General features: G+C 44.9%; 441 protein-coding genes, 11 tRNA genes, 11 pseudogenes and 8 riboswitches (2 of these 471 running past the window's edge). Of the genes and pseudogenes, 363 read left to right on the top strand and 100 right to left on the bottom strand.

The genetic code is table 11. The annotated features are described in order from the left end of the window. The 8 genes from AC6I1H_RS07305 to AC6I1H_RS07270 form a co-directional block, all read left to right on the top strand. Positions 1-654, top strand: the 3' portion of a protein-coding gene (locus tag AC6I1H_RS07305) for an S-methyl-5'-thioadenosine phosphorylase (protein WP_497740299.1). Its footprint begins 150 nt before the window's first position; 654 of the gene's 804 nt are visible here — the last part of the coding sequence; the start codon falls outside the window, past its left edge; it ends in the stop codon at positions 652-654. A gap of 45 nt (positions 655-699) precedes the next feature. Continuing rightward, positions 700-1,353 carry a class II aldolase/adducin family protein gene (locus AC6I1H_RS07300; protein WP_497740298.1) on the top strand — a complete coding sequence of 218 codons (654 nt, stop codon included), beginning with the start codon at positions 700-702 and terminating at the stop codon, positions 1,351-1,353. A gap of 75 nt (positions 1,354-1,428) precedes the next feature. Further along, positions 1,429-3,012: a HEAT repeat domain-containing protein gene (locus tag AC6I1H_RS07295; protein WP_497740297.1), complete on the top strand. Its 1,584-nt coding sequence runs from the start codon at positions 1,429-1,431 to the stop codon at positions 3,010-3,012. A 32-nt stretch (positions 3,013-3,044) separates the two neighbouring features. Further along, positions 3,045-4,241: a methionine adenosyltransferase gene (gene metK, locus AC6I1H_RS07290; RefSeq protein ID WP_497740295.1), complete on the top strand. Its 1,197-nt coding sequence runs from the start codon at positions 3,045-3,047 to the stop codon at positions 4,239-4,241. Between the two features lie 66 nt (positions 4,242-4,307). Continuing rightward, complete coding sequence (locus AC6I1H_RS07285) at positions 4,308-5,471, top strand: sensor histidine kinase (protein ID WP_497740294.1); 1,164 nt, start codon at positions 4,308-4,310, stop codon at positions 5,469-5,471. Positions 5,472-5,486: 15 nt separating this feature from the next. Next, entirely contained in the window at positions 5,487-6,128 is a 642-nt protein-coding gene (locus AC6I1H_RS07280; protein ID WP_497740293.1) for a response regulator, read from the top strand. 61 nt (positions 6,129-6,189) lie between these two features. After that, positions 6,190-6,645, top strand: coding sequence for a glycosyltransferase family 2 protein (locus AC6I1H_RS07275; protein ID WP_497740292.1), 456 nt, complete (start codon positions 6,190-6,192; stop codon positions 6,643-6,645). Between the two features lie 228 nt (positions 6,646-6,873). Beyond that, positions 6,874-8,568 carry a diguanylate cyclase gene (locus tag AC6I1H_RS07270; protein ID WP_497740291.1) on the top strand — a complete coding sequence of 565 codons (1,695 nt, stop codon included), beginning with the start codon at positions 6,874-6,876 and terminating at the stop codon, positions 8,566-8,568. Here AC6I1H_RS07270 and AC6I1H_RS07265 read toward each other — a convergent pair whose 3' ends face one another. Next, a complete protein-coding gene (locus tag AC6I1H_RS07265) occupies positions 8,569-10,233 on the bottom strand; it encodes a glycosyl hydrolase family 18 protein (RefSeq protein WP_497740290.1) in 1,665 nt (554 codons plus the stop codon). A 265-nt stretch (positions 10,234-10,498) separates the two neighbouring features. Here AC6I1H_RS07265 and recD2 point away from each other — a divergent pair, with 265 nt between their 5' ends. The 6 genes from recD2 (at position 10,499) to AC6I1H_RS07235 (ending at position 17,873) form a co-directional block, all read left to right on the top strand. Then, on the top strand, positions 10,499-12,685 hold the full coding sequence (gene recD2 / locus AC6I1H_RS07260; protein ID WP_497740289.1) for an SF1B family DNA helicase RecD2: 2,187 nt from the start codon (positions 10,499-10,501) through the stop codon (positions 12,683-12,685). A gap of 93 nt (positions 12,686-12,778) precedes the next feature. Next, entirely contained in the window at positions 12,779-13,627 is an 849-nt protein-coding gene (gene larE / locus AC6I1H_RS07255) for an ATP-dependent sacrificial sulfur transferase LarE (RefSeq protein WP_497740288.1), read from the top strand. 18 nt (positions 13,628-13,645) lie between these two features. Then, a complete protein-coding gene (gene larB / locus AC6I1H_RS07250) occupies positions 13,646-14,392 on the top strand; it encodes a nickel pincer cofactor biosynthesis protein LarB (protein WP_497740287.1) in 747 nt (248 codons plus the stop codon). A gap of 90 nt (positions 14,393-14,482) precedes the next feature. Further along, positions 14,483-15,700, top strand: a complete 1,218-nt coding sequence (gene larC, locus AC6I1H_RS07245; RefSeq protein WP_497740286.1) for a nickel pincer cofactor biosynthesis protein LarC — start codon at positions 14,483-14,485, stop codon at positions 15,698-15,700. 123 nt (positions 15,701-15,823) lie between these two features. Further along, on the top strand, positions 15,824-17,308 hold the full coding sequence (gene gltX, locus AC6I1H_RS07240) for a glutamate--tRNA ligase (RefSeq protein WP_497740285.1): 1,485 nt from the start codon (positions 15,824-15,826) through the stop codon (positions 17,306-17,308). Next, positions 17,301-17,873: an HD domain-containing protein gene (locus AC6I1H_RS07235; protein WP_497740284.1), complete on the top strand. Its 573-nt coding sequence runs from the start codon at positions 17,301-17,303 to the stop codon at positions 17,871-17,873. Before gltX ends, AC6I1H_RS07235 begins: the two co-directional genes overlap by 8 nt. A 267-nt stretch (positions 17,874-18,140) precedes the next feature. Here the strand turns inward: AC6I1H_RS07235 and AC6I1H_RS07230 are convergent, their stop codons facing one another. From AC6I1H_RS07230 to AC6I1H_RS07220, 3 genes are read right to left on the bottom strand one after another with little or no spacing between them, the layout of a single operon-like run. Beyond that, entirely contained in the window at positions 18,141-18,803 is a 663-nt protein-coding gene (locus tag AC6I1H_RS07230; RefSeq protein WP_497740283.1) for an ABC-2 transporter permease, read from the bottom strand. After that, complete coding sequence (locus AC6I1H_RS07225) at positions 18,796-19,665, bottom strand: ABC transporter ATP-binding protein (protein ID WP_497740282.1); 870 nt, start codon at positions 19,663-19,665, stop codon at positions 18,796-18,798. The genes AC6I1H_RS07230 and AC6I1H_RS07225 overlap by 8 nt, the downstream gene beginning before the upstream one ends. Further along, positions 19,662-20,042 (bottom strand): GntR family transcriptional regulator, encoded by a 381-nt coding sequence (locus AC6I1H_RS07220; RefSeq protein ID WP_497740281.1) that lies wholly within the window; start codon positions 20,040-20,042, stop codon positions 19,662-19,664. Before AC6I1H_RS07220 ends, AC6I1H_RS07225 begins: the two co-directional genes overlap by 4 nt. A 146-nt stretch (positions 20,043-20,188) precedes the next feature. Between AC6I1H_RS07220 and AC6I1H_RS07215 the strand changes: the two genes are divergently transcribed. The 8 genes from AC6I1H_RS07215 (at position 20,189) to AC6I1H_RS07180 (ending at position 27,961) form a co-directional block, all read left to right on the top strand. Further along, on the top strand, positions 20,189-20,338 hold the full coding sequence (locus AC6I1H_RS07215; RefSeq protein ID WP_497740280.1) for a hypothetical protein: 150 nt from the start codon (positions 20,189-20,191) through the stop codon (positions 20,336-20,338). A 279-nt stretch (positions 20,339-20,617) separates the two neighbouring features. Further along, complete coding sequence (locus AC6I1H_RS07210; protein WP_497740279.1) at positions 20,618-21,673, top strand: LacI family DNA-binding transcriptional regulator; 1,056 nt, start codon at positions 20,618-20,620, stop codon at positions 21,671-21,673. 216 nt (positions 21,674-21,889) lie between these two features. Next, a complete protein-coding gene (locus AC6I1H_RS07205; RefSeq protein WP_497740278.1) occupies positions 21,890-22,918 on the top strand; it encodes a DctP family TRAP transporter solute-binding subunit in 1,029 nt (342 codons plus the stop codon). Between the two features lie 144 nt (positions 22,919-23,062). After that, complete coding sequence (locus AC6I1H_RS07200; protein WP_497740277.1) at positions 23,063-23,551, top strand: TRAP transporter small permease; 489 nt, start codon at positions 23,063-23,065, stop codon at positions 23,549-23,551. Between the two features lie 26 nt (positions 23,552-23,577). Next, the gene (locus tag AC6I1H_RS07195; protein ID WP_497740276.1) at positions 23,578-24,861 is read left to right on the top strand and encodes a TRAP transporter large permease; all 1,284 of its coding nucleotides are present in this window, start codon (positions 23,578-23,580) and stop codon (positions 24,859-24,861) included. A gap of 109 nt (positions 24,862-24,970) precedes the next feature. Further along, positions 24,971-26,389, top strand: a complete 1,419-nt coding sequence (locus tag AC6I1H_RS07190; protein ID WP_497740275.1) for an L-fucose/L-arabinose isomerase family protein — start codon at positions 24,971-24,973, stop codon at positions 26,387-26,389. A gap of 202 nt (positions 26,390-26,591) precedes the next feature. After that, complete coding sequence (locus tag AC6I1H_RS07185; protein ID WP_497740274.1) at positions 26,592-27,035, top strand: NfeD family protein; 444 nt, start codon at positions 26,592-26,594, stop codon at positions 27,033-27,035. A 2-nt stretch (positions 27,036-27,037) separates the two neighbouring features. Continuing rightward, complete coding sequence (locus AC6I1H_RS07180) at positions 27,038-27,961, top strand: SPFH domain-containing protein (RefSeq protein ID WP_497740273.1); 924 nt, start codon at positions 27,038-27,040, stop codon at positions 27,959-27,961. Positions 27,962-28,037: 76 nt separating this feature from the next. Here the strand turns inward: AC6I1H_RS07180 and pepV (AC6I1H_RS07175) are convergent, their stop codons facing one another. Then, a complete protein-coding gene (gene pepV / locus AC6I1H_RS07175) occupies positions 28,038-29,462 on the bottom strand; it encodes a dipeptidase PepV (protein WP_497740272.1) in 1,425 nt (474 codons plus the stop codon). Between the two features lie 153 nt (positions 29,463-29,615). Next, positions 29,616-29,855, bottom strand: coding sequence for a YkoF family thiamine/hydroxymethylpyrimidine-binding protein (locus AC6I1H_RS07170; protein ID WP_497740271.1), 240 nt, complete (start codon positions 29,853-29,855; stop codon positions 29,616-29,618). Positions 29,856-30,020: 165 nt separating this feature from the next. Here AC6I1H_RS07170 and AC6I1H_RS07165 point away from each other — a divergent pair, with 165 nt between their 5' ends. The 3 genes from AC6I1H_RS07165 to AC6I1H_RS07155 all read left to right on the top strand — a co-directional run bounded on the left by AC6I1H_RS07165 (position 30,021) and on the right by AC6I1H_RS07155 (position 31,426). Beyond that, positions 30,021-30,446, top strand: a complete 426-nt coding sequence (locus AC6I1H_RS07165) for a PaaI family thioesterase (RefSeq protein WP_497740270.1) — start codon at positions 30,021-30,023, stop codon at positions 30,444-30,446. A 24-nt stretch (positions 30,447-30,470) separates the two neighbouring features. Continuing rightward, complete coding sequence (locus tag AC6I1H_RS07160; protein ID WP_497740269.1) at positions 30,471-31,238, top strand: prolipoprotein diacylglyceryl transferase; 768 nt, start codon at positions 30,471-30,473, stop codon at positions 31,236-31,238. 110 nt (positions 31,239-31,348) lie between these two features. Continuing rightward, a tRNA-Arg gene (locus tag AC6I1H_RS07155) sits at positions 31,349-31,426 on the top strand. Positions 31,427-31,795: 369 nt separating this feature from the next. On the opposite strand, the gene AC6I1H_RS07150 is transcribed toward AC6I1H_RS07155, so the two are convergent. Further along, on the bottom strand, positions 31,796-32,356 hold the full coding sequence (locus AC6I1H_RS07150; protein WP_497740268.1) for a tyrosine-type recombinase/integrase: 561 nt from the start codon (positions 32,354-32,356) through the stop codon (positions 31,796-31,798). A 226-nt stretch (positions 32,357-32,582) separates the two neighbouring features. On the opposite strand from AC6I1H_RS07150, the gene AC6I1H_RS07145 reads away from it, so the two are divergent. The 11 genes from AC6I1H_RS07145 (at position 32,583) to mobA (ending at position 43,958) form a co-directional block, all read left to right on the top strand. Further along, a complete protein-coding gene (locus AC6I1H_RS07145) occupies positions 32,583-34,304 on the top strand; it encodes a bifunctional diguanylate cyclase/phosphodiesterase (protein ID WP_497740267.1) in 1,722 nt (573 codons plus the stop codon). A 107-nt stretch (positions 34,305-34,411) separates the two neighbouring features. After that, positions 34,412-34,645: a hypothetical protein gene (locus AC6I1H_RS07140; RefSeq protein ID WP_497740266.1), complete on the top strand. Its 234-nt coding sequence runs from the start codon at positions 34,412-34,414 to the stop codon at positions 34,643-34,645. After that, positions 34,611-35,114 carry a hypothetical protein gene (locus AC6I1H_RS07135; protein ID WP_497740265.1) on the top strand — a complete coding sequence of 168 codons (504 nt, stop codon included), beginning with the start codon at positions 34,611-34,613 and terminating at the stop codon, positions 35,112-35,114. The genes AC6I1H_RS07140 and AC6I1H_RS07135 overlap by 35 nt, the downstream gene beginning before the upstream one ends. A 75-nt stretch (positions 35,115-35,189) precedes the next feature. Further along, positions 35,190-36,626 (top strand): stalk domain-containing protein, encoded by a 1,437-nt coding sequence (locus tag AC6I1H_RS07130; RefSeq protein ID WP_497740264.1) that lies wholly within the window; start codon positions 35,190-35,192, stop codon positions 36,624-36,626. Positions 36,627-36,812: 186 nt separating this feature from the next. Then, positions 36,813-37,634, top strand: coding sequence for an Asp23/Gls24 family envelope stress response protein (locus AC6I1H_RS07125; protein ID WP_497740263.1), 822 nt, complete (start codon positions 36,813-36,815; stop codon positions 37,632-37,634). A 131-nt stretch (positions 37,635-37,765) separates the two neighbouring features. Beyond that, on the top strand, positions 37,766-38,644 hold the full coding sequence (locus tag AC6I1H_RS07120; RefSeq protein WP_497740262.1) for a sulfide/dihydroorotate dehydrogenase-like FAD/NAD-binding protein: 879 nt from the start codon (positions 37,766-37,768) through the stop codon (positions 38,642-38,644). After that, complete coding sequence (gene gltA, locus AC6I1H_RS07115) at positions 38,631-40,025, top strand: NADPH-dependent glutamate synthase (protein ID WP_497740261.1); 1,395 nt, start codon at positions 38,631-38,633, stop codon at positions 40,023-40,025. Before AC6I1H_RS07120 ends, gltA begins: the two co-directional genes overlap by 14 nt. 253 nt (positions 40,026-40,278) lie before the next feature. Beyond that, the gene (locus tag AC6I1H_RS07110) at positions 40,279-41,238 is read left to right on the top strand and encodes an acyl-CoA dehydratase activase-related protein (protein ID WP_497740260.1); all 960 of its coding nucleotides are present in this window, start codon (positions 40,279-40,281) and stop codon (positions 41,236-41,238) included. Continuing rightward, positions 41,235-42,362, top strand: coding sequence for a CoA protein activase (locus AC6I1H_RS07105; RefSeq protein WP_497740259.1), 1,128 nt, complete (start codon positions 41,235-41,237; stop codon positions 42,360-42,362). The genes AC6I1H_RS07110 and AC6I1H_RS07105 overlap by 4 nt, the downstream gene beginning before the upstream one ends. Next, positions 42,363-43,328 (top strand): acyl-CoA dehydratase activase, encoded by a 966-nt coding sequence (locus AC6I1H_RS07100; RefSeq protein ID WP_497740258.1) that lies wholly within the window; start codon positions 42,363-42,365, stop codon positions 43,326-43,328. A 24-nt stretch (positions 43,329-43,352) separates the two neighbouring features. Then, a complete protein-coding gene (gene mobA / locus AC6I1H_RS07095; protein ID WP_497740257.1) occupies positions 43,353-43,958 on the top strand; it encodes a molybdenum cofactor guanylyltransferase in 606 nt (201 codons plus the stop codon). On the opposite strand, the gene AC6I1H_RS07090 is transcribed toward mobA, so the two are convergent. Both AC6I1H_RS07090 and AC6I1H_RS07085 read right to left on the bottom strand, forming a co-directional pair. Beyond that, entirely contained in the window at positions 43,950-44,489 is a 540-nt protein-coding gene (locus AC6I1H_RS07090; RefSeq protein ID WP_497740256.1) for a YkoP family protein, read from the bottom strand. The two genes, mobA and AC6I1H_RS07090, sit on opposite strands and share 9 nt — an antisense overlap. Further along, positions 44,486-45,202: a polysaccharide deacetylase family protein gene (locus AC6I1H_RS07085; RefSeq protein ID WP_497740255.1), complete on the bottom strand. Its 717-nt coding sequence runs from the start codon at positions 45,200-45,202 to the stop codon at positions 44,486-44,488. Before AC6I1H_RS07085 ends, AC6I1H_RS07090 begins: the two co-directional genes overlap by 4 nt. Before the next feature lie 232 nt (positions 45,203-45,434). Between AC6I1H_RS07085 and AC6I1H_RS07080 the strand changes: the two genes are divergently transcribed. Beyond that, positions 45,435-46,004, top strand: a complete 570-nt coding sequence (locus AC6I1H_RS07080) for an RNA polymerase sigma factor (protein WP_497740254.1) — start codon at positions 45,435-45,437, stop codon at positions 46,002-46,004. Then, positions 45,994-46,749, top strand: coding sequence for a DUF4367 domain-containing protein (locus tag AC6I1H_RS07075; RefSeq protein ID WP_497740253.1), 756 nt, complete (start codon positions 45,994-45,996; stop codon positions 46,747-46,749). The genes AC6I1H_RS07080 and AC6I1H_RS07075 overlap by 11 nt, the downstream gene beginning before the upstream one ends. 165 nt (positions 46,750-46,914) lie before the next feature. Here the strand turns inward: AC6I1H_RS07075 and AC6I1H_RS07070 are convergent, their stop codons facing one another. After that, positions 46,915-47,409 carry a hypothetical protein gene (locus tag AC6I1H_RS07070; protein ID WP_497740252.1) on the bottom strand — a complete coding sequence of 165 codons (495 nt, stop codon included), beginning with the start codon at positions 47,407-47,409 and terminating at the stop codon, positions 46,915-46,917. Positions 47,410-47,658: 249 nt separating this feature from the next. On the opposite strand from AC6I1H_RS07070, the gene AC6I1H_RS07065 reads away from it, so the two are divergent. The 3 genes from AC6I1H_RS07065 (at position 47,659) to AC6I1H_RS07055 (ending at position 50,102) form a co-directional block, all read left to right on the top strand. Next, a complete protein-coding gene (locus tag AC6I1H_RS07065) occupies positions 47,659-48,303 on the top strand; it encodes an RNA polymerase sigma factor (protein WP_497740251.1) in 645 nt (214 codons plus the stop codon). Between the two features lie 193 nt (positions 48,304-48,496). Beyond that, positions 48,497-49,279: a hypothetical protein gene (locus tag AC6I1H_RS07060; protein WP_497740250.1), complete on the top strand. Its 783-nt coding sequence runs from the start codon at positions 48,497-48,499 to the stop codon at positions 49,277-49,279. 295 nt (positions 49,280-49,574) lie between these two features. Further along, positions 49,575-50,102, top strand: a complete 528-nt coding sequence (locus tag AC6I1H_RS07055; protein WP_497740249.1) for a hypothetical protein — start codon at positions 49,575-49,577, stop codon at positions 50,100-50,102. A gap of 103 nt (positions 50,103-50,205) precedes the next feature. Here the strand turns inward: AC6I1H_RS07055 and AC6I1H_RS07050 are convergent, their stop codons facing one another. Continuing rightward, positions 50,206-50,958: a DUF4367 domain-containing protein gene (locus AC6I1H_RS07050; protein ID WP_497740248.1), complete on the bottom strand. Its 753-nt coding sequence runs from the start codon at positions 50,956-50,958 to the stop codon at positions 50,206-50,208. Further along, positions 50,955-51,482, bottom strand: coding sequence for an RNA polymerase sigma factor (locus AC6I1H_RS07045; RefSeq protein WP_497740247.1), 528 nt, complete (start codon positions 51,480-51,482; stop codon positions 50,955-50,957). Before AC6I1H_RS07045 ends, AC6I1H_RS07050 begins: the two co-directional genes overlap by 4 nt. A 194-nt stretch (positions 51,483-51,676) precedes the next feature. Between AC6I1H_RS07045 and AC6I1H_RS07040 the strand changes: the two genes are divergently transcribed. From AC6I1H_RS07040 to AC6I1H_RS07010, 7 genes are all read left to right on the top strand, one after another. Then, a complete protein-coding gene (locus tag AC6I1H_RS07040; RefSeq protein ID WP_497740246.1) occupies positions 51,677-52,318 on the top strand; it encodes an RNA polymerase sigma factor in 642 nt (213 codons plus the stop codon). A gap of 320 nt (positions 52,319-52,638) precedes the next feature. Further along, the gene (locus AC6I1H_RS07035) at positions 52,639-52,767 is read left to right on the top strand and encodes a hypothetical protein (RefSeq protein ID WP_497740245.1); all 129 of its coding nucleotides are present in this window, start codon (positions 52,639-52,641) and stop codon (positions 52,765-52,767) included. Between the two features lie 208 nt (positions 52,768-52,975). Further along, complete coding sequence (locus AC6I1H_RS07030; protein WP_497740244.1) at positions 52,976-53,389, top strand: transposase; 414 nt, start codon at positions 52,976-52,978, stop codon at positions 53,387-53,389. Between the two features lie 151 nt (positions 53,390-53,540). After that, positions 53,541-53,702, top strand: coding sequence for a hypothetical protein (locus tag AC6I1H_RS07025; RefSeq protein ID WP_497740243.1), 162 nt, complete (start codon positions 53,541-53,543; stop codon positions 53,700-53,702). 161 nt (positions 53,703-53,863) lie between these two features. After that, positions 53,864-54,025, top strand: a complete 162-nt coding sequence (locus AC6I1H_RS07020; protein ID WP_497740242.1) for a hypothetical protein — start codon at positions 53,864-53,866, stop codon at positions 54,023-54,025. 133 nt (positions 54,026-54,158) lie between these two features. Further along, a complete protein-coding gene (locus AC6I1H_RS07015) occupies positions 54,159-54,968 on the top strand; it encodes a hypothetical protein (protein WP_497740241.1) in 810 nt (269 codons plus the stop codon). 265 nt (positions 54,969-55,233) lie between these two features. After that, the gene (locus tag AC6I1H_RS07010; protein ID WP_497740240.1) at positions 55,234-55,680 is read left to right on the top strand and encodes a hypothetical protein; all 447 of its coding nucleotides are present in this window, start codon (positions 55,234-55,236) and stop codon (positions 55,678-55,680) included. A gap of 501 nt (positions 55,681-56,181) precedes the next feature. Here AC6I1H_RS07010 and AC6I1H_RS07005 read toward each other — a convergent pair. Together AC6I1H_RS07005 and AC6I1H_RS07000 are read right to left on the bottom strand one after the other, a co-directional pair. Further along, positions 56,182-56,661, bottom strand: a pseudogene (locus AC6I1H_RS07005) (transposase); the annotation flags it as partial. A gap of 469 nt (positions 56,662-57,130) precedes the next feature. Beyond that, entirely contained in the window at positions 57,131-57,781 is a 651-nt protein-coding gene (locus AC6I1H_RS07000) for an ExeA family protein (RefSeq protein WP_497740239.1), read from the bottom strand. 115 nt (positions 57,782-57,896) lie between these two features. Between AC6I1H_RS07000 and AC6I1H_RS06995 the strand changes: the two genes are divergently transcribed. The 9 genes from AC6I1H_RS06995 (at position 57,897) to AC6I1H_RS06955 (ending at position 65,458) form a co-directional block, all read left to right on the top strand. Continuing rightward, entirely contained in the window at positions 57,897-58,274 is a 378-nt protein-coding gene (locus AC6I1H_RS06995; RefSeq protein WP_497740238.1) for a hypothetical protein, read from the top strand. 68 nt (positions 58,275-58,342) lie between these two features. Continuing rightward, complete coding sequence (locus AC6I1H_RS06990) at positions 58,343-58,834, top strand: hypothetical protein (RefSeq protein WP_497740237.1); 492 nt, start codon at positions 58,343-58,345, stop codon at positions 58,832-58,834. 496 nt (positions 58,835-59,330) lie between these two features. After that, complete coding sequence (locus tag AC6I1H_RS06985; protein WP_497740236.1) at positions 59,331-60,071, top strand: hypothetical protein; 741 nt, start codon at positions 59,331-59,333, stop codon at positions 60,069-60,071. A 95-nt stretch (positions 60,072-60,166) separates the two neighbouring features. After that, positions 60,167-60,424: a hypothetical protein gene (locus tag AC6I1H_RS06980; protein WP_497740235.1), complete on the top strand. Its 258-nt coding sequence runs from the start codon at positions 60,167-60,169 to the stop codon at positions 60,422-60,424. An 8-nt stretch (positions 60,425-60,432) separates the two neighbouring features. Further along, positions 60,433-62,187, top strand: coding sequence for a prenyltransferase/squalene oxidase repeat-containing protein (locus tag AC6I1H_RS06975; RefSeq protein WP_497740234.1), 1,755 nt, complete (start codon positions 60,433-60,435; stop codon positions 62,185-62,187). A 134-nt stretch (positions 62,188-62,321) separates the two neighbouring features. After that, entirely contained in the window at positions 62,322-62,816 is a 495-nt protein-coding gene (locus tag AC6I1H_RS06970; RefSeq protein WP_497740233.1) for a hypothetical protein, read from the top strand. 206 nt (positions 62,817-63,022) lie between these two features. Next, a complete protein-coding gene (locus AC6I1H_RS06965; protein ID WP_497740232.1) occupies positions 63,023-63,877 on the top strand; it encodes a hypothetical protein in 855 nt (284 codons plus the stop codon). A gap of 98 nt (positions 63,878-63,975) precedes the next feature. Next, positions 63,976-64,407, top strand: coding sequence for a hypothetical protein (locus tag AC6I1H_RS06960; RefSeq protein WP_497740231.1), 432 nt, complete (start codon positions 63,976-63,978; stop codon positions 64,405-64,407). A gap of 436 nt (positions 64,408-64,843) precedes the next feature. Then, positions 64,844-65,458, top strand: coding sequence for a hypothetical protein (locus AC6I1H_RS06955; protein WP_497740230.1), 615 nt, complete (start codon positions 64,844-64,846; stop codon positions 65,456-65,458). Positions 65,459-65,567: 109 nt separating this feature from the next. Here AC6I1H_RS06955 and AC6I1H_RS06950 read toward each other — a convergent pair whose 3' ends face one another. From AC6I1H_RS06950 to AC6I1H_RS06940, 3 genes are all read right to left on the bottom strand, one after another. Further along, positions 65,568-65,810, bottom strand: a complete 243-nt coding sequence (locus tag AC6I1H_RS06950; protein WP_497740229.1) for a thioredoxin family protein — start codon at positions 65,808-65,810, stop codon at positions 65,568-65,570. Between the two features lie 155 nt (positions 65,811-65,965). Then, on the bottom strand, positions 65,966-67,135 hold the full coding sequence (locus AC6I1H_RS06945) for a permease (protein WP_497740228.1): 1,170 nt from the start codon (positions 67,133-67,135) through the stop codon (positions 65,966-65,968). A 77-nt stretch (positions 67,136-67,212) separates the two neighbouring features. Beyond that, entirely contained in the window at positions 67,213-67,533 is a 321-nt protein-coding gene (locus AC6I1H_RS06940) for an ArsR/SmtB family transcription factor (protein WP_497740227.1), read from the bottom strand. Between the two features lie 318 nt (positions 67,534-67,851). Here AC6I1H_RS06940 and AC6I1H_RS06935 point away from each other — a divergent pair, with 318 nt between their 5' ends. From AC6I1H_RS06935 to AC6I1H_RS06920, 4 genes are all read left to right on the top strand, one after another. Then, entirely contained in the window at positions 67,852-68,088 is a 237-nt protein-coding gene (locus AC6I1H_RS06935; RefSeq protein ID WP_497740226.1) for a carboxymuconolactone decarboxylase family protein, read from the top strand. A 13-nt stretch (positions 68,089-68,101) separates the two neighbouring features. Next, positions 68,102-68,311 carry a 4Fe-4S dicluster domain-containing protein gene (locus AC6I1H_RS06930; RefSeq protein ID WP_497740225.1) on the top strand — a complete coding sequence of 70 codons (210 nt, stop codon included), beginning with the start codon at positions 68,102-68,104 and terminating at the stop codon, positions 68,309-68,311. A 25-nt stretch (positions 68,312-68,336) separates the two neighbouring features. Further along, positions 68,337-68,690, top strand: a complete 354-nt coding sequence (locus AC6I1H_RS06925; RefSeq protein ID WP_497740224.1) for a heterodisulfide reductase subunit A-like protein — start codon at positions 68,337-68,339, stop codon at positions 68,688-68,690. Positions 68,691-69,168: 478 nt separating this feature from the next. Next, complete coding sequence (locus AC6I1H_RS06920; RefSeq protein WP_497740223.1) at positions 69,169-70,599, top strand: sigma-54 interaction domain-containing protein; 1,431 nt, start codon at positions 69,169-69,171, stop codon at positions 70,597-70,599. Positions 70,600-70,610: 11 nt separating this feature from the next. Here AC6I1H_RS06920 and AC6I1H_RS06915 read toward each other — a convergent pair whose 3' ends face one another. Then, positions 70,611-71,033 (bottom strand): bifunctional nuclease family protein, encoded by a 423-nt coding sequence (locus AC6I1H_RS06915; RefSeq protein WP_497740222.1) that lies wholly within the window; start codon positions 71,031-71,033, stop codon positions 70,611-70,613. Between the two features lie 182 nt (positions 71,034-71,215). Between AC6I1H_RS06915 and AC6I1H_RS06910 the strand changes: the two genes are divergently transcribed. The 6 genes from AC6I1H_RS06910 (at position 71,216) to AC6I1H_RS06885 (ending at position 76,691) form a co-directional block, all read left to right on the top strand. Further along, complete coding sequence (locus tag AC6I1H_RS06910; protein WP_497740221.1) at positions 71,216-71,614, top strand: PadR family transcriptional regulator; 399 nt, start codon at positions 71,216-71,218, stop codon at positions 71,612-71,614. 136 nt (positions 71,615-71,750) lie between these two features. Beyond that, entirely contained in the window at positions 71,751-72,230 is a 480-nt protein-coding gene (locus AC6I1H_RS06905; RefSeq protein ID WP_497740219.1) for a permease, read from the top strand. Continuing rightward, positions 72,227-72,763, top strand: a complete 537-nt coding sequence (locus tag AC6I1H_RS06900) for a permease (RefSeq protein WP_497740218.1) — start codon at positions 72,227-72,229, stop codon at positions 72,761-72,763. The genes AC6I1H_RS06905 and AC6I1H_RS06900 overlap by 4 nt, the downstream gene beginning before the upstream one ends. Positions 72,764-72,930: 167 nt before the next feature. Beyond that, a complete protein-coding gene (mgsA, locus tag AC6I1H_RS06895) occupies positions 72,931-73,338 on the top strand; it encodes a methylglyoxal synthase (RefSeq protein ID WP_497740217.1) in 408 nt (135 codons plus the stop codon). 100 nt (positions 73,339-73,438) lie between these two features. Next, complete coding sequence (locus AC6I1H_RS06890; protein ID WP_497740216.1) at positions 73,439-74,353, top strand: DUF1848 domain-containing protein; 915 nt, start codon at positions 73,439-73,441, stop codon at positions 74,351-74,353. Positions 74,354-74,510: 157 nt separating this feature from the next. After that, positions 74,511-76,691: a heavy metal translocating P-type ATPase gene (locus AC6I1H_RS06885; RefSeq protein WP_497740215.1), complete on the top strand. Its 2,181-nt coding sequence runs from the start codon at positions 74,511-74,513 to the stop codon at positions 76,689-76,691. On the opposite strand, the gene AC6I1H_RS06880 is transcribed toward AC6I1H_RS06885, so the two are convergent. Together AC6I1H_RS06880 and AC6I1H_RS06875 are read right to left on the bottom strand one after the other, a co-directional pair. After that, positions 76,686-77,249 (bottom strand): HD domain-containing protein, encoded by a 564-nt coding sequence (locus AC6I1H_RS06880; protein ID WP_497740214.1) that lies wholly within the window; start codon positions 77,247-77,249, stop codon positions 76,686-76,688. The genes AC6I1H_RS06885 and AC6I1H_RS06880 overlap by 6 nt on opposite strands. Positions 77,250-77,556: 307 nt before the next feature. Next, complete coding sequence (locus AC6I1H_RS06875; RefSeq protein WP_497740213.1) at positions 77,557-78,120, bottom strand: spore coat protein; 564 nt, start codon at positions 78,118-78,120, stop codon at positions 77,557-77,559. Positions 78,121-78,385: 265 nt separating this feature from the next. On the opposite strand from AC6I1H_RS06875, the gene AC6I1H_RS06870 reads away from it, so the two are divergent. From AC6I1H_RS06870 to AC6I1H_RS06785, 18 genes are all read left to right on the top strand, one after another. Continuing rightward, entirely contained in the window at positions 78,386-79,570 is a 1,185-nt protein-coding gene (locus AC6I1H_RS06870; RefSeq protein ID WP_497740212.1) for a thiolase family protein, read from the top strand. 128 nt (positions 79,571-79,698) lie between these two features. Next, positions 79,699-80,550: a 3-hydroxyacyl-CoA dehydrogenase family protein gene (locus tag AC6I1H_RS06865; RefSeq protein WP_497740211.1), complete on the top strand. Its 852-nt coding sequence runs from the start codon at positions 79,699-79,701 to the stop codon at positions 80,548-80,550. 54 nt (positions 80,551-80,604) lie between these two features. After that, positions 80,605-81,756, top strand: coding sequence for an acyl-CoA dehydrogenase family protein (locus tag AC6I1H_RS06860; protein WP_497740210.1), 1,152 nt, complete (start codon positions 80,605-80,607; stop codon positions 81,754-81,756). A gap of 171 nt (positions 81,757-81,927) precedes the next feature. Further along, positions 81,928-82,710 (top strand): enoyl-CoA hydratase/isomerase family protein, encoded by a 783-nt coding sequence (locus AC6I1H_RS06855; protein WP_497740209.1) that lies wholly within the window; start codon positions 81,928-81,930, stop codon positions 82,708-82,710. 96 nt (positions 82,711-82,806) lie between these two features. Continuing rightward, positions 82,807-83,607 carry an electron transfer flavoprotein subunit beta/FixA family protein gene (locus tag AC6I1H_RS06850; RefSeq protein ID WP_497740208.1) on the top strand — a complete coding sequence of 267 codons (801 nt, stop codon included), beginning with the start codon at positions 82,807-82,809 and terminating at the stop codon, positions 83,605-83,607. Between the two features lie 12 nt (positions 83,608-83,619). Next, entirely contained in the window at positions 83,620-84,825 is a 1,206-nt protein-coding gene (locus AC6I1H_RS06845) for an FAD-binding protein (protein WP_497740207.1), read from the top strand. Positions 84,826-85,034: 209 nt separating this feature from the next. Beyond that, positions 85,035-85,925: a copper amine oxidase N-terminal domain-containing protein gene (locus tag AC6I1H_RS06840; protein ID WP_497740206.1), complete on the top strand. Its 891-nt coding sequence runs from the start codon at positions 85,035-85,037 to the stop codon at positions 85,923-85,925. A gap of 720 nt (positions 85,926-86,645) precedes the next feature. Continuing rightward, positions 86,646-88,775, top strand: coding sequence for a family 2 glycosyl transferase (locus AC6I1H_RS06835; protein WP_497740205.1), 2,130 nt, complete (start codon positions 86,646-86,648; stop codon positions 88,773-88,775). A 23-nt stretch (positions 88,776-88,798) separates the two neighbouring features. Continuing rightward, positions 88,799-89,179, top strand: a complete 381-nt coding sequence (locus tag AC6I1H_RS06830) for a response regulator (protein WP_497740204.1) — start codon at positions 88,799-88,801, stop codon at positions 89,177-89,179. A gap of 1 nt (position 89,180) precedes the next feature. Next, positions 89,181-90,365 (top strand): HEAT repeat domain-containing protein, encoded by a 1,185-nt coding sequence (locus tag AC6I1H_RS06825; RefSeq protein WP_497740203.1) that lies wholly within the window; start codon positions 89,181-89,183, stop codon positions 90,363-90,365. After that, complete coding sequence (locus tag AC6I1H_RS06820) at positions 90,352-91,764, top strand: glycosyltransferase family 2 protein (protein ID WP_497740202.1); 1,413 nt, start codon at positions 90,352-90,354, stop codon at positions 91,762-91,764. Before AC6I1H_RS06825 ends, AC6I1H_RS06820 begins: the two co-directional genes overlap by 14 nt. A gap of 181 nt (positions 91,765-91,945) precedes the next feature. Then, complete coding sequence (locus AC6I1H_RS06815; protein WP_497740201.1) at positions 91,946-93,580, top strand: spore germination protein; 1,635 nt, start codon at positions 91,946-91,948, stop codon at positions 93,578-93,580. 19 nt (positions 93,581-93,599) lie between these two features. Continuing rightward, positions 93,600-94,694 (top strand): GerAB/ArcD/ProY family transporter, encoded by a 1,095-nt coding sequence (locus tag AC6I1H_RS06810; RefSeq protein ID WP_497740200.1) that lies wholly within the window; start codon positions 93,600-93,602, stop codon positions 94,692-94,694. Beyond that, complete coding sequence (locus AC6I1H_RS06805; RefSeq protein WP_497740199.1) at positions 94,691-95,881, top strand: Ger(x)C family spore germination protein; 1,191 nt, start codon at positions 94,691-94,693, stop codon at positions 95,879-95,881. Before AC6I1H_RS06810 ends, AC6I1H_RS06805 begins: the two co-directional genes overlap by 4 nt. Positions 95,882-95,905: 24 nt before the next feature. Further along, positions 95,906-96,121, top strand: a complete 216-nt coding sequence (locus tag AC6I1H_RS06800; protein WP_497740198.1) for a hypothetical protein — start codon at positions 95,906-95,908, stop codon at positions 96,119-96,121. Positions 96,122-96,152: 31 nt separating this feature from the next. Next, entirely contained in the window at positions 96,153-97,247 is a 1,095-nt protein-coding gene (locus AC6I1H_RS06795; RefSeq protein WP_497740197.1) for a GerAB/ArcD/ProY family transporter, read from the top strand. Between the two features lie 148 nt (positions 97,248-97,395). Then, positions 97,396-97,761 carry a fluoride efflux transporter CrcB gene (crcB, locus tag AC6I1H_RS06790; protein ID WP_497740730.1) on the top strand — a complete coding sequence of 122 codons (366 nt, stop codon included), beginning with the start codon at positions 97,396-97,398 and terminating at the stop codon, positions 97,759-97,761. A gap of 13 nt (positions 97,762-97,774) precedes the next feature. Next, positions 97,775-98,116: a DUF190 domain-containing protein gene (locus AC6I1H_RS06785; RefSeq protein WP_497740196.1), complete on the top strand. Its 342-nt coding sequence runs from the start codon at positions 97,775-97,777 to the stop codon at positions 98,114-98,116. A gap of 65 nt (positions 98,117-98,181) precedes the next feature. On the opposite strand, the gene AC6I1H_RS06780 is transcribed toward AC6I1H_RS06785, so the two are convergent. Both AC6I1H_RS06780 and AC6I1H_RS06775 read right to left on the bottom strand, forming a co-directional pair. Then, positions 98,182-99,681: a MutS-related protein gene (locus tag AC6I1H_RS06780; protein WP_497740195.1), complete on the bottom strand. Its 1,500-nt coding sequence runs from the start codon at positions 99,679-99,681 to the stop codon at positions 98,182-98,184. Beyond that, complete coding sequence (locus AC6I1H_RS06775; protein ID WP_497740194.1) at positions 99,678-101,213, bottom strand: MutS-related protein; 1,536 nt, start codon at positions 101,211-101,213, stop codon at positions 99,678-99,680. The genes AC6I1H_RS06780 and AC6I1H_RS06775 overlap by 4 nt, the downstream gene beginning before the upstream one ends. Before the next feature lie 174 nt (positions 101,214-101,387). Further along, positions 101,388-101,446: riboswitch (Fluoride riboswitch) on the bottom strand. Positions 101,447-101,561: 115 nt separating this feature from the next. After that, positions 101,562-101,620: riboswitch (Fluoride riboswitch) on the top strand. A gap of 94 nt (positions 101,621-101,714) precedes the next feature. On the opposite strand from AC6I1H_RS06775, the gene AC6I1H_RS06770 reads away from it, so the two are divergent. The 3 genes from AC6I1H_RS06770 to AC6I1H_RS06760 all read left to right on the top strand — a co-directional run bounded on the left by AC6I1H_RS06770 (position 101,715) and on the right by AC6I1H_RS06760 (position 106,323). Beyond that, positions 101,715-102,209 (top strand): MFS transporter, encoded by a 495-nt coding sequence (locus AC6I1H_RS06770; RefSeq protein ID WP_497740193.1) that lies wholly within the window; start codon positions 101,715-101,717, stop codon positions 102,207-102,209. Between the two features lie 368 nt (positions 102,210-102,577). Then, positions 102,578-104,452, top strand: a complete 1,875-nt coding sequence (locus AC6I1H_RS06765; RefSeq protein WP_497740192.1) for an HAD-IC family P-type ATPase — start codon at positions 102,578-102,580, stop codon at positions 104,450-104,452. 59 nt (positions 104,453-104,511) lie between these two features. Continuing rightward, positions 104,512-106,323, top strand: coding sequence for a dynamin family protein (locus tag AC6I1H_RS06760; protein ID WP_497740191.1), 1,812 nt, complete (start codon positions 104,512-104,514; stop codon positions 106,321-106,323). On the opposite strand, the gene AC6I1H_RS06755 is transcribed toward AC6I1H_RS06760, so the two are convergent. Then, positions 106,252-107,409 (bottom strand): IS4 family transposase, encoded by a 1,158-nt coding sequence (locus AC6I1H_RS06755; protein ID WP_497740190.1) that lies wholly within the window; start codon positions 107,407-107,409, stop codon positions 106,252-106,254. The two genes, AC6I1H_RS06760 and AC6I1H_RS06755, sit on opposite strands and share 72 nt — an antisense overlap. Positions 107,410-107,621: 212 nt before the next feature. On the opposite strand from AC6I1H_RS06755, the gene AC6I1H_RS06750 reads away from it, so the two are divergent. The 9 genes from AC6I1H_RS06750 to AC6I1H_RS06710 all read left to right on the top strand — a co-directional run bounded on the left by AC6I1H_RS06750 (position 107,622) and on the right by AC6I1H_RS06710 (position 119,160). Next, the gene (locus AC6I1H_RS06750; RefSeq protein ID WP_497740189.1) at positions 107,622-108,587 is read left to right on the top strand and encodes an AAA family ATPase; all 966 of its coding nucleotides are present in this window, start codon (positions 107,622-107,624) and stop codon (positions 108,585-108,587) included. Between the two features lies 1 nt (position 108,588). Next, positions 108,589-109,758 carry a DUF58 domain-containing protein gene (locus tag AC6I1H_RS06745; RefSeq protein ID WP_497740188.1) on the top strand — a complete coding sequence of 390 codons (1,170 nt, stop codon included), beginning with the start codon at positions 108,589-108,591 and terminating at the stop codon, positions 109,756-109,758. Continuing rightward, positions 109,730-110,806, top strand: a complete 1,077-nt coding sequence (locus AC6I1H_RS06740) for a hypothetical protein (protein WP_497740187.1) — start codon at positions 109,730-109,732, stop codon at positions 110,804-110,806. Before AC6I1H_RS06745 ends, AC6I1H_RS06740 begins: the two co-directional genes overlap by 29 nt. Positions 110,807-110,860: 54 nt before the next feature. Next, on the top strand, positions 110,861-111,094 hold the full coding sequence (locus AC6I1H_RS06735; RefSeq protein ID WP_497740186.1) for a DUF4129 domain-containing protein: 234 nt from the start codon (positions 110,861-110,863) through the stop codon (positions 111,092-111,094). A 139-nt stretch (positions 111,095-111,233) separates the two neighbouring features. Next, positions 111,234-111,397: riboswitch (cobalamin riboswitch) on the top strand. Between the two features lie 240 nt (positions 111,398-111,637). Continuing rightward, complete coding sequence (locus AC6I1H_RS06730; protein ID WP_497740185.1) at positions 111,638-115,120, top strand: S-layer homology domain-containing protein; 3,483 nt, start codon at positions 111,638-111,640, stop codon at positions 115,118-115,120. After that, on the top strand, positions 115,117-115,947 hold the full coding sequence (locus AC6I1H_RS06725; RefSeq protein WP_497740184.1) for a DUF4430 domain-containing protein: 831 nt from the start codon (positions 115,117-115,119) through the stop codon (positions 115,945-115,947). Before AC6I1H_RS06730 ends, AC6I1H_RS06725 begins: the two co-directional genes overlap by 4 nt. Positions 115,948-115,959: 12 nt before the next feature. Then, the gene (locus AC6I1H_RS06720; RefSeq protein WP_497740183.1) at positions 115,960-116,877 is read left to right on the top strand and encodes an energy-coupling factor transporter transmembrane component T family protein; all 918 of its coding nucleotides are present in this window, start codon (positions 115,960-115,962) and stop codon (positions 116,875-116,877) included. Next, positions 116,850-118,559, top strand: a complete 1,710-nt coding sequence (locus AC6I1H_RS06715) for an ABC transporter ATP-binding protein (RefSeq protein ID WP_497740182.1) — start codon at positions 116,850-116,852, stop codon at positions 118,557-118,559. The genes AC6I1H_RS06720 and AC6I1H_RS06715 overlap by 28 nt, the downstream gene beginning before the upstream one ends. 1 nt (position 118,560) lies before the next feature. After that, complete coding sequence (locus tag AC6I1H_RS06710) at positions 118,561-119,160, top strand: ECF transporter S component (RefSeq protein ID WP_497740181.1); 600 nt, start codon at positions 118,561-118,563, stop codon at positions 119,158-119,160. Positions 119,161-119,176: 16 nt separating this feature from the next. Here the strand turns inward: AC6I1H_RS06710 and AC6I1H_RS06705 are convergent, their stop codons facing one another. The 5 genes and pseudogenes from AC6I1H_RS06705 to AC6I1H_RS06685 all read right to left on the bottom strand — a co-directional run bounded on the left by AC6I1H_RS06705 (position 119,177) and on the right by AC6I1H_RS06685 (position 121,695). Continuing rightward, complete coding sequence (locus tag AC6I1H_RS06705) at positions 119,177-119,416, bottom strand: hypothetical protein (RefSeq protein WP_497740729.1); 240 nt, start codon at positions 119,414-119,416, stop codon at positions 119,177-119,179. Between the two features lie 121 nt (positions 119,417-119,537). Continuing rightward, positions 119,538-119,789, bottom strand: a pseudogene (locus AC6I1H_RS06700) (YfcC family protein); the annotation flags it as partial. 32 nt (positions 119,790-119,821) lie between these two features. After that, positions 119,822-120,298 (bottom strand): hypothetical protein, encoded by a 477-nt coding sequence (locus tag AC6I1H_RS06695; RefSeq protein WP_497740180.1) that lies wholly within the window; start codon positions 120,296-120,298, stop codon positions 119,822-119,824. Positions 120,299-120,526: 228 nt separating this feature from the next. Continuing rightward, the gene (locus tag AC6I1H_RS06690) at positions 120,527-121,105 is read right to left on the bottom strand and encodes a shikimate kinase (protein WP_497740179.1); all 579 of its coding nucleotides are present in this window, start codon (positions 121,103-121,105) and stop codon (positions 120,527-120,529) included. 194 nt (positions 121,106-121,299) lie between these two features. After that, a complete protein-coding gene (locus AC6I1H_RS06685) occupies positions 121,300-121,695 on the bottom strand; it encodes a helix-turn-helix domain-containing protein (protein WP_497740178.1) in 396 nt (131 codons plus the stop codon). A 341-nt stretch (positions 121,696-122,036) separates the two neighbouring features. Between AC6I1H_RS06685 and AC6I1H_RS06680 the strand changes: the two genes are divergently transcribed. The 23 genes from AC6I1H_RS06680 to hemL all read left to right on the top strand — a co-directional run bounded on the left by AC6I1H_RS06680 (position 122,037) and on the right by hemL (position 141,919). Then, complete coding sequence (locus AC6I1H_RS06680; RefSeq protein ID WP_497740728.1) at positions 122,037-122,258, top strand: L-serine ammonia-lyase, iron-sulfur-dependent, subunit alpha; 222 nt, start codon at positions 122,037-122,039, stop codon at positions 122,256-122,258. A 162-nt stretch (positions 122,259-122,420) separates the two neighbouring features. After that, the gene (locus AC6I1H_RS06675) at positions 122,421-123,434 is read left to right on the top strand and encodes a cation:dicarboxylate symporter family transporter (RefSeq protein ID WP_497740177.1); all 1,014 of its coding nucleotides are present in this window, start codon (positions 122,421-122,423) and stop codon (positions 123,432-123,434) included. Between the two features lie 267 nt (positions 123,435-123,701). Beyond that, the gene (locus tag AC6I1H_RS06670) at positions 123,702-124,829 is read left to right on the top strand and encodes an AAA family ATPase (protein WP_497740176.1); all 1,128 of its coding nucleotides are present in this window, start codon (positions 123,702-123,704) and stop codon (positions 124,827-124,829) included. 146 nt (positions 124,830-124,975) lie between these two features. Then, a riboswitch (cobalamin riboswitch) is annotated at positions 124,976-125,158 on the top strand. 147 nt (positions 125,159-125,305) lie between these two features. Continuing rightward, a complete protein-coding gene (locus AC6I1H_RS06665) occupies positions 125,306-126,046 on the top strand; it encodes an energy-coupling factor ABC transporter permease (RefSeq protein ID WP_497740727.1) in 741 nt (246 codons plus the stop codon). Continuing rightward, positions 126,036-126,329: an energy-coupling factor ABC transporter substrate-binding protein gene (locus tag AC6I1H_RS06660; RefSeq protein ID WP_497740175.1), complete on the top strand. Its 294-nt coding sequence runs from the start codon at positions 126,036-126,038 to the stop codon at positions 126,327-126,329. The genes AC6I1H_RS06665 and AC6I1H_RS06660 overlap by 11 nt, the downstream gene beginning before the upstream one ends. Next, positions 126,316-127,092 carry a cobalt ECF transporter T component CbiQ gene (cbiQ, locus tag AC6I1H_RS06655; RefSeq protein ID WP_497740174.1) on the top strand — a complete coding sequence of 259 codons (777 nt, stop codon included), beginning with the start codon at positions 126,316-126,318 and terminating at the stop codon, positions 127,090-127,092. The genes AC6I1H_RS06660 and cbiQ overlap by 14 nt, the downstream gene beginning before the upstream one ends. Then, positions 127,089-127,928, top strand: a complete 840-nt coding sequence (locus AC6I1H_RS06650) for an energy-coupling factor ABC transporter ATP-binding protein (protein ID WP_497740173.1) — start codon at positions 127,089-127,091, stop codon at positions 127,926-127,928. Before cbiQ ends, AC6I1H_RS06650 begins: the two co-directional genes overlap by 4 nt. Positions 127,929-127,979: 51 nt before the next feature. After that, positions 127,980-128,354 (top strand): sirohydrochlorin chelatase, encoded by a 375-nt coding sequence (locus AC6I1H_RS06645; RefSeq protein ID WP_497740172.1) that lies wholly within the window; start codon positions 127,980-127,982, stop codon positions 128,352-128,354. Positions 128,355-128,369: 15 nt separating this feature from the next. Continuing rightward, positions 128,370-129,020 (top strand): precorrin-8X methylmutase, encoded by a 651-nt coding sequence (locus tag AC6I1H_RS06640; protein WP_497740171.1) that lies wholly within the window; start codon positions 128,370-128,372, stop codon positions 129,018-129,020. Then, a complete protein-coding gene (gene cbiD / locus AC6I1H_RS06635; protein ID WP_497740170.1) occupies positions 128,995-130,095 on the top strand; it encodes a cobalt-precorrin-5B (C(1))-methyltransferase CbiD in 1,101 nt (366 codons plus the stop codon). Before AC6I1H_RS06640 ends, cbiD begins: the two co-directional genes overlap by 26 nt. Beyond that, positions 130,089-130,727, top strand: coding sequence for a precorrin-6y C5,15-methyltransferase (decarboxylating) subunit CbiE (gene cbiE / locus AC6I1H_RS06630; protein ID WP_497740169.1), 639 nt, complete (start codon positions 130,089-130,091; stop codon positions 130,725-130,727). Before cbiD ends, cbiE begins: the two co-directional genes overlap by 7 nt. After that, positions 130,685-131,266, top strand: coding sequence for a precorrin-6Y C5,15-methyltransferase (decarboxylating) subunit CbiT (gene cbiT, locus AC6I1H_RS06625; protein WP_497740168.1), 582 nt, complete (start codon positions 130,685-130,687; stop codon positions 131,264-131,266). The genes cbiE and cbiT overlap by 43 nt, the downstream gene beginning before the upstream one ends. Positions 131,267-131,291: 25 nt before the next feature. Beyond that, the gene (cobI, locus tag AC6I1H_RS06620; protein WP_497740167.1) at positions 131,292-131,981 is read left to right on the top strand and encodes a precorrin-2 C(20)-methyltransferase; all 690 of its coding nucleotides are present in this window, start codon (positions 131,292-131,294) and stop codon (positions 131,979-131,981) included. Continuing rightward, positions 131,978-132,766 carry a precorrin-4 C(11)-methyltransferase gene (cobM, locus tag AC6I1H_RS06615; RefSeq protein WP_497740166.1) on the top strand — a complete coding sequence of 263 codons (789 nt, stop codon included), beginning with the start codon at positions 131,978-131,980 and terminating at the stop codon, positions 132,764-132,766. The genes cobI and cobM overlap by 4 nt, the downstream gene beginning before the upstream one ends. Further along, positions 132,763-133,854, top strand: coding sequence for a cobalt-precorrin 5A hydrolase (cbiG, locus tag AC6I1H_RS06610; RefSeq protein WP_497740165.1), 1,092 nt, complete (start codon positions 132,763-132,765; stop codon positions 133,852-133,854). Before cobM ends, cbiG begins: the two co-directional genes overlap by 4 nt. A 24-nt stretch (positions 133,855-133,878) precedes the next feature. Beyond that, positions 133,879-134,610 (top strand): precorrin-3B C(17)-methyltransferase, encoded by a 732-nt coding sequence (cobJ, locus tag AC6I1H_RS06605; protein ID WP_497740164.1) that lies wholly within the window; start codon positions 133,879-133,881, stop codon positions 134,608-134,610. Further along, positions 134,607-135,362 (top strand): precorrin-6A reductase, encoded by a 756-nt coding sequence (cobK, locus tag AC6I1H_RS06600; RefSeq protein ID WP_497740163.1) that lies wholly within the window; start codon positions 134,607-134,609, stop codon positions 135,360-135,362. The genes cobJ and cobK overlap by 4 nt, the downstream gene beginning before the upstream one ends. A 37-nt stretch (positions 135,363-135,399) precedes the next feature. Next, complete coding sequence (gene hemA / locus AC6I1H_RS06595) at positions 135,400-136,644, top strand: glutamyl-tRNA reductase (protein ID WP_497740162.1); 1,245 nt, start codon at positions 135,400-135,402, stop codon at positions 136,642-136,644. A gap of 18 nt (positions 136,645-136,662) precedes the next feature. Then, positions 136,663-137,538, top strand: a complete 876-nt coding sequence (gene hemC / locus AC6I1H_RS06590; RefSeq protein WP_497740161.1) for a hydroxymethylbilane synthase — start codon at positions 136,663-136,665, stop codon at positions 137,536-137,538. Then, on the top strand, positions 137,538-139,079 hold the full coding sequence (gene cobA, locus AC6I1H_RS06585) for a uroporphyrinogen-III C-methyltransferase (protein ID WP_497740160.1): 1,542 nt from the start codon (positions 137,538-137,540) through the stop codon (positions 139,077-139,079). The genes hemC and cobA overlap by 1 nt, the downstream gene beginning before the upstream one ends. A 2-nt stretch (positions 139,080-139,081) precedes the next feature. Continuing rightward, complete coding sequence (gene hemB, locus AC6I1H_RS06580) at positions 139,082-140,056, top strand: porphobilinogen synthase (protein ID WP_497740159.1); 975 nt, start codon at positions 139,082-139,084, stop codon at positions 140,054-140,056. Next, complete coding sequence (locus tag AC6I1H_RS06575; RefSeq protein WP_497740158.1) at positions 140,038-140,625, top strand: precorrin-2 dehydrogenase/sirohydrochlorin ferrochelatase family protein; 588 nt, start codon at positions 140,038-140,040, stop codon at positions 140,623-140,625. Before hemB ends, AC6I1H_RS06575 begins: the two co-directional genes overlap by 19 nt. 1 nt (position 140,626) lies before the next feature. Beyond that, positions 140,627-141,919 (top strand): glutamate-1-semialdehyde 2,1-aminomutase, encoded by a 1,293-nt coding sequence (gene hemL, locus AC6I1H_RS06570; RefSeq protein ID WP_497740157.1) that lies wholly within the window; start codon positions 140,627-140,629, stop codon positions 141,917-141,919. A gap of 36 nt (positions 141,920-141,955) precedes the next feature. Here hemL and AC6I1H_RS06565 read toward each other — a convergent pair whose 3' ends face one another. From AC6I1H_RS06565 to AC6I1H_RS06555, 3 genes and pseudogenes are all read right to left on the bottom strand, one after another. Beyond that, positions 141,956-142,270, bottom strand: a complete 315-nt coding sequence (locus AC6I1H_RS06565; protein ID WP_497740156.1) for a TIGR00366 family protein — start codon at positions 142,268-142,270, stop codon at positions 141,956-141,958. Positions 142,271-142,281: 11 nt separating this feature from the next. Continuing rightward, a complete protein-coding gene (locus AC6I1H_RS06560) occupies positions 142,282-142,764 on the bottom strand; it encodes a hypothetical protein (protein WP_497740155.1) in 483 nt (160 codons plus the stop codon). A gap of 70 nt (positions 142,765-142,834) precedes the next feature. Beyond that, positions 142,835-143,131 (bottom strand): annotated as a pseudogene (locus AC6I1H_RS06555) (hypothetical protein); the annotation flags it as partial. A 133-nt stretch (positions 143,132-143,264) separates the two neighbouring features. Here AC6I1H_RS06555 and AC6I1H_RS06550 point away from each other — a divergent pair. The 26 genes and pseudogenes from AC6I1H_RS06550 to AC6I1H_RS06425 all read left to right on the top strand — a co-directional run bounded on the left by AC6I1H_RS06550 (position 143,265) and on the right by AC6I1H_RS06425 (position 169,043). Then, positions 143,265-144,305 (top strand): sugar kinase, encoded by a 1,041-nt coding sequence (locus tag AC6I1H_RS06550; RefSeq protein WP_497740154.1) that lies wholly within the window; start codon positions 143,265-143,267, stop codon positions 144,303-144,305. 103 nt (positions 144,306-144,408) lie between these two features. After that, a complete protein-coding gene (locus AC6I1H_RS06545) occupies positions 144,409-146,421 on the top strand; it encodes a sigma-54 interaction domain-containing protein (RefSeq protein WP_497740153.1) in 2,013 nt (670 codons plus the stop codon). Between the two features lie 278 nt (positions 146,422-146,699). Continuing rightward, positions 146,700-147,617, top strand: a complete 918-nt coding sequence (locus AC6I1H_RS06540; RefSeq protein ID WP_497740152.1) for an ABC transporter permease — start codon at positions 146,700-146,702, stop codon at positions 147,615-147,617. A 23-nt stretch (positions 147,618-147,640) separates the two neighbouring features. Further along, positions 147,641-148,567, top strand: a complete 927-nt coding sequence (locus tag AC6I1H_RS06535) for an ABC transporter permease (protein ID WP_497740151.1) — start codon at positions 147,641-147,643, stop codon at positions 148,565-148,567. An 8-nt stretch (positions 148,568-148,575) separates the two neighbouring features. Continuing rightward, positions 148,576-149,562 (top strand): ABC transporter ATP-binding protein, encoded by a 987-nt coding sequence (locus tag AC6I1H_RS06530; RefSeq protein ID WP_497740150.1) that lies wholly within the window; start codon positions 148,576-148,578, stop codon positions 149,560-149,562. A gap of 4 nt (positions 149,563-149,566) precedes the next feature. After that, the gene (locus AC6I1H_RS06525; protein ID WP_497740726.1) at positions 149,567-150,544 is read left to right on the top strand and encodes an ABC transporter ATP-binding protein; all 978 of its coding nucleotides are present in this window, start codon (positions 149,567-149,569) and stop codon (positions 150,542-150,544) included. A gap of 15 nt (positions 150,545-150,559) precedes the next feature. After that, positions 150,560-152,224: a peptide ABC transporter substrate-binding protein gene (locus AC6I1H_RS06520; RefSeq protein ID WP_497740149.1), complete on the top strand. Its 1,665-nt coding sequence runs from the start codon at positions 150,560-150,562 to the stop codon at positions 152,222-152,224. 62 nt (positions 152,225-152,286) lie between these two features. Continuing rightward, the gene (locus AC6I1H_RS06515) at positions 152,287-153,336 is read left to right on the top strand and encodes a zinc-binding metallopeptidase family protein (protein WP_497740148.1); all 1,050 of its coding nucleotides are present in this window, start codon (positions 152,287-152,289) and stop codon (positions 153,334-153,336) included. Next, on the top strand, positions 153,333-154,310 hold the full coding sequence (locus AC6I1H_RS06510; RefSeq protein ID WP_497740725.1) for a M42 family metallopeptidase: 978 nt from the start codon (positions 153,333-153,335) through the stop codon (positions 154,308-154,310). The genes AC6I1H_RS06515 and AC6I1H_RS06510 overlap by 4 nt, the downstream gene beginning before the upstream one ends. After that, positions 154,310-155,269: a hypothetical protein gene (locus tag AC6I1H_RS06505; RefSeq protein WP_497740147.1), complete on the top strand. Its 960-nt coding sequence runs from the start codon at positions 154,310-154,312 to the stop codon at positions 155,267-155,269. Before AC6I1H_RS06510 ends, AC6I1H_RS06505 begins: the two co-directional genes overlap by 1 nt. Positions 155,270-155,308: 39 nt before the next feature. Then, positions 155,309-156,481, top strand: coding sequence for a beta-aspartyl-peptidase (gene iadA, locus AC6I1H_RS06500; RefSeq protein WP_497740146.1), 1,173 nt, complete (start codon positions 155,309-155,311; stop codon positions 156,479-156,481). A 186-nt stretch (positions 156,482-156,667) separates the two neighbouring features. Then, positions 156,668-156,889, top strand: a complete 222-nt coding sequence (locus AC6I1H_RS06495; RefSeq protein WP_497740145.1) for a hypothetical protein — start codon at positions 156,668-156,670, stop codon at positions 156,887-156,889. A 298-nt stretch (positions 156,890-157,187) separates the two neighbouring features. Further along, a complete protein-coding gene (locus AC6I1H_RS06490; protein WP_120766116.1) occupies positions 157,188-157,373 on the top strand; it encodes a Flp family type IVb pilin in 186 nt (61 codons plus the stop codon). A gap of 104 nt (positions 157,374-157,477) precedes the next feature. Further along, complete coding sequence (locus AC6I1H_RS06485) at positions 157,478-157,990, top strand: A24 family peptidase (RefSeq protein WP_497740144.1); 513 nt, start codon at positions 157,478-157,480, stop codon at positions 157,988-157,990. Positions 157,991-157,996: 6 nt separating this feature from the next. Then, positions 157,997-158,404 carry a TadE family protein gene (locus AC6I1H_RS06480; protein ID WP_147421234.1) on the top strand — a complete coding sequence of 136 codons (408 nt, stop codon included), beginning with the start codon at positions 157,997-157,999 and terminating at the stop codon, positions 158,402-158,404. Beyond that, positions 158,401-159,348 carry a pilus assembly protein TadG-related protein gene (locus tag AC6I1H_RS06475; RefSeq protein WP_497740143.1) on the top strand — a complete coding sequence of 316 codons (948 nt, stop codon included), beginning with the start codon at positions 158,401-158,403 and terminating at the stop codon, positions 159,346-159,348. The genes AC6I1H_RS06480 and AC6I1H_RS06475 overlap by 4 nt, the downstream gene beginning before the upstream one ends. A gap of 22 nt (positions 159,349-159,370) precedes the next feature. Next, on the top strand, positions 159,371-160,072 hold the full coding sequence (gene cpaB / locus AC6I1H_RS06470; RefSeq protein WP_497740142.1) for a Flp pilus assembly protein CpaB: 702 nt from the start codon (positions 159,371-159,373) through the stop codon (positions 160,070-160,072). A 15-nt stretch (positions 160,073-160,087) separates the two neighbouring features. Next, positions 160,088-161,311, top strand: coding sequence for a CpaE/TadZ family protein (locus AC6I1H_RS06465; RefSeq protein WP_497740141.1), 1,224 nt, complete (start codon positions 160,088-160,090; stop codon positions 161,309-161,311). Between the two features lie 71 nt (positions 161,312-161,382). Then, positions 161,383-162,741 carry a TadA family conjugal transfer-associated ATPase gene (locus AC6I1H_RS06460; protein ID WP_497740140.1) on the top strand — a complete coding sequence of 453 codons (1,359 nt, stop codon included), beginning with the start codon at positions 161,383-161,385 and terminating at the stop codon, positions 162,739-162,741. Positions 162,742-162,760: 19 nt separating this feature from the next. Beyond that, positions 162,761-163,717 carry a type II secretion system F family protein gene (locus AC6I1H_RS06455; RefSeq protein WP_497740139.1) on the top strand — a complete coding sequence of 319 codons (957 nt, stop codon included), beginning with the start codon at positions 162,761-162,763 and terminating at the stop codon, positions 163,715-163,717. 16 nt (positions 163,718-163,733) lie between these two features. Then, on the top strand, positions 163,734-164,657 hold the full coding sequence (locus AC6I1H_RS06450; RefSeq protein ID WP_497740138.1) for a type II secretion system F family protein: 924 nt from the start codon (positions 163,734-163,736) through the stop codon (positions 164,655-164,657). A 13-nt stretch (positions 164,658-164,670) separates the two neighbouring features. Further along, positions 164,671-165,021 carry a DUF192 domain-containing protein gene (locus AC6I1H_RS06445; protein ID WP_497740137.1) on the top strand — a complete coding sequence of 117 codons (351 nt, stop codon included), beginning with the start codon at positions 164,671-164,673 and terminating at the stop codon, positions 165,019-165,021. A 4-nt stretch (positions 165,022-165,025) separates the two neighbouring features. After that, entirely contained in the window at positions 165,026-165,976 is a 951-nt protein-coding gene (locus tag AC6I1H_RS06440) for a HAMP domain-containing protein (RefSeq protein WP_497740136.1), read from the top strand. A 124-nt stretch (positions 165,977-166,100) separates the two neighbouring features. Further along, positions 166,101-167,300 carry a sensor histidine kinase gene (locus tag AC6I1H_RS06435; RefSeq protein ID WP_497740135.1) on the top strand — a complete coding sequence of 400 codons (1,200 nt, stop codon included), beginning with the start codon at positions 166,101-166,103 and terminating at the stop codon, positions 167,298-167,300. Continuing rightward, positions 167,242-167,944, top strand: a pseudogene (locus AC6I1H_RS06430) (response regulator). The gene AC6I1H_RS06435 and the pseudogene AC6I1H_RS06430 overlap by 59 nt, the downstream one beginning before the upstream one ends. 91 nt (positions 167,945-168,035) lie before the next feature. Next, the gene (locus tag AC6I1H_RS06425; protein WP_497740134.1) at positions 168,036-169,043 is read left to right on the top strand and encodes a proline racemase family protein; all 1,008 of its coding nucleotides are present in this window, start codon (positions 168,036-168,038) and stop codon (positions 169,041-169,043) included. Positions 169,044-169,051: 8 nt separating this feature from the next. On the opposite strand, the gene AC6I1H_RS06420 is transcribed toward AC6I1H_RS06425, so the two are convergent. Beyond that, positions 169,052-169,444 carry a type II toxin-antitoxin system VapC family toxin gene (locus AC6I1H_RS06420; protein ID WP_497740133.1) on the bottom strand — a complete coding sequence of 131 codons (393 nt, stop codon included), beginning with the start codon at positions 169,442-169,444 and terminating at the stop codon, positions 169,052-169,054. A 6-nt stretch (positions 169,445-169,450) separates the two neighbouring features. Continuing rightward, positions 169,451-169,741: a YlcI/YnfO family protein gene (locus tag AC6I1H_RS06415; protein WP_497740132.1), complete on the bottom strand. Its 291-nt coding sequence runs from the start codon at positions 169,739-169,741 to the stop codon at positions 169,451-169,453. A 232-nt stretch (positions 169,742-169,973) separates the two neighbouring features. On the opposite strand from AC6I1H_RS06415, the gene AC6I1H_RS06410 reads away from it, so the two are divergent. From AC6I1H_RS06410 to AC6I1H_RS06345, 14 genes are all read left to right on the top strand, one after another. Beyond that, positions 169,974-170,987: an ornithine cyclodeaminase family protein gene (locus tag AC6I1H_RS06410; RefSeq protein WP_497740131.1), complete on the top strand. Its 1,014-nt coding sequence runs from the start codon at positions 169,974-169,976 to the stop codon at positions 170,985-170,987. Between the two features lie 152 nt (positions 170,988-171,139). Beyond that, positions 171,140-171,628 (top strand): prolyl-tRNA synthetase associated domain-containing protein, encoded by a 489-nt coding sequence (locus tag AC6I1H_RS06405; RefSeq protein ID WP_497740724.1) that lies wholly within the window; start codon positions 171,140-171,142, stop codon positions 171,626-171,628. A 178-nt stretch (positions 171,629-171,806) separates the two neighbouring features. After that, a complete protein-coding gene (locus AC6I1H_RS06400) occupies positions 171,807-172,883 on the top strand; it encodes a GntR family transcriptional regulator (protein WP_497740130.1) in 1,077 nt (358 codons plus the stop codon). A 263-nt stretch (positions 172,884-173,146) separates the two neighbouring features. Next, positions 173,147-174,235, top strand: a complete 1,089-nt coding sequence (locus AC6I1H_RS06395) for a M24 family metallopeptidase (RefSeq protein WP_497740129.1) — start codon at positions 173,147-173,149, stop codon at positions 174,233-174,235. Positions 174,236-174,295: 60 nt separating this feature from the next. Continuing rightward, entirely contained in the window at positions 174,296-175,795 is a 1,500-nt protein-coding gene (locus tag AC6I1H_RS06390; protein WP_497740128.1) for a sugar ABC transporter ATP-binding protein, read from the top strand. A gap of 42 nt (positions 175,796-175,837) precedes the next feature. Beyond that, a complete protein-coding gene (locus AC6I1H_RS06385) occupies positions 175,838-176,848 on the top strand; it encodes an ABC transporter permease (protein ID WP_497740127.1) in 1,011 nt (336 codons plus the stop codon). 65 nt (positions 176,849-176,913) lie between these two features. Beyond that, the gene (locus AC6I1H_RS06380) at positions 176,914-177,963 is read left to right on the top strand and encodes a substrate-binding domain-containing protein (RefSeq protein ID WP_497740126.1); all 1,050 of its coding nucleotides are present in this window, start codon (positions 176,914-176,916) and stop codon (positions 177,961-177,963) included. 209 nt (positions 177,964-178,172) lie between these two features. After that, positions 178,173-179,231 carry a sugar ABC transporter substrate-binding protein gene (locus AC6I1H_RS06375; protein ID WP_497740125.1) on the top strand — a complete coding sequence of 353 codons (1,059 nt, stop codon included), beginning with the start codon at positions 178,173-178,175 and terminating at the stop codon, positions 179,229-179,231. Positions 179,232-179,306: 75 nt separating this feature from the next. After that, positions 179,307-180,815: a sugar ABC transporter ATP-binding protein gene (locus AC6I1H_RS06370; RefSeq protein WP_497740124.1), complete on the top strand. Its 1,509-nt coding sequence runs from the start codon at positions 179,307-179,309 to the stop codon at positions 180,813-180,815. Next, positions 180,808-181,761 (top strand): ABC transporter permease, encoded by a 954-nt coding sequence (locus AC6I1H_RS06365; protein ID WP_497740123.1) that lies wholly within the window; start codon positions 180,808-180,810, stop codon positions 181,759-181,761. Before AC6I1H_RS06370 ends, AC6I1H_RS06365 begins: the two co-directional genes overlap by 8 nt. Positions 181,762-181,965: 204 nt before the next feature. Further along, on the top strand, positions 181,966-183,447 hold the full coding sequence (locus AC6I1H_RS06360; RefSeq protein WP_497740122.1) for an L-fucose/L-arabinose isomerase family protein: 1,482 nt from the start codon (positions 181,966-181,968) through the stop codon (positions 183,445-183,447). A 57-nt stretch (positions 183,448-183,504) separates the two neighbouring features. After that, complete coding sequence (araD, locus tag AC6I1H_RS06355; RefSeq protein WP_497740121.1) at positions 183,505-184,206, top strand: L-ribulose-5-phosphate 4-epimerase; 702 nt, start codon at positions 183,505-183,507, stop codon at positions 184,204-184,206. Between the two features lie 30 nt (positions 184,207-184,236). Next, positions 184,237-185,913 (top strand): ribulokinase, encoded by a 1,677-nt coding sequence (locus tag AC6I1H_RS06350; protein ID WP_497740120.1) that lies wholly within the window; start codon positions 184,237-184,239, stop codon positions 185,911-185,913. Positions 185,914-186,335: 422 nt separating this feature from the next. After that, a complete protein-coding gene (locus AC6I1H_RS06345) occupies positions 186,336-188,372 on the top strand; it encodes a methyl-accepting chemotaxis protein (RefSeq protein ID WP_497740119.1) in 2,037 nt (678 codons plus the stop codon). A 178-nt stretch (positions 188,373-188,550) separates the two neighbouring features. On the opposite strand, the gene AC6I1H_RS06340 is transcribed toward AC6I1H_RS06345, so the two are convergent. After that, complete coding sequence (locus tag AC6I1H_RS06340) at positions 188,551-188,964, bottom strand: HEPN domain-containing protein (protein WP_497740118.1); 414 nt, start codon at positions 188,962-188,964, stop codon at positions 188,551-188,553. Then, positions 188,961-189,497 carry a nucleotidyltransferase domain-containing protein gene (locus AC6I1H_RS06335; RefSeq protein ID WP_497740117.1) on the bottom strand — a complete coding sequence of 179 codons (537 nt, stop codon included), beginning with the start codon at positions 189,495-189,497 and terminating at the stop codon, positions 188,961-188,963. Before AC6I1H_RS06335 ends, AC6I1H_RS06340 begins: the two co-directional genes overlap by 4 nt. Before the next feature lie 435 nt (positions 189,498-189,932). On the opposite strand from AC6I1H_RS06335, the gene AC6I1H_RS06330 reads away from it, so the two are divergent. The 4 genes from AC6I1H_RS06330 (at position 189,933) to AC6I1H_RS06315 (ending at position 197,546) form a co-directional block, all read left to right on the top strand. Continuing rightward, a complete protein-coding gene (locus AC6I1H_RS06330) occupies positions 189,933-191,855 on the top strand; it encodes an oxidoreductase (protein ID WP_497740116.1) in 1,923 nt (640 codons plus the stop codon). 141 nt (positions 191,856-191,996) lie between these two features. Continuing rightward, positions 191,997-193,556 carry a hypothetical protein gene (locus AC6I1H_RS06325; protein ID WP_497740115.1) on the top strand — a complete coding sequence of 520 codons (1,560 nt, stop codon included), beginning with the start codon at positions 191,997-191,999 and terminating at the stop codon, positions 193,554-193,556. Further along, complete coding sequence (locus AC6I1H_RS06320) at positions 193,543-194,184, top strand: hypothetical protein (RefSeq protein WP_497740114.1); 642 nt, start codon at positions 193,543-193,545, stop codon at positions 194,182-194,184. The genes AC6I1H_RS06325 and AC6I1H_RS06320 overlap by 14 nt, the downstream gene beginning before the upstream one ends. An 11-nt stretch (positions 194,185-194,195) precedes the next feature. Continuing rightward, complete coding sequence (locus tag AC6I1H_RS06315; protein ID WP_497740113.1) at positions 194,196-197,546, top strand: AAA family ATPase; 3,351 nt, start codon at positions 194,196-194,198, stop codon at positions 197,544-197,546. Positions 197,547-197,554: 8 nt separating this feature from the next. Here AC6I1H_RS06315 and AC6I1H_RS06310 read toward each other — a convergent pair whose 3' ends face one another. Then, a complete protein-coding gene (locus AC6I1H_RS06310; protein ID WP_497740112.1) occupies positions 197,555-199,096 on the bottom strand; it encodes a hypothetical protein in 1,542 nt (513 codons plus the stop codon). A gap of 355 nt (positions 199,097-199,451) precedes the next feature. Between AC6I1H_RS06310 and AC6I1H_RS06305 the strand changes: the two genes are divergently transcribed. The 11 genes from AC6I1H_RS06305 (at position 199,452) to AC6I1H_RS06255 (ending at position 212,044) form a co-directional block, all read left to right on the top strand. After that, positions 199,452-201,098, top strand: a complete 1,647-nt coding sequence (locus AC6I1H_RS06305; RefSeq protein WP_497740111.1) for a PucR family transcriptional regulator ligand-binding domain-containing protein — start codon at positions 199,452-199,454, stop codon at positions 201,096-201,098. 209 nt (positions 201,099-201,307) lie between these two features. Continuing rightward, the gene (locus AC6I1H_RS06300) at positions 201,308-201,994 is read left to right on the top strand and encodes an aspartate/glutamate racemase family protein (RefSeq protein WP_497740110.1); all 687 of its coding nucleotides are present in this window, start codon (positions 201,308-201,310) and stop codon (positions 201,992-201,994) included. 125 nt (positions 201,995-202,119) lie between these two features. Continuing rightward, positions 202,120-203,517 carry a dipeptidase PepV gene (pepV, locus tag AC6I1H_RS06295; protein WP_497740109.1) on the top strand — a complete coding sequence of 466 codons (1,398 nt, stop codon included), beginning with the start codon at positions 202,120-202,122 and terminating at the stop codon, positions 203,515-203,517. Between the two features lie 62 nt (positions 203,518-203,579). Then, complete coding sequence (locus tag AC6I1H_RS06290; protein ID WP_497740108.1) at positions 203,580-204,644, top strand: 2,5-dihydroxypyridine 5,6-dioxygenase NicX family protein; 1,065 nt, start codon at positions 203,580-203,582, stop codon at positions 204,642-204,644. A gap of 126 nt (positions 204,645-204,770) precedes the next feature. Then, on the top strand, positions 204,771-205,826 hold the full coding sequence (locus AC6I1H_RS06285; RefSeq protein WP_497740107.1) for an aminopeptidase: 1,056 nt from the start codon (positions 204,771-204,773) through the stop codon (positions 205,824-205,826). A 104-nt stretch (positions 205,827-205,930) separates the two neighbouring features. After that, the gene (locus AC6I1H_RS06280) at positions 205,931-207,598 is read left to right on the top strand and encodes an OPT/YSL family transporter (protein WP_497740106.1); all 1,668 of its coding nucleotides are present in this window, start codon (positions 205,931-205,933) and stop codon (positions 207,596-207,598) included. A 105-nt stretch (positions 207,599-207,703) separates the two neighbouring features. Beyond that, positions 207,704-208,351, top strand: a complete 648-nt coding sequence (locus tag AC6I1H_RS06275) for an aspartate/glutamate racemase family protein (RefSeq protein WP_497740105.1) — start codon at positions 207,704-207,706, stop codon at positions 208,349-208,351. Between the two features lie 17 nt (positions 208,352-208,368). Further along, the gene (locus AC6I1H_RS06270) at positions 208,369-209,445 is read left to right on the top strand and encodes an S-methyl thiohydantoin desulfurase family protein (protein ID WP_497740104.1); all 1,077 of its coding nucleotides are present in this window, start codon (positions 208,369-208,371) and stop codon (positions 209,443-209,445) included. A gap of 22 nt (positions 209,446-209,467) precedes the next feature. Continuing rightward, positions 209,468-210,403, top strand: coding sequence for a DUF1177 domain-containing protein (locus tag AC6I1H_RS06265; RefSeq protein WP_122014126.1), 936 nt, complete (start codon positions 209,468-209,470; stop codon positions 210,401-210,403). A gap of 1 nt (position 210,404) precedes the next feature. Next, positions 210,405-211,352 (top strand): aminopeptidase, encoded by a 948-nt coding sequence (locus AC6I1H_RS06260; protein WP_497740103.1) that lies wholly within the window; start codon positions 210,405-210,407, stop codon positions 211,350-211,352. Positions 211,353-211,378: 26 nt separating this feature from the next. Beyond that, positions 211,379-212,044 carry an AroM family protein gene (locus AC6I1H_RS06255; protein ID WP_497740102.1) on the top strand — a complete coding sequence of 222 codons (666 nt, stop codon included), beginning with the start codon at positions 211,379-211,381 and terminating at the stop codon, positions 212,042-212,044. Positions 212,045-212,133: 89 nt separating this feature from the next. Here AC6I1H_RS06255 and AC6I1H_RS06250 read toward each other — a convergent pair whose 3' ends face one another. Genes AC6I1H_RS06250 through AC6I1H_RS06240 form a run of 3 tightly spaced genes read right to left on the bottom strand, consistent with a single transcriptional unit; the run spans position 212,134 to position 214,182 of the window. Beyond that, positions 212,134-213,003, bottom strand: a complete 870-nt coding sequence (locus tag AC6I1H_RS06250) for a hypothetical protein (protein WP_497740101.1) — start codon at positions 213,001-213,003, stop codon at positions 212,134-212,136. After that, entirely contained in the window at positions 213,000-213,794 is a 795-nt protein-coding gene (locus tag AC6I1H_RS06245; RefSeq protein ID WP_497740100.1) for an ImmA/IrrE family metallo-endopeptidase, read from the bottom strand. The genes AC6I1H_RS06250 and AC6I1H_RS06245 overlap by 4 nt, the downstream gene beginning before the upstream one ends. Positions 213,795-213,807: 13 nt before the next feature. Next, positions 213,808-214,182 (bottom strand): helix-turn-helix domain-containing protein, encoded by a 375-nt coding sequence (locus tag AC6I1H_RS06240; protein ID WP_497740099.1) that lies wholly within the window; start codon positions 214,180-214,182, stop codon positions 213,808-213,810. Positions 214,183-214,775: 593 nt separating this feature from the next. Here AC6I1H_RS06240 and AC6I1H_RS06235 point away from each other — a divergent pair. The 9 genes from AC6I1H_RS06235 to AC6I1H_RS06195 all read left to right on the top strand — a co-directional run bounded on the left by AC6I1H_RS06235 (position 214,776) and on the right by AC6I1H_RS06195 (position 225,584). Further along, complete coding sequence (locus AC6I1H_RS06235) at positions 214,776-216,209, top strand: RtcB family protein (protein ID WP_497740098.1); 1,434 nt, start codon at positions 214,776-214,778, stop codon at positions 216,207-216,209. Positions 216,210-216,424: 215 nt separating this feature from the next. Continuing rightward, positions 216,425-217,741 carry an ABC transporter substrate-binding protein gene (locus tag AC6I1H_RS06230; protein WP_497740097.1) on the top strand — a complete coding sequence of 439 codons (1,317 nt, stop codon included), beginning with the start codon at positions 216,425-216,427 and terminating at the stop codon, positions 217,739-217,741. A gap of 63 nt (positions 217,742-217,804) precedes the next feature. Beyond that, on the top strand, positions 217,805-218,683 hold the full coding sequence (locus AC6I1H_RS06225; protein ID WP_497740096.1) for a carbohydrate ABC transporter permease: 879 nt from the start codon (positions 217,805-217,807) through the stop codon (positions 218,681-218,683). A gap of 22 nt (positions 218,684-218,705) precedes the next feature. Further along, positions 218,706-219,563, top strand: coding sequence for a carbohydrate ABC transporter permease (locus tag AC6I1H_RS06220; protein ID WP_497740095.1), 858 nt, complete (start codon positions 218,706-218,708; stop codon positions 219,561-219,563). A 34-nt stretch (positions 219,564-219,597) separates the two neighbouring features. Further along, positions 219,598-220,767 (top strand): ROK family protein, encoded by a 1,170-nt coding sequence (locus AC6I1H_RS06215; RefSeq protein ID WP_497740094.1) that lies wholly within the window; start codon positions 219,598-219,600, stop codon positions 220,765-220,767. 83 nt (positions 220,768-220,850) lie between these two features. Then, positions 220,851-221,948 (top strand): PfkB family carbohydrate kinase, encoded by a 1,098-nt coding sequence (locus tag AC6I1H_RS06210; RefSeq protein WP_497740093.1) that lies wholly within the window; start codon positions 220,851-220,853, stop codon positions 221,946-221,948. 13 nt (positions 221,949-221,961) lie between these two features. Beyond that, positions 221,962-223,002 (top strand): SIS domain-containing protein, encoded by a 1,041-nt coding sequence (locus AC6I1H_RS06205; protein WP_497740092.1) that lies wholly within the window; start codon positions 221,962-221,964, stop codon positions 223,000-223,002. Positions 223,003-223,149: 147 nt separating this feature from the next. Then, entirely contained in the window at positions 223,150-223,512 is a 363-nt protein-coding gene (locus AC6I1H_RS06200) for a Na-translocating system protein MpsC family protein (RefSeq protein ID WP_497740091.1), read from the top strand. 188 nt (positions 223,513-223,700) lie between these two features. Continuing rightward, positions 223,701-225,584 carry a DUF4914 family protein gene (locus AC6I1H_RS06195; RefSeq protein WP_497740090.1) on the top strand — a complete coding sequence of 628 codons (1,884 nt, stop codon included), beginning with the start codon at positions 223,701-223,703 and terminating at the stop codon, positions 225,582-225,584. A gap of 178 nt (positions 225,585-225,762) precedes the next feature. Here AC6I1H_RS06195 and AC6I1H_RS06190 read toward each other — a convergent pair whose 3' ends face one another. The 3 genes and pseudogenes from AC6I1H_RS06190 to AC6I1H_RS06180 form a co-directional block, all read right to left on the bottom strand. Then, entirely contained in the window at positions 225,763-228,111 is a 2,349-nt protein-coding gene (locus AC6I1H_RS06190) for a hypothetical protein (protein WP_497740089.1), read from the bottom strand. Between the two features lie 22 nt (positions 228,112-228,133). Beyond that, a complete protein-coding gene (locus AC6I1H_RS06185; RefSeq protein WP_497740723.1) occupies positions 228,134-231,112 on the bottom strand; it encodes an InlB B-repeat-containing protein in 2,979 nt (992 codons plus the stop codon). A gap of 63 nt (positions 231,113-231,175) precedes the next feature. Next, positions 231,176-231,604 (bottom strand): annotated as a pseudogene (locus AC6I1H_RS06180) (S-layer homology domain-containing protein); the annotation flags it as partial. A gap of 43 nt (positions 231,605-231,647) precedes the next feature. Here AC6I1H_RS06180 and AC6I1H_RS06175 point away from each other — a divergent pair. Then, a complete protein-coding gene (locus tag AC6I1H_RS06175) occupies positions 231,648-231,857 on the top strand; it encodes a hypothetical protein (protein WP_497740902.1) in 210 nt (69 codons plus the stop codon). Positions 231,858-231,904: 47 nt separating this feature from the next. Here the strand turns inward: AC6I1H_RS06175 and AC6I1H_RS06170 are convergent, their stop codons facing one another. From AC6I1H_RS06170 to AC6I1H_RS06125, 10 genes are all read right to left on the bottom strand, one after another. Then, positions 231,905-232,243, bottom strand: coding sequence for a hypothetical protein (locus tag AC6I1H_RS06170; protein ID WP_497740088.1), 339 nt, complete (start codon positions 232,241-232,243; stop codon positions 231,905-231,907). Positions 232,244-232,371: 128 nt separating this feature from the next. Further along, positions 232,372-233,553 (bottom strand): hypothetical protein, encoded by a 1,182-nt coding sequence (locus AC6I1H_RS06165; protein ID WP_497740087.1) that lies wholly within the window; start codon positions 233,551-233,553, stop codon positions 232,372-232,374. A gap of 182 nt (positions 233,554-233,735) precedes the next feature. Next, the gene (locus AC6I1H_RS06160) at positions 233,736-234,698 is read right to left on the bottom strand and encodes an ABC transporter ATP-binding protein (RefSeq protein WP_497740086.1); all 963 of its coding nucleotides are present in this window, start codon (positions 234,696-234,698) and stop codon (positions 233,736-233,738) included. After that, positions 234,691-235,683, bottom strand: coding sequence for an ABC transporter ATP-binding protein (locus AC6I1H_RS06155; RefSeq protein WP_497740085.1), 993 nt, complete (start codon positions 235,681-235,683; stop codon positions 234,691-234,693). Before AC6I1H_RS06155 ends, AC6I1H_RS06160 begins: the two co-directional genes overlap by 8 nt. Position 235,684: 1 nt before the next feature. After that, entirely contained in the window at positions 235,685-236,572 is an 888-nt protein-coding gene (gene nikC, locus AC6I1H_RS06150) for a nickel transporter permease (RefSeq protein ID WP_497740084.1), read from the bottom strand. A gap of 12 nt (positions 236,573-236,584) precedes the next feature. Continuing rightward, positions 236,585-237,595, bottom strand: coding sequence for an ABC transporter permease (locus AC6I1H_RS06145; RefSeq protein ID WP_497740083.1), 1,011 nt, complete (start codon positions 237,593-237,595; stop codon positions 236,585-236,587). 18 nt (positions 237,596-237,613) lie between these two features. Continuing rightward, positions 237,614-239,221: an ABC transporter substrate-binding protein gene (locus AC6I1H_RS06140; protein ID WP_497740082.1), complete on the bottom strand. Its 1,608-nt coding sequence runs from the start codon at positions 239,219-239,221 to the stop codon at positions 237,614-237,616. Positions 239,222-239,244: 23 nt separating this feature from the next. Beyond that, positions 239,245-240,279 carry a 2,5-dihydroxypyridine 5,6-dioxygenase NicX family protein gene (locus AC6I1H_RS06135; RefSeq protein WP_497740081.1) on the bottom strand — a complete coding sequence of 345 codons (1,035 nt, stop codon included), beginning with the start codon at positions 240,277-240,279 and terminating at the stop codon, positions 239,245-239,247. A 177-nt stretch (positions 240,280-240,456) separates the two neighbouring features. Next, positions 240,457-241,539: an S-methyl thiohydantoin desulfurase family protein gene (locus tag AC6I1H_RS06130; RefSeq protein WP_497740080.1), complete on the bottom strand. Its 1,083-nt coding sequence runs from the start codon at positions 241,537-241,539 to the stop codon at positions 240,457-240,459. Positions 241,540-241,637: 98 nt separating this feature from the next. Further along, positions 241,638-242,774, bottom strand: a complete 1,137-nt coding sequence (locus AC6I1H_RS06125; protein WP_497740079.1) for a PucR family transcriptional regulator — start codon at positions 242,772-242,774, stop codon at positions 241,638-241,640. A 128-nt stretch (positions 242,775-242,902) separates the two neighbouring features. Between AC6I1H_RS06125 and AC6I1H_RS06120 the strand changes: the two are divergent. The 6 genes and pseudogenes from AC6I1H_RS06120 to AC6I1H_RS06095 all read left to right on the top strand — a co-directional run bounded on the left by AC6I1H_RS06120 (position 242,903) and on the right by AC6I1H_RS06095 (position 247,080). Continuing rightward, positions 242,903-243,463: pseudogene (locus AC6I1H_RS06120) on the top strand (sugar-binding domain-containing protein). 48 nt (positions 243,464-243,511) lie between these two features. Beyond that, positions 243,512-244,510, top strand: a complete 999-nt coding sequence (locus AC6I1H_RS06115) for an NAD/NADP octopine/nopaline dehydrogenase family protein (protein WP_497740078.1) — start codon at positions 243,512-243,514, stop codon at positions 244,508-244,510. Positions 244,511-244,612: 102 nt separating this feature from the next. Beyond that, positions 244,613-244,804 carry a hypothetical protein gene (locus AC6I1H_RS06110; protein WP_497740077.1) on the top strand — a complete coding sequence of 64 codons (192 nt, stop codon included), beginning with the start codon at positions 244,613-244,615 and terminating at the stop codon, positions 244,802-244,804. Between the two features lie 80 nt (positions 244,805-244,884). Further along, positions 244,885-244,987, top strand: a riboswitch (TPP riboswitch). Between the two features lie 68 nt (positions 244,988-245,055). Next, positions 245,056-245,862 (top strand): bifunctional hydroxymethylpyrimidine kinase/phosphomethylpyrimidine kinase, encoded by an 807-nt coding sequence (gene thiD, locus AC6I1H_RS06105; protein WP_497740076.1) that lies wholly within the window; start codon positions 245,056-245,058, stop codon positions 245,860-245,862. Then, positions 245,846-245,998: pseudogene (locus AC6I1H_RS06100) on the top strand (putative hydroxymethylpyrimidine transporter CytX); the annotation flags it as partial. The gene thiD and the pseudogene AC6I1H_RS06100, both read left to right, overlap by 17 nt. A gap of 539 nt (positions 245,999-246,537) precedes the next feature. Continuing rightward, positions 246,538-247,080: a C-GCAxxG-C-C family protein gene (locus AC6I1H_RS06095; RefSeq protein ID WP_497740075.1), complete on the top strand. Its 543-nt coding sequence runs from the start codon at positions 246,538-246,540 to the stop codon at positions 247,078-247,080. Positions 247,081-247,147: 67 nt separating this feature from the next. On the opposite strand, the gene AC6I1H_RS06090 is transcribed toward AC6I1H_RS06095, so the two are convergent. Continuing rightward, positions 247,148-247,603: a DUF1540 domain-containing protein gene (locus tag AC6I1H_RS06090; protein WP_497740074.1), complete on the bottom strand. Its 456-nt coding sequence runs from the start codon at positions 247,601-247,603 to the stop codon at positions 247,148-247,150. Positions 247,604-247,891: 288 nt separating this feature from the next. On the opposite strand from AC6I1H_RS06090, the gene deoC reads away from it, so the two are divergent. After that, on the top strand, positions 247,892-248,578 hold the full coding sequence (gene deoC / locus AC6I1H_RS06085; protein WP_497740073.1) for a deoxyribose-phosphate aldolase: 687 nt from the start codon (positions 247,892-247,894) through the stop codon (positions 248,576-248,578). A gap of 42 nt (positions 248,579-248,620) precedes the next feature. Beyond that, positions 248,621-249,181, top strand: coding sequence for a pyruvate kinase alpha/beta domain-containing protein (locus tag AC6I1H_RS06080; RefSeq protein ID WP_497740072.1), 561 nt, complete (start codon positions 248,621-248,623; stop codon positions 249,179-249,181). Position 249,182: 1 nt separating this feature from the next. On the opposite strand, the gene AC6I1H_RS06075 is transcribed toward AC6I1H_RS06080, so the two are convergent. Together AC6I1H_RS06075 and AC6I1H_RS06070 are read right to left on the bottom strand one after the other, a co-directional pair. Further along, entirely contained in the window at positions 249,183-249,422 is a 240-nt protein-coding gene (locus AC6I1H_RS06075) for a cytochrome c biogenesis CcdA family protein (protein WP_497740071.1), read from the bottom strand. Between the two features lie 69 nt (positions 249,423-249,491). Continuing rightward, positions 249,492-250,058 carry a PepSY domain-containing protein gene (locus tag AC6I1H_RS06070; protein WP_497740070.1) on the bottom strand — a complete coding sequence of 189 codons (567 nt, stop codon included), beginning with the start codon at positions 250,056-250,058 and terminating at the stop codon, positions 249,492-249,494. Between the two features lie 180 nt (positions 250,059-250,238). Here AC6I1H_RS06070 and AC6I1H_RS06065 point away from each other — a divergent pair, with 180 nt between their 5' ends. From AC6I1H_RS06065 to AC6I1H_RS06035, 7 genes are all read left to right on the top strand, one after another. Further along, the gene (locus tag AC6I1H_RS06065) at positions 250,239-250,913 is read left to right on the top strand and encodes a response regulator transcription factor (protein WP_497740069.1); all 675 of its coding nucleotides are present in this window, start codon (positions 250,239-250,241) and stop codon (positions 250,911-250,913) included. After that, positions 250,910-252,256, top strand: a complete 1,347-nt coding sequence (locus tag AC6I1H_RS06060) for a sensor histidine kinase (RefSeq protein WP_497740068.1) — start codon at positions 250,910-250,912, stop codon at positions 252,254-252,256. Before AC6I1H_RS06065 ends, AC6I1H_RS06060 begins: the two co-directional genes overlap by 4 nt. A 132-nt stretch (positions 252,257-252,388) precedes the next feature. Next, positions 252,389-254,239 (top strand): sigma 54-interacting transcriptional regulator, encoded by a 1,851-nt coding sequence (locus tag AC6I1H_RS06055; protein WP_497740067.1) that lies wholly within the window; start codon positions 252,389-252,391, stop codon positions 254,237-254,239. Positions 254,240-254,434: 195 nt separating this feature from the next. Next, complete coding sequence (locus AC6I1H_RS06050; protein WP_497740066.1) at positions 254,435-255,718, top strand: L-cysteine desulfidase family protein; 1,284 nt, start codon at positions 254,435-254,437, stop codon at positions 255,716-255,718. 29 nt (positions 255,719-255,747) lie between these two features. Continuing rightward, positions 255,748-256,230 carry an L-2-amino-thiazoline-4-carboxylic acid hydrolase gene (locus tag AC6I1H_RS06045; RefSeq protein ID WP_497740065.1) on the top strand — a complete coding sequence of 161 codons (483 nt, stop codon included), beginning with the start codon at positions 255,748-255,750 and terminating at the stop codon, positions 256,228-256,230. 116 nt (positions 256,231-256,346) lie between these two features. Beyond that, on the top strand, positions 256,347-257,780 hold the full coding sequence (locus AC6I1H_RS06040; RefSeq protein WP_497740722.1) for an alanine/glycine:cation symporter family protein: 1,434 nt from the start codon (positions 256,347-256,349) through the stop codon (positions 257,778-257,780). Between the two features lie 110 nt (positions 257,781-257,890). Further along, positions 257,891-259,513: an amidohydrolase gene (locus AC6I1H_RS06035; protein ID WP_497740064.1), complete on the top strand. Its 1,623-nt coding sequence runs from the start codon at positions 257,891-257,893 to the stop codon at positions 259,511-259,513. A 153-nt stretch (positions 259,514-259,666) separates the two neighbouring features. Here the strand turns inward: AC6I1H_RS06035 and AC6I1H_RS06030 are convergent, their stop codons facing one another. Next, positions 259,667-261,169, bottom strand: a complete 1,503-nt coding sequence (locus AC6I1H_RS06030; protein WP_497740063.1) for a sodium:solute symporter family transporter — start codon at positions 261,167-261,169, stop codon at positions 259,667-259,669. 288 nt (positions 261,170-261,457) lie between these two features. On the opposite strand from AC6I1H_RS06030, the gene AC6I1H_RS06025 reads away from it, so the two are divergent. The 15 genes from AC6I1H_RS06025 (at position 261,458) to lplA (ending at position 278,632) form a co-directional block, all read left to right on the top strand. Beyond that, positions 261,458-263,320, top strand: a complete 1,863-nt coding sequence (locus AC6I1H_RS06025; RefSeq protein WP_497740062.1) for a sigma-54 interaction domain-containing protein — start codon at positions 261,458-261,460, stop codon at positions 263,318-263,320. A 274-nt stretch (positions 263,321-263,594) separates the two neighbouring features. After that, a complete protein-coding gene (locus tag AC6I1H_RS06020) occupies positions 263,595-264,503 on the top strand; it encodes a diaminopimelate dehydrogenase (RefSeq protein WP_497740061.1) in 909 nt (302 codons plus the stop codon). A 275-nt stretch (positions 264,504-264,778) separates the two neighbouring features. Beyond that, positions 264,779-265,621 (top strand): diaminopimelate epimerase, encoded by an 843-nt coding sequence (gene dapF, locus AC6I1H_RS06015; protein WP_497740060.1) that lies wholly within the window; start codon positions 264,779-264,781, stop codon positions 265,619-265,621. Positions 265,622-266,031: 410 nt separating this feature from the next. Then, the gene (locus AC6I1H_RS06010) at positions 266,032-267,267 is read left to right on the top strand and encodes an ABC transporter substrate-binding protein (RefSeq protein WP_497740059.1); all 1,236 of its coding nucleotides are present in this window, start codon (positions 266,032-266,034) and stop codon (positions 267,265-267,267) included. Between the two features lie 78 nt (positions 267,268-267,345). Further along, positions 267,346-268,218, top strand: coding sequence for a branched-chain amino acid ABC transporter permease (locus AC6I1H_RS06005; protein WP_122014165.1), 873 nt, complete (start codon positions 267,346-267,348; stop codon positions 268,216-268,218). Positions 268,219-268,232: 14 nt separating this feature from the next. Then, positions 268,233-269,117, top strand: coding sequence for a branched-chain amino acid ABC transporter permease (locus AC6I1H_RS06000; RefSeq protein ID WP_497740058.1), 885 nt, complete (start codon positions 268,233-268,235; stop codon positions 269,115-269,117). 1 nt (position 269,118) lies between these two features. Then, positions 269,119-269,901 (top strand): ABC transporter ATP-binding protein, encoded by a 783-nt coding sequence (locus AC6I1H_RS05995; protein ID WP_497740057.1) that lies wholly within the window; start codon positions 269,119-269,121, stop codon positions 269,899-269,901. After that, positions 269,885-270,604 (top strand): ABC transporter ATP-binding protein, encoded by a 720-nt coding sequence (locus AC6I1H_RS05990; protein WP_497740056.1) that lies wholly within the window; start codon positions 269,885-269,887, stop codon positions 270,602-270,604. The genes AC6I1H_RS05995 and AC6I1H_RS05990 overlap by 17 nt, the downstream gene beginning before the upstream one ends. A gap of 36 nt (positions 270,605-270,640) precedes the next feature. Further along, complete coding sequence (locus AC6I1H_RS05985) at positions 270,641-271,645, top strand: 1-aminocyclopropane-1-carboxylate deaminase/D-cysteine desulfhydrase (protein WP_497740055.1); 1,005 nt, start codon at positions 270,641-270,643, stop codon at positions 271,643-271,645. Positions 271,646-271,782: 137 nt separating this feature from the next. After that, positions 271,783-272,940 carry an LL-diaminopimelate aminotransferase gene (locus tag AC6I1H_RS05980; protein WP_497740054.1) on the top strand — a complete coding sequence of 386 codons (1,158 nt, stop codon included), beginning with the start codon at positions 271,783-271,785 and terminating at the stop codon, positions 272,938-272,940. A 60-nt stretch (positions 272,941-273,000) separates the two neighbouring features. Continuing rightward, positions 273,001-273,098: riboswitch (glycine riboswitch) on the top strand. 217 nt (positions 273,099-273,315) lie between these two features. Continuing rightward, on the top strand, positions 273,316-274,404 hold the full coding sequence (gene gcvT, locus AC6I1H_RS05975) for a glycine cleavage system aminomethyltransferase GcvT (RefSeq protein WP_497740053.1): 1,089 nt from the start codon (positions 273,316-273,318) through the stop codon (positions 274,402-274,404). Positions 274,405-274,435: 31 nt separating this feature from the next. Beyond that, complete coding sequence (gcvH, locus tag AC6I1H_RS05970; RefSeq protein WP_497740052.1) at positions 274,436-274,822, top strand: glycine cleavage system protein GcvH; 387 nt, start codon at positions 274,436-274,438, stop codon at positions 274,820-274,822. Between the two features lie 4 nt (positions 274,823-274,826). Further along, positions 274,827-276,158 carry an aminomethyl-transferring glycine dehydrogenase subunit GcvPA gene (gene gcvPA / locus AC6I1H_RS05965; protein ID WP_497740051.1) on the top strand — a complete coding sequence of 444 codons (1,332 nt, stop codon included), beginning with the start codon at positions 274,827-274,829 and terminating at the stop codon, positions 276,156-276,158. A gap of 2 nt (positions 276,159-276,160) precedes the next feature. Beyond that, a complete protein-coding gene (gcvPB, locus tag AC6I1H_RS05960) occupies positions 276,161-277,615 on the top strand; it encodes an aminomethyl-transferring glycine dehydrogenase subunit GcvPB (protein WP_497740049.1) in 1,455 nt (484 codons plus the stop codon). 27 nt (positions 277,616-277,642) lie between these two features. Then, positions 277,643-278,632 carry a lipoate--protein ligase gene (gene lplA, locus AC6I1H_RS05955; RefSeq protein WP_497740048.1) on the top strand — a complete coding sequence of 330 codons (990 nt, stop codon included), beginning with the start codon at positions 277,643-277,645 and terminating at the stop codon, positions 278,630-278,632. A 1-nt stretch (position 278,633) separates the two neighbouring features. Here lplA and AC6I1H_RS05950 read toward each other — a convergent pair whose 3' ends face one another. Beyond that, a complete protein-coding gene (locus tag AC6I1H_RS05950) occupies positions 278,634-279,137 on the bottom strand; it encodes a type II toxin-antitoxin system VapC family toxin (protein WP_497740047.1) in 504 nt (167 codons plus the stop codon). Beyond that, complete coding sequence (locus AC6I1H_RS05945) at positions 279,127-279,369, bottom strand: RH3 domain-containing protein (RefSeq protein ID WP_463052914.1); 243 nt, start codon at positions 279,367-279,369, stop codon at positions 279,127-279,129. The genes AC6I1H_RS05950 and AC6I1H_RS05945 overlap by 11 nt, the downstream gene beginning before the upstream one ends. Positions 279,370-280,033: 664 nt before the next feature. Between AC6I1H_RS05945 and ltrA (AC6I1H_RS05940) the strand changes: the two genes are divergently transcribed. Continuing rightward, complete coding sequence (gene ltrA, locus AC6I1H_RS05940) at positions 280,034-281,290, top strand: group II intron reverse transcriptase/maturase (protein ID WP_497740708.1); 1,257 nt, start codon at positions 280,034-280,036, stop codon at positions 281,288-281,290. Positions 281,291-281,365: 75 nt separating this feature from the next. Here ltrA (AC6I1H_RS05940) and AC6I1H_RS05935 read toward each other — a convergent pair whose 3' ends face one another. After that, positions 281,366-282,343, bottom strand: a complete 978-nt coding sequence (locus AC6I1H_RS05935) for a LysM peptidoglycan-binding domain-containing protein (RefSeq protein ID WP_497740046.1) — start codon at positions 282,341-282,343, stop codon at positions 281,366-281,368. 121 nt (positions 282,344-282,464) lie between these two features. Continuing rightward, entirely contained in the window at positions 282,465-283,604 is a 1,140-nt protein-coding gene (locus AC6I1H_RS05930) for a coiled-coil domain-containing protein (RefSeq protein ID WP_497740045.1), read from the bottom strand. A 238-nt stretch (positions 283,605-283,842) separates the two neighbouring features. Here AC6I1H_RS05930 and AC6I1H_RS05925 point away from each other — a divergent pair, with 238 nt between their 5' ends. The 3 genes from AC6I1H_RS05925 (at position 283,843) to AC6I1H_RS05915 (ending at position 286,654) form a co-directional block, all read left to right on the top strand. Further along, positions 283,843-284,769 carry a DMT family transporter gene (locus AC6I1H_RS05925; RefSeq protein WP_497740044.1) on the top strand — a complete coding sequence of 309 codons (927 nt, stop codon included), beginning with the start codon at positions 283,843-283,845 and terminating at the stop codon, positions 284,767-284,769. Between the two features lie 97 nt (positions 284,770-284,866). Further along, positions 284,867-285,886: an alpha-hydroxy-acid oxidizing protein gene (locus tag AC6I1H_RS05920; protein WP_497740043.1), complete on the top strand. Its 1,020-nt coding sequence runs from the start codon at positions 284,867-284,869 to the stop codon at positions 285,884-285,886. 21 nt (positions 285,887-285,907) lie between these two features. After that, positions 285,908-286,654, top strand: coding sequence for a metallophosphoesterase family protein (locus AC6I1H_RS05915; RefSeq protein WP_497740042.1), 747 nt, complete (start codon positions 285,908-285,910; stop codon positions 286,652-286,654). Between the two features lie 123 nt (positions 286,655-286,777). Here AC6I1H_RS05915 and ychF read toward each other — a convergent pair whose 3' ends face one another. After that, complete coding sequence (ychF, locus tag AC6I1H_RS05910; protein WP_497740041.1) at positions 286,778-287,872, bottom strand: redox-regulated ATPase YchF; 1,095 nt, start codon at positions 287,870-287,872, stop codon at positions 286,778-286,780. 27 nt (positions 287,873-287,899) lie between these two features. Between ychF and AC6I1H_RS05905 the strand changes: the two genes are divergently transcribed. Beyond that, a complete protein-coding gene (locus AC6I1H_RS05905) occupies positions 287,900-288,133 on the top strand; it encodes an FMN-binding protein (RefSeq protein ID WP_497740721.1) in 234 nt (77 codons plus the stop codon). 98 nt (positions 288,134-288,231) lie between these two features. Here AC6I1H_RS05905 and AC6I1H_RS05900 read toward each other — a convergent pair whose 3' ends face one another. Next, positions 288,232-288,987, bottom strand: coding sequence for a pseudouridine synthase (locus tag AC6I1H_RS05900; RefSeq protein ID WP_497740040.1), 756 nt, complete (start codon positions 288,985-288,987; stop codon positions 288,232-288,234). A gap of 145 nt (positions 288,988-289,132) precedes the next feature. Between AC6I1H_RS05900 and AC6I1H_RS05895 the strand changes: the two genes are divergently transcribed. Continuing rightward, positions 289,133-289,405, top strand: coding sequence for an SHOCT domain-containing protein (locus AC6I1H_RS05895; RefSeq protein ID WP_497740039.1), 273 nt, complete (start codon positions 289,133-289,135; stop codon positions 289,403-289,405). Positions 289,406-289,708: 303 nt separating this feature from the next. Here AC6I1H_RS05895 and AC6I1H_RS05890 read toward each other — a convergent pair whose 3' ends face one another. Next, on the bottom strand, positions 289,709-290,113 hold the full coding sequence (locus AC6I1H_RS05890) for a hypothetical protein (protein ID WP_497740038.1): 405 nt from the start codon (positions 290,111-290,113) through the stop codon (positions 289,709-289,711). Between the two features lie 106 nt (positions 290,114-290,219). Here AC6I1H_RS05890 and AC6I1H_RS05885 point away from each other — a divergent pair, with 106 nt between their 5' ends. From AC6I1H_RS05885 to AC6I1H_RS05875, 3 genes are all read left to right on the top strand, one after another. Then, positions 290,220-291,395 (top strand): S8 family peptidase, encoded by a 1,176-nt coding sequence (locus AC6I1H_RS05885; RefSeq protein WP_497740037.1) that lies wholly within the window; start codon positions 290,220-290,222, stop codon positions 291,393-291,395. A gap of 402 nt (positions 291,396-291,797) precedes the next feature. Continuing rightward, on the top strand, positions 291,798-292,133 hold the full coding sequence (locus tag AC6I1H_RS05880; protein WP_497740036.1) for a hypothetical protein: 336 nt from the start codon (positions 291,798-291,800) through the stop codon (positions 292,131-292,133). Beyond that, complete coding sequence (locus AC6I1H_RS05875) at positions 292,130-292,315, top strand: hypothetical protein (RefSeq protein WP_497740035.1); 186 nt, start codon at positions 292,130-292,132, stop codon at positions 292,313-292,315. The genes AC6I1H_RS05880 and AC6I1H_RS05875 overlap by 4 nt, the downstream gene beginning before the upstream one ends. Before the next feature lie 57 nt (positions 292,316-292,372). On the opposite strand, the gene AC6I1H_RS05870 is transcribed toward AC6I1H_RS05875, so the two are convergent. Both AC6I1H_RS05870 and AC6I1H_RS05865 read right to left on the bottom strand, forming a co-directional pair. Beyond that, a complete protein-coding gene (locus AC6I1H_RS05870; RefSeq protein WP_497740034.1) occupies positions 292,373-294,667 on the bottom strand; it encodes a YcdB/YcdC domain-containing protein in 2,295 nt (764 codons plus the stop codon). A 92-nt stretch (positions 294,668-294,759) separates the two neighbouring features. Beyond that, a complete protein-coding gene (locus tag AC6I1H_RS05865) occupies positions 294,760-296,103 on the bottom strand; it encodes a stalk domain-containing protein (RefSeq protein WP_497740033.1) in 1,344 nt (447 codons plus the stop codon). Positions 296,104-296,389: 286 nt separating this feature from the next. Here AC6I1H_RS05865 and AC6I1H_RS05860 point away from each other — a divergent pair, with 286 nt between their 5' ends. The 7 genes from AC6I1H_RS05860 to AC6I1H_RS05830 all read left to right on the top strand — a co-directional run bounded on the left by AC6I1H_RS05860 (position 296,390) and on the right by AC6I1H_RS05830 (position 303,989). Further along, positions 296,390-297,895 carry a DUF92 domain-containing protein gene (locus AC6I1H_RS05860; RefSeq protein ID WP_497740032.1) on the top strand — a complete coding sequence of 502 codons (1,506 nt, stop codon included), beginning with the start codon at positions 296,390-296,392 and terminating at the stop codon, positions 297,893-297,895. Positions 297,896-297,973: 78 nt separating this feature from the next. Continuing rightward, a tRNA-Ala gene (locus tag AC6I1H_RS05855) sits at positions 297,974-298,049 on the top strand. A 234-nt stretch (positions 298,050-298,283) separates the two neighbouring features. After that, positions 298,284-298,676, top strand: coding sequence for a cytidine deaminase (locus tag AC6I1H_RS05850; protein ID WP_497740031.1), 393 nt, complete (start codon positions 298,284-298,286; stop codon positions 298,674-298,676). Between the two features lie 45 nt (positions 298,677-298,721). Next, positions 298,722-300,017: a pyrimidine-nucleoside phosphorylase gene (locus tag AC6I1H_RS05845; RefSeq protein WP_497740030.1), complete on the top strand. Its 1,296-nt coding sequence runs from the start codon at positions 298,722-298,724 to the stop codon at positions 300,015-300,017. Positions 300,018-300,282: 265 nt separating this feature from the next. Further along, the gene (locus AC6I1H_RS05840) at positions 300,283-301,365 is read left to right on the top strand and encodes a mannose-1-phosphate guanylyltransferase (protein ID WP_497740029.1); all 1,083 of its coding nucleotides are present in this window, start codon (positions 300,283-300,285) and stop codon (positions 301,363-301,365) included. A 30-nt stretch (positions 301,366-301,395) separates the two neighbouring features. Then, on the top strand, positions 301,396-302,487 hold the full coding sequence (locus AC6I1H_RS05835; protein ID WP_497740028.1) for a CapA family protein: 1,092 nt from the start codon (positions 301,396-301,398) through the stop codon (positions 302,485-302,487). Positions 302,488-302,570: 83 nt separating this feature from the next. Next, complete coding sequence (locus AC6I1H_RS05830; RefSeq protein ID WP_497740027.1) at positions 302,571-303,989, top strand: MFS transporter; 1,419 nt, start codon at positions 302,571-302,573, stop codon at positions 303,987-303,989. Here the strand turns inward: AC6I1H_RS05830 and AC6I1H_RS05825 are convergent. The 10 genes and pseudogenes from AC6I1H_RS05825 to AC6I1H_RS05780 all read right to left on the bottom strand — a co-directional run bounded on the left by AC6I1H_RS05825 (position 303,930) and on the right by AC6I1H_RS05780 (position 312,752). Continuing rightward, a complete protein-coding gene (locus tag AC6I1H_RS05825; RefSeq protein WP_497740720.1) occupies positions 303,930-304,067 on the bottom strand; it encodes a hypothetical protein in 138 nt (45 codons plus the stop codon). The two genes, AC6I1H_RS05830 and AC6I1H_RS05825, sit on opposite strands and share 60 nt — an antisense overlap. Before the next feature lie 148 nt (positions 304,068-304,215). Further along, positions 304,216-304,413, bottom strand: coding sequence for a hypothetical protein (locus tag AC6I1H_RS05820; protein ID WP_497740026.1), 198 nt, complete (start codon positions 304,411-304,413; stop codon positions 304,216-304,218). A gap of 27 nt (positions 304,414-304,440) precedes the next feature. Next, complete coding sequence (locus AC6I1H_RS05815) at positions 304,441-307,791, bottom strand: UvrD-helicase domain-containing protein (protein WP_497740025.1); 3,351 nt, start codon at positions 307,789-307,791, stop codon at positions 304,441-304,443. A gap of 110 nt (positions 307,792-307,901) precedes the next feature. After that, positions 307,902-308,162 (bottom strand): annotated as a pseudogene (locus tag AC6I1H_RS05810) (cation:dicarboxylate symporter family transporter); the annotation flags it as partial. A gap of 16 nt (positions 308,163-308,178) precedes the next feature. Further along, positions 308,179-308,343, bottom strand: coding sequence for a hypothetical protein (locus AC6I1H_RS05805; RefSeq protein WP_497740719.1), 165 nt, complete (start codon positions 308,341-308,343; stop codon positions 308,179-308,181). An 11-nt stretch (positions 308,344-308,354) separates the two neighbouring features. Then, positions 308,355-308,492, bottom strand: coding sequence for a hypothetical protein (locus tag AC6I1H_RS05800; protein ID WP_497740024.1), 138 nt, complete (start codon positions 308,490-308,492; stop codon positions 308,355-308,357). A 72-nt stretch (positions 308,493-308,564) separates the two neighbouring features. Then, positions 308,565-309,791 (bottom strand): threonine ammonia-lyase, encoded by a 1,227-nt coding sequence (gene ilvA, locus AC6I1H_RS05795; protein WP_497740023.1) that lies wholly within the window; start codon positions 309,789-309,791, stop codon positions 308,565-308,567. A 97-nt stretch (positions 309,792-309,888) separates the two neighbouring features. Continuing rightward, entirely contained in the window at positions 309,889-310,266 is a 378-nt protein-coding gene (locus tag AC6I1H_RS05790; protein WP_497740022.1) for a RidA family protein, read from the bottom strand. Between the two features lie 21 nt (positions 310,267-310,287). Continuing rightward, a complete protein-coding gene (locus AC6I1H_RS05785) occupies positions 310,288-310,986 on the bottom strand; it encodes a helix-turn-helix transcriptional regulator (protein WP_497740021.1) in 699 nt (232 codons plus the stop codon). Positions 310,987-311,657: 671 nt separating this feature from the next. Further along, positions 311,658-312,752 carry a transposase gene (locus AC6I1H_RS05780; RefSeq protein ID WP_497740020.1) on the bottom strand — a complete coding sequence of 365 codons (1,095 nt, stop codon included), beginning with the start codon at positions 312,750-312,752 and terminating at the stop codon, positions 311,658-311,660. A gap of 140 nt (positions 312,753-312,892) precedes the next feature. Between AC6I1H_RS05780 and AC6I1H_RS05775 the strand changes: the two genes are divergently transcribed. The 3 genes from AC6I1H_RS05775 (at position 312,893) to AC6I1H_RS05765 (ending at position 314,712) form a co-directional block, all read left to right on the top strand. Next, positions 312,893-313,855 carry a zinc-dependent alcohol dehydrogenase gene (locus AC6I1H_RS05775; RefSeq protein ID WP_497740718.1) on the top strand — a complete coding sequence of 321 codons (963 nt, stop codon included), beginning with the start codon at positions 312,893-312,895 and terminating at the stop codon, positions 313,853-313,855. Positions 313,856-314,066: 211 nt separating this feature from the next. Next, positions 314,067-314,552, top strand: a complete 486-nt coding sequence (locus tag AC6I1H_RS05770; protein WP_497740019.1) for a PIN domain-containing protein — start codon at positions 314,067-314,069, stop codon at positions 314,550-314,552. Position 314,553: 1 nt separating this feature from the next. After that, positions 314,554-314,712, top strand: coding sequence for a hypothetical protein (locus AC6I1H_RS05765; protein WP_497740018.1), 159 nt, complete (start codon positions 314,554-314,556; stop codon positions 314,710-314,712). A 10-nt stretch (positions 314,713-314,722) separates the two neighbouring features. Here AC6I1H_RS05765 and AC6I1H_RS05760 read toward each other — a convergent pair whose 3' ends face one another. From AC6I1H_RS05760 to AC6I1H_RS05730, 7 genes and pseudogenes are all read right to left on the bottom strand, one after another. Then, positions 314,723-314,947, bottom strand: coding sequence for a hypothetical protein (locus AC6I1H_RS05760; protein WP_497740017.1), 225 nt, complete (start codon positions 314,945-314,947; stop codon positions 314,723-314,725). Between the two features lie 20 nt (positions 314,948-314,967). Further along, a complete protein-coding gene (locus AC6I1H_RS05755; protein WP_497740016.1) occupies positions 314,968-316,104 on the bottom strand; it encodes a hypothetical protein in 1,137 nt (378 codons plus the stop codon). Positions 316,105-316,183: 79 nt separating this feature from the next. Further along, positions 316,184-316,990, bottom strand: a complete 807-nt coding sequence (locus AC6I1H_RS05750; protein ID WP_497740014.1) for a C39 family peptidase — start codon at positions 316,988-316,990, stop codon at positions 316,184-316,186. A gap of 364 nt (positions 316,991-317,354) precedes the next feature. Further along, positions 317,355-317,789: a hypothetical protein gene (locus tag AC6I1H_RS05745; RefSeq protein WP_497740013.1), complete on the bottom strand. Its 435-nt coding sequence runs from the start codon at positions 317,787-317,789 to the stop codon at positions 317,355-317,357. A gap of 127 nt (positions 317,790-317,916) precedes the next feature. After that, positions 317,917-318,600 carry a DUF4367 domain-containing protein gene (locus AC6I1H_RS05740; protein WP_497740012.1) on the bottom strand — a complete coding sequence of 228 codons (684 nt, stop codon included), beginning with the start codon at positions 318,598-318,600 and terminating at the stop codon, positions 317,917-317,919. Continuing rightward, a complete protein-coding gene (locus AC6I1H_RS05735; RefSeq protein WP_497740011.1) occupies positions 318,590-319,132 on the bottom strand; it encodes an RNA polymerase sigma factor in 543 nt (180 codons plus the stop codon). The genes AC6I1H_RS05740 and AC6I1H_RS05735 overlap by 11 nt, the downstream gene beginning before the upstream one ends. 57 nt (positions 319,133-319,189) lie before the next feature. Continuing rightward, positions 319,190-322,487, bottom strand: a pseudogene (locus tag AC6I1H_RS05730) (UvrD-helicase domain-containing protein). Between the two features lie 244 nt (positions 322,488-322,731). Here AC6I1H_RS05730 and AC6I1H_RS05725 point away from each other — a divergent pair. Continuing rightward, positions 322,732-323,295, top strand: a complete 564-nt coding sequence (locus AC6I1H_RS05725; protein WP_497740010.1) for a DUF2284 domain-containing protein — start codon at positions 322,732-322,734, stop codon at positions 323,293-323,295. Positions 323,296-323,363: 68 nt separating this feature from the next. On the opposite strand, the gene AC6I1H_RS05720 is transcribed toward AC6I1H_RS05725, so the two are convergent. After that, positions 323,364-324,953 (bottom strand): ammonium transporter, encoded by a 1,590-nt coding sequence (locus AC6I1H_RS05720; protein ID WP_497740009.1) that lies wholly within the window; start codon positions 324,951-324,953, stop codon positions 323,364-323,366. A gap of 303 nt (positions 324,954-325,256) precedes the next feature. Between AC6I1H_RS05720 and AC6I1H_RS05715 the strand changes: the two genes are divergently transcribed. Further along, positions 325,257-325,655: a proteasome assembly chaperone 4 family protein gene (locus AC6I1H_RS05715; RefSeq protein WP_497740008.1), complete on the top strand. Its 399-nt coding sequence runs from the start codon at positions 325,257-325,259 to the stop codon at positions 325,653-325,655. Between the two features lie 89 nt (positions 325,656-325,744). After that, positions 325,745-326,302 carry a UbiX family flavin prenyltransferase gene (locus tag AC6I1H_RS05710; RefSeq protein WP_497740007.1) on the top strand — a complete coding sequence of 186 codons (558 nt, stop codon included), beginning with the start codon at positions 325,745-325,747 and terminating at the stop codon, positions 326,300-326,302. 120 nt (positions 326,303-326,422) lie between these two features. Here AC6I1H_RS05710 and AC6I1H_RS05705 read toward each other — a convergent pair whose 3' ends face one another. The 5 genes from AC6I1H_RS05705 to AC6I1H_RS05685 all read right to left on the bottom strand — a co-directional run bounded on the left by AC6I1H_RS05705 (position 326,423) and on the right by AC6I1H_RS05685 (position 329,735). Next, positions 326,423-327,193: an IclR family transcriptional regulator gene (locus tag AC6I1H_RS05705; RefSeq protein WP_497740006.1), complete on the bottom strand. Its 771-nt coding sequence runs from the start codon at positions 327,191-327,193 to the stop codon at positions 326,423-326,425. A gap of 99 nt (positions 327,194-327,292) precedes the next feature. After that, positions 327,293-328,177, bottom strand: coding sequence for a TRAP transporter substrate-binding protein (locus AC6I1H_RS05700; protein WP_497740005.1), 885 nt, complete (start codon positions 328,175-328,177; stop codon positions 327,293-327,295). Next, positions 328,146-328,667 carry a 5-deoxy-glucuronate isomerase gene (locus AC6I1H_RS05695; protein WP_497740004.1) on the bottom strand — a complete coding sequence of 174 codons (522 nt, stop codon included), beginning with the start codon at positions 328,665-328,667 and terminating at the stop codon, positions 328,146-328,148. The genes AC6I1H_RS05700 and AC6I1H_RS05695 overlap by 32 nt, the downstream gene beginning before the upstream one ends. 79 nt (positions 328,668-328,746) lie before the next feature. Beyond that, positions 328,747-329,631, bottom strand: coding sequence for a TRAP transporter large permease (locus AC6I1H_RS05690; RefSeq protein WP_497740003.1), 885 nt, complete (start codon positions 329,629-329,631; stop codon positions 328,747-328,749). Then, positions 329,589-329,735, bottom strand: coding sequence for a hypothetical protein (locus tag AC6I1H_RS05685; RefSeq protein WP_497740002.1), 147 nt, complete (start codon positions 329,733-329,735; stop codon positions 329,589-329,591). Before AC6I1H_RS05685 ends, AC6I1H_RS05690 begins: the two co-directional genes overlap by 43 nt. 229 nt (positions 329,736-329,964) lie before the next feature. On the opposite strand from AC6I1H_RS05685, the gene kduD reads away from it, so the two are divergent. The 21 genes from kduD to AC6I1H_RS05580 all read left to right on the top strand — a co-directional run bounded on the left by kduD (position 329,965) and on the right by AC6I1H_RS05580 (position 344,264). After that, positions 329,965-330,723: a 2-dehydro-3-deoxy-D-gluconate 5-dehydrogenase KduD gene (kduD, locus tag AC6I1H_RS05680; protein ID WP_497740001.1), complete on the top strand. Its 759-nt coding sequence runs from the start codon at positions 329,965-329,967 to the stop codon at positions 330,721-330,723. Between the two features lie 52 nt (positions 330,724-330,775). Continuing rightward, entirely contained in the window at positions 330,776-331,792 is a 1,017-nt protein-coding gene (locus tag AC6I1H_RS05675; protein WP_497740000.1) for a zinc-binding alcohol dehydrogenase family protein, read from the top strand. An 82-nt stretch (positions 331,793-331,874) separates the two neighbouring features. Beyond that, the gene (locus tag AC6I1H_RS05670) at positions 331,875-332,621 is read left to right on the top strand and encodes an N-acetylmuramoyl-L-alanine amidase family protein (RefSeq protein ID WP_497739999.1); all 747 of its coding nucleotides are present in this window, start codon (positions 331,875-331,877) and stop codon (positions 332,619-332,621) included. Between the two features lie 75 nt (positions 332,622-332,696). Then, positions 332,697-333,221, top strand: coding sequence for a signal peptidase I (gene lepB, locus AC6I1H_RS05665; RefSeq protein ID WP_497739998.1), 525 nt, complete (start codon positions 332,697-332,699; stop codon positions 333,219-333,221). An 88-nt stretch (positions 333,222-333,309) separates the two neighbouring features. Then, a tRNA-Ala gene (locus AC6I1H_RS05660) sits at positions 333,310-333,385 on the top strand. Positions 333,386-333,390: 5 nt separating this feature from the next. Further along, a tRNA-Val gene (locus tag AC6I1H_RS05655) sits at positions 333,391-333,465 on the top strand. A 330-nt stretch (positions 333,466-333,795) separates the two neighbouring features. Further along, positions 333,796-334,011 carry a helix-turn-helix domain-containing protein gene (locus AC6I1H_RS05650; protein ID WP_497739997.1) on the top strand — a complete coding sequence of 72 codons (216 nt, stop codon included), beginning with the start codon at positions 333,796-333,798 and terminating at the stop codon, positions 334,009-334,011. Position 334,012: 1 nt separating this feature from the next. Then, positions 334,013-334,213 carry a helix-turn-helix domain-containing protein gene (locus tag AC6I1H_RS05645; RefSeq protein ID WP_497739996.1) on the top strand — a complete coding sequence of 67 codons (201 nt, stop codon included), beginning with the start codon at positions 334,013-334,015 and terminating at the stop codon, positions 334,211-334,213. A gap of 4 nt (positions 334,214-334,217) precedes the next feature. Then, a complete protein-coding gene (locus AC6I1H_RS05640) occupies positions 334,218-334,793 on the top strand; it encodes a CHC2 zinc finger domain-containing protein (protein WP_497739995.1) in 576 nt (191 codons plus the stop codon). Beyond that, positions 334,784-336,532, top strand: coding sequence for an AICE element replication initiation protein (locus AC6I1H_RS05635; RefSeq protein WP_497739994.1), 1,749 nt, complete (start codon positions 334,784-334,786; stop codon positions 336,530-336,532). Before AC6I1H_RS05640 ends, AC6I1H_RS05635 begins: the two co-directional genes overlap by 10 nt. Before the next feature lie 434 nt (positions 336,533-336,966). Further along, positions 336,967-337,257 (top strand): DUF5659 domain-containing protein, encoded by a 291-nt coding sequence (locus AC6I1H_RS05630; protein ID WP_497739993.1) that lies wholly within the window; start codon positions 336,967-336,969, stop codon positions 337,255-337,257. 2 nt (positions 337,258-337,259) lie between these two features. Then, on the top strand, positions 337,260-338,456 hold the full coding sequence (locus AC6I1H_RS05625; RefSeq protein WP_497739992.1) for a phage portal protein: 1,197 nt from the start codon (positions 337,260-337,262) through the stop codon (positions 338,454-338,456). Beyond that, a complete protein-coding gene (locus AC6I1H_RS05620; RefSeq protein ID WP_497739991.1) occupies positions 338,443-339,021 on the top strand; it encodes an HK97 family phage prohead protease in 579 nt (192 codons plus the stop codon). The genes AC6I1H_RS05625 and AC6I1H_RS05620 overlap by 14 nt, the downstream gene beginning before the upstream one ends. Positions 339,022-339,023: 2 nt before the next feature. Then, positions 339,024-340,250, top strand: coding sequence for a phage major capsid protein (locus AC6I1H_RS05615; protein ID WP_497739990.1), 1,227 nt, complete (start codon positions 339,024-339,026; stop codon positions 340,248-340,250). A 60-nt stretch (positions 340,251-340,310) separates the two neighbouring features. Next, positions 340,311-340,586 (top strand): head-tail connector protein, encoded by a 276-nt coding sequence (locus tag AC6I1H_RS05610; protein ID WP_497739988.1) that lies wholly within the window; start codon positions 340,311-340,313, stop codon positions 340,584-340,586. Positions 340,587-340,589: 3 nt separating this feature from the next. Continuing rightward, positions 340,590-340,982 carry an HNH endonuclease gene (locus AC6I1H_RS05605; protein WP_497739987.1) on the top strand — a complete coding sequence of 131 codons (393 nt, stop codon included), beginning with the start codon at positions 340,590-340,592 and terminating at the stop codon, positions 340,980-340,982. Between the two features lie 42 nt (positions 340,983-341,024). Next, entirely contained in the window at positions 341,025-341,360 is a 336-nt protein-coding gene (locus tag AC6I1H_RS05600) for a hypothetical protein (protein ID WP_497739986.1), read from the top strand. A gap of 3 nt (positions 341,361-341,363) precedes the next feature. Continuing rightward, on the top strand, positions 341,364-343,004 hold the full coding sequence (locus tag AC6I1H_RS05595; RefSeq protein WP_497739985.1) for a terminase large subunit: 1,641 nt from the start codon (positions 341,364-341,366) through the stop codon (positions 343,002-343,004). A gap of 14 nt (positions 343,005-343,018) precedes the next feature. Continuing rightward, positions 343,019-343,345, top strand: a complete 327-nt coding sequence (locus AC6I1H_RS05590) for a phage head closure protein (protein WP_497739984.1) — start codon at positions 343,019-343,021, stop codon at positions 343,343-343,345. Positions 343,346-343,356: 11 nt separating this feature from the next. After that, positions 343,357-343,521, top strand: coding sequence for a hypothetical protein (locus AC6I1H_RS05585; protein ID WP_497739983.1), 165 nt, complete (start codon positions 343,357-343,359; stop codon positions 343,519-343,521). Then, positions 343,518-344,264 (top strand): sigma-70 family RNA polymerase sigma factor, encoded by a 747-nt coding sequence (locus tag AC6I1H_RS05580; RefSeq protein ID WP_497739982.1) that lies wholly within the window; start codon positions 343,518-343,520, stop codon positions 344,262-344,264. The genes AC6I1H_RS05585 and AC6I1H_RS05580 overlap by 4 nt, the downstream gene beginning before the upstream one ends. Positions 344,265-344,804: 540 nt before the next feature. On the opposite strand, the gene AC6I1H_RS05575 is transcribed toward AC6I1H_RS05580, so the two are convergent. Then, entirely contained in the window at positions 344,805-344,978 is a 174-nt protein-coding gene (locus AC6I1H_RS05575; protein ID WP_497739981.1) for a helix-turn-helix domain-containing protein, read from the bottom strand. A gap of 146 nt (positions 344,979-345,124) precedes the next feature. On the opposite strand from AC6I1H_RS05575, the gene AC6I1H_RS05570 reads away from it, so the two are divergent. The 7 genes from AC6I1H_RS05570 to AC6I1H_RS05540 all read left to right on the top strand — a co-directional run bounded on the left by AC6I1H_RS05570 (position 345,125) and on the right by AC6I1H_RS05540 (position 348,487). Further along, positions 345,125-345,295, top strand: a complete 171-nt coding sequence (locus AC6I1H_RS05570; RefSeq protein ID WP_497739980.1) for a hypothetical protein — start codon at positions 345,125-345,127, stop codon at positions 345,293-345,295. A 14-nt stretch (positions 345,296-345,309) separates the two neighbouring features. After that, on the top strand, positions 345,310-345,513 hold the full coding sequence (locus AC6I1H_RS05565) for a hypothetical protein (protein ID WP_497739979.1): 204 nt from the start codon (positions 345,310-345,312) through the stop codon (positions 345,511-345,513). Beyond that, positions 345,491-345,805, top strand: coding sequence for a hypothetical protein (locus AC6I1H_RS05560; protein ID WP_497739978.1), 315 nt, complete (start codon positions 345,491-345,493; stop codon positions 345,803-345,805). Before AC6I1H_RS05565 ends, AC6I1H_RS05560 begins: the two co-directional genes overlap by 23 nt. Before the next feature lies 1 nt (position 345,806). After that, positions 345,807-346,022 (top strand): hypothetical protein, encoded by a 216-nt coding sequence (locus tag AC6I1H_RS05555; RefSeq protein ID WP_497739977.1) that lies wholly within the window; start codon positions 345,807-345,809, stop codon positions 346,020-346,022. 64 nt (positions 346,023-346,086) lie between these two features. After that, on the top strand, positions 346,087-347,289 hold the full coding sequence (locus tag AC6I1H_RS05550; protein ID WP_497739976.1) for a tyrosine-type recombinase/integrase: 1,203 nt from the start codon (positions 346,087-346,089) through the stop codon (positions 347,287-347,289). 415 nt (positions 347,290-347,704) lie between these two features. Then, positions 347,705-348,073 (top strand): DUF2089 domain-containing protein, encoded by a 369-nt coding sequence (locus AC6I1H_RS05545; protein WP_497739975.1) that lies wholly within the window; start codon positions 347,705-347,707, stop codon positions 348,071-348,073. A gap of 57 nt (positions 348,074-348,130) precedes the next feature. Further along, positions 348,131-348,487 (top strand): SHOCT-like domain-containing protein, encoded by a 357-nt coding sequence (locus AC6I1H_RS05540; protein ID WP_497739974.1) that lies wholly within the window; start codon positions 348,131-348,133, stop codon positions 348,485-348,487. Between the two features lie 2 nt (positions 348,488-348,489). On the opposite strand, the gene AC6I1H_RS05535 is transcribed toward AC6I1H_RS05540, so the two are convergent. The 3 genes from AC6I1H_RS05535 to AC6I1H_RS05525 all read right to left on the bottom strand — a co-directional run bounded on the left by AC6I1H_RS05535 (position 348,490) and on the right by AC6I1H_RS05525 (position 349,950). Beyond that, positions 348,490-348,774, bottom strand: a complete 285-nt coding sequence (locus AC6I1H_RS05535) for an EscU/YscU/HrcU family type III secretion system export apparatus switch protein (protein WP_497739973.1) — start codon at positions 348,772-348,774, stop codon at positions 348,490-348,492. A gap of 26 nt (positions 348,775-348,800) precedes the next feature. Further along, positions 348,801-349,649: a S1 domain-containing protein gene (locus tag AC6I1H_RS05530; protein ID WP_497739972.1), complete on the bottom strand. Its 849-nt coding sequence runs from the start codon at positions 349,647-349,649 to the stop codon at positions 348,801-348,803. 154 nt (positions 349,650-349,803) lie between these two features. After that, on the bottom strand, positions 349,804-349,950 hold the full coding sequence (locus tag AC6I1H_RS05525) for a hypothetical protein (protein ID WP_497739971.1): 147 nt from the start codon (positions 349,948-349,950) through the stop codon (positions 349,804-349,806). A 223-nt stretch (positions 349,951-350,173) separates the two neighbouring features. On the opposite strand from AC6I1H_RS05525, the gene AC6I1H_RS05520 reads away from it, so the two are divergent. The 7 genes from AC6I1H_RS05520 to AC6I1H_RS05490 all read left to right on the top strand — a co-directional run bounded on the left by AC6I1H_RS05520 (position 350,174) and on the right by AC6I1H_RS05490 (position 357,763). Further along, positions 350,174-351,265, top strand: coding sequence for a carbamoyl phosphate synthase small subunit (locus AC6I1H_RS05520; RefSeq protein WP_497739970.1), 1,092 nt, complete (start codon positions 350,174-350,176; stop codon positions 351,263-351,265). 219 nt (positions 351,266-351,484) lie between these two features. Beyond that, positions 351,485-352,819: an NCS2 family permease gene (locus AC6I1H_RS05515; protein ID WP_497739969.1), complete on the top strand. Its 1,335-nt coding sequence runs from the start codon at positions 351,485-351,487 to the stop codon at positions 352,817-352,819. A 200-nt stretch (positions 352,820-353,019) separates the two neighbouring features. After that, on the top strand, positions 353,020-354,267 hold the full coding sequence (locus AC6I1H_RS05510; protein WP_497739968.1) for an ABC transporter substrate-binding protein: 1,248 nt from the start codon (positions 353,020-353,022) through the stop codon (positions 354,265-354,267). A 92-nt stretch (positions 354,268-354,359) separates the two neighbouring features. After that, positions 354,360-355,253 (top strand): branched-chain amino acid ABC transporter permease, encoded by an 894-nt coding sequence (locus tag AC6I1H_RS05505; RefSeq protein WP_497739967.1) that lies wholly within the window; start codon positions 354,360-354,362, stop codon positions 355,251-355,253. A gap of 9 nt (positions 355,254-355,262) precedes the next feature. Then, entirely contained in the window at positions 355,263-356,312 is a 1,050-nt protein-coding gene (locus tag AC6I1H_RS05500) for a branched-chain amino acid ABC transporter permease (protein WP_497739966.1), read from the top strand. Further along, on the top strand, positions 356,293-357,063 hold the full coding sequence (locus tag AC6I1H_RS05495) for an ABC transporter ATP-binding protein (protein WP_497739965.1): 771 nt from the start codon (positions 356,293-356,295) through the stop codon (positions 357,061-357,063). Before AC6I1H_RS05500 ends, AC6I1H_RS05495 begins: the two co-directional genes overlap by 20 nt. Next, the gene (locus AC6I1H_RS05490; RefSeq protein WP_497739964.1) at positions 357,056-357,763 is read left to right on the top strand and encodes an ABC transporter ATP-binding protein; all 708 of its coding nucleotides are present in this window, start codon (positions 357,056-357,058) and stop codon (positions 357,761-357,763) included. Before AC6I1H_RS05495 ends, AC6I1H_RS05490 begins: the two co-directional genes overlap by 8 nt. A 301-nt stretch (positions 357,764-358,064) precedes the next feature. Here the strand turns inward: AC6I1H_RS05490 and AC6I1H_RS05485 are convergent, their stop codons facing one another. Then, complete coding sequence (locus AC6I1H_RS05485; RefSeq protein WP_497739963.1) at positions 358,065-360,266, bottom strand: phosphoglyceromutase; 2,202 nt, start codon at positions 360,264-360,266, stop codon at positions 358,065-358,067. A gap of 141 nt (positions 360,267-360,407) precedes the next feature. Between AC6I1H_RS05485 and steA the strand changes: the two genes are divergently transcribed. The 46 genes and pseudogenes from steA (at position 360,408) to AC6I1H_RS05255 (ending at position 403,441) form a co-directional block, all read left to right on the top strand. Beyond that, the gene (gene steA / locus AC6I1H_RS05480) at positions 360,408-361,529 is read left to right on the top strand and encodes a putative cytokinetic ring protein SteA (protein WP_497739962.1); all 1,122 of its coding nucleotides are present in this window, start codon (positions 360,408-360,410) and stop codon (positions 361,527-361,529) included. Between the two features lie 13 nt (positions 361,530-361,542). Continuing rightward, complete coding sequence (locus AC6I1H_RS05475; RefSeq protein WP_497739960.1) at positions 361,543-362,421, top strand: copper transporter; 879 nt, start codon at positions 361,543-361,545, stop codon at positions 362,419-362,421. Continuing rightward, a complete protein-coding gene (locus AC6I1H_RS05470; RefSeq protein ID WP_497739958.1) occupies positions 362,418-363,122 on the top strand; it encodes a glycosyltransferase family 2 protein in 705 nt (234 codons plus the stop codon). Before AC6I1H_RS05475 ends, AC6I1H_RS05470 begins: the two co-directional genes overlap by 4 nt. Next, on the top strand, positions 363,115-363,960 hold the full coding sequence (locus AC6I1H_RS05465) for a glycosyltransferase (RefSeq protein ID WP_497739957.1): 846 nt from the start codon (positions 363,115-363,117) through the stop codon (positions 363,958-363,960). The genes AC6I1H_RS05470 and AC6I1H_RS05465 overlap by 8 nt, the downstream gene beginning before the upstream one ends. Before the next feature lie 23 nt (positions 363,961-363,983). Further along, on the top strand, positions 363,984-365,144 hold the full coding sequence (locus AC6I1H_RS05460) for a DUF3866 family protein (RefSeq protein ID WP_497739956.1): 1,161 nt from the start codon (positions 363,984-363,986) through the stop codon (positions 365,142-365,144). A 35-nt stretch (positions 365,145-365,179) separates the two neighbouring features. Beyond that, positions 365,180-365,974 carry an energy-coupling factor transporter transmembrane component T family protein gene (locus AC6I1H_RS05455; RefSeq protein ID WP_497739955.1) on the top strand — a complete coding sequence of 265 codons (795 nt, stop codon included), beginning with the start codon at positions 365,180-365,182 and terminating at the stop codon, positions 365,972-365,974. Continuing rightward, complete coding sequence (locus tag AC6I1H_RS05450) at positions 365,953-366,777, top strand: ATP-binding cassette domain-containing protein (protein WP_497739954.1); 825 nt, start codon at positions 365,953-365,955, stop codon at positions 366,775-366,777. Before AC6I1H_RS05455 ends, AC6I1H_RS05450 begins: the two co-directional genes overlap by 22 nt. Positions 366,778-366,896: 119 nt before the next feature. Then, complete coding sequence (locus AC6I1H_RS05445) at positions 366,897-367,655, top strand: energy-coupling factor ABC transporter permease (protein WP_497739953.1); 759 nt, start codon at positions 366,897-366,899, stop codon at positions 367,653-367,655. Continuing rightward, entirely contained in the window at positions 367,652-367,936 is a 285-nt protein-coding gene (locus tag AC6I1H_RS05440) for a PDGLE domain-containing protein (RefSeq protein ID WP_497739951.1), read from the top strand. The genes AC6I1H_RS05445 and AC6I1H_RS05440 overlap by 4 nt, the downstream gene beginning before the upstream one ends. Positions 367,937-367,963: 27 nt before the next feature. After that, positions 367,964-368,494, top strand: coding sequence for an FmdE family protein (locus AC6I1H_RS05435; protein ID WP_497740717.1), 531 nt, complete (start codon positions 367,964-367,966; stop codon positions 368,492-368,494). 1 nt (position 368,495) lies between these two features. Next, positions 368,496-368,789: a hypothetical protein gene (locus AC6I1H_RS05430; RefSeq protein WP_497739950.1), complete on the top strand. Its 294-nt coding sequence runs from the start codon at positions 368,496-368,498 to the stop codon at positions 368,787-368,789. A gap of 66 nt (positions 368,790-368,855) precedes the next feature. After that, positions 368,856-369,941, top strand: a complete 1,086-nt coding sequence (locus tag AC6I1H_RS05425) for a FecCD family ABC transporter permease (protein ID WP_497739949.1) — start codon at positions 368,856-368,858, stop codon at positions 369,939-369,941. Then, positions 369,938-370,690, top strand: coding sequence for an ABC transporter ATP-binding protein (locus AC6I1H_RS05420; RefSeq protein ID WP_497739948.1), 753 nt, complete (start codon positions 369,938-369,940; stop codon positions 370,688-370,690). The genes AC6I1H_RS05425 and AC6I1H_RS05420 overlap by 4 nt, the downstream gene beginning before the upstream one ends. A 79-nt stretch (positions 370,691-370,769) precedes the next feature. Beyond that, entirely contained in the window at positions 370,770-371,297 is a 528-nt protein-coding gene (locus tag AC6I1H_RS05415) for a TroA family protein (protein ID WP_497739947.1), read from the top strand. A gap of 25 nt (positions 371,298-371,322) precedes the next feature. Further along, complete coding sequence (locus tag AC6I1H_RS05410; protein WP_497739946.1) at positions 371,323-371,868, top strand: ABC transporter substrate-binding protein; 546 nt, start codon at positions 371,323-371,325, stop codon at positions 371,866-371,868. A gap of 350 nt (positions 371,869-372,218) precedes the next feature. Further along, positions 372,219-372,722 carry an NADH-quinone oxidoreductase subunit NuoE gene (gene nuoE, locus AC6I1H_RS05405; RefSeq protein WP_497739945.1) on the top strand — a complete coding sequence of 168 codons (504 nt, stop codon included), beginning with the start codon at positions 372,219-372,221 and terminating at the stop codon, positions 372,720-372,722. Next, positions 372,706-374,583, top strand: coding sequence for an NADH-ubiquinone oxidoreductase-F iron-sulfur binding region domain-containing protein (locus AC6I1H_RS05400; RefSeq protein WP_497739943.1), 1,878 nt, complete (start codon positions 372,706-372,708; stop codon positions 374,581-374,583). The genes nuoE and AC6I1H_RS05400 overlap by 17 nt, the downstream gene beginning before the upstream one ends. Positions 374,584-374,669: 86 nt before the next feature. After that, positions 374,670-374,753, top strand: a pseudogene (locus AC6I1H_RS05395) (hypothetical protein); the annotation flags it as partial. Between the two features lie 6 nt (positions 374,754-374,759). After that, the gene (locus AC6I1H_RS05390) at positions 374,760-376,553 is read left to right on the top strand and encodes a [FeFe] hydrogenase, group A (RefSeq protein WP_497739942.1); all 1,794 of its coding nucleotides are present in this window, start codon (positions 374,760-374,762) and stop codon (positions 376,551-376,553) included. A gap of 144 nt (positions 376,554-376,697) precedes the next feature. Next, positions 376,698-376,871, top strand: coding sequence for a 4Fe-4S binding protein (locus AC6I1H_RS05385; protein ID WP_497740716.1), 174 nt, complete (start codon positions 376,698-376,700; stop codon positions 376,869-376,871). Between the two features lie 22 nt (positions 376,872-376,893). Then, complete coding sequence (gene cooS, locus AC6I1H_RS05380) at positions 376,894-378,786, top strand: anaerobic carbon-monoxide dehydrogenase catalytic subunit (protein WP_497739941.1); 1,893 nt, start codon at positions 376,894-376,896, stop codon at positions 378,784-378,786. 19 nt (positions 378,787-378,805) lie between these two features. Then, positions 378,806-379,591, top strand: a complete 786-nt coding sequence (locus AC6I1H_RS05375) for an ATP-binding protein (protein ID WP_497739939.1) — start codon at positions 378,806-378,808, stop codon at positions 379,589-379,591. A gap of 95 nt (positions 379,592-379,686) precedes the next feature. Beyond that, entirely contained in the window at positions 379,687-381,366 is a 1,680-nt protein-coding gene (locus AC6I1H_RS05370; protein WP_497739938.1) for a formate--tetrahydrofolate ligase, read from the top strand. Positions 381,367-381,583: 217 nt separating this feature from the next. After that, entirely contained in the window at positions 381,584-382,411 is an 828-nt protein-coding gene (locus AC6I1H_RS05365) for a DUF166 domain-containing protein (protein WP_497739937.1), read from the top strand. Next, positions 382,405-383,034: a cyclodeaminase/cyclohydrolase family protein gene (locus tag AC6I1H_RS05360; RefSeq protein WP_497739936.1), complete on the top strand. Its 630-nt coding sequence runs from the start codon at positions 382,405-382,407 to the stop codon at positions 383,032-383,034. The genes AC6I1H_RS05365 and AC6I1H_RS05360 overlap by 7 nt, the downstream gene beginning before the upstream one ends. 81 nt (positions 383,035-383,115) lie before the next feature. Further along, entirely contained in the window at positions 383,116-383,964 is an 849-nt protein-coding gene (locus AC6I1H_RS05355; protein ID WP_497739935.1) for a bifunctional 5,10-methylenetetrahydrofolate dehydrogenase/5,10-methenyltetrahydrofolate cyclohydrolase, read from the top strand. 114 nt (positions 383,965-384,078) lie between these two features. Continuing rightward, the gene (locus AC6I1H_RS05350) at positions 384,079-384,726 is read left to right on the top strand and encodes a methylenetetrahydrofolate reductase C-terminal domain-containing protein (RefSeq protein ID WP_497739934.1); all 648 of its coding nucleotides are present in this window, start codon (positions 384,079-384,081) and stop codon (positions 384,724-384,726) included. A 19-nt stretch (positions 384,727-384,745) separates the two neighbouring features. Continuing rightward, positions 384,746-385,630 (top strand): methylenetetrahydrofolate reductase, encoded by an 885-nt coding sequence (locus tag AC6I1H_RS05345; protein WP_497739933.1) that lies wholly within the window; start codon positions 384,746-384,748, stop codon positions 385,628-385,630. Positions 385,631-385,651: 21 nt separating this feature from the next. Continuing rightward, positions 385,652-387,034 carry a dihydrolipoyl dehydrogenase gene (lpdA, locus tag AC6I1H_RS05340; protein ID WP_497739932.1) on the top strand — a complete coding sequence of 461 codons (1,383 nt, stop codon included), beginning with the start codon at positions 385,652-385,654 and terminating at the stop codon, positions 387,032-387,034. A gap of 27 nt (positions 387,035-387,061) precedes the next feature. Next, positions 387,062-387,841 carry an ATP-binding protein gene (locus AC6I1H_RS05335; protein ID WP_497739931.1) on the top strand — a complete coding sequence of 260 codons (780 nt, stop codon included), beginning with the start codon at positions 387,062-387,064 and terminating at the stop codon, positions 387,839-387,841. 142 nt (positions 387,842-387,983) lie between these two features. After that, entirely contained in the window at positions 387,984-388,919 is a 936-nt protein-coding gene (gene acsD, locus AC6I1H_RS05330) for an acetyl-CoA decarbonylase/synthase complex subunit delta (protein ID WP_497739930.1), read from the top strand. Between the two features lie 17 nt (positions 388,920-388,936). Further along, positions 388,937-390,298 carry an acetyl-CoA decarbonylase/synthase complex subunit gamma gene (gene acsC / locus AC6I1H_RS05325; RefSeq protein WP_497739929.1) on the top strand — a complete coding sequence of 454 codons (1,362 nt, stop codon included), beginning with the start codon at positions 388,937-388,939 and terminating at the stop codon, positions 390,296-390,298. 27 nt (positions 390,299-390,325) lie between these two features. Further along, positions 390,326-391,111, top strand: a complete 786-nt coding sequence (gene acsE / locus AC6I1H_RS05320) for a carbon monoxide dehydrogenase/acetyl-CoA synthase methytransferase subunit (protein ID WP_497739928.1) — start codon at positions 390,326-390,328, stop codon at positions 391,109-391,111. Between the two features lie 29 nt (positions 391,112-391,140). Then, a complete protein-coding gene (gene acsB / locus AC6I1H_RS05315; protein WP_497739927.1) occupies positions 391,141-393,264 on the top strand; it encodes an acetyl-CoA decarbonylase/synthase complex subunit alpha/beta in 2,124 nt (707 codons plus the stop codon). Between the two features lie 60 nt (positions 393,265-393,324). Next, positions 393,325-393,699, top strand: coding sequence for a glycine cleavage system protein GcvH (gene gcvH, locus AC6I1H_RS05310; RefSeq protein ID WP_497739926.1), 375 nt, complete (start codon positions 393,325-393,327; stop codon positions 393,697-393,699). Positions 393,700-393,762: 63 nt separating this feature from the next. Continuing rightward, on the top strand, positions 393,763-395,688 hold the full coding sequence (acsV, locus tag AC6I1H_RS05305) for a corrinoid activation/regeneration protein AcsV (protein WP_497739925.1): 1,926 nt from the start codon (positions 393,763-393,765) through the stop codon (positions 395,686-395,688). A 132-nt stretch (positions 395,689-395,820) separates the two neighbouring features. Continuing rightward, positions 395,821-396,060: a DUF8180 domain-containing protein gene (locus AC6I1H_RS05300; protein WP_497739924.1), complete on the top strand. Its 240-nt coding sequence runs from the start codon at positions 395,821-395,823 to the stop codon at positions 396,058-396,060. A gap of 59 nt (positions 396,061-396,119) precedes the next feature. Beyond that, the gene (locus AC6I1H_RS05295; protein WP_497739923.1) at positions 396,120-396,320 is read left to right on the top strand and encodes a CooT family nickel-binding protein; all 201 of its coding nucleotides are present in this window, start codon (positions 396,120-396,122) and stop codon (positions 396,318-396,320) included. Next, complete coding sequence (locus AC6I1H_RS05290; protein ID WP_497739922.1) at positions 396,317-396,727, top strand: DUF3842 family protein; 411 nt, start codon at positions 396,317-396,319, stop codon at positions 396,725-396,727. The genes AC6I1H_RS05295 and AC6I1H_RS05290 overlap by 4 nt, the downstream gene beginning before the upstream one ends. Before the next feature lie 65 nt (positions 396,728-396,792). Next, positions 396,793-398,085: a hypothetical protein gene (locus tag AC6I1H_RS05285; protein ID WP_497739921.1), complete on the top strand. Its 1,293-nt coding sequence runs from the start codon at positions 396,793-396,795 to the stop codon at positions 398,083-398,085. A gap of 143 nt (positions 398,086-398,228) precedes the next feature. Beyond that, positions 398,229-399,764, top strand: a complete 1,536-nt coding sequence (locus tag AC6I1H_RS05280; protein ID WP_497739920.1) for an AbgT family transporter — start codon at positions 398,229-398,231, stop codon at positions 399,762-399,764. A gap of 60 nt (positions 399,765-399,824) precedes the next feature. Beyond that, a complete protein-coding gene (locus AC6I1H_RS05275; RefSeq protein ID WP_497739919.1) occupies positions 399,825-401,057 on the top strand; it encodes a M20 metallopeptidase family protein in 1,233 nt (410 codons plus the stop codon). Continuing rightward, positions 401,047-402,345: an amidohydrolase gene (locus AC6I1H_RS05270; RefSeq protein WP_497739918.1), complete on the top strand. Its 1,299-nt coding sequence runs from the start codon at positions 401,047-401,049 to the stop codon at positions 402,343-402,345. Before AC6I1H_RS05275 ends, AC6I1H_RS05270 begins: the two co-directional genes overlap by 11 nt. Continuing rightward, positions 402,339-402,688 (top strand): annotated as a pseudogene (locus AC6I1H_RS05265) (DUF362 domain-containing protein); the annotation flags it as partial. The gene AC6I1H_RS05270 and the pseudogene AC6I1H_RS05265, both read left to right, overlap by 7 nt. Before the next feature lie 82 nt (positions 402,689-402,770). Beyond that, entirely contained in the window at positions 402,771-403,052 is a 282-nt protein-coding gene (locus AC6I1H_RS05260; protein ID WP_497739917.1) for a FitA-like ribbon-helix-helix domain-containing protein, read from the top strand. Next, entirely contained in the window at positions 403,049-403,441 is a 393-nt protein-coding gene (locus AC6I1H_RS05255) for a PIN domain-containing protein (protein ID WP_497739916.1), read from the top strand. The genes AC6I1H_RS05260 and AC6I1H_RS05255 overlap by 4 nt, the downstream gene beginning before the upstream one ends. 156 nt (positions 403,442-403,597) lie before the next feature. Here AC6I1H_RS05255 and adhE read toward each other — a convergent pair whose 3' ends face one another. Then, positions 403,598-406,183, bottom strand: coding sequence for a bifunctional acetaldehyde-CoA/alcohol dehydrogenase (gene adhE / locus AC6I1H_RS05250; protein ID WP_497739915.1), 2,586 nt, complete (start codon positions 406,181-406,183; stop codon positions 403,598-403,600). A gap of 197 nt (positions 406,184-406,380) precedes the next feature. Then, entirely contained in the window at positions 406,381-406,713 is a 333-nt protein-coding gene (locus tag AC6I1H_RS05245; protein WP_497739914.1) for a copper amine oxidase N-terminal domain-containing protein, read from the bottom strand. A gap of 458 nt (positions 406,714-407,171) precedes the next feature. On the opposite strand from AC6I1H_RS05245, the gene gap reads away from it, so the two are divergent. The 6 genes from gap (at position 407,172) to AC6I1H_RS05215 (ending at position 413,291) form a co-directional block, all read left to right on the top strand. Beyond that, positions 407,172-408,233 (top strand): type I glyceraldehyde-3-phosphate dehydrogenase, encoded by a 1,062-nt coding sequence (gene gap, locus AC6I1H_RS05240; RefSeq protein WP_497739913.1) that lies wholly within the window; start codon positions 407,172-407,174, stop codon positions 408,231-408,233. A gap of 342 nt (positions 408,234-408,575) precedes the next feature. Further along, positions 408,576-409,892 carry an ABC transporter substrate-binding protein gene (locus tag AC6I1H_RS05235; protein ID WP_497739912.1) on the top strand — a complete coding sequence of 439 codons (1,317 nt, stop codon included), beginning with the start codon at positions 408,576-408,578 and terminating at the stop codon, positions 409,890-409,892. Positions 409,893-410,042: 150 nt separating this feature from the next. Next, positions 410,043-410,897 (top strand): branched-chain amino acid ABC transporter permease, encoded by an 855-nt coding sequence (locus AC6I1H_RS05230; protein ID WP_497739911.1) that lies wholly within the window; start codon positions 410,043-410,045, stop codon positions 410,895-410,897. 4 nt (positions 410,898-410,901) lie between these two features. After that, complete coding sequence (locus AC6I1H_RS05225; protein ID WP_497739910.1) at positions 410,902-411,885, top strand: branched-chain amino acid ABC transporter permease; 984 nt, start codon at positions 410,902-410,904, stop codon at positions 411,883-411,885. Beyond that, the gene (locus AC6I1H_RS05220) at positions 411,866-412,609 is read left to right on the top strand and encodes an ABC transporter ATP-binding protein (RefSeq protein WP_497739909.1); all 744 of its coding nucleotides are present in this window, start codon (positions 411,866-411,868) and stop codon (positions 412,607-412,609) included. Before AC6I1H_RS05225 ends, AC6I1H_RS05220 begins: the two co-directional genes overlap by 20 nt. Continuing rightward, on the top strand, positions 412,587-413,291 hold the full coding sequence (locus AC6I1H_RS05215) for an ABC transporter ATP-binding protein (RefSeq protein WP_497739908.1): 705 nt from the start codon (positions 412,587-412,589) through the stop codon (positions 413,289-413,291). The genes AC6I1H_RS05220 and AC6I1H_RS05215 overlap by 23 nt, the downstream gene beginning before the upstream one ends. A gap of 165 nt (positions 413,292-413,456) precedes the next feature. On the opposite strand, the gene AC6I1H_RS05210 is transcribed toward AC6I1H_RS05215, so the two are convergent. The 3 genes from AC6I1H_RS05210 to AC6I1H_RS05200 form a co-directional block, all read right to left on the bottom strand. Continuing rightward, complete coding sequence (locus tag AC6I1H_RS05210; protein ID WP_497740715.1) at positions 413,457-414,593, bottom strand: M20 family metallopeptidase; 1,137 nt, start codon at positions 414,591-414,593, stop codon at positions 413,457-413,459. A 148-nt stretch (positions 414,594-414,741) separates the two neighbouring features. After that, positions 414,742-415,773: a YfcC family protein gene (locus tag AC6I1H_RS05205; protein ID WP_497739907.1), complete on the bottom strand. Its 1,032-nt coding sequence runs from the start codon at positions 415,771-415,773 to the stop codon at positions 414,742-414,744. Between the two features lie 29 nt (positions 415,774-415,802). Next, positions 415,803-417,059: an IS110 family RNA-guided transposase gene (locus AC6I1H_RS05200; RefSeq protein WP_497739906.1), complete on the bottom strand. Its 1,257-nt coding sequence runs from the start codon at positions 417,057-417,059 to the stop codon at positions 415,803-415,805. Between the two features lie 296 nt (positions 417,060-417,355). Between AC6I1H_RS05200 and AC6I1H_RS05195 the strand changes: the two genes are divergently transcribed. The 5 genes from AC6I1H_RS05195 to AC6I1H_RS05175 all read left to right on the top strand — a co-directional run bounded on the left by AC6I1H_RS05195 (position 417,356) and on the right by AC6I1H_RS05175 (position 424,167). Beyond that, the gene (locus AC6I1H_RS05195) at positions 417,356-417,646 is read left to right on the top strand and encodes a hypothetical protein (protein ID WP_497739905.1); all 291 of its coding nucleotides are present in this window, start codon (positions 417,356-417,358) and stop codon (positions 417,644-417,646) included. 154 nt (positions 417,647-417,800) lie between these two features. Then, positions 417,801-418,094: a hypothetical protein gene (locus AC6I1H_RS05190; RefSeq protein ID WP_497739904.1), complete on the top strand. Its 294-nt coding sequence runs from the start codon at positions 417,801-417,803 to the stop codon at positions 418,092-418,094. Positions 418,095-418,425: 331 nt separating this feature from the next. Beyond that, positions 418,426-420,144, top strand: coding sequence for an AAA family ATPase (locus tag AC6I1H_RS05185; protein WP_497740714.1), 1,719 nt, complete (start codon positions 418,426-418,428; stop codon positions 420,142-420,144). 102 nt (positions 420,145-420,246) lie between these two features. After that, positions 420,247-422,037: an oligoendopeptidase F gene (gene pepF, locus AC6I1H_RS05180; protein ID WP_497739903.1), complete on the top strand. Its 1,791-nt coding sequence runs from the start codon at positions 420,247-420,249 to the stop codon at positions 422,035-422,037. Between the two features lie 450 nt (positions 422,038-422,487). Further along, the gene (locus AC6I1H_RS05175; protein ID WP_497739902.1) at positions 422,488-424,167 is read left to right on the top strand and encodes a Na+/H+ antiporter NhaC family protein; all 1,680 of its coding nucleotides are present in this window, start codon (positions 422,488-422,490) and stop codon (positions 424,165-424,167) included. 112 nt (positions 424,168-424,279) lie between these two features. Here AC6I1H_RS05175 and AC6I1H_RS05170 read toward each other — a convergent pair whose 3' ends face one another. Then, positions 424,280-425,761, bottom strand: coding sequence for an oligosaccharide flippase family protein (locus AC6I1H_RS05170; protein WP_497739901.1), 1,482 nt, complete (start codon positions 425,759-425,761; stop codon positions 424,280-424,282). A gap of 136 nt (positions 425,762-425,897) precedes the next feature. On the opposite strand from AC6I1H_RS05170, the gene AC6I1H_RS05165 reads away from it, so the two are divergent. From AC6I1H_RS05165 to ligA, 33 genes are all read left to right on the top strand, one after another. After that, positions 425,898-426,617, top strand: coding sequence for a redox-sensing transcriptional repressor Rex (locus AC6I1H_RS05165; protein ID WP_497739900.1), 720 nt, complete (start codon positions 425,898-425,900; stop codon positions 426,615-426,617). Positions 426,618-426,673: 56 nt separating this feature from the next. Further along, a complete protein-coding gene (locus AC6I1H_RS05160) occupies positions 426,674-427,708 on the top strand; it encodes a GerMN domain-containing protein (protein ID WP_497739899.1) in 1,035 nt (344 codons plus the stop codon). A 130-nt stretch (positions 427,709-427,838) separates the two neighbouring features. Further along, entirely contained in the window at positions 427,839-429,785 is a 1,947-nt protein-coding gene (locus tag AC6I1H_RS05155; RefSeq protein WP_497739898.1) for an N-acetylmuramoyl-L-alanine amidase, read from the top strand. Positions 429,786-429,841: 56 nt separating this feature from the next. Next, a complete protein-coding gene (locus tag AC6I1H_RS05150) occupies positions 429,842-430,363 on the top strand; it encodes a DUF2179 domain-containing protein (RefSeq protein WP_497739897.1) in 522 nt (173 codons plus the stop codon). A gap of 77 nt (positions 430,364-430,440) precedes the next feature. Continuing rightward, positions 430,441-431,442, top strand: coding sequence for a GerMN domain-containing protein (locus AC6I1H_RS05145; protein ID WP_497739896.1), 1,002 nt, complete (start codon positions 430,441-430,443; stop codon positions 431,440-431,442). 14 nt (positions 431,443-431,456) lie between these two features. Beyond that, the gene (gene rph / locus AC6I1H_RS05140) at positions 431,457-432,179 is read left to right on the top strand and encodes a ribonuclease PH (protein ID WP_497739895.1); all 723 of its coding nucleotides are present in this window, start codon (positions 431,457-431,459) and stop codon (positions 432,177-432,179) included. A gap of 7 nt (positions 432,180-432,186) precedes the next feature. Beyond that, positions 432,187-432,774 carry an XTP/dITP diphosphatase gene (locus AC6I1H_RS05135; protein WP_497739894.1) on the top strand — a complete coding sequence of 196 codons (588 nt, stop codon included), beginning with the start codon at positions 432,187-432,189 and terminating at the stop codon, positions 432,772-432,774. A gap of 77 nt (positions 432,775-432,851) precedes the next feature. Beyond that, positions 432,852-432,928, top strand: a tRNA-Pro gene (locus tag AC6I1H_RS05130). Between the two features lie 107 nt (positions 432,929-433,035). Then, positions 433,036-433,112, top strand: a tRNA-Gly gene (locus AC6I1H_RS05125). Beyond that, positions 433,113-433,189: transfer RNA gene (locus AC6I1H_RS05120), tRNA-Arg, on the top strand. Between the two features lie 4 nt (positions 433,190-433,193). Next, positions 433,194-433,270 (top strand) — tRNA-His (locus AC6I1H_RS05115). Between the two features lie 101 nt (positions 433,271-433,371). After that, positions 433,372-433,445, top strand: a tRNA-Gln gene (locus AC6I1H_RS05110). Between the two features lies 1 nt (position 433,446). Next, a tRNA-Lys gene (locus AC6I1H_RS05105) sits at positions 433,447-433,522 on the top strand. Between the two features lies 1 nt (position 433,523). Then, a tRNA-Leu gene (locus AC6I1H_RS05100) sits at positions 433,524-433,607 on the top strand. Between the two features lie 122 nt (positions 433,608-433,729). Then, positions 433,730-435,076 carry a trigger factor gene (gene tig, locus AC6I1H_RS05095; RefSeq protein WP_497739893.1) on the top strand — a complete coding sequence of 449 codons (1,347 nt, stop codon included), beginning with the start codon at positions 433,730-433,732 and terminating at the stop codon, positions 435,074-435,076. A gap of 53 nt (positions 435,077-435,129) precedes the next feature. Then, entirely contained in the window at positions 435,130-435,714 is a 585-nt protein-coding gene (gene clpP, locus AC6I1H_RS05090) for an ATP-dependent Clp endopeptidase proteolytic subunit ClpP (protein WP_497739892.1), read from the top strand. Positions 435,715-435,735: 21 nt separating this feature from the next. Beyond that, the gene (gene clpX / locus AC6I1H_RS05085; protein ID WP_497739891.1) at positions 435,736-437,001 is read left to right on the top strand and encodes an ATP-dependent Clp protease ATP-binding subunit ClpX; all 1,266 of its coding nucleotides are present in this window, start codon (positions 435,736-435,738) and stop codon (positions 436,999-437,001) included. A 255-nt stretch (positions 437,002-437,256) separates the two neighbouring features. Further along, complete coding sequence (lonB, locus tag AC6I1H_RS05080) at positions 437,257-438,924, top strand: ATP-dependent protease LonB (protein WP_497739890.1); 1,668 nt, start codon at positions 437,257-437,259, stop codon at positions 438,922-438,924. Between the two features lie 152 nt (positions 438,925-439,076). Next, positions 439,077-441,494, top strand: a complete 2,418-nt coding sequence (gene lon / locus AC6I1H_RS05075; RefSeq protein ID WP_497740713.1) for an endopeptidase La — start codon at positions 439,077-439,079, stop codon at positions 441,492-441,494. 604 nt (positions 441,495-442,098) lie between these two features. Beyond that, positions 442,099-443,355: a group II intron reverse transcriptase/maturase gene (ltrA, locus tag AC6I1H_RS05070; protein WP_497740708.1), complete on the top strand. Its 1,257-nt coding sequence runs from the start codon at positions 442,099-442,101 to the stop codon at positions 443,353-443,355. A 246-nt stretch (positions 443,356-443,601) separates the two neighbouring features. Continuing rightward, a riboswitch (cyclic di-GMP riboswitch) is annotated at positions 443,602-443,686 on the top strand. 221 nt (positions 443,687-443,907) lie between these two features. Beyond that, the gene (locus tag AC6I1H_RS05065; protein ID WP_497739889.1) at positions 443,908-445,707 is read left to right on the top strand and encodes a flagellar assembly protein A; all 1,800 of its coding nucleotides are present in this window, start codon (positions 443,908-443,910) and stop codon (positions 445,705-445,707) included. A 198-nt stretch (positions 445,708-445,905) separates the two neighbouring features. Beyond that, a complete protein-coding gene (locus tag AC6I1H_RS05060) occupies positions 445,906-447,021 on the top strand; it encodes a stalk domain-containing protein (RefSeq protein ID WP_497739888.1) in 1,116 nt (371 codons plus the stop codon). Positions 447,022-447,295: 274 nt separating this feature from the next. Next, complete coding sequence (locus tag AC6I1H_RS05055) at positions 447,296-447,919, top strand: BsuPI-related putative proteinase inhibitor (protein ID WP_497739887.1); 624 nt, start codon at positions 447,296-447,298, stop codon at positions 447,917-447,919. A 65-nt stretch (positions 447,920-447,984) separates the two neighbouring features. Then, positions 447,985-449,436 (top strand): aminotransferase class I/II-fold pyridoxal phosphate-dependent enzyme, encoded by a 1,452-nt coding sequence (locus AC6I1H_RS05050; protein WP_497739886.1) that lies wholly within the window; start codon positions 447,985-447,987, stop codon positions 449,434-449,436. 80 nt (positions 449,437-449,516) lie between these two features. After that, positions 449,517-449,930 carry an adenine nucleotide alpha hydrolase family protein gene (locus AC6I1H_RS05045; RefSeq protein WP_497739885.1) on the top strand — a complete coding sequence of 138 codons (414 nt, stop codon included), beginning with the start codon at positions 449,517-449,519 and terminating at the stop codon, positions 449,928-449,930. A 28-nt stretch (positions 449,931-449,958) separates the two neighbouring features. Next, the gene (locus AC6I1H_RS05040; RefSeq protein ID WP_497739884.1) at positions 449,959-450,495 is read left to right on the top strand and encodes a phosphatase PAP2 family protein; all 537 of its coding nucleotides are present in this window, start codon (positions 449,959-449,961) and stop codon (positions 450,493-450,495) included. Between the two features lie 33 nt (positions 450,496-450,528). Then, the gene (locus AC6I1H_RS05035; protein ID WP_497739883.1) at positions 450,529-451,695 is read left to right on the top strand and encodes an MGDG synthase family glycosyltransferase; all 1,167 of its coding nucleotides are present in this window, start codon (positions 450,529-450,531) and stop codon (positions 451,693-451,695) included. Continuing rightward, entirely contained in the window at positions 451,667-451,966 is a 300-nt protein-coding gene (locus tag AC6I1H_RS05030) for a YerC/YecD family TrpR-related protein (RefSeq protein WP_497739882.1), read from the top strand. Before AC6I1H_RS05035 ends, AC6I1H_RS05030 begins: the two co-directional genes overlap by 29 nt. A 44-nt stretch (positions 451,967-452,010) precedes the next feature. Further along, the gene (gene pcrA, locus AC6I1H_RS05025; RefSeq protein ID WP_497739881.1) at positions 452,011-454,218 is read left to right on the top strand and encodes a DNA helicase PcrA; all 2,208 of its coding nucleotides are present in this window, start codon (positions 452,011-452,013) and stop codon (positions 454,216-454,218) included. Between the two features lie 227 nt (positions 454,219-454,445). Continuing rightward, positions 454,446-454,612, top strand: a riboswitch (M-box (ykoK) riboswitch). 53 nt (positions 454,613-454,665) lie between these two features. Then, positions 454,666-456,381 (top strand): ABC transporter permease subunit, encoded by a 1,716-nt coding sequence (locus AC6I1H_RS05020; RefSeq protein ID WP_497739880.1) that lies wholly within the window; start codon positions 454,666-454,668, stop codon positions 456,379-456,381. Between the two features lie 12 nt (positions 456,382-456,393). Continuing rightward, on the top strand, positions 456,394-457,143 hold the full coding sequence (locus AC6I1H_RS05015) for an ABC transporter ATP-binding protein (RefSeq protein WP_497739879.1): 750 nt from the start codon (positions 456,394-456,396) through the stop codon (positions 457,141-457,143). A gap of 83 nt (positions 457,144-457,226) precedes the next feature. Then, on the top strand, positions 457,227-457,700 hold the full coding sequence (locus tag AC6I1H_RS05010) for an AAA-associated domain-containing protein (RefSeq protein ID WP_497739878.1): 474 nt from the start codon (positions 457,227-457,229) through the stop codon (positions 457,698-457,700). A gap of 128 nt (positions 457,701-457,828) precedes the next feature. Then, entirely contained in the window at positions 457,829-459,850 is a 2,022-nt protein-coding gene (ligA, locus tag AC6I1H_RS05005; protein WP_497739877.1) for an NAD-dependent DNA ligase LigA, read from the top strand. A 64-nt stretch (positions 459,851-459,914) separates the two neighbouring features. Here ligA and AC6I1H_RS05000 read toward each other — a convergent pair whose 3' ends face one another. Next, positions 459,915-461,096 (bottom strand): 6-phosphofructokinase, encoded by a 1,182-nt coding sequence (locus AC6I1H_RS05000; RefSeq protein WP_497739876.1) that lies wholly within the window; start codon positions 461,094-461,096, stop codon positions 459,915-459,917. A gap of 207 nt (positions 461,097-461,303) precedes the next feature. Here AC6I1H_RS05000 and AC6I1H_RS04995 point away from each other — a divergent pair, with 207 nt between their 5' ends. After that, positions 461,304-461,373, top strand: the 5' portion of a protein-coding gene (locus AC6I1H_RS04995) for a type II toxin-antitoxin system VapB family antitoxin (RefSeq protein WP_497739875.1). 137 nt of this gene lie beyond the right edge of the window; only the first 70 of its 207 coding nucleotides appear in the window; its start codon is at positions 461,304-461,306; its stop codon lies off the right edge, out of view.

The raw sequence follows: 461,373 nt of genomic DNA, 5'->3' as shown, positions 1-461,373 counted from the left end.
CTGCCAAGGCACGGGAAGCACCACACCATTCCGCCCCACATGATAAATTACCGTGCCAATGTATATGCCATGAAGCAATTGGGGGTAACAAGGATTCTGGGTCCCTGCGCATCAGGCAGCCTGCAGCCCCATGTAAAACCCGGAGACTTTGTAATCTGCGACCAGTTTGTAAACCGTACCTGGGGACGCAAAGATACCTTTTACGATGGGCCGATAACCACACACATCGGCGGCGCGGAGCCATACTGCCCGGAGCTGCGCAAAATAGCCATTGAGACGGCAAAAGAAAAAGGCCTGCCTGTGCATGAAAGAGGTACCGTAGTGGTTGTCCAGGGGCCGCGGTTTTCAACGAAGGCTGAGAGCCGGGAATTTTCGAGCCACGGCTGGGAAGTCATAAATATGACTCAGTATCCCGAAGTGGTCCTCGCCCGGGAGATGGAAATCTGCTATGCAAATATCACCCTCATTACGGACTACGACGTGGGCCTTGAAGGGAACACAGACATAGAACCGGTGAGCCATGAGATGGTATTGAAAGTTTTTAACGAAAATATCGGCAAACTGAAAGACTTGCTTTATGATATAATAATGCATATACCTGAAAAAAGAGGCTGCAAGTGCGGCGAAGAACTCAAGAGCGCAAGGATGGCATAAAGAATCGAACCAAAATAAGATTAAAAAAACAGGACAGGTGATCTCATGTTACTCAAACTCAAACAGATGGTGGTAGAATACGGAGAAAAGATTGTGAAAGAAGGCCTGGTGGTGGCCACCTGGGGAAACCTGAGCGCCCGGGAAGAAGATGAGGATTTATTTGTCATTACACCCAGCGGAATGAATTATACCGTGCTGGAGCCGGAAGACATTGTCGCTGTGGATTTCGCTGGAAATCCCGTCGGTCCCGGCAGGAAGCCTTCGGTAGAAACGCCAATGCATGCGGCCATATACAGGGCAAGACCGGATGTAAAAGCCGTGATTCATACTCATAGCACCAACGCCAGCGCATGTGCCGCGTCTAGGACGGAGATACCGTGCATCATGGAGGATATGGCATCCATGGTGGGGGGACCGGTGAAGGTGGCGGAATACGCTCCCACCGGCACCCGGGAGCTGGCCGAAAATGTACTCGCCGCCCTTGAAGACAGAAATGCCGTTATTCTAGCAAATCATGGAGTGGTGACGGTGGGAAGGTGCCTGGAAGAAGCCTTCAAACTGAGTTTGATGGTGGAAAAAACGGCTGAGATATTCATTAAATCAAAGATACTAGGGCAGCCCCATTCCCTGGGCCTGAGCGAAGTGCGCCATTTGAAGGACTTTTATATACGCTGTTACGGACAGGGCAAGAAAGAATGATGCGGCATTGCATAAAAAAAACAATTGTAATATAATAGACAGTGCGGCATTTCGCTGAAAAGGAAGGAGCGGCACATGCGAAAAAGGACTCCTGAAAAAGCTTCTAAAGTCGACTACCGGCTCTTATATAAGAGAAAAATAGTGGACTTTCTGGAATCTTTAAAAGACAAAGAATATACCGTATGGCAGATGAATGAATCCATGAAGAAACTTTTCAGTATGGGAGAACAGGTGGTGCAGGTTTGCCTTTCCAAACTGAGGGAAAACGATGAGGGACTGGCTCCCGTAGTCTGTTATGCTCTTGAGTATGCCGATAACTACGATGTCGTGCCGCCATTGATGGACATACTTATCATGCCGGACATATCGGATAAAGTTAAGGCGAGGATTCTTACGGTGCTGTCCCATTACGGAGTGGATGCGGGAGAACTGCCCTTGGATGTAATAATGAAGGACTTTGACGGGGTTGCTTCCGAATCTCTTACGGAGATGCTGGAGGACATTGAAAAAGATTACTTCCTTATATTGTATATACTTGATGATATGGAAGAATTTTCATCGGAGATGAAATTGTCCTATGTAAGGGATATCGGAGATTTGAAGGACGAGCGGGCTGTGGGGCTTCTAGAGATAATCGCTTTGATGGACGATATTCCACTGGCTCAGGAAGCGGTGAAAGCTCTCGGAAAGATAAAATCCGGCAAGTCCCTTTTTACTCTCAATAAATTATTGAATCGCATAAATGACGACCGGGTAAGGAAAATTGTGGAAAAAGAGACACAGAGATTGAAATTCAGCGGCGTGCAGATGGAGATAACACCGGCTCCGGTGAAACTTTCGGAACCGGTGAAAATAATAATCTCATCAATTGACGGTCTTGGAAGCCGGGCATTATGGATCGCCTGGAAGAACCCTTTAAAGCCCCGGAAACTTACTTCAATGAACCTGCTGTTAAATGTACAGTCGGGAATTAAAGACTGCTGGGGAGTACCGCAGATAACCGCCCGGGAATTTAATTCTTCAGTAAAGGAACTTTCCAAAACTACTCTCATAGCGGAATGCAATATGGATTACGCTGTAGCACTGATAAGGGACGCACTTTTGCGCAATCAGGAAAATGATACGGAAATACCATACCAGTTTTTTTTCTGGAAACATCTTCTGGAACAAAATTATAACTTAAGCCCGGAAGCTTATAAACCTTCCTTTGAAGAATACGATATAAAAGAGATCCTGAATAATGAGGAGTATTTTAAAAAAACTTTTGACCTGTTCAATTATCGAATTTTTGACGACTGGTTCATTGCGGAGCCCAGAGTGTACGACTATGCCGATGAGAACAAATCAAGAAGAGGCTATGTTATAAAAAAAATGACCAGGCAAAAGGCGGAAAAGCTTTTTTCAAAATTTACCCAGGAACTGATCGAGCCTCAGATTAACACGATAAAAAGGATGATGGAACTTTCAGCGGATTTTCTTGATCGAGCGGGTCAAAAAGAACTGGTGAAAATTGTTCTTTCAGCGCTTTTTCATATGAATATAAGTCCCCTTTATTACCATCCGTTTATACAAAGAATGATTATTGAGAGTATCAGGATTGCCCTGAACAACATGAAAAATGGGTTTGACATGAGGGTGAATCCCGATGCGTTTGAATGATATTTTAATGACCTTAGAAAAGGAGGTATAGAATGGGAAAGGATTTTCTGTTTACTTCAGAGTCTGTTACAGAAGGCCATCCCGACAAGATTTGCGACCAGGTTTCAGATGCCATACTGGATGCCATTTTAAAAGAAGACCCCTATGCGCGGGTGGCGTGCGAAACTGCCGTCACCACCGGTCTGGTGATGGTGATGGGGGAAATTACGACGAACTGTTATGTGGACATTCCCAGAATCACCCGGGATACTATCAGGGAGATAGGATACACCCGAGCAAAATTCGGATTTGACTGCGACACATGTGCCGTATTGACTTCGATTGACGACCAGTCTCCGGACATCGCTATAGGAATCGAAAATGCCTACGAGTCGAGAGAAAGCCGGGAAGCCTGTGACGACATTGACAGGATGGGAGCCGGCGACCAGGGCATGATGTTTGGATTTGCTGTGGACGAGACACCGGAGTTTATGCCCCTGCCCATATCCCTGGCCCACAGGCTTGCCCGGCGTCTGGCGGAAGTCAGGAAAAATAAACTGCTTACGTATTTAAGACCTGACGGCAAGACACAGGTAACGGTTCAGTATGCGGATTCAAAACCCGTGAGAGTGGACAAGATAGTGGTATCTGCACAGCATAAGTCATCGGTGGAACTGTCGACTTTAAAAGCCGACATAATCGAGCATGTGATAAAAAAGGTCGTTCCGGAAGGATTAATGGATAGCGCCACCAAAATATATGTGAACCCCACCGGAAGGTTTGTGGTGGGCGGCCCCCACGGGGACTCGGGGCTTACCGGCCGGAAAATTATAGTGGATACTTACGGAGGTTACGCACGACATGGAGGAGGAGCCTTTTCCGGCAAAGATCCCACAAAGGTGGATCGCTCCGCATCTTATGCCGCAAGATATGTGGCCAAGAATGTAGTGGCAGCTGGATTGGCGTCTAGATGCGAGGTACAGGTGGCTTACGCAATCGGAGTTTCCCATCCGGTATCAATCATGGTGGATACTTTCGGCACTGGAGTCATTTCCGACGAAAAGATAAGGAAATTAATCGAAGAAAACTTTGACCTGCGCCCCGGGGCCATAATCCGGGACCTGGACTTGCGAAAGCCCATATATAAACAAGTAGCGTCCTACGGCCATTTTGGAAGGCCCGATCTGGACCTTTCCTGGGAAAGGACCGATAAGGCGGAGATTTTAAGGAAACAAGCAGGCAGCCTGTAAATGGCTGCTATTTTTGTTAAAAAGAAGGGAATATGCTATTTTTGTCGAATATTATCTGAAAAGGGGGTGGCTCATCTGAAAAAAGGTCGGCTGGATATCGCCTACCTGAATAAAGTCATTAATTCCACCATAGAGGCGGTGGAAAAAGGCCAGAATGAAATTTTCAACATAGCCGAGCATTCAAAACGGGAATGTGAAAGGCTTGAAAAAGAGATGTTTCAGGTAAAACAGAAGATAACAGAGACCATAGAAGAGGTCGATGCCCTGGAAAAACAGGAAAAAGCGGCGAGAGCCAGACTCATGATAGTAAGCAGGGATTTCAGGAAATACAGCGAAGACGACATAAAAGCCGCTTACGAAGAAGCAAGGGACATCCAGATAAGGCTCTCGCTGGAAAAAGAAAGGGAAGCACAGCTCAGAGAAAAAAGAGACGACCTTGAGAGAAGCTATAAAAGTATGATGACCATCCTGAATCAGGCAGAACATCTCACCATGCAGGTGGGCGTCGCTCTGAGCTTTCTGAAGGGCAATCTAGAGAATATTTCCGGGCAGCTTACAGATGTATCCCAGAAATGCAATTTTGCATCCCAGATCATCAAAGCGCAGGAAGAAGAACGCAAACGCGTAGCCAGAGATATACACGACGGCCCGGCTCAAACCATGGCCAATGTGATAATCCAGGCCGAAATATGCGAAAAACTTTTTGAAAAAGATGTGGAGAGGGTAAAACGAGAGTTAAAAGAGCTGAAAGAAATTGTAAGAGGCTCTCTAAAGGAACTTCGAAAAATTATTTTTAATTTAAGGCCATCGGCACTGGACGACCTCGGTCTTGAGGCGGTAGTGAGGCGTTCATGTTCCGAATTTCAGGATGACACGGGAATAAATACTGAATTTAAGGTTTTCGGAGATAAAATGAGATTGGATTCCAACATAGAAGTCACTCTTTTCAGGATAATCCAGGAAGCTCTTTCAAATATAAAAAAACACTCAGGTGCGAATAATGCGGTCATAAAGCTTGAAATTGACAATGGCCTGGTTAACCTCATAATTATGGACGACGGCGGCGGATTCCGGTTTAATCCGGCGGCGGATTACTCCAGCGTACATGACAATTTCGGGCTTTTGAGCATAAAAGAACGCACCGAACTTTTAAACGGTTCGCTCAACATTGAAACTGCTCCGGGCAAGGGCACAAAAATTTTTATAACCATTCCCATAAAAGAAAGATGAAGGAGGAAAAAGGAGATGGAAAAAATCTCGGTGGTCCTGGCAGACGACCATGTGCTAGTGCGCAAGGGTTTGAAAAAAATTCTGGAGATGGAAGAAGATATTGAAGTGGTTGGAGAAGCCTCGGATGGTATTTCGGCCATTGAAGAAGTCAGGGCAAAAAAGCCTCGGGTGGTCTTACTGGATATTAATATGCCGAAAATGAACGGCATAGAGGTCACAAAAATTTTAAAAAAGGAACGGTTGGACACGAAAATGGTGATCCTCACTATATACGATGATAGGGAGTATCTTCTTGAGCTCATAAAAATGGGGGTTTTCGGTTATATATTAAAAGATATAGATCCGCAGGGCCTGATTGATGCAGTGAGATCCGTAAGCCGCGGGGAAACGTACATTCAGCCCACCCTTACCCGGGCGCTGATAGCCGAATACAACCGCATGACCCAGCCGGTGGCCGGCGCTAAAAAACCATTAACAGCCAGGGAAAAAGAAGTTATGGCGTATATAGCCGATGGCCTGAACAACAATGAGATATCAAGTAAACTCAACATAAGTGAAAAGACCGTAAAAAACCATGTGAGCAGCATTTTGAGAAAATTAAATCTTCAGGACCGCACTCAGGTGGCGGTGTTCGCGCTAAAGAACAAACTGGTATAGTAACGGCTTCGCCCCCATCCGAATAAAATGAATATATATATGCTGGGGTGGGGGTATGAATATGCAAATCGACATTAAAATCATCTGCCTGTCGACGCTGGCCGTTTTCGGATTGTTCTGCCTGCTTCAGGGTTTTTGTTCGGCATTTTTCCACAAAAAAATCGCAATATATCCTGAAACGGTAATTATTGTAAAAAATGCGCAGGAAAAAATAGAAGGCATTGTCAGGAACTTTTACAGGCGCCACCATTTCAATAGTGCGAATGAGCTCTGGATCGTGGATGGCGGTTCTTCAGACGAGACAACGGCCATACTGGAAAAATTGTCGCTTGAATTTGCCGGATTGAATGCGCTGCTGCTTCCGGACCTGCCTGCAAAGGCATGCATGCAGGAAGTTTTAAAATATGTGGATAAGCCGGTGATACTCATGGTCGATTCAACGGCGTACACCGGAAACATTGACGACATTTTTCTATCAAGAACTGAAAAGTGTCGAAATGGGTCTAAAATACTATAAAAATTAGGACAACCGAGTGATATCAATTTTTTCCAATACAACTTATAATTATACTTGTAAAAGCCCTATTTCTTCTCAAAGTTTTACCCCTTAGTTCTTTTTATGCCCCCCTTTCTTTCGTGGTGTTGACCCTGAGATTTTTGGGGTCTTTTTTTTTTGAATAAAAAAAGGAAAAATACTATTTGTGTAGAATATATATAAAAAATTATTGTGGGGGCATATATATTTATGGTTTGTGTTAAGAAATATGCCTTATCAACCGCCTTTCTCGGATTCGGGATACTGTTTGTCTCAATATATATTTATGGCTTTACAATACATGAATCATGGGAAAATTTTCTTGTATTTCTAATACTTATGATCATATCGGAATTTAATTACATTCGCATAAACCGGGGTTTTTTAACCATGGAGTTCGGCTTCGTATACGCGTCCGTCATAATTTTCGGTCCCGTGCCCGCCGCGGTCATGAAGTTTCTCAGCACCATTATTGTCCAGAGCTTTCAACGCAGGAACTATGAATTCCGGGAAAAGGTGCCGATCATCTTATTTGTGACAGGTCAGTATATGCTGAGTTTTTTTGGCGCCCTTGGAATGTATTTTGTTTTCGCAAAAATAATTCCCGAAAGCGTATCGATTCACGAAGCCGTAGCCAGAGGCGCAGGGATACTGACATACTTCCTCATAAACAATGCTATGGTGGAAGCTTATATAGATCTGGAAAGACATAACAGACTATTTCTAAAACTGGGTCAGTCTTTAATGAATGATGCCGCTACCTATGTAATAGCGTTGCCGGCGGGTATAATAATGTCGGAAACTTATAAATACTTCGGATTTTATTCGGTGTTTGCCGTTTTTTTCCCTTACATGATAGCGGTATATATATACCGGTTCTACATGAACCTGATTGCAACTAACCGTGAACTTCGCGCCCTCTATGACGTGGCGGCGACCATGACTTCCACGCTGGATATGGACGAGGTGCTGGAAATAGTGCTGGCGTCCATAACAGATTTAGCTCCCTGGGATACCGCATGCCTTTACGTATACCAGCACGACGCTCTGGTGCCCGCATTATATGACGGTATTGACGATATCAGGTTTAAAGAAGTGAGGATAAGGCCGGGAGAAGGAATTACCGGTTCCAGTCTTTTAAGAGGAAAGGGGGAAATTGTAAATAATTGTCAGGACGATCCCAGGTATTTACGTTTAGCCGGCCTTCCGGAAAATACCAGATCCATGATGACGGTTCCACTGATAAGCGGTAGCGAATACATCGGGGCTATTTCCCTTACTAGTTCGAAAAACTATATTTATACAGAGAAAAACCTTACATTGATGAGCATACTGGCAAATCAGGCTGCGGTGGCTATTTCCAATGCCAGGCTGTTCGGCAGGACTGCCCGGATGGCCGTAACGGACGGCCTTACAAAGCTTTATAACTATAGATACATATATGATGAGCTGGAGCGTCAGGTAGGCAGGGTAAAAAGCAACGGAGGCGTTTTCAGCCTCATCATTATAGACATAGACCATTTCAAAGACTTCAATGATATGTACGGCCATCTTACGGGCGATAATATATTGCAAAATCTGGCGGCGGTATTAAAGAGCAATGTGCGTGAAAAAGATGTGGTGGGGCGTTACGGCGGCGAAGAGTTCGCCATCATTCTGCCGGATATTTCTTCATCGGAAGCACTGTGCATTGCCGAAAGGATTAGGCAGGTGGTGGAGAAGACCGAACTCGCGAAGACCGTTTCAGGCAAGAGCCTGTATATAACTGTAAGCGCAGGCGTGGCATCCTATCCCGACGACGCCCTCTCGGTGGAGGATCTGGTGAAAAAGGCGGACAGCGCCCTTCTGTTCGGAGCAAAGCAGGACGGCAGGAACAAGGTGGTCCGGTTTAAAGGCAGATGTTAGTCACATTCGCATTGGGGATTTCAGCACATCGAAGATTACATCCCACACGGCGGGAACTTCAAAGCCTTTTCTCCAGGCGGCGGCTCCCGCAAGGTTATATTTTTTCACCAACGAAGCCTTTAGTTGTATGGACTTTTCATCTTCAAGCCATATCTTGTAAACAGAATCTCCTTTGGTGTAATATGCGTAATTCTGCCCGGCGGTTTCATCCCATGACACCCGGGCTTTATTTTTTTCCAGGGTTTGTTGCGCCTGGACCATGGATAGGGTTTTGGATTTTACCACGGTTGTCCCGTCGGGCCCCGGGCTCTCCTCCCACTCGCGGGTATAGAAGGGCAGGCCCAGAATTACTTTTTCCGGCGGAACATCTTCCAAAAGCGTCTTTATTCCCTTTTCCACCCACCCTATCGAAGCCACCGAGCCGCTTTTAGGGCTTGCGGCCCAGTGTTCGTCATATGCCATCAAAATCAGATAGTCCACGGTTTTACCGAGCTCCACTCTATCATAGCACAGTGACCAGTTGGGACTCTGAGATTTTACAGTAATATCCTGGGAAACGGTGATGCCGGCTTCATGCATTACGGGCACGAGTTCCCGCATAAACTGCACAAGCAGGCGTTTGTCTTCAATGTTAATGTTTTCAAAATCGATATTTATGCCGTCCAGATGAAAAAGCTCCGCATACATGAGAATCTGTCGTATGATGTTTTCCCGGGCGTCAGAACTTTTGAGAAATTCATGAGTCACTTTTGGATCAAAATTGTTGTCTATCAGCGCCCATACTGCAAGATTGTTTCTGTGAGCCCATTCTATATATGAAATGTCCGCCTTGCTCTCAATGGTGCCTTTGCCGTCGACAATGGAAAACCAGGTGGGGGAAATTATATCAAGACCTTTAGGGGCTTTTTCCCGGCGGATGTTGAAAGCAGCGCTGTGAATATAATCCCACACCATATTGAGTTTTCCTCGACCGAAATTTGGCACAAACTTTTCCGGAGTTTTTTGCAGCCTGTAATCCATTTCAAAAACCTCCAGTTTTTTCCCGGGAACAAAACCAATAATCCCATCCCGCGTCCTCACCTGGTACCAGCCCTGGTCGTAATCGAACAAAGCAAGGCTATCTCCCGCACCGATTTTTGCAACATCGGGCGAAAACCATGAAGGAAAAAGTTTCACGGCCACTTCCCTGCCGATGGCCCGGGCCATTTTCCTTGCTGGCAGCTTGCGGTCGATTATTATCCTGTTTTCATTAACCGTACGGATATCAACATTATATAGCTCTTCCAGAAGCCTTATTGGTATGTAAGGCTGTTTTATAACTTTTACCGGGAAGGAAATTTCAACAGGTTTTGTGTTTATGATGGCTGTAAGGCTGTCGGTTTTCAGACGGACCGTCTTGTCGTATGTGGTGATGGTGACCTTGTTTTCTCCCGGGTCCCAGTATATATACGGGTCAAGATTTTCTTTCAATATATTATATGACACAAGTATATTTCCGTTCTCTATTATGAAAGGTTCATCTTCGAAAACTTTATTCTCAAAAATCAGGACGGGTTTATCCTCCGAATACACCCGAACCGAATAAAGACTTGTAAACAGCAGAATGTAAAATACCGCTCCCGATGAAAGAAGTAAAGCCAAAAAAATTTTTCGTAAAGGTGGCATAAAATCCTCCCTGGCGCCGGGCCATTTCCGGCAGCGGACATATTTTCTGCACAAATCAAAACGCTACAACACCTTATTCGACAAAAATATGCTTTTTCCTCTTTTTTGGTACCAGGGAAATCGAGACAGGAAAGCGGAGAATCGAACAACCAAATACTCGAACTTCGAAAATTGAAAGCTGTGTTGCGCTGCACGTGAAAAAATGGTACAATTTAACGCAGAATATCCCTGAAACTTCCGAAAAAGGCTTTTTAGGAGTGGGCGTATGGTCGAGATGGAAGGTGTTGTGGAAAGGGTTTCCTACCACGACGAGGAAAGCTGCTTCACAGTTGCGAAGGTTTCGGTAAAAGAAAACCATGATCTGGTGACGGCGGTTGGATATTTTCCGTGCATAGAAGTGGGCGAAGTCCTGAAACTGAGGGGCAGGTGGGTGATGCACAAAGACTATGGTTACCAGCTCAGGGTGGAATATTACGAAAGCCTTATACCCGCAAATGTGAAGGATATAGAAAACTACCTGGCATCCGGCATAATTCGCGGCATAGGACCGGTTACTGCCAGAAAAATCGTTGAAAAATTTAAGGAGAAGTCACTGGAGATTCTGGCGGCATCCCCCGAAGAACTTCTTAAAATAGACGGTATCGGGCAAAAAAGGATGGAAATGATAGCTGAATCCTATCGGGAACAGCAGGAGACCCGGGAGATAATGCTGTTTTTACAGCAGTACGGCATCGGACCGGGAGTGGCGGTCAGAGTGTACAGAAATTACAGGGAAAAATCTATAGAAGTGCTGAAGGAAAACCCCTACCGCCTGGCGGATGAGGTATACGGAATAGGATTTAAGACCGCCGATAAGATAGCCAGAATGATGGGAATTCAGATGGATTCTCCCGAAAGGCTTTGCGCCGGTTTGAAATACACCCTTTATAAAGCGGCGGATGAGGGCCACGTTTTTATGCCAAGAGAAGAGCTCATGCGCAAGGCCGTAGAATTACTGGAAATACGGGATGAAGCACCTTTAAATCAGGCGCTGGCTGCATTGCAGGAAAGACAGGATGTAATAGTGGAGAAGGCCTGGGGCAGAGAAGACATTTATCTCGCGCCGTTTTTCATATCGGAAAAATCTGTGGCAAGACGCCTTTTTTTACTGGCCGCCATGATGAGAAAGCCTCTGGAAATTTCCGACAAACAGATAGACTGTATAGAGCAAAAGTGTTCCATAAAGCTCGCGAAAAAACAGCGGGAGGCACTGGAAAAGGCCGCTTCTTCCGGCGTTCTTGTGATTACCGGAGGCCCGGGCACGGGCAAAACTACCACCGTGAAGAGCCTTATTGAATTTTTCAGAGGCCAAAAACTCAAAGTAGCTCTGACAGCTCCCACTGGAAGGGCCGCCAAGCGAATGGCAGAAGCCACCGGCCATGAGGCCAGAACTATCCATCGACTCCTGGAATACAAAGCATACGAAGAAGGCGGCATGGCCTTCGGCAAGAATCAGGATGAACCCCTGGACGAAGATGTGATTATCGTCGATGAGACATCCATGGTGGATGTTATCCTGATGCACCACCTGCTTTCGGCTCTGAAGCCCGGAGCAAGGCTGATCCTGGTGGGCGACAAGGATCAGCTGCCCTCAGTGGGACCGGGCAGCGTGCTCCGGGAAATCATTTCCAGCGGAAGGGTGCCTGTGGTGGTGCTGGACGAGATTTTCCGCCAGGCTCGGGAGAGCATGATAGTGGTAAACGCTCACAGGATAAATAACGGCCTCTTTCCTTATCTCAATGTGAAGGGCAGGGATTTTTTCTTCGAACAGGTGATACCCCCCGAAGAAATTTTAAACACCGTTCTTTCGCTGGTCAAGACAAGGCTTCCGGCATACGCCGGATTTGATCCAATGGAAGATATTCAGGTCATAACTCCCATGAAAAAAGGAATCGTCGGAGTAATGAACCTGAATGAAAAGCTCCAGCAACTGTTGAATCCTCCAGATTCTGCAAAAAAAGAATGGCGTTTTCGTTCAACCACTTTTCGGGAAGGCGACAGGGTGATGCAGATTAAAAACAATTACGACAAAGAAGTGTTCAACGGCGATCTGGGCAGGATAATTAAAATCGATGAAGAGGGCAGGATTCTGGTGGCTTTTGCGGAGCCCGGCCAGGACCGGGAGGTAATCTACCAGTCACAGGACCTGGAAGAACTCAGCCTGGCTTATGCCCTTTCGGTGCACAAGAGCCAGGGCAGCGAATTTTCGGCGGTGGTGATGCCCGTCACCACGCAGCACTATGTGATGCTGCAGAGAAACCTGCTCTATACCGCCGTCACCCGCGCAAAAAAGCTTCTGGTGCTGGTGGGCACAAAACAGGCCTTAAACATAGCCATACGAAATAACAGGGCCATGGCGCGTTACAGCCGGCTGGCGGATAGATTAATGGAGGAATTCGATGGCGCGAGGTAAACGGTGCCTTTTGCCATCTTCGGCAGCGGACTTAGTTTTTACACAGGAAACATTTTTATTATTTTTATTATATTGAAAAAAGGGGGTTCACAAATGCCCAAGAGTCAAGAGTTAGAACAAAAGCTGCAACGATTAAAATTAATAATAAAAAGCCTATCCAGTGTAGCAGTGGCATTTTCCGGAGGTGTAGACAGCACCTTTTTGTTAAAAGTCTGTCTGGAAGTTCTAGGAAGCGATAATGTCCTGGCGGTGACGGCAAAATCCGCTACATATCCCGAAAGGGAATTGCAGGATGCTGTGAGCCTTGCCAGCATGCTTGGAGCCCGCCACAAAATAATTGAGTCCGAGGAACTGGAAATCCCGGGCTTTTCTGATAACCCCCCTGAAAGGTGCTACTACTGTAAAAGGGAACTTTTTGGGAAATTGATGGATACTGCCCGCAGTGAAGGCTTGAATTTTGTGGTGGATGGCTCCAATTTTGACGATACCGGGGATTTTCGCCCTGGAATGCGGGCCGTTGCCGAACTGGGGGTAAGAAGTCCGCTGAAGGAAGCGGGCTTTACAAAAGACGATATAAGGGCCCTTTCAAAAGAGACGGGGCTTCCCACGTGGAACAAACCCTCCTTTGCATGCCTTTCATCGAGATTTCCTTACGGTGAAAAAATTACCCGGGAAAAACTTGAAAGGGTAGCCCGAGCCGAGGAAATATTGAGAGCCCTTGGATTTTCCCAGTACAGGGTAAGGAGCCACCGCGACATAGCCCGCATTGAGGTGGAACCCGGAGAAATGGGCCGTTTTTTTGACAGCCGATTGCGGGAGAAGGTGGCAATGAAGATAAAACAGACGGGTTTTAAATATGTGACGCTCGATCTTCTGGGATACAGGACTGGCAGTATGAACGAAGTTTTAAAAGACGAGCAAAAGGCCGCCTGGAAAAATTAGATGGGGGAATGAGCAATTTTGGATAGAATCATAGAAATCCTCGAAAAATATAAAAATAATGAAATCACCCTTGAAAAAGCCATAGAAAACCTTCAGGTTTTCCCATACGAAAACCTGGGTTTTGCCATGATTGACCATCACCGGACTTTAAGGCGAGGCGTGCCCGAAGTCATTTTTTGCCAGGGCAAGACTCTGCCCCGCATAGTCGAAATCGTTCGGCATATGCTCGATAAAAGCGCGGTCATCATGGGGACACGGGCGGATAAAAACATCTTTGAAGAAGTAAAAAAAATTGCCCCCGATGCAAAATACTATGATGATGCCAGGATTTTCCTGATAGAGCGGGAAAAATTGCCGCAGAATAAAGGTGTTATAGCCGTGGTTTCTGCAGGAACTTCCGATATCCCCGTTGCCGAAGAGGCCGCCGTTACCGCCGAAGTCTTTGGGAATAAGGTGGAAAGGCTCTATGACGTAGGCGTGGCTGGAATACATCGGCTTTTTATGAATATGGATGTCCTGCACAAAGCCCAGGTGATCATAGTGGTAGCGGGCATGGAAGGGGCTCTGGCCAGCGTGGTGGCGGGACTTGTTGCCAAACCTGTCATAGCTGTTCCTACCAGTGTGGGTTATGGCGCAAGCTTTCACGGACTTTCGGCGCTCTTGACCATGCTGAATTCCTGCGCCGGAGGCATCACCGTGGTCAATATCGACAACGGCTTTGGAGCGGGATTCGCCGCCCATCAGATAAACCGGCTGGGAGGCTAAAGGGAAGCGGGACCACATGCCTTGCGGCGTTGAAATTGAAATTTAAAGAAAAGGAGGTCGGGGAGCGTTTCAAAACGCGCCCGAAATGACATGAGAACGTTATATCTTGACTGTTTCTCCGGTATCAGCGGGGACATGTTCCTGGGGGCTATACTGGACCTGGGCCTTGATGAGAAACAATTTCTGGATGAACTGCACAAACTACCCCTGGAAGGCTATGAAATAAAAATAAAAAAATCCGAAAGCGGAGGCATAAACGGTACCGATGTACATGTTATTGCTCATGAACAACATCCCCATAGAGGATTGAAACACATATATGAAATAATCGATAACAGCGGCCTCAAACCTGAGGTAAAGCAAAAGAGCAAGGACGCTTTTTTGAAGCTTGCCGTGGCCGAAGGCAAAATCCACGGCAAATCCCCCGAGCAAATACACTTCCATGAAGTGGGGGCAGTGGATTCCATTGTGGATATAGTCGGCGCCCACATATTGATGGATATGCTGAAGCCGGACAGAATCTGCGCATCCCCCGTGAACGTGGGTTCCGGCACCGTAGAATGCACCCACGGCGTACTGCCCGTCCCAGCTCCGGCCACGGTGGAATTGCTGCAGGGAGCGCCGGTATATTCCAGAGGCGAAGCAGGAGAACTTACCACTCCAACGGGGGCACTGCTGATAACAACATTTGTCCATCAATTCGGACCAATGCCCCTTGGGACCATAGAAAAAACCGGCTACGGCATGGGCAAAGCCAGGCGCAGCTGCCCCAATGTGCTCAGGGCCGTACTGCTGAAGCAGGATGAAAAATGGCGGGACGATGGGTGCATAGCGGCGCCGGAATTTGCAGGCGGATCTTCATGCGACGGCTTCGACCGTGACCGGGTGGCGGTGCTGGAAGCCAACATCGACGACATGAATCCTCAATTTTACGACGAAGTGATGGACAGCCTTCTGGCCAAAGGCGCGCTGGATGTGTTCCTCACACCGATAATAATGAAAAAAACCCGCCCGGCCGTGAAACTGACATGCATATGCCCGGAGGCCAAAAAGAACCTACTGGCCGAATCAATCCTGAAGGATACGACCACCATTGGCGTGAGGGAAATTGAGATGGACCGCACCAAGCTTTTCAGGGAAATAAGGCAGGTGAATACACCTTTTGGAAACGTGAGAGTGAAGATTTCCAGAAAAGGTGATGAAATAATTAAAAAAACTCCGGAATATGAAGATTTAAAAAAACTTGCCCAAGAAAAGGGTATGCCTATGAACAAAATTTCCACAGAAATATTAAAATTCATCGAATGAGTCAGGGGACGGTTCCTTGACTCACAACACAAAATTACATTAAACAAAGCGCAAACATTGTAAATTACGTGCCTTAATGATATACTTGTTTAAGAAATTTCAGCTCGATTGGAGTGTTTTTTGATGAAAGATACTGTTCGCGTAAGATTTGCTCCGAGCCCCACAGGAAGCCTGCATATAGGTGGGGCGCGTACGGCGCTGTTCAATCTTTTGTTTGCCCGTCATAACGGCGGAACTTTTGTTTTGAGGATCGAGGATACCGATACCGAACGTTCCACCGAGGAATCGGCAAAACAGATAGTGCGCTCTCTTCGGTGGCTGGGCATAGATTGGGACGAGGGCCCCGAAAAGGGAGGGGATTTCGGGCCGTATTTTCAATCTCAACGCCTGGATATTTATAAAAAAGAGGTTGAAAGGCTTCTCGCTGAAGGCAAGGCCTATTACTGTTACTGCACGCCGGAGGAATTGGCCGAGCGCCGGGAAGCGGCTTTAAAGGCGGGCAAAGCCCCCCGCTATGACGGTTGCTGCCGCAATCTCACTGATGAGCAGAAAAAGAAGTTTGAAGCCGAAGGCCGCAAACCCACCATAAGGATAAAAGTGCCTCAGGAAGGCCAGACCGTAGTGGATGACCTCATCCGCGGCCGGGTCGTGTTTGAAAACTCGGTCCTGGATGATTTCATCATTTTCAAATCCAACGGCATTCCCACATACAATTTCGCCTGTGTAGTGGATGACAACGCCATGGGCATAACACACATCATAAGGGCGGAAGAGCACCTTTCCAATACCCCAAAGCAGATTCAGGTATATAATGCACTGGGGTATGAAATCCCGCAGTTTGCCCATGTGCCCATGATACTCGCCCCGGACAGGAGCAAGCTCAGCAAGCGCCACGGAGCCACGTCGGTGGAGGAATTCAGGGACCAGGGATATCTTGCCGAAGCCATAGTGAATTATCTGACCCTTCTGGGATGGTCGCCGGAAGGGAACGAGGAGATTTTCGGCATGGAGAAGGCGATAAAGGAATTTTCCCTGGAGAGGGTGAACAAGACAGCAGCCGTATACGATGTAAAAAAACTTACCTGGATAAACGGCCATTATTTGAGGGAGCTGGATATAGACTATGTAACAAAACAGGTCATTCCTTTTATGTTAAAGAAAGGAATAATTTCCGACGAAGATGCAGGGCGAAAATATGAATACATCAAGCAGGTAGTAGCTATCTCCCGGGACAGGTCCAAGACCCTGGACGAACTGGCCGACTCTATCGCCTTCTTCTTCAAAGATGTGACGGAATATGAGGAAAAGGGTGTAAAGAAGCATTTTGCCGGGGAAAAGGCCGCCGAACTTTTAATAAAGGGAGCCGAAGCCCTTGAAAAACTTGACGAGTTTACCCATGACTCTACGGAAAAAGCTTTCAGGGCTCTTACCGACAGCATAGGGCTTAAAGCTGCGGAACTCATCCATCCCACGCGCCTTGCCATTTCTGGCAGGACGGTAGGGCCGGGCCTTTTCGAAATAATAGTTTTGCTGGGGAAGGAAGAAACCATAAGACGGATGAGAAAAGCCGCCGGGTGGATAAAGGAGGAAGATAATAAACATGCCTAAGGTTCCCACACGAGAAGAAGCTTTTGCACTTTTAAAAGAATACAACCAAAATGAAAGCCTCATCAAGCACGCATTGACTGTGGAAGCCGTGATGCGCCACTTTGCCGAGCTTTTCGGGGAAGATGTTGAAAAGTGGGGCATCATAGGTTTGGTGCACGACCTCGATTATGAGAAATTCCCCGAGCAGCACTGTCAGAAAGTAAAAGACATCCTGACAGAAAAAGAATGGCCGGAAGATTACATAAAAGCCATCCAGAGCCATGGTTGGAAACTCTGCAGCGATATAGAGCCTACCGAAAAAATGGAAAAGGTTTTATATACAGTTGATGAACTGACAGGCCTTGTCACTGCTACAGCTCTGGTTCGGCCTGATAAGAGCATAATGGAGACTACTGTAAAATCCGTGAAAAAGAAATGGAAGCAAAAAAGCTTTGCCGCAGGAGTAAATCGGGAAGTCATAGAAGAAGGCGCAAAGATGCTAGGCATGGATTTAGACCAGATAATCGATGAGACCATAAAAGGCATGCAGAAAGTGGCAGATGAGATTGGATTGAAAGGCGAATAATCGATATGTAAAGCTTTGCTTTTCTGGAAAGTGCCGGCGCCAGATCAAGTTTCTCTATCATGCATCTGGATATAGCGGTTATCCTGTCGTTTTGCATCAGTATTGTTAATTCCGGTTTGAAGTATGCTCGATTTCGTTAAATAAAAATCCGGGCTATTCATTACTGCATCGGGAAGACATCCTCTGACGCCTGTGGCGCGTTACCAGGTGCGGTTTACCGCACCTGGTACATCTCAGTAAAATCTACATGCAGGAAGAAAGGGTCCATCATAAATCCTTGTTCTCATATATCCTGATGGAAATCGCTAGGGAAATGGTCATGATGATAAGGGTGATGCCTATTACCGTCAAACCTATTAAGTTCCAATTGAGATGTTGTATTAAATTCATAAAATAGTTGATCATAGCCATATGGGAATGCTGTTTTATATAACCCGCCAGCAAACCTGGAGCAAAGAACAATCCAAAAAACATGACCATGTCAAAATATCTTGCATTGATTCCGAACTTATAAGCCAGCGGTGTATGAAAGGAGACCAGGGTCCCGGATATAGAAAACGCCGCCAGGAAATCCACTGGTTTTATAAAGTAAAAGCCGGAAAATCCCGGGACTGTTTTAAGAATAATGCCCACCACTGCCATTGATAATATGCCGGAAAGTATGGCGGCGATATAAAATAAATATCTTGACATCACCACCTGCCTTCTTGTTACCGGCAGGCTATTTATTATTATATCGCTCTTATTTTTTTCATCCAGGTTAACGGTATACATGATGTAAATATAACCGATAGCTACAGAGCCCATGATATATACAAAATTCTTGAAGACACTTCCCCGAAAGACTATAAAGAAAAACACGCTGTATATGATGGATATAAGGGGTGTTTTTTTCTGTATAAGAAAATCCTTTAACACCAGGTTAAGCATTATTATTCCCCCTTACCGTATATAACATGATATCATCCAGAGTGGGCCTTTCGAAAACCACATTGCTTCCCAGGACCCTTTTGGCTTTTTTCACATCTCTGGTCAGAGCCTCAAAACCAAACTCGTTCTCTCTTATTCCGATAAACTCCTTCCTGATATCGGCGTTCAGAAGTTCTCTACCGCCCTTTACTATACCGTAACTTTCCATTACGGCGTCTTTGGTGTCGCTGAACACAACTTCTCCTTTGTTAATAAAAGTAATGTAATCGGCTATCTTTTCCAGGTCTTTGGTGATGTGGGTGGAGAAGAGTACCCCCATGTTTTCGTCCTGCATGAGGTCGGAGAGGATTTCGAGTATTTCCGCCCTGAATACCGGGTCCAGGCCTGATGTGGGTTCATCCATTATGATGAGCTCGGCATGATGGGACAGGGCCAGGGCAATGGAAAATTTCATTTTCATTCCCTTGGAAAGGTCTTTAATCTTTTTCCGGGGAGAGAGTTTAAACCTCTTTAAATATTTTTGAAAGACAGCTTCATCCCAGTTTCTGTAAAGCCTTGCGATGATATATTTCATCTCCTGTACAGTCAGGTCGTCATAATAGTGGTTTTCATCATACACAAAACCTATCCTCTGTTTTATCTCCCTTTCGTTCCTGATACTGTCGAGCCCCTCAAAAAAGGTCACTTTTCCGTCGTCCTTTTTTATCAAATTCATTATCAGCTTGATGGTGGTGGTCTTGCCGGCTCCGTTGGGGCCGATGAACCCCATGATATAGCCCCGATCAAGGTTGAAGCTGATATCCTTCAGTGTAAAGTCTTTAAATTTTTTCTTCAGGTTTTGAACTTTCAGTATAGGGTTCATTTTCCGCCCTCCTTATAAAAAAGTTCCAGCATTTCTTGAAGCTCTGCAAGGCTTAAGCCCAAAAGCCGCGCGTCTTCCACCGCTTTCTCCAGTTTTTCTTCCAGCATCTTGAGCCGCTTTTCCCGCAGAAGTTCTTTGTTCTCACCCGATACGAAGCTTCCCTTTCCTCCGACGGTTTCTATGAGACCTTCTTTCTCCAGTTCCTCATAGGCCCTTTTGGTGGTTATGACACTGATCTGGAGTTCTCTGGCAAGACTCCTGATGGAAGGGAGCATATCTCCTGCCGAGAGCTCTCCTGTCAGTATCTGATTTTTGATCTGCCTGGCTATCTGCTCATATATGGGTTCTTTTGATGCATAGGAGATGATGATCTGCATAGGCACCTCCTTCTGTATATAAAGTATTATCCGTATATAAACAGTATATACAGCAAATGGTTTGATGTCAATAGTTTTACTTGGGAAATGCTGGAAGCTCTGGCCCATACCTCAAAACCCCGCTTTCCATCATCCAGGGGTATGCAGTGGCCCTGATGGAGGTGAACCCGGGCAATAAAAATAAGCTGCGCAGGTATTTGAGAGTAATTAAGGAAAACACCAATAAGAGTTCGGCTCTTGTTCAAAAGATGCAGTATGAAGCATGCGGGGGAGGCCCGGTGCAGCGGGCATCATGAGCCAGTGAGTCAGGGGACGGTTCCTTGACTCACTGTATGTGAGTCAAGGAACCGTCCCCTGACTCACTGGCTCAAATATCGATGGTAATCGATGAATTCAAAAAAATAACCAGCCTGAACCGGTTTTTAAAGAAGATGGAGATGAATTTATAGTTACCGTTTATAAATAAATAAAAATTTGGGTCATCAAAAATTATTGACAATTTTTAAAGATAGTATTATAATAGAAATCGATGTAACAATCGATTTCTATTTAAAGTATGATAAAGGTGTGATGATTTGGGTAAGGAACATAAAAGGGTTACAATTTATGACATTGCAAAAAGAGTTAATGTTTCGCCCAGTACCATATCAAGGGTATTGAGCAACAGCAATTATCCGGTAAGCGAAAAATTGAGGGAGAAAATTTTAAAAGCAGCCGATGAGATGAATTATTATCCAAATTTATCTGCTCGTAGTCTTAAAAAGCAGGACAGTCGCAATATAGGGATAGTATTGCCTTCGATATCTAACCCTTTTTACCCGTCCGTTGTAAAGGGTATAGAAGATGTGGCTTATAAGAATAACTATACATTATTTATTTGCAGCAGCGACAGCATAAAAGATAGAGAAAAAAACTATATTAAATTACTAATGCAAAATTTTGTTAGAGGAATAATCACTATATTTATAGATCCAGTAACAGAAGAAATAAATGAATATATTGAACAAGGCGGGAAAGTTCTTTCTATATACACAAAGAAATTGTTTAAACCGAAAGCTCATGTTTTTTACTTTGATAGGTATCATGAAGGATATGTAGCAACAAAACACCTGATTGATTTGGGTCACAAAAAAATAGCTTTTCTAACACCGCCTTTAATAAATACTATCAGGCAAGATAGAATACAGGGATATAAAAAGGCACTTGAAGAAGCGGGGATAAAAGACACATATATATATTTAGATTCTCAACATGATAACATAGATTATCTTGATAATGTTTATGATTGCAAAATAGGTGTGGATTTAACGAATCGCCTTCTTAGGGAAAACCCGGAAATAACAGGCATTATATGCATGAATGATATAATAGCATTGGCATGTATTTCGACCCTGCAGGAAAATGGTTATAATGTGCCGGCAGATTATTCTGTTATAGGTTTTGATGATTTGTTTTTTTCTACCCTAGTAAATCCTAAATTGACCACAATGAGATTTGAGAAATATAAAGTGGGGAAATTAGCTATGGAAACATTGATTGAAATTATGGAAGAAAAAAGAGATGTAGAGCAGGTCGATCTCAGTAGCTATTTACATCTTGTTGTAAGAGAAAGCAGTTCAAAACCCCGTTAATTTTTTTTAAATAAATAGAAATCGATTTCTATTTTGCCGCAAATTTGGAAACATACATAAAGCAAAATAACTAAATGGGGGTGGTAACATAAATATTTGATTCAAAAATGATTAAGTTATAAAAAATCTGAATGAAGGGGGGATTTAAAAGTATTATAAATTATGAAATAGTAAAAATAAAAGCATTAAATATATCAATTTCAGGAGGTAGAAATAATGAAAAAGTATAATAAAATATTAATACTTATGTTTGCTGTTTTACTATTATTAACTGGCTGTTCAAAATCAAATAATGCCGGTACGAGTTCTGAACCGGCTTCAGAGGATAAGAAACAAAGTATAAAGTTAATAGCTGCGCATGTTAATACAGAAGACAGTTCATATCATAAAGGGATGTTGAAATTCAAAGAAGTTCTTGAAAAAGAATCAGGGGGGCAGATGACTGTAGAAATCCATCCCAACGGCACTTTGGGAGGAAACGAAGATGAGCTTGTACAAAAGATGGCAACGGGAACAGTGGATATAATAGTAGCTTCTCCTAATTTTTTGGCGCAGACTGTAAAACAGGCTGATATATTTTCACTGCCTTATTTATTCAAGGATACGGCTCATTGGGAAAAGGTAGTAGATGGTGATCCAGGCCGATATATTGCAAATACAATAGAAAACGCCACGGATTTTAAAGTACTTGGATACTGGGCATGCGGAATTAGAGAATATTTTGGAATAAAACCCATTACTAAAATTGAAGACTTAAAAAATGTTAAAATCCGTGTACACAGCAGCCCGATAGTGCAAGAAGTATGGGCAACTTTAGGCGCACAACCCACGACTTTGGCGTATAATGAACTTTATCAAGGCTTGCAAAACCACGTTATTGATGCGGCGGAAAATGATCTTACAAACATATATTTGCAGAAGTTTTATGAAGTAGGTAAATATATATCTTTGACGGATCACGATATTGCTACACGATTCTTTCTCATGAGCGCCCAAAAATATGATAATTTTACTGAAGAACAAAAAGAATGGATTAATACTGCTGCAAAAGAAGCATCTTTAGAGGAAAGGAACATTGATAGAAAACTTGCTGATGAATCTTTGGAAAAATTAAAACAAGCAGGTGCTATAGTAAATGAAGTTGATAAAGCTCCATTTATAGAAAAAACAGAGCCGATTCGCCAAAAAGTTGCTAAAAACTTGGGGCTTGAGACATTGCTTGAAAAAATTAATTCATTGAAGTAAAAATGCGAAATAGATTAAGGGAAAGCAATACCAAATTGCTTTCCCTTAAACAAAAGCAGTTGACCTTGAAAGGAGCCTTAGCTTGAAAAATAACTTTTCATTACTATTTGTGCCGCCAGCGGTAGCGGCGGAATGGAGGTTATAATGAAAAAAGCAATAGACTTAATGGAGAAGTTGCAGACAATAATTGGAGCGGGTTTTTTGTTCATATACATTCTTTGTACGGCATTGCAAATAGTTACCAGATACACACCGGGATTTACTGCTACATGGTCAGAAGAGATTGCAAACTATTCATTTATATGGTCGGTTTTTATGGGAGCCGCAGTAATGGTTCGACATCAGAGCCATTTTCAATTTATATTTTTCAAAGATAGATTAAAAGGCATCGCGTACAAAATGAATGAAACAATAATTAATTTATTATTGCTTGGGTTCAGTTTTTTCATATTTTTTTATGGCGTAAAATTAACCAGACAATTTTCTAACTGGAGCCTTAGCTCTTTGCCAAATATAAGCCAAAGGTACATTTGGCTAGCATTGCCGGTTTCTGGTTTCACTATGATGGCGTATTGCATAGAAAATTTATTCAAAGCATTAGTTAATAATACTGAAAAAAATAAGATTTTATAAATAAATGAACATATGGAGGTAGTAAGATGCTCCTACTGACAATCATATTTACAGCTTTATTGTTTATAGGTGTTCCAATTTCTTTTACAATAGGTATAGTGGCTGCTATAGGCATATTTCAATTACATCAGATTCCTGTAATTACTGTTGTACAGAAAATGTTCAGCGGGCTTAATTCATTCGTATTATTAGCAGTCCCACTTTTTATTCTGGCAGCGAATTTAATGAATCAGGGGAAGATATCAGAGAAATTGATTGATTATTCAATATCGCTTGTAGGACACATTCGCGGCGGGCTTGCTCATGCAAATGTTGTAGTTTCAATGATTTTTGCCGGTATTTCCGGGTCTTCCCAGGCGGATACAGCAGGTATTGGCAAAGTATTAATCCCAAGCATGATAAAACAGGGATATAGCAAAGAGGTTACTGTAGGCGTTACCGCAGCTTCTTCCACCATAGGAATTATTATTCCACCCAGCATACCAATGGTAATATATGGGAGCATTGCAAATGCTTCTGTAGGAGCATTATTTTTAGGCGGGATTGTTCCCGGTATTTTAATTGGGTTAGGCCAGATGGCGGTAGTTTATTTTTTCGCAGTAAAAAACAATTATCCCAAATATCCAAGGGCATCCTTGAAAAAAATTGTCTTTCAAACGCTCGAGTCTTTTCCGACACTTTTAACCCCGATTATAATTATTGGCGGAATTGTTTCGGGTGTTGCGACCCCGACGGAATCGGCTTGTGTCGCATGTATATATGCTACAGTATTAGGATTATTTGTATTTAAAACCCTAAAATTAAAGGATTTACCGGCTATATTGATTGATACCTTGAAACTGAGTTCGCTGTCACTTTTTGCATTGGCGACAGCAAATGCATTGGGCCAGTTGCTTAGTTATTATAAAGTAGCCGATCAAGTTCAATTATTCTTTACAAATTTTGTACCATCGAAAGATATATTTCTGATATCGACAATAGCATTGTTTTTATTTCTGGGGACATTCATGGATGCAATACCGGCTATGATATTATTTGTTCCGGTACTTTTGCCGGCGGCACAGAGCTTGGGGATTAGCAGTGTTCATTTGGGATTGATAGTAGTCATTACTTTAGCCATAGGGCAGGTTACCCCACCCTATGGGTTGTGCCTGCTGTTAGCAAGCTCGATTGCAGGATTGTCTGTAGAGCGTTCCTTTATTGCTGTAATACCATTTATTTCAGTAACACTGATTGTATTGTTAATCATTTCTTTTTTCCCGGACATTGCATTTTTTATTCCAAGATTAATAATGCCAAATTGGTTGTAAGCTGGAGAAAATCGCTTATATACCGGGCAATAAATTCGTATAAATAATGGCGAAAATTGTTAATGTACAGAGTATTATTCAAGTTATTATTGATGAAAGGGGCACACTAATGCAAAAGCCAAAAGTTGCGATTATTACCATTGGAGATACACGTTCTGAATTTTATCAAAAAAGAGAGCATATTGTACGCGAAGAAATAGAAAAAGTAAAACAGGCATTGAATAAAGATTTTGAACTATATGTATCTGAACCAATCCTAACAATGAGAGATGCTTTGTATTATGCTGATAAAATAAAACAAGAACTTATAAATTCTGTGATTTTGCACATACCTATATGGGGGACTCCCAATTTAGCTTTACGAATTGCAGACAGCACTCCATTTCCGGTATTATTATTGGGAAATAAAAGAATTGATAGTTCCAGCCTGGTATGTTTACTGGCTGTAGCCGGAATGTTGGGGCAGATGGGGAAGAACGCCATCCGGGTAATAGGCGATGTTGAAGAAGAAATCGTAATACAAAAAATAACCAATTATGTAAAAGCATGTCATACGATCGACCAGTTAAGCCGCAGCAATTTTTGTTTACTTGGAGGAAGAAGTATTGGTATTGGAACTACAGTGGCAGATGCTTCACAGTTACAACAATTATTTGGGATAGAATTTGATCACTGTGATCAGTATGAAATTGTGCGCAGGGCTGAGAGCATTGAAACTGAAAGAATCGAAAAGTATTTTGACTGGATAGAAAAAAATATAGGGAAATTAGATTATGAAGGTTCATTTACCTGCGACTCACTGATTCGTCAGATAAAAAGTTATCTGGCGATTAAAGATTTGGTAAAAGAAAACGAGTATGATTTTATGGGATTGAAATGCCAGCAGGAATTGAGTGATAATTATGCTATTCAATGTCTGGCAGTAGCATTGTTGAATAATGACTATGATGCAGAAGGACCTAAAAAAGTGATACCATGTTCATGTGAAGCAGATATAGATGGGGCACTAACCATGAAGATATTATCACTTTGTAATGAAAACAAACCTTCAAATTTAATGGATATTCGCTATTTTAATCCAGAAAAGAAGGAATTTATTTTTACAAACTGCGGGGCAATGGCTTTTTATTTTGCTGAGCCAGGAAACCCGAAAGCGGCATTAAAAAAAGTATATATGATGCAAAATGTTTTCGGAAAAGCAGGAGGAGGGACAACCCAGTTCGTCGCTGCAGAAGGAGACGTGACTGTAGCACGTCTTTTCAGAAACAAAGGCCGATATATTATGGCTATGTTTGAAGGGGAAATAATTGAAAAACCAAGAGAAGAAATGTATAAGACCACATATTGTTATCCACATGCATATATATCTGCAGATATTGATTATGATTGTTTTATTCAGACAATTGGAGCCAATCACATGCATGCCGTATATGGTAAGTATGCTGAAACGTTAAAAATGATTTGCGAGATGAAAAATATTGAGTATATATGTTTTAATAAAGACCGCAAGTCGAATAATGAATGCTGAAAAGATTTATAAAAAAAATACTGGCTTTGAAGGAATTTATCGAGTTCTGTAGAAATAGTATATTGTATAGAAATAATTCAAAGTAAAAGAGGTTCTAAAACATGGAAAATGGGGGCGGGTGGAAGAATATTATAATTTATAATTGCCGTCCCTTTTTCATTTGGGCAAGTGGGGTTTTTTATTCGATGCATCAATGAAGGGAGTGATTTATATAGAATATCTATGGCTCTGGCTTCTGATAGCCATCGTATCGGTATCCGTTGACGTGGCCACGAGCAATATCCTGTTCATACTGTTTTCTATAGGCAGCCTTTTTGCCGTGGCGGCAGATTTTGCAGGATTCAGCCTGCCTGTACAGATAATAATATTCCTGCTGGTAAGCATTGTGTCGTTTCTCGTGTTCTATCCCTATATACGAAAGAATTTAAGAAGGACCCTGCCGGGATTTATCCCGCAGGAAAGGACTTATATAGGCAAGAAAATCGTGCTCGACAGGGACCTTAAAGATGAGGATCAGCTGATGATAGAAGGTATTTACTGGACAGTGAAAAATGCCGGAACCGAACCCCTTAGAAAAGGCGATTCGATTGAAATTGCCAGTATTGAGGGGACCAAATTCCTGCTAAAAAAAGCGAAGGAGGAATAAATGTGTTTACCATTATAATCCTGATTTTTTTGCTCATTATACTGCTTTCATCCATTAAAATCGTCAATACAGGATACGTATACATCATTGAGCGGCTGGGGCAATTTTACAAAGTGATGGAGCCAGGATGGCATCTGATTTTTCCTTTTATCGACCATGTACGTGCAAAAATTTCCACCAAGCAGCAGATACTCGACATAGAGCCGCAGAGCGTCATAACAAAAGATAATGTAAAAATATCGGTGGATAACGTTATTTTTTATAAGGTATTGAACGCAAGGGACGCCGTTTACAACATCGAAAACTACAAATCCGGCATTATATACTCCACCATAACCAACATGAGGAACATTATCGGGAACATGACCCTGGACGAAGTGCTGTCGGGCAGAGACAAAATCAACATGGAACTTTTGAAGGTAGTGGACCAGATCACCGATGCCTACGGCATAAAGATACTATCGGTGGAGATTAAGAATATAATACCTCCTGAAGAAATCCGTCAGGCCATGGAAAAGCAGATGAAGGCCGAACGGGACAAGAGGGCTGCCATTCTTCAGGCGGAGGGCGACAGGCAGAGCGCCATAGCCAGAGCCGAAGGCGAAAAGCAGGCCAAGATTCTGGCAGCGGAAGCCGAGAAGGAAGCCAACATAAGACGGGCTGAAGGTTTGAGAGAGGCACAGATACTGGAGGCCGAAGGGAAAGCAAAGGCCATCGAGGCCATAGCCGAAGCTCAGGCCATAGCCATCGCAAAAGTAAACAAAGCTATTCTTGAATCCGGCACCAATGAAACCGTAATAGCGCTGAAACAGATAGAAGCCCTGCAGGAAATGGCCAAAAACCCCGCCCACAAGATAATACTTCCAAATCAAACCCTGGATTCCCTGGGCAACATCGCCGCCATTGCGGAAATGTTGAATAAATAAAGAAGAATAATAACAGAGGCCCGTCGCACCCGGGCCTCTTTTTGACTGAAACTTGCGGACTGCGCATTTCAAAGAATTATTCTCCCGCAAGTGCGGCTATGGCATGGGCAAAAATTTTAGTGCAGCGGATTAAATCATCTATTTCGATGTATTCATCCTTCTCATGAGCTACATCCGGTTTGCCGGGGAACTGGGCTCCAAAGGCGACAGCATTGGGTATGGCCCTGGCGTAGGTGCCGCCTCCTATGGCTATGAGTTCCGCTTTCTCTCCGGTAATTTCCTCATAGACTTTCTGAAGTTTTTTCACCAGTGGCGAATCTGCAGGCACATAAAGCGGAGGTTTATCGGAGATATCCGAGAGCCGCAAATTTTTATCCATCCCGGCAAGATGCGATTCAAGGCGTTTTATAACCTCCTCTCCTTTGAAGGTCACGGGATACCTGATATTTATCACCAGCCTGCCCTTATTCTCATCCATTTCCACTATCCCGAGATTTAAGATTAAATCTCCCGAGGGCTCATCTTTAAAATGAATACCGATAGACTCGCCGTGGATTTCATATCCGATGCGTTTTGCAATGAATTTTATAAAGCCGGCGGCATCATTGTTATCATCGTTATAATCACTGATAAGTTCCGCAAAAAATTCCGCCAGCGGTACAATGGCATTTTTTCCGTTTTCTGGAGTGCTGCCGTGAGCGGAAACACCGTAGGATTTTACGATGAAGCCGTCCGAAGATTCTTCCATTTCCAGCGATACATCTTTGCCTTTTTTAAAGGAGTCGAATTTTTGTTTTATTTCATCCCGTAGGCCATCTTCTATCTCTATTGCGGCCTCGCAGTAATCCGGCACCATATTCGGCCTCTGCCCGCCCCTTATGTAATTTATTCTAATTTTTTCCGGCAGGCTTTCAAAGTTTTTATCAATATTGAATATCAATATGCCTTTTTCCCGGTTGATTATCGGGAAGCCGGCGTCGGGCGAAAAACCCATCACCGGAATCTCCTCTTTTTTCTCGTCAAAATAATGCTTCATGCAGCCCCAGCCGCTTTCTTCATTGGTGCCAAAAATGATCCTGACCCTCTTTTTCAGGGGAATCCCAGCTTCCTTTACGGCTCTTAAGGCGTATAGGGCCGCAACGGCAGGCCCTTTGTCATCGCTGGCACCCCGGCCATAGATTTTACCATCCACTACTCTGCCCTCATAGGGCGGGTATGTCCAGCCTGCGCCTTCAGGCACTACATCCAGGTGTACCAGAATACCCACAATGTCGCGCCCACGACCCCATTCAGCATGTCCTGCATAATTCTCGTGATTTCTAGTGCTAAAACCCAATTTTTCCGAAAGTTCCAGCGAGTAGCGCAGAGCTTCGTAGGGACCGTCGCCGAAGGGTCTGTCACCTTTTGCCTTTTCTTCTACGCTTCGAATCCTGATGAGATTGCGAGTCTCCTCGACAATTTCATCTTTCCACTGCTCAATTAAACTGTCCATGTCTGTCATATCAATACCTCCAGTAATTTAAATTTGCTGAATGGTTGCCTCCGGAAAGGTGAATAGTTTTTTGCTTTTCTAAATCATACCAGATTGATTATAGCATATTTCTCTTTTCCGGGCTATCTCTGAAAAAAAGAAGCTGCGGTTGCAGCTTCCCGGCTATTTTTCAGAGTTGGAAATGGTAACCACCATGGAAAGTTCTTTTGCCCTGGACGATGCGGTATCGTACAGGGTCTTTAAGCTCTGCCACACCTGCTCGGGGGACCCTGAAATATATGTGCTCATGGTTCCTACTTCGCAGGTTACACCCTGATTTTGAATAGAGGAAAGGGCATGGTTTATAATCTGGTCGGAATTGATGGTTTCCAAAGGATAAAGCGACACTTCGCAGCTTATCAAAAAAATCACCTCCGGATGGATTCATCTAAACATATTTTTCACTTAAATGCCGTTCTTTATGTAAAATCCGATGTTTATCAAGGCACTTGTTTTTATGCCGCCAGTTTGATAGTATCGTAAAAGGAATATAAAAAGCGTTTTAAAATTGTAACAGGAGGAGTTTTAATGCAGACAGTAAACAAAGGGATAGAGCCGCAGCTTTTTGAGGAAATAATAAGTAAAAGTTTCAATTCTCCATACCACAAACTCATGAACTTTGAGTTGATGGAGCTGGGCCGCGGAACGGCGGTGGTGGAGATGGCTGCGGGAGAAGATGTGCAAAACGCCCTCGGCATAGTCCACGGCGGCGCTACCGCAGGCCTGTGCGACACAGCGATGGGCATAGCGGTGAGGTCTCTCGGAGCGATACCTACTACTGTGGAAATGAAACTCAATTATCTTTCGCCGGGACCCGCGGGGGAAAGATTGAGAGCTGTAGGAAAAGTTATCAAAGAAGGCAGGACTATTATTGTCGCCGAAGGGGAAATATATTGTAATGAAAGATTGATAGCAAAATCCATGGGTACATATTTCGATTTGAGCAAGCGATAATAACTTGAAAACGGAGGTAATTTTATGCTGCTTAATTTGAGCCCTTATGCATTTAAAATAGGCCCTATTGCGGTACACTGGTACGGTATTTTCATGGCCCTTTCCTTTCTGGTGGGTTCATACTATATGTATATGATGGGCAAAAAAAAGGGAATAAACGAGGATTTTTTGTTGAATCTCGCAATGCTTGTAATAATTGCAGGTATCGTGGGGGCCAGGCTTATGTTTGTTCTGACCAATTACCCCGAATGGTTTGTGAAAGACCCAGTACAGGTTATAAAGATTTGGGAAGGGGGGCTCTCCTGGCACGGCGCACTGCTGGGCGGTTTTATAGCCGGATGGCCTTATTGCCGCAGGCATGGAGTGAATCCCAATGTGATAGCCGACTGGACTGTCTTGGGATTATCCTTTGGCTATATAATAGTCAGAGTGGGCAACATATTCAATCAGGAAGTGCTCGGCCGCATGACGGAATTTTCCTTCGGCCGTTGGCCAGCCCAGTTGGTGGGCTCGTCCATCGGGCTCATATTGCTGGCGAGGTTCCTTTATCTACAGAAAAAGAAAGTCCCGGCAGGATATCAGTTCTGGTCTTTCCTGTGGTACCATCAATTGCTGAGGGCATTGTTGGAGGAGACGGTGCGGGATAATCCCCTGTTCCTGGTTCACTATGTAAACCCAAAGTGGGGCTTCGGATTTTTAACCATGACGCAACTCATGACGCCTTTTATAGTGGCTTTTGCATACATTATGTATAAGCTTACGGGAGGGGAAAAAAGCAGAGATCTGCAATAAATCTGCAGCAGGAAAAAGATTTCAAGCCCGATTCTGTATGAAGATGGCGGCATTGACTTTGGGTGTTTTTTAAGGTATCATTATATATGAATTGAATAAAAATTTAAAGTGCGCCTATAGCTCAGGGGATAGAGCACCGGCCTCCGGAGCCGGGTTTTGCGGGGGTTCGAATCCCTCTAGGCGCACCATTTTTATTTCAGGCTTGCAGAGCCCATAAAATTGAGCTAAAAAAACCATGTAACCGAATGTTGCGACGGGAACTGTAATCCATTACAATAATTTCTGTAATTTATAAAAAAGCCGGGGGGTGAAATTAAAATTACAACAGAATATCCCACCGGCTTTTCTAAAATTTGAGACAATGCCAATGAATAAAATAATAAATTGTCTGTAAATAATATAAACAAAATTAATTTAAGGCATATTCATATTATTTAATGTAACAATATATTCAAAATGTAACATTTAATAATATTTTACTGTACCATATTAAAAAAAGTCAACAAAATACTTTAAATATATGTACAGTTCTACAAAATATTACATTATATGAACGCTTATAGCTGAACCAATGAATATAATTCATCTTTCTGATCTTGATTTACACCTATATAGCGAAGTGTTATACTTTGGGAGCTGTGGTTAAATGTATCCATGATAAGACCAATGTTATACTTGGACATTTTGTAAGTCCAATAACCCCAGGTTTTTCTTAGACTGTGAGTGCCAAAATTTTCAATGCCGAATACTGAAGCCGCATTTTTCAAAACCCTGTATACTTGAATCCTACCGAGATGTCCGCCTTTCTTACTCTGAAAAAGATAACTATCATAAGATAAGTTTTGATTTTTTACATATTCCAGAATACATTTGCGAAGAGTATCATTCATCTTTATTTTCTTTTCCTTCGACGTCTTCTTTTCCTTCAAAATTAGATGTTCCCTGAATTTAAAATCCTCAGTAAAAATATCTTTGACTTTTAGCGGTAAAATATCACTGATTCTCAGGCCTGTGTTTATGCCGAATTTAAAAATTAATGCATATTTTGGATCATATCCTTTTAAATACTGATAGAGCCTGTTAATTTTAACTCTGTCCCTGATAGGTTCGACCGTCATAATATCCTCCTTTTTATATGCAAATTTTGTTGTTATATGTATAATAATGCAATATTTATTAAAAATATTATACAAAAAATGACAATGTTTTTTTAGATTCTCATTAAATTTACAATATGAATATTAACTTAAAATCCCGAAAACTAAAGGTTTATTTAAAAATAAAAAATGTTACATTTTGAATAACTTGTTGCTTTATTATTACTTCAAAAGGCGGGTTGAGACTATGATTCCTGAAAATCGAAAAACGGATAGGAAAAATGAAGACATTTATTTAATGGCCTTTGAAAGCACCGGATGTATTTTCTGGGATTGGGATATAAAGCGGGATAAAGTCTATTTTTTTACTGATAAAGATATTCTTTCGTGTGGCGGTAATCTCGAAATTGACGGTTACTATGGGGTATGGATGAGCTTTGTGCATCCGGAAGATAAAAAGAAAATTAAAGAGAGACTTGATTTTAATCTAATAAAAAAGGCGCCGTTTTTTCAGGCGAGTTATCGGGTAAAAACAAGAAGCGGCAGATATGCCTGGATAATGACGAGAGGGGCGCTGACCCTTGACGGTGATGGAGGTCCGGCAAAAATGACGGGGTTTCATGTGGATGTCACGATTCAGAAAAAGTATGAAGAAAAGTTAAAAAGACTTATAAATTATGACTTTCTCACGAATCTTCCAAACAGATTCATTTTTATAGAGAGGATGGATGCGGTTTTAAACGATGCGGCAAAGAATAACAAGAAGCCCGCAGTTTTTTTTCTGGATATAGATAATTTCGAATCGTTAAACAGCGAGTATGGATACGCGGTTGGAGATTATGTACTTAAAATGGCCGCTAAAGTCATAAAAAAGGGTATCGGAAAATCAGGCATCGTCTCACGCATCGCGGGCGATGAATTCGTGATACTGCAGCCTGATATTCAGGACATTAATGATGCGGCAAAAGCCGCGAGAAAATTACTTCAACTTTTTGAAAATCCGCTTCGGGTGCATGAATTAAAGTTATGCATTACTGTCAGTATAGGCATAGCAGTATATCCCGAAAACGGGACGGATTCCGAAGCTTTGTTGAAAAACGCAGGGTTTGCGATGCGTAAGGCCAAATCGTACGGAAAACACGGATTTCATTTTTTTGAGCAATCCAATGAAATGGCACAAACAAACAGAATACATAGGGATATAAAAAAGGCATTGCAGAGCAAAGAATTTTTCTTATGCTATCAGCCTATCGTTAATATAAAAACCGGCAGATTGGTGGCACTGGAAGCTCTGGCAAGGTGGGCCCATCCTGAAAAAGGCATAGTCTGCCCGAACGAATTTATAAAAATTGCTGAAGAGACAAACCTGATTGTCCCGATGGGCGAATACATATTGAGAAGCGCCTGCGAACAGATGAAAAAGTGGGTTGACAGCGGGATGAATTTCAGCATTTCCGTCAATGTTTCGCCCAAACAGCTTCAGGCGCCAAATTTTGTTGAAACAGTTAAAAACATATTATGTGAAACGGGATTTAAACCGGAGTGCCTTAATCTGGAAATAACTGAAAGCGCTATAATCAACCATTTTGGTGAAGCAGTTAAAAATTTAATTTTACTCAGTAAAATTGGGATAAAACTGGTACTTGATGATTTTGGAATGGGATATTCATCGTTTAAATATATAAAAGAACTGCCCATCAGCATGCTTAAAATAGATAGTTCTTTTGTAAAGAATCTAGATGAAGATATAAACAGGGCAATTATAGATTTAATACTCACGCTGGGCAGTAAAATGAAATATGAAGTCGTGGCAGAAGGGGTGGAAACCAGAAAACAGCTGGATTTTCTCAAAAGTATGGGCTGTGAAATGATGCAGGGTTTTTTGTTTTCGACTCCGCTTCCACCATATCAGGTTGAAAAATTATTACGTAAAGATTACATCGATGTTACATTATTATTAAATACATGAGGCTCATATTGAAACTTATATCCGCATAATTTATAATATTTAAGGCGATATGTATAATTCTTATAAAGGCTGTTTCAAAATAAAATTTTTCAGGAGGTACATATAAAATGTATAAAAAAGCCCTGGTGTTGGGATTTATACTGGTATTGGCATTTACTATGAGTATGCCAGCCCTTGCTCAGGAATCCGCGAACACACAGGAAGTCCAGGAACTGACTGAGGATAGTGTGCTGGGTGTCCTTCCGGAACATGGACAAGGATTACATTTATATGCAGGCTTTTGCTCAGGATGGGCAGAAAAAATGGATGAAAATGAAAAACCCCGTTCCCATGGCCTTTGATAAGCAATTCATTTCCCAGCAGCAGGAAATGATGAAGGGCTTTGAAGGCATGGTGCATTACAGACTGTTGGGAAAAGAAACGCTTGATGGCAGAGAAGTATACAAAATGGCCGTATATTCCAGAATCGACGATATGGTGAAGCTTTTCGACATGCTGGGGTCAGTTGGCGAGCAGGAAAAGCAGACCCTTGGCGCAGCCAATAACATCATAAAGTCCATTTATATGAGTGGCGTAATGTACATGGGAGTAGAGGACAAATTGGTTTATAAAGCAGAAATAGCCGCTATGATATCTATGGATACCGAAAAGCAAAAAGGAAGTCCTGTAGTTATAAGTTCAATGGAAATGGAAGCGTCTTACGATTATTATGACTACAACGCAGATATCAGTGTAAAGATACCCGATGAAGCAAAAAATGCCGAAGAAATAAATTTAAACAATTCGAATTCTACGGAAGAGGGGCAGTAACGGTCAATATACATCTTGTAAGATTACGTAAATGTTCGCAGCAAATAATGTTCCAGATACGAAGGGAGAGAAGAAATGGAGTCGAAGAAATTATTTACATGGAAATTTTTATCGGGGATTCTCGCAGCAATATTGATATTGGCGGCTTTTGCACCCGGCGCTGTGCAGGCCGCTGGCTATGTAAAAATAGTGATTAACGGGCAACTGGTGAGTTTTGATGTGCAGCCGGTAATCGAAAACGGCAGGACGCTGGTGCCATTTAGAGGCATCGGAGAAAGCATAGGAGCCTCTGTCAACTGGGAGCAGAGCATGCGAACCATTACTGCCAGTAAAGGTGATAAGACAGTAACTCTGAAGGTGGGCAGCACCACCGCCTATATAAATCAAAATCCGGTGAAACTGGATGCTCCTCCGGTAATTCGCAACAATAGGACTCTGGTTCCGTTGAGGTTTTTCAGCGAGGCTTTTGGAGCCTCAGTCCTGTGGCAGAATGCTACCCGGACGGTAATCATCGATACCGGTGGAAAGTTGTCGAAATACATACTAGGATACTATTATTCCCAATCCTATGACGATTTTATGAAGAATTACAACAAACTCTCATCCACTGCTGTAAAATGGTATACTCTGGATGACAATGGCGATGTAACGGACAATTACGGTTCTCCGAGATACATCAATGTCCCTGACGGTTATGAGGAAGTGATTAAACTCTCGAGAGCAAATGGCATCAAGATTTACATGCTGATTTTTGAAAGCAATGGGGACAAGCTGCAGAAAGTTTTATCCACGCTCGAATCCAGAAAGCGCCTCGTAAGCCAGATTGTGACCGTAGTGGAACGAGAAGGTTATGACGGAGTAAATATTGACTTTGAATATCTGAAAGCTGCTGACAAAGATAAATTCATAGAGTTTATAAAAGGGCTATCGGAAGCCCTCCATGCCAGTGGAAAATCGTTGAACATCTCGCTGCCGGCAAAGACCGAAAAGGCTGACTGGTGGCCGGGATACGATTACAGGGCGCTGGGAACTTACTGCGATTTCGTGGTGCTTATGGCATATGACAAGAACCCCGCTTCCCCTGAACCCCAAGCCGGTATAGACTGGGTGGAAGAGGTAGTGGATTATGCCCTGGCCAGGATTCCTGCAGAGAAGATTGTGCTGGGCATAGGCTATTTCGGCTATGATTGGGCGACAGGCGGCGGCAAAAATACGGTTTTGGCGACCAGAAATGGGATGAGCATCTCCGGATTGCTTTTTGCCGACGAGCTTGCGGCAAAATACGGATTAAAATTTACTCTGGATAAAGAATCTGGTATGGCGTACGGCACATATACCGATTCGAATGGCGTATTCCACCAGATATGGATGGAAAACGAGGCTTCCGTGGATGCCAAGGCAAAACTGGTTATCCAAAAAGGATTGAAAGGCATAGCGCTGTGGAGGCTTGGCTATACCACGCCATCCTTCTGGAATACGATTTACAACAATTTTCAAGCCGTAAAAGAATAATTGTAGGAAAACCCGCGCGTGATGTGGCGTGGGTTTTTTTGCTGTTTGACATTATATTAACAAAACAGTAGAATATTAATTGGAGATTTTCAATTAAATTATCAATTGAAAAAAGATATTCAATGTGGTATAAAAAAAGTGACATTATTTTGCGGCCCTGCTGATAGTTTTTTGAGGATGGTTTATATGAGAACAGTGGCACTGGTGGGGAAATCTGGCACCGGCAAGAGCCATAAAGCCCAGCTGGTAGCCGGGCAGAACAATCTGGAGTATATTATAGACGATGGGCTTTTGATTTACGGCAACAGAGTTGTGGCGGGCATATCGGCCAAAAGAGAGGAAACCAAGCTGGGAGCGGTAAAAAGGGCTATTTTTCTGGACCCGACTCATGCGCAGGAGGTCAGGGACAAGATAGCTGAGCTTAACATCAGCGGAATCCTGGTGATCGGGACGTCCGAAAACATGATAGCGGCCATATGCAAAGCCCTTGACCTGCCTCTGCCGGAGAAAGTAATAAACATTGAAGAAATATCGACTCCTTCGGAGATAAACACTGCCAGGCGCATCAGAAGCCTTGACGGCAAGCATGTGATTCCGGTGCCGACCCTGGAGATAAAAAAGAATTTTTCCGGATACCTGCTGGACCCCCTGAGAATTTTTTACAGGAGAGGCAAGCAGGATGTGTTAATCACGGAAAAATCCGTGGTGAGGCCGACTTACAGTTATATGGGAAAATACACCATATCGGATACCACAGTAAATCAAATCGCGCTTTATGCAGCCCGCCAGGTAAAAGGGGTGGCCGGCGGCAGGATAATAATCGAAAATTACAGCGAAGGGATAATTTTAAACCTGGAATTAACAATTGAATACGGTATACCCATAAAACCGGTTTTAGAGGCGGTCCAGGAAGAAGTGAGGAATTCCGTAGAATACATGACCGCGCTTAATGTTATCAGAACAAATGTCGTAGCAAAAAAATTTTATTTTAAAGAATTGGACTCTTAAAATCAGATTCCTGCAGTCTGCTTGATTTCATATTCTCCGGTATACTTTGCCGAAGAAGAGGAATTCAAGATTGGATATAGAAATAATGTTGTATATATTGAATATATTGAATAAACAAAAGGAGGTCAATCATGTTTAAAATTCTAGAAAGAAAGGATCTGGCTCCTTCCATCAAGCTCTTTGTGATGGATGCGCCGCTGGTGGCCAAAAAAGCCAGGCCCGGCCAGTTCGTGATACTCAGGATAAAAGAAGGTGGAGAAAGGATTCCCCTCACCATTGCGGACTACGATGCTGAAAAAGGCACCGTAACGGTGGTGTTCCAGGAGGTGGGCAAAACCACCCGGGAGCTGGGGACTCTGAAGGCAGGCGACTTGCTCCAGGATTTTGTGGGCCCTCTCGGAGTGCCGGTGGAATTTCCCCATCACAAAAAGGTGCTGGGCGTGGGTGGAGGCCTCGGCGTGGCGCCCCTCTACCCCAAACTCAAGATGCTTCACGATCAGGGCGTGGAGGTGGTTTCAATTATCGGAGCCAAGACAGCCGATATGCTGATTTTTGAAGACGAGATGAAGGCTGTCAGCGACAGGCTGTATGTGTGCACAGACGATGGCTCGAAAGGCCGTCACGGGTTTGTGACCGTGGTGCTCAAGGAACTTCTGGAGCAGGGTGAAAAGTTTGATGAGATAATAATAATAGGTCCGCCTATATTGATGAAAATAGGCGCCGATATTACAAAGCCTTACGGAATACCGACCATGGTAAGCCTCAACCCCATTATGGTGGACGGCACCGGTATGTGCGGAGGATGCCGCGTGAGCGTGGGCGGCGAGACCAGGTTCGCCTGCGTGGACGGCCCGGCTTTCGATGGACACAAAGTAGATTTTGACGAGCTAATGAAGAGGCTGGCCACTTACAGGGACGAGGAAAAAATTTCTGCGGATAAATTTCAAGAAGAACATGAGTGTAAATTGACAGGGAAGATAAAGGAGGCCGAAAGAGATGCCGCTGAATAAGAGTAAGAAAAAAACGCCCATGCCCGCTCAAAAACCCGAGGTTCGCCGGCGAAACTTCAACGAGGTGGCCCTGGGCTATACTGAAGAAGATGCCGTAAATGAAGCCCAGCGGTGCCTTCAGTGCAAAAAGCCGGGATGCGTGCAGGGGTGCCCCGTTCAGGTCCAGATTCCCCGTTTTATAAAGCTCATTGCGGAAAGGGACTTTGACGGTGCAATCAAGGTAATAAAGGAGACTAACAGTCTGCCCGCTGTATGCGGCAGGGTCTGTCCCCAGGAGGAGCAGTGCGAACAAAAATGTGTCGTGGGCAAAATGGGGGAACCTGTGGCTATAGGCCGTTTGGAGCGTTTTGCGGCTGATTGGGAGCGGGCAAGGGGAGTGAATATACCGGAGCTTCCCGCAAAGCTCGGCAAAAAGGTGGCCGTTATCGGCTCCGGGCCGGCAAGCCTTACCTGTGCGGGAGATCTGGCAAAACTGGGATACGACGTGACGGTTTTCGAGGCGTTTCACAAGCCCGGAGGAGTGCTGGTGTACGGCATTCCGGAATTCAGGCTGCCCAAGGCTATAGTCCAGGAGGAAGTGGAATTCATAAAGAAGCTTGGAGTAGAGGTTAAGACCGATATGGTCATGGGCAAGGTGCTTACCGTTGACGACCTGTTTGACATGGGGTACGAGGCGGTGTTTATCGGTACGGGCGCGGGTCTGCCGAAATTCATGGGCATTCCCGGTGAAAACTACCTGGGCGTATATTCAGCCAATGAATTCTTGACCCGAATCAACCTCATGAAGGCTTATTCCTTCCCAGAAACCGACACACCCATCAAAGTGGGCAAAAAGGTTGCGGTGGTAGGGGGCGGCAATGTGGCCATGGATTCGGCAAGATCCGCATTGAGGATGGGAGCCGACGAGGTGCACATAGTATACCGCCGCTCCGAGGAAGAGATGCCCGCAAGGCAGGAAGAATTCGAGAACGCTAAAGAAGAAGGAATTATCTTTGATTTTCTCACAAATCCCGTGAGGATAATAGGGGATGAAAAGGGATGGGTAAAAGGCATTGAGTGCATCCGCATGGAGCTTGGGGAGCCGGACGCCTCGGGCCGCCGCAGGCCTGTCCCCGTAAAAGGCTCCGAGTTCACAATGGAAGTGGATACGGTGGTAATAGCCATAGGCACCGGCCCCAACCCTCTGCTCATAAAAGCTACGGAAGGACTTGAACTGACAAAATACGGCTATATTGCCGCCGATGAAAACGGCAGGACCTCAAGAGAAGGTGTCTGGGCCGGAGGCGATATCGTAACAGGTGCGGCTACCGTAATACTGGCCATGGGGGCGGGCAAAAAGGCTGCGGCCTCTATTCACGAATACTTGCAGAGTAAGAAGTGAGAAGTCAGAAGTCGGATTAAGAAGGATTTCGCAAAGTAAAATCCTTCTATTCCTACCCACATTTCTCATTTTTAGCGTATAATAATAGGGGAGGCGATGGCAAGGGAAGAGCCCGGGTAGTGGAAATTCTTGCTGTCGCCTGTTATTTTTTGATATAGTCTTAAATTTTTATGAACAGATGAAATCCGGCAGGAATTTCTGCATTCTCGTGGAAATATATTTTACACACTTGCATGATAAGGAGAGACCTCAAATGAAAATAGGCATTCCAAGAGCGCTGGCTTATTACGCCTATTATCCGTTTATCAAGACATTTTTTGAGAAACTGGGGCTGGAAGTAGTGGTTTCCGATGAGACTACAAAGGAAATCATGGATAAGGGCGTGGAGGATGCCATAACCGACGCCTGCGTCCCCGTGAAGCTGTTTCATGGGCATGTCAGAAACTTATTGGGCCGTGTCGACTATGTGTTCGTCCCGAGGCTTGTGAGTATAAATGCTGAGGCTACATTCTGCCCGAAATTCCTGGGTCTGCCCGATATGCTGGTATGCTCGATAAAGGATTTTAAAAATATGCTGGAAGTGAGAGTAGATTTAAGGAAAAAACGACTGAGGCTTTTCTGGCTGTGCATGAGTCTTTCAAGAAGGTTTAAAAAAGGATTCTTTACCGCCTACAACGCGTATATCAAAGCTATCTTCAGTTTTAAGAACTATGCCCACCAGTTCCTGCAGGGAGGGATTCCGCCCCTTGGGATAGTGGCCCAGCGCAAAAATTTGCCCATAAGGCTGGGGGTGGTGGGATACCCATATATGCTGTACGATCCCTATTTAAGCCTAGACCTCATTAAAAAGCTCATAAACATGGGAGTGTATGTGGTGACGCCGGAAATGGTGCCCGAAAAAGACAAAATGAAACAGGCGAAAAAGCTCAAAAAAAACCTGTTCTGGACCTTCAGCAACAGCGTGGTGAGGACCGCCTATCATTTTTTTGAGAACAGATGTGTGGACGGTATCATACATATTACGGCATTCGGGTGCGGCCCGGATTTTATAGTCGATAAGGTAATGGAACTGGAGGCAAGGGAAAAGAACATGCCGTATCTCACCATTACGCTGGATGAACAGACCGGGCAGGAGGGGCTGAATACCCGGTTGGAAGCTTTTGTGGATATGCTTAAGATAAAAAGGGCAAAGAAAGAGGCGGCATTGGCATGAGAAAGGTTTCATTTCCGTATATGGGCACATCATATATTCCCATAAAGAAACTGATGATAGCCTTCGGCAATGAGGTGGTCCTGCCTCCCAGGCCCAATTCGGAAACCATAAGCCTGGGATGCAAATTCGCACCGGAATTTGCCTGCTATCCTTTTAAGATAGTGCTGGGCACATACATGCAGGTCCTGGAGGCCGGCGCCGACACACTGGTTTCCACTGGAGGAGTTGGACCGTGCCGGGCGGGCCTATATACCACCCTCCAGGAAAAGATATTGAAGAGCCTGGGTTATAAATTCGAGATGATAACGCTGGAGCCGCCAGGACGGCACTTTACTGATTTGATGGCCAGCATAAAAAAGCTAATCAACGCCCGGCTTTCCTTCAGAGATTATATAAATATAGGAAGATTTATCTGGAAGGAACTTACGCTGCTTGACAGGGCCGAAAGGCTGTCCCATAAGACAAGGCCACTGGAGGTGAAAAAAGGGGAAACCACAAGGGTGTACAAGAAATGTGTGGACCTGGTGGCGAAGGCTGAAAGCATAAAAGAGCTTGCAGAAATAGAGAGGGAAATGGAGCTGCTCTATGAAGGTATAGAAAAAAAAGATTTTGACCCGGTGAAAATAGGCATTGTGGGCGAAATATATGTGCTGATGGAACCATCGGCTAACCTGGAAATAGAGGAAACCCTAGGGGACCTGGGGGTATATGTGGAACGTTCCATGTTTCTTTCGGGATATACCGTGTCCAATGCCGTCATGGATCTTTTTCATATGGCAGGAGAAAGGGACGTGAAAAAGCTCGCCTCTCCATATTTCAAAGAAATGTGCGGGGGCCACGGCAGAGAATCGGTGGGGAATGCGGTGCATTTTGCAAGGCGCGGCTTCGACGGTCTGATTCAATTGTCGCCGTTTACCTGCATTCCCGAGATTGTAGCAAAGAGCATACTGCCCAGGGTATGCGAGGAAAGAGGTATGGGTTTTCTCTCATTGACACTGGATGAGCAGACCGGAAAAGAAGGTGTGAGGACCCGCCTCGAGGCTTTTGTGGATTTGCTTTTTGCAAAAAGGAAAAAGATGAGGCTTTCATCGGAAAAATCGCAGCTTGTAAAGGAGATGTCTTAGATGGCGTATTATCTCGGCATAGACGTTGGTTCCGTAAGCACGAACCTGGTTATAATAGATGAGGAAGGGAATGTGGAAGAGGCGGTTTACATAAGAACCCAGGGGCAGCCCATTAAAGCTGTGCAGGAAGGCATGAAGATGCTCTCCTTCAGAAACAGAAAAAAATGGGATATAAAGGCCGCCGGCACCACCGGCAGCGGCCGCCAGCTTGCTGCGGTTATAGTGGGTGCCGATGTGGTAAAAAATGAAATCACCGCTCACGCCGTGGCGGCCCAGAAAGAGGTTCCGGACGTGCAGACGGTGCTGGAGATAGGGGGCCAGGATTCCAAGATAATCATTTTAAGGGACGGAGTGGTCACCGATTTTGCCATGAATACGGTATGCGCCGCAGGCACCGGCTCTTTTCTGGACCAGCAGGCCAACAGGTTGGGCATTCCCATCGAGGAGTTCGGCGACCATGCGTTGAAGTCCAAAAATCCCGTGCGCATAGCAGGGAGGTGCGCTGTGTTTGCAGAATCCGACATGATTCACAAGCAGCAACTGGGTTATAAAACCGAAGATATCATTCGGGGGCTGTGCCAGGCGCTGGTGAGAAACTATCTCAACAATGTGGGAAAAGGCAAAGAAATCCGGCCGAAAGTTGTGTTCCAGGGGGGCGTGGCGGCAAACAGCGGCATGAAAGCGGCCTTTGAGGAAGCACTCGGTATGCCCGTATACGTTCCCCGGTACCATAACGTCATGGGGGCTATCGGCGCGGCCTTGCTGGCGCGGGAAGCGGGCGTGGAAAACACCGCATTCAAAGGTTTCGGTGTTTCGGATATCAATTTCACCGCAGACAGCTTCGAGTGCCGGGGGTGCCCCAACCGCTGCGAGGTGGTTAACATCAAAATGGAAGGGAAAGTCATAGCCCGGTGGGGCGACCGCTGCAACAAGTGGAAAACCATTGATAGCAGCGGCGCCGCATAAAACAGTCGGGGATGTGTTTTTAAAATGGATTTTTCCGCAGTCATTCTGGCAGGAGGCAAGTCATCCCGCATTGCGGGACAGAATAAAGCCCTGCTCAGAATCGGAGGGCTTACGATTATAGAGAGGGAAGTTCTTGTCTTAAAACATATTTTTGATGAAATAATTGTTGTCGCCAACAGGCTGGAGGATTTTAAAGCCGCAGGCCTGGCGCAAGCATTATACGAAGACGCCGTGGAAAGCCGCGGCCCCATTTCCGGCGTATACACCGGCCTTTTGAAAATGCAAAGCGAGGCCGGATTTTTCTGTGCCTGCGATATGCCTTTTTTAAACAGGGAACTTATCAAAATTATGCTGGACCAAAGCACGGATTTTGATATAATATGCCCGAGGACAGGAGGCAAATATCTTGAGCCGCTGCATGCTGTTTATAGAAAAACCTGCATGGGCCCCATCGAAAACCTGCTGAAAAATCCCGGCCCGACAAAGCTCCGGAATATATTTCCTCTGGTAAAAACCTTATTCCTGGACGTGGAAAATGTGCGCTGCAAAAAGCAATATTATGATTTTTTCAATGTAAACACATGGGAAGATTATATTGAAGCGATGAGTATTGATGAGACATTAATATAGCTTCTCCAGACTCTTTTTCGTTATAAATATCTGTTTTGAAACCAATTTTTTTGACGCGATGCGCTTTAAACCTCCCGGGTGGAGGATGGCGAGCAGGATTTTTTCATACCAGGACACCACATTTCTTATAAAACTGGAATTTATGTCGTGGACTTCAAAGCCAAGTCTCGTAATCCCCCTATTGATGAGGGTATATCCCATGAATACCTTAACATTTTTTAAAAGTGGATTTGATTCTGCGTATTCTTTTAGGGCCGAGAGAGCCTTCGTTGCCTCCCGGAGAGAAGAAAGCCCCAGAAAAGTCGGAGAACCGTTCTTTTCTGAAAGCATCGCAAAAAATCGGTTATCAAGATGCAGTTCTCCATATTTGTCCCCACAGTTCAATACAGTACCATCCCTGCAAATCAACCTGCTGCCCCGGTATTTTCTAACAGCTATGCGGAAAAATCCCCCGGGCACCGGATGAATTCCTGCCAGCATTTCGAATACGGATTCCCACAGAAACCATATTTTGATAATCAACCTTTTCATGCGGACCTCTTTTCCACAAAACGGTTTATATCCACAATTTCAAGGTTTTTCTTCCGGAGCCCTTTGATTATGTACTCCAGAGACTGAATCATGGCTTCGGGTGCATTTTTATCGCATCCGATATTGGTGCTGCTGTCGTGAAATATCAGTATATTTCCGCCCCGGACTTTTTTGAGCACATAATTTGCTATTTTATTCGGTTTTTTATACTTCCAGTCCCAGCTCATGAAACTCCACAGCACGATTTTCATGCCCATTTTCCGCACATACCTGTAGACGAAAGTTGTAAAAAGTCCCCATGGCGGCCTGTAGTAGTAAATATTCCTGCCGGTGATTTTTTTTATTACCTCCACGGATTTTTTAAGTTCCAGGTAAGTGGCCCTGGGACCAAGGAGCCAGTTCATACAGTGCCGGTAGCCGTGCACACCTATCTGATGCCCCTTTTTGACAATTTCTTGCACAAGAGCGGGGTACTTCTGGGCTTTGTCCGCCAGCAGGAAAAAGCAGGCTTTTATATCGTACTTCTCCAGAAGCGACAGAAGTTCGGGCGTATATCTGGGGTCAGGGCCGTCGTCGAACGTTATGGTCACCCAGGGAGTTTTGTCTTTTTTTGCCCAGATTACGTTGTAATGAAAAGTACGGCCGAAAAAAGTGGGGATGAGCGCCACGAAGAATAGATAAAAGAGGGCAAGCCTGATTATGAACCAGACCACTTAACACCACTCCTCTCCTATTAATTATAATATGACAGATGAGAGGAAATTTCAAGCATGCGACAACTCAAGAACCGTCCCCATGTCGCACCTTGTCACGTGGCAGTTCCACCGCCCTCCGCTTCCAAGGGAATCCTGTAACAAAAATAAAATAAATTAATTAACAGGAAAATGGAAATAAATGTAGAATAAATACCCTAAAGTATCACCATTAACCCTGGGGGTAATCGTATTGGCCGAACCCATGACAAAGGACGAATTTGCCACTGCATTTCAGGAGCTTTACAAATCAATCTATAAAACGGTCTTTTATATTATCAGGGATAAAGATCTGGCTTACGACATTGTTCAGGATGCCTTTGCCAACGGCTATAAAAATATACATACTTTGTCATGCAGAGATAAATTTAAACCCTGGATCATTAAAATAGCCACCAATCTGGCATATTCTTACCTCAAAGGAAGACAGGAATTCGACATCGGCACCATCGAAAATATCTTCTTATTGGAACAACAAATTTACGGGGAAACAAAAGATGATGTCAGCCGAAAAATTGAGCAGCGTGAATTGAAAAACGAGATAGAAAAGACGATTTTATCCCTGAACAAGAAATATTCAATTGTTTTGATCTATCGATTTTATTGCGAAATGACATACGAAGAGATTGCAAAAGCTATGAATATAGATGTCAATCTGGTAAAAAGCAGGCTGTATAGAGCAAAACAGCAAATGAAGATACGGTTGCAAAAAAATGGGGTTGTCAAAGAATATATTGGGTGCGTGAAGACAAATGGAAAGTAAAGGATATAGAATAATAAAACAAAGCCTGGATGATATAGTGAACAGCATGCCGGACCCCGAGAAGGAACCGGATTGGAAAGCTTTGATTTCAAACATTGAAAGAGAGGAAAAAACCAGGCATACGAAAAAAGTCAAATTTCTATCCAATACGAGGAGATATGCTGTCGCCGCTGCCATTTTCCTGATAATAGCCGTATATTTTGGCACCGGCACAACCAATGCCAAGAACATGCTGTTTTCCAACATTTTTTATAATGTAAAACAGACCATAGGCACTATCTTCAAAATAACAACTGACCGGCATATGGACCAAAGTGAATTAGACAATGAGCAAAATAATGCTTCTATGGAAAAGATCACTACTAAAGATATGCAAGAAGCTAAAACCCTTTCGGACGGAAAGATAAAAGCCCCCGCTTATTTGCCTGTGAATTATGAATTAAAAGCAATTACCATATATAAAGAGGAAAATCAAATCTATAATATAATCCTGGAATACACTGATGAAAATGGGAATGATTTAAAACTAAGAGAAATTCCAATTGTAGGCGGAAACACCTTCGCCATAAATTACAAAAAAGAAGGGACCGATGTGGTTGAAGTTCAGGATGGCGAGGTGAAATATATCATTCTATCGTTTGAAAACGGCTATTCCAAACTGATATGGGATAAATACGACATGAATTACATGTTGACAGGAAGCCTGTCAAAGGATGAAATGCTCAAAATTGCAAAGTCGATATAATAAATGACGAAGGGACCTATTAAAGGCGGGTCTCTTTTTGATTTTACATATGGATAAAACCTATTCAACCTTTTGAATTAAAATAAGGCCGGCAAAGTTAAAAGTTATAACCGGCCTTATTTTAATCAAAGCAGAAACTATACGGTACGGGCAAAGAATATTGCTTTAATCGATCAAATACAAATCGGTATAGCTGGTTTGAGTTTCTGTTTCGCTGCCGTTTTCGGCATAATGAGTACCCTTTAACCTGTAATAATGCCCCTTGTCCACAGTTATTTTATTGAAATAATATGCTTTATCACTGTAAAGCTCCTCGGCACTCCACGTTTTTACAGTCACCCATGACGAATTTACCTTTTTCTGCAGTTCTACCGTAACCCTTACTTCCTCTACTTTGGAACCTGTTTCGGTGCCTCCTTCCACCCCAATATCCCCATTCCCAAAATCGTGTAAAGCTACATACCAGAAATCAATAAGGTCTACTTCTCCCGAGAGATTAGGGACCAACTCAATATAAGATTTGGAATGATAATCCTTTACAATGGTTTTTGCTGTCTCGGAAGGGAAGACGTTATCTTTCGCATGGGCGGCAGTTGCCGGCAACAATAACAGACAGGCCGCAAAAATCAAAAAGAAATAGATCCTGAAGTTTTTTAACATAAAAACTTCCCCCTTTAATTTTTTTTGGTTTCCAAAGATATAGATAAAAAACAAGCCCAAAATGTTACAAGGTTTTTAGGCCCGTGAAAAAATTTTTTTAAAAAATTTTTCAAAAACATGGACCTTTTTTGCCTCAAATTTTATCTAAATATATGGAAGAAGAAATAGATGGAAGACGAGTGCTTTTTGAAAACTTTGCCCTTTTGAAACGTTTTTTTACTTCAAATTTGTTCTGAAGGGGGAAGTTACGTGAAACATGAAGAAAGGTTAGGGGAATTGATAATAAAAATGAAATCGGGAGACGAGGAAGCTTTTGTAAAACTGATTGACATATTTAGCCCGATGATAAGAAAATACAGCTATCAAATGGGGTATGACGATGACGTCACACAAGAATTAATAGAAAGGTTGATATGTGCCATTTACAGATTCAATCCCGGGAATTATAGCGAGAGGGAAGGGGTAATGGAAGATGATGATATGGACCTGCTGGAAGTACGTTTTGCATTATGGTTAAAAAAAATTATGGGATATTCATTTACACGGCTTGCCAGCAAGCACAGGGAATATCGGAAAAAACAATTATTGATTCTAGATTCCCCGATTTACGATGATAATGAAGAAAGGATGATAGACCTGATGACTGCGGATGAAAATATTGATATAGCTGAAGAAATTTGCAGCGATATAGAAACTCAAAAAAAATTGTCAAGGCTGCCGAAAAAGCAAAAAAAAACAGTAATATATACAATTTTATTAGGTTACTCCGAAGCCAAAACGGCAAAGAATATGGGGATATCACAGCAAGCAGTACATAAGTTAAAGCAAAGGGCATTGGAGAATTTAAGAAAAGAGTATTTAAAGGATGATTATTGGAAGATGAAGGACGACTAAATTTATTGCCATAAAAAAACTCAAATATTTTTTTAATTTTTTTCAAAAGAGGTTGTTATTTTAGGGTTTAGATGTACTTTTATATAGTAGAAGGAAAAATTTAGGGGGAAGAGGGTGGTTCCGTTGGGTGATTATCTTTAAAGTTAATATCCTTGCTTAATTCTTAAAATTATATTTTTAAGGAGGAGTTCAGATGTATACCTCAAAAATAAAAAAAATATTAGTAATTTCTTTGTTGGTTTGTATGATGGCATTTAATTTCGTTTACGCAGCTGTACCAGATAATATAAATGATTCTATTGTTTTAGTTAAAAATAAAGAAATAAAAGATATAAAACAGATAATGAAATTAGCAGTTAAACCAGAGCAATCCGAGCTCCCATTGAAAATATTAAATAAAGATGATAATATTGAACTAAAGGTATTCAATCAAGTGTTGGAGAAAAAGAAAAATGTCAAAACGGGGGCTATAACCGAAGAAGGAATAGCTACAATAATTTCAATATATAAGAATCCTTATAAAAATGAAACATCTTTTAAGTCGGATAATCATATAGATGTTTTGAGCGAAATAGGATGGTTAACAGATGAAGGGTACGACGGAAGTATTAGTGTATATGGTTACGCAAAATTTCATTACTATAGAACAACGCAAAATAATGAAGAATTCATGGCTGTTGACGAATATCGTGGTTATTATGAAATAGTAGATGAAAGTGTAACTGTATCTAACCCGCAAATGCTAGTATTCTGTGATGGTTCCACTTTAGATGGTGGAAGAGTTTCAAATGAGCGACGATCTTTTAAACTGGTGGAGGGAGTGACAAAAAGTTTCGTTCCACCTTGGAAAGATGAATATGTTCATATAAGTTACATGACAGGTCACGCTTGTAAAGTTACATTAACATGTAAAATGGGAACAAGAACTTGGAAGTGTACATGGGAAGTACAAGAAGGATTGCAGGATGTTTGGTAAAATAGATTATCCAAAAATTCGAGCAAAATCTTTTTACTTACTTTCTTAGGAAGTAAATAAAAATGGCTGGAATACATGTTAAATGTATACCAGCCAATATGTCATCTACATATCTCTGGTGGAAGATTCTTTTGTAAGAAGAATCCATAGAGTCGGAGAAGGACATCATTTTGGAATTCAGCCATATACTGGTCAAATTCATTCAGATACACATTTACCAAAAATGGACTGATGACTGAACCCTGATGGAGTTCATTCTATTTGTGCTGCCAGCGGTAGCGGCGGAATGGAGGTTATGATGAAGAAAACAGTGCTTTTAAGCATTATTTTGTTTGTTTCCTTATTAGTTGGTTGCGGTATTGGCTTTGAAAAAAAAGCAGATCAAGAAATAGAAAAGATACTAAATGAGTCTAATTATGAGAACATAATAACTTATAAGGGAGAAAGCCAAAATTGGAAAGTGAATTATATTGATGAATATACAGATATTTGGGAGAAGGATAGCGAGAATAAAAATCAATACTATATAAAAGTTAAAAGAAACTGGATATTAATCTATAAAGGGAATAATTTAAATGAACTAAAGGGAAAAAGCGTCAACTGTTGCTTCAAATCTCCAATTAATGGTCATTCTACATCTGCAAAGTTTGAAGATGGTATTTTCATATCACAGGAAGAGAAAGAACAAAAAACAAGCATTCCCCGAGGACAGGAAGATTTTAAGTATGAAGCAATAATAACATGGGATGAAAAAAATATACAAAAGAATGAAACTATTACATTGCACATCGATAAAAAGCGGTTTGCTACAGAGCGAGAATAAGGCTTCTTAAATGAATTGACCCCTTTATTTCCTCTGAAGGTTTTCGCTATAAATGCTAAGTATATTATTGTAATATTAGACCGGCTTTTAACCGGTCTTAGTTTTACCTTATAGATTTTCCGATGCTTATAATTTCCTCCTCCGCCAGAGGGCCGGAAATACTGTAGAACATCGCCGGTGTATGCCAGAGGAGCTGGCGGGTATCGTTATCCTTAAACCAAATGAGTGTGGCCTCAAAATCATTTAAATCCACTGTTTTAACATCGGTATCATTTTTTCTGAAATTGTAAAAAAAGGCGGTGGGTCTGGTAACCGGAGTTTCCTCTATGGTGAAATACCTGTCATTGTTGCTGGCTTCATATTTAAGCTCGATGGAAGACATTCTGCTGTTTTCATCTCTTATGAATACTCCGGAAAGCCGATATCCATCGGGGATGTATGCTGGAAGGACAATTTCATAATCCAGCATTTTTTGAACCTCGTCGGGACTTCGATAAGTTTTCTCACGCACTGCATTTATTTCTTCTTGCCCCTGCAATATATCCTTTCCTGTCTGAGTAATGCCCGAAATATTAACCACGTTTCCAAAAAAACTTTTTATAGTTTTGAAAAAACCATGACCTGCAAAGGCGCTGTTGCCCGTGCCTGCAACAAATCCCATAAAAAATACGAGCAGGACGGCTGCAGCAGCGAGTACCATTTTCACCCACACCTGTTTTTTAACCTTCTTTGAAACACTGAGCTCTTTTTTTATTTTTAGCCATATCCGCTTTTTATCCGGTGAAACAATATCATCGGAAATTATTTTTATCTGTTCGGAAAAATACATATCAAATTCATCTTTATATTCCTTCATATAACTTCGCGCCCCTCCTGGGATTTTTGGGATTCCAACAATTTCTTTAATGTGTTTTTTGCTCTATGAAATCTGCTTTTAACTGCCGCTGCGGAAATACCCAAAACTTCTCCTATGTCTTTAAATGGGAGGTCATAATAGTATCTTAATATTACAACTTGACGGTAGGATAAATTCAGCTTATTTAAAGCATTGATTATCTTCAGCTTATTTTCTTTATCAAGAATTAAGTCTAATGGATCTTCAAGAGAATATTTTTGATGTAAACTATCCAGATCGTCTGAAAGAAACATTCTGGAATTTTTTCTTATCATATCGATAGCTTTATTCGAAGCGATAACGGCAACCCATGCATGAAATTTTTTTATATCTCTCAATCTGTCAAAGTTGTTGAATGCCGCTATAAAAGCCTCCTGGACGGCATCTTCGGTGATGGAATCGTTGAGGGTAATCATATAGGTCGATTTATAGATCTTATCAAAATACTTGTCGTAAATCATTTCAAACAGATCGCTGTTTTCCAAAATTCAATCTTTCCCTGCATGTCCATTATATCACAAAAAGTTTAAAAAATAATTTTAAAATGTTTACATAATGTTGAAACCTTTTTAAGGGTTTATACGACTATATAGTACATTGGATATCTGCATTTGTTCATCCACCGCGCCTTTTTGCACGGTTTTGTTATCCCAAATATTAACATGGAGGAGGGATAAACGTGAAATATAAAGAAAGGCTCGGAGAATTGATATTAAAGATGAAATCAGGCGAGGGGCAAGCCTTCGTAAAACTGATTGACATATTTAGCCCGATGATAAGAAGATACAGCTATCAAACGGGATATGACGATGACTTCACACAAGAACTAATAGAAAGGCTGATATATGCCATTCACAGATTCAATCCCGGGGCTTATAACAGGGGGAGGAGGGCAGCGGAAGATTATGATATGGATTTATTGGAAGCAAATCTTGTGATATGGGTAAAAAACTCCATAAAATATGCCGTTGAACGTCTTGCCGATAAATATGAAACATATAATAACACACAATTGCCTATTCTTAATTGCCCTGTTTATGATGACAACGAAGAAGAGATGATAGATCAGGCGGCGGATGAAAATATTGATATAGCCGAAGAAATTTGCAGCGATATGGAAGTTCAAAAAAAACTATCAAGGCTGCCGAAAAAACAGAAAACCACAGTAATATATACAATTTTATTAGGCTACTCCGAAGCCGATATGGCAAAGAAGATGGGGATATCACAGCAAGCAGTACATAAGCTAAAACAGAGAGCATTGGAGAATTTGAGAAAAGAGTATTTAAAGGATGAGTATTGGAAGATGAAAGACGATTAAATTTATTTCAAATAAAACGAATTTAACAGCTCAATATTTTTTTACTTTTTTTGTACAAGAGGTTGTTATTTTTGGGTATAGATGTACCTTTATATAGTAGAAGTGGAAAATTTAGGGGAAAGAAGGTGGTTCCGTTGGACGACTATCTTTAAAGTTAATATCTCTGGTTGATTCTCAAAATAATCTCAAAATAATAAAAGAAGTAGCATTACTTAGTTTCCATTGAAAAAAAACCCCTCAACTTGCAAAAAACCAGCATCTTCATCTCCGAAAAAATGGACATTTATGGCATAATATAGCAAGAAGGAGATGGATATAGAATGCTGATAATACAGAACGAAGACTTCAAACAATTAAACGTATTTGACCAATTACTACCAAAATCATGTCTGGAACTTAAAGGTGAACTGGCAGTTGTTGATAAAATACGGATGATAAAACCTTACTAGTGCCGTTTATAGAAAAGTATAATTCCAAATGTGGAAGGCACAGCACTCCTGTTGACACATATATTCGAATGATGTATCTCAAATTCAGATACAACCTTGGATACGAAACCTTAAAAACAGGACCAACGAAGCAAAAGAAAATGTCAGCATATTCAACCAGGGAGCAAGGCCTATAAAAAAAGTAGCACTGGTAGAATAAGAAGAAGGTTTGATAGTTTCAAGCCATGTTGAAGAAGGCAATCCTTACGACAAAACCCTGGCTGTGCCAATGGTAAAGAAGTGTATAGAGGTTTTAAATAAAGCTCCCGAAGAAGTTGCCGCAGATAGAGGTTTTTACTCCAGCGAAAATGAAGAAGAAATACAGAGCCTTAAAGTAAAACATGTAGCTATACCCAAACCGGGCAAGAAAAGTGAAAAGAGACTAAAGCACGAACGCCAGCACTGGTTTAAAAGACTAATACGATGGCGTTCCGGAGGAGAAGCCACCATTGGTCTGTTAAAAAGGAAATACGGTCTTAATGAATGTCTGTTCCATGGGGAAAATACAGGCATATGGGTTAATCTGTCCATTTTCACCCACAATGTCAGCAAGCTAGCAAAAATTATGGCCCAAACCTGCTGAAAAATAGCAGGGTATGGGAAAATAAATGAATAAAGATTAGGTTATCAAGGTCCGGTGAAAAAGGGATAAGATTTAAAATTGCGTTTTTCAATGGTAACTATTTAGTTAAAAACCCTTACAAATATCTGAATGGACAGGAGGCGAAAACGCCATGACGGAATTAAAAAGCAAAGTGATAATAAGTGCCGCATCTTTATTCACACCTTTTGGTCCGAATACCAATGTTAAACCTGTGTGTATGGGACGGTTTTACCGCCCCGAGATCCCGGAAATACTGAAAGGGCCAATTAAAAAGAAGAAAGGTGTTGTATGACCTTTCTTCAAAAATCTGCTTGATATAACAGAGTCAGGAATATAGTGTGGGGGTAAAAAAGCACGCTTCAAAAAGACTTATCACAGATTTCTTGGGCTGTATGAATGTAGAAAAGCAATGTGCAAAATACATTAAAAATTATCATTGAGAGGAGATTAAAAATGAGTAGTAAGAAAAAATTATTATCATTCGCATTATCATTATTGATGATGTGTGTGCTTTTAATGAGTACAGTTATTTCTGCAAATGCAGACGATATAAGTAGTCAAGAAACATCAGTGGCAGTGGACTATACTTTTCCTGTTAAGCCTGGAACAAGCTAATGGAATGAATTAATAGACCATACTCAAATGGTGGAGGCATGTCAGATACCAGAAGGTCTATTGCACAACATGACAACTGATGAACTAATAGAAACAGTACTGAATTATCCATTATTGATGGAAATATATACATATGATACCTTTCAAAAAGGTTTTGATGCAGTATCAACAAATTTTAACGGACTTGCGGAATTATTGCAAAGAAAGGATGCAGTCAGTAAATTATTTAACAAATACAAAAAAAATTGATGTAGCTAAGGATGTTAAGAAAGTTACTTCGAAACAAATTTTTGATTTGTCCTTTATGGAAATAATATTAAGACAAGATGCCATATTAAGCCAACTGAATGATACAGAAATGAGGGAATTAGAAAAAGAAATAGAGAATAAATATTTACAAAAGAAAGCCCATCCTGATATTTATAGCCTAACGGCAGCAAGTGCTTATTCCGTACTAGCACAAAAACAGGATTCCAGTGTAAGTGCGCAGACAATTTACTATGTATATACACCTAATGGTACAGCGGTTGAGGTGTTCCATAATACCCCGGAGTTAACTGCAGCTGAAAAAGCTGCCCTCGACGATTGGGTGGATACGACATATCCGACTGTCGTCCGTATAACTTCTGCAACTAAAAATTATAATTGTCATTCTTATGCATGGTATAGTCAATCGACTACTAGTAATACGTGGTGGATGAATTATCCGAATGCTTATTGGACAGATGGAAGTTATACTCGAAGAACAGGCGATCCAGCCAAAAACGACAAAGTATATTACAGTACATCAGGTAATGAACATTCAGGAATAATATATGAACTAGGTAGGGTAACTGGATATTATGTGAGATCAAAATGGGGATCATGCGGGCTTGTAGAACATTATTACACTTCTTGCCCATATTATGTAAGTGATAGTGCTTTACGATATTATTATAGGTAAAATTACATTTACATGTTATTTGATTAAAAGTTAAAAAAATCAAAATATTCCCATGCGAAACTGGGACGGTTTGAAGAAAGCAAACCGTCCCCATTGCTCTTACATTTTATGTATTGACATAGTAAAGAATCTGTCATATGTTAACAACATATGAGTTATGCCCTTGTTAATTGGGGTCAATTGAAAGGAGTGAAACTTGAATATTATGAAAAGGATTTTAATTATTATATCGTTAATAATGACTTGTATAGGAGTCGGTGGATGTATGAAAGCTGATAAAACGGCAGATATAACTGTGACCATCGGGCAAGAAAATATTAAAAGTATCGCATTAAAAAATAATGGAAAGAATTTTTCGGATGATAAGAATATATTTAAGTTCGCATTCGAACAAGAAGCTTCAACAGATATTAAATACATTAAAGTTGGCGAAAAAGTTGCTTTGGATTTTGGAAATAACCATCCGGATAAAATGATTATAAAAGAAAGCCTCTTGAACTCAAATGGAGAAAATTTGTATGGCGACGAAACAATTGTAGAAGTTCCATTTAAAAGAGAAAATAACAAATATGTTTTTACAGTTGAAAAGAACCCCGCCTCTTTTTTAAGTTCAGTAAAAAAGAAAACTGATTTCAGAGGTTATAAAATAATAGCATATTTTGGTGAAATTGAATATGTGTATGCTTTCGTAATAGAAACCGATGCGTTCTAATACGGCCGGTCTTTAGAATTAAAACAAAGGAATATCCTATTTAATAAATGGTAAAGCAGCTTAGAATGGACCTTTAAGATATCTTTAAGGTTAATAGTTTATTTTTTTTTGCAAACCTTTTTAGGACAATAATATAAATAAAAAAGATGGGTTTTATATCCCTTGTTTCCTCACACTCTTTTTGTCCCCTCCCTGCTCAAATTTCCTGACCGTTTTAAGAAGGAATTTAAAACCTATTGAAGAAATAAAAGAGAAAGAAGCAAGCCATGGGAGGGAGAAAAAAGAGAAAGCCTTCAAGTAAGGCGTTAGTTTCCGACCTACCCTTACTGAAGGCCTTCTCTATAATGGATAAAGAAATTCAGACAAAAAAATGACTTCCTTTAAGGTGATAGCTTGAAAAATAACACAACATAAGGTAAAAAAGGGCGCACTAAACCAAGGCCTTTGAAAGCCCAAAAAATTAAATCTCAGTTTTAAGCTATAATTTATGCCACAGAAATATCAGAAGCTTTTTATGACACCATTGGAGATCAGAAGTTTCACTGCTTGTTTAATAGCCTTCTCCTTCTGCTTTTCCAACATTTCCTGTGGCATATCAATCTTATACAAATCGCTTGGATTCCATACTTCACCAGTAGCAAGCATATGATATATAGCGGTGAGAATCATCCTTGCGATAGCGATAATGGCTCTTTTCTTGCCTCTCCTTTTGCAAATGCGTTCATACTTGATTCTGTAGTAAGAAGATTTATCCGACTTCACGGCTGCATGGGCGACTTGCACCAATGCAGGTTTGAGGTAGACACCGGCACGTGTTATACGGACAGATTTCTTCTTACCAGCAGATTCATTATTGCCAGGTGTAAGTCCCCCCCAGCAGCACAAACCCTTGGAGTTGGAAAACTGAGACATATCGGTGCCAATCTCGGAGATGATAGTGATGGCAGATGTCCTATCAACTCCGGGAATGGTACAAAAGAGTTTGATAGCACTTTCATAAGGTTTAACCATTTTATCAAGCTTTTCATCCAATTCAGCAATGGATTTAGTTACGTATTCAAGATGAGAACGAACCATTACCATACGCTCTTTTTGTTCCTGAGTTATCTGTTCCGCAGCACATTATTCCATCCTCCAAAAATCAAATAAAATTAATCTAGAAATAGGTTTTAATCTGCATAAAAAATCAAATTAAACAATCTGCACCTTGAAAACAGAACAAAAAAATCACATTATCCCACACCTAAGCATAAAAAACAGGGGGCTTTGCCCCCTTAGACCCCCAGGATTTTACGCTTTTAAAGGGTAACCGCTTAAACCTTCCAATATAGCAAGGTGTGCCTTCTCCCCCAGAGAGAGGGGGAGAAGATTTAAGCGTATAACCCTTCCCTCAGGACGCTCAGGTTGTATCCCTACAGAGCCCTATCCTCCCTGAAGGAGAAGACACACCTTAAGCAGTAATATTAAGCTCCGTTTGAGCCTGAAAAACCACCTCAGCATCAATAGACTTTAACTTCTCATTAGCACCGGAGATAAGACACATTCTGGCAAGAGAATTTAAAGGCCTCAAACAACCATTGGTGCTGGAAAACAAAAGCTCAAAAGCATTATCAGTAAAAACAGGCTCAGAACATCCTGCTATCTTCAACCTTGATAAAACATACTCTTTTGTTTCATCCTTCGTAAGCCCCTTCAAACAATAATTAACCACAATCCTCTGACGAAGCGCCTCATGAGGCTGCCTTGAAAGCTGAGAAATGAAAGGAATCTGACCAGACAAAATCAAAATAGCATAATCCTTAGAATCCATCTCGAAATTAAAAATAATCCTCAAATCATCCAGCACCTGATTCTTTAAAAACTGAGCCTCATCAATAATAATTACCGGAGTGATATTCTTGCTCTGACGATACATATAAATAGACTCCTGGATCTGGCGGAACATATCCACCTTCTTATGGAAAGGAATAACCCCCAGGCCGTTGCACAAAGCCCTGTAGAACTCCATTACAGTCAACGTCGATATAGGTATATACACACACTTGTAAAGATTGGGATTAAGCGTGCTTACAAAATACCGGAGCAAAAAAGATTTACCCACACCCGGCTCACCGGTCAAAAGAGCCCAAAACCCAAAGTATTTTTCAAAAACTCAAGCCTATTTAAAGCCTGGGAAAAATCCTGAGATTTAAAATGATGCTTCACATCCATATCCTTTGGGAAAGGATCACAGCAAAGACCATAAAAAGCCTGAAACACAAGAAAACACTTCCAATTCAGTTTACTGTAAAACAGGAAAAATCCATGAGTTTTACGTTTTCATTTCTTCGTATCCTGGAATTATCAATTTTCTTCACAGGGTAAATAGTATCATAAGCTTACCATCCTCCGAGGTAACACAGGTAGGAACTGAACAATACTATTACAATGATGAGATTAATACTGGCGAAACAGTTAAAAAAGACGTTTCTGTGTCTAAAGTCTATAAATCCAAAAGCTTTGATTCTCCATGGGCAAAGGCTTGGCAGTATATAAATTATCCTGATACAGAATATATTGAATGGAAAGTGGGTAATAGAACTTTCATGTTCTAAGTCTTAAATCCTCTGGCAGCATGTGCGAGTGCTGCCAGAGGATAATAATATTAAACGAGGGAAGCAACATGGGAATTATTTTGATAGTTAGTGCGATTTTTTTCTTAACAGTAACAATTCATCTACTAGAAGAGAGAAGGAGCCGCCGGAAAATTATAGCGTCGGCTATCATAACTTTATTGTTTTTTATAGGCAGTATTATTTACTTTATTCCCTTCAATTTTAATATTCCGGAAGATAGGGATTACTCAGTATACATCGAAATACTTGGCAGTCCTGGGATTGAACTTGATGAACCAGAAAAAAGCGATATCTTGGAAATTGGAAGAAAAATATCTATACGAAGAAGTGCCTGTTACTTTTATACTGGCGGGAGTAGCTTCTTTCATCAAAAAGCAATATTAATCTCAATAAATAGTAAGACTGTAGAGCCATTCCATGCACATATATATTTACTCACGGACAGACCAAGAGAATCATTTATTGAATGTGATGGGAAAAAATATTTCATTACGAATACACAAGATATAGTAGATATGATTAAGACTTTAAATTTCTAAAGCGATCTCTTCCACTGTTTCCCGGTATCTAGATGAATCGGAGGGGTCTTTGTTACAGTGACATTCCACCGTACCCGTGTCTCTCCCGTCTCCCCAATCAACAAATAAATCTACCTTATAGATTCTCCCAGCTTGATATCCTCCTCCTCTGCCAGAGGGCCGGAAATACTATATAACATTGCGACTGTCGGGTATATTTCTTCTTAAACTAAATGAGTGTGGCCTCGATAAACCATGATCTGCAAATGCGCTGTTGCCCGCACCAGTAGCAAACCCTATAGAGAATAAGATCAAATTAAATTTATTTCAAATAAAGCGAATTTAACAGCTCAAATATTTTTTTATTTTTTTTTCAAAAGAGGTTGTTATTTTAGGGTTTAGATGTAATTTTATATAGTAGAAGGAAAAATTTAGGGGAAAGAAGGTGGTTCCGTTGGGTGATAATCTTTAAGTTAATTTCCAGGTTGAATCTCAAATAAAATGTGAGAGGAGAATTATGATGAAGAGGCTTACTGTAATTACGGCTTTAATTTGCTTGTCATTAAGCGTTTTTGTTTTTCCTGTGCAAGCGAAATCTATCGACCCTCAAAGTGACAATTTGATTCCAATAGAAGAATATATTAAAATATATTCAGAAAAAGATCCGAAGTTGATAAAAAAGGTTAGTGACAATGAGTATATTTTGGACAAATCAATAACCAACACTGATTTTACTAGGTTAGAAGTCTCTCCCGGCTCACAAATATACTTTTTGAAAGAAGGTAATAAAGAAAATCAATTATTAGCGAGCCATGAATGTCCGGATGATTATACATTATCTGCAAATACTGATGATGTTTTCGTAGATGGTGATTCATATACTCTTCGCGCTTGGTCAGGTATTGGATTTTTCTTTGGAACTCCAGCTGCTGCTAAATGGTGTGGTCAAGGAGCAAACTATATTGTAGATGAGCCCAGTGATGACTATACTAATCATCTAATAGTAAAGTCGTACTGTTATGGAGCAGACCTATCTTTATCTTATGACAAAAAACTATCGCCGGGTTTTTCGTTAAAATCTACTAATGTAATACAGTACGATAGAGAAAAAGAAAATCTTCAAGATCATTCCGCAAAATATCATAATGCTTATGCTGTTGGTATACTCACAAGCTGTGGCACATCTACTAGAGCAGGATTGTATTATAATGGTGACTATGATTATATAGAACACTATATCAATTGGTATGCCGATTAGAAAAAAAGTGTCACATGGGGCTTATATAATTTCAAACTCCATGTGATTCACTTTTTGAGACATTACAAAAAAATCAAAATTATGGGAGGCAACTTATGAAAAAGATATTATCGTTATTTTTGCTTTTATCGTTTGTAACTTTTATTATAATAAGTATAACATCATGCTATAATTTAAAAAGAAATACATGGGAAGAAAATGTAAAGAAAAAATTGTATGCCTCTCAAAACAACGACGGAGGATTTAAGGAATCTTTCTTAATCCAAAACAGGGATTTATCTTCTACATATTACTTTTTAGAGATATGTAGTTTAATCAATTTTCCCCTTGAGATTTTAAAGAAAATACTATAAAGTGGATATTGTCAACAAAAAATGAGGCCGGATATTTTGGCGATAAAAGCCAGTATAGCAGACAGATTCAAAACACATATTTTGCAATTTTAAGCCTGAACAAACTCGGATTTGAATTTAATGAAAATCTAAAACAAGAAATAACTAATCTCTTTATGCAGTTAAAAAAAACAGACAATCTATATTATGAGCGTAGTGCTGATAAAGAACCTTTTTTAAACTACTTTGTTCTGGAGAGCGTTAAAGCCATAAAAAATGAAGAAAAGTTCAGAGACGTCGAAGCCGAGTTTAAAAAATTATGTTTGCAGTCAACCAATATCGATCCCCTGACAAAACTATTTTTTCAACGTTATTTTGATGAACACGTAGAAATAGACGAAAAGATGCGTCAAAAGATTATTAATGAATTAGAACAAAATAAGTCTTCTTTTATTGAAAAACTGTGGTTATTAAGTTTTCTTGAAGATGATAAAATAAATTCCACTATTAAAACAACCCTTTTAAAATATATTAATTTAGACGGTGGGTTTTCTGCTATAGACGAAAATTCATCTTCTGACCGCGAAACATATTATGCTATAAATATATTGAGCAGATTAAATTACAAAATGGCTGGTCCAGAAAAAAACATGTTGGATAATTTTATATTTGCTTACATGAATCCTTTGGGAGGCTTCAACAAACCGTTTATAAGCCCTTCCACTCCCCAGGCCACTTACAAAAGCCTGTACATACTGACAAAATTGGGATATGAAGTTAAAAACCCGGATATTGTAGAACAATACTTGAGAAACACTCTAAAGGCATTACTGAAAAACCCGGACTATCAACCCCTGGTGATGCTGAACACATTAAAAGCTCTCCAAATACTGAGTGAAGACAAAAACATAAAATCCATTCTAAAAGAGCCCGACTCAAATTTATATGAAGCATTCATCCATAACACCTATCAGAGCCTTGAAGAACAATTGAACCGGCAGGACTTTGAACAGGCGCTATACGACATATCAAACTACGCCGAAATCCTTGTGATGCTGGGCGAAGAAATCCCGGCCACTTTAAAGCAAAAAATATATACTAACTCCGAAAAAATAATCGGCGAAAACCTGAAGTCAAATACAACAGCTTCCATACTTCCCCTGTACTACTCTGTAAAACTGCTGGACAACATCAACATCATCAGCTCTTACAACCAACAAATTGATTCCCTAGCAAAAAAACTATTGAATCAGGAGATAAATAAAGCGGAAAAAGGAGACCTTTTAATATCTTATTATGCGATGATGACCCAGAAGTATAACCATGTTCCGGAAGAACCCTTACTTTGCTCCAATGATTATCTGAATTTCTTTAAATCGGATTCCGGCGGAGTAAGACAGAACAGCGGCCAGGTGCCATCCCTTTCCATGACTGAAAAATACATACAGATGACATCATTCATAAACAACTACAGAATGAAGACTTCAGACAGAGCCGTTGAAGGATATGACAGCCGTACCATGAGTTCCTCGATTTCCGGTTATAAATTCAGGCGCATGGAAGATCACGACCTTATCCTGTTGAAACTGTACAACGCTGAACACGGCCAATGGAATAAATATTATATTACTGACGGGAAAACGAAAATACCTGCCAAAACCAAAGTTTCTCATACAGCCGAATATAATGATATAGTTGTTTTTCAAATCCCAAAAGGAGCTGCAAGCACGAGGCTTTATTTCTATTTCTCGGAAAAAGGATATACCGAAGTCCCGAGATTTTAAAAGAAATAGGTGAAGGCGCCGGGAAACCTCATAGATTCTCCCACCCTGATAACCTCCTCCGTCAGAGGGCCGGAAATACTATACAACATCGCCGACGTATGCCACAGTAAAATGGCAGCTGTTTAGCAGAACCCGTGGCGAAAGATATGATATCTACTCATACCAGTCAGAAGACTACGGTAACAGAAGAAGATGGATATATTATTGAAAGAACCACAATAATTAAAGGTGAACCTAGATTAGTAAAAGTTGAATCCAATAAGACAGGGGAAATTACACCACTAGCAACGGAAGAAACTTTTACTTACCAAGATTATGCTACAAATAGAATGGTTGTAAAAAACACTGCTGGAATTCCATGTTGCAACCATGATATTGAGGTTGTTTATGAATGGGAAGAAACTTGGGTTGTTGACCAACAAGGTAATAAAATAAGAAAAATTTCCGAAACAGATCCACTGTTTATATCAGCAGATGACGATTATGAAGTTTATGCAGGATATACGTTAAAAGATTATGATTTTGACTGGGATTCCCAAAAAGCGATAGCAGAAGGATATATAGAAAATATACTTATCGGTGGAGGGAAAACCTTTACACACAGTTTTTATGCCATAGAATTAAGGTAGAAACCGAGATGCATTTTGTTTATTAATAGAACCTCCTGCAGCTTGAAATTTTTTTCATAAGGCCTGAGCTTCATTTGGTATACAGCTCAGGCCATTTAAATAAAATTATTTTGACATTGCTGTAAGTCACATAATAATAAAATTACGAAAAGTAAAACTCTAATTAATATATTTATCTTCTTTAAAGATTTTATGGAGGTGTAAATATGAACAAAAAAATACTAATCTATCTTATTATAGCAACATGCATGCTGCTGGCCGGCTGTGCCGGTGGAAAAGATGCAAGATCGGATGCCATGCTGCCGAATGGGGCCATTGCCGAGAAAGATTTGTTCACATTGGAAGACATAACGAAAGTTTTTTCCGAACAAGGGATAAATCTAAGAAAAGCAAATGAGCCGATACCGCAGCAACTTAAATTAAACGGAAAGACACCTGCAGTATTTCAATCGGAATACACCGATGAAGATTATTATTTTATCTGGGTTTACGATTCTATAGAAGATAGAAGCAAGACTTTGAATGAATATATTCAAAACTACAGCGATAAGGTATTGTTTAAAGGAGAAAAAATAAAATTTTCTTATGGCCTTACAGCAAAAAATGTTTTGATAGCTTACACATTAAAAGAGAGTAAAAAATCAAACCCCAGTTTGGATGTTTTAAATGAACAAAATAAAATAGAAGAAACAGTGTTGGAAAAACTAAACGACATAAAACAAATTATCTTTGAAGGGCAAGGAGATAATTGGGAAGCCAAGATTATTGTAAAATATTTTGAATACTATTGGCAAGATAAAAATGGAGCCACACATAAAGAACAATATTATCAGAAATATCCTGTATTAAAATATAAAGGCAATAACCCCGAAAAGGTGGGCAGAATTAGTTATACATATGATGGTGGTTCTTTTTCAGGTGATTTTTTAGATGAAGACGGTTATGTTTATGGGAGCAAAGCTGCGGGAGTTGAGTCAAGACCTAAAGAAGATGACGTATATACGATTACTATAAAATGGAATGATGAGGAAGAGACTTTTAAAATGATAAAAGTGGATTGATAGATTATGGACCTTCAATAAATAATCCTCTTTTATAAATGATGGCTGCTATCATGATTTCACGGACATTCCCTAATGCAACGGAGGAAACGAGCTCTATGAAAAAGACTATATCCTTATTTTTAATTGCCTTCTTTATGATAAACATGACATCATGTTATGAATTAAAAAGGAATGTATGGGAAAAAACTGTAAAGGAAAAGCTGTATTCCTTGCAAAACAGCGATGGAGGATTTAAAGAATCATCTACTGGCCCTTCCGCTCCCCAGGCCACTTACAAAAGCCTGTACATACTGACAAAATTGGGATATGAAGTTAAAAACCCGGATATTGTAGAAGAATACTTGAGAAACACTCTAAAGGCATTACTGAAAAACCCGGACTATCACCCCCTGGTGATGCTGAACACATTAAAAGCTCTCCAAATACTGAGTAAAGACAAAAACATAAAATCCATTCTAAAAGAGCCCGACTCGAATTTATTAATAATGCGACAGGGGACGGTTCGCTATTTGTCGCATTCTCGTTAATTTTATGGTTTAATATGACTGTTAAAATAATAAAAGATGATCAACATGCCAAGATATGCCAGAAAGAAGTAACAGCAAAGTCTAGAGGAATTGCTGGAAAGCCTTGGATAAAGCCTGAATGAGATAAGAAATTTAAAAGACAGGAAAAAGGGACAAATTTTTAGGGGATATCAAGAGAAGCCGTCAATGTTAATTAGAGAAATAGCGAAGATCCTTGGCATCAGTAAAGATATCGTATTCAGAGCCCAAAATGCAAAATGCGACAAATCAAGGACCGTCCCCTGTGTGTGTGGTAATAGAACCTCCTGCAGTTTCTAAAGAAGATGGCACATATGCGTTTGCTATAAAATGGAATGATGAGGATATCGAAGAATGGAGGTAATGAAAATGAAAATCTTCTTTAAATCAAAATCTATGAAAGGATGTATAACCTGTTTTGTCATTGCCTGTTGAAATAATCCTCGCCAGATATACTTCAGGAGGCAGAAAATCAAATCCTACATCTCGGTCAGTGATAAACGGTCCAACAATGATAGACGGTAGAATTTCCGTAAAGACCGAGGTTATAAACGGCAGTGCAACTGTGAAAGTGGACAATAACACGTTAAATGCGGCATTCAGTCAGGCTAAGGCAGACGAATCCGGCATAAAGACTGTGGTAATTGCGCCGGAGACCGAAAGAACGGCAAAAAATTACGTTGTGGAATTTCTGCCACAACTGTTCCAAACGGGCACAGCGGACAAAAGGGTTGAGATTGACACGCCACTCGCCAATGTATTGTTTACAGCCAATATGTTGTCCAATCAAATGACCGGCCCTATTCAAAATGTAACGTTAAATGTGGCGGATGTGGATTTGTCAGCATTACCCAAATATGTACAGGTGCAGATAGGTAACCGTCCTGTTCTGGAAATAAATATGTCCATAGGTGGAAACCGAGTCGAGTGGAATAATCCCGACGCACCTATATGCAAGCATTACAAGGCAGGATATGATAGTATTGACCGAGAGGGTATTAAGGATGCTGAAGAAACTCAAACAGCAGGGTAATGGTTCAGACCTTGAGAAGTTTAACGATAAATCACTTATCGCATCCTATGCTGTAGACAGTGTTGCCTCTGTTGTAAAAAAAAGGAAATCCTTTTCAGGATTTCCTTGATTATTTTCCTGCTTCTGCGAGCAGCTTCTTTATTTCTTCTTTGTCCAACACCTTGCCGGATGATTTGACCTCCCCGTCGATGACGAGGCCCGGAGTGAACATGATGTCGTATTCCATTATCTTGTTTATCTCCGTCACCTTTTCGATGTTGGCGGAAATGCCCAGATCTTCCAGGGCTTCCCTGGTATTTTTCTCAAGGGCTTTGCATTTCGGGCATCCCGTTCCCAGAATTTTTATATCCATTTCTATTTCACCTCCCTCTACTGATATTTAAATTAAGCTGTATTTGACCCATACAGAGGCCGGAGGCCAGACGTCAGATTAAGTTGGATTTGCCGAAAAGGCAAATCTTTCAATATCTGACCTCTGATTACCGATTTTCTGCCTCCGAGAGGGCACTAAAAAAGTCCGTATACAAAGCCTGTGATAGTTGACATCACAATCACCAGCGTCACATATGTGGCTGTTTTTTTGAGGCCTAGGACGCTGTTTATGACCAGCATGCTGGGAAGGCTGAGGGCCGGCCCCGATAAAAGAAGTGCCAGCGCCGGGCCTTTTCCCATTCCCGAGCCCAACAGGCCTTGAAGTATTGGCACTTCCGTAAGAGTGGCAAAATACATGAAAGCTCCGACTATCGATGCTATAAAATTAGAAAAAAGAGAATTTCCTCCAACCACGGCTGTCACATATTTTGAAGGGATTATTCCGGCATCGGTTCCAGGTCTTCCCATCAAAAAACCTGCAGCCAGCACTCCGGCGAAAAGGAGGGGTAGTATCTGCTGGGCAAAACCCCAGGTGGAGTCGATCCATGAGGCAAGTTCATCCTTTTTAAACCAGTTTATTAGTATGAGCGTAAGCAGCGCGAGCAGTATAATGGTTATATACCATTTTATTACGTATATTGTGCTGAATAATCCTACGGGCTGAGCCGGCTTTCCCCAGGCCGCAAATATGAGGATGAACACCAGTGTGGTAAAGTATACAAGGTTCTGAGCCAGATTTCTGCCCTCAACGAAATTTCCCGCCTTCTTTGAAGTGGCACTCTTCAGACGCTCGTTGTCTTCCTTTTGGAACAGAAAAGCCATTATGAGGCCTATTATTATTGAAAAACTTACCGCTCCTATGGCCCGGGCAAGTCCTAACTGCCATCCGAGGATCCGGGCCGTCATGATGATGGCCAGCACGTTTATGGCAGGACCTGAGTATAGGAATGCCACGGCAGGGCCCAGGCCAGCGCCTCTTCTGTATATGCCCGCAAAAAGCGGCAGTACCGTGCAGGAGCAAACCGCCAGGATTGTCCCCGATACCGATGCCACCGCATAGGAAACCCATTTTTTAGCGCCGCTGCCGAAGTACTTTATAACAGCCTCCTGGGATATGAAATTGGCAATGGCTCCTGCTATGAAGAGAGCCGGCACCAGGCATGTGAGCACGTGGAGCCGGGCATATTCCTGGAGCATAAAAAGAGATTCCAGCACCGCGCCGGTAAATCTCTGATTAGAAAGCGGCATGTAAAAGGCTGCCAGAAAAACCCCCACTATTATAGCAAATTTCTGCCAGGTTTTCATCCATATCATCTCCTGTATTTTTTGTAAATCATAGTCTCTATTAGTTTTTAGATATTAATGCTTTTCTTTAGGAAACATCAACCGTCATTTAAAAATCCCGCCTTTACCTGTACATCAGCCTTTATTACATTGTCCACACACCGGAAAAATTCCGCAGCGCATGGAATCCTTAAACTATAAAAGACCATCAGTCCTTCCTTGCGGCTGTCGATTATCCCTGCGTTTTTCAATATGGACAGATGTTTTGAAACCGTAGGCTGATCGACACCCAGTTCCTTTACAATATCACACACACATATTTCGCCTGCCGAGTTGAGAATGTCCAGAATTTTGAGCCTGGTAGGGTGACTCAGCGCTTTAAAAACCGAAGCCCGGATTTCGTATATATCTTTCGACATGACAAACCCTCCTTTCATTTCAATTATGCATTTACAATTCAAGAATTCAGGCGAGGTTACAACCTCCACCTGAATTAAGAACTTGCTTCAAAGCAAGGCTAAAGATATCTTTCATATATTCCTATATTAGCATATATATTTTAAATGTCAAATGCCTGTTCTGGCAGAGAATGTTATAGTAATAACAAGTTATAAAACTTATTTATCCGAAATTCCAAATAAATTAAGCATATCCGCATATTTTAAGCCTTTACAGATATATATTAATATGCTAATATAGGAATGAAAGAATAAATAAGCGAGTTCAATTTTCTGGGGGTGATATATATAGAAAAGCTGATAGATGACAAAATAAAGGAACTTATTGCCATAGGCGCAAGCGTAGGAGCAAATTGTGTTCCATGTCTGCGGTACCATTATTCCTATGCCTTTGAGTTGGGGGTGAGTTCAGAAGACATACAACAGGCCATCGAGATAGGCAAAATGATCAGAGAACAGCCCAAAAAGCATATTGATGAAGAAATACCCGAATTACAAAAACGCTATCAACAATAGGAGGCAAAAACAAATGGCCAACAACTGGTATCCGGTCATCGATAAGGATAAATGCAACAAGTGCTTGAGTTGCGTGAATTTCTGCAAGCACGATGTATATTCTTCAACGGATGAAGAAGGATTTCCTCTGGTGAAAAACCCCAGCAATTGTGTTGAATTTTGCCGGGGTTGCCAGAAGATATGTCCCGCCGAAGCGATAACTTATTTCGGCGATAAAAAATGATAAAAAATCGTGGGGAGGTATACAAATGAGCAAAAAAGGCTTGCTGCTGTGCGTGTGCCAGGGAACATGCCCGTCGTTTCAGGCAATGAATGTTTTTAAAGTTTTGAATACCATAAGAAGGGAAAATTTGGTTGACTGGGTTGGCCTGCATCCCCAACTATGTTCGGATGACGGGGAGAAATATTTAAAGGATCTGCTCAAAGGAGCGGATGTTGGTGAGCTTTACGTCGCTGGATGCGACCCCACCATGCAGAAGAAAATGTACAGAGATGCTTTTGAAGCCGTAGGATTTGATAAAGAGAACCATATTGGAATAGAGATAAGGAATATGAATACCGAGCAGGCGGTAAATGCCATTAAAGACGCTATAAAAAAATAAAACTTTCAAAACCGAGTTGAAAAAAACCGCTGAAAAAGCGGTTTTTTTTGCCATTGGTGTGGCAATCATGCCGGTTGAAACAAAATATTTCAGTAAAAAGCTTACACTGCTGAGAAATGTATGTTTTCTTTTATCGTTGCCTAACAAGGGACAAAGGAAAATCAATGAATGCTAGATATGAGTAACTTGAATAATCGTAGTGGCTTATCATATGTTGACGATAATAAAAAAGAGCAAAAATATGAGCTACCTAAAAATCTTAAAAAATTTTTTGAAGCCATGCGGGAAAATGGCCAAAAATAAATCACCATTTTCCCTCTTCTTTATCCCTTTCTTTTCCGGTCGATCGTCTGCCCCTGTTGTAGTATACACAAGCAAAGTGCTTGGTCGATGCATTATCTACTTGAAGAAATATTGGAAATAATGTAGAATTTTTATCACAGAAGAAAAAAAATATATAAGTTTGGAGGGGAAGCTATTGGTCCCGGATTATAAATTTTTGTTTGAATCCATGTTGACACATTTGAAACAAGGTGTAATTGTGGTGGATGTAAATGCTGATGTCATATTTTATAGTGAGCCGGTGACCAACATTGCGGGAATAGATCCTGAAGAGGCCATAGGCAAAAATATACTGGATATATTTCCGGATCTGACCCAGGAAACCAGTACATTTTATCACGTATTGAAAAGCGGAAAGCCTTTGATAGATTATGTACAAACATACAAGAATTACCGGGGTGAACAGGTTACAACACTTACTTCCACAATACCGTTGATAAGGGATGGAGAAATAATTGGAGCAGTTGAGTTGTATCGGGACTTATCCGATATAAGTCAATTATCTCAAAGGATTGTCTCACTCCAGAAGGAACTGTCCCAGAAAGTTTCAGATCAGAAAGCGCGCATAGAAAATAAAGCTCAATACACGTTTAGCGATATTGTTGGCAACAGTGTTTCAATGAAAAATCTGATAGAAAAAGCTAAAAAAATTGCTGACAGTTCTTCGCCGGTATTGATTTACGGAGAGACGGGGACGGGGAAGGAACTGCTGGTCCATGCCATACACAATGCGAGCCATACGAGGCGCAACAAACCTTTCATTGCCCAGAACTGTGCAGCCCTCCCCAAGACCCTTCTGGAAGGAATTCTTTTTGGCACTACATCGGGAAGCTTTACTGGAGCCAAGGACAAACCGGGGCTCTTTGAACTGGCCAATGGAGGCACGCTTTATCTGGATGAGATAAATTCTATGGATACGGAACTTCAGGCAAAATTGCTGCGGGTTCTCCAGGACGGAGTCATTAGAAGGATCGGCGGGATAAAAACGGAAATTGTTGATGTCAGGGTGATAGCGTCTATTAATGAACATCCTTTGAAAGCCGTGGAGGACAGGCGCCTGAGGGAAGACTTATATTACAGATTGAATGTGATATCCCTGACCATACCTCCGCTCAGAGAAAGGAAAGAAGATATACCGCTTCTGGTTCAGCATTTTATCAGGTTTTACAACGAAAAATTAAATAAGAATATATTGGGCGTTTCCCGGGAAGTTATGGACTTCTTTTTAAATTATTCCTGGCCCGGGAATGTAAGGGAATTAAAATCCATTATTGAAAGCGCCATGAATTTCATGGAAGGCAATATTATAGAAGGCAAAGATCTGCCCAATAATGACAACTATTTTTTGACCGCGGACATACCGGACATGCACCGCATTACAAAAAATTATTCCGTCCCCGCATTAAATGATGCTCTGAGCAATTTTGAAAAAAATCTCATATTGAAGGCCGTGACGATCGCAAACGGCAATTTTGCCGAAGCGGCGAGAATCCTGAAGATACCGCGGCAGACCCTTCACAATAAAGTCAAGAAATACGGCATAAAAAAGCAATTTAAATTGGAATAAGTAAATATATACTAAGTGTTACCGTCTTCAAATTTTATATCCGACATATCGTAAGTGAACTCCACCAAGCCGGTGTTTATGAATATCGGGATGTTGCACCGCACGGCCAGCGCTATGGCGTCGCTGGGCCTTGCATCCAGAGCTATAATGCGGCCGTTTTGCCTCAAATGTATTTCGGCAAAATAAGTGTTATCCTTTATATCTGTAATAATGACTTTCTCCGGGATGCCGCCGAGCTTTTCAATGGCAGATTTCAGGAGGTCGGGGGTCAGGGGCCTGGGCGGCGTCATTCCCGAAAGGGGCATGGCTATAAGGTGGGCTTCTAGTTCTCCTATCACGATAGGCAGCACCTTTTTTTCTTCATTATCCACCAGCAGCACGGAAAAATTTCCGGCCGCATCCAGAGTGACGGCCTTTACCTTAAATTCAATCATTGTCGCACCTCCGGTCTATCAAATTGCGCACCACAAGAGAAATATTCACTTATCTTTATTGTACCCCTTATTCTAAAGCAGTTCAAGAAAAGATTTGAAAATGAATTGACAAAATAATTTTTTAATGATAGGCTTAATACAAACAGATATATGATAATAACATATATATGGAGGTGTTTAAAATGTGCAGTAAAGGAGATATACATTTTCATCACGGCCATGAATGCCAATGCCCGGGTTTCAAGATGGATCGTTTTATTCAACCCTGCATGCTTTTGCTTTTATATGAAAAACCGGCTCACGGTTATGAACTCATGGAGAAACTGAGCGATTTCGGATTTGGCGATGAAAGTCCCGACCCTGCCATGGTGTATAGAAACCTCAGGAAGATGGAGGAAGAAGGCTGGATTAAATCCCAATGGGAGACTGAAGGGGCAGGCCCGGCCAAAAGGCTTTATACCGTAACTCCGGAAGGGGAAGAGGCCATTCATGGATGGGCATTTCATGTAAAAAGGCAAATGAAAAGGTTAAATCTATTTCTTGAAAGATATGAAAAAAATTTTAATGATGAAGAGAGGTGAAAGTATGTGTTATGGTCCAAAAACAATACTTGAATGATTTAGAATTCGAAAAAAAGGAAGTGGAAGCAGTCAGAAAAGCCATGGAAGATGGAGCTTAATCCTCTTTTTTAAATATATTTTTATGAAGGAGGACAAAATGTTCACTATAGTGTTATATTCAGTTTCTATTATTTTTTTTGTAGTATCTTATATTTATGACAAGAAAAAAACCAAGATGGCTTTGAAGAAATCCTGGAATTCCTTTAAAAATATATTGCCGGCTTTTACCGGCGTCCTTGCCTTAATCGGGCTTGTGCTGACTGTCCTGTCGCCCGAAATAATATCCAAAATTGTCGGTGCCAGAACCGGTATAATCGGCATGATTATAACATCTGTTGTCGGTGCCATTACACTTATTCCCGGCTTTGTTGCCGTTCCCCTGGCGGCTTCCGTTTATCAAAAAGGCGCGGGCGTCATGCAGATCGCTGTATTCCTTTCCACATTGATGATGGTCGGTATTGTAACGGCACCGCTGGAGATGAAATATTTCGACAAAAAGGTAACGATATTAAGGAATTTATTCGCATACATTTTCTCTTTCATCGTAGCAATTATCATAGGGATGGTGGTATCATGAAAGCTTTAAAGCCTTACTTTTTATTTATACTGGTAATCGCAGCCGATATGATTATCTTGTTTAAAAATGCCAAACTTGGAGCTTTAATTTTCAGAAGCACATATATGAATTTTATACAGATGCTCGGTATAATACCACCCATATTTTTGCTGCTGGGTCTTTTTGATATATGGGTCCCAAAAGAAACCATAATCAGGTTTATGGGCCAAAAATCGGGGATAAAAGGCATACTGCTGAGCGTATTCCTGGGAGCCGCGGCGGCAGGCCCTCTGTATGGCGCATTTCCCGTAGCTGCGATTATGATGAAAAAAGGCGCCGCCTTTTCAAATATATTGATATTCCTTGGGGCATGGTCTACGCTTAAAATACCATATACTCTTTTTGAAGTAAGTTATTTAGGCACGACCTTTGCCGTCACCCGCTGGACCGTAGACCTTATAGGCATTATAGTCATGGCTTTTGCTATTGAAAGGCTGATTTCACCTGAAGAAAGGGCTAATATATACAAAAAGCATATGGAGGCAAGCATCTAAATAATAGGCATACACTCCATTGAACCTGGTTTTGCTGTACCAGCCCACATTGGGAGGATAATTTCATGCCAAAGTAAAAATTACCAGCTTGTCTTGAAAATCGCTCCCGTCCAATGTTAAAATATATTTGAATTTGTTGAAGAAGCATGAAGGAAGGGAGCGAATCGATGAACATTGCTCTGATTGCCCACGATGCCAAAAAAGAAAAGATGGTGGAATTTGCCATAGCATATAAAGAAGTATTGAAAGAGCATAAACTTTATGCTACAGGCACCACCGGTAAGTTAATCATGGAAGCTACCGGCCTTTCGGTAACGAGATGTCGGTCGGGCCCCATGGGTGGAGACCAGCAGATAGGGGGCATGGTGGCCGGCGATGTCATTGATCTGGTCATTTTTTTGAGGGACCCTCTGACCGCCCAGCCCCATGAGCCCGACATCAACGCGCTCTTAAGGGTTTGCGATGTGCATAATGTTCCTCTGGCTACAAACCTGGCAACGGCCGAAGTGATGATAAAAGGGTTGATGAGGGGGGACTTAGACTGGAGAAAAGTTATAAATCCTGAACTTGCTTGATTTTATGAAAATACTGGTAAAACATCTGTGAAATTTTAAAATTTTTTCCAAATTTGTTCCCGGAATAAAAGTTTTTTAAAAAAAGAAGGGAAGTACGGAATTGATTATCAGCGCCAGCCGGAGGACCGATATCCCCGCCTTTTATGCCGAATGGTTCATGAACATAATAAAGGAAGGATTTTTTTATAGAGTCAATCCTTTTAACCCAAAACAGGTTAAGACTGTCAGCCTGCGGGTGGAAGATGTGGATGCGATAGTTTTCTGGACGAAAGATCCCGGGCCAATGATGAAATACCTGAGCGACCTGAGCGGTAGAGGGTATAAGTATTATTTTCAGTATACTCTAAACGAATATCCGGCAATCTTTGAGCCGCGTATGAAACCTGTTGAAAAAAGGATTGAAACTTTTATCCGTTTGAGCCGAAAAATAGGCAAGTCCAGGGTGATCTGGAGATATGACCCCATTATTATAAGCAACTTTACACCTGTGGATTATCACATCGAAAGGTTTGGAAAGATTGCAAAAAGGTTATCGGGCTTTGTGGAAAGGGTCGTCATCAGTTTCGTGGATTTATACGGCAAGGTTAATCATAGATGGAAACAGCTTACCCGTTCCGGCACACTGAAAATAATGGATATTGCAGAACCGGAGCATGCAGGGAAAATGAATTTTCTGGTGTCGGAGCTGAAAAAAATAGCAGAAAAAGAGGGCATTGAAATTTGTACATGTGCCGAAAAAGCGGACTTATATCACCTCGGCGTAAAGCACGGGAGCTGCATAGATGTAGGTCTGATAAACAGGGTTTTCGGCCTGGATATCCATGCAAAGAAAGATAAAAACCAGAGAAAGGAATGCCTTTGCGCCGAATCGGTGGACATGGGCATGTACAACACCTGCCTCCATATGTGTACGTACTGTTACGCCAATTTAAACGAAAAAACCATTATTGAAAACGTCTCAAGACATGATGCAGCATCCCCCTTTCTAATAATGAGTCAGGGGACGGTTCTCTGACTCAAAAAGTGAGTCAGAGAACCGTCCCCTGACTCATTATTGTTTTGATATTGCCTTTTTAAATTTCATATGTTAAAATATTTTTAAGAGAACAATTGAACAATTATTCAAATGATAAATCAAATCATTTGGATTGATAATGGGAGGAGGAGAAATTTTGATATACAGATTGGAAGGCCTGGACTGCCCCCACTGCGCCGCAAGGCTGGAAAGAGAATTAAGAAAGCTTGAAGGGCTCTCGGATGTTAACGTCAATTTCCACACAAAAAGCGTGGCCCTGGACCCCCGGTATGAGGGAGAAGTCAGGGAAACGATGAGAACTGTGGATCCGCATATTGAACTCATTCCGGAAAGCTCTGAGGATAAAAATGCCCAATCTCAAACACTGACGGGCGAACAAAGAAAAAGCATCAAATTAATTTTTGCTTCGGCCGTGCTTTTTGTGCTCGGAATAACCGTCGATACCTTTTTTTCCGGAAAATTGGAATTTGTGGAATATGCCGTATTCCTTGCGGCGTACCTGGCTGCAGGCTGGAAGGTAATATATGCCGCTTTCCGCAATATGGTGCGGGGAGAAATTTTTGACGAGAATTTCTTGATGACCCTGGCGACGGTTGGGGCTATCGCCATCCATGAGTTCCCTGAGGCTGTGGGAGTTATGCTGTTTTACTCTATCGGCGAATATTTTCAGGCTGCGGCTGTCAATCGTTCCCGGCGCTCCATCGAAGCCCTCATGAATATACGGCCCGACTATGCCAATTTGAAAATTGGAGACAGGGTTCAAAAGGTGACGCCGCAGAGCGTGAAAATCGGAGATATAATTGTGATAAAACCCGGAGAGAAGGTGCCGCTGGACGGAAAAATAACATCGGGCACTTCTTTTGTGGATACTTCAGACCTGACGGGCGAATCGGTGCCCCGGAAGGTTAAACCCGGAGAATCGGTGCTATCGGGCATGGTAAATACCGAAGGCCTGCTGGAAGTGGTGGTGGAAAAAACCTTTGGGGAATCTTCGGTATCAAAGATATTAAATCTGGTGCAGAATGCCGCTTCAAGGAAGGCGCGAACCGAGCAGTTCATTACGAAGTTTGCCCGGTATTATACGCCGGCCGTGGTTATTTCAGCGGCGGCCATCGCCGTAATACCGCCTCTTTTTATGCCCGGCGCATCGTTTTCCGATTGGCTTCACAGGGCTCTGACCATGCTTGTGATATCATGCCCCTGCGCCCTGGTGATATCAATACCTCTTGGATACTTCGGAGGCATAGGCGGAGCTTCCCGCCGGGGAATTCTGGTAAAAGGGGCCAATTTCCTTGAAGCTCTGACTCTTGTCGACACTGTAGTGTTCGATAAGACCGGCACCCTCACAAAAGGCGTGTTCAAGGTGATGGATATCAAGGCTGAAAACGGCTATTCGGAACAGGAAGTGTTGAGGCTTGCGGCTATGGCGGAAGCCCACTCCAGTCATCCCGTCGCAAAATCCATAAGGGAAGCTTATGCTGGAAAATTTAAAACCGGCAATGCAACTTCCAACATTTCGCATGAAAACGATTATAAATATGATTCAAGCCTTATCGAAACAGCAGTTGCTTCAGGAATGAAAGATTGCAGGGAAATACCCGGCCAGGGAGTAATGGCTAATGTGGAAGGCAAGACCATCCTGGCAGGAAATGAAAAACTCATGGAAAAGCAGGGCATTATCCCGGATAAGCCGCAAACTTCAGGCACACTGGTGCATGTGGCTGTAGACGGCATTTATGCCGGATATATTATCATATCTGATGAGATTAAATCCGATGCAAAGGAAGCGATAAGACAATTGAAGGCCCTGGGGATAAAGCATGCGGCTATGTTGACCGGGGATGAAGAAAAAACGGCAAAAAAGGTGGCATGCGAAATTGGAATTGATGAATATTATGCAAATCTTTTGCCGGAGGACAAAGTGATGAAACTGGAACAAATCCAGGCAGGTGAGAACGGCCGATCCCGCCGGGTAGCTTTCGTGGGCGACGGCATTAATGACGCTCCTGTCATTACCAGAGCCGATATAGGAATCGCAATGGGCAGCCTGGGGTCCGATGCGGCCATAGAAGCCGCCGATGTGGTCATCATGGAGGACGCGCCGTCAAAGGTGGCCGAAGCCGTGAACATTGCCCGCTTTACCAGAAAAATAATTTATCAAAACATCATTCTTGCCCTGGGAGTAAAGGGCATATTTCTGGCAATGGGAGCCTTCGGCGTCGCCACCATGTGGGAAGCGGTTTTTGCCGATGTGGGGGTCGCGCTGCTGGCGGTTCTAAATTCCGCAAGGACCCTGACTGTCCCCGATTTGCTATAAGCCTAGGACATCCGCGATATCGGTCATTGCTTTCAGCGAAAGCTCCGCAAACTCCGCGAAGGGGATCCCCAGTTTTTCTATGGAACGCATGGCATCCCGGTCGGCCCCGGCCGCAAAACGCAGTTCGTTCATTCTCTTGGTGATGGATTTTACTTTCACGCTGGAGAGTTTCTTATCGGGATATACCAGGGCTATGGCGGTGATGAACCCTGTGATGGGGTCAGCTGCATACAGAGCCTGGTCAAAACTGTTTTTTATCTCGGTACCGTTTGCCTGATTGTGAGCCTTTATGGCATGATACATTTCCTCGTTGCCGAAGTTCAAGTTCCGCAGTATCTCCACGGCCTTCGGACCGTGCTGCTCCGGATTTGTCCTGTAGTCCACCATGTCAGCATCTAAATCATGCAGCAGCCCCGCAATGCCCCATTCATCTTCTTTATCCGGAGAAAGCTTTCGGGCGAGAGCCCTCATCACCGCCTCCACCGCAAAACTGTGTTTCACAAGATGATCGGTATGTAAATATTCGTTCAAAATCTCTATTGCCTTCTGCCTGTCCATTTTTATCCTCCTGTTCAAGAGTATTTTCGTAACTATTCAGCATCATTTGCTGATGCAGTGGTTTTTCGCTCGCTCCAAGCCCGCTCGACAGCACCCGGTGCTGGACAAGCCACGCGCCGGAAACCACCTGCATCATCTTCGAGCAGCTGCTGAATAGTCGCTATTTTTCATATTATAGCATAATTTTACAGGGATGTCATATATTTGATATGAATATGGCGGGAAGGTGATTTCAAAAAAAGAGAGGCCCCGAATGAGAGACCTCTCTTTTTTAGTCAGATTTTTATGGACTGCGGTAATGAAGTAGTCAGCTCGTATAACCGAATCCCTGTCCCATGGGCTGATACATGTTCATCATGGTGTTGGTGGTATTCTGCTGCATGGTGGGCACCTGATAATATCCTCGGCTGTTCATATACTGCCACACGTCATAGGCCTGATCGGCGCAATTTATGGCCCCCTGGATGAGCATCCGCCGAAGCTCGGGATTTGCGCACTCGAGAGATGCCATCATGCGCTTGGAAGCTCCAGTCTTGTGGATACTCATGAGGGCCGATGCCACATCCCGATCGTCCACCTGTTTGGAAGAAGGATTGGGCGTCGTTGGGGACGGGCTTCTTAAACCATAGTTAGGAGAGAAATTGGTATTTGCCCTGTAGGGGACAGCCTCCTGAAATCCCGCCTGGCTTGCAGCCGACGCCATGTTGTTGTACTCGTTGGTCATGAAATCCAGCTGCTTGTTTACAATGCTCTTCAGTTGAGGATCTTTGCAGTGTTCGCTGTAGAGCTGGACGGTGTTGATACCGGTGACGGTATCGGATAATACTTCATGTAATTCCATAACTTCGTGGGCTCCTAAATTTGCCGCCATAGAACAACCTCCTGAAAAAAATTTTTTTATACAACATATAATATCCCACAATATGACGAAGGTTATTCCGGAAAGTTGCGATAAAAAAGTTGATATTGCCTTAATTCTAGAAATAATTAAGGCATGTTAAAATAATGAACAAAATGTTTAATAATTGAACATTCAACAATATTAAAAATCCCGTCGATACTGTTTTCTCATGCTGGCACAAATATTGCTATTTTAATTTTTACAAATATTACGTAAAACTCATGGAGGTGAAACCATGCGTGAAGTTTTCATCGTCAGTGCGGTCAGGACCGCCTGCGGCAAATTCGGCGGAAGCCTCTCCAAAAAGACACCTGTGGAACTTGGAAGTGCGGTGATCGCCGAAGCCGTAAAAAGGGCGGGCATTGACGGGGAAAAAGTGGAAGAAGTAGTATGGGGAAACGCCTGGCAGGCGGGGGTTGGTCCCAATCTGGGAAGACTGGTGGCAGTAAAAAGCGGACTTCCAGTGACTACATCGGCTTTTACTGTAAACAAGAGGTGCGCTTCGGGTTTAAAATCCATCGCGCTGGCGGCCCAGGCCATAAGAGCAAATGATGCCGAAGTGATGATTGCAGGGGGAACCGAGATGGCAAGCCGCGCACCCTACCTTCTTTCCGAAGCCCGGTGGGGATACAGGCTCGGTTCCGGGGAACTTCAGGATCATTTGCATCAGGACGGTTTCATGTGCCCCCTGGCGGGCATGATGATGGGGGCAACTGCGGAGGTTTTGGTGGAAGAATACGGCATAACCCGCAAAGAGCAGGATGAGTATTCCTTTATGAGCCATAAGAGAGCAGTGACCGCTATGGATGCGGGCAAGTTCAGGGACGAGATTTTACCCATAGATATAAGCGATAAAAAACATCCCAACGCCTTTTTCGACACAGAAGAAATTCCAAGACGAGATATTTCCATGGAAGGTCTGGCAAAACTTCCGCCGGTGTTCAAAGAAAAAGGCACTATAACTGCTGGTTCCAGTTCCGCCCTGTGTGACGGGGCCGCAGCAGTGGTGCTTATGAGCGGGGAAAAGGTCAGAGAACTGGGCATAAAGCCTCTGGCAAAGATACTGGCCCACGGCCAGAGGGGAGTAGACCCAACCCATATGGGTATAGGTCCCGTAGAGGCGGTTCCTAAAGCTTTACAAAAAGCCGGCATGACTCTCAAGGATATAGACCTTATAGAACTAAATGAAGCCTTTGCCGGTCAGGTGCTGGCGGTGGTGCGGGCTCTGAACCTGGACCTGGAAAAGACAAACATTTACGGAGGAGCCATATCTCTGGGGCATCCTATTGGGGCCACCGGTGCAAAACTATTGACCACTCTGGTAAACGCCCTTCGGCAGGAAGACAAACACATAGGCATGGTTACTCTCTGTGTTGGCGGCGGCCAGGGGGAGGCAATGATAATAGAAAGAATGAGCTAAGATAAGTTAGGCTCAACTTCGCTCCGCAGATTTTCGATGTTCGAAAAGTGAACATTTCTATAGAACAACAAATGATGTTTAATAGCTCCAAAATCTTAATCAAAAAGATTGAAAAAAGGAGGGTAAATATGGAATTTAAAAAAATAATGGTCCTGGGTGCTGGTACAATGGGGCACGGCATCGCCCAGGCCTGTGCACAGCAGGGATTCGAGGCGGTACTCATTGATGTGGAGCAATCTCTTGTGGATAAGGCTATTGCCAGGATAAAAACCGGCCTTGATAAAAGGGTCGAAAAGGGCAAGATGACCGCTGAAGAAGCGGATGCCATCATGTCCAGGATTTCAGGCGGAACGGAAATAGAAGCATATGAAGGGGTGGATTTTGTCATTGAAGCGGTGGTGGAAGATGTAGAAGTTAAAAAACAGGTCTTTGAACGGCTTGACAGGCATTTTGGTTCCGAAGTTATCCTTTCTACCAACACCACCGCCTGTTCCATCAGTGAAATTGCTAGTTCTACCAGAGAAAAAGGCAGGGTTGTAGGTATGCATTTCTTTAATCCGCCAGTAATCATGAAACTGGTGGAAATAATCCCGGGCCTTGATACGGCTCCGGAGACGGTGGAGAAGACCCGTGCCCTGGCGGAGATGCTGGGGAAAACGCCCATAGTGACAAAAATAGAATCACCTGCCGGAATTGTGAGCAGGGTACTGGCAGCTCTTTTAAATGAGGCGGTCAATGTCTATTCAGAAGGAGTGGCCGGTCCTACGGAAATCGACACCGCAATGAAACTGGGGGCCAACCTTCCCATGGGACCACTGGAACTTATAGACATGATAGGCGTGGATATACATCTTGCCAAGACCGAAACCCTCTACAGGGAATTCGGAGACCCTCGCTACCGCCCACCCTATATCCTGAAAAAAATGGTGAGGGCCGGACACCTGGGGCGCAAGACCGGGCGGGGTTTCTATAAATATTAAAAAATAAATAAACAAAATTTTATAAAATTTGAAAAATGTGCAGGAGGGATATTTATGAATTTTGATTTAACTGAGGAACAGCAAATGATAAAGAACATGGTGGCGGAATTTGCAGAAAAGGAGATTGCTCCTTTTGCTGCGGAAAACGACCTTGAGGAAAAATTTCCGTGGGATATAGTGAAAAAGATGGGGGAACTGGGCATATTCGGCACCGTAATACCCGAGGAATACGGCGGAGGAGGCTTTGACAACATAGCGCATGCCATAGTGGCCGAAGAATTGGGGAAAGTGGATTCCTCGGTGAGAGGCATCTACTCGGTGCAGGTATCGCTGGTGGCCCTTACCATATTGAAATGGGGCAACGAGGAACAGAAGAAAAAATATGTGCCCCGCTTGGCTTCCGGCGAAATCCTTGGATGTTTCGGCCTTACGGAGCCCAATTCCGGTAGTGATGCGGTGAGCATGCAGGCCACGGCGGTGGAAGATGGCGACTCCTACATTTTAAACGGCAACAAAATGTGGATTACCAACGGAGGAGTGGCGGACATTGCCCTGATCTTCGCCAAGACCGACAAAAACGCCGGCGCCAGGGGCATCACGGCATTTATTGTGGACACAAAGACTCCGGGGTTTTCCACCAGGGACATCCATCAAAAGCTGGGTCTGAGGTCATCAAATACAGCCGAACTGATTATGACCGATGTTAGGGTTCCCAAAGAAAATGTCCTGGGAGAAGTAGGCAAGGGATTCAAGGTGGCCATGAGCGCCCTGGACTTTGGCCGCTATACCGTGGCTGCGGGATGTGTGGGTCTGGCCCAGGGGTGCTATGACGTAGCCAAAAAGTACGCCCTGGAGAGGGTCCAGTTTGGAAAGCCCATAGCCGGTCATCAGCTCATTCAGGAGATGTTCGCCGACATGATAGTGGATATTGAAGCCGGCCGTCTTCTGGTATACCGGGTAGGGCATCTTAAAAATAAAGGAGTCCCCAATACCAGGGAAGTTTGTGTGGCGAAACTCTTCTGCAGTGAGATGGTAAACCGTGTAGCCTACAAGGCGCTGCAGGTCTTTGGCGGGTATGGATTTTCCGGGGAATTCCCCATTGAAAGATACTACAGAGATGCCCGCATAAATACCCTTTATGAAGGAACAAGCCAGATTCAGAAGCTCATTATAGCCAACAAGGACCTGGGGATATCCGCCTTTTAGGTGTCAGGCACTCACTTATTCTCACTTATTCACTTATGTAATTTTCCGAAAATTATTTCGGTCAGGCCTTGAACAGGTCGGCAGCCACCCTAAAGAGATTGCCTCAGGCTCCATCGCTCGTCAAGTAAGATTAAAGAGGAAAGTTTCCTACTTGGAGAGGAGATGATTATAATGGATTATCAACTATTAGCGTATAAGCAAGAGGACGGCGTGGCCTATATTACCATAAACCGCCCGGAGGTGAGGAATGCCCTCAGCAACAGCCTGGTAGATGAACTGGAGGAAGTGATATCGCAGATCGAGAAGAATGAAGAACTGCGGGCAGTGGTAATAACCGGCGCTGGAGACAAAGCCTTCATGTCGGGTGCCGACATAAGGGAACTGGTGGAAAGAGACGCCATCATCGGCCGAAAGCATACCAGGCAGCGCCAGGAGCTTTTTAGCCGCATCGAAAATTTGAACATCCCGGTTATAGCCGCCGTCAACGGCTATGCCATTGGGGCTGGTTTGGAGCTTTCCATGGCCTGTACCTTTAGAATAGCATCGGAAAATGCTAAATTCGCAGCATCGGAGGTAAAGCTCGGCATCATCCCAGGCGCCGGCGGCACCCAGAGGCTTACAAGACTGGTGGGAAAGGCTAAGGCACTGGAGATGATACTCTTTGGAGATATCATTGATGCTGGCGAAGCTTTGAGGATAGGCCTTGTAAACAAAGTGGTGCCCCAGGATAAACTTATGGAAGAAGTGTCGGCATGGGTAAAAAAGATAAAGGCCCTTCCCAAACTTGCCATACAATATGCCAAGGAATCCGTGAACCGGGGAGCAAATCTCGGCCTGGAACAGGGTCTCGCCCACGAATCCTACCTATTCGCCTTAGCCTGCACCACCCAGGACAAGAAAGAGGGCGTGGCGGCATTTCTGGAAAAAAGGGCGCCGAACTTTATTGGGAAATAATATATAGTTCTGGTATAGAAACTGAGTCCGCTGCCGGAGATTCAAAGGGAGGTTGACGCCCGGCCTTGAACATTAACATAAAAGAGGTGAAAATGATTGAAAATAGTTGTCTGCATAAAGCAGGTGCCCAGCACTGAGGCCAGGGTCCAGATGGATCCCATCAAAGGCACCCTCATCCGGGAGGGAGTGGAATCGGTAGTAAATCCCTTTGATGAGTATGCCATAGAAGAGGGCATAAGGTTGAAAGAGAGATACGGCGGTGAAGTTACGGTGATATCCATGGGTCCCCCCCAGGCCAAGGAAGCCCTGAAAACCGCACTGGCTATGGGTGCGGATAAAGCTGTACTCCTCAGTGATAGGGTTTTTGCGGGTTCGGATACCCTTGCTACAGCCTATACTCTCTCACTGGGTATAAAAAAATTAGGGGATATTGATATAGTCATTTGCGGCAAACAGGCCACCGATGGCGATACCGCCCAGGTGGGACCGGGGCTAGCCCAGCGGCTTAACCTGACACAGATAACGTACGTTTCCAAAATCAGGGAAATCAATCTGAAAAATAGAAAAATTACTGCCGAGCGTCTTATTGAAAACGGCACCCAGGTGGTATCTACCGCACTTCCTGCCCTTATTACCGTGGTTAAAGACATCAACCAGCCCCGGATACCCAATATCTTTTCCATTAAGAAGGCCACCAGGGCCGAGATTCCCGTATGGGGCATGCAGGACCTGGGAGGAGACCCGAAGGATTTTGGATTTGATGGTTCCCCTACCCAGGTGGTCCGGATTTTTACACCACCTCCCCGGCAGGGAGGAGAGATAATCCAGGGAGAAGTGCCGGAGGCCGTAGCAAAGCTCATAGAGGCGCTTACCAGCAGGAATATAATCAATCTATAAGGAGGCCTGAATATGGCACTAAAAGTAATCAAAGAAAACTGCACCGGCTGCGGGCTCTGCGTGGATGTGTGTGCCTATAGCGGCATCAAAATAAACGATGAAGGTGTGGCCGAGGTTACCGAAAGTTGTATTTTGTGCGGCCAGTGTGTGGATGTATGCCCCGCCGGAGCACTTATGATGGAAGAAAAAAAGGCTACAGTCGAAGATATATCCGACTATAAAGGTGTAATGGTATTTGTGGAGCATGAGTTTGGGAAAATACATTCCGTTTCCTTTGAACTCCTGGGAAAGGGGAGAGAGATAGCCGATAATCTTGGAGTATCCCTTTCAGCTATGTTAATTGGTGCCGAAGGAGACAGCATGGCCCTGGATGTGGCCCGGTACGACGTAGATACCATATATGTTTGCAACAGTACATGGTTGAAGGATTATCAGACAAACACTTATGTGGCCGAAGCGGAAAATATAATCAGGACATATAAGCCCGAAATAGTCTTAATCGGTGCCACCACCCTGGGGAGGGATTTTGCGGGAGCTCTTGCCGCCAGGCTCAAGACAGGTCTTACCGCCGACTGCACCGAGCTTTCAATAGACAGGCAGAAACGACTTCTGCTGCAGACCCGGCCGGCCTTCGGCGGCAATATCATGGCCACCATAATATCTCCAAACCACAGGCCTCAAATGGCTACAGTAAGGCCCAAAGTCATGGCCATGCCGGAACCTGCGGAAAGCCCGGGAGTGAGGATTATCCAGGTTCAGCCGGTATCGGGACCGCAGGATATGCTTCTTGACATACTGGAATTCATCCCCGATATCGCCGGAACGGTGAATCTGGCCGACGCGGATATTATAGTATCCGGCGGCCGGGGCATGAAAGGACCGGAAAATTTCTCCATGCTCTTTGAACTGGCGGAACTTCTGGGCGGAGCCGTGGGTGCCTCCAGGGCCGCAGTGGACAGCGGATGGATGCCCTATGCCCATCAGGTGGGGCAAACCGGCAGGACCGTAAGGCCCAAGCTCTACATCGCCTGCGGCATCTCCGGCGCCATACAGCATCTGGCAGGCATGCAGACCTCGGAGAATATCGTGGCCATAAACAAGGACCCCGATGCCCCCATATTCAAGGTGGCCACCTTCGGCATAGTGGGCGACCTGTTCAAGGTGGTGCCGGAGCTTATAAGACAGATAAAGGAGAAAAAAGCCGGCAAGGCTTCTTAAACAAAAGTAATTTATGGCCATACACATACTGTGTATGGCTTTTTTGTTGTCATTGACGTTTTAAACCCCCCGTCAAATACCGATAAATATATTATTTCTGCTAAATCTTTAGAACTTCTCCAAAAAAATTTAAGAAAAAAGGACAAATTACCCCAAAATTTTTATTTTACGTTGCGGAAATATATAACAAAAAAAAGGAGGAATTTTCCATGAAAAAATTTTTAACTTTAATTATGATGTTTCTTCTTATCCTAACAAGCAGTTCTATGGTCTTTGCAAAGGGGAACGAAACTAAACACCAGGAGAAAAACCAAATTCAAAACCAGGAACAAATTCAGGAACAAAATCAAATTGGAGAAGAAGAGGAACAGGAAAAAAGTCAGGATATAGAAAATAATGAAGATATCACCGATAATCAAGATATCAATAATAGCGACAATGATGACGGGAATGAATTAAAACTTAATGAAAAGGCAAAGGAAAAGTTAAAAAACGAGATCGAAAACAGAACCGCTAATCAAGGTGATGAAAGCAACTTGCAGATTGAAGAGAAACTGCAGGAATTAAAATCAGCTTTTAAGAATTCGTTCAGAGATAAGGAGAAAAGAAAAGAAATATTAAAGCAGATTTACGAGCTTAAAAAACAGCAAAATAATAATACGATAAGTGTATTTGTTAACGGCGATGAACTGAAATTTGATGTTCCACCCGTAATAAAAGAAGGCAGGGTCTTAATTCCTGTAAAAGCCGTGGTTAGCGCCCTGGGAGCGGAAGTTAAATGGGATCCGGAAACAAAAACCGTTACAATAACAAAGGATGGGAAAACCATAACATTGCAGTTAGAATCAAAAACGGCCATTGTCGACGGTCAGGAGGTCGAGCTGGATGTGCCTGCGGGAATCCAGAACAACAGGACAGTAGTTCCCTTGGGGTTTATAATGCAGGCCTTTAACTCCAATGTAGAATGGGATGGAGAGGATAACACCGTAATCATCGATGATTCCGAACAGGGCGTAATGGATTCTACCGACGAAACATCATCTTCAGAAACTGCCCCTGAGGCCTCCGAAAGCGGGACAACCCAGATTACTGCTCAATAGAATCTTAAAGTTAAAACCTTTAAACACGCTACAATACAGTGAATCATGAAAATTCTACAAGATAGCATTTTTCACATAAATCCAGGTCATGAACGAGGAAAAAACGATATGAATAGACAACAAACCTTTGAGCATCTTCAAAAATTAGTTGAGGAAAAATATTCGAATAATAATAATGAATCCTTGTTAAAAAACATACATTGGATTGTCGAACATTACTATGATTTTCCAATATGGGAAAGTATCAAAAAAAACATTGAAAGTCTTATAAATGAAGGCGATTTATCAAAATTGAGCTTATATATTTTTAAAACTACTCAAAAATATAGACAAATTATATTCAGAAGATAATACCTCGCTTTGCCGAGGTTTTTTTATTTTTAATATTTTCGGTATGCAAATTTGTCTTATATAGATTGTAAAAACAAAGATTGTTAAAATCAATTTTTTCATAGAAAATTACCCTTTATTATTTCTTTAGGATAATGCAACGGATATTCCGTTACGTGAAAAGATAGACAAACCAGACACTCTTTTTTTTGCGATGGCAACATAGCCCAAAGCCACTGGGGATTATGGGCTCGAAGCTTAACTTGATTTTCACGAACTCAAACAAATGTGATATAATTAAATGCAAGAGCGAATATGTCATCTTGATGCGACATTTTAATTATTAAAAGCTGTAAGCGCAAGAAATTATTAAAAAAGAGGCCTAGTAATATGAAGAGATATATTGCCACAATAACGGTGCTCATTATTGTGTTGACGGCATATTACGCATTTTTTCCCGATTTAAGAGACAGATTTTCGGTATATACCGACCCGGAAAGCAAAATAAGGTATTTCTGCACAGCGAAAGAAAAGGCGTTTTTCTTTTACAAAAACGGCAGGTGGAAAAAGGAGTTCATAAAAGGAGTAAATATGGGCAGCGCAAAGCCTGGAGCTTTCCCCGGCGAACTTGCCATTACCAAAGAAGAATATCTACGGTGGTTTAAATACATAAGAGATATGAACGCAAATGCTATAAGAGTTTACACGCTACAGAATCCGGAGTTTTACAAGGCGCTTTGGGAATTCAACAAAAGTTCTATAAAGCCCCTCTATCTCTTCCACGGAGTTTGGGTCGATGAAAATGCCATTGAAAATACCATGGACGCCTTCTCGCCACAGGTTTCAGAAGATTTTAAACAGAATATCGTCGAAGTAATTGACGCAATTCACGGGAATGCGAGAATATCCGAAAGAAAAGGAAAAGGATGGGGCGTATACGATAAAGATATTTCGCAGTATGTGGCCGGCTGGATACTCGGCATAGAATGGGACCCGAATTTTGTAAAAAACACGGCCGAGAGGAACGGGAGTTTGGCACAATTCGATGGGGCTTATCTTTATACGACATCCGCGTCGCCTTTTGAAATATGGCTTGCCATGGCCGGCGATTATGCCCTGGCGTACGAAACCAAAAAATACCATATGCAGAGGCCGCTGAGTTTTACAAACTGGCCTACGACCGATGTATTGAAACATCCCAATGAACCGTATGAAAAAGAAGACATGGTATCTGTAGATGTCGAAGAAATTAAATCAAAGCCGACTTTTATCCCGGGCCTTTTTTCCTCATATCATATTTACCCTTATTATCCAGATTTTATGTTCTATCAGAAAGAATACGCTTTGTTTAAAGACAGGGACGGAAAACCGAACACATACAGGGCGTATCTGAGAGACCTTATTAAAGAACATACTATGCCTGTGCTGGTCGCCGAGTTCGGCATTCCCACATCCCGCGGCATCACCCACGAGAACCCATTGACCGGTTTTAATCAGGGGCATATCGATGAAAATACCCAGGGGCATATGCTTGTTTCTATGATAAACGACATCCATGATGAAGGTTATGCGGGGGGCCTAGTATTTACATGGCAGGACGAGTGGTTTAAAAGAACGTGGAACACAATGGACCTTGACATACCCGACAGGCGTCCTTTCTGGTCAAACGTTCAGACAAATGAGCAAAAGTTTGGAATTCTTTCATTTGACCCCGGGGACGGTAAAAGAAAGGTATATATAGACGGAGACGATTCCGAGTGGGGAAAAGAAAGTCTACTTCTGAAAAATGAAAATGGCGAGCTTCATGCTGTATATGATGAAGAAGGCGTATGTTTTCTTCTGCGTCTGAAAAAGCCTTACCACAATGGCGAAAAAATTATCATACCCATAGATACCATACCTGAGCAGGGGAATGAAATTTTCAGCGATATGGGGGTCCGCCTGGGCAGGCCGTGCGAATTCGTCATCATCATAGATGGAAAAGAAAATTCAAGGATTCTGGTAGACGCATATTATAATGTGTTTTACTACATTTACGGAGAAAGCTTAAAGATGCTTGAAGAAGACCCGGAATATCAGTTCAAAGACAGTGGCGTATTTAGGCCCGTATACCTTTGCCTGAGCAGAGAAATTTACCTGCCGGAAGATAAAAAAACGGTTCCCTTAAAAAAATATGAAACCGGCAGACTAAAATACGGCAATGCAAATCCATCATCAAAAGACTATGATTCACTGGCTGATTTTGCATATAAAAATAATGTCATTGAAATAAGGATACCGTGGCAGCTTTTAAATATAATGGACCCTTCCACGCGCATGGCGATGGGGGACCTTCATAAAAGCGGCATTAATCCGGTTAAAATAGAGGGCGTGTATGTCTCTTTTTTATCGTTGAATGAAGGCATCAAAGAAACACCCGACTACGCCTTTTTCACATGGAAAGAATGGCAGAAACCGGCATACCATGAGCGTTTAAAAAAATCGTATAATATAATCAAACGTGGATTTAAAAATCTGTAGAAAAGGGATGAGCGATGCAAAGAGTGTCGGAAAATAAAATTAAAATTCTTTTTGTAGACGATGATCCGCTTATGCTGACAATCTTAAAAAACAGATATGAAAACAAGGGATACAGGATATACACCGCATCCAGCGGAGATGAGGCTCTTGAGATATTCGAAAAGGAGAGGCCTTCACTTGTAATCTCTGATTATGTAATGCGGGGAATGGACGGGGATGAGCTTTGCGCAAAGATGAAAAGTCTGGATAGTAATGTTAGAATATTGATACTTACCGGGCAGAAGCTGGATAATTTCATTATCAAGGCTATGAAATCCGGGGCGGACGACTATATAACAAAACCGTTTTCGCCAGTGGAGCTTGACTTTAAAATAGAAAAACTATTAAAGAGTCAGGATGATTGAAATGCTGATTGCCGAAAAGGTAGTTTACGGCATATTAAAATTTCTTATATTATTTCTTCTGCTGCTGTACGTCTATCTGGTGTATGAAAAACTGAAAGAAATTGTCTTTGAAAACAAGAGAAAAAAGGAGTCGTCTATTATTAACGACCTCATAGATACTCTTTTTGTAAAATTGTCGAATTCTGAAAATGTTTCTGAAAATGTTAAAAAATATATCCTTGATTTAAAAAAATATTCGAAGACTTTTTCCGGCAGAGAAATAACCGCCGAAAGGTTGATTGGATATATAGAACTGATAAAGGGAGATTTGAGAGATGCATTGTGCGGGATATGCGAAGAGCTGGGTTTTGTGGATTACGAGATGGCGAACCTTCAAAAAAAGGATGTGTTCAGGATAGCCCTCGCATGCAAGAGACTTGGAGAATACAGAAGCGAAAAAGCTCTCGATTCGCTCCTGGACAGGCTGAAAACGGATGTGTATGAAGTGAAATACCATGCACTCCTGGCAATTTCAAAAATCGGAAATAATGAGTATTTTATGAAGGCCTTTTCCAAAGAATATAAGGTTCAAATGTTGAGCGAAAGGAATCTAATGGAGATAGTAAACAGTTTTGAAGGAGACAAAGTGACCGTATATAAAAAAATGATCGGCCATGAAGATGAATATATATCTTCAATATTTATCAGGGCTGCGGGAAACGATCGGGTACTGGAGGTTTCGGAGGAAGTCGGCAGGCATCTGTCATCTCAGAGTTTTCTTAAGAAAATAGCGGCCGTTAAAGCTGTGGGTCAGATGGGAGATTTTCGATTTGTAGACGATCTTATAAAGGAACTTTCCAGTTCGGACTGGAGAATCAGGGCAGTCGCCGCCAAATCTTTGGGGGAAATAGGCGCACAAAGGGCGGTTTCATATCTTAAAGAAGCTTTAAAAGACGCGGAATGGTGGGTTAGATATAATGCGGCTTTTTCGATTATAAAACTCGGAAACTATGAAGATGTACTGGCCGAAATTTTCAACGGTCAGGATGAGTTTGCCAAAGATGCGGCCTTTTATGCGCTTGAAGCGATCGGCTTGATAAAAGAGCATGCATCCACCACGGATTTGCCTTTGAACAATTTACCGCAACTGGCCTTAAAATTAAGGCAATATATGGAGAAAAAGGGATTGCAGTATGGATATAATTAGAGCCGCAATCGTATACTTTAATTATTTTATCATATTTTATGTGCTGGCAATAAATGTAATATATTTTCTGCAGCTTATGTTTTCGGCATTGAGCCTTTCCGCCTATATCCGGAAAATGATGTCTTCGGACTACAGGCGATACACATCGTCCGTCAATATGATACCGATTTCCGTAATAGTGCCCGCGTATAATGAGGAAAATACCATAGTAGAAAACGTAAAATCACTTCTTGAATTGAACTATCCGCTTTTTGAAATCGTGGTGGTGAATGACGGATCTGCCGACGGCACTCTTAAGAGGGTAATAGAAGCTTTTAATCTTAAAAAAATAAGCCAGCCGATTAGAATCAGACTTAAGACGGAGCCCATAAAAGGTGTTTACAAAAATCCGGAATTATTCAATCTCACGGTAGTGGACAAGGAAAATGGCGGTAAAGCCGACGCCCTGAACGCTGGCATCAATGCATCGATTTATCCGGTCTTTGTAAGCATTGATGCGGATTCGATTCTGGAAAGCGATTCACTCGTCAGAGTTATAATGCCGTTTATTGAGGACAGTCGCACTGTGGCCGCGGGCGGAATAGTGAGAGTCGCCAACGGCAGTGTAATTGAGGGAGGTCTGATTCGGGAAGTAAAGCTTCCGCGAAGCAGGCTCGCCTGCTTTCAGGTGGTGGAGTATTTAAGGGCTTTTTTGACAGGAAGGATGGGCTGGGATGCGCTCGGCTCACTACTGATAATTTCTGGAGCGTTTGGAGCATTCGATAAGGAAATGGTTATCGGCGCGGGAGGTTACGCAGGAGGAACAGTGGGGGAAGACATGGAGCTCGTCGTAAGGCTGCACAGAAAAATGAGGGAAGAAAAGAGACCCTATAAAATCAGATTCATACCGGATCCGGTCTGCTGGACGCAAGCGCCTGAAAACATTAAAGACTTAAAAACACAGCGCAGAAGGTGGCAGGTGGGCCTTATTGACTCTCTTTTCCGCCATAAGAAGATGTTATTCAACCCGAGATACGGGATTTTAGGTCTTTATGCAATGCCCTACTTCTTTTTTTTCGAGATGCTGGGGCCGGTGGTGGAAATGCTGGGTTATCTGCTGATACCTGCGGCATATCTTCTTAAAATGATCAATATGCGATTCTTTTTGCTCTTTTTGACCATATCAATAATTTACGGGATCATTCTTTCGGTCGGGGCAATACTGCTGGAAGAATATACGTTTAACAAATACAGGAGTGTAAAAGATTTTATACTACTGGTGGCTTACGCAGTTCTTGAAAACTTCGGCTACAGACAGCTCACTACTGTCTTTCGAGTAATGGGTACCATAAACTACAGCAGGCATAAAAGCCACTGGGGGAGTATAAAAAGAAAAAGTTTTATTAATGTAAACCGATAGCTATTAAGCCCTCTGGGGAGGGCTATTTTTTTACTTATTTTTCATCCTTCCGTGAGCGACATAAAGAGGCATGGCAATCTTATTGGTATTCTGAAATATTAAGGTATACTTGGTTTTTAAGCGGGAAAAAATATTTTTTGTCGGAAGACATTTTACCATGGATTGAAAAGCCGGTGATAGATTGTTCGGTTTCCGTAAGTTCAAAAGATTTATAAAGCCTGGCAAGGGCGGCATAAAAAAGCGGGATGACCCTTCGAACGACAGATCAACTATGGGGGTATCCTATATGGAGTCTCTGGAAAACCAGGTCCTTGGTAAAGACATGGAAAATAACCTTAAGCAGCTCAAAACCATTCTCGACAGATGCAGTGATGTAATTTACCGGGAGTTTGTTTTTGCTCAAAATGAGCAGATTAAGCTGGCGTTGATATATACGGATGGCCTGGCGGACAAAGGGCAGGTCAGTGACCAGATAATGCGCGCCCTGGCCCTGGAGGTGCCGATGGCCGTGCCGGGCCGTGTGATTACCAAAGCACAGGCTCTGGAATTCATTAAAGAACGGGGCCTGTGCATACACCAGATTAAGGAAACGAATAAAGTGGGCGAAGTGGTCCATGCGATCCTGTCGGGAGACACCGTTTTGCTGGTGGACGGCCACGATACCGCCATAATCAACGGGGCCAGGGGCTGGGAGTCGCGTCCCATAACCGATCCGGAGGCCGAACCGACAGTGCGGGGGCCGAGGGAGTCTTTTGTGGAATCTATCCGTGTCAATACTTCGCTTTTGCGCAGGAAGATAAAAAACCCGAATCTCAAGATAGAATCCTTTCAAATCGGAAGGCTGTCGACTACCGATGTGGCCATAGCCTACCTGGAGGGAGTTGCAAATCCAGCGATAATAAAAGAAGTAAAGACAAGGATTGAAAGAATAAAAATTGACGCCATCCTGGAGACGGGTTACATAGAAGAATTGATAGAAGATGAACCGTGGAGCCCTTTCCCCACAATCAATCATACCGAAAAGCCGGATCGTGTGGCGGCAATGCTTTTGGAGGGGCGGGTAGCAATTTTTGTCGACGGGACTCCGTTTGTGCTGACTGTGCCAAGTCTTTTAGTGGAGTTTCTCCATGCTTCCGAGGATTACTATGAAAGATTTATCTTCACTTCTGCGGTGAGGGTCATTCGGTATCTAGCAGCCTTTGCTTCGCTTATACTCCCTTCGCTTTATATCGCCATAGTCAGTTACCATCACGAACTGCTGCCTACGGCGCTTCTGCTGAGTGTTGCCGCACAGCGCGAAAGAGTGCCTTATCCGGCATTTTTTGAAGTCTTTTCGATGGAATTAGTATTTGAAGTGCTCCGCGAAGCCGGTATACGCCTGCCCAGGCCCATTGGCCAGGCCATAAGCATAGTCGGGGCACTGGTCCTGGGCGATTCTGCCGTAAGGGCCGGTTTTGTGGCGGAGGCAACAATTATAGTGGTGGCGTTTACTGGAATATCGTCATTTACGTTTCATTACAGCGCAAGCATTTCTTTTCGTCTGCTCCGGTTTTTTCTGATGATACTTTCCGGGACTCTGGGACTTTTCGGGCTGACTGCGGGCGTTTCCGCCATATGTATTCACCTGTGCAGCCTGCGCTCCTTTGGAGTGCCATATCTTTCGCCGGTGGTTCCCACAGCATATTCCGACTTAAAAGATGTGGTTCTGAGGGCTCCATGGTGGGCAATGTTCACAAATCCTCGGTCTATTATCGGATATAATAAAAAAAGAGAGGCGTATGGTCTAAAACCCACGCCGCCGGAAGACGGGAAATAATGCGAAAAGGTGGCTTTTTATGCCGGAGAAAGAAATTATCGATGATAAACAGGCGGTTTTACTGATAATCAATATGATTCTGCCCACTGCACTCTTGAGCCTGCCGGCGATAACGATAAGTATTGCAAAAAGGGATGCGTGGATTTCAGCCGTTCTTGCTACAGGTATGGGATTGATTATCGGGCGGCTTGTATCCTCGCTTGTCATGAATTTTCCAGGAAAGTCGTTCTATGAGTTTTCTGAACAGATCCTGGGGCGCTTTTTGGGGAAAATTATGGGGGCATTCTTCATATGGTGGCTGTTTCACACTGCTAGCGAAGTTGTGAGGGAATACGGAGAGTTTCTTTCCACTGCCATAATGCCGGACACCCCGATAACGGTTTTTCTTGTGGTGTCCGCAATCATATCAGCATATGCCGTAAAGAGCGGTTTTGAAGTTCTGGCACGGTTTAATCTTATGTTTGCCATTATGATGGTAGTATTTGCAATAGTATTTACCATCTCTTTTATGAATGTGAGATTTGCCAGAATGCTGCCGGTATTCGATACGGGGATGGCGGATATTTTAAAAGGGACACTGGTGCCCCTGAGCTGGATGGGAGAAGTGGTCGTATTTTCCGTCTTTTCGCCTGTTCTGAAAAACTACCGCAGCGTTGTGCGAATAACAGATATGGCAATATTATTAGTAGGGCTGCATTTTTTTATAGGCATTGCGGGCGTGCTCATGATTTTTGGACCCGAAGTGGGGTCGGCCATGATGTATCCGGTCTTTAACCAGGTCCGCATGATATCGCTGGCAAATTTTATCGAAAGGCTTGATTACATCATTTTTATGTCGTGGGTGATCGGCGGCTTTATAAAGATTGGGATTTTTTACTTCGCGGCTGTTATAGGGGTTTCCTGGATGTTCGGACTCTCCGACTACCGGCCCATTGTTTTTCCGGTTGGAATTATCATAGTTGCTCTGTCGGTCCTGATACATGAAGGAATAGTGAACCAGCTTGATTTTCTGAAAAATACCTGGCCTTTCTATTCTATCATTGTTTTCGAAATGGGTATTCCGCTTCTGCTCTGGCTGGTATCGCAAATTAAAAATCGGAGGCATAGCGCTTGAAAAAAAGGATTGCGCCAATAATTTGGATGATAATAATAGCGACCATTCTGTCAGGCTGCTGGAGCCGGAAGGAGTTAAACGAGGTGGCCATTGTACTGGGCACGGGTATAGATTTGACTGACGCAGGCCGAGTGAGACTGACCGTTCAGGTGGCGGTGCCGACAGCCTTCGCTTCGGGAGAAGAAGGCAAAGGCGGCCAGAAAGAGGCGGCAAGTATGGAAGTTTCCGCTGACGGGGCGACGATAGAAGAGGCAGAGCGGTACCTTGCCATGAAAATACCCCGGGAGATATACTGGGGGCACTGTGTCGCTTTGATAATAGGTGAAAATATGGCCAAAAAGGGAGTTCGAATGATTACGGATTTTTTTGAGCGGGACAGGGAACCGCGGGAGACCATGTGGGTGATGGTGACGAAAGGAACGGCGGAGGAATTTTTAAAAACAAGTTCAATACTTGAAAAAACTTCTTCCCAGGCTGTGGGGCTTCTTACAAGGATGAAGACAGGTTATTCGGTAAAATTGATGGAATTTACCGAAATGCTTGCGGAGGATGGAATTCAACCGGCTGTAACAGGGGTCAGAGTAATTAATGAAAATCATGTCACGGGCGAATCTCAGCCCAGTGGCGCAGAAAATAAAAGGCGTGTGGAAATTTCCGGCACGGCTTTGTTCAGGGAAGACAGGCTTGTGGGATGGCTGGACGCTAACGAAACCCGGGGACTTTTATGGCTGAAAGGCCAGCCTGTAAAGGGAGTGATAACCATCCCCGCTCCGGACGAGCCGAATAAAATGGTTTCCATTAAGATAAAGCGAAGCAGTGCGAAAATAAAAGCCGAAAGTCTTGATGACGTTCCTGTTTTTACAGTAAAGATAAGGGTTGAAGGGGACATGATTGAACAGCAGGGCAGGGAAAATCTTGCAAAACCCGAGAAGGTAAGTGAACTGGAAGAGAGTATGGCTTATGAAATAAGAAAAAGAGCTGAGGTTGCTCTGCATAAGACGAGAGACTTTTATGGAGTCGATGTGTTCGGATTTGGCCAGGTCTATCATAGAAAATTTAAAGAAGAATGGAGGAATATAAAGGACAGATGGGATGACATATTCAGGCAGGCAAAAGTAGACATACAGGTGGAAGCTCATATAAGAGAGATAGGTCTTCTTACGAAAAGGCCGGGAACGGAGAAATAATAATGCTTGGAAGGAGGGTGCGCTGTGATATTTTTGCTTCTTTTGGTTTTTGCGGGCGTTATATTAATAGAAGTGCCGGGAATGGTAAAAAACAAGATGTGGAGAGAATTGGTGGTTTTTTTCATTTTTCTTGCATTGGGGATGGCATTGAGCATACCACAGGTGCTTGGCGTAAAGATACCAAATCCGACAAAAGCCATAGAGGCTCTGTTTAAGCCTCTGTCGGGGCTTCTCAAATAATTCACTATATATTCTAAAGGATTGAGTGTGCGTGAAAGAAAAAGAAGAAAGATCATCCTCGGGGCAGATATTTTTTCTGGCGCTGAATTTTTTCCTGGCCAGCGCTTTTATCATGATACCTTCAGCGGTCACCGGGATGGCCGGAAGAGACGGATGGGCTGCGATCTTAATCGCAGCCGGCGCCGGGATCCTATTGTCGATGCTTTATACGACATTGTGTATCCGTTTTTCCGGGCGGTCAATTATCCAGTTTGCCCGGGATATAATGGGGGAAATTCCGGGGAAGATTATAGGCCTTTTGTTTGTGTGGTTTGCTCTTCACCTGGGAGCCCTTGTATTAAGGAATTTTGGCGATTTTATGGTGATTTCTCTGATGCCCTGCACGCCGCTTGTCGTGTTCAATGCCATCATTATGCTCATTGCGGTTATGGCGGTTTATAGCGGCATAGAGGTTCTGTGCCGCTTCAATCTAATGCTGGTACCGGTAATATTGAGTTCTATGGCGGTTATAATTATTTTTTCATTTACAATCCATGATTTCGATGCGGCAAACCTTCTGCCGCTTTTTGAAAGCGGATTTTCCCGGGTGTTGAAAACCTCTTTGATACCCCTGACCTTTCCCTTCGGTGAAAGTGTTCTGTTTTTGATGATATTTCCCTGTATGAGCGCTCCCCGGGACACAAAAAAAATCATGGTTGGGGCGATTCTCGCGGCGGCCCTAATTATGACCGTAATAACGGCGGAGACTGTGGCGGTCTTCGGTTCAAATGCAAAAAACTTCATGTATTCCACCCATTCCATGATACGATGCATAGAACTGGCGCAGATTTTTGAGCGCACAGATGCGATTACGATTGTCATCTGGATTCTTTCCGGCCTCATAAAAATATCGGTGTGTCTCTACGCATTTGTAAAAGGGTGCGCCCAGCTCTTCGCCCTGAAAAACTACAGGCCGATAGTCGTCCCTTCCGGCATCATAATGACTGCGCTGTCGATTCTTGTATATGAAAATGTAATTGAACAAACCGAATTTGCATCAAAAGTATGGCCGTTGTACAGCCTGGTGTTTGAGTTGCTGCTTCCACTGATTATGCTCGCCTTCGATTCTGCAAAGAAAATATTTTGACTTATATATAATTTGACATGCGGTTGACAAAGCGGTCAATTAATACGATAATTTATGTGAACAAAATAGTTGTCACAGCGCCATAACCGCATGGTAGCTATCGATGCAGGCTTAATTATGGTGGTGAATCTAGTTGATTTATAGAATAATGGCAGTAGGCATTGGAAGCTTTTTAGGCGGCATCCTACGATATCTTATTTCAGGCTGGGCGGCTGAAGTGTTTAATGCGGTTTTTCCCTATGGCACCCTTATCGTAAACGTTGTAGGATGTTTTATTGTAAGTTTTGTAATGATTTTTGGGGCGGAAATGGGCAATATAAGTGTAAATTTAAGACTATTTTTGACTACAGGTATGATGGGGGCTCTTACCACATTTTCAACTTTTTCTTTCGAAACCTTTCAATTCTTGCGTGAAGGAAATCTATTACTGGCAGGGACTAATATATTTTTAAACCTTTTTCTCGGACTTTTGTCTGTGTGGTTTGGTTTAATCGCCGCCAGAGCGATAGTTTAAGGAGGCAATTTTTATGAAAATCCAGGGCAAAGGCAAAATGCTTAAGATTTTCATTGGGGAGTCGGATAAATGGCATGGCGAGCCGCTGTTTCATGCTATAGTTAAGCTCATCAAAAAGGAAGGTATGGCAGGGGTTACGGTCTATCGGGGTATTGAAGGTTTCGGTGCCAACAGCCGAATTCACACCACCCAGATACTTAGACTATCCGAAGACCTGCCAATAGTGCTGGAGATTGTAGATATCCCCGAAAGAATCAATTCCATTTTGGAAAGACTGGATGCCATGATAAAAGAAGGACTTATGGTAGTCCTTCAAGATGTGGATATAATCAAATATACTCCTTCAAAAAAATGAAGTTAATTTTGTTTTCAATAAATTATAATTTTAACTTATAGTTTTAAATTGAATTCCCTTTTTATTTACCGATTTCCAAATATCCTGTTGTACAAATCTTCGCCGAAACTCGTTTGCAGAGGTTTTCCTTCGATTATTCTAAAAGTCCGACTCCCGTCGCTTTGCCTTTCAGCCCGCAGGAAAATGGCGTTTTCCATTCTTTTGTCATAAAATCCGCGCGCAAATTCATATAGATGTGTGACGAAGAAAACCTTGATGCGGCTTTCCAATAATGCAGAGGTTATCTGCCTTGCAATCTCTGAGCCCTCTCTTTCGTTTGTGGCGGCAAATGATTCATTAAACAGCACCATGGAATTTGAGGTTATATTGCTCACTATATCGTTCATTCTGCTGAGTTCTTCATCGAGCTTGCCGCTTTTCATGGTAACGTCTTCTTCCCGTTTGTAGTGCGTGTAAAGGCCATTGCAGATATTGGCACAGAAAGATTCGGCCGGTACAAACATGCCGCACTGCATCATCAGCTGTGCAAGGCCGATGCTGCGCAAAAAGGTTGATTTCCCTCCCTGATTTGCGCCTGTGATTATAAATAAATCTTTTCCATCTGCATTCAAATTATTTCCAACGATTTTTTGTTTCATTGTTAATGCAAGACACACATCATATAATTCTTTAAAAGAAGACTTTCGCTCATGGGAAGCAGCGGGCAGGGGAAAACATATCGGTTCATCCATTTGGGAAAGTTGTTCATATAGATTCAAGCAGCCGATATAAAAGGCCAGCTCGGTCCGCAATGCGTTAAAAAAACTGAGAATATGATCATTGGATTGAGCCAGTGCATTGGCCACAAGATTGATGCCTCTGTCGTTTAATTCCGACAGGGCCCTGGCGCCGCTTTCATCGCGGTCGGCGATAGTATAGGTGTAAACGGGCGGTTTTTTGGTGAAAATCCGATCTATCCAGCTCTGTTTTTTGTCATGTGGTTTTCGAAGTATATAATTGATGCCTTTATTGCCCTTTCCCAGTTCAGCGCTGATCAAAACTCCGTTTTGGAATTTTAATTCTTTAAGATGATTTTGTATGCTTACAAGATATTCATTGCTGAGTTCGGCTTTGAGCATCGCGAAAAATCTTGCAAAGCCCTCTGATTCAAATTTTTCGGCATGTTCCTCGGCGATATTCTTTAGTTTTTTGAGCATATCTGCAAAAATCTGCAGCACTTCTATAGACCTGTGCAGTATTGTAGAAGGATACTTGCTGAAAAGGCCAAAATAATGCTCTTTCTCGCTTTTGATTGATTCTACCGCGATATTGTAGATATCCCTGACAATGGAAGAATTTTTCAAACAATCTTTGAGAATATTCTGGCGATACAGCATGGTAGCTAAATCATTGTTCAAACCGGTCAAGACGGCTTTTTTCGCCACTTCGAATAAAAATTTGTCACCTGATGCCATTGCGGTAAAAAGCGTGTCTAGTTCCAGGTCCTGGGTCAGTATTTGTTCATTCCACGGCATCTTCTGTTCCAGGTCAAAATCGCGATCTTTATACATGAAAAAAACCTTCATGATTTCATGCGCTCCTTTAAAGAATCATATGTGAGCCGATACTTTTCGGCGATGGATATCGCATATGAAAGCCCATCCGGAGGCTTTCTCAAGATTTTATATGTTCTGAGCGCCGGATTTTCCGGAACTACGGTGCTTACCATGCTTACAGTTTTCTCGCTCAAAAAGGCTAGTTCATCAATAAAAGTTACGCAGACGCACAGCAAATCCAGTTGTATTATTTTTTCCATTATTTTTTTGCTGAGGAAAATGGCGTCTTGTAATGTGGTGGAAGTAAATATTTCGTTCATTATGATAATGCTGTTTGATGTGGCCTGATTTAAAATATGGTGAATTCTTACCAGTTCATCCTCCAGTTTGCCCCTGAGGTCTTTTATGTTTTCTTCCCTTTCAAAATGCGTAAAAAGCCTGTCGAATAGAAAAAGCTTCGCTTTTTGGCCCGGGACGGGACATCCCAGGCTGGCAAGATAATGCAATTGGCCGAAGGTGCGGGCGAAGGTGGTTTTTCCGCCCTGGTTGGGGCCGGTTACAATAAAAATGCGTTCTTTAGCTTTTAAATGAAAATCATTGCAGACCACGGTGGAATTTTCATTTATGAGCTTATAAGCCAGAGCCAGATCAAATCCTTCGTAATCATAAACTTCCTTGCTTTTATCGGAAATTTGCGGATAGCAAAATTTAAGCCCTGCTCGTTTGAATTTAGCGATATACTCCAGATAGGCGATATAAAATTGTATTTCCCTATCAAATACGGCTATAGTTTCATCCAGATAATTGCTATATTTTTCACAGTAATTGTCAAGATTTAAAAATATGTCAGGATACAATTTAGCCACCAGATCAAGTATTCCCGCTTCAACATGGTTCATTTCCGGATAGTCAGAAAATTTAACTCTGTAATCTTTTACAGCCCCCTGTTTGAATTTCTCAAATGTTTTCTCCACTTCCATGCTGTAGTCAGCTTCGCCTTCATACTTGCGAACATTGATACGGTTACCTTTGATGAGCAGGCAATATTTTACTGTGGCCAAATCCGCTTTGAGTTTTTTCGTTTCAGCCAGAAGCGATGTAAAACGGTTGGAATTGACATAGCTTGCCAAATATTCGCGGAATGCCAAAAATCCGCGCGATTTTAAATCCACAAGGTTTAAATCATCCAGCAGGCAATTAACGGCATCGCAATAAATTTTCACCGCATCCAAAAACCAGCTTTCTTTCTGGTATTTGTAGTAAAGCTTTTCTTTCCTGACAAGATGATCTCGCATTTCCCGCATTTTTTGTGCAAAGGACTTTATTTTCTCAAACAGAATTTTATTTTCAAGATCCTGCATTATTTCATGACGATATTTGATTGTGTTGATATCCTTCAGGGGAGTATAAAAGAACGGTTTTAAATTATATTCCTCCCTGCCGGCCGTAATTACGTCTATAATCTGATCAAGATTTAAATCTGCAAAAAAGTCGGGCGCTTCAAGCGTTTCTTTTTTTATACTGTCTTCAGTTGTTCCAAATAGTATGCTGTGAAAAGTCATAGAAAAACACCTCTCTATTCCAACCTTTCTATAATCTGCGACAGAACCTGATATGCAAATGCATGAAACCCTTCTCCTATAATTCATCCGATGCTAAAGAGCACACCTTTGTAATGGCTATTGCCGTACCTACGCTAAGTAAAAATTAAGGCTCCTGCCCTAATGATAATACTCATTACAGCAGGAGCCATCAGCATTCTGCTTTTATGGTGAGCTCCATCACCGCATTTTATAATTTAGATATATTATATACAGGAAAAATCAAAATATCAATATCAGAAAAAAATTATTTCAATTTGACAAATCCAAAAATATATGCTTAAATTTTGTTAGCATGGTAAAATATATAATAATGCAAGCGATGGAGCTCGCTTTAGTGCCGCAAGGCTAATAGCTCCTACCAAAACTGATTTTGGTAGGAGCTATAATTTTTTTGGGAGGGCTTGGAATGATAAAAATAAGGTCGGGGATCGTCTTTATATTTTTTTGGGAGGGATCAATTTGAAAGACATTGAAAAAAAGACGTCTGAAGATAAAAAATTGGCCATGGGCAATATCACTGCATTGGGGTGGGTTGCATTTTTCGGTGGTTTGAGTCAGGATATGATAATACCTATTCTGCCCACCTTTTATACCCAGATACTGGGTATAAATAAGGCAACAATAGGCCTTATCGAAGGCAGTATGACGACGGTCGTAAGCATTTTTAGAATAATAGCAGGCTTCTTATCAGATAGATTGGGAAGGCGAAAAACCATTGTATTTATCGGTTATTTTCTTTCTGCCATAGGTAGAATGTTTCTGGCATTTTTCAATAACGTCAACGTTATTTTTACAATCAGGATGTTAGATGGCGTGGGTAAAGGAGTAAAAGATGCTCCAAGGGATGCTCTCGTAGCAAAATCCTCAAAAATGAAAAGCATGGGTTTTGCCTTTGCTTTAATCTGCTGTATGCACTCTTATCTGTTCCAGGAGGCATTCTTTCAGATAAAATAGGCAGGGTCAGGGTCATTAAGATAGGCTGGCTTATTTATGTCGCAACGTATCTGGGATTTGCGCTCGCAAAAACTCCCTGGCACATTTGGTTCCTTTATGGGGTTTATGGAATATATTATGCGTTGACAGAGGGTGTTGCCAATCCCTTGTTGCACATCTGGTAGAGGAAAGGCATAGGGGAGCGGCTTTTGGATTTTATAACGCTTCACTGGGCCTGCTGGCCCTTCCGGCAAGTACAATCGCAGGTTTCTTATGGGATAAAATAAATCCCAGTGCACCATTTTACTTTGGTTTTCTATGTGCAATACTGGCAGTGGTTTTAATTTCGCTCTTTAAGATAGAAGAATGATCCGTAAGGGATGAATTTCATGAAAAGAGGCCGATTATCGAAGAATATGGACAGCACAGGAGAAAACCCTGTCAGAGTAATAAAAAGCGGCAGGATAATTTTGATTAAAGAGCGGGAACTTTCCATGGGAGATACGGTGCTGCTTCAATCAGGGGATATCATTCCCGCAGACATCAGGCTTACTTATGCCAGAAATCTTGAAGTTGATGAATTCGATTTGACAGGAGAAATAAAGCCAGCGACCAAGAAAGCGTCGGATCAAGAAGGTCAGGATTTATCTCTTAACAGGTCAAATATGGTTTTCAGGGGCACCAGGGTTTTGAGAGGGATCGGGAGAGGGATAGTTACGGCCGTTGGGGAGGAAACAGAATACGGCAAAATACTATTGCATTCAAGGGAAACTCTGGGGAAAAAGAGTGAGCTTTTGAAATTTGATATATCTTCATTTTTAAAACAGCACTTTTACTTACAGATAATTTTGATTCCCGCATTCATCCTGGCTGCAGCCCGGGGAGCTGCCTTCAAGCAAATAGTTTACGCCTATCTTATAGTCAATTTTTGGTTGATGTTATATGAAGAACGGTATATATTTAATTATATTTCCATTTTTACAGCTTACAGATATTTATTAAAAAGAAATATCATCGTAAAAGATTGTTCCATATTTGATTCATTGGACGATATAGACATTATATGTTTGGATAAAACCGGAGTCATAACAAAAAGAGACATGAAAGTAACTTCCGTATATATTGATAATAATAAATTAGATGGAAATTCCTTTTCCTCAGTATCAAGCCCTTTAAAATACATTATCCAGGGATGCGCACTCTGCAACGATATAGTTTTCCTGGAAGGTCTAAACCATTCAAATAGAGTCGACACAGCTTTGATAAGTTTTGTGCAGGAAAGCGGGGTATCAGTAAAAGAAATCAGAGAAGGTTTCGAGCGCGTTTTTGAGATACCGTTTGAATCTGAAAAAAGATATATGATGACAGGCTATAGAAAAGATGATGAACTTCTTTTTTATATTAAAGGAGACCCCGAGGTTGTGCTGAAAATGTGCCGCAAATACATGGGGATTGACGGGACAATCCGGGATATCGACGGAAGCTTCATGCTGAACATAGGCGAAGCAAAAAATGAGATACTGAAGAAAGGAAATAGTGTCATAGCAATGGCGTTTAAAATGTCAGCATTTTTGAAGCAAATCGATTATGAAAGAGAAGCTGCGGGGGGTTACGTTTTTTTAAACCTTTTTGTGCTTGAGAATCCTCCAAAACAAGAAGCATGCTTTGTAATACGTGAGTTGAACCAAAGGAGAAAGAGGGTCCTGATGCTGACGGGAGATATTACATCCACAGCGGTGGATATAGCTGAAAGGGCAGGTATTATTCAAAATGCAGCAAGATATTTTATAACTGGCAGGGACATGGAAAAAATGAGCACAGCGGATATTGCCGCTCAAAGCGAATATGTCAGGGTTTTTTCAAGACTTGCGCCATCTCAGAAGGGCATTATCATAGAAGCGGTAAGGCGGAGGGGCCATAAGGTCGCCATGGTGGGTGACGGGCCGAACGATGTAATAGCGTTAAAACTGGCCGATATAAGTATTTCTTTTCAAGAACACAGCTCAATACTGGCGCAAAATGTATCCGACATATTGATAAAAGACGATTTAAAAGGGATTTTATGGTTAATGAAAATCGGAGCGCAAGTAAAAGCAAAATTGAAAACGACCGATATATTGCGTAAAACAGCGCTTGTATTATTATCGTCGCTCATTTATTATTCAAGTTACGCTGCCTTTAATCTTTCGTTATTGAGCGTTATTCATATGAACTATGCCATGATGTTTTTGCTATTATCAATTATGGTGATATCCTTTTTCTAAACCTGAATCAACATTTAATAATTAATAATGCAAAGACTGGAAAAGAGGTGCGTGAAAAAATGAAGGCGGATTTTTATATCAAAAAAGACATATTGATTCAATATTTAAAGGATATAAAGGGCCTTTCGATCAATATTGCTGATAAGCTGCAGGATGAAATAGAGTATGAAATACAAAAATTGGTTCAAAACCGGTTTAATCTGGCGGTGGTAGGCCAATTTAAAAGAGGCAAATCCACCTTTATAAATGCATTGTTGAAAGGCAGGATCGTTCCCACTGCCATTGTGCCTTTAACTTCAATAGTTACACTTATAAAATACGGCGAGCGGTTGAAGATAACCGTAGAATTTCACGATGGTTCAGAAAGCCAGATTCCCCTTGAAATTCTAGACGATTATGTCACTGAAAAAGGCAACCCCAATAATGAGAAGGGAGTAAGACAGGTTGTCGTAGAATATCCGTCGGATTTCTTGAAAGATGGCATAATCCTCATAGACACCCCCGGAGTGGGTTCGGTATTCCAGCACAATACGGATGCCACGTACGAATTTTTGCCGAAACTAGATGCCGCCATCTTCTTGTTTACCATAGATTCGCCGGTGGCTAAAAATGAACTGGAATTTTTAAAAGAGGTGAATAAAAAGGCGGTAAAAATTTTTTTTCTGCTGAACAAGATAGACTATGCAGAAAAAGAAGATATAAGCGAGGCGCTGGAATTTGCGAAAGGCGTTTTGGAAAAAGAACTGGGCAGGAAAAATACCAAAATATACTCCATTTCCGCTAAAATGGCTCTGGAATCTGCCCTGGAAAATGACAGATCAGGGTGGGAAAAAAGCGGCATTCAGGAATTCATAAACGATCTGGAAGATTTTATTTCTTTTGAGAAAAAAGATGCATTGCTGGATTCAGTCCGCATGGCAGCAAAAAGAATAATTTCACAATTGAAATTTGCCTGCGACCTTGAAATGAAGGCTTTAACCACTCCCTTAGCAGAACTGGACAGAAAAATTTCCATATTGAAAGATAAAATTCAAAGTGTGGAGGAAGAAGAAAAAGACATATTGTTTGTTTTTGAAGGGGAGACAAAAGAGGTATTCGCAAGGTTCCAAAGGGATTATGAGGATTTCATGAACGACAACTACGAAAGGCTGGAATCCGCCCTGGAAAAATATTTTGCCGAAAATACGGGACTTCCCACCGGCGAACTCATAGAAAAATCAAGAGAATACATCACCGACGAGACCTTGAATGTAATTGACGCATGGAAAAATAAAGAGCTGAGATATCTTGTCGACATATCCGAAAAGGTTACAGTGAAACTGGCGAAAAAAATGGAATCAATCATTTGTGATTTGCAGAATTTGACTGCGGATATATTTGAAATTAAGTACGAAGGTTTCAGACAGATCAAAGGTTTTAAGCAGGCGGGCTATTTTTACTATAACATGGAACCTGAAAAGCATTTCCTGGTGCCTACGCCCCTTTCCGCGGCGCCCTTTCTGCCGGGTTTTATTGCCAAAAAAATTGTTCTGAACCACATGAAAAGGTGGCTTCAGCAGCAGTTCGACAGGCAGTGCGGCAGGATGAGATACGATATTTCGCAGAGAATGGAAAAAACCTTCAAAAATTATGCCGGTTATTTGAAAGATATGCTAATGGAAACAAAACAGAACATATTGACATCCGTGGAAAAAGCCGCGGAAATGAGGCGGCAGGGAGAAACGGCCGGTCGGGATAAGGTTGAAATGTTGAAAACGGTATCCTTCCAATTAAAAGAATTGGAGGCAAAAATAAATGACTCAACTTTCGCAGGAACAAAGTGCCAACTTTTCCTTAAGGAAAGTGGGCAGACAAGACATAAAATAATCTAAAAACTCACTGATTGCTTCCTTTGAAAGCACGAGCTTTTCACGCAAAGCAGTCTTAAGAGCATCAATCAATAGCTGCAAAGCTTCCATGAACTTTATATCCTGAAGCTCATCACAGAAGTAATAGAACAAGCCTCCTATAGTCCGCAAATCCTTGTTATTGCGGTTTTCAACAGCCAGCATGATGTACCTTGCAAAAACAATAGTAGTATGGGCAACAATGGAATCATAAGAAGTCTTTGCCTTACCGCGTTTTTTTCTTACGCAAGAATATATAGACTGAAGGCTCATTCTTTTGCCTTGAAAACTGTAATAAATTTTCTTCATGTTCTTAACCATGGCTATGACGTGGAGGTTTAATCCGAGGATCTTCAACAATATGCTTGGGTAAGTAAACCAGCTATCAAACAGCACATATTTTGCAGGGATGTTATTCTCCACTGCCTGTTTTAGCAGGTCTATCATGGCATCGGTTTCTTTCGCGAGTGAAGAAATTCGGCGCTTGTAGCCTATGCTCCTTTTATCAATTTCACTGTTCATAGGTTGCAACCTGTTTTCAGAAGTTTGTGCACTCAAGAGGTTGAAGCCGAGCGGGATGAAGGTATTTCCATCAGACCATCCAAGGGTGAGAAGTCTGAACCCCTTAACGTATTTTTGTGCCACATGGTCTCTTACTCTGGCTAAAAGTTCGACAACCTTGCTTCTATTCCTACTGTATACAGAATCGTCTATTATTAGGACATTGACACGGTTGTCCGATGTCAAACCTACCAACTTGCTGCGGATTATGGATGATGCCAGCAACATAAGAAACTTCTGCCAGTTATAATATATAGAGTTCAGGAATCTATATATGACATCCTTGGCAAAGGGCAAATTGGAATTTTGCGACTCCAGAATCCTGTAAAGATTCTTACCGGAGAATACAAGAGTGAACAGGAACTTGAAAACAGCATAGCATGAAATTCCCTTTTCCTTGTAGAAATTGCTCTGTTTTAGTAGGAACCCTATGCGATTTTCTTTTAAAAAATTGTCGACAGTTGAGGAAAAGCGGTTTTCATTTTCGTTATAATGTGATATAATGGACATTGCAAGGATCTTCCTTTCTTGTATATTTTGTCCAATTCCATTATATCACAAAAGGAAGCTCCTTGCATTTTTGTTTGCTTATTTTTATTGATTTATCAAGGTTTGTAGTTATAGTTTGATCTGCGAAAGTTGAGTAAATGAGTTCATAATTTGAGCTTGCCATTCTGATAAAATCACCGGAGAAAAGAAAATTTATATTGGGGGTCTTACGAATGAATTTTGCGGATTTCTCGGAGAAAGTCGACCGCATAAGGCAAAATACGGCTGCTGTGATGGTGGGGAGGGAAAAGACGCTGGAGCTTATACTGACGGCCCTGCTGGCCGGAGGGCACGTGCTGCTGGAGGATGTGCCCGGTGTGGGCAAGACCATGATGGCCAAAACCATGGCAAAATGCCTGGATTTAAAATTCGGAAGGATTCAGTTTACACCGGACCTCATGCCTTCCGATGTCCTGGGGGTTAATGTCTATAATCAGAAGGAGGCGGAGTTTGAGTTCAGGCCGGGCCCCATCATGGTAAATATCCTGCTGGCCGATGAAATAAACAGGGCTACGCCTAAAACTCAGTCAAGCCTGCTGGAGGCCATGGAAGAAAAGCAGTTTACCGTTGAAGGTGTTACAAGAGTGCTGGAAATGCCCTTTATGGTCATAGCCACCCAGAACCCCATCGAAATGGAGGGAACCTTTCCACTGCCGGAAGCCCAGCTGGACAGGTTTCTGATGAAAATCGACATGGGATATCCGTCGCTGGAAGAAGAGCGGGAGATTATACATCGTTTTGGAGAAAAAAATCCTCTGGATGAGATTGGGCCCGCTGTCGGCAGAGAAGATATTTTAGAGATGATAAACCACATAAATGAGATCTATATGGATAGATTAGTGGAAGATTACCTGTTGAACATTGTGCGGGAGACCAGAAACCATATTTCCATGAGATTGGGCGCAAGTCCCAGGGCTTCGCTCTATCTTTACAGAAGCGCCAAAGCGCTGGCGGCGGTGAGGAGGAGAACTTATGTAATTCCCGATGATATAAAAGACCTGGCGGTTCCGGTATTGAGCCACAGAATAGTCCTTACATCCAGAAACCTGCTGGAGGATGTAAGACCCGAACAGGTGATTCTGGATATTTTGAATAAAGTGCCGGTGCCGGTGGAAAATCTGGAGGAATGGGGCAGATAATATGCTGGGGGTCTTGATTTTAATATCGATATCGCTGGTCGTCGGAGTTTCGCTCCTGTGGGGCTGCTGCAGCTTTTCGGGATTAAATTTCTCTCACCGCCTGAGCAGGGAGTGTGCTTTTTTTGGCGAACGACTAGAGTATTCTCAGGAGATAACCAACAACAAGCTGCTCCCGATGCCGTGGCTTATGGTTGAAACGGAAGTGCCCTCCAACGTAGAGTTTTTAAAGGGCAGGCCTTCGGCTCATTACAAGGTAAAGAGGCGGATGCTTTCGGCGCTTTTTTCGGCGATGTGGTATGAAAAAATAACCAGAAAATATCCAATTTTGTGCGAAAACAGGGGATATTATTTCTTCGGCCCCACCAGGATTTTATCCGGAGACATTTTTGGTTTTGTTAAAGTAAGCATGATCAATAACATTCCGGCAAAACTCGTGGTCTATCCCCGCATAGTGGATGTGAAGACGGAAAGCGGCATGAATTACAGCCCGGCGGGAAGCCTCATCAAAAAAAGTTATGTGTTCAAAGATTCATACAATGTATCCGGAACGAGGGATTATGTACCGGGAGACAGTATAAAGAGCATAGACTGGAAAGCTTCCGCAAGGACGGCAAGATTGATAGTAAGGGAGTATGACGCAAGTTTTAACAGAAAGGCCGCGGTGTTTTTAAATATAAGTACGTATCAGTTTCCATGGGAAGGAATAGACGTAAACCTGCTGGAGCTTTCCATAATGACCGCAGCCTCGGTTGTAAATAAGGCCGTATCGGAAGGATTTGACGTCATGTTTCTCAGCAACGCCAGAGTAATGTCTGAAGATATGGATACCGAACTTATCACCTGTATTTCCTACGGGAGGGGCATATCCCACCTGAAAGTAATTCTGGAAAGCCTCGCCCGCATGCATCCTTTCAGCATGATTACTATTGAAGACGTGATGTTAAAAGCATACTCGAGATTAAAACGCGATGAGAAGATAATTTGTATAACCCCATATTTAAATGACCGCATGACCGAATTGTTGAAATTCATGTCATTGAAAGGTTTTGATATTATTCTTATTTTGACAGGACATAAAAAAAATAATGTAAAAGTTTCCGAAAGAATTAAAACATACAGGGTAGCAGGGGAGGGAAACTGGCGTGAGATGGAGGAAATTCGACTGGCTTAATATAATAAAACAGCTTTTCATCCTGGGATTGGGGTACTCTCTTTTGCGAATGGGAATCGTTGTAATAGACTATCATGGAGTACTCGGCAAAACGCCTTTGCCGCAGCCCGGGGAAGTGGCGGTTTTAATAATTGCGGGCAGGCTGTTTGAACATATACATTCAAAGCTCGCTGGGGCATTTCAACGACGGTTGGCATTTTTCTTATGCATTCTGGTTCTTGCTCTGTACGGCATGCTCCCCGCACATTCATTTGAATTTGATTTTTCGCGCTTTATGCGGCTTGTGACGGTATATCTGTCGTTTATTTACGGCGCTTCCGTCAACACAAGGATAGAACATTACGACATGTTGAACAGACTGAAGATTTATACTGCGCTTCTTATATTATTATCATTTTTTGTCAAAAGCGCGAAACTGTTCGAAGAAATATTGCCGGTCCTTTTTATGTATATGATTTTATCTCTGATAATCCTTGCTTTCTATAACATGGAACAGGTGGGTTCCACAATGCCGGAACATTATGCGGGTTCTATGAGAAAGAGATGGATCTGGCTAGCTATTGCAGTTTCAATTCTGCTCTCCGCTGGAGCTGGGCTGATTTTTTCGGTGTATAATCCGCTCTATCCAAACAAATTATTTAACATGATAAAGCATTTTTACAACCCCTTTGTCGATATCTTCATAAAAATAATAACGCCTGTGGTGGCTCCCATAATCTATTTTTTCGGCTTTATTATTAATATTTTAAAAAGATTGGCAAGATTAAAGGAGACGGAGCCTGTCGCAGGAAATCCCGGTGGCGATTCAATATTTGCTCACGCGGAGTATAGGGGCCTGCCTCCCGCTGTGACATCTTTTTTTAAAGTCATGATTCTATTGGCCGTAGTAGCTGGATTTGTGAAGGTCCTGGTGCTAGTTTTACGAAAATGGCAGCCAGGCAGGACAGAAGATGTGGAGGAAAAAAGGGAATCGGTATTTGAGTGGAAGAATGTCAGGAAAAACATCGTGGCCTCTATGAGACGCTTGACACATATCCACCGGGCGTGAAAAGGAACGGTTGAGTTTTCCGACACGCCGGCGTTCAGGGTGCGGAGACTCTATGTGAATTTGTTGAGGGAAGTGAAGGAAAAAGGCTGCATCAGGGAACCGTCGAAGACGCCCATGGAATTCGCTTTGTGCATCATAAACACATACGGTGAAAGGTGCAGTGCGCCGATTCGCTGCATGACGGAGGCGTATATCAGGGCGAGGTATTATCCTATGTCGGTCACAAAGGAAGATGAGGAAAAGACAGAAATTTGTTTTCAGGATTTTATCAAAAAATCCGCAATATAAATTGATTAAAAGCAGAAAGTGCTATTCATGCCGTCTGATTTTGATTCATGCCATGTTGATAGCCGCTATAGTCAGGTATTTTCAGGTTGTTGACATATGATAATATTTCAATTATTATTATAATAAGAAACTTGTTTTTGAAATAAATATTTCTGCGGGCGATAAGGGAAGCCGGTGAGATTCCGGCGCGGTCGCGCCACTGTGAAGGGGAGCGAGCCACAAAGTGCCACTGGGGAACCGGGAAGGCGTGGCGAAGCTATGAGCCTCAGCCAGGAGACCTTAAGCCTGCAAAAGTGCTGTTGCTCCCTACGCAGGATGGGGAAGCGGTCGACCCTGCCTTTTCTGGAGAGCGGGGTTTTTTAATTTGCGAGAAAATGATCTGCTGTAAAACGGCCTTATTCTTGCCCATCCTGAAAAAATCAAGGAAAAGGGGGAGGATAAGGCTCTGGGATATTCAAGACAAATTAATTAAAAATGTATGTAAAGCAAGAAAAGCTTGATTTTTCTTATGCAACTACTAAAATCTTGAAAGGATGAGGATATATGCGATATTCCATGATAAAACGCTTTATTTCTATTTTAATAATAACTTTTATCTGCATTAATATATTTACATATCAATCGGCAAAGCAAGGAGAATCCTTCGCCTTTGCTGCAGATAGCTCCTATACATCGAAAGAACTGGCGGCCAAGGCTGTAGAATTTATTCACGAAAGATTTAAGTCAGGTGAAAAAATCGATGGTTACACTGCTTACACCCTTGAGTTAGCAGGGGAAGACCTTTCTTCAGATAAATGGACACGCAATGGTGTATCTTTGAAGAGAGAAATAGAAAAGTTGGCTGATCTTCTTGGCGATGACAGAAGCCTTGTAACCTACATTTTGGGGTCTCAAAATGATGATGGCAGTTTTGGGCCTTACGCCAATGAATACGGCACGAAAGCCCCATTGCAGGCTTTGGCGCTGGCAAAGCAACGTATTTCTACAGATTCGCCGTTATATGGAAAAGTAGAGCAAAGCATTAAAAAGGCTGTTGATTATTTTAAACAAAGCTACGAAAAGCAGGGATATGACTCTATCGGATGGGCATTTGATTATCGCTGCGTTGAAGCCCTGGCGTTGGTTGGAGAAAACCTGGCATCGGAAGAATGGAAAAAAAGCGATAAGACTTTAAAGGAAGAAATAATCGGCTCTGCAGAAAAAGCTGCTAACAATATTGAAGAAGAGGATGCGGTATCTCTTGCCAAGCATTTAACAGCTGTCCATGCCGTTTGCCCGGATTCTAACCTGATTTCTGTTTTTGCAGATGCGATTAAAGGCAAGGTTAGCACGGTAGCAGATGCGGTGTATTTTGGAAACAGTATATATGATGACGTGATGGTGCTGACTGCCCTGGGAAAAACGGGGAGTCTCGATGAAATTGACCAGAAAAAAGCCCTGAACTATATAAATAGCAGCGAATTCAAACATGATCACAAAGATTCATGGGGATATTCTGCTGGCTGCGCATGGGGGGTGTATTATTCTGAGGAGCCGGATCTCACTGCCCAGGTTCTGACAGCACTGAGTTATTTTGACGGAGCCAGCGATAAAGACAGTGAGGTTTATAAAACAATACAGGATGGCTTAACTTATCTTAATGATATTCAGGATTCGGATACTGGTGCGATTTATACTCAGTTTGACAGCACGTTTGCTACAGCTGAAACTGTTATAGCATTGGAGTCTAATGGTTGCAACGATTATCTGGAAAGCAATTCTACATGGGTGAAAAAGTCGAAGACCAAGACCGTCGCCCAGACGCTGATGGCTCTGAGCCAATGGCAGGATACCGACAGGATGGAGAAGCTGGCAAACATTTTGAAGGCCCGGCATTCCGCCCAAGGCTTTGAAAACAGCGTGTACAGCGACATGTGGGCGTATATCGCCCTGGGAGAAGCGGGAAAGATTGGCGAAATAAGCGCCGATGATGCAAAAAATTACATCCTGTCGAAGCAGAGCAAAGCCCAGGATAATACCGCTGGAGCCTGGGGTGAGACATTTGGTACTTTTTACCCGGACTTCATGTCAACGGCCCAGGCCATAAGGGCCCTGTCTTATCTTCCCGGAGCATCAGGCGATGCACAGATACAGGCTGCGATAAACAGCGGCCTTGCATACATGAAAGCGCAGCAGAAGCCCGACGGAAGCGTGTATTATACTACGGAGTCCTATTCGGACGACCCCGTGGTGGATACCGCGGAGACTATTGTAACACTTGAAAAGCTGGATATGGACCCCAAAAGCTGGAAGCTCAGCGATGGGAATACACCGGTAGACTACATGCTGAAAAACGCTCTGAATCCGGACGGAAGTTTCGGGTCAACCAAAAACACTCTGGATGCGGCGGAAGCCCTCAGCGCATTGCTATTGATAGAAGGCGAGTCCGATTCCGGTTCCGGCGGAAGTACCACTCCAGTGACAGTCCAGAAAAAAATCGAAGTATATATTGCAGTGGTGGGCAAAAACAATGAGCTTTTGTTTGAACCCGATTCGGTAACCCTGTCATCTGATGACAAATGGGGCCTGACGGCTCTCGGGGCGCTGGATGCCACAGGGCTCGACTATGTGGACAGCAACGGCTTTGTAAAAAGCATAGAGGGCCAGGCGAACAGCGGCATGAACGGCTGGATGTACAAGGTAAACAACAGCATACCCAATGTCAAGGCTTCAGAAAAAACGCTCAGCGAAGGCGACAAGGTGATATGGTGGTACAGCACTGATTATAATTCGAACGGTCCAACGTGGAGCAGCCTGTCCGCCCTCAGTACGGCGACGGCGGAGACCACTGCTGTTTCTTCGGATCTGAAGGAGCAGAACAAAAAATTGCCGGAGATGCTGCAGGCCTCTGAAGAAGCGCTTACCGCTTTAGGAAATATAGAGAAAGCACTGGGGTTAAACCAGGACGACAAAAAGCCGCTGGAGGATTTAATAAGTGCAGCAGTGGTTGTCCAGGGAGAGCGAAGTTATATAGATATTAATGATTTAAAAGCTCAGAAGTTAAAGCTCGACGGCAACAGAGCGGACATCGAATATGACGTTACTGCGAGCAAAGGAGCGGTACTGTCTGATAAAGGACAGGAAGTGGGATTGGTTATACCGGCAGATGCCCTGAGCAAAGATACAAAAATATCCATTCAAGAAGTTGATAATGAGCCGGCCAATAAGGATGCAGACGAAAGTTTAAAGAAGATGCCTCAGGGGTTCAGACTAGCATCCGGGATATATGATTTTGCTCCGGACGGCACCACTTTTAAAACTCCTGTGACAATAACTATGAAAGTAATTTTACCTCCTATGGCGAAGCCGGAGAACGCAAGCCTCGCATGCTACGACGAAAAAACCGAGCGGTGGGTGGCTGTTCCCGCTGTGTTGGATTTGAGCAAAAGCCTTGTAATCGCACGGGTAAAGCATTTTTCCAAATATGCGGTAATAATAAAGGAAGAGAAAAAATCGTTCACAGATATCGGCGAAACCTTTGCCTGGGCGAAAGACTATGTTGAAACCCTGGCCGGAGCAGGCATATTGAGCGGCGTTGACGGTGCCCGATTTGAACCCGAAAGATCGGTGACCAGAGCGGAATTCGTGAGCATGTTGCAAAAAGCCATGGGCCTTTCGAAGCCGGAACAAGCAAAAATCTCATTTGTTGATGTTAAAGCAGGCGCATGGTATTGCGATGCGGTCCTTGCAGCTTCGGCGGTGGGTCTTATCAGCGGGTACAAAGATGGCACTTTCCGCCCGAATGATACTATAACCCGTGAGGAAATTTCTGTGATTCTTTCAAGGGCTCTGAAGCTATCCGGGCAAGAACAATCCAGTGATTTTAGAGATAAGGACAATATATCGTCATGGAGTAAATCTGCAGTATTCGCAGCCGTAGAAAAGGGGCTTTTGAAAGGATATGAGGACGGTACCTTCAGGCCCAAAAATGCGGTAAACCGTGCCGAATGTGCGGTGCTCATTTACAGGATGCTTGATATGAAATGAAGAAAACAGTTTATATATTGATTTTTGTTGCGATACTGCTGGGTTTAATCGGCCCCCTGGCATTATCGGGTATAACTTCCAACAGAAGCCCGAAGTCCAGCCTTTCGAAGGCAATGCAGGTGGCGGGAAGCCCGGAAAATCCCATGGGGAACCCTGTAAAAGAAGGCTCCGTGCAATCTTCGGCCTCTGGCAGTTCGGTTCAGGAGCAAAGTCAAACTAATATTTCCCGGGAAAAGAACAGTTCATCGGTTTCTTCTCCATCGGGACAAATTAGTTCTGATAAGAACACAGGCGATGCAAACCCCGATTTTCCGAAGGATTCCCCGGACAAAAACGACACTCAAAAAAATGCCCTGCCAGGCTCTCGAGAAACGGCAGATAAAAATGAGGATGACAATAAAAATACCGCCACGGTTTATGAGAAAAACGAAAGCAAAGATGGCACTTCCCCGGATGACGGTGCGACGGAACCGGAAAAAGGCACGGAGGCCAGCCTGGCTATAGTGGGCGCCGGCGGGAAAATAATATTCGGACCCGGCAAAGTGATCATAAAAGATGACAACAAATGGGGCGTCACGGCGCTGGGCGCCCTGGACGCTTCGGGCGTAGAATACAGGATAAGCTCCAGATTCGCCGGGTTTGTGGAAAGTATTGCCGGCGAGTCCAACGAAGGAATGAAGGGCTGGATGTATAAAGTGAATGGCCAGGTTCCGATGACCGCAGCGGGCGATATGAAACTTGCGGCGGGCGACAGGGTGCTGTGGTGGTACAGCGAGGGCCTGGACAAGGCGCCTCCCGAATGGGATGAGCTTCAAAAAACACCGTAAGGCAGAGAGAATATGATGGAAGAACTGTTCTACCGCGAAAAAGATTTGTTTTTACAGAAACTTCATCCCGCTGCGGCTCTGGTTTTTATTTGCACATTGCTGGTGCTTTCACTGATATTCACAAACCCCCTCTATCTTGCGGGACTTTTTTTCTGCACAGGACTTTCGGTGTGGGTGCTGGAAGGGCTTGAAACCTGGAAGCTGTTTATAGAGGGCGGTTTGCTGATGACGGTCCCCATTATGATAATAAATCCGCTGGTGACAAAAGCCGGAGCTACCATCCTGTGGCAGGGCCCCCGCCTGCCTGTTTTCGGGGAAATTGCTATCTCACTGGAGGCGGTATTTTACGGTGCCGTTATGAGCCTGAGGCTTCTTGATGTTATAAGCGTTTTCTGCCTTTACAATATCATGGTGCATCCGGATAAAGTCCTGAATATGCTGGAGCGGTTCGCTTTTAAATCCGCTCTGGTGCTGTCTCTGGCCACGAGGATGTTCCCGGCGATGATAAGGCACCTTGACAATATAAAAGAAATCCAGGTGGTCAGGGGAGTGGATTTTTCCAGAGGCACTTTTAAGCAGAAATTGGATAAATATGTAAATCTGATATATATCCTTCTGCTGTCTTCCCTGGAAGATTCCATGGAAATAGCGGAAGCCATGCAGGCCAGGGCTTTCGGCAGCGGGAGGAGGACATGCTATATCCGGGATTCCTTCAAACCAGAAGATTTTACCTGCACTGCAGCCGGCATTGCAGCCCTTTTAGCCGGTATATGCGGTGCCGTAAAAGGATATGGCACCATGAGTTTCTATCCCTATCTGGGGTCCGTAATTTCCCGAGGGGACATATCTTTGCTGGCGTTTTTGCAGGGGATGCTTTCGATTCCCGCACTTATGAGCTGGGGGTGGCGCCATTGCCGATATTTCAAGTGAAAGATCTGAATTATTATTATCCAGAGAGTGAAAAACCGGCATTAAAAGGCATCAATATATCAGTTGAAGAAGGGGAATTTCTGCTGGTGGCCGGCGGGTCGGGTTCGGGCAAGTCAACCCTTGCCCGAGCGCTGGCGGGGCTTGTGCCGGACTTTTACGGAGGGGTGTTCAGCGGCCGGGTCCTTTTTAAAGGCAGGGATATACGCCAAATGGACCGAAGGAAGCTTTCCAGGCATGTAGGCATGGTTTTTCAGGACCCGGAAAAACAGTTGGTAAAAACCGAAGCGGAAGCGGAAATCGCTTTTGGCCTTGAGAACCTTGGCCTTCCGCAGCAGGAAATGTTCCGGCGGGTGGCCGAGGTTATGGATTTCCTCGACCTTGCAGAGGCGAAAGGGAGGTTTATAGATAAGCTTTCCGGAGGGCAGAAGCAAAAGATAGCCCTGGCGTCGGTGCTCGCCATGCAGCCGGAAGCGATAATACTTGACGAGCCCACATCGCAGCTGGATCCGGCCAGTGCGGAAGAATTTTTCAATTTGATTAAACGCCTCAATGAAGAAATGGGGAAAACCGTAGTTCTCATCGAGCAGAGGCTGGAAAGATGTTTCCATCTGGCCGACAGGGTGGCAATAATGAAACATGGGGAATTGATAATCGAAGGCGCGCCCCAGGATGTGGCCGTAAAAAGTGCTGCAGGCGGCATACCCTTTATTCCCCCGGTAACGCGTTTTTTTGCCGGCGTTGGGTTTTCCGAAATCCCCGTCACCGTGAAAGAAGGGCGCAAAATTCTGCAGGAATATATTCCCCTGCAGGATGGCGATACGACACCGCCCCAATCGAAGGATTTTGATAAGTTAACCGTGAATGATGAAGATGCGGTTTTGGAATTGAAAAATGTCTGGTTTTCTTATAAAGACAAAAGAAATGTGCTGCGGGAAATCAATCTGCGTATTTTCCCGGGGGAATTTGTGGCTATCCTGGGTGCTAACGGCGCTGGAAAGTCCACCCTCTTGAAAATTATGTCCAGCCTTTTATTTCCCGACAGGGGCAAGGTTTTATTCCATGGAAAAGAATGCGGAAAAAACCAGGAAATTTACCAGGGCGGGAAGGCGGCATACCTTTCTCAAAACCCGAACGACTATCTTTTTCAGGATACGGTCGAACAGGAACTGTCCTTTACGTTGAAAAATTTCGGCATGCCCGACGGGGGCAGGATAGACAGGATTCTGGAAAAGCTGGATTTGAAGCGCCACAGAAACAAAAATCCCAGGGATTTGAGCAGCGGGGAAAGACAGAGGGTGGCGCTGGCTTCCGTTTTGGTGACGGAACCTGATTTGGTGCTCCTGGATGAGCCAACCAGAGGCGTGGATTACGCTCTCAAGGCTGATCTGGGGGGTTTTCTTGTTGACCTGTGTAAAGGTGGGGTTAGTGTGGCAGTGGTGACCCATGATGTGGAATTTGCTGCCGAATACGCAAAAAGAGTGATAATACTGTACGACGGGAAAGTCGTGAGCGACGGCCCTACAAAGCAGGTTCTGGGCAATTCGATGTTTTATTCGACGCAGATGGCCAGGATGTGCAGGGGGTTTGCCGCGAATATTATGACAGTGGAAGATGCGATAGAAACGCTGGCACCGCTGCTTTCTCAAAATCATGAAGTTGCCGTGGAAAGGGGCCTGAGGTGATATGGCATCCAACATCATGGCTGCTTTTGTGCTCGGGATCATGTTCCTGAGCTTTGAATTCAGCAAGGCATCTTCAAAAGAAGTGGCGCTTATAGCCGTAATGTCCGCGGTGGCAGCCATGGGTAGGGTGGCCTTTGCCGCCCTGCCCAATGTGCAGGCCACCACCTTCATTGTGATGGTGTCGGGTTTTATTATGGGTTCAAGGGCCGGATTCATGGTGGGAGCCGCGGCTGCGCTGGTATCGAATTTTTTTATGGGCCAGGGGCCGTGGACTCCGTGGCAGATGATGGCATGGGGGCTTGCAGGAGCCTCGGCCGGTGTCTTAAAAAAGGTTTTCCCCAACATCGGCAAAGCAGGTATGACCGTTTTTAGCTTTTTGTGGGGGTATTTTTTTGGGTGGATCATGAATTTCTGGTACTGGTCGACCTTTATAAGACCGCACAACATAAATACATTCATCGCCACCTGCATTTCCAGTATATGGTTCGACAGCTTTCATGCCGCAGGTAATGCTATTTTATATTTTTGTTTTGGCCAGGGCTTTATAAAAATATTGGGGCGCTTTTATCGCAGGCTGAAGGTGACCGTGCGATACGAATAATAATAATAATAATCAATTAGAAAGGCCCAAAGTTTATGGCCACTGCCACGGCGATGAAGATCATCTGGACAATAAATATCAGGAAAAAGAAAGGCGTGAAGAATTTCCACCAGCGATCGAGAGGCACTTTGGCTATACTGCATATGACCGGCAGCAGTGTGGTGGGCCAGAAAATGTTGGAAAAACCGTCGCCGTATTGGAAAGCCAGCACCGCTGTCTGCCGTGTGATGTGCAGCACATCGGAAAGAGGCGCCATGATGGGCATGGTAACGGCGGCTTGGCCGCTGCCGGAAGGGATCAGGCACAAGGCTTGCGTCAGGATTTTTCTTTATTTTTGCCGCATACCGCATGGTCCACCATACGGCCAGGGTCTCAAATACCAGGAAGCTCACGATTCTGAAGGCCATACCCGAAAACAGGGGAAGGGTTGCTATACCCTGGGCGACACCGACGGTGAACGGATTCATGAAGGCCGCCGCAAATCCCATGGCAACACCGAAAGAAACCATGCACATTCCCACCAGGGCGTCGTAGCCGAGAGCGATGGTAAGGGACACAAGGATGGGAATGAATCCGAAGGTCTCTTCAAACATTCCGAATATGGCTCCGGCCAGACCGAAAATGTACATGGAAATTGGAATCATTAACTGCTCTTTGCCTCTCATTTTTCTAATGGCATGAGCGATGGCGTTCTATATTTTCCCTCAGCTACCAGAATGGCGCCGTAACTGCTCTTCCATCTTTCAAAACAGCCGGGATCAAAGACTGGTGAACCGATAGTGGTGCTGAAGGCGTCATAGGGATAGCAGTCGTCTTGCACGTCTATTCCTTGGTGTCTTGCATCGTCAATTAGTTCCAGGCCTTCTTTCATGTTGCCGAAAGAGCAGCAGCTTCCCAGATGGGATATCTGCATGGGAAGATGGGTTGTTTCGGATACATGGATCAATTCTTCAAGGGCTTCCAGAGCCCTGTCCGCATCATAGCGGTAATGGGCTGCCATAAGGCGGTTTATCACTGACAAATGTGAAAAAATGGCATCATAATCAGTTCTTTGGGAAAAAGCTCCTTTCTCCAACTCCTCCCCGGGAGTTGAGGCAGCAAAAGTCTTTATTGCCTGGCCGATATGATTTGTGCCCATCCCCCAACGCATGATTTCCTCTATATCATACCTTGTCCAGAAGGTTTCCAGGAGAAATGCGACAAAACGCTGCAAAGTCATTGACCGTGGGACTTATGTCCTTTTCGCTTACTATGTACATTGTTTTGAACTCCTTTCTTTGACTTTCCGGGCTAAAAAAGCTAAAGTATCGCCGCTGTCAAGCCGGCATCTGACTCTTTGAAATATTTTGACCATAGCAAACCTTCTTCAGTCATTGTTTGTTGATTGTGTTAAATCATGCTTTTTAATATATTGATCTATAAGTTGAATTAATGCATCCGCACTGTCATTCGCATTCATACCGTTAAGATGAAATTGCATGTTTGCTTTATTATAGGTTCTTCCAAAATACTCTATATCTTTTTTTATATCTTCGTAGTATAGATGCTTATTATCCTCGTTGACTACATTGTATATTGGTTTTGATTCATCATCATAAAATGTAAGGCGTTCTACAATATTTTTTGCCTTGTCCTTCAGTGCAATTGTCAATACATCCGGATGCTTCTTTATGATTGCATAATAGTTATGAAATAAACCGCTGGGCGGCATGGCAATAACAATATCGTCTTTATATTCCAATAAAATATCCCGCAGAATATGCTTTACTTCTTCACGATATCCATGTTCACTAAGTGTTCTGTTTTTAATCGACGAAATATGTTCGCGCATTCTTTTTTCGACTTCGAAATCAAAATCGAAAAATTTATACCCCAGTTTTTCCGCCAACAGCTTGCCTATTGTACTTTTTCCTACACATGAAACCCCTACAAGCAAAATACGCATTTTTATAACCTCTTTTCTTTATAAAATTCCAAAAAAACTTTTTGAGTTTTCAATCAAATAACCTGCATAACTCCCTTTTTTGGCTTGAGTCCGTTTTGCAGATGATTGTGCTCGGCGAGTTCCGCAGTCTGCCGGTTGCCCGTCATCCGATTTCAAGGCAAACCTCAAAGGCGGTATAATTACCGCCATAACGGTTATTTCTGAGCGCCATGGCGAGCGAATATGGATTTGAGGTGAGACATTAAGCTTTGACGCAAGTTGCTGTCGAGTTCCATATAACCTTTTATGATATCTAACTCTAAGTCGGTTAGATTATTTTTTTTGGCGTATTCGTCGAGGGAAAATGTATCCGGCTGGACAAAGATTTCGCCTTTGCCGTAGCGAAGCCATTCTTCGTTGACGGAATATTCACGGCAGATGTCTCTTATTACTCTATCGGTTACGGTTTTAGTTTTTTTTCGCTCTATGTCAGAAAGAGAAGCACGTTGTATATTAAGTCTAAAGGCCATTTCTCCTTGCTTAATTTTAAGAATTTCTTTTCTTAAATACTTAATCCTATCCGGAATGTCAATAAGCTTGTTCTCTGTCATCCTTTCACCCGCCGTTTCACTATATTGACCTCATTATAGAATAAAAAAATCGGATTGTCTACACTTGTGGTTAAAAAACATATTGACAAAGAAGAAAGCCTACTATATAATGTGGATAAACCACATAAAATGTAGAAAAATAGGAGGCGAAATAAAGAGAAAAAATAGAAACGATGCTATAAGGGAGAGGTAATAAACAAATCAAAAAGTTTGGAGCAGGGTTGCATCAATTGAAATGGCCTTGAAGTTCTTAAAGACGTCACGGACAAAAGTATAAAGGCCGCACTTGAGATCGTGGATTCCAAGATAGTAAAACTCAGGCTTAATGATAAGGCTGGCGGATTGGAGCCAAGCTCGGCTGTTCATACAAGCTTTCCATAGCGGTGGACGCCGCCGTGGACGCTGCAAATATGGCATTGCGAAACATCTGCATCCCGCCGGACAACGGAATACTGGGGGATACCCCCGAAAAGACCGTACAAAACCTCGCCGAAGTTTCAAGCGCGGGAATGAATAACGCGGATAACGTCATCCTTGATGTCATGCTGCATAAATGCATGTAGCAAAAAAAACTGTAAATCTGCAGGTGATTGCTGTTCAGCATACCGCCAACTGAGTCAAAGCGAAAGAAATCTTCTTTTTTAAGCTGTTTGGTTTTCCATAAGAATAGTATTAATAAAGTTTTGCAACAGGCTGTAAAATAAGGTTAAAAGGAGGAATTTCTCATGGCAAACAACTCCAAAGGTCAGAGCCTGATTTTAAAGCTATTGATAGCTATAGTTGCGGGAATAATAATAGGACTGATTGCGCCCGAAAAATTTATGGTCGTTGTGTCAACAGCAAAATACATTTTAGGCCAGATTATATTTTTTACAATACCTTTAATAATTGTGGGATTTATAGCTCCATCCATAACGCGGCTCAAAGCGGATGCGAGCAAGATGCTGGGAATAACGATCTTTTTAGCTTATCTGTCATCGGTTGGTGCAGCAGCTTTTTCTAAGGTTTCAGGCTATCTGATAATACCACATCTTTTGCTTGCTGAAAAAGCAGAGAAATTAAGAGAAGTCCCAAAAACACTTATTGAACTTAATATTCCTCAGATTTTTGGAGTAATGTCGGTGCTGGTGTTGGCAATTTTATTAGGGCTTGCTGTTGTGAATACAAAATCACAACGTTTTGATGAGCTGTTGCAGGAAATGCAAAATATAGTGCTGGACATCGTACAAAAAGTTGTAATTCCTATATTGCCCTATTTTATTGCCACGACTTTTGCCGGCCTGTCTTACGAAGGAACAATTACAAAGCAGTTGCCTCTGTTTGTTGAAATTGTCATACTGGTGATAGTCGGTCATTATATCTGGCTTACTTTGCTTTATTCTATTGGTGGGGCGTTATCGGGGAAAAATCCGTGGAATGTGGTGAAAAATTATGGCTCTGCCTATATGACTGCAATTGGAACAATGATTACATTTATTATACTTTTGGGGCTTTTTGCCGTTGGAGCTCCCGGAGTACCGGGTGGAACAGTCATGGCTTCTTTAGGTCTCATAACGAGCATTTTGGGCTTTGATGAAACAGTCGTTGGTTTAATCCTTTCGATTTTTGCAATACAGGACAGTTTCGGCACTGCCTGCAATGTAACGGGCGATGGAGCGATAGCGTTGATGGTTGCGGGAATTATGGGTAAAGGCAAAAAAGCATATCTGACTAAAGACGAAGAAAACCCCCTAACCTGAGATTTCAAAATAAATGGTGACCGATGTAAAGGAGGAGCAAGATATAGCGCGCACTGAAGTTGCTTCAATGTTGCTGGGTTTGCTTAACTCATCAAAATAAGAATATCATAACTTACAGCAGGGATTTTTTAGAAGAAACAAAAGAGGATCTGGCATGGTTGGATGCATCGTTAGAAAATTTTCCGCCGTATGACTGGGGTGCTAGCAATATCACTTAATATGTGATATAATATCACATATTAAGTGATATTATTGGGAGGGGTAATAATGCCTGGCGGATTATTTCCTCTGGGTGGTCCGGTATCAAAAGAGGACCTTGTTGGGCGGGAAGAATTTATTAATTCCCTGATCCATCGTCTTTCCGAAGGGCAAAGCATAATGCTGGCCGGCCCTCGGCGTATAGGAAAAACATCGATAGCTTATGAGGTTTTAAGAAGGTTGAAAAAGGCCGGAGCTTATACTGCTTTAGTTGATTTTTTCCGGTTTTCCTCTAAACGAGACTTTGCCATTAGTTTTATTGACGCCTGTCTGGAAAACCGAACGGGAATCAATAGAACATTAACCATTCTGCGGGATAAGACTAAGATGCTCACTGGTGGAGCACAATTTGCGATAAAATTAAATGATCTGGAAATATCTCTTGGATATGAGAAAAAGTCTGATGATGAACTTTTAGACTATGCCTTGCGGCTTCCCGGGATTTTGGCCAAAAAAGATAATAAACTAATGGCGGTTATGTTTGATGAGTTTCAGGACGCTCCCAATGTTATAGACCCCGAAATTTTCAAACGTATGCGGGCTCATTTCCAGACGCAGCAGGGAGTTTCCTTTCTTTTTCTTGGTTCAAAAGAAGGCATGATGAAAACCTTATTCACTGGCAGAAAAGAAGCATTCTATCGTTTCGCGACAATGCTACCTATTCCCGCTATAATCGAAGAAGAGTGGATGCCTTATATTACCCAAAAATTCGCCTCCAGGAACATTCAGACTGATGAGACGGTAATAAAAGAGATTATTCACCTTTCCGGGGGGCATCCGCAAGATACAATGTTTCTTTGTTCAGAAATACACTACGCCCTTCTGGAAACTGGATACAATGTATTGAATTTAAATTATGTTAAATTGGGTTATGAAAGGGCAATGCTGTCTTTAGCCCCTGTTTTCGATGAAATACTAGATGATTTAGGAAAACGTCCGCAGGTTAGAAAAGTGTTGTTCCAGCTTGCCAGAGGTGAAAATGCTTACCAGGAAGGTACACATCCTAATAAAGTTAAACGGGCTATTGACCTCTTGATGGCCAAAGCTGTAATTGAAAAGACAGCCAGAGGAAGTTATGTTTTTGTGGAGCCCATGTTCCAGCAGTACATATTAAGAGAAGAGCATATAGGTAAGTAAAATTACCAGCAAAGGGGGTTAAAAACACTTCACAGAACGTCCCTCTTTTTTGGATTGTTGGTTTATGTATATTTTCATGCGTTTGCTGTGATACGCATTCAGACGGCCTTTACACGGTTTGTAAATTGTGCTATAATCAAGCAAAACTGAATATTTTGTGTGCAGGTGTTCAACTTTCAAGGTTGAACAAAAAGGGAAGTCGGGTGAAATTCCCGCGCGGTCCCGCCACTGTGATGGTGAGCCGCCTTATATTCGCCACTGGAAATCCGGGAAGGCATAAGGCGGTGATGAACCTGAGCCAGGAGACCTGCCTGTGCACCGTGCAAACACTGATCCTACGAGAGATAGGGAGGTGTTGTTATGAAAGGGCATTTCATACGAGACTTACCCCCTTAACTGTTCGTAGTTGAGGGGATTTTTTAATGCTCAAAATGAAAATCAAATTACTTTTTTATTTGGTGAAGGAGGCAAAAATGATGCAAAAGCTGCTGTTTTCTGCGGCTGTTATATTATGGATTCCCCGGATGGCCATGGCAATGCACATAGCGGAAGGATATCTGCCGCTTAAATGGACATTGACCTGGGATCTTTTAGCCCTTCCCTTTGTAATATTGGGATTTTACTCCATCCGAAAACTGGTTGACGCCAACCCGAGGCTGAAAATGCTGCTGGGTTTTGCAGGGGCTTTTACCTTTGTGCTTTCCGCCCTCAAGCTGCCGTCGGTAACGGGAAGCTGCTCTCATCCGACGGGAGTAGGGCTCGGCGCCATTGTTTTCGGGCCATGGGTCATGAGCGTGCTGGGCATGATCGTGCTTATATTTCAGGCACTGCTGCTCGCCCACGGAGGAATCACCACTCTGGGAGCAAACACGTTTTCCATGGCCGTGGTAGGCCCTGTGGCTTCATACCTGATTTACCGGGGCATGAACAAAATCGGCAGTCCCAGATGGCTTTCGATATTTCTGGCGGCATCAGTTGGGGATTTACTGACTTATGTGACCACTTCGCTTCAGTTGGCTCTTGCCTTTCCCGCAAATCCTGGAGGTTTCAATGCATCATTTTTGAAATTTATGGGGATATTTGCGGTGACACAGGTGCCTCTGGCCATCAGCGAGGGACTCCTGACATTGCTGGTCATAAATCTGCTTGCCTCATATAATGAAGAAATGCTCACCGGACTTCTGATGATTCCAAAGGAGGCTCATCATGAAAGATAAAAATTTTTTGATAAAAAATCTGATTCTCGCTCTGCTGGTGATACTGCTTTCAATCTATCCAATTCTGAGCCTGAAAGATGCAGAATTTGGAGGCGCAGATGACATGGCAGAAGAAGCCATTACCCAGGTGGACAGAAACTACAAGCCGTGGTTTGCACCGTTATGGGAACCTCCCAGCGGCGAGATAGAAAGCCTTCTGTTTGCCCTTCAGGCTGCCATAGGAGCGGGGTTTATAGGTTATTACTTCGGATTTGCCAGGGCGAATAAAAATGCTGATAGATAATTATGCATATTCAAACAGGCTAAAAGACGTTCATCCGGCTGAAAAGCTGTATTTTGCTATGACGACCATGGCCATGGGTTTTATTCCGAATATATATTTGAACATGGTCATCGCATCTGTGATGGGGGCCTTATTGGTTTTTAAGGCGAAAATACCAGCGAAGGTGTTTCTAAAGACGCTTCTTCTGCCGCTCTGGTTTGTTTTAATCGGCATATTGACAATAATGATAAATGCCGTCCCTGCCGGAAGCAGTGCGCTGATAAAATTTTCGCTGCTAGGCATTACCCTGGGCATTACCCAGGAAAGCATAAAAGCATCGGCTGTGCTCTTTTCCAGGTCTTTAGCTATGGTTTGCTGCCTGTATTTTTTGGCATTTACAACCCCAATGGTAGATATCTTTATTGTGCTGAGAAGCATGAAAGTGCCCGGTCTTTTCCTGGAGCTCATGGAGCTGGTGTACAGATTTTTGTTTGTGCTGATGGAAACTTCCGAAAGAATATATATATCCCAGTCGTCCCGGCTGGGATATATGAATGCCGGGACAGCCGTCCGTTCTCTCGGGAGGCTCATATCTTCGCTATTCATAAAAGCCTGGAGGGATTCCGAGAGCCTTTATACGGCTCTGGAAGCGAGGGGATACGATGGGGAGCTGAAAGTTTTGACAGAAAAATTTCCCATATCCATAAGAAATATTTTTCTCATTACGTCGGTTGAGTTTTTGTTTTTGGCTTTAGCATGGCTTTCCGGAGGTGGAGCAAGATGAGCGAATACATCCTTGAGATGAAGGACGTGGTTTTCGATTATCCGGGCGGAATAAGGGCTTTAAACGGCATTTCCATGTCAATAGAAAAAAATAAAAAAATCGCTGTGCTGGGCCCCAACGGGTCCGGAAAATCCACCCTTTTTCTCCACTTCAACGGCATATTAAGGCCAAAGAGCGGCAAGGTTTTTTACAGAGGCCAGCAGATAAAGTATCATCGCGATTATCTTGTGAATCTCAGAAAAAATGTGGGCATAGTTTTTCAGGACCCGGACATCCAGCTTTTTGCAGGCAGCGTCTTTCAGGAAGTCTCCTTTGGCCCCATGAATTTGGGCTTTTCCATTCCCGAGGTCGAAAAAAGGGTGGTGGAGGCGTTGAAGGCTTGTGGCATAGAAGAATTAAAGCACAGACCCACTCATTTTTTAAGCTTCGGCCAGAAAAAGAGGGTATCCATCGCCGATGTGCTGGCTATGGATCCGGAGGTGCTTGTACTGGATGAACCGGCGGCGTACCTGGACCCTAAGCATGAACAAAAACTCGTGGAACTCCTGGAGGAACTCTGCAGGAAGGGAAAGCAGGTGATTTTATCCACCCATGATGTGGAACTGGCCTATGCCTGGGCCGATTATGTATTCGTGCTGAAAGCTGGGAGACTGGCTGCTGAAGGTACGCCGCAAGAAGTTTTCCAAAACGAAACCCTTGTAAAGGAGGCGGATTTGAGAAAGCCGCAGCTCTTGGAAATCTGCGATATTTTAAAGCAGAAGGGATTTGTTTTCAACAAAATGCCCAGAAACATCCCGGAATTTAGAGAAGAGCTTTTGATTTATGTCGAATCATAAATTTTTAACGTTGCAAGTTTTAAAACAATAATTTTGAAGGAGCTGGGTTAAATGGACAGCGCTTTGTTGATACTGGCCCACGGAAGCAGGGCTGAGGGGTCGTCAGAGACGATATATAAAATAGCTGAATGCCTAAGAAAATCCGGGGAATACGAAGATGTGGAAGCGGCCTTTCTTCAGTTCGAAAGGCCGAACGTAACCGATGCGGTGAAAATACTTGCAGAAAAAGGCGTTTCAGAAATTGTGGCGGTGCCGGCGTTTCTTTTTTCAGGAAATCATGTGCAAAAAGATATTCCCGAGGAACTGAAAAAAGCGAAGGCTCTTTTCCCAAATGTGCGCATAGTTCTGGCAGAGCCCATAGGATATGATGAAAGGCTCTGCAGCATCATATCTGAAAGGGCGAAAGGGAATATCGTGGAGATATAAGGAAGGTGTTTGTAAATGGAATACGTAATAGACCCAGCGGCCATCGAAAAGACGAGTTATGAAATCATTGAAAGCCATGTGGATAGGGGAAGGTTTGATGAAAGGGAATGGGCCGTTGTGAGGCGGGTAATCCATGCGGTGGCCGATTTTGAGTATGCGGATATCATGAATTTTTCCAAAGACGCGGTGGAAGCCGGGCTTTGTGCCATGCGGAGAGGGTGTCGCATAGTTACTGACACCCGAATGGCAAAGGCTGGAATAAACAGGAAAGCCTTAGAAGCTGTGGGATGTTCGGTCAAATGTTACATTGATGATCCGGATGTGGCTGCAGAATCCGGGAAACTCAAGATAACCAGGGCCATGGCCTCCATTATGGCGGCGGCAAGGGACGGAAGGGATGGGATATTTGCCATCGGCAATGCTCCTACGGCGCTTTTCAAGCTGCTGGAGATGGCAGAGGAGGGAAGAATAAAGCCGGATCTGGTAATAGGCGTGCCTGTGGGATTTGTGGGGGCGGCGGAGTCAAAGCAAGCCCTGGAGGCCTCCGGCCTCCCGTTTATTCTCACCCGGGGCAGAAAGGGCGGCAGCACCGTGGCGGTAGCTGTAATAAATGCTCTTTTATATATGTCGAATAGTGAAAATGGAAAAATATGTAGTAAAGTCTGACAAAAAACTCCGTTACGGCTACACCACAGGCACATGCGCCGCCGCCGCATCCAAAGCCGCCACATACATGCTTTTTCATGAGGATGTGCCGGAGACGGTGGAAGTTGACACACCGAAAGGATGGCTTCTTACCCTTAATATTGAGGATCCGGAGAAAGGCAAGGGATGGGCAAAGTGCGGTGTGAGAAAGGATGCGGGCGATGACCCCGATGTTACCCATGGCATGGTGGTATATGCCAGGGCTGAAAAAACCGGCAACGAGGGCATCGCCATAGCCGCCGGAGAAGGTATTGGCACTGTCACAAGACCGGGTCTTTCCGTAAAGCCCGGCGAGCCTGCCATAAACCCCGTCCCCAGAGCAATGATAATAAAAGAAGTTATGAAGGTGCTGCCGGAAGGCGAAGGCGTTAAGATAACCCTGAGCATTCCCGGCGGAGAGAAAGTTGCTAAAAGCACCTTCAACCCCCGTCTGGGAATCATAGGCGGCCTTTCAATTATCGGCACCACAGGCATTGTAGAGCCCATGTCCACGGAAGCCCTGAAAGACACTCTAGCCTTGGAACTATCCATGATAGCGGCCCGGGGCCAAAAAAAAGCAGTGCTCACTCCCGGAAATTACGGAAAAAGCCATGCATTAAAAAACGGCGTGGATGAGAGCCTCATAGTGTCCTGCGGAAATTTTCTTGGCTTTATGCTGGAAAAGGCGGTGGAATACGGCTTTGAAAAGATATGGCTCATCGGCGATATAGGAAAGCTCATAAAGGTGGCAGCGGGAATATTCAACACCGCAGGCCGCGTCGCCGACGCCAGGGCAGAGATTATGGCGGCTTATGGAGCCCACTTTGGGGCTAAAAAGGAAGCGGTGGACAAAATACTTTTATCCGGCACGTCGGAGGAAGCCATGGAAATTCTGGAAAAGGCAGGTATTGACATCGGAGAATTCTCAAAATTCGTGGCCGAAAGAATTGCGGATAAATGCTCATGGTATACCGGCGGACGGTTGAAAGTAAGCGTTGACCTCATTTCCCAAAAAAGAGGGCTGCTTGCCAGGGTGCGGAGGGATGAGAATTGGTAACCGTTGTGGGAGTGGGGCCCGGAGCGCGGGAATACATTGTTCCGGCAGCCCTTCGAAGAATAGAGCGGGCCGATGTGCTGGTGGGAGCAAAAAGGCACCTGAATCTGTTTAAAGAACTGAAGTGCGAAAAAATACCCCTGGAAAAGGGATTGAATTTTGCGGAGGTCTTGAGCCGGAATGGTCGTGTGGTGATACTGGCGTCGGGAGATCCCGGGCTTTACGGTATATTGGATGCGGTGTTGAAATATGTAAAAAAAGAAGAAGTGGAAATGATTCCCGGCATAAGTTCCGCCCAGTACATCATGGCAAAGCTTTTACTTCCCATGAAAAATTCTGCTGTGGTAAGCCTTCACGGGCGTACGGCAGAAATCGCCGAACATGCGAAAAAATACGATACCCTGGTGGTACTGACGGACGAAAATCACGACCCGCCTTTCATAGCCCGGATTTTGAAAGAAAGAGGGATAAGGGACAGGGTTTTATACGTGGGGGAAAACCTTTCCTATGACAATGAAGTCATAGCAAGATATACCGTTGAAGAGCTGGCCCAGTGCCGGAAAAAGTTTGACATAAACGTGGTGGTGATAACGTGTGGGAATATGCCTTCGGCATCCCCGACAGCCTTTTTATAAGGGGTGATGTGCCCATGACGAAAGAGGAGGTGAGGGCCGTGACCCTTTCCAAATTAAGGCTGAAAAAGGATTTTACGGTATGGGACATCGGCGCCGGCACGGGATCGGTTTCTGTGGAGGCGGCGCTGTACTGTTCGGAAGGCCGGGTGTATGCGATAGAAAAAAATGATGAGGCATTAAAACTTATCAGGCAAAATGCCGAAGCCTTTGGGACATCAAATCTTACAGCGGTGCCCGGCAAGGCGCCGGAAGCGCTGTGCCATCTGCCGGACCCAGACAGGGTTTTCATAGGCGGATCCGGCGGAAAAATCGAAGACATACTGGCGCTGGTGATGCGGAGGCTTAAGCCGGGCGGCGTTATAGTCATAAACGCCGTTACTCTGGAAACCGTTCATCGGGCTAAAGATTGCCTTAGTGGCGGAGGATATGAAGTGGAGACAATTCTTGTTAATATTTCGAAGTCCATGAGGGCCGGCGGCAGCACTCTAATGCAGGCGAGAAATCCTGTGTTCATCCTATCGGCAAAATCCGCAGAATAAGCGAATTAAGGGAGGAATACCGCAAATGTCAGAAATCCCCATCGGCAAATTATATGGCGTAGGAGTGGGCCCGGGCGATCCGGAACTGATTACTCTGAAGGCAGTGAAGATTCTCGAACGGGTTCCCGTGGTGCTGATCCCTTCAGGGAGCGGCGAGAGCATTGCCTTCAACATTGCAAAGCCATACATAAGAGGCGAGGTCCTGGAGCTTGAATTTCCCATGACCTGGGACAGAGGCACCCTTGAATCCATATGGGACGAAAATGCAAAGAGGATAAAAGAGCTGCTTCTGGAGGGCAGGGATGCAGCTTTCATCACCTTGGGAGACCCGATGATATACAGCACTTATATATACATAATGGAAAGGCTGGAAGGGTTCGAAATTGAAACCATTCCCGGCGTGACTTCCTTTTCCGCAGCCGCTTCAAAACTTCAGATGCCCATAGCGCGGGGCAGCCGGCCCTTTGCAGTGGTGCCTGCCGGGGACGAAAAAATTATGCAGGATGTCCTCAGATGCTTTGATAACGTTGTACTTATGAAGGTATCCGGAAACTATGATAGGGCTGTGGACCTGTTGAAATCGGAAGGCTTTCAGGCGGGGCTTGTCATAAGGGGAGGCCATGGGGATGAGGAGGCAACGTTTGATTTGGAAAAATATAGGGGGAAAAAGCTGGATTACCTTTCCCTTATAATCGGAAGGAAGGTGGTCAAATGATTTATTTCATCGGCGCGGGCCCCGGGGATGCTGAACTCGTCACAGTGAAAGGGGCGAGGCTTCTAGGCTCCTGCGATGTGGTAATTTATGCCGGCTCTCTCGTCAACCCGGATGTATTAAAGTACGCAAAAAAGGGCGCGGAAATTCATGACAGTTCCCGCATGAATCTGGAGGAAATAATTGAAATAATGAAAAAAGCACATGAAATGAATAAAGATGTGGCCCGGCTCCACACAGGAGACCCCTGCATTTACGGTGCCATAAGGGAGCAGATGGAGAAGCTGGATGAACTGGGGATTTGTTACGAAGTATGCCCGGGCGTGAGTTCCTTTACCGCCGCTGCGGCGGTATTGAAGAAGGAACTAACAGTGCCAGGAGTGAGCCAGACCGTCATCCTGACAAGGATGGAGGGCAGGACGCCGGTCCCTGGCGTAGAAAGCCTGAAATCCCTGGCAGTGCCCGGGGCAGCCATGGCCATATTTTTAAGTGCCGGCATGATTGAAAAAGTGGCGGGCAAACTTCTGGAATCTTACGGCCCGGACACCCCGGCGGCAGTGGTGTATAAGGCTACATGGCCGGAACAGAAAGTGGTAGAAGGCACTCTGAAAGACATACCGGATAAAGCAAAACAAGCGGGGATAAACAAGACCGCCGTAATCCTGGTGGGAGATTTCCTGGGCGAAAGATATGAATGCTCCAGGCTGTACCATGCAGAATTTAGCCATGGCTTCAGGAGTGCCGGAAAATGCTGCGGAAAACCTGAGCTGCGGGAGGAAACGCCGTGAAGCTGGCGGTGATTGCCATAACCAGAAACGGATTCCAATTGGGAGAGAAGATAGTAAAAGAACTGGGCGGAGACCTTTATGTCCTGGAAAAAAATGCACCTCAGGATGCCCAAAGTTTTCACCCAATAAAAGGAGAATTTATAGAATTTGTCCACAGCATTTTTCACAAATATGATGGTCTTGTATTCCTAGCGGCGGCAGGCATAGCGGTTAGGGCCATAGCGAAGGTGATTGAGAAAAAAACGGTGGACCCTGCTGTGGTGGCAGTGGATGAGCGGGGTAGATTCGCTGTAAGCCTCCTGTCAGGACACCTGGGTGGCGCCAACGAACTGGCCGTCAGAGTGGCCGGGGTGCTGGGAGCCGTGCCGGTGGTGACTACAGCCAGCGACAGCGCGGGATTTGAGGGCATCGACGTCATGGCGAAGAAAATGGGATTTTACATAGAAAGGTTTTTTGAACTCAAAAGGGTTAGCGCCTGCCTCGTCAATGGCGAAAAGGTGGTGTTTGCGTCAGAACCCGGGTTTCCGAAAAAGGTGTTGAAAGAAATGAAAGAAAAGCTCCGGGATACGACGGCGGTTTTTTGCAGCAGGGATTTTCCCGATGATTCCGCCGACGATGCCTGCGACACGATTTTTCGTGATGCTGCAGCAGCGGTTTTCATAGCCGATGGGAAAATCAGGCCGCCGGACATTCCTCATATAATATTGAGGCCCCGAAATATAGTGCTGGGTATCGGTACAAAAAGGGGCACAGCCTTTGAAGCGCTGCTGGCGGCGGTTAAAACAGCCGTGAAAGAGCTGGATTTTGACGAAAACAAAATAGGATGCATCGCCACAATTGATATCAAGAAAGATGAAAAATGCATAAACATGCTGGCACGACACCTCGATGTGCCGGTGAAATATTACAGTTCTAGAGAGCTTGCCAAGGTAGAGGAAAAATTCCCCATTTCATATTTCGTAAAGAAGACGACTGGGGTGGGTTCGGTGGCAAGGCCTGCAGCCTATCTTGCCAGCATGCGCGGTACGGAATTGAAATATTGCAAAATGAAAGGAATTACTCTTGCAGTATATAAATGCAAATCTTGACAAGTATGATTTTCGGAGGGCTTTATGGGCTGGATTAAAGTTGTGGGAATTGGTCCCGGACATTATCAGGACATGACAGTCAGAGCCATAAGGGCGCTGAGGGAATGCGACGTCGTTATCGGATACACCACGTATATAAACCTCATCAGAAATCTAGTAAAGGATAAAGAAATAATCCGTTCAGGCATGCGGCAGGAAGCTGAAAGGTGCAGAAAAGCCCTGGAGCTGGCCGACCTGGGCAGGAAAGTGTCGCTAGTCAGTGGCGGAGACCCGGGAGTATACGGCATGGCCGGACTATTATACGAGCTTGCACAAAACGATGATATCCATGCAGAAATTGAAATTATACCAGGGGTAAGCGCCGTGAATGCCGCGGCTTCCCTGCTGGGAGCGCCGCTGATGACCGATTTTGCATCGATAAGTCTTTCCGACCATCTGACTCCATGGGAAGCCATTGCAAAAAGGCTGGAAATGGCTGCCCGGGCGGATTTTGTCATAGCCCTTTTCAATCCGAAAAGCCGCGAGAGAAAAGACAATCTGTCCCGGGCGCTGGATATCGTCCTCAAATATCGGTGCTTCAACACTCCCTGCGGCATCGTAAAAAATGCTTCAAGGCAGGAGGAGAGCACCATTGTCACAAAACTTGGAGATTTATTAAAACACGATATCGATATGACCACACTGATAATTATAGGGAACAGCAGCACTTTTATAACCAAAGGGAAAATGGTCACAGCCAGGGGGTATGCCTTTTGATTCTGGTTCTGGCAGGCACAAAAGAAGGCAGAGAGATGGCGGAAATGCTTTCAGGCTTGAATTTTCCCGTTATCGCCAGCACGGTCACAGATTACGGAGGCAAGCTTCTGGAGGGGAAGGCGAAAGCGAGGACGGGCCCTTTAGACCGGGACTTGCTGGAAAGCTTTATCCGGGAGAAAAAAGTGGAACTGGTGATCGACGCCACCCATCCCTTTGCAAGCAAAATCAGCCTCAACGCCATCGAAGCCTGCAAAAATGCGAAAATCAAATATATAAGGTATGAACGTGAGGACATGGGAAAATATAATTTTCCCAGCGTAATACGCGTCGAAGACTTCGATGAGGCTGTGTCTGAAACATTAAAATTTGAAAGGATATTTCTCACCATTGGCAGCAGGAACCTGGACAGATTTGCAGCCCTCAAGAAACAGGGCAAGCACATTATAGCCAGGGTCCTCCCCACCAGCGAGGTTCTGAAAAAATGTGAACACCTCGGCTTTTTGCCGGGGGAAATCATAGCCATGGAAGGGCCTTTCAGCGTGGATATGAATTACTGTATGTTCAAAGACTACAAGGCCGATGTGGTGGTTACCAAGGACAGCGGCCCGGGGGGAGGAGTGGTGGAAAAATTGAGGGCGGCTGTAAAATTGAATGTACCTGTAATAATGGTAAAAAGGCCTGCTGTGGATTATCCTTTAGTGGCAAGAAGCATAGAGGAGGTTTTGGAGGAAATACAAAAAGGCGAATCGTGATTCCAGGATGCACCGATGGGAAGGGGGTTTTGTGCAAATGGAAGTTGACTCTCTCATGATGGTGGGAATTGGCCGGAAGGCGCCGATGGAAGTCAGGGAAAAGGCGGCATTCGGCATCAGGGCGGCTGAAGCCTTGAGAGAATTGAAAAAAATTGAGGATGTATCGGAAGCGGTGGTGCTTTCTACCTGCCACCGCAGCGAAATTTATTTTATTTCAGCCTCTCACGGCGAAAGCCGCGTAAAATCTTTTTTCTGCGAATTTTCCGGTCTGTCAGAAGAAGACGCAAGCCCGCACCTTTGCACCCTCCGGGGCCTCGAGGCGGTCAGGCATCTTTTCAGGGTGGCTTGCGGCCTCGAATCCATGGTCCTGGGGGAAGACCAGGTATTGGGCCAGGTGAGGGAGGCATGGGACCTGGCCCGGGAGGAAAAAAGCGTCGGCAAAATCTTAAACAGGCTTTTTAAAGAAGCAGTAACCCTAGGCAAAAAAGCCCGGTCTGAAACTGGCATTACTGACTATCCGCTTTCCATAAGCTATATCGCTGTAAAATTCATTCAAAAAGTGTTCGGAGATTTAAGCGATAAAGTGGCCTTCGTTATAGGCGCCGGGGAGATGGGGCATCTTGCCATAAAATATCTGCTTGCGGCGGGAATCAGGAATGTTTTTGTCGCAAACCGCACCCGGGAAAAGGCTGAGGCTTTAAAGCAGCGTATACCGGAGCTTTCGGTGATTCCCTACGAACAAAAATACCAGAAAATAGCGGAAAGCGATATAGTCATAAGCGCCACCAACGCCCCCCACTACACCATAAGCTATGATAAATTCAGGAAAAGCCACAGCGGAAAGAAGATATGCATGATAGATATTGCCATGCCCAGGGATATACACCCGGCCATTGGAAGTATGGAAGGGGTAAGCCTCTACACAATGGATGACCTGCAGGAAGTGGCGGAAGAGAACAGAAAAAAAAGAGAAAGCCTGACAGGGGTCATCGAAAAAATGGTGGATGAGGCGGTGCGGGAATTTTTAGCATGGTATAATTCCCTTTCGATAATTCCTGTGATAAAACACCTGAACGATTTTGCAGAAAAGGTGTGCCTTTCGGAGTATGAGCGGTTGATAAATAAACTGGACGGAATTACTGAAGATGAAAAAAGCAAAGTAAAAATTGCCCTGGAAAGGGTGGGGGCGAAAATTGTCAATCGGTATCTGATGGGTCTCAAGACCCTAGCTGAAGAAGGCAGGCTGGACGGGGCGGTGTATGAAGTTTTTCAACAAAATTAAAGGCGGGGTGGAACTGTAATGCTTTTGAAGGTGGGGACCAGGGACAGCAAACTGGCTTTAATTCAAACCGATATGGTTATAGAAGAATTGAAAAAACATCATCCTGACTGGAAGTTCGAGAAAGTATTGGTTAAAACCCGGGGGGACAGGTTTCTGGATTCGGCTTTGAGCGAGGTGGGAGGCAAAGGGCTTTTCGTCAAGGAAATCGAGGATGCGCTGCTTTGCGGGGACATCGACATGGCAGTGCACAGCATGAAGGACGTGCCGTATGAAATCCCTGAAGGCCTTTGCATCGCCGCTGTAACAAAAAGGGAAGATGTCAGGGATGTTTTTATTTCCGCAGACGGAAGAAGGTTTGCGGAACTTAAGGAGGGTGCCCGCATAGGCACATCCAGCCTGAGGAGGGCCGTACAGCTGAAAGGCATGAGGCCCGATATCGAAATAGTGCAGCTGAGAGGGAATGTGCCCACTAGAATTAAAAAGATGAAAGAACTGAACCTCGCAGGGGTTGTCCTGGCAGCTGCCGGGATGAAAAGGCTGGGCATGGAGGATGCGGTTTGCGAATATTTTTCCCTGGATATGGTGGTGCCTGCAGTGGGCCAGGGAGCTCTTGCAGTAGAGATGCGGAAGGAGGATGCAAGGGTCCGCTTTGTAAAGTGCGTGGATGACCCCGATGCCGCTATTGCTGTCAGGGCCGAGAGGGCTTTTATGAGGGCGCTGGGAGGAAGCTGCAAGATCCCGATTGGCGCTTATGCGTGGATTGAAGGCAGCATTCTGAATATGATTGGAATGTTGGAGAAAAATGGCAAGGTAATAAAAGGAAATATATCCGGAAAAATCTCAGAAGCCGAAGATTTAGGCAAAAAACTTGCGAAAGAGCTGGGTGAGCTGTAATGGAAACAAAAGTGTTTATAGTGGGAGCTGGGCCCGGAGACCCGGGCCTGCTGACCCTGAAAGCGGCGCAAGTCATAAGGCATGCCGATTCGATAGTATATGACCGGCTGGCAAACCATGAAATACTGGAACTTGCCCGGGATGATGCCGAATTGGTGGATGTGGGGAAGCAGCCTGACCTCCATCCGGTACCACAGGGAGAAATAAACCGAATCCTCGCGAAAAAAGCCCTGGAGGGGAAACGGGTAGTCCGGCTCAAGGGAGGAGACCCTTTTGTCTTCGGCAGGGGAGGAGAGGAGGCCCTTTTTCTGACTAAAAGGGGGATACCCTTCGAGGTAATTCCGGGCATTACCTCAGCCATTGCCGTGCCGGCCTATGCCGGTATACCCGTTACCCATAGAAATACGAGCTCCGCCCTTCACATATTCACAGGGCACGGGTGCTCGCAAAGCACAGAGGATATTGACTGGAGAATTGTGGCAAAGCTTGATGGAACTTTGATTTTTTTGATGGGAATGAACAAAATTGATAAAATAGTCGAAAACCTGCTCGTGTATGGAAAACCCCCCGAAACTCCCATAGCCGTCATTATGGAAGGCACCACCTTTCGCCAGAAAACGGTCTGCGGGCGGCTTTCGGACATACTGGAAAAGGTCAGATCCGCTGCTATGAAAAACCCGGCGCTGATTGTAGTTGGCGATGTGGTTAATTTGAGCAAAGACCTCGATTGGTATGAAAAGGGATTAAATCGAGCAAGGGAAAGGGAGCTGTTAGGGAAAAGGATTCTGATAACCGGAAACCTTTCCGAAGAAGACAAGAACACCGGGATGGCATTTTTTCCTCGGGAAATATACATTTTAAAAAATGAAGGGGCGGAAGTGATACACTGTCCAGTGTTAAAAATTTCACCGGCATATCATGATTTGGAGGAATTGTTCGAGGAAATAGAATGTTTTGATTGGCTGATTTTTACCAGCAAAAATGGAGTGGAAAGCTTTTTTGCGGCGCTGGGCAAAAAGAGATTTGACGCGAGGAAATTTAAAAATGTAAGAATTGCAGCCGTAGGCGCAAGGACCCGGGAAATGCTGGAGGAACATTTTCTATTTCCGGATATGGTTCCCGAGAAATATACCTCGATAAACCTGCTGGAAATGCTCGAAGAGGAAAAATCCGTCGGGAACGTTGCTGTGGTTACATCCGACATAGGAGGCGAGGAACTGATATCGGGTCTGAGACGGGCGGGGTTTTGCGCAAAAAAAATAGTGGCCTACAAAAACGAGCCCAATTATGAAAAAAGGGACAGGCTCGTAAGGGAACTGGACAGGGGTATCGATATCGCGATATTTACCAGCCCCTCCACCTTCCGCAGCATGCAGGTGCTCGCCGGGGAAAGCATTGAAAAGATAAAAAGCGCCCGGATAGCAGCCATAGGCCCTACCACGAAAAAGGCCATCGAAAAAGAGGGTTTTAAGGTGGATATCATGCCTGAGGAACATACTCTTGAAGGAATAATAAGAGAAATTATAAAAAGGGGAATATAAAAATGAATCTTGTCAAAAGACCGAGAAGGCTCAGAAGAAGCAGTGCCATGCGGGATATGCTCCGGGAAACGACGCTGGATGTAAAAGATTTGATATATCCGCTCTTTGTGGTTCCTGGAGAGGGGGTAAGACAGGAAGTGGCTTCAATGCCGGGTATCCGGCGCTTTTCCATAGATACGGTGATATACGAGGTAAAAGAAGTGGAAAGCATGGGCATTCCTGCAGTTTTGCTTTTCGGAGTGCCTTCTGCAAAGGATGAGATGGGAAGCGAAGCCTATGCCGATGACGGCATTGTCCAAAAGGCTGTCAGAGCCATAAAGCAATCGGTCCCCGAAATAATAGTCATAACCGATGTGTGCATGTGCGAATACACTTCCCATGGCCACTGTGGGATAGTTGAGGACGGATATGTGTCAAATGACAAATCCGTAGAACTCATAGCAAAGACGGCACTGTCCCATGCTAGGGCAGGAGCCGATGTAGTGGCGCCCTCCGACATGATGGATGGAAGGGTCGGCGCCATCAGGAAACTCCTGGATGAGGAAGGTTTCATAAATGTACCCGTAATGGCGTACAGCGCAAAATACGCTTCCTGCTTTTACGGCCCATTCAGAGATGCCGCCGAATCCGCGCCGCAATTCGGGGACCGAAAATCCTACCAGATGGACCCGGCCAACTCCGATGAAGCTCTGAGGGAAATCGCTCTGGACATTGAAGAAGGAGCGGATATAGTCATGGTGAAGCCTGCACTCGCCTATCTTGATGTGATAAGACGGGCAAAGCAAACCTTCAATATCCCCTTAGCAGCCTACAATGTGAGCGGCGAATACGCCATGGTAAAGGCTGCCGGCCGGATGGGCTTTCTGGATGAAAAAGCGGCGGCGATGGAAATTCTGACGTCCATAAAAAGGGCAGGAGCAGATTTAATAATAACGTACTTTGCAAAGGATGTGGCAGGATGGCTTGCTACCCGGTGATGCTGAATATCGAAGGAAAAAAGTGCCTTGTGGTGGGCGGCGGCAGTGTCGCACTAAGAAAGATACAGGGCCTCCTGGAATGCAGTGCACGCGTCACCGTGATAGCTCCTTTCGCCAATGAAAAAATAAGAAAGCTCGGGGAAGACGGGCGGATACGTGTCTTGGAGAGAAATTACATGAAAGGGGATGTGGAGGGTTATTTCCTGGCCGTTGCCGCATCCGACGACAGAAATGTCAACAAGAGGGTGGCTTTGGAAGCCTCCGAAAGAAACATTCTTGTGAATGTGGCGGACGACCTGGCCCTTTCCTCGTTTATAGTACCCTCGGTAGTAAGAAGGGGGGACCTTGCGGTGGCCGTTTCCACCGGCGGCAGGAGCCCCCTGCTGGCAAAGACGCTGAGAAGAAAGCTGGAAAACATTTTGACCGATGAGTATGAGGAATTGTTGAACAGGCTGTGGGAAGCAAGAGAAAAAGTGAAAGCTCAGGAGCTTTCTGAAGAGGAGAAAGTTAAAATCTATAACGGCATTATTCAGGATTACAAATTAGTTTGCGATGGAAAAGAGGGATAACATGACTTCGGAAGAGTTATTCATCAGGGCGAAAAAGGTCATGCCGGGAGGCGTAAACAGCCCGGTCAGGGCTTTCAGGGCAGTTGGCATGAACCCGCCTTTTATAAAAAGGGGAAAAGGGAGCCGCATCTGGGATGAAGATGGCAGGGAGTACATAGATTACGTAATGTCCTGGGGCCCGCTCATCCTGGGGCATGCCTTCCCGGATGTGATATCCGCCGTAAAAAACCAGGCTGAATACGGTACCAGCTTCGGTGCGTGTACAAAGCTGGAGGTGCTGATGGCTGAAAAAATAAAGGAAGCCCTGCCTTCCATGGAAATCGTCAGAATGGTCAATTCGGGCACTGAAGCCGCCATGAGCGCCATAAGACTTGCAAGAGGCTATACCGGCAGGAATCTGATAGTGAAATTCGCGGGATGTTACCACGGCCATGCCGACAGCCTCTTGATCTCGGCCGGTTCCGGGGCTCTGACTTTCGGCATCCCCGATTCAAAAGGTGTTACCGAATATACCGCCCGTGACACCATTGTCGCCCAGTACAACAATGCGGATATGGTGAAGCGTATATTCGATAAATACGGAGAGGAAATAGCTGCTGTCATAGTAGAGCCGGTGGCGGGCAACATGGGCACCGTGCTTCCGAGAGAAGGTTTTTTGAAGACCCTGCGGGAAGAAACCATCAAATATGGTGCCATCTTGATATTCGACGAGGTGATCACCGGCTTTCGGGTATCCTTTTCCGGTGCCCAGGGGCTTTTCGGCATAGTTCCGGACATTACCATACTTGGCAAAATCATAGGCGGAGGGCTGCCGGTGGGAGCCTATGGCGGCAGAGCAGAAATAATGCGGATGGTGTCGCCTGCCGGCCCGGTATACCAGGCCGGCACGCTATCGGGAAACCCGCTGGCCATGGCCGCAGGGCTTGCCACATTAAACGCGCTTTCGGAAAACCCCGGAATTTATGAAGAACTGGAAAACAAGGCCGATAAACTGTGCCGGGGATTGAAAGAGGCTCTTGGCCGTTCCGGCATCCCCTTTGTGATAAACCGCATGGGCAGCATGATAACCCTATTTTTCAGTGGGAATGAGGTTGTGGACTACGAAAGCGCCACAAAATCAGACACTGCCCTTTACGCCGCATACTTCAAAGAAATGAACAAACAGGGCGTTTATCTGCCGCCTGCCCAGTTCGAGACATTTTTCCTGTCCAGTGCCCATACAGATGAAGACATAGAGCTGACCGTTGAAGCAGCTCAAAATGCTGCGAAAAAAATCAGCAAAAAAGCATGGTGATTTTCTATCCGACAATCAGCCACACAAATAGCTGAATCAGAACGGTCCGAAGTTTATGGCCACTGCTACGGCTATGAAAATCATCTGAACCACAAATATCAGAAAGAAAAATGGCGTGAAAAATTTCCACCAGCGGTCCAGAGGGACTTTGGCAATACTGCAGATGACCGGCAGCAGAGTTGTGGGCCAGAAAATGTTGGAAAAGCCGTCCCCATACTGGAAAGCCAGCACTGCGGTCTGGCGGGTTATGTGCAGCACGTCTGAAAGAGGTGCCATAATGGGCATGGTAACGGCGGCTTGGCCGCTGCCGGAAGGTATCAGGAAATTTATCAGCGTTTGAACGAAAAGCATGCCTTCCGCTGCTACCCATTTCGGGAAGAGGGAAAGGGACTGCGGAATAGTCTATATCCTTCCAGACTGGCCGAAGGATTTTTCTTTATCTTTGAGGCGTACCGCATGGTCCACCATACCGCAAGCGTTTCGAAAACCAGGAAGCTCACGATCCTGAAGCCCAGCCCCGAAAAGAGCGGAAGGTTTGCAATGCCCTGGGCCACCCCGATAGTGAAAGGGTTCATGAAGGCTGCGGCGAACCCCATGGCCACGCCAAACGATACCATGCACATGCCGACCAGGGCGTCATAGCCGAGTGCTACGGCAAGTGAGACAAGAATAGGAATGAATCCGAAGGTTTCTTCGAACATTCCGAATATGGCTCCTGCAAGGCCGAATATGTACATGGAAATCGGAATCATGAGCATTTCCACGCCCTTCATCGACCTGATGGCATGGGCGATTGCGTTGTTGAGGGTTCCGGTCTTGATGACAATATAAAATGATGCGTACACGATGAAGGGGATTTTCAAAGGTTGCGCTGTCGATTATGAGTTCCGGGTCGAAGATGATGATGTCCGCATCGCACCCTTCCTGAAGCCTGCCCTTTTTTGCGAGTTTAAGCCTCTTTGCAGGCAGGATGGTCATTTTGAAAATGGCATCGATCAATGGGAGCGCCTTTTCTTCTCTCACAAACCTGCCCAGCACCCTCGGAAATGTGCCTGCAATCCTGGGATGGCCCTGCCCGTCATGGATGTAGCCATCGGTGTCAAATACGGGCGAGCCAATGGTGGTGCTGAAGGCGTCATAAGGGTAACAGTCCGCTTCCACGTCGATTCCCTGCCGCTTTGCATTGTCGATTAGCTCCAATCCTTCTTTCATATTTCCGATTGATGTCAAGTTTTTTAAACAATATAATGCCCATTGTAATGCCCATTTTTGACCGACTCTTTGCAATGCGCGGCTCTTGTGATATATTATGGATTATAATTATATTAACGGAGGGCAATATACGATGTTTGAAAAGCAGCTTGAAAGGAAAACGGAATTTGACGCGATAGGATTCGGCGAAGTGATGCTCAGGCTGTCGCCGCCGGACAAGGAGCGCATTTCGCAGGGCGAGGTCTTTGAAAAAAGGGCAGGCGGTTCGGAGCTCAACGTCGTTTCAGGGATTTCTGCCCTTGGCCTGCGGACGGCAATCGTAACAAAGCTGCCCGACAACGAGATAGGGAAGTTTATCAAAAACAAGATAAGGTTTTACGGCGTGAGCGACGATTATATCGTATACGACCGCTCGGCCAAAAAGCGGCTGGGAATTTATTACTTTGAAAGCGGAGCCCACCCCAGAAAACCGCAGGTTGTGTACGACAGGATTGGTTCATCTTTTACCGCTTTAAATATAGGAGAAATAAATTCATCCGTCTACATCAGCACCAAATTATTTCATGTGAGCGGTATATCATTGGCATTGAGCGACAGTGTAAGACAGGCCGTTATACAGATGATAAAACAGTTTAAACAAAATGGCGCAATTATTTCGCTTGATGTGAATTATAGAGCGTCTTTATGGGATGAAACCACGGCAAGAGATGTAATAACCTCGATTTTTCCTGACGTTGACATTCTGTTCGTATCTGAGGAGACATCCCGGCGCATGCTTCAAAGAACAGGGACAATACAGGAAATCATGCGGGGATTTTCGGATGAGTTCGGCATCAAAGTGGTTGCGGCTACGGAAAGAAAGGTCGAAAGCCCCACGAGACACACGTGGGATTCAAGGATTTACAGCGCCGAAGAAGACGCATTCTATCAGGAAAGCCCGTATGAAGGGATAGAAGTTGTCGACAGGATAGGAAGCGGGGATGCCTATGTTGCTGGAGTGCTTTTCGGCGTCTTGAAGTACGGCTCGCTGCAGAGGGCGCTCGAATTCGGCAATGCCATGGCAGCCGTAAAAAATACCGTTCCGGGAGACATGCCGGCGTGTGACTTTGAGGAAATCGAGCGGGTCATAAAAAGCCATAAAAACTCCGGCCAGGAAAGCGAAATGAACAGGTGACGACTCATCCAAAAAAATGCGGTGAACAGCCGCATTGAGAAGAATGCATAATTTTGCAGAGCTTTTTGCGGACCGGGGCGACCCAAAGGAGGGCTTAAAAAAATTGAAGAGCGTTGCTATTGTTGCAAAAGGGAAAAACACGTGCGCGGCACTGGAAGGTCAGCTTGCCGAGCTTATAGGGGACAGGGTGAATGTCAGGGGCTATTACATAGATGGCAATATCAGAAGCGGCATAAAAGAGGATCTTGTAGTCATATCAAGCAAGGTAATATCCAGGCAGGCCAAAAGTTTTATAAGCAGAGACTGCCCTGTTTTTGTCGCGAGGCGCTCGCTCAACTACAATGAGATAGACAGGCTTTTTGAAGTGCCGGATGGTGAAAGCGTCCTGCTTGTGAACGATTTGCTGTCTTCTGCGAAGGAGACCATTTCGCTTTTGAATGCATCGGGCATAAATCACATACGATTTGTGCCGTATTTTCCCGGCGCAAAAAGATACCCGAGGCTGCAAACTGCAGTGACTCCGGGAGAACTGGAACTCGTGCCCGATTGTGTAAAAAATGTCATTGATATTAAGACGAGAAATATCGATGTGACAACACTTGTGGAGATATTGAAGGCCCTCGACCTGCTTGATGAAAAGGCCAACCTTCTTTCTGCCAGATACGTAAAAGATATTGTCGCCTTGCTCAAAAAGATGAAGCACATGGCGCAGGCCAACAGCCGCATGGCAAATCAGCTTCAAACCATTATAAATACGGTCCACGAGGGCATAATCGCACTTGATGAGAATAATAACTTTTCTGTATTCAACAATGTTGCCGAAGAAATCACGGGCGTATCAGCGGGCGATATACTGGGCAGGGGTCCGGGGGATGATTTCCCCAGCAAAGATGCAATAATGTCGTTTTGCGGAAGGCCCGGCGAAGAAAAATTCATCAATATAAGGGACAGGCATATCGTGGTAAACGCATCGCCTATAATATGCCGGGAAAGGCCCGCAGGCATCCTGTATACCATGAAAGACGTAACAGAGATACAGAGGCTTGAGGAAGAACTGAGAAGAAAGATGAGAAGCAGGGATGCATGCACAAGGTACACGTTCGATGATATAGTTGGAGAAAGCGAGGCAATAAGGAATGCCGTGCTCCTTGCCAGAAAGATTGCCGCATCGTCCTCCCCCATACTCATCCAGGGGGAAAGCGGCACGGGCAAGGAACTGTTTGCGCAGGCCATACACAATGCATCCTGCAGGAGAAAGGGACCGTTCGTTCCGGTGAATTTTGCCGCGCTCCCCGAGAGCCTCATTGAAAGCGAACTTTTCGGATATGAAGAAGGAGCGTTTACCGGTGCGAAAAAGGGAGGCATGCCCGGCCTGTTTGAACAGGCGCATATGGGAACGATATTCCTGGACGAGATCGGCGATGCGCCGCTCTCATTTCAGGTAAGGCTCCTCAGGGTGCTTCAGGAAAAGCAGGTCAGGCGCATTGCAGGTTCAAGGATTATCCCCGTGGATGTCCGGGTGATTGCCGCAACAAACAGGGACATAAAAAAATTGATAGCAGAAGGTACTTTCAGGCAGGATCTGTATTACAGGCTGAACGTCCTTCCTCTTTACATACCGCCCCTCAGGGAAAGAAAAAAAGACATACTCCGGCTTGCGGAAAAGTTTTATGCCGATTTCTTTGGCGGCAAGCCACCAGTCGATGAAAAAGCATATTTTGGGAAGGTAAAAGATGCTCTCCTGTCATATGACTGGCCCGGAAATGCAAGGGAATTGCAAAACACCGTTGAATATCTGGCCAATATTTCCCCGTCGAGCATTCCCGAAACCGCCATGCTGCCGGGAGAACTTTTGAGGCGGATAGAAAACGTATCGAAGAAATGCGGCCTTGATTTGGCAAAATCAAGGCTTCTGCGTGAAATAGCAAGGGCCAATGATGCAAGATTGCCCGTTGGGCGACGTTCGCTGTCGAAAATTCTAGGCATGACCGAAGGGCATATCCGCAAGCTTCTTTGTGAGATGAAAGAGGATGGGATGATAAAGGTAAATAAAGGGATAAAGGGAATAGAAATATTGCCGTACGGCAGGGAATTAATAAATCAAAGCTGCTTGTAATTTTAAGAGGTTTATGTTAAAATAATAACATTAAAGGGATATAAATGGGTAAAATAAATTTTCCCATTTTATTTTTTGTTCAAATTCGCCTGAGCGGGCAAAAGCCATCATTAAGGCTTTTTGGGGCTATATTCAGAGCAACCGAAAAACTGGCATGGAAATTGCTATTTTAAAATCAACATCGCTTTTCGGCTTTTAATGCATGAATAAAACCAGCCCGTCAAGATTGATTGTTGCATTTCTAAACCATTTTATTTTATGCAAGAGGAGATTTCGCGATGGCAAAATATATACTCAATCGTCTGGGCGCCAGCATTTTGACGCTTTTTATCGTTGTTACGCTGACATTTTTCCTGATGAGGGCCATACCCGGCGGACCGTTCACCGATGAAAAGGCAATCCCGCCCGAGATACAGCAGCAGATCCTCGCCAGATACCATCTGAACGACCCTTTGCACAAGCAATATCTCGAATATGTGAAAAATTTGGCAAGATTTGACCTTGGTCCGTCTTACAGGTACCAGGGCAGGACGGTGAATGATATCATAAAAGACAGCTTCCCTGTTTCCGCCATGATTGGTTCGCTCGCGATACTTTTTGCGCTCTTGATGGGAATACCCGCCGGCATAATATCAGCCGTAAAAAGAGGGAAGTGGCAGGACGGCGCCACAATGGTGGCTGCGACGCTCGGCGTTACCGTGCCGAATTTCGTGATTGCCACGTTGCTCATATACATTTTTGCGCTGAAGCTGAGGATTTTCACCGTCGGCCTGTGGGAAGGATTTTCAACATCGATTCTGCCAGCCGTTACACTGGCGGGATATCCCACGGCTTTCATCTCCAGGCTGGTGCGGTCGAGCATGCTGGAAGCAATACAGCAGGACTATATCCGGACCGCACGGTCAAAAGGCTTGAGAGAGCGCACTGTCATATACATTCACGCCCTCAAAAATGCCGTAATACCCGTGCTGACTTACCTGGGCCCCCTCACGGCAGGCATCCTCACAGGAAGTTTTGTGGTGGAACAGGTTTACGGCATACCGGGCATGGGTACGTTTTTCGTGACGAGCATACAAAACCGCGATTACACAACGATACTCGGCGTGACCATTTTTTACAGTTTCTTGCTTGTCACGCTGAACTTCATCATCGATATATGCTATGCGCTAATAGACCCGAGAATAAAACTGAGTTAGACATTAAGGAGTGGTTTTGAGCAATGTTGGATGAACGCACCGTGGATATTTCCCTTTTCGAGCCTCTGAAGGCCGAGGAAAAGAATCGGGACGAAACAGCGCGGCCGAGCATGAGCTACTGGCAGGATGCATGGCAGCGCCTGAAAAAGGACCGGCTCGCAATGGCCGGATTGGCAATCATAGTTATCATTGCACTTTTTGCAATTTTCGGCCCTGTTTTATCGCCGTATGCCTACGACGAGCAGAATTTTGACGTGTCAAACCAATGGCCCAGCCTAAGCCATCCCTTTGGCACCGACATGTTCGGGAGGGACCTTTTTGTGCGGGTCATGTATGGGGCAAGGATCTCGCTGTGCATAGGTCTTGTGGCGAGCTTGATAAATCTGACCATAGGGGTGCTGTACGGAGGGCTGGCCGGTCTTTTGGGAGGAATGGTGGACAATATTATGATGCGCATAGTGGATATTCTGTACAGCATACCGACGATGATATACGTCATCCTGCTCATGGTTGTCATCGGGCCCGGCTTAAAAAGCATTTTCATAACGCTCGGCATTGCATATTGGGTGGGCATGGCAAGGATAGTAAGGGCAGAGGTGCTGAGGCTGAAACAGGAAGAATTTGTCCTGGCTGCCACGGTCTCGGGGGCATCCAGGATGAGGATTCTTCTCAGGGAACTTCTGCCTAATGCCATGGGGCCAATCATCGTAACGCTCACGCTTTCAATACCGAATGCCATTTTCACAGAGGCATTTTTGAGCTTCGTGGGCCTCGGGGTGTCGGCGCCCATGGCAAGCTGGGGCGTTCTGACCAACGACGCCCTGGGTTCGCTCAGCATATATCCTTATCAGCTGCTGTTTCCCGCGGGCGCCATCTGTCTGACCATACTGGGATTCAATTTCCTCGGAGACGGCCTGAGGGATGCGCTGGACCCGAAGCTTAGAAAGTAGGTGAATCCGTGACTGCCATACTGGAGATAAAAGACCTGAAGACATCGTTTTTCACCCCGGCAGGAGAAGTTAAAGCAGTAAACGGGGTTTCGCTCGATGTGAAAAAGGGCGAAATACTAGGCATAGTCGGAGAATCGGGGAGCGGCAAGAGCGTGACGATGCTTTCCGTGATAAACCTCCTGGGGCCGTCGGGGAAAATCGTTGGCGGCAAAATACTGTTCAACGGCGAAAATATGGTCGCAAGGGACGACAAATTCTACGCCGATATGCGGGGCAACAGGATAGGTATGATATTCCAGGACCCCATGACATCCCTGAATCCGGTGCTGACCATAGGTTATCAGTTGAGAGAGCCGCTCATAAGGCACAGGCGCATGGCGCGGGACCAGGCCCACAAAAGGGCGATTGAACTCATGAGAATGGTCGGCATTCCCGACCCGGAGGAGCGAATCGGAAGTTTCCCCCACGAGTTTTCCGGAGGCATGAGGCAGAGGATAATGATAGCCATGGCGATTGCCCTGAACCCCGAACTCATCATAGCGGATGAGCCCACCACCGCCCTTGATGTAACCATACAGGCGCAGATACTTGATCTGATGAAGTCGCTTAAAAAAACGCTCAACACATCCATAATACTGATAACGCATGATCTGGGGATCGTAGCCGATATGGCGGACAGAATTATAATCATGTATTCCGGAAAGGTCATGGAGGAAGGGACAGCAGAGGACATTTTTTATAATCCGAAGCATCCCTATACAATCGGCCTGCTGAACTCTGTTCCGAATCCTGAAAGCATCACAAAAAAGAGGCTTGTTCCGATAGAGGGGCAGCCGCCCGACCTGCTCAACCCTCCTCAGGGGTGCGTATTCTGGCCCAGGTGCGCCTCTGCAATGAAAAAATGCACGTTGAGGGAGCCGGAAGATGCAGGATTTTCAAAAAGCCACAGGGCTAAATGCTGGCTTTACAAAAAGCCGCTGGCAAATAAAGGGTGATGATATGGAATTTTTGCTTGAAGTAAAGAACCTTAAAAAATATTTTGAGCGCAGGGCGGGGCTTTTTGGCAGAAAAACCCGCGTCATAAAATCGGTTGACGGCGTGAGTTTTTCAATAAAAAAAGGAGAAACGCTCGGGCTGGTGGGCGAGAGCGGGTGCGGCAAGACGACAACGGGAAGGACCATCGTGCGGCTTTACGAACCGACTGATGGGAAGATTTTGTTCAAAGGCATGGACATAACGCACTGCTCGGCAAGAGAAATGCTTGCGGCAAGGAAGAACATCCAGATGATTTTCCAGGACCCGTATGCTTCTCTGAACCCAAGGATGACCGTCTCCGACATCATCATGGCTCCCATGATCATCCACGGCATGTACACGCCGAGCGAACGCATCGAGCAAGTGAAGCTGCTGCTGAAAACGGTCGGCCTGAATTATGAGCATGCCAGCCGGTATCCTCACGAATTCTCGGGGGGACAGCGGCAGAGGATCGGAATAGCAAGGGCTCTTGCCGTAAACCCGGAATTCATAGTATGCGATGAGCCAATATCGGCGCTCGACGTTTCAATTCAGGCTCAAATAGTCAATACGCTTGAAGACCTGCAGGAAAAGTTCAATCTGACATATCTTTTCATAGCCCATGACCTTGCTATGGTAAAGCACATAAGCAAAAACATAGCGGTTATGTACCTCGGGAGCATAGTGGAAATAGCAGAGAGCGCCGAACTTTACACCCATCCCGCTCATCCGTACACTCAGGCGCTGCTTTCGGCAATACCCATACCCGATCCCAAAAAATCCGCACAGAGAAGCAGGATCATGCTTGAGGGGGAGATACCGAGCCCCATCAATTCGCCATCGGGATGCAAATTCCATACGCGCTGCAGATATGCCGAAAAAACGTGCAGGGAGGTGGTGCCTGAGCTTATAGATTGCGGCGGGGGACATCTTGTGGCATGTCACTTAATAAAAAAGACTTGAGAAAGGTGGTAAAAAATGATAACAATTTTGGCAAAACGTTTGAAAAAAATATCAATCATTCTCATAGTGTCAATGGTTTTTGGAGCTGTTCTGACCGGCTGCGGTGGAGCAAAGAACGATGCAGGCCAGAAAACTGCAGGCAACGAATCCGCACCCGCCGGCGAAAATATGATGGTGGCAAACCTGGGCTCTGAGCCGAAGACGATTGACCCGGCGCTGAACAACAGCGTCGACGGTTCAACCGTGATATTCAACATCTTTGAGGGCCTTGCAAGGATAGGGACAGACGACAAGCCGGAACCCGGCCTTGCCAGCAGTTGGGACATAAAGGACGGCGGCAAGACCTACGTATTTCATTTGCGGGACAACCTCAAATGGTCCGATGGGTCCCCGCTGACGGCCGAAGACATAAAATACGGCATAATGAGGGTGCTTGACCCCAAAGTCGCATCGTCGTATTCCTACCACGCTTTTCACATCAAAAACGCAAAGGCATACAATGAGGGAAGGGCAAAGGCCGATGATGTGGGCGTAAAAGTGCTGGATCCACGCACGATAGAGATAGACCTTGAATATCCCGTGCCGTATTTCCTGGATATCGTAGCATGGCATTTGCTTTTGCCGCTGAAAAAGGACATCGTCGAGAAAAACGAGAACTGGGCGAGCGATCCAAAGACGATAGTTTCAAACGGTCCGTTCAGGATTGTGGAATGGAAACACAACGATTACATGCTTCTGGAGAAAAACCCGTATTACTGGGATGCCGATAACGTTAAGCTCGACAAATTGAAGCTTGTCATGATCACCGATGCAAACACGGCACTTACAGCATTTCAGACGGGCAAGGTCGACTTGATTACGACACTTCCCCCGGTTCAGGCCGCTGAGCTTTTGAAGTCCGGCAAGGCGCAGTCAATAACGGAATTGGGGCCATATTTTCTTGCGTTCAATACCGCGAAAAAGCCGTTTGACAACCCGAAGGTGAGAAAGGCCCTGTCGCTTGCAATCGACAGGCAGGCCATAGTGGACACCATTTTAAAAGGAGGCCAGCAGGCCGCAACAGCGTATATACCGCCGCAGATTCCCGGCGGATCAAGCGGTAAAGATTTCAGGTCGGAAGGAAAGGATTATATAAGCCTGAAGGCAGACCCGGAGCAGGCCAAAAAACTTCTGGCTGAGGCTGGATATCCGGATGGCAAGGGTTTCCCGAAGATCACGTATATTTACAATGAGAGCAGCACGCATAAGGCTGTTGCGGAAGCGCTTCAGGCCATGTGGAAGAAAAATCTGGGCATAGATGTGGATCTGCAGGTGCAGGAATGGAAGGTGTTCATAAGCAACAGGACAAACGGCAATTACGAAATAGCCCGCCACGGATATATAGCCGATTTCAACGATGCCGGGTCACTGTTTGATTTGTGGGTCAGCGGATCGCCCAACAACGACGCCAAGTACAATAACCCTGAGTACGACAGGATAGTAAATGCCGCAACAAGGGAACAGGACCCTGTCAGGCGTTCTAAACTGTATCATCAGGCGGAAGACATATTGATGAACGACATGCCCGTTGCGCCGCTTTTCTACTACAATATCCAGTACATGCTGCAGCCTTATGTCAAAGGGATGCATATATCGCCGCTTGGCTGGTCGTTCTTCAGGACGGTCGAGATTCAGAAATAAATAGGGCGTAAGGGGTTTCCGTTTCGGGGCCCCTTTCTTTTTGAAAAAACGAGGTGCATGAAATGGATAATTGCAGCATTTTGCAGGCCGTATGCGAGGAAGGTGCGGTCTGCGGTGATGAGGCAAGATTAGCAGGCCTTATAAGAAAGATATTTTCAGAGTTCGGGCATGAAACAACGTGCGATAAAATGGGCAACATCATCATCCGCATTGCAAAAGGCTCAAAGAGAAAGCTCCTGATTTTTACCCATTATGACGAGCCGGGTCTTGTGATATGCGGCGCTGATGAAGGCGGATACCTTGATTTTGAAACGGTCGGGAACATTGAGCCGGGCGATCTAGCGGCGCAGGAGGTGCTGATATACGGAAAAAGGACTGTCGAAGGGGTAATAGGCATGAGGCCGCCCCACATCCTTTCTCTGGAAGAGAGGAAGGCACCCGTGGGAATGAGCGAGCTTAAAATTGATACGGGCCTAAGCAGGGGCGAAATTTTGGAGATAGCGCCGCCAGGAACCACTGCGGCTGTGAAAAGGCAGCTTATGCGGCTGCAAAAAAACATGGTTATGGCAAGGGCGCTGGGAGACAAAGCGGGCATAGCGGTGCTTCATATGTTTTTGAAAGACATGAAAAAGATAAATATGCGCATGAATGCGGATATATATATAGTAATGGGTACGCAGCACCACAGCGGATATAAAGGAGCAATGCGCGTATCATCCTATGTAAAGCCTGATGTTGCCATAGTCATTGATTCGGTAGAAGCAGGAAGCCGGGATTTTAAAGACGCTTTTGCAAAATGCGGCAAGGGGCCGGCAATTTACAGAGGACCCATAGCCCACCCCAGGCTTTCCCGGGCCATGATCGAATGTGCAAAAAGATCCGGCATCTCTCATCAGATAATTGCATCAGCCGAGAGGCACAACACTGATGCATGGGCGATTCAGGTAGCCTGCGGCGGAATCCCTACTGCCCTTATGATGCTCCCTGTAAGATACAGGCACAGTGCGGCAGAAATGATGGATTTGAGCGACTTAGAAAGTGCGGCCGGACTGCTGGGACGGTATGCAGAAAGCCTTGGAGACATGGATTGGGGTGATTTTCTTTGCTGGTGAAGAAGTTTGCGACCGCATGGGGAGTAAGCGGGGATGAAGGTGAAATCAGGCGGGTCATCGCGGACACGGTAAGGCCGTTTGTCGATCAAATTGAGTATGATGCGCTGGGCAGCATAATTGCGGCAAAAAAAGGCAAAAGACCCGGCCCAAAAGTCATGATATCGGCCCATATGGATGAAGTTGGGCTTTTGATAACAGGCATAAACGAAGACGGGACCCTTAGCTTTGAATGCTCGGGCGGAATAGACGCCAAGGTGCTGGGATCAAAGCCTGTTTACATAGGGGAAAATCGCGTGCCGGGCCTTGTCCGGTCAGGCTCAGAATGTTCCGGGCCTTACATCGACATCGGAGCCGCCTGTGCTGAAGAAGCCGAAAAGGCGGTGGAAGTGGGAGATTATGCTGTATTTGTCACGGAATTTACAAACTTCGGGAGCGGCTTAATAAAGTCCAGGGCGCTCGATGACAGAGTGGGATGCGCCGTGCTGGCGGAGATTTTGAAAAAAGACTATGACATCCCCGTATACGGCGTGTTTTCCGCACAGGAGGAGATAGGCGAAAGGGGCGCATTTGCGGCTGCATACCTCGTGAACCCTGACATCGGGATAGTGATAGAAGGCACGGTTTGCGCAGACATGACGCATGTTGAGGGATACAGGCAGTCGACCGTGCTCGGGGGCGGCCCCGCAATTTCCATTGCTGACAGGACCACTTACTTTGACATTGAATTGAGCAATTTGCTATGCGAACTTGCCATTTCGAACAATATCCGCTTTCAGCGAAGGAGAATCACGGGAGGCGGAAACGACGGCGGGGCGATTCACCTTACGGGCACGGGCGTGCGGTGCGTTACGGTGTCGGTGCCGTGCCGTTATATTCATTCGCCTGCAAGTGTCGCCAGCCTGAAGGATTATGAGGATACGATAAGGCTTATTTCACTTTTTCTGGAATATATTCAGCTTGGAGGGAAAATATAATGTCAGGGCTTCTGGAAAGGTTGTCTTCAGCCTATGGGCCGTCTGCCAACGAAAAGGCTGTTGCGAAGATAATTAAAGAGGAAATCAGCCCATTTGTGGACGAGATAAGGACGGATGCCTTGGGGAACCTGATCGCCGCAGTAAAAGGCGGCAAAAGGCGGGTTTGCATATCCGCACCAATGGATCAGGCGTGCCTGATTGCAAGACATATTGAAAAGTCAGGCAAAATAAGATTTGCTTCAATGGGCACTGACAGCCCCCTGAAGTTAATCAACGCCCGGGTTGCCTTTGAAGGTGCTGTTCAGGGCGTTGTGCTGCGGGACGATGAATCAAAAGGCGCCGATGGGCTATTTATCGATATCGGGGCAAAAAGCAGACTGGAAGCGGAAGAAGCCGTGAGGATAGGAGATGTTGCGGTTGCAAAGGGCGAGTACTATGAAAGGGATTTTGCTGTTATTGCTCCTGCACTTTCCACGAGAGCGTCATGCGCGTGCCTTGTTGATATAATAAAAAGATACACGAAAGGGCAAAAATACGAGGCATACTTTGTGTTCTCCTGCCAGAGCCTGCTCGGGGCAAGGGGGATGCAGGTGGCAGCAAGGGCAATCATCCCCGAAGCTGCGATAAGCATAGATTCGGTCCCGGCCGGGGAAAGCAGCGTATACCCGGGCTGCGGGCCGATAATGAGGCTGAGGGACGGCTCTGCGGCAGGCCACCCCGATTTAATAAGGGCAATTGAGGATGCATCACAGGACTTGAATATGACAGTGGAAAGAGCCGTTGATTTAAAAGAAATGTCGGATGTTTCGGGCATAAGCAGGGCAGGCCTTGATGCAACTGCAATATCGCTTGGGTATGCCGTTAAAAACCGTCACACTGCATCCGAGATAATAAATGTCGGGGATATTGAAAGACTGGCCTGTCTGATTTTGAATGTGCTGGATTCAGGGAGGATATGAGGTTTAAGGGAAAAAATTAATTGCGCGGGGGTGAGGGATTTGTTCACAATATTGAAGAATGGCAGGATATTAAATCCTGAAGACTGCGGGGAAAAGGATCTGCTCATTTGCGGCAGCATAGTTGCAAACATAAGCGAAGATATCATTCCGTCTCCTTCATACGGGGAAGTGGAAGTGATAGACGCCAAAGGCAGATATGTTGTGCCCGGCTTTATTGACCAGCACGTCCATATCATAGGCGGAGGCGGCGAGGCAGGGTTTGCCTCCCGAACACCGGAGGTGATGCTCAGCCACATAATCAGGGCAGGCATTACCACGGTTGTCGGGTGCCTAGGTACGGATGGCACAACAAGGCACGTAGCCTCCCTACTTGCAAAGGCCAGGGCGCTGGAAATCGAAGGAATATCGACTTACATATATACGGGTGCATATGAGGTTCCCACCAGAACAATAACCAACAATGTGAGGAATGACCTGATCCTTATCGACAAGGTGATAGGAGCGGGCGAAATTGCCATATCGGACTATCGCTCGGCCCAGCCCGGCAAAGAAGAGATAAAAAAACTGGCTGCAGAAGCACGCGTGGGAGGCATACTCAGCGGCAAGGCGGGCGTACTTCACCTCCATGTGGGAGACGGGCAAAGAAAACTTAGCATGGTATTTGAAATATTGGAAGAGACAGAGCTGCCCATAACCCAGTTCACCCCGACTCATATAAACCGGACGCAGTATCTCCTTGAGGACGGGATAAAATTTGCCAAAATGGGCGGCATGATAGATATGACATCAGGCGTATATCCCGACATTGGCGATATAAAGTCGTATAAGGCGTCGGAGGCGGTAAAATACTGTCTGGAAAGCGGTGTGCCAATAGAAAATATAACCATGAGCTCCGACGGAAACGGCAGCATGCCCATTTTTGACGAAAAGGGAAATATCCAGGGGTTACTGGTGGCAGAGCTTGATTCTCTGTACCAGGAATTCAAAGCCCTGGTTAAAGATGAAGGGTTAAAACTTTCTGATGCATTAAAGGTCATTACCCAAAACCCCGCAAAATCACTAAAGCTTTATCCGAAAAAGGGCACTATACAGATCGGCAGCGATGCGGATATCGTGGTTATGGATAAGGATTTGAACATAGAATATGTATTTGCGAAAGGTAAAATCATGGTTAAAGAGGGAAATGTTGTAGTTAAAGGTACATTTGAATAGCCGGGAATATTGAGAAGAAGGCCTTTGGGCCTTCTTTTTAATATTAACCGACAAATTATGATCTAAAGTTGTCAGGTTAAAACTTACCATGGAAGTAAGACAACCATAAGAGTAAGATTGATATCAAAGATTCTACATGCTATATTAATATGGGTGATGCGTTTAGCGAGCCGGGGTGTAACCCCTGTGCGGGAGCACATCGAAAATGCGGTGAAGCTCGCGGCCGCTCATGCCATAGCTTCTCTTATCACCGACGAAGAGGTTTCGCCGGATTACTGCATCCCCGGAGCCTTCGACAAAAGGGTGGCCGCCCATGTGGCATCAAGAGTCGCAAGAGCCGCCATGGAAACAAAGGTGGCAAGAATCATGATAGATCCGGAAAAACTCAAAGAGGAAATGCTAAAGTAGAAAATTGACCGGATAATGATAAAACCCCGGGTATTGTAGCCCGGGGTGAATTTTTGTGGGCCGCGTGCCCAGCAAAATCATAATTTGTCTGCCGGTGAAAGTCCGGTGCTGGTTGCCGCCACAGTGCCGGTTAGCTATAGGTTTAAGTCCCATTTTTTTTAGGACAAACGTCCTGTTATTGTTATAGGCCCTTACAGTAAAATTTTTCGACTTTTGAATCATGCGCGGATTTGTTTAAACTGCTATGATTAAAATCAAATAAGGGTTGAGAATTAAAAGTAAAAAGGAGGTCGGGAAAATGTTAAAACATTTCAAAAAATTATGGACCGGAGAAGAAGGACAGGGCATGGCCGAATACGGGCTTATTCTGGCACTGGTGGCCGTAGTGGTGATCGTGGCGCTGAAGGCTTTGGGGCAGGGTATCAATTCTAAATTTAATGATGTGACAAACGGTTTAAACGGCACAACTCCCACCACTCCATAAGTCAATAAGATTTAAAAAAAGGCATTTATCGTTGTTATATTGTTGGCCCTACTTTTCAGTAGGGCCGCTTTAACAACAAAACTCTATTGGAAAGAGCTGGTTTTATGGCGATTGCGGATTGTTTCCTTATTTTATTAATGGCAGTTTGCGTTTACACAGACATAAAATCCAAAAAGATTTATAACGTCGTGCTTTTCCCCGCGGCGGCCATAGGTCTTGCGAGCAATTTTTTATCGGGAGGAGCGACCGGAGGGATTACCGGAATAAAAGGCATGATGCTGGGTATGGCTCTTCTTTTGATACCCTTCATCCTGGGCGGGATGGGAGCGGGGGACGTCAAGCTTCTGGGAGTCGTGGGAGCCTTTAAAGGCCCCGGCTTCGTCTGGACAGCGTTTATTTTTACGGCCATCGTCGGAGGCGTTATCTCCGTGATAGTTATGGTAAAAAGCGGAGAATTTCCTGTACGGTTCAGAGCCACAATCCTTACCCTCTTTTCCGCATTTGGCGTTATTCCTCAAGTCGATTTGCTGGACTCCATCTACGAAGGTTCGGTCCAGACCTTTCCTTACGCCGTGGCCATTGCAGCGGGCACCGCTCTGGCATATGTGGTGAGGTGATTTTTCGTGATTGAGGTTTGTAGGCATTTAAAGAGCCGGAAGGGTCAGTCCATGGTGGAACTTGCCCTGATTTTGCCGGTCATTGTCCTGATACTGTTCGGCGTTCTGGAGTTCGGGCGCATTTTTTATTCATACATCGTTATAACTCATGCGGCAAGGGAAGGGGCCAGGGCCGGAGCAGTCGGCAAGACCGATGCGGAAATTATATCCAGGGTTCGGGATTCCGCTCCCCTGCCTGAGGCGGACACCAATTTGCATATAACAAGATTGGAGCCGAATGAGACCGCCCGGACACCGGGCGTGCCGTTCACCATAGAAGTAGCTTACGACGTGGAACTGGTGACTCCGCTTTTTGACAGCCTGCTGCCTAATCCTGTTACGCTAAAATCTCGGGCTACAATGAGGATAGAATGATGAAGAGGCTAAAGAGCTTTTTCAAAACAATTAGGCGGGACGAAAGAGGGACAGTGCTGGTGCTGGCCGCAGCCGTGATGACCGTACTCCTGGGTTTTGCCGCTCTGGTGACCGATGTGGGTGCCCTTGTGCTGGAAAAAAATCGTTTACAGAACGCATGCGACGCCGCCGCCCTGGCCGCCGCCCGGGAACTTCCATCCACTGAGGCGGCCAGGCAAAAGGCCCTGGAATACCTGGGGTATAACGGTGTTGCTCCGGAGGAGGCTATTATAAACTTTGATGCCGGGGGCACAAAGGTGACCGTGGAAGCGTCCCGCCGTGTAGATTTCACCTTTGCCCGGGTTTTTGGTATAAATAGCGGTAATGTTTCGACAAGGGCATCCGCCGTATTCGGCAGTGTGAAAAGCATAACCGGAGTGGTTCCCTTCGGTATTCCCGACCAGCCGCTGGTATACGGGCAGGAATACACCTTAAAATCCGGTTCCCACGATGCATACGGTCCGGGCAATTACGGCGCCCTGGCCCTGGAATTGAGGGGAGCGTCCAACTATGAAAACAATTTGAAATACGGTTACGGCGGCACTGTCAGTGTGGGAGACTGGGTGCTTACGGAACCGGGAAACATGTCGGGCCCTACCGAAGAAGGAGTGAATTACCGTTTGAGCCGGTGCCCGCATACACCTGGTTGCAGCATTGATTCTTATCACCCCGATTGCCCAAGAGTTATGATAGTGCCGATTTTCAACCCCACCGACTTGAGCGGCAGGGACAAAGTCAAGATAGTCGGGTTTGCAGCCTTCCTGTTGAAAGGAGTGGAAGGTTCAGGAAATAAAAGTATTGTTAAAGGATACTTTTTGCAAATGGTTCCGCCGGAAGGATTGCGTTATACCATAGACCCGAACGGAACCGACTACGGACTGCATGCGGCAAAGCTGATGGAATGATAATGGCGAGGAGAATTGAACTATGAAAAATAAACTCATCTTTTTACTGGCGATTATTTTTGGCCTTGCGGCTGCTTTTGGCGCATACAATTATATGGAAGATTTAAAAAGAACCTACAGGACATCCGGGAATTTCACCCGGGTGGCTACGGCGAAACAGAAAATTGCGGCCAGGACGGTCATAAGCGGCGATATGCTGGAATTCAAAGAAATGCCCGTGGAATACGTACTGCCGGGTACGGTGGTGGACGTCAAAGATGCGACGGGCAAGATGGCGCGCGGCGATATTTATCCGGGAGAGGTGATCCTGAGCAACAAACTGGTGGCGAGAACCGATGCCGCTGCGGGTCTTTCGGCGAAAGTGGAAAAGGGCAGGCGGGCTGTTTCTATTCCGGTCAACAACATAACCGCCATGCACGGGCTCATCAATGCGGGAGATCGTGTGGACGTGCTGGTCACTTTCAACGCGCCGGGTGAACAAAAAACTCCAGCCACATCCACCATAATTCAAAATGTACCGGTTCTGGCCGTCAATGGGAATCTTGCGACAGAAGGAGCATCGAAACAGGAGCCCCAGACCGTCACCGTTATGGTGGAACCGGAACAGGCTCAACAGATAGCCCTGGCCATCCAGCAGGGAAGCATTCAACTGGCGCTGCGCTCGCCGGACGATTCAGATATCGTACAGCTTCGCACGAGCATACCGGAACATTTAATGCGATAGCGGGGAGGTTTTTGTATGGCACCCATCAGGGTTTTAATAGCGGACGACATAGCTACCACGCGTGAAGACATAAAGCGTCTGCTTTATTTTGAGGACGACATAGAGGTGGTGGGCGAGGCCGGCGACGGCCATGAAGCAGTTTCCATGGCTGAGGAACTGAAACCCGACGTTATATTGATGGATATAAATATGCCCCGCCTGGACGGCATCGGCGCTACGGAGCAGATTTCCGTGAATTTGCCCCAGTGCGCCATCATTATAATTTCCATACAGGGGGAGCAGGAATACCTTCGCAAGGCCATGGCTGCCGGAGCCAGGGAATATCTGGTAAAGCCCTTCTCTGCCAATGAACTGGCAAACGCCATCCGCCGGGTCAACGAATCTCAGAAACGGCGCAACTTGAACCTTGTGCCGCAAACGCCCTCTAATGCCTCGCAGGGCTTCAAGCAAAAGCGCGGCAAAATAATCGCATTTTTCTGCACCAAGGGGGGTGTGGGCAAGACGACCCTGGCCTGCAACCTGGCCGTAGCTCTGGCGCAGGAGACCGGGAAAAAAGTGGCTCTGCTGGATCTGGACCTTACTGCGGGCGACGCCGCAGTTATGCTCAACATCAATGCCAGAAACACCATAGCCGATCTGATACAGGAACAGGATGTAATGGATTTTCAACTGGTGGACGTGTTTCTTATTCCGCACCTGTCGGGAGCAAGATTACTCCCGGCGCCGCTTTCTCCGGAGCAGGCGGAATTGATACACCCGCCGCATGTGGAACAGCTCTTGAAAATATTAAGGGAGAATTTCGATTATGTCATTGCGGATACCGCACCGCTTTATAGCGATATCAATCTCGAGGTGCTGGAAGCGTGTGATAGGATAGCGCTTGTTTTGAACCAGGACCTGACCACCCTGAAACACGTCAAAACCACTATTGACATCATGAAAACGCTGAACTGCGAGTCTAAAGTGAGGATTATTCTGAACCAGCAAAGCAACGAAGGACTGAAGGTCAAGGAACTGGAAAAGACGTTGAATACTGCCATAACGGCTGCGGTGCCCGACGACGGTAAAACGGTGCAGAGTGCCATCAACAAAGGGGTGCCTTTTGTTATGGGACAGCCTTTTGCTAAAGTGTCAGCCGCAGTGAAAGACATGATCGGCCTGCTGGACCTGGCCAAGGTGGATGAGGGCCGGGAAACGGTTGCCAAAAAGTCTTTTGTGACAAGAATGTTCAGTTTTTAGATTTGCCTTTTCGGCAAATCCGACTTAATCTGACCGCTGAAATCCGAACACTGATTGGGGAGTGACTGAAGATGTCGTTATTGAAGAGGCTTGAAAGCAAAAAGGCGACGGAGGATGTAAACCGGGAGGAACGAAAAACTCAAAGTCATTTTGTCCGGGACCCTTATGCCTCGTTGAAGGCCGGCCTGCACAAAAAGTTGGTCGACGAGCTTAAGGACGTTAAAGAATCCGAAGAAGGGGACAACAGATTCATGGCAAAACGCATAGAGGAACTGGTGGAGCGTTATTTGACTTCCGACGGCGAAAACCGCATTCCACGGCCAGAAAGGCTCCGGATAGCCGGAGAAATGGTCGATGAAATAATGGGTTACGGACCGATAACCTCTCTCCTTAACGACCCCGAAGTCAGCGAAATAATGGTCAACGGCCCCAACCAGGTTTATGTGGAAAGAAACGGTATACTGGAACTTACGGACGTCTTTTTTAGGGACAACGAGCATGTCATGAATATCATCGACAGGATAGTGTCACCTCTCGGAAGGCGCATAGACGAAAGCATGCCCATGGTGGATGCCCGACTGCCGGATGGTTCCCGGGTAAATGCCATTATACCTCCTTTCTCTTTAAACGGTCCTGTCATTACTATTCGAAAATTTTCAAGGGACCCTTTTACTGTGGAAGACCTGATTAATTTCGGCACACTGACACCCCAAATGGCGGCTTTTCTCGAAGCCTGCGTCAGGGCGAGACTCAATATCGTCGTATCCGGCGGCACCGGCAGCGGCAAAACAACCACGCTAAACGTGCTGTCTTCATTCATCCCACCTTCGGAAAGGATAGTCACCATAGAAGATGCAGCGGAGCTGCAGCTGCGCCAGCCTCATGTGGTTGCACTGGAGAGCCGTCCGCCGAACATCGAGGGCAAAGGAGCCATATCAATTCGAGACCTGGTGCGGAATGCTCTTCGCATGAGGCCAGATCGGATAATAGTGGGAGAGGTACGCAGCGGCGAGGCACTGGATATGCTGCAGGCAATGAACACTGGCCATGACGGCTCTCTCACCACCGGCCATGCCAATTCGCCTCGAGACATGCTTTCCCGCCTGGAAACCATGGTGCTGATGGCCGGGATGGATCTGCCGGTGCGCGCCATCCGGGAACAAATTTCTTCGGCCATCGATTTAATCATACAGCAAAGCCGCTTTAGAGATGGTTCGCGGCGTATTACACACATTACCGAAGTGCTGGGAATGGAAGGGGAGGTAATTGTATTACAGGATTTATACACCTTCCGTCAGACCGGGATAGATCGCGACGGAAAGGTAAAGGGGTATTTTTCCTGTACCGGGATCCGGCCTAAGTTCATGGAAATTCTTGAAGCCTGTGGTATCAAACTGCCTCCGAATGTTTTTGAACCTTCGATTTTATAGATTTGGGAGGACAGAAGGCATGGAAACCGTAAGCGTACTGGTTTTTCTGGCAAGTTTTTTGACGGTTCTGGGGATAAGCGAAGCCCTATCCTCGGACCAGAGGCAGGTGATGATGCGAATTAAAAAAATCGCTTCAAGGGACGCCCAGGGAGAAGAGGCTGCCGTCCAGCGTCATGTGGAATTATGGCGAAAATTGTTGACCTGGGCGGGTGGCTTATCTTTGACGCGTCGCATAGGACTTCTTGTAGATAGAAAACTGGAAGAAGCCGATATATTGCTCCGGGGAGGGGAATTTGTGGTTATTGTAATCGCATGTGCCCTCACCTCGTCGTTTGTTTCGTTTACAATAACTCTAAATCCTGCAGGAAGTATTATTCTGGGGCTTACGGCCGCCTTGATACCGTTTGCGGTTCTCAACGCCGCCAGAAACAAACGACTTTCAAATTTTAACGCCCAGATCTGCGACGCCCTGACCATTATGGCCAACTCCCTTCGTTCCGGTTTCAGCTTTTTGCAGAGTATGGGCATGGTGCGAAAAGAACTGCCGGATCCTATAAAAAAAGAGTTTACAAGGACATTAAAAGAAATAAACCTGGGGACCCCAACTGAAGAAGCCCTCGAAAACTTGGCAAAACGGGTGAACAGCGAAGACCTGGATCTGGTGATCACTGCGGTCCTTATCCAGAGACAGGTAGGGGGCAACCTTTCGGAAGTGCTGGACAATATTGCGGAAACCATCCGGGACCGCATACGCATTAAGCGGGAAATCCGGACCCTTACCGCCCAGGGTCGTATCTCGGGCCTTATCATAGGACTTTTGCCGCTGATCCTCGGGGGCTTCATGATGGTGGTAAAACCTTCATATATAATGCAACTTTTTTCCTCCAGAGTGGGATTGACTATGATGCTGCTGGCCATTGTGGGAGAGTTCACCGGTATGCTGATTATAAAGAAGATTGTGGACATCAAGTTTTAAGGAGGGCAATTACACCATGGCATTAATTTTGGTTCTGATAGGAGTCTTTGGCAGTGCGTTCACAATTACGCTGTTTTTATACCGATGGGTCTTCGGAGAAAGCATAAGAATGAGCAAGAGAGTGACCGAAGTGGTAGGCGCCGCCTCGATACCAATCAGACAGCAGGAATTATCATTTCCTTTTTTTCAGAGATTCATAAAACCCATTTTGACCGGTATGACCAGAGCTCTGGCGCGATATATGCCTGCAGCCGGAACGGAGACGCTTGAAAAAAGGCTTTTGGAAGCGGGCAGGCCGTGGAATCTTTCCCCACGGGAGCTGCTGGCGGTAAAGTATGTGCTGTCGGGAATAGGTGCCCTTATTTTAATAGAATTAGGGAAACTTTTGGGACAATCGGCGATACAGTCCGCGGTAATGGCCTTTGCAGGGTGCATTGCCGGGTGGATGTTGCCGGATGTTGTAATTAACTACAAAATACGGCAGCGCAAAGGGCAGGTGGAAAAAAATCTGCCCGATGTGCTGGATCTTATCACCGTGTGCGTGGAAGCGGGGCTGGGTTTTGACGCCGCACTGGCAAAGGTGGTGGAAAAGTCCGGAGGAGTCCTTGCTGACGAGCTGTATCAGGTTTTACAGGAAATAAGGATGGGAAAGCCACGGAGAGAAGCTTTGCGTGAAATGGCCGAGAGAGTTGCCGTTGACGACCTGTCTAATTTTGTGGGTTCAATCATCATGGCCGAGCAGCTGGGGGTGAGCATAGGGAATGTGCTGCGCCTGCAGTCAAAGGAATCCCGACAGAGGCGCCGTCAGCATGTGGAAGAGACGGCCATGAAGGCCCCTGTAAAAATGCTCATACCCATGGTAATGTTTATTTTTCCCGCTGTGTTCATCGTCTTACTGGGACCGGCGGCAATACAGATTATGAGGGTTTTCGGTTTTTAGGGGGAGAAAAATTTTGAAGGCGATTAATTCAACCAGGAAAACGGTCCTGGCGGAAAAGGTTGAGACCGCCATGAATTTCACAGGAAGGCTGGCGGGATTAATTTTCACAACGAATTTTAAAACCGGTATGGCTCTGCTTATCATGCCATGTTCATCCGTACATACATGGTTCATGAGATACTCAATTGATGTGGTTTTTCTGGACCGCGGCAACCGGATCTTAAGGGTGGCACAATCCATCCCGCCCTTTCGGATTGGCCCGGTGGTAAGAGGGGCCGCAAAAGTGCTGGAACTGCCCGTCAGGGTGTGCAGGGCCACAGGCACGGAAATTGGCGATGTGATTGAATTTATTTTGGAGGAATGATAAAATGGCAAAAAGCTCATACAGGGGTGGAGGCTTTTCTCTCACCTTCCGGTTGAGTCTTGGTTTTACGCTGCTCATAACTTTTTTGATGGGGGCTGTAGGTTTTTCCATATATGTGAGAGAACGCAATGTGTTCATAAACGGAGTTGTAGAGCGGGGGTGGGCCATGGTGCGTCTTGTCAATACGGTGGCGTCCGAGGCTATGATGTCGGGAAATTATGGCGTGCTTGGCGAGGTGATGAAAGATCTGCACGCCGACGGTTCAATCCTTGAAGCCGGAGTTTTTGACAAAAACGGCGATATAGTGGCGTCCTGCGGCTTTGAGAGGGGAGTTTCGGCCAGAGCAAAGGATATGGCAACAGCGGCAGACGTAAGAAAGCTTACGCCGATAAAGGACGGCAAAGGGAAGGTGACCGCCGTTGCATTTACATCGCCCATCTCAGACAGCGGTGGCAAATCCGTCGGCCATATTTATATTCTGACGGATTTCAGTTTTGTTGAAAGTTACCTGCGGCAAACGGTCTACAATATTATTTTCAACTTTGTGCTGGCAACTCTGGCGGGTCTCCTGCTGGCGCGCCTGATAATCATCAGGGCTGTGGGCCGTCCGATAAAAGGGCTTTTGCTGGCAACGGAGAGGGTAGCCATCGGCGATTTTTCGTACAAGCTGCCTGTAGCCACCGGGGATGAACTGGGACGGCTGGCCAGGGCTTTTAATGCCATGAGCGGGGAGCTGGGAGTTCTGTTTAATTCCATAAAAAGCATTGTAGGCGACATGTGCTCAACTTCAAAACTCGTTGCAAGGCATTCGGAACTTTTCGAAGTAGACTTTGAAAAAATGGATCCCGCCAGGCAGACGGAATTGATAAAGGAAATTAACTCGTGCGCCAGGCGCATTGCCCGTACAAGCGAACAGCTCAACTCATTGGCACTGCAGTTTAAGACGGAAAACTAAAAAATTTTCTATGCATGTTTGCAAATTTGTATTAAAATTAATATTAAAGAAATGCCCTCAGATTTTATCAAACTGTAAAATTGAGCGGATAAATGAAAAATTTGTTTTAGAAGGATGAAAGGCTTTGGTCAACATTGAAAACCTCGAGAGGATAATACAAAAGACGCGAAGAATTGTGGAAAAGAGCAAAGAGGAACTCTACCGGCTGGGAGAGAGCGCAAGGCTGGAATATGAGAAGACAAAGCAGGAACTGGAGTCGGTAAAGAAGGAAATAGCGAGTATTATCAAAGAGGTTGACGACCTGGAAAAAAATTACAATCAATCGAGGATTCGTTTAATGGAAGTCAGCCGGGATTTTAAGCATTACAGCGAAGAACAGATTAAAGAAGCTTACGAAGAAGCCAATAAAAAACAGATAGAGCTTTTGAGCAAGCGCGAGAAAGAAAAATTGCTTCGTCTGCAGAGGGACCACCTGGAGCGCAACCTCAAAAATTTAGAAATCACCATAAAGCGTTCGGAAGAATTGATGGCAAACGTTGGAATGGTGTTAAAGATATTGAGCAACGATCTTGAGTCCATCGGCAATAAGATAGGGGAAATGCAACAGATTCAGGCACTGGGCCTTTCTGTTATCATGGCTCAGGAAGAAGAGCGCAAGCGGGTGGCCAGAGAGATTCACGACGGGCCCGCCCAGAGCCTGGCAAATATAGTAATGAGGGCAGAGTTTTGTTTGAAGCTGATGGAAGTCAATCCGGCAATGCTGAAGGAGGAACTGTACGGTTTGATGGATCTGGTGCGCAGGAGCCTCCAGGACGTAAGGAAAATAATTTTCGACCTTCGTCCCATGGCCCTCGATGATCTGGGCCTTGTACCCGCTCTCAAGCGCTATGTTGAACAATATATGAAGGACTATGGTATCTACGTCGAAACAATACTGATGGGCAGGGAATACGAACTTTCCCAGTCGCTTGTGGTGGCCCTTTTTCGGGTCATCCAGGAATCCATGACAAATATCAGGAAATACGCCAGGGCCACGGAAGTGTTGATAAAAATCGAATTCTTGAAAAACAGGATAAATGTGGTCGTTCGGGACAACGGCTGCGGTTTTGACGTAGAAAAAGTGCTGGCCGAAAAAAGCGGCATGGCCTTTGGGCTTATCGGGATGAGAGAGCGAATTCAGTTGCTAAAAGGCAAGTTTGAAGTAAAATCTTCCCCGGGCCACGGGACGGAAGTGATTTTAAGCGTGCCGACGGCCCATGAGGAAAATGGTCTGGCCGGAGTTCGGAGAGGTGAGTGCGTTGCAGGAAAGCAAAAAACAAATTAAAGTAATTATTGCCGATGACCATGCCCTTCTTCGGGAGGGCATAATAAAAATCCTTTCGCTGGAACCGGATATTGCCGTGGTGGGGGAAGTCGAAGACGGCGACCAGGTGATAGAGCTTGCGAGGAATACCGAGGTCGACATCATACTGATGGATATAAACATGCCCAATGTTAACGGCATAAAAGCCACGCAAATAATAAAAGCGGAAAAGCCGGAGATAAGTATAATAGCCCTCACGATTCACGACCAGGAAGAGTATTTGTTTGAGCTTATAAGGAGCGGCATTTCAGGTTACGTATTAAAGGATGTCAGGCCCCAGGAGCTTGTGAAGACCATCCGGTGCGTGGCGGAAGGACAGGCCTTTATTCCTCCTTCACTCACCCCAAAGGTTTTTAAAGAACTCAACCGGCTTTCGAAAAAAAAAGGAAGAAGAATCTCGGCATCATTTTGACTTGACAGAGCGAGAAATGGAAGTGCTGCAGCAGATCTCCATGGGGCTTTCCAACAGGGAGATAGCCGAAAATCTCTATATAACCGAAAAGACGGTAAAGAACCACCTGACCAACATATTCCAGAAACTTGGGGTCAACGACCGCACCCAGGCCGTGCTGTTTGCAATCAAGCACAATCTGGTGGAAACTTGACATAATAGAAAAAAATATTTCAAATTAAGAAAACATATGATAATATTTAGATGACAGCAATTTAAAAACAATTGGGAGGGAAGCGGTTGTTATGAACATTTCCCGTTCCATCATAGCAGTGGATTCCCACACTATGGGGGAACCCACCAGGGTGGTCATTGGAGGCATTCCGCACATACCAGGTAAAAACATGCCCGAGAAAAAGCACTACCTTGAAGAACATATGGACCACCTGCGCAGGGCTCTCATGCTGGAGCCTAGAGGTCATGACGACATGTTCGGCTCCATTATAACCTCTCCCACGATGCCTGAAGCCGATCTCGGCATAATATTCATGGACACCGGAGGCTATCTGAACATGTGCGGCCACGGCACCATAGGCGCCGCTACGGTGGCTGTGGAGATGGGGCTTGTGGAAGTAAAAGAGCCGGAAACTCATGTGGTGCTGGAAGCTCCGGCAGGGCTGGTAAAAGCCCGGGTCAGAGTGGAAAATGGAAAGGCTAAAGGCGTCACCTTTCAAAATGTACCTTCTTTTTTGTTTAAAGAAGGGATTGAACTGGAGATACATCCTTACGGAAAAATTAAAGCCGATATTGCTTTCGGGGGCAGCTTTTTTGCCATTGTAAAGGCCAGGGATCTGGGGATAAAAGTCGCTAAAGAAAATATTCATGAGTTGATAGATATAGGCTTGAAAGTCCGGGACGAAGCCAATAAAAAAGTTGAGGTTTACCATCCGGAAAAACCCCACATAAAGACCATAGATTTGGCCGAGATTTCCGATGCGCCTTCCCATCCCGACGCTCATGCCAGAAATGTGGTGGTCTTTGGCAAAAAATCCGTAGACCGTTCACCCTGCGGCACGGGCACATGCGCCAAGATGGCGGATCTTTATTTCAAGGGCGAGCTGGGCCTGCATCAGGATTTTGTTCACGAGAGCATCCTGGGCACTCTCTTTACCGGCCGCCTGGTGGGGAAAACCAGAGTGGGCGATTTTGATGCGGTAATTCCGGAAATTACCGGAAGGGCCTTTATCACCGGCGTGAACCACTACATGATAGATGAGGAAGACCCGCTGAAATATGGATTTTCTTTGAGATAAGGGAAAGTTCAGTGTTTATAAATCTGATTTTCTTTCAGCATTGGAAAATGTTTTACATTAGCAGTGACAAGTATGCATTTATTCAGGTGTGCCGTAGCGCCTATTAGAGCATCAAAACCGCTAATGGTAATGCCTTTTTTCCTGTAGAATATAGTCCATTTACCGGCTTGTTCTGCAATGGGCGGAGTTAAATTGTAACATGAAAAACCTTCAAAGAAAGCCTTGACGCCTTTCTCTTCCCCTTCCCGCATACCGCTATATACTTCATAAACTGATAGTATCGAATAATATATATTGTTACCTTCGTCAAGCCAGCGTTCAATGAGTTTTTTGATGCTCTTATTTCCCCGCAGTACTTCAATAATAGCGGTGGTGTCAAGAAGATAGTTTTTATACAGCATAATTAATTATTCTCCTTTGGTATTCCGCAAATAATCATAAGCGGTTCTGTTTTCCGCCACCCATTTGGCAATCGCATCGGAGTCCTTTAGGTCGGGGTGGTTTTCGTCGCTCCATGTTCCGAAAGATTTTTCCAGTGCCATCTTTGCGTTTATACGCTTTAGCTCATTTTCAGTAGCCGAAATGATAAAATCGCTCCTGCAACCATTTTCCACTAGAGCATCTATCTTTTTAAGCAGGGCCAGGGGGAATCGTATCGAGATCAATTTAGTCTTTTTATCATCCCGATTTACATACATATTTCATCAACACCTCCAGTTATATATATATATTGTAATACATTATTGTATATATATCAACATTTTTTACGCATTCGGAGGGTTGAACTTAAAAGGAATATACGTTAAAATGTAAAAAGAATATAAAATAGAGACTATCTGAGAAGCCATTCTATTGTTAATTTTTGACACAATTATACAGGAAATTACATCCAGAGCAATTTATTATTTAACCAAAAGGAGTGTTAAATTGGTGCCGGATATTTTATTTTTGAAGCAGGAAGATGTATTGAATGCAGGCCTTATGGATATGGATGGAGTATTGAAAATGGTAGAGAAGGCTTATTTCATGTATGCCGAAGGAGAGATTAAGAATCCGCCCAAGACAATGATAAGCCTTGATTCCGATGAAGGAGTCTGGAAGAGCAGGTTCATGTCCATGCCGGTATACATAGGCGGCGATATCAACAGAGCCGGGATAAAATGGGCGGCGGAGTCCACATTGAATCAAAAGACGGGACTTTTGCCGATGGGCATAGATATGGTTGTTCTGAGCGATCCGGATACTGTGCTGCCGGTGGCAATAATGGACGGAACGCTGATTACCGCTATGAGGACGGGGGCATCTACCGCCGTTGCTGCAAAATATCTTGCGAAACCCGATGCGAAAACCGCAGGATGCATAGGCGCCGGAATAATCGGCAGGACCACCATCTGGGCGTTGAGCAGGGTTTTAACTCAACTGGAAAAGGTTAAATTATTTGACCTGAATGCGAAAAAAACGCATGAACTTGCGGAAGAATTTAAGGGAAAAGTAAACGTAGAAATTATGGGTAGCGTCGAGGAAGCCGTAAAAGATGCCGACATAGTTGTAACCATGACCACAAGCCAGAAGCCTTTTGTAAAAAAAGAATGGGTGAACAGAGCAAGGTTATTTTTACAGGTGGGTTCCTTTGAAGCCCATGAAGAAATTCCGGCGGGTGCCGACAGGATAGTAGTGGATGATTGGGAACCCATAAAACATGATCCCTTTTCCGTATTTCAGCCTCTAATAAAAAGCGGCAAACTGCGCGACGAAGATGTGACCCCGCTGTACAATATAATAAGTAAAAAATCACCCGGTAGAGAAGGCGACGAATTTATTTTCTTTAAATCCCGGGGAATGGGCTGCCTTGACATAATGGTGGCGGATTATATTTACAAAAGGGCTAAAGACCTTGGAATCGGCAACGTGCTTCATTTGTGGGACAACCCAAAATGGGTTTAACGATTGCCGGCATTTTTCAAATAAAGCGGCATTTGTTGTGACTTACCGCAGAGCATTGATAAAGTGAAGCTTGAACTTTGCCGGAGAAATGGCAGCATCTGCCGCAGGAAAACGAAATCGCAAAGTATGAAAGAATAATGGAGGTAAATATGATAACCCCAGAAGAAAAAAGGGTATTAGATGTCCTTGAAAAATTGAACATTCCATACACCAGAATCGAGCACATTCCCGTGTTCACAATAGAAGAATTCGAAAAGCTAGGGAACATGCCCAAATCGGTATGTAAGAACCTTTTTGTGCGCAACCAGAAAGGGGACAGGCATTACCTAATCATCCTGGAAAATTCCAAAAGGGCAGACCTGGCAAAACTTGCGGAACAGATAGGCAGCGGCAAGCTTAGCTTTGCCTCGGAGAAGAGGCTGGAAAAATATCTGGGGCTAAAGCCCGGATCGGTTTCCCCATTTGGCTTAATCAACGATAGCCAAAAGGAAGTGAGAGTCGTGATCGACAAAGATCTGGAAAGTATGGGCGAAGTCAGCTTTCACCCCAACATAAACACCGCGACATTGACAATTTCCTACAGGGATTTTGAGAAATATTTGGCCTGGTGCAAGAATAACGTGGTGTATGTCCAGATTTAGTACAGATGATGAAAGCCTGATTGTCGATTTTTTTGTTTTCCCTGACTCTGCATCGAAGCCATGGAAGCATAATATGATGTAAAGATAAAAAAATTATCTGTTCCTTGAATAAAAAACTTAATTGATGTATAATAAAAATACATGTACGCACAAGCTAAACAACCGGAGGAAATATGAAATGTTTGAACAAAACGACTCGATGCCTAAATACCACCAGTTAAAAGAGTATTTAAAAGAATTGATGCTCAATGGGAAAATAACGTTTGGAGAACAGCTTCCATCAGAAAATGCCCTGGCAAGTCAGTTTAATCTCAGCCGTCATACTGTTCGTCAGGCTCTGGGAGATCTGGAAAACGAGGGATGGATATATCGAGAGCAGGGCAGGGGAACTTTTTGTGCATTCAGAGAAAGAAAAAAAGGAAGTATTGCGGTACTTACAACTTATATTTCAGATTATATATTTCCAAATATAATCAAAGGAATAGAAGAAGTCTTAAGCGCTGCGGGATATACTCTGATTCTGATGAATACCAACAACAATAAAGAAAAAGAAGCGCAGTGCATGAAGAGCCTGATTGAGAAAGACATATCGGGATTAATTGTAGAGCCCACAAAAAGCGCCAGGGAAAATGTCAATTCAGATTACTTTGTCGAACTGGAAAAAAGACAAGTGCCCTATTTGATGTTACATGCGCTGTACCCGGAACTGGACCCTGCATATATCATTATGGATGACGAGAAGGGGGGTTATCTTGCAACAAAGTATTTGCTGCAGATAGGGCACCGGGAGATCGCGGGCATTTTTAAATCCGACGACCTGCAGGGAGTAAAACGACAGGCGGGTTTCATGGCGGCTATGGATGAGTACGGCCTTAAGTCCGAATCGCTTATGTTGGGAAACTATGAAACGGAACAGCTTTTTTCATATCCTTATCAGTTCACATGCAGTGTTTTAAATAAAACTCCACGCCCAACGGCGATAGTCTGCTATAATGACCAGATCGCTATGCAAGTATTGCAAGCCATTCGGGACAAAGGCCTGAAAGTGCCCGAAGATATTTCTGTCGTGGGGTATGACGATTCTAATCTGGCTACTGCATCGGAAGTAAAACTCACCTCGATAAAGCACCCCAAAGCTGAAATGGGACGTCAGGCAGCAAGGTTTATCATTGATATGGTGGAACGAAGGGTAGAAAAACCGAAGCTTGTTTATACACCGGAACTTGTTGTACGCTCATCATGCAGAAGTATATAACGGTGTATTTCAGGAGCATCATTTTATAGAAACCATTTGACATAAGTTATCAACCGATTTTTTGAGAGACCCTGAGAAGGTTCCGTATAACTATATCATGAGGCTTGATGCCTCTTTTTTTCTTTGTTTGTAATTTTAAACGTTTGTCTGAAAAAATTTTTTTATTACTATGATTTATTAAGCAGGAATTTCAAAAGATTTGGCGAATATATATTATTAAAGTTGTACGGACAATTAGTTTAACATGTAAGGAGTGGTGCGGCTTGCCGGATTGGGTTATAAAACAACAAAAAGTAAGGAGATTTTTAGAGGAAAAAGGACTTGATGCTTTTGTGTTTTCGCTTCGTTCGAGCTTTGCATGGTTGACCGATGGGGGAGAAAGCAGTGTGGACGAGTCTGTGCAGACAGGTGCTGCAGATCTTGTTATTAATCAGGACAAAGCTTATGTGGTGGCCCCCAATAATGAGATGGACCGATTGCTTGATGAAGTTCTGGGCGATCAGGGTTATGAGCCGGTGGTTTATCCATGGCGGGGCGACAGGATTTCAGTCCTGCAAAATCTTTTAAAGGATAAAAAGGCAGGTAGCGATACAGCCCTTTCCGGATGCAGGGAAATGTGCCGGGAAGTGAAAGTCCTCCGGTATGAACTGTTACCGGAGGAAAGACGCAGAATGCGTGAACTTGGTATACAGGCTGCGGAAATAGCGGGTCAGGTAGCAAGACAAATCCGGCCTGATGATACCGAGATAAAAGTTGCATATGAGCTTAAAAATAAAATGGCAGAGGCAGGCATTTCGGTTCCGGTAGTTTTGGTGGCCTTTGATAATAGGATTAAGAAATTCCGTCACCCGTTGCCCACGGAAAATAAAATCAAAAAAACGGCAATGGTAATAGTTTGCGCACGCCGCTGGGGCTTAACGGTGGCTTTAACAAGGATGGTGCACTTCGGAGCTTTGCCCGAAGACTTAAGAAAGCGCCATAACCTGGTAAGTTCTATTGAAGCAGAGCTCATTGGCTCCACTGTGCCGGGCACGTGCATAAAAGATATTTTCAATCGGGTTTGCAGGGCTTACGAAGACGCCGGATATCCTGGCGAATGGGAAAAACATCATCAGGGTGGCGCCATAGGCTACGATACAAGAGAGTATCTGGCCGATCCAGACTGTAAAGAAATAGTGCTGGAAAATCAGGGCTTTGCCTGGAATCCATTTCTTGAAAATGTGAAATCCGAGGATACTATCATAACTTCTTCAAAAGGACCAGAACTGATAACTCTAGATAAAAACTGGCCGGTTAAAGTTTTTGAAAAAAATGGTTACCGGATTCCCCTGGCCGAGATATTAACTATTTAATTGGGAATGTAATAAGTTAGTTTAAAGTCATTTTCAGGTAATTGTGGAGGGTCACGTCATATGCAAACCGAAAAACCTCTTATGACAGTCAGAGGCATCGACAAACAATTTCCCGGCACAAAAGCTTTGCAGGATGTGTCGCTGGATATTTTTCCGGGTGAAATCCATGCCATCTGCGGAGAAAATGGTGCGGGAAAATCCACTTTAATGAACATCCTGTCGGGTTCTCTCATGCCTGACAAAGGTGAAATATATTTGAATGGAGAGAGAATACATATAAATAATCCAAAAGATGCTCAAAAATACGGTATAAGCATTGTGCATCAGGAATTAAGCCTTTGCCCCCATTTGAACGTGGCGGAAAACATTTTTATAGGTCGATTACCCAGGTTGAGCGGGGGTAGGATCAATTTTAAAAAGATGGAGAATGAGACAAAGGCAATTCTCGGCCGCTTTCACACCCATATAAAACCAAGGACCTTTGTTAAAGATCTAAATGTATCCCAGCAACAAATAGTTGAAATAGCAAAAGCCATAACTCTTAACTGCAAGATTCTTATTTTGGACGAACCAACTTCGGCTCTTACCGAAAGCGAATCCCGGAATCTATTTAAAATACTCGAAGAATTGAAAAACAACGGAATAGCAATACTATACATAAGTCATAGATTAAAGGAAATATTTCAAATCAGCCAGAGGGTAACCGTCCTTCGGGACGGCCGGCGTGTTACTACACGGCTTACGAGCGAGGTAACACCGGATGATGTGGTTTCTTATATGGTTGGCAGAGAGTTAGACAATATTTACCCGGATAAGGGCAATCCATCAGAGGAAGTAATACTCAAAGTTGACAATTTGACCCGGAAGGGCGTTTATTCAAAAATATCCTTTGAGCTTTACCGGGGTGAAATACTGGGAATATTCGGCCTTATGGGTGCCGGGCGGACGGAAATGGCGAGAGGACTTTGCGGAATAGATCCTGTGGACGATGGAAATGTGACCATGTTCGGGAAAACCATTCCTCTTAATAATATCCGTTCATCCATAGATAGCGGGCTTGTGTATGTTCCGGAAGATCGTAAGCTTCTGGGTTTATTTCTACCTATGAACCTTTGCGAAAATCTTGTCGCCGCAAATTTGAAAGCAGTAAGCCGCTTCGGACTTGTCGATAGAAAGAGCCAGATCGTTTACACCAGAGAAATGGTAGAGAAACTTAATGTGAAGTATAGAAACCTTTATCAATCCGTAAACAGTTTAAGTGGAGGCAATCAGCAGAAAGTGCTTCTGGCAAAATGGTTGGCCGTTAAACCCAAAGTGCTTATCCTGGATGAACCCACAAGAGGCATCGACGTAGGAGCCAAATCGGAAATACACCATATTCTGCGCCGTATGGCAAACGATGGTTACGGTGTGGTGGTTATTTCTTCGGAACTCCCCGAAATTTTAGGTATATGCAATCGTATCCTGGTAATGCATGAAGGAAAACTGGTAGCCCAGTTGACCTCGGTAAACGCCACCGAGGAGAGCATTATGAGGTATGCCTCCGGCAGGGCGTCCTGAATGCGAGTTTCAAATACTCTTTATTTGGAGGTACCTGGTGTCATGGAAAAGACAAATGTGGATAATACGGTGACAATTAGCGGTAAAAATGCAGGTTTTAATTTGTTAAGAAGCATGTTTGCCATTCGCGAAGCATCTCTTGCCGCAATTATAATCGTGACGGCTATTATTATGACCTTTCTGACTCCCGGCTTCTTGACAAAGTCCAACATCCTCACAACCCTTATAGGTCTGTCGATGGACGGAATTATCGCTGTGGCCATGACCGCGGTTTTGGTAATGGGTGGAATAGATCTTTCAGTGGGGTCTGTTCAGGCCTTCGCCAGCGTACTGGCCGGCATTCTTGCAGTCAATGCGGGCCTCAACATCTGGTTGTCGGTGTTTGTAACTGTAATGGCCTCAGTATTGATAGGAATCATAAATGGGTGTTTTGTAACCAGAGTCGGGTTAAGTCCCTTCATAACAACTCTGGGCATGATGTCCATTGCTAGAGGCATGGCCTATGTCCTTACAAAAGGGTCCCCCTTAAGTCTAGGGGTTATTTCGCCGGCCTTTGACTTTATCGGTCAGGGCAGTATACTGGGGATTCCAAATCTCATCCTAATACTTATCTTTATAGTAATTCTTTTCGACTTTTTAATGCGGCGTTCCGCCATATTTCGCGAGATTTATTATGTCGGTTCTAATGAAAAAGCCGCCCGTCTGTCGGGCATAAATGTCGATTTGATAAAAGTTGGAGTCTTCACCCTTAGTGCCTTGCTTTCCGGCCTTGCAGGAATATTAACTCTGTCGCGCTTTGGTGTTGCGACTCCGACGGCAGGCACTGGAGCGGAAATGAGAGCAATTGCCGGCGCCGTCATTGGGGGAGCAAGTCTATCCGGCGGAGAAGGGACCGTTTTGGGAGCTTTACTGGGAGTAATGCTGGTGGCGCTGGTGAATGACGCCTTGATTCTCTTGAACGTATCTGTATATTGGCAAAGCCTCGTAACAGGTATCGTGCTGATCGGTGCCGTTACTATCGATATGCTGGCCCATCGCCGTCGTTCCTCTTAAGGAATTTCCGGGCAATTCCTTAAGTTTAAACTTAAAGAAAAAATCACAAAAGGGGGAGCAGAAAAATGTTTAAGAAAACACTGGTTTTTTTAATAATCTTTGCCATGGCCATAAGCCTGGTAGGCTGCGGAGGCAATACCACAAATTCTAATCAACAGGCTTCAGCCACCGGTCAGCAAAACGCTGCATCTGAAACATCCGTCAGTCCTCTGGCAGGGTCGAAAGATGAAAAATACGTTATGGTAACTTTCATATCCGGAATAGAGTACTGGAAAGGCGCCTTTAAAGGTATGGAGGCTGCAGCGAAAAATTTAGGTGTTTCAGCTCAGTATACCGGGGCCAACGAATATGATATCAATCAGGAAGTGACAGTACTAGAACAGGTAATTGCACAAAAGCCGGACGGTATCCTGGTTACATGTATAAATCCAAACGCTCTGGTGGCGCCCATCAATAAAGCCATTGAACAGGGAATCCCGGTAGTTACTTTTGACGCCGACGCCCCCACTTCCAAAAGATATTCTTTTCTTGCCACATCCAACTATCAGGCGGGGGTTACCGCAGCAAGATACTTGGCAAAACTGGTAGGAGAAAAGGGGGAGGTAGCGTTAATTACCATTCCCGGGCAGTTAAATCACGAAGAGAGGGCGGCAGGGTTTAAAGATACCCTGGCTAAAGAATTCCCCAATGTGAAACTGGCATCGGTGCAGGACGGCAAATCGGATCAGGTGGCTACCGCCCAAGCCATGAGCGCCATCATGCAAACTTTCCCGAATCTTGTGGGAGTGTTTTGCACGGAAGCTTCTACCGGGGTCGGTGCGGCCACTGCAGTAAAGGAGGCCAATAAAGTCGGGCAGGTGCACATAGTTAGCTTTGACACAGACAAAGGCACCCTGGATAACGTAAAGGCGGGAGTCATAGATGCTACCCTGGCTCAGGGGACATGGCATATGGGATACTGGGGCATGATGTACCTCTATCACTTGAAACATGACCTCCTTAAACCCATTGAAGGCGACTGGAAAACCGCCAATGTCCTGCCGCTGCCTCCATCGGTCGATACCGGTGTAACGGTGGTTACCAAGGAAAATGCCGATTTTTACTACAGCAAATAGAAAAATCTATCGGCAAAACAAATTTTTTAATATATGGGGTCGGTTCGCCCGGACGATCCCATCCGGTTTAAACACCATATGTTTGAGTGCGTCTGATACGGGGAATTTGCTGTGTCCAGCCCGATAAAAGAGGTGATGCTGGTTATTAAAAAAGTAGTAGTTGGTTATATTTTGTATTTAATTAGAAAATGAAAGGGAGGGGTTTTAGCTTGAAAAATAACTTTTCATTACTATTTGTGCCGCCAGCGGTAGCGGCGGAATGGAGGGTTAGAATGAAAAATAAAGGATTAAAGAAAATAATGGTGTTGTTGTTGTTGGCCCTATTTGTTGTATTTTCCCTGGCAGCTTGTGGCTCTCCAAAACAAAGCGAAACAGGTTCATCTTCCGGTCAGTCAGAGGCTGGCGAAAGCGGTGGAAGCGGAGGAGAGTTGGCCTTTGTTCCGCCGGGAATGGTAAGTCCGTTTTATGCGGGCACCATAAGCGGTGCAAAGCCGGCAGCGGAAAAGCTGGGCTATAAGTTTACGGTGCTCTCGCCCGAAAGGGAGAGCGATTTTGCAGGCCAGGTAAAAATCGTCGAAGATCTTGTTACAAGAAAAGTGAAGGGTATTGCCCTCTGTGCCATAAACGCCGATGCCATTGCAGCAGCAGTAAGAAAAGCGAATGAAGCCAATATACCCGTGGTGGTATTTAATTCGCTCACTGAACTACAAAACTGCGAAGTGAAAGCTTATGTCGGGTATGATCAGAGGGCAGGTGGAAGAAAGGTTGCTGATTATGTAAATAAGGTCAAAAACGGCAAAGCAAAGGTGGCTATAATAGAAGGTCTGCCCGGATACCATACAACCGAGAGAAAGGGCGGATTTGAAGATCAGATTAAAAATTATTCCGGAATCCAGGTGGTAGCTTCCCAGCCGGGCGATTGGGAGAGGGAAAAGTCGATGAATGCGGCTACCAATATGCTGCAGGCTCATCCCGATATCGAGGTGTTTTACGGCCTTTCCGATGAGATGGCTCTTGGTGCGGCTCAGGCATGTAAGGCGGCGGGAAGAAGTGATATTCTAACTATCGGCATAGATGGCAATCCAAATGCACTGGAGGCTATCAAAAATGGTGAACTGACAGCAACGCTATATGTTTATCCTGACGTGATCGGTGCGAAAGCAATTGAAGCTCTGGATAAGATTTTAAAAGGTGAAACGGTGGATAAGATGATAGTGACCGATTCGATCATTGCCGATAAATCGAATGTTGACCAGTTCCTTAAATAATAAATCTTTATCCTACAGAGGGCATTCCCCTCTGTAGGACTTTTGCGGTTTTATAACTTGCAGGGGATGATAAAAATGGATGAAATAATATTGCAGATGAAAAACATTACAAAAAAATTTCCCGGAGTTCTGGCGCTAGATGAAGCACAGCTTGAGGTGAAAAAAGGAGAGGTACACATTCTGGTAGGAGAGAATGGAGCGGGCAAATCCACACTTATGAAAATATTGGCCGGGGCGTATACAAAAGATTCAGGCGAGATATATTTCAAGGGAGAAAAAATCGAAACACTTTCGCCAAAACATGCTCAGGAACTGGGTATCAGCATTATATACCAGGAGTTGAATCTTATTCCTTATCTTACTGTGGCCGAAAATATCTTTTTAGGTCGCGAGCCTATATCAGAAAAAATAACCGGCCAAATAGACTGGAAAAGGCTATTTGATTCAGCGCAGGAGATATTAAATAATCTTCATGTGGATATTGATGCAAGGGCAATTGTTAAAAGCCTGGGCATTGCGAAACAGCAGATGGTGGAGGTGGCAAAAGCTCTTTCGTTAAATTCGGATATTATTATAATGGATGAACCTACGGCAGCTCTCACCAGACAAGAGATAGAAAATTTGTTTGATATAATACGGAGGGTTAAGCAGAAAGGAGTATCGATTATTTACATATCTCACAGGCTGGAGGAATTTTCCGAAATCGGAGATAGAGTGACGGTGATGAGAGATGGTAAAACGATAGCTACATTGGATATAAAAGATATAAAGATGGATGAATTAATAAAACTTATGGTGGGCAGAGAATTAAAGGAAAAGTTCCCGAAGATACATCTGGATATAGGCAAAGAGATAATGAGAGTTGCCAATCTCAGAAGAGGAGATGTGTTGAAGAATATAAGCTTCTCTGTGAGAGAAGGTGAGATACTCGGCATAGCAGGCCTCGTGGGAGCGGGGAGAACGGAGCTTGCCAGGGCGATATTTGGATTTGACAGAATAGCCGGGGGAGATATATATGTGAATGGCAAAAAGGTAAACATAAGAAAGCCGTGGGATGCAATAAAGTGCGGTATCGGTTTAGTGCCTGAAGACAGGAAAGGACACGGCCTTGTTTTAACCCTGAGCGTGGGATCAAACATAACACTGGCTTCCCTGGATAACATTTCTCAGGGTCAACATATAAATCTTAAAAAAGAAGTATCTGTCATTAAAGAGTATATTAAGAAGTTGAACATTAAAACACCTGGCCATGAGCAGAAAGTGGCGAGTTTGAGCGGGGGAAACCAGCAAAAAGTTGTTTTGGCAAAATGGCTACTGTCAAAATCCAGGATATTTATATTTGATGAACCTACCCGGGGAATTGATGTGGGTGCAAAAATAGAGGTATATCATCTCATGAACGATCTTGTAAAAAACGGTGCTGCCATCATTCTCATATCTTCGGAACTGCCTGAAATTTTGGGCATGTGTGACAGGATCATGGTTATGTGCCGGGGGGAAATAACAGCTGAACTGAAGAGGGAAGACGCCACACAGGAAAAGATACTGTACTTTGCAACGGGAGGAGGAAAATATATTGCTTAAGGCCGGATTTTCTCGTGGAACCATGAGCGATATAGGAATTATAGCAGCGCTTATAGTGCTGTGTGTGATTATGGCGATTCTTTCACCCACCTTTCTGACAGTAACAAACTTGCTAAATATACTCCAACAAATTTCTATTATTTCAATAATCGCAGTAGGCATGACATTTGTGATAATCCTCGGGGGTATAGATCTATCAGTGGGTTCTCTGGTGGCACTCACAGGCCTTGTTATGGCAGGCTTGATGAAAAATGAAGGAGTAAGTGTTTGGCTGTCAATCATTATTGGTCTTTTGTGCGGCTGCCTACTGGGCATGATAAACGGTTTTAATGTAGCACAGATTAAATTGCCGCCGTTTATAGCTACCCTTGGCATGATGTCCCTTGCCAGGGGCGCAGCATTTACCATTTCTGGAGGGCAGCCCATATACACCCTGCCGAAACCTTTTCTGGAAATAAGTGGGAAAATTGGCATTGTTCCTATCCCGGCTATTATAATGATTCTTGTATTTTTGATTGCCGGGTATGTTTTAAAATACACAAAGTTAGGAAGATATACATATGCAATTGGCGGGAACGAAACTGCAAGCATTTTATCCGGCATAAATGTAAAACTTTATAAAATGATCGTTTATACCATATCTGGGCTTTGCTGTGCGATATCTTCAGTTTTACTCACCGCCAAACTTGATTCGGCGGTCCCTGTGGCGGCGGATGGGTATGAGCTTGACGCCATTGCGGCTGTTGTAATCGGCGGAACCAGTATGATGGGAGGTGAAGGCAAACTTCTCGGCACTTTTATCGGAGCGCTGATTATTGGCGTGGTGAACAACGGCCTTAACCTTCTCACTGTACCGCAGGGCCCACAGAGGATGGTCAAAGGTGCGATAATAATCATAGCAGTCGCTATAGATGTAATCAGAAAAACGAGACAGAGCGAGAAATAGATTGAGCTGTTCTTGTAATTCTGAGGTTAAAAATAGGGTCTTGATAAAAAACTAGAACATCTCATAAATCTGCTTGATGAGAATAAAAGCAATTTGAATTTATATTTAAATTCAGTTATACGGTTTTTATAGATTATTGAAACTCTAATTTTATTCAATATTGTGTTCCATTTACTTTAAAAAATTGTTTTCAGGAGGATTCATATGCAAAACATACCTGAAGTAAAACCTGGCATTGTGGCTGTAAGTAGGGATTGTTTTCCGATTTCACTCAGTGAAAAGAGACGGGAAGCGGTAGTAAAGGCATGCAGCGAAAAAGGCATTTTAGTTACCGAGATTAAGACTATCGTCGAAAGTGAAAAGGATGTGCTGAAAGCGCTGAAAGAACTTGAAGAAGCCGGCATTAACGCCCTTATAGTATACCTGGGGAATTTCGGGCCCGAGGGGCCGGAGACCATGCTGGCCCAGAAGTTCGACGGGCCGTGCATGTTTGCGGCCGCTGCCGAGGAGACGGCTCAAAACCTTGTCAATGGAAGGGGAGACGCCTTCTGCGGCATGCTCAGCGCCTCCTACAATATTGGACTCAGGAACTTGAGGCCGTATATTCCCGAGTACCCTGTGGGGACAGCCGATGAGGTTGCCGAAATGATTCGCGATTTTGAGAATATTGCCCGGGTAATTCTGGGGCTGAAGCACCTAAAGATCATCAGTTTCGGGCCCAGACCCCAGGATTTTCTGGCCTGCAACGCCCCAATCAAACCCCTGTACGACCTTGGGATTGAGATTATGGAGAACTCCGAACTGGATTTATTTGAGAGCTTCAACAATCACAAAGATGATCCGAGAATCCCCGAAGTTGTCAGGGAAATGGAACAGGAACTTTCCAACGGCAATCAATACCCGGGAATTTTGCCGAAGCTTGCTCAATATGAGTTGACTCTTTGGGCCTGGATGGAAAAACATATCGGAGCCAGCCGTTATGCCGTGTTTGCCAACAAGTGCTGGCCGGCGTTTCAGACGCAGTTCGGATTTGTCCCCTGTTATGTGAATTCAAGATTTGCCGCAAAGGGAATACCCATTGCTTGTGAAACGGACATATACGGGGCGTTGAGCGAGTATATAATCACGTGCGCCACAGAATTTCCGTCTACGCTTTTGGACATTAACAACACGGTGCCGAAAGACATGTATGAAGAAAGCAAAGACAGAATTGGTGACTACAAATTGAGCGACCTGTTCATGGGATTTCACTGCGGCAATACCACCGGAGCCTGCATGAAGACTTGCTCCATGAAATACCAGCTGATAATGCACCGGCTGCTGGAGCCCGAAAAAGAACCAGATATCACCAGAGGCACTCTGGAAGGCACCATAAGACCGGGTGACATCACTCTGTTCAGGCTGCAGAGCACCGCCGACTGCAGGTTGAAAAGCTATGTAGCTGAAGGTGAAGTCCTCGACGTAGACCCCAGGTCTTTCGGATGCATCGGGGTCTTTGCCGTCAGAGAAATGGCCCGGTTCTACAGGCACGTCTTGATAGCTGAGCACTTCCCGCATCACACGGCAGTAGCATTTAAGCATGCGGGGAAAATCTTATTTGCTTCGATGAAGATGCTGGGAATAGAGGACGTGAGGTTTAATTTACCCGCTTCGATGCTTTATAAAGACGAAAATCCTTTTGGATGATATGCACTGTATTTTAGGGGCAGTTTAATTAAAACATTTCTACTGGAGCGATGAAATATGTTGGAAGATCTAAAAAAGCGGGTGCTCGAGGCCAATCTCGAGCTACCCAAATTGGGCCTGGTAATTTTTACATGGGGAAATGCGAGCGGTATAGATAGAAAAGATGGACTGGTGGTCATAAAACCGAGCGGAGTGCCCTACGACAGGCTGCAGATAGAAGACCTGGTGGTCGTCGATCTGGATGGAAACATCATAGAAGGGAGGTGGAGACCGTCTTCAGATACTCCCACCCATCTTGTTTTGTATAGAAAATTTCACAGCATTGGAGGAATAGTGCACACACACTCTCCCTGGGCTACAGGATGGGCCCAGGCCGGCCATGGGATTCCGGTCCTGGGCACCACCCACGCGGATTATTTTTATGGAGAAATTCCCTGCACACGCACAATGACGGCAGAGGAGATAGAGACAGAATATGAAAAACACACGGGAGATGTTATAGTGGAAACTTTTCAGGGAAAGGACCCCTCTCAGATGCCGGGGGTTCTGGTGAACAATCACGGCCCCTTTGCCTGGGGGAAAGATCCTATGGATGCCGTACACAATGCAGCCATTATGGAAGAAGTGGCCAGAATGGCCTTCCATACTTATTTGTTAAAGCCTGAAATCAAAGCCATAAATAATGCATTGCTAGACAGACATTTTTTAAGAAAACACGGGGCAAATGCATATTACGGTCAGAAGGAGCAAAATAGATGATGCAAAGGAAGTGAAAAAGGAGGGATTTTCATGAATCATCTGGTGATAGGAGTCGATTTCGGTACTGATTCTGTCAGGGCACTGGTTGTGGATGCGGATACGGGCGAAGAACTGGCCTGCGACACGGCCGTTTACAGGCGCTGGGCTGAAGGCAGATACTGCGACCCGGGAAAAAATCAATTCCGCCATCATCCGCTGGATTATATAGAAGGCCTGGAGGCATCAATAAAGGGGGCACTGTCAAAACTTCCGCCGGAAGCCATACAGCATGTGGTGGGCATCGGAGTTGATACCACCGGCTCTACGCCTGTGGCCGTCGACAGAAATGGACATCCGTTGGCCCTTCGCAGCGAATTTGCGGATAACCCCAACGCCATGTTCATTTTATGGAAAGACCACACCGCCGTGGCGGAAGCGCAGGAAATAAACCAGGCGGCAAAAACATGGGGAGGCACGGACTATACAAAATATGAAGGCGGCGTGTATTCTTCCGAATGGTTCTGGGCAAAGATTCTCCATGTATTGCGCCACGATACAGATGTGAAAAAAGAAGTATTTTCATGGGTTGAACTCTGCGACTGGATACCGGCTCTGCTTACCGGGACTGAGCATCCATCATTTATTAAAAGAAGCCGGTGTGCCGCGGGGCACAAGGCAATGTGGCATAAGGAATGGGGAGGCCTGCCTCCGGAAGAGTTTCTGATAAAAATCGATCCGCTCCTAGCGGGGTTGCGTGGACGTCTCTATACAGATACCTATACTTCGGATGTGGAAGCAGGGGGTCTTATCCGTCAATGGGCGGAGCGCCTTGGGCTTAAAGAGGGTATCTCGGTGGCTGTCGGAGCTTTTGACGCCCACATGGGGGCTGTAGGTGGCGGAATAATCCCTGGAGCTTTGGTGAAAATTATGGGGACATCTACCTGTGACATTATGGTGGCGGAAAAAGAAGTGATAAACGACAAACTGATAGGAGGAATTTGCGGCCAGGTGGACGGCTCAGTGATACCAGGCATGATTGGACTTGAAGCCGGTCAATCGGCTTTTGGAGATGTGTACGCCTGGTTTAGGGAACTCCTCTGCTGGCCTGTAGAAGCGATTCTGACGGGCACTTCAATTATCGATAGTGCTGCTTTAGAAAATCTGTGCCGCGAAATAAGAAATCTTATGATACCCCGCTTGACCGAAGAAGCGGCCAGAATGTCGCTGGAGGATACGGGACTGCTGGCTCTGGACTGGTTGAACGGTCGCCGCACTCCTTACGCCGACCAGATGCTGAAGGGTGCTGTTTTGGGCATTACCCTTGGCACTACAGCTCCAAAAATATTCCGGGCCCTGGTGGAGGCTACCGCCTTCGGGGCGAGAGCCATAAACGAAAGATTTATGGAAGAAGGAATAAAAATAGAACAGGTAATTGCTCTGGGCGGCATAGCTAAGAAAAACGACTTTGTGATGCAGGTGACCGCAGACGTGCTTAATATGCCTATAAAAGTTGCGGCTTCCGAACAGGCCTGTGCACTGGGAGCTGCCATGTTCGGGGCGGTGGCGGCGGGTTTGTATGAATCCGTGGGAAAAGCCCAGCAAAAGATGGGTTGCAATTATTCAAAGGTGTTTATGCCGGACCCGGCCAATGCTGAGAAATATGACTCCCTTTATAAAACATATGTAGAAACTGGAAAGTCTGTTGAAGATATGCTGCGCAATTTGTGAGCAGAAACTCATGATGCATCGAACTATCCACCTCCATAATCATAAGCGCCGGCGTGGTAATACCACTGCCGGCTTTGCTTTTTTGTCTCATTCTTGCAATGCCTTCCTCAAGGGATTTATTCATAATGATATCTTCCGGCTTTCTGTATTTCGGCTTTTCAGCTCGGGATCGGAACTCCTTCACAGTTGCGGATACAAAACAGAAAATAAAGAATATTTCAAATAAAGGACATGCTTGTAATTTTTTAAAAATACATCTTGTCGAAACTTGTCAATTTTGGTAGAATAAATTAAATATCACTGCAAAGAAGCTTTTTTCAGATTTAACAGGCTTTTTTCGTGATATTAATATAAGATATTGAAAAAAGAAAGAAAAGGAGGTATGGTTATCCAGTATTGAAGGAGGTGGGTAACCGGGCGTTATGATGGGAAGGGTTTTTAAAAGTTTGAGATTAAAAATGACCGTGGCCTTTGGTCTGGTAGTTCTTATTGGCTGCCTTGCTCTTACTTTTGTGACGGAGCGGAGAGCGTCTGTCGCTCTGGAAAGCGAAGCGAGGGAGGCGATGCTCAGGGCAGCCAAGCAGGCTGCCGATACCGTGGAAAGCCGTATAAATGCGCGGGTATATGTGATGGATGCCATCAGCAACATGAGTTCCATTCAGAGCGTTTCGGAATCGTCGGAAGGCTCCCTGGAACAAACACTTTCGATTCTTAACGATGAACTGAAATGGGCGCAGAACATAGGCTTTAAACAGTTTGGCATAGCCGATAAAAGCGGAAATGCCGTCTTTTCGGATGGCAGCAAGGCTAATGTTTCCGATAGAGAATATTTTAAAGTAGCAATAGAAGGCAAAACGAATATATCGAGCACCATTGTCAGCAGACTCGACAGCTCGGTAATTTTTGCAGTGGCTTCTCCTTTGCGCAACAAAGTCAACAAAGATATAACCGGCGTGATGATAGGGCTGGTGAATGCCGAAAAAATCAGCGATCTGGTGGGCAATATAACTTATGGCCGTAGTGGTTATGCATTCGCAGTGGATGACCGGGGCAAAATAATTGCACATAAAGATTCGGCCAAAGTGCTGGAGCAGGAAAATGTCACTGAAAAGGCAAAAACCGATGCTTCTCTGGCCTCTTTTGCTTCTGCGGTTAGAAATATGATTCAGGGGACTGAAAAAGTTGAAACATATGAGCTCCAGGGCCAGAAGTACATAATCGCATATGCGCCGCTTAAAAGCACCGGCTGGTCGCTGGCTGTGGTAGCACTGGAGAGCGAAGTGATGGAAAAAACTGCAAGCCTGAAACGCTGGGCTCTGATTGCTTCTACGATTATCATACTATTAGCCCTTGCGCTGACATATGCATTTTCTACCAGTATAACAACCCCTCTGGCAATGGCTGTAGCATTTCTGGGGCATGTGGCCGCCGGAGATTTTACTGTAACAGTGCCGGAAAAATTTATGCGCATGAAGGATGAGACCGGGAAGCTTGCCGCCGCGCTTGCACAGCTTCAGGCGAATATAAGGCCGCTACTTTCGGATTTGAAAAAAGACGCCGCGCAGCTAGCCAGCAGTTCCGAAATCTTGAACAGCACTTCTGAAGAAATTGCGTCTTCTTCCCAGGAAGTGGCGCAGGCCATACAGGAGGTGGCTTCCGGCGCTTCCGACCAGGCGGGGCACCTGCAGGACATCTTGAGGCTTACGGAAAATATTACATCCAGCCTGGATAAGGTCTATAAAGAACTCGGCAATGTCCGCCAAAATAGCGAGAAAACTGCGGGTCTTACCGATATCGGGAAGAAGGAGTTGGATGAGCTCGTAGGTTCAATTGAAAGCGTGCGCAATGCCTTTAATGAAGTTGCTCAAAAACTTGCTGTTCTGGATGGTTCCGTAAATCAGATCGGCGAAATTTTGCAAGTAATAAATGATATAACTGATCAGACAAACCTCCTCGCTTTAAATGCCGCCATTGAAGCTGCACGGGCGGGAGAAGCAGGCCGCGGCTTCGCGGTGGTGGCTGAAGAAGTACGCAAACTAGCGGAGCAATCCCGGACTTCATCAGATAAAATAAAGGTGCTTTTGGGGAGAATTGCATCGGAGACGAAGAAAGCAGTAAATACATCCGAAGAAGTCGGCAAACAGGTAGTCGGGCAATTAAACAAAATTGAAACTACTGTAAAGGCTTTCGACGATATACTGGATTCGACCGTCGCAATAATGCCTATGATAGAAGAAACATACCGACAGGTGGACAGTACGGTAAAGGCGAAAGACGTGATGGTGGACCGCGTCCAGAGTATAAGCTCTGTGGCTGAGGAAACGTCTGCGGCAGCTGAGGAGATATCTGCTTCTGCACAGGAGCTTTCGGCTTCAACTGAGGAGATAGCCTCTTCAACCGAGGAAATATTGAAAGTGGCAAAACGGCTCGAAGAACAGGTAGGAAAGTTTAAAGTATAGGTGTTATATAATTCTGAAGTATAATACTGAAAGTAAAATATTGAGCTGCGGTTTTCCGCAGCTTTTTCTATTTGCACCGCCGGGGTGAGTTATCTTGAGTTGGATTTTCTTTTCCTTTCTCTATTTTACTATATTATTTTTCTATTTTGTATAAGTGTTTTTGTTGTTTGTCACGGATTCAGGTATTATTAAATGCTTCCTCAACGGTTTTTAGAACGAATCCCGCATCTTCAATAGCCATTTTAGCATCTTCGGGGCCATATTCTTCAGTAGGTATAAAATCATCAGCGCCGTAAAAACTAAGTTCTCTTTCCTTCCGCAGGCGTTTTGATATCTTTTTGATATCTTCAAGTCGTTGTTGTAAGATGGCAGGAAGGGAATCCTTATGCTTTTCAAGTATGCGGCCAACGTCATGTATTTTTGGCACTTCCACACCTATGGCTCTCAGAACGGCCTTTAATAATAATTCCACCATTTCTTGGGCTTCTCTGACTACGTCAGAATAAGAACAATTTTCGCTGTAAAAACCCAGCGCCTTGAATCTAATCCTTGCTTTTTCCAGATAAGCTAAAGTTAAGGAATCAATTTTCATAATTGGGTACCTCCTAAAAATTCACCTTTTTCTGTTCCCCACTCCCAGAAGTTGCCGTATCTAACCTTTTTTGCGCCACATCGGATTATTAAACTCTTTGTAGATTCGATAATGCGAGATATGATGCCTTCGGGATCATATAAGATTTTATTATGCTCAACCAGATCAAAATAGATGGGTTGAAAGTTAAGCGATTCTTCCTTTGATAGAATATAAGGGGAAAGCTCGCACAGTATATTCTCTTCCTCATATAATTTCTGAGCTAAAAAATCAAATTCGAGTTCTACATTGTTGATGAAATCCTGAATGCGTTTGCTGAAACCCGGAGCTTTTTTTAAAATTATCAACAAATCCAGGTCGGAATTTTTTCGGTTTTCAAGCCGTGCATATGAACCAAAAATTGCCAGACCCAGGAGCAAATCTCCATAGTAATCATGTATACGCGTCAGCACGCAATTAAGATATTGCTGATGTAGCTGCGAAAAAGTCTTAAGTTGGGAAATGCATTCTTCAATATTTTTATTGTGTATCATGTGATCACCATCATTTATATTAAAATCTCGTTTTTATTATATCAATCAATCAAACATAGGGCAACGATTTTCTAAAATATATTTCGCGATTCACTATGAAGAGTGCCGAGCGATGGCTTACATCTTGAAAGCCTCTTTGCGAAAGTTCCTATACAATATTTGCCTTTATTTTCAAAAAAGATAGAGAAAAACCTCATGTCGGCATTATCCTTAGCAGCGGCCTGGGAGAGATGGCCGAATTGGTTGAAGAACCGGTATGGTTATTTGAAAAAAACTTTTGTAAGACTGTTTTTATGAATATATGAGTAAATCCTGACAAAAAATAAAAAGGACAGATTATTATCGCCAGTTGTTTTAAAAAAGCAGGATTTATTAAAAATATCTAGAATTAATAATATTAAAAAGAATATTAATGAAAAGGAAGTGGAGTTTACCATGTTTAAAAATCTGTTTACTCCAATAAAAATTGGCAAAATGGAACTTTCCAACCGTCTTGTTGTACCTCCTATGGTAATGAACTACTGCAATGAAGACGGCACCGCTACCGAAAGATTTATAGCCTATCATGAAGCCAAGGCAAGAGGCGGGTGGGGGCTTATAATCACGGAAGATTATGCGGTAGATCCGAAAGGAAAAGGTTTTTCAAGGTTACCCGGTCTCTGGGATGACAGTCAGATCGACAGCCACATGAGACTAACCGAAAGAATACATAAGTATGGTGCGAAAATAGTGGCTCAAATCTACCATGCGGGAAGGCAGACAAATCATTTTGTGATAGGGTCTCAACCTGTGGCGCCTTCACCGATTCCTTGCCCGTCGAATCAGGAGATTCCGCATGAACTTACCGTGAAAGAAATCAAGGAAATTGTGGAAAAGTTTGGAGATTGCGCTTTCAGAGCTAAAAAGGCTGGGTTTGACGGAGTTGAAATACACGGTGCTCACGGGTATTTGATAGCACAATTCATGTCTCCTTATTCCAACAAGAGAACCGATGAATACGGCGGAAGTTTGTACAACAGAATGCGTTTCCCGTTGGAAATCATTTCGAATATAAGGGCAAAAGCCGGTAACGACTTCCCAATAATTTTCAGAATTTCTGCTGATGAATTTGTTCCCGGCGGAAGAACTATAGAAGATACCAAAGCCATTGCAGTCATGCTTGAAAAGGCCGGCATCAATGCCATTCATGTGTCCGCTGGAGTCTACGCCAGCGCTCATACCATTATACCACCGGCTGCCGTTCCCCATGGCTGGATTACCGATTTTGCGGCAGCGGTTAAAAAAGTTGTATCGATACCGATAATTACAGTGGGGAGGATAAACGATCCCTTCCTGGCGGAAGAAATCATCGCTTCCGGTAAGGCCGACCTTGTTTCAATGGGCAGGGCCTCGCTGGCGGATCCTGAATTGCCCAACAAAGCCGCGGCAGGCAGGTTCGAAGATATACAACAGTGTATCGGCTGTATGCAGGGATGTATAGAAAGGCTATTTAAAAATATTGACGTAAAATGCCTGGTAAATCCCACGCTGGGAAGGGAAATAGAGTACAAGATAACACCCGCAGATAATAGAAAGAAGGTATTTATAGCGGGTGCAGGTCCGGCGGGGATGGAAGCTGCAATAGTTGCTGCAAAAAAAGGCCATGATGTCCATCTTTATGAAAAAACCGATAGATTGGGTGGGCAGTATTTACTGGCGGCGGTTCCGCCGTTCAAGGGAGAAATTACCACATTTATCAGCTGGCAAAAAACACAGTTAAATAAACTGGGTGTTAACATTCATTTAAATACCGAACTTACTCCTGATGTAGTGGATATGGAAAAACCGGATGCTGTTATAATTGCCACCGGCAGCAAGCCTTCGATTCCACATATCCCCGGAATTGACAGGCAGAATGTAGTAACCGCCCATGATGTTTTGAACGGCAAGGCTGATACGGGCCACAATGTAATCATCGTAGGTGGCGGCCTGATCGGTTCGGAAACCGCCGACCATCTGGCCAATCATGGGAAGAAAGTTACAATAGTAGAAATGTTGCCGGAAATTGCGAAGGATGAAGAGGCAAATGTAAGGTACTTCTTGCTGAAAGACCTGGAAGAAAAGGATGTTGCTATATATACAAATGCTGTAGTTAAAGAAATTGTTGATGACGGTGTAATCGCTGAACTGGCTGGCAAAGTGGAAAAAATAGGTCCTGCCGATACTATAGTTATTGCAGTAGGTGTAAAACCCGTAAATGACCTTGCAATAAAACTGGAAGGTAGAGTTGAGAGGGTAATAACTGTTGGCGATGCTCTGGAGGCGAGAAAGGCTCTAGAAGCAATAGAAGAGGGATACAGCGCAGGTCTGGAAATATAGAAATATACACTAAGAAACATAAAGCTGCGGGAGACCGCAGCTTTAAATATATTCCGGAAATACAATTTTTTATAGTTCTATCGCTTTCTTATGATATAATTAAAATAAAGAATGCCTGTCAACTTTTTTAAGGAGCATATTATGCCGGAACAAAAATCAGTAGAATTTGAAAATCTGATAGACGAAAAGCTGGACCTCATAGCCGAGCAGGATTTTACAAGGCTCATTGAGCCCATGAAGGATATCATCATGCTGGCGGGAGTCATGAGCGCCATGGCCGCCGAGCGGTTCTGGGACAACCCCCGGTACGCCTACGATACCTTTAGGGTTTTTGACATTCTGCTCCGGGGGACCTTTTACGACGAGGAAGCCGTCCAGGGCGAAAAAGAGATGGTATACAGGTTTGAGCGGGTGTACGGCGAGCCCGCATCCATTGATATTCCCCGCCTCATCCGCCTTTGTCGAAAAAACAACTGGGTGACCGATGCCGCCCAGCCGCCCCTGCGCCTCACCACCATTGGAAAGCGCATGGTGGAACAGCTTTTCCGGCTGGCCAACGACGCCCTGGCATACCATTCCCGCCCGCCGCTACTGAAGGAAATCTACCAAGCCCGGCGGGACCTGCAGCTGGCAAAGGCCTATGAAGACGTGGGGATTGGCAGGCACGACACCATAGCCAGTGTCCTTTCCAACCTGGAAAACGCCATAGCCGACCTCAGGTACCAGAGGGAAAAGTACATCCAGGACAGGAAGGCCATAGAGAAATACCACGCGGTCATGAGCCTTCTGGAAATGCTGGAAAAGGAACTGGAGGCCCGCTTTAAAGCGCTGGAGGGCATAATCGACCGGCGTCTGGAAAAGCAGCACAACAGGAGCACCCTGGTTTTTTACCGGCTGCTCACCGAGCTCTCGCTGCTTTTGGGAGAAAATGCCTATACTTCCCAGGCGGACCTGGGCCGACGGGTGGTGCAGGTGGACCGGGACAGGTTTTTAAAGTACCTGGTGGATTCTTTCAGCGGCAGCCTCCCCGGCCTGGCGCTGACGCCCCTGGAGGTTCTGGGTTACATGGAGGAGGGCGTGTATGAAGAGATAGCCGGTGAGGAATTTGCGGGGGAAGAAGCGGAAGGTGAGCCGCCGGGACTGTGGCTGCCCTTTTCGCTGCCCCTCTGCCTCTACGAGGAGGACATTTACCGGGGGGTTTCGGTTATTAATGAATGGATAGAAAACTGGGAAGAACCCGGGGAAGACGGTGCATTCCGTTTGGAAGTGACTTATAAAAAAGCGAAGACGGTCACCACCGGAGAGCTTTCCGAGATTATAGGTTATGCATCATCCATAACCGACGAGCTTGCCACCGATACCAGGCCTCTGGTGGAAGCTATAAGGCACAGCCCGGCGCGGCCCATGCACGAAATACTGGAAAAGGTGGCGCCCGAGTGGGGCGATGCAGTCAGGAACATGATGGTGATGAGCTTTCTCATTAACGAACAGGAGGTAAGGACAATTGTGGCCGAGGAAGCGGCAGCTCCTGAAAACAATTCAGCCCGGGACTTGGGTGCCGCCGGTGACGGGCAAAACCGCAAGACTTGCTCAAAGAAAAACTGGCGTTTAAAATATCCCGGCGACAAGGTGAGGCTGGTGAAGGCCACCGCCGCCCTGGGGCGCCATCTGGAGGCAAAGAGCGTTTATGGAAGGATTTAGCTACCTCAATACCGTCGAATCGCAGGCCCTCTCCGAAATCCTCATATCGAGCAAAAGCCTTACCGGCGTTACAAAAGACAGGGTCAAAAAAATCCTGCGCACACGGGACGATGAGGCATTTTACATGTTTGTGAGAAAGGTGAACGATATTTTCCGGGGCGCTTTAAAAGTGGTTTACGATGAGGAAAAGGACAGGTGCCTCGCCATGGCCAGGGCCAGCAGGAAATTTGTCCAGGAGGTGCTGGAAGACAGGCATGTGGCGCTGCTCATGTTCATGTATTACATGGGCATGACCTCCAGGACCGGCAGGATTACATTTGAGGAAGTTCACTCCTATTTTCAAAGGTCATCTCTTTACGCCGAGAGAAAACTGCTTTCGGCCCTGGATCATCTGGTGAAATTCGGCTTTTTGCGTGAAGGGGAGGAGTCCGACGGCGATGAGAAAAAGCGCGTATACTACCTGACCGAAGCCGCAAGGCACGTGTTTCCTGAAAATTTTCTAAAAAGGGTCCTCAGCGAATCCCAGGGCGGCGAGGTATCCTTCGAGCAGGTGAGGGATTTCTTTAACATAGGAAAAGATGCGCCTGGAGAGGACGGGGGCGGCGAAACGCAAATAACGCTGGTCTAAGGGAGGTTGTCATGTATCCCGTTAAATTAAAGGTTTACGGCATCAGAGACTTTATCCCCACCGAGATCGACCTGGGCGGGGAAAAAGACCATGTGCTCATTGGGGGCAAGAACGGCTCCGGCAAGTCCACCCTGGTCTACGCCATGTCTTTTGCCTTGGTGAGCGGCAGGGTTTCCATAGACGGTCTGCGGTCCAAGCTCATAAAAAGGAATGAACACTGGCAGGCGAGGGTGAGCGTGCTCTTTCATAACCCTCCCGGCCCGGCCCGGAAGGACGCCCCTGAATATGTGGAACTTTCGGCGGAGGTCAGGTCCCGCGCAGGCACCGAGAGCCGTCAGGTCATATACAGCATGGCCGGAGGAGAAGCGGAGGACAGGCTGGAACCCATCAAGAGGTTTCAGAGCAGGCAGGAGGCCTGGGAATACTACAAAAGGGTATTTGACATTGATGCCGAAGGTTACTTCATGTTCTGGTACCAGGGCTCCATAACGGAATTCGCCAACATATCCGATGCCGCCCGTTTTGAGAGGGTGGCCCAGATGTTCGGCATCGACAGGATAAAGGAAGAGTGGGAAGAGGCCAGGAGGGCCATGGAAGAGGCGGAGGATGACTTCAACAAAGCCAGGAGTTTTGCACTGATTCAGCAGCAGCGCCTCCGGCACTACGAGAAAAACAAAAACGAACTGGAGAGCCGCGACAGGCTCAGGGCCGAAGGTCTCCTGCTCTATGACGCCTGCTGCGGGGAAATAAAAAAGATCCTGGAAAGGGAACTTCAAGACCTGAATAAAAAAATTTATGATATCGAGGAGTCACTGAAGGCCCAGACCGCAAAATATGAAGAGGTGTCGAGAACTCTGCGCGACCTTGAAAGAGAGCTGGCCGGGCAGCAGGTGCTTTTAAAAAACGCCCAGGACGAATTTGCTTCGCTGAGCGGTGAACATACGGCTCTGAGGCGAAAAATCGAGCTATCCGAGCAGGAAAAGCAGCAATTGGAAATCAGGGTAAAAGACGTCAGGAACAAGCTGAAATACATCCGCAGATCCAAAGAAGAACTCCAGGAGGAGAGAGGCCGCCTCAAGGCCGACCTGCAACATCTTCAGAGCCAGATAGAGGAAGCACGGGAACAGCTGGAGAAGCTCGAAATCGAAAAAGAGGCGGTAAACCGGGATATCGGCAGAGTGGATGACAGACTTTCCAGGGTCAATGAAAAAATTGAAGAGTACAGGGAGCTTGACTCAAAACTTGCGCCGCTGGCCTCGCTTTCCGCGGAGGAAGCCCGGTTAAAGTCCCGGAAGGAACAGGATACTTTAAAGATAATCATCCTTGAAGACGAAATCCAGTCCCTCAAGGCAAAACAGGCTTTTCTTGAAAGCAGGAAATCTCCGGTTTTGATAAAACAGGCCGAAATCATGGACAGATTAAGGGCAAAAGGTGTGACCTGCGCGGCTTTTGGGGAATTGTTCCGGGTAAAGGATAAAAATTCCTTCGATATTGTGGAAGAAATGCTCTCACCGCTGAAGCATACCGTTTTTGCCTGGCATTTGCCCGATGATGTAGCGGTGGAGGCGCCTTTTTATGTGGTAGACCTTTCGAGGATCGAAAAAGGGCCCGGCGGCTTTGTGCAAAACGGTGAAGCGCCAGGGGAAGCCGGAACCTTGCTGCCGCTAATGGAGTTCCTAGAGTTTTCCGAAAGGGCGAAGGAGTCCTGCGGCGGCGAATTTCTCGAGAAGGTGCGGCGGTGGACCTCGGGCATAGCGGTGGACACCGCGGCGGCCGGCAAAAAGGATGACGACGGTGCAAAGCCCGGCATCCTCGGATTCCCAGGCGGCCTGGTGCTCCGCCGGTCGATGCTCTGGGACGGATTCGGCGTAAGAGGCCCTTATGACAGGAGCCCGGCCATCGGCGAAGAGGCTTACAGGAAGGCCCGGGAAGAAGTGGAAAAGGCAATACTTAAAAAGATGGAGGAACTCAAGGAATTAAAAAAACAGGAAAAAATGTGTGAAGACGCTTTGATCGGGCTGCAACAGAACATCGCAAAAAGGAGGGAAGTGGACCAGAATCTGCCGCTCTTGCTGGAGGAGCGGGGGAAACTGTCCAATGAACTCGCGTTTATGGAAAATCGCCTGAAAGAAAAGAGCCAGGCCATAGAAGAGCTGAGGAAAGTCGATGAAGAATTGAAGAAGCAGGTGACCATAAAGGAAAACATGTTGAAACAGGTGGAAGGCGAACTTTCGGTCTATGCCGAGTATGACAGGGAATACGCCTCCATAAAGAGGATAGAGGAACTGGAGGCTTTTATCGCCGAAAGCCAGGCTCAAAAATCAGCCCTGGACCTGCGGCTCAAGGCCCTTCAGGACGCGATGGAAGACGCCCGCAGGAACATCAGGCAGATAGACGGCAGCAGGAATGAGGCCGCATCCAGCATGGATTTTCTGGAAAAAAGGATAAACGCTCTGGAGGAAGAGAAAAAGCGGCTGCAGGATAAAAAAGCCACCGTCGAGATAGAAATGGAAGAAAGGGATAGAGAATACCTGCAAATAAAGGCGGAGTATCATCATGTCATCGAGGAACTGAAGAATACGGGCAGGTGGCTTCCCGTGAAGCTGGAGGAAAAAGAGAAAAACCGGTTCAACCTCGACAGGAAACTGAACGAAGCCAAGGACAAGCTGGAAGAAGCCAGGCTCAGGGTGGTGGATGAGGATGCCCGGCAGAAATATGAAGATTACCTGGCGGAGTACAATATGGCCAAAAAAGAGATGGACGAGTCTGAGATGAGGTTCAATGCCCTGAAAAAGAAGGAAGAACAAAAGCGCGCCGAGTACGACAAAGCGGTGTATTACCGCTGGCAGAGGACCAACCAGAGGTTTTCAGACTTCATGCAGAGGCTTCACATGGTGGGAAATATTGTCTCCGTGCCGCCGGATGAGGATGGGAAAAACAAGGGATACAGGTGGGAACTGCACGTGGCCACGAAAGCGGGGCACAGGCCCGAAAAGATCTTTCCGGAAAGCGGCAGGATTGTGGGCGAGGGAATTTCCGGAGGGGAAAGGGCGGCGGTTTCCCTGGTATTTGCCCTGGCGCTGCTGAGCGATATAGAAGACAGGCCCCCATTTTACGTGCTGGACGAGTTTGACAGCGCCCTGGACGAGGAGAGAAAACACGAGATCTTTGATTTATACCGGGAGGTGCTGGACCGCAAGCTCATCATCGTATCCCCTAAAGTCCACGGCGATCAGTATCTCAACCGCTTTTCCAAATTCCTGTGCGTCGTGGCCAATCCCGGCGTGCTGCCCAACCAGACCGTGAGCGAGGTGTATGAAGTCACGAGGGAAGGCTATAAAGAAGCGGAACTGGAGGAATAACATCGGATTTAATAAATCCGAAAAACCCTGTCCCAGTCGTCGGGTCCGCCGAGAAGGCTTTCCTGCTCGCGGTTTAAGAGGTCGGGCCTTTCTTTTATTTTTTCCGTGAATTTTTCATAATCAAGACAGGAAAGGTTATGACCTTCGATAAAGACCACCCGGGCCGAGGGGAAAAGATGGTGGAGCTCCTCCACAAAGGAGATTCCCGGCGAATCGCTGTCGGTCCAGATGTAGCACGGGGTATGGGGGGCGGCTTTTTGCAGCAATTTCAAGAATCTGTGGTGGGAAAGCCGTAGTCTGCCGTCGATGCCCACCACAAAAGATCCGGGGCTCTTCCTAAACCATCCGGTCTTATACATCTTGATGAGCAGCGCACGATTTTCGGTGAGGATTATCCTCCCGGCAGGGGTGGATAAGCTTTTCAATTCTTCCACCTCAAAATTGGTGATGGCGTGCAGGGAATCTAAAGATAAGGTCCGGAATTGTCCATTTGATGGATTTTCCTGCGGCAAATCGCTTTCCTGTCCAATACACCGGTTTTGGCTTTCGGCGCAAAATGTGAGTTCAATCTTTCCCAGGATATATACGGGGTACAGGCTGCCGCGGGAGGTGAGCCCCAGGTCTTCAAGGGGCATTCCACATATTTCCTGGACCAGGTCGAGAAGTTTTTCCCTGTCTCTGTCAAACATCTTGGAACCGCCTATAGCCTGCTGCGCCTGTGCACCCAGCTCTTTCCACTCAAAGCCTTCCGGCGACCTCCCTGCCACTTTCAGTACTGAGAGCAGGAACTCCACCGCCAGGCGAAACTTGTCGTTAGGCTTATCCCACCTAAAAGTCCAGGGTAGGGAATCAGCAATCCGGACGCTGCGGAAATACTCCCGTGTATGTTCCCCGTTTTTCCCTCGATCTTCATGAAGCCCTGCTATTTCTGCAAGTTTATTTTCCAGAAACCGCTTTACGGTCCTGAGCGCTTCGACTTTTGCGTCGCCTGTCAGGGCAGGCCCCGCTCCGGACTTCGGCGTCGGGGCGCTTTCCACGGACGGCCCATATGATTCCGGGGTTTTGACCTCAATGTCTTTGAAGGCATTCATGATGGAGTCCAGCCATTTTCGATTTTCTCCGGCAAGTTTAAATGCGGCCTCACGGATAATCGTGCCGAGCGGCTCCATGGGGCCGTAGGAAATCGAGTGAATGGATTTTTCGTCGCTTTTGAGACGGATGAACCTTCCCACCAGGCCGGAGTCCAGAGCCAGCCGGGACAGCAGGTCCGGGTCGCGGGAAAGCTTCTCCGACCATTTTTTGCAAAAATCATACCACACCTGTTCAGTCACGGCTTTTCCCTCATAGAAAAAATCGCTCAGGGCCTGGAGAAAATCGCATGGAAGGCTTTTTGCCTCCTGGAAGGAGGCTTCCCGGAACTCCAGAATGCCCGCCACCCTTTGCCGCCTTTTGCTTTCCGAGTATACCGGCCATTCCCATTTTCCCCCGGAAAAGCTTGGCTTTTCCGCCGGTCTCCAGTCTTTTAACAGCCTTACCCATCCTGGAAACATGTAAATTACCCCTTTTTGTAAAATGCCAGTTTAAATATAAATGATAAATGTTTTTGTGGTTTATCTAAAAACATTATATCACAGCGCGAAAGAATTTTTAAAATCCAGCTTATTACAAAAAAATGCTGGTTGTTATTCTTATCTTATTTAAGAGAGTTTTCAATTATTATTGAATGCAATAATATCGAGGTCGCAAGGGAACAGGCGGTCAATGGTATCCTCCAATTCTTTTATGAATACGGGGTTTGTCTGCTATTTCTGAAGTTGCTCCATTCAGAAAATATATTTCGTTTCTTCTATGACAATGATAAAATAACAAACAGATAGGAATTCGTTTAAATAAGGTGGAATGGAGATGGGCATTACAGTTAGGGAAGCACTTCGAATAGGGGAATTGAAAAATGCGAAGGTGATAGCTGGCGAAAAGGGCGTTGATAGAATCGTAAACTACGTGATTACGATGGATGTTCCTGATGCTGCCAAGTGGATCAGAGGAAATGAACTTTTGCTTACAGCGGCGTATGTTTTTATGAATAATCCCGATATGGAGAAAACCTTCGTTTATGATTTGGTCGAAAGAAATTGCTCTGCTCTTGCCATAAAACCCGGAAGATTTATTGACAGAATTCCACCGCAGATAATAGAGTCCGCAAATGAAAAAAATTTCCCAATTATTGAACTGCCGGTATATGTAGCCTGGCATGATATAGTAAATCCTATCATGCTGGAAATATTGAACAAAGAGGCAGGCATTATAAAGCGTTCCTTTGAAATACACGACGAGCTCATGAAGGTTGCGCTGCAGGGTGGAGATCTGGCGGCCGTTGCCGGCACTCTTTCCTATCTTTTAAACTGCAATGTTTTTATAGAAGACGAAAGTTTTAATCTTTTATCCTTCTCAAACTGCCGTGGTACCTGCGATGCATTAAGCCTGGAGATAATAAAAAACGGCAGGATTCCTCTTGACGTGATTGAAGAGATGGATAAAAAAGGAATATTTAATAAGATAAAAACATTTAAAAAGCCCGTGAGGGTGAATCTAAGGAGTAGAGATAACTGTTATACAAGAGTAATAGCGCCCATTATAATTAAAGGCGAAATATGCGGTTATATCACTTTGATTGAAAACGACTCGCGATTTGGTGATTTTGATTTAATAGCCGCTGAACAGGCGGCAACAATCGCCGCACTTGAGATCATGAAAAAACAGGCAGTAAAGCAGGCCGAAGGAAAAGTAAAGAGGGAGTTTTTTGAAAATATCCTTGCGGGAAATATAAAGGATGCCTCACAGATAAAAAGCCGGCTGAAATATTATGGCGTGAATTTTAAAGGGGATATTGCCGTGATAGTCATCCATATGAATTATGAAAGCGCTTTAAAAGCAGAAGAAGAAGATTTCAAGGGCCTTGAAAGTGAAATGGCGCCGCTTTCGCATGTGATATTGAGAAAAGGTGAAGATATAATAATAATTTGCAGTTTCTCCGACGGCAGAACAATGGCAAAATACGATAAAATTAATATTCTGTGCAAAAATATATTAAAAAGTCTGGGGGGCTCAAAAGAGGTAAGAGTTGGTATCAGCGATTTTCATGACGATGTAGCAAAAATATCTGAAGGATACATTGAGGCTAAAAGATCCCTGGAACTTGCGGATATGTTAAAAAATGGTACCGGCAGCATAGTGTTTTATAAAGATGTATGGGTATATGATTTTATTTTAAGCTGTAAGGAAAACGAAAATCTTAAAAAATTCTGCGATAGAAGACTTCTCAAACTCATCGAATACGATTCAAAAAACAAAGAGGAAAATTTGCTAAACACCCTGAGAGTTTATCTTGATTGCACGGGCAAACATAATATGGCCGCCGAAAAGCTTTTTATCCACCGGAACACCTTAAATTACAGATTAAACAAGATAAGAGAGATACTCGACTGCGACCTGAACGACCCTTCCACCAGGTTGAGGCTCGAGATTGGTTTAAAAATAGCTAACTTATTATAATAAAAGAATCTTTGATTCTTAATCCTGGGGTATAAATTTATTCAAGATTTTATTTGAAAAATTACAGCTTCTTTATTGGGCATTTTGCACAATTAAGAAGCTGTTTTTTATTATTAATGCAATAGGTTAAACATATTTTATTGTGTTAAAATTAAAAATAACAGTATGGTAGCAATATTATAAAAATTATACGGCAAAGGAGGGATTTGATGATATTAGATATAATTGTGCCCGTATCTACCGATATATGGAACAAAGAGGTGGAATTGGAAGCCGAAAAAATAAAAAGCCCGGGCATACAGGTGAGGGTAACGTCATTAACGAAAGGCCCTGTATCGATAGAGTCGGAATATGATGAAGCATTCGCAAGCCCCTGTGTCATTTCACAAGCGGAAGAGTTAGAAATGAATGGTTCAAATGGCGTAGTAATATACTGTTTTGGAGAACCTGGCTTGCATGCATGTAAGGAAAAACTGAGTGTACCTGTGGTGGGACTAAGGGAAGCGGCCGTATCCATGGCAAAAATTTTGGGTGACAGGATTGGCGTTATCTCCACTATAAAAAGTGCTGTCCCAAGGCATGTTAGAGCTTTAAAACATGAGGTACATAAAGTGGTGGCTGTGGATATGCCCGTTCTGGATTTTGTAAATGTTCGCGAACTGGAAAAGCGAATAGAAATGAAAATTCAGGAACTAATAAATTATGGCTGCAATGTCATAGTTTTGGGATGCGGGTCAATGTTAAATATAGACATAAAAAGGATGCAAAACCAATACGGCATACCCATCGTTATCCCGCTCGATGCTGCTGTAGCCGTCTGTGAGTATTTGATGAAAAATAATTTAAAACAGAGCAAGCTGACCTATCCTTTTCCGCCGAATAAGGAAATTAAATGATTATCTTATATTCTGTGCAAAATGCATAAAATAGACTATGTTTTTTGTGATAAATACATAACGAAATACAAGTATACAATATGATAAAATTAAGAATCAAAATGCAATACTAAAGGAGCGATATCGTGGAGGATATTCTAAATATAAAAATCGACGAGTATTTTGATGAGTTGGTAAAGAATCTTCAAGAATTTATAAAGATTCCAAGCGTTTTGGATGAAGAAAAGATGGATGAAAGCTTTCCCTTCGGGCCCAAAATAGATGAAGCTCTTAGATGGATATTAAAAAAAGGCGAAGAGCTGGGATTAAAAACAAAAAATGTGGACGGGTATGCAGGATATGTTGAGATAGGTAACGGCCCTGAGATGGTAGGGATATTGGGCCATATAGACGTAGTCCCGGCGGGGGCAGACTGGTCAGTGGATCCTTTCAGCGGTGAAATTAGGGAAGGAAAAATATATGGGCGCGGTTCAGTAGACGATAAGGGACCTATTTTGGCTGTACTGTACGCGTTGAAGGCAATAGAAGATTCCCGTCTGCCGGTTTCAAAGAGAGCGCGCCTCATTATAGGAACCGACGAGGAGAACGGTGCAAGATGCATAAAGCATTACCTTGAAAAGGAAGAGACGCCTGTATGCGGTTTTTCTCCGGATGCAGAATTTCCCATAATACATGCAGAAAAGGGCATTTTGCGCTTTGAATTGACAAAAAGCTTCGACGAGGGCCCAAGATCCGGGGCGAATCTAAAAAGAATTCGGGGCGGAACCCGTGTGAATGTGGTACCCGACTATGCGGAAGCTTTAATTGCCGATGTGACTTTAAAAGATCTGGTATCAAAAATTGAAGAAAAGGAACTTGAAAGCAAGCTAAAAATAGAGGAAACTCCCGAAGGAATTGTTGTAAAAGCAAAGGGTATCTCTGCCCATGCCAGTTACCCGGGGGACGGGGAAAACGCCATTCAAATACTCTTGAATTTCCTAACACTGATTGATTTTGGCGGTAAAGAGGCAAAAACTTTCATTGATGCGGTAGCTGGTAAATTAAAAATGGAGTCAGATGGAAAAACTCTTGGAATATCCTGCAGTGACGAGATTTCGGGAGCTCTAACAATAAATCTGGGCGTAGTGGATTTTGATGAAAAACGGGGGAGCCTTAAGTTTGACATAAGGTATCCTGTAACGGGAGACGGAAACGATATAATTGCAAATCTCAAAAAAGCTTTCGACGATCTGGGAGCGGAATTTTTGATAAACCAGCACAAATTGCCTCTATATGTCGAGCCGGAAAACGAATTTATAAAAAAACTGCAGGGCGTATATAAAGAGATGACCGGTGATGAACCAAAGCTCCTGTCAATAGGAGGGGGCACATACTGCAGGTATATAAAAAATACTGTTTCCTTCGGTCCTGTTTTCCCCGGACAAAAAGAACTGGCTCATCAGAAGGATGAATATATTGCTCTTGAAGATCTGAGGAAAATAGCAAAAATTTATGTTCAGGCAATTTATGAATTAATAAAATGAAACCAGTTTTATTTCAAGACATCTGTTTAAAAACTTTTATTCTAAAGAAAGGATGATTCACTGTGGAGTTGAACATCGGAATAGAACCGGCAAAAGAATATTTGAGCTTCGAACTTGCAAAAGGTGCTCTAAAACTGGTGAAAGACGTAATGCTGGTTAATGAAGGAGAGAATGTTGTTATAACCGCCGATTCTTCCGCTGATAGAAGAGTAGTTGAGGCTACGGCCAATGCAGTTTACAGCATAGGAGCGATGCCGACCGTAATATATTATCCCACTGCACCCAATGCGTGTATTGAACCTCCTGCTCCTGTGGGAGGAGCAGTTGCGAAAGCAAATGTCTGGATAGAATACACCTATTCTTATGTCATGCACTCGCCTTCCTGGAAAAAATCTCTGGAAAACGGTTGCAGGTATATATGTCTTACCGGTATGGATGTGGAAATGCTGGTGAAGACGATTACGAGGGTGGATTATGACCTGCTTATTGAGTTGGGAGAGTTGTTTAAAGATACGATCCAATCTGCGGATGAAATAATAGTTAAAAGCGATAATGGCACTTACCTGATAGCTCATAATCGTGGCAGGAGGGTGCGCCATTCAGGGCAGAAGGCCACTCAAAAAGGCTATCCCATCATGCTGGGCGGCCAGATAAGCTGGTGTCCGGTAGAGAGCACCATTGACGGGACACTGGTCTTTGATGGAGCTCTGTGGCCGCCGCTGGAGCTGGGGTTACTCAAGAATCCGGTCAAACTGGAATTAAAGGAAGGCCGGGTGGTAAGCATAGACGGAGATGTGGAAGCGAAGATCTTTGAAAACTGGCTGAAATCGATGAATGACCCGAACATGTACAGGCTTGCACACTATTCTCTGGGCTTCAATCCTGGGGTGACAAGACCCACCGGCAGGATAGTGGAAGACGAAAGGGTATTCGGCTGCATGGAATTCGGCATCGGCAGCCAGGGAGCATCAATCATGGGAGAATGCTGGTCGGCCGCTTCACACACTGATGGAATTTTATTAAAACCAACGATTATTCTTGACGGTAAGGTTTTTGAAGAAAACGGTATATATCAGCTGCCGGAAGCAAGAGAGATATGCAGGAGATTGAATGTGGCGGGGTATTGATGTAATCTCGGAATTTTTTCTTACGTAATTAAAAATGTTTATGATTTTAGTGCTACGATTAATATGCTGAATGTATTTTTAAAGTCAAATTTTATCTTACTAATGTATGAAAGGAAGGTAATATTTATGGAATTAAATATAGGCATTGAAACAAGGGATGAATTTTTATCCTTAGAACTTGCAAAAAGTGCAAGAAAATTAGTGGAAGGCATAATGTTAGTAAAAGAGGGTGAAGAGGTAGTAATTACAGGAGATACTTCTTCGGATAGGCGAGTTATAAAAGAAGTGGCCAAGGCAGCATACTCTGCAGGAGCCGTACCTACGGTAATATGGTATGATACCAGGCCCACCGCTGTGATGGAACCTCCCAGGGTAGTTGCGGGAGCTGTAAAAAATGCGGACGTCTGGATAGAGTTTTCGTACGCATATATACTTCATACCCAGGCCTGGAGACGTGCTTTGGACGAAGGCTGCCGTTATATCTGCCTGACCGGTATGGATGCTTTAATGATGGTGAATACTATCGGCAGGGTTAATTATTCTAAGATGCTGGAGTTAGGTGAAAAATTGCGGCAATTAGCCGAACATGCCGATGAGGTGATAATTCAAAGCCCGGCGGGAACAGATTTAAAAGCTTACAATAGAGGCAGAAAGGTAAGACAATCTGGTAAGCTGGCAGATACTAAAGGCGAACCTATAATGCTTGGCGGACAGGTATCATGGTGCCCGGTTGAGGATACTATTAATGGAAAGCTTGTATTCGACGGTGCTTTATGGCCCCCTGCTGAATTGGGTCTATTGCGTTCACCGGTTGAGCTTACTCTTGAAAACGGAGTTGTGAAAAATATCGAAGGAGGGGCGGAAGCGACAATATTTAAAAGATGGCTGGCAGCCTTTAATGACCCGACTATGTACTGGCTTGCCCATTATTCTCTGGGATTCAATCCAGGCGTAACTAAACCCACCGGGAGGATCGTCGAAGACGAAAGGGTATTCGGGTGCATTGAAATGGGTCTGGGAAGCCAGGGACCTCAGATAAAGGGCAAGACATGGAAAAGCGCTTCCCACACCGACGGAATAGTGTTAAATCCAACGATAATTTTTGATGGAGAAGTCATAGAAAAAGAAGGCAAATATGTTCATCCAGAGCTAGTAAAACTTTGCAGTGAACTGGGAATATAATTAAGAATATTAACAATGGCTATATCCTTTTGGAGGTGATGTTTTATGCATTGAGCAAATACCAATAAAAATACCTGAAACATTATGAAAAGGAGGCACAACGCATGGATTTACCGGAAAACAGAACTGTAGTCAGTGTGGAAGAAAATGACCCGATAATTGAAAAATATCTAAAGATACCTCACCCCAGGACATTCGAACCCGGAACGCTTATAGTGATTCTGGCTACATCTGTTCTGGGCGCAATAGTAGGATTGGAGCTCATAGTAAGACTGGGAATTACTGCAAACACCTCAATAATCGGGGCTCTTGTAGCTGTTCTTATTGGTTTAATACCTGGCAAACAATTTTCGGGTTTCAAAAACATCCACCGTCAGAATCTGGTGGAAACATCCATTTCTGCCGCCACTTTCGGGGCGGGCAATGCACTTTTGCTTTCCATGGGGACTATCTGGCTCATGGGTAAGATGAACATGGTCATACCTATGTTTGTAGGAGCCATTATAGGAATGCTTCTCGATATGACGATGATGTACTGGTTATTTGATACGCCTGCTTTTCCCGCCAATGAAGCATGGCCTCCCGGAATAGCCACCAGCGAAACCATTCTGGCTGCGGCGGAAGGCGGAAAGAGAGCTTTAATACTCGTAGGAGCTGGTATTGTAGGAGCTGTAGGCCAGTCCCTGAAAATACCTATGGATGTGGTGGGTGTAGCCTGGATAGGCAATATTTGGGCATTATTGATGTTCGGCGTGGGTTTATTGATAAGAGCCTATTCACCGGCTTTATTTGGGGTCGATATTAACAAGCTCTATATTCCTCACGGCATTATGATAGGCGCCGGGATTGTCGCTTTAGTACAGATCACACTAATAATAAAAGGAAAGAGGCTGACAAAACAAACCAAAAAAGATGAGGGAAAACCGGAATCAGCATATACCCCGACAAGAAGTTCCCAGGATATAATGAACGCATTGCGGAACGGTTTCATACTCTATATTGCCGGCGGGCTGATACTGGCTATTATTGGCGGGGTATATTCGGATATGAGCGTACCGATGCTCGTATGGTGGATAATTTTTGCAGCGATAGCAGCCCTTGTTTCCGAGCTGATGGTTGGCATTTCTGCGATGCATGCAGGATGGTTTCCCGGTTTTGCCACAGCGCTAATATTCCTTGTATTGGGTATGTTGATGGGGTTTCCGCCACTGGCTTTGGGACTTCTTGTCGGATATACCGCATGTACAGGTCCCGCTTTTGCCGATATGGGATATGATTTGAAGACCGGTTGGCTTTTAAGAGGAAAAGCTAAAGACAAAAACTATGAACTGTTTGGAAGGAGCCAGCAGTATTTTGCTGAAATTCTCGGTGCTGTAGTGGCCATATTCATGGTTGCCATAAGTTACCAGAGGTATTTTAACCAGGATTTATTCCCGCCGGTAGACAGAGTTTTTGCCGCCACGATAAAAGCGGGAGCTCAACCATGGATATGGAAATATTTACTCCTGTGGGGCATCGTTGGGGCAATAATTCAATATGTCGGCGGTGCCGAGCGGCAAATAGGGATATTATTTGCTACAGGTTTACTGATATTAAACCCAAAAGCCGGTTTTGCAGTGATAGTTGCTATAATCATAAGAGTATTGATTGAAAAAACATATGGCAGAAAGGCTCAAACTCCCATGTTTATAGCAGCAGCCGGGTTTATTGCGGGTTCAACTCTCTATAGTTTCTTTACCAGTACAATGGGGATATTTACAAAGAAAAAATAACTAGAAGAAATAAATTTTGTTAATGGGGAAAGCCGATGATAATCATCGGTTTTCTCCTCAAAAATATTTTTTATCTAAACCTTCAATGTGGGGAGGTAGTTGAAAATGAAAGAAATAAAAGTTGGCCTCATAAGAGTAGTTACTACGACAAATGAAAAAGTCCTTAATGCACATGCCAGCCTGCTCACTAGCCGGTTTAAAAATCTGGATATCGAAACAAAGTGCATTCCAAACCAGCCGGAAGGAATTCACGATGCCGAAACGGAGAAAATTGCGGTGCCCAAAATTATAAACCTTGCAAAAGATTTTGAAAGCAAAGGTGCCGATGTGGTTTTTATCAGTTGTGCTGCGGACCCGGGAGTGGAGGAATGCCGTAGGCTTTTGAACATTCCTGTGATAGGGGCAGGTTCCGCCTGCGCCGCCCTGGCGCAGAGCCTGGGAAGCAGGATAGGCTTGCTCGGCATAACCGAAAAAGCTCCAGAAGTTATGTTAAAAATTTTAAAGGAAAAATTCGTTTGCAGCATTAAACCGGAGGGTGTAAATACCACTCTGGACCTATTTAAGGAGGAAGGCAGGGCAAATGCGTTGAAAGCGGCCGGCATGTTAAAAGAAAAAGGCTGCGACACCATAGCACTGGCCTGCACGGGAATGTCTACTATAAATGTACATGAGGATATAAGGGAAAATATAAAAATACATGTAATAGATCCGGTGCTGGCTGCGGGGGTTATAATGTCTTACCTTCAATTTTAAGGGAAGGGAGAGCAACGATGAGCAGATTGAAATTAACCGCCGAAATTGTTGATGCCGCCGTCCTCGGAGGATGCGTGCTGGGAGGCGGCGGTGGAGGCTCTATGGATGAGGGAAGAAAAATGGCTCTGCTGGCCGTTAACCTATCATCTCCTGAGCTAATAGACATTGAGGACATAGATGAAAATTCCATATTGATTAACGTGGCTGCCGTAGGGGCGCCTTCCGCCAGGGATGCTTATGCCGAACCGGTGCATTACCTTCGGGCGGTGGAACTGGTAAATAAGGTGTCCGATATAAAAGTTGGAGGAATAATTACGAATGAGGCAGGGGGCCTTGCCACTGTGAATGGATGGCTGCAGGCGGCAATGCTGGGCATCCCCGTGGTAGACGCCCCATGTAACGGCCGGGCTCATCCTACAGGCATAATGGGTGCCATGGGTTTACATAAAAATAAAGATTATAAATCAATACAGGCCGCTGTGGGAGGCAGCAGAGAAAAGGCGACTTTTACGGAAGTCGTGGCAATGGGCTCAGTGGAAAGAGCGTCGGCTATTGTAAGGGCTGCCGCTGTCCAGGCCGGCGGTCTGGTATCGGTGGCGAGAAATCCGGTCTCGTGCCGGTATGCAAGGGACAATGCCGCTGTCGGGGCCGTAAAACAGGCAATTAGTTTAGGCCGAGAAATGATAAAAGCCAGAGAAAAGGGCTCAAAAGCGGTCATATATGCGGCGTGTGATTATCTGAAGGGTGAGCTGATAGTTGCCGGCACCGTTGAAAAAGTTTATCTGGAATCAACAGGTGGTTTCGATGTGGGGAAGGTTGTCATGGAAAAAGATTATGAAATTACCTTCTGGAACGAATACATGACTCTGGAAAAATCGGGAGAACGTCTTGCCACTTTCCCCGACCTTATAATGACGCTGGATGCAGACACCGGAATCCCGGTAACCTCGGCCGAAATAAGAGAGCGCCAGAAAATCGCCATCTTAAAGGTGGAAAAGGAGAAAATAAAATTAGGTGCAGGATTGCACGATCCTGAGCTTTTTTATGCATGTGAAAAAGCGGTAGGCAAAAAAATAATAGATTACGTCTTTTAGGACGAAAAATGGAGGGATACTAATGTTAAAACAGGTCCTGGAAATAATAGATATTTTAGATGATGCCAGGGTAAATGGGCAAAAAGTCAAGGAGTTTTTATCAAAAAGAGGTCTTGATGACATTCTTGTAGAAGAGGTAAAGGGTGAAGTTGGCAAGACCGACTTTGTAAAAATAGTAGTTAAAGGTACCCGAGGGAAGCTCTCCGGTGGAGATGCACCGACGCTGGGTATCATAGGCAGGCTTGGCGGAATAGGTGCCCGGCCTGAAATGATAGGATATGTTTCGGACGGCGACGGGGCCGCTGCGGCCCTTTCGGTGGCGCTAAAACTGGCCGACATGAATTCAAAAGGAGATTTTCTCGATGGCGATGTAATCATTGCCACTCACATTTGCCCCGATGCGCCCACGGAGCCCCACGACCCCGTGCCGTTTATGGGTTCGCCGGTGGATATGCAGATGATGAATAAAATGGAAGTAGACCCCCGAATGGATGCCATTCTCTCCATTGATACAACAAAAGGCAACAGGATTGTCAACCAGAGGGGATTTGCCATTACTCCGACTATTAAAGACGGTTATATACTTAAAATAAGCGATTCGCTTCTCGATATCATGCAGATAGTAACAGGAAAACTGCCGGTAGTTTTACCAATAACGATGCAGGACATAACTCCATATGGCAATGGGATTTTTCATATAAACAGTTTGGTCCAGCCCTGCACTGCTACAACAAGCCCGGTAGTAGGGGTGGCCATAACTGCCGAAACGGCGGTGCCCGGATGTGCCACGGGAGCTTCCCATGAAGTAGATATAGAGCTTGCTGCAAGGTTTGCCCTGGAAGTTGCCAAAAATTTTGGCAGGAAGATATGCAAGTTTTACGATGAAAAAGAGTGGGAGATCATTACGAGACTATACGGTTCCATGGAACACCTAAAGACTCTGGAAGGAAAGAGATAAAATGAGCGACCTTGTAAACATATCAAAAAGATTGCTGGTAGGCTGCCTGGGAGCAAAGCCGGGTGAAAAATTCCTGGTGCTTACCGATTATTATAAAGAAGACCTAGCAGAGCATCTATATAAAGCGGCAAAAGAATTGGGCCTTATTTCCATGCTTTTTAAGATACCAGCCCTTTCAAAATCCGGGGAAGAACCACCGGATGCGGCGGCAGAGGCCATGAAAAATGCCGATGTGGTTGTGTGTATCACAGAGCATTCCTTAACCCATACCAGAGCGAAAAAAGAAGCCGCTGCGGCGGGGGCAAGAATAGCCACCATGCCGGGGATTACAAAAGAGATGTTTCTGAGAGGCGCCATTACGGCGGACTACAGTGAAGTTGAAAAGTTGACCAAAGAAATTGCTGAAATTTTAACTCTTGGAAGCAGTGTTGTCATAGAGAAAGACGGTTATAGGCTGGAGATGAGCATTGAAGGAAGAAAAGGCATTGAAAGCACCGGCAGGTATCTTGAAAAAGGTCAATCGGGGAACCTGCCGTCGGGTGAAGCCTATATTGCACCTGTTGAAGTTTCGGCTGACGGAAAAATTTTAGTTGATGGAAGTATTGTGGGCCTGGGAATGTTGAAGTCGCCCATTTTGCTTGAAATCAGAAAAGGGCTATTATTTGACGCCCAGGGAGACGGCGCAAAAGAATGGCTGGAAATGCTAGGGAGTTCCAATACCGCCAGAAATGTAGCGGAGTTTGGAATCGGGACAAATCCAAATGCCATATTGTCCGGAAATATATTGGAAGATGAAAAGATTTTGGGTACAATCCATGTGGCCTTTGGAAGCAACAATACATTTGGCGGTAAAGTCAGTGCGGGTGTGCACATGGATGCCGTAGTTCTGGAACCGACGGTTTATGTAGATAACCGGTTAATAATGGATAAAGGCAGGCTGGTTATATAAGGGTACAACTTAAAGGGTGAATAATAATGAAAAAGTTAGGTCTTTTAACCATAGGCCAGGCTCCAAGGGTAGATCTCGTTCCGGAAATCAAAACAGTTCTGGGAGAAGATGTAGAAATCATTGAAAGAGGGGCTCTTGACGGACTCACACTAAAAGAAGTAGAAGCCCTTTATCCCGGGCAGGATGACGAGGTCCTGGTTACCCGTATGGCCGATGGAACTGAGGTAAAAGTGGCAGAAAGAGAAATCTTTCCCAGATTGAAAAAACAAATAAAAAAATTGGAGCTGGAAGGAATAAATACAATATTTCTGGCATGTACGGGGGAATTTCCCCCTTTTGATTCCGCTTTTCTTATCGTCCGACCTCAGAAAGTATTGCACCACGTGGTAAGTTCTGTGGCCGAAGGCCTGACGCTGGGAGTAATCATACCGGATGAACGTCAAGCAGTTTCGGCAATAAAGCGGTGGTCTACGGCGGCGGCAAAGGTGATTGTAGAACCGGGATCGCCTTACAAAGGGATAGGGAATGTAGAAAAAGCTGCAAAGTTACTGGCAAACTCAGGAGTTGATATTGTTGTTATGGACTGCATGGGATATACACTGCGGATGAAAGATGTAGTGTTGCGGCATGTTAAAAAACCAGTAATTCTGGCCCGTTCCATTGCAGCCAAAGTGGTAAGCGAATTATTGTAATTAAGCTTTAAATTATATTTAAAACAATAAGAAAAAGGTTTTGGTAGGTTTAAAATCTACTAAAACCTTTTTACGATAGTCCAGTATATTCAAAAGATTAAATGTATCGTGCTGTCCTTTAACATCTCTAAAAATGCTGCATTATCTATCAATTTGTCTTGTTCCTCAATTGAATTATCCCGCTTTTTTCTCGTGAATTTTATTCTTCTCGTCTGCCTGTAACTGTCCACAAAGGTATGAATATTTTGCTCATCTATATACCCAAGCCTTGTCCATTCATAAATCAAAAAGTCATTCGATTTGAAAGTTATGGAAGTATTGCTTCTGTCTTTAAAGCGCTCATCTTTATAAAGTATTTCTTTAGCCTTAGAAACAAATTCATAGGTATCCCTGTCACTGCTGAAGATAGTTATAATATCAATACTTCCTCTGTAATAATAGGAAAGGATGTAACTTAAAACGGCAATAGATATCTCTCCTGCATTCTTCTTCTGAATTCTTCCGTTTGAAAGTTTTCTTTGGTCTAGTCCCTCTTCATAAAACACGCTAAGCCATTCCTCATAAGGGTCTAAATCCTCTACAGGTCTATTTTTTAAGATGTTTTTCTTGATAAAACTAACAAGCCTGCTCACATTGTAACAGCAATACAGGAACAGATAGTATAATTCTGCTTCTTTGTAATCCACCAATGTTAAATAATCAACTTCATCTATAATTTGGACCTTTGAATAATGTTTTAAATCATTTATGTAACTTTTTCTATTATCACTATCACAGACCTCAACCCATACCCATTGAGGGATAAAAATAATATCATACTGGCTAAATATCTTTTCAGGGCTGACGCTCCCACGTACCCCGGTTAAAAATTCAACAGAGTTATTATCCAGGATGCAAACTTTGAGAGACTTGCCCGTGGAAAGGTATTTTTTTAAGTCATTTATGCCTTCTCCTTTCATTTGGCAAGTCCCTCCACTCCTTTTTTGATTCTATTCTTTAGCGTAAGTAAAAATTGATAGTTATCTTTATGGTGGGAAACATCTGGGTTCTCTTTCATAGCGTTTTGTATCTTTTTCTCTAATCCCCCCAAACTTACAACATATGAGGGTTTTACTAACTCTGCATCCAATTCCAAATCTATAAATTTTTGTACTAAGTCCTCAGGCTTATTATCAAAATGCTCAAGAATTTTTTCTTTTAAATTCAAATCATTATATTTTGTAACGGCTTCTTCAAATAGTTCTATCAGTACTGCCTTGTATGGTGCCTTATATACATCCATGCATTTTATGACTCTGTCGATAAAATCTTCATCATCTAATGAATAGTAGTAGTCATACACATTGCCAAAAATCATTTTTGCAGCAAAATAGTCTGCTCTTCTCTCATTCAAATCCATATTAACGGCAATATTATGTGTTTCTTCCCTTAAATTGAGGTCATAGAACAAATGATATATTTCATGCCATGCAACAAAATATTGATAGACACGGGGCTGGGCTGTATTGATAACTGGTATTTTAATATTTCCCTTTGTAATAATAGCCCCGCCCCAATACTCATCATCGATTGGAATCTGGATTAAATGATTCTCTTTTAATACCGAAAAAGACAGTTTATCCTGCCCCGTTACTCCCGACTTATTAAACCTGACTGTAAAATCATTTGTTAATCTTAATATATCATCTTTAATCAGTTTATTTTTTTCAATAACCTGCTCAAGGTTATTACTCGCTATTAATTCCGACATAATCTGCACCTTCTTAATTGTAATACAGTACGCACATATGAACTATATCCTCTAAAATAACAAACATCTCTTGAGCCTTAGGACTCATGGCATGATTCTTTGGAGCATTGTCAGACAGCGCAAAAACAAGTTCCTTTTTCGCCTTATATTTTGGAACATAGTTTAGTAGTTGTTCTTCATTCATGTCCTGGCTTTCCAAAATCTTTTGAATATGGGTTTTGAATGTAGCAAGGCTGTCGACTTCTCCTTTAATTAATTTATCCAAAGTAGGTCTTGAAATATTAGTAAGCCTTGAGAAGGAAGACTTTGTATATCCGTTGTCTTTAATGATATTCAATATATTTTTGCCAATTAGTTTTCTATTTTCAAATAATAATTCCATGCTCATTTTTTACACCTCCTACTTTATTATACACCAAAAATGTAAAAAAAGATACGGTTTGTAAAAAACAATTTTACAAATCCGTAGCTTAAAATCTAAAGTTAAAAAGTCCTGGGCGGGGTATGCTGTAACACTCCATAAGGGCATAGACCCCGTATACAAGTATCATTGCAGCCCCACCTACCCTCATAAGGCAGAACGAAGGAATGTTGCTAAGGGCCATGACCCTGAAAGACTAATAGGGCAGCCAAGGGCAAAATGGTGTGGGTCTCACCCGGACATTTTTAGACATTTCTTCAACCTTTAACTTCCTGGCGCACTCAAAACAACTCCTTCAATGAACTAATGTACATCTCTATTATGTCAAATTACGATAAAAAAGCTAAGCAGTATCATGTCAAGAAGATTGAAAAATTTGATGCCATCCCAGGCAGGTACAAGATTAAGGCGGATTTCAGTTCCCATATACAGGAATAAAAAAGTATAAAAGCCGCAAAGTTACTGGCAAAATAAAGAGCGGCTGGTAAATCCATCTAATTTATGCTAAAATCTTTAATAATATCTTGAAGAACAAAAATAACCGCTGGCGGAGGATAAATATGAAAGAGGAGCTCAAACAGATTTCCAGAAATTGCTATATGCTTACAAATAAAGACAGCCGGGTGGAGATACATATTTATCTAAACCGTTCACTTTTTGAAGATTTTGGAGAGGAAGAATCCATTCACCAGCTTTATAATGCCTCACTTTTGCCAGGAGTCGTAAGCCCTGTCGTCGGGATGCCGGACATCCATACGGGATACGGCCTGCCAATAGGCGGTGTAATGGCTACCGATTACGAAAATGGTGTGGTGTCTGCGGGGGCTGTGGGAATGGATATAAACTGCGGGGTAAGGCTCCTTACCACAAAGATTTTAACCGATGAAATGGATAAAAATAAGCTGACAAAAATTCTTGATGCCATTTTACGAAGGGTGCCTTCCGGTGTGGGAAAATCCAGCGCGGTAAAACATCTGAGGAAACCGCCTTTAGAAGCGATTGCCTCGGAAGGAGCCGGCTTTTTCATAAAGATGGGATATGGGTGGAAGGAGGATTTGGAAAGGATAGAGGACGGAGGATGCATAAAGGGAGCCGACGCTTCCTGCGTCCCAACCACCGCGCAAAACAGGTCTGACCAGCTAGGGACCATAGGAGGCGGCAACCATTTTATCGAGATCGGCAGGGTGAGCCTGGTGTTTGACGAGGAGACAGCTTCCGAATTCGGCTTGCATAAAGGGTTTCTTTATGTTTTAATACACACAGGCAGCCGCGGCTTCGGGCACCAGATTTGCACGGAATTTTCCCACATCATGTGGGAGGCCGCTGAAAAAAATGGTGTCAGGGCACCTGTAAAGGGGCTTGCATGCGCGCCGATTTTTTCGGAGGACGGCCAGGATTACTTAAAAGCCATGGCCTGTGCGGCCAACTATGCCTTTTCCAACAGACAGCTCATCACCCATTTCGTCCGGGAGGCTTTTGTGGAGGTCTTGAAAAAGAGCGAAACGGACATCGGCCTTAACATACTGTACGACGTGGCGCATAATATAGCCAAAAAAGAAAAATACGGCAGCAAATGGCTGCTGGTGCACCGAAAAGGAGCCACCAGAGCCCTGCCGGCAGGCCACGACGCCAATCCTTCAATTTTTTACAGGACCGGTCACCCAGCTATAATTCCAGGGAGCATGGGAACGGCGTCTTATGTGGTAATCGGAACTCCTGAAATTAAAAAAACATTCTGTTCCGTCAACCACGGGGCGGGAAGGGTTATGTCTCGAAAGAAAGCCAGGAGTGAATTCACAAAGGAGGACTTGCTGGAGCAGGTGAAAAATGTAGTTATTACATCGAAAAATATAAGCACGCTACTGGACGAAGCACCCATGGCTTATAAAGACATAGATGAAGTGGTTTTTACTCTGGTGGAAGCCGGTCTCACAAAACCCGTGGCAAAGCTTAAACCCATGGCTGTTTTAAAGGGAGAGGGAGAAGAAGCATAGTTTAAATAATATGTTTTTAGATAAAGTCTTATCACTTATTTATAATATAATGTAAGTAAATATGAAAAATACAAAGAGACGAATATTTTCGAAGATATTCTGAAATTATGGCGGAATACATAAATAGTTATATTTTTAAAAATGTTGAATTAGTATAAATTATAAAGTATAATACTTATTATAAGACTTATAAAAAGTGGGAGAGGAGGACAAAAATGAAAATTTCTAAGGGGCTAGTTGTGTTTGTTGTTATCTTGCTGACTGTAAGTGTAGTGTTATCCGGCTGCGGTGGAAATTCCGCCAAAAATCAGGGCGGCTCGGATGCGAAAAATGAGTCGCAGCCCGTCACCATCAATGTTCTTTCCAGCGATGATTTTGCGGGGTTCAGGAAAAGTGTTATTCCGGAATTTGAAGCAAAATATCCCAACATCAAAGTGAATTTTATGTCGGTAGGCTATGATTCGCTGCATCAAAAGGAAGTTACGGCGCTGGAGTCCGGTGGAGATACATACGACGTGATAGATGTGGATTGTATCTGGACTCCGGAGTATGTGACCAAAGGCTATATTATCCAGGTGAATGACAGGATAACCCAGGAAATGAAAGATGACATAGTGCCTGCAGCGCTGGATATTCTCAAATATAAAGATAATTATTACGGTCTTCCCATGTTCAATGATGTGCTGTTCTTTTACTATAATGAAGATCTGTTGAAGCAGGCCGGTATAAATGAACCTCCGAAAACCTGGGATGAGTTGATACAGCAGACGAAATTGATGAAGCAAAAAGGGCTGATCGATTACGGCATGGTATGGGGATGGGCCCAGGCGGAAGGATTGATCTGCTATTATACGGCGTTGGCGCACAGCTTTGGTGGAGATCTGGTAGACAGTTCCGGCAAACCTGCAGTCAATACGCCGCAAAATGTCAAGGCGCTGCAATTCATGGTGGATTCCATCGCCAACAAGGTTGTGGACCCTGCCTCTATAACTTACGACGACAGGCAAATGTTGAACGTATTCAGCCAGGGCAGGGTACCGTTCGGTATGAACTGGTCTTTTGCCTGGAGTGTGTTTAATGACAGCAATCAATCAAAAGTTGTGAACAAAATAAAAGTGGGTCTTGCACCCGCCGGGACTCCCGAAGTAAAAAGCGCCACATGCGCCGGCTCCATGGGTCTTGCCATAACGTCCACATCCAAACATGCGGACGAAGCATGGAAATTCATAGAGTTTCTTGCCGACAAGGACATACAAAAGAAACAGGCAATAACCGCAGGAGCACTGCCCATATGGAAATCCCTGTATGACGATAAAGAGCTTCAGGAGCAGCATCCCGCATTGAAGGAAATGTCGGCTCAATTGGATACGGCTTACAACAGGCCGTCAATAGTCTGGTACAACGAGTTTTCCAATGCTCTTCAGGTCGAGATACAGAACGCCTTGAACAAATCAAAAATACCGCAGCAGGCACTTGATGACGCTCAGAAAAAAATCGATGAGATAATGAATAATTACGGCGGAAAATATTAAAAAACAGGGGCCGGATTTTAATAAAGTCCGGCCCTTAAAAAGCTTGTAAAGCGGGGTATTACGTTGAGTACAAAAACCTATCGGGAAAATAAAACGGCATATTTTTTCATATTGCCTGCCATGCTGTTCATAATCGGAATTATAATTTTTCCGCTTTTATATTCCGTGTATATCAGTTTTTTTGATTTTAATATTTTTACCAAACATCCGCCCTTCATCGGTTTAAAGAACTATATGGATATTTTCAAAAGCGACTACTTCTGGTACTCCATAGGCAGGACCACTTATTTTACCGTGATATCTGTGGGGTTGGAACTTGTTCTCGGATTCCTTGTGGCGTTGCTGTTAAACCAGGAGTTTAAAGGCCGAAGCCTTGCCAGAACGCTTCTGATATTGCCGTGGGCGCTGCCTACCGTTGTCAACGGGGTTTTGTGGACCTGGATATATGACCCTAATTACGGAGCATTGAATGCTCTTTTGAAAAGTCTTGGCATAATATCCCAGTATAAAAACTGGCTCGGCACCGCTTTTAGCGCCATGAACGCCGTCATTGTGGCCGATGTATGGAAAAACACTTCCTTTATTGCAATGGTTCTTCTTGCCGCTATGCAGAATATTCCAAAAGACTATTACGAAGCGGCTATAATCGATGGAGCAAGCAGGTTGAAGAACATCTTTTACATTACTTTGCCGCTTTTGAGGCCTGCAATTCTGGTGGCCGTCGTCATTCGAACGATGGAAGCCTTTAAAGTGTTTGATATCATATACATCATGACAAAGGGCGGGCCGGCCAACGGTACTCAGGTCATATCATATTACACTTACATTAATTCCTTTCAATATTCAAAATACGGCTATGGAGCGGCCTTATCCTATATTGTATCTCTGGTGATACTCATATTTGCACTGTTCTATATAAAGATTCTGTATAAAAAATCCTGAAGTGTCAAAAGGACGGTGGCTTATGAAAAGAAAACCGCTGGATGAGTTTTTTTTATACTTTTTTGCGATCCTGTTTGCATTGATAATCCTCGCCCCATTTTACTGGCTTGTAGTATCAGCATTTTCATCAAAGGCCGAACTTCTGTCGGTTCCTATACACTGGTTTCCAGAGAAAATCTATCTTGGAAATATCACAAAGATATTTCAGGGGGGGCTTAATATAAGCGGTGGAGAAGTGCCGCCTTTCGGGATGGCCGTTAAAAACAGTATCATAGTCGCCGGAGCCACTACTCTGATTTGCATAACCGTAGGCAGCCTTGCGGCTTATGCTTTTGGCAGAATGAGTTTTTTACTTTCAAACCAGCTTTTTATTGCCATCATTGCATTAAGGATGCTGCCGGAAATAGTTATGGTAGTCCCGCTATATATAATAATGAAAAAATTGGGTTTAAACAATACGCTCCTGGGATTGATACTGGTATATACTTCTTTTACCCTTCCTTTTGTCATCTGGATGATGGAAAGCTATTTTGAAGCAATACCGGTTGAATTGGAAGATGCGGCCTCCATAGACGGTTTGAGCAGATTGGGCATTTTCTTCAAAATAATTATGCCTCTTTCCCTGCCGGGATTGATTACAACGGCAATTTTTACGCTGCTTACGGCATGGGACGAGTTCCTGTTTGCGCTGATTATGACATCTACATATCAGGCCAAAACATTGACCGTGGCTATTTCGGAATTTACTACAAGGCACATGATCGATTACGGGCTCATGATGACGGGCGGGCTGCTTTCGGCTCTGCCTCCGCTGCTCGTTGCGCTGGCGCTGCAAAAATATATTGTCAGCGGCCTAACCTCGGGAGCTGTAAAAGGATGACGGCTTATCGACGAATCGGTAAGGAGAAAGTGATATGACATTTAGCATAAAAAATACTCTTGAATTGAGAAAAGCCAATACAAAACTTGTAATAAATCGTTTCAGGCAGCAGCCTTTTGAGACGAAAAAAGGAATAGCCGAGAGTCTGAATCTGAGTTTTGCCACCGCTTCAAATATTTGCAATTATTTGCTGGAAAGAAATATCATTGAAACGGATAAGATGCTTGAGTCGGAAGGGGGAAGAGTCCCCACTGCTTTCAGGATAAAAGACGATTCCTGGCTTTCCATCGGGATAGATTTGACGGTAAGCGGTCATGTGTCTGTGGGAGCAATTAATCTAAAAAATGACATCATTTTTACCAGAAAGGTTTTATATGATAAAAAAAGCGATATAAATGCTATTCTTAACATGGTCCGGAATGTGGTGGAAGAAGTAAAGCATAAATATCCCGTCTCTATAATTCCAGGTATAGGCATTGCAATTCCTGGCATATATGACAAAAAGAGCGGTAGAGTTTTAAACTCGACCATCCCTCTTTTTGAGGAAGTGAAGCTCAAAGAAGAAGCCGGTAGAATTTTCGGATACGATTGCCATATCGAGAATGAATCCAACTTGCTGGCTAAAGCCGCCCAGCAGATTAATCATGGCGGCGGGGAAATCAATTCCGACTTGATTTATATTTTTGTAGGCGAAGGTCTTGGCGTTGGAATAATTTCAAACGACAGATTATTGACCGGAAGCAGGGGGATGGGTGCGGAAATAGGCCACATGCCTCTGGGAGACAGAAAATTTAAATGCGGCTGCGGCAATGAAGGTTGCATTGAGCAGGAGCTGAGCTTCAAGGGTTTTTTAAGGTATTTTTATGGAGAAAGGGAAGAATTTACGCAGGAGGATTGGGTGCGTTTTGTATGCGAAGTAAAAGCCGGAAATAAAAGAGCGCTGGAAGTAGTGGAGCATGAGGGTATGCTGCTCGGAAAGGTTATATCTATCCTGGCAAACATATTCGACCCTTCTATTGTCTATATCGGGGGCATTGTTGATGATATATATGATTATATATATCCTTACGCCAGTTCCGAAATGAAAAAGAGAACATTGCTGAACCATTATAGAAATATAGAGATTGCCAGAACCATTGACAAAAACAATTTAATTTTTATAGGGTGCAATCAGCTTGTTTTTGAAAACTGGGATATTGACTAACTTATATTGGGGACGTTCGTCCCTCCCCCAGCTGACTGCCCTAGAAAAGGAGGTGCGTCCCCTAACATTAAAGGGAGGAGTATATGCCGTATACAGAAGTTGAAATAATCGAATCAATTGAACAAAATAAAAATAAGCTTGGCCAGAGAAAGATTACGGTGGGATTTGACGGATATGTCGACGAAATTGTAAGGCCGGTGAAGCTCAAGGAAAACAATGAAACAATTTTTTTCAAGACGATTGAAGAATTTGCCCAAAAAATTTTAGCTTCCGCAAAAAGCGCCTGTGATATAGAAATAATATCCCAGGCTGTCAAAATCGGCGGCAATGCGCCGATTATGGCCAATGCGCTGAGCACTTTGGGTGTCAGAACCTTTGCCGTCGGAGCCTTTGGATATCCCGAAGTGGAAGATTGTTTCAAACAACTTGACAGCGGCATAAAGATATATTCAATGGCAAATCCGGGATATTCGACTGCATTTGAGTTTCAGGACGGCAAAATAATGTTTGGGAAAAATGAGAACCTTAATGAGGTTACCTGGGACCGTATAAAAAATATTCTAGGAGAAGACTTATTAAAAAAATTAATCTCGGATAGTTTTATTCTGGCAGTAACCAACTGGAGTTCTTTATACGGATTGAACGATATACTGAAAGGCATAATATCCGAGCTTAGCGGTATTGTATCAGACGGCGGCCGTTTGTCAAAATATGTTTTTTTTGACATCGCCGATCCGTCCCGAAGAAGTACGGATGATATTGTTGAAAGCTTAAATCTGATGGCCGGTTTCAAAAAATATTTTAAAACTGTATTTTCATTCAATGAAAATGAAGCAAGGATAATAAATCGATGCTTTTTTGAGGATACCGGAGACATGGTTAAAATTGCCGAAAATATATTCGATGTCTTAAAACCTGATTTGCTGGTGATTCATCCGAACAAATACGCATTGTTGTTCGATGATAAAAACATTATAAAAGTTGATGATTTCAATGTGGAAAATCCTGTGATTTCGACAGGAGGAGGAGATAATTTTAATGCCGGTTTTTGCGCCGGTTTGATCATGGACCTTCCGCCGGAGAAATGTGTGTATATCGGCCGGGCGTGCGCTTCCTTCTACATCAAAAATGGCAGCAGTCCGTCCCTTAAGCAATTGATTGAGTATATTAAAAACAAATGAAAGGTGAATGAAAATGAACGAATATTTGAGAGATGTATTAAACCAGTCTAAAGATATTGCAGAGGCAGTAAATTATTACTTCAATGAAGAAAATATTGCAAAGCTCACTCGGATTCAAAATTTGATTTTTGATAATGTGATTTTCACCGGTATGGGAAGTTCGCATTATTGCGCATGCAGCGCTTCGGCATATTTGAACAACAACGGAGTAAAAAGCCGTGTCATATCGGCCGGCGAACTGCTGCACTATGAGTATAATATGATAAGGAAAAATACCCTGGTGGTCGCCATATCGCAGTCGGGTGAAAGCGCCGAGATTGTAAGATTAATCAACAGGATTGAAAAAGACGTGAAGGTCATCGGCATAACAAACAATGAAACAAGCCCCCTGGCAAAAAGAGCAGACATTCTTTTGAATCTGAACGTAAAGCCCGAAAAGTCTGTTTCAACCCGCACATATATTTCCAGCACGATTTTGTGCTTGCTGTTATCGTACTCAATTCTTGGAAAGTTAAATGATGAAACCAGAGATTATTTTATACGCGCGGTCGAAAGCATCGATAATGCTATTAAAATATGTGAAGAAAACAAAGACAGATTGCTGGAGTTTTTGAATGGCGCTAGCTATATTACGCTTCTTGCCAGGGGCTACAATATCGGGACGGCTTACGCGGGAGCCCTGTTTATTCAGGAACTTTCAAAGTTTCCGGCATACGGCATGGATGCGGCGGAATTCAGGCACGGTCCCATGGAAATCGTGGATGAAACCTTCAGAGGCATTATTGTGGCGCCTTCGGGATTGACCTGCGATTTGAACTTAAAACTCGCAAAAGATATTTCAAAGTTTGGCGGCAAGGCAATCCTCCTCACGGATGTAGAAGAGAGTCTCGATAAAAATAATATTATATGCATAAAAATGGACTTTTGCGATGAGCAGTTGACGCCGATCTATTACATAGTCCCAATCCAATATCTGGATAACATTATCGCTGAAAAAAGGGGTTTGAAGGTAGGAGAGTTTCGGTGGGGAGAAAAGGTGACGAGAGAAGAATGAATTGCTCGGTGCAATGCATGATTCCATTCAGCCGTGAAAAACATAATTGCTTTTTTTAAAAAAACATGTTATTATATTGAACAATTAAAAATTAGTATTTAATAAACAGTGAAAATTTCCATGCATAAAGCATGAGGTATCGCGCAAATGACAAAGGGGCAGATTGAGGCAAAGATAAGCGAAGCAGTAAGTAAATTTGAAGTGGAGTTTATGGGAAGGGGTCCAAAACAGATCAGGACGATTATTATTCAGGATTTGATAATCGTCAGGCTTTTCGGATTCTTGAGCAAGTCGGAACAGAAACTGGCCGAGAGTATTCAAGGCGTAGAATTGATTAAGAAACTGCGAACTACACTGTTTGAAAACGCAAGAGGGTATTTTGAAACGTTGATTAAAGAAGTAATTGATGTGAATATAATCAGCACTCATTCAGATGTAAGCACAAAAACTGGTGAAAAGATAATTGTAATAACCGTAGGCGAAAACTTGGAGGAAAAATTTAATAAATAAGTTTGGAAGACCGAGCGAAGGGTTGTCAAATACCAGTCGCAGTGTAAGCCAATATTTATTGACTCGAGTCGAGTTAGTAAATATTGGCTTTTTTGTTTACATTTTTTTATCCGAATGATAATGCCTTGATAATAAAGTATCTTTTTAAAATCAGAAGTTATATATCTAGCAAAAGGGAGTGAGTTGGAATGGAAAATACATTATTGGAGAAGTTTATTTTATCTGATGAGTTGAAGGATATTTTGAATAATGAGAGCAAGAAAATAATAGTGCCCGACAGCAGAAGCGAATTATTCAATCTTGCATTCGGAAAAGAAGAATATGGTATTTTTGAGGTGGCTTATGACATACCGGGTAATGGCAGAGTAGTTGAGGCTACAGTGGTGCGCTGCAAAAATGGGGCTGCAGTAAATTATACGGATATTTATATGAGAAGAAGAGATCCCGATTGTATGGTTGTTGCTGATAGAGGAGATACTGACAAACCAAGGTATCGCGATAGATACGGAGAGGACTTTTCTTCACTGAGGAAAACAACTTTTGAGTGGCTAAAACATCAGGACCTTATAGTAATGCCGTTTATGGCAGGAGGAGAACAATTCGGATATCCCGCTCTCCTTGTTGCTCCGGCCAATGCAGGCTTTTTTGCTGCAGGTCTTGCGGATTTGCAGGGTTTTATTCCGAAAAATAAAATACCGGATGGATTTAAGCCGAAGGCTGTTATATATCTCGCACCTCCGTTCAGGCATACACATTTTGAGGGCAAGCAGGTAGTGGTCCATAACAGGCTTGAAGATATACATGAGCTTTTTTCGTATAACCTGTACCCCGGGCCCAGTGCAAAAAAAGGCATTTACGGAGTCCTTTTGAATATAGGAGAATCAGAAGGCTGGGTTACCGTACACGCTTCAACTGTTAAGGTTATTACACCTTATGAAAATATTATTACCATCATGCACGAAGGCGCCAGTGGCAGCGGAAAAAGTGAAATGATTGAACAAATCCATAAGGAGCCGGAAGGAAGGATATTGCTGGGCAAGAATTTAAAAACCGGGGAGAAGCTGTATCTTGATTTGAAAGAAACGTGTGAACTTCAGCCGGTAACCGATGATATGGCTATGTGCCATCCTTCTCTGCAAAAGGACAACAAAAAGCTGATAGTAAAAGATGCAGAACAGGGCTGGTTTTTGAGAATAGATCATATTACGAAATATGGCACAGACCCTCATTTGGAGAAGCTCACCATACACCCGAAAGAACCTTTGATATTTTTGAACATCGATGGCGTACCAGGATCTACATGTCTGATTTGGGAACACACCATGGATGAACCGGGCAAACCATGCCCCAATCCGAGGGTGATAATGCCGAGACGTTTTGTCCCCAGCGTAGTTGACGAGCCTGTAGAAATAGATGTAAGAAGTTTTGGGGTAAGAACTCCTCCGTGCACAAAGGAAAAGCCGACCTATGGCATTTTGGGATTATTTCATATATTGCCTCCAGCACTTGCGTGGTTGTGGCGTCTTGTAGCTCCCCGTGGGCATGATAATCCTAGCATTATAAACGGCGTAGGCCTCAGCAGTGAGGGCGTAGGTTCATATTGGCCTTTTGCGACGGGGAAAATGGTGGATCAGGCAAATCTTTTATTAAGGCAGATTATCGATACAACTAATACGAGATATATACTGGTTCCAAATCAGCATATAGGTGCATATAAAGTCGGGTTTATGCCTCAATGGATAGCAAGGGAGTATCTTTCAAGGCGCGGCAGTGCCAAATTCAAACCGGAACAACTGGTAGAATCTAGATGCACTCTGTTGGGATATTCTTTAGCGAGCATTAAGGTAGACGGAACGTATTTGCCCAAAGGTTTTCTGGAGGTTAATCATCAGCCGGAGGTAGAAGATGAAGGCTATGATGCTGGAGCAAAGATATTAAAAGATTTTTTCAAAAAAGAGCTGGAAAAATTTCTGTCACCGGACTTAGACCCCTTGGGCAAAAAAATCATCGAATGCTGCATTTATGAAGGCACGCTCAAAGACTATACGGAATTTATTCCTATGAAACTGTAAATAAAATTCTAAAGAAAAAAAGAAGGTGACGCAAAAGTTACGGTCTGATAGGGAAACTTATTGAACACCCCAAACCGATACGGAAAGTCAACAAGCGAGGCGCTTCATGCGGAGCGCCTCGCCTGCGTCACAATGTATGCGCCTGATTCTTATTTTCTCCAGCAGGTTGCGCAGCGCCTCAAGGAGAGTGTATCTCCACATTTGCCGCCGGAATCCAGACGCCTTCTGTTTCAATGGCAAAGGTATAATAATCGCCTGTTGAGCTGTCTGTCAAAAGTCGGATTGACGCGCCGCCCAAATCGTAGTCATCCGGCACGGTTATACCGCTTGCGGCGCTTATGGCCGCGCCCCCGTCTGCCGTCAGCTTGATTTGCGAAGCTCCGGAGAATGCGGCTTCTCCGTCAATCCAAAGCCCTTTTCCGGCTGCAATGGTCACATCGGAATCTTCAACCGTCAATCCAAGAAGCGATCCCGCCGAAAAGGCGCAATTCATGTTGAATGTGCTGCTTTGTATCTTCACGTCAAATACCGGCAGCAAAATCCCATTTCCTTCCAAATTGATGTCAACCTCCGAATATACGAAGCTGCACACGCTCTGCGCCCCTACGTCCATATCTGTGACAAACGCCATTATATCTTCCCCAGCGACATCCGCATCAGCCTCAGCGTCTATTGTCATGCTCAGGCTGTCAAAGGTCAGGGCGTCGGCGCAGTAAACTGCGCTGCCTCCGACAGCGCAGATCACCAGGGAGGCTCCACTGCCGATGCCGGCAAACTTCACCGGACGCTCGGCTCGCACGGCGCTCCGATAATCCGCCGACGTTTCGAAAGAGCAGTCTCCCTTGATGTTTATGGTTAACAGGCTGCTGCTTTCAGAAACGCACAATGTTCCGTCCGACCAGACATTACTGCTCGAAAGTCTTAGATCGCTGAAGGCTACGGAGCTTGCCGTGCCAGATATTATAACGCTGACTTCATCGCTTGCTCCGCTGAAGGTCAGTCCGTCCCCCGTTATCGTAAGGGTCGGAATAATACTGCCGTCAAGAGCTTCCATCATCTCGTAGGTATATCCGGGGATGCTGCCCACGCTGATATCCTCGGTCACTTCACCGTTTGTCACGGTAATCCCGCTCTCCGGCAGCGTCGCATCTTTTGGAATGGAACGGTAGTTTGCCGTATATGTGCGGCTGCCGGAAACAATATCACCGGTGTTCAGAGCCGGACTCCAGCCCGTGAACTCGTACCGGAAGTATTCGTTCTCCGCTTTTGTCGGAGCGGCAGGGGGGACGATTACATCTCCGTAATGATATGTCTGGGTTATGGTAGTCGAGCTGCCCTCAAAGCAACCGCTGCCGGCGTCAAAGGTGATGGTGCACTCGTTTTCGACCTGTCTGTACTTCGCGGTAATGGTCATATCCTGTGTGAATATCTCCGGGAGAGCTTCCGACCATCCGTCGAACTCATAATGGTAATCGGAATTGCCCCCGGGAGGCGTGGGGTCGCTTATGCTTTCCGAAATATTCGTATCCTCTCCGTATTTGCCGGTAAAGGTTTTTGTATTGGTGCCGTCGGAGAACTTTCCGTTTCCGGCGCTGATCGTTACGGTATACATCCTCTCGGCCGTCGTGTAGACCGCCGTATAGGTCACATCCTTTTGAACGGTGACGGTGTCGGTCAGGCCGTAGGTATTTCCGTTCTGATCCTTCCAGCCTGTCAGCGTATAGGTGTACTGGTTATCCGCGGCCTTAACAGGGGCGTAAGAGGACAAATTCACGGTGGAGCCATAGGTAAGCCGGAGGGAAACGCTTGTGCTTCCGCCGGGGAACACGGCTCCCTCTCCGGCGTTGAAGGTGGTGGTGAACTCCTGGCCGGAAGCGGCGACCCACACCGCATTCCAGGTTTGGATGCCCTGCTTGTCTTGAGAGTAGTCCACGTCCCAGTGATGGAATTTGTAGAGCACGCCGTCCTTTTGCACTGGTTGGATCGTGAGGGAGTTGTTGGCGTTCTGGAAGTCCTCCACATACTTCAGGTAATCCGGATATGGAATCATACCGGAGTCAGCCGTAGTGCTGCCGCCGGCAAAGGTGCCCATATCCGTTTTGAATATGATCCGGCGCTGCGTGAATTCGACAATGAGATTGTAATAGGTATCCTGTGTAGCCGGGGGCAGCCCGTCATAAGCGTAATCCGCCGCGGCGACGTATCTGTGGCTCCATCCTAAAATCGTACACCCGGGATAGCTCTTTTGGCGCGGGGGCAAAGGAGTCTTGCCGTAATCGAAGAAGAATGATTCACTGACATACATTACATCGAAATTCTGCCCATAAGCTGTGTATTGCATCCTGGGATAGTCGAACGTGATGTATACCCGGACAGTGTCATACTCTGCCACATTGCTATACAGGACGGTCATGGTTTTCTGGTTCTCGTTGAACTTCTCACGACACTCATCCAGTGTGCCGGCAAACGAATAGACCGGCTTTGTTTTGTCGTATCCGGTATGGATAAAGTTCTTATGTTCCCACAATTCCTGCAAATCATGGATAAAATCAAACCGTCAGCACCGGGTATTTCGTCGTAGGGTACTCATTATTTATATACTTGTAATCCCTTCTCATCCAGTGCTTGAAAGTGCGTCCCGGGCCCGGCGACTGATAGTCCGGGGGAGCGGGCAGGGTGTCGCCGCTTTCGGCGGCATATATCTCATAGTGCCACTGCCCGTCGCGGATGTACATATAGGATACAAGCACCTGCAGCTTCGTCATGTTTATGGTATAGGTGGTATCCTTCCAAATGGCGGCGTCCCAGTCGTTTTCATACCCGGTTATTGCCGCGTCCTTCTCCCAGGAAGACAAGTCGATAGAACCGGGGACGGTACCCGCAAGCAGGGACTTTGTCTGTACGGTCGTCTTTTCCCCGTCCAGATTAACCACATAGGTTGCCGTAACGGGGTCCAGGTTGACAGTTCTGGGGTCGATGCCGGGATCGATCCATATGAGCTTGATCTCATTATAGGTGTAGCCCTTTTCCCGGTTGCTGAAGCAGAGGTTGTCTCCGCCATAATAAACCTGCACCGAGGCGTCCAGCCGCTGGGTGCCCTTCGGCACACGGACGCCGTAATATGTTCTCCCAAAATATTGCGGCTGGACCTGAATATGATTCTCATCATTCCAATCGATCATCCATGGGTTGGATATTTTGAAATAGAATTTACTGAGCTTGGAATAGTCGCCTTTGATCACTTGCCCGGTGGTGAGGTCGAGCATCTCGCAGTCCAGCAGGCCGCTGTTGCTGATATAGTAGTCGTTTTGGTTGATGATCACGGTTTTGCCGGCGTTTTTGAACCTGTAGAGTACATACCGGTTGCCCAAGGTATAGAAAGGAAATTTCTTATCCAGTACGGAAAGCTCCGCCTTTACGCTGAATAACTTCGACTCGGCAAAGATTTTCAGCTCTAGATAGATGCCGACTTCCATATAAACGCCGCCGTTCATGTTGATGTCGGGGGCGGCTCCGGCTTTGAGCAGATGAAGCTGCAAAAAGCCGTACAGGTCCATATAGGCGCCTGCTTCTCCCGTGAAGCCGACTCTGCCCAGGGATTCAAGGCCGTAGAAATTGACGCTTACGGTAAGCCTTACGCCGGCCTTGACTCCCAGATAGCCCGCGCAGTACAGGTCGAGGCTTTGCCTGCCGTCGCCTTCAAGCCCGTACCTGTACGTTTCCAGGTCCTGGCTCGTGCCGCCCCTGATGCCTATGCGGCTGGCGGACATGATGGTGCTTTGGGCCGACAGCCCCACCGCAAGATTCAGCCGGACGACAAAGTCACCCTTCTCTTTAAACTGCAAAACGGGCGCCGGCATCTTGACATCCTGCGACTGCTCGAAAAGATTGACCTCCACCAGGTCTATGTAGTCGCCCTTCGAGCCCAAGACCTCTTTGACGATTCCGGGGACATCGGAATTGTCCTTCGTAAAGCCGTCGATAAGCTTCTGGATTTCAGCGGTGATATCTAAGTAATCCTCGTCTACGTCCAGTGTCTTGACAAGGACGTTGAATTCCACATCCGTCTGCGAGTAAGCGTCGATCCAGGCGTCAAAATAGATCCCCTGTGTGAGATTCAGGCCGGTCTTCGCTCCCGTCGAAAGAGTAATGAATTCCTTGAAAGTAAAGTCGGCCTTCACCTGCACTTTCTTGATTGTCGCATTGTAGTTGAATTTTATTGTCAGCACGACCCAATTGTTGTCGACCGCGCCGGGGAAATTGGTGTTTCTGGCCGTGCCGATTGACGCGGTGACGGTTAATCCGGAAACCAGGGCATTGGCGGTAATGGAAAGCTTATCATTGTTTTCTGTGGGCTCGGCAAATGGCGAGGAGGAACTGGACATGAGTGTCGCCGCCGATCCGGTCGCGTCTTTCGATGAAAACAAAGCAGCCACCGTCTGGCTTTCATTGAGCGCCACCGCCAGAAGCTTGGTGAATCGCATCGTGCCCTCGCTTGTTTTCAGCTCCTGCTCAAGCTTCTCCAGATTAATTGAATTGGCCAGGTTTTCCGGGTCAACGCTTTGCTTCAAATAAACGTCAAGCTGGTCATAAACGTCTTCCACGCTGCTGGCTTCGGTAAACAGCATGACGCGCTGCGGGTCTGTTGAATCCGTATTTACTATGCTCAGCACATTGCGAATCTTGGAGTTTTCGTTGAGAATTCCCTGCCCGTTTGAATCGAGCTCGTCTGTCAAGCATATGGTGGTGCCGGCCGCGATCCCTTTGTCGTCGGCCAGAGCCTTCGGCAGGCTGTACACACCGCTGTCGATTACATTTACCTGATTCCAGAGAAGATATACGATGCCATCCTTGAATTCAACGTCATAGGTTTCGGGCTTTTTAATGCTAAAGGCCATAGTGCGGACTTCTTGTTTTTCATTATTGAAGCTTAAGCTTTCGTCTATCAGGGAAAGCTCATAGGTGTCGCCGAGAGTGTAAGCGTAGGGCGCCTTGGGCGAAACGGCATAAACGTTTCCGCCCTGACTCGTTACGGCAACGTCAGGGATTTCATCACCGTTAACTTTATCCTTAATTGTTATGTAATTATCCAGATTGCCGTCGTCGATGGGTTCCGGAGACAAAATTTCAAATGATATGTCGTCTTCACAGTCCGCTAAAAACTTGACCGAATCGACGTATTCCTTATAGTTATAGTCCCTCGCCGCATAAGATGCGTAAAGAGTCATGCTCTCCGTGACAGGAGCGTCGGAATAGAAGGGTTGGGTCAGACTGCTGTCGGTATACCAGCCCGTAAAGGTGAAGTCGTCCTTGAGGGGGATCGGCACATCCGGAAGCTTGCTTCCCCGGGGTACGGAAACAGGAGCTATTGCAGTGCCGCCGTTGGTTTCAAAGGAGACTGTCAGAGAATCACCCGAACCTGAGCCCGAGCCGGAACCATTGCCGGAACCTGTGCCGGAGCCGGAGGTAGTCGCAGGTTGGTTGCCAGCAGTGCTGTTGACCACATTATCAGAAAACCTGTGCAGCATCGCCGCAAGCTGCGCGCGTGTTGCGTTTTGCTGCGGGTCAAAGAGCATGCCGTTATCTCCCGGCTTGCCCGTGATGACGCCCATCATGCTGCACCACACGGTGCCTTCCAAAGCCCAATCCGAGATTTTGTCCCTGTCGGCAAAGTCACAGCCGCCTGTTGCTTCGCCGCCAGGTCCCTTTCCGATCAGCCGCGCATATCTCAGAAGAATCGCCGCCGCCTGTTCGCGTGTGACATTATCGTCCGGCGCGAAACGGCTATCGCCCACGCCACCGGTTATACCGTTCGCCGCTGCCCACGCTACAGCGCTGCTGTACCACGAGCCTTTCGCCACATCGGTAAAAGCGTTGGGCAGGCCGGAGGTATCCGGGCTTCCCGCCAGACGATACAGGACCGTGACCAGCATTGCCCGGGACATAGGCATGTCGGGACTGAACAGCCGCGGTTCTGTCCCGGTACCGCTCATAAGGCCGCTGGTGTAAACGAAGCCCACGTCATCAAAGAACCAGTCGCCGGGCCTCACGTCCCCAAACGGGTTGTCAAACTCAATTGTGCCGCCGTTTGCATTGGTGGAAGACTGTCCGGCCGGATCGCCGGCTGTGTCGCCAGCCGTCGCAGCGGAAAGCTGTGCGGGCGAGCCTGAACTGCTGTCCGCCAGTACATTCACCGGCAGCATGGTGATTGCAAGCATAACGCACAGCAGCAGGCTAAAGACTCGTTTTTGCGCCGTCTTCATATTCTCATGACCTCCTTGTATTGGACTATGATAAAACAATCATCCTTTGTTTCCATATCATTCTCTTTGCTCCTCACCTGATTTATGTTTGCGCCGCAGCGCCTCGCACACGCAGACGCCGATGGGGTCGCAGGGCGTCTGCTCCCGGTAAAACCAGCCGCAGCCGCCGCAGTCGCTGGGGGGCGGCTCCCCTGGAACGCCGGGCTTGCAATGGGGGCAGCTCTCCTGCTCCGCCGTGGCAAAGGGGCGGCCCTCGCCGGTATACTCCGGGTGCTCCTCAAAGTCCGGATAAGCCGGGTAGCTCTCGCCAAGCTGCTCGTCGTACTCAAGGTAAACGGGAAACTCCCGGCCCCCCGCCCGGTACACCTTATACGGTTCCTTTTGCTCAGGGTACATACGCTCACGCTCTTTTCCGCAACGGGGATATAAAAAAACCCCTGTGATAGCTTTTCATTACTATCATAGGGGAAAATCCATTTTTTAAGGAGTGACTTTTCACCCTCAAAAAGTCACGTTTTTTCAGCTCACAGAATGTATTTTGCAAGCTCCTCCCGGCCGGATATACATAGCTTTTCGTAAATCTCCAACATGATATTCTTGAGTCTGCCTACGGAAATACAATGTTGATTGGCAATTTTGGCGTAAGGAACTCGCTGCGCCACAAGCAAAGCGAGATGGTATTCCCGCAGGGTCAGCACAAGCGTGATATTATCCTTCGTAAATTGGTTATGAAAAGCGATCCAGTTTTTCCAGGTGCGCTTCCATTGTCCCAGAACCGCGTCACGGCAGGTGGGATACTCCCGTTCCAGGCACTGCTCCATCAGCCCCCCCAGCGCAGTAACGACCTCCGCAAAGGGCGTGATAAAGCCGTGGGGCAGGGCGAGGCACATGGCTTCCAGCAGCCAGCGCCGGGCCTCGTCGTCGCGTCCGAGACAATGGCAGGCGACGGCGCAGGTCACCCGCAGATAAATATCGGTTGTCGTGAATCCCTGCGGCTGTGCGGACAGGGTCAGAGCGGTCTGCGCCACGGCCAGCATGGCGTCATACTTATTTAAACAGTGAAAATACTTCGCGCGCAAATAGAGGGCATTCGGCTTCGCTTGTGGAGCGAGGGCGCTGAAAACCCCTTCCTTCAGCCAGTCTGGGACCATGTTCGGTGCAATGATGCTCACGGCGGCGGTAGCAAGGGCCTGCTCCGCGAAAGCCGCCGCACCGCTGCCCTTGTGGACTTCCGCGCATTTTTTAAGATAAGTGTCTATCTCGGTGTATGCGCGGTAATCCCCCAGGCTGATGGCCGCTGCAATCGTTACAGGGCAGGCGCGAAGCCGCGCTGCGTCGTCTCCCCTGGTTCTCTGAAAGCAGGCCATTGCAGTTTGAAAATTTCCACGCAGATAGGCGATTTCGCCCTCATATTGAAGCCGCATTCTTTCTTCGCTCACGGTATCCAGGATCGCATCCGGATTGTTGTGTGGCATGGTGCCAGAGGTTGCCTCAAGGAGTCGGGCAAGGTCGTCCGAAAGCGAGAGCTGGGGAGCCGGCTGCAGGCAGCGCCTTTTATCGGCAGGCCGCCGGGCATGCTCTGGTATCAGCCACAGATTGCCCCTTTTGACAGCTCCATCGATTTTGTTTTCCGCGCAATAGAGGGTTACAATCCGTGTCCCCAACCCCCATTTCTCTGCAGCCTCTTTTACTGTCAAATAAAGCATACCACCCAACTCCTCTATCTCATAATTGTGTAATCAATATACTACTTTTATTTGCATATTGCAAATAAAAGAAATATACGAGGACTGATTTAAAATAACCGGATTAAAAAAAAGCGGGCGGCGAGATATGTCTATCATTATTGAAGTGCCTAATGCCCGCCTTCTTTCATTTCCATCATTTTTCAAATCCTTATGCACGCTGCCCTATGACCGTTGCCATAATCCTTCAGTTCCGGAACCACCTTAGAACACTCAGGCTTTGCTTCGGGACACCTGGTATGGAATCTGCAGCCTTCAGGTGGATTTACCGCGCTTGGCACGTTGCCCTCCAGGATTATCCTTTCGCGGGAATTGTCGGGGTTTATGCTTGGGATGGCGGAAAACAGCGCCATAGTATAGGGGTGAAGGGGCTTTTCAAACACGTCCTCTATCCTGCCCTCTTCCACCACCTGGCCGAGGTACATGACTGCGATGGTCCTGCAGATGTACTGTACCACGGCCAAGTCATGGGATATAAGCATATATGAGACGCCGCGCACCCTGTATAAATCTGCCAGCAGGTTCAGGACCTGGGCCTGGGAAAGGGTATCTACGGCGGAAGTGGGTTCATCAAGTATCAAAAGCTTCGGGTCCGTGGCAAGGGCCCGTGCAATGGCGATTCTCTGCCTCTGGCCGCCCGAAAATTCGTGCGGGTACTCACCGGCTTTTTCGGGGTCGAGACCAACCAGCTCCATGAGTTCGCGGGCTTTTGCGGCTTTGTTTATGCCCATGTATTTTTTGGAGTTTTCCAGTGGTTCATACAATATATCCATGACACGCAGCCTGGGGTTTAAAGACCAGTATGGGTCCTGAAACACTATCTGAACGTCTTCCCTTATGCTTTCGTAATGAAGCGTGCCTTTGGAAAATATGGTTTTGCCTTTGAACAGTATGTCCCCCGAGGTGGCATTGTAAATGCCGGTGATAACCCTGGCAAGGGTTGATTTTCCGCAGCCGGATTCTCCAACGACCCCTAGGGATTCGCCTTCATCTATCTTTATGTTGACTCCATCCAGGGCATGCACCCAGGCTATGGGCCTCTGCAGCAGTCCTCCCCGGATGGGGAAATGTTTTTTAAGGTTGATTGTTTTTAAAAGTTCAGCCATTATCATCACCGCTTTTCTCTGCTAAATGGCAGAATACGAAGTGTTCTGGCCCTATCTCATTTTTTTTCGGCATTGCTATCCGGCAACTCTCCATGATGTGGGGACATCTTGTGCTGAAAGTGCATCCCTTCGGCAACTCTATTGGGTCGGGGACAAAACCTCCGATGTTTGGAAGCCTCTGATCTTTGAGGTTTGCTGTAGGAACAGCGTCTATCAGGGCTTTTGTATATGGATGTGATGGGCTTTTAAAGATTTCCTTCACCGGGGCTTCTTCGAGTATTTTGCCGGTATATAAGATGCCTACCCTGTCGCACATTTGGGCTGCAACCCCAAGGCTGTTTGTTATGAGAAGGATCGTGGTGCCGTTATTTTTTCTGAGATCTCTCAAAAGGTCCAGGATTCCGGCCTGTATGGTAACATCCAGGGCACGGGTGGCCTCATCGGCTATCAGAAGCTTTGCACCGCAGGAAAGGGCCAGGGCTATGAGCACCCTCTGCCTCATGCCTCCCGAAAGCTCATGGGGATATTTATTGAAAGTGGTATCGGGGTCCGGAAGTTTTACATCTTCAAAACGCCTTTTGGCTTCTTTCTCGGCATCTTTGGCGCTGATTTTCCTGTGCTGCCTGATGGTAATCACCATCTGCTGCCCCACAGTCAGCACCGGATTGAGAGAAGCCATGGGGTCCTGGAAGATCATGGCGATTTCTTCTCCTCTTATCCGGTTCATCTCTTTTGGATGAAGTTTGAGAAGATCCCTGCCGGAAAAAAGGACCTGGCCTTGGGTTATCCTTCCGGGAGGGGTGATGAGGTTTAGGATGGATAGAGCAAGTATGCTCTTACCGGAGCCGCTTTCGCCAGCAATGCCATATATTTCACCTTTTCTGACGCAGAGGTCTTGTATGTCCAGCACATGTGCCCTGCCTCTGAATGTGGCAAAATCCACCTTGAGGTTTTTAATCTCCAATATGTTTTCCAAATGGTTCACCTCACAATCTCCTGAGCTTGGGATCCATGAATTCCCGGAGGCCGTCGCCGACAAAATTAAATGCGAGCACCGTTATAAACATGAAAATGCCGGGAAAGACGCTGTACCACGGCGCCGTTAGAAAATAATTCCTGCTGGTGTTTAGCATAAGGCCCCACTCGGGCTGTGGAGGTTGCGCACCCAAACCCAAAAAACTCAGTGCCGCCGATGTGAGTATGACCGAGCCGAAATCCATGGAAGCCTGGACTATAATCGGGCTCCATGAATTGATAAGGATATGTCGGAACATGATTTTAAATTTAGAGGTGCCCATGGCTTTGGCCGCTTCTATAAATGGCCTTTGCTTGAGCGAAATGGCTTCTGAGCGGATGAGCCTGGTGTACCAGGGCCACCAGGAAATAGCTATGGCTATCATGGCGTTGGTGAGATTTCTCCCCAGGAAAGTGGCGATAACTATGGCAAGAAGCATGGGGGGAAAGCTCAAAAAGATATCTGTAATCCTCATTATAACTTCATCTATGATGCCGCCGGCATATCCCGCCACAAGCCCAAGAGGGACGCCTATGGCCAGGGACAGGCACACCACCAGAGTTCCCACTCCCAGGGAAATCCTTGTGCCGTAAATAACCCGGCTGAACATGTCCCGCCCAAGTTCATCGGTGCCGAAAAGGTGGGAGGCACTGGGAGGAAGAAGCTTATCGCTTACATGGGTTATCCCCGCCGCATCCTGCGGGTATGGCACAATAACGGGGGCAAGAATTGCCAGCACTACTAGTAAGCCGATTATTAAAAGACCTGCGGTGGTCAATGGGCTTTTCTTCAGCAAATATATATAATAGCCTGCCTTTTTGGTCGTGTTTTTTTCCGCTGTTTGTTTTACTGCTATCATTTATCGCACCCCCTAGTACCTCACCCTGGGATCCAGGGCCAGTATCAGGTCTACAGCAAGATTGAGTATAAGATAGGCAATGGCCACCAGTATGGTTATGCCCGTTATGGCAGTATAGTCCATGGTAACTATGGCGCTGCTGGTATAGTTGCCGAGACCCGGCCAGTTAAAGAGAGCCTCGATCAGAAAAGTATTTGTGAGGCTGTATCCGGCTGAAAGGGCCAGCACGGTTATGGTGGGTCCCATGGCATTTCTAAGAGCGTAGGTATAAAGCACCGTCCGCTCCTTTATGCCATAAGCCCGCGCTGCTTTTACATAATCTTCGTTTAAGACTTCCAAAAGCGACGCCCTGCTCTGCCTTGCCACAAGGCCGATGGGGTATGCGGCGAGGGTTATGGCCGGGAGTATTATGTGCGCCAGTGCATTGGTGAACACGGCCATATTGCCCGATAAAAGGGAATCCAACAGCAAAAATCCGGTGTAGTGCCTTATGGGCGACAGCATATCCAGCATGGTGTCAAGCCTGTCACCCAGAGGCAAAATGCGAAGATATCTGAAAAATATGAGCTGCAGAATCATTCCCAGCCAGAAAGTAGGGAAGGAAACGCCCGCCACAGAAACCGTCCTGCATACCTGATCCAGCCATCCATCCCGGCGGGTGGCCGCCGCTATGCCGAGCGGAAGACCCAGAGCCAGGGCGAAAAGCATGCCCACTATGATGAGTTCCAATGTGGGGGGCAGGTATGTCATCAATTCTTTCAGCACAGGCTGGTGAGTCCTTATAGAAAGGCCCCAGTTGCCATGCAGCAGATTGGTGATATAAATGGCATATCGGGTCAGTAGTGGTTTGTCGAGGCCCAGCTCCACCCTGGCCTGGGCGATCTGCTCGGCGGTGGCCCTTGAGCCGACCCAGCGGGCGGCCGGGTCGGCGGGCAGGACCATCGTCACTGAAAATGTAATGAACGATATGCCGAACAGGATTATTATACCTATAGCCAGTCTTCTTACAACGTACTGCCACAATTTGATCAACTCCCGGAATCACTCTTTGTATGTGTCATAGAAGAACACCACGCCAGGATAGGCTGGATTGTCTACAAAGCCTTTGAGGGAAGCGGATTTTGCCCAAACGTTCTTCTGGTCGTATAGAAAAGCAGCTACCGCCTTGTCCACCAGAATCTTTTCCGCATCGCCGTAAATCTTTGCCGCTTTGTTCCTGTCAATGCCAGCTTGAGTGTGGGCTTCATCCACCAATTTGTCATATTCCTTGTCTTCAAAATACGACATATTGAAAACGATATCCTTTTCGCTATAGAAAAGGCTCTTCATCCAACTGTATGGGTCGCAGACATCGGGCCACCAGTACATCACGAAAATATCCTGGCGCTGCTTTGGATCGCTGGATTTTGCCAGGGCCCACTGGGCGTCCCAGGGCATTATCTGGATCTCCAGGTCTACGCCTATCTTGGAAAGCTCAGCCTTCATGAGTTCCGCCACTTTGCGCTCGCTCTCGTCGCCGGAGTTGACGGTTATGAGCAGTTTCAGACCGCCGTTTGGATATCCTGCCTGCTTCAACAATTCCTTCGCCTTATCGAGATTGTAGTCATATATCGCTAAATCATCTCTGTGCCCCCACATTCCCTCGGGTATCGGCCCGGAGCTTTTAACAGCGTACCCGCCCTTGACATACTGTATAATGTTGTCATACGGAATGGCATAATTGATAGCCTTTCTGATGAGCTCGTTGTCCAAAGGAGCCTTCTTTGTATTGTAAAAAGCGATGAGGTTCTGGAAAGAGGGTTTATCAACTATTTCCAGCTTGGAATTGTTTTTCATTGCCTCGATGTCTTCGACAGGGAGCGAATAGCCGACAAAATCAAGCTGGCCGCTTTCCAGCATCTGCCTTGCGGTGGAGCTTTCGGGGACCACTTTGAAAAGCACGTTTTCCACGTGTTTGCCGTTCCATCCCTGCCAGTAATCATTGAATTTAGCCAAAAGCAGGCTGTCGCCGTTTTTCCACTGTTTGATTGTATACGGCCCTGAGCCTACGTCGTTTCCCTGCTTGAGCCAATCTTCTCCTTTTTCGTCAAGGGTTTTGGCATCGAAAATGTATGCGCCGTAGCTGGAAGATGCAATGATATCCATGGGGGCTGGGTAGCTAAGGACAAACTCCACAGTTGAATCATCCGGAGTATTGATTTCTTTAACCGGAGACCATATGAAAGAAGCTCCTTTGCCGCGATTTATTGTCCGCTCTATAGAAGCCTTTACAACCTGAGCGTTTAGCTCTGTACCGGTGTGAAACTTCACTCCTTTGCGTATCTTGAAAGTCCAAGTCAGGCCGTCGGAAGATTTGGTATAACTTTCCGCCAGCACGGGGATGAATTTGTCGTTGGCAGGATCATACCTAAGCAATGTCTCATAAACGTTTTGAAGCACAATAATTTCATTGGAATAACTGTCGCTGGGGTCCCAAAAAACCATGGGCTCAATGTGAATGCCATATATAGCCACGTCGTTTTTAGTAGGAGTTGTACCGCCCGACTGATTCTGGTTCTGGCTCTGTCCGGTGCCCTGACCGCCGCCGCAGCCCGTGACTGCCAGTGCAAGTATCAACAACAAAGTGATGAATACACTTGATTTTTTCATTGTCCAACCTCCTAAATTAATATTTAAGGCTCAAGGCCAATGCTCAGGCTCTTCAATTCATCATCAGCCACCCTGCCGTCTTTCAATACCACCCTGCCGTCGAGAATAACAGTGGAGTTCAGACAAATGCCGTCGCAGTGGGAAGGCGCATCTATGCCTGATGGAGGAGCATCGAATTTGTTCATGTAGCCGATCTCCCATTCGGTGCATCCCCATACCCTTTCATCTTCGAGGACATTTCCCGTAAGTTTCGCGCCGGGGTTGAAGCCATAGCAGATGTGAGCCATTCTGAACATGTTGGGATGATTGAAGGATGAAAGCCAGTTTTTAAACACTGTCGCATCCTTCCCGCCTTTGATATCCTTTATGATTCCTTTTTCTACAGTAAGCTCTACAGGTGCAGACAGAAGCCCTATCGGTGGAGTGAGAGAACCGTCAAAAACTATCCTGCCTTCAATGGTATCAAATTTAGGGCACCAACTTATCTGGCCTGCCAGAAAATACATTCCCGGTCCCGAGGCGCTTCCGTCATCGTTTGCAAAAGGATGTGCTTCTTCGTTGTCGAATTCTACATGAGTGCCGGCGGCATTTTCAATCTTTATGTGTTTTGCAGCTCTTGTCAAATCGGCAATTCTGCCCATGAATTGTGAGAGTTTTGCAAAATCCACCCTCGCCACCGTCCTGACGAGCATGTCTTTATCCATGCCTACAAGGCACAGGTAACGTATCTTAGGGTTTTTTTCAAAGGCCTTTTCAAAAGCGGTGGAATACAGGAGCCATTCATTGTTGAACTCGATCCATACGTCCGAATGTCCCAAAGCCTCGGAAAGAGGGGAAAGAGGCAAATATGGATCTGCGGCTTTTCCCACCCCGCATGGCGCCGGAATATAAAGCACAAGTGGCTTTGCCTCTGCTGCATGGGCCATGGCTGCGCAGGCCTTCACCACATCCATATCGGATTCCGTATCGGCTGTTATGGTGACTGTTTCCCCCTGCTTTACAGAAAGACATTCCATTATATGTCGGGCACCCCGGTATATCTCCAGCTCATACTTCATAATATCACCTCTTTAGCATTTTAATATGTTGAATTAAAGCTTTGTTTAATAATCCCTGAGCCACAAGCTTAAAATAGCTTACCTCTGGCGCAGGGCTTGTTAAACCTAGTTCAGCAGAGTTGCACACACTAAAAAATATGGCGATTTCTGCCAGAGCATAAAGAACTTTCATCACGATCATTTTACCGAGGATATGGAAAGATAATCAGTATCAAATCTGAAATACCTGGGCCCAAAGGTTTCTATGCCCTTCGGCGTAGTCCACATTTCTGGTGCCGGCAGGCCTATAACTGTTACTTTCATTCTGGGCCTTCCACCGGGATTCGTTACAGGCGATGCGTTCTCATCCAGGAGAGTTATGAGATCCGGAATGGTAACATGGAATATACCATCTTTTTTCGCCACGATATTTTCATTTTGATACCAGATATGGTATTCGTGGCCAGTATGTTCAGCCGCACCCTCAATGTAAATATCGCCGTATGTGAATCCTTCCCTTATCTCCCAGTCATGTTTTTTAATGATTCCCTTGAAGAGAATTTTGCCGCCTCCAGCCTTGCAGATTTCTGTCACGGCATCTTTGCCCGCATGAAGTGCTTCCCGCCGAATTCTGCCCAGCTTTTCGGCATAAGTCAAGGTATAGGGGACAAGAGCCTTCTTGATGAATGACCAGGGGCCCGGATGATCCGCCACGGCAATGGAATTCTTGCTGGCAGCCGCCATAGCCCTGACTAAAGCTTCCGCCCTGAAATCGTCCTTCACTTTCTCTACCACGGCTACATCACCGAATTCGGTGGCCAGCCCCATAGGTGCAATGGGTATGCCGTTTATATAATAAGTGGAATGCTGAAGTTCGGGCACCGCTCTTCCGGCGGCATCGGCATCGACAATTGGGAGATTCAGATTTGCAGCCGCGGATAGGGCGACAGCAGTATTCATGCCTCCCATTTCACTGGCGACAGCGGCTTTAAATGATTTTTTCAGATATTTTTCCAGCGCCTTTACAGCTGTAACGATGCTCGGTTGCTCAAGCTCATCAGAGAACTGTTCCTCTTCAGTTACTGCGCCGCACATGTAGGGACATACAACCCATTCATCTTCGCCAAGCTCGTCAAATCCCATTAACTTAAATTCCCTGCCTTCGGCAAGGTCTTTTTCAATTAATTTTAATCCTTTGCAAAGGTTGCCGCCGCCTCCGGTTCCGAGGATGGTACAGCCGTACAGCATATCCTCCAGTTCCTGCGGTGTTAGAATTTTCAATGGAATCACCTCTTGAACATTTAAAATTTTATTTTAAATTCTACAAAGAGCAGAAATTCCCTTTGTAATAAATATAAAAAAAGAGACTTTTTAATGTATTATCTACAAAGCTTAAAGATTTTTATAGCCAGGGAAATCTGTTCATAAAAACCTCCATGCAGGTGTTCCATTTGTAGTATCTCTTTTATCTTTTCTATGCGGTACCTTACGGTATTTATGTGAAGGAAAAGGGCTTTTGCCGTCCTCGCGATGTCGCCGTCGTTTTCCACATAAGAAATCATGGTGTCCAAAAGCTTGGTGCGGTATTTTCTATCGTAATCCTCAATTGGATTAATTATTTCATTCATGTAGTTTTTAAGCTCTGGCTCATTCTTCAATAGCATTAAAAGCTTGTAAATGCCCAAATCCCTGTAAAAAACGATGTTTTTAACCACCATTGTGCATGATGCATCGTGCGCCAGAAGGGCCTCTTTAATGGCGAGATTAATTTCAGAAAGGGACTGGTGCAGATTGCCGATGCCGAGTGTGTATTTTCCTCCTGCGCTTTCTGCAGCTTTCAAGAATGATTCCATGCGCATATCGATGCTTTTTTTTGGTTCATTTCCAAAGCTCATGAGGGCAAGGATGCCTTTTTTATATTTTAACAATGACCAGCATTCAGGAAAATCGGCGCTGTTTTTTAATTTTCTGAGTGCGTCTTCAGCAGAAAACATCGTATTTTCATAAAATGCTGCCGCAATTTTTTCTTTGAATCTGTTATTAATCTTTTTTGCAGTTTCGATTATTTCTCTTTGTGTTTTTCCAGGTGCAAGCAAGGTATCCACATGCATCTCGTTAATAATGTTGTCCTTGCTCTTGATTATTGCATCCATGACATTGGTGATAATTTCGGCATAAGGCACGTCATTTGGGAGAATCATAACCGGGAAACATGCCTCATCGGCAAAACGTTTAACGGGTTCGGAAAGGTCTGAAAGATACATGTCTATAATGCACAGACCGCTGCATTCCGAATCAACCAGGGCTTTTATCATGGAAAGCTGGGCATCCACGTCATCTTTAAGAGCAAAAAAGGCAGTAATGAAAAAATCTCCCGCTGTGAACAATTCTGGAGACTCGGGGCATTCTATCACGCTCACTCTTTTTATAGCCCTGTCCGTGCCGCTTTGACCCGCTATCAATTTGGCCCTGTCTAGACCTTTGAGTTTTAAAGCTTCTTTAACGGTTATTCCCACACTATTCACCCCGACCAATCTGAGTTTATTAATAGTTCTAGAAATATCACAAAAATCCTGCAGGTTAATGTAGGAAGATCTGACGCCATTTGCAAACTTAAATAAAACTCATTGCTGAAGCAAGAAGCATGGGCATTGTCCAGATAAATATCATCCAGCCCATTATGTCGTGCAACAGTTTGGAAACAGAATTTGAACTGCGCTTTAATTTAAGGGAAGCCATAATAATAAATGCGCAAGATGACGACAATGTTTTACAAATTCTTGGACAGGCCGGTGCAGATTATCTCAAAAGAATAGTGCCCCCTGATGACATCATCGGAATTTCCTGGGGGCATACTCTGTTCGAACTGGTAAATCAACTGTAGCCTTTCGGCATTGAAGGGACAAAAGTGGTTCAGCTGGTGGGCGGGCTGAACAACGGAGCCGAGGATCTGGAAGCAGCGGAACTTGCCAGGCGGCTGAGCATGGTGTTTAACAGCAGCCTGGTCTTGCTTCATTGTCCCGCTGTGGTTACCAATCCCGAAGTTAAAAAAGGACTTTTGGAAGATAAAAATATAAAAGAGATCCTGGAACTCGGAGCCAAGACCACTATAGCATTAGTCGGCATAGGAACTATTTCTCCTGATTCAATAAAGATTATTGAGCTAGACGAGGGGGATGAAAATGAAGAAAAAGTGGTAATTTAAAAAATAAAAAAATAGAAAAATAAGGAGGGTTAACTATGAGGGTTAACTATGACAAGTAAAAACATTTTGGACCTTATGATTGCCGTTGGATACAGCGGACTATTCTTACTTCTGGGTAAGTTTTTAAGAGTTAAAATCAAACTCTTTCAAAAACTCTACCTTCCTTCAGCGCTTATCGGCGGATTTTTGGCCCTGGCATTTGGAACTTACGATTTCAATGTTATTCCTGAAGATATTATGAAAACATGGGCGGCACTACCGGGAAACCTCATTAACATAGTTTTTGCATGTATATTCTTAGGTGCTACAGTCCCAAAACCAAAAGATATTTGGGAAAAGGGTGGTTCTCAATTAACTTATTCATGGTTTATTGATTCAATACAGTGGATTTTAGGTATAGGCCTTGTAGCCTATGTTATTGGACCTATCTGGAGAATACCAGCATATGTAGGTTCCATTATTGAAATCGGCTGGTCAGGTGGTCATGGTACTGCCGGGGGTATGATTGAAGTATTTAAAAAATTAGGATTCCCTGATGCAGGTATTAAAGTTGATATATTGGAAACTCAAACATTACTTTATGCCTGCAGGAAACTATCGTCTGTTGAAGTCAAAATTTTTGGTACTAAAAATTATGTATATATATCCAGCATACCCTCTGAGAATATTAAAAATCTGATTCGAACTGTGAATGATTATATACCACAATATAAAGCTGCACCAAATGTACTATTCACAAGCATGTATAACATTGGAGCTCTATTCCATCCGATACCATTTCTATTGAATGTAGGAAGAATAGAGGACAAAAACGCGGAGTTTGAATACTATATAGAATGTAGGTATTTAACCGAGGACGTTCCTATGGGTTTAGTACCAATGTATTGTTTAAGCAAAATTGCAGGTGTTGACGCTCCTCTGATTAAATCAATAATTAATTTAGCATCAGCCCTGTTAAAAAGAGACTTTATGAATGAAGGCAGGACACTCGATGAAATGGGCATCGGTGGATTTAATATTAAAGACTTGAAAGATTACATAGGATAGCTTGATTTACAAATTATTTGAATATGAAACATAGATTATATTAAAGCCTATTCTCATTCTTGGCTGTGCTTTGTTAAGCATGGGCGGTTAATAGAAGGGTTTATGGGCGTACAGGTTTTTATTCAGGAACTTTCAAAGTTTCCGGCATACGGCATGGATGCGGTGGAATTCCGACACGGCCCGCTGGAAAAAGGGTTTAAAAGTCGGAGAATTTCGATGGGGAGAAAAGGTGACGAGAGAAGAATTAGCACAAAAAACCGACAAACACTAACGTCTAAAAAACGGGGCATTTGAATTGCATTAAGATCATTTTTTATATTCCCGGCAGGAATTGCCGAATATATGTAGAATATAAATATAGAAAAAATGAATATTGAGGATGCTAGGGGAGCTTCATATGAGGCTGAGAGGGGATTTATTCCCGACCCTTGAACCTGTCAGGATAATACCTGCGTAGGAAAGCGTGATAGTGCCTTACACAGGGCACTTTTATTTTTTAAATTCGCCCGCCTATTCAGGTGGGCTTAAATTTTGGAGGTGGCATAATGAAACTGGCACTTACAATTGCCGGCTCGGACTCCGGCGGAGGAGCAGGCATACAGGCAGATTTAAAGACCTTTTCAGCCCACGGGGTATTCGGCATGAGCGTCATCACATCGGTGACAGCCCAGAATACCATGGGCGTGCTTGGAATAGAGGATATAAGTCCTGAGATGGTACTGCTCCAGATGAAGGCTGTCTTTGAGGACCTCTATCCCGATGCTGTAAAGATAGGCATGGTCTCCAACGGGGAGATAATAAGGGCTATTGCGGAGGGGCTTAAAAAATACGAGCCTGAAGGGGTGGTTTTAGACCCGGTCATGATATCAAAGAGCGGGAGCCATCTATTAAAACCTGAAGCCATGGAGGCTTTAAAGAAAGAACTCATACCTTTGAGTCTTGTGGTCACACCAAACCTTATGGAAGCAGAGGCATTAAGCGGTATAAAGATTAAAGGCAAGGAGTGCATGAGGGATGCTGCGAAAAGGATACTGGCTCTGGGAGCGAAAACAGTAGTGATTAAAGGTGGTCATCTTGCAGGAGATGCTTTGGATATTTTCTACGATGGAAAAGATTTTTACGAAATAGTATCGGAGAGGATACAAACTAAAAATACTCATGGCACCGGATGCACTTTTTCTTCTGCCATTGCAGCCAACCTGGCCCTGGGATATTCCCTATTAGAGTCCGTAAAGAGTGCTAAGGAATACATTACCGGGGCTATAAGATATTCACTGGATATTGGAAATGGCGTTGGCCCCACCAATCATTTCTGGAATTGTCGGACCCGAGGTGATGGACGTGAACATTAAACTTTCCTTCCGCAGCATGTTTCTGCTCTGGTTTGGGGCCGCAATCTCCATGGCAGAGATAATGACGGGTACCCTTTATGCCCCTATGGGTTTTAAAAATGGTTTGCTGGCAATCCTTCTGGGCCATATCTCTGGCGGTATGAGTTTTGGCCAGGGGGTAGAGCTGGCGGTAGTGATGCCTCTTTCATGGCTGCCGCTGGTTTCTGATTACACAAGAATGGCGGATTCCGAGATTATGCCATAGGTTCAGTATTTGCTCCCCCCTTTGCTGTCCTTGTGACCGACTACTTTATCTTTAAAGAGGATAAAAGCAACTGCAGGTTTAATATCAAGGCGCTCTTTTAATGGGCTATAGGGGTGGCCATTTACTACGTCATTCTGAGGTATGATACTCCTGTTGGAGTTACCCTTCTAGACGTAGTCCTTACAGGCCTTATATATATAAGGGTCTATGAATTTAGCATGATATTAATTCCGCAACGGTTATTCCCATGATGTTTACCCCCGGACAATTAAAATTTAATAGTAATTCTAGAAAAACAGTAAAAATCCTGCAGGTTGTTGCAGGAAAATCTGTCACAATGCGTTGAAAAATTATAATTTGGTAGAGTGACAAGATGAGAAAAATATGTTATATCTAAGGATAGATTCAAAAAAATATCGGAGTGATTATTTATGGAAAAAGAAATTGATTATATTGAGTATAATGACATTAAAAAGCATATTTTGGAAAAAGCTTATGATAGAGGCTACTACTACGAGGGCAAATACAGAGGCTGTTCCCAAGCGGTGGTAGCGGCTGTTTCGGAACTTTTTGACGTGGACGAAATTGTTTTCAAGGCGGCAAGCGGGTTTTCCGGAGGGATTGCGGATGAGGCCAAAGGTACATGCGGAGCATTTGCGGGAGGCATAATGATTATTTCCTACTTTTTCGGCAAAGATCTGGAACATTACGGAATAAGCGGTTCCCAGTTCAGGTACCGCGAGCTTGTCAGAAAGCTGCGCAGGCTTTTTAATGAAACTTACGGTGGAGAAACGTGTCCGGCGGTGCAGATGTTCATGTTTGGGAGGAATTATGACATAAGTGATCCCGACGAAAAAAAAGCCTTTGAAGAGGCAGGCGCCCACATTGACAAATGCACCCATGTCGTGGGGACCGCCGCAAAATGGATCGCCGAAATTTTGCTGGATGAAAGCATACCGCCAAAGACTGAATAAAATTTTGATAAAATATTTGCAAAAAAAAAATACACACTGATTAGAGTGTGTATTTTTATAAAGCAATTTATCTAAATTTTTCACCCTTTTCTCTGGCCCGTTGTAATTTTTCGTTTTTAGACGGTCTACCGTTATATTCAAAGGTGGCGCAGTCGGTGGCCTGACATTCTCTGGCGTTTTTTCTGGATATTTCAATTGCCTCCACATTGCAGAGATTGCCCTCATGCCAGTATTTGCAGGTGTCAACCACACAGGTCACCGTAGGACTTAACTGGCGGCCTTGACCCACTATTTCTTCGGCGAATCCTACCCAGTTTACATTGTCGGCGGACCCAAGCATGTTGGCAAGACCGCGCCTTTCGGCAAAGGTCTTGCACTCGGTTTGTTCGGGAATCCTTGACATTTTGCCCACTTCTTCATTTAAAATATCGATGTTGGCGGCGGCACATTTATTTCCCGGCACCCAGTGGGTACAGGTGTTAACGATGCATTTTACTTTTGGGTTTAGATTATTCTCTGCCATATCTATCCCTCCTCGAAGTTTTTCTGCTGTGATCAATTTAAAACAAATGTCGGATTTAAATCCTATCCGAATCGGTTTTCTTTTTTAGTATCTTATTAATAAGGTCAAATAATTCATTGTTTCAAAAATTTACCGCTTTATAACTTTCCTTGTACCCGAGGGTTTAGAACCAAGGATATTCTTTTATTTATTCTGGTTGCAAGACAATTGTGTTTGAATATATAATAAAGAAGGATTATTCCATGGGGTGTCGAATTTTTTTGTAAGAAATCAATACGGGGTGATTTGATGATAACCGTAAAAGAGCTGGCCCGATACATTGACCATACCCAGTTAAAACCCGTGGCTACATATGCGGATATCGAAAAACTGTGCAATGAAGCCAAAAAATTTGGATTTTATTCGGTTTGTGTAAACTCATGCTATGCAAAGTACGCAGTGGAAAAACTCGCCGGGAGCGATGTTAAGGTGGCGGTCACCGTCGGTTTTCCGCTGGGAACGGCTTCCTCTGGGGTAAAAGGTTTTGAAGCTGAGGAAGCCGTCAGGGCTGGTGCCAAAGAGATCGACATGGTTATAAACGTCGGGTTATTAAAAAGCGGGGATTATTTTGCCGTCAGGGAAGACATCGAGGCAGTGGTAAAAGCCGCTAAAAGGATTGATTCCGAGGCAAAAGTGAAGGCAATCCTGGAGATGTGCTATCTCAATCCAGGTGAGAAAGTATCTGCGTGCGAACTGGCCAGGGATGCCGGGGCGGATTTCGTGAAAACCTCCACAGGTTTTGGGCCGGGAGGCGCCACTGTGGAAGATGTGGAGCTTATGAAGAAACTGGTGGGCGATACCATGGGCGTAAAGGCCGCCGGTGGAATAAGAGATCTTAAGACAGCCATAACTATGATAGAGGCCGGAGCGACCCGGATTGGAACCAGCGCCGGAGTGGCTATCATTTCGGAACTGATTCACAGCAAAAATGCGTAAATTTAAGCAATGAAGGAATTTTTTCTGTAAGGAGGGCAAAAAGTGTACTGGGATAAACCGGGAAAACAAAACACTGAAAATACGCTAGAAGTGGTGAAGAAGGCCGTTAAAGAGAGGGGCATCAAACACGTGGTGGTAGCATCTTCGGAAGGCTATACCGCCAGGTTGTTCAGGGATGCGGACATGGGTGCCAATCTCGTGGTAGTAACCCATGCATGCGGTTTCGAAGCGCCGGGCAAAATGCAGTTCCCGGAGGAATTGCGCCGGGAGCTTGTTTCATCGGGGATAAAGGTGCTCACCGCCACCCATGTGCTCTCCGGAGTGGAGAGGGGTATCAGCCGCAGGTTTGGAGGAGCGTACCCGGCAGAAATAATGGCAAATACCCTGCGGATGTTCGGGCAGGGCACTAAGGTTTGTGTGGAGATAGCCATAATGGCGCTGGATGCGGGCCTAATACCTTATGGTGAGGATGTGATAGCAGTAGGGGGCAGCAGTGAAGGCGCTGACACGGCGGTGATTATAAGGCCATCTCATGCGGCTAGCGCCTTCGACACCTGGATTTCGGAGATTCTATGCAAACCTGCCTATAATTACAAGAATTAATTCAATGTTGATGCAAATATGCCCGGAAGGAAACATGCCGGGCATGTTTCTTGAGCCATCCTGGCATCGCCAGTCCCATGGAAAACACCAGAAGCAGCCAGAATCCGGCTAGGTAATTTTGAGTGCTGCCGGCCATAAAGAGTACCGAGGAGAGCACAGGGCCGATGCACGGTGTCCATCCCAGAGAAAAAGCATTTCCCAGTAGAAAGGCTGAAAGCGGCGTGACTTTTTCAAAATGCATTTCAGCCCGCCGTTCTTTAAGTAAGAAAGGCCCTCTATTGAGGGCCTTTAATATTTTCATGTTGATTTTTTATTCTTCCACTTCTTCCTGGATGTTATCATTATCTACTGCCGAATGAGCTTCTTCTGCCTTGTTTTCCTTTTCATTATCTTCTGCTTGATTATCGGCGGCCAGTACCTTGCCATTGCCGGCGTCGACCTTTACCTCGAGCGATTTTCCAGCATTGTCAACCATCTTTATTTCATAGATGAGGTATCCATTTTCATTTCCGATGGCTGCACCTTTGACCGCATATCCCGGATAAGCCGCCATAGCCGCTTTTATGGCTTCATCTTTTGTTATTTTTGCTTTCGAAGCAAGGTTTGCATCTTCCTGCTGTTCCGCTTTAACGTCTTTAGTTTCTTTTAAATCCTGAGCTTTACTTTCAGTCTGGGCCTGCTGGCCTAAGAATATAGAACCCTTATATGACGGGCTCTGTTGCTGGTCCTCCTTTTGCGCCTGCTGCTGGACCACCGGTGGATTTTGAGGAGCAGCCATGGATTTCGATATTCCCGTAAATCCTGCCACGCTCCCCAGGATTACCGTTCCCGCCAGAAACGGCACACCATACTTTTTGAATGCTTCATTGAGATTCATGACACATACCTCCTTGAGATTTTTGAGCTTGTAGCTCATTACATTTTTTATTATGCGGCGGCAATATTAAAACATTATTAATGCAGGATTAGAATTTTTTAATCCCGGTTTAAGCTTTTTGGGTTATAATTTGTTTATAATGAAAGAAAAATATTTAAAATCAAGTCGGAGGTATATGCCATGAGAATTCTGGTGGTGGAAGACCAGCCTTCTTTATTAAAGACCATCGCCCGCAGGCTTCAAGAAGATGGATACAGTGTGGATACTGCAAAAGATGGTGAAGAAGGATTGGACTTTGCCCTGGTGTCAGACTATGACTGTATAGTGCTGGATATCATGCTTCCCGTAATAGACGGCATGACGGTGCTGAAAAGATTGAGGGAAAATAATATCATGACACCTGTCCTGTTCCTGACTGCGAAAGATGCCATTGAAGACAGGGTAAGGGGCCTTGACCTCGGAGCTGATGACTATCTTATTAAACCTTTTTCTTTCGATGAGCTCCTGGCAAGAATAAGGGCTCTTTTGAGAAGGCAGAGTCTTAGCCGTGAAACTGTGATAAAGATAAAAGATCTGACGCTTGATACAAACACCCATGCTGTAACCCGCGGCGGCAAACCCATAGAACTTACAGCCAAAGAATATGCGGTACTGGAATATCTTATGAGAAACAAAGGAAGGTTATTGACCAGGTCCCAGATAGCCGACCATGTCTGGAATTATGACTTTGAAGGGAATTCAAATATAGTCGATGTCTATATAAGGTATTTGAGAAGAAAAATCGATGACGGCTTTGAGGATAAGCTTATACAAACTGTAAGGGGCAGCGGGTATATGATGAGAGGTGAATCATGAAAAATCTGACCATACGGACCAAAATGACACTGTGGTATAGTTTCATGCTTTTAGTTTTGCTTTCCATATTCAGTTTCTTTGTATATATCCTGATGTCAAGGATGATGTATAGCGGGGAAGAAAGCCTGATAAAGGCTCATGCGGCCCAGGCGATCTCAGTTATAGAGCTGGAAAACGGCCGTATTAAATTCGCTGAGCCCAATGAACTCATGACTTCCGGCACTTATATATCTGTATACGATAAAAAAGGCCAGATAATATTTGGCAGTAAAGGAATTTATCCTGAAATTAACATGCAAAAGCCCTCGGAAGAAAAGTTAAGAGTGGTTAACATAAAAAACGATGCTTGGATGATATATGACAGGCCTGTGCATGAAGAAAATAAACTGGTGGCGTGGGTCAGGGCCAGCCGCTCTTTGGCACCAGTCGGGCAAGCCCTGGAAAATCTAAGAGATATAGTAGTTGTAACAATCCCCCTGTTTCTCATTATTGCCGCCGGAGGGGGACTATTTTTGGCAAACAGGGCGCTGGCACCCATTGATCGCATAACTAAAACGGCTAGGGCTATAGGGCGTGGCGATTTGAGCCGAAGGCTTAATATGCCAAAAGTAGAAGATGAAGTGGGCAGGCTCGCCATGACCTTTGATGAGATGCTGGATAGACTTGAAACTAGCTTTAAAAAAGAGCGGCAGTTCACTTCGGATGCATCACATGAACTTCGCACTCCCCTTGCGGTAATAAGGGCACTGGCAGAAGAAACCTTAATGGGTGCAAGAAGTGAAGAGGAATTCAGGGGCACCCTGAAAGATATACTCAAAGAAACGACAAATATGCAAAATATGGTATCTCAGTTGCTGTTACTGACCAGGGGCGATGAGGGAAGATACAGGCTGGAAATGGAAAATATCGACCTAAAGATTGTGATTGAAGACGTGGTGGAAGAGATGCAGGCGATGGCCGCACAATACGGAGTAAATTTATACTTCGAAGCCGATAAAAGCGTGGTTGTAAAGGGTGATCAGACACTTTTGACAAGGCTTTTCATGAATTTGATTGATAACGCCATAAAATACAATACAGAAGGTGGATGGGTGAAAGTAACCCTGCATGAAGCAAAGGGCTTTGCCAGAATAATTGTAAAAGACAGCGGAATAGGCATACCTGAAGAAGATATACTCCATATATTTGACCGGTTTTACAGGGTTGACAGGTCTAGATCCAGCGACGGCACCGGTCTCGGACTTTCTATTGTTCAGTGGATTGTAAAAATCCACAATGGGCAAATATACGTAAAAAGCCATCCCGGTGAAGGTACTGAATTTAAAATACTACTGCCGTTATGATTTATAGTTCCGCTGATAAGCCTATTCATTACTTAGAAATATTCTAATTTCTTTATAATGTGCTAAAATAATTTTATGAGCCATAAAGTTCAAATAAGTATCAAGGTATTTTTGTGAAACGGAGGGAAGCAAATGGGCTTTTCAGAAGAGTATCAGCAGTCATGCCATATTGTTTATCGCGACATTTCCCAAAAGGTCGCGGAAGCCATCGAATCCGTATTGAAAATAGACGTAACCATAATGGACAGCAATATGCTGAGGATAGCCGGAACGGGAAGATACAGAGAAAAGATAAATGAAAGGATAGAGAAAAAAACGGCCTTTGAAAAATGTTTGCTTTCCGGCAAGCCGCAGATAATTGCCGAAGAAGAAAAAAGTAGCCCGGTGTGCCTTGACTGTCCGAAAAGGCTCGTATGTTTCGAAAAAGCAGAAATATGCGTGCCCATTTTATATAAGGATAAACCAGTGGGAGTAATAGGAATTATAGCTTTCAATGATGAACAAAAGCAGAAAATAATCTCCAACCAAGAAGCGTACCTGAATTTTATCCAGAAGATGGCGTCACTGCTTGAGGCAAAGTATTCGGAAATTCAAATGGGCAAAGAAAATCAAAAATTATCCATGAGACTTATCAGCATTTTGAACACCATTGACGAGGGTCTTATAGTCTATGATGGCAGGGGAGACGTCCTGTACAGGAATGCGGCCTTAGACCGTCTGTTCAAAGAGATGAATGTAAAAGACCAGGACGAATTTATTCAAAAAATATGGCGGGAAATAAGAACCCGTACGGCGACGGCGAACGATGACCCGGACGGCGGCCCAAATGAAATATTAATCCATCACGACGGCGAATGCTTCGCTTTTCTTGCGTCGGTTACAGCATTGAAAGAAAATGATACGGAAAATGAATTTATCATTACACTGCAGAACTTGAAGAGATTGCAGAAAAAGGTCATACAATCTGCCGAAAGAAATCAGATAAGCTTCAGTTTTTCTGATATCATCGGGCGCTCTTCAGCATTCGTCGAAACCCGGAGAATTGCGGAAAAAGCCGCAGAATCCGACTCAAATGTTCTAATCTACGGCGAAAGCGGAACCGGGAAGGAGCTTTTCGCTAGGGCTATACACAACAGCAGCAAAAGACGCGAATATCCCTTTGTGCCCATCAATTGCGGGGCCATTCCGGACGAGCTTTTGGAGAGCGAACTTTTCGGCTATGAAAAAGGAGCTTTTACTGGAGCATACAATACAAAGATAGGCAAGTTTGAGGTGGCTGAAAACGGCACGATTTTCCTCGACGAAATAAGCGAAATGCCGTACCCCCTCCAGGTCAAGCTTTTGAGGGTTTTGCAGGAAAAAGAGATCTGCCGCATTGGAAGCAACAGGATACGCAGGGTAAATGTGAGAATAATCTCCGCCACCAATTCGGACCTTACAAAGAAAATCAAAGATGGCCTCTTCAGGGCAGACCTTTACTACAGGCTTAATATTATACCCATTCACATTCCTCCTCTCAGGGAAAGGAAAGAAGACATTCTTTTTCTTACGGAATTTTTTATCGACTATTATAACAGAATTTTCGGCAAAAACATCACAGGCGTGTCAAAGGAGACGGCCCGGCTTTTTCTCGAATACCAGTGGCCCGGAAATGTGCGGGAATTGCAAAATATCCTGGAATATGCGGTGAATTTCGAAACCGGGAGAGAAATCAATGAAGTCCTGGTCAGGAAGAGACTGAACCTTGACGGCGACAGAAGCGGAAAAGCTGAATTTAAATATAATTGCGACGGCCGTTCTCTTGAAGAGCGCTTAAAAAAGCTGGAAAAATTGATTATAGAAGAAAAGCTGGATTCTTACAGGTATTTGGAAGGCAAATGCCTTGTGAATAAAGTCTGTGAGGATCTGGGAGTGAGCAGGGCGACTTTTTATCGAAAAGTAAAGGAATTCGGGATTAGTCTCAAAAATGATACTGTATCATAAATGAGAAACTTCACAATTATTCAATAGGAATATGTTAGATAGGGCTAAGCAGTATCACTTTTGAGAATTAATTTTTTAACAGATTCTCTTTTGACGTAAGATGTATGTTTTCCTCCTGATGGCATGAGTATTGCAACGAAATAAATCGAAAGAAGAAAAAATTCATCAATCATACCATTCAGGGGAGGAAAAATAATGATTTCGCTGAACCAGAAAATGTTGCTGGACATCCTGAAAAGAGAGGTAGTGCCAGCCACCGGATGTACCGAGCCTGTTGCCGTCGCCTATTCGGCGGCCGATGCCAGGGAGCGGCTTGAAGGCATGATTGAATCAATGGAGATATGGGTAAACCCCGGCCTTTTTAAGAACGGAATGCGGGTCGGCATACCGGGGGTCGAAGAGAGAGGTCTTGATATGGCGGCAGCTCTCGGCTATGCGGGAGGGAAATGCGACAGAGGCTTTCAGGTTATCGACGAATTGAGCGAAGAGGAAATCCGGCTGGCCAGAACACTGATTGCACAGGGAAGGATAAAAGTTCATATAAAAAAAGGAGTTGAACGCCTTTATATAGAGACCGTATTGACTACCGACAGGGGAAAAATAAGAGTTATCGCCCTGGACAGGCATTTGAATATTGTAAGCGTAGAAGAAGGAAGTGAATTCAAACCTTTTGAGTTTGAAGACGATGGATCAGGCAAGACATTTAAAGCGATTCGGGAGTACGATATTTATGACTTTGTGGATTTTGCCGAAAGTTTACCTGTTGAAGAACTTCTATTCCTCGGTGACGGTGTCAGGATGAATAAAAAAATGGCCGAAGAAGGTCTGAGATTGGAAGGGGGGATAGGCCGGAAATTTCAAAAAATGATATCAGAAGGCTTGATATGCGACAGCATGATAAGCAGAGCTCAGATCCTGTGTGCGGCCGCTTCCGAAGCCAGGATGGCCGGAATTAAAAAACCCGTCATGAGCAGCGCGGGAAGCGGGAACCACGGCATAACGGTCTTTCTTACAAATACCGCTGTGGCGGAAATGAAAGGCATATCCGAAGAAAAACTGCTCAGGGCTCTCGCTTTAAGCAACCTCATAACCGTGTATATAAAATCGTATACGGGCACTCTGTCGGCCATGTGCGGCTGCGGCATTGCGGCTGGAATTGGAGCGAGCGCAGGAGTTGTTTATCTTCTGGGCGGGACTACGGAACAAATGCTGGGCGCCGTAAGAAACATGGCGGGGTCGATTTCTGGAATAATCTGCGACGGCGGCAAGGAAGGATGCGCGTACAAACTGGCTCTGGCGTCGGGATGGGCGGTTGAGGCAGCACTGTTGTCGATGAGCGGCGCAGTTGTCGATTCAAAAGACGGAATCCTTGCGCCGGATTTCAAACAGCTCGTTAAAAACCTTGGATATGTCTGCAATCCGGGGATGATTCAAACGGATGAAGCCATTTTGCAGGTGATGCAGGGCCAAAATAAATAAATTTAATATATTATCGGGAGGTTTTAAAAATGACTGAAAAAATGTACACTCAGAAAGAATTTACAGACGCATTCAGAGCAGCGATCGAAGATAGGGCCAGGTGGTTTTATCTTCTGCTCAAATATGCAAAGGAACAGGGAGCTGACACGGAAAAAATGGCCGAAAAAGCCATAACCGAATTCGGTAAAATGAAGGGCAAAGCCATTGGAAAGGCTGAAACGGCAAAAGACTTCGCCTATGCCATTTACAGCGGGCCCGCAAAAGACGCCTTTGCCATGAATGCGGTAAAATTGGATGATGATGAGAGTATTATAGAATTCAAGTACTGTGCACTGGTGGAGGCGTGGAAAAAGTTGGGCTGCAGTTCCGACGAAGTGGCTGAATTATGCCGCCTTGCCCGATATGGCGATTACGGCATGGCATCATGTTTTCCGAATATCGCTTTAAAATTTGACAAGCTGTTGAGCGAAGGTCAGGATTGCTGTAAGATGGTAATAACAAAAAATCAATAATCAATCAAAAAATTCGGGCTGTAACTTTCGGCAAAGGGGGGTGTAAAAAGGAAGTAAGATGTGGGAACCCGGTCAATGTCATAAATAACAATTTTTAAGGAGGGATTTTGATGACTATCCAGAAGTTTCTGGAGACGCTTTCCGGTCTTCTATGGGGAAAACCGCTGATTTACACGGTATTGTTTGTAGGCCTTTTCTTTACCATCGGCTCAGGATTCTGGCAGTTCCGAAACTTCGGCTATATTCTTAAAAACACCTTCGGGAAGATGTGGAGCAAAGGGACATCCAATGAAGGCATTCTTACCCCGTTTCAGGCTGTCAGTATAGCACTTGCAGGCACCATCGGCGTGGGCAACATAGCCGGTGTGGCCAGCGCTATAGCGATTGGCGGTCCTGGTGCGGTTTTCTGGATGTGGGTATGTGCGCTGGTAGGCATGATGAGTAAAATGGTAGAAGTCACCCTGGCTGTGCATTACAGGGATAAAAATCCCGACGGTTCAACATACGGCGGGCCCACATATTACATGGAAAAAGGGCTTGGCATTGAAAGAGGTTTTAAATACTGGAAAGTTCCTGCTGTTATTTTTGGAATCGGCATTTTCTCAACATTTTTTATAACATTGCAAAACTATACAGTTGCAGAGGCCATAAACAACACTTTCAAACTTCCCATGGTGGGAATAAGTGTAGTATATATAACACTGCTTTATATAGTAATTTTTGGTGGCATAAAGAAAATAGGAGAAGTTTCCAGCTACGTTGTACCTTTTATGGCCCTTTTCTATATACTGGGCGGTATTTTTATTGTGCTATCCAGACTCCCTGATGCTATAGAAGGACTGGGATTGATATTCAAAAGCGCTTTTTCAGGGACCGCTGCGGTGGGCGGATTTGCCGGGTCAGCTTTCTCCATGGCGTTGCAGATGGGTGTAGCAAGATCCATATACAGCAATGAGGCCGGATGGGGAACAGCACCTATGGCGCACTCCACTGCCAAAACCGACCACCCTGTCAGACAGGGTATGTGGGGTGCGTTTGAAGTTTTCATGGATACGATAGTTGTATGCTCCATAACTGCGCTTGTAATAATCACTACAGGTGCATGGACTTCAGGAACATCCGGGGCTGCGTTGACTCTGAGCGCATTTGAAAGCGGGATGGGGTTTTTCGGTAAAGTGGTTGTAACTGTGGGAATTTTCCTTTTCGGCTGGACTACAGCTACCGGTTGGTATGCTTATTATGAAATCATACTCAGGCATCTGGTAAGGGGCAGGGAGAATCTCCAGAAAGTAATACTTACTATTTATAAATATTTATTCCCACTGCCCGGCTTTCTGATGGTTATCTTTGCGGTTACTACCGGCCTGCCTCCGGCCATAATATGGCTTCTGGGCGATGTCACCAGCGCAGTACCCGTGTTTATAAACCTGATAACCATCTTTTTCCTGGCTCCGAAATTTTTTGAACTCCTGCGGGATTTCAACGCCAGAGAATTCGGTAAAAAGGAAATTGCTTCTTCCAGCAAAGTTAAATTATTCTATGAGGAATAAGTGGATTCAATGGGTATGACTTCCGTCATACCCATCAACTATTAAAAAGACACTATGCCTATACTTTCGGGATGGTGGAGGAAGGATATCTATGAAAGGAGAACCCTGCCATGGATTTAATTCTTTATAACGGCAACATAATAACCATCGACGCTAATTATCCAAAGGCTGAAGCAATTAGTATTACTGGAGACAGGATAGCTTTTGTGGGGAAAAATGAGGAAGTTTTTGATTTAAAGCACTCAAATACGGAGATTATCGATTTAAAGGGCAAGACTGTTGTGCCCGGTTTTAATGACAGCCATATGCACTTATTAAGCTATGCCCTCAGCTTAGAGATGGCAGACTTGAATGCAATTGCAAGTATCGATGATCTTATAAAAAAGGTCAGGATATTTATCGAAGAAAAAAATATCCCTGAAGGTGAATGGATTCAAGGCAGAGGTTGGAATCAGGAAAGATTTTTTGAAAAAAGGATGCCAACCAGGCATGATCTGGATAAAATTTCTCAAAAGCACCCGATAGTGCTTGCCAGGACTTGCGGGCACGTATGTGCGGCCAATACAATGGCACTTGTTGCATGCGGTATTTTTAACAGTCCGCCTGCTGTAGACGGCGGCAGCATCGATGTCGATGACAATGGCACTCCCACGGGCATCCTGAGGGAAAACGCCATGCAGCTCATCTACGGCAAAATTCCACCTCCGGATAAATCCGAAATCAAGGCCATGATTACAAAAGCAGTCGGAGACTGTCTGAGAGTAGGTCTTACTTCTATTCAAACCGACGACTTTGGCGCCATTAAAGGTGATTTTAAAGACATACTGGATGCATATTTTGAACTGGAAAGGGAAAATAAATTGCCGCTCAGAGTAAGCGAGCAGGTCCTTCTTCCCGAAATGGCGAAACTGGAGGATTTCCTGAAATTGGGCCTTAAAACCGGCGACGGCGGAGAATTCTTTAAAATCGGCCCCATGAAACTCCTGACCGACGGTTCCCTGGGGGCAAGAACCGCGGCCCTTTCTGAACCGTATGAGGACGCTAAAAAGACAAGCGGTATTGCCATATATACTCAGGAAGAACTCAACAGGTTGGTGGAAAAAGCGCATAAAAACGGCATGCAGGTGGCCTGCCATGCCATAGGTGATAGGGCTATGGAAATGGTTTTTGAGGCTTACGGCAATGCGATTAAAAAGTACCCTAGAGAGGATCCGCGCTTTAGAATAATCCACTGCCAGATTACCACGAAAGAAATTCTGGACAAATTCAAAAAATATAATGTTATCGCCGACATCCAGCCCATATTTGTTTCATCTGACCTTTCGATAGTCGAAAAAAGAGTGGGCAAAAAGAGGGCACAGACATCTTACAACTGGAAATCCCTGATGGAAAGAGGCGTCCATGTGGCAGCCGGTTCCGACTCGCCGGTTGAATCCTTCAACCCGCTGTGGGGTATATATGCCGCCGTCACCCGAAAGACTCTGGGAGGCATTCCCGAAAACGGCTGGCTGCCAGAACAGAAACTTTCAGTGGAACAGGCGGTATACCTTTTCACAATGGGTTCGGCCTACTGTACTTATGAGGAAAATATCAAAGGCTCGATTACTCCAGGGAAACTGGCGGATTTGGTTGTGCTGTCTGAAGATATCTTCGGCATACCCCCGGATGAGATAAAGAATGTGCAGGTGGAAAAGACTTTCGTGGGCGGAAAATTACAGTACGAACGAAATTGATATTATATAGACTCAATGATAAAATTGGTTCATGTCATAAAAGACTGAAACTTTCAGTTACAAAAAGCAATTGAAATAAAAAAGCAGGAGCCGGATACTCCTGCTTTTTGTGGGCGTAATTGAGCAAAAATTTTTCAGGGGGATATTTTTCCATTACTGTTCTTCGACGCTGAGCATGGAATAACGCAAACGGTTTTTCCGCGCCTTATCCTCTTCGAAAATATATGCCAGATGGGTTTCGGAAAGTTTTGGAGTCAAAACGCTCACTGCTGGAAGAACGATTAGAGGAATTATCATGGCGGCCGAACCGATCATCGGAATTAGCGAAGAATTCATTTTAAAATACAGCGAAAGGCTCACGGAAAACAAAACTCCCGCAAGCATTCCCGCCCAGGCTCCGGCTCTGGTGGCGCCTTTCCAGAAAAGCCCGTACAGATAGGGCGCCAAAAAGGCCCCGGAGACGGTGCCCCAGGAAAGAGACATAAGACTCAGAATAAATGTGGGTTTTAAGGCGATATATGCTGATAGAGCGATGAACAATAAAGACAACCAGCGCATAAGTGACATGGTGCTTTTTTCGCTCATATTGGGTCTGAAAAATCCCTTCATCAAATCAATTGCTATGGAAGAACTGGATACGAGAACCAGTGAAGCCAGTGTCGACATGGAAGCCGCCAGGACCAGAAGAAGTATTAAGACGGCTGCGGCTTCGGGGAGAGCCTGACGTATCATCAAAGGCATGATAATGTCGAAATTGCCATTGGGAAGTTCGTTGTTGAAAAAAACTCGTCCGAAACTCCCTGTAAAATATGCGCCAAAAGCGATAATTGTCGAGAAAAAGGTAGACACTATTTTAGCCGGCTGTATTGCTTTAACATCGCTTATGGCATAAAATTTTTGCACCATCTGGGGCATGCCCCAGGCGCCCAGACTGGTCAACACGACCAGAGAAAAGAGCCCTAAAGGATTTGGAGGAGAAAAAGGCTGTACCAGCTGAGGGTTTATCTGGCCAAGCCTGGCGATGCCGGCACCTATGCCTCCTATATGGGGGTCAGCCATAATGTAGCAGACCAGAAGAACAACTCCGGCCAGCATAACTATTCCCTGGACAAAATTCGTAAGGGCTACGGCCAGGTATCCGCCCATGACCAGGTATACGGCCGTAAGTGCGGCGATTATCAGCAGCGCCAGATTAAAGGGGATGTTGAAGATTTTTTCAAAAAGGTAGCTCAATCCCATGTAAACAGAAGCAGAATAAGGCACAAGGAAAACAAAAATAATTAATGCCGCAAACACCTTAAGGCCGGGGCTGTCGTAGCGCTTGGCCAGAAAATCCGGCATGGTCAAAGCGTTGAGCCGCATAGTCATACTGCGGGTGGGGTTTGCAAGAATATGCCATGCCAGATAAGTGCCTATCAGTGCATTTCCTGCGACAATCCACAGAGACGATAATCCGAAACCCCAGCCTACTTTTCCGGCATATCCTATGAATATCACCGCGCTGAAATATGTAGTACCGTAAGCAAATGCCGAAACCCACGGTCCTATAGAACGGTTTCCGAGAAAAAAGTCGTTTACAGTGCTCACTTTTTTCATGCTCAGGTAGCCTATGGCCACCATGACAAAGACATAGATGCCGACTAATGCGAGTTTCATTTTAACCATCCTTCCATCCTACATTTTTAAAACTTATAATCACCGGGACTCAGGGGCCTTCTGTCTTGCCGTTGCACTGTTGCCCGTGCTCCGTGTGACTAGCCATTATATTAAAAAATATCAATTTTTTGGGTAAATGTCAAGAATGCTGGATAATGGCTGTGCAATCTATAACATTAATCCGTGATAGAGAATGATAAAAAATTATAAACATAAAAAATATTATCTGGGCTTAAATTATAGACTTTTTTCGGAACTGGTGTTATTATTAAGTATAAGGTGAAATGTATGAATTACCAATCTTCCGTCATAGAACTTATCGATGAAGGTATAATAGCCATAGATTCCATGGCGCACATCAAGATATACAACCGAATGGCGCGGGATATTTTCGGGCTGAATCCCGACGAGGGCCCCGGACACCCTGAGGGAAAAATTGCCGAAGGGGATATCGTCATCATAGCGGACAATCTTCTGGGTGCCGATGACGGCGGGCTTGAACCGGAAGATTTGAGGGCAATAGGGATAGAACCGTCGGGGATAGAAAGAGGAGATGCCGTCGTAGCCATAGGGACGGTGGGCGGCGGAACTGGAAGCGGTGTATTCAACAGGCTGGATAAAAAGATACCAGGAGAACGTCTTTCGGTTGAGACCTCAATAGACGGTTTAAAGCTCAAAGCGCAGATTGATTTTGATCTGAAACGCTTGAGGGCAACGGTGGACGGCAGACATTATGATTATATTTTTCGATGGGCTGCAGGTCACATGGTCATAGTTGACAGGGCAAGCCACGATGTCAAGTTTTATCAGACCAGGGGATATACGGCCCGGCAGGAAGAACTGAAGGCGGTTTTGTATGGCAAACCTTTTCGTGGAAAGGGAAAATTCGGTCAGGTCTTTCAGATACTGGAAAGACACATAAATGAAATTCACCCCGACTCTCATATAATCCGGAGCCTGATAGCCGTGGCAAGAGGTGAAAGCTGCGCGGTGAGAGGGCTCGAATCAATGATAAACGGTATTCCGGTTAGATGTTCCATTGAGCCGCTTGTGGTCGACGGCAATAATGCGGGGGCTTTTTTGAAAGTACTGGACATCACCGAGTTGAAAGCCGTTCAAATTGAACGTGAAAGAGTATTGAGTTCTCTGGAGAATCTTGAAAACCGCATAAGAAACGAAAGAATTCAAAAGGAAGCATTCAAAGACATTGTGAGAAGCGGCGAGAAAATCCGACGGGTGGTGGAAATGGCTAAAAAAGCCGCGGAAACCAGTTCGACGGTGCTTCTAACCGGGGAAAGCGGCACCGGCAAGGGGCTATTTGCCGAAGCCATCCATCGGGCCGGCTGCCGAAGGGATGGGCCGTTTATTTATGTCAACTGTGCCTCCATTCCTGAAAATCTGCTGGAAAGCGAACTATTTGGCCACGAAAAGGGCGCTTTTACGGGTGCTGTCGCTGAGAAACCGGGTAAATTCGAACTGGCGGACGGCGGCACCATATTTCTTGATGAAATAGCAGAATTGCCGCTGACCCTTCAGGCCAAACTCCTTCATGTCATACAGAAAAGGACCTTCACTAGGGTGGGCGGAGTAAAACCAATACAGGTCGACATAAGAATAATTGTGGCCTCAAACCGGGATCTGGAGGATGCGGTCAGAAAAGGGGTATTCAGGGAGGATTTGTTTTACAGGATAAATGTAATATCTATTAAGCTGCCGGCCCTCCGGGAACACAAGGAAGATCTGTACCCTCTGGTGAACCATATTCTTCCCCGGATAGCGGAAAGGGTCGGAAAGAAAGCTGTTCAAATATCCGGCGAGGTCATGAAGATATTTCTGGATTATGATTGGCCCGGAAATGTAAGAGAACTGGAAAATGTGCTGGAAAGGGCTGCAATAATGGCTGATGGGGACATTATCATGCCCGAGCATTTGCCTGAATATGTATTGGGGCAAAACAAGGATGATAATATCGGCGACATGATAACTGTAAAAAAAATCGGGCCTTTAAAAGAGCTTTTGATGGAGACGGAAATTCATGCGGTAAAAAAAGCGCTTGAAATCTGCGGCGGCAACAGAAAAAAAGCCATGGAAATGCTGGGAGTGGGTAAAACCAATTTCTATAAAAAGCTAAAAAAAGCCATGAGTTCGTGATTGCGGAAAAAGTACATAAATGCGGAATAGCGTTAGAGTTTACATTTTGAAGTATATTAAAAGGGTCAGGTGGCACATTATAGCCGATTTAATGTTATTTTTATTTTTAAAGTTCGCAAATGCGAACTTTTTGTTTTGCATTGTTGGATACTTTCGGGCTTGTATTGAGGGTTATGTAAGTATGGCATGTAAATTGCTTTTTACTAAATACGAAAAAAATTCCGTCTCTCGGATTTAACGACAATAAAAAATTAAACTTGGGGAGGAGACAGGATTGGAAAAAGCAAAAATCGCAATAGTGGGTTTTGGCCATGTGAGCAGGGAAGCCCTGGCTGCCGTTATGGAAAGCCCTGACATGGAAGTGGCAGGAGTCTTAATTAGAAATCCTGAAAAAGTGGCAGGGGTTAAAAAAGAGATAGGAGAAATTCCCGTGGTTACTGATGTTAAAGAGCTCGGGGAGGTTGATGTCGCCATACTTGGAATTGCCAGCCGGGCGGTGCCGGAAGTAGCGAAAAAATATCTTGAACAGGGGATAAACACCGTTGACAGCTTTGACATCCATGGAGAAGCGATAATGAAACTGAGGCGGGATCTTGACAGAGAGGCAAAGGCGCATAATGCTGTTGCCGTAATTTCCGCCGGATGGGACCCGGGCACCGATTCAATAATAAGGACCGTCATGGAAGCCATTGCTCCAAAAGGGCTTACATATACCAATTTCGGTCCCGGGATGAGCATGGGGCATACGGTGGCCGTCAAGGCTGTGGAAGGTGTAGAGGACGCAGTATCTATGACAATACCCGAAGGCACCGGCCTTCACAAACGCCTCGTATATGTAAAGCTAAAAGACGGGTACGAATTCGAAAAAGTAGCGGAAGCCATCAAACAAGACCCGTATTTTGTCCATGATGAGACCCATGTGTATTGCGTCGAAGACGTTGAAAGCCTTATCGATGTAGGGCACGGCGTCCACATGGAGAGAAAAGGTGTGTCGGGCATAACTCATAACCAGAGGATGGAATTCATCATGTCGGTGACAAACCCTGCGGCCACGGCACAGGTCATGGTATCCGCGGCCAGAGCCAGCCTCAGGCAAAAACCGGGATGCTACACCCTGCCGGAAATCCCGCCTATTGATTACATATATGGGGAAAGGGAAGCATTGCTGAGGCGGCTGGTATAAATCCCTGAAAAAATGTATATTAAAATAGTAGCAAGTTTAAAGCTTATTCGTATTTTTTCGATTAAAATAATCAGAAATAAGCGCATGTTTATTTAATAATAAAAAAACTTACAAAAAAGAGGAATATATGGTTTGATGTCGAATTAAAGCTTAATTATAATCTCTAGCCGGCGGTAAAGGCGACCATTCTTTGGAATGCCATCGGTAACTAATGAAATGATATAATGCTTTTCAATAAAAATAAAAAACATGAAAGGAGATGCAGTATTTATCTTATGCATTTTACAAAGATGCACGGTCTGGGGAATGATTTTATTTTAGTCAACGGCTTCAGGGAAGATGCAGCCGCCATCGTGAAGAATGCAAAAAAATTGTGTGACAGGCATCTGGGGATCGGGGCCGACGGAGTAATTCTGGCTTTGCCGTCGGATAAGGCAGACGTAAAAATGAGGGTCATAAACAGCGACGGCAGCGAAGCCCCCATGTGCGGCAACGGCATCAGGTGTTTTGCCAGGTATGTTTTCACAAGAGGCATTGTTCCTAAAACTAAAATGACTGTGGAAACTCTGGCGGGCATTATGAAGCCGGAAATAATAATAATCGACGATGTGATAGAAGCCATCAAGGTGGATATGGGGCAATACAGTCTTTTGAAAAAAGATGTCCCGATAATGGGCAGCCCTGATGAAGAAGCTCTAGACCTGGAAGTTGAGGCGCAGGACCGGAAATATATTGCCACCGGAGTTTCTATGGGAAATTCCCACTGCGTCATTTTTGTAGATAATGTTGATGGCGTACCGCTAGAGAAGGTTGGGCCCGTTCTAGAAAGCAATCCTCTATTCCCGAAAAAAACCAATGTTGAATTTATTGAGGTAAAAGGAAAAGACCACCTCAAAATGAGGGTATGGGAGCGAGGATGCGGAATAACCCTCGCCTGCGGGACCGGAGCCTGTGCATCGGCAGTGGCCGCTTATAAAAAGGGCATTGTGGGAAATAAGGTCAGGGTATCGCTTCCAATGGGGGACCTGTCCATCGAGATTGCGAATGATAAGAGAGTGTTTATGACAGGTCCTGCGGAGGAAGTATATTCAGGAGATATAGTTATGGCAGGATTATAAATTACCATATAGTTCATAATATAAAACACAAGGTTCGCATTTATGAACACAAGTTAACAACTAAATTTATTCTAATATCTTTATTGAGGAAATTAAATATAGTTCATATATGCGAACTTTTTATATACAACCAAAACTCATAATTATTGAATTTTAGAAATGACACATGCCGGTTTTTTTGATGGCATTATATTTGCTAACATTAAACAACTGTATAATTATTTCCCATAAAGGAGTTTTTCTAAACATGTCGAATATATAAGACCAATACACACAGGCAATTGCAAAAAATTGTGCTTTTGCGTACGATTTTTTCATTTAAAGGGGGTGAGTTCAGGGGGTTCAGGGGAATATCATGCAAGAAAATATTAAAAGAGTTTAGGTTATAATTTTAAGGAGGGGAAATCAGAATGAGAAAAAAGTATTATTATCTTACATTGATGTTGATTCTGGTTTTTGTAGCAGGTATTTTTATGACAGCTTGTGGAGGGCAAAAACAGACCGATAATCAGAGTGGGCAGCAAAGTCAGAGTCAGACTCAGTCTGAACAAAGTCAGAGCAACGACAAAGAACCTATAAAGATAGGCCATGAAGTAGCTTTAACCGGCGATGCTTCCATGTGGGGTCAATCTGAAGAAAACGCCCTTCAAATGGAGATTGAGAAAATAAATGCGGCAGGCGGTGTGAATGGAAGACCGCTGAAACTTATATCTTATGATAATAGAGCCGATTCTATAGAAGCCGTTAATGTGGCAAAAAGATTGATTGAGCAGGATAAAGTAGTAGCTATTATTGGCCCTGCTCAGAGTGGTGTGGCCAATGCCATTTCTTCGGTCACTGAAGAAGCCAAGGTTCCTTTTATAGCCACCACTGCAACCAACCCTCTAGTAACGGTTCCCAAGGAAGGTCAGCTCAGGAAATACGCATTCAGGACATGTTTCATTGACCCGTTCCAGGGCACAGTGGCGGCGCAGTTCGCCTATTACAGGCTGAATGCAAAAAAAGCCGCCATTTTATATGATGTGGGTTCAGACTATTCCGCATGGCTTGCCAAGTATTTTGAGGATGCATTCAAAGAAATGAAAGGTGAAATTGTTGGAAAAGAAGCCTTCAGATCTGGAGAACTTGATTATAGAGCCATGCTTGGAAAGATAAAACAGGCCAATCCCGATGTTATTTTCATCCCCACAGCCCAGAAAGAAGCGGCTCTTGCGGCCAAACAGGCAAGAGACCTTGGCATAAAGGCAACTCTGATGGGCGGGGACAACTGGGGAAGTCCGGATCTTATCACTCTGGGTGGCTCGGCCGTGGAGGGCGGCTATTTTGTGAACCTGGCTTCGATGGAAGATCCGGACATACAGGATTTCATAAAGGAATATAAAGCAAAATTCAATGCGGATCCGGTACTGCCGAATCCTGTCATGGCAATAGACGCTCTCTACATGCTGGTTGACGCCATAAAGAGAGCAGGAACCACCGATGGCCCGGCGCTGGCCGATGCCCTTGAAAATACGAGCAACCTGAAAGTGCTAACAGGTATACTGACCATCGATCCTTCCACTCATAATCCTTTGAATAAGCCGGCAATAATCCAACAGGTGAAAGATGGTAAATTTATCTACGTAGAAAAATATGTTACAAAGTAAAAAGAAAAAGAATAGATGCAGATAAGGGGGCTTGCCCCCCTTATCTTTAAATACCATCGCAGGACAGGAGATGAAACAATGTTTCTACAAACATTGATCACGGGACTTTCTATCGGAGGCATCTACGCATTGATGGCGGTAGGGTACTCCCTGGTGTTTTCAATATTGAATTTCAGCAATTTTGCTCACGGCACTATCATAATGCTGGGGGCATATATAGGATATTTTTTAATATCCTCATTTAAATTGGGTTTCCCCTTTTCTTTTATTGGCGCCATTGTTGGGGCGGCGCTGCTAGCTCTAATAAACGTGAGGCTGGCCTACAGTCCCCTTATAAACAGAAAAGCTCCGCCTTTATATCTGATGATAACGGCCATGGGTGTTTCAATTTTTCTAGAAAACATGGTGTATGTGACTGTGGGGTCACATTTTTATTCTTTTCCGGAAATATTTAAACAATCCACCATCAAATTTTTTGGAAGCGACATAAGTCCTCTGGACTTGTTTGCGCTGATATTTTCATTCATAGCCATTTTCGCCCTTCACCTTTTCCTAACCAGGACAAAAATGGGAACTGCCATCAGAGCGGCTTCTTACGATATGACAGTAGCTTCGCTGAACGGAGTGAACATGAATAAACTTATAGGAATCGTGTTCATACTTGCCGGCGCTTTCGGAGGTCTGGCCGGAGTTTTCCTGGGAGTAAAATATATGGTTTATCCTACCATGGGCTGGATAACCAACAAGGCGTATATTGCGGCGGTAATAGGCGGCCTGGGAAGTCTGCCCGGCGCCGTTATCGGTGGGGTTATTCTGGGAGTGCTGGAGACTTTTGTGTCGGTGTATGTTTCTTCAGTCATAAGAGATGTTTTCAGCTTTTCGCTGGTTATTTTATTTCTTGTAATCCTTCCGGCCGGCCTGCTTGGTAAATATTTAGAAGAAAAGGTGTAAAAGGGGGAATATCTATGGAATATATTTATGGAGTAATTTCTGTAATAGGCATAGAAATAATCGCAACAGTAGGCCTTTCGGTATTTACCGGATTTACAGGGCTATTTTCACTGGGGCATGCAGCCTTTATGGCCATTGGAGCTTATACCGCGGCTATTCTGACGTATTTTTATAATGTACCCTTTATTCTTGCTCTCCTTGCAGGTATGCTGATGTCCGCTCTAGTGAGTTTCGTGATAGGCTTTCCGACACTGAGGGCAAAACTTCGCGGCGATTATTTTGCGATAGCAACCCTGGGATTTGGTGAAGCTGTAAGAGTCATACTGGAAAATCTCTCCATAACTCAGGGTGCAAGAGGACTTCCCGGGATTTCTCATTTTACCACTCTGCCGGTTGTAGCCATATTTTCGGTAATAGTAGTCTGGATGACAAGAAACTTTATCTGGTCCAAATTTGGCCGAAATGCCATTGCCGTAAGAGAAGATGCGGTAGCTGCAGAGATGGCGGGTATAGACATCTTCCGGGTGCGAATGCTGTCTCTCGTTTACAGCGCAGCCTGCGGAGGCCTGGCGGGCGGACTGTTTGCACACTATCTTAACTTTATACAGCCGGCCATGTTTACATCTATCCTCTCCACACAGCTTACTTCAGCGGTGGTAGCCGGGGGGATGGGAAGCCTCACCGGTCCCATCATTGCCATTTCTCTTTTTATCGCTGTCCCTGAGGTTTTGCGGGTGGCCAATATGTGGCGTCTTGTGGCATATGGTTTGATACTGGTTCTTATCATGATATACAGGCCATCAGGAATCATGGGGTACCACGAACTTTCCTTTGTTTCTTTTAAAAACCTGTTCAATAGAAAGGCTGCAAATCAAAGCGCCGGCGGGAGGGGGATGTAAAATGTCGTTGCTGGAACTGAAAAATGTTACAAAATGTTTCGGGGGCATAGTGGCGGTAAAGGATTTGTCATTTTCGTTGAATGACGGCGAAATCGTAGGTTTGATTGGACCTAATGGAGCCGGTAAAACCACGGTTTTTAACCTTATAACCGGCGTATACAAGGTTACCGAGGGAATCATTTTATTTGAAGGAAAGGATATAAATAAGTGTGATCCTGTTTCCATTGTGCGGGGCGGTATAGCCAGGACTTTTCAGAATATACGTCTTTTCAATAAGTTGAGCGTGATGGAGAATATAAAGACAGTTCTTTTTCAGGAAGCAAATTATAATTTTGCCCAGGTCCTGATAAAAACCCCTAAAGTCGTTAAAATGGAGCGTCATCTTACTGAAAGGTCTATGGAGTATTTAAAGGTAGTGGGTCTTGAACAATATGCAAATTTCAGAGCGGATAGCCTACCCTATGGCCTGCAGAGAAAGCTGGAAATCGCCAGGGCCCTTGCATTAAAGCCGAAACTTCTTCTCCTGGATGAGCCCGCCGCCGGCATGAATCCTGAAGAATCTCTGGCGCTGGTGGATTTGATAAGGTATATCAAGGAGCAGTACAATCTTACCATTATTTTAATAGAACATCACATGGATGTGGTCATGGAACTTTGTCCCCGTATTATAGTCATCAACTTCGGCGAATTGCTGATAGATGGATCAAAAGAAAAGGTGCAGAGCGACGAGAGAGTGTTGAAGGCTTACCTGGGGGAGGAATATGCCAATGTTGCTGGAAATTAAAGATATTAATGTTTATTACGGAAAAATCCACGCGTTGAAGAATGTCAGCCTGCAAGTAGAAGAAGGCGAGATAGTAACAATAGTGGGCGCCAACGGTGCGGGCAAATCCACTCTTATGTGGACTCTTGCCGGAGTTTTGAAAGCAAGAGACGGTTCGATAATTTATAAAGACAAACTCCTGCCTTCTTTTGCCCATGATGTAGCCGCATCTGGAATTATCTTAGTACCAGAGCGGAGGAGGCTCTATGCCAACCTGACAGTGAGAGAAAATCTGATAATGGGAGCATTTTTAAGAAATGATATAAATGAAGTAAAGAAAGACCTGGAATTTATCTATGGCCTTTTCCCTATATTAAAGGAAAGATCCAACCAATATGCGGGAACGCTTTCGGGCGGTGAGCAGCAAATGGCGGCCATAGCCAGGGGGCTTATGTCCAGACCCGAAATTCTTCTGCTGGATGAACCTTCGCTCGGTCTTTCACCGCTCTATACTTCCGAGGTCTTTAAGACTATCCGGCAGATTAGAGACAAAGGAACCACTATACTTCTGGCCGAGCAAAATGCTCACAAGGCCCTGGAAATGGCAAACCGAGCTTATGTACTTGAAACCGGCCGCATAGTGCTTTCGGGCACCGGAAAGGAACTTTTGGCCAATTCGGCTGTCCAGGAGGCATATCTCGGAGTAAGGCATAAGGCTATATAATTTTGCATCACTGTAGAGCACGGAAGGAGTTGCAATATGGAGATAATAGAAAAAATTAACCGTTTTCCGACCGTCAGGTTGCTGTGGGGAAATACGCCCATAGTCCGTGCGGCCAATATCAGCAGAGAAACTGGAATCGAACTGTACGTAAAACGGGATGACCTTACAGGCCTTGCAATGGGCGGCAACAAGACGCGAAAACTGGAATTCTTAATGGGGGAGGCACTGGCAAGGAAATGCGACACCGTGATAACGGCGGGCGCAGTCCATTCCAATCACGCCCTTCAAACAGCCGCGGCATCGAAAAAACTCGGGCTTTATCCAATCCTGGTCTTGAGAGGAAAGGAAGAAAATATTGGAAACCTATTAATGGATAAGTTGCTTCGGGCCGATGTCCGGGTATATGATGTAAAGACAGGCAGAGAGTTAAATGATATTATGCTGGGCATAGCTGCAGAGCTTGAGAAGAAAGGTAAAAAGCCCATGGTAATCCCCATCGGCGGTTCAAATCCTACCGGCGCCCTGGGGTACATCAAGGCAGCGGCGGAAATACTGGAGCAGGAAAGGGAGTTGGGTTTGGATTTTGACTATGTGATAAGCCCCAGCAGCAGCGGCGGGACCCAGGCCGGTCTTTTGATCGGATTTAATGTGCTAAAGCCTAAAACCTGCGTTTTTAACATCGGAGTGGGAGACCCCAGGGATGAACTCATAGAAGCTGTTTTGAAGCTTATAAATGACATTTCTGAGATTCTGGGCATAAAAACAGAGATCAACCGTGAAACTATTGAATCTGCTACAATTGACGGATACGGCTTTGGAGGTTACGGTACCATCGTCAGAGAAGTAATAGAAGTTATAATGTATGCCGCATCCAGAGAAGGATTCTACCTCGATCCGGTATACAGCGGCAAGGCTTTTTGCGGTATGCTGGACCTTATAAGCAAAGGAATCATACCGCGCAGGTCAAAAGTGTTATTTATACACACCGGAGGGCTTGGAGGTGTATTTCAATATGAAAAAATCATAGGAGATATGATGTAAGCCAAAAAACCACTTGTCCCATCTTTAAGTAGATGCTAAAAAGTTTTTAAAAAGAAAAATATCCAGGGACTTGAAAAATAGGATAAGCATAAGTAATATAGGACATAAATACACACAAAAAGTTTGGAGGAGTGTCAATGAAAGTAGCCGAACGAATTAAGAAAATTCCGCCATATATTTCCGCAGAGATCGATAAAAAAATCGCCGACCTCAGGAAAAAGGGCGTGGATGTGGTGACTCTCGGCGTTGGAGACCCGGACCTGCCCACACCGGAAAACATCATCAAAGTCATGGAAAAGGCCGTTTGGGAACCGGAATATCACAGGTATCCCGCTTATGAGGGGTCCATTGAATTCCGCAAGGCTGTTGCTGATTATTACCAGAAGCGTTTTGGCGTAAAATTAAACCCTGAAAACGAAGTTATGGCACTCATAGGTTCCAAGGAAGGCATTGTCAATTTAACATACGCTTTCGTGGATTACGGCGACTATGTGCTGGTTCCGGACCCCGCATATCCCGTTTATAAGACTGCCGCGCTTTTTGCGGGGGGCATACCCTATGCCATGCCCCTGCTCAAAGAAAACAATTTTCTGCCGGACTTTACAAAGATAGATTCCGATATTGCTAGGAAAGCAAAGCTCATGTTTTTGTGCTATCCCAACAATCCCACATCGGCTGTGGCTGACAAGAAGTTTTTCGAAGAAGCTGTGGAGTTTGCGAAAACTTACGATATCGTCATCTGCAATGACAGTGCCTATGCTGAAATAACCTACGACGGCTATGAATCGCCCAGCATTCTTTCGGCCAGTGGAGCAGAAGATATAGCTATAGAGCTGGGCTCTCTGTCCAAACCCTACAGGATGACCGGATGGCGTATAGGCTATGCTGTGGGTAACAGAGAGATAATTTCGGCTCTCGGGAAGATAAAAACCAATGTAGACTCAGGCCAGTTTACAGCCATCCAGAAAGCAGCCGTGGAAGCCCTGACCGGGCCTCAGGACAGCCTGAAGGAGCTGAGATCCATATTTACCACCCGCCGGGATATGATGGTGAGCGCTTTAAAAGATATGGGGTTTGACGTGGAGGCTCCAAAAGGCACTTTTTACATCTGGGCGCCGGTGCCGGAAGGCCATACTTCCATGTCTTTTTCCGAAATGCTGGTGGAAAAGGCGGCGGTGGTGGTAATCCCGGGCAATGCGTATGGCGAGTATGGCGAGGGATTCTTCAGAATATCCCTCACAACGCCCGACGACAGGATAAAAGAAGCCATAAAGCGGATGAAAGAAATTTTTTAACAAAATATGGCCAAATTAAATAAAGTGTGATATTATATAGAAAATAATATATTTTAAGGAATGAAAAAGGCGGGAGAGACCCTATGATACGGGCGCCGAAGGGGTAAGCTCCGAGGTTTCGGGGTGATACTCTCAGGCAAAAGGACCGCTTTTGGACCGGCCTCTGAAGGGCAAAACGCTGCGCTTGCAAGGTGTGGCAGAGGTTCTAAACTCAACCTGGAGTTTGGAGCCTTTTTTTGTTAATTTGCAAATATAATTAAATTAATAAGAAGATAAGGAGGAAAAGGTATTATGAGTAATTCGTGAGTAATGCAACAAATTCTGCGACAAATTGAGAACCGTCCCCTTGTCGCAATTTTGGAAGGAGGGATAGGAATGTTAAAAAGGACTCCGCTTTATGATGTTCACCTAAAACTAAAGGCCAAAATGGTGGAATTCGGCGGTTTTGAAATGCCCATACAGTACACTTCTATAATCGATGAACATATGGCCGTGAGGACAAAGGCCGGCATCTTCGATGTATCCCATATGGGTGAGATTCTAGTGGAAGGAGAAAAGGCTGCGGACTTTTTAAATGGCCTGTTTACAAACGACATTACCGCCATGAAAGATGGCAAAGTGATGTACACTATTATGACTTATGACAGCGGCGGCGCCGTCGATGATCTGATGGTTTACCGATTGAGGGGCGATAAATATTTTCTGGTGGTAAACGCTTCAAATAAGGATAAGGACTTTGAATACATAAAGTCAAAAGCTCCTTGCAACGTAAAAGTTGAAGATTTGAGCGAAGATTGGGCGGAAATAGCCGTTCAGGGGCCGGAAAGCTTTAAATTTGCCGAAAAGTTGCTGGGATCGGTGCATATTGCGCGATTTTGTTTCACATATTTTAATTATAACAAAGCTTCTTTGATAATATCGCGTACCGGTTATACCGGTGAGGACGGCATTGAGATTTACGGGCCGCCGGAGGCCATTGTTAAACTGTTCGAGGGCTTTGTTGAGGCGGAAGTTACACCATGCGGCCTTGGAGCACGGGATACTTTGCGATTTGAGGCAGGACTCCCCCTGTACGGCCATGAGCTTTCCGAGAATATAACTCCGGTGGAAGCAGGGCTTTTGCCTTTCATAAAGTTTGACAAGGAGTTTTCCGGAAGAGAGGTGCTGTATCGTCAGGTTAAAGAAAATGAAGGGCGAAGGCTAGTTGGTCTGAGACTTGTGGAAAAAGGAGTTCCCCGCCAGGGGTATGAAGTATTTTTCAGAGGCAAAGAGGTCGGGTTTGTGACTTCGGGGAATTTTGCACCGTATTTGAAGCAGTATCTTGCCTTGGCTCTGGTGGATTTGCCGAAGGATATAATGGAAGATTATGCAGGCCGGGAATTCGAGGTTGAAATCCGTGGAAAAAGGCTGAAGGCTGAAGCTGTGCCAAAAAATTTTTTAAGGGCTATAAAACCGAAATCATAATTTAAAATCAAAAATCAAGGAGTGGATAAAAATGAGTAAAGTTCCGAAAAATTTATTGTACACCGAAGAACATGAATGGATACTGGTGGAAGACGGGAAAGGGACCATCGGCATTACCGATCATGCTCAGGAGGCTCTGGGAGATGTGGTTTATGTGGACCTGCCGGCAGTAGGGGACAAGATCGTAAAGGGCGAAACCTTCGGCACGGTGGAGTCGGTAAAAGCGGCGTCCGACATATATGCGCCGGTTTCAGGGACCGTGGTGGAGGTTAACGAAGCGCTAAAGGAGAACCCGGAACTGATAAACAAAAGCCCCTATGAAGACGCATGGATGATTGTGGTGGAACTGGACGACGAGAATGAACTGGACGAACTTTTGAGCCCGGAGGATTATAAAAATATTTTGGAAGGGGAGTAAATCTATGAGGTACATCAGCCATACTCCTTTTCAGGTAAAAGAGATGATGGATGTTCTGGGGATAAGCGAAATAGACGAGCTTTTTGAAGATATACCGGATGAAGTTAAAATTAAAGGTGACCTAGACTTGCCTTTGCCTTTGGATGAAATCGGACTTAAACGGGAATTTTTAAATCTTTCCAAAAAAAACAAGGCCGCCGGTTTCGTCAGCTTCATGGGTGCAGGAGCCTACGACCATTATGTCCCTGCAGTGGTAAAAGCATTGGTGGGGCGTTCGGAGTTTTACACAGCTTATACGCCTTACCAGCCCGAAAGAAGTCAGGGAATCCTGGCAGCCATATTTGAATACCAGACCATGATGGCAAATCTTACCGGTATGGATGTGGTCAATGCATCCATGTACGATGGGGCCAGTTCCCTGGCAGAAGCGGTACTGATGGCCTGCGACATAAAGAGGAAGAATAAAGTGGTAGTATCCGAAGCCGTGCACCCGGAATATGTTGAAACGATCAAGACCTACGGTTTCGGGTATAATAAGGAAATAGAAGTGGTGCCCTGCACGGATTTGCTGGAGACAGATTGGAACAGTATGGTGGACATGGTGGACAGCGACACCGCCGCCATTGTCGTAAGCATGCCAAATTTCTTCGGTGTGCTGGAAGATGTGAAAAGAGCCGGAGAAATATCGAGAGAAAAAGATGTCATGCTCATAGTCTCCGTAAATCCCATATCCCTCGGGCTCATAATTCCGCCGGGAGAATACGGAGCCGACATCGCCGTTGGGGAAGGCCAGCCCCTGGGCAATGCCTTAAATTTCGGCGGGCCTTATCTGGGGTTTATGGCTGCAAAATCCGAATATGTGCGGCGCATGCCGGGCCGCATAGTGGGCGAGACCGTGGATGCGGACGGCAAGAGGGCTTTTGTCCTCACCCTTCAGGCCAGAGAACAGCACATTCGGCGGGAAAAGGCAACTTCGAACATATGCTCAAATGAGGCGCTGAATGCTCTGGCCGCTACCATATATATGGCCTACCTCGGCAGAAGGGGATTAAAAGATGTGGCGTATCATTCCCATTCAAAGGCAAGATATTTTATTGATGAAGTAAATAAAAGCGGCCAAGCTCGCATAGTCAACGACAGGGTTTTCAATGAAGTGGTGGTCGAAGTAGAAAACCTCGAGGAAAAATACCAAGAGGCACTGTATCGAAAGATCCTGCCGGGGATAAAACTTTCCCGCTTTTTCCCCGAGCAAAAAAACCGCCTGCTGGTGGCCTTTACGGAAAAGCGCTCAAGGCAGGAAATTGATTCTTTATTGAAGGTGCTGGGGGTGAAGTAAAAATGAAAGGGACGCCTCTTATTTTCGAACGTTCCGTACCGGGAAAGGAGGGCTTCAGGCTGTACGCGCCCGATGTGCCCGGTGTGAACCTGTCCGAAACCATCGGTGGGGGACTGCTGAGACAGGACTTGGACCTGCCCGAGATTTCGGAAGTGGATGTGGTAAGGCATTATACAAAGCTTTCCAAAATGAATTTTGGCGTGGATGACGGCTTTTATCCTTTGGGTTCCTGCACTATGAAGTATAATCCAAAAATAAACGAGGAAATAACAGCCTATCCTGCTTTTACAGAGCTTCATCCCTATGCACCTGAAGAATTAGCTCAGGGAACACTGAGGTTCATGTACGAGATGCAAAGATTTCTCTGTGAAATCACCGGGATGGATTATTTCACCCTGCAACCGGCCGCAGGAGCCCATGGAGAACTTACCGGAATACTAATAATCAAAAAATTTCTGGAGACCGCGGGACAAAAGCGCAGCAGGATCATCGTCCCCGATTCCTCCCACGGCACCAATCCCGCCACCGCCAAAGAGAGTGGTTTTGAAATAATAAAAGTGAGGTCCGGGAAAGACGGCCTGGTGGATATTTCAGAGCTTCAGAAGGCCGTGGATGAGAATGTGGCAGCCCTTATGCTCACAAATCCCAATACCCTTGGCCTGTTCGAAAAAGACATCCGAGAAATTTCGCATATTTTGCATGAAAAGGGAGCCTTGCTGTATTACGACGGCGCCAACCTTAACGCCATTATGGGCATAGCCCGCCCGGGAGACATGGGATTTGACGTTGTGCACGTGAATCTTCACAAGACCTTCTCCACTCCCCACGGAGGCGGCGGCCCAGGGGCAGGGCCCGTAGGCGTGAAGGCATTTCTCAGGGACTTTTTGCCAAAGCCCATTGTGGAAAAGAAAGGGGATAAATACTTCTTAAATTACGACTTGCCCCATTCCATAGGCAGGATGAAGGCTTTTTACGGCAATACAGGCGTAATCCTGAAAGCGTACGCATACATAAGAAGCCTCGGAGCAGGGGGGTTGAGAGAAGCATCGGAAGTGGCGGTGCTCAACGCTAACTATCTTAAAAAGCAGCTGGCCGACTTATTCGAATGGCCTACGGATTCTATATGTAAACATGAATTTGTGGCGAGCGCTGCCAATTGGAAGGGAAAATACGGCATAAGAGCTCTTGATATAGCAAAGCGCCTGCTGGATTTCGGATTCCATCCACCCACCATATACTTCCCTCTCATAGTGGAAGAGGCTTTGATGATCGAGCCCACCGAAACAGAGAGCAGGGAAACCCTTGATGCTTTTGCAGACGCTCTGAGGAGGATTTTCGAGGAGGCCCGGGAAAATCCCGATCTCTTGCGAAAAGCGCCGCACCATATGCCGTCAAAGCGCGTGGATGAAGTAAAAGCCGCCAGAGAAGTGAAACTTAAATATGTTCCAACTGAATGAACATTATCTTAAGAAAGGAAAGGGAGCATGCTTTATATTAAAAATGAATCCAATGATCCGTATTTCAACATGGCACTAGAAGAATATGCGGTAAAATGCCTTGATCCGGATGAGGAATATTTTATCCTATGGCAGAACAGGCCGGCGGTCATTATCGGAAAAAACCAGAATGCCGTTGAAGAAGTAAACTTAAAATACACCAAAGAGCATGACATAGCTGTGGTGCGCAGGCTTTCCGGAGGTGGGGCGGTTTATCACGATTTGGGTAACATCAACTTTACTTTTGTAGTGGATTACCGCCCGGAGGATTTCAACAGCATTGAAAGATTTGCAAGGGCTGTGGTGAAAGCACTGGACCGATTCGGAGTAAAATCCGAGTTTACGGGCAGAAACGATATAACCATAGACGGAAAGAAAATTTCCGGCAATGCCCAGTACCTTTACAAAAAGAGGCTGCTCCACCATGGCACCCTTCTTTTTGACTCCGATATGACAAGGCTTTCCGAAGCTTTGAACGTAAAGATAGAGAAGATATCCTCCAAAGGCGTGAAATCCGTTAAAAGCCGGGTGGCGAACATAAAACAGTATTTGAAACAGGATATCGGTGTGAAGGAATTTAAGGAACTGCTGGCAAAATACATCTTCGATGTTGAGAATCAACCCTTCAGAGAATATGTCCTGACTTCGCAGGATTTGGAACAGATTAATAGACTGCGCGATGAAAAGTATTCCACCTGGGAATGGAACATAGGATATTCGCCGGAATTTGACCTAACAAAATCCAGGCGTTTTGATGCCGGCGAGGTGGAAGTCAAACTCAACGTAAAAGATGGAATGATAACCACAATAAAATTTTACGGCGATTTTCTGAGCATGAGGGACGTGGCTGATATAGAGGATATTCTGAAGGGAGTATATTATCGGGAGGAAGATATAAGGAAAGCCCTTTCGAAAGTGGACCTGAAGGAGTATTTCGGCCAAATCGGCCTCGATGACCTGCTAAATGTGATATTGTAGGCTATAGAACAATATCATCAGGTTTATATATATTAAATTGCTGAATTCGAAAAAAATCCAGGTCATTACTGGCTATATTAAAGCACCGGTTTGATTTGGCTGATGCCAGAAGTAATGAATCATTTGTCATAAGGCCATACTTTTTCTGAAAGTATATAGCATCATAGCATAATTCCTGAGTGATAGGCAATATATTTATCTGCATAGCGGGGATTTTTAATGTCAGGCTAGGATAGTCGGTAAGATTTTTGATTAACTCGGGTTTTTCTTTTAGCTTTTTTGCAATGTTACCCGGAGCAACTAATTTTTTTGAAACGGCTTCCAACATCATCATCCTATGCATAACTTCTAATAATATGTGTGCAGTAGTGAACCCCGCTATTTCTCCATCTTCACATCTTTTTAAAAGTTGGCTGCATTCTTCTGAAGTCCCGCTGAAATGATAAATAAAAATATTGGCATCAATGAAAATTTGACTACCGGAACGAAGTTCATTAAATTTCAAGATAGTCTTCCTCCTCGAGGACTTCCTTTACCATTTTCAAATCTGCTTTAATTTCTCCCTTTGTTTCTTCAACGATAGATTTAGATGTTTTTATATCTTTATCTTTAGCTAAATACTGGGCTAGAGCCTCTTCAATAATATCGTTTAAATGTTTTTTCTCATGAATTGATTTGAGTTTTGCCCTGTATAACAGCTTCGAATCAATGGCTGTGCCAATTTTTTGTCTGGCCATACTTATCACCTCTAAATTATTATAACAGTTTTACAATTTATTATCAAGACATAATCTAGATTGTAAAAAATAAAAATTTTGGCCGCATGATGCGGCCTTTTTGGTGTGCCCGGCATGGGTAATAGCTCGGCAGTGAAAGTCTGCTATGGGGCTGGCAGCGGCGACCATTAGCCAAACAGCAAGGGTGTCTATCGTGAGATAGAATCTGAAGGAAGCTGTAAGCAAAGCCACGGCCTGAGGAACACGAACCGCATATAAGGCTATACAGTTCGGATGAGTTTGCCAAACAAAACGAAATCCAACACTGCCAAGGGGCTGTGTAGTAAATGCGGCAGGTATACGGGGCGAAGGCTATTGCTCTTACCCGGGGAGGTCTGGCGGAAACGTTAGGGAAACTAACAACCCGGGCCGAGAGACCCGGCTGAACCGTCAGAAGTCAGCAGAGGCCATAATAGTCGGCATAGACGTCATGCCGACGAAGGGCCGAACACGAAGCGAGGGATAAAACTTGGCAAGTTCGAGAAACATACAACGACAGCAGAAAACCCCGCAAGGGGCCTACCCTGGGAAAGAAGCGGTGAAGCCGCAAGGGTCCCAGGGAGGGCCGAGTATGTATCCGGCACAACCCGAGAAGATATCCCCGAAGGACCATGATATCCACCTGATGGAGAAGGTAGTATCAAGAGAGAATATGACAAAAGCACTGCGACGGGTAGAAGAAAACAAAGGAGCGCCAGGCGTAGACAGTATGCCGGTAGAATCCCTCCGGACATACCTACGAGAAAACTGGCCTCACATAAAAGAACAACTTCTTACGGGGACCTACAAGCCTCAACCAGTGCGCAGGGTCGAAATCCCGAAACCCAGTGGAGGAGTGAGACTGTTAGGAATCCCCACCGTCACAGACCGCCTAATCCAGCAGGCTCTGTTGCAAGTACTAACACCCATCTTTGACCCGGAATTCTCAGAATCAAGCTACGGATTCAGGCCCAACCGAAGAGCCCACGACGCAGTAAGGAAAGCACGCCAATACGTAAACCAAGGATATAACTGGGTAGTGGACATGGACCTTGAGAAATTCTTCGACAGAGTAAACCATGACATACTCATGGCCAGAGTAGCTCGCAAGATAAAAGACAAACGCATATTAAAGCTCATACGCAGCTATCTTGCGGCAGGAGTAATGATAAACGGAGTAATCATGATTACCGATGAAGGAACACCTCAAGGCGGGCCCCTAAGTCCACTTCTTGCAAACATAATCCTTGACGACCTAGACAAAGAACTAGAGAAAAGAGGACACAAATTCGTAAGATACGCAGACGATTGCAACATCTACGTCAAAAGCAAAAGAGCCGGGCAACGGGTAATGGAAAGCATAACAGCTTTCCTGAAGAATAAACTAAAACTCAGAGTAAACGAACAAAAGAGCGCAGTGGACAGACCATGGAAGAGGAAATTCCTTGGCTTCAGCATGTATATCGCCAAAGATGGAACAACCAAAATAAGAATCGCACCACAGAGCATAGACAAAGTCAAGAATAAAATCCGAGAAATAACCTCAAGAAGCAACGGACACGGAATAACACAGAGAATAGAAAGACTAAACACATACCTTGGCGGATGGCTGGGGTACTTCGCGCTATCAGAAACACCCAGCAAACTTGAAGAACTCGACGGATGGATAAGAAGAAGACTACGCATGTGCCTGTGGAAACAATGGAAGAAGGTTAAGACAAGATACCGGGAACTGAGGAATCTGAAACTTCCGGAATGGGCGGTCCATAAACTTGCCAACGCCCGAAAGGGATACTGGCGTATGTCGGGGGTATTAAACACAGCCCTCAACAACGCCTATTGGCAGGGTCAAGGACTCATGAGCTTAGCAAAGAGATATCATGAAATTCGCAAAGCTTGGTGAACCGCCGTATACTGAACGGTACGTACGGTGGTGTGAGAGGTCGGGGGCTAATCGCCCCCTCCTACTCGATTCTATTTATTTTGTGAATACGTGGTTTCCTATTTTATATAACACAGGTTTTGATAAAAGCCATTTGTTGGAAATTTTAGCAGGATTGAAGAAATACAATGCTCCACCGGTGGGATCTACCCCTGCCAGCGCGTCATCGGCGGCACTCAGGGAATCCTTGTTTGGTGTGATATAGTCCAGGCGCCCTTCCTCTACCGGAGAAAACTGGTATAATCCCAGCTCATCGATCTGATAAACCACATCCTTGATGGTATTCGGGAAATCCGGGCTTTTCACGCGGTTTACCACTACAGCCCCTACTGCTACCTTGCCGTCATAAGGCTCCCCTTCGGCTTCCGCCTGGATGAGCTTTGCCAGAACCATCCGGTCTTCGGCGGTGTAATATATGCCTGAGCTGGATTTTACATAGGCGTCCCTGTCAAAATATCCTCTTGAAGGAAGTTCTCCGGAACGCTCGGGAGCGGTGGCAGGGACCTGAGCACTATGCGGAATCAGAAGCCTCATACCGGGGTAAATATCATCCCCGATAAGCCCGTTAAGGTCTTTCAAATCCTGCACCGTCACTCCGTAAGCCCTGGAAATCAAGAAAAGAGTGTCTCCTTTTTGCACCGTTATTCTCCGATACGGACTTTTCTGCGGGATGTAGAGGGCCTGTCCCACAAAAATCTCATCGGAAGAGAGGCCGTTTAAACTTTTCAACTCCTGCAAATCTATACCGTAGCGGCGACTTATGAGATAAAGGGTATCTCCTGATTTTACTATGTATTTCTCCGGTAATAGCAGAACCTGTCCGGCTAAGATCTGGTCATTGGCCAGCGTATTGGCCGAAACAATTTTTTCCATCGGGACTCCGGTGCTCTTGCTCAGGAGAAAAAGCGTGTCGCCGGGCTGAACGGTATAAACCTGGGCCTGGGCCGTCCCTCCCAAAAGGAGAAAAAATGTGACTGCAAATGCTGCGATATTCAGTTTTTTGAATAGTTGCATTAACCATCATCTCCTTTCCCTGGGTCCATTATACTATAAACCCAGGCCCTATTTCATCAAGTAAATTTCACCAATGAAGATGATGGTAAAAATTCTATGGGCTAATGCAATGCACTTTCATCTACCGTTTTAGGTACATTATAAGTTTTCCCTCTTCAGTGGAAATGGAGGTTATCTTCAAATCCTGAGGCAGAGGGGGAGGTGTAAACTCCAAATTGTAGTCTTTCATCAATTCTTTTATTACTTCCGGCGGCAATATTATACCGTTGAATTCCAGATTTTTTGGAGTAAATCTTATCTTCTGCTCCTGGGTCAGTTCCATGCTGCATGTTATTGAATACAGCGGGACGCTGCTTTCAGGTTTTTTCTCTGAAACGGTTATACCTTCCGGGTGAAAAGTAAAGTAGACATTCTTGAGTTTCTCATCCTTTGAAAGCAATTTTTGTGTAAGGCTGGTATCTTTAAATTCCGCCCGCGCCGTAAGGGTGAACCAGTTTACCTTCAGGTCATCCGGACTTATACTTGTCCAGGGAAGTGCAGTAAGGTTTTTAAGCAGGTAATCCAGAGAAGGCAGCGCTTCCTGCCAGTTCTCGCTCATTTCCTCGAGAAAAGATGTATCTTTTAGCAGCATTCGTGCATGGGCGAGTTCCTTCTGCTTTTCGGCTATGGTCGCCTTAAGTTCCTCAAGGGCTTTTTTTGCCTGCTGTTCCAGCTCTTGAATCCGGTTTTGTTTTTCCATTATTTCCAATTCCTCCTGTTTTCGGCGATAGATAAGGGATTTGGTCTCAACAATCATATTATTATAGTATTCCATAATGAATATGATGTTGTCGAGGCGGCGGAAAAAATCTCCCATATCTTCTGCACCCACCAGGACACCCAGAAAATTGCCCATTCCTCCTTTGAAGCTAAAAACAATCCACCGGGAAAGCCTTTTTTGCCGGTCCCTGACATCCCGGTCAAGCCTGGATAATTCCACGCGCTTTTGAGAAAGGCTTTTTTTGAGCTCATTATTCTGGGCTGAGAGCTCATTTAACCGGTTTTGAAGGGCCAGCACCCGGGAGTCCAGCGCCAGAATTTCTTCTATCAGTTTTTGTTCGGTGCTTTTTACCTGAGTTGTTGAATTATCGGGAGAATTGGCGGTATTTAAAAAGGTATTTGGTATACCTGATACGCTGTTTAAAAGAAAGGAATTTGATAGTGTTAACATGAAAACCAATACGGGCATTATTTTTCTCAATATCTTGCGGAAAATCGTCATGATGTTCGTCGTTTCAGCATATTTATAATTTATATTGATTTCTATGTCAGAATCATTATTATGGTGTAGAAACGACTGTCTACACCTGAATCATTATAAAAATCGATGCTGAAACGGACAGCCTCCTTAAGTTAAAATATTCTACGGAAAACAAAAATATCCTTTAATACAGTTATTAAAACATCTTGTTGAACATTACATTTTGAAAGCTGTATAATGAAAAGGCGGAGGTGTTAATTTGAATCAGTCGGTAAAAACGTACCTTGGTCTGCTGGCAGTGGCTTTTTTCTGGGGAACATCTTTTTCCGTGTCGAAAATAGGCTTAAGGCAACTTCTACCCATGCATCTAGCGATTCTTCGTTTTTCACTGGCATCCATCATCTTTTATGCCATGCTCATAATGTTTTACAGAAGTAACTCCATAGAAAAAAAGGACCGGCCGCTTCTCTGGTTTCTTGGAGTTCTGGGGGTTTCATCCTACTTTTATATCCAGTATACGGGCCTTGAATTGACCACCACGGTAAATACGGCTATAATCATAGCCATAAGCCCCATCTTTACCATAATATTTTCATCTCTGGTATTTCATCAGGAAAGCCTCACTTTAAATAAAATTGTTGGAGCTATCCTGGCCTTTTCCGGCATTTTCCTGATATTTGCCGGTTCCACCGGTATGTCCCTGGGCAAAGACACGATGGCAGGCGATCTTTTGATCCTTTCCAATTCCGTGGCCTGGGCGCTTTTTACCGTGCTGGGGAAAAAACTGGTGGAAAAGTACAACCCCTTTATGGTCATGGCCTATATCAATATCTACGGCACCATCACCATGCTCCCTCTGGCCTTCACTCCGACCTTTGTAACTTCCGTGAGAACAATAGGGCCCATTACATGGGGAGCGGCTCTTTACCTTGCAGTCACATGTTCCGTTTACGGGTATTTCATGTGGTACCGAGGGGTAAAGGTCCTGGGAGCTTCCCGCACAGCCGTATTTAACTATATAAATCCGCTCTTTGCAGTGACCATAGGTATATTATTCCTGAAAGAGCCGGGAAATATTTACACCCTTCTGGGTGGAGCGGCGGTCTTGGCGGGGGTGTATACGGCTTCCCGAAGCGGGGAGAAGTTCCGTCATAAAGGAGAGCTGGTATCTTCTGACCGGCTTTAATGGTGTTTAGGCCTTTCCAAAGTTTATCCATATAGAAGGATTTTTATGGGGATTGTAGAAAGTAAATATTAAACTTGAGAAGCGGGAGATGATTTTTTTGAATATGCAAGAATTAAAGAAAAATGCCCGGGAGAAGATGAAAGGTTACTGCCGGGTATGCAGGGTATGTGATGGAGTGGCGTGCGCCGGAGAGGTCCCAGGCATGGGTGGTACGGGCACCGGAGCTTCTTTTAAGGCGAACGTTCAGGCTCTGGCCGATGTAAAGCTCAATTTAAGGACCCTTCACGATGCCAAAAGTCCCGACATATCCTGCGAGATTTTTGGGAGAAAACTCTCCATGCCCATCCTAGCAGCACCCATTACCGGCTCGGAATACAATATGGGCGGTGCCGTGCCCGAGGCGGAATTTATTCAGATGGTAATTTCCGGTAGCAAACAGGCGGGGACCATGGGTATGTGCGGGGATGGTGGAAATCCCGTGTTTTACAGCTCCGGCCTTGCTGCCATTGAAAAAGAAGGTGGCCATGGCATTGCCATCATCAAGCCGAGGGAAAACCATAAGGTCATTGAAATGATAAAGCGCGCCCAGGAGATAGGGGCTGTAGCCGTGGGCATGGATGTGGATGGCGCTGGCCTTGTAACCATGGCGCTGATGGGCCAGCCGGTGGGACCGAAAAACGTGAAAGAACTAAAGGACATAATATCACATACAAAACTTCCTTTTATACTAAAAGGCATCATGACCGTGGATGAGGCAAAACTGGCCGTAGAAGCCGGAGCCAGGGCCATAGTGGTTTCAAACCACGGCGGGCGCATACTGGACTATACCCCGGGTGTGGCCGAAGTATTGCCGGCCATTGCAAATACGGTTAAAGGCAAAATAACCACTTTTGCCGATGGTGGCGTCCGCTCAGGTGTGGATGTGTTGAAGTACCTGGCTCTGGGGGCCGATGCGGTGCTGGTGGGAAGGCCTGTCATCATCGGGGCCTTCGGCGGAGGTTCAGAAGGAGTCAGGCTGGTACTGGATACCATGGCCGGTGAACTGAAACAGGCCATGATACTTACGGGATGCAGTAATCTGGAAGAAATAACCGATCGCGTGATATACAGAAATTAAAATACTAAAAGGAGACAGTATATGAAACTTGCTCTTTTTTCCGACATCCATTCCAATTTATACGCTCTGGAAGCGGTGTTATCCGACATTGAGAAATTTTCTGTGGACACTGCCATCTGCTGTGGTGACCTGGTGGGATACGGCGCCCACCCCAATGAAGTGGTAAAACTTATAGCTGAAAAGGACATATCCACCGTAATGGGAAACTATGATGATGGTGTGGGGTTTGACCGGCTGCTCTGCGGTTGTGATTTTAAAAATGAAGAAGAAGCCCGGAGGGGTGAAAAATCTCTGCTCTGGACCAGGCAGAAAATAACTTCAGAAAACAAGCAGATTCTTAAAAAACTGCCTCATAAGCTCGAATTCGAAGCGGAGGGCAAAAAGATACTGGTAGTTCACGGTAGCCACCGGGCCCTAAACGAATACCTTCATGAAAGACTGCCGCAAGAAGAAATTGCCGGAGTCTTTGAAGAAACCGGGGCCGACATCATCTTCTGCGGGCATATCCACATCCCCTATGTGAGAAGATACAAAGACAAATTTCTCGTCAATGTCGGCACTGTTGGCAAACCCAAGCCCCATGCACGGGATGTGAAGCGTTTCAGCAATGATGCCATGTGGATCTATGCGGACATCAACAAAGATGACATTTTGTTTAAGCTCATGCTGGTACCGTATGATTTTGAAAAGAGTGCTGAGGCCATAGAGCAAGCCGGCCTTCCCCACCACTTTGCTGATTATATCCGGGGAATAAACCCCGACTTTTGATTGACCGGTCCTTTCTATTTATAGTAATTTTATCATTTGATCGCAATATCTTAGAGTTCAAAGCCTTGCGAAAACATTAAGACGGTTCATCTTTTATGAACCGTCTTTTTTTCAAACGTGTCCTCATACATTAAACCTGAACACCACCACATCCCCATCTTTCATCACATAATCCTTGCCCTCGGACCTCAGCAAGCCCCTTTCCCGCACTGCCTGCTGGCTGCCGCAGGCTATAAGGTCATCGTAAGCTACCACCTCAGCCCGGATAAATCCCCGCTCAAAGTCGCTGTGGATTTTACCTGCAGCCTGAGGGGCTTTGGTCCCCTGCTTTATGGTCCAGGCCCGGACCTCCTTGGGGCCTGCCGTTAGAAAAGTAATGAGGCCCAGAAGCCGGTAACCGGCCTTTATAAGCCTGTTTAATCCCGGTTCTTCAAGGCCATATTCGACCAGCAGTTCCTTTTTCTCGTCATCAGGAAGTTCAGCCAGCTCAGCTTCAATCCTGGCGCAGATAGGAATTACTTCTGAACCTTCTGCTGCGGCATATTCCCTGACTTTTTTGACATAATCGTTTTCCTTGCCGGAGATTAAATCATCTTCGGAAATGTTGGCAACATATATTACAGGCTTGGAGGTAAGCAGAAAAACCTGTTTTACTATTTCCTGTTCTTCTTCGGAAAATTCCTGAACCCGGGCCGGTTTGTTCTGTTCCAGGCCTTCCTTCAGACGTTCCAGCACCGCAAGTTCCTGTAAATATTGCTTTTCTCCGGATTTTGACTGTTTTTTCACTCTATCTATACGCCGGTCCAGCACCTCTAAATCGGAGAATATTAGCTCCAGGTTAATGGTTTCGATATCCCTTATGGGATCAACTTTACCCTCGACATGGACTACATTTGAATCCTCGAAACATCGGACCACATGGGCGATGGCATCCACTTCACGGATATGCGAAAGAAACTTGTTGCCCAGGCCTTCGCCGCGGCTGGCACCTTTTACAAGGCCAGCTATATCCACGAACTCTATGGTGGCGGGGGTCACCTTTTGGGGATGTTCCATTTCCGCCAGCCTGTCCAGCCTTTCGTCAGGCACCGCCACCACACCCACATTGGGCTCTATGGTGCAAAAGGGGTAGTTGGCACACTCGGCTCCGGCTTTGGTTATAGCATTAAACAGGGTGCTTTTACCCACATTGGGCAGCCCCACAATTCCTATCTGCATTTCTTATCTTCCCTTCAAACATAAAGTATTTCCACGGCTTTTATTATACCAGTCAGGTTTCATGATGTAAACAAGCGGACATACGATGCTTGTAATTCCCAGGTAGATGGCATCAGCGGCGCTACCGCCAGTTCTATGCGCTACAGGCAGGCGGTGGAACGGGCTCTTGCCAGTGCTAGAAAACAAAAATCAATACGAGCCTTCCAGAAAAGCTTACAGGGAAATTCCCGGACAATTTGTAAAGAAAAATTCGCCGGGTAAAACTCAGGGAATACGACAATCTTTCTGTGTAGAAAAGAATTTTTCCACGTACAGATATGAACCTTATCGAACCTCGAACTTCGAACCTCGGGTTGAATTTAGTTAAGGCACCTTTTTTTTGAATCAAAAACAATGTTTTGCAGTCCCTCTATTTCCGAATCTGTCAGCTCCCGCCATTCTCCCGGTCCGAGTTTTTCGTCCAGCTTCAAGGGGCCTATGGCAAGGCGCTTTAGATGTATCACTTCCTTACCCCGGGCTTTCATCATGCGCTTGACCTGATGGAACTTTCCCTCGTGTATCTTCACAAGAGCCCTTGAAATATTCCCGGCTTCCAGAATTTCTAGCTCTGCTGGTAGTGTAGTGAAATCTTCCAGAGGTATACCACCGGCAAAGGCTGCCATATCATCTTCATTTAATTTTCCTCTGACTTCTACATAGTAAATCTTTTCTACCTTGTTTTTTGGCGAGAGCAGGCGGTGGGCCAACTGACCGTCGTCAGTAAGGAGAATTAGACCTTCGGTATCCCTGTCCAATCTCCCCACCGGAAAAAGGTTCCTGTGGGAATATTCTCCTTCCAGAAGGTCAATTATGGTGGTGTCCTCTTCTTCTCTGGTGGAGGAAACTACCCCGGCGGGTTTGTTCATCATTATGTATATATGACTTTTATAATCCAGATTTTCTCCAAAGATACGGATATCGTCGACGAGGGGGTTGACCTTTTCTCCCCCATCATTGATGGTGTTGCCGTTTACAGTAACGGCTCCCTGTTTTATCAGTTTTTTTGCATCTTTTCTGGTACCGAAGCCGCTCATGCTCAAAATTTTATCCAGGCGCTCACTTTTTTGTTTTTCCACGATAACACTCCTATCAAAAAATCTTCAAAACATATTTTGTATTTTTCATGGTGAAAATATTTAAAGAAAGTGATTTATAATGTATAATAAATTATACCGCTATTATCACATTACTGACAATATAATTGTTAAAGGAGATGACAAAATGATGTACTGGTGGGGGCCCGTATGGGGTCACATGGGAGGATATTATGGTATTTTTATGTATGTGTATATGTTTATCTGGCTGCTGGTGCTGGCGGGAGTCTTTTATTTGATAATAAGGCTTATAAGAAGCCTTGCTTCGTCTGCAGGGCCGGTAAACCGGGATGACGTTTCGCGGGAAACTCCGCTGGATATCCTTAAGAGGCGCTATGCGGCGGGTGAAATCACAAAGGACCAGTATGATAGAATGAAAGAAGATCTGAAGGATGATTAGGGCAATTTTGCTATGAAGTCATAAAAAAACCGGCAGCTAAAGCCGGACAAATAAATAAAATTCAATAATTTTATTAAGTAGTATAAGTCATCCTGCGCATGCACCACAGGTTGACCTGATATCCCAACTTACTTTGTGCCGAGAAGCGGGAAGAAGATAATGATAATGGGGATCAGGATAATGAGGAATATTATAAGCCAGATCCAGAATATGGTTTGGGTCATTTTGAGTTCCTCCTTTCATTTTAAAGGCTTCTGTTCAGCCCTGCTATATAATATGCATTTTTGATTTTTGGTGACACCGCTAAGCATCTTTTATTATTTTAACTAGCATATTAGCCATTATGTGCTGGAATTCCTGCGTCTGTATGAGGCCGAGGACCATCGGTACCCACATATCGCTCATAACCGTCATTCCGCCCTGAATTGTTATTTCCTCGACTTTGCCTTCCAATTTTTGCTGCGCTTTATCTATTATTTGTGTAAAGCTCGTGACTGCCGTTTTCATAAAATCTATGGAGCCGGAGACTTTCTCCAGTATGTTTTTTAGGTTGCCTGAGCTGATTGCGTTTTGAAGGGCTTTTTTTGCCGATGCTGCCATAGTGACGACGGTTTCGCCGGGATTTTCGTATTTGTTTAATTCTTCTTTCAATTGATTCCTCTGTTCTTCAACCTCCTTCAGGGCTTTTTCCAGTTCCTCTTTTGTCATAGGATACCTCCTTTCTCATTTTTGACCTAATGTATAATATGCAATATCACCAAATCTTGCCCCTTTGAATATGTTATTATCAGAAAATAAAGGAGGGGGCAAGAAAATGCTGCCAATAATGGTCATTCCTTATTGTCTCAATCTAATATTGGGCGCGTTAGGGGCTCAATTGATGAATGAGTATAAAACTTGCGCGAAATATAAAATAGTGGGATTTAAGCAGGGCCTGACCTTAAGAAAGGGTCAGGAAGTGATAGAAACTTACGGTATCAAAATAAAGAAGTCCCTTCCACTGGCCAATGCATGCTTGTGTGAAGTTGCCGAAGGGGAGACTTCTATAAAAAGCCTTGCGATGGACCCCACTGTCGAGTTCATAGAGGACGATCTGGAAGGAGAGGTTCAGGTGGTACCTTTCCTATCCGTGGATGTCAAAAAAACGAATCAGGAAATACCCTGGGGCGTCCAGAAAATAGGAGCTCCTCCCGTCTGGAAAGATATAAGAGGGGAAGGGGTCAGGGTCGGCATAATAGACACCGGCGTAGATATCAATCATCCGGACTTGAAGGATAATGTAAAAGAAGTCGGCGGTGTACTGGATTGCAAAAATATAATCGATGACAACGGCCATGGAAGCCATGTAGCCGGGACTATCGCGGCGCTTGACAATGATATAGGGGTTGTCGGCGTTGCTCCCAGAGTGGATTTATATCCTGTAAAGGCATTTGACAAGAGCGGCAGGGGCAATATATCCAATGTGATAGATGCTCTCGGCTGGTGCATCGACAAAAAAGTCCAGGTTGTAAATATGAGTTTTGGGTTCACAAAAAACAGCATGGCTCTGGAAAGAGCGATAAAGGAGGCATACCGGCAAAACATCGTTCTGGTGGCCGCTGCTGGAAATTCCGGTGGTGACGATTCGGTGATGTACCCCGCTAAATATCCCGAAGTCATAGCAGTGGCGGCATCCAATTCCGCCAACAAGGCTGCATGGTTTTCCAGCGGAGGGTCCGAAGTGGATGTCATAGCCCCCGGGGCAAGCATTCCTTCTACTTATAAGGATGGCGGATACAAATCCATGAGCGGGACTTCCATGGCGTCGCCTCACGTTACTGCAGCTTGCGCTTTGATTCTGGCAAAGTCAAATATGAATCCAGCAAAAGTAAAGGAAGTATTGACTGCTAGCGCCGTTGATATAAATCTCCCCCGAAATAAACAAGGAGCGGGTCTTGTGAATGTGTTTAAAGCTACAGCTAGCATAAAGAACACCAGGAGAAGTTCCTGAACAGCAATTTCAACATCAAAATTAGAGAGCTCCGGATTTCCGGAGCTCTCTAATTTTGATGTTATCAGGCTTTTTCGGGTTTGCCAAGCAGCGGGAAGAATATTATGATTATGGGGATCAGGATGATGAGGAAGATTATTAGCCAGATCCAGAATACTGTTTGGGTCATACCCAGCTCCTCCTTTCATTTTTTAAGGCCTTGTGTTTTGCCCTGCTATATAATATGCTACTTTTATTTTTGGTGACACTGTAAACTTCTTGCCGGGTTTATCAAGATAATAGATTCACCGAAATATATTCCCCTGAATATTTTATTATCAAAGATGCTAGGGAAGTGAAGCAACTTTTTTAGATGCCCGCATATTATGTAGAAGCGAAATAATTTTTAGGAGGTTTTTATTTATGAACAAATTTGAGGAATTGAAAGAAGAAATCATCAAATCTGCAAACTCTCCTGAGAAACTCGGCGAAATTTTTACAAGATTCGGGATGACACCGGATAATCCTGACGCGATGAAAGAAATCATGCAGGGTGCGGGAATAAAAGAGGAATTGAATGCGGAAAATGCGGCGCAAATGGTAAAGAGCCTGACTGAAAGCTTTTCTCCGGAAATGAAAAAATATTTGGCAAATCTGGTTTTGGAGGTATCCCAATCTATACCAGCAGGTCCAATGCCTGACGATATTAAAAATTTGTTGGATTCCTGGCAAAAAGGGGGAGGATGTATTGAAAAGTGACTATTGTTGTTGACGATGAGAAAAACGGCAGTGGTGTACAAAACCCGGGCATAAATCCGCAGCAGCAAGATAGAAAGAGGAAATTACTTATAATCGGTGATATTATTGCAATAATCGGAACGTCTCTCCTGCTTACCACTGCTATTCTGGATTTCTTCATCGATACAGAATTCAGGCTTTAAAACTCAACAGGTAAAGCTCCTGAGTCAGGGGACGGTTCCTTGACTCATCAAGATGAGTCAAGGAACCGTCCCCTGACTCATTTCCGCCGCTTTATAGACCGTTTTGATAAAATCTCCGAATTTTACTTTTTCACGAGGTTGGAAGCTGTCGCCCGATTTTTTCATGATACCAAGCGCAAGGGCTGAAGCTACATAGCCTTCGAAGCCGCTCTCAATATCGCTTTCATCGTTTACATCCAGCTTGAAAATATCTCCTTTTGAAGCAAGGGCTTCATATCCCAGAAACCTTATTATCAGTTTTGCCATATGCTGTCTGTCAAGAGGCTTTTCCAGGTCTGAAGCCTCGCCGGCTGTGATGAGCCCATGGTCCAGAGCCGCATCGATATATTTTTTATCGGTATCGGTTTTTTCGTTTTCATCCGTTTTTATTCCATATTCCGTATACATTTCAGGTCCTATACCCAGACAGGATGAGAGAAATTTCACAGACTCCTTTATGGTTGGAACGGAATCCAGGTCTATTTTGCTCCCGGGTTCAAATATCCCCTGATTCATAAAAAGCTCCGCTTCGCGCCTGCCTGTTTGGCCATTGAAAGTAACGACAGGGGGTAAGGAGTTTACGGTGCCGGGTTGTTTTAAAGCAAAATTCAGAATCTCACCGGTATAGGGGTCGATATAGGCCGAGTCTGGCAAACTTTTCAATGTATATACCAGGATCTTTTCAGGCTGCTCGGTCTTTTGAGGAGCATCGGGCCCATAGTAACCGTACATCTTTGGCATGATGTATGCAAGAGTAACGCCCATTTTTTCCAGCATTATGCCTGCTGCTTTTTCCCTGCTGAGTATATTTTTTTCCGGAGCAGGGAAAATGATGTCATCCCAGCCGTAATTAAAGCTCGTGATTTCACCTTTCTGATTTACTCCGATATTGATGCTGTTGCCCATATAGGGTATGCCATTGACTAGGCGTGTAAAATTAAAGAAGAAAGGCTGATACGGATCTTTAAATTTTGAATTGATTTCCTGAGAATATTCTATAGGCCGCACCTGGTCTGCCTTATCGGGCAAATATTTTTTTATGTATTCGATAGCTTTGTTTTTTGCATCCTCCCAACTGATAGCATCGGAATCTGGATTTTGCTGCGCTTCAGGATAATTTCCTGTGTTTTTCCAGAAACCGAAGCTCTGTATTTTGCCGGCGGCTGCATCGACTGTTACATTGGCATTTACACCATTGCCTTCGGTAGAATTGAAATTGAAGAAGTATAGATCCTGCGCTTTGGGATATGGTGTTTCGTTAAAAGACTGCAGCGCCATATTGTCCAGTCCAAACCTTTTAATTTCCTCTTCGGCCAACTTTTGAGCTTGTTTTACTGTAAGGGGAATATCAAGTTTCACAGGAGTGACGTTCTTCGCTCCAGTAAGATCAATCTCGGTCAGTAGTTGGACTCCTTTTGCTTCGTCTCCGGCAAGGTTTATCAGAGCCCCATCCGCTGCCCTTATAATCAGGGGAGGCCCCATGTATGAAAACCTTGCAGGTACATATACCAGCTTTGCAAAATCTAGGGGTCTGCCGCTTTTTTCATCATAACCACGGACATAAGCAAGTTCGGGGCCAAGATATTTTACGTATATTTCTTCAGCCTGCTGTTTTGATATGATTTTTTCATCAATGGGTTTGTCTTCCGACCAGTTGAGGTTGTAACCTGTTATCTGGCCATTGGTCGCGTTTACTGTAACATTGATGCCTTCTTCGCCGTAATAATACTCTACGGGCCGGATTTCTGCGGATTTCACAAATCTAAAAAAATAGTATACAGGTTCAAACAAACCTCCGGATTTGAATCCAGGGTAATAGTTTTCTTCTACGAAACTCACTTTTGCGAATTTATCCGGCGCTATTTTTTTAATAAAGTTTTCGGCGAATACTCTGGCTTCCTCCCGTGTGTACTTTGCCAGGAAGACTTTGCGCCTGCCATAAGGGTAGACCCAATCTTCATTTCTATTAAATGTGATGACTTCGCCACTGTCGGCGTCAATTGTGATGTAAATGGAAAAAAACGGCTTGTAAAAGTTTATGGTCCATACTCTGCGGTTGCCGGGCTGCCAGCCGGTGTTTAAATAGACCTCGGGTTTGAAGTCTTCAGGTGCATCAAAAAGCTCCTTTACTATTTCGATAGCCTTTTCCTGAGAGATTTTTACATCTTTTGATGCATCGTTGATGGAAGTTGATGTGGTCCCCTCTGCCGCAGTTTCTCCTGCCGCCTTAAGCGCCATTCCGGCCCCGTAGGCCGGCATAGCAAGGCTTGCCGCCATCATAATAGCGAGTAAGGATATAAGCGTCCTTTTCATTGAAATAATCCCCCTTTTTTTCAAAAACTACCAATATTATTTTATCATCTATTACCGTGAAATAATATTACAAAAATATTAAATAAATAATCTCAGGGTTGTTTTATTTCTATCATTTTCTGGGCACCGTGCCATTTTACTTCAAAGCCAAGGGTTTCCGATAAAAATCGCAGAGGGACCATGATTCTATCGTTTTTAATGATGGGAGGAGTGTTCAGAATAATTCTGTTTCCATTGACAATGGCTTCTCCTCCAACTAAGTTTTGCGTATCCGGTGATATTGTCTGTAAATGATGAAGGTGTTCCACCGGTTTTGCCCATAATTCTACGGTCGTTTTAGGTGTGATAACCAGTATTTTTCTTTCTGCATAAATCCAGTCGACCCTTGCGCCCAGGCTTTGAGCTATAAATCTCAGGGGCACCATGGTGCTGCCGTTTTCGATAAAGGGGTAGGCATCCAGCAAAAGCGGTCTTCCTTTTATGTATGCGGTCTGTGAATTTATTTGCAATATAATGGAATTTTTAAAATCAGGCGGCATCTCCGGAGAGCTGTCTTTCAGCAGCGATTTGAACTCTGAGACCCCGGTGCCTGGCGGGATTATTATTCTTTTCAGAGCATAAGGATCTGAACCCTGGCACACAACCCCCTCCGTTATGGTAAAGCCCAGTGCATAACCGAATTTTTTCGCAGCTTTCCTTACTTCCCCGTTATACCTTCCGTATGGATATGCGATGGCAGAAGGGGCGGGGATGCCATTTTTAGCGAACACCCCGGCTTGAGAGGCAAAATCTTCTTCAATCTGCGTTTTATCCATCGAAAGCAGAGCCGGTTTGCCTCCCATGTATTCATGGGCATTAAAAGTATGACTGCCGAACTCAACCAGGCCGCTGTCGAACATCTCTTTGATTTGTCTATATGAAAGTTTTGACAGCCTATTCGGTTCAAAGGGCTCTTCTTTATCGGCAATACAGCTTCCGATAAGGAAAATTGCAGCCTTGAAGTTATATTTTTTTAAAATAGGGAAAGCGTATACATAATTGGATTCATAGCCGTCGTCAAAGGTTATCAGTACAGTCTTTTCGGGCAGCTTTTTCTTGACGTAGACAAAGTCCGCTATATCTTCAAGGGAAGCGGTGTAATATCCCGAATCGTAAAGATATTTCATCTGGGCTTCGAACTCCGAAAGCGGTATGACTGCACGAGTTGTGGCGCCCTGCGGAAGATTGCCTGGGATAATATGATGGTAACATAGGACTCTGACAAATGATTTTGATTTATTTTCGGATGCCTGAGTTGCAGATGCGTTTTCTGCATTCACCGGCAAAAAGAAAATGAACGATGATAATAATATTCCCGCAAGCATTTTTCGTATAATTCCGCTGTGAAGGAAGGCAAGATATTTTACGCTAATTTTATATGTAAAATAAAAGCTCAAAATAAGACCCCCATAAAAATGTTCTAAACTTGACGGATATAATTTTATCACCAAAGCATTTAAGAAAACTTTACAGTTATATTAAATCTTAATCTTATGCAGGATACTTTGCCATTTCAATCATCCCTTTCCATCAATATAGACGTAAAAAAGGGCCTTTTGGTTCCATTTTTTTAGCAACGAAATATAATAAAAGCTGTTGTCAGAAGGACAATTATTTTATAAAATTAATAATGGAAAAATATATAGGCAGGCACAATACATGAAACATCAGGAGGGCTAAAAGATGGCAAAAGATTTGACCGGCATGATTATATCCATAGTTTTTGTTTTTGCGGTTATTCTGGCATCGGAGATATTGAGAAAGATATGGAATCTGGGAAGCGAGTTTACCAGAAAATTTGTACATATCGGAGTATCCCACTGGTGGATAGCGGCAATGCTGCTTATAGATGATATGCGTTATGCCCTAATACCGCCGGTTTTATTTGTTATTTTAAATTATTATTCATATAAAAAGAACGTATTCAAGAGCATGGAAAGGCGGGACAAAACTGATCTGGGCACCGTGTATTTCCCCATATCCCTTGTCATATTGATTCTGCTTACCTGGAAAGGCGGACTGCTGGGCCGTGATTTACGGTATTTCGGCGCTGTCGGAGCTCTGGTGATGGGCTACGGCGACGGCTTTGCGGCAATCGTTGGCGAAAACTTTGGCAGGCAAAAATACTGTATATTTAAAAGCAGAAAAAGCCTGGAGGGTTCCATAGCCATGTTTGTTTTCTCCCTGATTGCGTCAGCTGTCTTGCTGGGTATTTTCAGAGGTGCTGACATATTTACTCTCAAGGTGAGTTTTATTGTAGCCGTCCTGGCTGCCATTGCCGAGGCTTTTACGCCTTTTGGGGTAGACAATATAACGGTGCCTATCATATCCGCACTGGCCGCTTACTATTTGAACTTCCTGCAGGGCAAAACTTTATTTTCATTTATTTTCATGGCTTGCATCGGATTTATATTGAGCTTTTTTATAGCTTATGCGGCATATCGTAAGAAATCTCTGACTCTGGACGGCTCCGTAGGGGCCACCTTTATGGGGACGATAATCTACGCCACTTCGGGACTTTTCGGTTCGGCCATAATGATACTGTTTTTCATATCCTCCAGTCTGCTCAGCCATTTTAAAAAAGGACTGAAAGAAAAAGTGGTCCGCCAGTTCGAAAAGACAGGGCGCCGGGATGTGTTTCAGGTGTTTGCCAATGGCGGTATAGGCCTTATTTATTCCGTATTATTTTATGTCACAAAAAATCCGATCTTCCTGCTGATGATGGCGATTTCTTTTGCGGCGGCTAATGCCGATACCTGGGCCACGGAACTGGGAATTCTCAACCGCAATGATCCCATTTCTCTGAGGACCTTAAAGCGAGTTGAAAAGGGCACGTCGGGGGCTGTCAGTCTGCCGGGCACCGTAGCGGCATTGCTGGGAGCAATGTTGATAGCGGTTTTTACTGCTATGGGTTTCAAACTTGCGGATTTGCGAATACCGGGATTTACATTTATTCAGAGTTTCATCCTGGTGACAGCCGGAGGTTTTGCCGGTTCTCTCATAGATTCCATCCTGGGAGCAACCGTTCAGGGAGTCTATTATTCGGAGGAAATTGAAGGGGAAACCGAAAAGAGCATATACAACGGTAAGCCTACCGTGCTGGTCAGAGGATTCAAGTTTGTAAACAATGATATCGTCAATTTCCTGAGTATAGCCCTTTCCAGCGCACTTTTTGCGAGGATAATATGAAATAATTTTTTTATTTTGTTTGCTTGACATAACATCGAAAAATAAGTATAATTTAAAATGCAAGTGAACAAAAAATGTGGGGATATAGCTCAGCTGGGAGAGCGCTTGAATGGCATTCAAGAGGTCAGGGGTTCGATTCCCCTTATCTCCACCAAAGACAATAAACTCAGTTCAATATAAAAATTGGACCGAGTTTTTTTTTATATAAATTTATATAAACAATAAGCCAAAAATCTGACTTTGTGGCTTTGTTGCAAATCATCATTTTGCATACGATTGTCAATACACTATAATATAAAAATTTAAACGCTTGTTCTATTTTCCCTTAAATGGTAAAATATATCTGTAGTATCGGAGTCAAAAAATTAATACAGGAAGGTGTATAACAGTGGATTATGAAAGGCTGATAGAACTGGCAAAAGAAGCAAGAGAGAAGGCTTATGTGCCTTATTCGCACTTTAAAGTGGGCGCGTGCGTCCTCACGGAGGATGGAAAAATATATAAAGGATGCAATATAGAAAACGCCTCTTACGGACTTACTAACTGCGCTGAAAGAACGGCGCTTTTTAACGCGTACTCCAGCGGGGATACCAGAATAAAGGCTATTGCGGTGGTTGCGGATACCGAAAAACCCGTACCGCCCTGCGGCGCATGCAGGCAGGTAATGCTCGAACTGGGTGGGGAGGAATTGATTGTGATTTTAAGCAACATGAAGGGAGATTTTAAGGTGACAACGGTTAAAGAGCTATTGCCGGGGGCTTTTTCTTCAACTGATTTGTAGTTTTATTCCGGTGCAACCGTATATTAATTTGCAGGAGGTAAAATCATGCGCATGTATGACCTCATTATGAAAAAGAGGAACGGAGGAGCTCTTACAAAAGATGAAATTGATTCAATAATATCGGAATATACAAAAGGCAATCTTCCGGATTATCAGATGAGCGCACTGGCTATGGCTATTTATTTCAGAGGCATGACGCCTGAGGAGACCGCCAATTTTACGATGGCTATGGCTCGTTCGGGAGATATGATGGATTTGTCTCCCATTAAAGGAATCAAAGTGGATAAACACTCCACCGGCGGGGTGGCGGATACGACGACTCTCGTGCTGGCGCCCATGGTGGCTGCCTGCGGCGCACCCGTTGCGAAGATGTCGGGGAGGGGACTGGGCCATACGGGCGGCACTATCGATAAACTGGAATCAATACCTGGCATGAGATTGGAACTTTCCGAAGAGGAATTTATAGAAAATGTCAACAAATACGGCATAGCCATCATGGGGCAGACAAAAAATCTCACTCCCGCCGACAAAAAATTGTACGCGTTAAGAGACGTGACGGCCACAGTGGATTCCATACCTCTTATTGCCAGCTCCGTCATGAGCAAAAAAATAGCTGCCGGAGCGGATGGAATAGTCCTTGATGTAAAGGTCGGAAGGGGGGCGTTCATGAAGGACATAGAGAGTGCTAAAGAACTTGCGCGTTTAATGGTTGACATTGGAAACTCTGTCGGCAGAAAGACGGTGGCGCATATTACAAACATGGACCAGCCTCTGGGGCTTGCCATCGGAAATTCTCTGGAGATCGTGGAGGCTATCGACGTCTTAAAAGGCCGCGGATCAAAAGATTTGCTGGAAGTATGCCTGACATTGGGCGTGGATATGTTGAAGATTGCCGGTGTGGCAAGAGATGATGATGAAGCAAAAGCTATGCTCAAAGATACGCTGGATAGCGGCAAAGCCCTGCAGAAATTTAGGGATTTCATTAGGAGCCAGGGCGGAGATGAAAGGGTGGTGGATGATATTTCGCTGCTGCCTCAGGCGAAATACGTTGAGCGATGGGCGGCGGATAGGGATGTCTATATAAAGGATCTAATGGCTCTGGACCTGGGACTTGTCGCGATGAGACTGGGAGCCGGAAGAGAGAAGAAAGAAGACAGTATTGATTTTTCCGTGGGTATAATGCTTGGAGGCAAAGTCGGCGATTTGATAAAGAAAGGCGAACCGATTGCCACGATATATGCAAATGATAAAAGTAAAATGGAATGGGCGGCAAGAGAAATAAAGAAATATATATTGCTGTCGGATGAACCTGTTGCAAGGCCGATTTTAATATATATGTAACAGGCATTTAAAAAATTATAGAAAACTTAATTTTACCTGATTTTGTGTTATAATTTTGGCTCTGACTTTTTTTCAGTTAATAAAAAACATTGAAAAAGCATTTTAATAATGATATATTTTTAATAGAGAATTTTCTCAGGTTATGGACGAGAAGGTTATTCGGTTAATATAGAATATTATTGATAGGCTAAATGAGACAGGAGATTTTTCCTGTTTTTTTGGTAAAACTAATTGTGTGTTTATTTTTATAATGGGGGTAGTGTTGATGGATAGATACGGAGTTATCATGGCCGGCGGTGGGGGCACCCGGTTCTGGCCTCTAAGCAGGATTTCCACGCCCAAGCAGTTTCTAAACATTACCGGCGATGACAGCATGATAAATGACACCATAAAGAGAATAAAAGACATTATTCCGCCGGAAAAGATATTGATAGTTACAAATAAAGCTCAGGAAAAGATTTTGAACAAGGTGGTCATCGACGACATTCCCAGAGAAAACATACTCATAGAGCCAGTGGGCCGGAACACCGCCGCATGCGTGGCCTATGCGGCCTTTGTCATTAAAAAACGCTGCGGCGATGCCGTAATGGGAGTTTTCCCATCGGACCACTACATAAAAAATGCGGCTGAGTTCCAGAAGGTCCTGAAGGCCGCATGCACTATAGCCGAAAAAGACGGCAAGCTGGTCACCATGGGGATCACGCCGACCTTCCCTTCTACCGGTTACGGCTATATAAAGTTTGACAGGGGAAGGTCAATACCGGCCGAGGAAAAAAGCGCCTTCGAGGTCCTGGAGTTTGTGGAGAAGCCGGATGTGCCGAAGGCCAAGGCATACCTGGACAGCGGAAATTATCTGTGGAACAGCGGTATGTTCGTATGGAAAACCTCCGTGATCCTTTCAAATTTTGAACGTTTTCTTCCAAGACTTTACCATAAGATTTCTGAAATCGAGCTCCACATAGGTACGGCTAAAGAAAAAGATCTGATCGAAAATATTTATCCCACCCTGCAGGATATTTCCATTGATTACGGAATCATGGAAAGGGCAGAGGATGTTGTGGTGATACCCGGGGATTTCGGATGGAACGATGTGGGAAGCTGGGACTCCCTGGGAAGTGTTTTTCCGCCCGATGAAAACGGCAATATTGCCAGGGGCGATTATGTGGATATTGAAACCAGGAATTCAATCATATATTCCAACAGCCGTCTGGTGGCCGCAGTGGGCCTGGAGGACATGATCGTTGTGGAGACCAGTGATGCCCTGCTGGTATGCCCCAAGAAAAAGGCTCAGGATGTGAAGAAAGTGGTGGAGCAGTTGAAAAAAATGGGACGTGAAGAACTGTTGTAATAGCTTTGGCAGGGTAAAGGGGGATAGCTTATGGTAAAATTTTGGAAAATAGGAATTATAACCGCCATTTTGGCGGTGCTTTTTATAAATGAGTCAGGGGACGGTTCCTTGACTCAACTAGTTGAGTCAAGGAACCGTCCCCTGACTCACCCTTGTGAATATTGTGAACCGGTCGTGCGGGAAAATCCTACTGTTACAATAGCCGCAGTGGGAGATGTGATGATGCATGATGGTCAGATATGGTCGGGATATGATTCCAGAACCGGAAAATATGACTATTCCGAATTTTTCCAGGATGTCAAACATGAGATATCTTCTGCAGATATAGCCATGGCCAACCTGGAGACAACCCTGGGAGGAAAGGAGCTAAAATTTACTGGCTACCCCAAGTTCAACAGCCCAGACGAGCTGGCTGATGCTTTAAAGGATGCGGGGTTCGACGTGATTGTGACGTCCAACAATCACTGTCTCGACCGGGGAGAAAAGGGCGTTGTCAGGACCAAGGATGTGCTGGAGCAAAGAGGACTTTTGGCAGTGGGCACTTACAGGACCGCTGAAGAAAGGGAAAGGATTCTGATAAAAGAAATAAAAGGCGTTAAAATAGCCTTTCTGGCTTATACCTACGGCACAAACGGCAATCCCGTCCCCAAAGACAAGTCCTATCTGGTGAATTTAATAGATGAAGACGTCATATTAATGGATTTAGAAAGAGCTCGAGAATCCGCCGATGCGGTGGTGGTATACCTTCATTTTGGGCAGGAATATCAGAGGACCGCATCCAATCAGCAGAAAAGCTTATCCAGACTGCTGTTGGAAAAAGGCGCCGATGTGGTGATAGGCAGTCACCCGCATGTGACGCAGCCCGGGGAATGGGTGAACGTGGCGGATGGGAAAGGCGGGATTGTTAAAAAATATGCGGCCTACTCTCTGGGCAATTTTATTTCGGCTCAGAGGTTTCCCCATACCGATGAAGGCATAATTTTGAAGATGACGATTGAAAAGGATTTAAATCAAAATCGAATAATTATTGAGGATGTAAAAGAAATCCCAACCTGGGTCGACAAGTTTAAAAAGGACGGCAAAATGAGGTATGTGGTGAGGCCGGGTAAAAAAACCGCTTGAGTCTTTAAATTGTCATCGGGACATGTTAAAATAGAGTAATACATCGATACAATTATCGTAAAGGATTCTTACTGGGAGGAAAAATGGATAGAAAGTACTTGATTTTAACTGCGGTTTTGATGGGTACCGTCATGGGGCCCCTTGACACCAGTGTGGTGAATGTCGCCATGCCCACGTTGTCTGAAGTGTTCAGGGCGGGGATGACCACGGTGAGCTGGGTCTCCATGTCGTACCTGCTTGTATTGAGCAGTCTCCTTCTAACGTATGGAAGACTGGGCGATATGCTGGGATACAGAAAGCTGTTTTTATGGGGAATGATTATCTTTACTGCGGCGTCTGTTCTGTGCGGTCTTTCGCCTACCATAGCGGTTTTAATTGCCGCCAGGGCCTTCCAGGCGGCGGGAGCCGGCCTTATGATGGCGGTGGCTCCGGCCATCATAACAAAAACCTTCCCGCCGGCTGAGCGAGGGAAAGCCCTGGGGTATAATGCCATGGCGGTGGCGGTAGGGCTTTCCGTGGGTCCTTCCTTCGGGGGGTTTTTGCTTAAAAGCTTCGGATGGAGGTCTATTTTTTTTATTAACCTGCCCATAGGTATAGCCGGATATTTCTGGGCAAGGAGCGTGATACCCCCGGAAAATGAACTCAAGAAAGAAAGCTTTGATCCGCCGGGGGCTTTGCTGGGCTTTGTATTTCTTGCAAGTTTGCTTTTATATATCAGCAAAGGTCAGGAAATCGGCTGGACTTCGGGTTTGGGTTTTTTTCTTCTGATAGTTTCGGCCCTGTCTTTTACTTCCTTTATCATCCAGGAAAAAAGAGCCAGGGAGCCCATGCTGGACCTTTCGCTCTTTTCAAACCGCATGTTTTCGGCCGGGAATTTGAGCTGCCTGTTGAACTTCATAGCACAGTACATGATGGTGTTTTTAACCCCTTTTTTCCTTAACAGAGCCGGATACTCGACAAACCAAATCGGTTTACTCATGACGGCTTTTCCCATCACCATGCTTCTGGTGGCGCCGATCAGCGGCACTCTATCTGATAAAATCGGGCCTCTCTTTTTGAGCACTGGTGGAGCATTGATAAGTTCCGCCGCACTGTATCTTATGAGCACTCTGGACCTTTCTTCCTCAGGCTTTGAGGTGGTATGGAGGCTGGTGCTGTTCGGCCTTGGAAACGGCCTTTTTCAAACTCCTAACAACAGCTCGGTAATGGGCAGCGCCCCGCGTGACAGGCAGGGAATAGCTTCGGGAGTTCTGGCCACCATGAGAAACGTAGGCATGGTGTTGGGGATTGCCCTGGGCAGCGGGCTTTTTTCCTTCAGATACTCTTACTACCTCGGTATATTGCCGCAATCCGGGAAAACCCTCCAGGATGCGGCATATATGAGCGGTCTAAGGGACGTGTTTTTGATGACCGCAATAATAGACATGCTCTGCATGATGACATCATTGGTGAGGGGCAAACAGGAAACCGGCCGGGAAAGACCGCTGGAAAACAGGGAATAAAAAAGCTCCCTTGAATCCTGTTGTACTGGTGGAACGATTGTGTGTCACCGAAAGCACATTAGCGCCGGTTTCGGCGATGAGGTTTAAAAGCCGACATAAAGTGCCGGGCCTATCAGGAATAAGGGTGTCTATAAATATTTTTCGCCCGCCCTTTATAAGGCCCTTGTCGTTGCTCCGTAGCTTTTAGTGGCGGTGATCTTGGCCAGCGGGGCGTGTTTCGGCATGACTATGGTGGATTTGATACCGTAGGTTGTGGCAGTTTTGAAAAGGAAAAGCTTATAAAAGCAAGTGAGATATTAGGCAGGATAGCCAATGGGATTAACAGTTTTAATAGTATCTGTTTTATTAAAATAAAGTTTTTGATAATCTTTTGAAGATTTCTGGAAAGATCTTTTTTGCTTAAGTTAAACAAATCGGATTTCATTTCAGACCCCCTCTAAAATTAGAATTATTATATGTCAAAAAGGCTAGCTTGCCTGTATTGCTTTGCCTGCTTTTGTGCGAATGCATTTTCTATTATAAGTTGTTCTTCAGATATATCGGCAATAAAAGGCGATGGAGTACGGGATGTCACCAGTATAAGTTCGTCCCGTGCTCTTGTCATGCCGACATAGAAAAGCCGTCTCTCCTCGTCCAAATCAAAGTCTGAATCGCTGCTTCTTAAAGGAATTATACCATCGTCTGCGCCATACATGAAAACTGTGGGGAATTCAAGGCCCTTTGCCGCATGCATGGTCATTAACCAGACTGCATCCGGAGAATACGCCTTGCTTCCGCTGCGGACCACATCGCTTTCACGCCCCAACACAAGGTTTTGAATAAAGGAAGACATTTTGTCATACATAACAGCCGTATTTAAAAGCAGTTCCATGCATCTCAGGCCTGACAGGTTGTTGTCGCTAATCCAGGAATCAATAATCTTCCCCGGCTTTTCTTTATGGACGATAGGTTCATATTTTCTCAACATTTCCATGAAATGCAGGAATCTGTCCGGTTTATGCAGCTGCAACAGGTCGCCTTCCATTAACTTTGTCAGGGCCGATACACTTTTCTCGCCTGCAGCATAGCTCTCCAGGACTTTTTGATTCAGGTCTTCTGAATATATGCTTTCTGCTTTAAGGCATAACAATAGCGAAGCAATATCGCTGGGGTTGAGCAAAAACTTGAAAAAGGCTATCGCTTCACGGACCGGCTTATCTGAAAGGAATTCATCCCGCCCTACGACCACATACTGGATGCCTTCTTTTGAAAGGCACTGCTCCAGGATTTCTGCCTGGCGGTTGGTGCGGTATAGTACTGCAATATCGGAAAAACCCTGTGTGTGTCTTGCCGCAGGGCTTTTTCTGCCGGGCCCTGAAAGTGCCTGGGCATCAAGCATATCGATGCCGCCGACCATGCGGTTTATTTCCTTTGCAATAAATATCGCCTCTGAGAATTCATCGTTGGCTTTAATTAGTCGCACTCTTGCGCCGCTTTTCCTTTTGGCATATAGGAGGCAGGTTTCCCCTGCTGCTGTTTTCTTTGAGATAACCGATTTGGCGGAAGCGATTATCTCTGGCGTTGAGCGGTAATTCTGAGTCAGCCGGACGTACCGGATGCCGGGGAAATCTTCCTTTAGCCTTTCGAAATACCGAAAATCCGAACCCCTGAAACCATATATAGACTGGTCGGGATCTCCTATGATAAAAACACTTTCGCTTTTTTTGCTCCATTCTTTTATCAAGCGGTATTGAATCTCATTTATATCCTGGAACTCATCCACCAGCAGGTGCGAGAAGCAGTTTTTCCCACCGCTTTCCGTTATATTCCATGTATCATTGCACTCAAATCGGTGGAGCACTTCAAGGAGAATATCGTCATAATCCATTAAACCGTAACTCTTGAGCCGTGAGCAGTAAGAATCGTATACTTCGGCCAGAATATTGGATTTGTAATCTTTTGCTTGTGCTGCGCCATTTTTAATAAGCGATATCCCTCTCAGAACATCCCGGGGAGAGATTCCCGATTTTATGTTCTTTAATATCTCCTCAATTATTGAAACCGCGGTGTATTCATCGATAATGGTTAAATTTTTCGCATCCTTCCACTTGGATAGCAATTGAAGGCATATGGAATGAAAGGTGCCTATGGTTACTGCACCTGCCGTCCGCCCGTACCCAAAATGTTCCTTCAAGCGTGTGCGCATCTCATTTGCAGCCTTGTTGGTAAATGTGACGGCGGTTATGTGTGAGGGATGGACACCGCGTTTTTCAATAAGATATGCGATACGGCATACCAGCGTTTTTGTTTTTCCGGTTCCTGGGCCTGCAATTACCGCCGTTACCGGGCTGGAGGTTGAAACGGCTTCCCACTGCTCCTGATTCAATCCGTTGAGAATATTCGAGTGAACGGTTTCAACAGCGTCCGCACTATCGCCGGGCGCACTGCTATCGACTGAAACAGGCGCCGATTCGGCTTTGCCTGCTGCAATCTTTATATTCTCGGCATTGCCGGGCGTCGATGGAGTTTCAGTATGAGTGGGCCTGTCGTTGACAAAGCACAACTGGCCTGAAAGCATGTTTATTTCATCTTTGTCCATTATTTTGATTTTGCCGTATTCACCGTCATATCCGGGTTGTATTTCAATCTCGCCGCATCTCAGCCTGCGGATGCCTTCAGCTATGTACGGGCCTGCAAAAAGTTCAATATCTTTTAATGATGCCTCCCGGAGTATATAAAATTCCGGACCGAGGTTCTGGATCAGGTCTTCGTATTTTCTCTTCACCTTCATGCTGGCCGCAGAAGAACCTATCGATGAAGCTATTACCTCATGAAGAGGGACAAGGCTTTCGAAAGGCTTTGCGGTGGATGGCTTGAATCCTTCGTGCCTGTCTGCCAGGGCTTCGACCCGGTGAAGCACTCCGACTGTAATCCTGCCGCCGCATACGGGGCATATGCCTCCCGCAGCCTTTGTATCCGATGGCTTCCAGCACACTTTGCACTTTCTGTGCCCATCATAGTGATATTTGCCTTCTTCAGGGAAAAACTCTATAGTGCCGTACAAGTCATTTGTGCCTCGATCTTTTAGGGCCCTCAAAATTCCCCTGTAAGAAAGTTCCGTATCAAAAATGTTCGCCTCCCTGCCCAGGTTCATCGGCGAATGCGCATCCGAGTTGGATACAAGGGCGAATCCGTCCAGTGCGGAAAGGCGCCAGTTCATCGGTGGATTTGAAGAAAGCCCCGTTTCGAGCGCATAAATAAAGTCTGTGAGGTCATCGAAACATTCTTGGATGTCGTCGAAGCCTGAATATGCGCCGTACAGAGAAAAATGCGGGGTCCATATGTGAGCGGGTATAAATATGGCCTCGGGACATACCTCGAGCACCATCTCGAGCAAAACCCTGCTGTCGAGGCCCAGAATGGGCCTGCCGTCGGAATGAAGATTTCCCACTGCCTCAAGCCGGCGAGATAGGGATTCAGCTTGTTCCAGACCGGGTAGGATTATCAAGTTGTGGATCTTCCTCACCCTACCGTTCTTTTTGTATATGGAGCTGATCTCGCCGGAAACAATAAATTGAGGCGTAAAATTACCTCCCGCGACTTTATCTTCTATGCGAAATTCATCTTTTAAAGTATAAAGGCCTTCTCCCGAAGGGACAAGTTTCTCCTTCAATTCCTCACGCCAGGCCGGATGGGTAAAATCACCCGTTCCAATAACGCCAATCCCCTTGCGCCTAGCCCACATTTCCAGCATCTCGGGAACGCATTCCCTGCTGGTGGCTCTGGAATATTTCGAGTGTATATGAAAATCAGCGATGAACATTTGCTGCACCCTCACGATTTTTAGGTAAGAATATTCGGGAAAGATAAACACCCATGTTTCAATTACAACTTAAAATTACGACTGAATTAATTATAACATAAAAAACGACATCATAAAATTTTTTTATTAGAAGCAGGAATTGAAATGTTAGCGAATATTCCGTCAATATGGTAAGGCAAAAGTGGGATTATAACCAATTCAATTACCATTTGCACGATTTTTTGAAATTCCGAAAAGAAATTATACATTGTTTTTTCTTTTAACAGGGCCATTCCCATACCGAGTATGAAGGCTATGATAAGAGCTGACATTACGCCGAAAAGCTGGGGCATGTCTATCGTAAAAAATGGTTTTAGCAGCTTTTCCTCCGGATTGGTGGCTGCAAAATTACCGGCAGTGTCCGATCAATCGAGGCAATAAGGTGGTGGATACGCCGAATGCGAAAAAACCGCTGATAAGGGTTGATGTATATGCGAGTCCTGCGGTAATTCCCAAAAGCCTGCCGGCTCCAGCGCCGAGTTCGGCGATGCCTGGAGCAACAAAACCTACTATGATCAGGGGGATTACAAATCCGGGAAATTGCCGAAGAGCGAGTTGAAAGTGGCCAGCAACCGGACAAATACCGCCGGCACAAACCTGCCGATAATTATACCGAGAATGATGGCAATTATGAGTTTAGGCAATAAGCCCAGCCGTTTCATTTTTTAACCTCCGTTCTGCCGCATGCGGCAAAGATGATATAGATTTTAAGCATCTTCAAGCTGAAGGCCGTTTTATAAAATCATAAAGGTATAATTCATTTGCGTCAGGATGTCTTTAATTTTTTCCACGTGCTCTTCATCCACCGTTTCAAGCTCCAATTCCACCTTGGCATAACCGATAGCCACATCCCGTGTGGAACGGTTGTGGGTCACGGAAAGCACGTTGGCGCCGGTATCGGCAATGAGGTTCAGGAGCCTCCACAAGGTGCCAGGCCTGTCTGGAATATGCGTATCGATAAATATTTTTCGACCGCTCTTAACAAGTCCCTTGTCTATGATGCGAGACACCATATTTACATCTATATTTCCTCCGCTTATAACGGCTACAATTTTTTTATTTTTATAACTACCCATCCGGTTCAAAACTGCAGCTACAGGCACGGCACCGGCTCCTTCGACTATGACTTTTGCTCTCTCCAGAAGTAGGAGTATGGCGCCTGCTATCTCATCTTCGTCAACGGTCAGAATTTCATCAACGTATTTTTGCACGAGATGGAAGGTGAGATCTCCAGGAGTCTTTACGGCTATACCGTCGGCAATGGTGGGCATTCCTCCTGCTGTCGCAATTTTATGCTGCATGACGGATTCGGCCATGGAAGGCACATTTTTGGCTTGGACGCCGACGATTTTTATGTTTGGTTTTACGCTTTTGGCCGCTATGGCGATGCCGGAGATGAGTCCTCCGCCACCTATAGGGACGACAATTATATCAGCATCGGGCAGGTCTTCCAGAATCTCCAGTGCGATTGTGCCCTGGCCCGCTATGACATGAGGGTCATTGAACGGGTGAACAAACGTTGCTCCGTTTTCTCTTTGAAGCCTGCAGGCCTCGGCATACGCCTCGTCATAAACATTGCCGTGGAGGACCACCTGTGCTCCGTAGCTTTTGGTGGCGGATATTTTGGCCAGAGGGGCGTGCCTGGGCATGACAATGGTTGATTTTATTCCGTAGGCGGTGGCTGCCATTGCAACCCCCTGGGCATGGTTTCCTGCGGACGATGCAATGACACCGTGTTTCTTTTCTTCATCGGTCAGGTGGGCAATTTTATTGAAAGCGCCACGGATTTTGAATGAACCGGTCTTCTGAAGGTTTTCCATTTTCAGATAGACAAAATTTCCGCTCATTTCGCTCAGGGTAGTGTTATGGACGATCCCGGTCTTATATATTATATTTTGCAATATCCCTCTTGCTTCTTTGATGTCTTTCATGCAAACATCCTGTTTCGGGATATGTTCCATACTGTTCATCTCCCATGTTTATTTTGTTTGCCATTATAAGCCTTAACATCTCGCATCTGTGTTAAGATGGGACAAAGGCCCCATCTTAACACCGGCTTTATCTATGTGCTATAACCTCGATTTCAATCAACGCCCCTTTTGGAAGATGGCTGACTTCCACACATGACCTGGCAGGCGGTTCCTTGGAAAAATAACTGCCATAAATATCGTTTATCAGAGAAAAGTTATTTATATCTGTTAAAAATATGGTTGTTTTAACAACACTGGAAAAATCCATCCCGGCGGCTGCAAGCAGATTTTTTATGTTCTCCATTACCTGCTTTGCCTGGGCTTCAATTCCTCCTTCCACCAGTTCGCCTTTGGCAGGATCAATGGCAATCTGACCTGATGCAAACAGCAGATCTTCTGCCATAATGGCCTGGGAATAAGGCCCGATGGCCTTTGGAGCCATATCTGTGCTTATTGCTTTTTTCATAAAAAATTCCTCCTTAAGAAATTAATCTTTTTTGTTTAAATAGCGGTAAACGGTATTTTCCGACACTTTGAGGTGCTTTGCAACTTCCGAGACGGAGCCTTTTATTAAGAATACGCCCTTGTCGTTCAACTGCTTCACTATATGGATTTTTTCTTCGGGAGAAAGCCTTTCAGCCGGTATGTTCAAACTATCTATTACATTATTAATAGTGGTGGCGATTAGTTCTTCGATGGAGCTGGCAAAACTCTCAGGAGCCGGCTGACGTTCTGTCGGCAGCGGCAAATCAGGCAAGACTTTTTGAGAATCAGCTTCCGAAGCCTCAACACCGCAACCCATGATAAAACTGTCTATGAATTTTTTGGCCGCAAGTGGTGCGGTAAGGTCTATATTTATGCACAGCATCCCGATGAGTCTGCCATCACTGTCCTTTATGAAAAAAGTGGATGATCGAAGCGGTTTTCCGTTTTTTGCTGTGCTTGGATAATTCAGCAGAAAGTCCTGTTTGTCATACGCCGCATCTTTTAGCAGCTTCAGGCCAAGGTCCGTAAGCGGCCCGCCCACTTTGCGCCCGCTGATGTGATTGTTTCTTATGGCAATAATGGATTCATTTACGTTGCTGATGTCGTGCAGCACAACCTCACAATCAGGTCCAAGAATGCCGGCGATAAAATCCACCAGGGGGATATAGGCCTTCAAGGCTTGTGGTTCGAATGCCTCCATAACATCACTCCTTAAAATATATATTCAACATTATGGTAAAAAATCCTTCCAATCATAAAAAAAATTTTTTATGGTAAAATAATTTCACTACAAGATCTGTATATTTACAAAGATTATTAAAACTGTTATGATTTAAGCGTAAAAAGAAACTGCGGAGCACTTTCAACATCGCTGCAACGAGGTGGAGGATTAGAACCCGCTGCCTGTCTTGTTAATAGGAACCCGACTTGCTTAAAGAAGCGGGGCCATCTTTTCGCCGCGTTATATTGAAAAAATTGTGAGATGGGGCGGATGAAGGCCGCAAAAGACCAGAGAGATTTACAAAATGGTCGGATATCGATATAGCGGCGCGGGGTATACCGAACGATGTATTCTATAAGGCAATAGGCGAAATAATTTCTCTGTCGCCGGATTTTAAAATCGATGTCATCGACCCGGAAGAATGCAGAGAGAGCTAAAAAAAAGCCATTGAGAAAGAAGGTATAAAGCTATGACAAATAAATACGCAACATTGATTCCAGTGTAAAAACCCTGTTTTTATACCCCTTTATCCGAACCTTGAAAACTTCATAAGGTATAAACTAGAAAATATTTTAGCTTCGAGAATAATTTTTGCTATATTCACCTCTAACATCCGGTATTTTACTACCCTTTCCGGAACCTTTTACCATTTATTGGCTTAAAATAGGCAGACTTATCCCTGTATCTTGAGGCATGAGTTTTTTGGACTGCTCTATCATGTAATTTGCAAACCTCTTGAAGTTATGGGCTAATATCTTAAATCCTACAACCATGTTACATTTTACAAAGCCTCTTACTTTGAGTTTGCCAAGCTGGTGGCCACGCTTTAATGCCGAGTTGGTCCCTTCTATGGCTGCTCTCATGCTGGTGTTTTCTTTGCGGCATTCTTCGATTTTTTGACGCTGTCTTGCTGTTTCTATGGCTTTTAGATTTATACGGACTACATAATCTTTCTTCTGCTTTTTGCAGTAACAGTCTTGTCTATGTTTACATGCATCGCATATATTCAAGGCAAAATGAGCTACTGTCTGGCCTTTGGTGATGCCAGTGTGGATAGGGGCCATGCCTTCAGGACATTTTGTTATTATGTTGGTGGATTCATCTATTTCAAACTGTGTTATGGATAATGTCTTTTGAGGTTTTTTGCCGTTGAGGTTGGTGAAGTGAAGTTCAATTTCGTTTTCTTTACCTTTTTCGATTACTTCAGGACAGTAGTATCCTCCATCAAAATAGAGGTGTTTGCAGTCGGTGTTTTCTTTGATAACGGGTATTCTTTCCTGACCTACTTCTGCATCGCTTTTGATGTTTTGATCTGTCTTGTAGTCTGTGATCATCTGGAATGGATTGTTCTTTGAACAGGTTTCTGTAATGGTTAGTGTATATCCGCTTTGGGCTTTATCTCCCTTTTTTCTGTATGTGGCATCTTCATCATAAGCTGACTGCAAGGAGTTGGTAGGAATATCTTTATTGTCTTTGGCTTTGAGTTTGTTTTTTTGTTCATCAAATACGGATTGCTCTGATATGAATCTTGTGAGTATCCTCAAGGTATCGGGATCTTTTATTTCAGGAGCTTTTTCTATGATGTTCTTAACATCAAGGCAAAGGTTCAGGAGCATGTCCAGTTTGCTTTCATTTTCCGATGGTTTTGCTCTGTAGATTATGTCTGTTTTGAATTCGGGTTTTAAGACTTCTTTGAGGTTTGGTGTAAGAAGGTCTTCAGGTACGGATTTTACTGCCCTTTCCAAAACGTCAAAGGCTAATGCTATTCTTCCGGCTTTCTTTAGTTTTTCATGAACATGGTGGAGTCCATGCGCTGTTCTTCAGTAGATATGCCGGATGCTTTGATAAAGTTTTTTGTAAGGTTTAAAAAGGAGGCAAAGATTAAATTAAGGTCAAGGCATGTGCCTTATGTACCTGGGAACAAAGAATATTTAAAGGCGTTTCCCATGTCCCTTTTCCTTTTATAGGTGGACATGAGGTATCGGGAATAATAGAAGAACTGGGTGAAGATGTGGATGAAAACAGATGGAAAAAAGGTCAGAAGGTTGCTTTAAGACTCCTGGAAACCTGCGGAGAATGTTACTACTGCAGAATGGGAGAACAAAACCTCTGTGAAATGATAGGTAAAAAAAGGCAGAACGGGCTGGCGATACCCGGAACAGGAGGTCTGAGTGAATATTTAACTGTTTCGCCGACCAAATTGTTTAAACTAGCAGATGATTTGGCCTTTGAAGTCGGAGCATTGTCGGAACCGCTTGCCTGTGTTATACACAGCATTGAAAGAGCTCATATAGAGATAGGAAACGACGTGGTAGTAATCGGAGCAGGGGTTATGGGGCTCTTCCATATAATGCTTTCCAAGAAACAAGCCGCAAGAGTAATAGTAAGCGAGGTGAGCGAAGAAAGGCGCAAACTGGCGAAGGTATTGGGCGCTGATGATACTTTCAACACTCAGGAGGAAGAGCCGATAGAAAAAATTAAAGAAATGACCGAAGGCCGGGGCGCCGACGTAGTTATAAACACTACCGCGATAAGCAAAGTAGCTCAGCAAGCCACGCAAATGGCGGGAAAAACAGGCAGAGTGATCTTCTATAGTTCCCAGCACCCCGATAGCCCGATCAGCATTAGCCCGGATTGGATCCACAACAGTGAAATAACAATCACCGGCAGCGTGAGTCCCAGCACATCGGATTTTCAAAAATCCACGCGACTTTTGTCATCAAGGATAATAACGCCGGAACCGTTAATTTCGGAAGTAATTCCATTTAAAAAAGTCCAAGAAGCGTTCCGGAAGGCTGTGGATCCAAAGAACTACAGGATTGTTGTTAAAATGAGCGAAGAAGAATAAAAGAGCAGTTTGAATATCGTTGCGGTTAAGCCCGGCATTATCGTCCGGGCTTTTTTTGTAGGTGCGCCGTCAATATATGCTAAATATAGCAGGAATTATTTATTTTGTGTCGAATAAATATTTTGAGTGAAAAGTCAAAAATTGACTGTAGCCGGTTTCCTTTTCTTCGTTTTTCGGGTATAATAATATCATGGAAGGCGGATAGAAGCAGATGAAAAAGTTGAAAATATACTTGGACACATCGGTAATCAGTCATCTGCAAGCTGATGATGTGCCGGAGAAAATGGCAAAGACTCTTGAGTTTTGGGACTATATTCAGCAACATGAAGAATATATAGTTTATATTTCGGATTTGGTTGTCGCTGAAATTGAAGAGTGTCCTGAACCGAAAAAATCATTTTTAATGCGGAAAATGGATAAAGCTCCTTTGGAGCTTGTTGAAATCAATGATGAAATTGCTGCTTTAGCTGAGAAGTATATAGTCGAAGGTGTTTTTTCAAGCAAATGCATAGATGATGCGACTCATGTTGCTGCTGCTTCTGTAGTGGGATGTAATGCTATAGTATCTTGGAATTTTAAGCATATTGTGAAACTAAAGACAATATTAGGCGTTAATGGGATTAATAGATTTATGGGTTATGGAGAAATTGAGATTATCACGCCTGAAGTTATATTAATAGCGGAGGAAGGTGATTAAAGTGAAGGAATCCAAGGCGATGAAAGAAATACATGAAATAAGAGAAAGGCATTATGAAAAAACTAAAAACATGACCAGAGATGAATATATCAGAAGCATAAAAGAACGCGCATCACGTTCAAAATTAAAAATAATGAGTAACAAAAAGGCAATAGTATAAAATATAACCATTAACATTTATCTATATCGGGAGACCATGCCAGGGAGCTGGCTTTATGACTGTTAGGCAATTGGCGGACATGTTTTCCCGAAGAATCAGCGATTGCTATCAAGCCGTTCCCATCAATAAAAGCTATCTCATCAGTTGTAGTGGAGTAGCAGGAAGCAACTGTGAAAAGCAATACGGTTAATAAGAAACAGGCTGCAATAAGTTTGAGTGCAGAGATGGTCTTCATGTTATTCACCACCATCCCATTCAATCAAAACTAACGATATAAAGTTCCGAGGTATCGTTGCCGGAATTGGCGCCTATTATCAATTCTCCCCCCGGTGAAAAGTCGAAGTCTCTTAAGCCTTCTATCCGCAGAGTATCGCCTATCTTCTTGATACCGTCATCGCTTATCTTATATAGTTCCATATAGTCTACTCTATCTTCATTGATGACATGGACTTCTACTGCCATCACATCATCCTTGATTCTGAAAAGTTTAGTTCTCGAATACTTTGCCTTGGAATCAGGCAATTCGGGCAGTTGCGGTTTGATTTGCGTGTATTCCCCTGTGTTTATGTAGTATACCCCGAAATTTTTATCGTCCCATATTCTATAGTCATCGAGGTTTTTTGAAAAAATCTTGTTGCGGCTAAAAGAAGCAAAGGCCGGGTAATTGAACTTGGATTCGTATGTATCCAATTTTCTGCTTTCCAAATCCAGCACCAGGTAAATTCCTCGGCCATCCACATGGTCAATAAACACAAGCTTGCCGTCGTTCATCTCGGGATGGGCGTTATAGTGGGAGTCGAATTTAAACTCATAGATATCTTCCATTTCGTCGGTCTCAAGGTTGTATAATTTTAGTCTCGCCACGTTCTTTTCGGCATCATACGAGGTCCAGCACACATAATCTTTGTACAGATAGGGCGTATCAAGATTTGAAAAAGTGGAGTCCATCTGATATATGACTTTGACATCGTTATCCTTGCGCCTTTTCCTGTAGAGTTTTAATTTTCCCCAATCCATGGTGGTATCCAGCCATATCATCCACTTTTCGTTCATCATGAGGTTTTGCAGGGCAGCCGGTGAAAATTCCGTTTCAAACAGTATTTTATAATCCCCGGTTTTGATGTCGTATTCTATGAGTTTATTCAGAGAACCGTGTTTTTTGTCGTCGGAAATGCAGGCATATATCTTATCGCCTTCCAATTGCGGTGTGATGAAGTGTCGGAAAGGAAATATTATTTTTTTTACCTGATATCCCGTGACCTCTTTATGCGAATCATCTCTTCCGGCTGTTTTTAAACCGGTTTTGCCGGGGTATGTTTTTATAAGCAAGGCCGAAACCAGTATTATTGACACTACCAGTAATAGGATAGGAGCAATCAAGTTCTTTTTCATATTTACCTCCCAAACTATTAGGCGGAGTTTGACGGTAAAGCCGTCAAACTCCAACCTTTTATTGTTATAAATGTTTTTTTCAATAAAGCATAACTTTGTTGCCACTACCACTGTCTTCCACTGCACAAACCGCATCAAATATCTCATTTAGAGGATCCCATCTAGAACCACCATATTTTTCTTCTCTCCAGTCAGGGTCCACATCTCTGATCCTCTTCTCTCCAGTGGCATATTCATAGTAATATCCTGATACGGTCACATAATGGTGACCTCCTTTTCCTTCATATCTTGATAGTTCACTTCTTTCAATCAATAATATGGGAGCGCTCGAACGATTGGACAGTGCATATTTGATTCTGCGTTCCAAGATTTCTTCGGAACTAACATCGTCTGCTACGCATTTGCCAAAATCGTATGTCTTTGCGTATGCATTTATGGCTTTTTTAAGATTTTCAGTCCAGGCGCCCTCTTTCGTGGTATTGGATTTCTTGGCTAAGGTCGATTGACTTGGAAGTTTTTCTGAAGAATCACTCTCGCGTTTGTGGAAGCTCAAGCTCTGTTGCACACTTGCCGGTCCGCACCAATAAGTCGTTTCCTGGGGCAAATATGATACACGAATGGTATAGCGTTCAACATCGTCAATTCCCTTCATTCTTTGTCCCCTGTTTTCCTCCATCCACTTGAGTATTTGAGCGTCTTTTTCTTTTGCCTCTCTTTCTGTTTGCATGGCATCTTCTTGGGTATAATCCGCAGGGGGGCTATCCCTTGCTCCTTTACCGTCCGAAGAATCCATATCATATTCAACATCAAAAGTAGCAGCAAAGGCCATTGTACAAAGGCAGATTATCATAGCGACCATAATAAGAAAATTGACTGTTTTTTTCATATCGGTTTCCTCCTGTAATTTTTAAGATGAAATTTTTTTCACTTGAATACGAACCCAAAAAATGGTTTAATGGAGTTGTAATAGTGGTTATGGGCGGCATAACAGGGGCACGCGATTATGGGGTCGGTACCCGGTTGGCTGCCAAATCCACTATTACTTTTTTGTTTGCGGGGGCTCTCGGGATAATTGGTAAAAAGCCAATAGGTTCACCTCCCTCTAGCACTATTTCTAATGCAATTCAAAGGGATGAGTGTTTGCTAATGATAAAATTTATCCCTTCATATATAACATTACATTAGATTGCCAAAATCACACATTTTTTAAAAAATTTTTTATGGACTTATATCCTTCAAAAGGTCAGGCTCTAATAAGTTACGTTTTTGCTATAAACAGTACCGGACTCAGAACCGTTTGTCCCACTTACGGTATAGGATGTAGTGACTCTGTACGTGCCTTTGGAAACTTGGCAGGTTTCTAATATGGAAGCCGATGAAGAAGTAGAGGATTTCGACCAGCTTTTTATGGCAGACCATGATCCGTTTGAATAACGTTCGAGAGTTGAGGTGAGCCGAATGCTTTTACCCGACGGTGTTTTTTGTACATATCCCTTAATAGTCGCCGCTCCATCTGATGAGATAGTCAGCGTACTGCTCACTTTGTTTATGTAAACATAGCGCAGTGCAGGAATTTGATAGCCTGCTGCAGGCGGCGGCATTTTGCCGACAGCAAATGCCGTTACCTGGATTGAAAGCAAGAGTAAAACGCATGCTCCAAGAGATATAATTTTTTTTGACAGCATGAAAAACCCTCCTTAATTTGTCTTCTAACCATTGGGACAAATTAAGGAGGGTTTTTGTGACAGGAATACTAGTTTTTTCAAATTATTTTTACCGATTTTCAGATTGGGATTTTTGGTGGCAGAAATTCTAATTCTCTTTGAGTTTAACACTTTCGGCTATTTTAAAGACCGTCTTTCTGTCCAAAGTCGAAGATACGGTGTACATATAATGATCATCATACCAAATGAGGTTTTGCACTCCCTGATTGGAGTAATATCTCGCGGGTAAGTTGTTAAATTTCAATTCTTCCAGCTCAACTCCCTCAGTATTAATGTGCATGGAAATTTCATCGAGGCGTGTCTGCTCATAGGAGATGAAATCATTATTTTTTTCATATTCCAGCAAAACGGCTCCATCCGTATCTTTGTGGACCAGTTTAAAACCTTCCGGAATATAGGTTGGCATGTATACTGTAAAATCTTCATTGCTTGTTTGGGAAGGTTGTGATTCCTTAAAAAATATGTGGGTGTATTTTTCATGCATCTCCGTTATAAACTCAAAAACTTTTAGCCTCATGCCTGATACACTCATTGCGGATGCGAAAAGCATTATCATCACAACAAAACCCGCAACTAATCGTTTATTTCCGGTCTTTAGCCTATTGGCTAATGTATTTCTTCTGCTCTGCCGAATCAGTCTTTTCATATTTTCCTGGAATTTATGCGAAAATCTATGTTCAATCTGTTCGTCCGATGGTAAGGCATCCATTTCATACCGGTCAGCTTTGATGACCGCTTTTTTTAACATCTCATCAGTAAAATCAAAGGCCATCCGACTGTTTCTCCTTCTCCAGAATTTGCCGGACTTTATTTTTTGCCCGCTCCAGCCTTTTTCTGACTGTCGCTTCGGAAATATCCAGCATTTCGGCAATTTCTGCGTTTGGATACTCTTGGACGTATTTTAGATTCAATACATCTTTGTATATAACGGGAAGTTTCATAACAGCTCTTGTAAGACAATCCATTTCTTGATCCTGATAGGGGAAGGCATTATCTGTCGTATTATATTGTATTTCTTCAAGAGGAACCATTGGGTGCTTTTTGCGCCGCTTATAAAGATTAATGGAATGGTTCTTTACCATAGTAACAATATAACTCTTAGTTTTGTGACAATCAACTTCTCCAATTTTATCCAAGTGCTCGATTATTTTCATAAAAGTATGATGGACCGCATCTTCCGCAAGATACTCATCGTTTAAAATCTGGTTGGCTACATAAAACATAAGCTTTCTGTATTTTTCATAAATAAGCTCAAATTTATTTTTGTCTCCCTCGGTTTCGATTATTGACAAATAGACTAACAAATTGTATCCTCTCCATAGCTAAACCAAAAGATGTGAGCTTATTAAGATAAACATGCTTCATATCTCAAAAAGGCTGGCTTGCTTGTATTGGTTGACATGCTTTTGTGGCAGGGCATTCTCGGTCATAAGCTGATCTTCGGATATATCGCCAATAAAAGGAGATGGAGCATGGGACGTCAGAAGCACAAGCTCATCCCGTGCTCTTGTCATGCCGACATAGAAAAGCCGTCTCTCCTCGTCCATATCAAAGCCGGAGCGGCTGTTCCTTAAAGGAATCATACCATCGTTTACGCCGCATATGAAAACTGTGGGAAATTCAAGGCCTTTTGCCGCATGTATGGTCATCAACCATACCGCATCCGGAGAATACGCCTTGCTGCCGCTGCGGACCACATCACTCTCGCGTCCCAGCACAAGGTTTTGAATAAAGGAAGACATTTCGTCATACATAACAGCCGTATTTAAAAGCAGTTCCATGCACCTCAGGCCTGACAGGCTGTTGTCGTTGATCCAGGAATCCATAATCTTCCACGGCTTTTCTTTATTGATGATAGGTTCATATTTTGTCAACATTTCCATGAAATTCCGGAGTCTGTCCGGTTTATGCGGCGGCAACCGGACCCCTTCCATTATCCTCAAGAGGGCCGATACGCTTTTCTCGCCTGCAGCGTAACTTTCCAGGACTTTTTGGTTCAGGTCCGCCGAAGATATGCTTTCCGCCTTGAGGCATAACAATAGTGAAGCAATATCCCCGGGGTTGAGCAAAAACCTGAAAAAGGCGATTGCTTCACGCACGGGCTTGTCCAAAAGGAATTCGTCCCGCCCCATCACCACATACTGGATTCCTTCCTTATAAGAGGCATGCTCCAGGATGCCCGCCTGGCGGTTGGTGCGGTATAATACGGCGATGTCGGAGAAACCCCTTGTATACCTTGCAACAGGCCTTTTTTTATCAGGGTCTGAAAGCGCATGAGCCTCAAGCATGTCGATGCCGCCGACCATGCGGTTTATTTCTTTTGCAATAAATACAGCCTCTGCAAATTCATCATTGGCTTTAATTAGGCGAACTTTTGAACCGCTTTCCCTTTTTGCATTAAGAGGAAGAGTTTTGCCTGCTGTTTTCTTTGTTATAACCGATCTGGCGGAAGCGATTATCTCAGGCGTTGAACGGTAATTCTGAGTAAACCGGATGGAACGGATGCCGGGGAAATCTTGTTTAAGCCTTTCAAAAAAACGAAAATCCGAACCTCTAAAACCGTAAATACACTGATCGGGGTCTCCTATAAAGAAAACACTTTTGCTTTTTTTGCTCCATTCTTTTATCAGGTTGTATTGTATGCCGTTTATATCTTGGAATTCATCCACCAGCAAGTGTGTAAAGCAGTTTTCTTCGCCATTTTCCGCTATATCCGATGTATTGTTGTCCTCATATCGGCGAAGCACTTCGATAAGGATATATAATCCATTAAACCATACCTTTTAAGCTGTGAGCAGTATGAATCGTATATATCAGGGGGAATAATTGATTTAGAATCTTTTGACCCGGCTATACCGTTTTTAATAAGTGATATACCTTTAATAACATCCCATGGAGAAATTCTCAATTCTAGGTTTTTTAATATCTCCTCAACTATTGAAACAGCAGTATACTCATCGATTATGGTTAAGTTATTTGCATCCTTCCATTTAGATAGCAATTGAAGGCATATGGCATAAAAGGTACCTTGTTTGCTGAGCTTGCTTTATGCCCTTCCCCAAAATGTTCTTTCAGGCGTGTGCGCATTTCATTTGCGGCTTTATTTGTAAATGTGACGGCAGTTATGCAGAAGGGATTTACACCGCATTTTTCGATAAGGTATGCGATACGGCAAACCAAGGTTTTTGTTTTTCCGGTTCCCGGGCCTGCAATCACCGCAGTTGCATTACTGGAGGTTGAAACGGCTTCCCACTACTCCTGGTTCAAACCATAGAGAATATCTGAGGGAGCGGCTTTAACAGCGTCCATGCTATCGTTTGGCGAACAGCAACCGACTAAGAATTGCGCCGATTTGGCTTTGTCTGCCGAAATCTTATTATTTTCGATGCTGACGGGCATGATCCCTTTAAGACACAACTGGCCTGAAAGCATGTTAATTTCATATTTTGCCGTATTCACCGTCATATCCCGGCTCAATTTCAATTTCCCCGGATCTCAGCCTTCGGATTCCTTCAGCTATATGCAATCCTGCTAAAAGTTCTATATCTTTTAATGGAGCATTCCGGAGTATGTAAAATTCGGGCCCGAGAGATTGAATCATATCCATATATTTATTCTGGACCTTTTTGCTTGATGGGGAACATCCGAGCGAGGAGGCTATTACCTCATGAAGAGGAACAAGGCTTTCGAAAGGTTTTGCAGCCGATGGTCTGAATCCTTCAGGCCTGTCTGCAAGGGCTTCGACCCGGTGAAGCACCCCCACTGTGATCCTTCCGCCGCATACAGGGCATATTCCTCCTGAGGATATTGTGACGGAAGGACTCCAGCAGACGTTGCACTTTCTGTGCCCATCGTAGTGATATTTGCCTTCTTCTGGGAAAAACTCTATAGTGCCGTAGAATTCATTGGTTTTGTGCTTTTTTAAAGCCCTTAAAATTCCGTTATAGGAAATTTCTACATTAAATATATTGGCCTCTCTCCCCAGATTCAAGGGCGAATGCGCGTCCGAATTGGAAACTAGGGGGAATCGGTCTAGTGCGGAAAGACGCCAGTTCATAGGAGGATCCGAAGAAAGCCCGGTTTCGAGGGCATATATATATCCGGTAAGGTCCTCAAAGCACTCATAGATGTCGTCGAAACCCGAATATGCTCCGAACAAAGAAAAGTGAGGGGTCCAAATGTGAGCAGGGATAAATATGGCATCCTGACATACCTCGAGCACCATCTCGAGCAAGACCTTGCTGTCAAGGCCCAGTATTGGCCTGCCGTCAGAATGTAGGTTTCCTACTGCTTCCAGACGGCGAGACAGGGATTCGGCCTGCTCCAGTCCGGGAAGGATTATAAGATTGTGGACCTTCCTCACTCTGCCGTTTTTCTTATAAATGGAACTGATTTCAGCGGAAACTACAAATCCGGACTTAAAGATGCATCCCGCTACTTTATCTTCTATACAATATTCATCTTTCAAAATGTAAAAACCTTCCCAGAAGGCACAAGCTTTTCCTTCAATTCTTCCCGCCAGGCCGGATGGGTAAAATCAGCCGTTCCGACGACATCGATGCCCTTGCGCCTCGCCCACAACTCGAGCATTTCCGGGACACAATCCCTGCTTGTGGCCCTTGAGTATTTCGAATGTATGTGAAAATCGGCGATGAACATTTTGATACACCCCATATAGTTTTTAGACTTAGACTAGTTTTTAGACTTAGACCTATTTTACCACACTTGGGCAATGATATAAATTTTTTCATTTTCTCTAAAATAAGCATCTTGAGTTATACACCTACCATTTGTTACAAATTTATCTTTATGGTATATTATATTTAGCATTTATTGGGAAAGGTATGACAAGGTTGACTAATTACAAAAGCAAAGTAAAAAATTATATTTTGGAGGGGACTTTATGGATTTCCTTGAACAGATAGAAAAGGCAAAAGAGCTGCTTGGTTTTGCTCTAAATATCGAAGGGATATCGGGAGCAAAACTGATACATGCAAAAAGCGTTGTAGTTGACGACAGGGTCAGGTTTCAGTGTGCCCAATCGGGATGCCGGAACTACGGCAAAAATCTGAAGTGTCCTCCTAATACGCCGAGCGTTGACGAGTTTCGCAAGGTTCTTTCGAGCTATTTTCTAGCTCTTGTGGTTCAAATGAAGGCTGAGGTGCATGATATAAAAAATTGGGAGCCGGAAACGGATGAACTGGCCCTAAAGCTACACGATGCCGTCTATAAAATAGAGAAAAAGGCTTTTTCTCTCGGCTTCCCCTTTGCTGCAGGTCTGATTGGAGGGCCCTGCAAATTATGCAAGGAGTGTCCCAAGACTCTAGTATGCGTAAAGCCGGAGAAGGCTAGGCCTTCAATGGAAGCTCTGGGCATAGATGTGATCGCCACCTGCAGGAACATAGGCTTGGAAGTGGTGTTTTCTGTCGATACTATCGTATGGACCGGATTGATTTTGATAAACTGAAAATAAAGAGCCCGGGGGAACCCGGGCTTTATACATATATATTAATGGGGAGGAATAACGATGTTAAATTAAGCTTCGACCGCTACCTTCCGTTCGGTGTCGGGTGCTTCATAGCCGACCTTTTTCTTTAAACTGCCGGTGACATGAAGGCTGGGCACCAACTGGAAGTCAGGATATGCAAGAGCGCCCATTTCAGGAAGGTCAAGGCCGGAAATTTCATGCTCTGCCTTCACCCGCAGACCTATGATCATATCGAGTACTTTGAAGAAGAGATAGCTTAAACCAAAACCATAAACGATTACAACTGCCACATCTATGAGCTGGGCTGCAAGCTGCCCGAAGCCTCCGCCGTAGAACAGACCGGTGACGGCAGAAGATACTCCGTTTAAGCCGGCTCCATATGTGCCGTCGGCGAAAAGACCCACACTTATTAAGCCCCATATGCCGTTGGCTCCATGGACCGAAAAGGCGCCCACGGGATCATCGATTTTGAGCTTTTCAACTACAGCTACCGAAACACATACCAGGATTCCAGCTACGAGTCCTATGATAAATGCCGATACGCCGTTTACAAAAGCGCAGGGGGCTGTTATGGCCACAAGACCTGCCAGTGCGCCGTTGCATGTCATGGCAATGTCGGGTTTGCCGGTCTTGATCCACATATATACCATAGCCGTAAAGCCGCCCACTGCTCCGGCTATCATGGTGTTGGTAGCAACCACGGCCAGCCTAAAGTCGGTACCGCTCAGAGTGCTGCCGGCATTAAAAGCGAACCAGCCGAAGAACAGGATTATGGTTCCAAGTACCGCCATAGGTATGTCGTGGCCGGGGATATTTACGGGAGTACCATCCTTTTTAAATTTGCCGATCCTGGGACCTATGATAATGGCGCCTGCGAGGGCCAGCATACCGCCCATGGCATGGACCACGCCGGAACCTGCAAAGTCGATGGCTCCATTGCCAAGCCCCAGTTTTGCTCCAAGCTGGGCCAGCCATCCACCGCCCCATACCCAGCCGCCGTAAATGGGGTAATAAAACATTGAAATGAAGAAAGAAGCTATGACCACCGCCAGAAATTTTACGCGCTCCGCCATGGCTCCGGTGGGAATGGTGACGGTGGTGTCCATAAACACCATCTGGAAGAAAAACATGGCATATATGCTGGCATCATATGCCGCACCGCTGAGAAGAAAACCTTTCAATCCCAGCAGATTCCATCCATTTAAGCTCAGACCACTATTTAAGACCTGAGGTCCTCCAAGAGTGGCAAACCCTCCGGCATTGCCGAACATGAAGGCAAAGCCTGTAAGAAAGAAACCGATGGTTCCCACCACGAAAACCATTAAATTCATGCCGATGGTATGGAGGGCGTTTTTTGCCTGGGTAAATCCTGTTTCCACAAGGGCAAATCCCGCCTGGAAGAAGAATATTAAAAACGCCGTCAGCATGACCCATACATAATTGATACCGATCTTATTTTTCGCCACCTGGGTGATTATTTCTTGCTGGGTTGGATTGCCGGCATCGGCGGCGGTTATGTCATTGACGGTACCGTAATTGACACCCGCCGGGTCCTGCCCATCGGCCAGGACTGCCGCTGCCAGAACGATAGAACAAATTATTGCAAGGAGAAGCACGATAACCAGTTTTTTTGTCATTTTATCCACGCTCCTTTTTTTTAATATAGTGAAATTTTGCGGTCCAACAGAATTCCTTGAGAAAAATTTAATAAAATATACAAAATCTATCTTAAATCACCTCCAAATGTCAAGATTTTAAGATATAATGTAAGGTTTGATAAATTGTTTTTATATTGATTTATAGAATATATCTCTTACTTAAAAAAGTCAACAAAATGTCAGAATTAATTTTCTAAACCTGACATAAAAATAAAAAAGCTAACATTTCATAAAAATTTACATCGGGTTTTTGTAATGATATAATTAAAAACGGTGTTGCGTATGATTGAAATATTTTTTGAAAGATATGGCGAGGGAAAGTTCTGCCTGCAGGCAGCGGTTACAAGAAGTGAAGATGGGATAAATGTGTATGTGGGAGGCGGCGAAAAGCCCCACATAGGGACGATAGTCTTGAGCCAGCCCAGGCCGAGCTTGAAAGGTGATGGCAGTATAAGCTGCACCACTTCTGTGATCAATATCCCGGGGCACATGGATGATGCCGTTGCGGTTTCGATGGCAGAAGAAATATGCAAAAAGATGAATCAGGTTGTTGTCGTTACATGCGGGATACATATTGACAATGCTACAAAAGAGGAAATTGATAAGATTATAAGAAATGGGCGGGAGTTGACGAAAATTATAGCAATGAGTCTTGAAAAACCCAAAGAAAACATCGTCTAATCCGAAAGATTAGCGCAGCGTCCTTCCCGCTTAAAAGTATATTTATGGCAGACTTTGGATAAAGCTGCGCTTAATCAGGAGGGATTGACATGAGATTGGTAGTAGCCATTACAGGCGCATCGGGAGCAATTTTCGGCATCAGAATACTGGAAGAGCTCAAGAAAAAGAACGTCGAAACGCACCTTATTGTGAGCAAATGGGGTGGTTTCACCATCGAGGAAGAAACCGGATATAAGGTGGCGGAAGTGGAGAAAATGGCAAGTTTCTCCCACGATGTAAACGACCTGTCGGCTGTGGTTGCCAGCGGTTCATTTAAAACCGACGGTATGATAGTGGCGCCCTGCAGCATGAAGACCCTGGCGGGCATTGCCATGGGTTTTGCCGATGACCTCATAACAAGAGCAGCAGATGTGACCATCAAGGAGAAAAGAAGACTGCTGCTTATGGCTAGAGAGACGCCGCTTTCGCCCATACACCTGGAAAATATGCTGAAATTATCCCGCCTGGGGGTAATAATAATGCCTCCGGTGCCGATGTTTTATACCAAGCCCACAACGGTGGATGATATTGTGAATCAAACGGCGGCAAAAGCTTTGCAATACTTTGGCGTGGAAACGGAACATATAAAACGATGGCGAAGTTCATAGTAAGCAAAATTTAATTTTTTCAGAATAGAATCTTGCCTTATAGATACTTATACATAAAAACGCCCTGTTTAAGGCGCATCTAAAACTAAAAGACTAATTTGCCGAATTTATGTTTTTTGTTTATTTTTCATATCCCAGTTTTCTTGATATGTCATCAGCAGTTTCGACTACTATTGGAACCAGCTCTTTTTTTATCTTTTCCAATGTCATGCGAGTAGCAGGGCCTGATATACTGAGGCCTGCCACTACATTTCCTGTGTAATCCCTGATGGGGGCGGCTACACATCTGACATCATCTTCTGCCTCGATATTGTCTATAGCATAACCGCATTGCTTTATTTCAACCAGATGTTTTTTGAAACGATCAGGATCTGTTATCGTATTTTTCGTGCGTTGAGGCAATCCCCACCGCTTTATTATGGTATCTACTTTATCCTCCGGCAGGAAGGCAGCCTGAACTTTACCGATAGCAGTACTGTGAACGAAATTCTTATCCCCCACTTTGTGAAAGGTCTGCAGATTTTCAGTGAGATTCACCTTGTCGAGATATAACACCATACCATCATCTAAGGTAGTGAGGTATATGGTTTCTTTTGTAACATGGGCAAGATGTTCCATAAAGGGCCGGGCAGTGTTTCGAAGGTCCATGTTTGAAAGTAGATTATAACCCAGCCTTAGCACCTTGAAACTTAGCCTGTATTTTTCTGTTTCGGGGTTCTGAATGACATAACCCTCTTTTACCAGCGTGTCAAGAAAACGATAGACCGTGCTCTTATGAAGACCCACTGCGTTCCCTATATCGGTTACACCCATTTCTTTACCTGATGCAAGCAGTTCCAGTATTCTGAGAGTCCTGCTACAAGATCTCATTGTATCTTCGCGCATTTGCATGAATTAAATCACATCCATTTAAAAATGATGATATAAAATTTTAGAAAATGGCGGGTAATTTATTTACCCGCCATATATTCAAACTTCATCAATTATATCTTACTTGGTATTTTGAATCATGTCAACAAGTTGTGTACCGAATTTATCCGTATATGTTTTCCAGACAGGTTTTACTTTTTCGGCAAAGGGTGTGATGTCCGGCACTTCATTGAATATTATGCCCTTTTGCTTCAATTCTTCCACCGCTTTTTCCTCATAATTTGCCCAAAGTTCTCTTTGCTTTGCCTGAGCCTCTTTTGCTGATTCTATTATAGCCTGCTGCTGTTCTGGAGTCAGTTTGTCGTAAACTTTTTTACTCATCAAAACCACGTCTGGTATCATGAAATGACGCGTCCAGGAAAAATATTTTGAGACTTCATACAATTTCAAAGTCAATAATGTGGGAGGATTGTTTTCCCAACCATCAAGAACTCCCTGCTGAAGAGCACTGTAAACTTCACCCTGGCCCATTGGAGTTGCTATGGCTCCCATTTTATTCAGAGTATCGACCATGAGATTGCTGGTCATAACGCGAATCTTTAGGCCTTTTAAATCTTCAGGTTTATTGATGGGGCGTTTATTGTTGATGATGTTTCTTGAACCCGAATCCATCCAGAAAAGAAATTTAAATCCGCTTTTTTCAATATCTTCAGCAAGTTTTTTACCCGGTTCTCCGTCAAGGACATTGTGCATATGGTCTAAGCTCTTGAAAAGGTAGGGTAGATTTAAAACGTCAATTGTCGGTACAAACTGTGCTAGGGGACCGGTTGCACTCATGGCCATTTCCAGTGTACCAACTTTCATGCCCTCTAAGGCATCCCTCTGCTCACCGAGTTGGCTGTTGGGGAAGACCTGTATTTCAATCTGACCGTGGGTTTTTTCTTTTACCTTATCGGCGAAAAATAACATGGCTTCATGGGTGGGATGCCCTTTTCGTGTGTTCATGCGGAGGCCAGCTGGTCCAGTGGCCGTTGTCGCCAAGGGTAAATCCGCAAAGAAGGCGGGAAGCATCTACATTACTGCCGATAGGTGTCCATATAATTCGATGACTAGAAGTTTCTGCAAGGCCGTGGGATACCCCTTTCAGGTCTTTGAAGTAAACAGTCTGAACGGTACTGTCCCTCTCGACCGGAGCAGATGCTATTATGATATCAATAAAACTCTGGGTAGTTACGTGAAATTCTTTGTTCCTTGGTATATAGATTGAATCGTGCTTTCCTAACAGGTAGTTTTTGCCTTCAATATTTACGCTGCCGTTTCCTCCGGCACATATTAGGCTCCATTCTTCTCCATTTGTATCGAGTGTGATTTGCGGCAAATCTTTGTTAAGAATAAGTCTGCTGTAAGAAAGAAGGGTCAGCTCCGTATTTTCCGGAGATATAACTCGATGATATCCCAATTGTTTATTGGTTTGTTTAAATAAGAAATTTCCCATTTTTTCACCCTCCTAAAAATCATGTATTTTTTGATTTGTATTGACCGGCTATAACTTTGCTAAAGAGATAAAACTTCTTTCATTGGATTCCCATGACTATCCGTGGTATAAAGGTTACCAATCCCGGCATAAATGTAATGAGGAAAAGTACTATTATCATAGCAAGCAAATATTTAAAGAAAACACTCAAAATTTCTCCCAGGGATGCCTTTGATATACCGGTAGCTACGAAAAGGGAAACTCCAACTGGTGGAGTGCATTGTCCAATAGCCATATTAACTATAGTCATGATACCGAAATGGATGGGAGAAACCCCGAGCTGCATTGCAATAGGGAAAATTATTGGAATAAGAATGATTATTATTGGTGTAACATCTAGAAATGTACCCATAAAAAGCATTAATAGGTTCATAATGGTGAGAACCACATATTTATTCATAGATATAGAAAATATGGCCTGAGCTATTTTTGCAGGTATTCTTTCGGCTGCCAGAATCCAACCGAAGCTGGAAGCAGTGGCTATACATAAGACAACAACACCTGTGGTGATTGATGTTTGAACCATAATACGGGGGATGTCCTGTGGTTTTATCTCTTTATAAATGAAGAATCCGACAATAAAGGAATAAATAGCGGCAATTATAGAAGCTTCTGTAGCTGTAAATACTCCACCCAGTATACCACCCATGATAATGACCATTGTCATTATAGCTAGGATGGAGTCAGAAAAGCTTAAAAGTATTTCCCTGATGGAAGCTCTAGGTTCAGCAGGCAAGTCACGCTTTACGGCAAAAATATAACTTGTTATCATCAGTGCCACACCCATTAGAATTCCCGGGATAAATCCACCTAAAAATAAACCGCCGATGGAAATGCTTGCGGTAATACCCAGGATTACCATAGGAATACTAGGGGGAATAATTATTCCAATGGCTCCGGCTGTTGCCTGGACACTGGTAGCCATATCCTTCCCGTAACCTGCATTAAGCCAAGTATCAGCATGACAGAAATAAGTATCACCAACAAGATTTTTTCTACAGACCTTATAAAATCATCCAGTTTAACCATGTTTACACCCCTCCTTTGAATGTTTTATCTATTAAAACATTGTTTTATTTTATTAAATATAAATATTCTATGTTTGTTTTTAAAATCCTGCCATTAGTGAAAAAAATTTTGAAAAAAATTTTTTATGGAATTTAATAAATATAAGCAGGATTTTATTTTAAATTGACGAATAACTAATAATAAAATAAAACTATGTTTCATACACTAAAACTAACGGAGGCGTTATAGTATGATATTGGATAAGTTCAATTTAAAAGGAAAAGTTGCCATGGTAACCGGCGCCAGGACCGGCCTGGGCCAGGGAATGGCGGTTGGATTGGCGGAAGCCGGGGCTGATATGGTCATAGTCAACCATTCACCTATGTCCGATACAGAAAAGATGATAAAAGACTTGGGAAGAAAGTGCCTGCCTATCGAAGCAGAGCTTTCAGACATCAGTGTTATTCCTGAAATAATTGAAAAAACTTTAAAGGAATTTGGACGCATCGATATCCTGGTCAATAATGCAGGCATCATCCGCAGGGCTCCATCTCTGGAATTTTCCGAAAAAGACTGGGATGATGTTATCGATCTTAACCTGAAATCAGTATTTTTTCTGAGCCAGGCAGCAGCAAAAGCCATGATGAAACAGGGAGGCGGGAAGATCATAAATATTGCCTCCATGCTCTCCTTTCAGGGCGGGATACTGGTACCGTCCTATGCAGCCAGCAAAGGCGGTGTGGCATCCCTTACAAAAACCATGGCCAATGAGTGGGCGAAATACAATATAAATGTAAACGCCATTGCTCCGGGATATATGGAGACCAACAACACCGAGCCCATACGGAAGAATGAAGAAAGATATAAATCTATAAGCGAAAGGATACCGGCCGGACGCTGGGGGCTTCCTGAAGATTTGAAAGGGGCGGTGGTATTCCTGGCATCAAGTGCTTCGGATTATGTAACAGGGCATATTCTCTGTGTGGATGGCGGCTGGCTGGCGCGATAAGTTTCGCGATAGTTTGAGGTTAAATACTAAAATTATTGAGAAGGTGAAAATCTTGAGAGCGGCAAGGCTTGTTGAATACGGCAGGATAGAGTTGTTTGAAGAACCGGAGCCTCTTGAGCCACAGGCAGGAGAGGTCCTTATCAGAGTAAAAGCCGCAGGCATATGCGGTACCGACATCCATGGTTATGAAGGAAGACATAGTGCCATAAAACCACAACGCATCATGGGGCACGAACTGGCAGGAGAAGTGGAGCAAATAGGCCCGGATGTAACTAATTTAAAAAAAGGAGACCGGGTGGTAATAGACCCTGTGCTTTCCTGTGGAAAGTGCCTTGCCTGTCGGCAGGGCAGAAACAATATCTGCTCCTCTGTACAGTGCATAGGTGTTGCGGTGGACGGCGGTTTTTGCGACCTTATAAAGATGCCGGTGCAAAATGTATTTAGGTTCTCAGAGGAGATTTCCTGGGAAGAGGCGGCTCTCATGGAGCCATTTTCCATTGCAGCACAAATATGCGAGAGAAGCGGTGTAAAGTCCGGCGAAAAAGCCGTGGTCATAGGCTCGGGTCCTATTGGTTTATGCGTGCTTCAGGTATTTAAAAGAGCCGGAGCAGAAGTTTTAATGGTCGATGTTGTAAAAAACCGATTGGCAATGGCAAAAAATTTTGGGGCCGATGTTGTGGTAAACAGCAGCGAGGAATCTCTAGAGGAAAAAGTTTTAAAATTCACAGATGGTGAAGGGACTCAACTTATTGTAGAAGCCGTCGGCCATCCAAAATTATTGGAACAAGCCTTAAGATTAACCGCTCCAGGAGCAAGAATTATAATAATCGGTTTTAGCGATGTTCCGGCCTGCATTCCTGAAGCAGATATCACAAGAAAAGAACTGGAAATCAGGGGTTCCCGCCTTAATTGTCATAAATTCCCAGAAGTCATACATTGGTTTGAAAGCCGTGAAGTTGATTCTCGGGCTCTCATTACGGCTGTATATTCTCTAAATGACATCGATAGGGCCTTTAAAGATATAAAAACAGCCCCCGAAAAAATGTGTAAGGTAATTATAAGATATTGATTTATAATAAAAAACTTCTATCATATTATCCCCCTTATGCCTAATATTTTTTATTATTAGGTTTTTTAAGGGGGATTATTTCATGAAAAAGTTTTATGTAAAAAACAAGGATGGTGTTTTTGGACGGGTTCATATCATGCTCGTTCTGGTAGCAGCGATCATAATATTTAAAATGCTGATTGATGAAAATCCTGTCATTCAGGTCTTCAGATACTGGCTGCCTTTATCAGGAAGAACCATAGTCATAGATCCAGGCCATGGAGGTGTTGACGGAGGCACATATCACAGAGATGGGACCTTGGAGAAAAATATTAACCTACAGGTGGCCCTGAAACTCAAGAATTTGATGGAAAAGAGGGGAGCCAATGTGATAATGACCAGGACGCAGGATGTGGCTCTTGACAGGCTCAACAACAAAAGCGAGTACAGGCACAGGCGGGACTTAATTGCCAGAACGGATATAATAAACAGGGCTCAGCCGGATATATTTATCAGCGTGCATGTAAATGCCGAAAAAAGTTCAATTAACACCCGTGGCCCGATGGTTTTTTATTATAGGGAAAGCAGAGACGGCCGTAGCATGGCGTTTTTTTTTCAAAAAAGGCTGGAGGAAGCATATGAATCTTCAGGTCAAAAGGTGAGGGCGAGAACACCGGTGCCGAATTCGTCTCTTTTTTTACTGTGCAATACCAAAGTTCCGGGAGTCATTGTGGAACTTGGATTCATCACAAATCCGGAGGATAGGGAATTGCTGACAAATGAAGGTTTTCAACAAAAATTGAGCCAATATATTCTTTATGCTGTTGAAGATTATTTTAAAAAAAGTTGATTTGGTTTCCCTAGCCTGTTATACTATTTTTGTGTTATAATAGATAAGCAATCTTAACTGCAGGTGAAAAGATTAATGGAAAAGGATTTTAAAAATGAAGTTGTGGAATGGATAAAAGCTATTGCCTTCGCCCTTATACTGGCTCTTGCTATAAGGGGTTATATATTCGAGCCAATGATGGTCCCCACAGGTTCCATGATACACACCATTGAAATCGGCGATAGAATTCTGGTAAATAAATTCATATACAGGTTTGAACCTTTAAAGCGCGGAGATATAGTGGTGTTTAAATATCCCGATGATCCCAGGCAAACCTTTGTAAAGCGACTGATCGGCGTTGGCGGGGATGTGATTGAGATAAAAGACGGCGTTCTTTACAGGAATAATGTTGCTGTGAAGGAACCCTATCTTAAAGAGCCCATGGTGGGCAACTTTGGCCCCTACAGGGTTCCCGAAGGTTGTTATTTTATGATGGGTGACAACAGAAACAATTCCAAGGACAGCCGTTTCTGGGTAAATAAATTTGTTCCCAGAAAATTCATCGTTGGCAAAGCCACTTACAGGATCTGGCCGCTCAATCGGATAGGTCCAATGAAATAGATCACGAAAACCACCACAAAATCCTCATCCGGGCCTTGAAATTTGCAGGAATTTATATTATAATTATTTTGCGTCACGGGAAAACCGTGGGCGTGTGGCTCAGTTGGGAGAGCATCTGGTTCGCAATCAGAGGGTCAGGGGTTCGAATCCCCTCACGTCCACCAAATATGGGCACGTAGCTCAGTGGGAGAGCGCTTGACTCACATTCAAGAGGTCGCAGGTTCGAAACCTGCCGCGCCCACCAATATTTATAAGGGTTTGAAGGCATGAAGAATTTACTTCATGCCTTTTTTGTATGCGAAATGTACGCGAGTTTTAAAATTAAACGTTAAAAGCCCTGCTTGATATTTTTTAAAGAGAAATAACAGGGCTTTTAACGTTTATTAATATGCTATGCCTTTGCTTTGCTTAACCTTGCAATGCCTTTGCAAAGCAATGTTATGCTAAATTTTTACCAATTACATTATAAACTTTTTTTATTTAATAGTCAAGAAATGTATTAAGTAAAAAGAACACAGGTAAGCGGTAACATTCAATTACAAGACAATAAAAAGATATAAAGAGGTGTTCAAAGGTGACAAAGATTGAAGCTTTAAGAAGAAAGAAAGGGCTATCTCAGATGAAGCTAGCCACTTTGCTAGGATTAAACGCAAGTGTATTATGTCAGATTGAACGTGGCTTTAGAAAGGCATATCCTAAAATAATTAGGACCTTATCAAATTTTTATGGCATGCCAGCAGATGAATTATTTGAAGCAGATGGAACTCCAAAGAAGGGAGAAAACGATTAATATGAACAAAAAGCTTTTAAGGATATCTGAAGTAGCTCAAATTTTGGACGTAAAAGAAGACAGAGTATATACAATGGCCCGGGAAGGTATATTGCCAGTAGTTAGAATGGGCAGGCTTATAAGAGTTGATGCAGACAAGTTGCAGCAATGGATTGACAACGGCGGCCAGGCTTATCCTGGCGGCTGGAGGAAGGAAGCCTGAAAAAATGGAAAAGGCTGATAATTTTAGGACCACCAAAGAAATAATTTCAACAGCTCAGGCTGCAAGATTCTACGGCTTGGACCTGACTCAGAAGGGCGGAAGGTGGTGGGCCAAATGCCCATTCCACAGCGAAAAAACTCCTTCTTTCGTGATCTTCCCGGATGGCGGCTGGAAGTGCTTTGGATGCGGTATTTCCGGCGGGGATGCCATAGACCTGGTGGCAAAGCTTTTTAACCTTTCACCAGGGGAAGCCCTGCAGAAGCTGGCCGGAGACTTTGGAATAACCTTGCAGTGGAGAAATGAAAAGAAGGTCCCTTCGGAGAAAATGAGGTCCCTTCAGGAAGAAAGGAACCTGCTGGAGGGCTTTGAAAGGGCAGTCAATCATCTTTATGACGAACTCTGTTCATTTTACAGGGCCTGCCTACTGGCATTAAACACGGGTAAAATAGAACACCCAGGCTTTGAAGTGGCCGCATGGTATGAACCGATAATCGGGCACTGGCTGGACATACTTCGCAACGGAACCATTGAAGAAAAAATGGCAGTACTGAAGGAGGTTGAAAAGCAAGAATGGCTGTGAAAGAAACAAGAGAAGAAAAATTACGTGTTTTAAAAAATTTGCCACAGGAACTGCAAAACAAAATATTGCAATTCGCACCCAGGCAAGAGGAAACTCAAGATACCGAAGAACAAAAGGAGAAGAAAAAATCCCAGGCAGATATATTGGTGGAGCTGGCCGCAGAAGCCTTTTTATTCCACGATGAAACTCATGAACCATACGCAGCTATACCAATTCAGGGTCACCGTGAGATATGGCCGGTCAACAGCAAATTTTTCAAACGGTGGCTGGCGGGTCAGGCGTGGGCTACGTTAAATAAGACACCCGGCAGCGAAGCAATAAAATCAGCCTTAAACGTAATTGAAGGCCAGGCCGTTTTCAAGGGGCCGGAATATAAACTGCATAACCGTATAGCTTTCCACGATGGAGCCATTTGGTACGATCTATCCAATCCTGCCTGGCAAGCCGTCAGGATAACACCGGAAGGCTGGCAGGTGATTGATAATCCACCGATTTTATTTAAGCGGTTTACTCACCAGGCAGCACAGGTAACACCGTTAAAATGCCAGGACCCAGTAGTGACATTGAGGGCATTTGTCAAAAATTTTGTGAACCTAAAAGATGGACAAGAAATAATTTTCTTGACATACCTGATAAGCTGCTTTATCCCGGATATTCCTCACCCGATACCAGTTTTATATGGGGAAAAGGGCGCAGCCAAAACAACGACATTCAAACTTATAAAGCGAATCGTGGACCCTTCGGCAGTGGAAGCTCTAACATTCCCAAAAGATGTAAATGAGTTAATACAAAAGCTATCTCATCATTACTGGGCTGGCTTTGATAATGTATCCAGCCTTCCAGAATGGATAAGCGATACTCTTTGCAGGGCGGTCACCGGCGAGGGATTCAGCAAGAGGCAGCTATACAGCGATGATGAGGATATTATTTATACATTCAAACGGTGTATAGGGCTTAACGGTATTAATGTTGTGGCTACAAGAGAGGACCTTCTTGATAGAGCCATACTTTTAGGGCTTGAAAGGATACCAAAAGAAAAACGTCGGGAGGAACGGGCCGTATTAAGCGAATTTGAGCAAGAAAGGCCTTATATCCTGGGGGCGATATTCGATATTCTGGCAAAAGCAATGAGCATATATCCCAAAGTCAAACTTAATGCCCTTTACCGTATGGCAGATTTCACACGATGGGGCTATGCCATAGCCGAAGCCCTGGGGGGCCATGGAGAAGAATTTTTAAGGCAGTATGGGGAAAATGTAGAAAAACAGAATCAGGAAGCTATTGCAGCCAATCCAGTGGCGGCGGCGGTAATGGCTTTCATGAGCAGATACGATTCAGGCTTTTGCTGGGAGGGCAGAGCTAGCGAGCTTTTGGAGGAACTAAATGGAGTGGCGGAGGAAGAAAAAATTGATACAAAAGCCAAATCATGGCCGAAATCCGCCAACAGTCTGACCCGAAGGTTGAACCAGGTTAGGAGCAACCTTCTAGATGCGGGGATTGAATATATACACCAGGGGCACACCAGGGGAGGAAGCATAATAACTTTGAGAAATAAAGAAAATACTGTCACAATTATCACATCGTTACAAATGGCGCCAGTATTGGGTTTGAGCCGTAATGGTATTGGCGACGATATCGTCACCGGGGACAAAATATCGTTACAAGTATCGTCACCAGTGGAAGTCTTATCGGATTCTAAAGATGAATTAGATCCTTTTGGCGAGGATGAACCGTTTTGATGGAGGGAGTTGAATTGATATGAGTTGGTATTTAACTAAAGATGGCCCTGTTTATGTTAAGAATGATTATGTCAAGTCTGGCGTCGGCAATAAACCGGCTAACGCCAGACAAAAACGTAAAGAAAATTACAGGACCGCATACTGCAAGAACTGTGGCGAGCCGTTAGACAGCCGAGAAGATGAGATATGTCCTGATTGTGGCTGGATTATATGCCCTAATTGTGGTGATTGTGGATGCTCATAAAAAAATAGCCCTCTCTAGGGCACAAAACATAATCTAAGGAGGGCGGTAAGGGGGAAAGAGTAAAACCCTTCCGCACCTCAATTATATCTTAAAAAACTAATAATATCAATAATAGTTATCTTTACTATTGACGATTATACCCCATATGGGTATAATTGAAATAGGCAATTATATATGGGAGGGGACCTTGATGCAGGTTAATGAATTGGTGAAGCCTGAAGTAATGGAAAAGCTGAGCGAGATAAAGCCAAAGGAATTTGCCACCAAAAACCTTTTGATTGCCTGTATCCTGCTTGCAAAGAATATGCGATACATTAGAACCGAGGGCGAAAAATTCCCACGAAAATTTGTCTTTGAAGACCGAACGGACCGAGAACAGATAATAAACGACTTCATAAACGGGACATTGGACGTTAATATTGCCAATTTTATAAGGGCAAGAAAAATGCTCCTTACGACCTTCTTAAGCAAGGAGGCATAAATTTGGGATTCTTTGATAGATTCTTCAAGAAAAGGGAACCCGCAAAAACGGAACGTGTAGAAATACTTTCCATAGGCCAACCAGTATTTACACCGTTTAGCGGCAACGCATACGAAAGCGACATATACAGGGCGGCGGTGGATGCCATAGCCAGAAATGCGGCCAAGCTTAAAGGGACCCATGTCATCACCATAGCAGGCCAGAGAAAAAATGGCGACAGCCAGTTAAACCGCATTTTACAGGTAAGGCCTAACCCTTTCATGTCGGCCTATGACATGCTTTACAAGCTTGTAACCCATTATTACCTTTATTCAAATGCTTTTGCTTACCTGCAAAAGGATGAACGGGGATATTTAACAGCTATATGGCCTTTGAGACCTCAACAAATGGAGTTTATAACAGATCCTACCGGTGAAATGTATTGCAGATTCCTTTTCTCTGGAGGGCAGCAATACATATTGCCCTATAAAGACATATTCCACGTAAGAAGGTTTTTCAATAACAACGACCTTTTAGGAGATCCTAACACCGCCATAATTCCTACTTTGGATTTGGCACATACTCAGAACGAAGGCTTGACAGCGGCTATACAACAAAATGCAACCATAAGAGGAATACTCAAATATAATCAGGTCCTTTCACCTGAAAAACTTAAAGCTGAAAAAGATGCCTTCATTAACGATTACCTGACGATAACAAACACCGGAGGAATAGCAGTCCTGGACAGTAAAGCGGATTACACACCGCTTGAAATGAAGCCCTATGCCATAGATGACAAACAATTGCAGGCAGTAAAGCAAAAAATATACGAATATTTGGGTATAAGTGAAAAGATAGTAAACAGCACCTATACAGAGGATGAATGGGCGGCCTTCTATGAAAGTATAATTGAGCCTTTGGCCGTGCAGTTTTCCCTTGAGTTTACGGACAAGCTATTTACACCCCGGGAGCAGGCCTTTGGGAATTCAATCCTGTTTGAAGCCAATCGGCTACAATTCGCCAGCAATGCCACCAAAACCAATATCATTAAGGAATTGATGCCATTAGGATTATTCACCATAAACCAGGCACTGGAAATATTGAACCTTCCGGCGGTGGAAGATGGAGACAGAAGACTGCAGACCCTGAATGTGGTAAATGCAGCCAAAGCCGATAAATACCAATTGGATGAGGGGGATACCCAGAATGAAGGAAATTAGAATAGCGGAAATAAGAGCCGCAGAACCGGCAGGCGAAAGTGGCCTTATTCTGGTGGGGACACCGGTGGTATTCGACCAACCGACCACCATAAAAGAACCCTTCGGGGAATATACCGAGGTGATCAGGGCCGGGGCTTTGGATGGAGCAGATCTATCCGACATCAGGTTACTTTACAACCATGATCTGAACAAGGTCCCTTTAGCCAGGACACCCAAAACCATGCGGTTTACTCTGGACCCGGCAGGGCTGAAGATGACCGCATACCTGCCCGATACCGAGGAAGGCCGAAGCGTTTATACGGCAGTAAAACGTGGAGACCTTACCGGAATGAGCTTTGCGTTTAAAGTGCCGGAGGGCGGCAGCACCTTCGACCCAAAGACCAACACCAGGACCATTACAAAGATTGAGAAGGTATATGAATTCTCTATAGTGCCCTTTCCCGCATATCCTCAGACTTCGGTAGAAGCAAGAGCAGCTATTGAAGGGACCTGGGCGAAGCTGAAAGACCCCAGAAGGGCAGAATTAAAAATAAAAATCAATCAAATATTGAGAAGGAGTGTTTAAGCATGAAATTTAAAACCGTAGCAGAGGCATTTAACTATTACAGGAACCACAGTTTGGCTGATATTGAGAAAAGAGCCAAGGAAATAGGCCAGCTTATCGATACCGATCCCAATGCAGACATTGAAAGCCTAAATATTGAGCTTGAAGGGCTGAAGGAAGCCAAAGCAAATATTGAGGAAAGAAGCAAAAATCCCGGGACCGGTTTTAATCCCATTACCGGCATGGACTTCCAGGTAAGGGATCGGATTCCTGAAGGCGATATTTTCGCAAGCAGGGAATACCGGACCGCATTTTTCAAGACCCTTTTAGGCCAGAAACTAACCGATATTGAGCAGAGAGTCTTTAATAAGGCAAAAGAGATTATGGAAACCGAAAGAAGGGCCGATGCCTTCAATACCGTTTCAAATTCCGCAGCAGTTTTACCTGAAACTACACTGAATGAAGTAATATCAAAGGCCAGGAAAATGGGCGGCTTGATTTCCGTATGCAGAAGCTTTAATATACCTGCTAACCTTAGTGTGCCCATTGGAACACCTTCAAATAAGGCAAGCTGGCATGTGGAAGGAACTGCCGTGGCAAGAGAAAGTATTGATACTGCCAGCGTGAAGTTTTCACCTTACGAGATAATCAAAATTTTCTCTATGTCGGCAAGAGTCCAGGCAACCAGTATACCGGCTTTTGAGAGTTATATTACCGATGAGCTTACCAATACCGTCATGGAAACAATAGCAGATGCTTTGGTAAACGGAACCGGAGTTAACCAGGGCACCGGAGTATTGACCGGCATTACCTGGGATGCAACAAACAGCTTTACCTTTGCTGTAGATGGAGCACCCACATATAAAGACTTCACCAAGATGATGGCGATGCTCAAAGCTGGCTATGCTGCCGGGGCCAAATTTGCCATGAACAATGCAACCCTTTATAATCTGGTTTATGGCATTGTGGATACGACCGGTAGACCAATATTTATCACAGATCCCAAGACCGAAGGCATAGGTTTTATCCTAGGGCGACCTGTGGTAGTTGATGACAATATCCCCGATGATACGATCCTTTTGGGAAACTTCAATTACATGGGCTACAATATGCCTAACGGCATACTGATTGAAATGTCAAGGGAAAGCGGATTTACCAGCGGCTTGATTGACTACAGGGCACTTGCAATTGCAGATTGCAAGCCGCTGGTGACAGAGGCCTTCGTGAAACTCTCAAGGGCCACAGTGTAAGGAAATGATGGTGGGCGGAGTTAAATTCCGCTCACCTGACTTTTAAAGCGAGGTGAGAAGATGATACTCACATTGGAAGAAGCCAGAGAAGCATTAAGGATAGATGGTACTGATAACGATATAATAATCATACCCTTGTTGGATGCTATACCTTCATATCTGGAAACTACAACGGGAAGGAACTGGGATACAGAACCTATCCACCCATTAGCAAAGACAGTGGCACAATTCCTTTTACAGCTATGGTATAACCCACAGAGTGAGGATACTGAAAGGTTAAAGAAGACCATTGACAACCTGCTAACAGCATTGACGGCAATAGCAAGGAGTATGTAAACTATGGCGCATGATTATGCTAAACCCTTCTATAACAGCAAGGAATGGATTAAGTGCAGAGATGCTTTCATGGAGAGTAAGCACTACATTTGCGAACGATGCGGCAGGCCAGCAGTGATATGCCACCATAAGAAGCATATCACACCGCAGAACATAAATGACCCTGACATAACACTGAACTGGGACAACCTGCAGGCTTTATGCATTGATTGCCATAATGTTGTTCACGGGAATAGTATGGTATGTATGGATGGCTTAAGCTTTGACAGTGAAGGAAATTTAAAATATACCCCCCGGGGGCATGAACCGAGCGGCGGCCCGCAAAACCAGCGGCCCACCTCTGAAAACCTCCACACGAGTTTTGTATTAAGGGAGAGTAGTAATTATTATCATTAATGTTAATAATGATAATTATTCGCAATAATGAAGGTGATTTTGATGAAGTTGGATAATACTTCCAAAGAGATGAAGGAACTTAAAAAAATATTGAAGCAGATTCCCAAAGATAGGCAGGCAATAGCCCAAAGCCTTTATGATGAGCTTGAATTCATGCAGCAGACCCTTGCTAGATTAAAGGAACAGGTGTTAGCCGAAGGTCCCACAGCTATGTTTAAGCAGGGCAAACAGGAGTTTTTAAGGGAACACCCTGCCCTGAAAGGCTATAATACCACAGTGCAGCGATACAGCCTTTTATACAAACAGTTAGTTGATTTACTGCCGCCGGCAGCGCAAACACAAAAGGATGCTTTACTTGAATTCATAAAGGGGAAATAACCCATGAACTATATCCTGCAGTACTGGGACGGCATACAGAGCGGCAAATATACCGTATCAAAAAGAGTTTATAAACAATACAAAAAACTTGTAGAAGAAATAAAAAACCCGGGCAGGTATGTGTTTGATGAAGCCAGAGCAAACAGGCCAATTGAGTTTATAGAAACTTTTTGCAAGCACAGCAAGGGCGAATGGGCCGGAAAGCCGGTAAAACTGGAGCTATTCCAGAAAGCTTATATATCCGCATTGTTTGGCTTTATAGATAAAGAAACGGGCCTCAGGCGGTACCGTGAGAGCTTGTTTTATGTGGCCAGGAAGAACGGCAAAACAACCATGATGGCTGGCATAGCGGCTTATATGATGATTGCGGATAACGAACCAGGCAGCGAGGTATACAGTACAGCGACCAAGCGCGAACAGGCCCGCATACTGTTTGACGAAACCCACAACATGATTAAGCAAAGCCCAGAGCTTTCCAGCCACATAAAGAAACGCAAGAGCGATTTATATTTCCCTCTCACCATGAGCAAATTCCAGCCATTAGGAAAGAACTCCAACACCCTGGACGGCCTCAATGCTCATTGCGTGATAATGGACGAACTCCACGGAGTGACGGACAGAAATTTATACGAAGTTATGAAGCAGAGCCAGAGTGCAAGGCGGCAGCCATTACTTATAATGATTACCACCGCAGGGACCGTCAGGGAGTGCATATTTGACGATATATATTCCTATGCCTGCAATATAGTTGATGGAAACTTTGAGGACGACAGCTTTTTACCTATCCTTTACGAACTGGATGACAGGGAAGAATGGCTGGACTTTACGAAGTGGGAGAAGGCCAACCCGGGCCTGGGGACCATTAAGAAAGTGGATGATTTAATACGAAAGGTGGAAAAGGCCAAAAAGGACCCGAAAGAAATTTCCGGCTTATTGACAAAGGATTTCAACATAAGGGATACGGTAAGCAGTGCATGGCTAACATTTGACGATATAAATAACGAGGAAACCTTCGATATAGAACAATTCAGGGGGGCCTATGCTATTGGTGGGGCGGACCTATCAATCACAACGGATCTGACATGCGCCACTCTCTTGATGATGGATAAAAACACCCAAAAGCGTTATGTTCATCAAATGTATTGGCTGCCCAGCGATAACTTTGAAAAACGTGTTCAGATGGATAAGATTCCGTATGATAAATGGCTGCAGCGGGGCCTTTTGAGGCTATGCAACGGAAACAGTATCAATTATTCGGACGTCACGGCCTGGTTTTTAGAGATGGTAAATGATTATGGCATAACACCTTTATGGATTTACTACGACAGCTATTCAGCCAAGTATTGGGTAGAGGAAATGGAGGCCCACGGCTTTAAAATGGTGAGGTGTATTCAGGGAGCCAAGACATTAAGCCTTCCAATGCAGATGATGGGTGCCGATTTAAAAGCCAAAAAGATAAATTACAATAATCACCCGATACTTAAATGGTGCCTCACAAATACCGGAGTGCAGACAGACCGGAACGGCAACATAGTGCCGGTGAAGAACCAGGCTGCCAAAATGCGAATAGATGGCATGGCCTCAATGCTGGACGCATATGTGGGATTATTTGAACACTACGAAGAATTTTTGAGGGCGTTATAAGGAGGTGGGCTTTAATGGCAGTGCACATCAAGGACAAGAAAATTACAATATTAAAATTTGCAGAAACTCAAAATGAATTGGGCGAGATTATTCAAGAATGGATTCCTCTACCTGGCGGGGAAAATATCTGGGCCTATTACCGCCAGGCGTCGGCCAATGAATTTTTTGGAGCTGCCCAGGTGAATTATAAAGTGGAGGCCATATTTGAGATTAACTGGCGAAACGACATTGACACCACCATGAGGATAAGATACAAAGGCAAGGATTACAACATAACCCGCATTGATGACTTGGAAGGCTATAAAAAGGACCTGAAAATTTATGCCTATGCCGTAAATTAGGAGGCGGGGACATGCTTGATAAAGAAAAAGCCCTAAAAGCTCTTGATGATTTTCGGGGAGAGATAGAATTCATGTATGACACCTTTAAAGGCCAATACATGACCAGGGACGACATGAAAGAACTTGCAAAACAGGTTTTTTATGCCATATACAATATCATAGAGGCCGTCAAATGACAACCAACGAAGAACTTTTAGCCCAGTATCGAAAGACCGGCGACAAAGAATTAAGGGACCAGCTTATCCTGCAAAACATGGGCCTCATAAAAAAGATAGCAAACAGATATTTCCTTGATGGCCGGGCAGACTATGACTTTGAGGACCTTGTACAGGTGGGAGTAATCGGACTAATGAAGGCTATCGACCTTTTTGATCCAAGTTATGGCGCAAAGTTTTCAACATATGCGGGAATGTGGATTCGCCAGGTTATTTCAAGGTCCCTTGAAGGATGCGAAAACTGGATATCCCTTCAGGAACCTATAAAAGGGAGCAAAGAAACCGGCGACGGCTTAAACCTTGAAGACACTATAGCAGACCCAAGAGACATTATACAGGAACTTGAAGAAGAAGTGACCTTTTCTCAGATAGCATTGACCTTAAGGAAAGTATTGACCGATCTACAATATAAAATCTTTATTTATCGGGCAGCAGGTATGACCTATGCGGCCATAGCCGAGAGATGCGGGATATCCTTAACAAAAGTCAAGCAGGAAATTGTTAACAGCCGCCATAAGTTTTATAAGCCCAAAATGCGGCTGCTTTTGAGGGAATGGCTGGACCATGAAACAATATTCTACAGATCACCCACCTGGGACCAGCCAAAAGCCGGAAAAACATATAAATTTTCTTCTATTGTAGAAGATGCAGTCCTGAAAAGGGAATATCTCATCGAGAAGCTTACAGAAGGGGCCTTCGATTAGATCTATTGAAGGGATGGTTATTTTAACCACCCCCACTTTTTTTATGAAAAATTAAATAATGGTGACGATATTTAAGCTTTTATGTGACAAGATTATTTTTTTATTATCACCAGCCAAAGCCAGTATTCATGCGGTTTGTAACGGTGTGACAATCGTGACGGGTATTTTCTAAACTTTTCTATAGAAGCAAAAAAAAGGGGCCTGAATTATATTCAGACCCTTTATAAGGCCCTGTGTTTAACGCAGGACCCAGATGTAGGTATCCGTAATTTACGGACCCCTTGCCTTATAAAGGTCCTAAGTTTAACTGACGACGAATTCCGTCGGCAGTCCCGACGGAAATCGTCAATTTGATTTAGCTTTAAAAGGTCCTAAGTTAAACTTCGTACGAATTTCGTACCATAGCTTTAAAAGGTCCTAAGTTAAACTTAGGACTTCGTAAGGTATCGATAAGTTATCGACCCCTTTCGTATGAATTTCATACAAAAAAAGCCTCCGCATTTGAGTTATACGGGGCTTTTTTGCCCTGTAGGCATAAAACTATTCACTGGATGAATTTCCTTCCAATAAACGGCTTATTTCCGATTCGGAAATGCGCCACAAATCACCGATTTTCACGGCTTTAATTTTCCCTTCACGAATCCATATATAAACCGTATTTACTTTGATTTTTAGCTTATCAGCTACTTCTTTAGGTGTATAGTAATTTTCCACGTTAATCCCTCCATAATACTATATTAACATAGGTAATATTAAATATCAATAAAAAGCTATTGACATTATTCACATGATATACTATACTAAATAATAGTAAATAATAATAAATGATAGTATATAATACAAAAAAGAGGTGATAAGGTATGATGATGCTTGAGAATCCGAGAGAGCTTGCCAGGCAGGACTACATCAAGAGCGTTCAAAAGCTGCTGAGGCGTATAAGAAAAGATTCCCAGGGGCTTGATATTCCAACACTGCAGCAGCTTGAAGCGGACCTGCATTATTTAATCACTCACAAATATAATTCCGATTGAAGGAGGTCCTTTGAATGGATTATCCAAGCATAGTCAAGACCAGTATAGCTGAACTGCTTGAAGACAACCGTAATTGTTTTCAAAAGGAAAAATACAACAAAGATGAATTTTATAGAGGCTATTTCACCGGCTATGAAGAAGCAATTTCCCACTTGATGGTAAAAATCAATAATAAACTAAGGGAGGAATTTGAAAATGAGAAAAGTCAACGTATATGATGGTGATGAAATTATTGGCAGAGTAGAGTATAATTCAGATCTTGATATGTGGGATGGACATAACTGGCAGAATGGAGACACCGGGAAGCATTTAGGCATAACAAGGCTTAAGGATGGCCGGTTTGTGCTGATACATGGGTCCGACTGGCAGGGCGAAAGGGATTATGCGGAGGTAGTGAGCGATAGCGAGGCCCTGCAGGCTATACTGGAGTCCGGAAATGATGAATTACTAGAGAAATACTTCCCTGAAAAAGCCAAAGAACTTGATAGCATAGAGGAAGGGGGAAATTAAAATGCTATTACCGGAAATACGAGTATACGATACTGATAAATTCGGCCCTAACGGAAGCCAGGCCCAATTATGCATGCCGGTGCCTGGTGGAGACCTTGAAAAGCCGGTATTAATGATAACCAAAAGCTTGACGGATGATATTTTAAAATTAAGAGAAGTTTATTTAAAGGCAATCAAGGAACTTGAGGAAAGGGAACTGATAAATAATGGCCGGTAATATAGTAAAAGTTAAAAAACAGGCCGCTTGACCTATTGGTTTGAAAAAAAAGGGAGGTTTTTCCATGCCTAGGCAGCGGGGAAGTATTCGGGAAATGAGTAAAGGAACATACCGCATAGCGATATATATGGGGCTTGATGCCAACGGCAAACGAAAATATTATTACGAAACAATACATTGCAAGAATAAAAAGCAGGCCCAGGAATTTCTTACTGCGAAATTGAGGGAATTAGATACAGGTAGCTTAATAGAACCTTCAAAAATGACACTAAATGAATACCTGAATAAATGGATAGATGCAGTATTGAAACCTAGAGTGAGACCGAAAACCTTTTTAAGTTATCTTGATATAATTAATATATATTTAAGACCGAGTTTAGGAGATGTAAAACTAACCAAGATAACACCGCTACTTATTCAAAAAGCATATTCTGATATGTTAGATAAAGGGCTATCGGCCCGAACTATAAAATATGCACATTCTATTTTAAAAAATGCATTAAAACAAGCCGTTAAATGGCAAATGCTGAGGAACAATCCATGCGATAATGTAGACCTGCCAAAGCAGACCAGGCAAGAAATGAAGGTATTGACCCAGGAACAGGCCAAAGTATTTTTAGAGCATTGTCTTTATAACCGATGGGGGATATTATTTGAATTACTATTAACAAGCGGAATGAGGCCAGGGGAAGCATTAGGCCTAAAATGGGAAGATATTGACTGGAAAGGAAACAGGATACATGTAAAACGGGCATTAACAAAAACAAAAGAATCATGGAAATTGGACGAACCAAAGACAGCACATGGCCGTAGAACAATTTTACTACCCAAAAATATTATGCAGGACCTTAAGGAACATAGAAAAGCCCAGGCAGAGGAAAAACTTAAAGCGAAAAAATGTATAAACTACGATAATGACAAGGATAAATTCAAACCGCAAGAATGGGAGGAAATATTAAAAGACCCAGAAATATATATAGATTATGGCCTTGTATTTGCTACAAAAACAGGACGGCCATTGGATGAAAGAAATATTGTAAATAGATATTTTAAGCCGCTTTTAAGAAATGCAGATTTGCCGGAAATAAGGCTTTATGACCTTCGACATACATGCGCTACTTTACTTTTGATGGCTGGAGAAAATCCAAAAGTTGTATCTGAAAGATTAGGACATGCTAGCGTAACGATAACATTAGATACTTATAGCCATGTATTACCGAACATGCAGAAACAAGCTGCCGAGAAATTGGAGGAAATATTATTTTAGTACGCGAAATGTACGCGAACTTATAAAAACTTAATAAAGTTAAAGTGTATTACCTTATAATTCCAAATGGCCTCAAACCCAATATTAACGCACCTTGGAGATATTCAATAAAATTCATTATATATTAATAAAAATTGCTGTTTTTAGACTCACATTCAAGAGGTCGCAGGTTCGAAACCTGCCGCGCCCACCATTTTGAAATAAAGGCTTCCGAAAAACGGTAAGCCTTTGTTTTTTTATAATCTAATGTGAATTCAGTTTGAAAAGATTAATAGACGGGTCATCGAATTTAAATTTTATATCATTAAATATAAAAAATATTAATTAATATATTGAAAAAATAAATTAAAATGGTATAATAAAATCAATAATATTAATATGTAGATTAAATAATTTAAATCAAGGAGGTGACGGCTTGAACGAAGTCATAGGTAGATGTCCCGTATGCAATGAAAAGTTCACGGTTATAAGATTAAGCTGCCCCAAATGCAGCACGGCATTGGAAGGCGAATTTTCTCTGTGCAAGTTTTGCTACCTGACCAGGGAACAAAAGACCTTTATAGAGATTTTCATCAAGTGCAGAGGCAACTTGAAGGAAATGGAAAAGGAACTGGGCATATCCTATCCTACCATCAGGAGCAGGCTGGAAAATGTAATTATGGCTCTGGGGTATAAGGTTGAGGAAGTTGAGGGAAGCACGGTAAACAGGAAAGAAATACTCGAAAAGCTGGAAAAGGGGGAGATTTTGCCTCAGGAATCAATTAAGCTATTGAAAAACAGATAGGGTTGCGTGAAAAAAATTTGTAATGCCTTTAGGCGCAATTAAAAAGGAGGAATCATCATGGATGAGGAAAAAATGAGCATTTTGAAGATGATTGAATCGGGCAAGCTTTCAGCCCAGGAAGGAGCAGAGCTTCTTGCAGCTCTGGACCAAAGACCGGCGGAGGTGGATTCTTCCGGAACTAATGTAAAATGGCTCAGAGTCAGAGTATACGACCTCAAGACGAACAGGCAAAAAGTCAATGTAAATATCCCGTACAGTCTCGTTAAATTCGGACTGAAATTCGTCCCCAAGGAGCATATGAAAGATATCAACATGGATGAAATAATGGAAGCCGTAAAAAGCGGCGAACATGGTAAAATGGTGGATGTAACCGATGAAGAAGAAGGAGTCCATGTGGAGGTAATGGTGGAATAGTTTTAATCCTCCGCCTCCAGGCTGTATATAAAAGCCAGGATTTCTGCTGCGGCTTTATAAAGCTCCGGTGGGATTTCCTGTCCTACGTCAAGCCTCACCAGGGCATCAGCCAGCACCGGATCCCGGTAAATGGGTATATTATGCTCCTGTGCAATTTCAAGCATTTTTTGAGCAATTTTCCCCTCGGCTGCAGCCATTACTCTGGGAGCGGCATCTTGTCCCGCTTCGTATTTGAGGGCAGCGGCTTTTTTTATCTTTCCGGCCAAATCAATATTCTTATATTCCATATAATCACATCCTGAAACTGATTCGGTTATACCCGCAGATTTATGCCCGGCGAAAAGCCGGAGGCTTCAAGGTCCTTTAAAAAGAAATCCCGCTTCGAAACTTTCCCCACCTTCATTTTCAATGATTTTAACAGGCTGCCGGCTTCAGGGCCAAGATCGGCTACAGCCTTTCGGGCGGCTTCCATGCCCTTTCTTTCTTCAAAGGTGAGCGAGGCCGCGGTGGAACTCCCGGTTTGATAGATTTCAGCCAGGACCGGCCCAAGAGTCCCGGTTTCAACTATGAAGCTTAAATGGAACAAAACCCTGCCGCTCTTGGATTTAGAACCGCTGGATACTCTGAAATAAACTGTTTTATATCCCGGAAGGGGGAGAGCAAAGTAATATATATTATCGGAACTTGCTTCTTTATATATCAGATTAAGAGCCTTGAGAGCAAGGTTTTTTAAAGCGTCGGATGTATCCTGAGCGAAATTGGGATGTTCATTGTTATTTGCAATGCCGGCCAGCAAATCGGATACTATCGAAAGCCTTTCTTCGGTTGCGGGAAGATTCAATTTTGACAGGAGTTTGAACGCTGCCCTGATTTCGGCGGAGGAAAGCTGTTTTGAAAGGACAAGCGGCTCATCCTGAATACCTTTTGCCCAGGTGTCGGTATTTATGACCTTTAATATCAGTCGTGAAGGAGCCGATTCAATTACTTTAAGCCTCAAAAGATTTCCCGGCTCAAGGTTCAGGTCCGATTGCGCAAAAATTTCCAGGCCGTTTATATCGATAATATAACCGCCGTCGACATTCTGCAACACCGTGGCAGTTAAAACTTCACCCTGCAGCAGATTGTTTTGCAGCAGTACCGGGTATGGTAAATTTACCTGCATATCCCATCACCTTGCAATCTACATTGGGGATATTCCTCCGTCTCCCGCAGTATTATTGGGGACACTCCTCCGGCTACCCCAGATGCATACCCCAGAAGAGGAGGTGTATCCCCTAACCTATTATACCAGATATAGACAATCTGCAACAGACTATCTATGGAGGAATACTAATAACAAAAATAACAAAGCGGGTGAAATTGCCGGTGGTACCGGTAGCTCCGGTTACTGCGTCGACCTGGGACGCATCCTGCTTTTCCAGAAATGATTTTACAAGGGCTTCAACAGCTTTATTCGGCGCCATTTTTTGTTTTAGCTTCCATGTTTAATGTAAAAAATAATAATCAAACATATCGCGAAAAACGGCAGAAGGCGTACAATAAATTAAACACTTCCGCCTTTTCTTAAATATGCGCATCTTGGTGAAAAGATTATTCCTAAAAAATGATTGAAAATGATCGAACTGTATTGTATAATTATACAAAATATAGTATAATTATAAATAATATATTTCGGGAGGTTTTACTTTGGACGGTCGGCTTGTTCTTGAAGATGGGAGCGTATATGAAGGAAAAATATTCGGGGCTGTTGACTGTGCAAAAGCCGTAACCGGGGAAGTCGTTTTTAACACCGGCATGACCGGGTATCAGGAAATACTTACCGATCCATCTTATGCTGGCCAGATGGTGGTACTCACATATCCTTTGATAGGAAATTACGGGATATCTCCGGTTTTTTCGGAATCGGGCAGAATATGGGCAAGGGCGTTGATTGTGAGGGAGAGTTATTTTACTGACAGGAAAAGCTTTGCTTTGCTTGACGATTTTTTAAAGAAGTATAAAGTGGCAGGGATATCGGATATAGACACCCGGAGCCTTACAAAGCGCATAAGGTCTCATGGGACCATGAAAGGATATATTCAGACTGAAGGATTGCGCGGTTCTTCGACGGAGGAACTACAGAATACGCCGGAAGAGGAAGGCAGTCTGGTAAAGCAGGTTACGACTGAGCGCACATACAGGTTGCCGGGCAAGGGCCCGAGAGTCGTGGTCATGGATTTCGGCGTGAAGAAAGATATATTGAAGCGGTTAAATTTTTTGGGTGCCGATGTGATGGTGGTCCCCGCTTATTCTGATGCAAAATATGTATTTTCTCTAAAGCCGGACGGCATCTTACTGTCAAACGGGCCGGGGGATCCGGCGGATGTTCCGGAAATAGTTGCAACCGTAAAAAAACTTCTGGGCAGGGTGCCGATTTTCGGCATATGCCTTGGTCATCAACTTCTGGCGCTCGCTCTGGGTGCGGAGACATATAAACTTAAATTTGGCCACCGAGGAGCCAATCATCCGGTGGTAGATATTGAAACCGGTAAGACAATAATGACTTCGCAGAATCATGGGTATGCGGTACGAGAGAAAGATTTACGGCGGTTAGGACTGGTGGTTACACATAAGAATTTGAACGATGGTACTGTCGAAGGACTCAGGCACAGGTATTTGCCGGCCTTTTCTGTGCAGTTTCATCCTGAAGCTTCTCCGGGACCGCTTGACAGCAGTCATCTTTTTGAAGAATTTTTTGAAATGATGCTGAGGAAGAAAGCTGAAGAACAGGCCATATAAAATTGATTATGGCATAGATGTGAAGCAACCAGCGAAATTGCCTTTTTACACCCGAATCAATATTAAAGAAAAACAATGTAATGCGAACGATAAGAGCGAGACGCTAAAAATCGTTCGCATTTATATTGACAGTTTTTTTTTAATCTGGTAATATAATTTCGTGATTTCAATATATTTTTAAACCCTTTAAGCATAATAATTAAAGAGGGGGTTTTTCAATTGAAGGAGGAGATTTCTATTTCAGGCGCTTCCAGCAGTTTTCTTGAAAGATTTTTTAATCTGTCGGAAAACGGCACCAACGTCAGGACTGAGGTTCTGGCAGGAATAACTACATTTGTCACCATGGCTTACATCCTGCTCGTAAACCCGCTGGTACTTAAAGATGCTCATCTGGATCAGGGGGCCGTATTCATGGCCACCGCACTGGCATCGGCATTATCGACGCTTTTCATGGGGCTTTATGCCAATTATCCCTTTGCACTGGCTCCGGGTATGGGACTCAACGCCTTTTTTGCTTATGTAATGGTTGGCAAAATGGGCCTCGCATGGCAGACGGCTCTGGGGGCGGTATTTCTTTCGGGCATTATAGCTGTTGTAGTGACGCTGACGGGACTTCGGGAATTATTGATTAAAGCCATCCCCCTTCCGATGAAGCATGCGGTAGGCGCCGGCATAGGCTTATTTATCGCATTTATCGGGTTTAAAAACGCAGGAATAGTTGTCAGCAATCCTTCCACCTTTGTCGATTTGGGGAACTTTACTGATCCCAAAACTCTGCTGGCGACTATCGGCCTCGTAATCATGGCGGTTCTGGTGGCCCGGGGAGTAAAAGGCGGAATTCTGCTCGGAATCATAATTACTACCATCATAGGAATCCCCATGGGCGTCACCAAACTGCCGGCGTCGATAGTTTCCGCTCCGCCAAGCATGGCGCCGGGGCTTTTCAAGCTAGATATTATGGGTGCCCTTAAGTTCTCCATGTACCCCGTTATATTTTCGCTGTTTTTTGCAGACCTTTTTGACACCATAGGCACTTTTGTTGGTGTGGCCAGCCGCACAGGCATGATCGATGAAAAGGGCAACCTCAAGAGGGGGAACAAGGCGCTGTTCGCCGATTCGCTGGGCACGGTCATCGGTTCACTGCTCGGCACCAGCAATACCACCACATATGTGGAAAGCGCAGCGGGAGTGAGCGTGGGCGGCAGAACAGGGCTTACCTCAGTGGTAGTGTCGTTATTATTCATCGCCAGCATAATCTTTTCGCCTATTGCTCTAGCGGTTCCGGGAGAGGCTACGGCTCCAGCGCTTATTATAGTAGGTATTTTCATGGCCAGCAGCCTGAATGAAATAAGATTCAACGATTTCTATGAAGCCTTTCCTGCATTTTTAACCGCAATCCTCATGCCCCTTACATTCAGCATATCTCTGGGGCTTTCGGTAGGCTTCGTGGCATATGCCGCATTAATGCTGCTTTCAGGAAGAGGCGACAAGGTCCACTGGATGATGTATGTCCTTGCAATAACCTTTGCGCTTTACTTTGCGTTTATAAGATAACCCAAAAATAAAATTTGTGAAAGCCGCAAAAAGATGCGGCTTGATTTTTTTTGTAAATAATGATAGTCTATTTAACGTAAACATATGCGTATACAATATGGACAAAGGGGGTTGTTTGCATAAAAAGAACAAAATCTTAAAGAATGCTGTATTGGTTTGCGAGATACTTATTTATCAATTATTGGGGGAGGAGATTTTCAATGAAGATCGGCAGCATCAAAAAGTTGATGATAATCTCGGTCGTTTTTTTGTTGATTTTTTCGGCTCTTTTGGCCGGATGCGGTGGTAAACAGGCCTCGGATGCTGGAAAACCCGCAGAATCGGGGCAGCAGGCTTTCGACTCCGGCAAATCGGGTTCTGCAGCCTCCGGTGAATCTTCGGGCGATGTCATAAGAGTAGGTGTGTATGAGCCTATGACCGGCGCCAGCGCGGCCGGCGGTCAGATGACCGTGGAAGGCATCAATCTGGCCAATGAAATGTTCCCTGAAGTTCTAGGAAAGAAAATAAAACTATTTCTGGTCGACAACAAGACGGACAAGACAGAAGCTGCAAATGCGGTATCACGTCTGATACAGCAGGACAAGGTGAGCGTGATTATCGGTTCTTACGGCAGTTCCCTTTCTATGGCCGGGGGACAGGTAGCCAAGGATGCCGGAATTCCGGTGGTGGGTTGCTCACCAACAAACCCGCTGGTCACCCTGAACAACGACTATTATTTCAGAGTGTGTTTCATTGACCCATTCCAGGGCAAGGTAATGGCAAAATATGCTTATAACACTCTCAAGGCAAAAAAGGCGGCCATCATCATGGATGTGTCCAATGATTATTCGGTTGGCCTTTCGAACTTCTTCAAGCAGGCCTTTGTGGAGCTTACCGGCGATAAAAACGCCATCGTAGCAGAAGCCAAGTACAAAACCGGCGATCAGGAGTTCACCGCACAGCTCACCGGCATAAAAGACCTCAAACCGGATGTGATTTTTGCTCCGGGCAACTATGGCGAATCTGCGCTTCTCATAAAGCAGGCGAGGGATCTTGGCATTAAGGCGCCGTTTTTAGGCGGCGACACATACGAAGCTCCGGAATTCATACAGATAGGCGGTAAGGCCGTTGAGGGAGTGGCCTTCAGCACCCATTATACCGCGGAAGCTCCGGTGACCGAAGTGTCAAAACAGTTCTTGGATGCTTACAAGCAAAAATATGGAAAAGAGCCCACGGCTTTTGCAGCTCTGGGTTTTGACGCATACCTTGTAGTAAGAGACGCCATAGAGAGAGCGGGTTCTGCAGAACCCAAGGCCATCAGAGATGCGCTAGCAAAAACCCAGGACTTTAAAGGGGCCACAGGCATCATTACCCTTGATCAGAACGGCGATGCCAATAAGAGCGCTGTCATAAAGCAGGTCAAAGACGGAAAATTTGTATATATAGAAACTATTCAACCCGATAAGTAAAAGCCGGGGGCAGCACCGGATGAACGTTCAACTTTACTTTCCATATTCCGGTGTTGCCCTCGTGAATTTATAATACAAAGAAGGGATCTATTGTGACTTATGAGCTTTTTTTACAGCACCTCATCAACGGTATTTCCCTTGGAAGCCTTTACGCTCTTATAGCCATAGGGTATACCATGGTGTACGGCATAGTCAGGCTCATTAATTTTGCCCACGGCGATATAATAATGCTTGCGGCGTATTTTGTGTTTTTCGGGGTGGGTCTGTTTCACATGCCATGGTGGCTTGCGGCCATTTTTTCCATAGTTCTCACCGCACTGGTGGGTATGGGGATAGAAAAGGCGGCTTACAAGCCGTTGAGGGATGCTCCAAGGATTTCCATACTGATTTCTGCCATAGGGGTTTCGTTTTTTTTGGAAAACTTCGGAATCGTGGTTTTCGGAGGGCGTCCCCAGGCCTTTTATTCCCCGGAAGTTTTCCAGAGAGTAATCAAGCTGGGGAATGTTTCTATCATAAGTCTCGGCATTATTATACCGATAATAGCCATTACCCTTCTGCTGGGCCTGGTTTATGTCGTAAATAACACCAGGACCGGTATGGCAATGAGGGCCTGTTCCAAAGATATAGATACCGCAAAGCTGATGGGAATCGATGTGGACCGCATCATTTCCTTCACCTTTGGCCTGGGGTCTGCCCTGGCTGCCGTAGGAGGCATCATGTGGGGGCTTAAATATCCTCAGCTTCACCCTCTTATAGGAATTATGCCGGGCCTCAAATGCTTTATCGCCGCTGTGGTGGGAGGTATCGGCAATATCCCTGGAGCCATGCTGGGAGGATTCATCCTGGGCCTCGGGGAAATACTCCTGGTGGCTTTTTTGCCTGGACTTTCAGGGTACAGGGATGCCTTCGCCTTTGTCATACTGATATTGATACTGCTTTTCAGGCCCACCGGCATCCTGGGCGAAAAAGTGGCTGAGAAAGTGTAGGTGACGGGATTGAAAAGCATTACAAAGATTATACTGTCTATAGCCGCTATTCTTTTATTTTTTGTTTTTTTGTACTGGGCTCAAAAAAACCTGGACCCGTATAAAGTCAGGATTTTGAACCTGTGCGCCATAAATATAATCCTTACACTGAGCCTGAATCTTACCAACGGATTCACAGGGCTTTTTTCTCTGGGGACGGCGGGTTTCATGGCTGTGGGGGCGTATGTTAGCGCGCTTTTGACCATGCCTTCAGATATCAAAACCATGAATTTTTTCATGGTCCCCATAAATCCAATTCTGGCTGATTTGCACGCGCCTTTTATCGGGGCACTGATACTCGCAGGCCTTGTTTCAACCGTTGTAGGATTTCTGATAGGAGCTCCGGTGTTGAAATTAAAGGGCGACTATCTTGCCATAGCGACACTGGGTTTCGGCGAAATAATTTCCGTCGTATTCACCAACACCCAGACCATTACCAACGGGGCGTTGGGGCTCAAGGGCATTCCACAATATACCAATTTATACTGGAGCTGGGGAGCGGCCATTATAGTCATCATAGGCCTTATGATGCTTTTGAATTCCAGCTACGGCAGAGCATTCAAAGCCATCCGGGAGGATGAGACGGCAGCCCAGGCCATGGGTATAAACCTTTTCTATCACAAGCTGCTCAGTTTTTCCATAAGCGCTTTTATTGCAGGCATCGGCGGAGCGCTTCTGGGCAACCTGATTTCCACCATAGACCCGACCATGTTCCGGTTTTCTCTGACCTACCAGATTCTCCTCATGGTGGTTCTGGGCGGAATGGGGAGCATAACCGGTTCCATAATATCCGCTTCCATAATGACGGTGATAATGGAACTTTTGAGAGTGGTGGAATCTCCCATGAATTTTGGTTTTATAAATCTTCCGGGCATTCCGGGCATGAGGATGGTGGTTTTTTCGGTAATCCTCGTTGTGGTGGCGCTTTTCATGAGGCGGGGCATCATGGGAGAAAAGGAGCTCACATGGGATATGCTGTTTAGAAAGGGGGCCGGCCGTCGTGAATCTGCTGGAAGTTAAAAACATTACCATAAAATTCGGCGGTCTCACCGCTGTGTCGGACTTTTCGCTTTCTCTGAAAAAGGGTGAAATAGTGGGATTAATAGGCCCCAACGGTGCCGGAAAGACGACAGCGTTCAACGCTATAACGGGGATATATAAGCCCGCATCGGGCGGCATAAATTTTAGCGGCAAAGATATTACGGGCATGCAGCCCGACAAAATAACAAAACTGGGCATAGCCAGGACATTTCAAAACATCCGCCTGTTTTCAAATCTTTCAGTGCTGGAAAATGTGCTGGTCGCCCATCATCTGAGGCTGAAATCCTCATTTGCGGCGGCTATGCTGCGCCTGCCGGGGTATCTCCGGGAGGAACGAGCCATGCGAAAGGAAGCTGAAGAACTTCTGGGCAGCCTGGCCCTTTCCCGGTTTATGGATGAAAAGGCCGGGTCCCTTCCATATGGACAGCAGAGGAGGCTGGAAATAGCCCGGGCCCTCGCCACCCACCCCAAAATCCTGCTCCTGGATGAACCGGCGGCGGGCATGAACCCCAGAGAATCCCATGAGCTTATGGAATTCATTGAAGAAATAAGAGATAAATTCGACTTGAGCATTTTCATGATAGAACATCATATGCAGGTGGTGATGGGGATTTGCGAACGCATACTGGTGCTAGATCACGGCGTCACCATAGCCGAAGGCAGTCCCGAAGATATCCAGGGCAATCAAAAGGTCATAGAAGCCTATCTGGGGGTGGAAACGGATGCTTGAGATAAAGAATCTGAATGTAAGATACGGAGGAATTCATGCGGTAAGAGGCATCGACATGAGCGTCAAGGAAGGCAGCATCGTCACTCTTATCGGAGCAAACGGCGCGGGAAAGAGTTCCACCCTGAGAGCAGTATTGAGTCTAGTGAAAAAGACGGGGACCGTTTCCTTTATGGGAGAAGACATAAGCAGGCTTCCCACCAGGGAAATAGTGAAAAGGGGTATTTCCATGGTCCCCGAAGGACGCAGGGTCTTTGCGGACCTCACCATTTACGAAAACTTGGTGCTGGGGGCTTACATCAGGAAAGACGAAGACGGGGTGAAAAAGGACATCGAATGGATATATTCGCTCTTTCCCCGACTGAAAGAGCGAGAAAAGCAGCTGGCGGGCACCCTTTCAGGCGGCGAGCAGCAGATGCTGGCGGTGGGAAGGGCACTCATGTCAAGGCCGAAGCTGCTGATGATGGATGAGCCATCGCTGGGGCTCGCTCCAATTCTGGTGGGAGAGGTATTCAGGATAATCCGGAAGATTCATGAAGAAGGGGTGACAATTCTGCTAATCGAGCAAAACGCCAGAATGGCGCTCAAAATCGCCGATTACGCCTACGTGCTGGAGACCGGCGCAATCACCCTGACCGGCTCCGGGCAGGAACTCCTGCGGAATGAGCAGGTCACCCGGGCGTACCTGGGAGGCGCAACATAATGGAAGATGGAGGTGTCAGGGAAGCTCTTGAAATCTACATTAAATAGAGTAGAAAAAAAGAAACTTTATAAAAGGCGCAATCAGAATATATCTTGACCTTTGAATTCAAGGCCTCGATGTTTCGGATATTGAAAATGTGGTGGGCATTGAAATCGTTCGAGGTGTGGAAGAGATAATAAAGTTTTCCGAAAAAAGGCGAAATAATACCAATAGGAGTTATGCAAAAACAAAATGCAAAAGAAGTTTAGACTTACGGGGTGCTCTGCGGCATCCCGTAAATCTTATAACCCAAAATACTTTACTACTTGAACATGCCGTCCCTTTTGCGGGTAGTCATGATTTCATCGATGCACAGCAGGATTAAAGGCATCCCGATGGGTATCATGGATATGGCGGCCGCCACCACTCCGGAATCGTTGAAAAGGAAGGCAGCTGCTGTCCCTATGATACCCGCCACGAACCCGAGATAAAGGTGCCTGTGGCGGCGGAATATTTGTTTGAGAATTCCCACCGGCCAACTGAAAAGCATTCCCAGGACCGCCATTATAGCGATGAGCGCAAGAGTCCAGTTGCTGTATCTTATAAGCTTGTAATTCATAAGAAGCTTTCTTTTGAAAATCAAAAGCAAGGCGGCAATGCTGCTTTGCCTTATCAGGGCGCCGGTCTGGCCGATGTGGGATTGGGCGTCCTGAGGTCGCATACTGTCATAGATGAAAAGACAAAGCAGCAGAATTACCAGGCTTACGCCGATTTTCAGAAGATCCGCTGAGGATATCTTTCCTTTGAATAAAAGTACTGCGGAAGCGCCGAACCCGACAAGAGCAGCCATAGCCCCTCCCACATTTGTGCCGAGGCCCGGATGGGCGAGGGTGAAAAGCACGACGGTATAAAAGGCTATACTGAAAAGCTTTGCTGTTTTTTCATGATGGCGAAACTTATCCACTATGGCCGCAGTGCCGATAATGGTCGAGCCCAGCAAAAGCCCCATGTATTCGTTGCCGATGCCATAGAATCTCGCACCTCCGACAGGATCGTATCCGAATATGGACACTTTCATAAGAGGATTGCCCAGGCAGGTATCCAGAATAATGAGCAATGCGGAGCCGAGCAGGCACACGGCGAATATGCTCAGATTATCTTTTAAAAAATATGAAAGCGAAGCGACGGATATTGCTACAAGCAGCAGAATGCCCAGAGCCAGCCTCGGAGCGTTCCAGGGTTCAAGAAGCGGCAAAATCAGAAAAAGCCCCGGCGCAATCATAATCGCCACCAGCAGGTGCCTGAGATATATCAAGTATTTTCTGGCACATAAAATAAATATTACAGCCAGGATGAGGCCTGCCACTATAATACTAATAAATGTTTTGACAACAGCGGGCCTGATTTTATAGTTAAACACCGTGATGGCGTTTAATCTGTAAATGTATTCCACAGGGCCGGCTATATTTTTATAGATGAATTCATGGCCGGTCATGGATGGGTCCCGTGGAATGCCGAAATAATTGAGCACCTGTGAGGCAACGTCCGTGTTTGTGATGATGCCGTCCCTTTTGGTGGTGGGGGAAGTCAGGATGGTTCCGCGTACGGCATCTCCGTAGGCTATAACCGGCGTAAGTTTTCTGCCTGCCGCGACATCCGCATATGAAGGAAACGGCGTCACCAGCATGAAAAGAGTGTTTTTATCCATTTCGGCCAGGATTTTTCCGAGAAAATCGTCGGCTCTGTGGAAGATTTCCCGTTTGGCTCTTGAATACATGTCGTCGGAAAGGCCCGAGTATTTGTTGAGACGGTAGGAATCGCCCGATTGTATTACTATGAAGTCGGCACTATCCTTTGCCTCCACGAAAGCCCTGTACAGCGCGGTGTAATCAGTCCTTATTCCAAAGGGGCTCATGGGGTCTTTCATGAGCAATCCGGCGTCCACCCGGCCGAAGTCTGTGATGCCGTCGCCGTTCATAGTTATCAGTGCCGCATTCGCGCTTATTTCATCCATGCTTTTGCTCTCATTGCCGATGACAGCGGTTTTTAAGCCGTGTTCATTTAATAGTGAACCCAGAAGCCCTATCCTGACGGGGTGGTTTAACTTCTGGTTGTTCCGCAGGATGTCAATGATATCGATGTTGGCTATGTTGAGTTTTTCCATTTTTCTTCCGGTATTTCTCAAATAAATTTCATGTACCGGCTCGCCGGAAAAGACATCATTGTCCCCTCCGGAACAGCTTCCCTGGGGGGAGCTTACGGCGTAACTTCCGGCGCCTATGGTGGCATAAGCGTTAGTGGCGTTGTAAGGGCCTCCCGAATTGGTGTTCATCAGCCCAAGAGCCCCGTTTTTCAATAAAAATTTAAAATTTTTTCCGCCAAATTCCGCCATATCTTCATAGTTTATGTTGTCCATTATAAACATGACGATTTTTTTTTGCGGGGCGCCGGAAGCGGAAACGATTGCCGTATTTAATGGCGAAAGACTGATAATAATAAGAAGTAGAAAAATACGTCGGAGCATTTTCATATTCTTCATCACATACCTAAAAAATCGTTTAATGCCATTATACCAGCATAATCGGCTGATTGCAACGAATATGGAGGACGGCTTAAGTTTACATTGACGATTTTTCTGGTAAAATAAATGTAGGTGTTGGACAAAATGTATATTAAGGGCATCGCAAAAGTCGATCATAAAACTAAAAATCTGGTCAAAAGGTTAAATGCCGGGGATATAGCGGTGATAGACCATGAAGATATCGACGAAGTGGCGGCCATGGGTCTGGTGGCGGCGAAAGTCAGGGCGGTGGTGAACGCCGCAAAATCCATCACCGGAAGATATCCCAATCCCGGCCCGGATATCCTTGCCAGGGCCAATATTCCGATAGTGGACCATGCCGGGGAACAGGTGATGAGGCTCAGAGAAAACAGCGAAATTTCCATAACCGGGGATGGTAGGATATTTTGCGATGGCAGGCTTATTGCCCGGGGCGAAATGCTTACCATGGAGAAAATAGAAAAGATTATGAAGCTGGCCAGGATGAATATGGAAAATTCCCTGGATAAATTTATCGATAACACTCTGGAATATGCGAAAAAGGAAAAATATCTCATTATGGGCGGGGTCGAAATACCGCAAATCCGGACGGACATTAAGGGAAAGCATGTTTTGATTGTGGTGAGGGGCAGCAACTATAAAGAGGATTTAGCGGCCATCAGGACATACATTGCGGAAGTAAGGCCGGTGCTGGTGGGTGTAGACGGTGGAGCGGACGCCATCATGGAATTCGGGTACAGGCCGGATATTATCATCGGCGATATGGACAGCGTTTCCGATGAAGCTCTCAAAGCCTGCCGGGAGATAGTGGTGCACGCATATCCCGACGGCAGGGCGCCGGGATTGAAGCGCATTGAGGAACTGGGGCTTTCTGCGCATGTCTTTAAAGCCCCCGGCACCAGTGAAGATATAGCAATGCTGCTAGCTTATGAAAAGGGAGCTGATTTGCTGGTAGCAGTGGGCACCCATTCCAGCATGGTCGATTTTCTGGAAAAGGGCAGGAAGGGCATGGCGAGCACTTTTCTGGTGAGATTGAAAGTGGGGTCAAAACTTGTGGATGCGAAAGGCGCCAGCAAGCTTTACAATCAAAAAATGAGGCCTTTTTATGTGGTGGGGCTGCTTACCGCGGCAATGTTTCCCGTAATGGTCATATCATTGACTTCCCCGCTCATGCAGAACTTTTTAAAGCTTCTGGAACTCAGAATTCGCATGCTGATAGGTTATTAAAGGGGATATCGCAATGCTGATCAATATTAAATATCTTGTAATAACGGTCATATCCATCTTTCTTGCCATGAGCATTGGAATATTCATGGGGGCTCAGCTGGATTCCCAGAGCATAGTCGTAAAGCAGCAGGAGACCCTTATTTCGAAAATAGAGCAGCAGTTTGACGAACTCAGCAAAACCAATGCCGCCATGGAAGATGAAATCAAGAGTTTAAAGGATTTGAACTCGTTGAACGAAACATATATAAAAAACATTTTTCCCGATTATATTAACGGCAAACTGACGGGAGCCGTTATAGCCGTCATAAAGACCACGGAAGATTATGATTTTGGCGATGTGGAGCGGGTCCTGGAGATGGCCGGAGCCCATATTCCAGCGGTGATAACCGTGACAGACAGACTTATGGAAGCTGGCGGTGACGAATTGAATAACTTGATGAACTATTTTGGCGCCGCAAAAAATCAGGACGCTGGCAACCTTATAGCTCAGAAAATCATCGAAGCTCTTACCCATGGCAAAACTCAGGACCTGGAATATTTGCAGCAGGTTGGGTATATTGAAGCTACCGGAAATTTTGATGGTGCGCCGGGTTATGTGGTGATATGCGGCGGAAGCAAAGAAAAGACTGCAAAATGCGAGACGCTTGATATACCTCTGATCAAAAGTCTCAAAGGCCTGGGATTGACAGTGGTGGGGGTGGAGACCGGGGGTGCGGCGAACTCCTATATGGAAATCTATAAAAAGCAGAAGATATCCACAGTAGACAATGTAGACACCGTCATAGGCCAGACTTCGCTGGTGCTGGTCCTATCCGGAAAAGCCGGGAATTTCGGCGTGAAAAGCACCGCCAAAAGCCTCATGCCGGAGCTGAGCAAGGAGGAAGAAAAGTGAGAATATCGGTGCTGATACCGGCCTTCAATGAAGAAAGCAATATTGAAAGCACTTTGCGAGGGCTTGCGGCTTTTAATGAAGATTTTTGCGGCAGGTGGAACCTGGAACTGGAAACACTTGTAATCGATGACGGCTCTGCCGATAAAACCTGCGAAAAAGCGGCAGGAAGCGGAGCCCGGGTTATAAGGCTTGAGAAAAACCTGGGCAAGGGCGGCGCCCTGCGGCAGGGGATAAAGAGCGCGACCGGCGACATCATTGTGTTTCTGGATGCTGATTTGAGGGAAACTTCGCGAGAAGTGTACAAATTGATAGAGCCTATACTGAACCATAAGGCAGATGTGACCATAGCGAAGTTCAAGCCTGTGCAGGGCAGGAAAGGATTTGGACTGGTGAAAGCCCTGGCGCGCTGGGGTATAAAGTTTTTTACAGGCAAAAGTGTTTCGAGCGGGCTTTCAGGCCAGCGGGCCTTTCGCCGAGAGGTGCTGGAGGCCATCGGCAGCATCCCCTACGGCTACGGCCTGGAGGTGGGAATGCTGATTGATATATTGAAAAAAGGCTTCTGTGTGATGGAAGTGGATGTAGACATGCGGCATGATGTGACCGGCAGAGACCTGAAGGGATTCCTGCACCGGGGCAGGCAGTTTGCCGACATATTGAAAGTGCTGATTTCAAAGTTCGGGAGGCGGGGGGCTGTTGCTTAAAATCGGTTACGCTGCGGTTATTTTTTGTTTTTCAGTCCTGGCAGGCTATTATGCGACGCCTCTTTTTATTGATATATTTTCGAAGGGGCAGGCTCTTGCGAAAAACTTCAGAGGCGAAACCATTCCTCAGGGCATAGGCATCATGTTCGCACTTTACACCCTGCCGTGGTATGCTGTATTTCTGCCGGTATTAAATCTCTATTCACTGCATGAAATATCTTTTGAAATGCTTATCGTTATGACCGCTTTTTTTGCTGTGGGTTTCACGGGTTTTATAGACGACATGCTGGGCTCGAGGGATACCCTTGGTTTTTCGGGCCATTTCGGCGCTCTTTTGTCGGGCAGGCTTACAACGGGGGCTTTGAAGGCAGTGGTTGGGTTTCTTGCGGCTTTCATGACGAGCTTTTTTTTGTCGTACGGCGCGACCGAACTTATGGTGAACACCCTTATTATCGCTTTTTTTACAAATCTGCTGAACCTGCTGGATCTTAGGCCGGGAAGAGCCATAAAGTTTTACATAATATTAATCGTATTTTTTGCCATTGATGCGGCGTTATCCGGTGACCTGGCTATATTTTTGCTTTTTCTGCCTCTGATGGGCAGCGTGATAGGATACTTCCCCTTTGATTTGAAAGCCCGGTGCATGATGGGGGATGCCGGTTCAAATGTGCTCGGCGTGTCGGCTGGGATTCTGGCTGTTCTGCATTTTGACATGCATGAAAAGATGGTAATTCTTTTGTTTTTAATTGCGATACACATTTTTGCTGAAAAATATTCGCTGAGCGATATCATTGCCCGCAACCGGCTTTTAAGATTCATAGACGAACTCGGAAGATAGGCTGTTTCTGGAGCGTGTTTTGATTGATAAGTTTCAAAAAAGGCAGAGTAAAGCAGATTGTCGGAAAATACAACAACTGTACGGAAATAATAGTGGCTACCCCGGATGGAGAGTCAAAGGCGGTAAATTATGACTTTCTAGCAGGAGAGGTCAAAGAAGGCGACGAGGTAGTAATAAACACCACAGCGGTCGACTTGAAACTCGGCAGCGGCGGAGTGCACTTTGTGGTTTCGATAAGCGGCAGGGAAAGCGAAACCTTGGGGTCGCAGGGGAAGGGCCATATCATGAAGCTGCGGTATACTCCCCTTCAATTCAGCGTCCTTTGCGCTGAGGAACAGCAGAGCCCGTACCACGAGATTTTCGACAGTTTTAAAAGCTTAAATTCCATGCCGGTAATAATAGGTGAACTCCACAGCATGCTGCTGCCCGCCGTATTCAACGTAAAGCGGCGAAACCCCAAATTGAGGATATCTTATATAATGACCGATGGCGGAGCGCTGCCTCTGGATTTCAGCAGGAGCATTTCATACCTGAAACAGAGTGGACTCATAGAAGGAACGATAACATACGGCCAGGCCTTCGGCGGAGATCTGGAAACCGTCAACATCTACACCGCTCTTATAGCGGCCCGCGAGATACAAAAATCCGATATTGCCGTAGTGACCATGGGCCCGGGCATCACCGGCACCGGCACGCGCTTCGGTTTTTCCGGCATCGAACAGGGCCCGATTATAGATGCAGTAAACACGCTGGGAGGATGCCCGGTGTTCATCCCTAGGATAAGCTTTGCCGAAAAAAGAAGCCGCCACTTTGGCCTGAGCCATCACAGCATAACCGTGCTGGCCAGGATATCCAAAACACGCGCCTGTGTGGTGGTACCGCATATGGATGAAAGCAAATTTGAATATGTGATGTCTCAGATTAAGCAAAACAAAATCGAAAGGCAGCATACGGTTGCTGTAGTAGGAGAAATAAAAGCCGTTATGGAAAACATTACTTTTTATGATAATAACAGGTTAGGGGACACACCTACTTTTCCGGGGCGGGAAACCTCGGAAGGCGGAGGAATATTCCCGATAAAAATGACCACAATGGGAAGGGACATTAAAGAAGACCCGGAATTTTTCCTGGCAGCCGGAGCTGCCGGGTATTATGCAGCTGGCCTTTTTGAAGATCGGCGGTGAGCAAGACTAAAATTAACTTGCCGAAGCGGTACTGAATGTTTATAATAATGACATATGGAAAAAGCAGCGGGTGGATGGGGCCAGTGAGACTTTCAAAGCATAATGATGTTTTTCAGGTAGCCGACGGGCGCGTTAAACTGATTTCAACCTGTATTTTTGTGGCTTTGGTCACAATGATATACTCGTGGTACAATCTTGTTGCAGTTTTATTTATATATACAATGGAGCTTCTGGCAATGAATTTTCCCATCTATAGACATCTGAAGCGGTTGATGATTCCGGTATTTCTGGTGGGGATCATGAGCGCCCTGATGGGTGTTGCGGCCATGAGTTCCGGACGGGGCATGGAAAAGGGCATAATTATATTTTTAAGGGCTTCATGCGCTGTTTATGCAATAAATACAGCTGTATCTTCAATGACTTTGCCGGAAGTGTTGTATTCCATGAAGGGCCTGCGGGTGCCCGATATACTGGTAAACCTTGTGGGATTTACGATGCGCTATGCAGACGTAATTTCTAAGGAAACGGCCAGAATGATGACGGCCAGGAAGTCAAGGGGATACTCGCCGGGAAAAAATTTGTGGCATTTTGCCACAATGAAAGTGATAGGCCAGACAATCGGAGTATTGTTTCTGCGCTCCTATGAAAGGAGCGAAAGGATATATTTTTCCATGTTGTCCAGGGGATATACCGGCGGAACAATGCCTCTGCGTGAAACAAGCAGGATAAGAACAGCAGATTTGTTTACAGGTATCTTGATAGTGCTTACTCCCGCGGTTTTCAAGATGACAGAAATGAGGGGTATATCGTGGATTGCGCTGTTGAAATAGAAAACCTGTTTTTTCATCATAAAGACGGCACTCAGGCTCTGAAAGGCATCAATCTTCGCATAATGAGAGGCCGCAGGACAGTCATCTTGGGCCCCAATGGAGCGGGCAAATCCACTCTGCTGCTTCATCTGAACGGGATATACCTTCCTCAGAGGGGCAGGGTGAAAGTTCTTGGCATAGAAGTAAATCATAAAAACGAGAAAAAATTGCGCAAAATTGCGGGTTTGGTTTTTCAGGACCCCGATGACCAGGTATTCTGCCCTACCGTGTGGGAGGATGTGGCATTTGGGCCTTTAAATTACAACCTGCCGGAAGAAGAAGTAAGAAAAAGGGTGGACGAGGCGTTGAGAGCCGTGCGCCTTGAAGGGCTGGAGCAAAAAACGCCCTTTCATTTGAGCTACGGGCAGAAAAAGAGAGTGGCCATAGCGGGAGTGCTGGCTTTAAAGCCGGAAATATTTATACTGGATGAACCCCATGCCTTTTTGGATCCCTCCGGCAAGGCAGAGCTGCTGAAGATACTGAATTCTTTAAACGATCAGGGCAGCTCAATAATAGTGGCAACCCACGATGTGAATTTTGCCTATGAATGGGCCGAAGATGTGGTTATAATGAAAAACGGCATTGTTCTGGCTCAGGGAGGGCCGGATATATTAGCCGATGAGAAAGTAATAATAGAAGCGGGACTGGAATATCCTTTACTGGTGAGATTATTTAAAAAACTGCCGGAAGCGGAATGCGATAAAATCCCCGGTTCTGTGGATGAAGCCGCGGAATTCCTGAGACAAAAAATGTTGACCAATTAAATTATATTAAATTTATTGACAAATGATTAACGATGTCATATACTATTTACAGCGAAGAAAGTAAAATTGTAAATTGATTTCATACGCATAAGGGTATCAAGAAGATACCGGATAAGGCCATGAAGGTCTGGCGTAAACCGCCTGTACTTTCATGGCCTTTTACTTTGAAAAAATTATATGAAAGGGTGAATTTTATGCACATTCCCGACGGTTTTTTGGATGCTAAAACGATTGTAACCACTGCAGTTATAAGTGCATACGCAATTAAAAAAGATGTGGAAAAAACCAGAAAAATACTCGGGGACAGAGATATCCCGGTGATGGGCGTGATGGCGGCTTTCATCTTTGCCGCTCAGATGGTGAACTTTCCTGTCATGGCCGGGACCTCGGGCCACCTCCTGGGGGCGGCGCTGGCTACAGCGCTGCTGGGGCCTTACAGCGCTGGGCTTATCATGGCCACTGTCCTGATAGTTCAGAGCATATTTTTTCAGGATGGAGGACTTCTGGCTCTTGGAGCCAATATTTTAAACATGGCCGTGGTGGCTCCCATGGTATCATATTTTATATTCGCAGCGATAAAGAGAAGTTTTCATTTTTCCGGGGCAGATTCAATAGCAAGCTTTGCGGCAGCGTGGTTTTCGGTCGTAACGGCCTCTGTGTTTGCAAGCCTTGAACTGGCATTATCCGGCACTGCTGCCCTTAAGATGGTGTTGGTTCCCATGGTGGCGGTACATGCCCTCATAGGCGTGGGGGAAGGGCTGATAACCACGGCAGCGGTGGCTTATATCGGCAGGGTGCTGAATCTGAAGGCTGATGCCGGTATGAAATACATTGCAGCTAATGCCGGAAGCATGGATGAAGGAGGTAGCTCAAATTGAAAAAATGGAGGATTGTCCTGCTCACATCGATACTGGTGGCACTGATTCTTTCACCTTTTGCCTCGACTCACCCCGATGGCCTGGAGAGAGTGGCGGAGAACCTTTCCTTTGCCGAGAAAGGCGGCAGTGCGGCAGCATGGTTTTCGCCCATGCCCGACTATACGGTCCCGGGAATTTCCAATGAAAGGATTTCCACCGCATTGGCAGGAGTCACGGGAACCATCATTACCTTTGCAGTGGTTTTTGGTGCGGCAAAATCGTTAAAACGCCGCTTGCCGTGAATAGATTGTGGACAGGAGGAATCAATGATGCATCAGAACCAGACCGACTGGAAAAAAGCAGTGGAATTTCACGGGCATGAGTGCCCGGGCCTTGCGATTGGCGTCAGGGCGGTGGAAGCCGCAAAAACAAAAATGGGCATTACTTTTTCTAAGGATGAGGAAATTGTATGCGTTACAGAAAACGATGCATGCGGTGTGGATGCAATCCAGGTGCTGACGGGGTGCAGCCTGGGAAAAGGTAATCTTATATACCGGGACACCGGCAAACAGGCATTCACCTTTTTCAAGCGGAAGACCGGTGAAGGATTAAGAATAGTATTAAAACCCTTTCGCAGAGAAATGGACAGAAAGCAGCGCCAGGAGTTTATTTTGAATGCCAGCCTGGAAGAAATTTTTGATTTCAAAGCGCCTCATTTCAGCCTGCCGGAAAAAGCAAGGATATTTTCCAGCATAATATGCGAAATTTGCGGCGAAGCAGTTCCTGAACACAAGGCAAGGATTCAGGATGGAAAAAAGGTTTGCCTTGATTGTTTCAAGGAATACAGCAGGGGCTGGTAAGATGGATGTTTTATATTATGATGATTTATGGAGGCCGAAGAAAAGCGACCAGAATACCAGCCGCGAGTTCTGGGACGGCAGGGCAGATCACTTTTGCACAAATGCCCACCGCAAAAGCGCAGCGGAGCGCGTAGGCAAACTCATAGCGATGCTGACTGAAAAGGGGATGCTCACAAAAAAATTGCCCATACCGGGCCGCCCTTCGAAAGCTCAAAGAGAATTTATTGAAAGTTACTTAAAAACTCTGGACGAAGATGGATTAATAACGGAGAAAATTAAAATGAAATTTGCGTAGATGTACTGGAAAGTATAAGTGCTTGATTCAGTGAATTATATAAAAAAGCGAAGGAATTGAGGAACGGTGAAACAGGAAGTGTCCGCTATCACAAATTCACATCAAACAGGATTATATCAACAGTATACGGGCAGGAAGAAATTTGTTATTTTACTTCTGGCATTACTGACGGCGGCTCTGTCGGTAATTGCTATTAATGCCGGTTCTATGAACGTAAGTCCATACCAGGTTTTCATGACGCTCTTTGGCCAGAGGAGCGGTATTTCCGATGTGGTTATCTGGAATATTCGTTTGCCAAGGATTCTGGCGGGCATTATAGCAGGGGCGGGCCTTTCGGTGGCCGGCTGCGTGATGCAGAACAACCTGAGAAATCCTCTGGCGTCTCCCTCAACTCTGGGCATATCCAACGCCGCCGCTTTTGGAGCGAATATTGCGATTATTGTATTTGGAGCGGGAAGCGTTCAAAGTTCCAGTGCCGATGCGGTAATTATAAACAACCCTTACGCTGTAACAGCTTCGGCTTTTGTGTGGGCTATGGTGGGTACGCTGGTTATTTTGCTTCTGGCCAGGCTACGCGGCTTTTCGCCGGAGGCGATGGTCCTGGCGGGGGTTGCGATTGGCTCGCTTTTTTCTGCAGGTACCATACTCATTCAGTATTTTGCCCAGGATGTGCAGGTGGCGGCGGTGGTATTCTGGACATTCGGCGATTTGGGAAGAGCCTCTTGGAAGGAAGTCGCCATAATGGCATCCCTAGTGATTCTTTCAATTGCCTACTTCATGCTCAAAAGATGGGACTACAACGCTCTCGACACCGGCGAGGAAACCGCCAGGGGCCTTGGAGTAAATGTAGAAAAAGTCCGGCTTGAGGGGATGTTTGTTGCTTCCCTGATAACTGCTGTTGCCGTGTCTTTCCTCGGAATTATCGGATTCATAGGGCTGGTCGGGCCGCAAATAATAAGGAGGATAATAGGAGCAGACCATCGATTTTTAATCCCGGGATCGGCGTTGATGGGGGCGCTACTGCTCCTTTCCTCCGATACCCTGGCCAGGACAGTTATAGCGCCGGTAGTGCTGCCCGTAGGGGCCATCACCTCCTTTCTGGGAGCGCCGCTGTTTTTGTATCTGCTGGCAAGGGGGTATCAAAAGCGATGATTTTATCAGTGAACGGATTGAAATTCAAATATCCAGGCCGCCGGGTGCTTCAGGATATTGATTTTTCCGTAGAAAAAGGGGATTGCCTTGCGATACTGGGCACCAACGGGGTCGGCAAATCCACCCTTTTAAAATGTATCAACCGAATCTTAAAACCGCAATCGGGGGCGGTATACATTCAGGAAGATAAGATATTTAAGCTCAGCCGCAATGAACTGGCGCAGAAAGTGGGTTATGTGGCGCAGAAGCACGAAGGTGCAAGACTCACTGTATTCGATGCGGTGCTGCTAGGCAGGAAGCCATATATTAAATGGGATGCCAGCCCGAAAGACATGGAAGTAACCCGCAGGGTCTTGAAATTGATGGAGCTGGAGGATTATTCCCTCAGGTACTTGGATGAATTGAGCGGAGGAGAGCTGCAAAAGGTGGTAATAGCCAGGGCTCTGGCTCAGGAGCCGAATATTCTCCTGCTCGATGAGCCGACCAGCAACCTTGATTTGAAAAATCAGGTTGAAGTCATCGCTATCATAAAGAAAGTGGTGAAAGAGCAGCAAATTGCCGCAATTGTAACCATGCACGACATAAATCTTGCCATCCGCTTTGCGGACAAATTCATCTTTCTTAAGAATGGCACAATATTTGAAGCCGGCGGCGTAGAAATAATTACTCCTAAAAACATCGAGAGCGTATATTCCGTTCCGGTGGCAGTCGAAAAATTCAACAACATACCCGTGGTCTTACCGCTTTAAATTTCGGCTTCGATGTTCGAGAAAGCCGGAAATTCGGCATATGCCCTGTAACAATTTGAATTATGGGAGGTCGTGAATTGTGCGAAAGAAAAATTTCTTTTTATTACTTGCAGCGTTGCTTATATCTGCCTTTTTATTGAGCGGCTGCGGCTCCGGCAATGTACAGAAGCAGCAGAATGCTTCAGAAAAGATTACTGTTACCGATATGGTGGGGAGAAAAGTTTCTGTAACATTGCCCGTAGAACGGGTAGTGGCTATTGGGCCGGGGGCCCTGAGGCTTTACTGTTATGTAAACGGTGCGAGCAAAGTAGCGGGAGTGGAACAGCTTGAAAAAGATAATCCCATAGGCAGGCCGTATATCCTGGCGAATCCTTCGCTGGAAGATTTACATGTCATCGGCCCAGGCGGCCCCAACAATGCCCCCGATCCGGAGAAAATACTGACTGTGAAGCCTGACGTTATTTTCAGCATGTATACTTCAGATAAGGCTTCTGTGGATGCTCTGCAGGAAAAAACCGGCATACCGGTAGTGGCCCTCAGTTATGGAAAAGTGTCCACCTTTGATCCGGATGTTTATGCTTCTTTGAAACTGATAGGCAAAAGATGATAGGGCAGAAGAATTAGTAGCCTATATGGAAAAATGTAGGCAAGACCTCAATGGCCGTACCAAAGATATTCCGGAAAATGAAAAGCCCTCTGTTTATATAGGGGCCTTGGGCGCAAGAGGGACGCACGGAATCGAAAGCACCCAAGGGAAGTATTCTCTGTTCGAAGCCATACACGCCAGGAATGTGGTGGATGAGACCGGCAAAACGGGCTCCATCATGATAGATAAGGAGAAATTGATTCAATGGGACCCCGACATAATTTTTATCGATAGAGGCGGATATGCAATGGTACAGCAGGATTATCAAAAAAATCCGGAATTTTACAGAGCTTTGTCTGCTGTCAAAAAGGGCAAACTGTATGCACAGCTGCCTTATAACTATTACCACACAAATATCGATACTGCCATGGCTGACGCATACTATCTGGGAAAGGTGATATATCCGGAGCAGTTTAAGGATGTGGCCCCGGAGGAGAAAGCCGATGAGATATACCGGACAATTCTTGGCAAACCGCTCTACGCTCAAATGGTAAAGGATTTTGGAGGATTTGGGAAGCTGACGCTGCCGTGAATCTAAAATAAAAAAAATAAAAAAATATATTGACAAAGGTTTCACATTCTAATATAATATCTACAAAAGGTAAAATGCATGAGTAAATGGTATCATGAAGATACCTGAAAAGGCCATGAAGGTCCGGCGCTGCGGCGTCCGTGCTTTCATGGCATTATTATTATGGCACTCTTATAAAAAGGAGAAAATCTCTTTACATAATTTTAATCAGCAACAGGAAGGCAGATAACCTGAAGGATACTTATTGATATTTTTTTAACAACTGTCGTTTTTTTACCCATATTTGTGAAAAAAATAACGAACTTGGTTTTCGACTTTTTAAAGGTGTTATGGCGAAGGAGGTTTTAAAGTTGACGGAAAGCATTTCATGCAGGAATTTTGAAAAAGTAAATGATATTCTCGAAAAGTATGATTACAGACCGTCGAATCTTATAAGCATACTCCAGGAAGTGCAGGAGATTTATCGTTACTTGCCGGAAGAAATCCTTACTTATATCTCCACTGCCATGGGAATCGCACCTGCCAGAGTGTTTGGGGTGGCTACTTTTTATGAAAATTTTTCACTGGAACCAAAAGGGAAAAATGTAATAAAGGTTTGCGACGGCACTGCGTGTCACGTAAGAAAGTCGGATAAAATACTGTCGACCGTGAGGGAAACGCTGAATTTGAAAAATGGTGCAAAGACCACGGATGATATGCTTTTCACCCTGGAGACCGTTTCGTGCCTGGGAGCGTGCGGCCTGGCTCCTGTGGTGGTAGTAAACGACAGGGTGTACGGCAATATGACGCCGGAAAAGGTTGTACAGTTGATAAATGAAATCATGGAGGGAAGCCGCAATGATCAGGACAGTTGACGAACTGGAAAAAAACTTTCAGGAATTGAGCAAAATGGCGCGAGGGTACCGCATGCGAATTCTTGTGTGCGGAGGAACCGGATGTATCGCCAACGGCTCGCTTGAGATTTACAAAAAGTTTAAGGAGGTCCTGAGACAGAAAGGGCTTTATACCGACCTTGAGCTGATTCAGGAAGGAAGGGAAGGGACTGGCGTGGCTGCCAGCGGATGCCATGGTTTTTGTGAGATGGGGCCTCTGGTGAGGATTGAGCCGAACGGCTTTTTATACGTTAAGGTAAAAGCCGAGGATGTGGAAGATATCGTAGAGAGCACTGTCATAAAAAATGAACCTGTTATGCGGCTTTTGTTTTGCGATCCAGCGGAGAAGAAACACTTTTTAAGAGAAGAGGAAATTCCCTTCTATCGCCGTCAGACCCGCCTTGTGCTTAAAAACTGCGGCAAAATAGATCCCGAAGACATAAGGGATTATATCGCGTGCGGCGGATATAGGGCACTGGCGAAGGTTTTGACGGAAATGACGCCGGAACAGGTGTGCGATGAGATTTTAAAATCGAAGCTCAGAGGCCGTGGCGGAGCTGGATTTCCGACGGGAAAGAAATGGCAGCAGGTGTTTTCGCAGGATTCCGATGTGAAATACGTGGTGTGCAACGGGGATGAGGGAGACCCGGGAGCCTTTATGGACCGCAGTGTTATGGAAGGGGATCCGCACCGAATCCTTGAAGGTATGATGATAGCAGGATACGCTACCGGCGCAAGAGAGGGTTATATATATGTAAGGGCCGAATATCCTCTGGCGGTAAAAAGGCTGCAGACAGCAATAAATCAGGCAAGAGAGTGGGGTTTGCTGGGGAAAAATATTCTGTCGAGCAATTTTGACTTTGACATTCACATAAATCGCGGGGCAGGGGCTTTCGTATGCGGAGAAGGTTCGGCCCTTACTCAGTCTATTGAAGGTTTTAGGGGGATGCCCCGGCCAAGGCCGCCTCGTACTGTTGAAAAGGGGCTTTTTGGAAAACCCACGGTCCTGAACAACGTGGAAACTTTTGCAAATGTGCCTTCGATAATATTAAACGGCGCTGAATGGTTCAGCTCCATAGGAACTCCGGAGAGCCCCGGGACGAAAATATTTGCACTGACGGGCAACATCAACAACACGGGCCTGATTGAGGTGCCTATGGGAATTACTCTGCGCCAAATCCTTTTCGAAGTGGGAGGAGGCATAAAAAGCGGTAAGAAATTCAAAGCCGTTCAGATTGGAGGGCCTTCAGGCGGCTGTTTGACCGAAGAGCACCTAGATCTTTCCATGGATTTTGATTCTTTAGAGAAAGCCGGTGCCATGATAGGTTCAGGCGGCTTGGTGGTTATGGACGAAGATGCCTGCATGGTGGAAGTGGCCAGGTTTTTCATGGATTTTACCCAGAGAGAATCATGTGGCAAATGTGTGCCGTGCAGGGAAGGGACGAAAAGAATGCTGGAGATTCTGGAAAAAATAGTATCCGGAAATGGAACTGTTGAAGACCTGGAACTTTTGAATGAGCTGGCTGAAGTGGTTAAAACCGGTTCACTTTGCGGTCTCGGGAAAACCGCACCAAATCCTGTTTTGACGACGATGAAGTATTTCAAAGAAGAATACATGGCGCATGTAATCGATAAGAGATGTCCGTCGAAAGTGTGTAGGGGCCTTGCGCGTCCCGTCATAAATCGTGAAAAATGTCGCGGCTGCGGGAAATGCAAGAGGATATGCCCCGCATCGGCCATTGAAGGGGAAGCGAAAAAACCCCATGAGATTGACCAAAACCGCTGCCTGCGCTGCCTTGCGTGTATCGATGCATGCCCCTTTGACGCCATAAGGGAGGAATGAGCTGTGGAAAAGACTATAAAAATAAACGGAAGAGAAATATCATTTACTAATGAAAGAAATCTTCTTGAAGTAATAAGAAGGCAGGGATTGAACTTCCCACCTTTTGCTATCATTCGGAGCTTTCCGTTTACGGCGCATGCAGGATGTGCCTGGTTGAAGATGAGCGCGGCAGGATCATGGCAGCATGCTCAACCCCGCCGCGTCCGGGGATGGCTATTAAAACCCACACGGAAAGGCTTATCCGCCAGCGAAGGGTAACGCTTGAACTTTTGCTGGCAAATCATGACAGAGAATGCACGTCATGTGTAAAGAGCGGAAGTTGCCGTCTGCAGGAACTGGCGAGAATTCTGGGGATAAAAAATATCCGCTTCGGGCAGAAGAACGGCAGGTTGCCCATAGATAATTCCAGCCCTGCCATAGTGAGAGACCCAAACAAGTGCATTTTATGCGGGGATTGTGTAAGGATGTGCGAAGAAATCCAGGGCATAGGCGTAATCGGATTTGCTTACAGGGGCAGTGAGGCCAGAGTTACGCCGCCTTTTAACAAAAATATTTCTGAAGTAAATTGTGTAGATTGTGGCCAGTGTGCGGCTGTTTGCCCCACAGGGGCTATCACGGTTGCATCGCACATGGAAAAAGTATGGAATGCGCTTTATGACCCGGCAAAAACGGTGGTGGCCCAGATAGCTCCTGCAGTAAGGGTTTCTTTGGGAGAAGAATTCGGATTAAAACCCGGTGCTGTGACTTCTGGCAAAATCGTCGGGGCGCTGAAAAAAATGGGGTTTGACATGGTTTTCGATACATGCTTTGCAGCCGACCTTACGGCAGTAGAAGAATCTCATGAATTTTTGGAGCGGCTGTCGGGCAAAAAAAGACTGCCTCAATTCCCATCATGCTGTCCGGCGTGGGTGAAATATGTGGAGCTCAATTATCCGGATTTTAAAGATAATCTTTCCAGCTGCAGGTCTCCGCAGCAGATGTTTGGATCGGTAATGAAGGGCATTTATGCAAAAATGCTTGGCATTGACCCGGAAAAAATTTTTGTGGTGTCAATAATGCCATGCACCGCCAAAAAAGCTGAAGCGCAAAGAGAAGAATTTTCCAAAGTCGGCATTCCGGATGTGGATGCAGTGCTCACAACCCAGGAAATGGCCAGAATGGTAAGGGAAGCCGGAATAATTTTCGATGAAGTGGAAGAGATGCCTTTCGACATGCCGCTGGGTTTTGCTACTGGCGGAGGACTAATTTTCGGCGGCGGTGAAGGTGTGGCGACGGCTGTAATAAGGACACTCGGCCGGGAACCGGTTTTTAGAACTCATGGAGAGGGCGGGCAGATAAAGACTGCCGAAATAGAATACGATGGCAAAATAATTAAAACCGCTGCCGTTTCAGGCCTTAACAATGCGAAAAAGCTTCTCGAAGCCATAAGGGCTGGAAAAGAATACTATGACCTTGTGGAAATTATGGCGTGTTCTGGCGGCTGTGTAGGCGGCGGTGGCCAGCCTCAGCCGAACACTAGTGACGCAAGAGAAAGCCGGAAAAAAGGGCTTTTGGGATCGGAAAAGCTCATGCAGCTTAAATCGCCGGCAGAAAATCCGATAATAAAGGATTTATACCGCGACCATCTGTATAGCCCGGGCAGCGAAAATGCGCATGAAATGCTTCACACCACCTATAGAAATCGCAAGAGAATCGATGGGGAAATATGTTTTTCGGAAGACATTAAAAAAGCCGGAAAGGTTAGCGTTAAGGTATGCGTGGGGACGTGCTGCTATCTTTCAGGCGCGTATGAACTTTTTTCTGCTTTAAAAGAAATTGCTAATGAGGAAAAGTTTAAAGACAGGATAGAATTATCGGCGACTTTCTGCCTTGAAAATTGTGCGCAAAGCCCGTGCGCTATGGTGGATGACATTCTCATAGGGAAAGCCACGGTTGAAAAAGTAATTGATGAGGTTTTAAAAAAAGTTTAGCTGTACGATAACTGAATCACCCGGTTTTGCCGGGTTTTTTATTTGCAAAAAATCAATTGAAAAAATTCTGGTGGAATTTTATTGATAAATGAGTTATAATATATTTGAGCGATAGATGTATATACATGTATATAAAACCGAACGATAAAAGTAAATTTTTTTACATGCACGGGATGCGGACTGTGCGAGGAGGCGTGCCCGTTCGGAGCCATAGTTCTGGGGCCTTTTCCAACATTGTGTGATAGATGCGCCGAGTCCGACGAACCACTCTGCGCAAAAGCCTGCCCGACCAAAGCCTTGAAGGTAAAGGCGGTATAATGTATCATAAGGAGTGATTTTCATGCATGACAAATTATCATGTTCCGGATGCGAATCGACAATAATTTCTCTTTTAAAAAAAGCAAAAGATGATAGGGTTGAAACTGTTTGGGATAGAGCTCTTGCCATGCAACCACAGTGCGGCTTCGGAGAAATGGGAGTTTGCTGTACCAATTGCTCTATGGGGCCGTGCCGCATAGTGAAAATATCCCCGGACGGTCCCAAAAAAGGAATATGCGGGGCTACCGAAGACACCATGGCTGCAAGAAACCTCGCAAGGGCTGTGGCAGCAGGTTCTGCTGCTCACTCCGATCACGGAAGGGATATTGCAGAGGCGCTGCACTATGCCGCAGAGCAAAAAAAGCCGATAAAAGATGAAAAAAAGTTGAAGGCTATCGCAGAAGAATGGGGAGTTCAAGCCGAAGGTTGCAAAATTGAAGAAGTGGCTTCGAAAGTTGCGGAAAAAGCTTTGGATGAATTTGGAAAGCCTTTTGGGCATCTTCTGTTTGTGGAAAGAGCCCCTCAGAAGCGAAAAGAAAAATGGGAGAATATGGGTGTTGTGCCCAGGGCTATCGATAGAGATATAGTGGAAGTGCTTCATTCAACCCATATAGGGTGCGATGCGGATTACAGGAACATTATGAGGAGCGCAGTCAGGGCGGCGCTGAGCGACGGCTGGGGAGGCTCGATGATAGGTACCGAGCTTTCGGATGTATTGTTTGGGACTCCGGCGCCTCATGAGGTGGAGGCAAATTTAGGTGTCTTGAAAAAAGACTGTGTGAACATCGTTGTGCACGGCCATGAGCCCACCCTGTCCGAGGCCCTGGTGGTGGCTGTGAATGAGCCTGAGCTGATGGAAATGGCAAAACAGCAGGGTGCTCAGGGAATAAACCTGGTGGGTATGTGCTGTACCGGAAATGAGGTGGCAATGAGGCATGGAATACCGATGGCAGGCAATTTTTTCCAACAAGAACTTGCGGTGGTAACGGGTGCAGTGGAAGCGATGGTGGTGGATGTGCAGTGTATCATGCCGTCGCTGTCTCAAGTGGCAAGATGCTATCATACAAAATTGATTACCACCTCCAGCAAAGCCAAGATACCCGGCGCTGTTCATATGGAGTTCGACGAAAAGAAATCTTTAGAGTGTGCCAAAAAAATAGTAATAGAAGCCATTATGAATTTCAAGAACAGAAGGGGCGATGTATTTATACCTGAGGAAAAATCTAGAGGCACAATAGGTTACAGCGTAGAGGCCATTATACGGGCGCTCGACGGCATTACCAATACTTTTGCCCATCCGTCGGGCACTATAAAGCCTTTAATTGACGCCATAAAGTCGGGTGTGCTGCGGGGAGCGGCGGCTATAGTCGGGTGCAACAACCATCGGGTACCTCACGACAAATCTCATGTAGAATTGGCAAAAGAACTCATAAAAAACGATGTGCTTGTGGTCACCACAGGCTGCGGCGCTCACGCATGCATTAAAGCCGGTCTCATGAGCGAAGACGCTGTCAAGCTGTGCGGGAAAGGGCTTGCCACCTGCTGCGAACTTTTGAAAGTGCCGCCGGTGCTCCATATGGGTTCTTGCGTAGACATAAGCAGGATTCTTCAGCTTCTTTCCATAATGTCGAAATATATGAATGTGGATATAAGTGACCTCCCGGTAGCTGCGGCAGCTCCCGAATGGATGTCGGAAAAGGCACTGTCTATAGGCACTTATGCTGTGGCATCCGGAGTATATGTAGTGCTGGGAGTTGCGCCGCAGATCACCGGTTCCGAAAACCTCACAAAGTATCTGACCTCCGACATGGAAGATATCTATGGAGGAAAGTTCGACATAGAGCCAGATCCGGTGCAGGCTGCCAGAAAGATTTTGAATCATATAGAGACAAAGAGAAAGCATCTGGATATATGATTTTTAAGGATGTGATTCCATGAGGATTGCCATAACGGGCAAGGGCGGCACGGGGAAAACGACACTAGCAGGGGTACTGGCGCGCACGTATGCAGACTATGGATATAAAGTGCTGGCTGTGGATGCGGACCCTGATTCCAATTTAGCTTCTGCGCTAGGATTCCCCGATGAGATAGCGGAAAAAATCGTGCCCCTTTCTGAAATGAAAGACCTGATTGCCCAAAGGACTGAAGCTGTACCGGGAGTTATCGGTCAGATGTTCAAGCTAAATCCCAGAGTTGACGATATTCCAGAAAAATACTGCATTACCTGTAAAAACGTGAAACTTCTGGTAATGGGAACGGTGAAAGAAGGCGGCAGCGGATGCATCTGCCCGGAGCACGCATTTTTGAAAGCGCTTATGAGTCACCTCATACTCATGTCAAATGAGGTATTGATACTGGACATGGAAGCGGGCATAGAACACCTGGGAAGGGCCACTGCCCAATCGGTAGATGCTTTTGTAGTGGTGGTGGAGCCAGGAAAAAGGAGTATTCAGACGCTAAAGGCCGTAGAGAAACTTGCCCGGGACATCGGCATCAATAACATATTTGCAGTGGGGAATAAAATAAAAAAACCAGAAGAAGAAAAATTCATTTTGGATTCATGCAAAGATGTGCCTGTGCTCGGATTTATGTCATACGATGAGGATGTCATTTTTGCCGATAGGATGGGAGTTTCGCCTTATGATCAGAGCAGCAAAAAAGTAATGGAGATTAGAAAGATTAAAAAAGAGCTGGAATCCAGATTAAGGATATTTGAGTGAGAAAGGAGGTTGGGCAATCTCCGACGGGAAAGCGACTTTTTACACCTGAATCAATCTTTTTAAAAAAACTATAATGAGAAGAGGAGGAGAATCCAATGAATTTCAAAAGTGATATTGAAATCGCTCAGGAGGCAAGGCCGCAACATATCCGTGACATTGCGGGGAAATTGGGACTCGGTGAAGACGATATCGAGTACTACGGCAAGTATAAGGCAAAGGTCGATTACAATCTGTTGAAAAAGCTTGAGGACAAAAAAGATGCAAAGCTTATTCTGACCACCGCCATTAACCCCACACCAGCAGGCGAGGGAAAAACAACTACAACTGTGGGTCTGGGGGATGCCCTCAATAAGCTGGGGAAAAAGGTTGCCATAGCCTTAAGAGAACCTTCGCTGGGTCCGGTGTTCGGAATAAAGGGTGGTGCTGCCGGAGGCGGATACGCTCAGGTAATTCCCATGGAAGACATAAATTTGCATTTTACGGGCGATTTTCACGCCATCGGCGCAGCCAACAATCTTTTGGCGGCGATGATTGACAACCACATATATCAAGGTAATGCTTTGGGCATTGACCCCCGGCGCATTACGTGGAGAAGATGCGTGGACATGAACGACCGGCAGCTAAGGTTCGTCGTCGACGGCCTTGGTGGCAAGGCTAACGGCACCCCCAGGGAAGACGGATATGACATTACTGTCGCTTCGGAGGTCATGGCCATATTTTGCCTTGCGAAAGACCTTGAGGATTTAAAGAATAGACTGGCCAGAATAATAATAGGGTATACTTATGACGGAAGGCCGGTCACGGCGGGAGAACTGAAAGCCCAGGGGGCCATGGCAGCCCTGCTCAAAGATGCATTAAAGCCCAATTTGGTCCAGACACTGGAAGGCACTCCAGCCTTTGTGCACGGCGGCCCGTTTGCTAATATTGCCCACGGCTGCAACAGCATAATGGCTACGAAAATGGCTTTGAAACTGGCGGATTATGTAGTAACAGAAGCAGGATTTGGTGCTGACCTGGGCGCGGAAAAATTCCTGGATATCAAGTGCAGGGTTGCAGGGATAAAGCCGGACGCGGTGGTAATAGTGGCCACGGTCAGAGCCCTCAAGTATAACGGAGGAGTGGCAAAAGAAGATTTGAACAAGGAAAATCTTGATGCACTAAAGAAAGGTATTCCCAATCTGTTGAAGCACGTGGAGAACATCACCGTAAAATTCGGCCTGCCGGCCGTGGTCGCCATCAACCGCTTCCCGACGGACAGCGAAGCGGAGTTAAAACTAATCGAAGAAGAATGCTCCCGCTATGGCGTGAAGTCAGTGCTGTCGGAAGTATGGGCAAAAGGTGGCAATGGCGGTATTGATTTGGCAAAAGAAGTGCTCCGATTGATAGAAAAGGGCGAAAATCGTTATAAGCCTGTATACAGCCTTGAACTGGGAATAGCGGAAAAAATAGAAACCATTGCCCGGGAAATATACGGAGCGGATGGAGTGGAATTTTCACCGGCCGCTATCAAAGAAATAGGAAATTTAGAAGAACTCGGTTTTAAAAACCTGCCGGTATGTATAGCCAAGACGCAGTATTCCCTCTCGGACGATCCACGGAAACTGGGAAGGCCTGTGGGCTTTAAAATAAGTGTGAGAAATGTAAAAGTCTCTGCAGGTGCGGGCTTCGTGGTGGCGCTTACGGGAGAAATAATGACAATGCCTGGGCTTCCGAAAAAGCCTGCTGCTGAAAATATTGATGTTGATGCGGACGGACGCATAACCGGGCTTTTTTAAAATGCATAGGAAAGCAATAATATACCTTAATTTAGGGCTTTCCGTAATGCATTTCAAAAAAGCCGACCGCTGACTAATCGCTAGTAATTATATTAATGAAGGCTTTTTTAAATATCCTACATTTTTTTAAAATTCTGGTGGAAATTTGTACTGAAATAAGTTATAATATTTACAAAAGAGGACGATGTATATACTGGTATAGCAGGGTGAAGATGACATGGCAGGTGGATTGAAGATATTAATAGCGAGGAGCGAGGACACTCCCGCTGTACCCGGCCCGTTTCACAAAAAATACGGCGGTGAATTTGCCGAAAGAAGATTTATCCCACACATCACCGATTATAAAGATGGCAAGTACGTATGTTCCCATCGATGCCTGGAATTTCGAAAAAAATACAGTCTGGATTTTTCTTCCGAGCTGGCAGGGATTATAGAATTCCCATCTGTGCTACCGGAATTAATAGATGACCCTGAGGCGCATATAAAAACCGAGCTTCCCTCCCATGACATTCTTGTAATTGTAGGGGTGCATCCCGATATCTTTCTGGAAATTTTGAAAAGGGCTCCCGGCGCCGGATGCCGGGCCCTAATCGCTCCTAGGGAAGACCCTTCGTGGATAGATAATTCTTTTTTAAATAAGATAAAAACTGTTTGTGAAAACCTGGGTTTGGAGTATGCTTTTCCGAGACCCTTTTGTTCGCTGTCAAAAGGCAGATTTGAGCTGATAAATAAGTTTATCGAGCATTTCAGGATTGGAATGCCAGAGTATGAATTAATTTTGGATGAGCAAGACAGAGTGATGGATGTCAATGTAATAAGGTCATCACCCTGTGGAGCCACATATTTTGTGGCCTCAGGGCTTTTGGGATTGACAAAAGAAGAAATTCCGGAAAGGGCCAATAATCTCTGGGCTTCATACCCCTGCATTTCCAGCGGGGGTATGGACCCGGAGTTAAATGACCTCATTATGCATGTGGCAGGCCATATAAATTTCAATGCTGCCAGAATGGCAGTAAAAAAATGGGGAGGGACGCATGAATGCTGATTGAAAAAAGCTGCAGAGAGTTTGTTGAGGTGCTGGCTTCGAAGGAGCCGGTGCCAGGAGGCGGGGGGGCCGCCGCCCTTGTGGGAGCCATTGGCATAGCCCTGGGCAACATGGTGGGCAATCTCACCGTGGGCAAAGAAAAGTATAAAGACGTGGAAGAGGAAGTCAAAAGCATTATGGAGGAGGCCAAAGCCCTTCAAGAAAGGCTGCTTTCTCTGGTGGACAGAGATGCTGAGGTCTTCAAGGACGTGGCTGAGGTGTACAAAATGCCGAAAGGCACCGAAGGCGAAAAAAAAGCCAGAGAAGAAGCCATGCAGGCGGCGCTGAAGAAGGCGTGCACCGTGCCGCTTGATATTATGAAGAACGCTGTCAAGGCTATAAAACTCCAGAGAAGGCTGGCTGACATAGGTTCGAAGCTTGCCATTAGCGATGTAGGGGTAGGTGTACATTGCTTGAAAGCTGCCCTTTTAAGCGGTAAGCTCAATGTGGATATCAATCTAAGTGGCATCAAGGATGAAGAATTTGTGAAAAACTGCCTCCAGGAAATGGATTTTCTCATAAAACAAAGCATGGAAGCAGTCGACGAGACAATAGGCATAGTGGAGCAAAGGCTTAAGAGCTAAAGTTTGCTTCAAGTTTATTCAGGGAAGCATATTTGGTTTTATACAGCGAATTTAATTAATTTTTTTAAAGGAGGCTGGAAAATGGGAACAATATTGAGCGGTAAGGAAGTGGCCGAAGCTTTAAAACACAAGTTGAAGTCAGAGGTAGATGAGCTTCGAAAAAAAGGGGTTGTCCCTACTCTGTCCATCATTATAGTAGGAGATAGGGCGGATTCTGCCGCTTATATCAAGGGAGCCGTTAAAAGGTGTGGTGAAATAGGTATTGAGTGCAGCGTCACTGAACTTGCGCAGGATTTGAGCCAGGATGAGTTTCTGAAGGTAATACATCGCCAAAATGCCGATGAAAAAGTCCACGGAATAATGGTGATGAGGCCGCTGCCATCGCAAATTTCAGAAAACGTGGTAAAATATGAGATATCGCCTGCTAAGGATGTGGATTGTTTCAACCCTGTGAACGTTAGCAAAGTCATGAGTGGTGAAGAAGGGGGATTCGCGCCCTGCACACCGTCTGCGGTAATGGAGATACTGCATCATTATGGCATAGATCCCAAAGGCAAAAGAACCGTCATTGTCGGAAGAAGTATGGTGGTGGGAAGGCCGCTGGCCATGATGCTGCTCAAGGAGAATGCCACCATAACTGTGTGCCATACCAGGACTGTAAATCTTGCCGAAGAAACCAGCAGAGCTGAACTATTGATTGCTGCGGCAGGGAAAGCCAGAATGATTAAGAAAGAGATGGTAAGGGAAGGCGCTGTAGTCATAGATGTGGGGATAAATTTTGACGAAAATGGCAAGATGTGCGGCGATGTTGATTTTGATGAAGTAAGTACTGTCGCGGGAATGATAACGCCGGTTCCGGGCGGCGTGGGGGCGGTGACCTCCACTGTTCTTGCAAAACATGTGTTGGAAGCCTGCAAAAGGCAAAGGTAATTTTGGTGTAATAAGTGGTATTATAAACTCGAAAGCGGCAATAGTGCAGCTTTCAGGTACCTTAAATATAAAAGACTCAATATAGAATAGAGCTATGTGAAAGGAGGCGGACAAATGGTCATCACACAGCCGAAACCTTTTTCGGATATTCTTAAGTATTTAGAGGGCAAAAAGAAAATTTTTATAACAGGCTGCACCCTCTGCGCCACATCCTGCATGACTGGCGGAGAAAAGGAAATCCTGGCCATGAAGGAGAAGTTGGAAAAAGAAGGCAAGGAGGTTACGGGATATGTGGTGCTGGATCCGTCGTGCCACAAACTGCAGACCCGTTCAACATTGAAAAAATACAAGCAGGCGCTGGAATCAGCCGACGCCATACTGTGCATGGCATGCGGCGACGGCGCTCAGACCGTGGCAGAAGTGGCAAGCATCCCGGTATATCCTGCCAATGACACCATGTTCATCGGCGAAGTAGAAAGAATCGGACATTTCAGCGAAGCGTGCAGGGCATGCGGCCAGTGCGAGCTGGGATGGACTGCCGGTATCTGTCCCATTACCCGCTGCGCAAAAAGCCTCCTGAATGGGCCATGCGGCGGCTCAAAGGACGGCAAATGCGAAGTAAATCCCGAAAACGACTGCGCATGGGTTCTGATATATAACAAGTTAAAGGAATCAAACGAACTCGAGCGATTGCTGGAAATAAAGGGCCCGAAGGATTACAGCAAAGCTGCAAATCCGCGAAGGGTAACCGTAGGTAAATAGTAAAAAGGGAGGAAGGACTATGGGTCTTGCTCAAAAGTTGGAAAGCGGCGCTTTTGCCGTTACCGCGGAAATGGCTCCTCCGAAAGGCACTGATTTTGGCAGGTTTAAACAATGTGCAAGAGAAGTTAAGGATATGGTGGATGCGGTGAACGTGACCGATTTCCAGAGCGCGGTGGTTCGCGCCTCATCCCTGGGTGCAGCCGCTATCCTTGTGGAAGAAGGATTGGAGCCAGTCATGCAGATAACCGGCAGGGACAGGAACCGTATAGCCATCCAGGGGGAGTTGCTGTCTGCTGCAGCCCTGGGCATTAAAAATGTGCTGGCTCTGACCGGCGACCATCCCTCAGTCGGCGATCACCCCCAGGCCAAAGGCGTATTTGATATGGATTCGGTAAACATATTGCAGACAGCAACTACTCTTATGTCCGGCAAAGACCTGGCGGGGAATACCCTGACGGGAACACCGCAATTTTTTCTGGGAGCGAGCGTAACGCCGGTATACGACCCCATTGAGCTTCAGGTTTTGAAAATGAAGAAAAAAGTCAATGCTGGTGCAAGATTCTTTCAGACCCAGGCTGTCTATGATATAGAATTGTTTAAAAAATTCCTGGAGGCAGCAAGGGGTATAGACACGAAAATACTGGTCGGGGTGATACCATTGAAGTCTCCGGGAATGGCCAACTACATGAACAAGAACGTACCCGGAATATATGTGCCCGAAGAAATCATCGAAAGGCTCAGGAAGTCTCAGGATAAGGTAAAGGAAGGATTGAAGATAGCCGCTGAATTCATAAATGAAATAGTACGGCAGAAACTGTGCGATGGGGTCCACATAATGGCTATAGGGGCAGAAGAAAACGTCCCGGTACTGCTGGAAATGTGTGATTTAAAGCGGGCAGCATAAATTTTTAGCAGGAGGATAGCTATGGGAAAGAAAATTGTATTCATAGGTGCAGGTCCTGCGGGATATGTAGGGGCTATTAAGGCGGCCAAGATGGGAGCCGAGGCAATCGTGGTGGAAAACGACAGGGTGGGTGGCACGTGCCTGAATCGAGGCTGTATCCCCACCAAGGCGCTACTGGCTTCCAGCGATGTTCTGACTGCCATCAAGGAATCAGAAGAATTTGGAATTCATATAGAAGGCAAAGTAACCCCTGATCTTGCTGCCATAATGGATAGAAAAGACAAGATAGTGGAAAGGCTAGTTAAGGGAATAGAATTTCTTTTCGAAAAAAACAAAGTCAAGACGATAAAAGGGATAGGAAGGATTACAGCTAAAAACGAGGTTACAGTAATAAAAGACGACGGTTCATCCGAGACTTTGACAGCCGATGCTATAGTTGTGGCTACCGGTTCCTCGCCGGCAAAGATACCCATCTTTCCATATGACGGCAAAAAGGTGCTTCTCAGCGATGAGGCTCTGAAACTCAAGACATTGCCCTCCAGCATGATAATAGTTGGAGCAGGTGTCATCGGCTGCGAATTCGGCATGTTCTTCAACAATATGGGCACTGAAATTACCATGGTGGAAATGATGGACCACGCCCTGCCGCTAGAAGACAGAGAAATAGGGCGGGAGATGGAAAAGGTATTAAAGAGGAAAAAGATAAAGCTGATGCTGAGCACAAAAATTGTTAAAGTCGAAGTAAACGACAAGGGAGTAAAAGCCATTTTTGAAAATGGCGATGGAATAGAGGCAGAAATGATGCTGGTGGCCATCGGCAGGAAGGCAAACATTCAGGGCCTGGGATTGGAACAGGTAGGGGTCCGGGTGGAAAATGGAAGAATTACAGTGGATGAACATATGATGACAAATATAGAGGGTATTTATGCTGTAGGTGATGTAGTCCCAGGACCGCAGTTGGCCCATCTCGCCTCCGCAGAGGCGGAATGCGCGGTGGAAAACATTATGGGCAAAAAATGTACTATGGATTATTCCGCAGTGCCCAGAGGCGTTTTCACCGATCCGGAGGTGGCCGGTGTGGGGCTTACAGAAGAAGAGGCTCTTTCCCGGGGCTACACCATTAAAAAAGGGACATTTGATTTCAGGGGCCTTGGAAAAGCTCAGGCTATGGGACAGCTTGTCGGAAAGGTAAAAGTGATAGCCGATGAAAAAACCGGAAAGATACTGGGAGCATCCATTCTGGGACCCCATGCTACTGACCTCATTCAGGAGTTGGTGGCAGGCATAAAGTACGGCCTTACGGCAGACGAACTGGGGTCAGCCATTCATTCGCACCCCACCCTGTCCGAAGCAGTCATGGAAGCGTTAAAAGACGTAAACGGCGATGCAATTCACAAAGTATGAAAACATCAACTTCAGGGAGCTGGTAACATGGCGTATACAATAGCGGTAGCGGGCAAGGGAGGCACGGGGAAGACAACGATTGCGGGATTTCTAGTGGATTATCTTGTAAGAAATAAAATGACACCCGTCTTGGCGGTTGATGCAGATCCGAATTCCAATTTGAACCAGGTATTGGGAATGGAAGTTGAAACCACGCTGGGAGAAATTAGAGAAGAAATAAGCATAAATAACAGGGATGGCAAACTTCCCAGCGGGATGTCGAAAGCTGATTATATAAATTTAAAAATTCAGCAGGCCGTCATTGAAGGCCGCGGTTTCGACCTAATAGTCATGGGAAGGCCTGAGGGGTTAGGGTGTTACTGCTTTGCCAACGGCCTGTTGAGGGAGGCCACCGACAGGCTGGCGGACAGTTATAAATTTATGGTGATCGACAACGAGGCGGGCCTCGAGCATCTCAGCCGGCGCACCACAAAAAAAGTGGATTTAATGTTTGCTGTTAGCGAGTGTTCAAAAAGGGGAATTGACGCTGCGGCAAGGGTAAAAAGCCTTATAGAAGAACTCGCTCTGGATGTAAGAGACCTTTACCTCATAATAAACAGAGTGCCGGAAGGCGGTGTCACTGAAGAAATAAAGCATGCTGCTGACGGTTACGGTCTGAAGCTTGCGGGCACCATACCGCTGGACAGCCATATCTTTGATTACGACACCCGTGGCATACCCCTGGTGCAACTTCCTGTTGATGTGCCAGCTCGAAAAGCCGCAGAGAAAATATTTGATTCTTACTTAGCGTCTATTGAGATTATTTAAATTTTATTACATGGCAAAAATTAGTACGCGCTGCCGGAGGTGCCGGCTCGTCTCCGGCAGTAAAGCGGCTTTTTGCATCAGAATCAAGATTTATTCGAGATAATCTATTGCAGTTAACTTATTATAATTAGGAGTGATCTGTATGGCTTACAAAAAGCCTTCTCAAAAATTCAGCGGAAAAATCCGGGAAGTGACTGTGGGCTCCGGGCTAAAACTCGGAGGTGAATCTGTGCTCCCGTTCTATAAATTCGATGGAGACAGCGGAGCAAAACCGGCCGTGGGAATGGAAATATGGGATGTTTTTCCCGAGAGCTGGCCGCAGAGCCTGAAGGATATATTCGGACCATATGTCGACGATCCGGTAAAATGGGCTAAATTCTGCGTGGAAAAATACAATCCGGATTTCATATGCATTAAATTTGAAGGAGCCAACCCGGAAGGAGATGACAGATCTCCTGAAGACTGCGCCCGCATAGCCGAGAGGCTTGCCGGCGAGGTACCTGTTCCGCTGGTTATAGCGGGATGCGATTCCGATGAAAAAAATGCCAAAGTTTTTACAAAAATAGCTGAAGCTTTGCCTGACAAAAATTATGTATTTCTTTCGGCGGTGGAAGCCAACTATAAGGAGGTCGGCGCCGCCTGCGGCATGGCATACGGGAATATCGTGAGCGCCGAATCTTCAGTGGATTTAAATCTTGCAAAACAGCTGAACATACTCATAACCCAGCTGGGGGTAAAACCGGAAAAAATGGTGATGAACCCGGGGTGCGCTGCCGTGGGGTACGGATTCGAGTATGTAGTCACTACCATGGACAGGATAAAATTGGCAGCACTGGATCAGAATGACGCCACCCTGCAGATGCCGATAATAAGCCCGGTATCCTTTGAAACATGGAAAGCAAAGGAAGCTATAGCCACTGAGGAGGATATGCCTGAGTGGGGCGATCAGGAAGAAAGAGGTATTGCCATGGAGGTATCCACAGCAACTGGAGTGCTGGCGGCGGGTTCCAATGCCGTAATTTTGAGGCATCCAAAGTCCGTGGAAGTAATCCGCAAATTTATCGATGAACTGTTATAATGATGGGAGAGATGAACATGGCCTTAAATGGTATGGAAATATACAAAATGCTTCCCAAGAAAAATTGCAAGGAATGCGGTTTTCCCACATGCCTAGCCTTTGCCATGAAGCTGGCTCAGGGTGGGACTCAGGCGGAAAAGTGCCCATACATGTCCGATGAGGCGAAGGGCAAGCTGGCGGAGGCCACCGCCCCCCCGATGAGAACCGTGACCTTCGGTGCCGGGGAAAGGACATATTCCCTGGGAGGGGAAACTGTACTTTTCAGGCACGAAAAGACTTTTGTGAACAGGCCAAGGTTTGCTGTGATGTTCGACGATGCAGAAAATGCTGATGAGGTGGCAAAAAAGATAAACCATATAAACTCAGTGAATTATACCCGCATCAGCGAGGAAATGTATGTGGAAATAGCGGCATTCAGGTGTTCGTCGCAGGATAAGCAGAAATTTATTTCGCTAATTAAAAAAGTAACTTCTGAGTGCAAAAAAGTGGTGCCCATGATAATTTCCGAAGATCCGGATATAGCTTCGGCAGCTGCGGAAGAATTTGCTGCCCTGGGGCCAATAATTTACGGTGCAAATGAACAAAACTGCGAAGCCATGGTAGGCATAGCAAAGAAGCACAATCTTCTGCTAGGAATAAAAGCCGAAAATCAGGCAAAGCTTTATGACACAGTCCAGAAGATACAGAATATGGGTTACAAGGAACTTCTCCTGGACGCCGGCGGCAGGAGTCTGAAAGCCGCCTTTGATGACGTTGTCAATATAAGGCGGACGGCGCTCCTTTCAAAAGACAGGACTTTCGGCTATCCGACTGTGACATTTGTGTGCGACATGGCGCAAGATAAAATGATGGAAGTCGCTATGGCAACGCTGTTTGTGGAAAAATATGCGTCAATTATAGTATTGAGCGATATGGATTACTCAATGGCTCTGCCCCTCTTTGCCCTGAGACAGAATATTTACACTGATCCACAGAGGCCTATGAGGATTGAACAGGGCATTTACAAGATAGGTCAGGCGGATGAAAAATCGCCTCTGCTGGTTACCGTAGACTTTGCGCTGACATATTTCATAGTTTCCGGAGAGGTGGAGAGGTCCAAGGTGCCGTCGTGGATACTGATACCCGATGCGGGAGGGTATTCAGTGCTGACTGCCTGGGCTTCAGGTAAACTTAATGCAAAATCCATCGCAAAAGCGATAAAGGATTTTGAAGTGGAAGGCAAGCTCAAAACCCGAGAACTCATTATACCCGGGAAAGTGGCAGTGTTGAAATCCGATATAGAAGACGAGCTGCCGGGTTGGAAGGTAATAGTGGGAACCCGCGAAGCCGCTTCTCTGCCGGCATTTTTAAAGGATTACCGCCAGAAAAGCGCATCATAAAAATACGCATGTCAGGAGGATAAATGTATGGCGAGATTTATTACAATCGGAGAACGTATTCATGTAATATCCCCTGTAATAAGGAAAGCACTTCAAGAAAGGGACCCGAAGCCCATCATTGAAAGGGCGAGGGAACAGGTGGAAGCGGGAGCCAATTATCTGGATGTGAACATAGGGCCTGCGGACAGAGATGGCGAAGAATTGATGCCGTGGGTGGTGAAACTCCTTCAGCAGGAGTTTCCCAACACCCCTCTTTGCCTTGATACCGCCAATACTAAAGCTCTGGAGGCAGGAATCAAAGTATATGATAGGAAAGCCGGGAAACCGATAATTAATTCTGCTGATGCAGGTTCCAGGCTCGGCATGGTAGATATGGCGGCAGAATATGATGCCATGGTCATAGGCCTCTGCGCAAAAGAGGGAATACCCAGAGACAATGATGAAAGAATCCAATACTGCACAGAAATCCTGGACAGGGCGATGGCAGCCGGGCTTGATCCCGAGAATATCTTGTTTGACCCGCTTTTTGTGGTGGTAAAAGGAATGCAGGATAAACAGCAGGAGGTTCTGGAGGCACTGCGCCAGATTACCGAAATGGGATTCAAGACCACTGGAGGTCTTAGCAACGTCTCTAATGGCTGCCCAAAAGAGTTGAGAGGGCTCATTGAAGCTACTTTCTGCGCCATGGCCATTCAGTGCGGCCTTACTTCAGCTATTGTAAACCCGTTAAACAAGATGCTCATGGACATTATCAAGACTGCGGATGTGATAAAAGGCAGAAACCTGTACTGCGATTCCTACCTGGAGTTGTGATTTTATATTTGAAAAAGGAGGAGCATATCATGAGCTTATTTGATATTATTTTCACGGGGTCTGAACAGGCTCTGGCTGCCTGTAAGTCAGTTGTGGAAAAAACGGTGTCGGAGCTGGGGGAAAATGAAAAAGTGGCTTTTCCCGGCACCGCTTACAGCCTGCCCACGATATATGCAGCCACTGGCAAGAAAATAAACACTCTTGCCGAATTAAAGGGTGTCATACCGGTGATCGAGAGCCTCATAGTCAAAGAGCAAAATCTGGAAAAAGCTCTCAATGCTGGCCTTGCCACTGCTGTGGCAGCAGAAGTAATAGAGGCTTGCAAGTATGCGGGTGGTAAAACCCCCTATACTGAACCATGCATAGGATTTGTTCCTGATACAGTCATTCGTTCCCTGGGGGTTCCCCTGGTGACCGGAGACATCCCGGGAGTGGCGGTAGTGATAGGCGAAGCGCCGTCAGAGGAAGAGGCGGCAAAAGTCATAAAAGGCTATCAGACCAAAGGACTGCTGGTTTTCCTGGTGGGGAAAATCATTGACCAGGCTATTAATGCCAAAGTAAAAATGGGTTTGGAGCTTCGGGTGATACCGCTAGGATATGATGTAACCTCAGTCATACATGTGGTGACTGTAGCCATAAGGGCAGCTCTAATCTTCGGCAATATTCAGCCGGGCAACCTCGGTGAGCTTCTCAAATACACGAAAGAAAGAGTACCTGCTTTTGTCAATGCCTTAGGCCCCCTGAGCGAACTTGTGGTGTCCGCTGGAGCCGGAGCTATAGCTCTGGGATTCCCTGTAATAACTGACCAGGATGTACAGGAAGTGCCTGAAAACCTCATAGTCCAAAAGGATTACGACAAAATCGTGGCTACATCCCTAGAAGCCCGTGGAATAAAAATAAAAATTACTGAACTTCCCATTCCCGTAGGTTTTGCAGCGGCTTTTGAGGGCGAGAGGGTTAGAAAAGAAGACATGTTCGCCGAATTCGGAGGAGGCAGAACTGTCGCCTGGGAATTGGTAAAGATGAGGGAGATGTCTGAAGTAGAGGACCATAAGATAGAAGTAATCGGGCCGGATTTAGACACTCTTGAGCCCAATGGAGGCAAACTTCCGCTGGCACTGCTGGTGGAAGTGGCAGGCAGGAATATGCAGCAGGATTTTGAACCTGTCATGGAAAGAAGAATACACTATTTTGCCAATTATACTGAAGGTGTAATGCATCTGGGCCAGAGGGATATCGTATGGCTGAGGATAAGCAAATCCACCTATGAAGCAGGTTTTAGATTGAAACATATCGGAGAAGTTCTATACGCCAAGATGCTGGATGAATTCGGCAGCATAGTGGATAAAGTGCAGGTGACCATAATTACCGATAAGGAAAGGGTGGAGAAACTTCTAGATGAAATAGCAAAGCCGAGGTATGAAGCCAGGGATGCCAGACTGGCTGGCCTTACCGACGAGAGCGTGGATACCTTCTATTCATGCCTGCTGTGTCAATCCTTTGCGCCTGCCCATGTGTGCATCGTAACACCGGAAAGATTGGGCCTCTGTGGAGCGGTGAGCTGGTTGGACGCCAAAGCCACAAAGGAACTCAATCCCGCTGGGCCATGCCAGCCTATAGAAAAGGGCACATGCACAGACGAAGTAAAAGGCAACTGGCCTGCGGTGGATAAGGCGGTCTCAGAGCTTTCTCACGGAGCCGTCAATAAGGTAAATATTTATACCATCATGGAAGACCCCATGACATCGTGCGGCTGCTTTGAATGCATCTGCGGCATCATGCCCGAAGCCAACGGAGTCATAATAGTCAACAGAGAGTATGCGGGTATGACGCCCCTCGGCATGACCTTCGGGGAACTTGCCTCCACCACGGGAGGAGGCGTCCAGACGCCGGGATTCATGGGCCACGGGCGGCAGTTCATCACTAGCAAAAAGTTCCTGTATGCCGACGGCGGGCTCGCCAGAGTGGTCTGGATGCCCAAAGAGTTGAAAGAGGCCCTGAAGGATAAACTGGAGCAGAGAGCCAAAGAAATAGGCATAGATAATTTCTACGACATGATTGCCGATGAGACTGTGGGAACGGATCCGGATACTGTGGTGGAATTTCTCACGAAAGTCGGCCATCCTGCCCTAACTATGAATCCGATGCTATAACGGAAGTGGGAAGCCGCACTGACAGCACTACAAAATCAAGAATAAAATAGGAGGGAAAATATGGAATTTCCATCTAACATCAAATATCATGCCGAACATACATGGGCGAAGGTCGAAGGAGATGTCGCTATCATAGGTATTACCGACCACGCTCAGGACCAGTTGGGAGAGATCCTCTATGTGGATTTGCCGGATGCGGGCAAAAAAATAAAACAGGGCGAAGTTTTCGGCAGCATCGAGTCCGCCAAAGTGGCGTCGGATTTATATGCACCTGTAAGCGGCGAAGTCATTGAGGTTAACGGCGAACTGGAGGATAGCCCCGAGTTGGTAAACGAATCTCCTTATGAAAAAGGCTGGATGATTAAGGTAAAGATTGCAGATCCCGACGAACTTGACAATTTGATGGATAGTACCGCGTACGAAAAGAGTTTATAATTTCGCACAAGCCACTTGAAAAAGTGGCTTGTAAAATTTATTTATTTTAAGGGTGGAATATATATGCGAACATGCTCGGTTTATTTTAAACCGCAGGGAAAGACCGTGGAAGTGGAAAAAGGTACCAGCCTCATGGATGCGGCGCAAAAAGCGGGGGTATTTTTAGACGCTCCGTGCGGGGGAAAGGGCCAGTGCGGCAAATGCAGGGTGAAAGTAATCGAAGGGGAACATCGTTATCAGCCTTCCCGTCTTATTGCCCGCCAAGAAGAAGAGAGCGGCATAAGGCTTGCCTGCCTTACGACTATAGAGGGCGATATGACAGTGGAACTCGTGCAAACCGTCGGCGTTGATGATATAATAATAGAAGATATTACATCAGATTCAATAAAAAAATCGAGGGTAGAAAAAGCCGTTCAGGCTCTGAAAGACTCCGGCATAAAGCTTCAAAACAGCTTCAGATCGATAGAAATAAAAATTAAAGAACCCACTCTGGACGACAATATTCCGGATTTTGAGAGAATCGCAAGGGAATTAAATCCATTGATGGAATCAAAAAAACCGGACTGTTCGGTGGAAGTTTTGAGAAAAATGCCGCGGATAATCAGGGAAGCTGGTTTTGATGTGAATCTTGTGCTTCGTGAAGATGAAAAAAACTATGAGATTCTAGACATAACGGCGCAGAAGGAAAGGAAGATATACGGCCTTTGTGTGGATATAGGAACCACCACTGTCGCAGCCTGTCTCGTTGATTTATATACCGGTGAGATCGAAGCCTCGGCCAACTCCGGAAACCTCCAAATGCAGTACGGCGCGGATGTCATAAGCAGGATAATTCATTCCACAAAGCCCGGCGGCCTTGAAAAACTTCAGGATGCCATAGTGCAGGGTAATGTGAACAAACTGATAGAACGCATGATGGAAAAAAAGGATTGCAGGCGTGAGGATATAGTCAGTTCCGTTTTTGCCGGCAACACGACGATGACCCATCTATTCTTAGGCGTGCCCGCCGAAAATATAAGGCTTGAGCCATATATCCCGGCGTTCAGAAATTCACCGGTTTTCAGAGCGAAAGAGATAGCCCTCGATATCAATCCAAACGCTCCGGTTTACGTTCTCCCCAATGTGGCAAGCTATGTGGGGGGAGATATAGTATCTGGAGTTTTGGCAGCAGGGTTCTGGAATAGTGATGAAGTCACGCTGTTCATGGATCTCGGTACAAACGGCGAACTGGTGTTGGGAAACAGAGAATGGATGGTGACGTGCGCTTGCTCTGCGGGGCCGGCCTTTGAGGGTGGAGACATCAGCTGCGGCATGAGGGCAGCTCTTGGCGCCATAGACGGGGTCAGAATCGATGAAAAAACTTTTATACCCAATGTAAATGTAATAGGAAATACAAAACCCTCGGGCATATGCGGTTCAGGAATAATAGATTTGATAGCAGGGATGTTTTTTTCCGGCATAATCGATGGAAAAGGCAAGATAAAGCAATTTTCAAAGAGTTGCAGGATACGGTTCGACCGGACTGCAGGATGCCGCGAGTATTTGCTGGTGCCTGCAAAAGACACAGCCCACGGCAGGGATATAGTGATAAACGAGATTGATATCGACAATTTCTTGAGGGCAAAGGGCGCTGTTTATTCCGGCATAAAGACTCTACTCAATAGCGTGGGGCTTGGCATGGAAGATATAAAAAAGGTAATAGTGGCGGGAGGAATAGGCCAGAACCTGGACATTGAAAACTCCGTGCAGATAGGTTTGCTGCCGGACATAGACAGGAGCAGGTTCGAATTTATCGGTAACAGCTCGCTTACAGGGGCATATCTGTGCCTCATCAGCGATGAAGCGAGACATAAAGCACGGCAGATTGCCGATTTGATGACTTATATCGAGCTCAGCGCGGACCCCGCTTATATGGAAGAATTCGTCAGCGCATGCTTTTTACCCCATACCGACATAAGTCTATTCCCCAGCGCTCAGGCACGTATATAAATATAGAGTAGTGAAATGAGTCAGGGTGAGTCAGGGGACGGTTCCTTGACTCACTTTTGAGTCAAGGAACCGTCCCCTGACTCACTGACTCACCCGACTCACTGACTCAACTTCAGAGAGGAGGTTTGAACCATGTGCGATCACAATCATCCATCTGCAGGCGATCCTAGACAGGACAAAGACATAGAAACCCTGCGCATACTCCTGGCCCATTGGATAGAGCACAACAAGTCCCATGAGGAAAATTTCAGAGAGTGGGCCGACAAATCCGAAAAACTCGGAAAAGCAAAGGTTTCGGAGATGATATCAAAGGCAGCGGACTCACTTAATGCCGCAAGCCTGTACCTATTGGAAGCAAAAAAACACATCTAGACAATAAGACGAAAATGTTGCAAAATAATAATGAAAATAATGGCAGGGGTGAAAAGCATATGTGCGAATCCAGGGTTTATCTTCTGGAAGACGGCATTGAAAAACCGATCATGGAAAATGTGATTTACATCGAGCCCCAGGACGGCAGGGTATTCATGTATGACCTCCTGGGCGAGCAGAAGATAGTGGATGCGGTGATAAAAGAGGTCAAGCTTCTCGAACATAAGATAATACTGGAGAACAGGAAAGATAAAAAATGATAGTGGCAGTAGTAGACGGCATGGGAGGAGGAATAGGCGCTCAGGTCATTGCCCTGTTGAGGCAAGACCTGCCGCCGGATATAAAGATATATGCCCTGGGCACCAATTCCACCGCCACCACAAACATGATGAAGGAAAAGGCCAATAGGGGAGCCACCGGGGAAAGCGCCATCGTCTACAGCATAAAAAAGGCCGATGTGGTGGTGGGTTCCCTGGGTATTGTCATACCCAATTCCATGATGGGGGAAATCACTCCTAAAATCGCCGAAGCCATAGCATCCTGCAGCGCCAGGAAAATCCTTATACCCATCATGGATAACGAGGATATAACCCTGCTGGGCATTGAAAAAAAACCGCTGTTTTTATCCATTAAAGAAGCAATAGAGAAGATAAAAGGGCTTTTATGAGGTCTATAACACAATATACTTTTGATGTGATTAAATAGCCATATTTTATCCGGGGGTCGAAAAGCTTGAGCATACGAATGGGTGTCATCGGTCCGAAAGATTCCATCGAGCTCATAAGATCTGTGGCGGAAGAGTATAATGGTGAATTCACCATTATTGAAAAGGTTTATGAGAGTTATGAGGAATTGGAAAATCTGAAAAGTTTTTATCGGGATCTGGATACGTTACTGTTCAGCGGCCAGGCTCCTTATTTTTGGGTAAAAACCAGGGAGAATCCAGATATTCCCATGGTATATATCCCGAGAAACGGCACCTGCCTGTACAGAGTGCTTTTTGACTTATACCGCGATAAAGTAGATGTGTCGGCTTTGAGCTTCGATACTATAAGCAAAGCTCATATAGAGGAAACTTATAAAGAGCTGAAGCTGCCGCTATGTGAAGTAAACACCATCGATTATGACCGTTATCTTCCCTATGACGAAATCATAGATTACCACGTGAAACTATGGAAATCGAAAAAAACAAAGGCTGCGGTAACATGCCTTCAAAAACCTTATGAAGAGTTGAGCAGACTGGGGATCTTAACATACCGTATATTTCCTACCCGGTCCATAATAAGACAAGCTCTTGAAAAGGCGCTGTTATATGGAGAAAGCGCCAGATTAAAGGAAACCCAGATGGCCCTAATTCTTGTACGGGCTGAAGATGTAAATGAGATGCTTCATGAACGGTCAAACTATCAGGTTCAGCGGCTCATGCTGGACCTGCAGCAGATTCTGCTGGATTACAGCGAGCAAAACCAGGCTTCTATAGTAAAGACCGGTGATACTGAGTTTATGCTGGTTACTACAAGGGGAAGCCTCGAGGAATCCACAAATCTTTTTTCGGGATCGCCGCTTTTAAAAAGTATCAGAGCCAATTCTCCCCTGCGGGTTACGGTGGGTATAGGATTTGGTCGCACGGCCAGAATAGCGGAAAGCAATGCCAGGACGGCCCTTTCCCTTTCGGCCCGGGAAGGCGGCAACTGTTGTTTCTTAATTGCGGAAGAAGGAAAAGTTATAGGTCCCATGCGATCAGAGACTTCCTCGTGTTCCGGGGAGCTTGACATGGACCTGGAAGACCTTGCAAAAAAGCTTAACATGAGCATTTTAAACTTACGAAAGATTAAATCTGCTCTCCGCCATATCAATAAAACCGGGATAACTCCCCAGGAACTGGGAGCTGCAATGAATTTAAGCGAGCGAAGTGCCCGCAGGATTCTATCTCAAATGGAAAAAAAGGGAGCTGCGAGAATTGTGGGGAACAGGGCTCTGTATGACAAAGGGCGGCCCAGATTGATATATAAAGTTTTGATATAAAATCTAAGAAAAAAGTGGGAACACCCCACTTTTTTTATATAAAACCTGACATGAAAGAAGGAATTTTAAATTTTTGATAGAATATATTTAGTCAAAATAAAAGGTCATATGACCGAAAAATGACCTAAAAGGAGGGTTATTGTATGCTGGAAAAAAATAAATCCACTGCTGTAAAGAAAGGAGGTTTTGAGAAAGTCCTCGACTGGATAGAGCGGGTTGGTAACAAACTGCCGCATCCCTTTATTCTTTTTGTCTATATTACCATCGCACTTATGATTATTTCCGCGGTACTTGCTTCAGCGAAGGTATCGGTGGTAAACCCCGGCACTCAAAAAGTGGTTGAAGCCAAAAGCCTCCTAAGTGCTGAAGGTATCCGCTGGATGCTCCAGAGCGCCCTTAAAAATTTCACCGGTTTTGCTCCGTTAGGGCTGGTGCTGGCCATGCTCATGGGTATAGGTCTGTCAGAACAGGTTGGCCTTCTTTCGGCATTCATGAGAAAGACCATGTATGGAGCCCCGCTTTGGGCTATCAGTATGGCTGTCATGTTTGTGGGTATTAATGGCAACATAGCATCCGATGCTTCGGTCGTCATTATTCCGGCTCTGGCGGCCAGTGTTTACCTATCTTTAGGCAAGAATCCGCTGGTGGGTCTGGTGGCTGGGTATGCCGCCGCATGTGCCGGGTTTTCCGCAAACCTCATTATCGTGGGTACTGACGCTCTGCTGGCCGGTATAACTCAGGAGGCCGTAAAGATTCTCGACCCGAAAATGCAGGTCAATCCTTCGATAAACTGGTATTTTATGATGGCATCTACAGTAATATTTACAATTGTGGGAGCATGGATTACCGACAGGATCATTGCTCCGCGGTTGGGAGATTACAAGGGCAATGCAAAAGTTTTGAAAAACAATGACCTGACACCTCTGGAAAACAAGGGGTTAAGAAATGCAGGACTTGCAGCACTGGCGTTTTTGATAATCCTCGGCATTTTTGTTATACCGCAGGGAGCAATTCTTCGCGATCCCAAAACCGGTGGCTTGATACCTTCACCTTTCCTGTCCGGTATCATCCCCATTTTGATGCTTTTCTTCATAACCATTGCCGTGGCCTATGGAAAGACCGTGGGGACTATAAAGAAAGCCGATGATGTACCAAAACACATGGCGGAAGCCATGAAGACCATGTCCGGTTATATCGTCCTGGTATTTGTCATAGGGCAGTTTGTGGCATATTTTGACTGGAGCAATATAGGCGTCATTTTAGCTGTAAAGGGTGCCGATTTTCTTAAGAATATAGGATTTACCGGTATTCCTCTGATTCTTGGGTTGATCCTGCTGTCAACCATCATAAATCTTTTCATCGGCAGCGGTTCTGCTAAGTGGTCAGTGCTGGCTCCCATTTTCGTGCCGATGATGATGCTGCTAGGATATTCTCCGGCGCTTACTCAGGTAATATACAGGATAGGGGATTCCTCCACGAATCCGGTTTCTCCGCTGTTCCCGTATTTCCCCATTGTATTGGGGATGGCTCAACAGTATGATGAAAATACCGGTGTTGGAACCATTATTTCTCTGATGATTCCTTATTCCCTGATATTCCTGGTGGTCTGGATTTTGCAGTTGTTCGTATGGATGGCATTAAAGTTACCTTTAGGTCCGGGTGCGGGAATATATATGTAAGATTTTATACAAAGAATAGCAATTAACCAATTAAAAATGTCTTATACTGGAGGATATAAAGTGTTGGATTCAAAGCAATTAGATAAAGAAATTTCCGGGAGAATCAATGAAATAATTGACGATATAATTAAAATAAGAAGGACAATCCATCAAAATCCCGAGCTGGGTTATGAAGAGTATCAAACTTCAGAGCTGGTTGCAAGAAAGCTTGAATCCTATGGCATAAAAGTGGCAAGAGGCGTAGGCGGCACGGGGGTTGTAGGGCTTCTTGCCGGGGCAAAACCCGGCAAGACCCTGCTCCTTCGGGCCGACATGGATGCCCTGCCCATTCAGGAGGAAACAGGGCTCCCCTTTGCCTCAAAGATCCCGGGGAAGATGCACGCCTGCGGCCATGATATCCATACCTCGGTGCTTCTGGGAGCCGCCCGGGTACTGTCACTATACAGGGACCGCATTTATGGCAACATCAAATTCATGTTTCAGCCTGCCGAAGAGTGCAGTCCCACCGGCGGCGCCAAAAAGATGATTGAAGATGGGGTCCTGGAAAATCCGAAAGTAGATTTTGCCGTAGCTCTGCACGTATGGCCGGACCTTCAAGTGGGGCAGCTGGGTTTTAAAACCGGTCCCGTTTCTGCCCGATCTGACAGGATATTCCTTAGGGTTCTGGGGAAATCGGGTCATGCTTCGGCACCCCATCAGGGGGTTGATACCATAGTGGCCTCTGCCCAGGTGATATCAAGCCTTCAGACCATAATTTCCAGGCGGATAAACCCCAGGGACAGTGTCGTTATCACAATAGGAAGGATCCAGGGAGGGGATCGTTACAATGTAATTTGCGATAAGGTGGAGATGGAAGGCACTGTAAGAATCATGTCCCCGGGCTATGATGATAAGATTCCCGAGCTTATCCGGCAGGCGGGCGAGGGAGCTGCAGCATCGGTGGGGGCCAGGTTTGAAATGGATTATATTAACGGCTATCCCATGACCATCAATGATGAAGCGTTGACAAAGAAAGTGGAAGATCTTATAAAGAAAAGCTTAGGTGAAGGCGCTATAAAAGAAATACCTCTGGATGCCGGGGGAGAAGATTTTTCGTTTGTTTCTCAAAAGGTACCTTCGGTATATATCAAACTCGGCTCATCCCTTCCGGTTTCCTCGGAAGATGTTGGTTTTATTCCTCTCCACAACAGCAGGGTTATATTTGATGAAGGTTGTATATCCGTCGGTATCAAAACCTTCGGCATAGCGGCGCTGGGGCTCATGTCCGAACGGGAGGGAAAACATGGAGAATAAAACCATAGTCAGTTCCATTGAAGATAAAATCATAGAGTACCGCCGGGATTTCCACAGATACCCGGAACCGGGCTGGCTGGAGTTCCGGACTTCCGGCAAAATAGCGGCGATTTTGATGAAGCTGGGGTATGAAGTGAAGCTTGGGCATGAAGTTGTCAAAAAAGAGGCGGTCATGGGCAGGCCCCATGATGAGGATATCGCAAACAATGTGGAACGCGCCGTAAAAGAAGGTGCTGACCCGGAGATACTAAAGAGAATGGATGGCTTGACGGGGGTCGTGGGAATCATGGATACCGGCCGGCCGGGGCCGGTCCTGGCTTACCGGTTCGACATCGATGCGGTGGAAGTGGATGAGGCAAAGGATTATAATCACAAACCATATAAAGAGGGGTTTTCTTCCACACATCCCGGCGTGATGCATGCCTGCGGCCATGACGGCCATGCAGCCATAGGATTGGGCCTGGCGGAAGTGCTCACCCGACTGAAACCCGAGTTTACCGGGATGGTTAAGCTCATCTTTCAACCCGCCGAGGAGGGAGTAAGAGGCGCCAGAGCTATGGTGGAGGCGGGAGTGGTAGATGATGCTGATTATTTCCTGGCACTGCATATAGGTTTTGGAAATTCCAGCGATATAGGAATCGCAGCCAGGACCGGCGGATTTCTCGCTACATCGAAACTGGATGTGGAATACCGCGGCAGAGCCTCCCATGCCGGAGCCACACCCCAGGAGGGGAAAAATGCATTGCTGGCGGCGGCCACCGTTGCTCTTAACCTCCATGCCATAGCTCCCCACAGTGATGGCACCACCAGGGTAAATGTTGGGGTTCTGCAGGCAGGCACCGGGAGGAATGTGATTCCCGATAGGGCTGTCATCAAGCTGGAAACCCGGGGGGCCACCACGGCGCTGAACGATTATGTGAAGAAGAAAGCATTAAAAATAATAGAGGCCGGTGCTGCCATGTATGATATCGATTATACGGTAAACGAAGCAGGAAGTGCCATGAGCGCCGAAGGCGACGAGGAACTGGCATCTATGATAAAAAGTATCGGCCGGGAAATAGGAGTTGAACATATTATAGATAAAGGTTCTGTGGGTGGCAGCGAAGATGCCACGTATTTCATGGAAAGAGTCCAGACCAGGGGAGGTAAGGCTCTTTATTATCAGGTCATAACTCCCATAGTAGCAGACCACCACAGCAGCCGTTTCGATTTTGACGAAAGGGGGCTTTCCCTGGCGGTGACCCTCCATGCGGAAATGGCGAAAAGGTTGCTTAAAAGGGCTCATTGATAGTCATGTCCCACTTTAAAGCCCATGAAGTGGCAGGATTCGGTGGCACAATAAAAAATCTTGCCATGGGCTGCGCACCGGCCGCCGGAAAACAGCAGCAGCATTCCACGTTAAAACCTGTGGTAGGAGAAAATTGCCGGGCATGCCAGTCGTGCTTAAGAAATTGCCCCGAACAGGCCAGGCGGGACTTGCCGCCAGCACCCTGGGTGACGCAAACAGTGGCCTTGCGCCTGGAGAAGATAAATTCAAAGCCGTTCACCCTAAGACCAACGGCCTCATCCAGCTCGAATACGGCGAGAAGCTGGGCATGGGCAGCAGGGATTATAAGCTGGTGGAATTGTAAAGACAAAGCCTTAGCTATTGTAGTTGCGCCAAAATAGTGTTATAATGAAATCATAATGCAACTATGATAGGAGGGTGACAAAATGGCAAGTTTAACTATACGCAATATACCGGAAAACCTTCTTGAACGACTGAGGAGTTTGTCGGAAGCCGAACGCAGAAGTTTAAACAGCGAGATTATAGTTATTCTTGAGAAAAGTCTTAGAGAATACACATCGAATTTTGATAAAAATGTTATTTCTACTGAAGCCCAGGTTGAATTATGGAACAAACTAGCGGGTGAATGGGAAGATTCACGTTCTACCGAGGAGATTATCGGTGATATTTTATCTCGCCGTACACCTGGCCGTGAGGTGAAATTGTGATTCTTTTAGATACGGATGTCTGTATTTCCCTGCTTCGAGGGAACAAGACTATCATAGAGAAAAGAAAACAATATCCTGACCAAACTGCCGTGTCATTTATGACTGTTGCTGAACTGTTCTATGGTGCGGAGAAATCCGGGAATCCCGCAAAAAATAAAAGCCTTGTTGAACAGTTTCTTATTACAGTTAACATTATAAATTCAAATAGGGCGATAATGAAAAGATTCGGAAGGTTAAAGGCAAGTTTGGAGAAAAGCGGAGATGTATTAGCAGATGCGGACCTTTTTATAGCCGCTACAGCACTCGAAACCTGCGATCTACTTGTGACAGGCAATGTAAAGCACTTTAGCAGAATAGGAGAGTTAAAACTCGAGAATTGGATACGATAAAATGAAATATCAAAACCAGCATAACAAAAAATTCTGGCGGGCCAAAATAGCCCGCCAGTTTTAGGTGCGCCATCTATGCGCCATATATGGGCGAGTTTTTGCAGTAAAAGTTTGATATAGGCTGCTAGCAGCGACCATCAGTTAAACAGTAATCGATTATCTTCCTTCAAAAGCCCTGATGTACATTTCTTTTATTTCGCTAATTAAAGGATATCTCGGATTAGAAACAGTGCATTGGTCGTCAAAGGCCTGTTCTGACATTTCATCAAGGCTTGCGTAGAAACTTTTTTCTGAAACGCCTGCTTCTTTAATTGATTTCGGTATATTTATTTTTTCCTTGAGCTCATCTATTGCCTTTATTAAAAGCTCGACTTTTTCATCTTCAGTACTGCCGCCGAGATTTAAGTAATCGGCAATTCGTGCATATCTCCACTTTATGTTAGGATATTTATACTGTGGAAAAGCTGTTTGCTTTCTTGGATTGTCTACAGCGTTAAATCTTATGACCTCATTAATAAGCAGTGCATTTGCGATACCGTGAGGGATGTGGTGTATGGCCCCAAGCTTATGTGCCATGGAATGGCATACTCCAAGAAAAGCATTTGCAAAAGCCATGCCAGCCATGGTTGAAGCATGAGCCATCTTTTCTCTTGCTTTTTCATTAGTTGTACCTTCATTATATGCCTGTGGCAGGTATTTAAATATGAGCCTTGCAGCCTCGAGTGCAAGACCGTTGGTGTATTCCGAAGCCAGCACAGAAACATAGGCTTCTATTGCATGTGTGAGCGCATCTATCCCTGATGCGGCGGTAAGCCCCTTTGGCATATTCATCATGAGTTCTGTATCTACGATTGCCATGTCAGGTGTTAATTCATAGTCTGCAAGTGGATATTTTATTTTGGTCTTTTCATCAGTAATAACTGCAAAAGGTGTAACTTCTGAACCTGTACCGGCTGAAGTCGGAACTGCAACCAGCATAGCCTTTTTACCCATTTTAGGAAATCTATACACCCTTTTTCTTATATCCATAAACCTCAGCGCCAGGTCTTCGAATCTGACTTCTGGATACTCATACATAACCCACATAATCTTTGCGGCATCCATGGGCGATCCTCCGCCCAGGGCGATGATAACATCCGGTTCAAACGCTTTCATGAGTGCAGCGCCTTTTTTGGCACAGGCGAGAGTGGGGTCGGGTTCTACTTCAAAAAATACGCTGTATTCAATTCCTATTTTTTCCAATACGCTAGTAACTTTTTCTGCAAAACCAAGTTCAAATAAAATTTTATCAGTTACGACAAATGCTTTTTTCTTATCCATTTCTTTAAGCTCTTTGAGTGCAGTTGGAAGGCAGCCGTATTTAAAATAAATTTTTTCTGGAACTCTAAACCAGAGCATATTTTCTCTCCTTTCGGCAACGTTTTTTATATTGAGCAGATGCTTTACCCCAACGTTTTCCGAAACGGAGTTTCCGCCCCATGAGCCACAACCGAGAGTCAGAGAAGGTTCAAGTTTAAAATTGTATATATCGCCTATGGCACCCTGGGATGAGGGCATGTTTATGATGGTTCTTCCGGTTTTCATAACCGCACTGAATTTTTCTACTCTATCCCTGTGCTTTAAAGTATTTGTATAAAGCACAGAAGTATGGCCAAAGCCGCCGTGTTTTACCAGTGTTACTGCTTTTTCCAAAGCTTCGTCGAAGGTTTTTGCCCTGTACATAGCAAGCACTGGCGAAAGTTTTTCATATGAGAAAGGTTCATCCGGTTCCACAGATTCAACCTCACCGATTATAATCCTTGCACTGGTTGGAATTTTTATACCTGCCATTTGTGCAATCTTTTGAGGACTTTGACCTACTATATTAGGATTTATTGAGCCATTTACAAGAATAAGCTTTCTGACTTTGTCTATTTCATCGGGTTTTAATATATAAGCTCCGCGTTCAATGAATTCTTTCTTTACCTCATCATAAACTTCATCAAGTACTATTACAGACTGTTCTGAGGCACAAATTACGCCATTGTCAAAGCTTTTTGAAAGCATTATTGAGTTTACCGCCATTTTAATATGAGCGCTTTCATCAATTATGGCAGGAGTATTTCCAGCACCCACGCCTATTGAAGGCTTTCCTGAAGAATAAGCAGCCTTTACCATACCCGGGCCGCCAGTGGCCAGTATAAGGTCACATTCCCTCATGACCATCTGGGAAAGCTCCAGTGACGGTTCATCTATCCATCCAATGATATTTCTTGGGGCGCCTGCTTTAACGGCAGCGTCTAGGATTATCCTTGCGGCTTCAATTGTGGATTTTTTGGCGCGCGGATGTGGTGAAAATATTATTCCGTTTCTTGTTTTTAAGGCTATAAGTGATTTAAATATAGCTGTAGAAGTGGGATTAGTGGTGGGGACGATTGCGGCAATAACCCCTATTGGTTCTGCAATTTTTGTCAGCCCAAAAGTCTCGTCTTTTTCAATTACCCCGCAAGTTTTCTCATCTTTGTATTTGTTGTAGATGTATTCTGATGCAAAGTGATTTTTTATAACCTTGTCTTCGACTATTCCTATTCCCGTTTCTTCAACTGCCATTTTTGCAAGGTAAATTCGTGCGTCATTAGCAGCCATGGCAGCCTGTCTGAAAATTTCATCTACCTGTTCCTGGGTGAAGGTTGAATACTGTCTCTGCGCTTCACGCACTTCATTGATTTTTTTGAGAAGTTCTTCCTGATTTGAAACTGTCATTTGAAACACCTCGCAGGTATGTTAAAATTATAACAAACTTGTTTAAAAAAATATAGGATAAACGATGGAAGGCTTGTCAGACAAGCAATTTGACATGCTTAAGCATATATTGTCAAAAACTAAATTTATTTAATACCACATTATTATTGTATGATTAATTTGTTACCATTTTCACAATCTAATTATATACGAGTTTTTTAGAAAAAGCAATACCTAATTTTGAATTGTTTAAAAGATGGTGTAAAAGCATCAACATAAATGGTATTACCGGACTTATCTGTGCCCGATATAGTTACTGTTTTTGTCTTTTCATCCCAGCCGACCTTTGCCCCCAGGCTTTCGGATATAAACCTTACCGGCACCATGGTGCGGCCGTCTTTATTGAGGTAAGGCTGCTGATTCGGGAAGAAAATTTCTTTGCCGTTGACGTTCACAGTCATGTCTATGACGGTCAGATCGAAGGTAGAGGAAATCCCAGCGGCTTTGACGGCAAATTTCAGAGTCCCGGTGTTTGCAGCTCTCGTAGGCAAGTTTTCCCGAAGATGTGCCGCTGCTTACCGGTTCCGGGTGTGTCACTAAGGAAAAGGAACCGCCGGTGGTGGTCGGATATGAAGAAAATTCCCTGCCGTAACCGGATTTTGCGGCGTAAAATACATTTTTGGAGAAAGTGCCGAGGTTGTTGGTAACGCTCAACTTTATGCTGCTTTCAGAAAACTTCTGATTTTCTGCCCCAATAATTTAGACGAAAAAAATTAAAAAAAGTTTTATGGGAATTTATGGTAATATGATGATTGACATCTTCGATGCAACATCGCCGAAGCCTGTTTAGAAATAAATTTGCAACTTAGGGCAACAATTCAGGATATAAATTAATATAATTTGCCCATTATGTGATATATTAAACAACATAAATGATTATAAAGTATAGCATAATAATGTTTATTATGCTATAATATTTGATGTAAAAATTATGAGGAGGAGACCTTATATGAAATTAAAAATTGCTATAAATGGTTTTGGAAGAATAGGCAAGAATGCTCTCAGGATCTGGCTGGAAAACAAAAAAAATGAAATGGATGTGGTAGCGATTAACAGCACCAGCGGGCCAAGGCCTCATGCGCATCTTTTCAAATACGATTCGATCTACGGCATTTTCCCGGCCAGCGTGGATGCTTCGGACGATGCCCTTATAGTAAACGGCAGGCCCATTCCGTTCTTTTCCGAGAAAAACCCCGAGAATCTCCCGTGGGCGGAACTGGGTGTTGACATAGTTATAGAAGCTACGGGAAAGTTGAAAAAGAAGGCCGATGCAATAAAACATATAAAGGCGGGAGCAAAGAGGGTGATAATTACGGCACCGGCGGATGAAGCCGATAAGACCCTGGTAATGGGTGTCAATGAGGGTGATTTTTCACCGGAGAGAGATTACATAATCTCTGCTGCATCCTGCACCACCAACTGTCTCGCACCGGTGGTCAGGGTTCTAGACGAAAACCTTGGCATCGTAAACGGTTCTTTAACCACCGTACATGCATATACTGCAGACCAGCGACTGGTAGACAAATCCCATAAAGATTTGAGGCGGGCCAGAAGCGCCGCCATGTCCATCATACCCACCACCACCGGAGCTGCAAAAGCCATAGGGCTGGTGATGCCCCACCTGTCGGGGAAGCTCAACGGGTGTGCCTTAAGAGTCCCCACCCCGGCGGTATCCATCATAGACTTCGTGGCCAATGTGGAGAGGCCTACTTCTGAAAAAGAGGTAAATAACATGTTCAAAGAGGCCTGCCAGGGAAGGTTAAAGGGAATCCTTGATTATACGGAGGAACCTCTGGTTTCCACAGATTTTCTGAAAAACCCGCATTCATCCATCATAGACGGGCTTTCCACCATGGTCATCGATGATGTGATAGTAAAAATCCTGGCCTGGTACGACAACGAGTACGGTTATACCATGAGGGTTCTGGAGCTGGCGCACTACATATATGAAGCCTGCAACGGGAGAAAAATGTACGCAGAGATGATTTCACGGTCGAAAAATGAAAGCTAAAAAATTTATTCTTCCCCATCATGTTAATGCCCGTCACTTGAATATCTGCAAGGCGGGCGAGTTCCAGGATCTGCTTTTTATTTTTTTCATCTGCTCAAATTCGTCACCTCATTATAAATGGTTAGTGCATATATTATATCACATTCTTTTTCCGGGGCAACGATTCTGACCATTGAACGCAATTTATGTTATTAATGGGAAATATTTAACTATGAATTTGATAAAAAAACTATTTAGAATGAAGGATTTTTAAAATAAATATCGAATATTGATATTTGTGCGTAAAAAATACCACATTAATCAGCCAATGAGCTGGAAAAATAAAACAGGGGGGATTTTGTCATGAAAAAGTTTTTTTCTCTGATTCTTGTGCTGTTTCTTGTGGCAGGTTTAATCCTGGCTGGATGCGGCCAGCAAAAACAGGCCCAGGAACAGCCCGCACAACAAAATCAGGACACAAAGCAGGAGACCCAAACCGTTAAGATCGGCGCCATACTGCCGCTGTCCGGGTCGGCAGCCGCTACCGGCGTCAAACTGAAGTATGCCATCGAGACGGCCCAGGAAATCATTAACGGCGAACATCCGGAAATCAATATGGAACTGGCCAAAAGCGCGGGCCTGCCCAATCTGAACGGGGCGAAGGTGGAATTCATCTTTGCGGACCATCAGGCTAACCCCGAAGTGGCCAAATCCGAAGCTGAAAGGCTCATCCAGAATGAAAAGGTAGTGGGCCTCATAGGGTGCTACCACAGCTCCGCCACCAAGCCTGCCAGCCAGGTGGCCGAGAGATTTCAGATACCTTTTGTGGCAGGATCTTCCAGTTCCGCAGCCCTGACCGAGAGGGGCCTGAAGTGGTTTACCAGAATAGCCCCGCACGATGGCATGGAAACGGTACTTTTCTTCGACTACTTGAAGTTTTTGAATGAAAAGTACAGTGCTGGCATCAAGAAAGTGGCCGTCGTGTACATCGACAACGAATACGGCGTCCACGCCTTTGAAATGGTCAAGAAAACCATAGAGAATTACAAGGCCGACGGTTTTGAACTGGTGGCCGACATAAAATACCCTGCCAATGTTTCCAACGTCGACACCGAAGTCCAGAAGGTTAAGGCGGCCAAACCCGACGCCATATTCCACGCATCCTATATAGGCGACATGACCCAGTTTGTGAAAAAATATAAGGAATTGAACGTGGTGCCAAAAGTTGTGCTTTCTTACTGCGGAGGGTATCAGGATCCACAATTCGTGGTGAACCTGGGCAAAGACGCCGACTATTTCTCCGGGCCCAATGCCACAACGTCGGCCCTCTTCTCCAAGATGCCGGATCTGGAAAAAATAAATGAAATATACAAGGCCAAATCCGGTGTGGATATCGATGGACCAACGCTGGAGGATTTCGCATCGGCCATGGTCATTGCCGAAGCCATAAATAAGGCGGGAACTACCGAGCCGGCAAAGGTCCTTGAAGCCCTTAAAACCCAGGAGTTTGCCGCACCATATTTTGTTTCGGGAAAGATTAAATTTGGAGATGACGGCCAGAACATTCACTCGGCCTCTGTCATGACACAGATACAAAATGGTATTTACGAAGCCGTGTGGCCTACGGATTATCAGACGAAAGAACCCATCCCCGCCTTCCCGGATTGGAGCAAGCGATAATAAATGATATAGGGGCTTGACAGCAGGTTGAGCCCCTTTGTTTGATTTATTATTTTCTTCATTATTATTTAAAGCTCGGTCTCATACCATTAACTAAGACCGTGACGTGCCGGTTTGCTGATAAAAATCATAATGTTTAGGAGGTTAAAAATGCTGCTACAGGTCATAGCAAGCGGTGTGCTCATGGGGTTCGTATACGCGCTGGTGGCCATAGGCCTCACCCTCATCTGGGGCGTGATGGACATCATAAATTTTGCCCACGGCGAATTTTTGATGATTTCCATGTATACGGTCTTCTGGATGTACACCCTGCTGAAATTCGATCCCTTTGTATCGCTGCCGGTCGCCGCCCTTCTGATCTTTGTCATAAGCTACCTGACATATAAAATCATCATAAAGCGGGTCATCGATGCACCGGGGCTTACGGCTCTCCTTGCCACCTTCGGGCTCAGCCTTTTTATACGAAATCTGGCTCAGTTTCTGTGGTCGCCCGATTACCGCTTTGTCACCACATCCCTCGTGGCTGATAAAAAAATAACCATGGGCCCGGTAATAATCGGCCTTCCCCAGATGGCTGCAGCCATGGGCAGCATCATCATGACCGTCCTTGTTTTTTATTTTATACAGAAGACCAAGACCGGCAGGGCCATACAGGCCACGGCTCTTGATAGGGATACGGCAAAACTCATGGGTATAGATACGGAAAAGGTTTACGCCATTACATTCGGCATTTCCGGAGCCTGCGTGGGAGTAGCCGGCGCCCTGATGGCCACTTTTTTCCCGGTATACCCAGAGTCGGGCGCCCTTTACAGCCTGCTGGCCTTTGTCATAGTGGCTCTGGGAGGCTTTGGAAATATAAAGGGGGCACTGTATGGAGGCATCATCATCGGTCTTGCGGAGGCGCTGGGAGGATTCGCCTTCGGTACCCAGTTTAAATACGCTGTGGTTTTCCTGATTTATCTTTTGGTAATTCAAGTAAGGCCAAAAGGGCTGTTCGGGTGGTGATATGATGAAAAAAATGAAATTTCATCCGCTGCTTGTGATTTTTTTTGTCATCCTGATCCTCCCGCTTATAAATGACAACATAAATTTTCATCACATAATGATAATGTTCCTGATATATGCGGGGCTGGGCGAAGCCTGGAACATAATAACGGGCTTTGCCGGCCAGACATCCTTCGGGCATGCCGCCTTTTTCGGCATAGGCGCCTATACCTCCACCGTGCTCTTTTACAGGATGCATATAAGCCCGTGGGCGGGTATGATTCTGGGGATACTCCTTGCCACCCTGGTGGCTGCGGTAGTGAGCTATCCCTGCTTCAAGTTAAAGGGCCATTATTTTGCCATAGCCACCCTTGCCATCGCAGAAATAATAAAGCAGATATTTATTAGCTGGGAATATGTGGAGGGAGCTACGGGCATATCGATTCCCGTGATGGATGAAGGAATTTTGAACATGCAGTTTCATACCTCAAAAATACCCTATTTTCTGATAGCCTTTGCAATATTTTCAATAGCCGTGCTCACAGCACATTATATTGAACAAAACAAAATGGGTTTTTATCTTAAAGCTATTCGTGAAGGCGGGGACGCAGCCGAAGCCATAGGGATAGATACGGTCAAATACAAGCTCTTTGCCATGATGATAAGTGCGGCTCTTTCGGCGGCTTTTGGGACCCTGTACGCGCAGTATATCCTCTACATCGATCCGTTTATGGTATTTACCATGGACGTTTCGATGAAGATCGTGCTCCTCACGGTGCTGGGAGGGCTTGGAAGCATATACGGGCCCATTATCGGAGCCGCCATTCTCATACCGCTGTCGGAATACACCCGGATATTTCTCGGAGGAACCGGAAAGGGAGTGGATCTCATTATTTTCGGAGCGCTGATAGTGGCGGTGGCCTGTTTCGAGCCCGAGGGGATACTGGGTATTTTCAAAAAAGGGCAGAGGAAGAAGAGAGGTGTGGATTATGCCAGAGCCACTACTTGATGTCCGCGGAATAACGATGAAATTCGGCAGCCTCGTGGCTAACGAAGACGTGACTTTTGCGGTAAATGAGGGCGAGATAGTAAGCCTCATAGGTCCCAACGGTGCGGGCAAGACCACTCTTTTCAACTGCATCACGGGGTTTTATAAGCCCCACTCCGGGAGGGTATTTTTCAGCGGCATAGATATCACCGCAAAGCCGCCCCATTATTCCGCCAGATTGGGGCTGACCAGAACTTTTCAGATAGTAAAGCCCTTAAAGGAAATGACTGTCAAAGAAAACGTCATGACAGGTGCTTTTTTGAGGACGTCCGGCAAAAAACAGGCGGAACTTACGGCCATGGAAATCCTGGAGCTTACCCATCTGGCGGAAAAAAGCGACGTTCCTGCTGCAAGCCTCACCATTGCGGATAAAAAGCGCCTGGAGATAGCCCGGGCCTTGGCCACTAGGCCTAAAATGCTCATGCTGGACGAAGCCATGGCGGGACTCAACCAGACCGAAATAAAAGATGCCATGGAGCTTTGCCTAGGATTGAAGCGAAAAGGCATCACCCTTCTGGTGGTGGAGCACATCATGGAAGCCATCATGCCCATTTCCGACAGGGTAGTGGTCTTAAACGCCGGCAAAAAAATAGCCGATGATGTACCCGAAAATGTCACGAGTAACGAAGAGGTCATCAAAGCGTACCTGGGGGAGAGATACAATGCTAAAAGTAAAAAATCTTAGCGTGGGATACGACAATGTGCCGGTAGTCTTTGATGCAAGTTTTGAAGTGAAAGAAGGAGAACTGGTATCCATAGTTGGCTCCAACGGCGCAGGAAAGACCACCATCCTTAAAACTTTATCGGGCCTTTTGAAACCTTTCTCAGGACAGATCGAGTTTCTGGGAAGGCGGACGGACAGAATGCCGGCCCATGAAATAGTAAAGTGCGGCATTGCCCACGTGCCGGAAGGTAGGCGGGTCTTCGGGAAGATGACGGTGCTGGACAACCTGCTCCTGGGGGCTCACACCCTTGAAAATCAGGATGAGATTGCAGGTAGGCTGAAAGAAGTATACGACATTTTCCCCCGCCTGAAGGAACGCGAATTCCAGAAAGCCGAAACTCTTTCCGGCGGAGAGCAGCAGATGCTGGCCATAGCCCGCGGGCTCATGTCAAAGCCCAGGCTCCTCATGGTGGACGAGATGTCGCTGGGGCTCATGCCCATACTGGTGGACAGGGTCATGGAGATATTGAAAGAAATCAGCAGGCAGGGTTTGACGGTGCTGCTGGTGGAACAGAAGGTCCAGGAGGCCCTGGAAATGGCCGACAGGGGATACGTGCTACAGACCGGCCGCATAGTGGCCGAAGGCACCGGAAAAGAACTCCTGGAGAGCGACATGGTGAAAAAAGCATACATGGGAATGTAAAAAAAGCCCGCATGATATTTTGCTACGGCCACGCTCGCACGCCGTTTGCGGCAGCAGAGCTGCCAGCATCTGAGAAACTAGGCCCGCTCCATAATACATGCGGGCTAAGTTAGTTTGTTGGCGTCTGAAAAGCCCAGTTTGGGGCTTTAATTGTTATAAACCACCCTAAGCCGTGGCGAAGGCATTTTTTATTTCTTTCAGAAGTTCGGGCCGTGACAGCACATCTATGGCCGTGCCAACCATGCCTTTGACGGCCTTGTGAAGTCTTGATTTTGCTTCAGGGCCGTTGGCATGTTTTACAAATTCTCTTTCGTGCACCTCTACTTTTGGCCCTATGTCTATATAACCGTATACAGTAGGCACCACATGACTCACATTGCCTATATCCGAGGAACCGGGGAACTCATCCGTTTCTTTAAAATTATCAAAGCCTGCAGCCCTGAGGTTATCTTCACCTATGCGGCGCAGGACCGGATTTATTACAAGGTCATCCAGAGGATTTTCAAAGCGGTTCACGGCAAGTTTCGCTCCTGTCATAAAGGCCGCTCCCCGGGCGCAGTTTATGATTCTTTCGCTCACTTTGTTCAGATAACTGCGGCGGCTTGCCCTGACGTAAAACCTGCAAGCGCAATTTTCAGGTATGATATTCGGAGCGTCTCCCCCTCTGGTTATTATTCCATGGATGCGAACATCGGAAGTCACATGCTGCCTCAGGGCGTTTATCCCCGCAAAAGTGAGATTTACCGCATCCAGGGCATTTATCCCTTCGTGAGGGAATGATGCGGCATGGGCAGCCTTTCCGGTGAATTCAAACTCCAGGGCATCCATGGCCAGAGCCGAAGTATTCAACAGATTGCTGTTTTCCAGATGTAGCTGAAAAGCCGCATCTATCGTATCAAAGGCCCCTTTTTCCACCATATTTACCTTGCATCCCAGAGTTTCTTCGGCAGGGGTGCCGAAGACCACTATTTTGCCCGGGAGTTTTTCTATGATTCTTGAAAGCACTAGACCAGCTCCCACGGAGGTAGCGGATATCCAGTTGTGGCCGCAGGCATGGGCGGGGCTTCCGTCATCACCCATGCCGGGGAGGGCATCGTATTCGGCAAGAAAAGCGAAGGCAGGCCTATCATGCGTGCCGATTTCAGCCCTGAAGGCCGTAGGTATATTGAGGTAAGGAAAAACTACGTCAAATCCATATCTTGAGAGAAGACCTGCCAGAAATTTTGATGATTCGAATTCTTCTCCGCCCAGCTCCGGGTGATTAAATATGAAATCGCTTATCCCTTCTATTTCACCTGCCATTTCATCTTCTATTTTAAAGGCCTCTTGTTTTAGTTTTTCGATGTCCGGAACATCCACGATATTGCCTCCCTGTAATTAGTATTTAATACGAAACATAGATTTTATTATTGGTAAAAATAAGTGTCTGGTCCTAAAAATTTTTAAAAGATTATGGGCCGTAATTTATCATTTGAGCAACAATCACAAGTATTGCTCCCGTTACAGTCCATATGATGGTTATGGGAAGGGCCCATTTAAACCATTCTACAAATTTGATTTTTGCGGCACCGAGTATAGAATATACTTCGGGACTTGTGGGCTCCCACATGTTGAGGATGCCATCGCCCAGCTGGTAAGCCAGTACCATGGTCTGCCTTGAGACTCCTACCAGGTCACAAAGAGGAGTGAGGATAGGGACCAGTATGGCTGCCTTAGCTGTGCCTGAAGAAATAAGGAATTCCAGCAGATATATTATGATATACATTAGCACTGCTGCACCGATTCCACCAAAGATGCTCACCGTATTTGACATACCATAAAGAATGGTATCGGTAACATTACCTTTATTCAACACCACCATAATAGCCCTGGCAAAGCCGATCACCATACATGGACCTATTATCTCCGATGCGGCCTTTTCCATTTCCTCGGCCATCTTATTTAAAGATATGCCTCCAACAAATCCTGAAACAATACCCATCAACAGGAACAATGCCGAAATCTCCGCCATGTACCATTCATATTTTAAGACGCCATAGATGAGGCCGATCATTGCTGCCAAGAGTATTAAAAGGACTACTGTGTGCCTCAAATTCATTTTAGATTCGGGGCTGCTGGAATTCAGTCTGTTTTTCCAGTATTCGGTAGCTTCTTTGGAAATGGATAAATCTGGATTTTCCCGGATTTTTTTAGCATATCTAAGGGTAAACCATATACCTTCCCCCACAAGGATTATACATGTTATCACCCTAAAACCTATGCCGGAATATAGCGGGAGTTTTGCAAGGCTCTGGGATAAACCAACCGTAAAGGGATTGAAAAAGGCTCCGGCAAATCCTGCATTTATGCCGATGAAGAGGACTGCAGCTCCAGTCATAGCATCAAATCCCATTTGGACACACAGAGGCATCAGCTTAGCTTGAAAAATAACACAACATAAGGTAAAAAAGGGCGCACTAAACCAAGGCCTTTGAAAGCCCAAAAAATTAAATCTCAGTTTTAAGCTATAATTTACGCCACAGAAATATCAGAAGCTTTTATGACACCATTGGAGATCAGAAGTTTCACTGCTTGTTTAATAGCCTTCTCCTTCTGCTTTTCTAATATTTCCTGTGGCATATCAATCTTATACAAATCGCTTGGATTCCACTCTTCACCAGTAACGAACATATTATATATGGCAGTGAGAATCATCCTTGCGATAGCGATAATGGCTCTTTTCTTGCCTCTCCTTTTGCAAATGCGTTCATACTTGATTCTGTAGTAAGAAGATTTATCCGACTTCACGGCTGCATGGGCAACTTGCACCAATGCAGGTTTGAGGTAGACACCGGCACGTGTAATACGGACAGATTTCTTCTTACCGGCAGATTCATTATTGCCAGGCGTAAGTCCCCCCCAGCAGCACAAACCCTTGGAGTTGGAAAACTGAGACATATCGGTGCCAATCTCGGAGATGATAGTGATGGCAGATATCCTATCAACTCCGGGAATGGTACAAAGGAGTTTGATAGCACTTTCATAAGGTTTAACCATTTTATCAAGCTTTTCATCCAATTCAGCAATGGATTTAGTTACGTATTCAAGATGAGAACGAACCATTACCATACGCTCTTTTTGTTCCCTGGTCATCTGATATCCTTCGATAGATTCAACCACAGCATCCGCTTTTTTCTTCAGTGATTTTTGAAGAAGAGAAGTACAGTATCTCGGGTCGAAGGTATCAGAAGAAATCAAGTAGTCCGTGATGGAAGAGGCAGATTTGCCAAACATGTCGGAAACGACAGCATCAAGGGCTACATTACAGACGGTGAAGGCATTCTGGAAACGGTTCTTCTCACTGGTTCTGCAAGAAACAAGTTTAGATCGATAGCGAGTATATTCACGAAGAATACGAATTGGCTTATCTGGGATATAACTACCTGGAACTAAACCAAGGCGGAAAAGATCGCCAATCCACTTGGAATCCTTTTTATCATCCTTATTTCCCTTTACAGCCTTCACCCATTTGGGATTGGCGACGGTAATATGGATAGTATCTTCCAAAAGGTTGTAGATGGGCACCCAATACTTTCCCGTGGATTCCATGCACACATCATAGCAGTTGTTATCAATCAGCCACTGCTTGAACTTGAGGATGGAATTGTTGAAAGTTGAAAACCTCTTTTTAGAGTAATGGGGAATTATCCCCTCTGAAGTAATGAGTGTGGCGACGAGAAAAGTCTTATGCACATCGACACCACAACAAATGGGATAAACAACTTTCATTGCACAGCCTCCTTTGCTAATTTAGTAGTTGAGGAGGAAGACATTGACTGAACCATCACACAATTAACAAAGAGCTAAAACAATGATTAGCTTGCGGTCTTGTAGAACCACTTATTTGTGCTTGAAAGATGGTTCTTACACTGGTTAAACTACTGATTTAAGCCGCAAAGAGCAGTCTACGACTCACCACGCCGTGCTTTGTAGTGTATCTTCTCCTCAAGCTAATAATAACAAAGTGGTGAAAGCCGCGCACCATTTTTTTCATTACTATTTGTGCCGCCAGCGGTAGCGGCGGAATGGAGGTTAAACTAGCAACGCTAATAATTGCTCAAGTTTTAACAGCACTTTTTTTAGTTGGAAATTTAATTATCAATTTAATACCAATTGAAGTATTTAATCAATTTCTTCTATCAAGCAGTATAGAGTATATGGAATTAGAAGTTTTTATGGGTTATAATTCAAGGGATTTTTTTGAAGTTATTCTTCAAATATTGTTCTATCCTGCATTATTTAACGCGGTATTAATTTATACATTTGCAGAATTGAGGAAATATTTTAATGACAAAAAGGATAATAACGCCACTTAACACGAATATTCCTGCAAGGGTGCTGAGGAAAAGCTTTGAGAAGCGATTGCACCACACTTGCGACCCTAAGAGACATTGCTCTAATGGTCTCGGCGTCAGGAATATAACTGCTGCATTAATAAAGACTTTGATTGGATAATCAATGATGGAGTTATTGAAAAGCATTGAAGTGGACGAGATGGTTATGGAGGCACTAATAAAACAACGTCAAAGGTTTATAGATACATTTGGAAGAGAACCTGGCCCAAACAATCCTGTCTTTTTCGAACAATACTTGCTGTCAGATGAAGAACATGAAAATATGATGATTGATATATTGACACAAATAAAGGCAGATCCTGCTATTATATATGCTTATAGTAAAACTCGACATATAGTTACAAAAGAAAATAAGAATAAATTGACTGATTTAGAGTTACAAGAATGGCAAGACGCAATAGATGAATAAATACGTATTCTGCAAAATAGATGAAAAACCCTTCGCAGTGCTATACAGCGATACGATACCGGAAGACCAAACTTCCCCGTGAACATAGCCTTATCCCTGGAATACATAAAACACCTAAAAAACTACTCCGATGGGTATTTGGCTGGGGCGTCGGTTTAATTATTCTACGGGATTGACGGCGCAGGAGCTTGAGAGCAACTCTGCTGGCCAGGGTTTTTATATTACCCAAAAATCAAGGGGGGCTATAAAAAAGTTGTATCACAAAATGTTATAGGATATAATAAAACCAAAGGATTTATGGAAAAGAAAGGGGATGCCTCAAGTGGGAAATATGGATAGGAAAAAGGGTATACCCATAGGAATAGATGACTTTAGAGACATGATTGTGAGCAACGGATATTTTGTAGACAAATCTCTTTTTATAAAAGAAGTAATCGATGATATATCAAAGGTAAAACTCATAACACGTCCCCGGCGATTCGGCAAGACTCTGAATCTATCCATGCTCCGGTATTTCTTCGAAAAAACCGAGAAAGACAATAGCTGCCTTTTCAAAGATCTGAAAATCTGGCGGGAAGGGGACTCTTATGCAAAAGAGCAGGGTCAATACCCGGTGATTAACCTCACTTTCAAAGATGTTAAATACGGGAAATTCGACGATTGTCTGGAAAGGCTTAAAATCGAGATTTCCAGAGAGTATAAAAGACACGACTATATTTTGCAGTCAAACAAAATAAAACAAACTGATAAAAAAGCATTTGAATCCATAATGAACAGGGAAGCCGGATATGTTATTATAAGCGCGGCGCTGGAGATGTTGATTGATGTTTTAAAAGAATTTCACGAAAAAGAAGTTATAGTGCTTATTGACGAATACGACACCCCCATCAACCATGGTTACATATGCGGCTATTATGACGATATTATAGACTTCATGAGAAATTTTTTAGGCAGCGGTTTGAAAGGTAACCCCTATCTTAAAACAGCCGTTATTATCGGCATATACAGAGTGGCCAAAGAAAGTATATTCTCCGGTTTTAACAACCTGAAAGTAAGTTCGGTAATCCATAACCCCTTTGCCGATAAATTCGGATTTACCGAAGAAGAAGTGGAAGATATGCTCAACTACTATAATATGGATGAAAGTATTGACCATGTCAGAGGATGGTATAACGGATACATATTCGGAGACAACACCATAATCTACAATCCATGGTCCATATTAAACTATATTGACAATAAGAAACTTCAGCCTTACTGGGTAAACACCAGCAGCAACGATATCATAAGGGATGTCTTGACAAAGACAGGTGGCAGTGTCAAAAAGAAGATGGAGATCCTAGTAGAAGGAGGAGAACTCAAAGACGAAGTTATCAATATTGATACTAATTTCAGAGACATAAGAAACAGAAAAATAATCAGCGAAGAAGTGCTTTGGAGCCTGCTTTTAGTGAGCGGGTATTTAAAAGCGGAGGATCTTCACCACAGCGAATACGGAGATACGGTGTGCAGCCTGAAAATCCCTAACAAAGAAATACTCAAACTATACCGTGACATCATATCCGGTTGGTTTGAAACCGAAGAAGTAACTCCTGACAAAATAAAAGAGCTTCTGAAAGAACTGGTAGAAGGGGACATAGAAAAATTCAAAGAAGGATTTCAATACTTGGTGGAGAAGACCTTCAGCTACTTCGACGTAGGGGAAAACTCGGCGGAAAACTTCTACCACGCCTTTATTCTGGGGCTTCTTGTAAACATAGAAGCAAAATATGAAATAAAATCAAACAGAAAATCCGGAGAAGGCAGGCCTGATGTCATGATAATACCGAAAGACGGCACAAAAAAGGGAGTTGTTATGGAATTCAAGACTGTAAGAAGCGGTGATGAGCAGGCGCTTGAAGCAAAGGCGGATGAAGCTCTGGAACAGATTAAGAAAATGAATTATACCGCCGAACTTGCGGCCTCTGGAATTAAAGAAGCAGTGGAACTTGCCGTGGTGTTTCATGGGAAAAAGGTATGGATAAAACATAGTTTAAGGAAGCTCTGTTAATTCAACTACAAGCCTGTCACTATAAAGGCGGTGCCTATTACGCCAGGGTAAACAGAGAGCCCGGAGAAATGTAGTGTAAAACAATAGAAAGGATGATGCAGCATGAGCAAACTTCCCTCCAGAGAAGAAATCGATCCGAAATACAAATGGAAGCTGGAAGACATCTATGAGAGCGACGAATCATGGGAAAAGGATTTTGTGACGGTGAAGCAGCTTTTACAAGAAGTGGAAAATTTTCGCGGGAGGATAAATACAGCCGAAAAACTGGCAGGGGCGCTAAAGCTGAAGGATGAAATAGGGCGGATGACTGACAGGCTTTTTACGTATGCCAGGATGCGCCGGGATGAGGACAATGCTCGGGCGAAATATCAGGCTCTGGCAGACCGAGCCATGAGCCTTTCTGTTCAGGTTTCAAGCAGCCTTTCCTTTGTTGAACCCGAGATACTCGCCCTTTCAAAAGAAACGCTCATGGGCTTTTTGAATGAGCGGGAAGATTTGAAAGTATACGGGCATTACATAGACGACCTTCTGAGGATGAAAGACCACATACTGGATCCGGAAAGGGAGAAGATACTGGCCGATGCCGGAGAGATGGCTGAAGCCCCCGGTGACATTTTCAGGATGCTGGACAATGCGGATATAAAATTCCCCATAATTAAAGATGAAGAAGGTAATGAGGTGGAACTGACAAAGGGCAGGTACATAAACTTTATGGAAAGCAGAAGCCGGGAAGTGAGGAAATCCGCTTTTGAGGCTTTATATGCGACGTATAAAGGTTTCATCAACATTCTGGCTGCCACCACTTCAGCCAATGTCAAGAGAGATATATTCTACAAGAATCAGCGGAAGTTTAATTCTTCCCTGGAAATGTCACTTTTTGCGGATAATGTGCCGCCGGAAGTTTACGACAGCTTGATAGATGCGGTCCATAACCGTCTTGACCTTATGCACAGATACGTTAGGCTCAGGAAAAAGGCGCTGGGTCTGGATGAGCTGCACATGTATGACCTGTACGTGCCACTGGTGAAAGATTACGACAAAAAGGTTTCCTATGAAGAGGCCCGAGATATGGTGATTGAAGGGCTTTCTCCCATGGGCGCCGAATATCTCGACATTTTGAGGCAGGGTTTTGATTCCGGGTGGATAGATGTCTACGAGAACCGGGGCAAGACAGGCGGCGCCTATTCCTGGGGATGCTACGGGGTTCATCCTTACGTGCTTTTAAATTTCCAGGGAAGGCTGGATGATGTATTTACAATTGCCCATGAAATGGGGCATTCCATTCACACCTATTATTCCTTCGGCCGCCAGCCTTATATATACGCCCAATACCCGATAATTCTGGCGGAAGTGGCATCTACCTGCAACGAGGCGATTCTGATAAATTATCTGCTGGAGAGAGCAAAACAGAAAGATGAAAAAATGTACCTTTTGAACCATTTTATGGAGCAGTTCAGGGGCACCGTGTACAGACAGGTGATGTTTGCGGAATTCGAGAAAATCACACATGAGATGGCGGAAAAAGGCGAACCTCTAAATGCCGAAATCCTGAATAAAGTTTACCATGATTTGAATGTTAAGTACTATGGAAAAGACATAACAGTCGATGAACAGATAGATTATGAGTGGGCCAGGATACCTCATTTTTACTCGAGTTTCTATGTTTACAAATATGCCACCGGCTTTTCGGTGGCCATAGCCATTTCGGAAAAGATTTTAAAGGAAGGTTCCGGGGCTGTGGAAAGATATAAGGAGTTTTTGTCCGGCGGCAGTTCCGATTATCCTCTGGAACTTTTGAAGAAAGTGGAAGTAGACCTCACCGAGCCGAAGCCGGTGATGGACGCCCTGAACGTTTTTGAAAAGCTGCTGGATGAATATGAATCATTGATGTAGCCTATTTTCGAAAGGCCGGAGACGGATTGTTCTTTTTGGCAAATCCCACTTGATCCGATCTCCGGCCTCTGACATCCGTTGTGCCGCGGCGCCGCGCGAGCCGTTCACCTGAAAAACGCATGTCATGAAATATTTTTGCCGGATAATCTGCCAATACTCTTGAATCCATTGCTAAAAACTGTTAAAATAAAGACAGATGCATAAATCCCGGCCGAGATGCCAGAAACTGGGCAGAATTTGCAATGAATTGAATTGCGTTTATCAAGCAATAAGACCGAATATAATACAATATTTATCATTGTGCAATTTGGTATAAGATTTGCAAAAGTTTAATTTATATTTAAATTGACCTGAAATAATACTATTCTGAGAAAGGAGGCATATAGAGGAGAAAAAAGGATTACGCACCCTTGATGGTTTTAAAAAAATTTTGACAAAGGGGGACTTGTGTTGAGACTTGGGAAAGGTCTTGTATGGGGTATCATCATTTTATTGATTCTGTCTTTTGCCATTCCCGCTTTTGGCGAGGGTGAGGCAGCTGAAGCGGAAAAGCCGGCCCACTACGGTTTCCTGTCGCTGCTTCCGCCTGTACTGGCCATAGGGCTTGCCATGATAACCAAAGAGGTTTTGAGCTCTCTTGTCATAGGCATTACGGCAGGGGCGCTCACCCTTACCGGCGGCAACATCATCGAAGCCTTTAAAAAAGCCATGGAGCTTTTGATAAACACCGCCGGGGATCCCTCCTGGAACTTCAGAGTGTTGCTGTTTACGGTGCTGCTGGGAGCCATCATCGGCATGGTTTCCAGGGCAAACGGGCCTCAGGCCTTTGGGCGCTGGGCTGAAAAACATATAAAAAGCAGAAGCATTTCGCTCTTTATCACCTGGTGCCTGGGTGTGCTCATTTTTATGGATGACTATTTCAACTGTATGACCGTCGGGACCGCCCTGAGGCCGGTGACCGACAGGTTCAAGGTATCCCGGGCAAAACTTTCATTTATCATCGACTCCACGGCAGCGCCCGTGTGCACCCTGGTGCCGGTTTCCACCTGGGTGGCATATGTGGCGTCGTTGATGGTGCCGCTTTTTGAGCAGTATAAGCTGAATTTAAATCCATATACCGTCTATGTGCAGATGATTCCCTACGATTTTTATCCGTGGCTCATAGTGCTGATGGTTCTGGTCACTTCATTTACGAATCTGGAATATGGCCCCATGGCGGTATCAGAAAGAAGGGCCCTATCCGGCAAAGGACTGTGGGATACAAGCATAATGAAAAACCCTCCCGGAGATGAGTTTGCAAGTCTGGAAAAATCCGAAAAGGGTTCGGCTATCGACATGGTGGGGCCCCTGCTAGGATTGATAGTCATAATGCTCATTGCCATGGCTTACAGCGGCGGGTTCTTTGAGGGCAAATCCGGCTTCTTTACTGCCGTGATGAACAGCGACTCCGCCACATCTCTGGTGTGGGGAGCCACAATTACTGTCATTTTAAGCGCCATTTTCTACTCCGTAAGAGGCGTCGTTAGATTAAAGGATTCCATGGAGGCTGTCATCCAGGGAGCAAAATCCATGATGGTGGCTCTGTTCATACTTTCTCTCGCATGGACCATCGGTAAGACCTGCCAGGAACTCGGCACCGGAGTCTATGTCTCCAGCATCATGTCCGAGACCTTCCCCACCTGGGCGGTGCCCGCCACGGTATTTTTGATTTCGGCTTTTATAGCCTTTTCCACGGGGACTTCCTGGGGCACATGGGCCATCATGATTCCGATTGTGATACCACTGGTAGTGGCCATGAAGATAAACATACTTCCCTGCATAGCAGCGGTATTGTCCGGCGGAGTTTTCGGCGACCACTGCTCTCCCATTTCCGATACCACCATTATGTCTTCTACAGGCGGTGCCTGCCCCCATATCGAACATGTAAACACCCAGCTTCCGTATGCGCTGACCGCTGCCATAACATCGGCGGTGGGATTTTTGATACTGGGATTCTTCGACCATCCATTTGTGGTTTGGATTATAACCATAGCATTGTTCTTTGTGGTGGTATATATAATGCATAAAATCTGGACCGGCGAACCGCCGGCGAAAACTCTTAAGACCCTTCCCGCTGACAGGGGAAAATAATTTCCGGCCTCCAAAGGGGTCGGGTGGTAACAACCACCGGAAGTGACTATGTACACTGGAACAATCAAGATTTCAGGGGAGCTTTTTGAAAAAGCTCCCCTTTTGAAAGTCTTCATTTGTTTTTGTAAAATCGCATATCCGTTCCGAGGGCCATGGCAACCACTATATATCCGCTGATTCCCAGCAAAAAATCCGCCCCTATGCAGACGAATTCGGGCATACCGAGGTTCTTCAGCGGCGAATAGGCATATTTTAAAACGAATGCCATGAATGCGCCGCATAAGAGCGGTTTTACAATTACCTTCATAGCGTTAAAGTTGGTTTTAAAATTTTTTTCGAGGAAGTGGAGGCTTATGTATATTGATGCTGAAGATGCGGTGATCAGAGCCAGAGAGTAACCGTAAATGCCCACAGACGGATTTTTGACTAGTAAAAACAGGAGAATATTTGTAATAAAAAAACTGATAACGGAATTTATCAGAGGTATATGGTTGTTGCCGGTGCCTCGCAGAATTGCCATTAACACGTGTTCCGCATAAAAAAAAGGTATACCTGCAGCAAACCCCATTATCAGTTTGTCCAGATGAAAACCTTCGAACAACAAATCGCTCAAAGGCTTTGCCAGACTAATAAAAAACCCAGATACCGCAAAAGAAAAAAGACAAGTCAGAGTAAGCGCCTGTTCCGACAGCCTGAAAGCGTAAGCGGTGTTCTCTCTGGAAAGGGCTGCGGCTATTCTCGGAATCATATTGGATGAAAGAGACATGGTAAACAGCGCGGGAAAATATAAAAGAGGGAGGACCATTCCGGCCGTTTTTCCGAAAATTGCCATGGAGTCGGAGGCGCTGAGCCCGGAAATCTCCAGGCTCCTGGGCACCAGCAGGGCTTCCAGTGAACCGGACAGCGAACCAATCAACTGGCTCAGGGAAACGGGTATCGCTATGGTCAGAATACCGGCCGGGTTTTGTATTTTTAAACATGAGCCTGTCGAGCATCCGGCGCTTTTCTTAAAAAAAGCTGAAAGCGCCGCCAGAGAAGCCAGTTCCCCCACCGCCAGTGCGGTGACTGCGCCCCGCGTTTCGCCTTCCAGCCCTGCCAGAGCGAGGCTCTTTACCACAATAACACCAAACGATGTGCGGATAAGACTTTCCGCAAGGATGGACCATCTTATGGGAGAAGTTTTCTGAATGCCGAGAAAGTAGCCCCGAAGGACAGAAGAAAAACCTACGAATACCGCTGCGGGCAGGATGAGGAATAATACCCGCCGTCGCAAAAAGGCTGCGAGAATAGTGAGGAAAATAGCGCCCAGGATGGAAAAGGCCGAGGTGAGGAAAAAAGCCGATGCGACTATTTCGCCGCATTTATTTTTTGATTTTATGGCATCAGTTTCCGCAATAAGTTTTGAAACGGCTACCGGAATCCCCGCCGTCATCAGGGTGATGGCGGTGCCGTAAAAGGATAACGCCTGCTGATATATTCCCATGCCTTCGGGCCCGAGGTTTCTTGACAAAAATATTCTGTAAAAAAATCCCACAATACCCGCGGCAAAATGGGCTGTGGCCAGAAATACGGTTTCAATAGCCCAATGGCTCATATCAAACACTTCCCTTGAAAGATGGTTTGTAAAGCCATATATAAAATTATATTTACTTGAGGTCAATTTTTATGTTTAGAAGGAAAAATAGAATAATTAAAAAAGTTTGACTGCGTATGCGGGATGTGATATATTTATGTTAAAGTTATATCAATCGAAGGGTGATGGAAAATTGTCCGAAGATATTAAAAAGGTATCTATGGCGGTTGTCAAAAGGCTTCCCAAGTATCATCAATGTCTGGGACAACTTTTGAAGGACAATGTGGATAGGATTTCTTCGCAGGAACTGTCCCAATTGCTTGGCTTTACCGCTTCTCAGATAAGGCAGGATTTAAATAATTTCGGCGAGTTCGGTCAGCAGGGATACGGCTATAATGTGGAAAGTCTATATAATGAAATCGCCAAAATTCTCGGCCTGAACACCCTCCATAAGATGGTCATCGTCGGTGCGGGGAATCTTGGCCAGGCTCTAGCCAACTATGAAGATTTTGAAACCCACGGATTTAAGATACTTGCGCTTTTCGACGTCAACCCGAAGCTTATCGGCCTCAAGATAAGGGATATTCCCATACTGGATGTAGATGAATTGGATTTTTTCATAAACCGAAATGATGTCGACATAGCGGTAATAGCTGTACCATCTGACAGGGCACCGGAGGTGGTGGAAATATTGAACAGGACCTCCATTAGGGGAATCTGGAACTTTTCGATGGCAAAATTGCGCACCGGCAAAAATATAATTGTCGAAAATGTTCATCTTATAGACAGCCTGTTTACTTTAAGCTACAGGATGAACGAGGAGAAACTTGAAGAAAGGATATTGAAACAAAAGATGAAAAAAGTTTTAAACCGGTAGAAAAATTTTGGTTTATGTGGTAAAATAATGATAAAGAAAACCGGGAGGGTTGGCCGGTGAAAAGCGCGAGATTGTTTGCAATCATTATTTTTATAGCGGTCCTTATTCTGGCGGGTTGCGACGCTCAGCCCGTTGCAGGTGGTGAAACGCCCGCCGCTCTAGATCAAAAGAATCCCGCCGTTATTTATGATGGGCAGGATCAGAGTAAAGTGCTCGTGTACTTTGTAAAAGACGGCTTTCTGGTCCCGGTAACCCGTAGCGTAGAGCCCACGAAAGAGCCTGTAAAGGCCGCTTTGAACCTGTTGTTTTCCAGCGTGACCCCCGAAGGGTTCGAAAATAAACTTTCAGACGTTAAATTGAATAGCTGCAGTGTGGCTGGAGATACTGTTTCGGTTGATCTTTCCTCGGAATTTTTAAAAGATGACGATAGAAAGTTAAGAGAGGAACAATTGGTTTTCACTCTCACCGAGTTTGACGATATCAAAAAAGTAAAAATCAGCATTGAAGGAAAGCCTTTGAATGACGTATACGAACGGCCTTTGCTCATAAACTGGGTTGATTGGCCGCAGGAAGGCAAACCTTCTTCGGAAAAGGCCGGCGATTTAGCCGCCGGAGAATCGCAGACAGGCGAAAATTATCTGACGGTATATTATGCCGATCGAACTAAAAAATATATTGTTCCTATTTCTTTTGAGTCTCCTAAAATACAGGTAAAAACCGACGAGAAGGTCGGGTTTATCCCGCCTGCTACGGAAGAAAAGGCAAAAGCCGCAGTAGAACATCTCATTGAAGGTCCGGCAGGCATTGACAGCCTTAAAGGCATATTCCCAAGGAAGGTCGAATTAAAGGATTTTTATATAAAAGACGGCATAGCATATGTAGATGTCAACAGCAGCCTTTTAATGAGTTTTGCAAGCGATACCGAATATGAAAAGATTGCCGTGGAATCGGTGGTACAGACCCTGACTTGCATTGATGAAATAGACAAAGTACAGTTTTTGATAGACGGCAATCCGAGAGCATCTATCTCAGGCGACACAAATATTGCATATCCTATTTCACGACTGAAATGGTACAATGTAATAAAATGACATGACAAACCGGCAAGACCGGTTTTTTTATTACATTATTGTTACAATTGAATTTGCAGGAGGACATTCCCTAATCTGGGTCGAAGTATATATAATGGTAATAGATAATGCCGCAAAACAGGAGGTTCCGATGTTAAAAAAGACTATCCCCATCCTGATGATTGTTATTATTTTTTTATGCTTTCCATCCTTTGCGAAAGCTGCCCCGAAATCAAAAACCGCTGCAAAGCCGATTGAAATATACATCAATGATAAAAAAGTCGAATCCGATGTAGCTCCCATCATTGTGAACGACCGCACCATGGTACCGTTGAGGGTAATTTCTGAAAACCTGGGAGCATCCGTTTACTGGGACAGCGCACAGAAAACCGTAAGGATAACGAACTTCGCGAAAACCGTGCTGCTTAAGATAAATGACCGAAAAGCCGTGATAGACGGGCAGCCGGTAATTCTCGACACACCGGCGATTATAGTCAAAGACAGGACCATGGTACCTTTGCGGTTTATAGGAGAATCTCTGGGAGCGGAGGTTTTCTGGGACAATGCCGAAAGAAAGGTTACTATTACCAGGTACCAGGCAAAGATAATCGGTTTTTCATATGATGTGGTAAATGGAAAACCGTCGATAGTATTAAAAGGAGACAGCTCTCTGGAATATATTGCGGAGCAGTCGGGCGACAAAGATAAGATCGTTCTGGATATAAAAGGGCAGGTGGCCATTGAAAATAATGCCCTATACATATATGACGATTTCATTGAAAAGGCGGTTATGGGAAGCATCCAGCAGGATCCGCCGCTTTCCAGGGTGGTTATTGATTTAAAAAGCGACGTGCCGTATGAAATCACCCGATCGGAAGACAAAAGCACCATATTTGTTTCGTTTCTTAACGCCCTGAAAGACGTTACGGTGGACGCCGGGGATCGTGAGGTGACGGTAAACCTCGTTACGACACAATCTACAGGAATCAATTATTTTTTCCTTTCAAATCCGGACAGGCTGGTTCTGGATATAGAAGATGCGCTTCTTTTGGCGTCGCAGCCGGAGCTCCCCGAGAATAACTATATTGAAAAAATCAGGCTGGGTCAATTTGCGGTAAATCCCAATACCGTGAGGGTTGTGTTCGACCTCAAAACGGATATCAATTATCAGGTGTTTCAGGATAAAAATAATATTTCCGTGATATTTTCGGAGGTTAACACAGTAAAAAAAATCGATGTGGAGAGCGGGGAAAGCAGTTCTGCCGTCAGAATAGCCGCCGACGGCGATATAGGATATGAGATTAAAGCAGACAGAGCAAACAAGCAACTGCGCCTGGTCATTCCGGGAGTGGCCGTTGACAAGAAATTGCTTGAAAATGATATCCTGGATGTAAACGACGGGATTGTAAACAATGTGGAATTAAGGAAGATAAAAGGCTCAAAAAATTACGACCTGCAAATAATTATAAATTTAAACTTTTTCACAAGTTTTGAACTGGCAACGACCCCTCCGTCTTCGGAAATAGAGCTGGTCATTTACAAATCTCCCCTACAGAATAAAATCATAGTGGTAGACCCGGGTCACGGCGGCAGCGACCCTGGCGCCTCTTATGGCAATACGCAGGAAAAGGATCTGACCCTCGATATCGGCCTGAAGGTTAGAAACCTGTTGGAACAAGGCGGAGCCAAAGTACTTATGACCAGGGACAAAGACATTTCCGTGAACCTTTATACCCGGGCCGGCATAGCCAATGAAATTAACGCGGACCTATTCATAAGCGTCCATATCAATGCCGGAGACAACGCTTCTGCTTCGGGCACCGAGACCCTTTATTATCCCGACCCGGAAAAAAAGGCTCTGGCGCAGGCGATACAGAAAGCCCTGGTTAAAAGCATCGGCCTTGCCGACAGGGGAATAGTGGAGAGGCCGGGCCTTGTGGTGACCCGGGAGACCCGTATGCCGTCGGCGCTGGCGGAAGTGGCATTTATAACCAACAACAATGATCGTATGCTGCTTTTGACGGACGATTTCAGACAAAAAGCCGCCGAGGGTATAGTGAACGGCATTATAAATTATCTGACGGGAAAGTTTGATTGACACCGACAGGAAGTTCTGATATCATTACCTTGAGTTGTTAAAATGGGAGTGATATTGTGTTTTCACTTCTTGCGGGCTACCTTTTTATTTTTTGCGCCAGAGTGGTGGACGTTTCACTGGCAACCATAAGGACACTCATGATAGTGAGGGGCAACAGGCTTTGCGCTGCCATCATAGGATTTTTTGAAGTGATAGTATACATAACCGCATTAAACAGGGTGGTGGGAGGGCTGAATAATCCCGCAAACCTCATGGCTTATGCCCTTGGGTTTGCTACGGGCAACTACGTGGGAAGCTTTATTGAAGAGAAGCTGGCTATAGGTCTCACCACCGTCCAGATAATAACAGCAAAGCCTGAGATGGTCGAAGACATCAGGCGGAAGGGTTTTGGCGTAACCGTTCTGGAAGGCATGGGAAAAGAGGGTTCCCGGCAGGTATTGATGGTGTCGCTATCAAGAAAATCTCTCCCTCTTTTGATGGATCTTATCGAACAGCACGATCAGGCGGCTTTTATCACTGTAATGGATACAAAAGCAACCCGCGGGGGATACTTTAAACAGACCATGAAAGCCAAATGAATTTTACCCTTCAACCGGCATAAAAAACCTCTTTTATAATATATTTTAGTAAGATTTAATTTGAAGGAGGTTTTTTCATGCCAAAAAAATCAGTATGTTTGATAATCCTGATTTATCTGGTTTTAACCATTGCGGGATGCGGTCTGTTCAAAAAAAACAGCACAGAAACGATACCCCCGCCAACCGGAGAAACCCAGCAGGTGCAGGCCAATGTGAGAAAAACCGTGTTTTATTTTGTAAACGAAAACAACCTTCTGGTCCCCGTAACCAAAGATATACCATGGGTTGAAGGTATAGGAAGAGCCGCTCTGGAGTGCCTTGTAGACAGCCCGGAACTTCGGGCGGAACTTGCTGAAAAAGGGCTCAAACCTTCGCTGCCTGAAGGAACTAAGATTTTGGGCATGACTATAAAGGACGGTCTGGCGAAAGTTGATTTCAGCAAAGAATTTTTAAATTCTAAAGATAAGACGGCCGAACAAAACGCCATCAATTCCGTGGTGTATACTTTGACGGAATTTCCAGCTGTAGAAAAGGTTCAGATTCTGGTCGACGGCAGGCCTCTGAAGAAATGTCCGAATGGCACCGTTTTGAAGGATGTGCTTTTCAGAGATAAAATCAACATTGAACCCGGAGAAAGTGCCGCCGCAAAGGATATGGTGCCCGTAACTCTGTATTTTAAATCAAGCAGTGAAAATGGGAGTTTTACTTACTTCGTCCCTGTCACCAGGATGGTCAAGAAAAGCGATAATATGATAAAAACCGCAGTAGAAGAACTTATCAAAGGACCTTGCGCCAATATGGGGCTGGTATCGGTTTTGCCGCAGGATACCAGGGTGCTGGAGGCAACTCAAAAAGAATCGGAAGTTGTAGTCAATTTTTCTAAAGAGATAGAAGGGTACGGCGGCGGGGTCGATGTGGAGCAGGCGCTGGTAAATTCGGTGGTTTTAACCGTGTCCCAGTTCCCGGGAGTGGAGAAAGTGAGCCTGCAGGTTGAAGGTAAGACTGGGGTGCTGCCTGAAGGCACTGTGCTGGACAATCCGATTGTAAAACCGATTTATGTAAATCCAAGCAATATTTGAGAGGATGAGACTATTTGGCAAGAATAGATGGTAGGGCAAATGACGAAATCAGACCCGTAATAATCACCCGAAATTTTAACAAATATGCCGAGGGTTCGGTGCTCATAGAAGCCGGAGACACAAAAGTCATCTGTACCGCAACGGTAGATGAAAAGGTTCCGCCGTTTCTGAGAGGTAAAGGCCAGGGCTGGATCACTGCTGAGTATGCCATGCTCCCAAGGGCGACGGAAATAAGAAACGTCCGGGAAACTCTGCGGCCAAGCGGCAGGACCATGGAAATACAGAGGCTCATAGGCAGGGCCCTGAGATCTGTGGTGAATCTATCCGCCCTGGGCGAAAGGACAATATGGCTTGATTGCGATGTTATCCAGGCCGACGGAGGCACAAGGACGGTGTCCATCACCGGCGCTTTCCTTGCCCTGGCGGATGCCTTGAAATCCCTGAAAGAAAACAAAATCATAGAAACCATACCCATAGAAAGCTACGTGGCGGCGATAAGCGTTGGGATCGTCGACGGAGAGAAGCTGCTCGATTTGATATTTGCAGAGGATTCAAAAGCTCAGGTCGATATGAATGTGGTTATGACCGATAAAGGCCAGATGGTGGAAATTCAGGGCACGGGAGAGGCTTTCCCCTTTACGCGGCAGGACCTCGAAGAAATGCTGAATATGGCTCAAAAAGGCATCTTTGAACTTATTGACATGCAAAAGAAAATACTGGCGGATATTTTAATATGAGGTCAAAATGAAAGCTCTTGTAATTGCGACAAAAAATGCGGGCAAGCTGCTGGAGTTCAAACAAATGCTCGGGGGATTGCCTTACCGGATTATGTCGCTCATTGATTTCCCCGGTATAGATATCCGCGAGGATGGCAAAAGTTTTGACGAAAACGCATTGATTAAAGCCAGGACCGTCGCCGTGCAAACAGGTCTTCTGGCTCTGGGGGATGATTCGGGCCTGGAAGTGGAGGCTCTGGGCGGAAAACCGGGGATACTTACGGCCCGTTATGCCGGTGAAGGCGCCTCCGACGAGGACAACATTAAAAAATTGCTGTCCGAAATGGAAAATGTGCCGTGGGAAAGAAGACGGGCGCGGTTTGTATGCAGCCTGGCTCTTGTTTTCCCAGCCGGCGGATTTTTTGTCGAACGCGGATTTTGCAATGGAATAATTGCTGAAAAACCACGCGGCGAACACGGTTTCGGCTATGATCCAGTTTTTTATCTTCCGGAATATAACAAGACCATGGCTGAACTGCCGGACGACGAGAAAAACAGGATAAGCCATAGAGCCCGTGCGGTAGAAAAGATAAAAATGTATCTTAAAGGGGTTTGAAAATATAAAAAAGATATGCTAAAATAGTCTTGACTCGATTTTTTATTTAATGTATACTATAGTATGTCTTTTGAGACCGGGGCATAGCGCAGTTTGGTAGCGCACATGGTTTGGGACCATGGAGTCGGGGGTTCAAATCCCTCTGCCCCGACCAAATCAGAAGCCAGAGGCCAGAAATCAGAGGTCAGAATAGAAGAATTTTACCTTAGTAAAATTTGCTTAATCTGACATCCGACCTCCGGCATCCGGCATCTGAAATGTGCGGGAATAGCTCAGCTGGCTAGAGCGTCAGCCTTCCAAGCTGAATGTCGCGGGTTCGAATCCCGTTTCCCGCTCCAGCGCCCGTAGCTCAGCAGGATAGAGCAACGGACTTCTAATCCGTGGGTCAGAGGTTCGAATCCCCTCGGGCGCGCCATATGGTGGATATAGTTCAGTTGGTTAGAACGCCAGATTGTGGCTCTGGAGGCCGTGGGTTCGAGTCCCACTATCCACCCCATAACAGAAATCAGAGGCCAGAAGTGAGAGGTCGGAATAGAAGAATTTTGCCTTCAGCAAAATTCAAATTTAATCCGATATCGGACATCTGACATCTGATAATGGGGCGTAGCCAAGCGGTAAGGCCCGGGACTTTGGATCCTGTATCGTAGGTTCGAATCCTGCCGCCCCAGCCATGAGCCATTAGCTCAGGCGGTAGAGCACCTGACTTTTAATCAGGGTGTCGGTGGTTCGAGTCCACCATGGCTCACCATGCGGGCATGGCGGAACTGGCAGACGCGCCAGACTTAGGATCTGGTGGATTTTCCGTGGAGGTTCAAATCCTCTTGCCCGCACCATAAAAGGATTTTAATACCTCGGCGCATGCCGGGGTGTTGTTTTGTCATATATTATAGATTATACATAAATTTTGTGCTATAATAATGGCAAAAGATAGGCTGAAAATGCAAGGAGGAGCATAATGAAAATCAGTCTGGAAAAAATAGAAAATAACACTGCTGTCCTGAAATTTGAAGTGGACGAGGAACAATTTGAACAGGCCATGGAGCAGGCTTACCGGAAGAACGTAAAAAAATTCACCGTTCCGGGATTCAGAAGGGGAAAGGCTCCAAGAAAACTCATCGAGATGCACTATGGACCGGAAGTTTTTTATGAGAGTGCGGCTGAAATCATCCTGCCCCAGGCTTATCAGCAGGGAGTACAGGAGTATCACCTGGAACCCGTGGATCAGCCCAGATACGATATAGAACAAATAGAAAAAGGCAAACCATTGATCGCCACGGCGGAAGTGGTTGTCAGCCCCGAAGTAAAATTAAAAGAATATAAAGGATTAGAAGTTGAAAAAGTGGTATATAATGTAACTGAAGATGATGTGGAGAAAGAACTCAAAGCTATCCAGGAAAAAAACGCCCGGCTCATTGCGGTGGAAGACAGACCCGCTCAGAAAGGCGACATAGCCGTCATAGATTTTGACGGAAAGGTTGACGACAAACCCTTCGATGGCAGCAAGGCGGAAAATTATTCTCTTGAAATTGGTTCAGGAGCTTTTATCGAAGGTTTTGAGGAGCAAATCGAAGGTATGAGGCCGGGAGAAAGCAGAGATATAAATGTAACTTTTCCCGGGGACTATAAAGTTGAAAGCCTGGCGGGCAAACCGGCCGTATTTAGCGTGACTTTGAAGGAACTCAAGAAAAAGGAACTTTCACCCCTGGATGATGAATTTGCCAAAGATGTCAGCGAGTTTGACACTCTTGAAGAATTAAAAAAAGACATAAAAAATAAATTGGAAGAGAGAGCAAAAACAATCGAAGAAGGTTCGTTGAAGTCCGCCATTATAGATAAGCTGATGGAAACTGCGGAAGTGGACATTCCTCATGTGATGATCGACAGAGAAATAGACCGCCTTATCACGGAATTTGTTCTCAATCTAAAGATAAGGGGATACGACCTTAAAACTTACCTAGAAGCTGCGAAGATGACTCCTCAGGAGTTCAGAGAAAAATTCCATGACAAGGCCCATTTCAATGTAAAATCCTCGCTCATACTTCAGGAAGTAGCAAAACGCGAAGACATTAAGGTATCCGATGAAGAGACGGACGAAGAAATAAAAAAGTATGCGGACATGGCTCAAAAAACCGTGGATGAATACAGAAAGAACCTCAAACCGGAGGACATATCAAGAATAAAGGATATTATTTTGACAAGAAAGATATTCGATTTTCTCATCTCCAATGCAAAAGTGAAAGAAAAGACGCTGGAAGATGTGCAAAAAGAAAAGGAGAACTCTCCAGAGAAGGAGAATTCGTGAATGTTCCGGGGCGGCAGAGGGGAGGACTAAATTATTCTAAGGAGGGTTTTTAATTGAGTTTGGTACCGATTGTTGTGGAACAGACCAACAGAGGAGAAAGGGCCTATGATATCTATTCCAGACTTTTAAAAGAGCGCATTATTTTTATAGGAACTCCCATCGACGATACTGTATCAAGCCTTGTCATCGCTCAGATGCTGTATCTGGAATCGGAAGACCCCGACAAGGATATATTCCTTTACATCAACAGTCCAGGCGGGTCTGTGACCGCGGGCCTTGCCATCTACGACACCATGCAGTACATCAAACCGAAGGTATCCACCATGTGCATGGGGCTGGCCGCCAGCATGGGGGCTGTACTGCTCACTGCGGGAGCCGAGGGCAAGAGATACGCCCTTCCCAATTCCCGCATAATGATCCATCAGCCCTGGGGCGGAGTTCAGGGAAAGGCGGTGGATATTGAGACCCATGCAAGAGAAATACTTCGATTGAGGGAATTACTAAACGGAATACTGGCAAAACATACCAAACAGCCTATTGAAAGGATAGAAAAAGATACCGACAGGGATTACTTTATGTCAGCGGAAGAGGCACGGGAATATGGCCTGATTGACGAGGTGATCCACAAGAGGAAATAAGCTTAAAAGGAGTGTGTCAGGATGTTTAAATTTAGCGACGATAAGGGTCAGCTCAAGTGTTCCTTTTGCGGTAAAACCCAGGATCAGGTTCGAAAACTAGTGGCAGGTCCGGGAGTGTATATCTGTGACGAGTGTATAGAGCTGTGCAATGAAATTATTGAAGAAGAGTTCGGCGAAGATGCGGAAATGGATTTTACCGATATTCCGAAGCCCCACGAGATAAAGGAAGTCCTTGACCAGTATGTGGTGGGGCAGGAACAGGCGAAAAAAGTACTCTCGGTGGCGGTTTACAACCACTACAAACGCATCAATTCGGAAGTCAAAATGGATGATGTGGAACTCCAGAAGAGCAACATTATCATGCTCGGCCCCACGGGCAGCGGCAAAACGCTTCTTGCCCAGACCCTTGCCCGGATCTTGAATGTGCCTTTTGCTATAGCCGACGCCACATCGCTTACAGAGGCAGGCTATGTGGGAGAAGATGTGGAAAACATATTGCTCAAACTTATACAGGCCGCCGACTACGATGTGGAAAAAGCCGAGAAGGGGATTGTGTACATCGACGAAATAGACAAGATCGCGAGGAAATCCGAGAACCCATCCATCACCAGGGATGTTTCAGGAGAAGGCGTGCAGCAGGCACTACTCAAGATACTGGAGGGGACCGTCGCCAGTGTTCCTCCGCAGGGTGGCCGCAAGCACCCTCACCAGGAATTCATACAGATCGACACCACCAATATACTGTTCATATGCGGCGGAGCTTTTGAAGGCATCGATAAAATTATAAAAAACCGCATAGGCAAGAAGTCCATCGGTTTTGAAGCCGAAATTCAAAGCCAGGAAGACAGAAATGTAGGAGAAATATTAAAGCACATGATGCCCGAGGATTTACTGAAATACGGCATGATACCGGAATTTGTTGGAAGAGTACCCATTATAGTTACCCTGGACGCACTGGACGAAAAAGCTCTCATAAAGATATTGAAGGAACCCAAGAACGCCCTGGTAAAACAGTATCAGAAACTGTTCGAGATGGACAATGCCCAGCTGGAGTTTACCGATGACGCTTTGACATTAATCGCCCAGGAAGCCATAAAGCGGAAAACCGGCGCCAGAGGCTTGAGGGCCATCCTCGAAGACATAATGCTGGACGTAATGTACGAAATACCGCGGCGAAACGATATAGCCAAGTGTGTGGTGACCAAGGAAGTCATCCTCAACCATGAGGACCCCATCATAGTCACAGCCGAGCGCAAAAAGGGAAAAAAGAAGGAAGTTACGGCATAAAACAGTGCCCCGGCGTTTGCCGGGCTTTTTTTATGCCTGCCGAGCAATTTAATCGGCCTGGTATTTTTTCATTTTCAATGCAGCAAATGGCTGAACTATGTATATTGTTTCCTTTACGTTGTTTCCGCTCCGCCTGATGCGACAAATTGAGAACCGTCCCCTGTCGCACTTGATTTTACTTCCCTTTCCAGGATAAATTAAATCTTCAAGGTTATAATAAAAAATACCGGATGTTCGGGAAGGGAGGAAATTTTCATGAGCGTGACTTTGAATCTATTGAGCCTGATACAAATTTTTTTTGCCGTTGTTATCGGGCTTTATTTTTTAAATCTCTTAAAAAGCCAGCAGGGAAACAGAGTGGCAATTGATAGAGAATCCAGAAAGGAAATGGAAAAACTGCAAAAGATGAAAGAGATTTCTCTTACCCAGCCTCTTGCGGAAAAAACTCGTCCCGCGTCTTTTGACGAAATCATCGGCCAATCCGACGGATTGAAAGCCCTGCGGGCGGCTCTGTGTGGCCCGAATCCTCAGCATGTCATAATCTACGGCCCGCCGGGAATAGGCAAAACCGCTGCAGCCAGGCTTGTGTTGGAAGATGCAAAGAGAACTGCGGGATCTCCTTTCAAACCCGATGCGAAATTTGTGGAGGTGGACGCCACTATAGCCAGATTTGATGAGAGGGGCATAGCGGACCCACTTATAGGTTCGGTCCATGATCCCATATATCAGGGAGCTGGTCCGCTGGGAATCGCGGGTATACCGCAACCCAAACCCGGTGCCGTCACCAAGGCACACGGCGGCGTGCTGTTCATAGATGAAATAGGAGAACTTCATCCGATACAGATGAACAAACTCCTGAAGGTGCTGGAAGACCGCAAGGTATTTCTGGAAAGCGCATATTACAGCAGCGAAGATCCCAATATTCCTAGGCATATACATGAAATATTTCAAAACGGCCTGCCGGCCGATTTCCGGCTGATAGGAGCCACCACGAGGACTCCGGATGAGATACCTCCCGCAATCCGTTCCAGATGCCTCGAGATATTTTTTCAGCCGCTTTCACCGGAAGACATAGGGAAAATAGCCCAGAATGCAGTTAGAAAAATAAACTTCGAGATGGATGATTTTTCTTTGAATATCATAAAAAAATATGCGACCAACGGACGCGAGGCTGTGAACATCATACAAATGGCAGCAGGCCTTGCTATGACCGATGGAAGGAGAAAGCTGGAGGCGAAAGATGTGGAGTGGGTCATAAACAGCGGCCAATATCCTCCCAGACCAGAAAAAAAAGTAAGCCCCGTACCCCAGATAGGGCTTGCCAACGGCCTGGCGGTTTATGGGCCCAACATGGGAACCCTGCTTGAAATTGAAACCACCGCCATACTGACGCAGAAAGGTAACGGCACTCTTTCCGTTACTGGAGTCGTAGAAGAAGAGGAGATGGGGGGCTATGCCCACAAACTCAGGAGAAGAGGTACAGCCAGGGGTTCGGTGGACAATGTGATGACGGTTTTAAGGAAGTACCTGGAGGTAGATCCCAGGGATTACGATATTCACCTGAACTTCCCCGGCGGCGTACCCATTGACGGCCCTTCTGCGGGTATAACCATAGCCACCTCCATATATTCAGCCATTACCAACACTCCAATCAACAACGAAGTGGCCATGACAGGGGAACTTTCAATAAGGGGCTATGTAAAATCCATTGGCGGAGTGGTGCCGAAGATCGAAGCGGCTCGCAGGGCGGGAGTAAAGACTGTTATTATACCTAAAGAAAACTGGCAGGAAATGTTCAAGACTTTAGATATAAAAATAATAGCGGTGGATAGAATCGAAGAAGTAATCGAACATGCCCTTGTTTCTTCAAAATGTAATTCAATAAAAGAAATGCTATTAACAGGGGCCGGAAATCAGAGATAGGAAGTCAGACATAAAACAGAGGCCAGAATTCGTGATGTGCGAGGCGAGATGTTTGATGTGTGCTTTAGTCTTATCTCACTTCCAACATCTCAATTCACACTTCACATATGAAGGGGGAGGAATTGAAGAATTTTTATAGAATAAATATATATATGCAGGTTGAATTTGTAGGGGGAATTTTTGTGATAAGAAAAGATATAGGCCGCACCCTGCCCCTGCTGCCCCTCCGGGGACTACTGGTGTTTCCAAACATGGTGCTCCACTTTGATGTAGGAAGGGATAAATCCATCGGAGCTCTGGAAGAAGCAATGGTAATGGACCAGAAAATACTGCTGGTGGCTCAAAAAGATGCCAAGACGGATTTCCCCGACAAAGATGATATATATGAGACCGGAACGGTGGCAAAAATCAAGCAGCTTTTGAAAATGCCGCAGGATACTATCAGGGTTTTGATAGAAGGTCTCAACAGGGCGGTAATAAAAGAATACGTTCAAACGGAACCTTTTTTTAAAGTCAGAGTGGAAGAAGTGTTTGAAGGAGATGAAAAGGCATCCCCTGAAGAACAAGCCCTGATGAGAAGCGTCATGAGCCTTTTCGAACGTTACATGGACCTTACCAGGAAGCTGCCTCTAGATGTAATAATTACGTTGAACGGTGTTACAAACCCGGGTCGTTTTGCCGATGTCGTGGCATCGCAGCTTGCCGTCAAAACGGAAGACAAACAAAAAATTCTCGAGACCCTTTCGTTTAAAAAAAGGCTGGAATTATTGTTTCAAATAATTTCCCAGGAGATAGAAATCCTGGAAATTGAAAGAAAGATTAATAATCGGGTTAAAAAACAGATAGAAAAGAGCCAGAAGGAATATTATCTTAGAGAGCAGATGCGTGCCATACAGAAGGAGCTGGGCCAGCAGGACGAAAGGACGCTGGAGGCCGACGAATACCGGGAAAAGATAAAAGCCCTGGGGCTTTCAAGTGAACTTGAAGAGAAGATTCTCAAAGAAGTGGATAGACTGGAAAAAATGCCTCCCGCTTCCGTAGAAATATCCGTTATCAGGACATATCTTGAATGGATTGTTTCGCTCCCGTGGAATATACTTACAGAAGACAGTATGGATATAAAGGCCGCGGAACAAATATTGAATGAAGAACATTACGGCCTTGAAAAAGTAAAAGAACGCATCCTGGAATTTCTGGCTGTACAGAAACTTTCCGGCAGGATCAAAGGCCCAATTTTATGTCTGGCAGGCCCCCCCGGAGTGGGCAAAACGTCTCTGGCAAGGTCGATTGCGAGAGCTATGGATCGGAAGTTTGTGAGGATATCTCTTGGCGGCGTGCGGGACGAGGCGGAGATAAGAGGGCACCGGAGAACATATGTGGGAGCCCTGCCGGGAAGAATAATCCAGGGAATGAAGCAGGCGGGATCAAGAAATCCGGTCTTTCTGCTTGATGAAGTCGATAAGATGAGTGCCGATTTTCGGGGGGATCCGTCGGCGGCGCTTCTGGAAGTACTGGACCCCGAACAGAACAATAGTTTTTCAGACCATTATATTGAACTGCCCTTTGACTTATCCAGGGTATTGTTTATTACTACAGCCAATAATCTTTACAATATACCGCGTCCGCTTCTTGATAGAATGGAGACCGTAACAATCCCCGGATATACGGAAGATGAAAAACTCGAGATAGCCAGAAGGCACCTTATACCCAAACAGCTTAAGGAACACGGCCTTACTCCGGATAAAATCACATTTACCAATGACGGTTTGCTTAAAATTATACGCAACTATACGAGGGAAGCCGGTGTAAGGAATCTGGAGCGGGAAATCGCCAACATATGCCGGAAAGTGGCGAAAGCCATAGTTGAAGGAGAGAAGACCGTTCTGGATGTAGACGCCGCCATGGTGGAGAAATTTCTGGGCAGCCCCAGATTTCACTATGGAGTTCTTGAAAAGCAGGATCTGGTGGGCGTTGCTACGGGACTTGCCTGGACTGAAGTGGGCGGAGACATCCTGAGCATTGAAGTGACCGTAATGAAGGGCAAAGGCAAATTAATACTCACCGGAAAGCTGGGGGATGTGATGCAGGAATCGGCCCATGCGGGTTACAGCTATGTAAGGTCCCGAGCGGAAGAACTCGGTATAGAAGAGGATTTTAACGAAAAATACGATATTCATATCCATGTTCCCGAAGGCGCCATACCCAAAGACGGACCATCGGCGGGCATCACGATGGCGTGCGCTTTAATTTCCGCACTGTCGGCAAGGCCGGTTGACAGGACGGTGGCCATGACCGGCGAAATAACGCTCCGAGGCAGGGTACTGCCGGTGGGAGGGATAAAAGAAAAGGTGTTGGCAGCCCACAGAGCCGGCATCAAGACCATAATACTTCCCGAGGAAAACACTAAAGATTTGGAGGAAGTTCCCCAGCATGTAAAAGATGATTTGTGTTTCGTATTCGTAAACAATATGAATGAAGTTTTGCAGAGAGCGCTGAAGTCTCCTGCCGAAAAGCGACTTTCACCCCTGGAAAGCGGCGGAGAAGAACAGGTGAATATATATCCGTCATAAAATTAATTAGGCAAAACTTCCTTAAGTTTTGCCTAATTTTTTGGTGTGCCCGGCATGGGTAATAGCTCGGCAGTGAAAGTCTGCTATGGGGCTGGCAGCGGCGACCATTAGCCAAACAGCAAGGGTGTCTATCGTGAGATAGAATCTGAAGGAAGCTGTAAGCAAAGCCACGGCCTGAGGAACACGAACCGCATATAAGGCTATACAGTTCGGATGAGTTTGCCAAACAAAACGAAATCCAACACTGCCAAGGGGCTGTGTAGTAAATGCGGCAGGTATACGGGGCGAAGGCTATTGCTCTTACCCGGGGAGGTCTGGCGGAAACGTTAGGGAAACTAACAACCCGGGCCGAGAGACCCGGCTGAACCGTCAGAAGTCAGCAGAGGCCATAATAGTCGGCATAGACGTCATGCCGACGAAGGGCCGAACACGAAGCGAGGGATAAAACTTGGCAAGTTCGAGAAACATACAACGACAGCAGAAAACCCCGCAAGGGGCCTACCCTGGGAAAGAAGCGGTGAAGCCGCAAGGGTCCCAGGGAGGGCCGAGTATGTATCCGGCACAACCCGAGAAGATATCCCCGAAGGACCATGATATCCACCTGATGGAGAAGGTAGTATCAAGAGAGAATATGACAAAAGCACTGCGACGGGTAGAAGAAAACAAAGGAGCGCCAGGCGTAGACAGTATGCCGGTAGAATCCCTCCGGACATACCTACGAGAAAACTGGCCTCACATAAAAGAACAACTTCTTACGGGGACCTACAAGCCTCAACCAGTGCGCAGGGTCGAAATCCCGAAACCCAGTGGAGGAGTGAGACTGTTAGGAATCCCCACCGTCACAGACCGCCTAATCCAGCAGGCTCTGTTGCAAGTACTAACACCCATCTTTGACCCGGAATTCTCAGAATCAAGCTACGGATTCAGGCCCAACCGAAGAGCCCACGACGCAGTAAGGAAAGCACGCCAATACGTAAACCAAGGATATAACTGGGTAGTGGACATGGACCTTGAGAAATTCTTCGACAGAGTAAACCATGACATACTCATGGCCAGAGTAGCTCGCAAGATAAAAGACAAACGCATATTAAAGCTCATACGCAGCTATCTTGCGGCAGGAGTAATGATAAACGGAGTAATCATGATTACCGATGAAGGAACACCTCAAGGCGGGCCCCTAAGTCCACTTCTTGCAAACATAATCCTTGACGACCTAGACAAAGAACTAGAGAAAAGAGGACACAAATTCGTAAGATACGCAGACGATTGCAACATCTACGTCAAAAGCAAAAGAGCCGGGCAACGGGTAATGGAAAGCATAACAGCTTTCCTGAAGAATAAACTAAAACTCAGAGTAAACGAACAAAAGAGCGCAGTGGACAGACCATGGAAGAGGAAATTCCTTGGCTTCAGCATGTATATCGCCAAAGATGGAACAACCAAAATAAGAATCGCACCACAGAGCATAGACAAAGTCAAGAATAAAATCCGAGAAATAACCTCAAGAAGCAACGGACACGGAATAACACAGAGAATAGAAAGACTAAACACATACCTTGGCGGATGGCTGGGGTACTTCGCGCTATCAGAAACACCCAGCAAACTTGAAGAACTCGACGGATGGATAAGAAGAAGACTACGCATGTGCCTGTGGAAACAATGGAAGAAGGTTAAGACAAGATACCGGGAACTGAGGAATCTGAAACTTCCGGAATGGGCGGTCCATAAACTTGCCAACGCCCGAAAGGGATACTGGCGTATGTCGGGGGTATTAAACACAGCCCTCAACAACGCCTATTGGCAGGGTCAAGGACTCATGAGCTTAGCAAAGAGATATCATGAAATTCGCAAAGCTTGGTGAACCGCCGTATACTGAACGGTACGTACGGTGGTGTGAGAGGTCGGGGGCTAATCGCCCCCTCCTACTCGATTGCGCCGCATGTCCAAAACACAATAAATTAAGAAATATTATTCAAAAAAAAAAAAAAAAAAAAAAAAAAAAAAAAAAAAAAAAAAAAAAAAATTATATATTAAGATATTATGAAGGATTTAAGGTATTTTTTGTCGTATATATAAAAAAAATATCAATTTGTTTATTATAGACAAAAACCGAAAAGGGCAAACTCACCGAAAGGTGGGGACGCAAAGCCGCGGACCTAAGGCCGAACGGCTATGGCTGCCGGGCTGCCGGGACTTGTATGATTTTTGATGAAAAATCAGAAACATTATATTTTTACGCATAGGTACCGGCAGGGTACCGTTTTTTTATACATTATAAAATTCATATTAATCGTAATTGTTTTAACGATATTGACAAATAATTTATTTAGAAATAAATAAATGTGATCGGCTAAAAGGGGTATTAAACCAATTAAAAAAATTAAGGGCATGCTAGAAAATGGGGGCATAAATAATGAATAAAGAAAATATTATTAAAAGTTTTAATAAAATGAGCCATAACATTACCGACAAAAGTAAAAATAAAGAGGAATCCTGGATAGCATTTGAAAAGGGAAAGTTCAAAATATACCACCCCAGCGAAGGGCCTTTTCCCGTTGTTATTCCCGGCAAAAATATAATTTTTAAAGTCAATGATGAAGAAAAGCATGAACCAACACCTGTTAGTGTAGACGACAGGTTAGAGGTAAAAGTTATTAACGAACATCAAAAGGGTTCCTGGAATATAGAGATATCAGAAGATGGGCTTGAAGCGGTGCTTTTTGTTAAACCTTCTGTTAAAATCGAAAGATATTTGCCGGATTTTTTGCCTACAGAAAGTTTGTATCTTGAGCCTTTGGAAAATAAAACGTATGAAAGCCCGTTAAGTCCTGACGAACTATTAGCAGAATTGAAAAAACTTAATATTTCACATGGAATCGACTGGCCTGCTTGTGTATCTGTTAGCAGTATTAAAGAGCCGACAAAGACTGTAGTAGCTAGAGGCAGACCTCCTGAGCCTGGTATTGATTCTAGAATTGAAATATTTTTTTCAACCGAAGAGAAAGAAGTTGTAGAATTTGAAGATGGAAAGGTCGATTTTAAAAATCGATATAAATTTACCAGTGTGGCCCCAGGTGAATTACTTGTAAAAAAGATACCAGGCAAACAGGGCAAACCGGGAATTGATGTTAATGGACAGGTTATTTTACCCCGTGAGTATATTGATATAGAATTAGTTTCGGGAAAGGGGACCGTTATAAGTTCTGATGGCAACATGATTATTGCTGCATCTCAGGGGCGTCCTGTATTACACAAATATGGCAACAAGGTAGAGGTAAAAGTTTTACCTTATCTGGAACATTTTGGCGATGTGAATATTGAGAGCGGCAATATACATTTTTTAGGTGATATTTTAATATCTGGTGAAGTTAAAGATGGTTTTTCTGTAATAGGGGCAGGAAAAATTAAAATAGGTGGTATTGTGTCGCATGCCACAGTCAAAGCTGAAGATTCTGTTACAATCAATGGCAATGTGATTTCTTCTATCATTATAGCCGGCAATCAAGTTTCTAATGCTAATATGCTGCGTTTGATAAAAAAATTAAAAGAAGAATTAAGAAAATTAATTTTAATAATCAATCAACTTCAAAATGCTATGCAAGATAAAAATAAATATCCTCCGGGTTTCTTAATTAAAATCGTAATCGATAACAAGATACCGGATATATCTCGCGATGTTGAGAATTTTATTTCGGAAGTTTTAAAAATACCCGATATTTTGCTGCCCGGCGAATTTATTCAATTTGCAAAGAAGCTTGAAAATATATTAATAAAAGCGCCTTTATCAGTAAAAAATATGTTAGATTTGGATAATCTTGTTAATGATGTTTATAAATGGCATGAATACTTTGATATAAATTTAAAAAAGAAAAGTGATATAAAAATAAAATATGCATTAAATTCAAATTTAATGGCGACAGGAGATGTATATGTTATCGACCATGGGTGCTATAATACTATTATTAACGCAGGAGGAAATGTTAATGTTTTCGGTGTTTTTCGAGGCGGTGAAATATATGCTCGCGGTGACATATATATAAAAGAGTTGGGATCAGAAGTTGGGGTATTTACAAAAGTATATACTGAAATGAATTCAAAGGTAAAGATAAAAAAGGCATATTACAACTCTGTTGTCCAAATTGATAAATATAGTTTTAAATTTGATGAAATATCGGATGATATAATTCTAGATATAGATAAATTAAAAAGATAATAATGGTGAATTTTCTAGATTTTATACAATTAAATGCGTCACGGCTGATTCTGGAATATGAACAGCTTGATATTTTTTTAAGGAAAATAAAAATATTGAAGGATTTTCCACCTCCGATGGAGAAGTTTAAATAACATCCCAATACTGTAAAATAAATCGAAACCATTGGGATGAATATATTTTTGGGAGGTTTTTGTTATGAAAGGGAAATTTTATACATTAATTGCCGCCATTGCCATAAGCGCTATAATATTCAGTTCAGCGGCCATGGCGGCAGGCGGGAGTATGAAAAATATAAAGGCGTATTTCAACGGTATTAAGATTTATGTGGATGGAAAACAGCAGGCCGACACCCCGGAACCTTTCATTTACGATAATGTTACATATGTGCCCATACGGCTGGTAAGCACAGCTCTCGGAGCGAGTGTTTCCTGGGATGCCGGTAAAAATGCAGTGGTTATAAGTAGCAGGACGGAAGCAAATCAGGCTTTGCAGCAGCAAATCGCTGATTTGAAAAACCAGCTTGCACAGAAGGACAGCCAGATAACTCAGCTTACCCAGCAGAACTCATACCTGCAGATAAGGGTTTCGGATCTGGAAGCCAGCTTGAAAAATCAGACATCAAAGAACAGTGTAAACGCGGCAAAAGACCTGGAGGATTACCTGTATGACGAGTATTCCAAATGGAAGAGCATGGAGTTTGACTATGATGTTGACGGTGATGAAGATGACCTGGAAGTGACCATAGGGATAGATCTTTCAGATTATAAAAGCAAATGGAATTCCACAAGCCAGAGTTCAATAGAAAGCTGGCTCAACGATATTTTTGATTATGTGCAGGACGAATATCCCGATGCGGACTTTTCCGGCACAATAGAAGACACGGACGAGGATAAAACTCTTGTAAAGTTCAGCTCTTCCGGCAGCAAATTGACCGTCACTTTTAAATACAGCACGTATGATTTCGACGACCTGGAAGATGAATTAAACGACGAATTTGGAGACAACCTCGACGATTACAGCAGCAAATTTGGAAGCATGACTGCTGATATAAGCATTGACGGCGACGAAGACGATGAGGAAATATATATTACCATCACTGTGGATACATCAGAATACGGCAATGAATGGAGTGCAGTCAAGGAAACAAGTTATGCGGAAAGATGGATTAAGGATATAGTGAATTATGTTCTCGATGAGTTCGATGATTATGATATATCGGGAGAAGTGGAAAATCAAAACAACAGGACAATGGTTTCATTTGATGTGAGTTCGTCCGGCAAGGTTACGTTTGATTGGGACTACAGTTATTAAATAGATGCATATCCTACTTGTTTTCAACTCGAGAGCGGCGACGGCTCAGCTTTCCGGTGCATTTGGCTATCTCCGGCAGTGGCCTTAGTTTCTACGCCGGAATTATAAAATAGGTTTCAGTAATTCTGGCGACCTGACACATTACGTATAAGACCTGTTGCTTGTAAAGCCGGGTCTTTTTTGTTAACTGCATCCGGAGGACTTAGACGTCACATATTGTGGTACGCATTCATAACATATAATAGATTGCTGCAAAAAGGGAGGAGGTTTTTCAATGATACGTTATCTGGTGCGTTCGGGAGATACTCTTTTTGCCATTGCAGGAAGATTCGGCACCACCGTGGAAGCCATTATGGCGGCCAATAATCTGGCTAATCCCGACATTATATTTGCAGGCCAAGTCCTTCTCATCCCTGCAGAAGGTCCTGTCGGCCCGCCTGCGCAGCCGTGTCCGCCATGCCCTCCGTGTCCCACACCGCCCCCGGGTCCTCCGTCGGGTCCTCGCCCCAGGCCGACGGTCACCAGGACTTTTGACGGCGTGGAGTATGCCCTGAGCCTGAACAAGGCGGTCTATAAAATGGGCGAACCTGTCGTAATAAGGCTCCGCAAAAAGAACATACTGTCGGTGCCGCTTACTCTCACATACAGCACTTCTCAGAAAGTAGATTTCAGAGTAAGCAGAGACAACAATCTGATATGGCAGTGGTCGAGAAATCAGTTTTTCACACAGGTGGTTATTTCCGATACTTTTCAACCGGGAGAGGAAAAGGTTTACAGGGTAGTCTGGGATCAGAAGGCCGACGACGTGCTGACAAGGCCCGGCACATACCGGATCACGGGGTGGAATCTGGCGACCCCGGGTATAAGATTGAGCCTGGAATTTGAAATAGTCGCATGAGCCTGCTCATTAAAATATATAAATTGGGAAAAATAGTATAAATTCACATCGGTGGAGTGAGAATTATGCTTTCACAGGAAACAACTCCCATTTTTGATGCACTGAAAAACTATATGTATGAAAATACCATCTCCTTTCATGTGCCCGGTCACAAACACGGCGCGGGAAATCCGGAATTTACCGAATTCATAGGCAAGAACGCCATGAACATAGATCTCACAATTATGCCGGATCTTGACAGCATCATGTGTCCTGCCGGAGTAATAAAAGATGCGGAAACTCTGGCTGCCGAAGCTTTTGGCGCAGACAGGGCTTTTTTTTTGGTGAACGGCACAACTTCGGGAATACAGGCAATGATTATGGCGGCCTGCCGCGAAGGGGATAAAATTCTTTTGCCAAGAAACGCCCACAAATCCGCTATAAGTTCTATAATATTGAGCGGTGCCGAACCGGTGTACATAAGGCCGGAAATCAACGAAGATTTCGGCATAGCCATGGGTGTCACATTGAGTGAAACATTAAATGTCATTAGAAAAAATCCCGAGGCGAAGGCTCTTTTCATCATAAACACCACATATTACGGCATAGCGAGCCCGCTTTCCGAACTGGTGAAATTGGCCCACGACAACAATATGGCGGCACTGGTGGACGAGGCCCATGGGGCGCATCTTGCATTTCATGAAAGCCTTCCTGTCTCCGCCATGGAAGCCGGAGCGGATCTTTCCGCTTCGAGCACTCATAAGCTTGCGGGGTCCCTTACCCAGAGCTCGATGCTCTTTTTAAAGGGTGGAAGGTTTTCGCCGGGATATGTCAAATCTATCCTCAACCTGTCTCAGACCACCAGCCCTTCCTATATTCTTCTTGCATCTCTTGATACAGCCAGAAAGAATATGGCTTTGCGGGGCCGTAAACTCGTTGCAAAGGCTGTAAATCTTGCACAGTGGGCGCGGTATAAAATAAATTCCATTGAAGGGCTCCGATGCATGGGCAGCGAAGTGCTGAGGTTGAACCAGGATTTTGCGCTGGATCCCACAAAGCTGTGCATAAACGTAAAAGAGCTCGGCATAACGGGATATACCGCATCGAAAATTCTGCGGCAAAAATACCATATCCAGGTGGAATTGTCGGATTTTTATAATATTCTGGCGATAGTGAGTATAGGCGATACCAAAAATTCTGTTTCGGCGCTGGTTGAAGCCCTTGCCGGCATGGCAGGGGATTTCGGGGGAGCAAAAAAAATCAAGTTGCCGCCCATACCGGAACTTCCGATTCCGGAACTGGCAATCCTTCCAAAAGAAGCTTTTTACAGCGAAAAAAGACCTCATTGCTTCAAAGAATCGTACGGCAGGATATCGGGAGAAATGATAATGGCATATCCTCCGGGCATTCCGATCATTTGCCCCGGTGAAATAATCACTCACGATATAATTGATGAAATTATAATGCTAAAAGAGGCCGGAAGTCTTATCCAGGGCATGGAAGACAGGGAACTGAACTATATAAATATCATAAAGTAAATTTTATTCATTGCACAAGCTGTGAATATCATATATAATAATTACAGAGCGGAAAATAACTGAATGAGAGGGGATCTGCCATGATGGTCTTATTTGACCCTGGAGTTGAGCACAGAATAATGGTCTGTGTTACACCCCAAAAAAGCTGTGAAAGGTTGATAGAAAGGGGAGCCGCCAGGGCCAAAGAAGTGGGCGGACAGTTCGTGGTTATATATGTTAACAAAAGGCTCGAGCTTAACCGCGAACTTAAGGAGCATAAGATCCTGCTGGAACTGTTCGAATCGGCGAAAAATCTGGGAGGAACCGTTTCGATATTATCGGGAGATAAGATTTACGATACGCTGGCCGATTTCGCAAAGAACAATAAAATAACCCATATCGTTGTGGGAAAATCTCTTCGCTCGGCCTTTGAAATTCAAAAACACGGAGAAATTATCAATCCGCTGATTAAAGAAGTGGAAATGAGCGGAATTCAGGTGGAAGTGGTGGATTAAAAGTTTTTATGTTAAGGAGGACTTTTTCTTGAGGGGCTTGTGGGATTACCTTTATCAGAAAGATAAAAGGGTCTTTATCTATCTAAACCAGAGAATGAGGTGCAGAATACTCGATATAATTATGCCCCGTATCACGCATCTGGGTGGGGCTATATTCACCATGTTTTTGTGTTTCGTGCTTTACACCTTCGGCCAGAAGGACACAAAAATCGCGGCAGCGGAAGCCTTTGTAACCGTAACCGGAAGCCAAGGGATTGTGCAACTTTTCAAAAGGCGGATCTACCGCAAAAGGCCGTATATGGTGCTTCCCGAGGTCAACACATTCTGGAGCAGGCTGCTGAAGGATTATTCTTTCCCTTCAGGTCATACCACCGCCGGCTTTTCAATGGCGGCTATTCTGTCAATTTATTTTCCTTCTTACAGCGTACTGACATATTCTCTTGCTGCGGCTGTCGGAGTGTCGCGCATATACACAGGCATGCATTATCCTTCGGATGTTTTGAGCGGGGCTTTTCTGGGCACCGGATTTGCCCTTTTTACGCATGCTCTGACGAGCATGCTCTGAAGGCACCATAAAATTGAGAGGTCGGAAAGCCCGATGAAGAATGGAAAAGTTTTAATTCTGTCGGAAAAATTCGGAACAGGCCATGAGATGGCTGCTGCGGCTTTATTAAAAGGGATAAAAAAAACGTCTCCGAATACTGAAGTGAGGATAATCAATTTTTTCCAGTATTTTCGACCCTATTTTTCAAGGATGACCCTGAATCTTTATTTGAAGGCTCTGGATATCAGACCTGAAATATGGGGTTATTTTTATGAGAGGGAGCGAAACAAGAAAAGGGCCACCATTGCGAAGAAAATGATTCAAATGGGAGCATCCTCTATATTGAAAGGTATGCTCGAAAGAGAAAAACCTGATGTGATTGTGTGCACACACCCGTTTCCGTGCTGCGTGGCATCCCGTCTGAAACGCAAGGGTTTGTCTTTCGCTCTTGCGGCCGTCATTACAGATTTTGATGTCCACGGCTTCTGGATAAATGAGGGTATCGACGCCTATCTGGTTGCACATGAAGTCATGATTAAACCCATGTTGAAGTTCGGAGTGGCCCCGGATAATGTATTCGCCACCGGAATCCCCATAGATCCCAATTATGATGTTTTTAAAGGCAAGGTTCGGGCAAAGGAAATCCTGGGTTTCGAGAAGGACATGCCTGTTGTGCTTATGGCAGGGGGAGGCCTGGGCATTTCAGGCATTGATAGACAGTTGATCGAGGCCCTTGCCCGGGAGCCTTTACAGCTGGCGGTAGTGTGCGGGAAAAATATATCGGCCCGGTATAGTCTCGAAGAAACCGCAAGGCAAAAAGATTTTGACAACATAAAAGTGTATGGATTTGTAGAAAACATGTGGGATTTTATGGAAGCAGCCGACCTGATGATAACGAAGGCGGGCGGTCTCACTATGGCTGAAGCGCTGGCAAGAGAGCTCCCCATAATAATATACAATCCGCTTCCCGGCCAGGAGGAAAGGAATGCCAGGTTTTTACTGAGAAACGGTGCGGCCAGGTACGCCAGGGACCGGGAGATATTGCTGAAAATGGTTAAGGATATGCTTTCGGATGAAAAAAAACTGCAGTATATAAAATCCCGCGGTTCAAAGTTGAAAAAAACCGGGTCTGCCCTGAAAGCAGCAGAAGTAGTGCTGGATCTTATGGAAAAATATAACGTGGGGTGGGGTCATGGAATTAGAAAAACTGAGGGATCCTAACATTGACAGGCTCTTTGACGCAGTGCTTCTTCTTAAAAACCGTGAAGAATGCTACAGGTTTTTTGAAGATATCTGTACCATAGGAGAAATCCAGTCTCTGGCTCAGAGACTTCAGGTGGCAGAAATGTTAAAAAGCGGCCATACATACACCGATATTGCCCAGACCACCGGTGCCAGCACCGCCACCATAAGCCGCGTCAAGCGCTATTTGAATTACGGTGCCAATGGCTATAATATGATACTGGAAAGGCTCGGAAAAAAGGAAAAATAAGAATTCGGCGTGGTTTACACGCTTCTTTTTGTAGGAGGATTTTGATGAATTTTTTAGAAGAATTAAACCCCGAACAGAAAAAGGCGGTAACGCATCCCGGCGGGCCGCTCCTCATCCTGGCGGGTGCGGGCAGCGGCAAAACCCGGGTGCTCACATACAGAACGGCCTACCTGATTGAATATTTGGGAGTCAAACCGGAAAACATACTGGCTATAACCTTTACCAACAAAGCCGCCAGGGAGATGAAAGACAGGATAGAAAAGCTGCTCCCGGCGATTCGCGGAATTCTGGTGAGCACCTTTCATTCCGCATGTGTGCGCTTTCTAAGATCGGATATCGACAGGCTGGGCTATAAAAGGAATTTCATCATCTTTGACACCCAGGACCAGCAGGTGCTGATGAGAGAATGCATTAAAGCCCGGAATATCGACGAAAAGAAGTACACTCCCTCAGGTGTACTGAGTTACATAGGCAGGGCCAAGGACAGGCTCCTTTCTCCGGAAAAGTGTATGGAAAAAGCAAAGGATATCAGGGAAAAAACCATGGCTGCTCTGTACGATTTGTACCAGGAAAAGCTCAGGGAAAACAATGCCATGGATTTTGACGATCTAATTATGAATACTGTGGAGCTTTTCAAGCAAAATCCGGACGTGCTGTCATATTATCAGCAAAAGTTCCGCCACATCCTGGTGGACGAGTACCAGGACACCAACCGGGCCCAGTACGAGCTGGTCAAATTGATGGCTCAGGGGCACAGGAACCTGTGCGTCGTTGGCGACGACGACCAGAGCATATACGGTTTCAGGGGAGCAGACATAAGAAACATTCTGGATTTCGAAGAAGATTTCCCCGACGCCACGGTCATACGACTGGAGCAGAACTACCGCTCCACGGGCAACATCCTGGATGCGGCAAACAGTGTCATTGACCACAATCTCGGGCGCAAAGAAAAGAAACTCTGGACAAAAAACGAAACCGGCGGGAAAATCCGCTGCGCAACGCTTGCGGACGAGCATGAGGAGGCTTTTTTTATTGCCCGGGAAATAGAAAGACTCATACGGGAGAGGCGGCTGGATTTCGGGGATTTTGCGGTGCTCTACAGGACCAATGCCCAATCCAGGGTCCTCGAGGAAATGATGTTGAAAATGGGCATTCCTTACAGGATGGTCGGAGGCATACGTTTTTATCAGAGGAAGGAAATAAAAGATTTACTGGCATATCTGAGAGTGGCGATAAATCCTTCGGACAATGTCAGCCTGGCAAGAATCATAAATGTGCCCCGCAGGGGTATAGGAGAAACAACCGTAAATCACCTTAAGGCTATCTCGGACGCAGAAGGCGCAAGCATTTATGAGATAATAAAGAGAATGGATGAATTTCCGTTTGCCGGTGCGGCCAGAAACAAATTGTTGAAATTTGGCGACCTGGTGGAAGAGCTGATGAAATCGGCAAAAACCATGAGCGTTTCTGAATTTATGAATTATGTACTGGAAGAAACGGGATATTTGGCGGAACTTGAAGCTGAAAATACGCCGGATGCGGTAAGCCGTATGGAAAACCTGAAGGAAATGATAGGGGCCGCCAGAGAATTCGAAAAAAGGGTGCCGGATGGCGGGCTGGAGGATTTCCTGGCGGAGGCGGCCCTGCTTTCCGATGTGGACGAGCTTTCCGATGGGGAGCAGGCGGTGGTGCTCATGACGCTGCACAGCGCCAAAGGGCTGGAATTTCCCGTGGTGTTCCTGGCTGGCATGGACGAGGGCATATTTCCTCATACACGGTCGATGCTGAACGAAAATGAAATGGAGGAAGAACGCCGCCTGTGCTATGTGGGCATAACCAGGGCAAAAAAACTTCTGTATCTCACCAGGGCATGGCAGAGAAACCTGTACGGGAACACTTCATATTATTCCGCTTCAAGATTCATAGATGAAATTCCCGGCGATTTGCTGGAGGAAGTGGTGCCGGCAGGGGAAGGCTCCCGACATAAAGTTGCGGCGGCGCGAGACCATCTTGAATCCTCCGGGTGCGCCTTTTCCATTGAAAATACTTCCGCGCCCGCATGGAAAAGCACAGGCTATTCGGGTTCGTTCATGGGCCTTGCGCCCGGCGACAGAGTGAAACACTCCAAATGGGGCGAAGGCACGGTGGTAGGCCTTGACGGAATGGACGAAGATGCGGAGATATCCATAAACTTTTCTTCGGTGGGATTAAAGCACCTCATACTGAAGTATGCGCCGATTATTAAGTTATAACGACAGCGTCAGAAAACTTGCCCGCTTGCAGGCAAGTTTTCTGACGCACAAAGTTTCATCAAATCTACCTTTTAAATAACTTCGAGGCTTGCCGTAAAGATAAATCGAAGATTTGATATAAGCACCCTGTATCATGTCGAATCCTGAGGAATTTATTCTTATGATCGGGTTTTTTGCTTGACATAATAAGGCTGATATGACTATAATATTGTTGAAAATCAAATATTCTTATCCTTCGTTAGGTGAGGCTTCTGCACAGACATATGCCACTACCCGGAAACGTCGAAAGACGCCAATGGGTCAACAGGTATTGCCGGATTAAGGTTCTACCTAATGTGGCTGAGATCCGTTCTCTAGCTGTGCACGTGTCGAAACTCGACGAGTGGGGGATATGAGCGTATAATGAATCTTCCCACTCGGGAAGATTTTTTTGTGAGGTGAGGGAAAATGGGGAAAATTAAAAATGCGGTTTTAACCATGATACTGGCGGCACTGGCGATTGCTTTCGCATATTTTGCATATAAGGGACAGCAATTGAATATCGAAGGCCGGCCTTTGTCTACGGACATGATTTTCCTGCCGTATTATGCATCAAGATCGTTTGTCAGAATGATGGCTGCATATGTATTTTCACTGATTTTTTCCATCGTTTACGGCTATAAAGCTGCCACCGACAGCAGGGCCGAACGCATACTCATTCCCGTTCTGGACATACTGCAGTCTGTGCCCATACTCGGATTTTTCCCGGCGGCAGTATTTTTCTTCGTATCTCTTTTTAAAGGCCACACCATAGGCGTTGAACTGGCCTCAATTTTCCTCATCTTCACAAGCCAGGCGTGGAATATGGCATTCGGATATTATGAGTCGCTGACAACAATACCGAAAGATATAAGCGAGGCTTCGAAAGCGTTTAATATAACGGGGTGGCTGCGATTTAAACACTTATATTTGCCGTCGGGAATCAACAAGCTGGTTTACAACAGCATACTTTCCTGGGCCGGCGGCTGGTATTTTCTCATTGCGGCCGAAATAATATCCATAGGACCTATCGAGTATTCGCTTCCCGGATTGGGCAGCTTTCTTATCAAATCTATGGAAAGAGGAGAAATATTTCATACCGCGGCAGGATTATTGATGTTATTGTCGATTATTACATTCATGAATATTTTTTTATGGCAGCCGCTGACCCTTTGGGCAGACATTTATAAATACGAGTATGACGGCGTAAAGACAGAAAATGCAAAGAGAGGCCTTGGATACTGGTTCTGGTGGCAGGCACCCCTATTTCCGCTGGTAAGGCAGTGGATGACGAAGAACGGATTTTACTTAATGGAAGCCGCAGGCGGATTTTTGTTTGGCCGGATGAAAAAAGCGTCCGGCTCACGCCGCTTCACGCGCATTATTAAGGCATGCCACCGTATTATTTTCTGGATTTTTGCATTTGTCTCTGTATATATCCTTGTAAGGGGCTTCACGGCGCTTGTCGCAATCTTTTCCATGCCGCTGGAACCGATGGTTTTCGAAATCCCGCGGGCGCTGCTATATTCTTTTATCCGTCTTACGGCAGCCTATATAATATCGCTTTTGTGGACACTGCCTGCGGCTATATGGATAGGCCATAATGAGAGAGCCGAAGCTATCTTGATGCCGCTGTTTCAGATTCTGGCATCCATACCGGCTACGGCTCTGTTCCCCGTAATGGTTTTCGCGTTGATAAAGCTTACCGGAGGCATGGAGCTAGCCGCCGTTTTACTGGTGCTTACAGGCATGCAGTGGTATCTTCTGTTTAATCTGATTGCCGGCGTGAAAAGCATACCCGGGGATTTGAAGGAAGCTGCAAAGATTTTCAATCTGAACAAAATTTTATACTGGCGAAGGGTGGCGCTTCCGGCTGTCATGCCCTCCCTCATCACTGGCAGTGTGACAGCCTGGGGGGGCGGATGGAATGCCCTGATAGTCGCCGAGTATGTGGCTTATGCGGGCAGGATATATAAAACCTTTGGCATAGGTTCACTGCTGGACAGCGCCACTTACGGCGCAGGAAATTTTCAGCTGATATGGTCAAGCCTTATCGCAATGATGATTACCATTGTTGCCATTAATAGATTCTTCTGGAGAAAACTTTACAGCATCGCATCGTACAGATTTAAAATAGAAAGCTAGGAGGTGGCCGGAGTGAAGTTTCTAGAAGTTAAACATGTTTCAAAGACTTATACGGATGAATCGCGTTCCCTTACGGTTTTAAAAGACATTTCTTTTGAAGCCGAAGAAGGGGAGTTTATATGCATTATAGGGCCGTCAGGATCGGGCAAGAGCACGCTTCTTCGAATGATAACAGGACTCGACAGGCCGACAGATGGCGAGATTATTTTTAAAAATCGGAAGGTAGAAGGGGTAACCGAAGGAATGGCCATGGTTTTTCAATCATTCGCTCTCTTTCCGTGGTTGACCGTGTTGGATAACGTGACTATAGGCCTTGAGGCGAAAGGCATAGTTAGAAAAGAGCGCATTGCCATGGCTGAAAAATATATAGACAAAGTCGGCCTTGACGGTTTTGAAGAAGCTTTTCCCAGGGAACTTTCCGGCGGCATGAAACAGCGGGTGGGCATAGCCAGGGCTCTAACCATGGAACCGGAACTTTTATGCATGGATGAGCCTTTTTCAGCTCTTGACGCTTTTACCGCCCAGAACCTGAGAGAAGAAGTCCTGGACCTCTGGCAGGATGAGAACCTGCCGGTGAAAACGGTACTGATGGTGACCCACGGTATTGAGGAAGCTGTGTTTATGGCCGACAGGATAATCGTGCTGTCTAAAAGGCCGGCAAAGGTTGTGGCCGATATGAAAATAGAACTGCCGCGCCCGCGAAATATGAAAGACAGGGCATTTTCCGATGTGGCGGACAGGATTTATTCCCTTATTTTTTAAAATCTGATATAATAAATATCAAAGTGTGCAGCCGGCTTTTTAACAATTGAAACTCCGTATAAAAACAGGGGGTTATGACATTTATGGATATTGAACCTTTACCCAGTGCGGGTATAGGCGAGGTTCTGGGTCTTCTGGAAATGCTGGAAGATGCCCGGGGAAAGGAAGATATATTCGAACTGGCAAAAGATTTATTCATGGAACTGGACGACATAGGACCGGTCATAGAGGCCGCAAGAATACTGGGATTTGTCGATACGGTAAACGGAGACATTTCAATTACCAAGGCGGGCGCAACGCTGCTGAATGCGGATATCAATGAGAGGAAAAAGATTCTCGCAGACTCTATTTTAAAGCTGCATGTATTTAAAAGCGTTCTTGAATTTTTAATGAAAAGGAATAAGAATGCAAAACGTGACGCTATCATCAAATTTTTTTCGAAGAAAATGGCGGATGAGGATGCAGAAAAACTGTTTGAAACCATGGTGGAATGGGGGCGTTTTGCCGAAATCCTCAGCTATGATGCCAAAGACGAAATACTGTATCTTGAAATATAATGATGCCGTTTAATTATTCAGCATCGCACGCTGGCGCAGTGGTTTTTCGCTAGCTCCAGGTTCGCACCGACATTAATCTGACATCCGGCATCCTGTATCCGAAAAATTTGCCGTGGAGGATTGATATTTTGGACATCACTCAGGCCAGGGCACGCATAAATGAATTGAGAGATGTTATAAATTACCACAACCGTCTGTATTATGTTTATGACAATCCTTCAATATCCGATGCGGAATATGACAAATTGATGAGAGAGCTGGAAAATCTGGAAAAGGAGTTTCCCGAGCTTGTCACTCCGGATTCGCCCACTCAGAGGGTAGGCGGAGAGCCTCTTTCTTCATTTCGCCAGGTGACACATAGGCTTCCCATGATGAGTCTTTCCGACGCCTTTGACGAGGGGGAGCTGAAGGATTTTCACCGGCGGGTGACGGAAGCGGTGGGAGATAAAGTGGAGTATGTGGCGGAACTGAAGATAGACGGCCTGGCCGTTTCCCTCACGTATGAAAACGGATTGCTTACGACGGCGGCCACCCGGGGAGACGGTATGGTGGGAGAGGATGTCACGCAGAACATAAAGACTGTAAAAAGCGTGCCTCTTCGACTGGACTTTCCCGAAGATAAAAAGCCCTCGATTATAGAGGTAAGGGGAGAGGTGTACCTTCCCAAAGACGGATTCAAAAAGCTCAACGAAGAACGGGAGGATATGGAACTGCCGCCTTTTGCCAATCCCCGCAATGCGGCGGCGGGGTCGCTGCGGCAGCTGGACCCGAAAGTCACGGCAGCAAGACCCCTTTCCACCTTTATGTATGCGCTGGGATATGTGGAGGGCGCGGAATTTGCCACTCATTACGAGGTTCTGGAATTTTACAAGGCCTGCGGCCTGCGGGTAAATCCGCATATAGCGCTGCTTGAAAGCTTTGATGAAGTGATAGATTACTGTATGAGTTGGAGAGAAAAAAGGGAATCCCTTCCTTATGAGATAGACGGCATAGTCATAAAGGTAAATTCCCTGGAGCAGCAGAGAGCCCTTGGCGCTACTGCAAAAAGCCCCCGCTGGGCGATTGCCTATAAATTCCCGGCGGAACGGAAGACTACGATAATAGAGAATATAATCGTGCGGGTGGGCAGGACGGGAGTTCTCACGCCCACGGCCGAATTGAAGCCGGTGAGACTCGCCGGCTCCACTGTAAGCAGAGCCACCCTGCATAACGAGGATTATATAAAGGAAAAGGATATTCGCATAAAAGATACGGTGGTGGTGCAGAAAGCCGGCGATATTATACCTGAAGTGGTGGAGGTCATAAAAGAAAAACGCACCGGCGAAGAAATAGTTTTCGAAATGCCCCACCGTTGCCCCGAATGTGGTGCCGAAGCGATAAGAGTGCCCGGCGAGGCTGCATACAGGTGCACCGGTGTTTCCTGCCCCGCCCAGATAACAAGAAGCATCATCCACTTTGCTTCCAGAGACGCAATGGACATCCGGGGCCTGGGGCCGGCCATAGTGTCCCTGCTTCTTTCGGAGAAGCTCATAAAGGATGCGGCGGATATTTATAGGCTTACGAGGGAAGACCTTGTGCCGCTGGAGCGCATGGGAGAAAAATCCGCAGCCAATTTGCTTTCAGCTATTGAAAATAGTAAGAGCCGGCCCCTGGGAAGACTCATCTATGCCCTGGGCATCCCCTTTATAGGTTCAAAATCCGCTTCCATTCTGGCGGATGCCTTCGGTTCAATGGAAAATCTGGAAAGGGCTACTTATGAAGAGCTGGTCGCGATTCCTGAAATAGGGGATAAGATGGCCGAAAGCATTGTCACCTTTTTTAAACAGGACCAGACGAAAAATCTCCTTTCCCGCTTGAAAGCCGCAGGCGTTTGTATGGAGGCAAAAAAGCGGGATGAAGGGCCTCTGCCCCTGACAGGCATCACCTTCGTGCTTACCGGAACCCTGGAGCATTTCACCCGGGCCCAGGCCACTGAAATCATAGAAAAACTGGGCGGAAAAGTGACCGGAAGCGTAAGCAGAAAGACCGACTATGTGGTGGCGGGTAAAGAGCCAGGTTCCAAATATGACAAGGCTGTAAAGCTGGGGGTAAAAATACTCGATGAGGAACAGTTCAAGCAAATGATCGTTCATCAGACGTTAGAATCATGAATATATTATGAATGAAAAAAGTAAAAGTGCCCGATTTTCGGGCACTTTTATACGTCATCCTTCGCTAGATAAATCTCACGTACCTGGGCAGACCTTTTTCGTAGGGCACTTTTACCTCCCCCTGCACCAGAGGGAGCATATAATCTATGGCTTCCCGAGTTACCTGGCGGTTTTCATTATCTATCCATTCCGCCGGGAAAACCTTTATTTTTCCCACCACTTCGGAGAAGGGCACGGTGGAGGTTTTAAAACCGTCATCGGTCCTGACGACGGCAACCATAACATCCGTTAAGCCTTCCATGGCATATTTTACGCCGTCGGCTCCCACCATGACCGCCACGTCATTGTCGACTCTGGAGGCAATATGAGCGGCGCACCTCTGGAGAATGCTGAGTTCCACTGATTTTACACGCTTTTCGATATTTGCCTTTACCAGGTTTTCCAGATATTTTCCGACGCCTCCCATCTGCAGGTTGCTGAAGGCGTCGGCTGTGCCTTCCCTCAGATAGGCGTACTGGCCATCTTTATTTTTCAAACCTTCCGAGGCTGTAATGAACACCTTTTTCTTCCTGCTGTAAGCCCTCTCCACATCCTTCAAAAATTCGTTTTCATCAAAGGGGACCTCCGGAAGATAGATTAAATGGGGAGAATCTATCACTTCGTCTTTAGCCAGAGCGCTGGCGGCGGTAAGGAATCCGCTGTCCCGGCCCATGATTTCCACTATGGTGACAATGCCTTTGTCGTACACATCGGAATCCAGCGCCATTTCCTTCACCGATGAGGCCACATATTTGGCGGCGCTGCCATATCCGGGGCAAAAGTCGGTACAGGGCAGATCGTTGTCTATGGTCTTTGGTATGCCTACAGCTTTGATGTCATAGCCGACCTTGAGGGCATATTTTGAAAGCCTGTCGGCCGTGGTCATGGAATCATTGCCGCCGATGTAGAAGAAATAACCGATGCCGTATTTGTCAAATACCTTAAGGACCGATTCAAATTCTTCCTCTTTCAACTTGTGACGGCAGGAACCGAAAGCCGATGAGGGGGAGTAACGCAGGATTTCCAGAGCAGCATCGTCGATGTCTGTCATCTCGATAATGTTATCTTTCAAAATACCTTCCACGCCGTATCTTGCAGCAAATATTTTTACGCCGGCTTTTTTTGCTTCTTTGATTATGCCATAGCAGCTGGCATTGATGACGGCTGTGGGGCCTCCCGACTGGGCAAAAAGTACATTTTTGTGCATTTAATCCCCTCCCTGAAATAATGTTATACGTTTGAGTCTTTCCTCATTTGATATTTTACAATATTATTTTTAAAGAGACAATCTATTTTATCATGTTGTCGTTCTTTTTATTGGAGAATATATAATACATGATTTACCAATATTTATAATGGTGCTTGAATATAGCACCTTTTTTATAGTATAATATATGTCAAGAGGTGATGTCATATGAAGACGACATTATATGTCAATAGGAAACTGTTAGAGGAAGCCATGCGATTGCTGGGCACCAGCAAGA

Source organism: Biomaibacter sp. TOL, assembly GCF_059717795.1.
The sequence above is the reverse complement of the archived record's forward strand: the minus strand, read 5'-3'. Positions and strand labels throughout refer to the sequence as shown.

What these genes read in the sequence shown, in the direction of transcription:
- AC6I1H_RS07300 (WP_497740298.1), top strand. Translation starts at nt 700, where the DNA reads ATGTTACTCAAACTCAAACAGATGGTGGTAGAATACGGAGAAAAGATT.
- AC6I1H_RS07295 (WP_497740297.1), top strand. Translation starts at nt 1,429, where the DNA reads ATGCGAAAAAGGACTCCTGAAAAAGCTTCTAAAGTCGACTACCGGCTC.
- metK (WP_497740295.1), top strand. Translation starts at nt 3,045, where the DNA reads ATGGGAAAGGATTTTCTGTTTACTTCAGAGTCTGTTACAGAAGGCCAT.
- AC6I1H_RS07280 (WP_497740293.1), top strand. Translation starts at nt 5,487, where the DNA reads ATGGAAAAAATCTCGGTGGTCCTGGCAGACGACCATGTGCTAGTGCGC.
- AC6I1H_RS07275 (WP_497740292.1), top strand. Translation starts at nt 6,190, where the DNA reads ATGCAAATCGACATTAAAATCATCTGCCTGTCGACGCTGGCCGTTTTC.
- AC6I1H_RS07270 (WP_497740291.1), top strand. Translation starts at nt 6,874, where the DNA reads ATGGTTTGTGTTAAGAAATATGCCTTATCAACCGCCTTTCTCGGATTC.
- AC6I1H_RS07265 (WP_497740290.1), bottom strand. Translation starts at nt 10,233, where the DNA reads ATGCCACCTTTACGAAAAATTTTTTTGGCTTTACTTCTTTCATCGGGA.
- recD2 (WP_497740289.1), top strand. Translation starts at nt 10,499, where the DNA reads ATGGTCGAGATGGAAGGTGTTGTGGAAAGGGTTTCCTACCACGACGAG.
- larE (WP_497740288.1), top strand. Translation starts at nt 12,779, where the DNA reads ATGCCCAAGAGTCAAGAGTTAGAACAAAAGCTGCAACGATTAAAATTA.
- larC (WP_497740286.1), top strand. Translation starts at nt 14,483, where the DNA reads ATGAGAACGTTATATCTTGACTGTTTCTCCGGTATCAGCGGGGACATG.
- gltX (WP_497740285.1), top strand. Translation starts at nt 15,824, where the DNA reads ATGAAAGATACTGTTCGCGTAAGATTTGCTCCGAGCCCCACAGGAAGC.
- AC6I1H_RS07235 (WP_497740284.1), top strand. Translation starts at nt 17,301, where the DNA reads ATGCCTAAGGTTCCCACACGAGAAGAAGCTTTTGCACTTTTAAAAGAA.
- AC6I1H_RS07230 (WP_497740283.1), bottom strand. Translation starts at nt 18,803, where the DNA reads ATGCTTAACCTGGTGTTAAAGGATTTTCTTATACAGAAAAAAACACCC.
- AC6I1H_RS07225 (WP_497740282.1), bottom strand. Translation starts at nt 19,665, where the DNA reads ATGAACCCTATACTGAAAGTTCAAAACCTGAAGAAAAAATTTAAAGAC.
- AC6I1H_RS07220 (WP_497740281.1), bottom strand. Translation starts at nt 20,042, where the DNA reads ATGCAGATCATCATCTCCTATGCATCAAAAGAACCCATATATGAGCAG.
- AC6I1H_RS07205 (WP_497740278.1), top strand. Translation starts at nt 21,890, where the DNA reads ATGAAAAAGTATAATAAAATATTAATACTTATGTTTGCTGTTTTACTA.
- AC6I1H_RS07200 (WP_497740277.1), top strand. Translation starts at nt 23,063, where the DNA reads ATGAAAAAAGCAATAGACTTAATGGAGAAGTTGCAGACAATAATTGGA.
- AC6I1H_RS07195 (WP_497740276.1), top strand. Translation starts at nt 23,578, where the DNA reads ATGCTCCTACTGACAATCATATTTACAGCTTTATTGTTTATAGGTGTT.
- AC6I1H_RS07190 (WP_497740275.1), top strand. Translation starts at nt 24,971, where the DNA reads ATGCAAAAGCCAAAAGTTGCGATTATTACCATTGGAGATACACGTTCT.
- pepV (WP_497740272.1), bottom strand. Translation starts at nt 29,462, where the DNA reads ATGACAGACATGGACAGTTTAATTGAGCAGTGGAAAGATGAAATTGTC.
- AC6I1H_RS07165 (WP_497740270.1), top strand. Translation starts at nt 30,021, where the DNA reads ATGCAGACAGTAAACAAAGGGATAGAGCCGCAGCTTTTTGAGGAAATA.
- AC6I1H_RS07160 (WP_497740269.1), top strand. Translation starts at nt 30,471, where the DNA reads ATGCTGCTTAATTTGAGCCCTTATGCATTTAAAATAGGCCCTATTGCG.
- AC6I1H_RS07150 (WP_497740268.1), bottom strand. Translation starts at nt 32,356, where the DNA reads ATGACGGTCGAACCTATCAGGGACAGAGTTAAAATTAACAGGCTCTAT.
- AC6I1H_RS07145 (WP_497740267.1), top strand. Translation starts at nt 32,583, where the DNA reads ATGATTCCTGAAAATCGAAAAACGGATAGGAAAAATGAAGACATTTAT.
- AC6I1H_RS07140 (WP_497740266.1), top strand. Translation starts at nt 34,412, where the DNA reads ATGTATAAAAAAGCCCTGGTGTTGGGATTTATACTGGTATTGGCATTT.
- AC6I1H_RS07135 (WP_497740265.1), top strand. Translation starts at nt 34,611, where the DNA reads ATGAAAATGAAAAACCCCGTTCCCATGGCCTTTGATAAGCAATTCATT.
- AC6I1H_RS07130 (WP_497740264.1), top strand. Translation starts at nt 35,190, where the DNA reads ATGGAGTCGAAGAAATTATTTACATGGAAATTTTTATCGGGGATTCTC.
- AC6I1H_RS07125 (WP_497740263.1), top strand. Translation starts at nt 36,813, where the DNA reads ATGAGAACAGTGGCACTGGTGGGGAAATCTGGCACCGGCAAGAGCCAT.
- AC6I1H_RS07120 (WP_497740262.1), top strand. Translation starts at nt 37,766, where the DNA reads ATGTTTAAAATTCTAGAAAGAAAGGATCTGGCTCCTTCCATCAAGCTC.
- gltA (WP_497740261.1), top strand. Translation starts at nt 38,631, where the DNA reads ATGCCGCTGAATAAGAGTAAGAAAAAAACGCCCATGCCCGCTCAAAAA.
- AC6I1H_RS07110 (WP_497740260.1), top strand. Translation starts at nt 40,279, where the DNA reads ATGAAAATAGGCATTCCAAGAGCGCTGGCTTATTACGCCTATTATCCG.
- AC6I1H_RS07105 (WP_497740259.1), top strand. Translation starts at nt 41,235, where the DNA reads ATGAGAAAGGTTTCATTTCCGTATATGGGCACATCATATATTCCCATA.
- AC6I1H_RS07100 (WP_497740258.1), top strand. Translation starts at nt 42,363, where the DNA reads ATGGCGTATTATCTCGGCATAGACGTTGGTTCCGTAAGCACGAACCTG.
- mobA (WP_497740257.1), top strand. Translation starts at nt 43,353, where the DNA reads ATGGATTTTTCCGCAGTCATTCTGGCAGGAGGCAAGTCATCCCGCATT.
- AC6I1H_RS07090 (WP_497740256.1), bottom strand. Translation starts at nt 44,489, where the DNA reads ATGAAAAGGTTGATTATCAAAATATGGTTTCTGTGGGAATCCGTATTC.
- AC6I1H_RS07075 (WP_497740253.1), top strand. Translation starts at nt 45,994, where the DNA reads ATGGAAAGTAAAGGATATAGAATAATAAAACAAAGCCTGGATGATATA.
- AC6I1H_RS07070 (WP_497740252.1), bottom strand. Translation starts at nt 47,409, where the DNA reads ATGTTAAAAAACTTCAGGATCTATTTCTTTTTGATTTTTGCGGCCTGT.
- AC6I1H_RS07060 (WP_497740250.1), top strand. Translation starts at nt 48,497, where the DNA reads ATGTATACCTCAAAAATAAAAAAAATATTAGTAATTTCTTTGTTGGTT.
- AC6I1H_RS07055 (WP_497740249.1), top strand. Translation starts at nt 49,575, where the DNA reads ATGATGAAGAAAACAGTGCTTTTAAGCATTATTTTGTTTGTTTCCTTA.
- AC6I1H_RS07050 (WP_497740248.1), bottom strand. Translation starts at nt 50,958, where the DNA reads ATGAAGGAATATAAAGATGAATTTGATATGTATTTTTCCGAACAGATA.
- AC6I1H_RS07035 (WP_497740245.1), top strand. Translation starts at nt 52,639, where the DNA reads ATGCTGATAATACAGAACGAAGACTTCAAACAATTAAACGTATTTGAC.
- AC6I1H_RS07025 (WP_497740243.1), top strand. Translation starts at nt 53,541, where the DNA reads ATGACGGAATTAAAAAGCAAAGTGATAATAAGTGCCGCATCTTTATTC.
- AC6I1H_RS07020 (WP_497740242.1), top strand. Translation starts at nt 53,864, where the DNA reads ATGAGTAGTAAGAAAAAATTATTATCATTCGCATTATCATTATTGATG.
- AC6I1H_RS07015 (WP_497740241.1), top strand. Translation starts at nt 54,159, where the DNA reads ATGATACCTTTCAAAAAGGTTTTGATGCAGTATCAACAAATTTTAACG.
- AC6I1H_RS07010 (WP_497740240.1), top strand. Translation starts at nt 55,234, where the DNA reads ATGAAAGCTGATAAAACGGCAGATATAACTGTGACCATCGGGCAAGAA.
- AC6I1H_RS06990 (WP_497740237.1), top strand. Translation starts at nt 58,343, where the DNA reads ATGGGAATTATTTTGATAGTTAGTGCGATTTTTTTCTTAACAGTAACA.
- AC6I1H_RS06985 (WP_497740236.1), top strand. Translation starts at nt 59,331, where the DNA reads ATGATGAAGAGGCTTACTGTAATTACGGCTTTAATTTGCTTGTCATTA.
- AC6I1H_RS06980 (WP_497740235.1), top strand. Translation starts at nt 60,167, where the DNA reads ATGAAAAAGATATTATCGTTATTTTTGCTTTTATCGTTTGTAACTTTT.
- AC6I1H_RS06965 (WP_497740232.1), top strand. Translation starts at nt 63,023, where the DNA reads ATGAACAAAAAAATACTAATCTATCTTATTATAGCAACATGCATGCTG.
- AC6I1H_RS06960 (WP_497740231.1), top strand. Translation starts at nt 63,976, where the DNA reads ATGAAAAAGACTATATCCTTATTTTTAATTGCCTTCTTTATGATAAAC.
- AC6I1H_RS06950 (WP_497740229.1), bottom strand. Translation starts at nt 65,810, where the DNA reads ATGGATATAAAAATTCTGGGAACGGGATGCCCGAAATGCAAAGCCCTT.
- AC6I1H_RS06945 (WP_497740228.1), bottom strand. Translation starts at nt 67,135, where the DNA reads ATGAAAACCTGGCAGAAATTTGCTATAATAGTGGGGGTTTTTCTGGCA.
- AC6I1H_RS06940 (WP_497740227.1), bottom strand. Translation starts at nt 67,533, where the DNA reads ATGTCGAAAGATATATACGAAATCCGGGCTTCGGTTTTTAAAGCGCTG.
- AC6I1H_RS06930 (WP_497740225.1), top strand. Translation starts at nt 68,102, where the DNA reads ATGGCCAACAACTGGTATCCGGTCATCGATAAGGATAAATGCAACAAG.
- AC6I1H_RS06925 (WP_497740224.1), top strand. Translation starts at nt 68,337, where the DNA reads ATGAGCAAAAAAGGCTTGCTGCTGTGCGTGTGCCAGGGAACATGCCCG.
- AC6I1H_RS06915 (WP_497740222.1), bottom strand. Translation starts at nt 71,033, where the DNA reads ATGATTGAATTTAAGGTAAAGGCCGTCACTCTGGATGCGGCCGGAAAT.
- AC6I1H_RS06910 (WP_497740221.1), top strand. Translation starts at nt 71,216, where the DNA reads ATGTGCAGTAAAGGAGATATACATTTTCATCACGGCCATGAATGCCAA.
- AC6I1H_RS06905 (WP_497740219.1), top strand. Translation starts at nt 71,751, where the DNA reads ATGTTCACTATAGTGTTATATTCAGTTTCTATTATTTTTTTTGTAGTA.
- AC6I1H_RS06900 (WP_497740218.1), top strand. Translation starts at nt 72,227, where the DNA reads ATGAAAGCTTTAAAGCCTTACTTTTTATTTATACTGGTAATCGCAGCC.
- mgsA (WP_497740217.1), top strand. Translation starts at nt 72,931, where the DNA reads ATGAACATTGCTCTGATTGCCCACGATGCCAAAAAAGAAAAGATGGTG.
- AC6I1H_RS06880 (WP_497740214.1), bottom strand. Translation starts at nt 77,249, where the DNA reads ATGGACAGGCAGAAGGCAATAGAGATTTTGAACGAATATTTACATACC.
- AC6I1H_RS06875 (WP_497740213.1), bottom strand. Translation starts at nt 78,120, where the DNA reads ATGGCGGCAAATTTAGGAGCCCACGAAGTTATGGAATTACATGAAGTA.
- AC6I1H_RS06870 (WP_497740212.1), top strand. Translation starts at nt 78,386, where the DNA reads ATGCGTGAAGTTTTCATCGTCAGTGCGGTCAGGACCGCCTGCGGCAAA.
- AC6I1H_RS06865 (WP_497740211.1), top strand. Translation starts at nt 79,699, where the DNA reads ATGGAATTTAAAAAAATAATGGTCCTGGGTGCTGGTACAATGGGGCAC.
- AC6I1H_RS06860 (WP_497740210.1), top strand. Translation starts at nt 80,605, where the DNA reads ATGAATTTTGATTTAACTGAGGAACAGCAAATGATAAAGAACATGGTG.
- AC6I1H_RS06855 (WP_497740209.1), top strand. Translation starts at nt 81,928, where the DNA reads ATGGATTATCAACTATTAGCGTATAAGCAAGAGGACGGCGTGGCCTAT.
- AC6I1H_RS06845 (WP_497740207.1), top strand. Translation starts at nt 83,620, where the DNA reads ATGGCACTAAAAGTAATCAAAGAAAACTGCACCGGCTGCGGGCTCTGC.
- AC6I1H_RS06840 (WP_497740206.1), top strand. Translation starts at nt 85,035, where the DNA reads ATGAAAAAATTTTTAACTTTAATTATGATGTTTCTTCTTATCCTAACA.
- AC6I1H_RS06835 (WP_497740205.1), top strand. Translation starts at nt 86,646, where the DNA reads ATGAAGAGATATATTGCCACAATAACGGTGCTCATTATTGTGTTGACG.
- AC6I1H_RS06825 (WP_497740203.1), top strand. Translation starts at nt 89,181, where the DNA reads ATGCTGATTGCCGAAAAGGTAGTTTACGGCATATTAAAATTTCTTATA.
- AC6I1H_RS06820 (WP_497740202.1), top strand. Translation starts at nt 90,352, where the DNA reads ATGGATATAATTAGAGCCGCAATCGTATACTTTAATTATTTTATCATA.
- AC6I1H_RS06810 (WP_497740200.1), top strand. Translation starts at nt 93,600, where the DNA reads ATGCCGGAGAAAGAAATTATCGATGATAAACAGGCGGTTTTACTGATA.
- crcB (WP_497740730.1), top strand. Translation starts at nt 97,396, where the DNA reads ATGGCAGTAGGCATTGGAAGCTTTTTAGGCGGCATCCTACGATATCTT.
- AC6I1H_RS06785 (WP_497740196.1), top strand. Translation starts at nt 97,775, where the DNA reads ATGAAAATCCAGGGCAAAGGCAAAATGCTTAAGATTTTCATTGGGGAG.
- AC6I1H_RS06780 (WP_497740195.1), bottom strand. Translation starts at nt 99,681, where the DNA reads ATGAAGGTTTTTTTCATGTATAAAGATCGCGATTTTGACCTGGAACAG.
- AC6I1H_RS06775 (WP_497740194.1), bottom strand. Translation starts at nt 101,213, where the DNA reads ATGACTTTTCACAGCATACTATTTGGAACAACTGAAGACAGTATAAAA.
- AC6I1H_RS06765 (WP_497740192.1), top strand. Translation starts at nt 102,578, where the DNA reads ATGAAAAGAGGCCGATTATCGAAGAATATGGACAGCACAGGAGAAAAC.
- AC6I1H_RS06760 (WP_497740191.1), top strand. Translation starts at nt 104,512, where the DNA reads ATGAAGGCGGATTTTTATATCAAAAAAGACATATTGATTCAATATTTA.
- AC6I1H_RS06755 (WP_497740190.1), bottom strand. Translation starts at nt 107,409, where the DNA reads ATGTCCATTATATCACATTATAACGAAAATGAAAACCGCTTTTCCTCA.
- AC6I1H_RS06750 (WP_497740189.1), top strand. Translation starts at nt 107,622, where the DNA reads ATGAATTTTGCGGATTTCTCGGAGAAAGTCGACCGCATAAGGCAAAAT.
- AC6I1H_RS06745 (WP_497740188.1), top strand. Translation starts at nt 108,589, where the DNA reads ATGCTGGGGGTCTTGATTTTAATATCGATATCGCTGGTCGTCGGAGTT.
- AC6I1H_RS06730 (WP_497740185.1), top strand. Translation starts at nt 111,638, where the DNA reads ATGCGATATTCCATGATAAAACGCTTTATTTCTATTTTAATAATAACT.
- AC6I1H_RS06725 (WP_497740184.1), top strand. Translation starts at nt 115,117, where the DNA reads ATGAAGAAAACAGTTTATATATTGATTTTTGTTGCGATACTGCTGGGT.
- AC6I1H_RS06720 (WP_497740183.1), top strand. Translation starts at nt 115,960, where the DNA reads ATGATGGAAGAACTGTTCTACCGCGAAAAAGATTTGTTTTTACAGAAA.
- AC6I1H_RS06710 (WP_497740181.1), top strand. Translation starts at nt 118,561, where the DNA reads ATGGCATCCAACATCATGGCTGCTTTTGTGCTCGGGATCATGTTCCTG.
- AC6I1H_RS06705 (WP_497740729.1), bottom strand. Translation starts at nt 119,416, where the DNA reads ATGGCGCCTCTTTCCGATGTGCTGCACATCACACGGCAGACAGCGGTG.
- AC6I1H_RS06695 (WP_497740180.1), bottom strand. Translation starts at nt 120,298, where the DNA reads ATGGGCACAAATCATATCGGCCAGGCAATAAAGACTTTTGCTGCCTCA.
- AC6I1H_RS06690 (WP_497740179.1), bottom strand. Translation starts at nt 121,105, where the DNA reads ATGCGTATTTTGCTTGTAGGGGTTTCATGTGTAGGAAAAAGTACAATA.
- AC6I1H_RS06685 (WP_497740178.1), bottom strand. Translation starts at nt 121,695, where the DNA reads ATGACAGAGAACAAGCTTATTGACATTCCGGATAGGATTAAGTATTTA.
- AC6I1H_RS06675 (WP_497740177.1), top strand. Translation starts at nt 122,421, where the DNA reads ATGGCAAACAACTCCAAAGGTCAGAGCCTGATTTTAAAGCTATTGATA.
- AC6I1H_RS06670 (WP_497740176.1), top strand. Translation starts at nt 123,702, where the DNA reads ATGCCTGGCGGATTATTTCCTCTGGGTGGTCCGGTATCAAAAGAGGAC.
- AC6I1H_RS06665 (WP_497740727.1), top strand. Translation starts at nt 125,306, where the DNA reads ATGCAAAAGCTGCTGTTTTCTGCGGCTGTTATATTATGGATTCCCCGG.
- AC6I1H_RS06660 (WP_497740175.1), top strand. Translation starts at nt 126,036, where the DNA reads ATGAAAGATAAAAATTTTTTGATAAAAAATCTGATTCTCGCTCTGCTG.
- cbiQ (WP_497740174.1), top strand. Translation starts at nt 126,316, where the DNA reads ATGCTGATAGATAATTATGCATATTCAAACAGGCTAAAAGACGTTCAT.
- AC6I1H_RS06650 (WP_497740173.1), top strand. Translation starts at nt 127,089, where the DNA reads ATGAGCGAATACATCCTTGAGATGAAGGACGTGGTTTTCGATTATCCG.
- AC6I1H_RS06645 (WP_497740172.1), top strand. Translation starts at nt 127,980, where the DNA reads ATGGACAGCGCTTTGTTGATACTGGCCCACGGAAGCAGGGCTGAGGGG.
- AC6I1H_RS06640 (WP_497740171.1), top strand. Translation starts at nt 128,370, where the DNA reads ATGGAATACGTAATAGACCCAGCGGCCATCGAAAAGACGAGTTATGAA.
- cbiD (WP_497740170.1), top strand. Translation starts at nt 128,995, where the DNA reads ATGGAAAAATATGTAGTAAAGTCTGACAAAAAACTCCGTTACGGCTAC.
- cobI (WP_497740167.1), top strand. Translation starts at nt 131,292, where the DNA reads ATGTCAGAAATCCCCATCGGCAAATTATATGGCGTAGGAGTGGGCCCG.
- cobM (WP_497740166.1), top strand. Translation starts at nt 131,978, where the DNA reads ATGATTTATTTCATCGGCGCGGGCCCCGGGGATGCTGAACTCGTCACA.
- cobJ (WP_497740164.1), top strand. Translation starts at nt 133,879, where the DNA reads ATGGGCTGGATTAAAGTTGTGGGAATTGGTCCCGGACATTATCAGGAC.
- hemA (WP_497740162.1), top strand. Translation starts at nt 135,400, where the DNA reads ATGGAAGTTGACTCTCTCATGATGGTGGGAATTGGCCGGAAGGCGCCG.
- hemC (WP_497740161.1), top strand. Translation starts at nt 136,663, where the DNA reads ATGCTTTTGAAGGTGGGGACCAGGGACAGCAAACTGGCTTTAATTCAA.
- cobA (WP_497740160.1), top strand. Translation starts at nt 137,538, where the DNA reads ATGGAAACAAAAGTGTTTATAGTGGGAGCTGGGCCCGGAGACCCGGGC.
- hemB (WP_497740159.1), top strand. Translation starts at nt 139,082, where the DNA reads ATGAATCTTGTCAAAAGACCGAGAAGGCTCAGAAGAAGCAGTGCCATG.
- AC6I1H_RS06575 (WP_497740158.1), top strand. Translation starts at nt 140,038, where the DNA reads ATGGCTTGCTACCCGGTGATGCTGAATATCGAAGGAAAAAAGTGCCTT.
- hemL (WP_497740157.1), top strand. Translation starts at nt 140,627, where the DNA reads ATGACTTCGGAAGAGTTATTCATCAGGGCGAAAAAGGTCATGCCGGGA.
- AC6I1H_RS06565 (WP_497740156.1), bottom strand. Translation starts at nt 142,270, where the DNA reads ATGCTTTTCGTTCAAACGCTGATAAATTTCCTGATACCTTCCGGCAGC.
- AC6I1H_RS06550 (WP_497740154.1), top strand. Translation starts at nt 143,265, where the DNA reads ATGTTTGAAAAGCAGCTTGAAAGGAAAACGGAATTTGACGCGATAGGA.
- AC6I1H_RS06540 (WP_497740152.1), top strand. Translation starts at nt 146,700, where the DNA reads ATGGCAAAATATATACTCAATCGTCTGGGCGCCAGCATTTTGACGCTT.
- AC6I1H_RS06535 (WP_497740151.1), top strand. Translation starts at nt 147,641, where the DNA reads ATGTTGGATGAACGCACCGTGGATATTTCCCTTTTCGAGCCTCTGAAG.
- AC6I1H_RS06525 (WP_497740726.1), top strand. Translation starts at nt 149,567, where the DNA reads ATGGAATTTTTGCTTGAAGTAAAGAACCTTAAAAAATATTTTGAGCGC.
- AC6I1H_RS06520 (WP_497740149.1), top strand. Translation starts at nt 150,560, where the DNA reads ATGATAACAATTTTGGCAAAACGTTTGAAAAAAATATCAATCATTCTC.
- AC6I1H_RS06515 (WP_497740148.1), top strand. Translation starts at nt 152,287, where the DNA reads ATGGATAATTGCAGCATTTTGCAGGCCGTATGCGAGGAAGGTGCGGTC.
- AC6I1H_RS06505 (WP_497740147.1), top strand. Translation starts at nt 154,310, where the DNA reads ATGTCAGGGCTTCTGGAAAGGTTGTCTTCAGCCTATGGGCCGTCTGCC.
- AC6I1H_RS06490 (WP_120766116.1), top strand. Translation starts at nt 157,188, where the DNA reads ATGTTAAAACATTTCAAAAAATTATGGACCGGAGAAGAAGGACAGGGC.
- AC6I1H_RS06485 (WP_497740144.1), top strand. Translation starts at nt 157,478, where the DNA reads ATGGCGATTGCGGATTGTTTCCTTATTTTATTAATGGCAGTTTGCGTT.
- AC6I1H_RS06475 (WP_497740143.1), top strand. Translation starts at nt 158,401, where the DNA reads ATGATGAAGAGGCTAAAGAGCTTTTTCAAAACAATTAGGCGGGACGAA.
- cpaB (WP_497740142.1), top strand. Translation starts at nt 159,371, where the DNA reads ATGAAAAATAAACTCATCTTTTTACTGGCGATTATTTTTGGCCTTGCG.
- AC6I1H_RS06465 (WP_497740141.1), top strand. Translation starts at nt 160,088, where the DNA reads ATGGCACCCATCAGGGTTTTAATAGCGGACGACATAGCTACCACGCGT.
- AC6I1H_RS06460 (WP_497740140.1), top strand. Translation starts at nt 161,383, where the DNA reads ATGTCGTTATTGAAGAGGCTTGAAAGCAAAAAGGCGACGGAGGATGTA.
- AC6I1H_RS06455 (WP_497740139.1), top strand. Translation starts at nt 162,761, where the DNA reads ATGGAAACCGTAAGCGTACTGGTTTTTCTGGCAAGTTTTTTGACGGTT.
- AC6I1H_RS06450 (WP_497740138.1), top strand. Translation starts at nt 163,734, where the DNA reads ATGGCATTAATTTTGGTTCTGATAGGAGTCTTTGGCAGTGCGTTCACA.
- AC6I1H_RS06440 (WP_497740136.1), top strand. Translation starts at nt 165,026, where the DNA reads ATGGCAAAAAGCTCATACAGGGGTGGAGGCTTTTCTCTCACCTTCCGG.
- AC6I1H_RS06425 (WP_497740134.1), top strand. Translation starts at nt 168,036, where the DNA reads ATGAACATTTCCCGTTCCATCATAGCAGTGGATTCCCACACTATGGGG.
- AC6I1H_RS06420 (WP_497740133.1), bottom strand. Translation starts at nt 169,444, where the DNA reads ATGCTGTATAAAAACTATCTTCTTGACACCACCGCTATTATTGAAGTA.
- AC6I1H_RS06415 (WP_497740132.1), bottom strand. Translation starts at nt 169,741, where the DNA reads ATGTATGTAAATCGGGATGATAAAAAGACTAAATTGATCTCGATACGA.
- AC6I1H_RS06400 (WP_497740130.1), top strand. Translation starts at nt 171,807, where the DNA reads ATGTTTGAACAAAACGACTCGATGCCTAAATACCACCAGTTAAAAGAG.
- AC6I1H_RS06390 (WP_497740128.1), top strand. Translation starts at nt 174,296, where the DNA reads ATGCAAACCGAAAAACCTCTTATGACAGTCAGAGGCATCGACAAACAA.
- AC6I1H_RS06385 (WP_497740127.1), top strand. Translation starts at nt 175,838, where the DNA reads ATGGAAAAGACAAATGTGGATAATACGGTGACAATTAGCGGTAAAAAT.
- AC6I1H_RS06380 (WP_497740126.1), top strand. Translation starts at nt 176,914, where the DNA reads ATGTTTAAGAAAACACTGGTTTTTTTAATAATCTTTGCCATGGCCATA.
- AC6I1H_RS06370 (WP_497740124.1), top strand. Translation starts at nt 179,307, where the DNA reads ATGGATGAAATAATATTGCAGATGAAAAACATTACAAAAAAATTTCCC.
- AC6I1H_RS06360 (WP_497740122.1), top strand. Translation starts at nt 181,966, where the DNA reads ATGCAAAACATACCTGAAGTAAAACCTGGCATTGTGGCTGTAAGTAGG.
- araD (WP_497740121.1), top strand. Translation starts at nt 183,505, where the DNA reads ATGTTGGAAGATCTAAAAAAGCGGGTGCTCGAGGCCAATCTCGAGCTA.
- AC6I1H_RS06350 (WP_497740120.1), top strand. Translation starts at nt 184,237, where the DNA reads ATGAATCATCTGGTGATAGGAGTCGATTTCGGTACTGATTCTGTCAGG.
- AC6I1H_RS06345 (WP_497740119.1), top strand. Translation starts at nt 186,336, where the DNA reads ATGATGGGAAGGGTTTTTAAAAGTTTGAGATTAAAAATGACCGTGGCC.
- AC6I1H_RS06340 (WP_497740118.1), bottom strand. Translation starts at nt 188,964, where the DNA reads ATGAAAATTGATTCCTTAACTTTAGCTTATCTGGAAAAAGCAAGGATT.
- AC6I1H_RS06335 (WP_497740117.1), bottom strand. Translation starts at nt 189,497, where the DNA reads ATGATACACAATAAAAATATTGAAGAATGCATTTCCCAACTTAAGACT.
- AC6I1H_RS06330 (WP_497740116.1), top strand. Translation starts at nt 189,933, where the DNA reads ATGTTTAAAAATCTGTTTACTCCAATAAAAATTGGCAAAATGGAACTT.
- AC6I1H_RS06325 (WP_497740115.1), top strand. Translation starts at nt 191,997, where the DNA reads ATGCCGGAACAAAAATCAGTAGAATTTGAAAATCTGATAGACGAAAAG.
- AC6I1H_RS06320 (WP_497740114.1), top strand. Translation starts at nt 193,543, where the DNA reads ATGGAAGGATTTAGCTACCTCAATACCGTCGAATCGCAGGCCCTCTCC.
- AC6I1H_RS06315 (WP_497740113.1), top strand. Translation starts at nt 194,196, where the DNA reads ATGTATCCCGTTAAATTAAAGGTTTACGGCATCAGAGACTTTATCCCC.
- AC6I1H_RS06310 (WP_497740112.1), bottom strand. Translation starts at nt 199,096, where the DNA reads ATGTTTCCAGGATGGGTAAGGCTGTTAAAAGACTGGAGACCGGCGGAA.
- AC6I1H_RS06305 (WP_497740111.1), top strand. Translation starts at nt 199,452, where the DNA reads ATGGGCATTACAGTTAGGGAAGCACTTCGAATAGGGGAATTGAAAAAT.
- AC6I1H_RS06300 (WP_497740110.1), top strand. Translation starts at nt 201,308, where the DNA reads ATGATATTAGATATAATTGTGCCCGTATCTACCGATATATGGAACAAA.
- AC6I1H_RS06285 (WP_497740107.1), top strand. Translation starts at nt 204,771, where the DNA reads ATGGAATTAAATATAGGCATTGAAACAAGGGATGAATTTTTATCCTTA.
- AC6I1H_RS06280 (WP_497740106.1), top strand. Translation starts at nt 205,931, where the DNA reads ATGGATTTACCGGAAAACAGAACTGTAGTCAGTGTGGAAGAAAATGAC.
- AC6I1H_RS06275 (WP_497740105.1), top strand. Translation starts at nt 207,704, where the DNA reads ATGAAAGAAATAAAAGTTGGCCTCATAAGAGTAGTTACTACGACAAAT.
- AC6I1H_RS06270 (WP_497740104.1), top strand. Translation starts at nt 208,369, where the DNA reads ATGAGCAGATTGAAATTAACCGCCGAAATTGTTGATGCCGCCGTCCTC.
- AC6I1H_RS06265 (WP_122014126.1), top strand. Translation starts at nt 209,468, where the DNA reads ATGTTAAAACAGGTCCTGGAAATAATAGATATTTTAGATGATGCCAGG.
- AC6I1H_RS06260 (WP_497740103.1), top strand. Translation starts at nt 210,405, where the DNA reads ATGAGCGACCTTGTAAACATATCAAAAAGATTGCTGGTAGGCTGCCTG.
- AC6I1H_RS06255 (WP_497740102.1), top strand. Translation starts at nt 211,379, where the DNA reads ATGAAAAAGTTAGGTCTTTTAACCATAGGCCAGGCTCCAAGGGTAGAT.
- AC6I1H_RS06250 (WP_497740101.1), bottom strand. Translation starts at nt 213,003, where the DNA reads ATGAAAGGAGAAGGCATAAATGACTTAAAAAAATACCTTTCCACGGGC.
- AC6I1H_RS06245 (WP_497740100.1), bottom strand. Translation starts at nt 213,794, where the DNA reads ATGTCGGAATTAATAGCGAGTAATAACCTTGAGCAGGTTATTGAAAAA.
- AC6I1H_RS06240 (WP_497740099.1), bottom strand. Translation starts at nt 214,182, where the DNA reads ATGAGCATGGAATTATTATTTGAAAATAGAAAACTAATTGGCAAAAAT.
- AC6I1H_RS06235 (WP_497740098.1), top strand. Translation starts at nt 214,776, where the DNA reads ATGAAAGAGGAGCTCAAACAGATTTCCAGAAATTGCTATATGCTTACA.
- AC6I1H_RS06230 (WP_497740097.1), top strand. Translation starts at nt 216,425, where the DNA reads ATGAAAATTTCTAAGGGGCTAGTTGTGTTTGTTGTTATCTTGCTGACT.
- AC6I1H_RS06220 (WP_497740095.1), top strand. Translation starts at nt 218,706, where the DNA reads ATGAAAAGAAAACCGCTGGATGAGTTTTTTTTATACTTTTTTGCGATC.
- AC6I1H_RS06215 (WP_497740094.1), top strand. Translation starts at nt 219,598, where the DNA reads ATGACATTTAGCATAAAAAATACTCTTGAATTGAGAAAAGCCAATACA.
- AC6I1H_RS06210 (WP_497740093.1), top strand. Translation starts at nt 220,851, where the DNA reads ATGCCGTATACAGAAGTTGAAATAATCGAATCAATTGAACAAAATAAA.
- AC6I1H_RS06205 (WP_497740092.1), top strand. Translation starts at nt 221,962, where the DNA reads ATGAACGAATATTTGAGAGATGTATTAAACCAGTCTAAAGATATTGCA.
- AC6I1H_RS06200 (WP_497740091.1), top strand. Translation starts at nt 223,150, where the DNA reads ATGACAAAGGGGCAGATTGAGGCAAAGATAAGCGAAGCAGTAAGTAAA.
- AC6I1H_RS06195 (WP_497740090.1), top strand. Translation starts at nt 223,701, where the DNA reads ATGGAAAATACATTATTGGAGAAGTTTATTTTATCTGATGAGTTGAAG.
- AC6I1H_RS06185 (WP_497740723.1), bottom strand. Translation starts at nt 231,112, where the DNA reads ATGCTGCACAGGTTTTCTGATAATGTGGTCAACAGCACTGCTGGCAAC.
- AC6I1H_RS06170 (WP_497740088.1), bottom strand. Translation starts at nt 232,243, where the DNA reads ATGTACCCTGAGCAAAAGGAACCGTATAAGGTGTACCGGGCGGGGGGC.
- AC6I1H_RS06165 (WP_497740087.1), bottom strand. Translation starts at nt 233,553, where the DNA reads ATGCTTTATTTGACAGTAAAAGAGGCTGCAGAGAAATGGGGGTTGGGG.
- AC6I1H_RS06160 (WP_497740086.1), bottom strand. Translation starts at nt 234,698, where the DNA reads ATGGCTGAACTTTTAAAAACAATCAACCTTAAAAAACATTTCCCCATC.
- nikC (WP_497740084.1), bottom strand. Translation starts at nt 236,572, where the DNA reads ATGATAGCAGTAAAACAAACAGCGGAAAAAAACACGACCAAAAAGGCA.
- AC6I1H_RS06140 (WP_497740082.1), bottom strand. Translation starts at nt 239,221, where the DNA reads ATGAAAAAATCAAGTGTATTCATCACTTTGTTGTTGATACTTGCACTG.
- AC6I1H_RS06135 (WP_497740081.1), bottom strand. Translation starts at nt 240,279, where the DNA reads ATGAAGTATGAGCTGGAGATATACCGGGGTGCCCGACATATAATGGAA.
- AC6I1H_RS06115 (WP_497740078.1), top strand. Translation starts at nt 243,512, where the DNA reads ATGACAAGTAAAAACATTTTGGACCTTATGATTGCCGTTGGATACAGC.
- AC6I1H_RS06110 (WP_497740077.1), top strand. Translation starts at nt 244,613, where the DNA reads ATGGGCGTACAGGTTTTTATTCAGGAACTTTCAAAGTTTCCGGCATAC.
- thiD (WP_497740076.1), top strand. Translation starts at nt 245,056, where the DNA reads ATGAAACTGGCACTTACAATTGCCGGCTCGGACTCCGGCGGAGGAGCA.
- AC6I1H_RS06095 (WP_497740075.1), top strand. Translation starts at nt 246,538, where the DNA reads ATGGAAAAAGAAATTGATTATATTGAGTATAATGACATTAAAAAGCAT.
- AC6I1H_RS06090 (WP_497740074.1), bottom strand. Translation starts at nt 247,603, where the DNA reads ATGGCAGAGAATAATCTAAACCCAAAAGTAAAATGCATCGTTAACACC.
- deoC (WP_497740073.1), top strand. Translation starts at nt 247,892, where the DNA reads ATGATAACCGTAAAAGAGCTGGCCCGATACATTGACCATACCCAGTTA.
- AC6I1H_RS06075 (WP_497740071.1), bottom strand. Translation starts at nt 249,422, where the DNA reads ATGCATTTTGAAAAAGTCACGCCGCTTTCAGCCTTTCTACTGGGAAAT.
- AC6I1H_RS06070 (WP_497740070.1), bottom strand. Translation starts at nt 250,058, where the DNA reads ATGAATCTCAATGAAGCATTCAAAAAGTATGGTGTGCCGTTTCTGGCG.
- AC6I1H_RS06065 (WP_497740069.1), top strand. Translation starts at nt 250,239, where the DNA reads ATGAGAATTCTGGTGGTGGAAGACCAGCCTTCTTTATTAAAGACCATC.
- AC6I1H_RS06060 (WP_497740068.1), top strand. Translation starts at nt 250,910, where the DNA reads ATGAAAAATCTGACCATACGGACCAAAATGACACTGTGGTATAGTTTC.
- AC6I1H_RS06055 (WP_497740067.1), top strand. Translation starts at nt 252,389, where the DNA reads ATGGGCTTTTCAGAAGAGTATCAGCAGTCATGCCATATTGTTTATCGC.
- AC6I1H_RS06050 (WP_497740066.1), top strand. Translation starts at nt 254,435, where the DNA reads ATGATTTCGCTGAACCAGAAAATGTTGCTGGACATCCTGAAAAGAGAG.
- AC6I1H_RS06045 (WP_497740065.1), top strand. Translation starts at nt 255,748, where the DNA reads ATGACTGAAAAAATGTACACTCAGAAAGAATTTACAGACGCATTCAGA.
- AC6I1H_RS06035 (WP_497740064.1), top strand. Translation starts at nt 257,891, where the DNA reads ATGGATTTAATTCTTTATAACGGCAACATAATAACCATCGACGCTAAT.
- AC6I1H_RS06030 (WP_497740063.1), bottom strand. Translation starts at nt 261,169, where the DNA reads ATGAAACTCGCATTAGTCGGCATCTATGTCTTTGTCATGGTGGCCATA.
- AC6I1H_RS06025 (WP_497740062.1), top strand. Translation starts at nt 261,458, where the DNA reads ATGAATTACCAATCTTCCGTCATAGAACTTATCGATGAAGGTATAATA.
- dapF (WP_497740060.1), top strand. Translation starts at nt 264,779, where the DNA reads ATGCATTTTACAAAGATGCACGGTCTGGGGAATGATTTTATTTTAGTC.
- AC6I1H_RS06010 (WP_497740059.1), top strand. Translation starts at nt 266,032, where the DNA reads ATGAGAAAAAAGTATTATTATCTTACATTGATGTTGATTCTGGTTTTT.
- AC6I1H_RS06005 (WP_122014165.1), top strand. Translation starts at nt 267,346, where the DNA reads ATGTTTCTACAAACATTGATCACGGGACTTTCTATCGGAGGCATCTAC.
- AC6I1H_RS06000 (WP_497740058.1), top strand. Translation starts at nt 268,233, where the DNA reads ATGGAATATATTTATGGAGTAATTTCTGTAATAGGCATAGAAATAATC.
- AC6I1H_RS05995 (WP_497740057.1), top strand. Translation starts at nt 269,119, where the DNA reads ATGTCGTTGCTGGAACTGAAAAATGTTACAAAATGTTTCGGGGGCATA.
- AC6I1H_RS05990 (WP_497740056.1), top strand. Translation starts at nt 269,885, where the DNA reads ATGTTGCTGGAAATTAAAGATATTAATGTTTATTACGGAAAAATCCAC.
- AC6I1H_RS05985 (WP_497740055.1), top strand. Translation starts at nt 270,641, where the DNA reads ATGGAGATAATAGAAAAAATTAACCGTTTTCCGACCGTCAGGTTGCTG.
- AC6I1H_RS05980 (WP_497740054.1), top strand. Translation starts at nt 271,783, where the DNA reads ATGAAAGTAGCCGAACGAATTAAGAAAATTCCGCCATATATTTCCGCA.
- gcvT (WP_497740053.1), top strand. Translation starts at nt 273,316, where the DNA reads ATGTTAAAAAGGACTCCGCTTTATGATGTTCACCTAAAACTAAAGGCC.
- gcvH (WP_497740052.1), top strand. Translation starts at nt 274,436, where the DNA reads ATGAGTAAAGTTCCGAAAAATTTATTGTACACCGAAGAACATGAATGG.
- gcvPA (WP_497740051.1), top strand. Translation starts at nt 274,827, where the DNA reads ATGAGGTACATCAGCCATACTCCTTTTCAGGTAAAAGAGATGATGGAT.
- gcvPB (WP_497740049.1), top strand. Translation starts at nt 276,161, where the DNA reads ATGAAAGGGACGCCTCTTATTTTCGAACGTTCCGTACCGGGAAAGGAG.
- lplA (WP_497740048.1), top strand. Translation starts at nt 277,643, where the DNA reads ATGCTTTATATTAAAAATGAATCCAATGATCCGTATTTCAACATGGCA.
- AC6I1H_RS05945 (WP_463052914.1), bottom strand. Translation starts at nt 279,369, where the DNA reads ATGGCCAGACAAAAAATTGGCACAGCCATTGATTCGAAGCTGTTATAC.
- ltrA (WP_497740708.1), top strand. Translation starts at nt 280,034, where the DNA reads ATGGAGAAGGTAGTATCAAGAGAGAATATGACAAAAGCACTGCGACGG.
- AC6I1H_RS05935 (WP_497740046.1), bottom strand. Translation starts at nt 282,343, where the DNA reads ATGCAACTATTCAAAAAACTGAATATCGCAGCATTTGCAGTCACATTT.
- AC6I1H_RS05930 (WP_497740045.1), bottom strand. Translation starts at nt 283,604, where the DNA reads ATGACGATTTTCCGCAAGATATTGAGAAAAATAATGCCCGTATTGGTT.
- AC6I1H_RS05915 (WP_497740042.1), top strand. Translation starts at nt 285,908, where the DNA reads ATGAAACTTGCTCTTTTTTCCGACATCCATTCCAATTTATACGCTCTG.
- ychF (WP_497740041.1), bottom strand. Translation starts at nt 287,872, where the DNA reads ATGCAGATAGGAATTGTGGGGCTGCCCAATGTGGGTAAAAGCACCCTG.
- AC6I1H_RS05895 (WP_497740039.1), top strand. Translation starts at nt 289,133, where the DNA reads ATGATGTACTGGTGGGGGCCCGTATGGGGTCACATGGGAGGATATTAT.
- AC6I1H_RS05890 (WP_497740038.1), bottom strand. Translation starts at nt 290,113, where the DNA reads ATGACAAAAGAGGAACTGGAAAAAGCCCTGAAGGAGGTTGAAGAACAG.
- AC6I1H_RS05885 (WP_497740037.1), top strand. Translation starts at nt 290,220, where the DNA reads ATGCTGCCAATAATGGTCATTCCTTATTGTCTCAATCTAATATTGGGC.
- AC6I1H_RS05880 (WP_497740036.1), top strand. Translation starts at nt 291,798, where the DNA reads ATGAACAAATTTGAGGAATTGAAAGAAGAAATCATCAAATCTGCAAAC.
- AC6I1H_RS05870 (WP_497740034.1), bottom strand. Translation starts at nt 294,667, where the DNA reads ATGAAAAGGACGCTTATATCCTTACTCGCTATTATGATGGCGGCAAGC.
- AC6I1H_RS05860 (WP_497740032.1), top strand. Translation starts at nt 296,390, where the DNA reads ATGGCAAAAGATTTGACCGGCATGATTATATCCATAGTTTTTGTTTTT.
- AC6I1H_RS05845 (WP_497740030.1), top strand. Translation starts at nt 298,722, where the DNA reads ATGCGCATGTATGACCTCATTATGAAAAAGAGGAACGGAGGAGCTCTT.
- AC6I1H_RS05840 (WP_497740029.1), top strand. Translation starts at nt 300,283, where the DNA reads ATGGATAGATACGGAGTTATCATGGCCGGCGGTGGGGGCACCCGGTTC.
- AC6I1H_RS05835 (WP_497740028.1), top strand. Translation starts at nt 301,396, where the DNA reads ATGGTAAAATTTTGGAAAATAGGAATTATAACCGCCATTTTGGCGGTG.
- AC6I1H_RS05830 (WP_497740027.1), top strand. Translation starts at nt 302,571, where the DNA reads ATGGATAGAAAGTACTTGATTTTAACTGCGGTTTTGATGGGTACCGTC.
- AC6I1H_RS05820 (WP_497740026.1), bottom strand. Translation starts at nt 304,413, where the DNA reads ATGAAATCCGATTTGTTTAACTTAAGCAAAAAAGATCTTTCCAGAAAT.
- AC6I1H_RS05815 (WP_497740025.1), bottom strand. Translation starts at nt 307,791, where the DNA reads ATGTTCATCGCTGATTTTCATATACACTCGAAATATTCCAGAGCCACC.
- AC6I1H_RS05800 (WP_497740024.1), bottom strand. Translation starts at nt 308,492, where the DNA reads ATGAAACGGCTGGGCTTATTGCCTAAACTCATAATTGCCATCATTCTC.
- ilvA (WP_497740023.1), bottom strand. Translation starts at nt 309,791, where the DNA reads ATGGAACATATCCCGAAACAGGATGTTTGCATGAAAGACATCAAAGAA.
- AC6I1H_RS05790 (WP_497740022.1), bottom strand. Translation starts at nt 310,266, where the DNA reads ATGAAAAAAGCAATAAGCACAGATATGGCTCCAAAGGCCATCGGGCCT.
- AC6I1H_RS05785 (WP_497740021.1), bottom strand. Translation starts at nt 310,986, where the DNA reads ATGGAGGCATTCGAACCACAAGCCTTGAAGGCCTATATCCCCCTGGTG.
- AC6I1H_RS05770 (WP_497740019.1), top strand. Translation starts at nt 314,067, where the DNA reads ATGAAAAAGTTGAAAATATACTTGGACACATCGGTAATCAGTCATCTG.
- AC6I1H_RS05760 (WP_497740017.1), bottom strand. Translation starts at nt 314,947, where the DNA reads ATGAAGACCATCTCTGCACTCAAACTTATTGCAGCCTGTTTCTTATTA.
- AC6I1H_RS05755 (WP_497740016.1), bottom strand. Translation starts at nt 316,104, where the DNA reads ATGAAAAAGAACTTGATTGCTCCTATCCTATTACTGGTAGTGTCAATA.
- AC6I1H_RS05750 (WP_497740014.1), bottom strand. Translation starts at nt 316,990, where the DNA reads ATGAAAAAAACAGTCAATTTTCTTATTATGGTCGCTATGATAATCTGC.
- AC6I1H_RS05745 (WP_497740013.1), bottom strand. Translation starts at nt 317,789, where the DNA reads ATGCTGTCAAAAAAAATTATATCTCTTGGAGCATGCGTTTTACTCTTG.
- AC6I1H_RS05740 (WP_497740012.1), bottom strand. Translation starts at nt 318,600, where the DNA reads ATGGCCTTTGATTTTACTGATGAGATGTTAAAAAAAGCGGTCATCAAA.
- AC6I1H_RS05725 (WP_497740010.1), top strand. Translation starts at nt 322,732, where the DNA reads ATGGATTTCCTTGAACAGATAGAAAAGGCAAAAGAGCTGCTTGGTTTT.
- AC6I1H_RS05720 (WP_497740009.1), bottom strand. Translation starts at nt 324,953, where the DNA reads ATGACAAAAAAACTGGTTATCGTGCTTCTCCTTGCAATAATTTGTTCT.
- AC6I1H_RS05715 (WP_497740008.1), top strand. Translation starts at nt 325,257, where the DNA reads ATGATTGAAATATTTTTTGAAAGATATGGCGAGGGAAAGTTCTGCCTG.
- AC6I1H_RS05710 (WP_497740007.1), top strand. Translation starts at nt 325,745, where the DNA reads ATGAGATTGGTAGTAGCCATTACAGGCGCATCGGGAGCAATTTTCGGC.
- AC6I1H_RS05705 (WP_497740006.1), bottom strand. Translation starts at nt 327,193, where the DNA reads ATGCAAATGCGCGAAGATACAATGAGATCTTGTAGCAGGACTCTCAGA.
- AC6I1H_RS05700 (WP_497740005.1), bottom strand. Translation starts at nt 328,177, where the DNA reads ATGAACACACGAAAAGGGCATCCCACCCATGAAGCCATGTTATTTTTC.
- AC6I1H_RS05695 (WP_497740004.1), bottom strand. Translation starts at nt 328,667, where the DNA reads ATGGGAAATTTCTTATTTAAACAAACCAATAAACAATTGGGATATCAT.
- AC6I1H_RS05690 (WP_497740003.1), bottom strand. Translation starts at nt 329,631, where the DNA reads ATGGCTACCAGTGTCCAGGCAACAGCCGGAGCCATTGGAATAATTATT.
- AC6I1H_RS05685 (WP_497740002.1), bottom strand. Translation starts at nt 329,735, where the DNA reads ATGGTTAAACTGGATGATTTTATAAGGTCTGTAGAAAAAATCTTGTTG.
- kduD (WP_497740001.1), top strand. Translation starts at nt 329,965, where the DNA reads ATGATATTGGATAAGTTCAATTTAAAAGGAAAAGTTGCCATGGTAACC.
- AC6I1H_RS05670 (WP_497739999.1), top strand. Translation starts at nt 331,875, where the DNA reads ATGAAAAAGTTTTATGTAAAAAACAAGGATGGTGTTTTTGGACGGGTT.
- lepB (WP_497739998.1), top strand. Translation starts at nt 332,697, where the DNA reads ATGGAAAAGGATTTTAAAAATGAAGTTGTGGAATGGATAAAAGCTATT.
- AC6I1H_RS05645 (WP_497739996.1), top strand. Translation starts at nt 334,013, where the DNA reads ATGAACAAAAAGCTTTTAAGGATATCTGAAGTAGCTCAAATTTTGGAC.
- AC6I1H_RS05640 (WP_497739995.1), top strand. Translation starts at nt 334,218, where the DNA reads ATGGAAAAGGCTGATAATTTTAGGACCACCAAAGAAATAATTTCAACA.
- AC6I1H_RS05635 (WP_497739994.1), top strand. Translation starts at nt 334,784, where the DNA reads ATGGCTGTGAAAGAAACAAGAGAAGAAAAATTACGTGTTTTAAAAAAT.
- AC6I1H_RS05630 (WP_497739993.1), top strand. Translation starts at nt 336,967, where the DNA reads ATGCAGGTTAATGAATTGGTGAAGCCTGAAGTAATGGAAAAGCTGAGC.
- AC6I1H_RS05620 (WP_497739991.1), top strand. Translation starts at nt 338,443, where the DNA reads ATGAAGGAAATTAGAATAGCGGAAATAAGAGCCGCAGAACCGGCAGGC.
- AC6I1H_RS05615 (WP_497739990.1), top strand. Translation starts at nt 339,024, where the DNA reads ATGAAATTTAAAACCGTAGCAGAGGCATTTAACTATTACAGGAACCAC.
- AC6I1H_RS05610 (WP_497739988.1), top strand. Translation starts at nt 340,311, where the DNA reads ATGATACTCACATTGGAAGAAGCCAGAGAAGCATTAAGGATAGATGGT.
- AC6I1H_RS05605 (WP_497739987.1), top strand. Translation starts at nt 340,590, where the DNA reads ATGGCGCATGATTATGCTAAACCCTTCTATAACAGCAAGGAATGGATT.
- AC6I1H_RS05600 (WP_497739986.1), top strand. Translation starts at nt 341,025, where the DNA reads ATGAAGTTGGATAATACTTCCAAAGAGATGAAGGAACTTAAAAAAATA.
- AC6I1H_RS05595 (WP_497739985.1), top strand. Translation starts at nt 341,364, where the DNA reads ATGAACTATATCCTGCAGTACTGGGACGGCATACAGAGCGGCAAATAT.
- AC6I1H_RS05590 (WP_497739984.1), top strand. Translation starts at nt 343,019, where the DNA reads ATGGCAGTGCACATCAAGGACAAGAAAATTACAATATTAAAATTTGCA.
- AC6I1H_RS05585 (WP_497739983.1), top strand. Translation starts at nt 343,357, where the DNA reads ATGCTTGATAAAGAAAAAGCCCTAAAAGCTCTTGATGATTTTCGGGGA.
- AC6I1H_RS05580 (WP_497739982.1), top strand. Translation starts at nt 343,518, where the DNA reads ATGACAACCAACGAAGAACTTTTAGCCCAGTATCGAAAGACCGGCGAC.
- AC6I1H_RS05570 (WP_497739980.1), top strand. Translation starts at nt 345,125, where the DNA reads ATGATGATGCTTGAGAATCCGAGAGAGCTTGCCAGGCAGGACTACATC.
- AC6I1H_RS05565 (WP_497739979.1), top strand. Translation starts at nt 345,310, where the DNA reads ATGGATTATCCAAGCATAGTCAAGACCAGTATAGCTGAACTGCTTGAA.
- AC6I1H_RS05560 (WP_497739978.1), top strand. Translation starts at nt 345,491, where the DNA reads ATGAGAAAAGTCAACGTATATGATGGTGATGAAATTATTGGCAGAGTA.
- AC6I1H_RS05555 (WP_497739977.1), top strand. Translation starts at nt 345,807, where the DNA reads ATGCTATTACCGGAAATACGAGTATACGATACTGATAAATTCGGCCCT.
- AC6I1H_RS05550 (WP_497739976.1), top strand. Translation starts at nt 346,087, where the DNA reads ATGCCTAGGCAGCGGGGAAGTATTCGGGAAATGAGTAAAGGAACATAC.
- AC6I1H_RS05540 (WP_497739974.1), top strand. Translation starts at nt 348,131, where the DNA reads ATGGATGAGGAAAAAATGAGCATTTTGAAGATGATTGAATCGGGCAAG.
- AC6I1H_RS05535 (WP_497739973.1), bottom strand. Translation starts at nt 348,774, where the DNA reads ATGGAATATAAGAATATTGATTTGGCCGGAAAGATAAAAAAAGCCGCT.
- AC6I1H_RS05530 (WP_497739972.1), bottom strand. Translation starts at nt 349,649, where the DNA reads ATGCAGGTAAATTTACCATACCCGGTACTGCTGCAAAACAATCTGCTG.
- AC6I1H_RS05525 (WP_497739971.1), bottom strand. Translation starts at nt 349,950, where the DNA reads ATGGCGCCGAATAAAGCTGTTGAAGCCCTTGTAAAATCATTTCTGGAA.
- AC6I1H_RS05510 (WP_497739968.1), top strand. Translation starts at nt 353,020, where the DNA reads ATGAAGATCGGCAGCATCAAAAAGTTGATGATAATCTCGGTCGTTTTT.
- AC6I1H_RS05490 (WP_497739964.1), top strand. Translation starts at nt 357,056, where the DNA reads ATGCTTGAGATAAAGAATCTGAATGTAAGATACGGAGGAATTCATGCG.
- AC6I1H_RS05485 (WP_497739963.1), bottom strand. Translation starts at nt 360,266, where the DNA reads ATGCTCCGACGTATTTTTCTACTTCTTATTATTATCAGTCTTTCGCCA.
- steA (WP_497739962.1), top strand. Translation starts at nt 360,408, where the DNA reads ATGTATATTAAGGGCATCGCAAAAGTCGATCATAAAACTAAAAATCTG.
- AC6I1H_RS05475 (WP_497739960.1), top strand. Translation starts at nt 361,543, where the DNA reads ATGCTGATCAATATTAAATATCTTGTAATAACGGTCATATCCATCTTT.
- AC6I1H_RS05455 (WP_497739955.1), top strand. Translation starts at nt 365,180, where the DNA reads ATGTTTATAATAATGACATATGGAAAAAGCAGCGGGTGGATGGGGCCA.
- AC6I1H_RS05445 (WP_497739953.1), top strand. Translation starts at nt 366,897, where the DNA reads ATGAAGGTCTGGCGTAAACCGCCTGTACTTTCATGGCCTTTTACTTTG.
- AC6I1H_RS05435 (WP_497740717.1), top strand. Translation starts at nt 367,964, where the DNA reads ATGCATCAGAACCAGACCGACTGGAAAAAAGCAGTGGAATTTCACGGG.
- AC6I1H_RS05430 (WP_497739950.1), top strand. Translation starts at nt 368,496, where the DNA reads ATGGATGTTTTATATTATGATGATTTATGGAGGCCGAAGAAAAGCGAC.
- AC6I1H_RS05420 (WP_497739948.1), top strand. Translation starts at nt 369,938, where the DNA reads ATGATTTTATCAGTGAACGGATTGAAATTCAAATATCCAGGCCGCCGG.
- AC6I1H_RS05410 (WP_497739946.1), top strand. Translation starts at nt 371,323, where the DNA reads ATGGAAAAATGTAGGCAAGACCTCAATGGCCGTACCAAAGATATTCCG.
- AC6I1H_RS05400 (WP_497739943.1), top strand. Translation starts at nt 372,706, where the DNA reads ATGATCAGGACAGTTGACGAACTGGAAAAAAACTTTCAGGAATTGAGC.
- AC6I1H_RS05390 (WP_497739942.1), top strand. Translation starts at nt 374,760, where the DNA reads ATGGCAGCATGCTCAACCCCGCCGCGTCCGGGGATGGCTATTAAAACC.
- cooS (WP_497739941.1), top strand. Translation starts at nt 376,894, where the DNA reads ATGCATGACAAATTATCATGTTCCGGATGCGAATCGACAATAATTTCT.
- AC6I1H_RS05375 (WP_497739939.1), top strand. Translation starts at nt 378,806, where the DNA reads ATGAGGATTGCCATAACGGGCAAGGGCGGCACGGGGAAAACGACACTA.
- AC6I1H_RS05370 (WP_497739938.1), top strand. Translation starts at nt 379,687, where the DNA reads ATGAATTTCAAAAGTGATATTGAAATCGCTCAGGAGGCAAGGCCGCAA.
- AC6I1H_RS05365 (WP_497739937.1), top strand. Translation starts at nt 381,584, where the DNA reads ATGGCAGGTGGATTGAAGATATTAATAGCGAGGAGCGAGGACACTCCC.
- AC6I1H_RS05360 (WP_497739936.1), top strand. Translation starts at nt 382,405, where the DNA reads ATGCTGATTGAAAAAAGCTGCAGAGAGTTTGTTGAGGTGCTGGCTTCG.
- AC6I1H_RS05355 (WP_497739935.1), top strand. Translation starts at nt 383,116, where the DNA reads ATGGGAACAATATTGAGCGGTAAGGAAGTGGCCGAAGCTTTAAAACAC.
- AC6I1H_RS05350 (WP_497739934.1), top strand. Translation starts at nt 384,079, where the DNA reads ATGGTCATCACACAGCCGAAACCTTTTTCGGATATTCTTAAGTATTTA.
- AC6I1H_RS05345 (WP_497739933.1), top strand. Translation starts at nt 384,746, where the DNA reads ATGGGTCTTGCTCAAAAGTTGGAAAGCGGCGCTTTTGCCGTTACCGCG.
- lpdA (WP_497739932.1), top strand. Translation starts at nt 385,652, where the DNA reads ATGGGAAAGAAAATTGTATTCATAGGTGCAGGTCCTGCGGGATATGTA.
- AC6I1H_RS05335 (WP_497739931.1), top strand. Translation starts at nt 387,062, where the DNA reads ATGGCGTATACAATAGCGGTAGCGGGCAAGGGAGGCACGGGGAAGACA.
- acsD (WP_497739930.1), top strand. Translation starts at nt 387,984, where the DNA reads ATGGCTTACAAAAAGCCTTCTCAAAAATTCAGCGGAAAAATCCGGGAA.
- acsC (WP_497739929.1), top strand. Translation starts at nt 388,937, where the DNA reads ATGGCCTTAAATGGTATGGAAATATACAAAATGCTTCCCAAGAAAAAT.
- acsE (WP_497739928.1), top strand. Translation starts at nt 390,326, where the DNA reads ATGGCGAGATTTATTACAATCGGAGAACGTATTCATGTAATATCCCCT.
- acsB (WP_497739927.1), top strand. Translation starts at nt 391,141, where the DNA reads ATGAGCTTATTTGATATTATTTTCACGGGGTCTGAACAGGCTCTGGCT.
- gcvH (WP_497739926.1), top strand. Translation starts at nt 393,325, where the DNA reads ATGGAATTTCCATCTAACATCAAATATCATGCCGAACATACATGGGCG.
- acsV (WP_497739925.1), top strand. Translation starts at nt 393,763, where the DNA reads ATGCGAACATGCTCGGTTTATTTTAAACCGCAGGGAAAGACCGTGGAA.
- AC6I1H_RS05300 (WP_497739924.1), top strand. Translation starts at nt 395,821, where the DNA reads ATGTGCGATCACAATCATCCATCTGCAGGCGATCCTAGACAGGACAAA.
- AC6I1H_RS05295 (WP_497739923.1), top strand. Translation starts at nt 396,120, where the DNA reads ATGTGCGAATCCAGGGTTTATCTTCTGGAAGACGGCATTGAAAAACCG.
- AC6I1H_RS05290 (WP_497739922.1), top strand. Translation starts at nt 396,317, where the DNA reads ATGATAGTGGCAGTAGTAGACGGCATGGGAGGAGGAATAGGCGCTCAG.
- AC6I1H_RS05280 (WP_497739920.1), top strand. Translation starts at nt 398,229, where the DNA reads ATGCTGGAAAAAAATAAATCCACTGCTGTAAAGAAAGGAGGTTTTGAG.
- AC6I1H_RS05270 (WP_497739918.1), top strand. Translation starts at nt 401,047, where the DNA reads ATGGAGAATAAAACCATAGTCAGTTCCATTGAAGATAAAATCATAGAG.
- AC6I1H_RS05260 (WP_497739917.1), top strand. Translation starts at nt 402,771, where the DNA reads ATGGCAAGTTTAACTATACGCAATATACCGGAAAACCTTCTTGAACGA.
- adhE (WP_497739915.1), bottom strand. Translation starts at nt 406,183, where the DNA reads ATGACAGTTTCAAATCAGGAAGAACTTCTCAAAAAAATCAATGAAGTG.
- gap (WP_497739913.1), top strand. Translation starts at nt 407,172, where the DNA reads ATGAAATTAAAAATTGCTATAAATGGTTTTGGAAGAATAGGCAAGAAT.
- AC6I1H_RS05235 (WP_497739912.1), top strand. Translation starts at nt 408,576, where the DNA reads ATGAAAAAGTTTTTTTCTCTGATTCTTGTGCTGTTTCTTGTGGCAGGT.
- AC6I1H_RS05230 (WP_497739911.1), top strand. Translation starts at nt 410,043, where the DNA reads ATGCTGCTACAGGTCATAGCAAGCGGTGTGCTCATGGGGTTCGTATAC.
- AC6I1H_RS05225 (WP_497739910.1), top strand. Translation starts at nt 410,902, where the DNA reads ATGAAAAAAATGAAATTTCATCCGCTGCTTGTGATTTTTTTTGTCATC.
- AC6I1H_RS05220 (WP_497739909.1), top strand. Translation starts at nt 411,866, where the DNA reads ATGCCAGAGCCACTACTTGATGTCCGCGGAATAACGATGAAATTCGGC.
- AC6I1H_RS05215 (WP_497739908.1), top strand. Translation starts at nt 412,587, where the DNA reads ATGCTAAAAGTAAAAAATCTTAGCGTGGGATACGACAATGTGCCGGTA.
- AC6I1H_RS05210 (WP_497740715.1), bottom strand. Translation starts at nt 414,593, where the DNA reads ATGGCAGGTGAAATAGAAGGGATAAGCGATTTCATATTTAATCACCCG.
- AC6I1H_RS05200 (WP_497739906.1), bottom strand. Translation starts at nt 417,059, where the DNA reads ATGAAAGTTGTTTATCCCATTTGTTGTGGTGTCGATGTGCATAAGACT.
- AC6I1H_RS05195 (WP_497739905.1), top strand. Translation starts at nt 417,356, where the DNA reads ATGGAGGTTAAACTAGCAACGCTAATAATTGCTCAAGTTTTAACAGCA.
- AC6I1H_RS05185 (WP_497740714.1), top strand. Translation starts at nt 418,426, where the DNA reads ATGGATAGGAAAAAGGGTATACCCATAGGAATAGATGACTTTAGAGAC.
- pepF (WP_497739903.1), top strand. Translation starts at nt 420,247, where the DNA reads ATGAGCAAACTTCCCTCCAGAGAAGAAATCGATCCGAAATACAAATGG.
- AC6I1H_RS05170 (WP_497739901.1), bottom strand. Translation starts at nt 425,761, where the DNA reads ATGAGCCATTGGGCTATTGAAACCGTATTTCTGGCCACAGCCCATTTT.
- AC6I1H_RS05165 (WP_497739900.1), top strand. Translation starts at nt 425,898, where the DNA reads ATGTTAAAGTTATATCAATCGAAGGGTGATGGAAAATTGTCCGAAGAT.
- AC6I1H_RS05155 (WP_497739898.1), top strand. Translation starts at nt 427,839, where the DNA reads ATGTTAAAAAAGACTATCCCCATCCTGATGATTGTTATTATTTTTTTA.
- AC6I1H_RS05145 (WP_497739896.1), top strand. Translation starts at nt 430,441, where the DNA reads ATGCCAAAAAAATCAGTATGTTTGATAATCCTGATTTATCTGGTTTTA.
- AC6I1H_RS05135 (WP_497739894.1), top strand. Translation starts at nt 432,187, where the DNA reads ATGAAAGCTCTTGTAATTGCGACAAAAAATGCGGGCAAGCTGCTGGAG.
- tig (WP_497739893.1), top strand. Translation starts at nt 433,730, where the DNA reads ATGAAAATCAGTCTGGAAAAAATAGAAAATAACACTGCTGTCCTGAAA.
- clpX (WP_497739891.1), top strand. Translation starts at nt 435,736, where the DNA reads ATGTTTAAATTTAGCGACGATAAGGGTCAGCTCAAGTGTTCCTTTTGC.
- lonB (WP_497739890.1), top strand. Translation starts at nt 437,257, where the DNA reads ATGAGCGTGACTTTGAATCTATTGAGCCTGATACAAATTTTTTTTGCC.
- lon (WP_497740713.1), top strand. Translation starts at nt 439,077, where the DNA reads ATGCAGGTTGAATTTGTAGGGGGAATTTTTGTGATAAGAAAAGATATA.
- ltrA (WP_497740708.1), top strand. Translation starts at nt 442,099, where the DNA reads ATGGAGAAGGTAGTATCAAGAGAGAATATGACAAAAGCACTGCGACGG.
- AC6I1H_RS05065 (WP_497739889.1), top strand. Translation starts at nt 443,908, where the DNA reads ATGAATAAAGAAAATATTATTAAAAGTTTTAATAAAATGAGCCATAAC.
- AC6I1H_RS05060 (WP_497739888.1), top strand. Translation starts at nt 445,906, where the DNA reads ATGAAAGGGAAATTTTATACATTAATTGCCGCCATTGCCATAAGCGCT.
- AC6I1H_RS05055 (WP_497739887.1), top strand. Translation starts at nt 447,296, where the DNA reads ATGATACGTTATCTGGTGCGTTCGGGAGATACTCTTTTTGCCATTGCA.
- AC6I1H_RS05050 (WP_497739886.1), top strand. Translation starts at nt 447,985, where the DNA reads ATGCTTTCACAGGAAACAACTCCCATTTTTGATGCACTGAAAAACTAT.
- AC6I1H_RS05045 (WP_497739885.1), top strand. Translation starts at nt 449,517, where the DNA reads ATGATGGTCTTATTTGACCCTGGAGTTGAGCACAGAATAATGGTCTGT.
- AC6I1H_RS05035 (WP_497739883.1), top strand. Translation starts at nt 450,529, where the DNA reads ATGAAGAATGGAAAAGTTTTAATTCTGTCGGAAAAATTCGGAACAGGC.
- AC6I1H_RS05030 (WP_497739882.1), top strand. Translation starts at nt 451,667, where the DNA reads ATGGAATTAGAAAAACTGAGGGATCCTAACATTGACAGGCTCTTTGAC.
- pcrA (WP_497739881.1), top strand. Translation starts at nt 452,011, where the DNA reads ATGAATTTTTTAGAAGAATTAAACCCCGAACAGAAAAAGGCGGTAACG.
- AC6I1H_RS05020 (WP_497739880.1), top strand. Translation starts at nt 454,666, where the DNA reads ATGGGGAAAATTAAAAATGCGGTTTTAACCATGATACTGGCGGCACTG.
- AC6I1H_RS05010 (WP_497739878.1), top strand. Translation starts at nt 457,227, where the DNA reads ATGGATATTGAACCTTTACCCAGTGCGGGTATAGGCGAGGTTCTGGGT.
- AC6I1H_RS05000 (WP_497739876.1), bottom strand. Translation starts at nt 461,096, where the DNA reads ATGCACAAAAATGTACTTTTTGCCCAGTCGGGAGGCCCCACAGCCGTC.